We start from the raw sequence: 461,373 nt of genomic DNA on the forward strand, positions 1-461,373 counted from the left end.
CGGAGGCGAGCTGACGCAGGATTTCGGCGCAGGGCTTTTGGGCCTCCAGCGCGCGCTCGATGCCTTCGAGCTGTCCCTTGAGACGGCGAACCCTGGCAATCAGCTTCTGCCCGTCGCGATGGGTATGGGACATCGTGCCTGTCCGTGCCTTCCTGATATAGTATAGGGGACTATATTATATGTGTGGCGGAATGGGAAGTCCGGCCGCGCCTCGCGGCGTGAGACTTCCAGCCGAGCATCGGACAAGGTGGGAGAGACCGGTTTTCGGGCGCCGTGCCGCCGAACGCCGCGTCGGTTGGGGGCGCCCGATTTTCCTGCCTCAATCCATTGCCCCTTGAAATGCGTGATTACTCACGTATATAGACTGCAACGATCACGCAAAAGGAAGGCGTCATGCCATGAATGCGCTTGTCTTCACCCTCCTCGACATTGCTGGCCTCATCGAGAAGCGGCTCGACCGCCCGCTTGCCGGCGCCCGCGGCGTCAGCTTCCGCGAGTACCGCCTGCTGAAAAGCCTGTCGGAGTTTCCCGGCAGCCGCGCCATGCGGGTGGAACTGGCCCAGTCCGTCGGCCTGACGCCCTCTGCCGTGACCCGCGCGCTGAAGCCGCTGGAAAAGCTCGGCTATGTGGTGACGGAAAAGGGCGAGCGGGATGCCCGCCAGAGCCTGGCGCGGTTGACGCAGGCCGGTGAGATCCTGCTTGCCGATGCCGATGCCATCGTCGCCGACGTGGTGGCCGGACTGCCGGCCATGTCGATCAGCGAGGGCCAGCTCGCCGAACTGCATCGCGGCCTGGCCGGTCCGCCGGCAAGCCGGACGGTGCCCTTGAGGGCCGCCATCGTCTGACCCGGCAAGAGGTGCGGGGGGCATCCCGTCGCGGGATGCCCCCCGCACTGGTCTCCCGCGCCCTGCGGAGCGTATAAGCGTCTGTTCCCACTTGATCTTGCAACCGGGTCCCGAGTTCCGCATGTCGCTTGCCATCGTCCACCACCCGGCCTTTTGCGCCGACATTCCTGCCGCTCACCGCTTCCCGATGAACAAGTTCCGCCGCGTGGCGGAGGTGCTCGTCGAGGACGGGCTGGTCGCGCCGGACGGCTTTCACCGGCCGGCGCCCGCACCGGCGGAGTGGATCGCGCTCGCCCATGACCGGTCCTATGTCGACCAGGTCTTCGCCGCCGATGTGCCGGCGCCCATCGCCCGCGAGATCGGCCTGCCGATGAGCGAGAGCGTCGGCTTCCGTGCCCGCTGCGCCACCGCCGGCACGGTTCTGGCCGCCTTGCTGGCGCTCGACCGGGGGATTGCCTGCAACACCGCCGGCGGCAGCCATCACGCCAGGAGTTCGCAAGGGGCGGGGTTCTGCGTCTTCAACGATGTGGCGGTCGCGATCCGCCTGCTGATGGCGGACCGGGCGATCCGCCGCGCCATGGTCGTCGATCTCGACGTGCACCAGGGCGACGGCACCGCGCAGATCTTCGCCGGCGACGAGGCGGTGTTCACCCTGTCGGTGCATGCTGGCCGGAACTATCCCGTCCGCAAGGTGCCCTCAAGCCTCGACGTGCCGCTGGACGACGGGGTGGGGGACGCGGCCTATCTGGCAGCGCTTGCCGGCGTCCTGCCGGACGCGCTCGCGAGCTTCCGGCCCGAAATCGTCTTCTACAATGCCGGCGTCGACCCGCACGAGGAGGACAGGCTGGGCCGCCTGTCGCTGAGCGACGAGGGGATCGCCGCCCGCGACCGCTACGTCGTTCAGCAGGTGCGCAAGGCAGGCATCCCGCTCGCCGGGGTCATCGGCGGCGGCTATCTGGAGGATATCGACAGGCTGGCGCGCCGCCACACGATCCTGCACCGGGTGGCGGCGGAATTCGCCTGATCGTGCAAGGCCTGCGGCTTCAGCTGCGGCGGCCGAGGCTCATCAACCGCAGCACCACCCAGATCGGGATCACCACCACGGCGCCGAGCACGAAATAGCCGCCGAGCTGGCCGAGCGCCTCGAAGCCGAGGTCCCACAGGCGGCGGATGAAGGAAACGATCCCGTCGAACACGTCGAGCGGGTGCAGGTCGAGCGCCGACAGCAGCACGCCGACGACGAAGGACAGGAACAGCAGCTTGAGGATCACCCGGGCGGGCGAGTCTCCGAGAAAGCGGCTGATCGGGCTGTTGGACATGCGCTTGTTCCTGCAAGGGCTGACGAGCGGACGCAAGGCCTGCGCCCCGTCCCGTGTCCCCGAGATGTAGGCGGCGGGAGGCGCCGGATCAAACGCAAAATGGCCTTGTCCGTTTCGCCGGCGCCCATGTCATCGCGCCTATGTCATCATGTCATCTCGCCTATGTCATATTGCCAATATGATGCCACATTAGAGCGTGACATCTCTTGTCGTGGGATGCAGGCGATTCACGGCGTTTGGCCGGATCGCACGGGCTCGGGAGGCGGCGGGCCGGCAGTCATCCTCATCGCCGGCGCTCGTTTTCGGAGTGCCCGGCCACGGCCACGGCTCCGGAACCGGTCGCACGGAGCCGGGAAGCGAACCGACCTAAGCCGAAGGCCCCTGCCGCTGCGGCGCGGGGCCCGTCAAGCCAGGAATGCCTGTCGTCATGTCTCTTCAGACCCTTGCCGCCTTGCGAAAGATCGCCGTCCTTGCGCTCGCCGCCGCGCCGCTGGTCGGCCTTGCCTCCCATCCCTCGGCGGCGGAGGCGCAGGACCTCTCCGTCACCGGCACCTGGCGGATCGAGGCGCTTGCCGCCCCGGGCGGTGCGCTGGTCGATGTCGACCAGGGCCTGTCCAGCCGCACGGAAGTGACCATCGACCGCCACGGCATGTGGCTGGCCTCGGCCGGCTGCAACCGCCTGCGCGGCACGCTGCAGCAGATGGGACACGCGCTCTCCGTCTCGACCCGCGTGATGGCCACCGAGATGGCCTGCGAGGGGCCGTCCGGCGATCTCGAGCGCCGGTTCCTGCACTTCTTTCCGGTGGTGAAGCAGATCGACGGCATGCCCGGCCGCGTGCTCTTGCGCGATCAGTCCGGCGCCGCGGTGCTGCTGCTGGTCAACAAGTAGCGCCGGCTTTTTGCGGCTTCGCACGGGTTTTTTCATTCCGGGAGTGTGAAGTTGCTGCCGTGCGTTCCCCTCTGGCGCTCTGGCAACCAATAGGCCCCGGCGCGCGCTGCGCTTGGCCGGGGTGACCTCGGAGGGGATGCGGGGCCTTGCCTCCCTCTCGGAGGTCATCCCGGTCCAGCTTCCCCTATCGCGCAGCCGAACACAGTTGCCGGTCTTCGGCTTCACTGAGACCGGTATGACATCCGGAGAGCGGGGCGGCCGAGGGCCGCCCTTCGCATGTGTCGTGAGCCTGAATGAAGCGGCGTCCTATGCCGCCTCGCGCGCGCCGGCGTCCGGCCCCTTTTCCGGAGCGAAGCGCTCGTAGAAGCGGGCGTCGGACTTGGCCATCTCCTTGAGCAGGCGGTTCGGCTTGAAGCGCGGGCCCCATTTCTTGGTGAACTTGCGGCACAGCTCGGTGAAGGCGGCCGTGCCCATGCCGTCGATATAGGACAGCGTGCCGCCGGTGAACGGGGCGAAGCCGAAGCCGAGGATCGAGCCGACATCCGCCTCGCGCACATCCGTCAGGCAGTTCTCCTCGAAGATCCGCGCCGTCTCCAGCGCCTGCATGACGAGGAAGCGCTGCTTCAGCTCCTCGACGTTGAAGGCCTCCGCCGGCTTGGGCTTGCCGACGACCTCGGGAATGCCCGGCCACAACTTCTTGTCGCGGCCCTGGTAGTCGTAGAAGCCCTTGCCGTTCTTGCGTCCGAACCGCTCGCGCTTGACGACCATCTCTTCCAGGATGTTGTCGAGCGGGCCTTCCACATACTTGACGCCGAGGTCCTTGCGCGTCGCCGAGACGATCTTCCAGGCAAGGTCCAGCGCCACCTCGTCGCCGAGCGACAGCGGGCCGACCGGCATGCCGGCCATGCGGCCGCAATTCTCGATCATCGCCGCCGGCACCCCGTCGGCCAGCATCATCAGGCCTTCGCGGATATAGGTCATGACCACGCGCGAGGTGTAGAAGCCGCGCGAGTCGTTGACCACGATCGGCGTCTTCCTGATCGCCTTGATGTAGTCGAGCGCCATGGCCAGCGCCTTGTCGCCGGTCTTCTTGCCGAGGATCACCTCGACCAGCATCATCTTGTCGACCGGCGAGAAGAAGTGGATGCCGATGAAGTTCTTCGGCCGCTTCGAGGCCTCGGCGAGCGAGGTGATCGGCAGCGTCGAGGTGTTGGAGGCGTAGATCGCCTTCGACTTCAGCACCGCCTCGGCCTTCTCGGTGACGGCGCGCTTGACCTCGCGGTCCTCGAACACCGCCTCGATGACGAGGTCGCAGTCCGCCAGCGCCTCGTAGTCGGGCGTCGCCGTGATGCGCGACAGCAGCGCCACCTTGTCGGCCTCGCTGGCCCGGCCGCGCTTCATCGCCTTGGAGATCAACTCGTCGGAATGGGCCTTGCCCTTGTCGGCGGCGGCCTGGTCGCGGTCGACCAGAACCACGTCGATGCCGGCCTTGGCGGTGACATAGGCAATGCCTGCGCCCATGAAGCCGGCGCCGAGAATGCCCACCTTGCGGATGCGGTTCGGCTTGACCGAGGCCGGCCGCCGCGCGCCCTTGTTCAGCTCCTGCATGGAGACGAACAGCGAGCGGATCATGTTGGCCGCTTCCGGGGTCTGCAGCACATGGGCGAAGTAGCGGCTTTCCACCGTCAGCGCCTGATCCATCGGCAGCAGCAGGCCCTCGTAGACCGCCTGCAGCAGGGCGCGGGCACCAGGATAGTTGTCATGGGTCTCGCGCCGGTAGATGGCGTTGGCCGCCGGCCAGAACTGGAAGCCGGCCGGCGAGTAGATCCCCCCGCCCGGCAGGCGGAAGCCCTTCTGGTCCCACGGCTTGACCGGATCGACGCCGGCTTTCAGCATCTTCACGGCCGCCGCCATCAGCTTCTTTGCAGGCGCGGTCTCGTCGATCAGCTTCATCGCCTTGGCCTGGGCAGCGTTCAGCGTCTTGCCCTGCAGCAGGAACTGCAGGCCCTGCTGGCTGTCGGCCATGCGCATGACGCGCTGGGTGCCGCCCGCGCCGGGGAAGAGGCCGACCTTGACCTCCGGCAGGGCCATCTTGAAGGCATCGTCCTCTGCCGCCACCCGCGCATGGCAGGCCAGCGCCAGCTCCGTCGCCCCGCCCATGCAGGTGCCGTTGATCGCGGCGACGAAGGGCTTGCCGCAGGTCTCCAGCTTGCGGAAGATCTGCGACAGGCGCCGGGAGCCGTCGAACAGCATGCGCGCCGCCCCTTCCGGATCCTTCGCCCGCTTGCCATGGAAGTCGCGCAGCAGCCCCTCCAGCATGGTGAGGTCGGCGCCGCCGGAAAACGCTGCCTTGCCCGAGGTGATGACGGCGCCCTTGGCGGTGGCATCGGCCACGACCGCGTCGATGATCGCGTCGAGCTCGTCCATCACCGACATGTCGATGACGTTCATGCTCTTGCCCGGCATGTCCCAGATGATGTGGGCGATGCCGGCTTCGGTGGTCAGGCTGAAGTTCCTGTAAGCCATGTCGGCCTCCTGAGGTCAGTAGGGCGTGCCGTTGTTGCGTTGGAAAAAGCGCTGCCGTGCGGGTGCGCCGGGTAAGCAAATGGCAATTTTGGGCTGGTAGAACGCGTTGAGGGAACAGGCTGCCAGCAGGAGAGTGCCGGATGAGCGGACAGTGCGAAGGATGCCGCAACGGCGCTCGTCTGGATTTCGACTTCACGATGGCGTTCCAGCCCATCGTCGACCTTGGCCGGAACCGGGTGTGGGGCTACGAGGCGCTGGTGCGCGGCATCGACGGCACCTCCGCCGGCGCGATCCTCTCGCAGGTCACGCCCGAAAACCGCTACCGTTTCGACCAGGCCTGCCGGGTCAAGGCGATCGAGCTTGCCGCCGAACTCTTCGGCGACGGCGACACGCGGCTGTCCATCAACTTCATGCCGAATGCCGTCTACGATCCGTCCGCCTGCATCCGCACGACACTGCTGGCAGCCGGCCGGGCCGGTTTCGCGCTCGACCGGATCATGTTCGAGTTCACCGAGAACGAGCCGATGATCGACACCGGGCACGTCAAGGGCATCATCGCGGAGTACAAGCGGCGCGGCTTCATCACGGCCATCGACGATTTCGGCGCCGGCTATGCCGGGCTGAAGCTTCTCGCCAACTTCCAGCCCGATCTGGTCAAGATCGACATGGACCTGGTGCGCGACATCGACACCAGCCCGGCCCGTCAGGCAATCGTCGCCGGCATCACCGGCATCTGCCGCCAGCTCGACATCACGGTGCTTGCCGAAGGCGTCGAGACCGAGGCCGAGCTGATGGTGCTGCGCGCGGCCGGCATCTCGCTCGTGCAGGGCTACTACCTGGCACGCCCGACCCTGGCCGCGCTGCCCGCCTTCGACCGGGTGAAGGTCGCGCAGGTCGCCTAGCTCCGCCATCTCGCCGGGTCCCGTCACGCTCACACCCGCTCGATGATCGTCGCCGTGCCCATGCCGGCGCCGATGCACAGCGTCACCAGGGCGGTGTTGAGGTCCCGCCGCTCCAACTCGTCGAGCACGGTGCCGAGAATCATCGCGCCGGTCGCGCCGAGCGGATGGCCCATGGCGATGGCACCGCCATTGACGTTGACGATGGCCGGGTCGAGGTCGAAGGCCTGCCGGTAGCGCAGCACCACGGAGGCGAAGGCCTCGTTGATCTCGAACAGGTCGATGTCCTTCAGCGACATCTTTGCGCTGGCCAGCAGCTTCTCGGTCACGTCCACCGGCCCGGTGAGCATCAGGGCCGGCTCCGAGCCGATATTGGCGAAGGCGCGGATGCGGGCACGCGGCGTCAGCCCGGCCTTGCGTCCGGCCTTGCGGTTGCCGATGAGAACAGCGGCGGCCCCATCCACAATACCCGACGAGTTGCCCGCATGGTGCACATGGGTGATCGAGGCGAGTTCGGGATGGGCCTGGATCGCCACCGCGTCGAAGCCGCCCATCTGGCCCATCATCTCGAAGGACGGGTTCAGCGCGGCCAGCGACTGCATGTCGGTCTCGGGCCGCATGTGCTCGTCGCGGTCGAGGATCGTCAGCCCGTTGAGGTCGCGCACCGGCACGACGGAGCGGGAGAAACGGCCCTTGTCCCAAGCCTTGGCTGCGCGCTTCTGGCTTTCCACCGCATAGCCGTCGACATCGTCGCGCGAGAAGCCGTACTTGCTGGCGATGAGATCGGCGGACACGCCCTGCGGCATGAAGTAGGAGGGCAGGGCGACCTCAGGGTCGACCGGCCAGGCGCCGCCCGAGGCGCCGATGCCGATGCGGCTCATGGATTCCGCACCGCCCGCGATGACGAGGTCGTGCTGGCCGGCCATCACCTGCGCCGCGCCGAAATTCACGGCGTCGAGGCCGGAGGCGCAGAACCGGTTGAGCTGGACGCCCGGCACCGCGTGGTCGTAGCCCGCGGCAAAGACCGCGGCGCGGGCAATGTCGCCGCCGGCCTCGCCGACCGGGTCGACGCAGCCGAGGATCACATCGTCGATGAGCGCCGTGTCGAGGCCGTTGCGCTCGCGCAGCGCCTTGAGCGGTTCGGCCGCCAGCCGCACCGCCGGCACCTCGTAAAGGGCGCCGTCCTTCTTGCCGCGTCCGCGCGGCGTGCGCACATGGTCGAAAATCAATGCGTCGGCCATCGATGCCTCCTTGGCTGTCTCGCCGTTGCGCCGCTACAGGCTGCGGGCGATCAGCACCTTCATGATTTCATTGGTCCCGGCATAGATCCGCTGCACGCGGGCGTCCGCGTAAAGCCGGGAGATCGGATACTCGTTCATGTAGCCATAGCCGCCGAAGAACTGCAGGCACTGGTCCGTGACCTTGGACTGCAGGTCGGTGGTCCAGTATTTCGCCATCGAGGCGGTCGTCCCGTCCAGCTCACCGGCCACATGCCGGGCGATGCAGTCGTTGACGAAGACCTGGCCGATGGTCGCCTCGGTCTTCAGCTCCGCCAGCTTGAACTGGGTGTTCTGGAAGTCGAGGATGCGCTTGCCGAAGGCCTGCCGCTCCTTGACGTAGTCGAGGGTGAGCGTCAGCGCGCGCTCGATCGCCGCCATCGCCTGCACAGCCACCAGAAGCCGCTCCTGCGGCAATTGTTCCATCAACTGGTAGAAGCCGCGGCCCTCTTCCGGGCCGAGCAGCGCGTCGGCCGGCACGCGCACGTCGTCGAAGAACAGTTCCGACGTGTCGTTGCCCTTGAAGCCGAGCTTGTCGAGGTTGCGGCCCCGCCGGAAGCCCTCCGCACCGTCGGTCTCCAGCACGAAGAGCGACACGCCCTTGGAGCCGGCAGCCGGATCGGTCTTGGCGACGACGATGATCAGGTTGGCCAGCTGGCCGTTGGTGATGAAGGTCTTGGCGCCGGAAATCCGGTACTGGTTGCCGTCGCGCACCGCGCTGGTGCGGATCGCCTGCAGGTCGGAGCCGGCGCCCGGCTCGGTCATGGCGATGGCGCCGATCATCTCGCCGGAGGCGAGCTTCGGCAGCCAGCGTTCCTTCTGCTCCTGCGACCCGTAATGCTTGATGTAGGGTGCGACGATGGCCGAATGCAGCGCGATGCCGAAATGGTCGAACCCGGCAAGGCCGAGGCGGCGGATGATCACGGATTCATGGGCGAACGTGCCGCCGGCCGCGCCGTACTCCTCCGGCATGCCGGAGCACAGGAAACCGCCGGCGCCGGTCTTTTCCCAGGCCTCGCGCGTGACGCAGCCGTCCTCCACCCAGGCCTCGTAGTCCGGGGCGATCTCCCGCTCGAGAAAACGCGCGAACGCGTCGTCGAGCATCGTCAGTTCATCGTTCATCCATGCCGGTGTTCCGGCGTTCAGCACGTTCAAGCCGCTCTCCTCCCTGCGACGTTTGTTGTCTTTTTGCGGTTTCGCGATCCTGGGCTCAGAAGGCGGCCGCGTCGAGGCCCATCATCGTGTCGGCACCGGCCGAGACCCGGGCGAGCCGCAGCGATGTCTCCGGCATGTGCCGCTCCATGAAGTAGCGGGCGAGCGTCAGCTTGGTCTCGTAGAACGCCTTGTCGCCGTCCGCGCCCGAGCCGAGGGCTGCCTGCGCGCTTTTCGCCATGCGCGCCCACATGTAGCCGAGCGCCACGATGCCGAAGAGGTGCATGTAGTCGGTCGAGCCGGCCCCGGCATTGTCGGGCTTGGCCAGGGCATTGTTCATGAACCACATGGTCGCCTTCTGCAGGTCGTCGAGACCCGCCTTGAGCGGTGCGGCGAGCGGGGCAAGCGTCTCGTCGCCGGAGATCTCCTTCAGGAAGGTGCCGACCTCGTTGAAGAAGGCCATCACCGCCCGGCCGCCGTCGCGCGGCAGCTTGCGCCCGACCAGATCCAGCGCCTGGATGCCGTTGGCGCCCTCGTAGATCATGGTGATGCGGGCATCGCGCACGAACTGCGACATGCCCCATTCCTCGATATAGCCGTGGCCGCCCAGCATCTGCTGCGCCGCCACCGCATTCTCGAAGCCCTTGTCCGTGAGCACGCCCTTGATGACCGGGGTCATCAGGCCCATGTGGTCGTCCGCCGCCTGGGCCTCGCCCTTGTCGGACGAGCGGTGCGAGACGTCGGACTGGATCGCCGTCCACAGGACCAGCGCGCGCGCCGCCTCGTTGAAAGCGCGGATCGACAGCAGCGTGCGGCGCACATCCGGATGCACGATGATCGGGTCGGCCTTGCCGTCCGGGTTCTTCGGCCCGGTCAGGGACCGGCCCTGCAGCCGCTCGCGGGCATAGGCGAGGGCGTTCTGATAGGCGACCTCCGACTGGGCGAGCCCTTGCACGCCGACGGCGAGACGCGCCTCGTTCATCATCACGAACATCGCGTTGAGGCCGCGGTTCTCCTCGCCGATCAGCCAGCCGGTCGCCCCGTCGTAGTTCATGACGCAGGTGGCGTTGCCGTGGATGCCCATCTTCTCTTCCAGCGAGCCGCAGGACACGGCATTGCGGGAGCCGAGCTTGCCGTCGCCATCGGGCAGGACCTTCGGGACGATGAACAGCGAGATGCCCTTGGTGCCTTCCGGCGCGCCCTCGATGCGGGCCAGCACCAGATGGACGATGTTCTCGGTCAGGTCGTGTTCGCCGGCGGAAATGAAGATCTTCTGGCCCGAAATGCGGTAGGTGCCGTCGCCCTGCGGCACGGCCTTCGACTTGATCAGGCCGAGATCGGTGCCGCAATGCGGCTCGGTCAGGTTCATGGTGCCCGACCACTCGCCGGTGGCGAGCTTCGGCAGGTAGAGCGCCTTCTGTTCCGCGCTGCCATGCACCTGGATCGCGGCGGCCGCGCCCTGCGACAGTCCCGGATACATGCCCCAGGCAAGGTTGGCGCCGGAAATGAACTCCTGCATCACCGAGTTGAGCGTCGTCGGCAGGCCCTGGCCGCCATACTCCTCCGGCATCGACAGGGCGATCCAGCCGTTCTCCCGGTAGGTGTCGTAGGCGCCGCGAAAGCCCTTGGGGGTGGTCACGCTGCCGTCGTCGTTGCGGGTGCAGCCCTCGCGGTCGCCGGTGGCGTTGAGCGGAGCCAACTCCTCCTGGCAGAAGCGCGCGCCCTCGTTCAGGATCGCCTCGAGAAGATCGGGCGTCGCATCGGCAAAGCCCGGCAGGTTGCCGTGGCGGTCGAAGCCCAGCACCTCGTTCAGCAGGAACATCACATCCCGGACGGGGGCGGTGTAGCTCGGCATGGTCATCCTCCCGGTAGGTCGACCCGGCTGTGGCGCCGGTTGCGACGGGCAGTCTGCATCACGGACCTGACGTTTCCGTAAACGTCACCTTGAGCTCGTTATATGGCTGCTGGCCGGGCCTCGCAAGGGATGTCCCAACGGCAGGCGGCCGAAAATTCTCCGTTGAGCATCAATCTCGGCGCAATTCAGGGCGAAATCACGGAGATTCGGCGCGAAAGACTGCGTGGGCGCGGCAAAATCGGCGGCGGCCACGAAAAACCCCGCGCCGCGGCGTGCGGCACGGGGTTGGGCAATGCGAGCGAGGGCAAGAGGGCGGGATCATTGCCGCCCGAAGCTGCGATCGGGAGCGCGACTCAGTCGCTCTCCTTCTCCTTCAGCATGCCGGAGACGATTTCCACCGTCCGTCCGAGCTCCTCGATGGCCTGGTCGATGTCGCGGCGCTGCTTCACCAGCACGTCGATCTGCCCCTGGAAGCGCGACAGCGCCACCTTGAGTTGGGTCACCTGACCGTCGCGCAGGTCGTACAGGTCCAGCATGTCGAGGATCTCGGCGAGCGAGAAGCCGACCCGCTTGCCCATCAGCACCAGCTTCAGCCGGGCCCGGTCGCGCCGTGTGTAGATACGGGTCATGCCGTCGCGGCGCGGGTTGAGAAGGCCCTTGTCCTCGTAGAAGCGAAGGGTGCGCAAGGTGACGTCGAATTCCTTGGCAAGATCACCGATGGTGAAAAGCGTCTTCTTCGTCGTCTCGTCCTTGGCGGCGACCGCTTCGGCGATATCGTTGTTGACCGAGAGCGCTTCGCTCATGGCTTTTTCCTTGAATTTCCCGGAAGACGAAAGGCGGGAGCGGGCATCGCTCCGCACGGGGTCCTGCGGGTTTATGGGCGCGTGACACTACGTCACCTGCGTTCGGGATACATTCCGTGGACGTAAGCGTCAAGCTTCCTGCGGGTGCGCCCCTGCGACCGGCTTGCGATCCGCAAGCCGCGTTTACCTGTCGTTAACCATGTAGATCCGGGACTTAACCGCCTGTTTACCATAAGCGGCGACAGTTTACGGCAAGCTCGTCCGGGTCCTGTGTAGCCATGTTCCGACCTGGGCGAAGAAAAATGCTGGCGCGGCCCGCGCCCCCAACATGGGTTTGAGAGGCAGTTCATGTCCTGGAACGCGCGACATCGCAGTGAACGCGGCCTTCCGCAGGAAGACGGCTACGGGCGCGAAGCGCATGACGAGCCGGAAAGCTGGTACGAGCCGCGCCGCCGGGCGCCGGCCGCAGACCCGCAGCGCGGCGAGCGGGCGAGGGCGCGCGAGCAGCTCAACGATGTCGCCGACGCTCTCGGCCGTCTCATGGACACGCCGCAGCCTGCGCCCGCGACGGCCCCTGCCGGCAACCGCCAGGCGCGCCGCGCCGCCGCCGCCCGTGCCCGCACCGAGCGTCCTGCGGCGCCTGCCGCACAGGCGCCGGCTGCCGCCGGTTCGCGAAGCGGCCGCATCGAGGCGGTGCTGAATGCGCTCGACCGGCTGGACCGCCGCGTCGAGGACCTGTCCCATGAGGCCGAGGCCGACCAGCGGACCCCGCGTCCGGCGCGTGCAGCCGCTGCCCCGGCGCCTGCCCGTTCCTCCGCTCAGGCCCCGCGCCGCGCCGCGCCGCCGCCGCCGGCCCGCGACGAGTGGAGCGAGGACTGGCAGGACGAAGGTTACGAGGCTTCGCACGACCCGCGCCGCGACGCCGGCTACGGCGCCCGCCACGTCGATGCCTATGACGACGGCGAGGCGGGGTATGCGGACATGCCCGACGACGATTATGCCGACGCCCGCGCAACGCGCCCGGCGCCGCGCGGCGACTGGCGCGAGGCGCACGAGGGCGAGTACCGCCGTCCGGCGGGCTGGCGCGACGAGCGCCCGGAGGAGGACCTGCGTCCGCTGATCCGCGATCTTGCCCACCGGGTCGACCGGGCCACCGGCGCGCGCGACGACCAGCTGGGCGTGCTGCGCCGTGAGATCGCCGATCTGCGCGGCTTCCTGACCCAGAGCCTGCGTGCCGAGCGCGAGCGGGCCGCTTCCCGCGACGGCGGCGAGATGCGCCGCCTGTCGGATGCGGTGGAGCGGCTGCGCGCCGACCGGGGCGACATGCGCCTGGTGCGCGAGGTCCGTGCCGAGATCTCCGACCTGCGCTCGATGATCGGCCAGTCCAATGTCGAGGGCATGCTGCAGACGCTGGAAAGCGGCTATGCGCATCTGGTCCAGCGTCTCGACGAGATGTCCCGCGACCGGCTGGAGCCCCGGCTCGTGGCCGATCTCGGCCGCCGTCTTGCCGACATCGAGGATGCGTTCCGCGTCGTGCCGCGCGGCGACCAGCTTGCCGCGCTCGACGACCGGGTCGCCGATATCGGTCACCGGGTGGAGGAACTGGTGCGCCGCAGCGGCGGTGCCGATCTCGACCTGCTGCGCGGCGAGATCCGCAGCGTGCGCGACCTCGTCGAGCGCTTCGACGTCGGCGACCTGCTCGCCGGCATCGACGAGCGGATGAGCGCGCTGGCCCAGCGGTTCGACACGATCGACCGGCTGGTCGAGGAGCAGCGGCATCTCGCCGAGCGCATGGGCGCCATCGAGCATCGGCTGCCCAAGTCCGGCGCCGTCGACCGGCTGCAGGATCGCCTGGAAGAAATCGCCAGCATGCTGGCCGACGACCGCAATACCCGCACCGATCCGCAGCTCGACGAGAAGCTGGGCGAGATCGCCGGCCGGCTGAAGCGGATCGAGAATGCGCGGCAGATGCCGCCGAGTTACGACGCGGCCTTCACGCTGCTGGAAAAGCGGCTCGCCGCCATCGACGGCAAGATCAACGCCCTGGACCGGCCGGACCGGGTGACGCTGGTTGCCGAAGGCCAGCAGGGCAGCATCGAGGCCGACCTGATCGCGCGGCTCGAGGCCGGCATCGCTAATCTGAACGAGCGCTTCGAGGCCGGCCGGCCGTCGGCGGGCGGCGAGGAATTCGAAAGCCTGCGCCGCGAGATCGCCTCGCTGCGCGACAGCGTGTCCCAGCCGGTCTCCATGGTCGAACTGGAAGCGCAGCTGCGCGACCTGGCCGAGGCCGTCAATCGCGGTGGCGCCAGCGACGACGGGGCGGTGCTGTCGCAGGTCGAGGACAAGATCGCCGCGCTTGCCGCCAAGCTCGACGCGGCCGACAGCGGCTTTGCCCGTCTCGGCGAGATCCAGAATGCGCTGCAGTCCGGCGGCGCGGGGGGCGATGTCGCCCAGGCCCTGCGCGGCGACCTGCACCGGCTGATGGAAGCCGCGACGAGCTCCGAGCGCCGCGCCCGGGACTCCATGGACAGCGTCCAGGACGTGCTCGCCTCGATCAGCAACCGGCTGATGGCGCTGGAGCAGGATGCCCGGATCGCCGCGATGCCGGCCCCCGGTCCCGAAGACGACCGTCCGCTGGAGCCGGGCTCCGGCAAGCCGCGCATGCGCCAGCAGTCGCAGCCGCGGATGGACGCGCCGGTCATGCCGCGCGCCGAGCTGCCGGCGGCAGCCGTTGCTGCCGAGGGTCCGGTGCCGCCGCAGCGTCCGGCCGCCCGCCCGGCCGGGGCGCGTCCTTCTGCGTCGATGGGGGCCGGTCGTGGCGCCGCCGCGTCGCAGGACGGGCGCGACCGCAAGGCCGACTTCATCGCTGCCGCCCGCCGCGCCGCGCAGGCGGCCACCGAAGAGGCCAATGCCTCCGGTTCGGGCCTGTCCTTCGCGGGCCTGACGGGCTCGTCCTCCGACGACAAGCCGCGTGCCAGCGCGGCCGGCTGGCTGCGCTCGAAGCTTGCTCGCGGCAAGGCGAAGGACAAGGACGCGCCGGAGGCCGCCGCCGCCGAGGCGGTGGAGCCGCGGCCGCTGGCCGGCGACCGCCGCGACGGTCCGCGTTCGGACGTTGCGCGCGCCCGCCGCGAGGAGCTGGCCGAGGAACTGCGTGCCGACATGCGCGCGGCTGCTCCCGCTGACGCGCAAGAGGCCGAGACGGAAGACAAGGGCGGCCGCAGGCTGTTCTCCGCAGGCGGCCGCCGCGCCGTGATGCTGGCGGCTGCTGCCGTCATCATCGCCGTCGGCGCCCTGCAGATCTTCAAGCTGGTCTCGCCGGGCGAGCGAGACGTCGCATCGCTGGACACCCCGCCGACCATCGAGGCGACGACCAATATTGCCGCTGCTGCGACAGGCGAAGCGGGTCCGGCCGACACCGGCGCCAAGGCTGGCGCGCCCGAGGCAAGGCAGCTTGCGCGCGAGGCCCCGCCCGAGCAGGCCTCGCCGCCGCCGGCACGCTCCACGGCCGAAGCGGACGCGAGCGGCATGGACATGCCGGGCCTGGTACAGGACGGCCCGGCGATGAGCCGCGGCGATGTGCCTTTGGCCGAGACGGAGAATGCACCGGCGTCCGAGCCGGGGGCGGACCTTGCCTTCGCGCCGCCGGCCGTATCCGGCAATGCCTTCTCGACCGCGCCCGGCGCCATTCCCGGCACGATCCCCGGTGCCAACTTCCAGACGCCCGGCAGCGCGCCGGCCTCGCTCGACCTTGCCACCCGCACGCCGGCAATGGCGCCGGCCGGTCCGGCCACGGGCGCGGCCATCGGCGGCATTCCGGCAGAGGCGGGTCCCGTCGCCCTGCGCCAGGCGGCTGCCGGCGGCGATCCTGCCGCGCTGTTCGCGATCGCGGTCAACTACACCGAAGGCACAGGCGTCCAGCCGGACCTGAAGCAGGCTGCCAGCTACTACCGCAAGGCCGCCGATGCCGGTCTTGCGCCCGCCCAGTACCGCCTCGGCAGCCTCTACGAAAAGGGCCGCGGCGTGGAGAAGAACCTGGAGACGGCGCGCGACTGGTACCGCCGGGCGGCCGAGCAGGGCAACGCCAAGGCCGCGCACAATCTCGCGGTGCTCTACGCGGAGGGCCTCTCCGGCACGCCGGAGTTCAACGACGCCTCCTACTGGTTCAAGAAGGCCGCCAATTTCGGCCTTGCCGACAGCCAGTACAATCTCGGCATCCTCTATGCCCGCGGCCTCGGGCTCGAGAAGAACCTGGTCGAGAGCTACAAGTGGTTCGCCCTTGCCGCCCGCCAGGGCGACCGGGATGCCGGCAACAAGCGAGACGAACTTGCCAACATGCTCTCGCGCGAGCAGCTGGCCGAGGCCCGTATCGCGGTGGAGACCTGGAAGGAGGCGCCGCGCACGCTTGCCGCCAACCAGGTGGAGTTCAATCCGGCCTGGACCGTTCCGGCCGAGATCGAGGCGCCGCGCGCCAGCGTGTCTGCGGACCCGCGCGAACTGGTGATGAACGCCCAGAAGCTGCTGGCCCGGCGGGGCTTCGATCCGGGGACGCCGGACGGCCAGATCGGGCCGCGTACCCGCGAGGCGGTGCGGGCGTTCCAGCAGGCCAACGGCCTGCCGGTGACGGGCGCGATCTCGCAGGATCTGGTGAAGGCGCTGGCCGGCGAGGACATCTGATCCGGCCTTGCGCGAGGCCCCGGGCGGATCCGTTCGGGCAAAGGAGCGGGCGCCGCCGCGAATGCGCCCGTTTCACGTTGACATAAGGGAAGCTGGCAGGCTTTATCCTTAGGAAAAGCATGGGCTTCCGGGGACTGCGAACCCCAATCGCCACAGGCGGGGACCGCAGCAGGCCATTTCATCAATCTCCACGCCGCCCGTCGGGGACGAGCGGCCAATCCGCCGGTGTGCCGTGCAAGTTTACCTGCCCATCGCCGAACTGCCGATCAACATGTTCATGGTGTTCGGGATGGGGGGTGCCGTGGGCTTCCTGTCGGGCCTGTTCGGCATCGGCGGCGGGTTCCTCTTGACGCCGCTGCTGATCTTCTCCGGCATCCCGCCGGCCATCTCCGTCGCCACCGTCACCACCCAGGTCGTCGCCTCCTCGACCTCCGGCGTCGTCGCCTACTGGCGGCGCAAGATGATCGACTTCAAGCTCGCCTGGATGCTGCTGGTCGGCGGTGTCGTCGGCTCGGCGGTGGGCGTCTGGTTGTTCGGCATCCTGCAGACGCTCGGCCAGCTCGATCTCGTCATCTCGCTGTCCTACGTCACCTTCCTCAGCGCCATCGGCGGCCTGATGCTGTTCGAATCCTTGCGCGCGATGGCGCGGCGACGCTCCGGCGCCAAGGTGACGGCGCGCCGGCCGGGGCAGCACAACTGGGTGCACGGCCTGCCGCTGAAGATGCGCTTCTACCGCTCGCGGCTTTACGTCAGCATCATCCCGATCATCGGACTGGGTGCGATCATCGGCTTCCTCGGTACGATCCTGGGCATCGGCGGCGGCTTCATGATGGTGCCGGCGCTCATCTACCTCCTGCGGGTGCCGACCAATATCGTCATCGGCACCTCGCTGCTGCAGATCCTGGTGACCATGGCCGCAGCCACCGTGCTGCATGCCATGTCGACGCAATCGGTCGACATCGTGCTGGCCATGCTCTTGATGGTGGGCGGCGTCATCGGCGCCCAGTTCGGGGCGCGCATGGGCCAGAAGCTGCGCGGCGACCAGCTGCGCCTGCTGCTGGCGCTGCTGGTGCTCGGCGTCGGCGTCCGCTTCGCGGTGAACCTCCTCATGCAGCCGGACGAGCTCTACTCGGTCGATCCCGCTCCGATCCTGGAGCAGGCGAAATGAGCGGCTGCCGCATCCTGCTGCCGGTCCTCGGCCTGCTCGCCATTGTGATCGCGCAAGCGGGCGCCCCCGCACGGGCGGAGAGCCTCGTCGCCGCCCTGTCGGCGGATGTGGTGCGGATCGAGTCCAACTATACCGGCACCAACATCGTCGTCTTCGGCGAGATCGCCCGCGATGCCGGCACGGTCGGCCGGCCGGACCCGTACGACATCGCGGTGGTGGTCTCGGGCCCGGAAAGCAACATCACCACGCGCCGCAAGGGCCGGTTCCTCGGCATCTGGGTGAACCGGGACGCGGAAGTCTTTGCCGACGTGCCGAGCTTCCTTGCGGTACACACGACCCGGCCTCCGCACGAACTGTCCTCGCGCGCCATCCTGGAAGAGCACCGGATCGGGCTGAACTTCCTCAACCTGCGGATCGCGCGGGCGTCCGATGTGCCGATCAGCGACCGGGACAATTTCCGCGCCGCTTTCCTGCGCCTGCGCCTTGCGAGCGGACTTTATTCCGAGCGCCACGACGTCATCGACTTCTTGAGCAACTCGCTGTTCCGCACCTCGGTGCCGTTGCCGGCCAACATTCCCGTCGGCGACTACAAGGTGACTGCCTACCTGCTGCAGGGAGGCACGCTGCTGGCCGAAACGCAGATGCCGCTGCGCGTCGCCAAGACCGGCTTCGAGCAATATACCTACTGGTTCGCGCACCAGTATTCGGCGGCCTACGGCCTGCTGGCGGTGCTGCTGGCGGTGTTCACCGGCTGGCTCGCCGGAGTGATCTTCCGCCGCGACTGACGCGTATTCGTGCAAAAGCCCTTCAAGGGCGGTGCAAATGCACGGAGGAGCACGTGGCGACGGCCAAACCCGATCTCACCCGTTTTGCGGCCCAGCCGGGGCCGGTTGTCGCCGTGCGGCTCGGTTATGCCGGGCTGCTGCCCTTCGTCTTCACTGCGGTCTATCTCTGTTTCGCGGCCATACCGGGCACGGATCTGCCGTTCGTCGAGACGCTCGCCCACGCCACGGCGGTCTATGGCGCCGTAATCCTGTCGTTTCTCGGCGGCGTGCGCTGGGGCATCGCCATGGCCGGGCGCCAGCGTGGCATGCGCGAGTTCGTGCTGTCGGTGCTGCCCTCGCTGCTGGGCTGGGGCGCAGCGCTGTTGCCGCCGGTCGCGGCAATGGCGGTGCTGGCAGGCGGCTTCCTGATGCAGGCGGGCTGGGATCAAAGGGCCGCGATCAAGGGCTCCTTGCCGCTGTGGTACGCGACACTGCGCCGACGGCTCAGCATGGTGGTCACGGTGGCGCTGCTGGTGGCTGCGTCCGGCTTGCTGCTGGGCCGTGTCGCCTGAGATTTCAGTCGGAAACGAGACGGGTGGCGGTAAAGGGATAGAGCCGGCCATCGCCGAGCATGAAAACGGAAAATTCGCGCGCGGGAAAATACGGGCCCCAGGCGCCGTCCAACACGTTGAGCCCGCCGGTGAACACCCCGAAGGCGGGCAGCACCAGCCGGGTTCCGTCGGTGGCGAAGCACGGACGGCGCACGCTGCGGCCATAGCGGCGGATGCGGGCGGCGGGGTGCAGGTGTCCGGCGATCTCGCCGACGGCGCCCTCGTGCGGCTCGTGGCGGAAGACGAGACCTCCCAGGGCCACTTCGTCCACGGTCTCGCCGCACAGGCCGACGGGCGCGATGGGGTCGTGATTGCCGGTTACCCAGATCCACTCGCGGCCGAGCTGCAGCGTCGTCAGCATCGCCCGGTAGGAGGCGGGCAGTCGGTCGGAGCCTTCGCCGTCATGGAAACTGTCGCCGAGCGCGATCACGCGGGTCGGCTGGAACGCGTCGATCGCCTCGGCCAGCTTTTCCAGCGTCGCTGCCGTGTCGTAGGGCGGCAGCATCAGGCCCTTGCGGGCGAAGGACGAGCCTTTCTCGAAGTGCAGGTCGGCGACGACGAGCGTGTTCTCGTCCGGCCACCACATGGCGCCGCTGTCGTGAAGGCCGACGATTTCGCCCGCGATGGAGATGTCATGGCAAACGGGCGCGAAGCGTCGCACCTCGTTGCGGGCAAGAAACGGCCTCACTCCATAGCCTCCTTGACCAGATCGCCTGCGGCCCCTGCGAGAAGCGCTTCCTGCGCCTCGCCGAACACGGGTTCCTTGCCGATTTCCAGCATGACCGGAACGGCAAGTGGCGAAACCCGCGCCAGGGAAGTATGCGCGATTCGCCCCCGAATTCGGGCAAGAAGTTCGCCCAATCTGGAGATATCCAGAAGTCCTGTCGCCGCATCCGCGAAAGTCGCCTGCAGCAGAATGTGATCCGGCTCGTGCCGGCGCAGAACGTCATAGATCAGATCGGCGGAGACCGTAACCTGCCGGCCGCTTTTTTCCTGCCCCGGATGCCGGCGCTCGATCAGTCCGGCGATCACGGCGCAGGTCCGGAACGTGCGTTTCATCAGGCTCGATTCGGCCAGCCAGGCGTCGAGATCGTCGCCGAGCATGTCCTCGTCGAAGAGCTGGTCGAGCGACAATTGGCCGCGTGCGATCATTGCATCGATGTCGACCAGCCCCCACACGGCGAGCGCGTAGTCGTTGGCGACGAAACCCATCGGCTGGGCGCCGAACCGCTCCAGCCGCCGGGTCAGCAGCATGCCGAGGGTCTGGTGGGCGAGGCGTCCTTCGAAGGGATAGCAGACGAGGTAGTGCTTGTCCGCGCGCGGGAAGGTCTCGACCAGCAGGCCGTCGGGTTGCGGCAGGGCCGAGCGCAGCTTCTGGATCTCCAGCCATTCGCGCACCTGGTGCGGCAGCGCCTGCCAGCTCGCCGGATCGGCGAGCATCGCCCGCACGCCGGCAGCCAGATAGGTGGAGAGCGGAAACTTGCCGCCCTGGTAGGACGGAACCTTCGGTGCCTGGGCGCGGGCCCGCGACACATAGGCCTCGTTTTCCCGCAATCCCTCGAAGCGCAGGATCTCGCCGGAGAACAGGAACGTGTCGCCGAGCGTCAGCTGCTCGACGAACCATTCCTCGATCTCGCCGAGCATGCGCCCGCCGCGGCCGATCGGCGTGCGCCGTCCTTCCGACCTGGAGCGCACCAGGCGGACCTTGAGCATCGGCGCCTCGACGATGGTGCCGACATTGAGGCGGTATTGCTGGGCGATCCTGGGATGCGACAGGCGGAAGCGTCCGTCCGGCTGGCGCTTCAGCCGCGCATATCGGTCGTAGGTCCGCAGCGCATATCCGCCGGTCGCGACGAAATCGACCACCTGTTCGAAGCGCTCCCAGGCGAGGTCGCGATAGGTCTCGGCGGAGCGGATCTCGTCGAAGAGTTCCAGCGGGTCGAAGGGGCCGGCGCAGGCGCAGCCGAGCACATGCTGGGCAAGCACGTCGAGCGCGCCCTTGCGCAAGGGAGGCGTGTCCTGCCTGCCGGCGCGCGAGGCGTCGAGCGCGGCCTTGCATTCCAGCACCTCGAAGCGGTTGGCCGGCACCAGGATCGCACGCGAGGGCTCGTCCATGCGGTGATTGGCGCGGCCGATGCGCTGGGCGAGGCGGCTTGCCCCTTTCGGCGCGCCGACATTGATCACGAGATCGACGTCGCCCCAGTCGATGCCGAGGTCCAGCGAGGAGGTGCAGACGATGGCGCGAAGCGAGCCGGAGGCCATCGCCGCCTCGACCTTGCGCCGCTGACCGACGTCGAGCGAGCCGTGATGCAGGGCGATCGGCAGGTTGTCCTCGTTGGCGTGCCACAGGGCCTGGAACAGCATCTCGGCTTGCGAGCGCGTGTTGACGAAGACGAGCGAAGTCCGGTGCTGCGAGATGATCCGGTAGATGTCCGGCACCGCATGGCGGGCCGAATGCCCGGACCAGGGCAGCCGCTCGTCGCTGTCGAGGATGGTGATGTCCGGCTCCGCGCCGCCCGCGACCGTGACGACGTCGGCAAGCGCGCGGGGCGCTCCCTCGCGCTGCGGCACCAGCCAGGCGCGCAGCTCGTCCGGTTCGGCAACGGTCGCCGACAGGCCGATGGTGCGAAGCGAGGGCGCGACCCGGCGCAGCGCCGCAAGGCCGAGCGCGAGAAGGTCGCCCCGCTTGGAGGTGACCAGCGCATGCAGCTCGTCGAGGATCACCGTGTCCACGTCGGCCAGCATCTCGCGCCCCTGCGCATCCGACAGCAGCAGGGCGATCTGTTCCGGCGTCGTCAGCAGGATGTCGGGCGGGACCTGCTTCTGCCGCTGCCGCTTGTGCGCCGGCGTGTCGCCGGTGCGGGTCTCGATGCGGATGTCGAGGCCGATCCCGGCGACGGGAGCCTCCAGGTTGCGGGCGATGTCCACCGCCAGCGCCTTCAGCGGCGAGATATAGAGCGTGTGGACGCCCCGGCGCGAACCGGCGGCTCCCGGCTTGCGACGCGGACGCTCGGACAATGCGACGAGGCTGGGCAGGAAGCCGGCCAGCGTCTTGCCGGCGCCCGTCGGGGCGATCAGGAGCACCGAGCGGCGCGAGCGGGCGGTCTCCAACAGTTCCAGCTGATGCGCGCGCGGGCTCCAGCCGCGGCTTTCGAACCAGCGGGAGAAGCGTTCCGGCAGAAGGGGCGGGGCTGCGGCATCCATTCCGTCCAGAGATAGTTGTTCCTTGTCTGTTCGTCGAGCCGGGATGCATTCCCAACCGGCCCGAACGCTCCTACATAGGAAGAATGATGCGCGAGGCTTCCTCTTCCGCGGCAACGGCCGGCGGCGATGTGCTGACCCTGACGGCGGCGGGGCTCTACTGTCCGGCGGGCGGGTTTCACATCGATCCCGTGCGCCCCGTCGAGCGGGCCCTGGTGACCCATGGCCATGCCGACCATGCGCGTCCCGGCAATGGGACCGTCATGGCCTCGCGCGAGACGCTCGATATCATGGCGATCCGATATGGCGAGGATTTCACCGGCGCCCGCCAGGAGGCCGTCTCCGGCGAGGTCATCCGGATCGGCGATGTGCGCGTCTCCTTTCATCCGGCCGGCCATGTGCTCGGCTCCATGCAGGTGAAGATCGAGACGGCGAAGGGCACGCGTGTCGTCGTCTCGGGCGACTACAAGCGGCAGCCGGATCCGACCTGCGCGCCCTTCGAGCAGCTGGCCTGCGAGGTCTTCGTCACCGAGGCGACGTTCGGACTTCCTGTGTTCCGTCATCCGCCGGCCTCCGAGGAGATCGGCAAGCTGCTCAAGAGCCTGTCGCTGTTCCAGGGGCGCACGCATCTCGTCGGCGCCTACTCGCTCGGCAAGGCGCAGCGGGTGATCGCGGAACTGCGCGCCGCCGGGTACGAGCGCACGATCCATCTGCACGGGGCGCTGGAGCGGCTTTGCAGCTACTATCAGGCGCAAGGGATCGACCTCGGGGCCTTGGAGCCCGTCGGACAGAGGGCGAAGGAGCTTGCCGGCGAGATCGTGCTGTGCCCACCGGGCCAGCTCGCCGACCGCTGGGCCCGGCGCTTCGGCGATCCGGTGACGGCGGTTGCCAGCGGCTGGGTGCGAGTACGGGCCCGGGCAAGGCAGCGCGGCGCCGAGCTGCCGCTGGTCATCTCCGACCATGCCGACTGGGATGACTTGCGGGAAACCGTGGCGGAGACCGGGGCCGGCGAGATATGGGTTACGCACGGCGCCGAGGAGGCCCTCGTCCACTGGTGCCGGCAGCAGGGGCTTGCCGCCCGTCCGCTCAACCTCATCGGCTATGGCGACGAGGGCGATGCGGCCGAGCCGGCAGGTAAAGTCGAAACGGCGGAAACGGCCGCCGGAATCGGGAGCACGACATGAGCGAAGAGCATCGGGAACCGGACGGCCTGGCGGAGCCGGACGAGGGCTATGACGAGGAACTGCTCGACCTGTTCGATGAGTACCGCGAGTCCTTCGAGGACTACGACGCGGAGGCCGTGGCCGATTGCTTCGCCTATCCGGCGGTGATCTGGCAGTTCGGCAAGGGCAACGTCTTCCAGGACGAGGAGGAGCTGCTCGAGAATATCGAGACGCTGTTCGCCGCGCTGGAAAAGGAGGGCGTGGTGACCTCGGCCTTCGACATCCTCTCCGCCCATGTGGAGGGGGATGCCGCCATGGCGACGCTCACCTGGACCCAGTCGGACGCCGATGGCGAACCGGTGATCGAGTTCACCTGCCATTACCATCTCATCTACGACGGCGATGCCTGGCGGATCGCCATGATCGTCAACGAGCCCTGAGGAATCCTTAGAGGAACGATGCAGCGTTTCGCCGCCCTGCTGGACAGGCTGTCCTTCGAGCCGCGCCGGTCCGCAAAGCTCGCGCTGATGGCGGATTACTTCCGCAGCGAGAGCGATCCGGCGCGGGGGCTGGCGCTTGCCGCGCTGACCGGTGGTCTCAGCTTCCGCCATGCCAAGCCGGCGATGCTGCGGGCGCTGGTGGCCGAGCGCGTCGATCCGCACCTGTTCGAACTCTCCTACGACTTCGTCGGCGACCTGTCGGAGACCATCGCGCTGATCTGGCCGGCAGCCGGCCGGCAGGCGAGCGAGCCGCCGGACTTGCCCGAGGTGGTGGAGCGGCTGCAGCAGGCAGGGCGCGGCGAGGCGCCCGGCATGATCGCCGGATGGCTCGATGCGCTCGACGAGACCGGCCGCTGGGCGCTGCTGAAGCTGGTGACCGGCGGTTTGCGCGTCGGTGTCTCCGCGCGCCTCGCCAAGACCGCGGTCGCCGCGCTCGGCACGTTGCAGGCGGACGATATCGAACAGGTCTGGCACGGGATGTCGCCGCCCTATGACGGGCTGTTCGCCTGGGCGCTGGGCGAGGGGGAGCAACCGCAGACCGACGATCCGGTGCCGTTCCGCCCGGCGATGCTGGCGCATCCGCTGGAGCCGCGCGACATGGAGGTGCTGGATACCGCCGACTTTGCGGCCGAGTGGAAGTGGGACGGCATCCGCGTGCAGGCCGCCGTCTCGCCAGGGCGCGACGGGCGGCTGCGCCGGCGCCTCTACAGCCGGACGGGCGACGACATTTCGGGTGCCTTTCCCGATCTGGTGGAGACGCTCGACTTCGACGCGGCCCTCGACGGCGAGTTGCTGGTGGTGATCGACGGCAAGGTGCAGAGCTTCAACGCCCTGCAGCAGCGCCTCAACCGCAAGACCGTCTCGGCGAAGATGATGCGCGAGCTGCCGGCGGCGATCCGGGTCTACGACCTGCTGGCGCTCGGCGGCGAGGACCTGCGCGAGCGGCCCTTTCGCGAGCGCCGGGCGATGCTGGAAGAGTTTCTCGGGCAGCTCGATCATCCGCGCATCGACCTGTCGCCGCTGGTGCCGTCACCGGACTGGGACGCGCTGGCCAAGGCCCGCGAGGCGCCGGCCGACCATCACGAGGGCGAGGACGCGGCGGCCATCGAGGGCCTGATGCTGAAGCGCTGGGACGCAGCCTATGTGCCGGGCCGGCCCAAGGGCCAATGGTACAAGTGGAAGCGCGATCCCTTCCGTGTCGATGCGGTGCTGATGTATGCGCAGCGCGGCCACGGCAAGCGCTCATCCTACTATTCCGACTATACGTTCGGCGTCTGGCGCGACGGCGGGGAGGGGACGGAGCTCGTGCCCGTCGGCAAGGCCTATTTCGGCTTCACCGACGAGGAACTGCTGGAGATCGACCGCTTCGTGCGCCAGAACACGGTCAACCGTTTCGGCCCGGTGCGCGAGGTGCGCCACGAGCCGCAAGTCGGACTGGTGATCGAGGTCGCCTTCGAGGGGCTCAACCGCTCCACCCGGCACAAGTCGGGGGTCGCCATGCGCTTTCCGCGAGTGGCGCGGCTGCGCTGGGACAAGCCGCCGGCGGAGGCGGACCGGATCGAGGCGCTGCTGGCCCTGCTGCCGCAGGACGAGGCGGCGGCCATGCGTTGATATTCCCGTGCGGCGGCCCGAGGTCACTTGATTGCCGGGCCGTCCCGTCGCAGGGTGCCTCGCGACGATTACCGAGCGAGGTCCGCACCGCATGCAACGTGTCATCGACTACTACTATACCCACGCGTCCCCCTGGGCCTATCTTGGTCATGCCGCCTTTCTGGAGATGGCGGACAAGCAGGGTTACGCCGTGCGCTTCCGGCCGGTCTCGCTCTCGGCCGTGTTTCCCGAGACCGGCGGCCTTCCGCTCGCCCGCCGCCATCCGGTGCGCCAGGCCTATCGCCTCATCGAGCTTCAGCGCTGGCGCGACCATCGCAAGGTGCCGCTGACCTTGCAGCCGGCCCATTTTCCGGTCAATCCGGACCTGGCCGACCGGATCGCCCTGGCGCTCGCCATCGATGGCGGCCCGGTCGCGGCCTATACCCAGGCGGTGTTCGAGGCCCTGTGGGTGAACGAACAGGATATCGCCGACGAGGCGGTGCATGTCGCGATCCTGACGGGCCTCGGGCTCGATCCGGCGGCGGTGATCGCCCATGCCGGCGAAAAGGCCATCGTCGAGCGCTACGAGGAACATCAGTCGGAGGCGATTGCCGGCGGCGTGTTCGGTTCGCCGAGCTATGTGCTCAATGGCGAGGTGTTCTGGGGCCAGGACCGGCTGGCACTGCTGGAAGAAGCGCTGGCGAGCGGCCGCCCGCCCTACGAGCAGCCGTAAGCCGCAAAGGCCGGGCGCGGCGGTCCGCTGCCGTGCTTTTGCCATGCCGGAGCGCCATGGTGGCGCCCGGTCCAGACCTGCGGAGAGCGACATGAAGCGGATAGCGATTTGCCTTGCCCTGATCGGTGCCATGGCTCCGGCTGCCGGGCTGGCCCAGTCCGCAGCCGGGTCGGGCGACCGGCCCGATGCGAATCCCGATCGCTACGTCCTCTCGCCCGCCGGGGAGAGCTTCCTGCGCCTCGACCGTCAGACCGGCCGCATCGCCCAGTGCGTGCAACGCGACGAGGCCTGGCGCTGCGTTCTCGTGCCGGATGTCCAGATCGTGCTGGAAGAGGAAATCGCGCGGCTGTCCGAGGAAGTGGCGAGCCTGCGCGCGGAAAACCGCAGGCTGGCGGAAAAGGCCGGCGAGCCGGCGGCACCTGAAGGCCGTGCGCCTGCGGCCCCCGAGCGTCACAGCCTGACGCCGGAGGAGGAAAAGGAGATCGACCGCGCGATGGACTTCACCGAGAAGGCGATGCGCCGCTTCTTCGGCATGATGAAGACGTTCCGCCAGGAATTCGAAGGCCTCGCCCAGTAGGAGCGTTCCAGCTCCCGGGCGTACCCGGGAGCGGGGTGCGGTGTCGCAGCCTCAGTGCTTCATTGCCGCCTTGATGATGGCGCCGCGCACAGTGTCCTCCAGCTTTGCCGCCTTGCGGGTCTTCAGGTTCATCGCCAACGCCACCACGTCGCAGATCGCCGCCAGCCGCAGGGTGCGTGCCTCGAACAGGTAGTGACGGAACGAGAAGGTGGAGGTGGATGCGCCGGTCAGCCCGCTCATCGTCACGGCCGGCTCCCCCATTTTCAGCGGACTGGCCCAGACCAGCTTCATTTCGACGGCGACCCGTCCGAAGTCGCGCGCCTCCAGCCAGGCCTCGGTCATCGGCGTGCGGTTCCACAGATGCGGTGCCGCCTCGCTGAAACAGCCGACGGCGAAGCTGTCCTCCGCCCGTCCGTCCGGTCCGGCATGGCGCGGCAGGACGGTCGCCCGGTGGGTGATGGCGGCCCCGGCCGCCTCGATCTGGCGCGCGGTGAGCGACAGGGTCTCGGGGGTCGTCGGCAGGCTTCGCGGCAGCGCGGCGTCCGGCATCGGAGCTGCGGCGTCCTCGAAGCGGCGGCGCAGATCGCGTGCCACCTGGTCCGAGGGGGCATAGCCATCCACGGCAGTGGCCGCGATGGCGCCGTCGATGGTGCGCCGCAGCTGGTGCACGACCGTCAGCATGTAGGGACCGTCGAACGCGATGTGGCTGGTCATCACCAGCGTGTCGCCGGAATAGAGCTCCGCATGATAGCGCACATGGCGCGCGCGCCGGACACCGGCGACCGCATCGCTCAAGCCTGTGAGCAGGCGGAACTGGCGGTCGGCCTCGTCGAAGCGCGACAGGTAGAACTGGACGTTGAGATGGTCGTTCTCATCGCATTCCCAGCAATTTACGAAAGACAGCAATGTCTCGAAGGCGGGCATGGTCGGCGTCTCGGTGGCTGTATGATGGGATGGGGGCCGGACAGGGAAGGGGGTCAGGCGGCGGCCAGGATGCGGTTCAGGAAGGCGTCGATGGCCCGGTTGCTGGTCCGGGCGATCTCCAGGTCGAAATGCTGGAAGACGTGGCAGCCGCCGGGGTGGACGGCGATTTCGGCGGCGTTGCCGGCCGCGACCCAGCGGGCATGCATGAAGAGCGTGTCGTCGAGCAGCGGATCCGCACTGCCGACGACGAAATGCGCCGGCACCAGTCCGTGCAGATCGGCAAGCAGCGGCGAGATGTCCGGATCCGCCGCATCATGGCCGTGCGAGAGATAGTGGCGCACGAACATCTTGAGATCGCGGGTGTTGAGCACCAGCTTGTCGGCGCCCCAGTTGCGGGCGCTCGGGGTCAGCCGCAGGTCGAAGCAGCCGCAGGTGAAGACGGCGGCGCCGAAGCGCGCGGGAAGGTCGGTGCGCCCCCGCAGCCGCAGCAGCACCGCGGCCGCGAGATTGGCGCCCGCCGATTCGCCGCCTATGGCGAAACGATTGCCGCCGAACAGGCTTTCACCCTCGCCCAGCAGCCAGGCGGCCGCCGCCTCGCAATCGTCGGGCCCTTGCGGATAGGGGTGCTCGGGCGCCAGCCGATACTCGCAGGAGATGGCGGTGAGACCGGTGGCTTCCGCGATTTCCGCAAGGCGGGGGTCCTGTTCGTCCGCCGCGCCCAAGGTCCAGCCGCCGCCATGCAGGTGCAGATAGGCGCCGGTGGACGGGCGCGTCTTCGGCGCCAGGATGCGCAGGCGGACCTCGCCATGCGGTCCCGGCACGGCAATCTCCCGTGCGTCGGGGGAGCGGGGGGCGAGCGGGAAGGGGCCGAGCCCTTGCGCGCGCCTTTCGCGCACCACGGCAGGCGGATAGGCCCACTGGTCCGGCAGCAGGGTCAGGCGCCGCAGCAGGTCCTTGTTGAAGGCCTGCGTTTCCGCGGATGCCGCACCGAAGGGCGTGCGGGAAGATTCGTCTTCGACCATGTCGCCGGGCGCCTCGTCTGCCAGTCGTGCCTGAAGGGAAGGTACTCCCGACAAGGCTAGTCGTATGACATCCTCCTGCCAAGCCCCAACCCGTTAAACCGATTGATCTATCGGCATAAAGTGGTCTCGTGCCGGACCATCGGCAGGTTGCGCGCCTTGCGTGCAGGGCCGGCCGGCGGCATACTTCGTCGCCGTGGCGAGGCGGACGGAACCATGCGGCAGAGTTATCGCACCCCGATCTTCGAGACCTGGACCTTCGAGGACGACGGCCTGGACCTGCGCCAGCGCATGGGCCGGCTGATGGTCGCGACGTCCGGCCAGCGCTTCTACGGCATCGGCCGCAGCCTCGGTGCCTGGCTTGCCGAACAAAACGCCCGCGACGGCGAGCTCTCCGTCTTCCTGCGGCATACGTCGGCGTCGCTCACCATTCAGGAAAACGCCGATCCGGACGTGCAGGCGGACCTGCTCGATGCGCTTGCGCGGCTCGCCCCGGAGGATGCCGGCTGGCGCCATCGCTCGGAAGGGCCGGACGACATGCCCGCCCATGTGAAGACGATGCTGACCGGCGTCAGCCTGCGGGTGCCGGTGGTGGCCGGACGGCTCGATCTCGGCACCTGGCAGGAGGTCTACCTGGTGGAGCACCGGCGCGAGGCCCAGCAGCGCAGCCTGACGCTGCGCTATCTCGGCACCTAGACGTCAGTTCGCCGCGTCGTGCTGGTCCGCGAACCTGCGGCAGGCCTCGACGAGAGCGGCGACAATGCCCGGCTCGCTGGCCGCGTGGCCCGCATCCTCGATGATCCTCAGCTCCGCCTCCGGCCAGGCTTGCGCAAGGTCGACGGCATTCTTGGCCGGTGTCACCACATCGTGCCGGCCGTGCACGATCACCGCCGGGATGTGGCGGATCCGTCCGACATTGCGCAGCAGCTCGTCGTCATGGGTGAAGAAGCCGCCATTGACGAAATAGTGCGTCTCGATCCGCGCGAAGGCATGGGCATAGTGCGGGTCGGAGAACGAGGCCTCGCGCGCCGGATCGCGCAGGACCGAGAGGGTGGAGCCCTCCCACCGGGCCCAGCGCGTTGCCGCCTCGAACTGCATCGCCTCGTCCGGGCCGGTCAGGCGCCGGTGATAGGCGGAGATCATGTCGTTGCGCTCGTCTTCCGGGATCAGGTCGCGGAACGGTGCGAAGAGGTCCGGATAAAGCCAGCTGGCTCCTTCCTGATAGAACCACAGCAGTTCTGCCCGCCGCAGCAGGAAGATGCCGCGCAGCATGAGCGAGGTGACCCGCTCGGGATGGGTCTGCGCATAGGCGAGCGCCAGCGTCGAGCCCCAGGAGCCGCCGAACACCTGCCAGCGGTCGATGCCCAGATGTTCGCGCAGCTGCTCGATATCGCCGACCAGATCCCAGGTGGTGTTTTCGCGCAGCTCCGAATGCGGCGTCGACCGGCCGCAGCCGCGCTGGTCGAACAGCACGATCCGGTAGCGCTTGGGATCATGGAAGCGGCGCATGATCTCGCCGGCGCCGCCGCCCGGTCCGCCATGCAGCATCACCACCGGGATGCCTTGCGGATTGCCGCATTCCTCGAAGTAGATCGTATGCAGCTCGCTGACGGCCAGTTGGCCGGTGCGGTAGGGCTCGATCAGCGGGAAAAGCGCGTCTGTCATGGTCGGTTCCGTCTGTGCGGGAGCACGTGTCGGCAAAACGGTAACCCGAAGCGTTCCGCCTGTCGCCTGTGCGTATCGGCGGCGCTGCGGTTCTCCCCGTGAAGTCGGCCGGGCCTGTGGTCAGGACGCGCCGTCGACCATCACCGGCTTTCCGGCGGGCTTGCGGATCTCCTCCACCATCGCCTGCACATGGCGAGAGGGCGCAGGCGTGACCAGGCTGACGAGGATGGCGACGGCAAAGCCGACCGGTACGCCGAAGATCGCGGCCGACGTGTTGCGGATGCCGTACCATTCGGCCATGCCGCCATACTGCGTCATCACCAGATAGGCGAGCGTCAGACCGAAGCCGGCCAGCATGCCGCAGACCGCGCCTGCCGCCGTGCAGCGCTTCCACCAGATGCCGAGCACCAGGGCCGGAAAGAAGCCGGAGGCGGCCAGCGAGAAGGCCCAGGCGACCATCGACAGGATGTCGGACGGGCGGCTCGTCGCAACGATGGCCGCGACGGCCGCGGTCGCCAGCAGGAAGAGCCGGGCAACGAGAAGGCGCCGGCTTGCGGGGGCGCGGCTGTCGAGGGTGCGGTAGTAGACGTCGTGTCCCAATGCGTTGGAAATGGCCAGCATCAGGCCATTGGCGGTGGACAGGGTTGCCGCGAGGCCGCCGGCGGCCACCAGACCGGCGATGACGTAAGGCAGGCCCGCGATCTCCGGCAGGGCCAGCACGATGATGTCCCGGTCGATGGCGAGGTCCGAAAGGCGCAGGACACCGGCATTGCCCGGCAAGGCGGCGCAAGCTTCGCGCACCGCGTCGGCGGAACTTGCCGCCGCGCCGCAGATCTCGACCAGTCCGAGCCGGCCGTAGGTGTAGATCCAGTTTGGCAGGGCCTCCAGGCTGGCGCCGACGACGTTCTGGTAGATTTCCAGCTTGGCGAAGGCGGCATAGGCCGGAACGGTGGCATAGAGCAGCAGGACGAAGACCAGGGTCCAGCCGGCGGAGCGGCGCGCATCGCGCACGCTCGAGGTGGTCAGGAACCGCATCAGGAGATGCGGGAGCGAGGCGGTGCCGATGATCAGGCACACGACCAGGGCGATGAAGTTCACCGGATCGAGCGCTTCCCCCGGAACGAGATGACGGACCAGCGTGTCGGGATCCGCAAGGCCGGAGGCGAGCATCTGCTGTTCCAGCGCGGCGATCTGCTCCAGCGCCTCGCCATAGGCGAACTGGGCGAGCGGCATGCCGAAATGCTGCGCCGACAGGATCGCCACGGGCAGCATGAAGGCGATGATCAGGACCAAGTATTGCGCGACCTGGGTCCAGGTGATGGAGCGCATGCCGCCGAGCAGCGAGCAGACCAGCACCGTTGCGAGACCGACATAGACTGCAGCCTCGAAGGAAATGCCGAGGAAACGCGAGGCGATCAGGCCGGCGGCATAAAGCTGCGCCACCACATAGGTGAAGGAGCAGGCGAACAGCACGATCACGCCGGCCAGCCGGGCGGCATGGCCGCCGAACCGCGCGGCCAGGAAATCGGGAAGGGTGAAGGCCCCGAACTTGCGCAGATACGGTGCGATCAGCACGGCAACCAGCACGAAACCGCCGGTCCAGCCCAGCAGATAGGCGAGGCCGTCGAAGCCGAGCATGTAGAGCGTGCCGGCAAGGCCGATGAAGGAGGCGCCGCTGAGCCAGTCGGCCGCCGTCGCCATGCCGTTGAAGAGGCCCGGCACCTGTCGTCCCGCGACGTAATAGTCGGTGACGTGGACCGTGCGGCTGGCAATGCCGATGCCGGCATAGAGCACGAGCGTCGCCGCCACGAACAGGTAACCGAGGATCTGTTGCGGCACGCCGATCTGCTCGAGGACGACAAGGCCGGCGATGAAGGCGGCAAGGAGACCGGCGACAGTGCCGTAGAGCTGGCCTGCGCGGCTGGCGACCTTGTCTTTTCTCATCACAGCTCCTCCCCGGTATCGAACGGTTCGGGCTCGGCGACGCCGGCCTCGCGGTCGAGGCGCTCCTGGCGGACGATGAACCAGACGGTGAGCAGCAGGAATGCGATCAGCGAACCTTGCGCGGCCATGTAGTAGCCGAGCGGAAAACCTGCGACGCGGGTCGCGTTGAGCGGTCCGGCGAAGAACGGGACGACGAGGGCAAAGACGGCCAGAATGGCGATCGTGACGAGGGCAAGAGCGATCGTGCGTCGCCAGCGGCGGCGCTGCGGGGACATGCCCGGCTTTCCGTCAAAGGTCATCCAAGTCCTCCGGCATCCCGAGCCTTGCCACTATTCTGGATATGCGATTCGCTCGGCTTCCAGTATGCCCGTATGGCCGGCTTGCACGAGCCGGCGCCGCTACCGTAAGAGCTGGCGGCGCGTCGCCGCAAGCCACGGCTTGATGCTGGGCGGGCCAGTGGCGATAATGCTGCGGATTGCCGGTTTGCCCGAGGGGCGCCGGCTGGGGGGAGCGAAGCCGCGATCTCGCTGGAGAAGAGGCGACGTTCGTCCGGGTTCTGGGAGGGGCCCGTGCGGAAAGCGCGCGTTCGATCGCGGTCAGCGTCTATGGAGGACACCGGCGTGCCGGACAGCGCTACGTATCATTTCGTGGTTGCGGACGATCATCCCTTGTTTCGCGGCGCCCTGCGCCAGACGATCGAGCGCCTCTATCCGGGGGCGGGCATCGTCGAGGTGGGGACGCTCGAGGATGCCGCCGCCGAACTCGAGCGCCACGGCGAGGTCGACCTGCTCTTGCTGGACCTGTCGATGCCGGGCATGCGCGGCTTTTCCGGGTTGATGTACCTGCGCGCCCAGTACCAGAGCGTGCCTGTGGTGATCGTCTCGGCCAGCGAGGATATCGGGACGATTCGGCGCTGCATGGAACTTGGCGCCTCGGGCTTCATCCCCAAGTCGCTCGGCATCGAGGTCATTCGCGAGGCGGTGTCGCAGGTGATGGCCGGCGGCAGCTGGACCCCGCCCGACATCGACCTGGGCGAGTCCGACGGCGAGGCGAGCGCCATGGCGCAGCGCCTGTCCACGCTCACGCCGCAACAGGTGCGCGTGCTGATGATGTTGTCGGAAGGCCTGCTCAACAAGCAGATCGCCTATGAACTCAGTGTTTCCGAGGCAACCGTGAAGGCGCATGTCTCGGCGATCCTGCAGAAGCTCGGCGTCGAAAGCCGGACGCAGGCGGTCATTGCGGCTGCCAAGATCGAACAGGGGCAGTGGCTGGCCGCGGAGGCCCGCTGACGGGTCGTTCCACGGGCTCTGCGGTGGGAGATGTCAGCGCGCAAGGCGCGCCTCGGCCGGCGGATAGCCGAGGCCGCCGCGCTGGCCGAGCTGGCCCTGGTGGCAGGTGCCGCAGGACGAGATGACGTCCATCACCATGGGTGAGCCGTTGGGCGCGACAGCCATGTAGAACCAGTCGTCGGTCTGCGGCGAGCGGCCCGGCTCGACCTTCTCCATGAGGAACAATGGGCCCGGCTGGGCGCGTCCCCGCTCGTCGACGGAGAAGGATTCGGCCGCGATCAGCGAGCCGGTGGGCATTTCAACCTCGCTCTCGCTGAAACGCAGGTAGTCCTGCGCGCCGACCTGATTGACATAGGTAACCAGGTGCCGACCGCCATGGGCTGCCGAGAAGGCCGGATAGCGGCTGGCCGGCGTCCACGAGCGGTAATCCTCGACATATTCCGCCGGGATCCAGCGCTTGTCGCCCTGTCGATAGCCCTCCTGCAGGATGTCCTGCAGGCAGTCGTAGACGGCATTTGCCTCATCCGCGGCAAGCGCGGTGTCCGGCCTTGCGGCGATGCAGCCGGACGCCTGCCCCTCGGGGGCAGCCAGGAGCAGGGCGAGCATTGCGCCGGCCGGCAGCAGCAGTCGTGTCATGTTCGTCTCTCTGGCCCGTCCGTGCGGTTCGATCCGGTCGCCGGCGCCTTGCGACCACGACGATCCGAACCCCGCAAACAGGGCGGCTTGATGGCGATCCAAGGCTTTACACGGATGCTTGAGCGCGCGACGTGACGCCGATCACTCGGCGGCGGCCGTTGCTCCTGCACTGCGCACGCGGGAAAGATAGGCCCTGAGCGCCGCCGGCTTCACCGGCTTGTTGAGAATCTCGATGTCCTTGGCGGAGGCTTCCGCGCGTACGCCCTGGCTGCGGTCGGCAGTGACCAGCAGGGCGGGGATCTCGATGCCGAAGCGCCAGCGCAGCTGCACCACGGCCTCGACGCCCGTTCCCTCGTCGAGATGATAGTCGGCGATCAGCACATCGGGCCGTTCGCCCGCCTCGAACGTCTTGCGTGCCGCCTCGCGCGGATCCAGCGCCGTCGTCACCCGGCAGCCCCAGCCCGTCAGCAGCACGCGCATGCCGTCGAGGATCTGCGGCTCGTTGTCGATGGCCAGCACGTGCAGGCCCTTGAGCGGAGTATCGTGCGGCGCCGGCGGCGGCGGCGCGGCAAGGGCAGGGATGGACGCGGCCATCGGCAGCTCGATGCAAAAGCGCGAGCCGAGCCCGGTACGCGACTCCAGCGTCACCGGATGATCGAGCACCCGCGCGATGCGCTCGACGATCGACAGGCCGAGGCCAAGGCCCCGCGCCTCGCGGGCGCCGTCGTCCAGCCGGTGGAACTCCAGGAAGATCAGCTTCTGCTTGGACTGCGGAATGCCGATGCCGGTGTCGAACACTTCCATCAGCACCTTGCCGCGCCGGCGCCTGACGCCCACCAGCACCCGGCCGCTGCGCGTGTACTTGATCGCGTTGGAGATGAGGTTCTGCAGCAGCCGGCGCAACAGCCGGCGATCCGAGCGCACGCTGAGGCTCGTCGGCAGGATGGCGAGGCGCAGGTTCTTTTCCTCGGCCACCGGCTCGAATTCGGTGCGCAGCGGATTGAGGATCTCCTCCAGCCGGAAGACGGTGATCTCCGGCTTGAGCGCGCCGGTATCCAGGCGGGAAATGTCCAGCACCGCACCGATGATTTCCTCCACCGATTCCAGCGAGGCGCCGACATTCTGCACCAGGTGCTTGAGCTCTCCTTCGGTGAAGCGCTCGGTCAGGCTGGAGGCGTAGAGCCGCGCGGCATTGAGCGGCTGCAGGATGTCGTGGCCGGCGGCGGCAAGGAAGCGGGTCTTGCCGATATTGGCCTCTTCCGCCAGCGCCTTGGCGTCGGTCAGCTCTTCGTTGACGCGGGTCAGTTCGAGCGTGCGCTCGCGCACCCGCCGCTCCAGCGTCTCGTTGGCCCGCGCCAGCGCCTCCTCGCCGAGCACCCGCTCGGTGATGTCGGTATAGGTGGTGACGATGCCGCCGTCCGGCATCGGGCTGGTGCGCACCTCCAGCACGAGGCCGCTGCTGCTCATGTGCTCCTGGAAGGTCTCGTGGCGCACCACCAGCTTGTCCAGCCGGTCGCCGACGATCACTTCCACCGGGTCGGTGCCCAGTTCCCCGCGCTTGGCGTTGAAGCGGATGATGGCATCGAGCGGCGTGCCGACCTGGCCGTATTCCGCCGGCAGCCCGAGCAGTTCACGGAACTGCCGGTTCCAGCAGATCAGCCTGAGGTCGCGGTCGAAGACGGCGATGCCCTGGCGCACCTGGTCGAGCGCGGTCTGCAGCAGGTCGCGGTTGTACTGGATGGCGACCGTCGCATCGTCGAGCAGCTTCAGGGCGCCCTTGCCGCTGGGATCGCGGCGCTTGACCAGCAGCGACAGCACCAACCTTGAGGAGGCGGCGCCGATGGCGCTGGCGAGCAGCTGCTCGGAAAACCGCAGCACCTGCGCATCCGCCGTGGCGCTGGGGTCGAAGTCGCGGCCGCGCTCGCGGGCGAAGCTCTGGAACGAGCGGTCGGTGCGCTCCTCGCCGAGATAGCGGGCGATGGTCGACTTGAGGTCGCCGACGGTCACCGAGGTGCGCCACAGGCGCAGGCCCGGCGTCGGCGACAGTTCGGACGGCACGAAGATGTTGGCCTGCAGCCGCTCCACCGGCTCCGGCGTGCGCGACAGCGAGAACATGATGTAAGCGCTGATATTGGCCGCAAGGCTCCAGAAGACGCCGTGGGTGAGCGGATCGAAGGCAAGCGAGAACAGCGCCTGCGGCCGCAGCAGCCAGATGCCGAAGGGGCCGTTCTCGATCAAGGTCACCGGGATCAGGCCGGATTGCGCGAAGGTCGGCAGCAGCAGGGTGTAGACCCAGATGGCGAAGCCCACCAGCATGCCGGCAATGGCCCCGCGCGCCGTGCCGCGCCGCCAGACGAGGCCGCCGAAGAAGGCCGGCGCGAACTGTGCGATGGCGGCGAAGGACAACAGGCCGATGGAGGTCAGCGCCGCCGTGTCGCCGGCTGCCCGGTAATAGGCATAGGCGAGCAGCAGCGTGACGAAGATCGCCGCGCGCCGCGTCAGCAGCAGGATCCGGCTCATGTCCTCGCCATGGGAGGCGATGATCGCGTCTTCGCTGGAGCGGCGCAGCACCAGCGGCATCACCAGATCGTTGGAGATCATGATGGCAAGGGCAACGCTGGCGACGATCACCATGGCGGTGGCCGCGGACAGGCCGCCGATGAAGGCGACCAGCGCAAGCCACGGGTGATTGGCGGCCAGCGGCAGGGCGAGCACGTAGGAGTCCGGGTTGGTTGCCGGGTCCAGCATGATCATGCCGGCCGCCGCGATGGGGACGACGAAAAGGTTGATCGCGACCAGATAGAGCGGGAACAGCCAGGTCGCGCGACGCAGTTCCGCGCCCGAGTTGTTTTCCGTCACCGTGACGTGGAACTGGCGCGGCAGCAGGATGACGGCGATGCCCGACAGCAGCGTCATCACCACCCAGTTGCCGCCCGACAGTTCGCCGGCCATGGCATTCACGACCCTCGGATCGCCGGCCATGGCGGCGAACAGGTCGCCGGGCCCGTCGTACAGCGAATAGGTGACCCAGATACCGACGGCGAGGAAGGCGACGAGCTTGACCACCGCCTCGGCGGCAATGGCCAGCATCAGCCCTTCCTGGTGCTCCGTCGCATCGATGTGGCGGGTGCCGAAGGCCCAGGCGAAGATCACCATGCCGATGGCGATCATCAAGGTGATGTCGTCGAAGAAGGGCAGGCCGGTCTCGCCGGTCTTCAGGTTGAGATGCGAGATCAGCGTCGTGACGGACAGCGACACCGCCTTCAGTTGCAGCGCGATATAGGGGACGATGCCGACGACGGCGATGATCGCGACGACGGCGGCCACCGGCTGGCTCTTGCCGTAGCGCGCGCCGATGAAGTCGGCGACCGAGGTGATGCGCTCGCTCTTGGCCAGGCGAATGATCCGCCGCAGCAGGGGATAGCCGAGGGCGAAGACCAGAATCGGCCCGATATAGATGGTCAGGAACTCCAGCCCGCTGCGGGTTGCCGTGCCCACGGAGCCGAAGAAGGTCCAGGAGGTGCAGTAGACCGAGATCGACAACGCATAGATCAGCGGCCGGCCGTTGCCGGACGTGGTGAAGCGCGCCTTGCGGTCGCCATAGCTGGCAATGGCGAACAGCAGGAGCACGTAGCCGAGCGCCGCGACGACGACGACCCACCCTTCGACCATGCGCTGTGTTCCTCCCGAAGCTTGTTCCCGGATCGGACCATGTTTGCCGGCGCCTGTCCATTCGACGCTTGGCGGTAAAGCTCCGGTGCGAAAGCGAAAATAGGGAGATTCCCGGATGGATCGGCCCGTGCTAAACCGGAAGCTGCAACCGGACACGCCCCGGCCGCCGCTTTTGCGCGGGTGCCGGCAGCCATAGGATGGAGCCAGCATGCTGAAGGAATTCAAGGAGTTTGCCGTCAAGGGCAACATGATCGACATGGCGGTCGGCATCGTCATCGGCGCGGCCTTCAGCGCCATCGTCTCCTCGCTCGTCGACGACGTGATCATGCCTCCCATCGGCCTGCTGATCGGCGGTGTCGATTTCTCCCAGCTCTTCCTGGTCCTGAGCGAAGGCACGGCGCCCGGACCCTATCTCACGGTCGAGGCGGCGACGGCTGCCGGCGCGGTGACCTGGAACATCGGCCTGTTCATCAACGCGGTGATCAAGTTCCTGATCATTGCCTTCGCGCTGTTCATGGTGGTCAAGGGGGTTAACCGCCTGCGCAAGGAAGAGCCGGCCGCGCCTGCCGCACCGCCTGCTCCCAGCCGCGAAGAAGTTCTGCTGACCGAGATCCGCGATTTGCTGAAGTCGCGTTGAGGCGCGGCTCGTCCGCATCGACGACAAGTCGGACCCGCCCGAGGGAATGCGCCCCGGCGGGTCCGGTGCCTTGTTTTCCCACTCCCTTTCCGTTCCCCAACCGAAGACAGATTGGTCCCATGGTCGATATGATGTCCGCGCTGCGGCCGGAGGCGCGTCAGGCGCCCGAGAGCGGCATTGTCGAGGTCGTGAACTTCGCGCGCGAGCGCGACGACCTGATTCCCCTTTGGGTCGGGGAGGGCGACCTGCCGACGCCGGACTTCATCCGCGCGGCCGCCGAGGCGTCGCTGGAAAAGGGCGAGACCTTCTATACCTACCAGCGCGGCATTCCGGCGCTGCGCGAGGCGCTGGCGCGCTATCACTTCAGCCATTTCGGCCGCGACTGGGGCGCGGAGCGTTATTTCGTCACCGGCTCGGGCATGCAGGCGATCCAGCTTGCGGTCCAGGCGATTGCCGGGGCGGGAGACGAGGTGATCTATCCTTCGCCGGCCTGGCCGAACTTCCCGGCCGCCATCGGCATCATGGGCGCCAGGGCGATCCCCGTGCCGCTCGATTTCTCGCCCAACGGCTGGACGCTGGATCTCGACCGGCTGTTCGCCGCCGTGACCCCGCGCACCCGCGCCATCTATCTGAATTCGCCGTCGAACCCGACCGGCTGGATGGCCGACAAGGCGACGCTGGCCGCGATCCTGACCGAGGCGCGCCGCCGGGGCCTGTGGATCGTCGCCGACGAGGTCTATAGCCGCTTCGTCGAAGGCGACGCCACCCGCGCGCCCTCCTTCATGGACGTGGCCGAGCCGGACGACCTGATCCTGTACGTCAACACCTTCTCCAAGAACTGGGCGATGACCGGCTGGCGCGTCGGCTGGCTCTCCGCCCCGCCGGCTCTCGGCCAGGTGGTGGAGAACCTGATCCAGTATTCGACCTCGGGCGTCGCCCAGTTCATGCAGCGCGCGGCCGTTGCCGCGCTCGACGAGGGCGAGGAGTTCATGGCGCTGCAGCGCAGGCGCGCGAGCGCCGGGCGCGCCATCATTGAAGGACGCCTGGCGGCCACCGGGCGCATCCGCTATGCGCCGCCGCAAGGGGCGTTTTACCTGTTCTTCGGCGTCGAAGGCTTTTCCGACAGCCGGGAACTGGCCAAGCGGATCGTCGCCGAAACCGGCGTCGGCCTTGCGCCCGGCAGTGCCTTCGGCGAGGCGGGAGAGGGGTTCCTGCGCCTGTGTTTCGCCCGTTCAGCAGAGCATCTGGAGGCGGCAGCGGAGCGCCTCGCCAACTGGATAGCGCGTTGACGAAGCACGCGACTCTACGTTACGGATTTTTGCGTAGAAGATTGGAAGCGGGCCCATTTCGTTCGTTTCCCGACGGCGGGGCGGTCCCCGCATCGTATCGGGTCCAAAATGCGCGAAGATCAGACTCGCAGCGTTGCAGCAGTACCCAGCGTTTCGGAAGCGCGGCTCGAGAGCGTGCTCGGCACTGCCGTCGACGGCATCGTCGTGATGGACGACAAGGCGCGCATCCTGCTGTTCAACAAAGCTTGCGAGACCCTGTTCGGCTACACGACCGAGGAGGTTCGGGGGCGGAACGTCAAGGTGCTGATGCCGGCCGAGTATGCCCACGCGCATGACGGCTACCTGAACAACTATCTGGAAACCGGCGAGAAGCGCATCATCGGCATCGGCCGCGAGGTGCGCGGCATGCATCGCGACGGCACCGAATTCCCGATCGAGCTGTCGGTTGGCGAGGCGGCGACGCCGGAGGGGCGCCAGTTCATCGGCATCATCCGCGACCTGCGCCAGCGCAAGGCGGTCGAGAGGCGTCTGGCGGAAGCGCAGGCGCAACTCGTCAACGTCACCCGGATCAGTGCGCTGGACGAGATGGGCGCAGCCATCGCGCACGAGCTGAACCAGCCCCTGACGGCCATCATGCTGTATCTGCAGGCGGCCAAGCGCAAGGTCGGTGACGACCACCGCGACGAGAAGCTGGTCGAGATCGTCGACAAGGGCGTGCGCGAGGCCGAACGTGCCAGCCAGATCATCCAGCGGATGCGGCGCTTCGTGGAAAAGCGCGACCCCGAGCGTCGCTCGGTCAATGTGGCGCGTCTTGTCGGCGAGTGCCTCGACCTGGTGACGATGGGCGCGGACTGCCGCGATATCGAAATCGTCAACGACGTCCTCGACGATTTGCCGGACATTGCCGTCGATCCTGTGCAGATCCAGCAGATCCTGATCAATCTGATCCGCAATGCGCTCGACGCGGTGCGTCAGGCTCCGGTAAAGCGTGTCGGACTGAAAGCGGCGGTGAGCGGCGGCGATATGCTGATCCGTATCAGCGATTCAGGTGGCGGAGTGCCGGCGGAAGTCGTACCGACGTTGTTCAGAGCATTTTCCGGCGCGAAGAAGGGCGGCCTTGGCCTCGGCCTGACGATCTCCCGTTCCATCGCGCAGAATCATGGCGGCGATCTCGCCGTCGAACCCAACGGTGGGGAAGGGGGAGCTGCCTTCGTGCTGCGCCTGCCGGTCGATACGCCCGAGCGTGGCGATCAGGCGGCTGCGCCCCCTGGCAGAAAAGGACCGACGGCATGAGCGCGACTGCGCATCTGATCCACATCGTCGATGACGACCCGGCAATTCGTGATGCTCTGACCATCGTCTTCGAACTGGAAGGCTACGATGTCGCCTCGTTCGAGACCGGAGAAGCTTTCCTGGAGCGGGCCGCGCGCCCGGACAACACGCCGGGTTGCGTCATTCTCGATGTGCACATGCCGGGCCAGTCGGGCATCGAGATCCTGCGCCGTCTGCATGCGGACCGGTTCGCCGCCCCGGTCTTCGTCATTTCGGGACAGGGCGATATTCCGATGGCCGTGGAGGCGATCAAGCAGGGCGCCCACGACTTCATCGAAAAGCCCTTCGATGCCGAGACGGTGGTCACGCGGGTGCGCGAGGCCATCGAGGCGACCGAGCGCAAGCAGGTCGAAAGCACCACGCCTCCGGTCCGCAGTTTTCCGGGCAGCGAGACGCTGACCCCGCGCGAGCGGGAAGTGCTGGAGGAGATCACCGCCGGCGCCTCCAACAAGGAGGCCGGACGCACGCTCGGCATCAGCCCGCGCACCATCGAGGTGCACCGCGCCCGCATCATGGAAAAGCTCGGCGCGCGAAACGCCGCCGACCTGGTGCGCATCGTCCTGTCGCACGAATGACTGCAAGCCCCGGCGGACGGCGCTTCCGTATTCCGCCGGAGTTTCGCCTCCGCCCCAAGGGTCTATAGTCGCCGGTCTGCGATCCATTCAGGGTCGTTTTCGGGGGCTGCCAGGGCGGCGGGAATGAGACGGTGACTATCCATATCGTCGAGGACGATCCGGGAGTGGGCGATTCGCTGGCGTTGCTGCTCGGGGAAATCGGGCATCAGGTCGAGGTGTATCCCGACGCCGAGAGCTTCTTCGAGCATGTGCCTCCGGGCCCTCAGGATACCGTGATTGTTGACCTCGGCCTGCCGGGGGTGAGCGGGGTGCAGCTGATCCGCTGGGTCGCCCGTCTCTCGACGCCGCCGCGTGTCATTGCCATCACGGGCCAGTCACGCCGAGCCATAACAGAGCTGTTCGGTGACGATTTGCAACCAGTACTTTTGCGTAAACCACTTACCGAAGAAGCTCTTGTTGCGCTTCTGTAAAGTTCACGGGCGTCTTGTTCGCGCCCGCTCGGATGCGTTGTTTTGCCACGCTAGGTAATAGGTCGTACGAAGACCACCGAATTTCGCCTCGCCAGCTTCGCTTCTAGACTTCCCCACGTTGACGGAGAGCCGTGTCGGACGGGACGCGGCTCCGGCTTGCCGGGCTTTCGAGCGCGCTTGCCGAATTGCATCCGCCAATGCCGAGCTGGCAGGAGGAGGGGGCGATGGCCTACCTGGAACGGACTTCCGAAACGATGGGGCATGGGGCAGTTGCGGCGCGCAGCGCGCGCGAGATTGCCGAGACCCCGCAGGCGCGTACCCAGCGCCATGACCAGCATCACGTGATTTTCTACGAGGGCGATGCAGCCGAGCGGATCTACGAGCTGCAGGACGGCATCGTCATGCTCTACAAGCTGCTGCCCGACGGGCGTCGCCAGGTCGTGGAGATCCTGACCCGCGGCATGATCTTCGGCACGGCCGGCGGGCCGCGCTACGATGTGTCCGCCGAGACGCTGACGCCGGTGCGACTGGTGGTCCACGAGCGGCGCGAGGTCGATGCCTCGGCCGTGCTGCAGAGTCACGTGGCCAAGTGCCTGATGGCCCAGATGGAAGGCCTGCACGAGCACGCCATGCTGCTGGGCCGCAAGTCGGCGATGGAGCGTGTCGCCAGCTATTTCATGCGCATGGTCCCCAATCGCGGCGGCGAAGGATGCGCAGGGCCCGTCTCCGAAACCTGCGACCCGCACGACCTGGTGCTCAACATGACGCGCCAGGAGATTGCCGACTATCTCGGGCTTACGATCGAGACCGTCAGCCGGGTGATTTCCGAACTGAAGCGTCGCGGCGTGATCCGCCTCGAGCGGCAGGATCGTATTCATGTGACGCGCGTGTGCGGTCTGTGCCAGCTGACCGGCATTCATTGAACCGCACGCGAGCGAGTACTGCACACAACTGAGGCCGGCGGCTCCTGCCGGCCTGCGTCCGTCGGCCCTGCCAATGGGTTTCGGACCTTGCAGCCCCGGGCTTTCGGCCCGGGGCTCTTTTTTTGCCGGAAGGGACGGCCTCACACCGCCACGGAATGACGGGCGAGACCGCGCTGCAGGTAGATGTCGAAGGCTGCCGCCGCGATCCGCGCATAGGGCGCACCGCGCGGTGTGACCTCGACCCGGCTCCCCTCGATCCTGACGAGCCCGTCGCCGGCCATCTCGGCAAGGTCCGCGATGCTGGCAGAGAAATGCGCCAGCGGCAGTCCATGCGCGGCGGCGATCTCGCCGATATCGGCGGCGTGCTCGGTCATCAGCTGTTCGATGATGTCGGCGCGCGCCCGGTCGTCCGCGTCGAGTGCGATGCCGCGCGCGACCGGCAGCAAGCCGTCCCCGATCGCCCGGCTCCAGCCGCCGGTATCGGGCATGTTCTGCACATAGCCCTGCGGCAGCTTGCCGATGGAGGACGCTCCGAACCCGATCAGCGTGTCGGCCGTGTCCGTCGTATAGCCCTGGAAGTTGCGGCGCAGCCGTCCGGCATCGAGCGCCACCGCCATGTCGTCGTCCGGCATGGCGAAATGATCGAGGCCGATGGCCCGGTACCCGGCATCCAGCAGCTTTTCGCGGGCATGGTCCGCCATCGCGATGCGCTCCGCCGAGTCGGGCAGCCGGCTTTCGTCGATCAGCCGCTGGTGCTTCTTCATCCAGGGCACATGGGCATAGCCGAACAGGGCGATGCGCCCGGGCGCCAGCTCCCGCGTCAGCCGGATCGTCTCGGTGACCGTCTCCAGCGTCTGGAACGGCAGGCCGTACATCAGGTCGAAATTGAGCGCGTCGATGCCGACAGCACGCAGCCGCTCGACTGCCTGCGCCACCTGCTCGAAGGGCTGGATCCGGCCGATCGCCTTCTGCACGACAGGGTCGAAGTCCTGCACGCCAAGGCTCGCCCGGGTGATCCCGGCTTCGCGCAACGTGTCGGCAAGCTCCGGCGTGACCGTGCGCGGGTCCAGCTCGATGGCGTGTTCATGCGCCTCGTCAAAGGCGAAATGCCGGTGCAGCCGCTCGACCACGGACAGAAACTGCGCCCGCGGCAGAAGGCTCGGCGTGCCGCCGCCCCAGTGTACATGGACAGTCTGCATGCGCCCCGGCAGCCGTGCAGCGACCAGGTCGATCTCCGCAAGCAGCGCGTCCGTGTAGTCGAGCAGCGGCTCGTCGCGGCGCGCGGCCTTGGTGTGGCAGCCGCAATAGTTGCAGATCACCCGGCAATAGGGGACGTGCAGGTAGAGGGAGAGCGGCATGTCGGCAGGCAGTCCCGCCAGCCAACTGCCATATGTCGCCCCGGTGACGCCGGCATGGAAATGCGGCGCGGTCGGGTAGCTGGTGTAGCGCGGCACGGAGCGTGTCGCATAGCGTTGGTCGAGATCGGTCATGAGGCGACCATGCCTGCTTCGCGCAGAGCGAACCTTGATCCTGCTCAACCTTCGAGAAATCTCCCGCTGCATGGCAGCTGCGCACAAAATGCATGGCAAACGCCTGCTTTTCTTGATCTATTGCCTTGGCAGCCCACCTCTTTCCGGCCCTTGGGGTCTCCGGCGGATTTTCATGCTCTCACTCAGGCAAGCTCTTTTGACGCTGGCGATCGGCGCCCTCGGCGGCGGCGCGTTCCAGTTGGCCGGCTTGCCCGCAGCCTGGCTGGCAGGAGCGATGGTCGCGACCGCCACTGCGGTCCTGTCCGGCGTGCGTTGCGCCATTCCCGACCGTTTGCGCGACATGCTGTTCGTCGTGCTCGGCCTGACCATGGGCGCCGGCGTGACGCCGGAAACGGTGGAGCGGATCGGCGAATGGCCGGTGACGATGCTGCTGGTCCTCGTCTCGGTCGCGGCCGTGCTCGGCGCCACCTTCCTGTTCCAGCGCAAGGTCGCCGGCTGGGATCGCGATACCGCCTATTTCGCGGCGATTCCCGGTGCCTTGTCCTACGTGATGATCCTGTCGCTCTCCTATCCGCGCGCCGACACGATGCGGGTCGCGGTGGCGCAGACGCTGCGGGTGTTCATCCTGGTGTCCCTGCTGCCGCCGATCATCGTCGGCAGCGAGCCGGATGTCGCAGCCGCGGTTCCCGCCCTGCCGGTGGAACTCCTGCCGCTGGCGCTCGTCGCCGCGGCTGCACTGGTCTGCGGCTACCTGTTCCAGCGCCTGGGCGTCCCTGCCGGCTGGCTCACGGGTCCGTTCTTCGTCAGTGCCGCGCTCAATGCCAGCGGCATCGTGGCGGTGCACCTGCCGGAATGGCTGACCGTCCCCGCGCTCGTCGGGCTCGGCTGCATCATCGGCTGCCGGTTCACCAGCATCTCGCTGCGCGACCTGCTGCGGCTGCTTCTCGTCAGTCTCGGGGCCTTTGCCGTCGGCATGAGCATCGCCGTGGCGATCTCGTTGTTCGCATCCAGCCTCCTGGGTCTCCCCCTGGGACAGCTGCTGCTGGCCTACGCGCCGGGCGGGCTGGAGGCGATGACTTTGCTCGCCTACCTGCTCGATCTCGACCCGGCCTTCGTGGCGGCCCACCAGCTGGCCCGTTATTTCGGAATGGTGCTGCTGCTTCCCTTCGCCACCCGCCGTATCCTGGGGCCGCCCCAACGGGTCGTGTGATCGTCTCAGCCGCGCTGGGACCACTCCTCGGCCAGCCGCGCATAGACGAACTCGTCGCCCCAGCGTCCGTCGTGACGGTCGTTCTGCCGGAAATGCGCCTCTCGCCTCAGCCCGAGCCGCTCGGCCACCTTCACCGAGCCGTGGTTCTGCGTGTCGATCCGCGCGAAGATCCGGTGAAAGCCGATGTCCTCGAAACCGGCCCGCAGCATCTCGCGGGCGGCTTCCGTGGCATAGCCTGCGCCTGCATGGGCCGGATCGAAGATGTAGCCGAGCTCGCCCTGCAACGCGGCGGTGCTGGCGACCTTGAGAAGAACCTCGCCGAGAACGCTGCCGTCCTGCGAACGTTCGACCGCCAGCGTCATCGTCGCTCCGTCCTGCGACAGGTCCGGCTGGCGGGCGCGGTCGAACTGCTGCTGTAGCTCCTCCGCCTGCGGCGGGAAGCTGTAGAGGAAGCGGTAGACATCGGCGCGCCCGTGATAGGCCGCGTAGGCATCGAAGTCCTGTTGCCGGAACGGCCTCAGCACGAGGCGGGCGGTGCGAAGGGGAAGCGAGGGCAGGGCAAGCATCATGGCAACCTGAAATGAATCGCGGGAACAAGGAGGCGCGCAATAGGGAGACGCGCAAAGGGAAGGGCGCGCAAAGGCGAGGCGGGAGACAAGAAATGGGTGGTGCGCACGCCGGCTTCAAGGTCGCCGGGCAGCCAGGGCATCCGGTAAAGGCGCCGGAAAGGCCGGTTAAGGGCAGAAAAACCCAAAACAAATCGTCGCAGCCGTGCTTTTGCGGATGTTCCTGGCCGCGCTTTGCCGCAATCTGTCTTGACCTGGATCAAGGCAGCAATCGGCCGATCAGCCATACCTGCGCCTTGACCCTGCGGGGTTTGGATCACCAAGAGACTCGGGGCGCCCACCAATGGCTCAAGCTCAAGCCAAGTACATCACGATGGAGGAAGGCTTCTTCGCCACATTCCTCGTCGTGATCGCCTTTGCCTGCCTGATCATCGCCGGTAAGACGTATGATCAGGTCATGGCTTTTCACACCGCTATCGGCTCGCTCGCTGCGGCTGCCGGCGCCTTCATCATCTTCCGGAACTATTTCGAGGACCGGGTCCCGGCGCCGCAGGAAATCGGCGGCAAGCCGAACTACAACCTCGGTCCGATCAAGTTCGGCGCCTGGGCGGCCGTGTTCTGGGGTGTCGCCGGCTTCACGGTCGGCCTGATCATCGCCCTGCAGCTCGCCTATCCGGCGCTGAACCTCGACCTGCCCTGGACGAGTTTCGGTCGGCTGCGCCCGCTGCACACCTCGGCCGTGATCTTCGCCTTCGGCGGCAACGTGCTGATCGCCACGTCCTTCTACGTGGTCCAGCGCACCAGCCGCGCCCGCATGCCGGGCTCGATCGCTCCCTGGTTCGTCATCCTGGGCTACAACCTCTTCATCGTCATCGCCGGCACGGGCTACCTGCTGGGCGCGACGCAGTCGAAGGAATATGCCGAGCCGGAGTGGTATGCCGACCTGTGGCTGACCATCGTCTGGGTAGCCTACCTGCTCGTCTTCCTCGGCACGCTGTGGAAGCGCAAGGAGCCGCATATCTATGTGGCGAACTGGTTCTACCTCGCCTTCATCATCACCATCGCGATGCTGCACATCATCAACAACCTGACGGTGCCGGTGTCGGTGTTCGGGACCAAGTCCTACATCCTGTGGGCGGGCGTTCAGGACGCGATGGTGCAGTGGTGGTACGGCCATAACGCGGTCGGTTTCTTCCTGACCGCCGGCTTCCTGGCCATCATGTACTATTTCGTGCCCAAGCGCGCCGAGCGGCCGGTCTACTCCTACCGCCTGTCGATCGTGCACTTCTGGGCGCTGATCTTCCTGTACATCTGGGCCGGCCCCCACCACCTCCACTACACGGCTCTGCCGCAGTGGGCCTCGACGCTGGGCGCCACCTTCTCGATCATCCTGTGGATGCCCTCCTGGGGCGGTATGATCAACGGCCTGATGACCCTGTCGGGCGCCTGGGACAAGCTGCGGACCGACCCGGTGCTGCGCATGATGGTCGTCTCCATCGCCTTCTACGGCATGTCGACCTTCGAAGGTCCCTTGATGAGCCTGCGTGCCGTCAACTCGCTGTCGCACTACACGGACTGGACCATCGGTCACGTCCACTCGGGTGCGCTCGGCTGGGTCGGCTACATCTCCTTCGGCGCCCTCTACTGCCTGATCCCCTGGCTGTGGAACAAGAAGCAGGTCTACTCGCTGAAGCTGGTGAACTGGCACTTCTGGATCTCGACCATCGGCATCGTGCTCTACATCTGCGCGATGTGGGTCTCGGGCATCATGCAGGGCCTGATGTGGCGCGCCTACGATGCCATGGGCTTCCTCGAGTACTCGTTCATCGAGACCGTCGAGGCGATGCATCCCTTCTACGTCATCCGCGCCCTTGGCGGTGCCCTCTTCGTCGCGGGCTCGCTGATCATGGCCTACAACCTCTGGATGACCGTGCGGCACGGCGAGGCTGAAGAAGCCGAAGCCCTTCCCGCCGGCGCCATGGCTCCGGCCGAGTAAGGGGAGAGCAAGATGTCCATTTGGAAAAAACACGAAATCTTCGAGAAGCACTCCCTGGTTCTCGTCATCGGCATCCTGATCGTGGTCTCCATCGGTGGCCTCGTCGAGATCGCCCCGCTCTTCTACCTGAAGAGCACCATCGAGAAGGTGGAGGGCATGCGTCCCTACACCCCGCTCGAGCTGGCGGGCCGCAACATCTACATCCGCGAGGGCTGCTATCTCTGCCATTCGCAGATGGTGCGCCCGATGCGCGACGAACTGGAGCGTTACGGCCACTTCAGCCTGGCGGCCGAGAGCATGTACGACCACCCCTTCCAGTGGGGGTCCAAGCGCACGGGTCCGGACCTTGCTCGCGTCGGCGGCAAGTATTCGGACGAGTGGCATCGCGATCACCTGGTCGATCCGCGTTCGGTGGTGCCGGAATCGATCATGCCCGGCTACCCGTTCCTGCTCGAGGCAAAGATCGAGACCCGCGGCATCGCGGATCACCTGAAGGCCAACGTCGCCGTCGGCGTTCCCTATGACGAGGCCCAGGTCTCGGAGGCCGCCAGCGACATGCTCGCCCAGGCCTCGCCCGACAGCGCTGCCGTGGACGCCTTCCTGGAGCGCTATCCGAACGCCATCGTCCGCGATTTCGACGGCGATCCGAGCAAGGTGACGGAGATGGACGCGCTGGTCGCCTATCTCCAGATGCTCGGCACGCTGGTCGACTTCTCGATCTACGACAACAAGGCCAACCTGCGCTGAGGAGGCGGTGATGAACGAGAGTTACGAGGCCGTCGCCAGCTTCGCCCAGACATGGGGACTGGTCTACTTCGTGGTGCTTTTCGCAGGCGTGGTCGCCTATGCGCTGTGGCCGAGAAACGCCAAGCGCTTCGACGACGCGGCACAGATCCCCTTGCGGGAGGATTGAGACATGGCTGACGGGCATAAGAAAGAGGTCGACCACCTTTCCGGCGTCGAGACGACCGGGCACGAGTGGGACGGCCTGAAGGAACTGAACAATCCGCTGCCGAAGTGGTGGCTCTACATCTTCTACGCCACGATCGTGTGGGCGATCGGCTACTGGGTGGTCTATCCGTCCTGGCCGCTGGTCTCCAGCTACACGGCCGGCGTTCTCGGCGACAGCCAGCGCGCAAATGCTCTGGCCGCGTTCGAGGCCGGCATGGCGGAGCGGGCGCAGATCGGCGAGAAGCTGGTCAACGCCTCGCTGGAGGAGATCGAGTCCACCCAGTCGCTGCTGGAGTTCGCCATGGCCAACGGCCGTGCCGCCTTCGGCGACAACTGCGCCGCCTGCCATGGCAGCGGCGCACTGGGCGCGACCGGCTATCCGAACCTGCAGGACGACCACTGGATCTGGGGCGGCTCGCTCGAGGAGATTCACCAGACGCTGCAATACGGCATCCGCTCGGGCCACGACGAGGCGCGCTTCGGCGAAATGCCGTCCTTCGGCGCCGACGGCATGCTCGAAAAGGAGCAGATCACCCAGGTGGCGAACTTCGTCGGCAGCCGTGCGGGCCTCGAGCCGGAAGCGGGCGTCGACCTCGCCGCCGGCGAGCAGGTCTATGTCGAGAACTGTGCCGCCTGCCACGGCGACGACCTGAAGGGGATGAAGGAAGTCGGGGCGCCTGACCTGACCGCCAACAACTACCTCTATGGCAAGTCGATCGACGCGATCCGGGCGCAGGTCACCAATGCCCGCAACGGCGTCATGCCGGCCTGGGCCCCGCGCCTCGATCCGGCGACGGTCAAGTCGCTTGCGGTCTATGTGCATGCCCTCGGCGGCGGCGAATGATCCGCTGACGATCCGGCAGACATGCAGATAAGGCGCCCTTCGGGGCGCCTTTTTTGTTCTTCAGATGACGCCGCGTCTCCGCTGCGTCCGGCGGCGGCCGGGCGGGTTTTCCCCGTCGGATGCGTGAAAAAGGCGGCTTTCTTCAGGCTCTCGAAAGAATCGCCCCTCAGGGTATGTGTCGGATTTCAAGGCCGATGGCCGCGCGAGACGCCTTGCGCATGTCGGCGAAACACACGTTTGTGGAGCGTATTGTGAAAACCGTATCCAGTTCTTTCCTCGCCGTTCTGATGGCCGGCGTCAGTACATTGCCGGCGTTTGCCGCCGAGGACGTCGCCGACCGGATCTGGTCGGGCGGCCCGGTCCTGACCATGAACGACCGTGCCCCGCGCGCGGAAGCGGTCGCGGAGAAGGACGGCAAGATCATTGCCGTCGGCTCTGTGGACGAGGTGATGAAGCACAAGGGCGAGGGCACCGAACTCGTCGACCTCAAGGGCCGGGCCATGCTGCCGGGCTTCGTCGATGCGCACGGCCATGCCTTCATGATCGGCGTGCAGGCCGTATCCGCCAACACCCAGCCGGCGCCCGACGGCAAGGTCAATGACATCGCCGCGCTGCAGCAGACCTTGGGCGAGTGGAAGGAAGCCTATCCGGAGCGCATCAAGCGGCTCGGAACCGTGCTCGGCTTCGGCTACGACGATGCGCAGCTCAAGGAGCAGCGTCATCCCACGCGCGAGGACCTGGACGCGGTGTCGACGGACGTGCCGATCGTGATCATCCACCAGTCCGCGCATATCGGTGTCTTCAACTCCAAGGCGCTGGAGGCGGTAGGCATCACCGCCGACACCAAGAACCCGGACGGCGGCGTCATCCGGCGCGAGGATGGCTCCAGCGAGCCGAACGGCGTGCTCGAGGAAGCCGCCTTCTTCCCGGCCCTGATGAAGCTGGTCTCCGGTCTCGACAAGGAGGGCGGCGAGGAACTGTTCGTCGCCGGTACCGAGCTGCTGGCGAGCTACGGCTACACGACCGGCCAGGAAGGCCGCTCCACGCCCAATGTCGTGAAGCTGATGCAGGGGGCCTCCGATGCCGGACGCATCAAGATCGATGTCGTCACCTATCCGGACGTTCTCGTCGACCGCGACTTCATCGCCGCCAACGTGTCGCAAACCTATCGCAACGGGTTCCGTGTCGGCGGCGCCAAGCTGACCATCGACGGCTCGCCGCAGGGCTTCACGGCGCTGCGCGACCGCCCCTATTACAATCCGCCCTCGCACTTCCGCGCGGATTATGCCGGCTATGCGGCCGCCAGCAGCGACCAGGTGTTCGACGCCATCGACTGGGCCTTCGCGAACGACATCCAGGTCATCACCCACTCCAACGGCGAGGGCGCGTCGGACATGCTGATCGCGGCGATCAAGTCCGCGACCGAGAAGCACGGCAACGACGACCGCCGCCCCGTGCTGATCCACGGCCAGTTCCTGCGCCAGGATCAGGTCGGCTCTCTCGATGAGCTCGACATCTTCCCCTCGCTGTTCCCCATGCACACCTTCTACTGGGGCGACTGGCACCGCGACCGCACCGTCGGTCCGGTCAATGCCGACAACATCTCGCCGACCGGCTGGGTGCGCGAGCGCGGCATGATGTTCTCCACCCACCACGATGCGCCGGTGGCCTTCCCCGACAGCATGCGCATTCTGGATGCCACCGTGACCCGGCGCTCGCGGTCTGGCGATATCCTCGGCCCGCACCAGCGGGTCGATGTGATGACCGCGCTGAAGGCGATGACCATCTGGCCGGCCTATCAGCACTTTGAAGAGGGTCAGAAGGGATCGATCGAGACCGGCAAGGTCGCCGATCTCATCATCCTGAGCCAGGATCCGACGGCGATCGATCCCGAGACGCTGGACACGCTGAAGGTTCAGGAGACGATCAAGCACGGCGAGACCATCTACAGCCGCAAGGACGAAGAGAAGCAGGGCAACCTGCGGATGCGCCCGGGGCCGGACGGCAGCGACGCCCTCGGCAACTTCCTGCGCAACGCCTCGGCCAGCGTCGAGGCTGCCGGCGGCCATGCGCATGGGCCCGATCTTCTGTACCAGGCCTTTGCGGCCGGCTTTGGCGCACAGGCGCCTGCCAGCACCCGCTGACCGCAACACCCTTGCCGAACTGAAAAAACGCCCGGGATCGGATGGTCCCGGGCATTTTGCATCGTGAGGGGGAGAGAGCAGCCCCGCGTTAGTCGCGGGCGCCTGCGTCCTTGCGCAGAGCGCTCGGCCGTGCGCCGGTCGCCTTCCTGAAGGCACGTGCGAAGGCGCCCTGGTCGGTGTAGCCGAGCCGCCAGGCGATCTCCCCGACCGGCAGCCGCGTGCGTTGCAAGGCCCACAGCGCGTAGTCGAGTCGCGCCTCGTCGGTCATCGCCCTGAAGCTCGGCCCGTCCGCATCCAGAAGGCGGCGCAGGCTGCGTCCCGACAGGCCGAGATCGGCTGCAATGTCGTCTTGCGAGAACGGGCCCTGTCCGACGCGCCGGCGGATCGCCTCGCCGACGCGCTGCCCGGGATCGTCGCTGCGGCGCGCCTGCTGCAGGTGATCGGGCGTTGGCCCGGCGGACGGAAAGGCATCTGTCCTGATGGCAAGGTCGAGCAGCCGGGCCGGGAAGGCCAGCATGTTGAGCCTCTGGCCGTAAAGCGGCATGCAGCCGGCCTGCCGGGCCAGCGCCGCGCGGCAGCCGTCCTGCTCGTGTTCCAGTGCCAGTTCCGCCATTGGCACAGTGCCGGCGAACCTTTCGATCACCGCATGCAGGAAGCCGAGCGTGAATTCGGCATCGCGCGAGCGCGGCCAGATGCGCGGATCGTGGATGCGATAGGCGAGGGTGCAGGTGTCGCCCTCGACCTGCCGCTCGAAGGTGGTGCCCTCCTGCAGGGCCTGCAGGTCGGCGAGCAGCCGGGCGAGGAGGCCGCCGAGCCGCGTCTCCCCGAGGCCGGAGGGGAACAGCGTCGCCAGTGCGGGTGCCGCGATCTGCCGGCCGCAGGTCCACAGGCAGGCCTGCGTGCCGGCCTGGCGCCCGGCGTTTTCCAGCAGGGTCGTGAAGCGGTCGAGCGGGATCGCGTGCGACGGGGCGAGCGTGACGCTGAGGCCCGTCTCGGCAAAGGCGCGGGGAGCGTCGAGCCCGGCGCCGGCGAGCACGTCGCTGATCAGCGGCAGCGCTGCGGCGGAGATGGTCACCCGGCAAGCGGGCGAGGCGGGACTCAAGGGACGTTGCGAGGCGTGCATGGCCGGCTCCGGATCCGTCGCCCGATGGTGGGCGGCGGATCCGGGACTGTCAATCGCGGCGCGCGGCGGTCTGCGTTACTCCGGCAGGCGGATGGTGAGCGCCGGATTGTAGGGGAAGAAGTTGAAGGGTCGCAGCGTGAAGCCCTTCCACATGGTCGACATCACCGGCCAGTCTTCCGTGTGCGGCACATGGTGGAAGCCCATCGTGTACCAGGTGACGATGTCGGTGTTGCCGATGGGCCGGTCCTGCTGCGTCCAGGTCGCCAGCGTGTCCGAGCCGTCGCTCTGGAAGGCGAAGCGCCCGCCCGCATAGCGCTCGCTTGCGCTGTAGGGCGTGTTCCACAGCGTGTATTCCACATAGGCGTTGCGCTTCATCGGCATGTCGCCGGAATAGTCGAACGGCGAATAGGCGACGCTGTTGCCCGGCACGATCATGTAGCCCGGATGATGGCCGAGCGGGCCTTCCGCGCCCATGTTCATGACGTGATACATGGCGGGCGTGTCCGGATTGATCTTGTAGCGCCCGCCGAGCTCGCTCATCGCCATCTTCGTCTCCGTCACCCAGAACGAACGGCGCGGCGCCCCGTCCTCCGCCTTGCCCGGCACCAGCCCCGTGCGCATGAAGCTGTTGGCCTGGCCGTCGATGTCGAAGTCGAGGCGGAAGTTGAAGTAGTGATCGTGGTTGGGCGCGATCAGGTTCGGCGCGATCAAGGTGCCGTGGCGGGTTTCCTCCGCCGCTCCCTCGTCGCGCATCGACTTGATGACCGCGCCTTTCACCGCGTCGAGCCCGGTGGAGCCGACCATCACGTCGAGCCGCCCGTCCTGATGGAAGACATAGTCGACGAGATAGTCGTAATTGCCGACCTCGGAGGCCGAGCGCACCACCAGCTGGGTCGCGGGGCGCCCTTCCGCCGGCACCTGCTCGGCTTCGCTCTGCGCGAAGATCTCGAAGTGCCGCCAGGCCGGGTCGCCGATATTGCGCTCGAAGATGCAGATCGCATCGGGAATGGAGAGCGGCGTGCCCTGGTCGGTATGCACCACCGCCGGCAGGAAGGTGGCATGGGTCGGACAGTCGACGCCGGCCCTAAGCGGGGTGAGGAAGATGCCGAAGCCGTATTCGCCGCTGTCCATGTAGGTGCGCCAGTACCAGCCTTCGTCCGGGTCCATGTAGGGCACGAAGACCTCGGACAGATGCGCCTGGTAAAGCACGGAGCGCCAGCGCTCGCCGTCGCGCGCTTCGATATTCGACAGAACGACGCCGGGTCGCTTGTCGACCCGCGCCCGGAACCGCCAGATGTCCCAGGAGATCAGGCCGTTCTCGATGGTGACGTTGGAGCCGCCCGGCTGCGACAGGGTGACCGGATTGCCGCGCGGGCGCAGCGCGCCGGTACGGGCCTCCACTTCCGCTTCCGTATAGCCCCAGCCGTCCTCCGGCACGGGCCGCACGCCGGTATCGAACACCTCGGCCACCGATCCGGCATTGAGGTCGACCACCGCATAGAGCCCTTCCACGGGCTTGGCGTAGAAGTTGGAGCCCTCCGGCAGGACGTAGCACGGCACCTTCATCAGCCGCCGCCCGTCCTCTTCCGGCAGTCCGAAGCGGCCGGCGGTCAACGGCAGGCAGAACACCTGATCGGGCGTGAGGCCGCGCTTGGCCAGACCCTCGATGAACTGCGGATTGGAGGTCGCAAGCTCCATGGCGGTCATGAACTCGGCGACCAGGATCATGGTCTCGGCAGGCGCGGGTTCGACCGAGACCACACGGTCGCCCGCAAGGTCAACTTCCGCGACGAAGGCGCCCTCGCTCGTCTTGAAATGCACCTCGACGGCGCGGGGCTCCGGATCGCCTTCGCTCCAGCCGAGCACCAGGGACTTTTCCGGCTCCTGCAGCGAGATATAGGGGTAGAGCGTGCCGTCGCCCGTCCGTCCGGCCGCAGTCAGCAGGGCGACGGCCTCGGTGATTTCCGCCTCGGTCAAGGCGTCGAGCGGATGGCTCGCGGCCGGCAGCGCGGCCGATGCAAGCAGTCCCGCAGCCAAGCAGCCGGCTGCGAAGCGATGAATATGCGGCATGGGATGTGCCCCTCCTCAAAAGTCTTCCCGTCTGGACAGGCGGTGCCGGATCTGCCGTCCGGTCGTGACCGCCCTTGCGCCACGATAGGCCGCAGGAGAAGGAGCAGTTGTGCAATTGTGGCCAAAGGCGCAGGATTGGCGCGGATCTCCGGTGCCGCGGGCCTGTCTGCCTTGATGCCGATCAAGGCGGGCGGGGACGGGCAATGCTAGTCACATGGAACGACGAACGGCGGGATCTGGAGCCGGCGGCGGATTGTCGCGGTGTTGACGTGTCGCAATCCTGCCGCTCGCGGCCGGCGCTAGTGTCGCCCTGATCGGGTGAACCGCCGCTCCCAAGGGCACCCCGGCACGGGACAGCGGAGCCCAGTGACATGGACGGAACAATGCGCGCAGAATCGGATCCCTCCGGCGCCGGTGGCCAGCCGGACGAATGGTTTGCCTCGGCCAAGAAGATCTACCCCATGGCGGTGCACGGCACCTTCCGGAAGATCAAGTGGGCCGTGCTCTTTGCCACGCTCGGCATCTACTATTTCCTGCCCTTCCTGCGCTGGGACCGCGGTCCCGACGCGCCGGACCAGGCCGTTCTCATCGACCTTGCCGGCCGGCGCGCCTATTTCTTCTTCATCGAGATCTGGCCGCAGGAGGTCTACTACCTCACGGGCCTCTTGATCCTTGCGGCGATGGGGCTGTTCCTGATGAACGCCGTCGCCGGCCGCATCTGGTGCGGCTACCTGTGCCCGCAGACCGTGTGGACCGACCTGTTCCTGTGGGTCGAGCGCCAGATCGAGGGCGACCGGCGCGAGCGCATGCTGCTCGATGCCGAGCCCTGGACCGTGACCAAGGTCATGCAGAAGTTCTCCAAGCACACCCTGTGGCTGATGATCGCCTGGTGGACGGGCGGCGCCTGGGTGCTCTACTTCGCCGACGCGCCGACCCTGGTGAAGTCGCTCGCGACCGGCGAGGCGCCGTTCTCCGCCTATCTGTGGATCGGCATTCTCACCTTCACCACCTACGCGCTTGCCGGCCACATGCGCGAGCAGGTCTGCATCTTCCTGTGCCCCTGGCCGCGCATCCAGGCCGCCCTCACGGACGAGGACGCGCTCAACGTCACCTATCGCTACGACCGCGGCGAGCCGCGCGGCTCGCTCAAGCAGAACCGCAAGCGCGTGGACGAGGGACTGCCTGCCGGCGACTGCATCGACTGCTACCAGTGCGTCCACGCCTGCCCGACCGGCGTCGACATCCGCAACGGGACGCAGCTCGGCTGTATCCAGTGCGGGCTGTGCATCGACGCCTGCGACACGGTCATGGACAAGGTCGGCAAGCCGCACGGCCTGATCGCCTACGACACCGACGAGAACATCAAGCGCCGGATGGAAGGGCGCGAGACCGTCGTGCGGATGGTCCGGCCGCGCACCATCATTTATGCCGCGATCATCGTACTGGTCGGCGCGATCATGGCCTATGCGCTGGCCACGCGTCAGCACGAGGGCATGAGCGTCCTGCATGACCGCAACCCGATCTATGTCGAGTTGTCCGATGGCGGCGTGCGCAACGGCTACACCATCCGCATGCTCAACAAGCGGCTGAGCGCACGCGAGTTCGCCCTGTCGGTGGAAGGCATGCCCGAAGGCACCCGCATCGAGGCGGTCGGTATCAGCGAACATGCGGACGGTGCCCCGCTCGTCACCGTCGGGGTCGACACCACGCGCGAACTCCGCGTGCTGGTCTTCTCGCCGGCGGGTGCGCAGCTCGACAAGTCGACGCCGATCACCTTCCGCCTGCGCGATACGGCGAGCGGCGACACGGCGACCGTGGGCGACTTCTTCAAGGCGCCCTAAGCCGCGGGCGGCACGTACTAATCCGGACCGGAGGTCTGCGGCTGTCGCAGGCCTCCCCCTTCCGGTAGGATCGCCCGCATGTAAACTGCATTGGACCAGAGGCACGACATGACCGCATCCCACGCCGCAACGAGGCGCCCGACGACCGAGCGCCCGACGACCGAGCGCAAGGTGACGGGCCGCACGGTGTTGATCTGGCTCGGCGGCTTCTTCTTCGTGATGCTCGTCGCCAACATCTTCTTCGTCTATTTCGCACTGTCCTCCTTCCCCGGCGTGGTGACCGACCGCGCCTACGAGGCAGGACAGGCCTATAATCGCGACATCGCGGCTTCCCGCGCTCAGAGCGAGCTGAACTGGAACGTCAGCGGCAATGTCACGCGCGGCGATGACGGCATCGCCCGGATCGAGGTTTCCGCGCTCGATGCTGCCGGCAACCCGCTGACCGGCCTGTCGGTCGAGGCGACGCTGCAGCGCCCGGCAAGCCCGGAGCCGGCCCGCCAGCTGGTGCTGAGCGAAGGCGAGCTCGGCCGCTATGCGGCGCAGGCAGAGGATGTCGCGCCGGGCCGCTGGATCCTTCAGCTCGATGCCAGTTCGGGCAACGAGGGCGAGACCTTCCGTTCGCAGAACCGGGTCTTCTTTTCCGAATAGGCGGCGGGTAAGCCGGCAAGGGCAGGCGAGATGACCGTGCATGAACGCGACTGGGACGCATTCGTCACGCTGAAGGACGACGGCAAGGCGCATATGGACCTGGCCGTCGAAGGGGTGACCTGTGCCGCCTGCATGGCCGAGATCGAGCATGGCCTTGCGCTCGTGCCCGGCGTCGAGAAGGCCCGCCTCAACCTGACCAGCCATCGCCTTGCCGTCGACTGGCGGCAGGAGGAGACGGACGCCGAGCGGATCATCGACGTCCTGTCGCGGCTCGGCTACCGGGCCCATCCTTTCGACCCGGCGGACGTGCGCGAGCGCTCGGATGCGGCGGGGCGCGAATTGTTGCGCGCGCTGGCCGTCTCGGGCTTTGCCATGATGAACATCATGCTGCTGTCGGTCTCGGTCTGGTCGGGCAATGCCAGCGGCATCGAGCCGGAAACGCGCGACTTCTTCCACTGGGTCTCGGCGCTGATCGCGCTGCCGGCCGCCGTCTATGCCGGCCGGCCGTTCCTGCGCTCGGCCTTCGCAGCGCTTGCCGCGCGCCGGCTCAACATGGATGTGCCGATCGTCATCGGCGTCAGTCTCGCGCTGTTCCTGTCGGTCATGCAGACCGTCCAGTCGGCCCACCATGCCTATTTCGAATCCGCCGTGATGCTGCTGTTCTTCCTGCTGATCGGCCGCTATCTCGACCATACGATGCGCCGGCGGACCCGCGCCTTCGCCGAGAATATCGCCGCGCTCAAGGCTGAGACGGCGGTGCTGCAGCGCCCCGACGGCTCCTTGCGCGAGGTGCCGCTGTCGCGGGTCGAGCCGGGCGCGCTGATCCATGTGCGCGCCGGCGAGCGCGTGCCGCTGGACGGGCGCATCATTAGCGGCCAGTCCGAGATCGACCAGAGCCTTGTCACCGGCGAGACGGCGCTGGCCTCCGTCGGGCCGGGCGATCCGGTCTATGCCGGCACCACCAACGCCTCCGCCAGCCTCACCGTGCAGGTGACGGTCGCCTCCGGCGCGACGTTGCTCGACGAGGTGACGCGCCTTTTGGAAACCGCCGCGCAGGCGCGCTCGCGCTATGTCCAGCTCGCCGACCGGGTGGCGCGGCTTTATTCGCCAGTCGTGCATCTGGCCGCGCTTCTCACCTTCGCCGGCTGGTATCTCCTTGGTGCCGACTGGCAGCATGCGCTGGTGATCGCGATTTCGGTGCTGATCATCACCTGTCCCTGCGCGCTCGGCCTTGCCGTTCCGGCGGTGCAGGTCGTCACGTCCGGGCTCCTGTTCCGCGCCGGCGTGCTGCTGCATTCGGGCGATGCCATCGAGCGTCTGGCCGAGGCCGACACCATCGTCTTCGACAAGACCGGCACGCTGACGTTGCCGCTGCCGGCCGTCTCGGGCGCGGGCGACATCGACTCGACGGTGCTGCAACTGGCCGGCCGCCTGGCCCTGGCGAGCCGCCATCCGCTCGCCGGCGCCCTGGCGCGGGCCTCAGGTGCCGCCGTACCGCTGGAAAACGTCCGCGAGACGCCGGGCGAGGGCATCAGCGCCGAATTCGAGGGGCGGGAACTGCGCCTCGGCAGCGCCCGTTTTTGCGGCATGGAGGAGGCCGTTGTGACGGACTTCGCTCGCCGGCATCCGGGCAGCTCGCTGATCGCCTTCCGCAACGGGGATGCTCCGGCGGTGCCCTTCGCCGTCGGCCAGCGGCTGCGGCCGGACGCGGTCGAGACCGTGGCGCGGCTGCGCCGCGAGGGCTACCGGCTGTCGATCCTGTCCGGCGACCGAACGGCTCCGGTGGAGGATGTGGCGCGCGAGCTCGGCATCGACGACTGGGCCGCGGAGCTGACCCCGACCGCCAAGATCGCCCGGCTGGAACAACTGGCCGGGGAGGGGCGCAAGGTGCTGATGGCGGGCGACGGGCTCAACGACGCCCCGGCGCTTGCCGCCGCCCATGTCTCGATCTCGCCGGTGACGGCGGTGCATGTGGCGCAGGCCGCCGCTGATGCCGTGTTCCTGGGCGACAGGCTGGCGCCCGTTGCCGATGCGCTCACGCATGCCCGCCGCGCGCACCGGGCGATGGTGCAGAACCTGCGCTTCTCCGTGCTCTACAATTTCGTCGCCGTGCCCTTTGCGGTGGCCGGCTTCGTCACGCCGCTCTGGGCCGCGCTCGCCATGTCTTCGTCCTCGCTGGTGGTGACGCTGAATGCGCTGCGCCTGCGGCTGTCGCGCCAGCGCGAGATCGCGACCGCATCTCCGGCAGCGACTGCCGAGGCGCTGCCTTCCGCAGCCGCCAGGCTCGAAAGGGAGGCCGCCTGATGGACGTGCTGATCTATCTCATTCCCGTTGCGCTGGTGCTCGGCCTTCTCGGTCTCGCCGGGTTCCTGTGGTCGCTCAAGTCCGGCCAGTACGATGACCTGGAGGGGGCCAAGTACCGGATCCTGCAGGATGACGACCTGCCGGAGGGAGACGGCAAAAACGACGAGCGGGGCTAACCGTTATTTCAGATTTCCCGTGCCATATGGTCTGGCACCGGAGGTTGAACGTGTCGCTTGATCTGGCATCCCTGACCTTTCTTCTCGTCGAAGACAGCGCCTACATGCGCACGATCCTGCGCACCATGCTGCAGGGGTTCGGCGCGCGGCGGATCGTCGAGGCGGAAGATGGCGCATCCGGCCTGGAGGCCATGGAGCGCGCCAATCCGGACATCCTGATTCTCGATTGGGTGATGCCGATCCTCGACGGCGCCGACATGGTGCGCATGATCCGCAACCCGCACAATCCCTTCGCCTATATCCCGATCATCATGGTCACCGGCCATACCGAGCGCAGCCGCATCATCGAGGCGCGGCGGCTCGGCGTGCACGAGTTGCTGTCCAAGCCGATCTCGGCCAAGGCGCTCTACCAGCGCGTCAACAGCGTGATCATGCAGCCGCGGGATTTCGTGAAGACGCCCAGCTACTTCGGTCCCGCCCCCCGGGAGATCCGCAACCGGCAGAAGATCTGGCAGGGGATGGAAAACGGCGAGGACGGGCAGGCGGCCTGAGCGCCATTGCCTGCGGCGATTGCCGACAGACCTGGAAACGCATCAAGACAGCGCCGGCGGCTGCGACATCGGCGGCGAAAACAGGCTCGTGCTCTAAGGCCTGTGGGGATTCATCGTGAGTTGATGACGGCGGCGGTGAGGTAGATCATGGCCTCGAAGCTCTGATCGGTTTTGCAGGCGCGCATGGCGATGCGTTTGAACTCCTTGAGTTTGCAGAAGAAGTTTTCGATCAGATGGCGCCATTTGTACATCTCGACGTCGAGCGGGATGGGCTTGGCGCGGCGTGGGTGCTGCGAGATGACGATCTTCGCGCCGCGTTCATTGAGGTTGGCGACAATGTCGTTGCTATCGAAAGCCTTGTCAGCGAGCAGAGCTCCGAACTCGACGCCGTCGATGAGCGGGGCAACGCCAACGGTGTCGAAGCGGTGGCCGGGCATCAGGCGGAAGCGGACAAGGTTCCCGAGCCCATCAGTCAGGGCCAGAACCTTGGTCGTCATGCCGCCTTTGGAGCGGCCTATGGCCTGGCTCTGAGTCCCCCTTTTGCGCCCTGACCGTGCCGGTGAACCTTGACGATGGTGGCATCAATCATGGCGTATTCCATGTCCGGCTCATCCGACAGAGCATCGAAAATCCGCTTGAAAACGTCGGCTTTGCGCCAGTCGCTGAACCGCCGGAACGCCGTACTCCAGTTGCCGAACATGGCAGGCAGATCACGCCACGGACTACCCGTGCGAGCAATCCACAGCACCGCCTCCATGAACAGTCGGTTGTTACCCCCGCTGCGTCCAGGGTCCGTCGGCTTGCCCAAACAGTGCGGTTCCATCTTCGCCCATTGGGCGTCGGTCAGTACGAAGCGTTCCATCCGGAGTGTGAATCACATCTCCGGCAAAATGGGAATCCTGAATCCCCACAGGCCTTAGGTCGTGGACTCATAATTGTGCCGGAAACGGCGTCTGGCCCGGCAATGATATGCCAGGAGGAGCGTGATGGCCGGGGCAGGTCCCCCGGCCGAGCGGTCCGACGCCGCAGATCGAAGTCGGGCCGACGCCCTTTGGGTCTGGGCGAACCTGCCGGCAACAGCGTCGCAAGACCTTGAAAACCGGACGGTTTCCTGCGGACTTGCTCCTTGTATCCGATCAGGTTCGTGCAGACTGTTTCTCGCCAGAATTATGAGTTCACGACCTAGGTCTCGTCCTGCGGTGGGCCGTCCGTATCGCGCTGCCCGGCCGCCTTGCGCCGGCGAAGATTGGCGCGCAGCGCCGCGGCAAGACGAGCCTCGCGGGCTTCGTCGCGGCCGCCCGGCTTGCGGCCTGCGGGCTTTGCGCCGCCGCCTGCCTTCGCCGTGTCGTCCGTCTGTCGGGTGCGGTCTGTCACGCGAGCGTCTCGCATCCTTCGTTCGAGTGTCCTGAGCCTTCACGATATGCCGGAAAAGCCGGTCTTCTGGCAAGGCCGGGCGGCGATGCGGCGGGGTGTTCGGCAGGCTTTGCGCCGGACGGAGGCATGGGGCGTGGATTGCAGTGTCAAAACCGGTGAACCCCTCTTGACCATGCCGGAATTTGCGCATACACCCGCGCTCATCGCTGCCGTAGCTCAGGGGTAGAGCACTCCCTTGGTAAGGGAGAGGTCGAGAGTTCAAATCTCTCCGGCAGCACCATTCTTTCCCCCTGAAATCGCTATTTCTCGTGCTTTTCAGCCGCTTGCATACATGCTGCGTATGCAAAGATGCATGCAAACGAGCATGTGGTTGCAGCAAGGTTCGGCACCTTCATCAGGCTCCCGCGGTCGATTCTACGCGAGAGTGAGCGTCTCGGCTGAACTGCGCGCCGCGCTCGGCAAGCGTGAGCTTTTGAAAGCCCTGGGAGGTGATCGCCGGCTTCAATCGGCAGATCGAGAACGCTCGGGCAGGGTTGCTGAGTGAACGCTCTACAACGCCTGTCAGGGAACAAGCCGCCGATATCGCTCATGAAAGGCTCATCGGCCGCTTACGCCGCATGAGATGCCACCCCAGAAGGTCCGGTTCGGGGCGCTCCAAAGTCGGGTAGCACGTCGAAACCGCGGAAAACTCCAGTTTCGAACGATCCAGCGTTCAGGGGGCAGAGCAACAAAGGGCGGAAGCACGAAGCGCTGCAGGTTCAACGAAGAGCAGATCATTGCGATCTTGAAGGAGCAGGGGGCCGCGCTCGGGGCGGCGGACCTGTGCCGCAAGCACGGCATCAGCAGAGCGACCTTCTACAAGTGGAAGGCCAAGTGTGGCAGCCCCGACGCGGAAGGCGTCCGACCGCAATCGCAAGCGGCGCGGTCGGACGATCGGCTTGCGTCGTGTCCTGGATGTCAGAACCAGGCGTTCTCTGCTCCTGCTGCGACCGTGGAAAGACGCACAGGATCGGTCTGCAAGCGATGCCAGCGGCGGTCCATGTAGACAAGGGTGTCCTGGGTCGAGGCATGGCCTTCTTCCATGGGCGCGCCTTCCAGAAGTTCGGCGGCCAGCAGGGTCGCCCCGTCCAGGGTAAGCCGACCCAGAACACGTGCTCGGAACCAGGTTCGAACCTCGCGGTAGCGCGGTTCTCCGGTGGCCAGCCGCTCCCAATCCATCTCCGGGCCGAAGCGGTCCGCTCCCGGAGCGGCGACCGTCTTGACCAGATCGAGGTTGGAGAACCGTAGCAAGTGCACCACGACCGTGTCCGCGCTCAGCAGCGCTGCGCCGGAGCCTGACCGGCCCGAGACCGAAAAGGCGACGATCGGCGGCTCTGCATTGACCGAGATCAGGGAACTCACGGTCAGCGCAACGGGGCCAGAACCTGGATCGGCGGTCACGATGGCGACACCCGCAGGATGTCCGCGGAACGCATTGCGGAATGCCGCCGAAAGGAAAGCCGGTCCGTTTTCGGCGGGGCGGATGAGAGAGGGGGACGGCTGGGTCACGAGGCGAGAAAATCTCCGATACGGCGCATGGTTTCCGCCTTTTCATGCGCCACCAGGTGGCCGGCATCCTCTACGAGCAGGGACCGCGCATGAGGAAGCGCATCGCACCAGAGCGGCAACTGAGAGGCGGGCAGAAGGCGGTCTTTGTTACCCCAGACGACAAGGGCGGGACATGTGATGCGTGCAAGCATCCTGCGAAGGTTGGGGTGGCCGAAGCCCAGGGGCGCAGCGACCCGGCCGACGAGATCGCCCTCGCGGGCACGTTCCGCAGCGAAGGCGGCAGCCGCGTCCGGGTCGGATCCGTCGGGGAAGTACCGCGCCGCGACCGCCGGATCATGCGAGAGGTAGGCGGGAAGTTCTGCTGGCGGAATGGTGGGGATCGGGGTCATGGGATGCGCCGGGTCGTTCAGTCCCGCCGGAGCTATCAGAACGATGCGGTCGAATTTCTCGCGCGCCACGGCCGCGAGCTCCGCCGCAAGCCAGCCTCCCATGGAAAAGCCCACAAGATGGGGCCGGACCTCGAGATCGAGAGTGTCGAGCAGATCGAGGTAATGGGTCACCAGGTCGGTCATGCCGGCAACGTGATCCGCCGACCCGGACCGTCCCATGCCTGGATGATGCGGACAAATGACCTTGAAGCGGTCGGCAAGCCCGTCAACGAAATCGAAGCCCTCGAGAGTGGAGGCGCCGTGCAGAAAGATCACCGGGTGCCCTTGTCCGACGTGTTGGACATGGGTTGGTACACCGCCCACCAGGAGCGTCTGTTCCTCGAATTTCACGGCCATGCGGAAGTGTCCTTTCTATCGGTTTTGGAAGGTGAGGCTGTCCGTTCGCCCTGCGGGGAGCAGGGCGTGACAGCCATTTCGGAGGGGCGGGTCTCGGGTTCGGATTTCAGGCGCGATAACCAGCGCGGGATCCGTCGCGAAGTCTGGCGTCAGGCATCGGGGCGGCGCGGAGCGAAACTGCCTGCCTGTGCGATCAGGGCTCCGAGCTGCGTGCGGTTGCGCACACTGAAGCGCCGGCAGAGGATCGCGACATATTCCTTTACAGTGTGCTCGGAGAGGCCCAGTTCGCGCGCGACGGCCTTGTTGGATAAGCCCTGCCGGACGAGTATGGCTACCTCTGCTTGCCTCTGCGGTAATCGCAAGCCGGGCTCAGTCTGGCCGACCGTGGGGAGAAGCCGTGGAAGGGCGACGGAGGCAGCCCGGCACAGAAGCGCCATGTCCTGCTTCATGCGTGCGGTATAGGGTCTGTCGTCACGATCCGTCGCGGTGTAGAGGACGCCAGCGACCTCCCCCTCATGCAACAGCGGGCCACACATGTTGGAACAAAGGCCCCACCCCCTCAGCAGTTCATAGGAGCGGCTCCGGCGCCAGCCGTGCGTGCCGTAGAAACCGGGGCCGTCAAGAACATCGGGAGCTTCGCTGAGGCGCTCAAGGTAGGGATCGCTAACGCCAAGGCCGCTGCGATACTCTCCCAACAGACCGACGGGCACGTTCGTGCTGCCCAGAAGCTGGGGACGCCCGGCGACCACCAGATAGATCCCGACGACCCCGGATCCGGTGATACGGGCCAGGGCCGCGCCACAGGCTTCGCTGAGGTTCTGGGGGGTGGCCGCCTCGGCCACGGAAATCAGAAGGTCCGCGGTCGACCGCAGATTCGGGCCTGATGCATCCTCCGAAAAACTCATGGGCCTCCCTCCCATTTGTTCTGACGGCCGTCGGCGCGACTTGTCGCCGGCGCCAGTCGAAGGTTAGCCGCAACACGTTCGTGCCGACACCCCCCGGGTTAGGGGGATTGCGGGACATCCGTTCGGCCGCCGAACCTCACAGGGAGGATCGGCCGGAACCCCGGCATGATCACGCCTGTGGAGGAGTTTGATGAACATGAGTGTAGTGAAACCGGGCCTGTCGGAGGGGCCCGATCTGGCAACGCTTGCCGCCAATCTGGAACAGATCCTGCCCCTGGTGGAGGAGCGGGCGCCGGAGGCCGAAGCCCAGGGCAGCCTGACCGACGACGTGGTGGCGGCGCTGCGCAAGTCCGGCATCTACACGATGCTGTTCCCCCGGGAGGTCGGTGGTTCAGACGTCAGCCTGGCCGACGCAATGCCGCTGATCGAGAAGCTGTCCCATGCCCATGCTTCCGCCGGCTGGTGCGCCAATGTGAACAACATGGAGGGTGCGACCATGGCCCTCTACATTCCCGACAGCGGCATCGAACGCGTTTTCGCGAACGGGGCGGATGTGACGGTCGCGGGAAACGGGGTGCCGCGCGGGTTCGCCCGGAAAGTGGCGGGGGGGTACGAGATCTGGGGCAACTGGGCCTTTGGCAGCGGCATCTGCCATGCGGAGTGGATCCACACCGGCGGCTTTCTTGTCGACGACGAGAAGCAGATGATCTTCGGTCCGACCGGCAGCCCCCGTGTCGTTCTCGTACATCATCCGCGCAGCACAATCCGGCTTAAGGGCGAGTGGGATGTTTTGGGTCTGAAGGCGACAGGCAGCTACGACTACGAGGTGGCTGAGGGTGAGACGATCTTCGTTCCGGACGAACTGGTCTACGACTTCGACAATGCGGTTCCCTTGCGCGGTGGGCCGCAGGGGCAGCTGGGCCTCGCAGGCTATAGCGCTTGGGCTCATTCAAGTTGGGCGCTGGGGGTCGGACGGCGCATGCTCGACGAACTCGTAAAGGTTGCGCGCAACCGCCGCGACGCGTTCGGCAAGACCGTGGACAGCGCGAGCTTCAAGTATCAGCTGGCTCTGGTCGAGGCACGCTATCGTGCTGCGCGCGCCTATGCACACGAGACCTGGCGCGGGATCTGCCTTGGACTGGAGCAGAGCGGAACGGTGACCCAGGATCAGATGACCGATGCCAAGCTCGTGTTGCGTCACGTTCATGACGTGGTTTCCGACGTTGCCACCTTCGCCCATCGCTCCGCGCGCAGCGCCTCGCTCTACAACACGGTCATGCAACGGTGCTACCGCGACATCCACTCCGGCACCCAGCACATCCTGATGGCCGATCAGATCATCGAGGAATGCGGCCGGCAGATCCTCGGTGCGACGGACCCTGAAGCCAAGTGGACCGTCTTCGGCGTCGCTGACGGCGGAAAAGCGTGACGCGAGCCCTCCCCATTCTTGAAGGAAAGTAGCCAATGATCGATGAAATTGCCGGTATCACGCGCGCCGACGAGGCGCGGGGACAAACCGTCTGGCACATACTGGGCCAGACCTACACACTGAAGCAGGTGAGCGAGAGTTCGATCGCTTGGCATGCCTTGTTTCCGGCAGGAACCTTCGTGCCTCCTCACGTGCACCACACGCAAGAAGAATACATTTACGTCCTGACAGGGCGCTACAACCTGTTGCTGGACGGCCGGGAGCAGATTGCCGAACCGGGGGACCTGGTGCGCATGCCGCGGGGAATGCCGCACGGGATCTTCAACAAGACAGACGCCGACGCGACGAGCCTGTTCTGGGCCTCGCCGACCAGCAAGCTCGAGCAGCTTTTCCGGAACATCGACAGGGTTCCCGACCCGGCGGAGGTGGTGCGCATTTGCGCCGACTTCGACGTGGATTTCCTCCCCCTGTAGCGCTGGTGCAGTCAAGAAGAAAACCGTCGCCGGCGGCCACGTCACGCAAGAGCCGTGGCGTGGCCGCCGTCTTCGTTTCCATAGCCTCGAACCGGGTTCTGCAAAGGAGATATCCATGGCTCCCGTGCACGACGACGACGCTTCAAAGAGCCCTGATGACACTCCTTGCGGTGAGCAGCACCGTGCGCCGCGTTTCAGCATCGAAGAGATCAAGCGGCGGCGCCGGAACGGTCAGCAGTCTCGTTCCTTCAGCGACATCATCGACAAGGCTCTCGTCGAGCATGCCGAGACGCTGAGGAGGCTCGGCGAGCAGCATGTCTGAGCCTGTTCGGCTCGAGATCAGTGACAGTCACCAGCGGGAGGGAGGGGGTTTTCGTTAGGCTTCCCGCTTGCTCTTTGGCTTGGATCTGTCTTTGGACAGCTGCTGTTTGGCGCGTGAAGGGTCGCTCATTGAGGGTGACTGGGGGACTGCGAGATCCCGCTGCACATTGAGCATTAAAGCGTCTCGATGCCCTTTGCGAGGTGAGGGGCCAGCCTCGACCATATGCGGAAATTTATCGGCCATTCGGTATGCGACAACGAGCCGTGTTGCGCAGCCGATTGCACCGATCGGACCGTCGTGCGGCACCAGACTGGAAGTCCCTCTGGTCAAGGCATGGCGGCTGCAGGCGAAATTTACCTTTCCCGACAACCCGCCTTTGACTGACATCAAATGGTTGTGCACGCGGGTGCTCTAAGCGTGCAGTATGCAAAGCATGATCGGCGCCGTGCAGGCGCAGGCCGATATGGCGCCACACGTTTTCTGTTTGCGAGGGGCTTTCGATGAAGTGGAAACAGGTCATCGCCGCGACGGCTCTGATCGCGGTTGTCGCAGGCGGGTTCTATCTGTGGCGCACGATGAACACCGAGAAACTGCCCGACGGCATCGCGTCTTCGAACGGCAGGATCGAAGCGGAGCGCGTCGACGTCGCCACCAAGATGGCCGGGCGCGTGACGGAAGTCCTGGTCAGCGAAGGCGATATGGTCGAGGCCGGGCAGCTCGTTGCACGCATGGATGTGTCGGAACTCAACGCCCGGCTCGCCCAGGCTCGCGCCACGGTCGCGCAGGCCGAGCAGGGTCTGCGCCAGTCCGAAGCGCAGGTCGCCTTGTACGAGGCCAAGCGTGACCTCGCCGAAAAGGAGCACCAGCGCACCGTCGCGCTGGTCGAGCGGCAGGTGAGCTCGCAGGAGCTGGCCGACCAGCGGCGCACCGCACTCGACACCGCCGTGGCGGGGGTGGAAGCGGCCAAGGCCGGCGTCGAACTGGCCAAGGCCACCATCGAGTCGGCCAAGGCTGCGGTCGCCCAGCTCGAAGCCATTCTCGACGACACCCAGCTGCGCGCGCCCCGTGGCGGCCGGGTCCAGTACCTTTTGGCCCGCGAAGGCGAGGTGCTCGGCGCCGGCGGCAAGGTGCTCACGCTCACCGATCTGACCGATATCTACATGACCATTTTCCTGCCGGCGCGCGATGCCGGTCTGCTCCAGGTCGGCAGCGAAGCGCGCCTGATCCTCGACCCCATTCCCGATTACGTCATTCCGGCGAGCGTCACCTTCGTCGCCAGCAATGCCCAGTTCACACCGAAGTCGGTGGAAACGTCCGACGAGCGCGAGAACCTGATGTTTCGGGTGAAGCTGTCCATCCCGAAGGATCTTCTGGTCAGGTACCAGGACCGCGCCAAGGCCGGTGTCGCAGGCGTTGGCTATGTGCGGACCGACCCTGCCGTCGCCTGGCCGGACTTCCTGGAGGTCAAGCTGCCGCAATGACTGGAGAACCGGCCGCCAGGCTGCAGGGCGTAACGCATCGTTACGGCGGGATCGCAGCCCTTTGCGATGTCACGCTCGACATTCCGGCCGGCTGCATGGCCGGCCTGATAGGCCCGGACGGGGTCGGCAAGTCGACCCTGCTGGCGATCGTGTCCGGTGTCCGCCGCATCCAGTCGGGTTCCGTGACGGTGTTCGGCGGCGATATGGCCGGCACGGCCCATCGCCGGGCCTGCAGCCGGCGCGTCGCCTATATGCCCCAGGGGCTCGGCCGCAATCTCTATCCGACCCTGTCGGTCCGCGAAAACCTCGATTTCTTCGGGCGGCTCTTCGCGCAGTCGGAGGCGGAGCGCGCCGAGCGGATCCATGCGCTGCTGGAAGCCACCGGCCTTGCGCCGTTTCCCGATCGCCCGGCGGGCAAGCTTTCCGGCGGCATGAAGCAGAAACTGTCGCTCTGCTCCGCTCTCATCCACGATCCGGATCTTCTGATCCTCGATGAGCCCACCACCGGCATCGATCCGCTCTCGCGCGAGCAGTTCTGGGAGCTGATCGCCAGCATCCGGCGCGACCGCCCGCACATGAGCGTCGTCGTTGCCACCGCCTATATGGAGGAGGCCGAACGCTTCGACTGGCTGGCCGCCATGATGGATGGGCGGATCATCGCTGAGGGCACGCCCGAGGCGCTCCGGCAAGCTGCCGGTGTCTCGACGCTGGAGGCTGCGTTCGTTGCCATGCTGCCGGAAGCCGAGCGGCGCGGGCACCGCACCGTCGAGGTGCCGCCGCGCGTGCCGATGGAGGGGCCTCCGGCGATCGAGGCGCACGGCCTGACCTGCCGCTTCGGCGACTTCACCGCCGTCGACCATGTGAGTTTTGAGATCGAGCGCGGCGAAATCTTCGGCTTTCTGGGATCGAATGGCTGCGGCAAGTCGACCACGATGAAGATGCTGACCGGGCTTTTGCCGGCAACCGAGGGCGATGCGCTGCTGTTCGGCGAGACGCTGAACGCGAGCGACATGGCCACCCGGCGCCGCGTCGGCTACATGTCGCAGTCCTTCTCGCTCTATTCCGAGCTGACGGTGCGCCAGAACCTGGAACTGCACGCGGCCCTCTACCGTCTCGCCCCCGAAACGCGCGCCGCCCGCATCGAGGAAATGCTGAGCACCTTCGACCTGCGGGGCGAGGCGGACATGCGGCCGAACGGACTGCCGCTCGGCATCAAGCAGCGGCTGCAGCTTGCCGTGGCGCTGATCCACAAGCCGGAAGTCCTCATCCTCGATGAGCCCACCTCCGGCGTCGATCCGGTCGCACGGGACATTTTCTGGCAGTACCTGATCGACCTGTCGCGCAATCAGGGCGTGACGATCTTCATCTCGACCCATTTCATGAACGAGGCGGAGCGGTGCGACCGCATCTCGCTGATGCATGCCGGCAAGGTGCTGGCCGTCGGCGCGCCCGACGAGCTGACCCGCAACAGGGGCGCGGCCAGCCTGAACGACGCCTTCATCGACATTCTGCGCGAAGCGTCCGGTCAGGACGTCTCACCGGAACCGGTCAAGGCAGCTCCGGTCTCCGGACCCGAAACTGCGGCCCTGCGGCCGGCTCCGGCACCCATCGCCGACGCAGGCGGATTTTTCAGCCCGTCGCGCCTTTGGGCGTTTGCCCGCCGCGAAACGATGGAATTGCTGCGCGATCCCATGCGGCTGGTCTTTGCCTTTTTCGGGCCGGTCATCCTCATGCTGACCTTCGGTTACGGCATTTCGCTGGATGTTCAGAACCTGCCCTACGCGGTGCTGGACCGCGACCAGTCCATGGAGAGCAGGACGCTGCTGGAGAGCTTCTCCGGCTCGCGCTATTTCGAGGAGCACGCACCGGCGACCAGCAGGCGGGATCTGCAACAACGCATGGTCGACGGCGAAATCAGCATCGGCATCGAGGTCCCGCCCGAGTTCGGACGCAAGCTCCTGCGCGGCGATACCCCCGAGATCGACGTGCTGATCGACGGAGCGATGCCGTTCCGTGCGGAGACGGCGCGCGGCTATCTGCAGGGCCTGGCCCTTGGCTACTACGCCGACCAGATCGAGCGGCAGTTCGGCGAGGTGATCTCGCCCTATGCCACCGAGGTGGTCACCCGCTTCCGCTACAATCAGTCCTTCAAGAGCGTGTTCGCCATCGTGCCCTCGGTGATGATGCTCATGCTCGTCCTCATCCCCGCCATCATGACGGCAATGGGCGTGGTGCGCGAAAAGGAAACCGGTTCGATCGCCAATTTCCGCTCGACGCCGGTAACGCGCAGCGAATTCCTGCTCGGCAAGCAGCTTCCCTATGTCGTCATCGCCTTCATCAGCTTCGCCAGCCTCGTCGCCATCGGCTATGTGGTTTTCGGCGTTCCCCTGAAGGGCTCTGCTGCAGCGCTCATTGTCGGAACGCTGTTCTACATCCTGGCGACAACGGCCTTCGGCCTTTTGGTGTCGACCTTCACCAGGACGCAGGTGGCCGCCACCTTCGCCGCCGCGATCATCGCCATCATTCCCGCCGTCAATTTTTCCGGCCTTGTCGTGCCGGTCTCCTCGCTGTCGGGGAGCGGCCGGCTGCTCGGCCTGGCCTTTCCGTCCTCCTGGTATCAGCAGGTCAGCGTGGGCACCTTCACCAAGGGGTTGGGCTTCGCCGAGCTTTGGCACAATCACCTGGCACTGGCCGGTTTCGCGCTGTTCTTCACCGTCCTGTCGATCGCCATTCTGGACAAGCAGGAGGCATAGGATGTTTCTGTGGCTCGCCAATGTCTATCGCCTCGGCGTCAAGGAACTCAGAAGCCTCGTCTTCGATCCTGTCCTGCTGCTGCTGATCGTCTATGTCTTCACGCTGGCCATCTACGCCGTGGCGACAGGCGCCAAGCTGGAGGTGCAGAACGCTTCCGTCGCCTATGTCGACGAGGACCGCTCCGCCCTGTCCGGACGCATCGTCAGCGCCATTCTGCCGCCGGAATTCGATACCCCGGTGGAGATCTCCGCCGATCGGATCGATGCGAGCATGGACAGCGGCGCCTTTGTTTTCGTGCTGCGTTTTCCGCCGGATTTCGAAGCCGATCTGCTGGCCGGGCGCAAGCCCGAGATCCAGCTTAATGTCGACGCGACCGCCATGGCCCAGGCGGGCAACGGCACGGTATTCCTGCAGTCGATCATCCAGGCCGAGACCGCGAAGTTCCTGAGCGGCAACGAAGACGCCGCGGCGCTGCCGATCGACCTCGTCGTCCGCGCCATGTTCAACCCGAACCTCGACTCGAGCTGGTTCAACGCGGTGATGCAGGTCATCAACAACGTCACCATCCTCTCGGTTCTTCTGACCGGGGCTGCGCTGATCCGCGAACGCGAACACGGCACCATCGAGCACCTTCTGGTGATGCCGGTGAAACCGTCCGAGATCATGGTGGCGAAGATCTGGGCGAACGGGCTGGCCATCGTCGTGGCCGCCGTTCTGTCGCTGGTCTTTGTGGTGCAGCTTCTGCTGGGCGTGCCGATCCACGGGTCGATTGCCCTGTTCGTCTTCGGCGCCCTGATCTACATGATCTCGGTGACGGGGCTCGGCATCCTGATCGCCACTTTCACGACCTCGATGCCGCAGTTCGGCCTTCTCGCACTGCCGGTTCTGGTCGTCATGAACCTGCTTTCCGGCAGCACCACGCCCATGGAAAGCATGCCCGAATGGCTCCAGGCGATCATGCAGGCGTCGCCCTCGACCCATTTCGTTGCCTTTGCCCAGGCCATTCTCTACCGCGGCGCGGGGCTGACAACCGTGTGGCCGTCAATCGTCGCCATGACGGTCCTGAGTGTGATTTTCTTCGTCATCGCCCTGTCGCGCTTCCGCACGACCATGGCCGGTGCGCGCTGAATGCGACACCAGCGTGGGCAGGGAGTTTGAATCTCTCCACCAGCACTATTCTCTCTGCATTTTCCGATGTTTCAGCGCCGGGGCGGCCGGCTATCGGCTGTCGTGCCGTGCGATATGCCGCTCCGCCGTTTCGCGCAGCACCGCACAAAGGTCGGCTGCGGCCGGGGCAGGGTCCTGCGCGCTCAGCAGCCTCACCTCTATCGGCGGCAGGTCCGGCAAACCCGGCTCGTGACGGTCGATCTCCCGCAGGCCTTCAGGAATGCGGTGCCGCGTCCGCGCCGTGAGCCCATGGCCGGTGCGCAGCGCGGCCCACAGCCCGGGAAGGCTCGGCGTCGTCAGCGCCAGCCGCCAGGCTCGTCCCGCCTGGTCGAGGCCGCGCAGCGCTGTCTGGCGAAACAGGCAGGGATGGTCGAACAGCACGAGCGGCAGCGGAGTTTCCGCCGCCTGGCTGCCCTTCGCGCCGATCCACACCAGCGGCAGCGTGGCGATCCGCTCGCCCTGGCCGTCGGACCCTTGCGGAAAGAAGGCGAGGGCGGCATCGAGCTGCCCGGCGCGCACCTCCTGCGCCAGCGCGTGGTTGCGGCCGGCGCGCACTTCCACATGGGTGCCGGGATGCCGCTCGGCGAAGGCCTGCAGCGCATCCGGCATCACGTCCTCGAAGAAGTCCTGCGGCAACCCGAGCCGGATCGCGGCCGGCTGCGCCGCGGTGCCCAGCCGCTCCAGCGCCGCATCGTTCAGCGCCAGGATCCGCCTTGCGTGGGCGAGCAGCATCTCGCCGGCCTCCGTCGGAACCAGGCCGCGGCCGCTGCGGCGGAACAGTACCTGGCCGGTCTGCTGCTCCAGCTTCTTCAGATGCATGCTGATCGCCGATTGCGAGCGACCCAGCGCGGTGGCGGCCCGCGCGAAACTGCCGAACTCTACCCCTGCGACCATGCTGCGCAGCGCGTCCATGTCGAGATTGGCCCTGATCATCCCGAAATCCTGAAGAGTGGATCCAGCATTATCTGATATTCTGAATTCGTATCCAGAGCTAGCCTTCGCGCATGTCCGGCAGAGGAGGGCGTGGGAATGCGTATCGGGTTCATCGGGCTTGGCGTGATGGGACAGCAGATGGCGCTCAATCTGGCGAAGGCAGGCGCCGATCTGCTGGTGTGGAACCGCACCGGCGAACGCTGCGAACCCTTGCGCAAGGCCGGCGCGAGCGTTGCGGCAAGCGCTGCCGACGTGTTTCGCGACGCGCAGGTGGTCATCCTGATGATGGCGAACGCCGCGGCCAGCGATGCGGTGCTCGGCCGGGGCACGGAAGGCTTCGCCGGTAACGTCGCGGGGCGGCTGATCGTGTCGATGGGCACCAGCGCGCCCGATTGGTCGCGTGCGCTGGACGCCGACATCCGCGCGGCCGGGGGGCGCTATGTCGAGGCGCCGGTCTCCGGCTCCCGCGTGCCGGCGGAGGAGGGCCAACTGGTCGGCATGCTGGCCGGCGGCGACGACGATGTCGCGATGCTGCGCGAGCTGTTGCGCCCGGTCTGCCGCGAGACGGTTCCCTGCGGCGCGGTGCCAGGTGCGCTCACCATGAAGCTCTCGGTCAACCTGTTCCTGATCACCATGGTCGCCGGCCTTGCCGAGGCCTTCCATTTCGCCGAGCGGCAGGGCGCGGATCTGCAACGTTTTCAAGCGGTTCTGGATGCCGGACCGATGGCCAGCGCCGTCTCCCGGATCAAGCTCGCCAAGCTGTGCGCCGGCGACTTCTCGGTGCAGGCGGCTATCTCCGACGTGAAGATGAACAGCGGGCTCGTCGCCGAGGCCGCGCGCGGCGCCGGGATCGCCGCGCCTTTGCTCGATGCGGCCGACGCGCTTTTCACCGAGGCGGAGGGGCTGGGCCTCGGGGCGCTGGACATGGCCGCCGTGGTTCGGGCGATTGCGGCCCGCAGCGACGGCGGGCCGTGGGGCGCCTGATCAGGTGCCGGAATAGACCGGCACCCGCCGCTCGGCCCAGGCGCTGAGGCCTTCGTGAATGTCGTTCGTCGCCACCATCCGGGCGAACTGCTCGCCCTCCGCGACCAGCCCTTCGGCGATGGTCATGTTGAGGCCGCGGGTGACGGCGGAGATGATGCCGGCGGCCGCCAGCGGCGAGTGGCGCAGGATCCGGCGGGCGAGGGCGCGGGCGCGGCTCATCACCTCGCCGGGCGGCACGACGGCATTGACCAGGCCCAGTTCCAGCGCCCGCTCGGGCGTGAAGGGATCGCCGGTCAGAAGCAGCTCCAGCGCCCGTTTTCGCCCGGAAAGCCTAGGCAAACGCTGGGTTCCGCCGAAGGTCGGCGGGATACCGATGGCGATTTCCGGCTTGGCGAAACGGGCCTCGCTGCTGGCGACGGCCAGGTGCGCGGCCTCGGTGATCTCGCAGCCGCCGCCATAGGCGAGGCCGTTGACCGCAACGATCACCGGCTTGGGAAACGCCTCCAGCCGCGCGGTCATCGCCTGGCCGCGGCGGACGAAATCGCGCACCGCGCGGGCCGGGCCGAGCTTGACGCTCTCGTGAAACTGCGGAATGTCGCCGCCGGCCGAAAAGGCGCGCTCGCCGGCGCCGGTCAGGATCACCGCGCCGACGCGCGGGTCGAACTCGATTTCCTCCAGCCGTTCGAGCAGCCGGTCGGCCATTTCGTAGTTGATCGCGTTGAGCTTGTCCGGGCGGTTCAGGGTCAAGGTGGCGATGCCGTCGTCGATATCGCACAGCACGGTGTCGGACATGGGGATCTCCTCGTGGGTCCAGTCTCGCCATGCTGGATCGTCTGACGGCCGGACACAAACGAGGAAACCTCGCTTCAAGTGAGCCAAATTCATGCCATAAAAGCCGCGCTCTCGCCCTTCAGCCAGCGCAGGAAGGCGGCGATCTCGCGGCGCGGCTCGTGGCCGGAGGGCAGCAGGGCCCAATAGCCGGTGCGCACGGGCACGGGCGGGCAGCCGGCCAGCGGCGAGAGGACGGGGGAGGCGGGAGAAGAAGGAGCGGGGGCAGCAGGAGCCGGAGAGAGGGGCGCGGGGGAAGAGAGCGCGCCGGCGCAAAGCGGCAGGCGGGCAAGGGCGACGCCGAGGCCCTGCGCGGCCGCTTCCAGCGCCAGGTCGACCGTATCGACATGGAGCCCCCGGCCGGGCGGCGGCAGCGTCTCGCCTGTCGCGGCGGCTGCGGCCGCGAACCACGCCGCCCAGTCGTTCTCGACCGTCGCCACGTGGATCAGCGGCGCGCGCGCCCAGTCGATCCGCCCCTCGCGCTGCGGCAGGCGGGCGGCAAGGTCGGGATGCGCGACCGGCTGCAACGTCTCGCGGAACAGCAGCTCGGAGCGCGCCGACGGCCAGGGCGCCGGCCCCATGCGGATGGCGAGATCGACGCCGTCGAGCGGAAACACCGCCTGCCGGTGGCTGGTGTCGACATGGAGGTCTATCTCGGGATGGCGGCCGCGAAACCGGCCGAGCCGCGGCACCAGCCAGCGGCGGGCGAAGGTCGGGGCGACGCTGACGCGGATCCTGCGGGCGCCGAGCAGCGGCGACACCCGGTGTGCGCCGGTGGCGATCATCGACAGGCCCTCGCTGACGTAAGGCAGCAGGTCCTCGCCGGCGGCGGTGAGCGAGACCGCGCGGCCCGAGCGGTCGAACAGCGGCGCGCCGAGCCAGGTCTCCAGCGTGTCGATGCCGTGGCTGACGGCCGACGGGGTGAGGCCGAGCTCCTCGGCCGCCTGCTTGAAGCTGGCGTGGCGTGCGGCAGCCTCGAACAGGCGGAGCGAGGCGAGCGGCGGCAGGCGCAGGCTCATCAGTGGTTCTCCGTGAAATGAGTTTTGCTCATTTAAACGCGGGAAACGGGTGCCGGGCAAAGCAAAATCGAAGACGCCGGCCCGCCGTGCGGCCGGGTCCTCCGGCAGCCTTGTCCCCGTTTGCGAGACTTGCGAGGAATTTTGCGAAATCCCGTCTCAATTTCCGCGAAAATTGACGCAAGGCCCCGCAATTTCGCGAAATCCGCGAAACGCCGAGGACCGAGCCCGATCCGCCGGCCGGACCGTCGCGAGCTGACGGTGTATCGTCAAAAATATCAAGGGCAAGTCACCGGCGGGCGACACTGCCGCCGCGCCGGTGCCATGGCGCCCCGGGCGGAGCGTCGCGAAAACGGGGATAAGGTTTTTGGGAGAGGCATCGGCGCTGTCGGATGATCGGACAGGCAGGAAAGCCGTTCGTCCGCGCGGCTGATCGCCCCACAGTCCTCGTCCGTCAGTTCTCGCCCTCGCGGTCGAGGCCGAACTCCCGGACCAGGAACTCGACGGTCTTCTCGTCGTAGATCTTGCAGGCAATGTTCTGGTTGGCGAAAATACCGGAGTAGGTCTTGGCGTTCGACCGGTCGACGGTCTTCTTCCAGTCGATGCCGATCACATAGGCCCGCTTTTCCGGGTCGTCGCCGAACTCGGTAAAATAGCCGCGCGGCACGGCCTCGACGAGGGGTCGGCCATCCGCGATGAGGAAGTCGTCGGCGGGCTGCATCTCGGAGCGCACCACGCCATGCCCGAGATAGCCGGTGTTCTTCTGGTAGAAGAACACCCGGTCTCCGACCTTCAGCCGGGCCAGCCCGTCCGAATACCACTTGCCGCCCGAGGCGACGACATAGCCGTGGCGGCGCAGGTCCTCCCAGGGCACGTCGCTTTCGGCGCCGGCCGTCAGGTACCAGTAGCCGCTCCAGGGCGCGCGGGTGCTGCGGGTGGCGCGCTCGGCGACCTCCTCCTGCTCCAGCAAGGTGTCGGTCGACAGCCACTGGACGCCCTGGTCCTCGAAGACGTTGAAGAAGGCGACGTTGATGCCGACGCCGTGCACCTCCGACAGGTATTCGATGATGCGCGTGGTCGTCTCGTCCATGCTGCCGGCGACGATCATCATCTGGTGCGAGGCGTTGAGCGTGTCGGGGGGCGGCACTGAGAAGCGCTCGCGATAGACCTCGTCGAGGGTGCGGCCGGTCTTTTCCAGGCAGAGCGCGTGCACGTCGCGGGTCGACAGGGACACCACCCAGGAGGCGTAGTCGAGCACCTGGGCGACGATCTCGCGCGGGGTGCGGTCGCGCTTCAGCTCGATGATGATGAGCGAGCCGTCCTTGTCCATCGCCAGCAGGTCGATGCGCCCGCGATTGGCGATCATCACCTCGCGGCCGATCACGACGCCATGGATGCCGACAAGGCCGAGATTGTCGCGCACCCAGTCCTGGATCATCGCCTCGTTGGCGAGCCTGGAGCGCGCGGCGCGCACCAAGGCGCCATTCTCGATCCGGAAAAGTTCGCTCATGTTTCCCTGAAAGCCCCTTGTTGCAAATGCCTGATCTCAAATCGTCCCGGCGCCGGAAACAGGCGGCGCGGGGCACGCGTCAGGTTGCGCAAGGGACGCGCGGAACACAAGCCTTTCCCGCCCCTCACGCCCCCTTGCGGATGAAGACGGCGTCTTCCCAGTCGGGGTCGACGCGCGGGTAGAGCGTGACGACGTCGGGATCGTGGCCGGGCAGGATCTCGCAGCCGGCCTCGATCAGCTCGTGCAGCACGCGGTAGCCCTCGACCGTGCGGAAATAGTCGGCGAAGACCGGAAAGATCTGGCCGTCGGTCAGGTAGCGGCGCAGGTGCAGCGCGTCGGAGGCGATGACCAGCGGCGTCTCGCCGTCGACGACCAGGATCTGCAGCCCCTTCGAGTGGCCGCCGACGAGGCGGGCGGTCAGGCCCGGCAGCAGCGTGTAATCCCCCTCGTGGAAGCACACCCGGTCGCGGTAGACCATCTCCACCGCCGTCTTGACGTCCTCGACCGCGAAGGGCTTGCGCATGCGGGCATGGCACATGCAGCGCCCGGTCGCATAGGCCATCTCCGCGTCCTGCAAATGGATGGTCGCGTTGGGAAAATGGCGCAGGTTGCCGGCGTGGTCGTAGTGCAGGTGGGTGATGAAGACGTCGGTGACGTCCTCCGGCTCCACGCCGATGCGCTTCAAGGCTTCGACCGGGTGGGTCAGCAGGATCCGCTGGCGCGCCGCGCCTTCCTCAGGCGCGAAACCGGTGTCGACGAGGACGGTCCTGTCCCCGTTGCGGCAGAGCCAGATATAATAGTCGAGACGGGCCTCGCCCTCGTGCGGGTCCGGGTCGAGGACGGCATGGCCGGGGGGCAGGTCCTTGGTGGCATAGCGCAGCGCGATGACTTCCCACGGATTTGCGGGCCACGGGGCTGCCGGCCCCTTGAGGGACTGCGCGCGGCCGGGCGCGGGGAAGCCGGGGGTCTTGCTGGTCGTCGTCATGGGAACCTCCCTCCCTGGTCTGCCTGCAGGCCGATGCCGCAGAGGGGTGCGGCAAACGGAAACGGACAGGTTGTCTGACAATCTGTCATTTCCGGTCTATACTCGCCGGCGCGCCAGATGTCTAACATCGAGCGCAGCCGCATTCGGATATGCTATGGAACGCGGAGCAACCGGTGCGCGACAGGCCGGACGGAAGAAAGTGGAATCGATGGAACAGGCGAGACTGAGAATCTCGAAACAGCGCGCGACGATTCGGCATCTGGTAGAAGAGAAGATGCGCGAGCTGATCGCCACCGGTCATTTCAAGCCGGGCGACCGTCTCATCGAACGCGAACTCTGCGAGACGCTCGACGTCGGCCGCACATCGGTGCGAGAGGCACTGCGGCAGCTGGAAGCAGAAGGCCTGATCCGCACCGAGCCGCATCGCGGTCCCATCGTCACCAAGGTCTCCTTCGAGGAGGCCCAGCAGCTCTACCAGCTGCGTGCGCTGCTGGAAGGGTTTTGCGGCGCCGAATTCGCCGCCAAGGGCACCGACGAGGAGCACCGGCGGCTGCATGCGGCCTGCGAGGCCTTCGCGGCGGCCGCCGAGGGGCACGCGCCGACCGAGCAGCTGGTCGCGCGCAAGGCGGAGTTCTATCGCTGCCTGATCGCGGGCGCGCGGAACATCTATGTCGAGGACATGCTGACCTCGCTGCACAACCGGGTCTCGATGCTGCGCGCAACGACGATGACCCAGCCGCACCGGCTGCCGAAAAGCGTCGAGGAAATCCGCGACATCACCAAGGCGATCTGCGCCCGCGATGCCGAGTGGGCGCGCCGCGCCAGCATCACCCACGTGGAGGAAAGCAGCAAGATCGCCCTGCAGCTGCTGAGCGACGCGGAAGTCGCCTGAGGGAAGGCCTCTCCTTGGCGTCATTCCGGCCGCAGGCGAAGCCGGAGAGCCGGGAACCAGGGGTGCCCTCAGCGGGAGTGAGGCGGGAGGCGCCCACCCCACCCCCGGCTGTCATACCTGCGAAGGCAGGTATCCAGTATCCGCCGGGGCGAGTGGTGTCGCGAAAGCAGCAACCCGAGGCCGTCCGGCGGCGGTGCCGAAGCCTGGGCCGCGCCACCTGTGGTTACTGGTTCCCGGTCTCCGGCTTCGCCGGAACCGGGATGACATTCGGCGTGTAGGCGCGCGCCGCTGTGTCGCCGCAGCCACTGTTCCCCCCTGCTGCTCACCCCCCTCTGTCGGCTTTCGCCGACATCTCCCCCTCAAGGGGGGAGAGTGGAGCTCGCTGCTCGGCCGGCGCGTCCTCGCCGCAGCTCTGGCAACCAATAGGCCCCGGCTCGCGCTACGCTTGGCCGGGGTGACGGCCGAGGGGATGCGAGGTCGTGCCTCGTTCTCGGAGGTCATCAACTCATATCGTTGAGGTGGTCTCTCATTCTTGCGTTGAGGATGACGACGATCTTTCTCATGAGCGCGGTTAGGGCGACGATGGGCTTCTTTCCGTTTGCGATGAGCCTCTGGAAGACGGGTCGCAGCGGCCCTTTGCAGCGTGCGGCGCTGAGGGCGGCCATGAAGAGGATGGAACGGATCTGCGGGCGTCCGCCGCGGGTCTTGCGGTAGCCCTTCAAGGTTCCGCTGTCGTTGGGGTGTGGGGCAAGGCCCGCCAGGGATGCGGCCTGCTTTCCGGTCATGGTGCCGAGCTCGGGCATGGCGGCGGCCAGGGAGATGGCGGTCCTTGGCCCCACGCCCGGCAGCGAGCGGTAGAGGGCGATACGCCTTGCGAGCAGGGTGCATTGCGCGCAAAGGCCTGCGATGGCCGTGTCGATGGTCTCGATCTGGCGGTCGAGCGTTCTGACGAGGCTCCTGCAGGAGGCGACGACCAGGGTGCATCCGGGCGACTTGGCGCGGTTGAGTTCGGCGCCGCGAATGGCCATGAGGTCGTGCCTGCGGGCGACGAGCGCGGCGAGTTGCGCCTGGGTGCGATCGGCCGGGCGGTGGAGCGGCAGGTGGCGCCACCGCTCCTGGCCATAGGCGGCCAGCAGTGCGGCATCGATGGCATCGGTCTTGGCCAGTCGCCCGAAGGAACGGGCGAAGGCCCTGGCCTTGAGGGTGTCGGCGCGGTGGCAGGCGATGCCTGCGGCCGCGAGCTCTGCCAGCAGCAGGGCTTCGTGGCCGCCGGTCGGCTCGCAGACGATGAGCGTCCCGGAGGGCAGGCCGGCGACCAGCTTGCGGATCGCCCGGGCCGTGTTGGCCACGGTGCTGGCCCCGGTGCTGGCCACGGTGCAGGCGGCGGTGCCCGGCGCCGGACAGACGGCAAGGGTCAGCTTCGACACGTCGATGCCGACGACGTGGGACGGGGCATGTTCCAGAAAGGCCATGGCGGTGGTATCCTGATCGTGCTTCGGATTGTTCGCGGGCGTGGTGTCAGCCAGAGGCCCAATCAACTCTCCAAGCGGGAAAAGGAAGCGGCAGGGACCATGATGACGACGGGCGAAAGCCCAATCACGGTCCGGTCGCCTGCCACTGGTCTCCCGGCGGTTCAGGCCGGGAGACCACCCAAACTCTACCATCTCTCCAGACGAACAATCCCGGCCGCAGGCGAAGCCGGAGAGCCGGGAACCAGGGGTGCCCTCAGCGGGAGTGAGGCGGGAGGCGCCCACCCCACCCCCGGCTGTCATACCTGCGAAGGCAGGTATCCAGTATCCGCCGGGGCGAGTGGTGTCGCGAAAGCAGCAACCCGAGGCCGTCCGGCGGCGGTGCCGAAGCCTGGGCCGCGCCACCTGTGGTTACTGGTTCCCGGTCTCCGGCTTCGCCGGAACCGGGATGACATTCGGCGTGTAGGCGCGCGCCGCTGTGTCGCCGCAGCCACTGTTCCCCCCTGCTGCTCACCCCCCTCTGTCGGCTTTCGCCGACATCTCCCCCTCAAGGGGGGGAGAGTGGAGTTCGCTGCTCGGCCGGTGCGTCCTCACCACCGCTCTGGGAACGAATAGGCCCCGGGTCGCGCTTCGCTTGCCCGGGGTGACGGCCGAGGGGATGCGGGGTCGTGCCTCGTTCTCAGAGGTCATCCCGGCCGCAGGCGAAGCCGGAGAGCCGGGAACCAGGGGTGCCCTCAGCGGGAGTGAGGCGGGAGGTGCCCACCCCACCCCCGGCTGTCATACCTGCGAAGGCAGGTATCCAGTATCCGCCGGGGCGAGTGGTGTCGCGAAAGCAGCAACCCGAGGCCGTCCGGCGGCGGTGCCGAAGCCTGGGCCGCGCCACCTGTGGTTACTGGTTCCCGGTCTCCGGCTTCGCCGGAACCGGGATGACATTCGGCGTGTAGGCGCGCGCCGCTGTGTCGCCGCAGCCACTGTTCCCCCCTGCTGCTCACCCCCTTTCGTCGGCTGCGCCGACATCTCCCCCTCAAGGGGGGGAGAGTGGAGTTCGCTGCTCGGCCGGTGCGTCCTCACCACCGCTCTGGGAACGAATAGGCCCCGGGTCGCGCTACGCTTGGCCGGGGTGACGGCAGAGGGGATGCGAGGTCGTGCCTCGTTCTCGGAGGTCATCCCGGCCGCAGGCGAAGCCGGAGAGCCGGGAACCAGGGGTGCCCTCAGCGGGAGTGAGGCGGGAGGCGCCCACCCCACCCCCGGCTGTCATACCTGCGAAGGCAGGTATCCAGTATCCGCCGGGGCAGATGGTGGCGCAAAGCTGGCCGCCACCGGCGGTTCGGCGGCAGGGCTGAGGCCCGACTTCAATCGTACGAGTGTACTGGATCCCGGTCTTCGGCTTCGCCGAAACCGGGATGACATCCTTTGGTCGGGGTTTGCGCGGGCGTGTTCTTGCTGCCGCTCTGGGAACGAATAGGCCCCGGGTCGCGCTACGCTTGCCCGGGGTGACGGCCGAGGGGATGTCAGGACCGTGCCGCTTTCTCGGGGGACGGCAGAGGGGAGGCGGGGCCGGGCCTCCGTCTCGGGCTGAGGTTCAAGCTTTCTCCCAACCCGGCGTCCCCCAACCTGCGCCTCCCAACCGCCTCCTGACCTCCCGCCTGTCCCCTCCCAACCACCCTTCTTGCGCATTTTCACACCCGTATCGCGATCTTGGCCGCGGCAGGTTTGCCTGCAAGCGCAGGCACTTGCGCGACTGATTGACAGATTGTCTGATAATCTGATAATGCCGACCTGTCAGTTATGCAGAGGCTGAAAGCCAGGGAGTTACGGAAAATGGTCGAGCAACCGGTCGCCACAAAAATCGCCTTCATCGGCCTTGGGCGGATGGGGCTGCCGATGGCGGTCAACCTGGTCTCGGCCGGCTACCAGGTCACCGGCTACGACCGCGCGAAGGAGGCTTGCGATGCCTTCGCGGCCAAGGGCGGCGCAGCGGCGGACAGCGCCCGCGCGGCGGCAAGCGGCGCGGATGTCGTCATCACCATGCTGCCGACCTCGGCCATCGTCGCCTCCTGCCTCATTGGCGAGGAGAACGCGCTGGCGGACGCGGCGCCGGGCGCGCTGGTGATCGACATGAGCTCGTCGGTGCCCGCCGACACGCTGAAGCTCGCCGAGGAGCTGAAGGCGCGGGGCCTGGCGCTGGTCGATGCGCCGGTCTCCGGCGGCGTCGGCAAGGCCATCGACGGCACGCTGGCGATCATGGTCGGCGGCGAGGCGGGCGATGCGGCCCGCGCCGAGCCGGTGCTGAAGGCGATGGGCGACCGCATCTTCCTCGCCGGCAAGCTGGGCGCCGGCCATGTGATCAAGGTGCTGAACAACTACGTCTCGGCGGCCGGTGCGCTGGCGGCCGTGGAGGCGCTGATCGTCGGCCGCGAATTCGGCCTCGACGAGGGCGTGATCACCGACATTCTCAACGCCTCGACGGGGCGGAACAACACGACCGAGAACAAGGTCAAGAAGTTCATCCTGTCGGGCGCCTTCAACTCCGGCTTCGATCTGGCGCTGATGTCCAAGGATATCGGCATCGCGGCGGGGCTTGCCGGCGATCTCGGCCTCGACATGAAGCTGCTTTCGCGCACCTCGCAGGAGTGGAACGCGGCAACGGACGAGCTGCCGGCCGGCGCCGACCACACCGAGATCTACCGCTATGTCGACGGCGGCTCGCGCCTTGGCTGACCTGCTCGCCACCCTTGTCGGCCGGCTGCAGGCCGCCTCCGGCGATCCGGAGCTGACGCGACTGTCGCCGGGCCTCGCCGTGGCGCTGGCGATCCGTGCGGGCGGTGCGCGCGCCGTGCTGCGGATCGAGGCGGGCAGGGTGGAGCCGGCGGGCGCGGACGCGTCTGCCGATATCGAGATGCATCTGGGCGAGGGCGTGCTGGAGAAGATGCTTCAGGTGCCGCCGCCGCCGCGCCACCAGGGCTTCACGGCGCTGCAGATCGCCAATCCGGATGTCGAGGTGACGGGCGATGCGCTGGGGCTTGCCAGGGCACGCGCCGCGCTGGAACGGCTGTTCGAGATGGCGCTCGCCGCCCCCGAGCTCGCCGCGCCGGAGCGCAGCCGCCGCACCGACGGGATTGCCGGGCGCCGGGTGGTGCTCGCTTGCGCCGAAGGGCCGCTCGAGATCCACACCGACATTGCCGGGCGCAAGGGCGCGGTGCCGCTGGTCTTTTTGCATACGGCGGGGGCGGATGCGCGCCAGTTCGAGGCGCAGATGGCCGACAGCGCCTTGGGCGATGCCTACGAGCTGCACGCGCCGGACATGCCGTTCCACGGGCGCTCGATGCCGCCGCTTGGCTGGGACGGCGCGCCTTACACCCTGACGGCGGAGCGCTATCTCGACTGGGTGCGGGCCTATCTGGCGCAGGTCGTCGGCCGGCCGGCGATCCTTGCCGGCTGCTCGATGGGCGCGGCGGTGACGCTGGTCTGCGCGGCCCGCGCGCCGGAGCTGCTGCGCGGCGTGCTGCCGATCGAGCCGCCCTACCGCTCCAAGGGGCGGATCAACCGGGGCCAGAACGACGTCGGCGTCCATGCCGGCCTGCACAACGGCGCCTTCGTGCGCGGGCTGATGGCACCGACCTCGCCGGAAGGCTATCGCCGCCGCGCCGCCTGGATCTACTCGCAAGGGGCGCCGGGCGTCTATCAGGCGGATCTCGGCTTCTACTCGCTGGAATTCGACGGCGAGGAGATCGCCCCGATGGTCGATGCCGCCCGCCTGCCGGTGGTGCTGCTGTCGGGCGCCTACGACTACTCGGCAACGCCACAGGACGGTGCGCGGCTCTGCGCGCTGATGCCGGGCGCGCGCCAGATCGTCATGCCCGATCTCGGCCATTTCCCGATGACCGAACATCCCGACCTTTTCGCCGGCTACCTGGATCAGGCGCTGGCGCTTCTCGCCGCCGGACCCGGCGCCCCCTCTCACTCGTGAGCAACTGAAGGAAGCAACGATGACCACCAAGACCATGCGCCCCGACGGCACGCCGGCCGGCGAGCGCTTCGAGGCCGGCCTCAAGACCCGCCGCGAGGTGCTGGGCGACGACTACGTGAACGCCTCCGTCAACAAGGCGACCGACTACAACTGGCCGATGCAGCAGCTCGTCACCGAATACTGCTGGGGCGATGTGTGGAACCGCGAGGGCCTCGGCCGCCGCGAGCGCTCGATCCTCAACCTCGGCATGATCTCGGCGCTCGGCCGCAGCCACGAGCTGCGCCTGCATGTGCGCGGCGCGATCAACAACGGTCTCACCAAGGAAGAGATCCGCGAGATCATGCTGCAGGTCGCCATCTATTGCGGCGTTCCGGCGGGCATCGACAGCTTCCGCACGGCCCAGGAAGTCTTCGACGAAATGGGCATCTGAACTGCGCAGCGCCCGGAGCGATATCCGGGCAAACACCCCTGGGAGGAACTCAACATGACCAAAGACACGTCCAAGTCCGCGTTCAGCCTGTCGCGTCGCCAGATGCTGGCGGCCGGTGCCGCAACGGCGCTGACCATGCCGTTCTACGCGCGCCGCGGCTTTGCCGCCGACACGATCAATGTCGGCGTGATCCAGCCGCTGTCGGGCGCCAATGCCCAGTTCGGCATCAACTCGCGCAACGGCATCCAGCTGGTCGCCGACGAGATCAATGCCGCCGGCGGCATCAAGTCGATGGGCGGGGCGAAGATCAACCTGATCATCTCCGACGCGACGTCCAACCCGACGCAGGCCGCAACCGTGGCGCAGCGCATGATGTCGCAGGACGGCGTGTGCGCGGTGCTGGGCGCCTTCGCCTCGTCGCTGACGCTGGCGATCTCCGAGGTGACCGAGCGCCGCGGCGTGCCGCTGCTCACCATGTCCTTCTCGGACCAGGTGACGGGCCGCGGCTTCCGCAACATCTTCCAGGTGGTCTCCAAGGCCTCGCAGCTGGGCTCGGCGACGATCACCCACACGCTGGATCTGGCCCGCAAGGCCGGCGACGAGATCACCAAGATCGCCATCATGTACGAGGACACCGCCTACGGCACCTCGCAGGCCGGCGGCCTGCGCGCCGCGGCGGAGGCCAACGGCATCGAGGTGGTGATGGACGAGGCCTATCCGCTGGGCATCACCGACGTGTCGCCGCTGATCAACCAGCTGCGCCGCACCGAGGCCCAGGCCGTGTTCCCGGTCTCCTACCTGAACGACAGCCTGCTGATCATCCGCAACATGCGCCAGCAGGGCATCAACCTGCCGACCATCGGCGGCGCGGCCGGCTACATCATCCCGGACTTCCGCAACGGTCTCGGGGAACTGGCCGACGACGTGCTGTCGATCTCGCCGGCGGCCTACGACCAGGCACCGGAGTTCACCGAGCGGTTCCGCGAGCGTTTCGGCTACTTCATGGTGCACGAGGCGCAGGAGCACGCGGCCTGCATGGGCGTCCTCGCCTCGGCGCTGGAGAAGGCCGGCAACGCCGACCCGCGCCAGCTGCGCGACGTCATCGCCGCCGAGACCTTCGACGAGGGTTGGGCCACCGTCATGTCGGGCGGCAAGATCAAGTTCGACGAGACCGGCCTCAACATCCACGCGGTGCCGATGATGGTGCAGTGGCGCGGCGACGAGCTGGTGACCGTCGCCCCGGCGGACTACGCCAAGGCCGAGGCCGTCTGGCACAGCCTCTGATCCCGACATCACGCCCCCGCTGAGGGGCTGCCAGGCTGCCGGGAGGGCTTCATCGCCCTCCCGGCGAACCTTGTGAGGGGACAATGGAATACCTCATCATCCTGCTTCAGACCCTGCTCGACGGGATCATGATCGGCGGCGTCTACGCGGTGCTGGCGATCGGCCTCAGCCTCGTCTTCGGCGTCATGCACATCGTCAACTTCGCCCATGCGGAATTCATGATGATCGGCATGTTCATCGGCTGGGCATGCTGGCACTTCTTCGGCCTCGACCCGATGCTCGGCGCCTTCATCGCGCTGGCGGTGACCTTCTGCTTCGGCATGGTGCTGCAGCGCGTGCTGATCCGCCCGGTGCTCGGCGCGCCGCAGGTCGCGCAGATCTTCCTGACCGTCGGCATGCTCTTCGCGCTGGAAAACGCCGCGCTGATGATCATGGGCGCGGAATACCGCTCGGTGACGACGCCGTACCAGACCCAGTCGCTGACGCTGTTCTCCTACGGCAGCGAGCGCTTGCTGGTGGGCATGGACAAGCTCTACGCCTTCCTGATGGCCCTGCTGTCGGGCAGCGCGGTGTGGCTGTTCCTCAACAAGACCCGCTTCGGCGCGGCCATGCGCGCGACCTCGCAGGACCCGATGGCGGCCAAGCTGATGGGCGTCAACACGGACCTGATGTATTCGGTCGCCTTCGGCCTCGGCGTCGGCACCACCGCCTTCGGCGGCTCGGTCGTGCTGCCCTACATCACCGCCTCGCCGGCGGTCGGCTCGGGCTATGCGGTGCTGCTGTTCACGGTGGTGGTGCTCGGCGGCCTCGGCTCGGTGACCGGGGCGATCATCGGCGGCATCGCCGTCGGCGTCATCCAGTCCTTCTCCGCCCTGTTCATGCCGATCCAGCTGCAGAACCTCGCCCTGTTCGTGGTGTTCATCCTCGTGCTGGCGCTCCGGCCGGAAGGCATCGTCGCCCGGAGGCGTTCATGACCCGCTCCAACACGCTTTCCATCGCGCTCCCGGCGCTGGTGGTCCTGGCGCTGATCATTGCCCCTCTCGGGCTCGATCCCTTCGGCTACACGCTGCGCATCCTGTGCCTGATGCTGCTGTTCTGCGCGATGGGCCAGGCCTGGAACATCGTCGGCGGCCTCGCCAACCAGATCTCGCTCGGCCATGCCGCCTATTTCGGCATCGGCGCCTACAGCTCGACGATCCTGTTCGGCTCGCTCGGCGTCTCGCCGCTGATCGGCGTGTTCGTCGGCATGTTCCTGGCGGCGATCTTCGCCCTGGTGCTGTCGCTGCCGACGCTGAGGCTCAAGGGCCACTACTTCGCGCTGGCAACGCTTGCCGCCGGCGAGGTCGCCCGCGTCGTCGCCAACTCCTGGACCAGCCTGACGGGCGGCCCGGTCGGCATCTCGGTGCCCTACCGCCCCGATGCCGGCTTCTGGGCGCTGCAGTTCCAGACCGTGCTGCCGAACTACTACCTGTTCCTCGGCGCGATGGTCCTGGTGTCGCTGGTGTTCTGGCTGGTCCAGACCTCGGCCTTCGGCTACCGGCTGCGCGCGATCAAGGAGAACGAGACGGCGGCCGAGGTGATCGGCGTCAACACCTACCGGGTGAAGCTGCATGCCTCGATCCTGTCGGCGGTGCTGACCGCGATGCTCGGCACGCTCTACGCCCAGTTCCAGTTCTTCTTCGATCCCGACACGATCTTCGGCGTGGCGACGATCTCGGTGAAGATGGCGCTGATCGTGATCCTGGGCGGAGCCGGCCGGCTCTACGGTCCCTGGGTCGGGGCGGCGGTGATCATCCCGCTGGAAGAGATGGCCAACTCCTATCTCGGCAACTCCATCGCCGGCCTGTCGCAATTCGCCTACGGCGTGCTGCTGATCGTGGTGATCCTGCTCAACCCGCGCGGCCTGATCTCGCTGTTCGAGTCCCTGCGCGACCGGCTCAAGGGGAGGCAGCGCGCATGAGCGGCCATCTTCTGGAAGTGCGGAACGTCACCCGGCGCTTCGGCGGCCTGGTGGCCAATTCCGACGTCACCTTCACCGTCTCGCCGGGCGAGATCATCGGCCTGATCGGCCCCAACGGCGCGGGCAAGACGACGCTGTTCAACGTGCTGGTGGGCATCTATCCGCCGAGCGCGGGCGAGGTGATCTTCGACGGCAAGAGCATCGGCGGGATGAAGCCGCACCAGATCGCCAAGGCCGGGCTGACCAAGACGTTCCAGAACGTCGCGCTGTTCGGCGAAACCTCCGTGCTCGACAATGTCGTGACCGGCGGGCTGGTCAACCGCAGCCTGACGGATGCGCGCCGCTTTGCGGCCGAGTGCCTGGAGCGGGTCGGCATCGGTGCCATCGCCGGCAAGAAGGCGGGCGACCTGTCCTTCCCCGAGCGTGCCCGCGTCGAGGTGGCCCGTGCCCTGTGCACCTCGCCCAAGCTCCTGCTGCTGGACGAGGTGATGGCGGCGCTGACGCCGGCGGAGATGGAGGAGGTCATCGAGCTCGTGCGCTCCCTGCGCGACGAGGGCATGACCTTCATCGTCGTCGAGCACCACATGAAGGCGGTGATGAAGCTGTGCGAGCGGCTGATCGTGCTGAACTTCGGCGAGATGATCGCCGACGGCACGCCGGAGGAGATCGCCGGCAACCGCAAGGTGCTGGACGCCTATCTCGGCGCCAATTTCTCGACGCAAGGGGAGGGCCACTGATGCCGGCCTCAGCCAAAGACAAGGACGTCCTGCTGGACATCGGCGAGCTGACCGCCGGCTACGGCGCCCAGCCGGTCCTGCACGGCATCTCGCTGCATGTGGTGCGCCACGAGTTCGTTGCCGTGATCGGCGCCAACACCGCCGGCAAGAGCACGCTTTTGCGCGCGATCTCGGGCCTTCTGCCGCAGTGCAAGGGCCGCATCGCCTTCGACGGCAAGGACCTGACCAAGCTGAAGGCGCACGAGATCGCCGGGCTGGGCATTGCCCATGTCCCGGAGGGGCGCCATGTGTTCCCGGAGATGACGGTCGAGGACAATCTCCGCATGGGAGCCTATGCGCGTGCCGACCAGGCGGCGACGCAGCAGGCGCTGGAGCGGGTGTTCGAGCTGTTTCCGCGGCTGAAGGAGCGGCGGGCGCAATATGCCGGCTCCATGTCCGGCGGCGAGCAGCAGATGGTGGCGGTCGGCCGCGGCATGATGCTGGAGCCCAAGCTGCTCATCCTCGACGAGCCGAGCCTCGGCCTTGCGCCGCTGGTCGTGGAGGAAATGCATCAGCGCTTCCTCGACATTCACCGCTCCGGCGTTACGGTGCTGCTCGTCGAGCAGAACGTCTCGCTGGCCCTGCACAGCGCGGAACGCGCCTATGTGATGTCCTCGGGCTCCATCGAGATCGAGGGCTCGGCGCGCGAGCTGCTGCACGACGACCGCATTCGCAAGGCCTATCTGGGCATCTGACGGCGCAAGGCCCGATGCGGGCCTTGCCCCCGCACGGATACGAAGAAAGGACGACCCCGCATGGCTGAGAATCCCCTCGCCCTGAAGGACCCCGGCCTGCTGAAGACGCAGGCCTATGTGAACGGACGCTGGATCGACGGCGACAAGACCTTCCCGGTCTACAACCCGGCGACCGGCGAGCTGGTGGCAAACGTGACGGATCTCGGTCCGTCCGACGTCGCCGGCGCGGTGGATGCGGCCCATGCGGCACAGCCCGCCTGGGCCGCCAAGACCGGCAAGGAGCGCGCGGCGGTGCTGCGCCGCTGGTTCGACCTGATGGTCGAGAATGCCGACGATCTTGCCACCATCCTCACCGCCGAGATGGGCAAGCCCTTCGCCGAAGCGCGCGGCGAGATCCTCTACGGCGCCTCGTTCATCGAGTGGTTCGCCGAGGAGGCCAAGCGCATCTACGGCGAGACGATCCCCGGCCACCAGGCCGACAAGCGCATCGTCGTCATCCGCCAGCCGGTCGGCGTCGTCGGCTCGATCACGCCGTGGAACTTCCCCAATGCGATGATCGCCCGCAAGGTGGCGCCGGCGCTGGCCGTCGGCTGTTCCTTCGTCGCCCGCCCGGCCGAGCTGACGCCGCTCTCCGCCATCGCCATGGCGGTGCTGGCCGAGCGCGCCGGGGTGCCCGCCGGCATCTTCAACGTGCTGCCCTCGTCGGATTCGGCCGGTGTCGGCCAGGAGCTCTGCGCCAATCCGAAGGTCGCCAAGATCACCTTCACCGGCTCCACCCGCGTCGGGCGGATCCTGATGAAGCAGTGCGCCGACACGATCAAGAAGATGTCGCTGGAGCTCGGCGGCAACGCGCCCTTCATCGTCTTCGACGACGCCGATGTCGATGCGGCGGTCGAGGGCGCGCTGATCGCCAAGTACCGCAACGGCGGGCAGACCTGCGTCTGCGCAAACCGCATCTACGTCCAGTCCGGCATCTACGACGCCTTCGCCGCGAAGCTGGCGGAGAAGGTGCGCGGCATGAAGATCGGCAACGGCTTCGAGGAGGGGGTGACCGTCGGTCCCCTGATCAGCGAAGCGGCGCTGAAGAAGGTCGAGGAACACGTGTCCGACGCGCTGGCCAAGGGCGCGCGGGTGCTGGAGGGCGGCGCGCGCGCCGAGCTCGGCGGCACGTTCTACCGCCCGACGGTGCTCGCCGACGTGACCAGCGACATGGCGGTGGCGCGCGAGGAGACCTTCGGTCCCGTCGCCCCGCTGTTCCGCTTCGAGGACGAGGCGGAGGCGGTGGCCATGGCCAACGACACCGAGTTCGGCCTTGCCTCCTACTTCTACAGCAAGGATCTCGCCCGGGTCTGGCGGGTGGCCGAGGCGCTGGAAAGCGGCATGGTCGGCATCAACACCGGCCTGATCTCGACCGAGGTCGCGCCCTTCGGCGGCATCAAGCAGTCGGGCCTCGGCCGCGAGGGCTCGCGCCACGGCGTCGAGGACTATCTGGAGCTGAAGTATCTGTGCATCGGCGGCATCGGCTGAGGCCGAAGCGCACGCAAGCAACAGGAAGGGCGGCCCGGCAGATGTCGGGCCGCCTTTTTCATGTCCGCCGGGCTGACGCTCAGCGCGAGAGCGACAGGGCGGCGATGTCGATCTCCGGCGCGCGGCCGTCGACCAGATCGGCGATCACCCGGCCCGAGCCGCAGGCCATGGTCCAGCCGAGCGTACCGTGGCCGGTGTTGAGGAACAGCCGGCCAATGCCGGAGGGGCCGACATAGGGCGGGCCGTCCGGCGTCATCGGCCGGTGGCCGCACCAGAAGCTCGCCTCCGCCGGGTCGGCGCTGCCGCCGAACAGATCGCCGAAGGAATGTTCCAGCGCTGCCCGCCGCGCCGGGCGCAGCGCCGTGTCGAAGCCGCCGAGCTCCGCCGTGCCGCCGACGCGGATGCGCGAGCCGAGACGGGTGATCGCGGTCTTGTAGGTCTCGTCCATGACGGTGGAGACCGGCGCCCGCGCCGCGTCGCGGATCGGGATGGTGAGCGAATAGCCCTTCACCGGATAGATCGGCAGCTTGATCCCCAGCGGGCGCAGGGCAGCCGGCGAATGGGCGGCCAGCGCCAGCACATAGGCATCGGCCTTGCGGGTGCCTTTCGAGGTCAGGACCTCGGAGATCTCGTTGCCTTCGCGCGAAAAGCCGATGAACTGCGTGCCGAAGGAAAAGCGCACGCCGAGGCTTGCTGCCATCTCGGCAAGGCGGGTGGTGAACATCTGGCAGTCGCCGGTCTCGTCGTCCGGCAGGCGCAGGCCGCCGGCGAAATCGGCCTTGGCGTGGGCGAGCGCGGGTTCTGCGGCGATGCAGCCCTCGCGGTCGAGCACCTCGCAGGGGACGCCGAACTGGCGCAGCACGTCGACATCCTTGGCGACGCCGTCGAGCTGGCTTGCCGAGCGGAACAGCTGCAGCGTGCCGAGGCTGCGCCCGTCATAGGCGATGCCGGTCTCCTCGCGAAGCGCGCGCAAAAGGTCGCGGCTGTATTCGGCGATCGGCACCATGCGCGCCTTGTTCACCGCATAGCGCGCCGAGGTGCAGTTGCGCAGCATCTTCAGCATCCAGCCCCACATGGCGGGATCGGCTTTCGGCCGCACCACCAGCGGGCCGTGCCGCATGGTCAGCCAGCCGAGCGCCTTGAGCGGCACGCCGGGACCGGCCCAGGGGGCGGAATAGCCGGGCGAGACCTGGCCGGCATTGGCGAAGCTCGTTTCCATGCCTGCCGCCTCGCGGCGCTCGATCACCTCGACCTCGTGGCCGGCGCGGGCGAGATACCAGGCGGTCGCCACTCCGATGACGCCGCCGCCGAGAACCAGAACCTTCATGACTTGACTGCCCGATGTTGCGGCACCCTCAGGAGAAGAGGCGCCAGAAGAAGACGATACTCATCACCGTGCCGACCGTGATGACGATGGCCCGCACTGCCTGTCGCGGCAGGGCCTTGGCCACCGGCGCGCCGGCATAGCCGCCGATGGTGGCGGCGACCATCATCAGCACGGCCTGCGGCCAGCTGACGAGACCGGCCGCGGCGAAGGTCGCGACCGAAATGGCGGAAAGGACGAAGGAGAGGGCGGTCTTGAGCCCGTTCATGGCGTTGAGATCGCGCATGCCCCACAGCGAGAACAGCGCCAGCAGCACGATGCCGAGGCCGCCGTTGAAATAACCGCCATAGATCGACACGAGGATCGTGCCAACAGGCCCGCCGGGCGCAAGCCGGCGGCGGCGCGCCCAGCCCTGCAGCCGGTCGCCGAAGGCGAAGGCGAGCGTTGCAAGCAGCAGCAGGAAGGGGACGACGGCCGAGAAGGCCTCGTTGGAGGAGACCAGCAGCAGCAGCGAGCCGATGAAGCCGCCGACCGCGGTGGCGATAACGACCTTGGCAAGAAGCGCCCGGTCGAGGGCGGCGATCTCCTTGCGAAAGCCGGCGACGCCGCCGAGATAGCCGGGAAGCACGGCGACCGCGCTGGTCGCATTGGCCGCGACCACCGGCACGCCGGTAAAGACGAGCGCGGGGAAGGTCAGGAACGTGCCGCCTCCCGCGATCGTGTTGAGCATGCCGGCGGCGAACGCGGCCGCCGCCAGCACCATGTAGTCGAGCATGGGTGGGTGTCCTCTCTCTTGTCCCTTGCGCGGATTTCCCTCAGGCAGCCGAGGGGCCGGGCTCTTCCGGCCCGTTATATCCGCCGGCGCGATGGCGGTCTGCGCCTGCCAGGGCGCCATGCACCAGTTTCAGCACGGGACGGCGGCGCGCCGGCTCCGGCATCGCCTGCGCTGCCGTCTCGCCGGCCTCGCTGCCGCCATTGCCGCCGCTGCGGCGGGCCGCTTCCGGCTGGTAGTGCACCTTCTGCAGCACGATCCGCTCCTGGCGGCCGGAGGCGTCCGTCAGAACGAATTCCTCGCCCTCCGACAGGCCGAGCAGGGCCAGCCCCCGCCGGGTGGTGATCGGCAGGAACATGCCCATCGGCATGGACAGGTGGTCGTGCGAGATCACCCGCGTGTCGGGCGTGCGGCCGTCGACGGCATAGGTGACGCGGCTGCTCAAGGTGGCGACCGTCTCCGGCACGTCCTCGCGGAAGACGATGGTGGCCGCCTCGATCTTGCGCTTGAGGATCGGCACGAGAGGGTCCTCGCGGCCGCGGCGGCGGTCGCGCATCACCTCGAGAATGGTGAAGTCCTTGGTGGTCAGGATGCAGGTGTCGATGGACATCGCAGGTCTCCAGCGCTCCGTCCGCGGAGCGGCAAAGGTGAAACGGATCGGAGTTCCCCTGGCCGCGTTCAGTCGCGGCACAGGGGTTAGGATCCTGCGATGAGACACCCTCCGAAAATCGCCAGCCGGTCGCGCGGCTTCGGCTCGGTGGTCGGTGCGGTGGCGGCAGTCATGCCGGCCGGGCCTCGGCCCCGGCCGGGACGGGGAGCTCGACGCTCTCCACGGTCAGCCGGTGGGTGCGCCCGTCCAGCGAGGTCCAGTCGATGGACTGGCCGGCGGACAGGCCGATCAAGGCGGCGCCGATCGGGGTGAGGACGGAGATCTTGCCCTCGGCGATATTGGCATCGCCCGGGAAGACCAGCGTCACGGTGCGGTCCTCGCCGGCATCGGTGGTGAAACGCAGCCGCGATCCCATGCGCACGACATCGGCGGAAATGCGCCGGTCGTCGACGACGCGGGCGCGGTCGAGCTCGCTCGCCAGCTGATCCGCGACAGCGGGATTGCGGGTGGAAATGGAGTCGGCAAGCCCGGACAGCCGCTCGTGGTCCGAGCGGGTCACGGTGATGGCGGGCTTGCGCTTCTTCTGGGTGGCTGGAGCCATTCTCGGCATCCTTGCAATGTTGTAAGGCCGCCGACGCACGAGAGCGCGCGTCGAGCGGTCATGATCTGTTGTGGGAAGTTGTTCGCCGCCTGTGTGGCCTGCTGTCTGCCCGTGAGGGGACGAGCCGGCCTGTGCCCCGCGGCCGGGGCGCGACGCGACCTAGCCGGGGGTCAGTGTCCCGCGATGGGGCACACCCTGAAAATGGAAAGCAGGCGCGGAGCGGTCGTGTACATCCCCCGAAGGTCGGTGCTTGCGGGGAGAAAGTCAAGTCGTGGCTTTGCGGGATGCCGGACAAGGGGTGGATTCGCCTGCTCAGGCGAGCGCGCCTCGCGCCCCGCCGCGCCGGGAAGTCATCTAACGCAGCGTCCGGCTGCACCTGCATTCAGGACATTGACAGGAGATTGACTCTGGCGCGCGAAACCGCTCTCATTCGAGGCGACAGAGGTTCCGGACATGTCCGGATGAAAAGGGAACACGGTGAGGCGTACCCAACAGGGACCGAAACCGTGGCTGCCCCCGCAACTGTGAACGGAGAGTGGACGTTCGAAGGCCACTGATCCTGCCGGCAAAGGCAGGGTTGGGAAGGTGAATGTCCGCGATGACCCGTGAGCCAGGAGACCTGCCCCTGTCGGTCACCCGACCTTCGATACGGGGTGTGTCGAGGCGCGGCTTTCCGTTGAGGTGACACCCGAAAACCGCCTGCGCCCGCAGGCCGCTTCCTTGCGTCTTCGCGCGGGGGGGCGCGCCCGCGTTCGCCGGCTCGTGCCGTATCGCGACGGAGCGCCGAGGGGCGTTTCGGCGCACGTCAGGGGTGTGTCTGGATGAGTTCGATTTTGCGTGGCGCCTTGCGCGCCGGGCCGTTGGCTGCCGTGGTTGGGGCCGGAATGGGAGCTGTCGTGGGTGCGGCGCCGGGCGATGCCCGTGCCCAGGGCTTTGAAGAGGAACCGACGCAGCTTCGCCGGATCGTCGTGTCGGCCGGGCGCACGCCGGTCGCCGCCGAGGCCGTGGGCCGGGCGCATACGGTGATCACCGGTGAGGAGCTGGAGACGACGCAGACGCGCTATGTCGCCGATGCGCTGCGCAAGGTGCCGGGCCTTGCCGTGTCTCGCACCGGCGGCAATGGCGGCATGACGCAGATCCGCATCCGCGGCTCGGAAGCCAACCATGTGCTGGTGCTGATCGACGGCGTCGAGGTGGCGGCGACCTCCAGCGGCGAGTTCGACTTCGGCGGGCTGCAGGTCGCCGATATCGACCGGATCGAGGTGCTGCGCGGCCCGCAAAGCGCCATCTACGGCTCCAATGCCAGCTCCGGCGTGATCGCCATCACCACCAAGGGCGGCATCCGCAACGACCTGGAAATCACCGGCCGGACCGAGCTGGGCACCGACAAGACGGTGGCCGGGCATGTGGGCGTGCGCGGCGGCGGCGAGAGATACGACATCGCGGTCTCCGGCGCCTGGCGCCAGAACGAAGGTTTCAACATCTCGCAGTTCGGCTCGGAAAAGGACGGCGACCGCAACGCCACGCTGAACGGCCGCTTCAACTGGGACATCACCGACGCCCTGAGCCTCGACCTCAGCGCCCGCTATGTCGACCGCAAGTCGGACACGGACGACCAGGACTCCGCCTGGCCGCCGACGCCGACCGAAGGCCTCGTCATCGACACGCCCGGCCACAACGCGACGAAGGAGTTCTACACCGGCGTCGGCCTGTCCTGGTCGCTGTTCGACGACCGCCTGGTGCAGAAGGCGCGCGCCGAATACACCGGCCTGGAGCGCCGCGGCCTCAACGGCGGCAGCATGAACGGCAATGACGACCGCCGGCTGCACCTGAGCTATCAGGCGACGGTGACGGCGGCGACGCCGGACTTCCTCGATGCCGAGCACAGCCTGACGGGTGCCATCGAATGGGAGCGCGAGCACTACAAGAACGCGTTTCCCGCCTTCGATCCCTCGCAGATCCCCGGCAAGCAGCGCGACCTGACCAGCTATGTCGCCGAGTATCGCGGCGAGTTCCTCGACGCCCTGTTCTTCAGTGCGGGCCTGCGCTACGACCGCAACGACCAGTTCAAGGACACGCTGACCTACAGCGCCAGCGCCGCCTATCAGCTGCACGAGACCGGCACGCGGTTCCACGCCTCCGTCGGCACCGGCGTCACCAACCCGACCTTTTCCGAGCAGTTCGGCTTCATCCCGGCGACCTTCACCGGCAACCCGAACCTGCAGCCGGAGAAGAACTTCGCCTGGGACATCGGCATCGAGCAACGGTTCTGGGACGGGCGGGCGGTCGCCGACGTGACCTATTTCAACGAGCGGCTGGAAGACGAGATCTGGACGCCGTGGGTGCCGGGCGTCGGCTCCTCGCCGGCCAACATGGCGGGCATCAGCCGGCGCCAGGGCATCGAGGTGTCGCTTGGCGTCGAGCTGCTGGCCGACCTCTACGCCAAGGGCACCTACACCTATCTCGATGCGACCGAGCCCACAGGCCTGCAGGAGGTGCGAAGGCCCAAGCACTCGGCCTCGCTCAGCCTGACCTATGCCTTCCATGACGGGCGCGGCAACCTCTTCCTCGACACGATCTTCAACGGCCGGATGAAGGACAGCGAGTTCATCAGCGCAACGCCGCAGACCCGGGTGACGCTGTCCGAGTATTTCCTCGTCAATGTCGGTGCCGACTACAAGGTCTCCGACAATTTCACGCTCTACGGCCGGGTCGAGAACCTGCTCGATCAGCAGTACCAGGAAGTCTACAGCTACAACTCACAAGGATTGACCGCCTATGCGGGCATCAAGGCAAGCTTCTGACGCGAAGCGGGCGGCGGCGAGGGGTGTCCTCGCCGCCCTGCTGGCGCTGTCGTTTCCGGCCCCTGCCGCTCTGGCGGCAGGCGATGCGCCCCGGCGCGTCGTCTCGATGAACCTGTGCACCGACCAGATCGCCATGCTGGTGGCAGCGCCCGGCCAGCTGGTCTCGGTGTCCTATCTGGCGGCGAGGCCCGATGTCTCCCTGATGAGCGGGCAGACGGCCGGGCTCGCCCTCAATCACGGGCTGGCGGAGGAGATCCTGCGCCTCGACCCCGACCTGGTGATTGCCGGGACCTATACGCGGCGGGCGACGGTCAACCTGCTGCGGCGCCTGGGGCGCCGGGTGGAGGAGTTTGCTCCGGCGAACAGTTTTGCCGACATTCGCGAAAATGTCCGACGGATGGGCGATCTTCTCGGCCGCAAGGCACAGGCCGCGCGGCTGATCGCCGCCTTCGATGCGGAGGCGGGCGCCCTTGCCGCCGCACCGCCGGACGAAGATGCTCCGGTGCTCGGCTCCTTCGGCGCCAACAGCTACACCACCGGCGGCGGCACGCTGGAAAACGAGATCGTCGGCGCGGCGGGCCTGCGCCATCTCGGCGAGGAACTGGAGATCACCGGGACGACGCGGTTGCCGCTGGAGGCATTGGTGCTGGCCGACCCGGACTATGTGCTGCTGTGGGAGCGCTCGCTCGGCGATCCTTCGCGCGCAGCGGAAATCCTGCGCCATCCGGTGCTGGATGCGCGCTTCGGCGGCGAGCGGCGGGTTTCCGCCGACAGCCGCGCCTGGATCTGCGGCACGCCGCTGACGCTGGAGGCGGTGGCAAAGCTGCGGGCGGAGATCGGCGGCCAAGCGTCGCTGCCCCGGGAGAGGGTGCAATGACCGCGGACCGGCGCTATCCGTTGCTGCTGGCCGGCCTTGGCCTGCTGGTCGTGCTGCTGTTCCTCGCCTCGCTCGGGATCGGCCAGGTGTGGATCGATCCGCTGACGCTCGCCGCGGCGTTTCGCGACACGCAAAGCGCAGAGGCGCTGATCCTCGCCGAGATCCGCCTGCCGCGCACGCTGCTGGGGGCGGCCATCGGCGCGATCCTCGGCCTGTCGGGGGCGGTGCTGCAGGGCTTCCTGCGCAATCCGCTGGCCGAGCCGGGCCTGCTCGGCATTTCCGCGAGTGCCTCGCTCGGCGCGGTGATCGCCATTTATGCCGGGCTGACGGCGCTGCACCCTTATGCGCTGCCGCTCTGCGCGCTGGCCGGGGCGCTGATCGCGGTGATGCTGGTGCAGATGCTGGTGGGGCGCTCCGGCGATATTCTGGTCATCATCCTCGCCGGTGTCGCCCTGTCCTCGCTCGCCGGGGCGCTGACCTCGCTGGCGCTGAACCTGGCGCCGAGCCCCTTTGCGGCGCTGGAAATCGTCTTCTGGATGCTCGGCTCGCTGACCGACCGCAGCCTCGTCCATGTCGGGCTGGCGCTGCCCTTCATCCTGGTCGGCGGCGCGATGCTGGCGCTGACGGGACGAGCGCTCGACGCGCTGGCGCTGGGGCCCGATGTCGCCCGCAGCCTCGGCGTCAACCTCGACCGCACCCGCGTGCTGGCGGTGGTGGGAACCGCTATCGGCGTCGGCGGGGCGACGGCGGTGAGCGGCGCCATCGGCTTCGTCGGGCTGATCGTGCCGCATCTGCTGCGCCCGCTCGTCGGCCACCGGCCCTCGCGCCTGCTGCCGGCCAGCGCGCTGGGCGGGGCGGCCTTCCTGCTGGCTGCCGATATCGCCGTGCGGGTGGTGATGCCGGACCGGGACCTGAAGCTCGGCGTCGTCACCGCCATTCTCGGCGCGCCGTTCTTCCTCTGGCTGCTGATCAGCCTGCGCAGGAGGACGGCATGATCCGTCTCGACTGCGAGAGCGTCGCCGTGCGCCGGGGCGCGCGCGAAACCCTGCGGGGGGTCTCGTTTTCCTGCGAGCGGCCGCAGCTTGTCGGCGTGATCGGCCCGAACGGGGCGGGCAAGTCGACCCTGATGCGGGCGATGACCGGATTGCAGCCCCACGCGGGCAGCATCCGCTGGGGGGGCTGCGAGCTGGCCGCGATGCCGGCAAGTGAACGCGCCCGGCTGATCGCCTACATGCCGCAGGAGCGGACGGTCCACTGGCCGATGGACTGTATCGAGGTGGTGCTGCTCGGGCGCCTGCCGCATCGCGGCGGCTTTGCCGCAGCCTCGGCCGAAGACCTGCGCCAGGCCCGCGAGGCGATGGAGCGAATGGACGTCATCGGCTTTGCCCGCCGGCCCTTCGACACGCTGTCGGGCGGCGAGCAGGCGCGGGTGCTGATCGCCCGGATGCTGGCGCAGGCCCCGCATGCCTGCATCGCCGACGAGCCGGTGAACGGTCTCGACCCGGCGCACCAGATCGCCCTGATGCAGGTGCTGGCCGGGCTGGTGGCGGAAGGGCGCCCGGTCTTCGTGTCGCTGCACGACCTGACGCTGGCGAGCCGGTGGTGCGACCGGCTGCTGCTGCTGGACGGCGGGCGGCTCGTTGCCGACGGGACGCCGGGCGAGGTGCTGGATGCCGAGCGTCTTGCCGGCGTCTACGGCATCCGCGCCGAACATATCGACATCGGGGGGCGGGCGTCCGTCGTCCCCAGCGATCTGATTGCCAGGGAGAGACCACGTTGAGCCTCATCGATATTCTCGCGGAACGGCTGGCCGACCGCGATGCCGGCTGGAGCATCGGCTCCTTCGGCGCCATTGCCGAGTTTCACCAGCGCGCCGACGACGAACTGCTGGTCGACCGGCCGCAGGAGCTGTACCGGGTGACCGGCAAGGGCGGCATTCGCCTCGACATGTCGGCGCTGGGCGAGGCGAGGGCGGTGGCCTTCGAGACGCTGAGCCCGCGTGCGAACCGCTGGGGCCAGGGGCTGGCGCTCTGCCTGCCCGAGGAGCAGGCCGCGGTAACGCAAAGGGCGGTGCTGAGCGAGCTGGGGCCGGATGCGGACGCCTTGCGCGAGGAAGACCGGGAGGCGGTGCTCTTCGACATGGGGCTGGCCCAGCCGCAGGTCGAGTTCTGCATCCGCACCAATGATCCGGAGCTGCTGGCGATCCTGCGGGAGACTGCCGGCCGCTCGGTGATGGATCCGCAGAACCCGGCGATGGCGGCGATCCTGCGGGCGCATCCGCACCGCATCGCCCGCTCGAAGCTGGGGCGGGTCGAGGTCTACCAGATGATCGGCGGGCCGGACACGGGCGGCGTCTCGCCCGACGGGCCGCATACCCATGTGCTGCCCAAGCTCCTGCGCTCCGGCCGCACGCACTCGGCCAACACGCCGATCCCGCCGGGGCTGGTGCCCTGCGCCATGCTGCATCCGGCAAGCGCGGTGGCGGGGTCGCGGGGCGAGGACATCGCCTTCGACGCCGCCCGCCACGAGGCGTTCCAGGAGCTGCTGCGCCGGTATGGCCTGCCGGACTATGTGGCGATCAAGGACAGGGTGCTCGACGCGCTGGAAGAGGGGATGGAGGACGCGCTGGCCGAGCCGGACAGCCGGCTGACCCGCACGGGCCTGCGCATCGCGCTGCGCCAGCTCGGCCGGCAGGCGGAGGCGGTCGGCCGGCCGAACCTTGCCAGCCGCATCGAGCGGCTGCGCCAGCGCTTCGACCGGCTGGAGGAGCCCGGCGAGGCGGACGAGGAGCGGCCGGGCCACTGAAGCCTGTCAGGCGGAACCGGGCGCGCTCCGATAGAGGCGGAGCGGCTTGGTCGGCGCGCGCGCGATGGTGCCTTTTGCCTCCAGGTCGAGCTGGACCGCCTTCAGCCACCAGCCGGCGGTCGCGCCTTCCGGGAACAGCGCGTGCGGCAGATGCGGCAGCAGCGCCGCCTTGGCCTCGGCCACCGTCAGCCCCGGCTTGTCCTGCGTCAGGACGGACAGCAGGGCGGTGCGCATCGCCTCGTATTTGGCGCGGTCGACACGCGAGGTCCTGCCGGGCGTGTTGACGTTTTCGATCTCGATCCTGTCGTCAGGCCGGGGCATTCAGCACTCCTTTCACGTAGTCGGCGCGCGGGCGGCGGAAGCCCATCGCGGCCCAGGCCATGATCAGGCGCAGGAAGAACCCGGCCGAATGGGTCTTCAGGTTGGGAACGTCGTCGGGCAGAGCGGAGGGATCGTCCATGTCGCCGGTCATGGTGCGCATCTGCAGGGGCGGCAGGGTGCCGGCGGGCCACAGGGGACCGTAGAGGTCGATCCAGTGGCCGCTGGTGAAGTCGAGGAAGATCGGCGTGTTGCAGCAGGTGGCGACCACGCGGCGGGTTGTGGTCTGCGCCGTCAGGCGGTGTTCCCGCAGGTGGTCGGCGCCCTTGACGCAGCGGACGCGGTCCTTGCGATATATCTCCGTGCGGGTGCCGCCCGTCGCCTCCCTCAGGCGCGGCGCGCCGGGCAGGGCCTCGAACACGTCCGCGGCGGTCCGGCACGAGGTGCACAGGCACTCGGTGCTCATGATCGGCGGGTTGTCCGCCTCCATCTCGACCGCGCCGCAGGCACAGGAGAGCTTGATGGTCTGGGTCACGGCGTCGTCTCCTTCCGGGGCTGGCCGAACAGATGGCGGATATAGCGTTCGAGATGGTCGAGGCTCTCGCGGGCAAGGCCGGGATCGTTGCCCGCCTTGGCGAGGATGAAGCCGCCCTGGATGACCGCCTGCGTGTGGCGGGCAAGGCTTTCGGCCGTCCACTCGCCGCGAATGCCGCGCGCCTCCATCGCCGCGCGGATGTCGCTTTCCAGCGTCGCCGCGTGGCCGAAGATGCTGCTGCCGCAGGCATCGCGGATGTCGGGCGAGGCGGCGTGGACCTCCTGCACCAGGGTCCCGACAAGGCAGGTGAACTCTGAGAATTCGCCCTCGATGATCGACTTGCGGAAGGCGACATAGGCCAGCACACGGTCCAGCGGATCGTCCGGCAGGTGGTAGGGCGCCGCCTCGAAGAAGGCCGTCGTGCCGCTCTCCCAGTACTCGGCCGCGGCGACGCCGAGCGCCTCCTTGGAACCGAACTGGTGGAAGAACGCGCCCTTCGTCACCTCGGCGAGCCGGCACAGGTCGTCGACGGAGGTGGCGGCAAACCCCTTCGCACGAATGCTGTGCTGGGCGGCCTCCAGAAGGCGGGTGCGGGCATCGCCGCGTTCGGGGGACTGTTTGGATGGTCTTGGCATGACAGATACATACCATACGGTTGGTATGTATGGCAAGGGGGAGTCTTGCGCAGCTGGCGGGGGGCGCTGCAGGGGGGCGCTGCGGGAGGCTGGATGGGGGCTGGGGGAGGTTTGTGGTGCGCTGGGGGGGGAGGTCGGATGGTGGGCTGCTTGGGCGCGCGCCGTCCCCACCCTCCGAGGTCACCCCGTCCGCAGGCGAAGCCGGAGAGCCTGGGCTTATTGGCTGTCAGAGCGATGGTGAGGACGCACCGGCCATGCCCCACGCACCCCTCTCCCCCCTTGAGGGGGAGATGTCGGCGGCAGCCGACAGAGGGGGGTGAGCAGCGCCCGAGATGAAGCGCTGCCCTCTCCCGGCGCGTCCTCCCGGACGCAATCCTCTCCTTTCGTCATCCCGCACGGAGCGAAGAGCAGATGCGGGATCGGAGAGCCGAGGACGATTGCCGCAGCGCTCAGGAAGCTCCATAGCCGCCGTGCCTCCCCGGTCCCGGATCTTCGGCCTTCGGCCTCGTCCGGGAAGACGCCAAGGAGAGGCATCCCACCTCACGCCGGCTGAGGGTGCCAATGGTTCCGCACTCTCACGATGCTCCTCCGGAGTGACAGCCGTGGAGTGGGGGCAGCCTCGCATCCTTTCGGCCGTCACCCCGGCCGCAGGCGAAGCCGAAGAGCCGGGGGCTAATGGCTTCCAGAGCGGTGGTGAGGATGCACCGGCGCCAGCCCCGCTCTCCCCTCTCCCCCCATGAGGGGGAGATGTCGGCGTAGCCGACAGAGGAGGGTAAGCAGAGGGAACAGCGCTGGTGACGACCCGTCGCCCGAAGCCGCACACGCAGGATGTCGTCCCGGTTTCGGCGCAGCCGGAGACCGGGAACCAGTAACCCCGCACGGTTCGGCTCAGGCCTCAGTGCCGCCGCCGGAACGCCGGTGGCGGCTAGCATCGCGCCGCCATCCGCCCCAGCGGATACTGGACGCCTGCCTGCGCAGGCGTGACAGCCGAGTGGGGAGAATGAAAGCGGCGGCAACACGCTCCCGTCCCACGCACCACCCATCCCCGCATCATCCCGCACGGAGCGAGGCGCCGATCCGGGATCGGAGAGCCGGGGGCGGATGAGGTGCGCGCCCGAAAGAGGCCACGACCGCTGTGGCTCGCCGGTTCCGGGTCGCGGCTGCGCCTTGCCCGGAATGACGAACACAGAGGTAGGGGCCACGACACGTGGACCGAGCCCCACGCACCCGTCTCCCCCCTTGAGGGGGAGATGTCGGCGACAGCCGACAGAGGGGGGTGAGCAGCGCCCGAGATGAAGCGCTGCCCTCTCCCGGCGCGTCCTCCCGGACGCAATCCTCTCCTTTCGTCATCCCGCACGGAGCGAAGAGCAGATGCGGGATCGGCGAGCCGGGGACGATTGCCGCAGTGCTCAGGAAACACCACAGCCGCTGTGCCTCCCCGGTTCCGGGTCGCGGCTTCGCCTTGCCCGGAATGACGCCAGGGAGAGGGTGGAGCGACGAGCGCAGCCGCGAGTTGCAACAAGCGCCTTCCGCCTCACGCCGGCTGAGGGTGCCAATGGCTCCCGGCTCTGCGCTTGCGCGCGGCCGAGATGACAGCCTGAGAAAGAAACGACCGGAAGAGCGGTCCGTCGTGAGCGGTCGGCCAGGGGCTGGGGTCGAACGGCCGAGGGCGGGGTGGGCCGGTGTTCGGCAGCCGGCCGGGGCGGCCGGTGCAGCTGCCCGCAGTCGAGGGAAAGGCGGCGGCGGTTCCGTCGCCTTCCGGTTCTCGACGGAGAGCGACGCCCCCTAGAACTCCCGGACCAGGTGGCCTTCGCCGACCGGATACATCCGCGAGGCCGGGCGGATCCAGTCGAGCGCGCGCACCGGGCTCTTCAGCTCGTCGGTGAGGAGCCCGCCGCGCTGGCGCTTGTCGGCGGGATCGGGCACCGGAACGGCTTCGATCAGCTTCTTCGTGTAGGGGTGCTGCGGGTTGCGCAGCACCGCGTCGCGCGGGCCGATCTCGACGATCTCGCCGAGCAGCATCACGGCGATGCGGTGGCTGACCCGCTCGACCACGGCGATGTCGTGGCTGATGAAGAGATAGGCAAGGCCGAGCTCCCGCTGCAGGTCGAGCATCAGGTTGATCACCTGCGCCTTGATCGAGGCATCCAGCGCGGAGACGGACTCGTCCGCCACGATCATCTTCGGCTCGAGCGCCAGGCTGCGGGCGATGCAGATGCGCTGGCGCTGGCCGCCGGAGAACTCGTGCGGGAAGCGCAGCGCGTGCTCCTCCTTCAGCCCGACGAGGCGCAGCAGCTCGTTGACCCGGTCGGGGATCGCCTCGTCGGCCATCAGCTTATGCACGCGGATCGGTTCGGCGATGGCCGAGCCGACCGCCTGGCGCGGGTTGAGCGAGCCGTAGGGGTCCTGGAAGATCATCTGCAACCGCTGGCGGGCAAGGCGCAGCTCGCCGTGGTTTGCGGCCATCAGGTCCTTGCCCTCGAACAGGATCTCGCCGCCTGCCGGCTGCACCAGCCGCAGGATCGAGCGGCCCGTCGTCGACTTGCCGCAGCCCGATTCCCCGACAAGCGCCAGCGTCTCGCCGGCGGCGAGCGTCAGCGACACGTCCTCGACCGCATGGACATTGCCGACCGGCCGGTTGAGCAGCCCGCCGCGCACGGAAAACCGCGTCGTCAGGTTGCGCACTTCCAGCAGCGGCGCGCCGCGCATGTCCGGTTCGTTGTCGGGCTCGGGGCCCGCGCCGGTGTCGTCGAGCTTGGGGAAGCGGCGCGGCGTCCTGGTGTCGCCGAGCCCGCCGAGCCGGGGTACGGCGCCGAGCAGCATCTTGGTGTAGGGGTGCTCGGGCGCGGCGAAGAGCCGGTCGACAGGGGCTTCCTCCACCTTGTCGCCGCGCAGCATGACGACGACCCGGTCGGAGATCTCCGCGACGACGCCCATGTCGTGGGTGATGAACATCACCGCCATGCCGATCTCGCTCTGCAGCTCGCGGATGAGCTGGAGGATCTGCGCCTGGATGGTGACGTCGAGGGCGGTGGTCGGCTCGTCGGCGATCAGGAGCTTGGGCTGGCAGGCGAGCGCCATGGCGATCATCGCCCGCTGGCGCATGCCGCCGGAGAAGGAGTGCGGATACTCGCCGATCCGCCGTTTCGCGTCGGGAATGCGGACGAGATCGAACAGCCGCAGTACCTCTGTTTCCGCTTGGGCCTGGCTCATGCCGCGATGGCGATAGAGCACCTCGGCGATCTGGAAGCCGATCTTCAGCACCGGGTTGAGGCTGGTCATCGGCTCCTGGAAGATCATGCCGATCTCGCCGCCGCGCACATCGCGCATCGCCTCCTCGTCGAGCGCGAGCAGATCGCGCCCGGACAGGCGGACCGAGCCCTCGATGCGGCTCGAGCCTTCCTGCAGCAGCCGCATGATCGACAGCGCGGTGACCGACTTGCCGGAGCCGGACTCGCCGACGATGGCGACGGTCTCGCCGGTGTCGATGGTGAAGCCGAGATCGCGCACCACCGGCACGAAGGCGCCGTCGGTGCGGAAGGAGGTGGTGAGGCCTTCGACCTTGAGAACGGGCTCGGTCATTGTTCCCCCTTCAGTCGCGGATCGACCGCATCGCGCAGGCCGTCGCCCAAGAGGTTGAGAGAGAAGACGACGACGAGGATCGCCAGCGAGGGGAAGAGGGCCAGCCAGAAGCTGTCGAGAATGTTCTCGAAGCCCTCGCGGATCATGCCGCCCCAGGTGGCCGTCGGCGGATTGACGCCGAGGCCGATGAAGGCGAGCGAAGCCTCGACGCGGATGGCGGTGGCGAGCCACAGCGAGCCCATCACCAGCACTTCCGGCGCGATGTTCGGCAGGATGTGGCGGAACATCAGCCGCATGTGCGAGTAGCCGAGCGCGTGGCCGGCCTCGATGAACTCGCGGTTCTTGACCGCGATCGTCGGCGCCCTGGCGATGCGCGCGAACGGCGGGATCGCGGTGAGCGCGATGGCGATCACGAGATTGGCGACCGACGGACCGAGCATGGCGACGACGATCAGGCCGAGGATCAGCGAGGGGAAGGCCAGCAGCACGTCCATCACCTGCATGGTGAGCAGGTCGGTACGGCCGCCGAAATAGCCGGCGACCATGCCGATCAAGGTGCCGATGATCATCGCCGAGCCGATGGCGAGCAGGCCGATGGTCAGCGAGATGCGGGCGCCCCACAGGATGCGCGAGAGCGTGTCGCGGCCATAGTAGTCGGTGCCGAACCAATGCGCCTCCGACGGCGGCTTGAGGCGGTAGAGGATGTTCTGCTGCAGGGGATCGTAAGGGGCGATGACCGGTGCCAGGATCGCCAGGAGGGCGACGATCAGGAACACGGCAAGGCCGACCCACGAGGTCTTGTTGGCGTTGAAGGCGTTGAACAGACCCGAAAGCACCGTCGCCAGCGCGAGGCGGTAATAGGTCATGCGCGACGGGCGTTGGCCGGTCGCGGCGGTCGGCTGGGTCGTCATGAGTATTTGATCCTCGGGTCGATCAGGCCGTAGGTCAGGTCGGTGATCAGGTTCACCAGCACGACGATCAGCGTGTAGATGACCATCATGCCCTGCAGCATCGTGTAGTCGCGCTGGTTGAGCGCGCCGACGATCAGCTTGCCGAGACCGGGGCGGTTGAAGACGATCTCGGTCAGCACCGAATTGCCGATCAGGATGCCGAGATAGAGGCCGACGACGGTCACCACCGGGATCAGGGCGTTGCGCAGGCAGTGCCGCCAGACGATGATCGCGAAGGCGAGGCCCTTGGCCCTGGCCGTGCGCACATAGTCCTGGTTCAGCACCTCCAGCATCGCCGAGCGGGTGACGCGGGTGATGTAGGCGGCCATGATCAGCCCGAGATTGATCGCCGGCAGGGCGAGATCCCGCGCCCGGTCGGCAAGGCCGCTGCCCTGGCCCGAGCTGATCACCGGGAACCAGCGCAGGTGGATCGAGAAGAACAAGAGCAGCAGCACCGCCGAGACGAAGGCCGGGAACGACAGGCCGAGCAGCGAGCCGATGCGGGCGAGATAGTCCGGCAGCTTGTTGCGGCGCACCGCCGACCACACGCCGATGGGCACGCCGACGACGATGCCGAGGATCAGCGAGGCGACGGTGAGCTCGATGGTCGCGGGAAGGACCTTGAGGATCTCCTCGATCACGGGCCGGCCCGAGACCATGGAGACGCCCCAGTCGCCCACCACGACGCCGCCGAGAAAGACGAAATACTGCTGGTAGAGCGGGACATCGAGGCCGAGGCGGATGCGCAGGGCCTCCAGCGCCGACTGGCTGGCCTGGTCGCCCAGGATCGCCAGCGCCGGATCGCCCGGCAGCACGCGGACGATGAAGAAGACGATGGTCAGCACGGCGAAAAGCGTGATCGCCGCGAAACCAAGCCGCTTGAGAACGAATGCGGTCATGTAAGGCGAGCCTCCGTCGCCCACGGGCAGGGACGCGCTGGCGCGCGCCCGCCGTGGCGGATGAGATCGCTTGCCGCCGCCGGGCAAGATGCGCCCGGCGGAAGAAGCGTCGTCACTTGCCGGACCGGCCTTGCGGCCCTCCGGTGCGGAGCTTACGCGCTTCTCACTGCGAGAAGGACGCGGCTTCGGTGACGGGCGGGCTGAGGTTCAGCGATCCGTTCACCTCGACGCCGAGGTCGAGCGTGTCCTTCCAGGCCCACAGCTGCATGCTCTGCACGATCGGCACGGCGCAGACTTCCGCCATGATCTTGCGCTGGGCCTCGGCCCAGTATTCGAGCTGCTTCTGCTTGTCGCCTTCCACGCGCGCCGCCTCGATCTCCGCATCGGCAACCGCGCAATGGGAGAAGTTGGTGATCGCCGTCGGTGTGCCGACGATCGACGGGGAGTAGAAGAACTGCGTCAGGTAGACGTCCGCGACGGGGAAGCGGGCGGCCGCGTAATGGGTCACCTGGCTCATGTCCTTGCGGATCTGCTCGTGGAACGTCGCGTGCTCGACGGTCTCGATCTCCAGGTTGATGTTCGCCTCGCGCAGCAGCGCCTGGATCGCCTCCATGGTGGTCAGCATGCCCGGCAGCGTGGTGTGGATCGCCTTGATGGTCACGCCGTCCGGATGGCCGGCCTCGGCGAGCAGGGCCTTGGCCTTCTCCACCGAATGCTCGTAGGTCGGCACGTCGGCGGTGTAGCCGAGATGGCCTTCGGGCACCGGCGAGATCGCCGCAAGCGTGACGTCCGGGCCCTTGAACTGGACCATGGCGTCGCGGTTGATCGCATGGGCGACGGCCTGGCGCACGCGCAGATCATCGAGCGGCGGCATCGTCATGTTGAGGTGGATGACCGACATCTCGCCCGGCTTCATCACCGACACGACCGTGCCCGGCACCTGCTTGATGCGCTCGACCCAGGTCTGCTCCTGCTTGCCGTAGATCATGTCGACTTCGCCGGCCTGGAAGGCAAGATCACGCGAGGAATCGGACGGGATGTAACGGTAGAAGATCTCCTTGATCTTCGGCTCGCCGCGGAAATAGTCCGGATTGGCGACCAGCTTCACGTATTGCTGCGGCTGGTACTCGGCGAACATGAAGGGGCCGGTGCCGATGGGGGTGCGCTGATACTCGTCGCCGAGCGCCTCGACCGCGTCCTTGCAGACGATGTTGCCGCCATGATACGGCACCAGGAGGCCGAGCAGGCTCGGGATCTTGTTCTTGAGCTTGATGGTGACTTCCAGCGGACCGGTCGCCTCGACGCTGTCGAAGGCCGTGTAGTCCTTGGCGAAGGCGGAGATGTCCGTATTGGCCGAGCGCTTCAGCGAATAGACCACGTCCTCCGCGTCGATCTTGCCGTAGTCGCCGTGGCACTCCACGTCGTCGCGCAAGGAAAAGACCCAGGTCAGGCCGTCATCGGAGGTGGTCCAGCTGCTGGCGATGTCCGGCTCGATGAATTCCGGGCTCGCCTCGCCCGGCTTGATCCGCACCAGACCGTTGAACATCCAGTGAAGGAGGCCCTTGTCGGGGGTGGAGGTCGCCACATGCGGGTCGAGCTTGCCCGCATCCGCGCTCGCCATACCCACATTCAGGGTCGTTCCGGCGGCATAGGCCTGTCCTGTCGCCAGCAAGGCTGCAAGTGCAATTCCCAGTCCGGTTTTCATGGTCCTGTCCTCTGGTCGATGTTTTGTTTTGTATTTTTTTGTCTATGGGGCCCTTTTGTTGTTCACGCTGCTCCTCACAGCGTGTCTTCAAGCCGGCAGTTTACCAGCATTTCCGCCATGGCTGCCGTGTTCGGCAGGGCCAGCGCCAGGGCGGTAATTTCGGCGAAATCGTCGGGATGGATCATCTCCTCCCGCGAGATCTTGGTGACCCCGTCGGTCAGATCCGTTGCGACGAAACTCGGGCAGACGGCGGTGGCGCGAACGCCGTGGTCCCAGCCGATGCGGCGGGTGCCGTGGGTGAGCGCCATGAGGGCGTGCTTGGTCATGTTATAGGCAACGTTCTCGTTGCGCACGCGCTTGCCCGACAGCGAGGCGACATTGATCACCCGGCCGCTGCCGGCGGCCTTCAGATGCGGCAGGCAGGCCCGCGTCAGGAACAGCGGGCCCTTGACGTTGATGGTCCACAGCGCGTCGAGGTCTTCCTCCTCGCCGCTTTCGATGGAGAAGGTGTTGGAGGTGCCGGCATTGTTGACGAGCCCGTCGAGCCGGCCGAAGCGGGCGAGCGTCGCCGCCAGCCATTCGCCATGGGTGGCGCGCTCGCCGGCATCGTAGCGGGCGCACAGGAACCGGTCGCCCGGCGCATCGCCCAGGAGCCCGGCGAGCGCATCCGGGTTCCGCGCGCCGGCGCTGACGCTGTAGCCCTTGTCGAGAAGCTTGCGGGTGATCGCCAGCCCGATGCCCCGGCTGGCGCCGGACACCATGACCACGCGGCCTTCGGGATTGAGCATGGGCTGGTCTCCTCTATCCGTGCAGGGTGAGCGGCGCGTCGGGGCCGGTTTGCGCGGCAAAGCGGCCATAGCGGAAGGCGGACACGTCGGGGCCCGGATCGCGCCCGAGCGCGATGCGGCCGGCGATGGCGCCGGTGACCGGGCCGATGCCGAAGCCGTGGCCGGAAAAGCCCGCCGCCACGACCGCATTGTCGAGGCCGGGCAGCCGGTCGATCACCGGGAGCGCATCCGGCGTCAGGTCGAGCGCGCCGGCCCAGCACTCGGCCAGCTCCACCTCGGCAAAGCCCGGCAGCACCTCGGCGACCTTGGCGATGGTTTCGCCAAGGGCCTGCATGCGCGGGCGGATGGTGGGGCGCCCGCCGGCCTCGACGATCTCGCCGGACCAGTCCTCCATGCCGCTGGTGACGCGCATGCGCCCGTCGTTCTCCTGGCGCGCCGCCATGTTGGCATTGGCGACGCCGAGGACGGGCATGAGCAGGGGCGGGCAGGGGGTGCTGCGCAGCACGGTGACCATCGGCCGGCGCAAGGGGATGCCGTGGCCGAGCGGGGCGAGCAGCTCGTTGACGAGGAAGCCGGCGGCGATCAGCACCGTGCCGGGGCTCAGGGTGCGGCGGTCGGTGACGACGCGAACGATGCGCCCGCCCTCCGCCTCCAGCCGCAGCACGCGCTCGCCGAAGGCAAGGCGCGCACCAAGGCTCTCGGCACGGTTCGCATAGGCCGTGACGGTCGCAAGCGGGTCGGCATGGCCGTCCGAGGGACAGAAGGAGGCGGCAAGAACCCGGTCCGACAGGGCCGGGGCGATCTCGCGCACGCTGGAAAGATCCGGCAGGAAGGCGAGCTGCAGGCCGGCCCGGGTCTGGTCTGCGACGAGGGCGCGGATCGTGGCGACTTCCGCATCCGTGCGGGCGAGGCGCAGGTTGCCGGAGCGGCGATAGCCGGTCGGCGCGCCGAGATGTTCGTGAAGATCCTGCCAGAGCTCGACGGCGGCGAGTGCCAGCGGCAGCTCCGCCGGATGGCGGCCCGACTGGCGCACGCCGGCCAGCGTCCAGCCCGAGGCCATGGCGGCGGGGCCGTAAGCGTCGATCACCTCCACACTCCCGCCCGCCCCGGCGATTTCGAGCGCTGCCGCGGTGCCGGTGATACCGGCGCCGATGACGAGCACGTCGGGCGTGGCGAGGGCGGGATGGTTCATGCGGCCGCCTTCGATTTTCTGCCGAAACGGGTGTAGGCGAAGGGCTTCATGTCGACCAGCGGCGTGTCGCCCTCGATCTGCTGGACCACCAGGCGGGCGACGCCGGGGCCGATGCCGAAGCCGTGGCCGGACAGGCCCGTGGCGACGACGAGGCCCGACCAGCCGGCCGGCTCGTCGACGACGGGGATCTCGTCTGGCATGACGTCGATCAACCCGCCCCAGCTATGGGCGATCTCGACCCCGTCGAGGCGCGGATGCAGCGCCTTGGCGCCGGCCAGCACATTGGCGAGCAGGCGCGGATCGGGCACCGGATCCATCACCCGCACCTGTTCGAACGGGGTAACCTCGTCGGCCTGCCAGCGATGGCGGCCGAGCGGGCCGAAGAAATCGCCGCTGAGGCGGATCTTCATCATCTGCCAGCGGTCGGCCAGCACGGGCAGGAAGTCGAGGAAATGGCGGAAGGCGGCCGGCACCAGCTGGAACTCCGCCGCGCCCGAGCGGGCGATGGTGTAGCCGCCGTCGGCGCGCCGGCGCAGCGAAGCCTTCGTGGCGCCGACCGCGCCGGCGACAACCTCCGGCCCCGGCGTCGTGCGCAGGACCGAGGACTTCACCGCCAGCTGCGGCAGCGACAGGCCGAGATTTTCCAGGAAGGTGCGCGACCACACGCCGCCGGCCAGAACCACGCTCTGGCAGGCGATCTCGCCATGCTCGGTGACGACGGAGCGCACCTTGCCGCCGGCCCGCTCGATCATGCGGACCGCGCAGCCCTCGATGATCGTGGCGCCGAGGCGCGCGGCATGGCGCGCCATCGCCGGGACGGCGAGGGAGGGCTCGGCGGTGGCATCGGACGGGGTGTGCAGGGCGCCGGCGAACTGGCGGTCGTTGCGCTTGAGAAGGTCGTCGGTCTCCTGCGGGCCGAGGAGCACGGACCCGTGGTTGAAATCGGCGTTCTCGCGCAGCCAGGTCCGATGCTTTTCCAGCTCCGTCTCGTCGGCGGCGAGATAGGTGGTGCCGCGAATGCCGTAGCCGATGTCCTCGCCGAGGCGCGGGGCAAGGTCGCGCCAGATGGCGGCGCTCTCGATCATCAGCTGGAGTTCGCGGTTGTCGCGGCCGGCCTTGCGGATCCAGCCCCAGTTGCGCGAGGACTGTTCGCCGGCGATGCGGCCCTTCTCGCACAGGACGACGGGAATGCCTTTTTCGGCGAGGAAGAGGGCGGTGCAGACACCGACGATGCCTCCGCCGATGACCACGACCTGTGTGCTTGCCGGAACCTGCCGGTGATCGTCTGCCGCGCTCACGTCGCCCCTCCAGACTGACTGCTGTTGTCAGAGTGCGAAGGCGCCGAGTATAAGGCAAATACCGTTTCCTTTCACGATTATGCGGAATTGTTATGGTCGCTTCGATTTCGCAACGTTCCCTGGAAGCTTTTCGCTGCGTCATGCGCGCGGGAACGGTGTCCGCCGCCGCCGACGAGATGGCGATCTCGCAGCCGGCCGTCAGCCGCTTGATCCGCGATCTGGAGGAGCGGCTGCAGCTGCCGCTGTTCAGCCGAAGGGGCGGGCGCGTCGTCGCCACCCGCGAGGCGCACGAGCTGTGGACGGAGGTGGAGCGCAGCTTCGTCGGCCTGGGTCAGATCGAGCGCGCCGCGACCCAGATCCGCCAGGGGTACCGGGCGACGCTGACCATCGCCGCGGCCCCGGCCATCGCCCAGTCGGCGCTGCCCGGCGTGATCGCGATGCTGTCGCAGGAGCGGCCCGAGTTCCGCGCCGAGTTCCTGTCGATGACGACGCTGCCGGTGGTGCGGCAGGTGGCGCTGCGCCAGTGCCAGGTGGGCTTCGGCATCCCCACGCGCCACAAGCACGAGGTGGACGTGGTGGGCAGCGGCTCGGTGCCGTTCCGCTTCATCGGCCCGCCGGGCCATCCGCTGGGGACACGCGACATCGTGCGCGAGGAGGACCTTGCCGGCGTCGACTTCGTCGGCTTCGTGGATTCCACCATGTCCGGCCGGGCCTTCGACCGGGTCTTCGCCAAGATGCGCCGGCCGCCGGTGCAGAAGATGAAATCCTACCTCTCGCACATCGTCTCGGCGCTGGTGATGCGGGGGCTGGGCGTCGGCATCGTCGATGCCTTCACCGCGCGCGACCACATGCGCATGGGCGGGGTGATGCGCCCGGTCGAGATCCCCGACCGGTTCGAATATTCGATCATCAAGCCGCATGGCGACAAGCTGAGCCCGGAGGCACTGGCGCTGGTCGACGGGTTCGAGCGCTACGTCCGTGGTTATCAGGACGACTGACGCGGCTGAGGCCGCGTCATCAACATGACTGACGCCAGAAACGAAAACGGCCGCACCCTGAGGGCGCGACCGTCTCCAATCCGGTCTTGGGAGAGACCGGTTTATTGCGGGATGCTTATTTCATGCCGAGCTGGACGCGCAGCGTCTCGGCCAGCTCCTTGATCGTCGCGTCGGCGTCGGCGCCTTCCGTCACTTCCACCAGGGCGGCGGCGATCAGGTCGGTGACCGCGACACCCTCGGCGCCCGGATAGGCGTACCAGGGGCCGGCATGGCGGGCGATCTGGGAGTGGGCGACCAGGGCGTTCGGGTCCTTCTCGTAGAAGGCGCCGAGATACTCCTTGTCCTCGACCACGATGGAGTTGGCCGGAGCATAGCCGGTGTTCTCCACGATGATCTTCTGGCCCTCAGGGCCGGTGACGAAGGAAATGTACTCCCACGCCGCCTTCTGCTTGGCCTCGTCCTTGGTCAGCATGACGATGCCCGAGCCGCCGGTCGGGAAGTAGACGGAGGCCTCGTCGTCGGTGCCCAGCGGCAGCGGCTTGACGGTGACCTTGAACGCATCGCCCGCGCCCTGCTCGAAGCGGGTCTGCAGCGAGGAGCTCTCGAACATGATGCCGAGCGTGCCGGCCGGCAGGGCCTGGCGGGCGTCGCTGTCGGCGTAGGACTTCATGCCCGCTTCCTTGGCGAAGCGCTGGTAGAGGCGCGCGGCCTCGATGCCCGCTTCGCTGTCGAAGGTGATGTCGGTCTCGTCCTCGTTCATCGGACGCCCGCCATAGGCACCGAGCAGCGACTGGTAGCGCCAGTCGTGACGGTCGATCCACACACCGTCGATCGTGTCGCTGAGCGCGTTGATCTTGGCGGCGAGCTCGATCACCCCGTCGAAGGTGGTCGGGAAGTTGTCCATGGACCCGCCGGCCTGCTCGACGAGCTTCGGGTTCACATACATGACCAGCGTCGAGGCGGAGGTCGCCAGCGCATGCTGCTGGCCCTTGAAGCTGCCGAGCGACAGCAGCGCCGGGGTGTAGCCCTGCTCGGCCGGGTTGTCGCCGAGGAAGCCGTCGAGCGGCTGGGTCAGGCCGCGATCCTGCAGGATGCGCCAGCGGTTGAGGCCGACATAGGCGACGTCCGGCGCGGTGCCGGCGACGGCCTCGCGCAGCAGGCGCTGCACGCCTTCCGGATAGCCCTCGGCCGGGCCGTCCAGGGTGACCTTGATCTCGGGATGCTTGGCCATGAAGGCGTCGGCTAGCGCCTTCTGCGTATCGGCCCAGATGGTCGGGATCGCATAGTGCACGCGGATCTCGGTCTCCTGGGCAGTGGCGCTGCTGGCGACGAGCGCGAAAGCCGCGGCGAATAGGGCACGTCTCATGCTTGACACTCCTGGTTGACGTTTCGTGCTGCGCGGTTTTTCCCGCGTCTGTGGTTGTCGGGTACCCGCTTCACTTCAGGCCGCTTGCGGCGAGGCCTTGCGTGAACTTGCGCTGCGCCAGCAGGAACGCGATGACCAGCGGCGCGGTGATGATGAGGGCCGCGGCCATGAGCGGGCCGACATCGTCGCCGGACTCCTCGTCGCGGAAGTAGAGAATGCCGCGCGGCGGCGTGGCGAGCTGCGGATCCGTGGTGGCGATCAGCGGCCAGAACAGGTCGTTCCAGTGCGCGGTCACCGAGAAGATCGCAAAGGCGGTCGCCGCCGGCAGCACCAAGGGGAAGGTGATGCGCCAGACAATGGCGGTCTCGCTCAACCCGTCGACCCGCGCCGCCTCGAACAGCTCGGTGGGGAGCTGCGAGATCGCCTGGCGGAACAGGAAGATGCCGAAGGCGGTGGGGATGAACGGCAGTATCAGCGCCCAGTAGGTGTTGAGGATGCCGGCCTGGGCGAAGCCGAGGAAGATCGGGATCGCGGTGACGTGGAACGGCACCAGGAGGCCTGCGAGAACGAGGCCGAAGACCAGCGCGCGGGCCCGGAAGGTCCGCTGCGCCAGCGCATAGGCGCAAGGCACGGCGAACACCAGCTGGAAGACCAGGATGCCGAGCACCACGACGAGCCCGTTCCACAGGAACAGCGGCACGTCGGTGCTGGTCAGCGCCACGACGAAGTTGCGCCATTCCAGCCGCGAGGGCAGCAGGGCGATCTCGGTGCTGAAGATCTCGTCACGCGGCTTCACCGACAGCGACAGCATCCAGATGAAGGGCAGGAGGATCGCGGCAGCTCCCAGGAGCAGCAGCGTTGTGGAAACGATACGGCCGACGAGCTTGCGGATCATCTGTAATGCACCTTCTTCTCGACGATGCGGATCTGCGCGAAGGTCAGGATCAGCAGGAAGGCGAAGAAGACCATGGTGATGGCGCTGGCATAGCCCGCCTTGAAATAGACGAAGCCTTCCCGGTAGAGCGCGTAGACCAGCGTGTCGGAGGCGAAGGCCGGGCCGCCGCGCGTCAGCGTGGCGACGGTCTCGAACACCCGGAAGGCGTTGGTCGCGGTCACCACCAGCACGAAGAGGGTGGTCGGCCCGAGCATCGGCCAGGTGACGGTCCAGAAGCGCGACCAGCCGCCGCCCGCCCCGTCGACCTCGGCGGCGTCGTAGAGCTCCGGCGGAATGGCGACGAGGCCGGCCAGGAACAGCACCATGTTGTAGCCGACGGTCTGCCAGATGCCGATCATCGCCAGGGTGTAGAGCACCAGGCCCCGGTCGCTGAGCCAGTTGCGCGGCTCGCCGCCAAGGGCCGCGAGCGCGTGGTTGACCACGCCGAGCGAGGGATGCAGCACCATCTGCCAGGCGACCGACATGGCGACCAGCGTCGCGGCGACGGGCAGGAAGTAGACGGCGCGCAGCGCATGGGCAAGGCCGGGCGCCCAGCCGGTCATCCGGTGCAGGCCGAGCGCGACCAGCAGGCCGAGCGCGACGGAGGCCGGAATGACGATGGCCACGTAAAGCAGGGTGTTGGTGATGGCCCGTTGCCCCAGCGTCGAGCCGAGCAGGCGCTGGTAGTTCTCCAGTCCCGTCCAGTTCAGCGTGGTCGCGCCGAACTGGTAGTCGGTGAATGACAGCAGGGCGACGATGGCGACGGGCAGGAAGATGAACAGCACCATGGCCAGCGTCGCGGGACCGGCGAGCCAGAGCGTGGTCAGCGCCTCGCGGCGGGCAATCGACAGGCGCCTCATGCCGCTTCTCCGATGCGCTGGCCGGACGCGGCGTCGAAGACATGGACCTGGGCCGGGTCGAAGCCGAGGCGCACGGCGCTGCCGGGCGCGGGAATGGCGTAGTTGCCGGGCGCAATGGCCCGCAGCTCCGCGCCGCTCTCCGCCCGCAGGGCCAGCACCACTTCCGAGCCGAGATATTCCGCCGTCTCGAGCCGGGCCTCGACCGTGCCGGAGGCGGCGGGGCTCAGATGCTCGGGCCGCAGCGCGATCACCGCCGAGCCGGCCGCCGGATGCAGGCCGGCCGGCGCGCCGCCGGGCTCGAAGAAGTTGATCGCATTGGTGCCGATGAAGCCGGCGACCTCGCGCGAGGCGGGGCGCTCGTAAAGGTCCTGCGGGGTGCCGGCCTGGGCGACCCGCCCGCCGATCATCACGACGATCTGGTCGGCCATTGCCATGGCCTCGGACTGGTCGTGGGTGACGTAGACGAAGGGCCGGCCGGTGCGCTTGTGCAGGGCGACGAGCTCGGAGCGCATCTTCACGCGCAGCCTTGCATCGAGATTGGACAGCGGCTCGTCGAGCAGGAAGAGGACGGGATCGCGCACCAGGGCGCGGCCGAGCGCGACGCGCTGCTTCTGGCCGCCGGACAACTGCGCCGGCTTGCGGTGCAGCAGCTGCTCCAGGCCGAGCATTTCCGCGACCTCGCCGACGGCGCGGCGGATCTTCGCGCGCGCCTCGCCGCTGCCGGGGGCGAAACGGCCGACGACGGGCATGCGGCCGAGCGTCGTCAGGTGGCGCATGGCCAGCGGCAGGGCGATGTTCTGCTCCACGCTCAGATGCGGGTAGAGCGCATAGGACTGGAACACCATCGCGACATTGCGCTCATGGGCGGTGCGGTCGGCGACATCCGTGCCGTTCAGCAGCACGGCGCCCTCGCTCGGCCGGTCGAGCCCGGCCATGATGCGCAAGGTCGTCGACTTGCCGCAGCCGGACGCGCCCAGCAGCGCGGTGAAGCTGCCGGAGGGAATGGAGACGTCGACGCGGTCGAGGACGGTCTGCGGTCCGAACCGGCGCGTGACGCCCTGCAGTTCCAGTGTCGGGGTGGTGCTCATCGTGTGCCAGCCTTGTAAGCTTTCTTACATTGTGAGGGGCATGCGTGTAACTTTTATGACGAGATCGCCATTGCCATCACATGCCCGCAAAGCCGCTCGACCGCATCGTCCGGATCGCTCGCCATTTCCAGGCCCTCGACTTCCGGCGCGCCGAGCAGACCGATGACGGGCTTGGAGAAGTGCAGGCCGTAGGCGATCTCCGACAGGGTGCCGTAGGACCCGCCGACGGCGACCAGCACGGCCGACGATTTGGCGATGATCATGTTGCGGCCCTCGCTGAGGCCGGTGGCGATGGGGATGGCGATATGGTCGTTGGCGCAGCGCCAGTCGTGGTCCGGCAGCATGCCGATGGTGAGGCCGCCGGCCTCGCGGCAACCCTTGGCTGCAGCCTCCATGACGCCGCTCTTGCCGCCGCAGATCACGGTCAGGCCGAGGGCGCCGAGCGCCCGGCCCACGGCCTCGGCTCCGGCATATTGTTCCGGCGTTGCCGCACGCGGCCCGATGACGCCGACGGGCACGCGCCGCGCGCCGCCCTTCGTGCCGACAGCGGCCAGCGCCTCTCGGGCGGAAACGGCACGGGCATCGGCGGGAAGCGCGCAGGCCTGCCAGCGCCAGTCCCACGCATCGAGACGGCCCAGCTCGCAGTGGACGGTGTCATCAGACAGAAAATAACGCGTGTTACCCATTGGCCGGCTCCGATCGTTGATGTAAACTTTTTTACATTCAAACAGCGGAGTACGACAAGACCATGAATCGAGTCGAGCCCTTGTCGGCCTTCAGCCCCCGCCAGCGCGAGATCCTGGCGCTCACCGAGCGCAACGGGTTCGTCACCATCGAGAGCCTTGCCGAGGAGTTCGGCGTGTCGGCGCAGACGATCCGGCGCGACATCATCGCGCTGGCCGATGCCGGCCGCTTGCAGCGTTTCCACGGCGGGGCCGGCGTCACCGGCCAGACCGAGACGCTGCGGCTCGACCACGGGCAGAAGGAACAGCTCTCCGTCGAGGACAAGGTGCGGGTCGCGCAGACGGCCGCGGCCTGCGTGCCCGACGGGGCGAGCCTCTTCCTCGATGTCGGGACCACGGTCGAGATGGCGGCCAAGGCGCTTAACGCCCGGCCGGGCTTTCGCGTCTTTACCAACAGCATGCGCGCGGCGCTCGCCTTCGATCCCTCGCGCCACGACGTCAACGTGATCGGCCGGCGGGTGGCCGGGCGCGACGGCTCGCTGGTCGGCGAGGAGACGATGCTGGCGCTGCAGGGGCTGCGGCTCGACTATGCGCTGATCGGCTGCTCGGCGGTGGATGCCGAGGGGCGGGTGATGGATTTCGACCTGTCGAAGATCGCGGTGAAGAAGGTGGCGATGCAGGCGGCGCGCAAGTCGCTTCTGCTGGCGACGCCGAGCAAGTTCGGCCGCTCGGCGCTCTCCACCATCGCCATGCTGTCGGATTTCGAGCAGGTGATCGACGGCAGCCGGGACCTGGCGGCGCAGGCCGGCTGAGCCTCATTGCCGGAGGCGTCCGGCCCGCACGCGGCGGGCCGGGCCTTGTCTGTCATGCCGCTTCCTGCAGCGGCGGCGAGACCGTCTCCCAGGCAAGGCCGGGCCGGTAGCGGGCCGAGACCTTGCCGTCTTCCAGCAGCAGGAGGTGCATCCAGCCCTTGTCGAAGAGGGCGCGCAGGCTCTCGTGCCGGGCAAGGATGTCCTGCACCGCCTCGCGCGGAGCCTCCACCAGCACCGACAGCCGCAGCGGCTCGTGCATCAGCCGCGCCCCGTCGCTGACCGCCTGCCAGGGCAGGCCGGCGCGCAGCCGCCCGCCATTGCCCTCGACGACGCCGATGCCGCCGACCACGTTGTGCAGCAGCTTGTTGCCGCCGCCGAAGAGCTCGGGCGCGACGGTCGAGCCGTAATATTGCAGCGAGATCCAGCTCGCCACGACCACCGGCGCGGTGAGGATCAGCTCCAGCACCTGCATGCCCTCGTCCGCCCGCCAGTCGTAGGAATGCAGGAAGGCGCGTCCGCCGAGATCCGCGCCGGCGGTGACGCCGCGCGGCGCGGCGATGAAGGCGGAGCAGCCGGCAAGCCCCCATTCGGGCCGGGTTTCGGCCCAGTTGCGCGCCCGCAAGGCCAGCCGGTCGTGGCTGGCGCCCGGCAGCCGGGCGGCCCGCTCGATCCGGGCGAGCCGTCCCGCCTCGGCGAGCTTCTCCCGCGCGGCGGCAAGGTCCGCCGCATGCGCCTCCGACGGGGCGTCCTTCGCGAAGAGCGTCACCTCGTCGGTGGTGGTGTCGTGCAGGCCGGCGAGGAAGAGCGTGTCGGCGGCGATGGGCAGACCCATCTCGGCAAGCCCAGTGCGGGTCTCGGGATCGTTGAGAAGCTGCGCCAGCAGCCGCGCCGAGACCTCGCCGGTATGGCCGCCGCAGGCGCCGCAGTGATAGGCGCTTTCCTGCGGATTGTTGGTCGTGCTGGCGCCGTGGCCGAGCAGCAGCACCAGCCGGGCATGGCCCTGCGTCATCGACATCGCCTTGAGCACGGTCGCCGCCGTCTCGGCCTTTTGCCGGGCGGTCAGTGCCGGATCGAGCCGCGGCGCGCAGTCGTGATGGTGATGATGGTGGTGAGCGGGCGCCAGCGACAGCGCATCGCGCACGAGCTTTGCCGCATAGAGCGGGCCGGCCGCCTCGACGAAGGCGAAGGAGGAGACGGCGGCCTGCCGGAACCGGTTCCAGGCCCGCCGCGCCCGCGCCTTGATCCGCCCGGCGGCCTCCGCCTGCGGTTCCAGCTGGGCGGTGGAGGTCATGCCCGGCGTCAGCAGCACGGGAAGATGCGCTTCGCTCTCCACCGAGCCATGCGGATGATGGGCGACCGGCAGGCCGAAGAAGCCGGCAAAGCCGAGCGTCTGGACGCCGGTATCGAGGCTTTCCAGCGCCCGCCGGAACACTTCCGAGCGCACGTCGATGCAGAAGGCCGCCTGCAGGGAGGGCCGCTCGCCGGCCGTCGGTTGCACTGGTGCATGAAGGTGGCCGGCAAGCCGCCGCTGGAACGCGCGCTCGGCCGCCTCCTGCAGGATGGCGTCAGTGATCTGGTCGGCGGTGGGCTCGGGAGCCTGCGTATGGGCGGCGAGCACGGCCTGCCACTCCTCTTGCACCGCATCGCCGAAACTCAGGAACAGCGCCTCCTCGAAGACGAGCCGGATGGCCAGAAGATCGGTCAGGGTGGCGTCGGTGCTCCCCGCAAGCTCCGCCTGCCAGAGCAGGTAGCGGGCATGCTGGGCCCAGCCGCCGAGATCGACCAGCAGCCGGTGGTAGAGGGTTTCGGCTGCAGCGCCGGTGACGCCAAGGGTCTCGGAGGCGCGCAGGATCGCCCGCTCCGGCGTGTCCGGACAGGCGGCGACGTGCCGGCAGAAGCCGGAAAGGCCGGCAAGCTCGGGCGTCAGGTCGTGCTGCGCCCACTCCCGCCAGGCGGCGAAGGCGGAGCGGCCGGGCGCCGGCGTCCACAGCGCCTGGCCCCGGTCGAAATGGCCGGCGGCCCACAGCCCGGCGGTGCGGGCGACGATCTCCGGCCAGTCGGTGCCGGTGGCGCGGGCGGCAAGGTCCGCGAGCGTCGGCAGCGGCGAGGGGGCGGCAGTGGCCTGTGCAAGGCGCGTCCGCAAGCTTGCGACATCCGCCGGCTTGTCGGCGAAGGGCGCGGCGTCCAGCGCGTCCTGCAGGTCCTGCGCGGTGATCGTCTGCGCGGCGAGCGCATCGGCATGCAGCCGCCGTGCCGGCACGATGTCGCTGCCGGCGACCCGGGCAAGGCGCGCGGCGGCTTCTGCCATGTCCTCGCCGGTCTGGCCGAGGAACGGATTGACGGCGACGGTCGCATCCAGCGGGAAGGCCGGCGGCACCCGCCGGGCGGCCCGGTCGGCCGCCTGGAGGAATGCGGCGACGTGCGGCGTCGCAAGGGAGGTCGGAGGCGTGAGCATCTTGGGATCTTTCTGCGGATTGGTTGGCGGATCGGGGGCGGATCAGTTGGACGAGGGGGTCCGGAAGCCGCCGATCAGGCGGTCGAGCGCCGCGTTGACATAAAAGCCGTTGGCGAAGTGGACCCGCAGACCTGCCGTTGCCGGATGATGCGCCCAGTGCGGGAACAGCGCCTGCGCGATGGCGACGCCGCCGAAGGAGGCGAGCGCCAGGGCGATCAGCGCCCATTCCAGCGGACCGGCCTGCGGCGGGGCGGGCAGCGAGCCGCCCGCCACCAGCCCGGCCAGCACATGGAAGCCGAAATAGCCGATGGCGGCCACGACAGAGGCTGTCGCGGTCTTGCGGGTGAGGGCGGCGGGGGCGGCGTCGGCCAGACCCTGCGCCACCAGATAGGCGACGCCGAAGATCAGGATCGCGCCGAGCGCCAGCGCCTGAGCCGACTTCTCAAGCGGCAGCAGCGAGAAAGCTCCGGCGACAGCCGCATAAAGAGCGAGGGCGAGCAGGAAGGCACGCGTCACCGCAGCGATGCCGGGCGCGGCGACCGGGCCGGGCCGCCGCGTCGCCTCTACGGCGCGCACCGCCGTGCCGGAGGAGAGGAAGGCGTGCGCCTTGTAGAGCGAGTGGGCGACGATGTGCAGCAGGGCGAGCGGCCACAGGCCGAGCCCGCATTGCAGCAGCATGAAGCCCATCTGCGCGACCGTCGACCAGGCGAGCGCCGTCTTCACCGCGCTCTGGGTTAGCATGACGAGCGCGCCGAACAGGGCCGAGAAGCCGCCGAGCATGACCAGCAGCGTCATCGCGGCCGGGCTCGCCTGCACCGGCTCGGCAAGGCGGATGAGCAGCAGGCCGCCGGCATTGATGATGCCCGCATGCAGCAGCGCCGAGACCGGGGTGGGAGCCTCCATCACCTCCGTCAGCCAGCCATGCAGGGGAAAGGCCGCCGTCTTCAGCAGCGCGGCCAGCACGACGAGCAGGACGGCGATGTCGGCTGCAAGCGGCATGTCGCCGCTTGCGGCGGCCTCTCCGATGCCGGCGAGCGACACCGTGCCGAAGGCGGCCCAGAAACCGAGCGCGGCAAGCAGCAGCGCGGCGTCGCCGGCGGTCCAGGCGAGGGTGAACTTCGCCGCTGCCCGCCGGGCCTGCGGCCGCTCGCGGTAGAACAGCAGCAACTGCCGCAGCAGCACGCCGATGAGGACGAAGCTCAGGATCAGGACCGGCAGGGTGGCGGCCTGTACCAGCACGAGGACGGCGGCGATGGTGGCGAGCAGCAGGCCGTGGAAGGCGCCTTCCCGCGCCTCGCCGTCGAGATAGCTGCGCGAGAAGCGGGCAACCACCCAGGCGACGAAGGCGACCAGAACCGACATGACCGCCGACACCGTGTCGAGGGCAAGCGCCAGGGCGAGGGCGTCACTGCCGATGCCGAGCGTTGCCGGGCCGACGAGCGCCAGCTGAAGCGCGCCGGCAAGGGCGAGACCAAGGGACAGCAGCGCGGCGCCCTCCGCCAGTGCCGGCAAAGCGCCCGGTCGGCGGCCGGGACGAGCCAGGGCGAAGGCGGCAAGGATCAGAAGCGGCAGGGGCGCGAGCGCTGTGGGGAACATTTGGGATCTCCGCAAGTGAAGTGCGCGCCGGAGATACCGCTTGCCAATATTCAAGAAAATTACATATTTATGCGCAAATCATTCTATTCAATAGAACGATCCACAGGGAATGCCGATGCCGCCGCTCAATCTCCATCACCTCCGGCTGTTCAGCGCTGTCGCCGAGGACGGGACGCTGACCGGGGCGGCGCGCCGGCTCAACCTGTCGGCTTCCGCCCTGTCGGCACAGGTGAAGACGCTGGAGGGGGCGCTGGGCCACGATCTCTTCGAGCGGCGCGGGCGCGGGCTGGTGCTGACCGAGGCGGGGCGCATCGCGCTCGACCATGCGCAGGCGATCTTCCGCACCGCCGAGGACCTGTCGGCGACGCTGAAGGGCGGCGGGCAGAAGCCGCGCGCCCTGCGCGTCGGCGCGCTGAGCACCCTGTCGCGCAACCTGCAGATCCAGTTCCTGATGCCGGTCATCGGCAAGCCGGATGTCGATGTGGTGGTGCGCTCGGGCAGCCAGAAGGAGCTGCTGGCCGGGCTGGACTCGCTGGCGCTGGACGTGGTGCTGACCAATGTCGCACCGGCGCGCGACGAGGCCCGCCGTTATCTCGTCCACCGCATCGCCGAGCAGGCGGCGAGCCTGATCGGCACGCCGGAACGGGCCGGGCGCGACCGGCCGCTGGTGGATCTGCTGGTGCGCGAGCCCCTGGTGCTGCCGACCCGCGAGACGGCGATCCGCGCCGCCTTCGACGTGCTGGCCGCGCGTCTCGGCGTCGTGCCGCGCATCGCCGCGGAGGTGGACGACATGACGATGATCCGCCTGCTGGCGCGCGAGGATGCGGGGCTTGCCGTCATCCCGCCGATCGTCGTGCGGGACGAGCTGGCGAACGGCGTTCTGGTGGAGGCCGGCCCGCTGCCCGGCATCACCGAGGTCTTCCTGGCCGTGACGGTGGAACGGCGGTTTCCCAATCCGCTGCTGGCGGACCTTTTGTTCCGCACGCCCGAAGGGGTGCCGGCAAGCTCCGGGGACGGGGCGGCGACATGATCGGCATGCAAACGCGCTAAACGCGAAAGACAATTCCTGCAAACGCGCATGAGTTGAAATGTCTGCACGCCTTTTGGGCAGGCGCTGCCTACCCGCTTTTTTCGTCGGCTTTGAAGTTTAGAAGGCTCATTCTCCGGTGGACTTGGATTTTCATTTTTGTAGGATGAATATGCTAACAAAAATTCCAGAGGTAGAATGAAAGATGCAAATTGATGAGTTCGACAGAAAAATACTTTCTGTAATTCAAGATGATGCTAGCCTATCCATAGCTCAGGTTTCTGAGAGGGTAGGTCTCTCGACAACGCCGTGTTGGCGCCGCCTCCAGAAGCTCGAGCGAGAGGGGTATATCGACGGCCGCGTAACGCTTTTGAATCAAAGCAGGATCGGCCTCGAGCTCACGGTTTTCGTGATGATACGGACCAGCCAGCATAACACCGCCTGGCTGGAGAAGTTCAATAGCGTCGTGAGTTTATTCCCGGAAATCGTGGAAGTGAACCGACTGGCGGGCGAGTATGACTATCTCTTGAAGGTAATCACCAAGAGCAATTCGTCCTACGACGCCTTCTACAAGAAGTTCATCAATCTCATCGAGCTCAATGATGTCACATCCTGTTTCTCAATGGAACAAATCAAGCGAAGTACCCGACTACCACTCGACGCTGTCGATGGCGGACGCTGACGCGCGCATCGCGCGGATCCGCACCAGCGTCATCGGCGAGGGCCGGGCGATCGAAACCCCCTTCGGCGTGCGGCCCCTCGTCTATGCGGACTATGTTGCCTCCGGGCGCGGACTGTCCTTCATCGAGGACCTGATCCGCGACCGCATCCTCCCCGACTACGGCAACACCCACACCGAAACCTCCTATACCGGCCGGCAGACGACGGTGCTGCGCGAGGCGGCCCGCGAGACCATCCGCAAGGCGGTCGGCGCCGACCAGCGCCATGCGGTGATCTTCACCGGCTCGGGCGCGACCTCGGCCGTCAACAAGCTGGTGCGCGCGCTGCAGCTGCAAGGCCGCCTGCCGCGGCGGGCGGCCCTGGCCGGGACGCCCGAGAGCGAGCTGCCGGTGGTCTTCGTCGGCCCCTACGAGCACCATTCCAACGACCTGCCCTGGCGCGAGACCGGCGCCCGCATCCGCCGCATCCCGCTGAACGCGGCCGGCGGCATCTGCCTTGAGACGCTGGCGAGCGAGCTCGCCGCCGTCGGCGAGGGCGTGCCGCGCATCGGCGTGTTCTCGGCTGCCTCCAACGTCACCGGCGTCAAGAGCGACGTGCGGGCGATTGCGAAGCTCCTGCATGCCCATGGCGCCCTGTTCTTCTGCGACTATGCGGCCGGCGCTCCCTACATGCCGATCTGCATCTCGGAGACGGCGGAAGGGGCGGGCGATCACATCGACGCGCTGTTCCTGTCGCCGCACAAGTTCGTCGGCGGGCCGGGCGCGTCCGGCCTGTTGATCTGCGACAAGGCGCTGTTCGAGGGCATCGAGCCGACCGCCACCGGCGGCGGCACGGTCAGCTACGTGACCGCGGAAGGGCATTGCTACGTCTCCAGCGTCGAGCGGCGCGAGGAAGCGGGCACGCCCAACATCGTCGGCGACATCAAGGCCGGCCTGGCGCTGGAACTGAAGGACCGCGTCGGCGCGCACGAAATCGAGCGCCGCGAGGCGGCGATGGTGGCACGGGCCATGCGCAACTGGGCGCAGGACCCGAACATCGAACTGCTGGGCCCGCTCGACGCCGAGCGCATCGGCGTCTTCGCGCTGAACATCCGCAGCGGCTCCAAGAAGCTGCATTACGGTCTCGTCGTCGCGCTGCTGAACGACTTGTTCGGCATCCAGGCGCGCGGCGGCTGCTCCTGTGCCGGCCCTTACGGCCATGCGCTGCTGGGGATCGGCGACGACGATGCGCTGCGTCACCAGCAGGAAGTGCGCGGCGGCCAGAGCGTGCTGCGGCCGGGTTGGGTGCGGCTCGGGTTCAACTACTTCTTCGACGAGCGCACCACCGACTACATCATCGAGGCGGTGCGCTTCGTTGCTGCCCATGGCGCGGCCTTCATGTCGCTCTACAAGGTCAACCCGCAGTCCGGCGTGTGGGCGATGAGCGGCGCGGGGCCCAAGGCGCGGCCTGCAACGCTGCTCGAGGCGCTTGCCCCCGATGCCGCGCTGCAGCAAACTGCGGCGGCGGAGGTGCCGGACTTCGATACGTGTCTTGAAACGGCGCGGCGGCTGGCGACCGAGCAGGAAGCCGCGCTGGCCGGCCTTGCCGGGGACCCCTGCGGCGATTGCGGCGAGGACGACAGCCTGCGCTGGTTCTGGCGGCCCGAGGAACTGCCGCTTCTCCACAGCCAGTTGATCGCCGGGGCGAGAACTTCTATCCACAAGCCCCCGTCCCGGGCCTCTTGAGAACGGACCGCCCATGTTTTCCAGCAAGCAGATCTCGGCATCCCTTTGGGCGGACACCGCCCCGCCGCGCCAGGCAGGCCCGGCCGTCGCCGGCCGCATCGAGACCGATGTGGCGGTCATCGGCGGGGGATTCTCGGGCCTTTCCACGGCGCTGCACCTGGCAAGGGCCGGGCACCAGGTCACGGTGCTGGAAGGCATGGAGGTCGGCTTCGGCGGATCGGGCCGCAACAACGGCCAGGTGATCCCGACCATGACGGCGGCAGAGCCGGACGCGATCGAGACGCGATTCGGCGAGGCCGGCGAGCGGTTCGTCGCCCTGGTGCGCGACAGCGCCTCCTACCTGTTCGATACCGTCCGCGAGGAAGGGATCGACTGCGAGGGCGAGCAGACCGGCTGGTTCCAGCCCGCGCATCGGGAAAGCCGGCTGAAGCTGAGCCGGGCCCGCGTCGAGGCCTGGGCAAAGCGCGGCGCGCCGGCGCGCCTGGTGGAAGCGGCCGAATGCGCCGAGCTGCTCGGCTCGGATCGCTGGTTCGGCGGCATGTACAACCCGACCGGCGGCCATATCAATCCGCTGGCGCTGGCCCGCGGGCTGGCAAGCGCCTGCGAGGCCAAGGGCGTCGCGATCCGCGAGAAAAGCCCGGTCGAGGCGGTGGAGCGGCGCGACGGCCGCTGGCACCTGCGCACGCCGACCGGAGAGGTCGTCGCCCGCGCCGTGATGCTGGCCAGCAATGCCTATACCGGTTTCCTGTCCTCTGAGCTGGCGCCGAAGGTGGCGCGCTCCGTCGTGCCGGTCCTGTCCTGGCAGATGGCGACGCGCCCGCTCACCGATGAGCAGCGCGAGGCGGTGGTGCCGGGCCGCCAGGCGGTCTCCGACACCCATGGCGACCTGCAGTTCTTCCGCTACGACAAGCGGAACCGCCTGGTGACCGGCGGCGCGCTGGCGCTCGGTCACAACGGCCCGGACCGGCTGCGCGAGATCGTCGGCCGCCGGCTGCAGACGGCCTTCCCGGTGCTCGGCAAGCCGGAATTCGACTTCGTGTGGAACGGCTATATCGGCATGACCGAGGACCGCTTCCCCTTCATCTGCCAGCTCGGCCCCGACTTCTGGTGCTGGGCCGGCTGCAACGGCCGCGGCGTCGCCCTTTCGGTGTCGCTCGGCCGGGAATTCGCAGCGGCGATCGCCGGCACGCCGGTCTCGCAACTCGCCCTGCCGATGTCCGATCCCAAGCCAATCCCCATGCACGGTCTGGTCACGACCTTCGCCCCGCCGGTGATGCTCCAGCTCTACCGGTGGCGCGACGGCCGCGACTGACCCAAGCAACGACAAGCAAAAGGACGATGCCCCATATGACCCAGGAAACCACCACCGAACCGGTCGTCACGCTCGACATGCTGAAGGCGGCCTTCGCCATGCGCGCCAAGGCCTATGCGCACATGTTCGACGTCCTGCGCGAGGCCTATGGCGCCGACCGCGCCGTCGAGCTGATCGGCGAATCCACCCGTCGTCTCGGCCAGGACATGGGCAAGAAGTTCGCGCATCTGGGCCCCGACAACCTGCCGGGCCTGAAGGACGCCTTCATCGGCGGCATCCCGTGCTCGGCGCAGATGTTTGCGCCCGAGATCAAGAAGTGCGACGACGAGAGTCTGGAAATCCAGTTCCACCGCTGTCCGCTGAAGGACACGTGGACGGAGCAGGGCCGCAACGAGGAAGACCTCGAGCTGCTCTGCAAGGCTGCCGGAGCCATCGACGGCGGCCTGTTTACCGAGGCCGGGTTTACCTTCAAGGGAGAAACCTGGACAAAGGGCAAGACCGGTTGCTGCCTGCTGCGGGTGGAGCCGGGCGCGAACGCAGGCTGAGCTGACTGTCATCCCGGCTGCGGGATGGCCCCATCAAACAACAAATCAAAAGCTCTTCCAGAATACAGGAGAAGATCACTATGACGATGTCTCGCAGGACCACCCTCGGGTTGCTCGCCGGCGTTGCCGGCATGCTCGCCGTGCCGTTCGGTGCGCTGGCCGAGGGGCCGGTTTATCTCGGCTACCAGCTGCCGCTGACCGGCAACACGGCGCAGTACGGCCAGGACTTCAAGACGGCCGCCGAGATCGCCCTCAAGGACTTCAACGCCTCCGGCAAGATGAAGGTGCCGGTGGAGATCATCTTCGAGGACTCCCGCTCCGACGCGAAGGAAGGCGTTGCCATCGCCCGCAAGTTCGTCGACGACGACCGCATCGTCGCGGCGCTCGGCGACTTCACCTCCACCGTCTCGATGGCCGCTGCCCAGGTCTACAAGCGCGCCGAGATGGCCCAGCTGAGCCAGACCGCCTCGCATCCGGACTTCGCCAAGATCTCCGAGTGGCAGTTCCGCAACATCACCACGCAGGCCCAGGAAGGCGTCTACAACGCCGACTGGATGAACGAGCAGGGCCTGAAGAAGATCGCGGTGATCGCCGAGCAGACCGACTGGGGCCAGTCGGTGGTCAAGGACTTCGCCGAGAAGGTGAAGGCCAATGGCGGCGAGGTGGTCTTCACCGAGTTCTTCAACCGCGGCCTGCCGGACTTCCGCTCGATCATCACCAAGATCGAGCGCGCCAAGCCGGATGCGATCTACACGGGCTTCTTCTATGAGGACGGCGCCCAGTTCCTCAAGCAGATGAAGCAGCTGAGCGTCGAGACCCCGGTCTATTCGACCTCCGCCGCGTACAACCAGAAGCTCGTCGAGCTCGCCGGCCCGGCCGCCGAAGGCCTGTTCCTGACGGTCACCTTCCTGCCCAACAGCGAGAACGAGAACGTCAAGACCTTCGTCGACGAGTGGAAAGCCGCCCGCGACGGCGCCGAGCCCGGCCAGTTCCCGGCCCAGGCCTATGACGCGGTGAACATCATGCTCGAGGCCGTCGCCCGTGCCTATCCGGACGTCTCGCGCCAGAACGTCCGCGACGAGCTGGCCAAGACCAAGGACTTCCCGGGCGTCACCGGCGTCACCTCCTTCGACGAGAACGGCGAGGCCCTGAAGCAGCTCACCAAGGCGACGGTGTCGGGCGGCCAGTTCGTCCCGCTCAAGTAACGTTCGCGCTTTTCCCTCTCCGGGCCTGCCGCCCGGGGAGGGAAGACGCAGCCGGGCTCCGCAGGCCTGCGCGTATCGGGGGACTGCCGCCGCCATCACCCGGAGCCCGGGGGGCGGGGGGCGTCACCCTTTCGCCTGGTCCCCGTGTTCCTAGCCAGGACAGACACCCGTGATCGATCCCTATTACCTGCAACAGCTGACGATCGGCATATCCCTGGGCATGGTCTATGCCCTGATGGCCATCGGTTTCACGCTGATCTTCGGCGTTCTCAACGTCGTCAACTTCGCCCATGGCGAGGTCTACACGATCGGCGCCTTCGCCGGCATCATGGCGATCGCCGCCTTCGGCCCGCCGTTCCTCGTCATCGTCTTCATCGTCCTGGCGGTCGGTGCGCTGGCAGGCTTCAGCCTGGAAAGGGTGGCGTTCAGACCATTCCGAAGATTCTCGGACGAAGCCTCGCTGAAATCGCGGGCCATGCGCGAGGCGACACTGATGTCCTCGCTGGCCATGTCGATCATCGCCCGCGAGGCCATGGAGCTGCTGTTCGGGTCCGAGTTCCAGACCATCGACATCAGCTACCTGATCAACAAGCCGATCTCGCTCGGCCCGGTCACCATCGTCAACGGCGACATCATCATCTTCGTGGTCTCGGTGCTGATGCTGGGCGGCCTGCAGTGGCTGCTGCGCTACAGCTCCATCGGCCTGTCGATCCGCGCGGTGTCGAACAATCCGCTGGGCGCGAAATATGTCGGCATCAACACCGACCGCACCATCGTGCTGACCTTCGTCATCGGCTCGATGATGGGCGCGCTCGCCGGCATTCTCGTCGGCCTCTACTACGGCGCGGTGTTCCCCTCGATGGGCTTCATCCCGGGGGTCAAGGCCTTCGTCGCCATGGTCATGGGCGGGTTGAGCTCGATTCCGGGTGCGGTGATCGCGGCGCTGGTGCTGGGTGTGGCGGAAAGCCTGTCGACGACCTTCGTGTCGTCGGTCTGGGCCGACATGGTCGCGTATCTCTTCCTCATCGTCACCTTGGTGTTCTTCCCGCAGGGGCTCTTCGGAGCGAGGAGGGAACGTGTCTAAGGACTTCATTCAGTCGGCGGGCCTGAAGCTCGTCATCCTGGCGGTGCTCTTCGTCGCCCTTCCGCTCCTCCTGGTGTCCCTGGACAAGGGCTACATCTACCAGGTGGTCATGCTGGCCCTGATCTTCTCGCTGCTGGCCGTGTCGCTGCAGCTGGTCACGGGCATTGCCGGGCTGCTGCATCTGGGTCACGCCGCCTTCTACGGCGTCGGCGCCTATATCGCGGCGCTGGCCGGGGCCGACTACGGCATCGGCTTCACCCTCGGCCTGCCGCTGGCGGGCCTCGGCGCGGCGGCCATCGCCTTCGTCGTTGCCCTGCCGACCATGCGTCTCGTCAGCATCTACTTCGCCGTCGCCACGCTCGGCATCGGCCAGATGATCTTCCTCGTCCTGCAGAACTGGGTCGAGGTGACGAAGGGGCCGAACGGCGTCAGCCTGTTCTCCGGGATCGACCTGTTCGGCTACACCGTCGACAGCGAGCTGGGCATCTACTTCGTGGTCGCGACCATCGTCTGCATCTCGATCTGGGTCATCCACCGGCTGAGCCATTCCTACTACGGCAATGCCCTGCGCAGCCTGCGCGAGGACGACCAGTGCGCCGACGCGATGGGCATCAACACGGTGCGGCTGAAGATCGAGTCCTTCATGATCTCGTCCTTCTTCGCCGGCATCGCGGGTGCCCTGTGGGCCTACACCACGGGCTATATCTCGCCGGTGGACTTCGACTTCGCGGAATCGATCCTGATCCTCGCCATGGTCGTGGTCGGCGGCCTGGGCAGCATTCCCGGCGCCATCATCGGCGCCCTGCTGTTGATCCTGCTGCCCGAGGCCCTGCGCGGGGTGGGCGACATGCGCAACATCATCGTCGGCTTCGTGCTGTTCTTCTCGATCCTGTTCCTGCCCAAGGGACTGTTCGGCGAGGTTCCGGCGCTCAACTTCGTCCGCCGTCAGTTCGGCTCCGCCTGGCAGGACAATCCCGACAAGCAGAAGGTGGGCTGGAAATGACCGCCATGCTCGAGGTGGACAATGTGTCCCGGCGCTTCGGCGGCCTCATGGCTGTCGACAGCGTCACCACCACCGTCGGGGAGCGGGAACTCGTCGGCCTGATCGGCCCGAACGGCGCCGGCAAGACGACGCTGTTCAACCTGATCTCCGGCTTCACCCCGGTCTCGTCGGGCGAGATCCGCTATCGCGGCGAAAAGATCAGCGGCCTCAAGCCGTCGGTCATCGCCTCGAAGGGCATCTCGCGCACGTTCCAGAACCTGCGCGTCTTCCCGAACATGACCGTGTTCGACAACGTCTCCGTCGGCGCGGTCGGGGCTATCGGCCAGAGCCCCTGGCAGGCGATCGCCGGGGGATCGAAGGGATCGAAGCAGATTTCCGAACGCAGCTGGGAGGCGCTGGAGAAGGTCCAGCTGACCCAGTATGCCAACGATCTTGCGGCCAACCTTGCCTATGGCAAGCGCAAGTATCTGGAGATCGCCCGCGCGCTGGCGATGAACCCGGACCTGCTGATCCTTGACGAACCGGCCGCGGGACTGAACGATTCCGAGACGGCGGAGCTGGCCTCCTTCATCAAGGACCTGCATTCCAGCGGCATTACCGTCATGCTCGTCGAGCACGACATGGGCCTCGTGATGAGCATTTGCGAGCGCATTGTCGTGCTGGCGTCCGGCAAGAAGATCGCCGATGCGGAACCGTCGGTCGTCCGGCAGAACCGCGAGGTCCTGGAAGCCTATCTGGGGGTGGACGAGTGAACGTTCTCGAAATCGCAAACCTGTCCCTGCGGATCGGCGTCCAGGACATCCTGCACGACATCAGCCTGGACGTCGCCGAGAAGGGCATCTACGCCATTCTCGGCGCCAACGGTGTCGGCAAGACCAGCCTGATGCGCTGCATCTCCGGCATCTACCACCCGACCGGCGGCGAGATCCGCTACGAGGGCAACAACATCGTCGGCCTGAAGAGCCACCAGATCGTCGATCTGGGCATTCTCCAGGCCCCCGAGGGGCGGCAGATCTTCTCCAACATGAGCGTGCTGGAGAACCTGACCATCGGCGGCGGACCGCTGAAGACGGCGGAGCTCGACCGGGTGCTCGGGCTGTTCCCGAAGCTGAAGGAACGGCTCAAGCAGGGCGCGGGCTCCCTGTCGGGCGGCGAGCAGCAGATGCTGTGCATCGGCCGTGCGCTGATGCGCCGGCCCAAGGTTCTGTTGCTCGACGAGCCCTCGCTCGGCCTTGCGCCGATGCTGGTGCGCTTCATCTTCGACCTCGTCGAGGAGATCCGCGCGCAGGGCTACTCGATCCTGATCGTCGAGCAGAACGCCAAGGCGGCGCTGCGCATCGCCGACCGGGCCGCCGTCATCGAGGGCGGCAAGATCGTCATGGAAGGCTCCGCCAAGGAGCTGGCCAGTGACAGCCGCGTCGCCGACGCCTATCTGGGTGGGCATGTCGCGGCGCACTAGTGTGGTGAATTTGAAATACGCCTCACTTTGGCAGCAAATCCAGAGCGTATTTCAAATTCGAAAACCACACTAGAAACATAAACTTGCTAGTCACCCTTTTGAATCTGAAGTTCGTTCAGAGCATGCCGGGAAATGTGACGAACTTCAGATTCGGGTGACTAGCCGCGGCATCCGCCAGGACACCACGGGCACGACACACGAAAGAGGGACCCACGATGACGCTGCCGATGATCGAGAAACGCCGGATCGAGGCCGCGGTCCTCAAGCACGTCTTCGATGTGCTGGTGGAGCGGCACGGGCGCGAGGAAGCGGAAAAGGTGATCGGCGAGGCCGTCTCCAACTCCGCCATCGCGCAGGGCAAGGAGTTCCGGGAGAAGGAGCCGCAGGAGCCCAACCTCGAGAACTTCGCCGACCTGCTGCCGCTGTGGCAGATGGACGACGCGCTGCAGATCGAGGTGCTGGAGAAAGGGCCGGACCGGCTCGACTTCAACGTCAAGCGCTGCCGCTATTCCGAGGTCTACAAGGAGATGGGGCTCGGCGACATCGGCCACCTGCTCTCCTGCAATCGCGATGGCGACTTCTGCATCGGCTACAACCCGAAGATGGAGCTGACGCGCACCCAGACGATCATGAAGGGCGCGTCCCATTGCGACTTCCGCTACCGGCTGAAGCCGGCGGCCGAATAAGCCTCTGCGCGTTCCCGTTTCAAGATGACGGCGCGGCTCTCACGGGCCGCGCCGTTTTCTTTCGGTGAAGACGAGGCCGATGCCGCAGGCGGCGATCAGCGCTGCGCCGACCAGCGTCAGCGGGCGCGGCGGCAGGTCGAACAGCAGAAAATCGAAGAGGGCGGCCCAGATCACCGCCGAATAGCGGGTGGCGGCGACCATGGTCGAGCGGCGCGCCCGCGTTGCCGAGGCGATCAGCAGGTTGCTGAGGATGTAGAAGACGATCATCGCCGCGATGATGCCCGTCTCGCCCGCGACCAGCGGCCGCCAGTCGCCGACGACACCCATCGCGAATGCCAGGATCAGCGTCGCGACGCTGGCCGTGAACGACAGTTCGAGGCTGGGCACGGTCGAGGCGCGCCGGCTCGTCAGCATGTCGCGGGCCACATAGAAGGCGGCCGAGCCGATGGCCGAAAGGGCGCCTTCCATGCTGCCGGCCAGCGCCGGGCCGGTGGCGATCAGCGCGCCGGAAAACGCCAGCAGCAGCAGGATGCGCCCGCGCGGCGACAGGGGCTCGCCCGCCAGCAGCCAGTTCATCGCCATCACCCCGATGGGGATCGTCATCATCACCGTGGCGACGAAGCTGAGCGGGGCGAGGGTGAGCGCATGCATCAACCCTGCCGTCGCGACGGCCTCCAGCGCGGCGCGCGCCAGCACCACGCGCGGCGGCCAGCGCAGGCCCCGCCGGATCATCAGCGGCAACAGGATGAAGATCGTGCCGACCGCCCGCAGCAGGATCAGCTGGCTGGTCGGCATCACCGCCAGCAGCTTGACGCAGGCATTGTTGATGTTGCCGGCCCCGGTCGCCAGCAGTCCCTCGATCAGCGGCCGCCGGTCGCCGGGGGGCGGCGGCTGGCCCTGATCGGTCCCGTTCGGATCGGGTGCGGGCTGCCCGGATTTGGGGTGATCGCGCAATCGGCCGGCATCTGAGGGCATGGCGGTGAGGGTCCCGAGGGGAGGAGCGGGTCAGCCGGCGGGGAAGGCGGTACGGGCGGCCGCGACCAAGCCGCGCGCCTTGTCCGCAAGCTGATCCAGCGACATGCCCGGCCGGTAGAGCGAGGAGCCGAGGCCGAAGCCGCTGGCGCCGGCCTCGCACCAGGGCGCCATCGTCGTGGTGTCGATGCCGCCGACGGGAAGCAGCAGCGCGTCTTTCGGCATGACGCTGCGCCAGGCCTTCAGCGCGCGGGGCTCCATCGCCTCGGCCGGGAAGAGCTTCAGCGCGTCCGCCCCCTGGCGCAGCGCGGCGAAGGCCTCCGACGGGGTGGCGACGCCCGGAAGCGTCGCCAGTCCGCAAGCCTGCGCCTCCGCCACCACGTCGGGCGCGTAGTTCGGCGCGACCATCAGCCGGCCGCCGACATCGGCAAGCCGGCGGCACTGGTCGGGCTCGAGCACCGTGCCGGCGCCGATCAGCGCGCGCTCGCCGTGGGACTTTGCGAGCTTGCCGATGCTGGCGAAGGGATCGGGCGAGTTGAGCGGAACCTCGATGATGCGGAAGCCGGCCTCGAACAGGACGTCGGCGACATCGGTGATTTCCGCCGGCGTGACGCCGCGCAGGATGGCAATGAGCGGGCAGGCGGCAAGCGCTTCGCGCAAGGTCATGTCAGGTCTCCCCTGGCCGCGGCGAGGATCTGCCGGGCACCGTCGATCGCGGCATGGTCGCTCCCCTCAACGACGTCCAGTCCGAAATGGCGGGCGACGATGGCATAGCGGCGGTTGAGCCCGTCATTGCCGACGATGCCGATGCGCTCGCCCCTGGTGAACTGGTCCCTGGCGAAGAAGCCGCAATTGCGGGCCTGGCGGAACTCCTGCGCGATCAGGAGCCCGGAGACGTAGTCGCGAATTTCGCCAGGGGCAAGCTTGCCGGCGAGCATGCCGGTGCGCGCGGCAAAGACCAGCGAGAGCATGGCGTCGCCCTCCGGGCCTTCCGGCGAGCCGTCATGGATGCCGCGCTCGAAGGCGGCCATGTCTTCCCCGGCACTTTCCGAGCCGGCGGCGGCGCGGGCAATGAAGGAATGCTGCGTCAGGAGCGCGAAGAACTCGCCGGTGACGAAGGTGCGGAAGCCCGAAATCCGCCCGCCGGCAACGCGCGCCCACTTGCTGTGGGTGCCGGGCAGCACGAGCGTTGCGTCATTTTCCAGGCCGAAGCCGACGATCTGGGTCTCCTCGCCGCGCATCACATCGGGGAAGGGCGCGCGGGCCGGATCGTTGATGCCGGCGAGCAGGATGGCGCGCGAGCCGTTGGCGAGGGTCCGCGTGATCGTGCCTTTCGCGAGATCCTCGACCGAGCATGGGCAGGGGACATAGGGCACCTCGATCCAGCCGTTGCGGCTGGTGACCATGCCGACCAGCACGATGTCGAGCGGACCTTCCGCCGCAAGCCAGGGCGCGAGCAGGGCCAGCAGCCGCTCCTCGAACGCATGCTTTTCCACAAACTGGATGCCGTCGCCCGTCTCGATGCGGTCGCGCTGCGTGCCGTCGGCGGCAAGCAGCACCGCGCGGAAGGAGGTGGTGCCCCAGTCGACCACGACATGCGGCGCATTGAGGGCGGAGGGGGAGGGCATGAATCGGTCCTTTCGGGGGAGGCGATGGGTCGAGCATTCATGCTTGTCTTAGCCGGAGAAACAAGATAGTGTCAATTTATGAAACATAGTCTCACATATTGGACATAGACGACATGGCTGATCTCGCCGGCATCCTTCCGGTTCTCCCGACGCCCTTCACGCTAGACGGAAAGGTGGATCTTCCGGCAATGCGCCGCCTGGTGCGCTTCGCGCTCGACTGCGACGTGGACGGCGTCGTCTTCCCGGGCTTTGCCAGCGAGGTGGAGCAGCTGGAGGCGGGCGAGCGTGCCGAGCTCCTGGCCCTGGTGGCGCAGGAGGTCGGCGGCAAGGTGCCGGTGGTTGCCGGCGCCAGCGCACCGAGCGCCGCGGACGTGATCGCCCATGGCCGCGTGGCGGCCTCCGTCGGCGTCACCTGGCTGATGATCCAGCCGCCGGTCTCCATCGGCCGCGAGGCCGCGGCGGTGACGGCGTTCTTCAGCGAGGTTGCGGCCGGCCTGCCGGAGGCGCGCATCGTGCTGCAGAATGCGCCGGCGCCGCGCGGCTCCGACATTGCGCCGCAGACCCTGGTCGAGGTGGCGCGCGCCGTGCCGCAGATCGCCTATGTCAAGGAAGAGACCCTGCCGGCGGGGCCGGCGATCAGCCACCTCCTGGCGCATCGGCCGCAGACGCTGGCCGGCGTCATCGGCGGTGGCGGGGCGCGCTACATTCTCGACGAATATGCGCGCGGCGCCTGCGCGGCCATGCCGGCCATCGAGATCGCCGACGAGCATGTCGCGCTCGACCGGGCCTGGCGGGAGGGCCGCATCGCCGAGGCGCGGGAGATCTATGTGCGGACCCTGCCGCTGCTGACGCTGCAGGCGGTCTATCGCATGCGCTTGACCAAGCACGTGATGATCCGCCGCGGCGTGCTTGAAAACACCGTGGTGCGCGCACCTACGCCGGAGCTCGACGGGCCGGCGAGCGCGGATATCGATGCGAACCTTGCGGCGCTCGGCATCGGCGCGCTGCAGGCGGCAGTCGCCGGGGGCGTCCGATGAGCGATGCCGTCCGCAGCATCGAGGTCTTCACGCTGACGCAGACGCGGGACAAGCCCTATCTCGGCACGGCCCGCAAGGGCGAGGAACCGAATGCCCGCGGCTATCTGGTGCGCAAGGGCAACCGCACCGTCTATCCGACCTTCGACCGCAGCGTGCTGCTGCGCATCGAGACCCGCGACGGCGTCACCGGCTGGGGCGAGACCTACGGCCTCGTCGCCCCCGGCGCCGTTGCCGAGATCGTCAAGGACCTGCTCGCCGACTTCACCATCGGCCGCGATCCGTCCGATCCGTCCGCCATCTACGACGACCTCTACGACCTGATGCGGGTGCGCGGCTATACGGGGGGCTTTTATGTCGACGCGCTGGCCGCCATCGACATCGCCCTGTGGGACATTGCCGGGCAGATCGCCGGCAAGCCGGTGGCGGAGCTTCTGGGCGGCGACCGCTCGAAGACCATCCCTGCCTATGTCTCGGGCCTGCCCGAGGCGACCCGCAAGGCCCGCGCCGAGCTCGCCCTGTCCTGGCAGGCGCGCGGGTTCGATGCGTTCAAGTTTGCAACGCCGGTCGCCGACGACGGGCCGGCGGCGGAGATGGAATCCTTGCGCGCGGCGCTTGGCCCCAACGCGCGGATCGCCGCCGACATGCACTGGAACCAGAGCGCGGATGAGGCGCTGGCCCTGATCGAGGCGATGAAGCCGCATGGGCTGTGGTTCGCCGAGGCGCCGGTCTACACCGAGGACATTGCCGGTCTGGAGGCGGTGTCGAAGGGCACGGACGTGCCCATCGCCGTCGGCGAGGAATGGCGCACGGTCTGGGACATGCGGCACCGGGTGGAGCGCTGCCGGATAGCCATCGTCCAGCCGGAGATGGGGCACAAGGGCATCACCAACTTCACCCGCATCGGCGCGCTGGCGGCGGAGCGGGGCATCGAGGTGATCCCGCACGCGACCATCGGCGCCGGCATCTTCCTGGCCGCCAGTCTGCAGGCGAGCGCATCGCTGCCGACGCTGACCGGCCACGAGTTCCAGCATTCGATCTTCGAACCCAATCGGCGCCTCCTTGCAGGTGACATGGACTGCGCGGACGGCGTCTACCGCCTCCCGACCGGTCCAGGTCTTGGGGTGCGTCCGTCGGAGGAAGCGCTGCGCCTGATGCAGCGGATATAAAAGCCAAGTGGAGGAAAACGCGATGACCAGGACTTTCGGACGGTTCGTCAGGACCGCAACCGCAGCTGCCATGCTCTCGGCGACGATGCTGTCGCCGGCGCTGGCCGACACGACGCTGAAGTTCGTCTCCTGGCAGGTGGACGATGCCGGCACCGGCGACTGGTGGAAGGCCGCCATCGCCGCATTCGAGGAGGCCAATCCGGGCGTGAAGGTGGAGTTCACCAAGGTCGAGCGCGCGGCCTATGCCGACACGATGACGACCCTGTTCGCCGGCGGCCAGCCGCCGCATATCGTCCATCTCGCCTCGTTCGAGTTCCAGTCCTTCGCCGAGAACGGCTGGATGGAAAATCTCGGTCCCTGGCTCGACAAGGACGGCGTCGACATGACCGGCTGGGCCGGCCAGGGCAAGTGCATGTGGAACGGCGAAACCGCCTGCATCATGATGAACTACTTCGGGTTCATCATGGCCTACAACAAGGCGATCCTGGAGAAGGAAGGCCTGTCGGTTCCCACCACCTATGCCGAGTTCCTCGAGGTCGCCCGCAAGACCACCAAGGACTTCAACGGTGACGGCATCACCGACCAGTACGGCACCGGCCACGAGACCAAGGGCGGCGCCGGCCAGTACCTGACCGAGATGCTGAGCTACATCCTCGACGCCGGCGCCTACTGGACCGACAAGGACGGCAACATCACCATCGACACGCCGCAGATGGTCGAGGGCCTGACCCGCTGGAAGACCGTCGTCAAGGAAGGCCTCACCCCGGTCGACCTGTCCGCCGGCGACATCCGCAAGCTCTTCGCCGACGGCAAGATGGCCCTGCGCCTCGACGGTCCGTGGCTCTACGGCATCATGCAGAAGGGCGCGGCCTCCGCCGACACGGCGGTTGCCGAGCCGGCCTTCAGCCCGCCGGTCGGCGGCTCGTCCAACGTGCTGGGCATGGCGAGCGAGATTTCCGATGAGGAAAAGGCGCTCGTCTGGGACTTCATCAAGCTGGTGATGTCGCCCGAGTGGCAGCGCAAATATGCCACCATCGGCAAGAACACCCCGCCGAGCCCGGCTGCCGACGTCTCCGGCGTCGAGCAGGAGGTGCCGCACTTCCCGCTGCTGATCAAGACGATGAAGGCGGCCTCGGATGCCGGTGTCGACCGCATCCCGACGGGCCTCGAGATCCAGTACAACGAGTTCGGCAAGATGGTGCAGGAAGAGGTCCAGCGCATGCTGATCGAGGATCTCGATCCGGCCGCGGTGGTCAAGGTCATGCAGGAGCGGGCCGAGACCATCAAGAACGGCGGCTGACCGCACATTCGCAGCCGGCCCCTTTCGCAGGGGCCGGCTTGTCTTTTCGATCCTGCGCCGCGGCGCTGTGCCTGCGGCAGGAGGTTGCATGTCCCGAGTCCGGCTCTTCGATCTGGCCAGGCCGAGCCGTCAGCATCTGCTGGGCTACATTCTGCTCGCCCCTGCGGTGCTGCTGGTCGGCCTGATCATCGTCTATCCCCTGATCATCTCGATCGACCTGTCGCTGCAGGCGGTCAAGCTGCCGCGGATGGGCGCCCCGCGCGCGCCCTTCACCACGGCGAACTACCAGAAGCTCTTTGCCTCCAGCGAATTCTGGATGGCCTGCTGGGTGACGCTGAAGCTCGTCGTCGTGGTCACCGCCGGCAGCCTGATCACCGGCGTCTCGACCGCGCTTCTGGTCAACAACCGGTTCCGCGGGCGCACGCTCGCGCGCCTTGCCATGGCGCTGCCCTGGGCGGTGCCGGAAGTGATCGCGGTGGTGATCTTTGCCTGGATCTTCGACAGTTCCTTCGGCCTCATGAGCTGGCTGCTGGTCACGCTCGGCCTCTCCGACGGCATGGTCGCCTGGGTGTCGACGCCGGGCGCCGCCTTCTGGGCGGTGGCGATCACCATGATCTGGAAGGGCTATCCCTTCGTCTCGATCATGACGCTGGCCGGCCTGCAGTCGATCCCGACCGACTTCTACAACGCCGCCAAGGTGGACGGGGCCAATGTCTTCCAGCGCTTCCGCTGGATCACGCTGCCGCTCCTGATGCCGGTGCTCGGCGTCACCCTGGTGCTGGTCATCCTGTGGGTGTTCCGCGACTTCTCGATCATCAAGGTGCTGACCGAGGGCGGGCCGCTGAAGTCGACCCAGACCCTGTCGATCATGACCTACGACCAGGCCTTCGGCTTCTTCAACTTCGGCTATGCCTCGGCGGTGGGCGTCGTCACGCTGGTCATCTGCGTCGTCGCGAGCCTGCTGATGCTCGGCCGCCAGACCCGCGCCATGTATTGAGAAAGGGGACCCCATGAACCGCACACCCCTGCAAAGCCTGGCGCTCTACGGCACCGTCATCCTGCTCGCCGCGCTGATCCTGTTTCCGGTCTACTGGCTGCTGGTGACCGCCGTCTCCACCTCGGCGGACCTGTCGCAGCTGCCGCCCAGCTTCTGGCCGGACGATGCCCAGTGGGGCACGTTCGCCAAGGTCTGGGAGGAGCGGCCGATCCCGCTCTGGCTGCTCAACTCGATGCTGGCGGCCATCGGCTCGGTCACCCTGTCGATGGTGGTCTCGGTGCTGGCGGGCTATGCCCTGTCGCGCTTCACGATCCGCGGCGGCCATTCGCTCGGCCTGTTCATCCTGACGGCGAAGATGCTGCCGGCGACGCTGCTGGTGATCCCGCTCTTCTCGATCTTCCGCAACTTCGGGATGATCGGCAGCCTGTGGACGCTGGTGCTGGCGCATTCGACGCTGATCATTCCCTTCACCACCTGGATGCTGAAGGGCTATTTCGACACGATCCCGCGCGAGCTGGAACAGGCGGCGATGGTCGACGGCTGTTCGCCGATGGGCGCGATGGTGCGGGTCGTGCTGCCGGTCGCCACGCCCGGGCTGGCGGCGACCTCGCTCTATGCCTTCGTGCTGAGCTGGGCCGACTACGCCTATGCGCGGACCTTCCTCGTCAATGCACCGGACAGCTGGACCGCCAATCTCGGCATCACGACGATGCGCGGCGAGTACAGCACCGACTGGAACGAGATTTCGGCTGCGGCCGTCTTCGTCGCCGTTCCGATCATCGTCATCTACCTGTTCCTTGAGCGCTACCTGGTCGGCGGACTGACCGCGGGCGCGGAGAAGTAATTCATGGCCAATATCTCCATTCGAAACGTCCACAAGAGCTACGGCGCGCACGAGGTGCTGAAGCCGTTCTCGCTCGAGATCGCGGACGGCGAGTTCATCGTGCTGGTCGGCCCGTCGGGCTGCGGCAAGTCGACGATGCTCAAGATCCTGGCGGGCCTCGAACCGGCGACCGGCGGCGACATCCATCTCGGCGAGCGGGAGGTCACCGACCTTGCCCCCGGCGACCGCGACATCGCCATGGTGTTCCAGAACTACGCGCTCTATCCGCACCTGACCGTGCGCGAGAACATCGGCTTCGGGCTGAAGATGCGCGGCACGCCAAAGGCCGAGATCGAGCGCCGGGTGCTGGAGGCCGCGCGCATCCTGGAGGTGGAGAAGTATCTCGAACGCCGCCCGAAGGACCTGTCCGGCGGCCAGCGCCAGCGCGTTGCGCTGGGCCGGGCCATCGTGCGCCAGCCGCTCGCCTTCCTGATGGACGAGCCGCTGTCCAATCTCGACGCCAAGCTGCGCGTCCACATGCGGGCCGAGATCGGCGCGCTGCACAAGCGCCTCGGCGTCACCACGGTCTATGTCACCCACGACCAGATCGAGGCGATGACCATGGCCGACCGGGTGGTGATCATGCGCGACGGCGAGATCCAGCAGATCGCCGATCCCGACACGCTGTTCCAGCGGCCCGACAATCTCTTCGTCGCCGGCTTCATCGGCTCGCCGGGCATGAACTTCCTCTCCGCCGATGTGGAGCGATCCGCCGGCGGGGCGACCATCACCCTGTTCGGCAACCGCATCGCGGTCGACGAGGCACGGCTTGCGGGTGCATCGACCGTCATCGCCGGCATCCGGCCGGAGCATTTCCATCTCGGCGAGGGCCTTGCGACCTTCACCATCCGTCCGAGCCTGGTGGAAAGCCTCGGCTCGGAGAAATACGTCTATTTCGACGGCGGGGCGCACATGGTCTCGGCCGGCGAGAGCGAGGACGACACGTCCAAGGGCCTGATCGCCCGGCTCGCCCATTCCGGCCCGATGGCGGAGGGGCAGGATCTCGTCCTGTCCTTCGATCCGGCCGAACTCCATCTCTTCGATGCGGTGAGCGAAAAGGCGTTGCGCTGATGCTGGTTCTTGTCACGGGAAGCTCCGGCCGCGTCGGCCGGGCGGCGGTTGCGGCGCTGCGCGCCGCCGGGCACGAGGTGCGCGGCTTCGACCTGCGCGCCTCCGGCACCGATCTCGACGAGGTGGTCGGCAGCTTCGATGATGCCGAGGCCTGCGCCCGCGCGGTCGCCGGCACGGATGCGGTGCTGCATCTGGGCGCCTTCATGTCCTGGGTGCCGGCCGAGCGCACGGCGATGTTCCGCGCCAATGTCGAGGGAACGCGGGTGCTGCTCGATGCGGCGGCGCAAGCCGGCGTGCGCCGTTTCGTCTTCGCCAGCTCCGGCGAGGTCTATCCGGAGAACGCGCCGCTGGTCCTCCCCGTCACCGAGGAGCATCCGCTGCGGGCGAACAGCCCCTATGGCCTCACCAAGCTGCTGGGCGAGCATCTGGTCTCCTTCCACCAGCGCATCGGCAGTTTCGAGACGGTGATCCTGCGCTTTTCCCATACGCAGGATGCGAGCGAGCTGCTCGATCCCGACAGCTTCTTCTCCGGCCCGCGCTTCTTCCTGCGCCCGCGCATCCGCCAGCAGGAGCGCATGGGTAACACCGCTGTCGCCGAGCTGCTGCGTGCGGCCGATCCCGGCCGGCCCGCCCATGTGCTGGCCCGCAATGCCGCCGGCAAACCGTTCCGGATGCACATCACCGACACCAGGGATATGGTGAAGGGCGTGCTGCTGGCGCTGGAATCGGACGGGGCGGCCGGGGGGATCTTCAATCTGGGGGCGAGCGACCCCGTCGATTTCGAGCGGCTGCTGCCGGCCATGTCCGAAATCACGGGATTGCCCGTCGTGACCGTTGACCTGCCCGGCGCCGGCGTCGATTACCAGACCTCGAACGCAAGGATACGCGAGACGCTGGGGTTCGAGCCGGAATGGACGATCGATCGGATGTTGCAGGAGGCGGCGCGGACATGGCGGACGCGAGCACAGGCCTGAGCCAGTCCCGCAAGGACGTTCCCTCCGGCACGGCGGCGCTCGCCAAGGGCCTGACGCTGCTGGACATGGTGGCCGATGCGGAAACGCCCTTGCGCTTCGCCGACCTGCTGCGCCAGTCCGGCCTGCCCAAGCCCACCTTCGCGCGCATCCTGCGCACGCTGATCGCCTTCGGCCTGGTGCGCCAGAACGAGGAGCGCGGCACCTATGTCATCGGGCCGCGCTTCCTGGAGCTGTCGCACCGGGTGTGGGACACGTTCGACCTGCCGACCGCCGCCGCGCCCGAGCTGGAGCGCCTTTCGGCGGAGCTCGGCGAGACGGTGGCGCTGTGCCGGCTCGACGGCGACCAGGTGCAGTATCTCGACGAGCGCTCGGGCGACGGGCTCGGCGTCAGGGTCGACACCGGCCGGCGCGTGCCGCTGCATTGCACCGCCGCCGGCAAGGTGCTGGTCGCCTTCCAGGAGCCGGGTTTCGCCCGCGCGCTGCTGGAGCGCCTTCACCTCGACCGCTACACGCCGCGCACCATCACGACGCTGGAGGCCTTGCAGGCCGACCTGACGCTGACCCGCGCGCGCGGTTATTCGGTCTCCTACGAGGAGCACCTGAACGGCGTGAACTCCGTCGCCGTCGCCATCGCCGGCAAGGACGGCACGCCCATCGGCGCGCTGGTCGCGCTGGGTCCGTCGTCGCGGCTGGACACGTCGCATATCCACCCGGTCGGACGCGAGCTCATCGCCGCCGCCCGAAGGATCACGGGTGCGGCCGGCGCCATCGCCATCAGTTCCCGCCCGCGCCCGCGCACCAGCCAGTCGCAGACGCCGGCCGATCTTGCCTGCGTCCTGCCCTGGGGCGCGCAGCTCGGCGAGGCGCCGGTCTGGGACCCGGTCGCACGCAGCCTCTACTGGGTCGATATCCTGCACCCGGCGGTCTACCGCTTCGATCCCTCTACGGGGCTCAACGAGACCTGCGAGACCGGCAAGCTGGTCAGCTCGGTCATGCCCTGCGCCGACGGCTCGCTGGCGGTGGCGACGCAGGACGGCATCGAGTTCCTGGACTTCGCCTCCGGTACCCTGCAGCCGCTGGTCGACCCGGAAGCGGGCATTCCCGAGAACCGGCTCAACGACGCCAAGGTCGGCCCCGGCGGGGCGATCTGGGTCGGCTCCATGCGGCTCGATGCCAGCAAGCCGAGCGGCGCGCTCTACCGGGTCGCCGCCGACGGCACGGTGACGCGCAAGGAAAGCGGCATCTCGGTCAGCAACGGCATGGCCTGGAGCCCGGACAACCGGGTCTTCTACTTCGTCGATACGGTGCCGGGCCTGATCTACGCCTATGATTTCGAGCCCGGAAAGGGCGTCCTCGGCAACCGCCGGGTGCTTGCGCGCATCCCGGAAGGCGAGGGGCGTCCGGACGGCATCGCCGTCGACAGCGAGGGCGGCGTGTGGTGCGCGATCTGGGACGGCTGGCGGGTCAACCGCTACCTGCCCGACGGCCGGCACGAGCGCAGCATCGAGCTTCCCGTTCCCCGGCCGACCAGCGTCGCCTTCGGCGGCGCGGACCTGGCGACGCTCTACATCACCAGCGCCCGCACGCGCCTGCCGGCCTCGACCCTGTCCGAGGCGCCGCTCTCCGGCGGCCTCTTCGCCTGCACACCCGGCCTCTCCGGCGTGCCGATCACCCTGTTCGACAAGGGGCAGGGCGCCGCATGAGCACGCTCGAGACGATTTTCGGCCTTCATGGCCGCGTTGCGCTGGTCACCGGCTCGAGCCGGGGCATCGGCGCGGCCATCGCCGTCGGTCTTGCCGGAGCCGGTGCCACGGTCGTCGTGCACGGCCAGAGCCTGGAAGCGACCGCGGCAACCGTTGCCGCCATCGAGGAGAACGGCGGCACGGCGCTTGCCCTTGCCGCGGACCTTGCCGAGCGCGGCGCGGGCCGCCGCCTGGTGGAGGAGGTGGAGGCCCGGCTCGGGCATCTCGACATCCTCATCGTCAATGCCTCGGCGCAGGTCAATGCGGAGCTCGCCGACCTCACCGAGGCGGATTTCGATCTGCAGGTGGCGGTGAACCTGCGCTCGACGGTGGAGATGCTGCAGGCCGGCCTGCCGCGCATGGCGGCGCGCGGGTGGGGCCGGGTCGTCAGCATCGGCTCGATCAACCAGCTGCGGCCCAAGGCCATCGTCACCGCCTATGCCGCGACCAAAGCCGCCCAGCACAATCTGATCCAGAGCCAGGCGCGCGACTATGCCCGCCATGGCGTTCTGCTCAACACGCTGGCACCGGGCCTCGTCGACACCGACCGCAATGCGGGGCGCAAGGCGGCGGACCCGCAAGGCTGGGACGAGTATGTGCGCACGCTCAACTGGATGGGGCGGCCAGGGCAGGCCGAGGAGATGGTCGGCGCGGCGATCTTCCTTGCCTCTGACGCCTGCAGCTTCATGACCGGCGAGAGCATCGTCCTGTCCGGCGGATACTGAGCCGTCCGGTCAGGGCTTGTAGAAGACCAGCCCGGCGCCGGCGACAATCAGCGTGAAGCCGGCCAGATGCGTCCAGCGCAGCGGCTCGCCCAGAAACCAGATCGAGAACACAGCGAAGACACTGAGCGTGATGACCTCCTGGATGGTCTTCAGCTCGGCGGCGCTGAAATAGCCGTGGCCGATGCGGTTGGCCGGGACCTGCAGCACGTATTCGAAGAAGGCGATGCCCCAGCTCGCCAGGATGACGACGACGAGCGGCGAGCTCTTGAACTTCAGGTGCCCGTACCAGGCGAAGGTCATGAAGATGTTCGAGGCGAGCAGCAGGCCGATCGTGACGAAGGGCACGTAGGAGAGATTGGCAAACGGCATCGGGGGATCCACCGCCAGCGCAAGGACACGCCTGCCGGACGGCGCGGGCGCCCGGTGCGGCATCGACCGGGTGTCCGGCGCCTGTCACGCAAGGCGTCTGCGACAGGGAACGGACCGATTCGACGGCAGGAAGATAGCGCCGTTTGCCGCGCGCGGAAGAGGCAAGAAGAGGCTCGCCCGAGGGAAATCCTTAGGGCGTCCGGCGTGCAGGCGATATTCTCGACCCGGGCAGGAATTGACGCTAAGAGTGATCCGCTCGTCGATCCCGTTTCTGCAAGGCAGTTGAAGGAGTTGCGCTTGGGTGCCGAGGCAACGTCAAAGCCGCGAACGCCGCGCGGCGTCCAGTCCGTCGAGACCGGCGGCGCCATCCTGATGGCGCTGGCCCAGGCCGGGGGACCGCTGAAGCTGAAGGACCTTGCCGAGACGCTCGGCATGGCGCCTGCCCAGCTGCACCCCTATCTCGTCAGCTTCCGCAACATCAACATGGTCGAGCAGACCGAGACCGGCCAGTACCAGCTCGGCCCCTTCGCGCTGTGGCTCGGCCTGACGCGGCTGCGCAACCAGAACGCCTATCGCGAGACGCTGCGCCGGGTGCCGGCGCTGGCCGAGGAACTGGGGCTGATGGTGGCGGTCAGCGTCTGGGGCCTGCACGGGCCGACCATCGTCTATATCGAGGAGACGGCGGCGCGCATCCACTCCAACGTGGCGGTCGGCGGCACGTTCATGCTGACCATGACGGCGACGGGCAAGATCTTCGCCGCCTTCCTGCCGAGGTCGACGACGGAGCCGCTCGCCCGCGCCGAGCTGCAGGGCGTCGAGCCCTCGCTCTACGGCATCCCGATGGTGGACGAGGCGACGTTCCGCAAGGAGGTCGCCTCCGCTTGCGAGAAGGGCTACTCGATCACCCGGGACGCGCCGATCCCCGGCGTCAGCGCCATCGCGGCGCCGGTCTTCGACCACACCGGCATCATCCAGCTGTCGGTGACCGTCATCGGCCCGACCAACTTCATCGACCTGGCCGAGGACGGTCCCTGCCTCAAGCGGCTGATCGAGTTCACGAAGGATCTGTCGCGCGACCTCGGCCACGTGCCGCCCGCCTGACCAGCGCGCCGGCAATGTCGAGCGAGAGCACGAGGCCGCTCGCCGCGATGGCGACGCCCGCCAGCTGCAACGCGCTCGGCCACTGGCCGGCGATCGGAATGGCCAGCAGCACGGCCAGCGGCGGGATCATCGCCGGGAAGAGGCCGGCAAGCCCGGAGCCGAGCCGGCCGATGGCCGCCGCATAGAGGATGATCGCCAGGCTGCCGCCGAGCACGCCCTGGTAGAAGCCCTGTTCCAGCCACTTGGCGGCCGGCAGCGCCGCCGGCTCGAAGAACAGCAGATAGGCCGGCAGCAGCAGCATGGTGGTCGTTGCCGAGGCCGCGCCGATGGCCTCGACCGCCGGAAGGCGCCAGCGGCCGATGAGATAGGTGAACAGACCCCACAGCGTGCCCGATCCGACGAAGCACAGGTCGCCGACCAGCGTCGCGGTGTCGGCCGACTTGGACGGCGCGTTGTCGGCGGCGATGGCCACCAGCCCGCAGATCAGCACGGCCATGCCGATCTTGCGGTTGAGGCTCATCTTCTGGCCGTCGAGGACCAGCGGCAGCAGGTTGGCGACGATGATCGTCATGCCGGGCGAGATGACCACCGCATGCGCCAGCGGCGCGATGCCGAAGCCGGTGTTGAACAGGAAGGCGAAGGGCGGGCCGATGGCGATGGTGAGCAGCGCCAGCCGGGGCAGGGTGAGGCCGCCCGTACGGGAGCGGCGCAGCAGCATCAGGGGCACGAGCAGCAGCGCGGCGACGCCATAGCGCAGGATGGCGAGGTCGGCGCTGGTGAAGCCGTCCGACCGGCCGATATCGACACCGATATTGTAGAAGGCCCAGGCGATGGAGGCCGAAAGTCCGAGCAGGATACCCGGCAAAAGGCGGCCCGGTTGTCCCGGGCCGCCCGTGTCCCTTGCAATGGAGGGCATGGTCAGTCGTTGGCCCCGGCCATGTGGCGCGCGGCGATGTAGCCGAAGGTGATGGCCGGCCCGAGGGTGATGCCGCCGCCCGGATAGTTGCCGCCCATGATGCTGAGCGCATCGTTGCCGGCGGCATAGAGCCCGGCGATCGGCCGGCCTGCCTCGTCCAGCACGCGGGCATTCTCGTCGGTCTTGAGGCCGGCGAAGGTGCCCAGATCACCGATCACCAGCTTGACCGCGTAGAACGGGCCGTTCTCGACCGGCGCAACGCAGGGGTTGGGCTGGTGCTCGGGATCGCCGAGCGAGCGGTTGTAGGAGGTCGAGCCCTTGTGGAACTCCGGATCCTCGCCCTTGCGCGCATGCTCGTTGAAGGTGGCGACGGTCCGCTCGAGCTGCGCCGCGTCGGCGCCGATCTTCTCGGCGAGTTCGCGCAGGCTCTTGCCCTCGAACAGGTAGCCGGAGCGGATCAGGCCGCGATAGGGCACCGGCGCCGGCTTGACGAAGCCGAGGCCGTATTTGCGCAGCGTCTTGTGGTCGGCGATGAAATAGGCGCAGATCTCGCCGCCCTCGGCCTCGCAGGCCTTGCGCATCGCCTGGCAGAAGTCGTGGTAGGAATCCGCCTCGTTGACGAAGCGCTTGCCCGAACGCGTCACCGCGATGACGCCGGGCTTGGAGCGATCGACGAAATGCGGGAAGACGCCGAGCGTGCCGTCGCGGCGCGGGGGACGCGACACCGGCACCCAGGCCGCGTTGTTGGGCAGGTCGTCCTTGATGGCGGCACCCGCCGCAGCACCAAGGCGCAGGCCGTCGCCGGTATTGCCCGGAGGGGCCGGCGAGACGTGCTCATGGCCGGACGGGGAATGCGGGAACAGCTCCTTGCGGCGCACCGCGTCCTGCGGGAAGCCGCCGGCCGCCAGCACCACGCCCTTGCGGGCGGTGACTTCCACCGGCCCTTCCGCCGTGTCGACGATGGCGCCGGTGACGATGCCGCGCTCGTCGCGCAGCAGCTCGCGCACGCCGGCGCGGGTCCAGATCGGCACGTTCATGTCGAAGCAGGACTTGGCCAGCCGCGCGACCAGCGCGTTGCCGTTGACCAGCCGCATCGGCCGGCCGTGGAAGGCCATGTCCTTGAGGAACTTGATGAAGAGCTTCGCGACATAGAAGGCCGAGATCGGCGACTTGGTGACGCGGAAGAAGTGCAGCAGCTCCTTGCCCGAGCCGATCATCATGCCGAGGAAGGTGATCTCGGCGAGCGGTGGCCGCAGGCGCCGGATCTCCTTGCCGAGCTCCCGCCCGTCGAAGGGGCGGGCGACGATGGAGCGTCCGCCCGGCATGCCGCCCGGCGCATCGGGATGATAGTCGGCGAAGGTCGGGCCGAGGTCGAACTGCAGCGAGGTCTTCTCCTCGAAGAACTCGACTGCCTTGGGGCCGGCTTCCAGGAAGGCGTCGACGCGGGCCGGGTCGAAGAACGCCCCGGTCTCGTGCTCCAGATAGGTGCGGGCCTTCTCGGGCGAATCCTCGACGCCGGCGCGCTTGGCCGGACCGTTGCACGGGACCCACATCCACCCGCCGGAGCGGGCGGTGGTGCCGCCGAAGACCGGCTCCTTCTCCACCACCAGGACATCGAGCCGGCGGTGGGCGGCCGAGACGGCGCTGGCGAGGCCGCCGGCGCCCGATCCGACGACGAGAACGTCGCAGCTGTGCTTTTTCATCTTGCAGTTCCTTGAAAGGCGTGCGGATCAGGCCGCCAGATAGCCGCCGTCGACCGGCAGGATGGTGCCGGTCACGTAGCTGGACATGTCGGAGACGAGGAAGAGGACGGGGCCGACCAGTTCGTCCGGCTGGCCGGTCCGCCCGAGCGGCGTATGGGCCATGAACTTGCCGATGGCCGCATCGTTGCCGCGCGTGTGCTCGCTCATCTGCGTTTCGATGACGCCGGGGGCGATGGCATTCACCCTGACGCCGCGCGGGGCGAACTCGTGGGCCAGCGCCTTGGTGAACTGGCCGACGGCGCCCTTGCTGGCGATATAGGCGGAGATGCCGAAGCCGGCGGACAGCGACATGATCGAGGCGAGGTTGACGATTCGCCCGCCCGTCGCCTCCAGCTGCGCCGCGTAGGCCAGCACCATGTTGCGCGGCCCGTCGACATTGACGCGGAACGTCTGGTCCCACTCGCTCTCGAAGCCCGGATCGCCGAAACGGTGCCGCTTCAGGATGCCGGCATTGTTCACCAGGATGCGGGCATCGCCCAGCTCCGCGCGGGTCTTTTCGGCAAAGGCGCGGGCGGCCTCAAGGTCCGACACGTCGCACTGCCCGCCCAGCGATTTGACGCCCGCCTGCGCGGCAAGAGCGGCGGTTTCCGCGGCGGCGTCGGCGTTGATGTCGCAGACCGCGACATGCGCGCCGGCCCGTGCAAGACCCAGCGCAATCGCCCGGCCATTGCCCTGTCCCGCGCCCGTCACGATGGCGACGGAGCCTTCGACTCCAATCATGGGCCTCTCCCTAAATTAGTGTATTGCTAATCCGTTTGATTATAGATAACACTTGAGTTAGGCAAGCGGGAGGTTGAAAAAAGCCGAACGCTGGGCCGGGAGGCCGCCGGACGGCGCGGCAAACAAGATCAAAGAGACGCCCCGCATCGGGGCGCGTTAGGGAGGTCCTCATGAAGGCACGGCTCGCATCCGCCGCGTTGGCGGCTACCATGCTTACGGCTGCTCCGGCGCTCGCCGACAGCTACGACCTGCAGAGCGTTTTCGGCCTGCAGGTGCCCTCGATCGGCCAGAGCCCGGTCAAGTGGGCCGAGCGCGTCAAGCTGATGACCGACGGTGCCATCGACATCAAGGTGCACGGCGCGGGCGATTTCGTGCCGCCGTTCGAGGTGTTCGAGGCGGTCAGCAACGGCTCGATCCCGATGGGCTTCGACTGGATCGGTTACTGGGCGAGCTCCATTCCCGTCGCCAACCTTGTCGGCTCCATGCCCTTCGGCCCGACCCCGGACGTGGCGCTCGGCTGGATGTTCGAGGGCGGCGGTCTGGAGATCATCCAGAAGGCCTATGACCCGCATGGCGTGAAGATCATCCCGTGCCATCTGGTCGTGCCGGAGGCCGGCGGCTGGTTCAACAAGCAGATCAACACGGCCGAGGACTTCAAGGGCCTCAACATGCGCATCGCCGGCCTCGGCGGTCAGGCGCTGGCTCGTCTGGGCGCCAACACCCAGCTCGTGCCGGCCGGCGAGATCTTCGTGTCGCTCGAGACCGGCCGCATCGACGCGACCGAGTTCTCCGCGCCGCAGCTCGACATCGGCTTCGGCTTCGAGAAGGTCGCCAAGACCTACTACTTCCCGGGCTGGCACCAGCCGTCGAGCTGGGACTCCATCATCGTCAACATGGACGTGTGGAACGGTTTCACCGAAGGCCAGCAGCAGATCATGATCGAGGCCTGCAAGGCCAACATCACGGCGAACCTCGGCGACCAGATCCACCAGCAGGCCGTGGCCATCGGCAAGATCCGCGACGCGGGCGTCGAGATCAAGCGCTTCCCCGACGAGGTTCTGGTGGCGCTGCGTGCCGCCTCCCAGGAAGTGATGGCCGAGGAAGCCGCCAAGGATCCGATCTTCAAGGAGGCGCTCGACTCGCTCAACGCCTATATCGAGCGCGTCGGCGAGTGGGGCGAGCTGCAGGCCCTGCCGCGCTGATCTCCCTGATTTCTCGGAAACACAACGGAGCGGACGGCATCCTCATGAAGGGTGCCGTCCTTTCGCAATGATACGCCGTGCAAGCCTACGGAGGTCGCCGTGTCCGAACTGAGCCGCAAGGCGGGGGAGGTTCTCGCCTTTCCCGGCAAGATCGTCGGATGGCTGGTGTTGCCGCTGATCGTGTCCGTCTGCGCCGGGGTGCTCGCCGCCAAGCTCGGCGTCAACCGTCTCGCCGACTGGGGTGCCAGCATTCCGCTGTTCGACACCGGCATCACCGTCAACACGCTGCTCGACCTGCAATGGCATGTCTTCGCGCTTGTCGTGCTGTTCGGCGGCGTCTACGCCTATCGCGACCGCAGCCATGTCAGCGTCGACTTCATGGCCTCGAACTTCTCGCCCCGCACGCGGGCCATCGTCGATCTGGTCTGCGACCTCATCTTCCTGCTGCCCTTCTGCGCCATCGTCGTCTGGTTCGGCACGCGCTTCGCCCACCGGGCCTATGTCACCGGCGAGGGCTCCACCTATGGCGGCATGATCGACCGCTGGATGATCAAGGCCTGCATCCCGATCGCCTTCTCGCTGCTCGGGCTTGCTGCCGTGAACCGCATGATCGGCACCCTGATCGCACTGGTGCGCGGCGACTTTTCTTCCAAGGACAAGAAGGGCTCGTGATGGAAGACGCTTTCTGGCCGCTGCTGATGCTGCTCGGGCTGATGGGCGGCATCTTCGCGGGCTATCCCGTCGCCTTCGTCCTCGGTGGCATCGGCATTCTCTTCGCCGTCATGGCCGGCGTTCCGCTCGTCTTCCTGTCGACGACGGTGGCGCGCATCTATTCCGGCACGCTGACCAACTGGCTGCTGATCGCCATCCCGCTCTTCGTCTTCATGGGGCTGATGCTGGAGCGCTCCGGCGTTGCCGAGCGGCTGCTGAAGTCGCTGGCCTCGGTGTTTCGCGGCATGCCCGGCGGCTACGCCTTCGCGGTCGCCATCATCGGCGTGGTCATGGCCGCCTCGACCGGCATCATCGGCGCCTCCGTGGTGCTGATGGGCATGATGGCGCTGCCGACCATGCTGCAGAACCGCTACGATCCGAAGATCTCCACCGGCCTCATCGCCGCCAGCGGCACGCTCGGCATCCTCATCCCGCCGAGCATCATGCTCATCGTACTTGGCGACCAGCTGCGCGTGTCGGTCGGCGACCTGTTCATGGCGGCGGTCGGGCCGGGCCTGCTGCTCGGCGCGCTCTACATCCTCTATCTGGTCGGCGTCGCCGTCTTCCAGCCGCACCGCATGCCGCCGGCCGAGGTCGCCGACCCGCAGCCTTTCTGGCGGGCGGCCGGAACGCTGGCGCTCGACCTGCTGGCGCCGGTGCTGCTGATCGTCTCGGTGCTCGGCACCATCGTTGCGGGCATCGCCACGCCGACCGAGTCCGCCGCCATCGGCGCGCTGGGCGCCATGGTGCTGGCGCTGGTCTCGCGCCAGCTCGACTGGGCAACGCTCTATGCGGCGCTGCGCGACACCACCAAGACCACCGCGATGATCATCTTCGTGATGCTCGGCGCGACCGTCTTCTCCGTGGTCTTCCGCAAGCTCGGCGGCGATGCGCTGATCGCCGACATGTTCTCGGTGCACGAAGGCAACCCTTATGTCGTGATCATCATGATCATGGCGCTGGTCTTCGTCCTCGGTTTCTTTCTCGAGTGGGTCGAGATCACGCTGGTGGTGGTGCCCATCGTTGCCCCCGTGGTGGCCGGGCTCGACTTCGGCCTGACGCCGGAGCAGACGTTGATCTGGTTCGCCATCGCGCTGGCGGTCAACCTGCAGACCTCCTTCCTGACCCCGCCCTTCGGCTATGCGCTGTTCTACCTGCGCGGCATCGCGCCGGAGGGCGTTTCCATCGGCACGATCTATCGCGGCGTCATTCCTTTCGTGGTGCTGCAGATCACGGCGCTGGCCGCGGTGATCTATTGGCCGCAGGTCGCGCTCTACATTCCGCTCGCCCTGGCGAAATAGCCGTCAAGCCGCCGCCCGCCGGGTGGTGGCCGGACCAGTCCTCCCAAGCCGCCGGACCGGCGCTTCCGTCTTCGCACGGAAGCCGCTTGTCCGGCGCGGTCCGTTCCGGGGCAGGGTTTCAGGGGCGGGCAGGGGGCGCGACGCTGCCGCGCTCGACGAGGCCGACCGGCAGGATCGTCGCCTGCGGCACGCTCTCGTCCGGCCGCTCGATCAGCGACAGCAGCAGCCGGGCGGCGATGGCGCCGGCCTCGAATTGCTGGATGCGCACCGTCGTCAGCCCCGGCGGGATCAGCTCCAGGAGGGGCATGTCGTTGAAGCCGGTGATCGAGATGTCCTTCGGGCACGAGCGGCCGACCGACTGGAAGAAGGACAAGGCACCGAGCGCGAGACGGTCGTTGGCGCACAGCACCGCCGTGGTGCCGGGTGCGCGTGCGTGGATCTCGGCAGCGCAGCGCCGGCCTTCCTCTTCGTCGAAGCGCTCCGCCTCGGTGATCATCGTGTCGTCCGCGCCAAGGCCCGCCTCGTCCACCATCGCCTGGAACGCCTTGAGCCGCAGCCGTCCGGTGGACAGCTCCGCCGGGCCGGCCAGATGCGCGATCCTCCTGTGGCCCTGCCGGCGCAGGAGTTCGAAGACGAGACGGATGCCGTCCTCCTCGTCGTTGATCACGTAGGGAATGTCGGTTTCCTCGATGCGCCGGTTCAGCGTCACGACGGGCAGGCCCTGGCGTGCGGCCTCGACGATGCCCGGATCGCTGCGCAGCACGGCGGTGTGGATGATGCCGTCGACGCCGCGCTCCTGCAGGATCTCCACCAGCCGCTCCTCGCGCCGCGGCTGGCTGTCGGTGTTGACCAGGATCGAGGCGTAGCCGGCCGCCTCCATCACGCTCTCGATGCCGCGCACGATGGGCGGGAAGATCATGTTGGTGATGTCGGGGATCATCACCCCGACCGTCATGGTCTTCTGCTTGCGCAGGCTGAAGGCGACGCGGTTGGGCCGGTAACCTAGCGTGCGGGCCGCTTCGCGCACCCGCTCCACCACTTCCTCCGACAGCGACGAGCGGGAGGAGGCGTCCAGCGCCCTGGAGACGGTCGAGGGATGCACGCCGGTCGCCCGGGCGATGTCCTTGAGTGTGGGCCGTTTTCTCATGTCGCGCGCTGCCTGGTTGCGATCCTCTTTCCTGATATACCGGCCGAGGGGCGCTTCTGCAATCGATTGCACATTCCATATTGACGCATGCGAAATCGGGTGATAGCCATATGCAATCGATTGCGTAAATCGCATCGTTCGATGGCTGTCGTGCCGCGCGCGCAAGCGGCCGAGCAGGCCCTTCGGGGCTGGCCGACGCCATCATGAGACTTGCAGCTTTGCCGCAAAGGCCTTCGGGCCGGCGACGGGCGGGCATTTCGACACGCGGTGCCGCGACGGAGGAGGTCGCGGCCGGCATCTCCCGGATCCAGGACGGACAAATAGGGATCCGGCACAGGCAGGTGAAGATGTGCAATCGATTGCATAAGGCTTCCGGACGGGAAGCCGCTGGCAATCGGGGCGCATGGGACCTGCCGCATCTGCAAGCCCGCGGCCCATCGGTCGCGGCATGGGAGGAGGAAACCATGAAACATCTGACTGCGCTTTGCGGCGCGGCCGCCCTTCTGCTCGCCGGTACGGCGTATGCGCAGGATACGGCACCGCTCAAGATCGGCGCCTCGCTGCCGCTGACGGGCAATTTCTCGATTGCCGGGGCCAAGCACCGGGCCGGCTACGAGCTGTGCATCGACATGATCAACGAGCGCGGCGGCATTCTCGGCCGCAACGTCGAGCTGGTCGTCTCCGACAACCGCTCCGACCCGGCCACCGCGATCAACCAGTACGAGCGCTTCATCAATGTCGACGGGGTGGAGGCGGTCTACGGCACCTTCTCCTCGCGCCTGTCGTTCCCCGTCGCCAACATCCTTGCGAAGAACAACATGGTGCACCCGCTGCCGGCCGGCGGCGCGCTGCGCATCTACACGCAGGGCCACAAGAACATCTTCTACTTCCAGCCGAATGCGGCCGAATATGTCGGCGCCTCGCTGGCCGGCGTGATCCGCGACCTGGTGCCGGAGGGCGAACGCCCGAAGACGGCGGCCGTGATCTCCGCCGACGACTTCTTCGCCAACGGCGTGTGGGCGGGCCTCCTCGGCGAGAAGGTGATGGACCCGGCCGACGGCAGCGAGGTCGCCGATCTCGCTCCCGGCTATCTGGCCGACAGCGGCATTAAGGTCGTGTTCTCCGAGCGCTGGCCGGAAGAGGGCTTCAACGACTGGCTCAACCTCGCCAACCAGGTGAAGCGCGCCAATCCGGACCTCATCATCGGCCTGACCGCCTCCGCCGAGGAGGCCGTCCAGCTGACCCGCGCGCTGAAGACCGTCCGGGCGACCCCGAAGATGGTCTATTTCAGCCAGGGCACCCAGGCCGAGTTCCTGGAAGGCACCGGCGCCAGCGCCGAAGGCGTCTTGGTCCACACCTCCTGGCACAAGGACGCGCCCTTCGAGGCGGTGCTCGGCGGCCAGCCCTTCTCCAATCTCGACTTCGTGGCGGCCTATCAGGAGCGCTTCGGCGAGGTTCCGGACGAGGACGCGGCCATTCCCTTCGCCGTCTGCCAGGGTATCGAACAGGCGATCCTGGGCGCCGGCAGCACCGACAATGCGGCCATGGGCGAGTGGCTGTCCGCCCGCACCCGCGAGGAGCCGGTGCGCACGATCCTCGGCCGCTTCAACTGGGACGAACGGGGCCTTCCCGCCGACAAGCCGTTCCTGATGACCCAGTGGAACGACGGCGAGCTGCAGTTCGTCTACCCGACCGACGAGTTCGTCGGCGTCGACAAGCTGACCCACCCCAAGAACGGCTTCTGAGCCATCGCCTCTCCCTCCGGACCCGCGCAGTGGCGCGGGTCCGCCCGGACTGACGAAGAGGATTTCGCCATGCTTGAGGTCAAGGGCCTTTGCAAGCATTTCGGTGGCATTCGCGCCGTCGACGACTGCAACTTCACCGTCGAGCGCGGCTCGATCACCGCCTTGATCGGCCCCAACGGCGCCGGCAAGACCACCGCCTTCAACTGCATCAGCCGCACCACCCGCCCCACCAGCGGCGAGGTCTGGCTCGACGGCGAGCGCATCGACCAGCTGCGCCCGCACCGGATCACCCGTCTCGGCCTCAGCCGGACCTTCCAGATCAGCCGCAACCTTGCGGACATGACGGTGCTGGAAAACGTCATCGCCCAGTCCCGCGTGGAGGGCTGGCGGGACCTGTTCAAGCCGGCCATGAGCCCCTCGGAAATCGACAAGGCGATGGGCCTGCTCGACTTCCTCGGCATCACCCGCATCGCCCACGAGGACGGCTCCAACCTGTCCTATGGCCAGAAGAAGCTGATGGATCTGGCCGCGCTTCTGATGAGCGATCCGAAGATCATCCTGCTCGACGAACCGGCCGGCGGCGTCAACCCGTCGCTGCTGGAGGAGATCGTCGGCCATATCCGCCGGCTCAACGATCAGGGCCTCACCGTGCTCATCGTCGAGCACAACATGGACCTGATCATGCGCCTGTCCCACCGCATCGTCGTCATGGCGCAGGGCACCGTCATCGCCGACGGCCGCCCGGACGAGGTGCGCGAGAACCCGGCCGTCCTGGATGCCTATCTGGGCGGCGTTCTGGAGGAGGCTGCGTGATGGCCGAACTTCTCGAAGTCGAAAGCCTGACCGCAGGCTATGGCGACGGCCCGGCGATCCTCGACGGCGCCCATCTCACCGTCCAGCCCGGCAAGGTCCACTGCATCATCGGCCCCAACGGTGCCGGCAAGTCGACCTTGCTCAAGGCGATCTGCGGCATGCTGAAGATCCGCCAGGGCGACGTCCGCTTTCGCGGCCAGAGCCTCAAGGGGCTGCGGCCCGACCAGGTCCTGCGCCGCGGCATCTGCTTCGTGCCGCAGGAGCGGGCGCTGTTTCCCAAGATGACCGTGCGCGAGAACCTGCGCATGGGCGGCTATTCGCTCGCCGACAAGTCGGGGCTGGAGCGCCGCATCGACGAGATCGAGGAGCGCTTCCCGATCCTGCGCGAGCGCCGCGACCAGCATGCCGGCACCATGTCGGGCGGCCAGCAGCAGACGCTCGCCATGGCCCGCACCCTGATCATCAAGCCGGACATCGTCATGCTGGACGAGCCCTCGCTCGGCCTCGCGCCGAAGATCGTCCAGGAGATGTTCGACATCATGCGGGTGATGGCCTCGGAAGGCATCACGATCCTGCTCGTCGAGCAGAACGCCCTGATGGGGCTGAAGAATTCCGACTGGGGCGTCGTCCTCGACCTCGGCCGCACCCTGTTCGAGGGGCCGGCGGCCGACGTGCTCGCCGATCCCCGCATCCAGGAACTCTATCTCGGCGGCCGCAAGGCGGCCTGAGCGGGAGCAACACCATGGCAGACTTCATCCAGACCTTGATCCTGGGACTGGCGCTCGGCGGCGTTCTGGCGCTGATGGGCTCGGGCCTCAGCCTCGTCTTCGGCGTCATGCGCATCGTCAATCTCGCGCATCCCTCGCTCATCATCGCCGGCGCCTATATCGCCTATTGGGGCTTCCGGCTGTGGGGCATCGACCCGCTCGTCATGCTTCCGGTCGCGGCGGTGATCCTGGCGGCGATCGGCGTCGTTCTCTACCGCTTCGTCTTCGAGCGCGAGGCCCGCTCGGCCAAGTATTCGGAGATGACGGTGCTGCTCACCTTCGCCCTGGCGATGATGGTGGAAGGCGCCCTCGGCGGCATGTTCACCAACACCCAGCGCGTCACCTCGCCCTCCTATGCCACCGATGCGATCTTCATCGGCGACATCTTCATCCCCACCGGCCAGCTCTATGCGGGGCTCGCCTCGCTGGCGATCATCGGCGCTCTGGCGCTGTTCCTGAAATACTCGCGCTTCGGCTACGCGATCCGCGCCACCACGCAGAACCGCGAGGCGGCCGAGCTGCTCGGCGTCAACGTCAACCTGGTCAGCATGGCGAGCTTCGCCATCGGCATCGGCCTTGCCGGCGCGGCCGGGGCGCTCGTTTCCTTCGTCTTCTCCTTCTTCCCGGCCAAGCACTGGGAGTGGATCGCGGTGCTGATGTCGCTGGTCGTTCTCGGCGGCATGGGCTCGATCCTCGGCACCGTCCTTGCTGCGTTCATGCTCAGCGTGGTGGCCGCCTTCGTCGGCGACTACATCGGCTCGACCTGGTCGACGCTGACCTTCTTCCTCGCGCTGTTCCTCATCCTCCTGCTGAGGCCCCAGGGCCTGTTCGGCGAGAAACCGGAGCTGGCCTGATGACCATGTCCCTCGACCAGACCTCGTCCGTCCTTGCCGCGCGCAAGGCCCACAACGAGAAGCTTGCCGCCCGCGCCGACAAGACCCGCGCGGTGTGGTTCCCCTGGACGGTGCTTGCGCTGTTCATGGCGCTGCCGGCTCTGCAGTTCGTCGGCAACTACAACTATGTCCTGCACCTGGTGCTGTTCACGGCCTGCTACGTGACCATGGCCTCGGGCTGGAACATCCTCGGCGGCTTCACCGGCTATATCAGCCTCGGCCACAACGTCTTCTTCGCCATCGGCGGCTATTTCGCCGGCATGATCCTCGCGCGCTACGGCATCTCGACGATCCTGCTGGCACCGCTCGCCGGCGTTGTCTGCGCGGCCTTCGGCTACCTGATCGGCCGGGTGACGCTGAAGACGCGCGGTCCCAGCTTCATCATCTCCTCGCTCGCGCTGGTGATGATCGCCCGCATCCTGTTCGACCACTGGAGCTTCGTCGGCGGGGCCAACGGCGTCGCGCTGCCGGCGACCGAGCTGCCGCTGGCCTGGGCGAAGCTGCCCTACTATTACGCCTTCCTGGTGCTGGCCGCGTTCTCGGTCTGGGCCTCGTACAAGATCAAGCACTCCAAGTTCGGGCTCGGCCTGCGCGCCATCTCCAAGGACGAGATCAAGGCGGAAAGCGCCGGCATCGACACCCGCACCTACAAGGTCCTGGCCTTCGCCATCTCCGGCGCCTTCGTCGGCATGGCGGGTGCGATCTGGGGCGAATACCTCACCTACATCCGGCCCAACATCTTCCTGCTCATTCTCGTCAGCGTGAACATGGTCCTCATGTGCATCCTCGGCGGCAAGGGCACGGTCGCCGGTCCGGTGATCGGGGCGGTGCTGATCGTCGTCTTCAACGAGCTGTTCGTGGCAACGCTCGGCGCCTCGGAAATCAACATCCTGGCGACCGGCGCGGTGATGGCGCTCGCCCTGATGTTCTTTCCCCTCGGCATCGTCGGAACGCTGGCGCGCAGCGGCCGTCTGCCGCGCGTGCTGAACTGGGACTGAGCCGATGGCCTTCACGCTCTACAACGCGCCCCAGTCGACCTGCTCCCAGCGCGTGCGATACGTACTGCACGCCAAGGGGTTGGCCTTCGACGAGCACCGGCTGGACCTGTTCCGCGGCGACCAGCTGAAGCCGGACTATCTGGCGATCAATCCCAACGGCGTGGTCCCGGCCCTCGTCCATGACGGGCGCACCGTCATCGACAGTGCCGTGATCATGGAATACCTGGAGGACATCCTGCCGGGCGTGGCGCCCTCGCGCCCGGCAGATCCCTTCGAGACGGCGCGGATGCGCGCGATGATCCGCTTCATCGACGAGATCCCGACGCCGGCGATCCGGGTGCCCTCCTACAATCTGGCCTTCCTTCCGCACTTCCGTTCGATGAGCGAGGAGGAGTTCCAGGTGCTCGCCGACAGCAAGCCGCTGCGCCGCGAGTTCCTGCTGAAGATGGGCCGGACCGGGTTTCCCAAGCCGGAGATGGACGAGGCGCTCGGCCGCCTGCGCCGCGCCGTGCTGCGCATGGCCGACTGGCTGGAAGAGGGCGGCGGCCCCTGGCTGATGGGCGAAAGCCTCACCCAGGCGGACATCGCCGTGATGCCGGTGATCGTGCGGATGGCCGACATCAATCTCGACACGGCCTGGGACGACCGGCCCGAAATCGGCCGCTGGCTGGAGCGCATCCGCGCCAGCGCGCCTTTCGCGGCGACCTACTATCACGGCTCGCTGCTCACCGAGAAATACCCCCACCTTGCCGCGCAGCGCGTCGGCAGGTCCGGGGACGAGACCAGGAGGCCGGCATGAAGGATCCGGAACTGACGCGGCTGATCATCTCCCGGGAGGAGGAGGTCACGCCGAAGGTGCTCAACGCCATGGCGGAGACGGACGACGCACGCCTGCGCGAGATCGTCGAGAGCTTCGTGCGCCACGCCCATGCCTTCGTGCGCGAGGTGCGCCCGACGGAGGAGGAGTTCGAGGCGGGCCTGCGCTGGATCACCAGGCTCGGCCAACTCACCAACGACAGCCACAACGAGACGGTGCTCGCCGCCGACATCCTCGGCATCTCGACCCTGATCGACCTGATCAACAATGACGGGATGCAGGGCGAGACCATGTCGGCGCTGCTCGGGCCATTCTATCGCGGCAACAGTCCCGAATGCTGCCACGGCGGGTCCATCGCCCGCTCGCGCACGCCGGGCCACGAGCTGTTCATCTCCGGCCGCGTCATAGGTCTCGACGGCAAGCCCATTGCGGGCGCGCGGCTCGACATCTGGCAGGCCTCGCCCGACGGGCTCTACGAGAACCAGGATCCGGACCAGGCCGACTACAACCTGCGCGGCGTCCAGACCACCGGCGAGGACGGCACCTATCTCTTCCACTCGGTGCGCCCCGCCGGCTACCCGGTGCCGACCTTCGGCCCCGCCGGCGACCTGCTCAAGGCGCAGAACCGCAATCCCATGCGCCCCGCGCATGTGCATTTCATCGTCTCCGCGCCCGGTCACAAGACGCTGGTCACCCAGATCTTCACCGACACGGAGGAGGCGATGGCCGACGACGTGGTCTTCGGCGCCAAGCGCCAGATCAGCGGCAACCTGCAGCGCCACGACGAGCCCCATCCCGACCACCCGGGCGCCTCGCTGCCCTTCTACACCTGCAGCTACGATTTCGTGCTGAAGCCGGGCACGCCCTCCTTCCCGGTGCCGCCGATCTCCGGCAAGGCGCGCAAGGAGGCCGAACATGCGTGAGCCTTTGGGCCGTGAACTGGACGGCAAGGTCGCCGTCGTCGTCGGTGGCTCGGGCGGCATCGGCGCCGCCACCTGCCGGCTTCTGGCCGGGCAGGGCGCGCGGGTCGTCGTCGGCTACCGCTCCAATGCGCAGGCCGCAACAGCCCTTGCCGGAGACCTGCCCGGCGAGGGGCACCTGGCGCTGCCCGTCGGCGTCACCGACACTGCCTCCATCGAGGCGTTCCGGGATGCGGTCCTGTCCGCCATCGGCCGGGTCGACATTCTCGTCAATTCCGCCGGCACGACGACGCCGGTGCCGCATCGCGAGCTCGACCGGCTGACCGACGAGATCATCGACGAGGTCTTCGCGTCCAACTGGCGCGGCGTCTTCGCGACGATCCGCGCCTTCGCCCCGGCGCTGAAGGCGAGCGGGGCGGGGGTGATCGTCAACGTCTCCTCCATCGCCGCCTTCAAGGGCTTCGGCTCGTCCATCGCCTATTGCGGGGCGAAGGCCGCGCTCGATTCCATGACGCATACGCTGGCGCTGGCGCTGGCACCGGAAATCCGGGTGCTGTCCGTCTCGCCGGGCATGGTCGCGACCGGCTTCGTGCCCGGCCGTACCAGCGAGGAGATCGAGCGCGCGGGGGCTGCAACGCCGCTCGGCCAGGTCGCCCAGCCGGAGCATGTGGCCGAGACCATCTATGCCGCGATCCGCTACATGCCGCTGTCCACCGGCATCCGCATCCCGGTCGACGCGGGGAGGGCGCTGTGATGCAGGCGAAGGTCATCATCACCTGCGCCGTCACCGGCAACCTCACCACCCGCGAGCATCACCCCGGCCTGCCGGCAACGCCGCAGGAGATCGCCGATGCCTGCCTGGAGGCGGCGGATGCGGGGGCGGCCATCGCCCATATCCATGTGCGCGATCCGCAGACCGCGAAGCCCTCGATGGAGCTGCATCTCTACCGCGAGGTGGTGGAGCTGATCCGTGCCCGCAACACCGACCTGATCCTCAACCTCACCACCGGGCCGGGCGGGCGTTATGTCCCGTCGGACGAGGATCCGGCGGTGGCCGGTCCCGGCACCACGCTTCTGGCGCCGGAAAAGCGGGTGGAGCATGTGGTCGCCCTGCGCCCGGAGATCTGCACGCTCGATTTCAACACCATGAATTCCGGCGGCCAGGTGGTGATCAACACGCCGCGCAATGTCGGGATCATGGCCGATATCATCTCCGACTGCGGGGTGAAGCCGGAGCTCGAGCTGTTCGACACCGGCGACATCTCCATGGCGAGCGACTTCCTGCGCGAGGGGCGCCTGCGCGCGCCGGCGATGTGCTCCATCGTCACCGGCATCAAGTACGGGCTCCCGTCGACGCCGGACGCCATGGCGACGGCGGTGCGCATGCTGCCTCCCGGCAGCCAGTGGACGGGCTTCGGCATCGGCCGCATGGCCTTTCCCATGCTCGTCCAGTCCTGGCTGCTCGGCGGGCATGTGCGCATCGGCATGGAAGACACCAGCTACATCGCCCGCGGCCGGCTGACCGCCGGCAATGGCGAGCTGACCGAGCGCGCCCGCGACCTCATCGAGAAACTCGGCGGCACGATCGCCAGCTGCGGCGAGGCCCGCCAGATCCTCGGCCTTGCGGCCTGATCCTCCTTCATTTTCAGGGAACCAGTCACATGAACATCCAGACCACCCCCAAGACCGGCCCGGCGCTGCGGGTCTCCGAAAAGTCGCCCGATCTCGACAACCTGCGCATCGAACTGGTCGAGCCTTCCGTGCCGGCTCCCGGCCCCGGCCAGGTGCTGGTGGAGATCCACGCGGCCGGCGTCAATCCGTCCGACGTCAAGGCCTCGCTCGGCCACATGCCGCATGCGGTGTGGCCGCGCACCCCCGGGCGCGATTTCGCCGGCGTCGTCGTCGAGGGGCCGCAGGCGCTGGTCGGCACCGAGGTCTGGGGCGGCGGCGGCGAACTCGGCATCACCCAGAACGGCAGCCATGCCCGCTACATGGTGCTGCCGCAGGCGGCGGTGCGGGCCAAGCCTGCCGGCATGAGCTTCGAGGAAGCCGGGGCCATCGGCGTTCCCTTCATCACCGCCTTCGAGGGCCTGCGCGAGGCCGGCGGCGTCCAGCCCTGGGACAACGTCCTGGTATGCGGGGCCAACGGCAAGGTCGGCCAGGCGGCGATCCAGCTGGCGACGCTGGCCGGTGCCCGGGTCTTTGCCGCCGAATACAAGCCGGTCCCCTATCTCGGCCATGCCAATGCCGAGATCGAGATGCTCGACAGTTCCTCGCAGGACGTTGCGGCCATTGTGCGCGAGAAGACCGGCGGCCATGGCGCCGACATCGTCTTCAACACCGTCGGCAGTCCGTATTTCGAGATCGGCAACGCGGCGCTGGCCAAGCAGGGCCGGCAGATCTTCATCTCCACCTTCGACCGGGCGGTGCCCTTCGACATCTTCAATTTCTTCCGCGGTCGCCACAAGTTCATCGGCATCGACACGCTGGCGCTCGACAGCGTCTACGGCGCGCGCATCTTCGACAAGCTGAAGCCGAAGTTCGAGCAGGGCCTCCTGAAGCCCTTCCCGATCAACCAGCGCGCCGTCTACGGCCTCCAGGATGCCGCGACCGCCTATGCCTCCGTGCTGCGCTCGACCCCCGACCGCGTCATCCTGAGGCCGCAGGGATGAAGGTCACGCGCATCGACGAGGCGCCCGCCTATGAGGCGCCGGAGCACTACGGCATGGCGATGGCCCGCCTGCAGGGCCACGAGGCAAGCGAGACGGCCGCCATGTGGGCGGGCCTCTCCCACCTGCTGCCCGGCGGCCATACCTCGCTGAAGGCCTCGCCGCACGAGAAGATCTACGTCGTGATCGCCGGCGAGGTCACCATCGGCAACGGCGAGGAAGAGGCGGTGCTCGGTCCGCTCGATTCCTGCGTCATCGCCCGCGGCGAGGCGCGCAGGCTGGAGAATCGCGGCAAGCTCCCCGCGACCGTCCTGCTGGTGATGGAGAAGGGCTGAGGCGTTCCTTGCGGCCGGCGGGCTGGGCAGCCCGCCGGCAGCGGGCGCCTGTCCTGCCGATACAACAAGTCCGGCATCGTGTGTCCTGCGCCGAGAGTCCTGCGCGCCCGCAAGGCTGCGGCCAATGCAATCCATTGACTTTTCTTCTTGTCTCCCACCCTTGTTGCTACCTGATGGGCTCGCTGTATTGCAGGTGCGTGTGCGGGTTGCCTGTCGGGCCGCATGTTCTTCACGATAATTTTCAGAAAATTCTAGCGGCTTTTCTTGGCGGGGTCAGGCTGGCCTCACACGTTTAGGGCTCATTCATAGTTTGTTGATAAGTCGTCGGTCTTAATTTTGAAACGTTTACTTATCGCAGGCATAGTGGGCGCATGAGCTCGATGATCCTCGACGTGCTGCCCGACAACGAAGAGACCCGTCTCCAGGCGTTGCGCCGCCTGGGCATCCTGGATTCCGGGCGTTCGAAGGAGTTCGACGCGCTGGTCGAGACTGCCGCCGCGGTCTTCGGCTGCCCCATCGCGCTCGTGACCTTCGTCGACGAACACGAGCAGTGGTTCAAGGCCCGGTGCGGCCTGGAAATGGACGGGACGGCACGAAGCGCGGCCATCTGCCGCCACACCATTCTGGAGTCCGGCCTCCTGGTCGTGCCCGACCTCGCCAGCGATCCGCGCTTCCGCCACGATCCGCTGGTCACCGGCGCGCCGCATGCCCGCTTCTATGCCGGCTACCCCTTGTCGCTCGACGGCGTGCATCGCCTCGGCTCGCTCTGCGTCATCGATACCGTGCCGCGCACGCCCTCTCCCGAGCAACTGCAGCAGCTCAGCCACCTGGGTGTCGCCGCCGAAGGGCTGATCCGCGCCTATGCGGCCCGGGTGGAGGCGGCAGCCCTGCGCGAGGAGGCGCAGCGCCAGCAGGCCCTGGTCCAGACCCAGGCGCAGCTGATCGCCCAGACCACCAGCATTTCCGGCGTTGGCGGCTGGGAGCTCGACCTGGAACTGGACCGGCTCTTGTGGACCGATCAGGTCCGCCGCCTGCTCGAGGTCGACGACGACTACGAGCCGGACATGAAGAAGGCTCTCGGCTTCTTCACGCCCGAGGCGAGGTGCGAATTGCGCCGGGCGCTCGATGATGCGCGCCTGCACGGCTTTCCGTTCAGCCTCGAGCTTCCTGCACGCACTGCCAGCGGACGCGAGCGCTGGGTGCGGCTTGCCGGCAAGCCGTTGATGCGCGGTGACAAGGTGGTGCGTATCGTCGGCGCCATTCGCGACGTGACCGACCGCAAGATGGCCGAGATCCGGCTGCAGCATTCGGAGGCGCTCTACCGCACGACCCTCGTGTCCTTGTCCGAAGGCGTGGTCGTCGTCGATCCGGAAGGGCGGGTCCTGTCCCACAATCCGGCGGCCCTTGCCATGCTCGGGCTTCAGGGGCGCGAGATCACCGGGCTCTCTCTCGCCGCCCTCGATCTCGATTTCATCGACAAGGGGCACGACGGCGTCCGGCTCGGCAACCTGCTTGCCAAGGGCGCGGAAGATCCGGCCCGCCTGTCCAGCACGGTCGCCGGCCTCACTCTCGCGGAAGGCGCGCCGCGCTGGCTGAACCTCAATGCCGTTGCCTTCAGCAGCCCCGTCGAAGGGGCCGGCGGCGGCGTGGTGATCTCGCTCACCGACGTGACCCGGACCGTGCGCCAGGCCATGACGATCGAGGGCGTGTTCCAGAATTATCCCGGGGCGGTCGTCTATTTCGACCAGGATCTTGTGGTTGCGGGCTGGAACAGGACGTTCGAAAGGCTGCTCGACGTGTCGCCGGAGTATCTCGCCGGACGGCCGTCCCTGGCCGACTACGTCCTGATGAATGCCGAGCGCGGCGAGTATGGCGAGGGCGATCCGCAGGAGCTTGCCCGCGACCGGCTCAAGGAGATCCTGGGCGGGCGCGAGCACGGCTACGAGCGCAGCCGTCCCAATGGCGACATGCTGGAAATCCGCGGCACTTTCCTGCCTGGCGGCGGCCTGTTGTCGACCTTCACCGACATTTCCGGCCGCAAGCGGATCGAGCGGCAGCTGATCGAGAAGGAGCGGCTGGCGCGCGAGCGTTCGGATGAACTCGGCGCCGTGCTGGCCAACATGAACCAGGGCGTCAGCGTCTTCGACCGCGAGGGGCGCCTTACCCTGTGGAACGAGCAGTACACCGTCCTGTTCGGGCTCGACGACGGCGGTCGCAGCCATGCCGGCAGGGAGTTGCGCGAGCTGATCGTCAGCACCAATGCCGATGTCGGCTCGCACAACATCGTGGATGCCCGGGTGGCGCAGATCATGCAGCAGCTTTCCGCCGGCGAGACGGTCCGCTCCATGTTCCGCCTGCGCTCCGGGCGGATCATCTCCACCGTTCATGCCCCGCTGCCCGACGGCGGCTGGGTCGGCACCCATGAGGATGTCACCGAGCGGGAGAGGGCGGCGGACAAGGTCCTGCATGCGGCCCGGCACGACACGCTGACCGGCCTTGCCAATCGCACCTATCTCAACGAGCGGCTTCAGGAGCTGGTCGCGGACGGGGCGTCGGACCAGCCCTGCCTCGGCATTCTCATGCTGATCGACCTCGACCGGTTCAAGCCGGTCAACGACGCGCTGGGCCACAATGCCGGCGATCTGCTGCTGTGCGAGGTGGCGAACCGGCTGCGCCGCTGCGCGCGGGAGAACGACTTCGTCGCCCGGATCGGCGGCGACGAATTTGCGGTCCTGCTGTCCTGCGAGACGGGCTGCGACCGTCCGTCCGACCTCGCCGAAGCGGTGGCGCAGCGGATCCTGACCGCGATCTCCGCGCGGTTTTCCATCGACGGCAGCAGCGTCCAGATCGGCGCCAGCATCGGCATTGCGCCCGTGCTGCTGGGTGCCGACCTGTCGGAACTCATGCGCCAGGCCGATGCCGCGCTCTACGAGGTGAAGAACCAGGGGCGGAACGGCTTCCGCGCCTATCGGCCCGCGGCGGGCGCGCCGGAGGCAGCCCTCGACCAGGACAATGCCACCGTCGTCTGGCCGGCCTTCGCCTCGGCAGGCGTCGAGGCGCGCACCAATGCGGTGCAGGCTACCGGCATCGTCCAGTATCAGCCCATCGTCTGCCTGCACAGCCGCGAGCTTCGCGGCTACCAGGTCCTGCAGCCGGGTGCGGGCCAGGGCGGCGCGTCCGGCGACGGCCCGCAGGAAACGGCAGTATTGGAAAGCGCGACTTCGGCGCTGCTGCGCGAGGTGCTTTCGGCGGCTGTGCGCACGCCGGCAGACCAGAAGATCGCGCTGTCCCTGAGCGTGCGCCAGTTCGGCCTGGAGACGCTTGCCTCCATCGTCGAGAACGAGATCGACATTGCCGGCATCACGCCCGAGCGCATCCACCTGCAGGTGGCCGACAGCTATTTCCTCGTCAATTCCGGCGCGGCCCTGCGGCAGTTCCAGGCGCTGCGTGCCATCGGGGTGCGGCTGGTTCTCGACCGTTTCGGCTCGGACTCGTCCTCGCTTCAGCTGCTCGGCCGCTTCAGCTTCGATTCCCTGCGCATCGACCGCAGCGCGCTGCAGGACATGCTGGCCGGGGCGCGCGGCGAGACGGTGATCCGCGCGCTGGTGGCCGTGGCCAGAACGTTCGACGTCGATGTTGCCGTCGACGGCATCGACAACGAGGAGGCGGCACAGCTGCTGCAGGCCTCCGGCTGCGTGGAGGGGCAGGGCGGGCTTTTCGCTGCGCCAGGCCCCATCGAGACCTTCCTCTCCGTCGCCTGACCTTCCGATGTCCGACGTCCCATGCGGATCCCGCGTCAACTCGGCGGTTGCTTTGGCGCGTGAATTCATTAGGTAAGGGCCGAGGGCCGGTCGCCTTTCGGCGCGCCGGCCGCGGGCACAAGCCCCGGGCACAACCCATGAGGTGGCTGATCCATGCAGCAACTGAAGCTGGCGGCACTGGACGAGGAAGATCTGTCGGTGATTTCCGCGCAGGTCCAGGACGCCGTCCTCAAGGTCGGCGATATCCGCTACTATCCTGCCGACCGCCATCTGGTGCTCGTCATGAACCGCTTCGCCTGGGATGTCACCGCCGCCGGTAGCCGCGCGTCCAACGAGCGGCGGCGTGCTGCCCTGTCCTTCGCCCAAGCCGGGCGCCCGCGTGCGCAGAACATCCGCCAGGATGCCAAGGACGCGGTCCTGTCCCTGCTGGCGGTGAATTTCGTGGTCTCCGAGGAACCGGCCGGGCGCATCGACCTCGTCTTCGCCGGCGGCGGCACCCTGTCGTTCGACGTCGAGTGTATCGAGGCGCAGCTTGCCGATCTCGGCGCGGCCTGGGCGACCGAGCACCGCCCCAGCCACGAGACCGACTGACCTTTCTCCAGACCTTCCGGGCCCGGCCCGGCCAATTGTGGAGCTTCCTCCCGTGGCGATCCGCCTGTCTACCCGCGCAACCGGCTTCGAGGCCGACTTCGCAGCCCTCCTGTCCAGCAAGCGCGAGGCCTCCGCCGATGTCGACACGGCGGTGCGCGACATCATCGAGGACGTGAAGCAGCGCGGCGATGCAGCGCTCCTCGACTACACCCGCCGTTTCGACCGGCTGGAGGCGGCAAGCCTTGCGGACCTGACCGTCACGGCCGGGGAGATCGAGGAGGCGGTGAAGAAGGTCGATCCGCGCACGCTCGATGCCCTCAAGCTGGCGCGCGACCGGATCGCCTCCCATCACGCCCGCCAGATGCCGGCCGACGACCGCTACACCGACCCGCTCGGCGTCGAGCTCGGCTCGCGCTGGACGGCCATCGAGGCGGTCGGCCTCTATGTGCCCGGCGGCACCGCCAGCTATCCCTCCTCGGTGCTGATGAACGCGGTTCCCGCCGGTGTTGCCGGCGTGTCGCGCATGGTCATGTGCGTGCCGAGCCCCGACGGCGCGCTCAATCCCCTGGTGCTGGCTGCCGCCCATCTTGCCGGCGTCACCGAGATCTACCGCATCGGCGGGGCACAGGCCGTCGCCGCCCTTGCCTTCGGGACTGAGAGCATCCGTCCGGTCTCCAAGATCGTCGGCCCGGGCAATGCCTATGTCGCCGCCGCCAAGCGGCGGGTCTTCGGCACGGTCGGCATCGACATGATCGCCGGCCCGTCCGAGATCCTGGTCGTCGCCGACGGCGCCAACGATCCCGACTGGATCGCCGCCGACCTCCTGTCCCAGGCCGAGCATGACACCAGCGCCCAGTCGATCCTGATCACCGACGATGCCGGCTTTGCCGAAGCTGTCGAGAAGGCGGTCGAGCGCCAGCTCAAGACCCTGCCGCGCGCCGATGTGGCGGGCGCAAGCTGGGCCGACTTCGGCGCCGTCATCACCGTTGCGTCGATGGACGAGGCGCCGGCGCTGGTCGATGCCATCGCCCCGGAACATCTGGAACTGGCGGTGGAGGATCCCGAGGCCCTGTTCGCGCGCATCCGCAATGTCGGCGCCGTCTTCCTCGGCCGCCACACGCCCGAGGCCATCGGCGATTATGTCGGCGGCTCCAACCACGTGCTGCCGACGGCCCGCTCGGCGCGCTTTTCCTCCGGCCTGTCGGTGCTCGACTTCGTCAAGCGCACCTCGATCCTGCGCTGCAACGCGGAGAACCTGCGGGCGCTCGGCCCGGCGGCCATCGCCCTTGCCGAGGCGGAAGGCCTTGCCGCCCACGGCCGCTCGGTCGCCATCCGCCTCAATCTCTAGGAAGGTCTGCGCGGCGAGCGGACGGCTTGTCGGATGGCCCTTCGACGCGATAGGTGTTGGGCAGCCGCTGACGGGCGCGCCGGAACCACGGTGCAGGCAATGGAGGGCGCAAGCGCAGGTCATGGGACAGAACAACAGCGCCCGGCTGGTTGCGGTGGAGCTCGACGAGGGCTCCATCCAGCGTTCCACGCCCGACGTGGAGCATGAGCGCGCGGTCGCGATCTACGACCTCATCGAGGAAAACGAGTTCGAGCCGCTCGGCGATGACGGCGGCCCCTACCGACTGAGACTGTCGCTCGTCGAAAAGCGCCTGGTCTTCCTGGTCGAGCGCGAACAGGGCGATCCCGTCGTCACCCACATCCTGTCGCTGACCCCGCTGCGCAAGGTGGTGAAGGACTATTTCCTGATCTGCGAGAGCTATTTCGAGGCGATCAAGACGGCGACGCCCAGCCAGATCGAGGCCATCGACATGGGCCGGCGCGGCGTCCACAACGAGGGCTCGCGCATCCTGATGGAGCGTCTTGAGGGCAAGATCCGGGTCGACATGCAGACGGCCCGCCGGCTCTTCACCCTCGTCTGCGCCCTGCACTGGAAGGGCTAGAGCCCTTTCGACCAATTCGAAGCCATTCTGACGGAGCGATTTTGTGACAAGGTCAAGCAAAGGCACGCAGGTCGTATCTGGATACGGACAAGGGGCTTTGCGCTGGAATTGGCGCAAAATCGCCCGTCCCGCAGGGCTTCCGATTGGCGGGCGCCCGACGCCGACCCGATCTTGCCCGATGCTACGGCATCGCGCGGCGACCGTTTCGACGCCGGATCGCCGCCCCAATCGAGAAGCAGAATTGACTTCGAATTGGTCGAAAGGGCTCTAGGCATGTCTGGGCCGGGGGAGACGCCCGGTAGCACGCCTGGAGACGTATCCGGCGCGGCCGCATCGGCGGCGCCGGGCGCGGTGTTGTTCGCCTGCGGCATGAACGCCGTGCGCTCGCCGATGGCGGCGGCGATCCTCGCCAAGCTGTTTCCCGGCCGCGTCTACGTGAAGTCCTGCGGCGTGCGGGCCGGCGAGCCCGATCCCTTCGTCGAGGCGGTGATGAGCGAGATCGGCTGCGACCTTGCCGCGCACCGGCCCAAGACCTTCGAGGGTCTCGACGAGTCGGGCTTCGACCTGGTGGTGACGCTGGCGCCGGAGGCCCATCACAAGGCGCTGGAGATGACGCGCACGGACGCCGTCGAGGTCGAATACTGGCCGACGCCCGATCCCACGCTCGCCACCGGCTCGCGCGACCAGATCCTCGACAGCTATCGTGCCGTCCGCGACCTGCTGATGACCCGCATCAAGAAGCGTTTCGGCTGGACCGCGACCCCGGGCGGATAGCCCGCCTCCTGCGGCTCTGCACAGCCGCGGATTTTCGCGAATCCTTCTGTTCCCTTTCGCGGCCCGATCCGTTAGGTTCCCGCCACATCTGGCTCGATAATCAGGAATCCATATGGCCAAGGAAGAAGTGCTTGAATTTCCGGGGGTGGTTACCGAACTGCTTCCCAATGCGACGTTCCGCGTGAAGCTCGAAAACGACCACGAAATCATTGCCCACACGGCCGGGCGCATGCGCAAGAACCGTATTCGCGTTCTCGCCGGCGACCGCGTGCTTGTCGAAATGACGCCCTACGACCTGACCAAGGGGCGCATCACCTACCGTTTCAAGTGACGCCGCAGGGCCGCCCGGCCCGGTCCGTCACCCGCGACAGAGAGACAGCGGTCCGATGATCGCCGCAGCTTCCGACGAGAGCAATACCGACGGGACCCGTGCCAAGGGCGCGCGCCCCGCGTTGGTGCTTGCCTCCGGCTCGCCGCGCCGGCTGGCGTTGCTCCAGCAGATCGGCATCGATCCCGACACGCTCCTGCCTGCCGATATCGACGAGACGCCGCGCCGGGGCGAGACCCCGCGGGCGCTGGCGCAGCGCCTGGCGCGCACCAAGGCCGAGGTGGCCCGCCGTGCCGCCGACCGCAATGCGGCCAATGTCGACGGGTTGGTGCTCGCCGCGGACACCGTTGTCGCGGTCGGTCGCCGCATCCTGCCCAAGGCAGAGACCCACGAGCAGGCCCGCGCCTGCCTGGAGCTGCTGTCGGGCCGCGGTCACCGGGTCTATACCGCGCTGTGCATCAGCGCGCCGAAGGACGTGGTGCGTCAGCGCCTCGTCGAGACGCGCGTGCGCTTCAAGCGCCTGTCGCGCGCCGAGATCAACGCCTATCTCGACAGCGGCGAGTGGCGCGGCAAGGCCGGCGGCTACGCGATCCAGGGGCTTGCGGGCGCCTTCGTCGCCAAGCTGGTCGGCTCCTATTCCAATGTGGTCGGCCTGCCTCTGCACGAGACGGCCAACCTGCTGGCCGGCCTCAAGTATCCGGTCCTTGCCGGCTGGGCCGATCCGGCCGCCATCCGGCCCTGACCTCACCTCCCGTCCCCCGGCGCGCCCTTCGCTGCGGCGGGGGCAATTCCCGCTTGGCCTTGCCGGCGGTTCCTTGTCATAACGGGGCGGGTCATGCGGCAAGGGGCACGCCCGTGCCCCGTTGCCGCCGGATGATCATGCAGAGCGGGGAATCTCGATGAATCTCGCAGCCTGGCTGGCGCGGGCCGGAAGGTCGCGTGCGGATGCGGTCGCGCTGGCGCGCGGCGCCTCGCCGGTCGCCAGCTATCGCGACTTTGCCGGCCGCTCGGCCCGGCTGGCCGGCAGTCTCCTTTCCCATTACGGCCTGTCCCGCGGCGACCGGGTCGCCATCGTCGCGAAGAACGGCCCGCATTACCTGGAAGCGCTCTATGCCGTGTGGTGGGCGGGCCTGGTCGCGGTGCCGGTCAACGTCAAGCTGCACAGCGCCGAGATCGGCTGGATCCTGGAGAATTGCGGCGCGCGCCTTGCCCTCGTCAGCTCCGGCATGGAAGCGGATGTCGCCGCCTATGCGCCGCAGGACCTGCGCGATGTGGTGACGCTCGGCGGGCCGCAGTTCTGGTCGCTGGTCGCAGGCGATCCGGCGCCGCTCGCCGAAGCCGCGCCCGACGATCTCGCCTGGCTGTTCTACACTTCAGGCACCACAGGGCGGCCCAAGGCGGCGATGCTCAGCCACCGCAACCTTGTGGCCATGAGCCTTGCCTATCTCACCGATGTCGACCCGGTGGCGGAGGGCGATACGCTGCTGCATGCCGCGCCGATGAGCCACGGCTCGGGCCTTTACGCCATGGCCCATGTCATGCGCTTCGGCATCAACGCGGTCGCCGAGTCGGGCGGCTTAGAGGCCGACGAGGTGCTGGAGATCGTCTCGCGCAGCCGCGGCGTGTCGATGTTCGCCGCGCCCACCATGATCCGCCGGCTGACCGAGTGTCCGATGGAGGCGATGACGGAGAACATCCGCACCATCGTCTGGGGCGGCGCGCCGATGCATGTGGCCGATACCCGCCGCGCCATCGACCGCTTCGGCCCGCGCTTTGCCCAGATCTACGGCCAGGGCGAGACGCCGATGACCGGCACGGTTCTCTCGAAGGCCGACATCGCCGACCGCGACCATCCGCGCTGGGAGGCAAGGCTCGCCAGCGCCGGCCTCGTCAGTTCCCTCGTCGAGATACGGATCGACGGGGCGGGCGCCGATCATGGCGAGACCGGCGAGATCCTGGTGCGCGGCGACACGGTGATGCTCGGCTACTGGAACGACCCGCAGGCAAGCGCCGAGGCGCTGCGCGGCGGCTGGTTGCATACCGGCGATGTCGGCATCTTCGATGCGGACGGCTATCTGACGCTGCTGGATCGCTCCAGGGACGTGATCATCTCCGGCGGCACCAACATCTATCCGCGCGAGGTGGAGGAGGTGCTGCTGACCCATCCGGGCGTGCGCGAGGTCTCCGTCATCGGCCGGCCGGACGAGGAATGGGGCGAGAGCGTCGTCGCCTGCTATGCCGGCGATGCCGAACCGGGCGAGCTCGACGCGCTCTGCCTGGAGCACATCGCCCGCTTCAAGCGTCCCAGGGACTACCTGCAGCTTCCCGAACTGCCGAAGAACGACTACGGCAAGATCCTCAAGACGGAGCTGCGGGCGATGGACCGGCGGCGGGTCCGCCGCGGCGGCTGAGCGGCGCTCAGCCGGGCCGCACGCACCTTGCCCGCCGATGTGGCGGTCGACGTCGGCGGAGTGCTCCAGTATAGCTGGGACAGGACAAGCGGCCCTGCTTCGGGCCGAGGGAGACAGAATGACGAACGCACAGGACGAAGGCACAAGGCAGAGGCGGGCACGGCCCTGTCCCGGCTGCGGCAAGCTGTCGGTGGAGCGTTACCATCCCTTCTGCTCCGCCCGCTGCGCCGATGTCGATCTCAACCGCTGGCTGTCGGGCAGCTACAGCGTGCCGGTGGTCGAGCTTGAGCCGGAAGACCTTGCCGCGCTGGCGGCGGCGCAGGAAAATCTCGAAAACCGCGAGTGACGCAGGGGATTTCGCCGATCTGTGACGTCTGTCACCCCGGCGCGCGGCAAAGACGATAGGGTAGCAACGAGACGAGCGGCAGATCCGCTTGCGATCCGCCGACAGGAGACTGGACATGGTCATGACCTTCCGCCCCCTTGCGCTCGCCGTTGCGGCCCTTTTTGCCGCGGCCGGCCAGCCGGCTTTCGCCAGCGAGCCCGTCGGCGTTGCCAGCGCCGTCAACCAGAGTGCCCAGAGCCAGCGCGGCGGGGCGGGCATGCGCACCATCCATATCGGCTCCGACTTCGTGAACCGGGAGAAGATCGAGACCGGCGCCTCGGGCCTGGTGCAGGTCCTGCTTGCCGACGGGTCCAACTTCGTCGTCGGTCCCAATTCCAGTCTGGTCATCGACGAGTTCGTCTATTCGCCGTCCGCCGGCACGGGGCGCATCGTCGCCACCTTCGGCAGGGGCGTTGCCCGCTATGTCGGCGGCCGCATCTCCAAGCAGCGCGGCGGCGTCACCATCAACACCCGCCAGGGCACCATCGGCGTGCGCGGCGGCATGGCGAACCTGGTCGACCGCGACGGCGAGACGGTGTTCTCCTTCCTCTACGGCAAAGACCTGACCTTCACCGGCAGCAACGGCAAGACGACCCGGGTCTACCGGCCGGGCTTCTCGATCTTCGCCAATGGCGGGCAGGGCGCCTCCCAGCGCACGCCCGCCGCGGTCGTCGCCAATGTGAACCGCATCCTGGGCGCCAACCGTCCGTCCGGCAGCCGCCCGACCGCCAGCCAGATCGCCCGCTTCTCCACGTTCAACTCCGCGCTGCCGCCCAAGTCCGAGGCGCAGTATCCCGCGCCGGTGCTGAACAGCGGGCCGACGGGGCCGGACCCGCGCGATGTCAATCACGCCAACTCCGTCTACATCAGGTCGAACACCAACACCTATTGCGGCTACTACTGCTAGTCGGGGTCCGCGACCTGAATCCTGCGGTCTTGCGTGGATGAGCGGGCGCGCAACCGTCTCCATGCAGCAGGAACGGTTGATCTGCCCCCGGCAAGCTGGCAGTCTCGCAATCGCGAATAGGGGACAGAGGGCGTGAACGCCTCCCCCGTGTCGGCAGCCTGGGCAGTCGCCGCATCGACGGCGCGCGGCCCCATCCTACGGGGAGTGGACAGTATGCGGGTTGCTTCTTTCGGCGCGGCCATGCTGGCCGCCGCGGGCGGAATGGTGCTGTCGGCATCTCTGGCGGTCGCCCCGGCCCAGGCTGATTATGCCCTGACGATCCTTCACATCAACGACCTGCATTCGCGCCTCGAGCCGATCAACAAGTACGATTCCACCTGCAGCGCCAAGGACGATACCGAAGGCAAGTGCTTCGGCGGCATCGCCCGCGTCAAGAGCAAGATCGACGAGCGCCGCGCGGCCCTGTCCGCGGCCGGCCGCAACGTGCTGACGCTCGATGCCGGCGACCAGTTCCAGGGCTCGCTGTTCTACACGACCTACAAGGGCGCCGCGGCAGCCGAGTTCATGAACATGATCGGCTTCGACGCGATGGCCGTCGGCAATCACGAATTCGACGACGGACCGGCCGGCCTTGCCGGCTTCCTCGACAAGGTCGATGCCAAGGTCCTGTCCGGCAATATCGAGGTGGAGAACGAGCCGACGCTGAAGGGCCGGGTGCCCGGAACGCTGGTGCTCGAGATCGGCGGCCAGAAGGTCGGCATCGTCTCGGTTCTGGCCGAGGACACGGTCGAGACCTCCTCGCCCGGACCCAATGTCTTCTTCCAGCGCGCCGAGACCTATCTCAAGGGCGCGGTCGAGGGGCTTCAGGCAGCCGGCGTCGACAAGATCGTCGCGCTGACCCATATGGGCCTGCCGCGCGACATGGAGATCGCCGCGCGCGTGCCGGGCATCGACGTCATCGTCGGCGGCCACTCGCACACGCTGCTGTCCAACACCCATGAAGGGGCCGCCGGCCCCTATCCGGTACTGGTGCAGAACCCGGCCGGCCGCCAGGTGCCCATCGTCCAGGCCTATGCCTATGGCAAGTTCCTCGGCGAGATCGAGATCGTCTTCGACGATGCCGGCCAAGTCACCTCGGCCACAGGCAATCCGATCCTGCTCGATGCCTCGGTGCCGGCGGACAAGGCGGTTGCCGCCCGCCTTGCCGAGCTTGCCGCACCGCTCGAGGAACTGCGTGCCAAGGTCATCGGCAGCACCAGCGAGGCCATCGACGGCTCGCGCGACACCTGCCGCGCCGGCGAATGCACCATGGGCACCCTCATTGCCGATGCGATGCTTGAGCGCTCGCGCGGCCAGGGCGTGCAGATCGCCATCCAGAACGGCGGCGGCATCCGTGCCTCCATCGATGCCGGCGAGATCACCATGGGCGAGGTGCTGACGGTGCTGCCGTTCCAGAACACGCTCGCCACCTTCCAGCTCAAGGGCCGCGACATCGTCGCCGCGCTGGAAAATGGCGTTTCGCAGGTGGAGGAGGGCGCCGGCCGCTTCCCGCAGGTCGCCGGCATGCGCTTCACCTGGACCCGCGCGCGCAAGCCGGGCGACGGCCGCATCATCCAGGTCGAGGTCCAGGACGAGAACGGCTGGCAGCCGCTCGACATGGACAAGACCTATGTGGTCGCCACCAACAACTACATGCGCGGCGGCGGCGACGGCTACAAGATCTTCTCCGAGGCCGGCACCAATGCCTACGATTACGGTCCGGGTCTGGAGACGGTTCTGGCCGACTACATCGCCGCGCGGCCCGACGGCTACAAGCCCTATACCGACGGCCGGGTGCGCGAGGTCAAGTGACCCGGCCCCGTCGCTTCACGCGGTCTTTGGGCGCAGGTCGTCAGGGGCGGGTTGTGCCCGGAATGCAACATGACCCTCATTATTTGACAGGGCCTGCCCTTTGGGCGGGACTCTCGCAGGGCACGTAACGTAATCTCCCCTCCGTTCAGGACATGTTTTTCCGGAGGGGTGCGTGAACGTGGCGGTGGTTGCCCGGCGTGGGGTACTGCGTATTGCTGGAGTTGCTGCAGCCGGTCTGATTGCTGTCGCCGGTGCGGCACAGGCGCAGGACGTCGCACCTCAGGCCCAGAGCCAGAGCCAGCCCATGCTCGCCGGGGCGTCCCTGTCGCAGGAGCAGTTGCGCGCCCGCCAGACCGAGCTTCTGGCCGCGATGATGCGCGATCCCGCCAATCTCGACATCGCCTTCGAATACGCCACCCTGTCGGCCCGCATGGGCGACTACGAGGCGGCCATCGGCACCTTCGAGCGCATGCTGATCTATGCGCCGGGCCTGCCGCGCATCCAGCTGGAGCTCGGCGTCCTCTACTTCCGCCTCGGCTCCTTCGATGCCGCGCGCTCCTATTTCGAGCAGGCCCTGCAGGCGCCGAACGTGCCGCCGGAAGTGACCGAGCGCGTCCAGACCTTCATGACCGCCATCGACACGGCCGAGGACCCGACCAAGTTCTCGGCAACGGTGATGACCGGCCTGCGCTGGCAGTCCAATGCCAATGCCGGTCCCGGCGGCCGGCAGGTCACGCTGAACGGCATCACCTTCCTGCTCGACGACACCGCCATCGGCCGCGCCGACTGGAATGCCTTCGTCGCAGGCAATGTGCATATGGCCTATGATCTCGGCACCCAGGGCGACCTGCTGGAGGCGGACCTGCTGTTCTATGGCGGGCGCTATTTCGACAGCACGCGGCTCAACACCGAGCTGGCGGAGCTCACCTTCGGCCCCTCGTTCAACCTCGCCCGCTTCGACATCGACAATGCGCGCCTCGGGCTCTACGGCATCCTGACCGGCGTGCGGCTCGACAATTCCAACTATTCCGGCGCGACCGGTTTCGGCGCACGCATCGGCATCCAGCCGAGCCCGCTGTCCAGCGTCAACGCCAAGATCGAGTACCGCTATCGCTGGTACCGCGACAGCCGCACCTATCCGACCGTCAGCGACCGCAACGGCTACCAGATCCTCGCGCAGCTGACCAACAGCTACCAGTTTTCCTCCGCCTGGTCGGGCCGCGTTGCCCTGATCGGCGACTACGAGCATGCCTCCGTGCGCTACGAGCAGAGCTGGGAGGCGGGTCTTTCGGCCGGTCTCACCTATCGCTTCGCCTCGCCAGTGGAGATGCTGCGCACCGTCTGGTCGGTCGATGCCGATGTCGGCTACATCCGCCGCGAGTTCGATGCGCCGGACCCGGTGATCAGCACCACCGAAAGCCAGACCGACAACGAGCTGTGGGTGCGCGGCGCGCTGAACGTGCCGTTCCGCCAGGACATCGCCATGTCGCTGTCGGCCGAGTACCGCCGGATGCAGTCGAACTACCAGACGCGCGATTATTCCAACACGTCGCTGACGCTGAGCCTGATCAAGACGTTCTGACATCGCCTGATACGTGTCCTGACACGTGACATGACGCGCGCCGTTCCGAAGGGGGCTGAAATGCGCAGGCAATATGTGATGGCGGCTCTCGGGGCCGCCCTTGTCGTGGTGCCCGGCTCCGCCATGGCCCGCAGCGACGTCGGCGTTGCCGCCGCCGTGAACCAGGATGCCCTGCGCACGCCGCCGGGCGCCGTCACCCGCACCGTCGTGCTCGGCGACAACCTGATCTTTCGCGAGCGGATCGAGACGGCCGGCGAGGGGCTGGTGCAGATCTTGCTGGTCGACGGCTCCACCTTCACCGTCGGCGCCAATTCCGACCTCGTCATCGACGAGTTCGTCTACGATCCCGATGCCGGCACCGGCAAGCTCGTCGCCACGCTCGGCAAGGGCGTTGCCCGCTTCGTCGGCGGCCGGCTGAGCAAGAATGCCGGCGGCGTCACGGTCAAGACGCCGGTCGGCACCATCGGTATTCGCGGCGGCATCGCCAATCTCAACCTGCTGGACGGCGGGGCGCGCTTCTCGCTGCTGTTCGGCGACGAGTTGAGCTTCACCGGCCTCGACGGCGAGAGCCGGCGCATCTACGAGCGCGGCTACACGCTGGCCATCGCCTCGGCGCAGGCGGGCAACTACCGGCCGGAGATCCGCCGCACCAACCAGGCCGACATCGCCGGCGTGCAGCAGGGGTTGGCCGGGCGCAGCGGCCAGACCGGCGGCATCTCCGCTCCGCCGACCGACACCCAGGTCCGCAATTCCGGGCTCGGCCAGACCAATTCCGGCCAGCCGGTCGTCACCGTCCTGCCGCGCCCGCGCCCGGACGTCGTCCAGTCGACCCGCATCACGGAAGGCGGCCAGGTCGTCAACGAGATCAACCACGGCGCCAACGGCGACATCATCCGCGTCGTGGTTGGCGATCCGCCGCCGCCGGTCGACGGGGGCGAGGTGGTGATGCGCGTGCTCACCGCCGCCTCGTCCTACGATCCGGCCTTCGAGACCTTCACCGTCACCGATCCTGGCCGCCAGGGCCTCATCGGCGGCACCCCGGGCAGCGACATCACCGCCACCTTCACCGTGACCGGTGGCGGCACCCAGCTCACCGGCACGGTCGGCGGCGAGACCATCACCATTCCCCTGCCGACGGGCGGGGAGGCGGCGTTCCGCGTCGTCACCTCCACCGGGCGCACGGTTGCCGGCTCGGTCCATCGCAATGGCGATCATTTCCTCGCCTTCACCTATTTCGAGGAGATCACCGCACCGCTGCTCATCCCTTCCGAGGGGCCGGGCGACATCGGCGGACCGCTCATCGTCAACGAGCCGACTTTCGGCTTCTGGGGCGTGCGCACCGATCCCGATGCGGTCCTCGTTGCCGGGGCCAACCAGATCCGCCGCTATCACCTGTCGTCCGATCCGGTGCATGTCGCCCGCACCGGCATCGGCCATGACCTGTATTTCCTCAATCCGCTGGCCGGCGAGATGCTCGGCTCGTATTTCCTGCAGAACGTGCGCACCAGCGACTTCCTGACGGTGACCGGTCCGAACCCTGCCGAGAACGACCCGCGCTTCCTGGTCGCCTCCATGCTGATCCAGGGGCAGGGCGCCAACCAGGCCTCGGCGATCTCCGTCTCGGCGGGCCAGATCTACGAGGACGAGGAGGACGGTCTCGTCATCGGCGGGCCGCGGCGCGGCGGCTTCCGTGTGTCCGGCTACGACCCTTCCGTGCTCTATGCTGGTCCCGTCTCCTCCGTTCCGGGGGGCGATGGCAGCCATGTGTTCGGCCCGAACGGCGAGAATTTCGTCCTCGGTTTCGGTGTCGGCGACCTCGACACCGGCAATGACGGTTCCGCGCGCCAGCCGCTCCCTTACGGGTCCATCACCGACACCGTCTCCGGCTACATGCATGTGGCGCAGGTCGCCTCGGTCTCGCCGGTCGGCGAGTTCACTCGCACGAGCCGGCTCCTCAACGGCTATGCCTCCGGCATGGTCGAGGTCGGATCGAATGGCGGGGTTGCCGTGCCGTTCTGGTCGCTGACGCCCGAGATGCTGACCATCGGCTTCGACGCGGTCAACAATTCGGTCGGCGCCAGGATGACCGTGCTCGATACGTTCGAGGCGGACGACCACCTGGCCGCGCTGGTGCTGGGCTTCGGCGACAGCCTGTTCACCACCGGCCCGAACGGTCAGTCGGCGCTGATCGACGACGACCGCTATGCCCTGACCTACAATTTCGGCGAGACCTTCGCGGTCAGCGATGACGGGGCGGTCATTGCCCCCGACAGCAATCCGCGCAGCTACATGGTGCCCTCGACGCTGGTCGCCGGCGCCGACAACGCCCTGTTCACGGGTGTTTCGCGCTGCACCTGCGCCTTCCTGGAATGGGGCTACTGGGGCACGCGCTTCCGCGGCCAGGACGTGTCCGAGACCGCCCCGTTCGATCCGCAGCGGCGGGACTTCGTGCATCTGGGCACCTGGGCCGCCGGCGACGTGTCGACCTTCGGCGAGCTGCCGACCGTCGGTTCTGCCTCCTATGCCGGCCATGCGGTCGGCAATGTGGCGCGCACGACGACCGACGGCCCGGTGCAATATCTCGCCGCTGGCAATTTCAACATGACCTACGATTTCGGTGCGCGCAGCGGCACCGCCAGCATCACCAATTTCGACGGCCGCAACTTCGGCGGATCGGTGCTCGGCCCCTCGGGCAGCCCGGAGGGGCTGAACCACTTTGTCGGCGGGCTCGGCAATCCCGAGGAGACCCTATCGGGCGTCTTGACGGGCTCCTTCGTACGCGGCCCCGGCGGGCCGGCGCAGGGCGTCGTCGGCAGCTTCGGCGTGTCGGATCCCGGCGGCTCCTACACCGCGACCGGCGTCGTCGTCGGCCAGCAGTAGGCGAGTTTCCTCAAGGGTTTGCCGGGCGAAGGCCCGGCGCCCGCACCCTCGGGCGAAACCGTGCCCGATGCTGCTTGCGCGCTTGTGCAAAACTTTGGCGAGGGAACTGGACAGGCTTTGTGGGAGCCTCTATAAGACCGGCACTTCGATGCGACGCGGGCTTGCCGCGACACGCTTCGCGGGCCCAGGTAGCTCAGTTGGTAGAGCAGCGGATTGAAAATCCGCGTGTCGCTGGTTCGATTCCGGCCCTGGGCACCACCCATCCCCTTGAAATCGCTAGCTCTTTCGTCCGGTGGCATGTCGGTTGCCTCTCGGTTTGACGGATTTTTCAATCCGGTTTGACAGTTTGTGTTCGCCGAGCGTTCACGGCGGTCTCGAATACGGCACTCACATCGCCCATCTTCCGGCGAAGGTCGGCCGTCTTGCTGTAGTGCCGGGCCATGTCTTCCGTCTTCTGCCCCAGGGCATCGGCAATGGTCCGGTCATCGCACCCGGCTTCGCGAAGGATGGTCGCCACGGTGTGGCGAAGGCCGTAGAGCGTCAGACCGGGCTGAACCTTGCCGCCGGCCTCCAGCTCCCGCCGCAATGTGTTCCAGGAGGCGCGGAAGCCTGAGACGGTCCACGGGCGGCCTCTTGAGTTGGCGCAAAGCGTCATGGCGTCGTGCGCCGGAGCTGCGTCCAGGATCTCCTGCAATGGGCGAATGACGGGCCAGTAGACCGGCGCGCCGGTCTTTGACCGTTCCGTTGCAATCGCACCATCCTTGAAGAAGGTGCGGGGCAAGGTGAGGGCATCTTGCGGCCCCAGGCCGGTGAACATCATCAGCCCGATAGCCGGCAGCATGTGCGCAGGAGCACTCGCCAGCACCGCATGCCGTTCGGAATCGCTCCACGGGCGGTTCGCCATGGGTGCGCCGCGCTTGCGTCTGACGCCCCGCACGCCAAGTGCCGGGTTCTCCTTCATGAAACCGCGTTCCTTGCCCCAGGAGAACAGCAGGGACAGCACCTGTTTCACATAGGTGCCGAACCGTGCGCCGCGCTTGGCCTCGGCTTTGTCGCGGATCCTGACCACCAGCGGCGACTTGAACTTGTCCAGGCCGGTATCGCGGATCGGGTAGAGATAATCGAACACCCGCTGATAGTCGGCGCGAGTGCGCGGGGCCTTCTCGAGGAAATCGGGGCTCGCGCGGTACTTCTCTATCAGCTTGCCGAGCGTGCCGGGCTTGGGATCGCCGGTGACCGTCACGGCATCGGTGATGCGCTGGCATTCGGCGAAGAAGGCCGCCGTGCCGAGCGGGGCCTTGTTCAGGTCCACCGCCTGCCGGGTCTTGCGGTGGTAGCACCGCCACTTGCCGAAGCGATCCTTGAATATCTGGAAGCCGCGCACGCGCACCACGCTCATGGGTCAGTCCAGCTTGTCGAGAATTGCGTCGTCGCTTTCGGCCGTGCCTGCCTTGAGCTGGTCAAGCCAGGCATCCAGGTCGTGCGTGTCCCAGAGGCGCGAGCCGTTCGGCATCGCCACCGGCGTGACGGGACAAAGCCCCTCGAACGCACTGGAAGCGATCCCGCAATAGCTCGCGGCCGCTGCCTTCTTGAGCATCCGGAACGGTGGAATTTTGACCTCGATAAGAGCCCTGTTCATGGTCTCCAGCTCCGTTGATGTGAAAGGCGGTCTGCCCCTGCCTGAAGGAAGCCCAGCGGCGGCAGGCAGGGGCTTGAGGCGGGACCGCGCCGCCCATCCCACACCCGCCGCTAGATCGCGTGTCCGGTGATGAGGATGCGGCCGACGGTGGCCGCCGTGGCAGCGGCGACAAGCGCCGTGCCGATGCGAAGGTTGTCGGCCGCCGTGGCCGTGACCACCTTGTTGGCGTCGTCCCAATAGGCCGGCGCGCCGGCCGTGAAGGCCGCCGTGTCGTCCTTGGCCAGGTCGTAGACGCCGTTGGTGGCGATCTCGACTTCCGCCCCTTCCGCCGCCGTGGTGGCGGCCACGCCGAACAGGTGGCCGACCAGCACGCCTTCCCCGGAAGACAGGCCGCCGGCGGGCGCGGTGACGGTGACGTAGTTCCCAGGCTGCACGAAGTTCTTCATGGTCATGTGCCTTTCGAAGAGTTGATGTAGACCACCCGCACGGGCGGTTTGCCGGCTTGCGCGGCGATCTGGCGTTCCAGGTCGGCAATCGCGGCGGCCAGCTCGGCATCGCTGCGGTATTCGACCTTCTCGCCCTCGCTATCGACCGCCCGGCGCCCGCTGGAGCGGAGCTTGCGCAGCCGCTCCAGCCGGTCGGCCAGTTCGGAATGGGCCGCCATCACGCGCCCGCGTTCGTGTACCAGCCGCGCCAGTCGAGGAAGGACGCGCCGTAGTCCAGGCGAACCTTGACTTCCACGCCGTCCACCTCGAAGCCGGCCCGGCTTTCGGTCTGCGGACCTTCGGAGCCCATCAGGTAGGCATATTCCAGCCCCTCGACGGTCGCCGGATCGGCCGCGACGTACCAGCGGTTCACGTCGGTAAGGCGGGCTTCCACCACCAGTTCCAGCTTGCCGCCGAAGACGTTGACGTCATCGGTCCGGGTCGGCTGGATGGCCGCCAGGATCTCTTCCGCCTGCGTTTCCAGCTCCGGCGGCACCACCAGGAACTTGGGGGCAATGGCGATCGGCCGGCCGTTGATGCCCTTCTGCCGGCGCATGGCAAGACGTGCCGCCGACAGCGTTTCCTTGGAGATCGGCGCGCCGCCCGCCGCAAGGTTCCCGTGATCGGCATGGAACACGGCCTTGCCGTCGCCCATGACCGGGCCGAGGCCGCCGCCGACGGTCAGCAGGTCGACCAGGAATTGCGCCTCGAATTCGGAAGAGGCGAGGCCGAGCTTGCCGGCAAGATCGGTGAAGGCTCCCAGGTCGTCGTTGACGAGGGCCTGCCGGGTCAGACCGACAATCGTGCCGTAGGTGCCGATGGCGTAGGTCTCCTTGGCCTCGACAAAGCCGGAGCTCTTGAACTCGCCGTGCTCGTTCACCTTCTCCAGCTTTGCCATGTCGGCCGCCTGCACCTTGGTCTTGGCGCGGAAATCCTTGTGGCTGGTCTGCCGGGCCAGCCGCTTCAAGGTGGCCGGGGCAGTCTGGTACGCGGCCCGCAGGGTGCGATTGGCCGTGTCGGCGAAGATCGCCGGAAAGTCGCTGGTGGTGTGCAGCGCGCGGGTGATCGTGTCGGCCGGCAGCAGGCCGGTGGTGGAGATCCCCGCCCGCTGCAGGCAGTCGCGCGCCATGTCCAGCGTGGTCATGCCGGTGAAGGCGCGGGCCTGGTCGGACAGCTTGTGCGCCGGGTTCACGCGGGTGGCGTAGATCGCTTCGCCCATGCGGGTGGCGAGGGTGGCCGGGTCGTCGTGGTGCACCATGTTGCTGGTGCGTGCCACCGGCGCCCGCTCGCGTGCGGTGCGCAGCCGCTCCAGCGCCGCGGATCGGGCCTCGCCCTCGCTCGCGCCGCGGTCGATCTGGTCATTCGCCCAGTCGCTGCCGAGATCGAAGGTGGCGGCAAGCGCCCGGATCTCCTGATTGACGGCCGCGCGGGTCGTCTCCTGCACCGGCGGCGTGGCGGTCGTGGTGGTTGCCGGGGGCGCTTCCGGCTGGTTCTGCGTTTCGGGCATTCCGGTTCCTCGGATACGTGCGGCCGGGTCGGCTCCGACCGCCACAAGACTGATTTCACGTAGCTCCCAATGGGTGACGGTGCGGACCCTCGCGCCCGTGTTCGGGTCCTTGCCGTCGCGCCACCTCTTCGGGGAGTAGCCGACCGATATGTTACGGAGGTTCCCGACGCGCACGTCGGAATAAATGGCATTATGGCGCTCGGAAAAGCGGACCTTGGCCACCAGATTGCCCGCCTCGATGCGGGCGGCCAGGACAACGCCGAGCACGCTTTCCAGCCCATCTTGCCGGTGACTGTCGAGAAACGGCATGCCCTCCAGGCGGGCCAGGTCGACGGCCGAGTCGGAGATGGTCAGGAACTCGGTGAAGGGGCCGGCCGCATCGTGCCGGATCACGCCCGCGCCGGTGGAGGCGATCAGCTCCACCGTGCGGGCCTTCTCGTCCAGGCTGGCCGGGGTGAAGCCCGTGCGCATGAGAACGGGTGCGTTCATTCCGCTGCCTCCTGTTCGTCCGGTTGCGGCGCGGCCGGCGGCGTGGCGGCACGGGCGATTCCGAGCCGGGCCAGCCGCTCTTCATCGGCGGCGATCTCCGCATCCACGTCTTCCGCGTCGTAGCCGCGTTCGGCGATGACTTCGGAGCGCGAGCGCATCCGGTTGTTGATTGCGATCTCTGCCGCCCGCGCTTCCTTTTCGGGGTCCACCCAGGGCCAGGCCGGCGGCAGCCATTTCACCGACTCCAGCGATTGCCGTTCCGCCTGGTAGATCGCGGCCGGGATCTCGCCGGTAAGCACCTGGTGGCGGATGACGGCGCGCCAGACCGGCCGGCACATGCCGAAGACCATCACATGATGCTGGATGGACTGGCAGAATCGGCGGAACTCCAGCAGCGCCGCCCGGGCGCTGGAATAGTTCACCTGGCTGTAATCGCCGGTCGCCTGTTCGTAGGTGACATTGGTGCCGGCGGCGATCATCCGATAGGTGCTGATGGCCAGCGCGCCGGCCCCGCCCTGGTCGGGCACGTCGGGAAACTCCACCGACTTGCCCGGCGGAAGCGGGATCAGCGCGCCCGGCTCCAGCCCGGCCTGCTGTGCGTTGCCCGTCTGTTCCCCGTCGTAAAGGGATCCGCCGTCCGGATCGGTGATGAAGCCGGCATGCAGGGCGGCGACCTTGGCGCGCATCAAGAGCGCATCGTTGAGCGCGTCCAGCTCGCGCGCCGGCAGCAGCACCGGGGCGAACCACGACAGGCCGCGCACCTGTCCCGGCATCATCGGCCGGAACAGGTGGATAACGTCGCTCGCCGGCATCCGCACGGGCGCTTGCTGGATGCCGGCGAGCGTATCGCCAGGCGCTGCCCGGCGAATGTGATAGGCGGCGACGCGGCCCGTGCCGTCGAATTCGACGCCCTGATAGACCATCGGGCCGGTGTCGCTGACGCGGGTCACGGCACGGTCGAGCTGCTCCGGGTGCAGCCGGCGAAGCTGCGGCGCACCGGTGTCGGGATCGGCGGTGAAGATCAGCAGCGCTTCGCCGAAGGTGGCGAGATCGCGCACCGCGTTTTGCTGGAGGCCGAAAAAGTCCGTCCGCCCGTCCGCGTCCGCCTCGTCCGTCCAGGTCAGAAACCGCTGGTGGAGCTGCTGGCGCACCGCCTCTTGCGGATGCCGCGAGCGCGGCTTGATGCCGTCGCCGGCAATGTTGGTGGCCAGGCTTTCGGTGACGCGCACGCCCGTCGGATTGTTCATCGCAAAGTGCATCGCCCGTGCCGCCACCGTGGCGGCCAGCCCATGCAGGGTGCCGGCGCTGGTCACGGTCGGCGCATCCCGCCACCGGCGGCCGCCGCCGGCCGCGTCCAGCGACCGGGTGGAGAACAGGGCATCCAGGACACGGCGGGCGAGGGCGCGCATCGCTCAGGCCTCGCTGCCGGTGTCCGGGGCGAAGAGCCGGCTGAAAAGCGGGGCAAGGAACAGAACGCCATGGAGGGGATAGCGCAGCGCCTTGCGCTCATGGGCCATCCGGATAAGCCCCTTGTCCGCTTCCGTCAGCTCGTCCCCGTCGCTCTCAAAGGCGCGCAGAAGCTGCTGGTTCGGCCAGGGGTTTTCGGTGAAGTGGAAGCCGACGAGGTTGCCGGCAAGGTCGCCACCATAAACGAGGTACCAGTTGAGATTGCCCCGCTTTGCCTCGTTCACGACGGTCTCGATACCGTTCGGCTTGCGCTGGTGGCCGTCTTCCTCGATCCACGGATAGCTGGCGTCCAGGTGCTTGAACCCGCGCGCCAGGCCTTCGAGCCGGGAGACATGGACGCCCGAAGCGAGAAAGAAACTGTAGATCCGCGCCGCCGCAAGATGCCGGTCGTTGAAGTAGAAGCGCGAGTTGGCTTCCTCGCCGGAGCGCTCCGGGTGTTCGAAGCCGAACAGGCCGTTGCGTACGTAATTGCGGATCTGACCGGCATGCAGTTCCTCGGTCTGTCCTGTCGCCTGCGACAGGCGCCGCGCCATCTCTTTCACGATCATTGAACCCGTCCTGGTGCGTTTCGGAAATGCGATTTCTGAATTCATGATGCCTGCATGCCGGGAGGCGGTCAAGGAAAATGAAAATTCAATTTCTGTTTTGTGCCTTGCCCCCCTCCATCAGGCGGAACGGGTTGAGATCAGCGCTCATCAAAAGCTCGCCGCCGAGTTCTTCCGGTGCGGTGCCGGCGGTCGCGGCCATGGCGTCGAGAGCGGAATAGAGCGCCCGCTGGATCATCCGTTCGAGGGCGCGACGTTCGCAGGCGTCACGGTCGGTCAATGTTCGTTCGGGCAGCAGCTCGACAGCCCCGTAGACAAGCATGATTTGCAGCATCGCGCCGGCAAGGCTGGTCGCTCGCGTGCAGCAGGCCTCGGCTTTCAACGCCTCCATGCGGTCGAAGATCTCGCATTCCGTGGCCTCCAGCTCCGTCTTGCGCTCGCCGCCGTACAGGTTGGCGCCTTCCGCCTCCAGGTCCGACCATCGGCGCGACAGCTCCAGCAGCTCCCGGCCGATGGCCTCCACCCGGCACCCGCTCACAGCTCGTGTTCCTGTTCGAAGTCCGACGTGTCCAGTTCCAGACCCGGTTCCTCGTTCTCGTCGTGGGACCAGAAGTGCAAATGGTGGTCCTGCCGTTCGGAACCGTGCGTCGTCCAGCCGAGCGGCTGTTCGCCCTCGCCGGTGGGGTCTCGTTCGGGGCGGACCACATGCGGGCCGTTCGCCGGCCAGGAGAGATAGGGCTCGCCGTCGCCGGTTTCCTCGTAGTCGCAATCGCCGTCGATCTGGTCGAGCAGCGCCACAAGGTTCTCAATCGCCGCCTCGATGCGCCGGCGGGTGGCCGGCTCTATCGTCAGCCAGACCGGGACGCACCTCGCCCGTTCACGAAAATGGATGCCCATCCGTGTGCTCCTGTGGTATAAATTGATAACGGTGTGATTATTTCTCAGCTTGGTTATAACGTCAAGCTAAAATGAAAACGGTGTTATAAAATGCAGGCTGTGCAATGCCGGATGGCGCGCGCCGCTCTAGGGCTTGGCGTTAGAGAACTGGCAGAAATGGCCATGGTGGCGCCGGCCACTATTTCCCGGCTGGAGCGCGGCGAAGAATTGAAGCCGCGCACGGTCGAGGCGATCCGCGCCGCCTTGGAAGCGGCCGGCGTGATCTTCATCGACGAGAACGGCGAAGGGCCAGGCGTGAGGTTGCGGAAATGATAGGGTCAGAGCTTGCGATATTTGTTAGTATAGTTTCGCTTATTATCGCGATTGCATCTTTTATCTGGAATGTTTGGTCAAAATTTATTTATCCGAAGCCACGTATTCGTGTGTACGCTTCTGTTATGAGTGTATACTCAGGCGAAATTGAAGATGAAATTCTGGTTGTATCTGCGGTAAATTTCGGGCCGATAGAAGCGACAATTCGGTGCTGCGGAGTCAAGATCATCGATGAAGATGGAAGAGAGAAGACTGCTCTCATGAATCCATTGGACATGTATCCGTTACAAAAAAGGCAAACAATTGGCCCGTTTGGGGGCGGTCTTCCAAAGAAATTATCTGTTGGGGAAGAATTTTCTTTATATTTTCATTATGGTTCGAACGTAAAATTCATAGATAAGTGGGTGGATTGCTATTTTTTATCAGATACATTTGGGACGATGCATAGAAGTTCAAAAAAAGACGCTCAGAGGATATTCGATAAATTTGAGGCAGATAAGGCGAATGGATTCAGATTTCAGAATTAGAGTTCTCTATATAATGTAAGTTTTGAATGGGAATTCAATTTATTTTCTTATATTAAGTATAGATGTAATGTATTTGCGTCATCCCATCCACCCCGACCGGATGACTGCCGCGGGCTTTGCGGCTCGAACCTCCGGCCGGGCCAGTTCGTCCAGCCGATCCTGCCAGTTCGGGTTGATCACCTGCCGCGCGGCGAAGGAATAGACCACGCAATCCAGCGCCTCGGCATCATGGCCGCCGTCTTATTCGTGCTTGCAGCGGATAGCCTTTGCGAAGTCGCGAGAGCAGTTGCACATTACGATTGCTTGACTGGAGCGCGTCGAGGATTTGAAGCCGCGCACGGTCGAGGCGATCCGCGCTGCCCTGGAAGAGGCAGGTGTGATCTTCATTGATGTGAACGGCGAAGGGTCAGGCATTAGATTAAGGAAGGAGAATCTGTAATGTTTTCTGTTGGAGATAAAGTGCATCTGAAGTCGGGAAGCCCGGACATGACCGTGGAAGCTGTTGACGGTGATAGTGTACATTGTGTTTGGTTCAGTGGAATGAACCCTGTGAGGGACACTTTCAAAGTAGCGTCCTTGTCGAAAAAGGGTGGCGATAATTGGGATACGCCCGGCGGGAAAATTCTCGATTAGATCATTTGCAAAGTCCGGCGTGCGAGGCCCCGCGAGAGCAATAATTTGCTCTCCGGGGCTCTTTGTTTCTACCCCATCCATCCCGACCGAATGACCGTCGCCGGCTTTGCGGCTCGTACCTTCGGCCGGGCCAGCTCGTCCAGCCGGTCCTGCCAGTTCGGGTTGATCACCTGCCGGGCGGCGAAGGCATAGACCACGCAATCCAGCGCCTCGGCACGGCGGCCGGGGATGCGCTCGAAGCGGCGTTGCGGCTGGCCGCGCGCATAGCGCACCACGGCGCGCTCGCTCGCCAGTTGCTCATACCAGGCCGCCGGCAAGGCATCGGAAAAGCGCACGGTGTTGCCCTTGGCGAGGCGTCCGGCCAGGTGGCTCTTGATCCCGTCCACGCCGACAATCCACAGACGGCCGCCGCGCGTCTTGGTTCTGGATTTCTCGATCCATGGCCGCGCGCCCGGTGCGCCCTTGATCGCCAGCACCCGGCGCGCGGCGCGCGGGAAGGCGAAGCCATAGACCGCTTCCATGGTCTCGCCGTCGCCGGAATCGACCGCCACCGCATCCAGCGCCAGCCTGCCGCCCAGCGGGTGCGCATAGGTCTGGCGCAACAGCCCCTCCAGCTCGGCCCAGGTCGCCTCGTCCGCCGGCCTGCCCCACACAACCGCATGGCCGAGAACGAAGGCGGTGCCGGCGCGGTCCCAGCCGACGAATGTAATCTCGAGGCGGTCGCGCTGCACGTCCACGCCGGCCGTCAGGGCCAGCACCTCTTCCGGCATCGCCTCGAGCGAGAAGCCTTCCGCCCGCGCGGCGAGCGCGGCCTCGTCCAGTTCCTCGCCTTCCGCGCGCCAGCCTTGCCCCAGCACCGTGTTGACGAAGGTCTGCAACAGGTCCGGCGTGTCCTTCGCGGCCAGGAACTCGGCAGCGAGCTTGCCCCAGGAGGCATTTGCCAGCGGCGACACCAGCGCATTGACGCGGAAGCCCGCATGCCCCTTCACCTGCGGCGCGGTGGCGCGCCAGCGCCCGACCGCCACCATCGCCGGCTTGTGCCGTTCCTCCACCACCGATCCGCAGGACGGGCAGCACCAGGCGGCCTCGTCCGGCCGGTCGGCCGGCCACTGGATATCGCGCCAGGCGATCTCGTGGAAGGTTGCGCAGTCGGGGCAGGGCACCTCGAACACCCGCATATCGGAGCGCGCATAGGCGGCGAGCACATGCGAGGTTTCTTCGAAGATCGGGGTGGAGCCGATGACGATCTTGCGATCCGGAAAGGACAGGGTGCGTTTTTCGGCCAGCAGGATCGGGCTTCCTTCCGCCGTCACGTCCATGGCGTCGGCCTCGTCCACGATCAGGATTCGGGTGTTGTGGGCGCGCAGGTTGCGCGGGGCCTTGGCCGCCACGACCTTGAGCGAGCCGCCTGGGAAGCGGCGCGACAGCAGCGTGTTGCGGTTCTCGCCCTGGCCCTCGGTGGCACCGGCCAGCGCCCCGGCAAGGGCCGGCGAGGCCTCGAATGTCGGTTCCACATTGGTGACGACGAAGTTGCGGCAGTCGTCTTCCGTCGGCAGCACGAAGAGCACCGGCGCCGGCTCGTTCGCCACATGGGCGGCGAGCGCCCCCACCAGCAACGTGGTGTAGCCGATGCGGGCCGACTTCACGACTGTGACGCGCTCGGTCTCAGGGTCGCTGATCGCATCGGCAATGCCGCGCTGGAACGGGTAAAGGCGGATCGGGCCGGGCAGGGCCGACACGTCTTCCGGCAAGCGGATCTCGCGTTCGATCCAGTCGGACAGCGGCAGGCGCGGCGGTGGTTGCAGGGCGCGCAGCGCGGCGGTGCGCACGCGGGTCATGGCGTCATCGATCATTCGCCAGGTCCTCCAGGGCAAGGCGCAACTCGCTGTCGAGCGTGGCAACGTCGTGGGCGGTGAGGTGCGGCAGCACCTGGCGCAGGCGCGAGGGCACCGCGAGAAGCCGCGAGCGGACGCGGCGCAGGATGTCCGCCCACTCGCGCTCGACCTCGCCGGCCGGCAGCAGCTCGCGGCGCAGCAGGGCGTTTTTCAGCGCCGCATGGTCCGCCTGTTCCCGCACCAGCCGGGTCCGCTCGCTGGCCGCGTCCGGTTGCGCGGCGAAGGGCAGGGCCGTCTGGTCGCCTTGCGCTGCCGAGCGCTTGGGGTCCACGTTGGCGCGGATCCATTCCCGGCCGCGCGCCACGTCGATGCGCCCGTCAGGCTCCACCGGCAGACCGGCGCGGATCATCTGCGATACCCGCCCCGGCGAGACGTTCACCAGCTTGGCGAAGGCGGCTTTTCGCACCACCTTCGGCTCGCCGATCATCTCCGATCCATGCGCTAACTGCATGCCTAACCCGTTGTTATAATTGATGTTTAGCTATCAAGTTGACCTTAGGGAGGAAAACGGCGGGCCCTGCCCACCCGTATACAACGGGCCTAGGAAGGACCCGCCGCCATGGGTTCGAGGCCGCCGATAAGCTCCACCGGGAACATCCAGCCTTCCCGTCCATGCAATCGCACGGTCATCGGCGGCTTGCCGGTGCGCCTGTGATGCGCCTCGGCAGCCTTCTGCCATCGGGGATCGGTGGTGGCGATGAACTCCGCGCGTTTCCCCGCGCTCGGTCCCGTCCCGGCAACGGACGGTGGCCTTGAGATCGGGGCGGGTGTGGTCTCGCATCCCTTGGTCGGTGGCTCCCGGTCAGGCGGGGGCGTGTCCGCCTCGCGTGTGCACGCGCGCGTTTTGTTTATTTCTTTCCTTCTTATTTGGGGGTCACCGGTGACCCCTTTTTCGGGTCGATTTTGAACCCCTTTACGGTCTTCGCTGACCCCCTTTGCGGAAGAAAGGGGTTCATCCGTGACCCCCTTTTCGGCGGTGTCGGCGAGCCGGTCGAAGCGCAATTCATAGTAGTTCGGGTTGCCGCGCCCGCCCTTGCGGTGCACGGCAATGAGCCCCAGTTGCTCCAGCTTGCGCAGGGCGCGCTTGGTGCTGCTGTCGCTGGTGACGGCGGCAGTGGCGAGCGTTGCGACCGTGGGCCAGGCGCGGCCCGAGCGGGCGTTGATATAGCCGCACAGGACGATGCCCACGCGCACCTCAGCCGGCGTCAGGCGTGCATCAACGCCAAGCGCCAGCATCCATGCACCCTTGTCGGAATACTGGACACGATAGGTCGTGCGGCCGCGCTCGCGGTCGCTAAGGCGGGCCACCTTGGTCATGGGCAACCCTCCAGGCGGTCGGCGAGCAACAGCAGCCTGTCGGCCGCCTCGTGCTTGTCCTCAAGGATGGTTTCCGGGGTGGCGTGCCGATGCGATCCGATGCGCCGAACACGATAGGCCAGGTCCCGGATTTCCTCCGAAACGGGGTTTGACAAATCGCCGCTAAGTGCTTGATTTTGCGTGTTCGGTTTTACAGTCGAATTCGGCGCAAGCGATTGGCGGGCGGTAAGCCTAGCGGGATTGAAAATCCGCGTGTCGCTGGTTCGATTCCGGCCCTGGGCACCACCACTTCCCCCTATAGTCCGATCAGATCAAGCCCTTGACGGCCCCTTCGCGCGCCCTGGCCAGCCGGTCGCCGGGCGCCGCTCCGACAGTCGCGCGATCTCAGGTGCACTCCACGAGTGCTTGCGGGATATGCGCGAGAAAGGCGTCGTCGACATCGCTTCGCACGTGCCGCGACGACGTGATCAGTGCGATTTCGAGATCGATCCGCGGGACGAACGGCCGGATGGTCGTTCTGCTCTGGTCCGCGGAGCGGGCGGAAACGGAATCCAGCAGCGCAACGCCCAGCCCCTGCGACACGAAGGCCGCGCAGGACAGGGCATGCTGCATTTCGCCGACGATGCGCGGGGCGATCTGCCTTTGCGCGAAGACCTCGTTGATCTGCGGCCGGATGGCGCCGCTGCGCCCCAGGACGTAGAGACTGATTCCGTCGAGATCCTCAGGGATGATCCGGGGCCGCTCGGCCAGCGGATGATCGGCTGGCAGCAGGCAGACGGTTTCGACCTCATGGCGCGACAGGACGTTCAACTCCCGCTCCCACCTGCCGGGCATGCAGATGCCGAGGTCGTGCTCGCCGCGGGAGACCTGTTCGGCGATGGCGCGCGAGGTATCGGAATGCAGGCTGATGGCGAGGTCCGGAATGTCGACGGACACGCGCGCCACCAGCTTTGCGGCGAAGCTGTAGGAGAGGAACGGCGGCACCGCCAGCCGATAGGGCTCCAGCGCAAACCGCCGGATCCGCCGCGCCGCTTCCTCGACGAAATCGAGGCCGAGAAAGACGCGGTCCACCTCTCCGATGAGGCGCCGGGCGGCAGCCGTCGGCAAAAGCCGCGGCCCGATCCGCTCGAACAGCTTGAGGTCCAGCGTCTCTTCCAGGTCGGAGATCAGCCTGCTGACGGCGGGCTGGGAAATCGACATCTGCTCCGCCGCGATGGTCATCGTGCGGTTGGTCATGATCAGGCGGAACGCCTGGACCTGTCTCAGGGTGATGCGCGCGGCCATGGCTGTCCTGGCGAGGATAATATCAGGTTATGATAGCATCGATTATTGAGATTAGAAATTATCATTGAACCTCGGCAGATTAGGCAGATCAGAACCCGGCACGATGAGCCGGCGCAGCTTCTGGCAGGGAGATAATGATGAAACGATACGCCATGTCCGCGCTTGCAGGCGCCATGATCGCCGTCCTTTCGGGAGGAGCCGAGGCCCAGACGCTCCGTCTTTCCACCCAGGGAAATGCCCCGCATCCCTGGCTCGATGCCGCCGAGGTCCTGAAGGCCGAGGTCGAGCAGGCGACGGAAGGCCGCGTGAAGATCGACATTCATCCCGGCGGCGTGCTCGGCAACGATGCGACCGCACTGGACGAGATGCGGATGGGCACCATCGACCTGCTGATCGGCGGCACCCAGGAGGCGACGCCCTTCTTCCCGCAGTTCCAGCTGTTCAGCATCAGCTACCTGTTCCCGGACGAGAAGGTGTTCCGAACCGCCATGGACCCGTCGGGTCCGGTGACGGACTACTACCGGCAGGTCTATCGCGATGCCGACAACGGCCTGACCCTCCTGGCGCTGACCGGCGGCGGCATCCGCAATCTCAGCAATAACATCAAGCCCGTCGAAACCCTGGAAGACCTCAGCGGCATGAAGCTGCGCGTGCCGGGATCGCGCATGGACGCGCAGATGTGGGAAACCTCGGGTGCGCAGCCGATCTCGCTGCCCTTCACCGAGCTCTACACCGCCCTGCAGACCGGGGTGGCGAATGCCTTCGAGAGCTCGATCAGCGCCTATGTCGGAGCCAAGCTCTTCGAGGTTGCGCCCTACCATTCCAAGACCCAGCACCAGTTCATGGTCAGCCACATCACCATGAGCCGCTTCGCCTTCGACCGCCTGTCGGCCGAGGATCAGGAGATCTTCCTCAAGGCAGCGGCCAAGGCCTCGGCGACCGGCATCGACCGGGGCATCGAGTATGACGCCTCGCTGCTGGAGCCGCTGATCGCCTCGGGCAAGGTCACGGTGACGGAGGTCGACAAGACGCCGTTCATCGAGATCATCCGCCCGCTGCACGACCAGGTCGCCGCGGAAATCGGCGCCACCGACGTCCTGCAGATCATCCGCGACATCAAGTGACTTTCCGGAGCCGGCCCCGGTGCGTCCGGGGCCGGCTCCCTGATGGGAGGCAGCTTATGCTGACGAGATTCAATGCCCGGCTGGAGCGATTTTTCTATCTGGTCGGCGGCGCCTTCTTCCTGGCGTTCATCCTGTGCGTGCTGTTCCAGATCGTTGCGCGCAACACCACGCTGGGGACCTTCGTCTGGACGGACGAGGTGGCAATGTTCTGCTTCGTCTGGACCGTCTTCCTGGGAGCGGCGGTCGGATACCGGCGCGGCGTGCACTACGTGGTCGAGGTGCTGCCCGGCAGCTTCGTGCGCACCAACACGGCCCTGACCCTTCTGGCGCTGGTCCTGTGCCTTCCCGTGATCTGGGTGCTGACCGTCAACGGCTGGACCTATGCCGAGATGAGCTGGCGCCGCTTCTCGTTCTCGCTGGGCTTTCCGATGTTCTACCAGAATGCGGCCGTCGCCGTGTCGGGCGCGGCCATGGCGCTCTTCTCGGTCGAATTGATCGCGACCACCGCATGCCGCCTGTTCGGCAACCGGCAAGCTAAGGTGCAGGGATGATGCCTATCGTTACGCTGATCGCAGGATTTCTGTTTCTGATCCTCCTGCGCGTTCCGATCGCCTTCGCCATCGCGCTGGCATCGCTGGTTACGGTCGTCCAGCTGGGCCTTCCCGCGACATCGGTCGTCAACCAGATGGTCTCCAACATCAACTCCTTCGCGCTGCTTGCGGTGCCGTTCTTCCTGCTGCTCGGCCGGCTGATGAACGACAGCGGCATCACCGACCGGCTGATGACCTTCGCGCAGTCGATGGTCGGCCACATCAAGGGCGGGCTCGGCCATATCAACGTCCTGGTCAGCATGATGTTCGCCAGCATGTCCGGATCGGCGGCCGCAGATACGGCGAGCGTCGGCGCGATCATGATCCCGGCGATGAAGAAGGCCGGTTATCCCGCGCCCTTCGCCGTCGCCCTGACGGCGACCTCCTCGACGCTGGGCGTGATCATCCCGCCCTCGATCCTGTTCGTGATCTACGGCGCCTTCGGCAATGTCTCCATCGCCGGGCTGTTTCTTGCCGGCGTGCTGCCGGGCCTGCTCATCGGCTTCGGGCAGATGGCGTACACCTATTACGTCGCCCGGCGCTACGGGGTCGCCAACACGCCCTACATGCCGTGGACGGCGCGCAAGGAGAGCGCGCGGCGTGCCGCACCGGCCCTGCTCATTCCCCTGATCATCCTCGGCGGCATCATCTCGGGCTTCTTCACCGCGACCGAGGCCTCGGCCATCGCCGCGCTGGTCGGCCTGGTGCTGGCGGTCGTCGTCTATCGCACCGTGCGGCCTGCGGCCCTGTTCGACATCCTGGCCTCGACCGTCGTCGCCTATGCCCTGCCGATGTTCGCGGTCGCGGCCGCAGGCATCATGGGCTGGCTGATCGCCTATCTGGGCGTCGCCCGCGAGGTCGCGACGTTCATCACCTCGATCTCGGACACGCAGACGGGCGTCATGCTGCTGCTGATGGCCTTCTGCCTGATCGTGGGCACCGTGCTCAGCCCGATGACGGCGGTCATCATCTTCCTGCCGATCATCAAGGAGCTGGGCGTTCTCGCGCAGATCCCGGACATCCATCTGGCGCTGGTCGTCTGCCTGTCGCTGGCGATCGGTCTGACGACGCCGCCCTACGGGATCTGCCTGCTGATCGCCGCGCAGATCGGCGAGGTCGACATGCCGCGCGCCTTTCTGGCCGTGCTGCCGATCATCGCGATCACGGTCGGGATCATCCTGATGGTCATCCTGCTGCCGGGGGTCTTCCTGTACCTGCCCGCGACCTTCTTCCCCGAGGCCTTCCCGGCCTCCTGACGGCGCGCCTGCCCAACCCGAGGAAAAACAATGAAGATTACCGTGATCGGCGGCGGCCCCGTCGGTTTGACCTACTGCGCGCTTCTCCAGCAGGGCGGCCACTCGGTCGAACTGTGGTCGCAAACCCACCCGAACGGACTGAGCCAGCGTTTCGACGGCGCGTTTTCCGGCGATCATGCGATCTCCGGTGCCGGCAGCCTCGAGGATGCGGTGCGCGGCGCCGACGTCATCGTGTTGGCGCGCTGCGCGCAGGGCATGCAGGACGTGCTGGACCGTCTGGCACCGATCCTCGATGGCCAGGCGGTCATCTTCAGCGCCGCACTGTCCTTCGGGTCGATCTATCTGGCGCATGCCCTGGAGCGTTCGAAGACCCGCGCCGGCATCGTGTCATGGTCCACCACAGTGGCGACCGCACAGCGCAAGGACGGGGCGATCCGCGTCGGCACGGTGCGCGATGTGATCGACATGGCGGTGTCCGGGGCGATGCCCGCGGAGGATGGCCTGCGCCTGTGTCAGGCGCTGTTCGGCGACCGCTTCCGCCTCAAGGAGAGCCCGGCGCTCATCGGCATGAGCAACCTCAACCCGCCGATCCACCTGGCGAATTCGCTCGCCAACCTGACCCGGATCGAACAGGGCGAGGACTGGGAGAACTACCAGTGCATCACCCCCGTCGTCGGGCGCATGATCGAGGCGCTGGACACCGAGCGCCTGGCGCTGGCCGGCCGCTTCGGGTTCGAGGTGCGCGACGTCTTCGACCACTACATGATGACCTTCCCCGGCATCCGGCGCGGCAGCGTGTCGGAAATGGCCCGCCAGGTCTATGAGCGGGCGCCCGGCACCATGGGCCCCCGCAGCCTGGAGACGCGCTACATCACCGAAGACGTGCCCTTCGGCCTGATCCCGCTCTGCGAGCTGGGCCGGCGTTGCGGTGTGCCGATGCCCTTGCACGAGGCCGCCATCGCGACGCTCTCCGCCTATCTGGGGCGCGATTTCCGGGCGCAGAACGGGATGCTGGAAACGGTGGTCGCCGAACTGCAGGGCCGTCTCCAGGCGTCTACCGCGTGAACAGGCGGTTGACGTTCTCGACCTGATCGCGAACGACGTCCTGGAACACCTTGGAAAAAAGTTCGCCCCCGCGGCTGCGGCCAATGGCCGGAAAGATCGCCGAGAAGCGGAATTCGATCGCGGGGGTGAACGGCCTGACGGCAATCTTTTGCAGGTCGACGCCGATGACGGAAAAGATATCGGCGATCGAAATGCCGAGCCCGGCCGACACGTAGCTGGGCACGGTGTTGGAATAGAGCGTCTGCGCGGTCCTGCCCGGCTGGACGCCCGCGGCCTCCATCTCGGCCTCGATCTGCATCCGCAACAGGCTGCTGACACCGAGCGAGATGAAGGGCTGGCCGTCCAGGTCGGCGACCGAGATCACCTCCCGCTGCGCCAGCGGGTGCGCCTTCGGAAGCAGGCAGATCGCGGTGGAGACGGGCATCTCGATATGGTCGACATCGGTCCGCTCGGGCGGGACGCGGCCGAGCCCGATGGAAAACTCGCTGCGCTGCAGGGCATCGAGGATATGCACCGAGTTGTCCGAGTGGATGAAGAAATCCATGTCCGGCCCCTTCTGGCGATACCGGCGGATCGCTTCGGGCAGGGCGCCGGACGACAGGGTCGACATGGCGGCGATGCGCAGCCGCCCCTCGGACTTTTCGCGCATCTCCCGCGCGCTCTCGCGAACGCGCTCCATCGCCTCGAAATACTTCTCGACCTCTCGAAACAGCGCGACCGCCTCCGGCGTCGGGCGCACGCTCGACCATTTGCGGATGAACAGCGTCAGTCCGAGATCGGCCTCGAGATCGCGCACCAGGCGGGTCACCGCAGGCTGGGTGATGTTCAGGATGCGGCCCGCGGCCGTCATGCTGCCGCTGATCATGACGGCGCGAAACGCCAGCATCTGGCGATGGTTCAGGGAGCGCAAGGCCTCATTCCCTCCCGTGCGAATCTACCCGCTCCAGGCAAACATGACAGATCGAGAGTGGGGATGAGCATAACTTTATCTGATGGCGTATTCGATAATTCGATTCGCCAATCGACGGCACGGCTTCCTACGATCTGCGGCATTCCGAGACCCGAGAAGGAGCCGAGCGTGCCGGACATCATTGGTGAATATGTCGATCGTCTGATCACCGTCGAGATGCGCAACCGGGGCATGAATCACAATATCATCGCTCCGATCTATGACGAGGCGCGGCGCGAGGGCGGCGGCCGCCCCATCACCGCCCGTGCAGCCGAGGCGCTGGTGGATCGGGTCGGCGAAGGCGATGTGGTGCTGATCGTGACGGGCGCGGGCTATATGCCCGAAGTGCCGCATGGCGAAAGCGACGGGCCTCCGGGTGCCGTCTCGCTGGCGCGGGCGCTGTATTGGGGCCTCAAGGCCGTCCCGGTCTACGTCTCCGAAGTGTGTCACGCTCCCCCGATCAAGGCCTCGTCCGAGGCCGCCGGCATCATGATCCGCGATTACGAGCTGGCGACGGGCCGCCGCATGGGCGCCGCCCAGGTCACCGCTCCGGAGGAGCAGGGCGACATCGACCAGTGGGCGAGGGACCTGCTCGACCGGACGCAGCCCAAGGCGATCATCGCCATCGAGCGGCTCGGCCCGAACGAGAACGGCATCGTCCACTATTCGACCGGCGTTGCGCCGAAGAACTGCGTGAACCTCGGTCCCCTGTTCGACCAGGCGGCGGAACGCGGCGTCCTCAGCATCGGCGTCGGCGACAACGGCAACGAGATCGGCTTCGGCCGCATCCATTCCTTCATGCAGGACTTCCACCCCTACGGCCGCGAGACGCAGACCGACAAGCCCGGCGGCGCGATCACGGTGACGGCCACCGACATCTTCCTGCCGGCCTCGATTTCCAACTGGGGCGCCTACGGCATCTCCGCGATGCTGGGCTTCCTGTTGAAGGACAAGGAGCTGGTCCAGGATCCGGAGACGGAAAAGCGCATCATCCGCGCCTGCCTGGATGCCGGCGGCTGGGAGATGCGCTACTGCACCTCGCGCTTCATCGTCGATGGGGCGGAAGGCGAAAGCTCCATGGCCATCGTGCAGCTGCTGCGCGACATGGTCCGCGTGAACATCGCGCAGCCCGACCGCGGGTTGTCGCACGGCAAGATGAAAGAGGCGGCGCGATAAAGCCGCCCGACCCCGCACGGCCCTGCCGGAACAATGGCAGGGCCGGCCCCACCCGACAGAGAGGAACTTCCATGAACACTCTTGCGAAACTGCTCGGCGCCACGGCGCTGGCATGCCTGCTTCCCATGGTCGCCGCGGCTCAGGACCTGCCGCAGACCAAGCTTTCGGTCATCGGCTCGCCGGTCAACTCGCCGAACTGGACCAACGTGCTGCAGCCGTTCTGGAACGAGACGGTTCCGGCCGACAGCAACGGCCGCGTCACGGCAAATGCGGTCAGCATGACCGACCTCGGCGCCAAGGGCCCGGAGCTGATGCGCCTTGCCGCCTCTGGCGTTGCAGACATCGTCGCGGGCAGCACGACCCTGATTTCCGGCGAGTTGCCGGAGAACGACTCCATCGATCTGGCTGGCCTCGCCCAGGATATCGACACGCTGCAGCAGATCATCGACGCTTATCGCCCGACGCTGGAAGAGCGCTACCGCGACCGCCTCGGCGTCGTCCCGCTCGGCTTCTGGCCGACCGGCGCGCAGGTCCTGTGGTGCGCGACCCCGGTCGAAGGCCTCGACGATCTGGCCGGCAAGAAGGTCCGCGTGTTCTCCACCACCACCTCGTCGCTGACCGCGGCGCTGGGCGCCACGCCCGTCACCATGGCCTTCAACGAGGTGGTGCCGGCCATGCAGCGCGGCGTCATCGACTGCGCGTTCACCGGCTCGAACTCGGGCAACAACGCGAAATGGACGGACGTCTCCACGCATCTGGTCGATCTGACCGTCGGCTGGGGCGTCAACTTCATCGTCGCCAATTCCAAGACCTGGGATGCGCTGGACCCGGCCGTTCAGACCTTCCTGCGCGAGGAGGTGCGCACCAAGCTGGAGCCCGCGGGCTGGGAGATGGCCCGCGTCGCGACGCAGCAGGGCATCTGGTGTTCGGTCGGCGACGACCGCTGCGAGCCTGAGGCGACCGCGCCGCGCAACCTGACGAAAGCCGGCCTGAAGCTGGTCGAGCTGACCGAGGCCGAGAGCGCCCGTCTTCGCGAGATCGTCGCCGAGCACGTCATGCCCGAGTTCACCCAGGCTTGCGGCGCGGACTGCGTCACCCGCTGGAACGAGACGGTCGGCAAGGTTCTGGACATCCAGCTGACAACGGCGAGGTGATCAGCTTGGCCGATCCCCTGATCTCTCGCAAGCTGGCGCGACTGGCCCGGTTTGCCGCCATCGGCAGCGGATTGCTGCTGCTGGGGGCGGCCGGCCTGATGACGGTGGAAATCCTGTCGCGCCGCCTCTTTCACTTCGGCCTCATCGGCGTCGACGAACTGGCGGGCTACGCCTTCGCCATCGCCATGGCCTGGGGCTTTGCCCAGGCCCTGTTCATGCGGGCGCATATCCGCGTGGACCTCGTCTATCTGCAGTTGCCGGCCGGGGTGCAGCGGTTTCTGGACGTCGTGGCCCTCGGGGCATTCACCGGGATCATCGGCATCCTCGTCACCCATGCTTGGGGCACGCTGGCGGAATCCCTGCGTCTCGGGGCACGCGCCAGCACGCCGCTGGCAACGCCCCTGTGGATCCCGCAGGCGCTCTGGCTGGCGGGGCTGATCTTCTTCCTGATCTGCCTTGCGGGATTGCTGTTCGATCTCGTGCGTGCGCTTGCCCGCGGCGATCAGGCCCAGGCGGCCGAGCTGGGCGCCTCGGAATCGGCATTGCGGAGGCGGTGAGATGGGCATTGCGCTGATCCTTCTCTTCGTCCTCATCGCGCTCGGATTGCCGATCGCGGCGGTTCTCGGCTGGCTGGCCGTGCTGCTGGACTGGTTGCTGTCGCCGTTTCCCCTGCAGCGGGCCTTCGGCGAAATCGCCTGGTCGCACAGCATCGAGTTCACGCTGATCGCGATCCCCATGTTCATCATGATGGGCGAGATCCTGCTGCGCTCGGGCATCGCCGACCGCATGTACAACGGCGTCGCGGCGTGGCTCGGCTGGCTGCCCGGCGGCTTGATGCACGCCAATATCGGCGCCAGTGCCCTGTTCGCGGCAACGTCCGGCTCCAGCGTCGCCACGGCCGCGACCATCGGCACCACCGCCATGCCGCAGGTGGATCGCCACGGCTACAGCGAGCGGTTGTTCCTCGGCTCTCTTGCGGCCGGCGGGACGCTGGGCATCCTGATCCCGCCGTCGATCAACATGATCATCTACGGCTTCCTGACCGACACCTCCGTCCCGCGCCTGTTCATGGCGGGACTGATCCCAGGGATCGTCCTTGCAGCGATCTTCTCGCTGGTCATCGTCGTGCTGTGCGTCGTCAAGCCGTCGCTGGACGGGGACCGCAGCGCGCCGACCGCGCGGGCCTTGCTGGCCAGCCTGCCGGCGCTGGCGCCGCCTCTCGGGCTGTTCGCGGTGGTGATTGGGTCGATCTATGCCGGCTGGGCCACCCCGACCGAGTCCGCGTCCATCGGCGTGATCGTCTCCTTGATGCTGGCCGCGCTCTATCGGCGGCTCAACTGGGAGATGCTGACCGAGGTGTTCATCGGCACGATCCGTACCTCCTCGATGATGATCCTGATCACGCTGCTGGCCTTCCTGCTGAACTTCGTCATCGGCGCGACCGGAATGGCAAGCGTGGTCAACGACTTCGTGAGCGGCCTCAACTGGAGCCCGCTGGCGACGATGCTGATGATCCTGCTCGTCTATCTGGTGCTGGGCATGTTCATGGACACGCTGGCGATGATCGTGCTGACCATCCCCATCGTCACGCCCATCGTCGTCGGCCTCGGCTACGACCCGATCTGGTTCGGCGTCATGATGGTGCTGGTGGCCGAAACCTCGGTGCTGACGCCGCCCATCGGCATGCTGTGCTATGTCGTGCACGGGGTCCGGGGCCGGGGCGATCTGACGGATGTGTTCATCGGCGTCACGCCGTTCATCGCCGCGCTGATGGGCATGATTGCCCTGATGCTGGCATGGCCGGAACTCGCACTGTGGCTGCCGGGGCACCTCTACTAGGCACCGTCCCGCTACGAGGCCGAAAAGCTCGAGGCCCGGCCAGCCGTCATGCGGCTGGCCGGGCCTTTGTCTTTTCGTCTTGCCCGCCTTGCGCCTCGACAGGATCGCAGCCCCTTCGCGTGGCAACGGGAGAATTGCCTCCGCACAACCTGCAATTTTTATCGGAAAAACCAATAATTATATCCAAAAAAGGCAGGTTATCCGATGAAGCCTTCTGGCGCAGGGTTGGATGTCCGGCGCGTTTTTTGACCGCGCCACTCCAATATCCCTCGGGAGCCAGAGTTGAGCGCTGTCTATCTGAATTACACGCAAGCCGAATTGAACCAGGCGTATGATCAATCGTGCTGGGCTCCAGAAATGGGGGATACGCTTGCCACCTATGCCGCGCTGAGTCTTGCGCAGCGCGAGGAAACGCCGCCGGAAGTCTTCCGCTACGAAGAAGACGCCATGGGCGGCATCGATGTGTTCAACGGGTCCGCCGAGGGGCCGCTGATCTATTTTCTCCACGGCGGTGCCTGGCGCTCGGGCGACCGTTCCATGTACAGCTTTCTCGCGCGCAATCTCGGGCGGATCGGCTGTCCGCTGGCCGTGCCGGATTACCCGAAGATCCAGACGGTCGGCTTGCCGGCGATGGTCGGCCGCGTGGCCGCTGCCCTGCGCGCCCTGCTGGCGCAGCGGCCCGACTATGCCCGGCGCGGCCTGGTCCTGGCGGGCCACAGTTCCGGTGCGCACCTGGCCGCATGCCTTGCGACCGGGGCAGGGGGCATCGACATCGCCGAGCGCGTCTCCGCATGCCTGCTCGTCTCGGGCATCTACGACATGGAGCCGGTGCTCCTGTCGAGCCGGCGCAGCTATGTGGAGGTGACGGAGGCGGAGGCCCGGCGGCTGAGCCCGCTCGTTCATGTCGAGGCGCTTGAGCCGGGCCGCATCACCCTGGCCTACGGATCCCGCGAAAGCCCGGAGTTCATCCGGCAGGCGGAAGAGTTCGGCCGGGTGCTGGCCTCGATGCGGCGCGATGTCCGGATGCTGCGGGTCGAGGACCGCGATCATTTCACCATCCTTCTGGACTGCAGCAATCCCGCCAGCGCGCTCTGGCAGGCCCTGACGTCGCTGGTGGCGTCGACGCAGCGCTGTGAAGCGCCGCATACCAGGGAGATGCAAGGACCGGACTAGACCAACCACACCGGAGAGGGAAAATGGGAGTGAATTCAATGAGAATGAAGTCGATTATCTGCGCCGCCGCGTTGCTGTGCGGAGCAGCCCCGGCCCTGGCCGAGCAATATTCCATCGGGACCCTGCCCCAGGGCAGCAGCGGCTATGTCATCGCCGCGGCCATCGCCTCGACGGCCAGCGATCACACGGACAACGACTTTATCGCCGTTGCGACCGGCGGCGCGAACCTCGTCCTGCCGCAGGTGAATTCCGGCGAGATGGATTTCGCCACCTCCAACATGATCGAGGCGTCCTACGCCGTCACCGGCACGGGCAACTTCGAGGGCACGCCCTTGCCCGAGCTGCGGATCGCCGCGGTGCTGCCGCGCTATCAGGTCGGCCTGCTCGTGCGCCGCGACAGCGAGTTCAAGACGGCCGCCGATCTGGCCGGCCGGCCGGTGCCGACCAAGTACAGCGCGATGAAGATGATCGAGCTGATGCAGGACGCCACGCTCGCCGCGGAAGGGCTGGACCCTTCCCGTTTCGAGGCGACCGCGGTGCCCAACTTCGCCAAGGCCGTCGAGCTGCTCGCCGCCGGCCGTGTCGACGCGGCCTATGCGGCGGCGACCAGCGCCCAGGTGCGCGAGGCGGACGCCTCCGTCGGCGTCAGGTTCCTTGGCGTCAATCCCGTTCCGGGCGGCGAGGAGAAGATGCAGGAGATCGCGCCCGGGTCCTATCTCGACACGATGGAGCCGGGGCCGGGCCTGGTCGGCGTCGACAAGCCGCTCACCATGTTCAGCTACGAATACGCCCTGCTCGTCGGCGCCCATGTGCCGGATCAGGTGGTGCATGACCTGGTGAAGGCGCTCTACGAAAACCAGAAAGAGCTGGCCGAGACCTCGCCGCACTTCAAGGGATGGGAGCCGGCCAGGATCTATCGGGAGTCCAGGAAGGCGAAATATCACCCGGGCGCGGAAGCGTTCTTTCGTGAAGTCGGTCTTTTGAAGAACTGATCCAGGATATCGGGCAGCGGGCGGATGTCCGTTGCCCGATCCCCAGTTGAAAGGTCTTGACGATGAGGCAATCTCTGGACGGTTCGGACGCGTGGACCGGCGTCGACCGGCTTTTCGCCGGCCTTCGCACGGCCTTTGCCGTGTCGATACCACTCCTTGCCGTCGGCTTCTGTCTGGATGGGCCGCGCAGGCTGGGCTACGTCATCTACGACGAGCAGTTCCTGGCGCTGCTGGTCGGCCTGTGCCTGGCGCTGGTCTTCCTGTCGACCGGTGCGCGCGGCACGGCCCGCAAGGGCGCGGCGCCCTGGTACGACGTCCTCGCCGCCGTGACCGGCCTTGGGGTCTGTCTGTACATCGCCTCGGACTACGAAGGGATTTCCATCGCCTCCGCGATGGATCCCATGGTGCACCTGTTTCCCGCCCTTGCCGTGATCCTGCTGTTGCTGGAGGGGGTGCGCCGGGTTGCCGGTTTCGCCCTCACGGCCATCATCCTCGTCTTCCTGGTCTACGGGCTGTGGGGCTACCTGATGCCCGCGCCCCTGACCGGCCAGCAGGTTTCCCCCCAGCGGCTGGCGGTCCAGATCGCCTTCGACCCGAGCGCCATTCTGGGTACCGCGCTGTTCATCTGCGCCACCGCCGTGGTCACGTTCATCCTGTTCGGGGCGATCCTGGAGAAGGCGGGCGGCACCGAGTTCTTCAACGATATCTCCCTTGCGCTGTTCGGCGGATATCGCGGCGGCGCCGCGAAAATCGCCGTGACCTCGTCGGCGCTGATGGGCTCGATCTCGGGCAGTGCGGTTGCCAATGTCGTCTCCTCCGGCGTCGTCACGATTCCGCTGATGAAGCGCAGCGGCTATCGCGCACAGACCGCGGCGGCGGTCGAGACCGTCGCCTCCACCGGCGGGCAGTTGGCGCCCCCCGTGATGGGCGCTGCGGCCTTCCTCATGGCGGACTTCCTGCAGGTGGACTATTCGGAAGTCGTCCTTGCCGCGTTGATCCCGGCCTTGCTGTACTTCCTGTCCATCTTCTTCCAGGTCGATCTTGCCGCAGCGCGCCGGGGCCTGCGCGCGCTTTCGAAGTCCGAGCTGCCCTCGGCGCGGGCGGTCATGGCCAAGGGGTGGATCTATCCGCTTCCCTTCGTCGTCCTGATCGTTGCGATGTTCTGGCTGCATCTGCGGGTCGAGGAAGCGGCCCTGTGGGCCTGCGCCTCCCTGATGCCGATCCTGCTGTGGCGGAAAGGCGGCCGGCGCAGCCCCGGCGACCTGTTCAGCGCATTCGCCTCGGCGGGCCAGTCGTCGACCTCCGTCATCCTGATCGCGGCGGCGGCGGGCATCATCATCGGCATTCTCAACCTGACCGGGCTCAGCTTCTCGCTGACGCGCATCCTGACGACGCTCGGCGAGAACAACCTGTTCCTGCTGCTTTTGCTGTCGGCGGCCCTGTCGATCGTGCTGGGAATGGGCATGCCGACCGTCGGCGTCTATGTGCTGCTGGCGACCCTGGTGACCCCCTCCATGATCAAGCTCGGGGTCGAGCCCATCGCCGCGCACATGTTCGTTCTCTACTTCGGCATGATGTCGATGATCACCCCGCCGGTCGCCGTGGCCGCGTTCTCGGCGGCGACCCTTGCCTCCAGTCCGCCGATGCGAACGGCGATGGAAGCGACGGTCATGGCCTGGCCGGCCTTCGTCGTGCCGTTCCTCTTCGTCTTCTCGCCGACCTTGCTGGGCGTCGGGCCGGCCGTCTCGGTGGTCGCCTCCACGGTGACGGCCCTTGCCGGCGTATGGTGCGTCACGGCAAGCGTCGTCGGCTATATTCGCGAACCCGCCGGTCCGCTGTCGCGCCTGATCATCTTCGCGTGCGGTGCGGCATTGCTGATGCCGACCGACCTGTTCCCGGGCGCGCTGCTGGTCAACATCGCCGGCCTGGCGGCGATGGTCGCGATGCTCCTGTGGTCGAGCAGGAGCAAGGCCGTGTCGGTGCCCGTCCGATAGGCGGATGCGGGGCCGGCTGGTCTCACTCAGGCTGTTCGGGGTCGGGGGCGACCCCGGCCCGCTGCAGGACGGCGCGCAGCTGCTTGATGAACGTGTAGCCTGCCGGGCTCAGCGAGCGGCTGGCGGGGTAGACGCAGGAGATCTTGCGCACGATGTGCGGCTGACCGAGAGGCAAGGCAACGACATGCGTGTTGTGAACTCCGAGAATGGTGTAGCGCGGCAGGATCGCGATACCCAGGTTCTCGGCCAGCATGCCGAAAATGGTGGTGATCTGCTCCACCTCCCACTGCGGCTGGAAGTCGACGCCCGCGCGGGCGAAGCCCAGCTCCACCAGTTCGCGCAGGCCGCTGCCCCGCACCAGCGTGATGCAGGGAAACCGGACGGCCTCGCGCCAGTCGGGAGCCTCGCTCGCCGTCAGCGGATGGCCCTTGAGGCAGAATATCATCATGTCTTCGCTCAAGAGCGGCATCGACCGCAGGTCGGTCTGGCCCGGCGTCATGGTTCCGATGCACAGGTCGACGCGGCCGTCCATCAACCGGATCAGCATCTCGTCGTTGGTGACGTCGGATATTTCCACCTTGATGCCGGGATGGAGCTTTGAGAAAGCGGCGACCGCGCGCGGCAGGATGGTCGCAGCAAGGAAAGGGGGAGCGGCAAGGCGCAGCCGGCCTTCCCGCAGTTCGGTCAGGTTGCGAACATCCGAAAACGTCTGCTCCAGCTCCTCGAACGTTCGCAGCGCGCCCTTGCGAAAGGTCCGGCCGGCTTCGGTCAGCTCGACCCGGCGCGTGGTCCTGTCGAACAGGCTGGTGCCCAGTTCCGTTTCGAGATCGCGGATGATCTGCGAAAGCGTCGGCTGGCTCAGGCCGATGCGTTCCGCCGTCCGCGAGAAATTGCAGGTGTCGGCCAAGACGAGGAAGGCGTTGAGCTGTCGGAATGTGATCTTCATGCCGTCCCACTTTATCAGACAATCACCAGGGATGTGGCGCGGCCCGTCGCACGCCTGCCGAAGGAAGGAGCCAGGATGACCCTCGAGGCAAGGGACGCGGAAATTATCTTGCACGGCGCGCGGCTCGTCGACCCTGCGGGGGGCGATCCGGCAGGCGATGCGGTCGCCATCGCCGGCGGGCGCATTCTTGGCGTCGGCCCGCACGAGCAGCTGAAGGGCCTGGCGACGCCCGCGACCGTCTCGCTCTGCTGCGACGGCCTGTCCCTGATGCCGGGCATGATCGACGGCCACGCCCATCTCGACCGCGAGGGGCTGAAGAGCGTCCTGCCGTCGATATCGGGCGCGCGGTCGATTGCCGAAATCCAGGCGGTCTTGCGGGATGTGGCCGCGCGCACGCCGCCGGGCCGATGGATCGTGCTGTCGCCGCTGGGGACGCCGCCGCTGTTTCTCGACGGCTGGTCCGGCCTTGCGGACGGGCGCTGCCCGGACCGGCACGATCTCGATGCCGCCGCGCCCGATCACCCGGTCTGGATCCGCCCCGCCTGGGGTTACTGGAGCAACAAGGCGGATCTGGTCTGCGTGGCAAACACCGCCGCCCTGGCGCTTGCCGGGGTGGGCCGGGACACCCCGTCGCCGCATCCGCTGGTCGAGATCCACCGCGCGGCGGACGGCGTGCCGGACGGGCGCTTTCGCGAGGCGACACGCATCTCCATCGTCGAGACGACGCTGATGTCCGCCGCACCCGGCTTCGACGTGGCGACCAGAACCGATGCGCTGGCCCGCTCGATGGATACCTACGCACGCTTCGGCACGACCGGCGTCTATGAAGGCCATGGCGTCGCGCGGGAGGTCATCGCCGCCTACGGCGCCTTGCGCGGGCGTTGCAAGCCGGGCATGCGGGCGACACTGGTCGTCAGCCCCTCCTGGTCGAATGTCGATGCTGCCGCCGACATGGCTGCCCTGATCGCGGACTGGACCCGGTGGGCGAAGCGGGACCTCGACGACGACGACCGCCTGCGCATCGAAGGCATCTATGCCGAGATCGACGAAACCGGCGAGGGGCTCGTCCGGGCGCGGGGAGGGTGCTGCACCGGCTGGGCGGGCTTCCATCTCGACAGCGGGGCACCGCGCGCGATGGTGCGCGAGCTGCTGCTGGAGGCAGCCCGGCAGCGCCTGCGCGTCTCGACCATCTTCGACGACGTCATGGGGCTGATGGAGGAGGTGAACCGGTCGCAGCCGCTCGCCGGGTTGAACTGGGTGCGCGGCCATGTCGCGACCCTGGACGACCGCGCCCTCGGAGCCATTCAGGACATGGGCCTGATGCTCGTCACCCATACCAACCGGCATATCGCCAAGGGCGGCTCGGCCCATCTTGCGCGCCTGGGACCCGACCGGCGCGATGAGATCGTGCCCATGCGCAAGATCCTGGATCGCGGCATCCCGGTCGCCCTCGGCTCGGACAATCTGCCCCCGTCCTTGCTGCATCCGGTCGCCGACCTGGAGCTGCGGCGCGACCACGGCACGGGCGAGCACATCGCACCGGAGCAGGCCCTGACCCGCCGCGAGGCGCTGGCGCTGGCGACCGCCGGCGGGGCGAACCTGCTGCTGCGCGGGAACGAGCTCGGGCGGCTCCAGCCCGGTTACCTCGCCGACATCGTCGGCTTCCCCGGCGACATCCTGACGATGGAGGCCGGCGAGCTGAGGCACCTCGAGGCGCGCCTGGCGCTCGTCGGCGGACGGGTCGTCCTGCGTCAAAACTAACCTGCCGCGGTCTCGCCCCCGCCGCCCTCGCATCATGTCCGGGGGGGCGCGCTCGTTCATCCGGGCTCCAACTGGCATCGGCGGGTGGGGCAGGTGGGGGCGAAGCCGGCAACGGATCTCATTGGACCGCTGATCGTCTGGTCGCTTGCGCGAACCTCAAGCGTGCCGAAAAAGCCCGGCAGGTTCGCGCAAGCAACAACACATTGAAAATTTTGCTCTTTTTTTACGTCATCAGTCTGTTGATGCGGCTGCGGGATGCAGCGCCTCGCAGTTCGCGCCGGAACTCTGGTTTCTTCTGAAAAAACCGCATGATACGAGGAGCCAGTCGCCCCCTTCGCGGGGGCGCGGATCGAAACTGGTACGAGCCGGGCAGCTCTGTGGCGCTGTCCTGTCGCCCCCTTCGCGGGGGCGCGGATCGAAACGCACGTATGCGAATGACAATGTCGCGCCGGCTCGAGGTGCGCAGCGTCGCCCCCTTCGCGGGGGCGCGGATCGAAACAAGTTCGCATATTGCCGCGTGCATCGCCGCAGAGTCGCCCCCTTCGCGGGGGCGCGGATCGAAACCGCGCTCCGTAGGACTTGCCGCCGTTGGCGTGCGTCGCCCCCTTCGCGGGGGCGCGGATCGAAACTTGAAGTGCACCGCGCCCTTCTTTTGCAGCTCGTGTCGCCCCCTTCGCGGGGGCGCGGATCGAAACCAGCGCGGCAGCTGCCGGCAGGCGGCTTCCAGGGTCGCCCCCTCGCGGGGGCGCGGATCGAAACGCCTCGTCGTGTGGGTGGTGCCGCCGGCAGCGGGTCGCCCCCTTCGCGGGGGCGTGGATCGAAACTGGCGCGGCTTCGCCGGCTATGACGTTCGCGCGCGTCGCCCCTTTCGCGGGGGCGTGGATCGAAACGACGCGGCCGCGCAAGCCTGGGTGGCAGCGCAGCGTCGCCCCTTTCGCGGGGGCGCGGATCGAAACCAGCGCTCGACTCGCCGCGTGTAGACCTCGCTCGTCGCCCCCTTCGCGGGGGTGCGGATCGAAACTATGCCGAGGCTGCGACGGTTGGGATCTTCCATCGCCGCCTCCTTCACGGGGGCGTGGATCGAAACCAGAACCGGGTGCCGGTGGCCTTCACGAAAGGCAGGGTCGCCCCCTTCGCGGGGCGCGGATCGAAACGGGGAGCGCCCAAAGGCGCGGCGCCGCGTGATGAGTCGCCCCCCCTCGCGGGGGGGGGGGCGGCGGCTAGCGTTCGTCCGCGCCGCCGCCTGCCTTGCTCGCCTTGCGGATGCGGCTGAAGCTCATGGCGATATGCGCGCGCCGCACATGGGCCGCGGCGGCGAGGTCGCCATGCTCCACCGCCTCGGTGATGTCCGTCACCTCGCGCTGGAAGGTGGTGAACTCGGTATGGATCAGCTCCTCGAAATTCTTCAGCCGTGAGGCCGTCTTCAGCCAGATCCGCGCGGTCTGGTAATACAGACGCTCGCTGATCTCGCGCAGCGGCGCATTGGTCGTCAGCGCGTTGAACAGGTGGAAGAAGTCCATGTTGATCCGCGAGAAGGTGCGCGGATCGCCCTCCGACACCATCTCGTCGCAGCGCGCGCGCATCTCGCGGAAGCGGGCGATCAGCGCCTCGTCGACCGGGATCGGCGACAGCTTGCCGACCAGCTCGGCCAGCTCCACCCGCAGCTCGTAGACCTGCGCCAGCGCATCGACCTCGATGTCGGTGACGATGGTGCCGACCCCGTGCACCGAGCGCAGCAGCCCCTCCGCCTCCAGCTTGACCAGCACCCGGCGCACCGGCGTGCGCGAGACGCGGAATTCCTCGGCCAGGTCCTCCTCGCGCAGCCGGCTGCCGGGCGCATAGTCGAGCAGGCAGATCCGCATTCTCAAGGTCTGGTAGATCCGCTCGAACCGGCCGCGCGCGCCTTCTTCCGCCGGCCGTCCGGCCCCCTGGTCCACCGTCATCAGGTCTGTCCGCTCCCGTCGCATCTGTGCGCGCCGCCTGCCCGGCGGAGCCGCGTCTTGTCCGGCATTTCCGCTCTTCCGGCAAGCGTCTTGCCGTTGCGTAGCCTCGTGGGAAAGTCACGCTTTCCACAATCCGTCCAAAGCCTTGGTTGCAGCCCTGGAGGGCGCGTCATTCCCTGTAATGTGTACATCTGGCGGCGCCGTGGAAAGGCGCACGAGGAAGTCGCTCGGTCATTTCTGCAAATTCCGTTGACACAGTCTGACGCAGCATGATGTTGTGCACAACATAAGAAGCAAGACTTGGTGGAACAGAGGAGCTCAACCATGAAAAACACGATCTTCAAAGGCCTTGCCACGCTCGGCATGGCCGCGCTCGCCTTCGGCTTTGCCGGCAGCGCAAATGCCCAGTCGCTGCTGGAGCGCGCCGAGAAGGGCGAGCCGATCCGCATCGGCTTCGCCAACGAGGTGCCCTTCGCCTATCCGGGCGAGGACGGCAGCCCCAAGGGCTTCGTGAACGCCTATACGATCGGCGTTCTCAAGACGATGGGCTTCGAGAACATCGAGCCGGTTCAGACCGAGTGGGGCGGGCTCATTCCGGGCCTCAACGCCAACCGCTTCGACATCGTCACCGGCGGCATGAACATCCTGGCCAGCCGCTGCGAGAACATCGCCTTCTCCGAGCCGATGGCCAAGGTCGGCGACGGCTTCATCCTGGCGCCGGGCAATCCGAAGAACATCAGCGACTATGCCAGCCTGGTGGCAAACAACGCGGTGATGGTCACCGGCGCCGGCTATTCCAACATCGAGGCCGCCAAGGGCGCGGGCGTGCCGGAATCCAACATCATGCAGGTGCCCGGACCGACCGAGATCCTGGCCGCCGTGCGTGCGGGCCGCGCCGATGCGGGCGCCGGCACCTACTTCACCATGAAGCAGCTGGCCGACAGCTCCAACGGTGCCGTCGAGGCGTCCGATCCGAACGCCATGCCGGAGGACTCGTTCAACTGGGCCGGCATCGGCTTCCGCAAGGCCGACCAGGCCTTCCTCGACAAGTTCAACGAGGCCCAGGCCAAGTATCTCGGCTCGGAAGAGATGCTCGCCGCCGTTGCCGAATACGGCTATGGCGAGGGCTCGCTGCCCGGCGACAAGACCACCGAGTGGGTCTGCGCCAACCGCTGACATGACGACGACGGCGCGCGGCGGGCCGGCTTTGCCGGCCTTCCGCCCCGTCTCCCGCATCCGGGCAGGGTTACCTGCCCGGGCTTTGCGGCCTTGAACGAGGTCTGACAGCAAGGGCTGGGCGGCATGTCCTATTTCGAATTCCTCGGCCAGTATGGCGACCGGATCGCCAGCGGCACGCTCATCACCATGGCGCTGACGGTTCTTTCCGCGCTGCTGGCGGTGGCGATCGCCGTGGCCGCGGGCCTGATGCGCATGGCGCCCAACATGGCGGTGCGCGGCTTCGCCACCGTCTATATCGAGATCTTTCGCGGCACATCGCTGCTCGTCCAGCTCTACTGGATCTTCTTCGTGCTGCCGCTCTTCGGCATCACGCTGGAAAAGTTCACGGCCGGCTTCGTGGCCGTGGGCATGAATCTCGGCGCCTATGGCGCGGAGCTGGTGCGCGGCGCCATTCTCTCCGTGCCCAAGGGCCAGTGGGAAGCGGCGCTGGCGCTCAACATGTCGCCGGCCAAGCGGATGATCCGGGTGATCCTGCCGCAGGCGGTGCTGATCATGCTGCCGTCCTGGGGCAACCTCCTGATCGAGCTGCTGAAAGGCACCGCGCTGGTCGCGCTGATCTCCGTCGCCGACCTGATGTTCCAGGTGAAGCAGATCAACGGCACCACCTTCATGTCGGCCGAGACCTTCGGCACCGCGCTCATCATCTACTACGTGCTGGCCCGGTTCATGATCACGCCGTTCATGCGCTGGCTCGAACGCTTCATGCTGCGCAAGATGGGGAGGGCCTGAGCCATGTTCGACTGGCGCTGGGACTTCACCTTCGAGATCCTGCCCCGGCTGATCGTCGCCACCGGCAACACCTTGCTGGCCGCCGGCCTCGGCTATGCCATCGCGGTCGTGCTCGGCCTCGTCTTCGCGCTGGCGCAGCGCACGCCCTTCCGTCCGCTCACCCTGGGTGTGCGCGAGGCGGTGGAGTTCATCCGCTCCACGCCGCTCGTGCTGCAGATCTTCTTCGTCTTCTATGTCGGCCCGCAATTCGGCATCCGCCTGTCGCCCTGGACGGCCGGCATGATCGCCATCGGCCTGCACTATGCGGCCTACCTTTCCGAGGTCTATCGCGGCGGGCTGGAAAGCGTGCCGAAGGGCCAGTGGGAGGCGGCAAAGTCGCTCAACCTGTCGACGGCGCGTACCTACTTCCGGGTCATCCTTCCCCAGGCGCTGCCGCCCTCGCTTGCCGGCATGGGCAACTATCTCGTCGGCATCTTCAAGGACACGCCGATGCTGTCGGTGATCGGCGTCGCGGAGCTGATGCACACGGCCAATGCCATCGGCTCGGAAACCTACCGCTTCCTCGAGCCGTTCACGCTCGTCGGCATCATCTTCCTCTGCATTTCGCTGCCAACGGCGGCCTTGATCCGGGTCTTCGAGACCTGGGTGCGCCGCAAACTCGGATTGGGCTGATGGATACCACAGACGTTTCCGCCTTCCCCTTGAAGCTCGAGGGGGACGCGATCCCGATGGTCAGCTTCAAGAAGGTCACCAAGTCCTACGGCAACCTGGTGGTGCTGGACTCGCTCGACCTCGACGTCGCCGAAGGCGAGATGGTGACCGTCATCGGTCCCTCCGGCTCGGGCAAGACCACCGTGCTGCGCATGCTGATGACGCTGGAGACCATCAATGGCGGCGTCATCTATGTCGACGGCGAGCCGCTGACCCATATGGAGCGCGACGGCAAGCTGGTGCGCGCCGACAGTCGCCACATGCGCAAGATGCGCTCCAAGATCGGCATGTGCTTCCAGCACTTCAACCTGTTCCCGCACATGACGGCGCTGGAAAACTGCATGGAAGGTCCCGTGCATGTGCTCGGCATGTCGAAAAAGGAAGCACGCGAGCGTTCCGAGGAACTGCTGGCGATGGTCGGCATGGCCGAAAAGCGCGACCAGCACCCCTCGCGCCTGTCGGGCGGCCAGCAGCAGCGCGTGGCGATTGCCCGCGCGCTGGCCATGCGGCCCAAGGTGATGCTGTTCGACGAGGTGACCTCCGCGCTCGATCCGGAGGTGATCGGCGAGGTGACCAACGTCATCCGCCAGCTGGTCGCCGAGCACAATCTCACCATGCTGATGGTCACCCACCAGATGGGCTTCGCCAAGGACATTTCCGACCGCATCTGCTTCTTCTACAGCGGCCGGATCGAGGAGCAGGGCTCGCCGGACGAACTGTTCGGCAATCCGCAGAAGGAGCGCACGCAGCAGTTCCTCAGCGCGGTCAAGGAGGCGAGTTGAGCATCGAGCTTGCCGACATTCTCGCCGCGCGCCGCACCATTGCTGGCGTTGCCGCGCGCACCCCGATGGTGCCTTCGCTCGCCGTGGAAGGGGAGCTCCTGCTGAAGCTGGAGACGGCCCAGCCCATCGGCGCGTTCAAGCTGCGCGGCGCGCTCAACGCCGTCGCCGCCGTGCCGGCGGGAGCGCCCGGCGTCACCTGCTGCTCGACCGGCAATCACGGCCGCGGCGTTGCCTTTGCCGCGCGTGCCGCCGGCCTTCGCGCGGTCGTGTGCATGTCCGAGCTGGTGCCGAGAGCCAAGGTCGAGGGCATCCGTGCGCTGGGGGCCGAAGTCCATATCGCCGGCCGCAGCCAGGACGATGCCCAGGCCGAGAGCCTGCGGCTGGTGCGCGAGGAGGGGCTCATTGAGATTCCGCCCTTCGACGATCCGCGGGTGATCGCCGGCCAGGGCACCATTGGCCTTGAAATGCTGGAGGACCGCCCGGACCTTGCGGCGATCCTCGTGCCGCTGTCCGGCGGCGGACTTGCCGCCGGCGTCGCGCTGGCGGCCAGGGCGATCAAGCCGTCGATCCGCCTCATCGGCGTCACCATGGACCGCGGCGCGGCGATGCACGCCTCCATCCGCGCCGGCCGTCCGGTCGAGGTGGTGGAGGTGGCGAGCCTTGCCGACTCGCTCGGCGGCGGCATCGGGCTGGAGAACCGGCTGACCTTCGCCATGTGCCGCGATCTGCTGGACGACTGCATCCTCGTCACCGAGGACGAGATCTATGAGGCCATGCAGGCGCTCTATTACGAAGACCGCATGGTGGCCGAGGGCGGCAGCGTCGTCGGCATCGCCGCGATGCGCTCGGGCCGTCTGCCGGCTTTCGGCGGTCCGGTCGCGACCATCCTCACGGGGCGCAATGTCGACATGACCACCTTCACCGAGATCGTCGCCGGGCGCGGCGTCCGCCTCGGTGAGATCGAGCTGAAAGGGCGCAGTTATGGCGCATGAAGTGACCGTCCTGACCGCCGGCGAGCTGCGCGGGCTGGTGCAGCTGGATCTGGCCGCCGTCGATGTGGTCGAGCGGGCCTTCGCCGCGCTCGCCTCGGGCACCGTGGTGATGCCGCCGATCCTGTCGATGGCGATCCCTGAGGCCAATGGCGAGGTCGACGTCAAGACCGCCTATATCCCCGGTTTCGACGGCTTCGCGATCAAGGTCAGCCCCGGCTTCTTCGACAATCCGAAGCTCGGCCTGCCGAGCCTCAACGGATTGATGATCCTGTTTTCCGCCAAGACCGGCCTCGTCGAGGCGCTGCTGCTCGACAATGGCTACCTGACGGATGTGCGCACGGCCGCCGCCGGTGCGGTCGCCGCGCGCCATCTTGCGCCCGCAAAGGTCGAGACGGCGACCGTCATCGGCACCGGCATCCAGGCGCGGCTGCAGATCGAGGCGGCCCATCTGGTGCGCCCGTTCTCCCGCGTCCTCGTCTGGGGACGCGACATGGCCAAGGCGCGCGCTTGCGCTGCCGACATCGCCGAGCGGCTGAAGATTACGGCCGAGGCCGTCGCGGACCCGGCCGAGGCGGTGGCGCAGAGCCAGCTCGTCGTCACCACCACTCCGGCGGAGCACCCGGTTTTCAAGGCCGAATGGCTGCATCCCGGCCTCCACATCACAGCGATGGGCTCGGACCAGGCGGGCAAGAACGAGATCGACCCTGCTGCGCTTGCCGCCGCCGATCTTTATGTCTGCGATCGGGTCAGCCAGTGCGAGGCTCTCGGCGAGCTGCGCAGCGCCATTGCCGCCGGCCTGTGGCAGGGCGGCACGCCGCCGGAGCTCGGCGAGATCGTCACGGGGCGCCATCCCGGCCGCCGCTCGGACGACGAGATCACCATCTGCGATCTCACCGGCACGGGCGCGCAGGACACGGCGATCGCGACCTCCACCATCGCTGCCGCCCGCAAGGCCGGCGCCGGCTCGACGATCCTGACCTAGGCGGTGGATCGCACCGGCAGTGAGTTCGACGTGACAAGGCCGCCGGGGCACTGCCGGCGGCCTTGTCGTATCGGGTTTGCGTGAAAGGCCGCGTCAGCGGTCGGCGATCATCTTGTCGATGACCTTGCGGGTTTCCGCCAACTCGCCGAACTGGGCGATGGACGAGACGCTGACCACCTTGGAGCCGGCCTCCTCGATCTGCCGGCTCAGCTCGCGGCCGACGACCGAGTTCGGGTTGCCGAGCTGGCCGAGATGCTCCGATTCCCCGACCAGCGCCATGCCTTCGGTGGTGAACCAGGCGGCGAAGAGGCGCGCCGCGTTCGGATTGGGCGCATAGGCCGGTACGAAGACCTTCATGCCCAGAACCGGCGTGTAGTCGGTGAAGGGGCGGAAGCGCACGGGTTCGCCGCGGTCGATGGCAAGGTCGGTGGCATAGGCCATGCCCGTGCCCACCGCCGCCTCGCCGGCGGAGACGGCGGCCCCCACCGCGCCGCTGCCGGCCTTCAGCACCGGATTGTTGTCCAGCAGCTTGCCCACCAGGTCGATGGTCGGCTCCGCGCCGATCTCGTAGCTGAGATAATCGACCGGCGCGATGTGGTAGGAGTTGAGCGCGATGCGCTGGTTCCAGCTTTCGTCGGCAAGGTCGGCGAAGGAGCGCGGCAGGTCCGCCTCCTCGACGAAGTCGGTGTTCCACACAAGTCCATAGACCAGGTCGAACATCGACAGCACCGTGCCGCTCATCTCCGGGGGTACGCCGCCTGCGGCCTGGTCGATGCTCTCCAGCATCGAGCCGAAGGTGGCCGGCCAGTCCATCCTGGCGACATAACCCTTCTCGACCGAGGGCCACAGGTCATCGACGCTGCCCTGGCCGATATCGGCGCTGAACCGGCCCGAGGGGCTCTCGGCATTGAGCCGCGACATCAGCGTGGTCGGATGCATCGGCGACCATTCGATGTCGATGTCGAGGCCGAACCGGCTCTTGAAGGCCTCCATGACGATCTCGCGATTGTGCTGCTGCGTCGGCTGCAGCAACAGCACGACCAACCGGCCTTCCTTCTTCGCGCCCTCGACCAGTTCCTCGATGGTCGGGGCGTCGGCCGCGCGCGCGGGCACCGAGGCGGTCACGGCCGCCAGCGTGGCCGCCACGACGGCGGCGGTGAAAATGCGTCCCTTCATGGTTCCTCCCAGACAGGTTGCGCGGCCGGCCCGACATTGATCGAAAGCTTCAGATCCGCGGCGGATTGCAGGATATCCCAATAGTCGCGAGAGTCAATAAACATCAGACCATTTAAAATTTCGTCCTATTCATCTCTCCTGCATGGCGTGTCGGGCGGTCTCGGGCCCTTCTTCGGGGCGCTTTGGGAGTTCCGTAGCGTCTGCGGCGAATTATCCCGCTCTCAGAGCGGGTTTGCTAATTGGTCTGATATATTTCATATTGGCACAAACGCGTTTCGGCGTTTGCATTCGCCGCCAGGCAGTTCATATCGGCAGGTTCATGGTCCAGAAAAAAGACACGGCAAAGACCGAGCGGGCAGGCGCACAGCGCCGCTTCAGCCTCGATCGCATCAAGATTCCCAAGGCGGCGGACGTCCTGGCCTCGCATCTGCGCGACGAGATCGTGCAGGGACGGATCGCCAATGGAGAGATGCTGCCCAACGAGCGGGAGCTTGCGGACAATTCCGGCCTGTCGCGTTCCAGCGTCCGCGAGGCTCTGCGCATGCTGGAAATCGAGGGCCTGCTGGTCACCAAGCAGGGGCGCAACGGCGGCTCCATGGTCTGCCAGCCGAGCCGCGACACCATCGTCAAGACGGTCAATCTCTATATCTCCAGCCGCAAGACGCGCCTGTCCTCGCTGGTCGAGGCCCGCAGCGCCATCGAGCCCTCGGCGGCGATGCTGGCCGCGCGCTATCGCACGGCGGAGGATGTGGAGGCGATTTCCGCCCACCATCAGCGTCTTCTCGACAGTCTCGACGATCTCGACGGGTTCTTGCGCGCAAATATCGACTGGCACATGGCCATCGTCCACGCCAGTCACAACGACCTGCTGATCGCCTTCATGGAGTCCATCGCCCAGTCGGTCTACGCGGTGACCAATGTGGAGGACCTCAACCCCGAGGGGGTGCGCCAGAAGGTGGCCAAGGTCCATGGCCTGATCACCGACGCGATCAAGGCAGGCGACCCGGCCGAGGCCAAGCGCCTGATGGACCGGCACGTCAACGCCTATGCCGAGCATATCGGCATGAAGGCCTGAGATCCGGGACGGGCTTTCGGCCGGACCGTCCTCCCGGACAGCTGCCCATCTGTGAAAAAAGGGCCGCGTCTTCCCCCGGCCTCAGGGTCAGACCTTGGGAAAGACGCGGCAGTCACCCGGCGAGGGCAGTGCCGGGTGAGGGAGCGAAGGCGGGAGACCTGATCGCCGGGGGCTGTCAGCCCGCGAGATCGCGGTGGAACGCCTTGGCGACGATCCGCCATGTCCCGTCGATGCGCAGCAGGTGCAGCACGTCGCGGAAGCGGTTGGGCGGGCTCGTCATCTCGATGGTGACGGCGGCGCAGTCGGGCCCGGCCAGCTCCAGCGAGGCGAGGCGGAAGTCGGGCGCATGCCCTTGTTCTGCCGCCGAGGCGCGGCTGCCGACGAGGTCGATCCAGTCGCTGGCCGCGAAGCAGCGCAGCGCCCCGTCCTCGACGAATTGCAGCTTGCAGTCGGGCAGGAACAGCCGCCCCAACTCGTCCGTGTCGCCCTGGTGAAAGGCGATGGCATAGGCTTCGGCCGCCGCCGCCACCTGCCGGTAGCTCTCCTGAAGCTGCGCGCTCATCTGGGCACCTCCACGTCGAGGACCTGCTTCATCCAGCGGCAGCCGTTGTGGAAGTTGGTGACGGCACTGCCGGGCGGCACCAGCGCGTCGAACTCGGCCTCCAGATGGGTGGGAAAGTCGAGCTCCAGCACCGGCAGCATGTCCTCCAGCTGCTCGAGCGTGCGCGGCCCGAACAGCGGTGCGGCGACGCCCGGACGGTCCTTGACCCAGGCCAGCGCCAGATGGCTGCCGGCAAGTCCTGCGCGTTCGGCCAGTTCCGCGACCTTGCGGCCGACGGCGATCCCCGCCTCGTTCACCCGGTCGGCATAGGTGCCGCCGCGGGTGATGGCCCGGCTGTCCGCGGGCGGGGCGGCCTTGGAGCCGTAGCGCCCGGCGAGCACACCCTGCGCCAGCGGCGCATAGGGCAGCAGGCTCACCCCTTCCGCAAGGCACAGCGGCACCAGTTCGTTCTCCACGCGCCGGTCCAGCAGGTTGTAGGGCGGCTGCTCGGCGATCGGCCGCGCCCAGCCGCGCCGCTCGGCGATGGCGATCGCCTCGTAGACCTTCCAGGCCGGATGGGTGGAGGTGCCGATGTAGCGGACCTTGCCCTGGCGCACGAGGTCGTTCAGCGCCGACAGGGTTTCCTCCGCCGGAATGTCGAAGTCCGGCCGGTGCAGCTGCAGCATGTCGATATGGTCGAGGCCCATCCGCTTCAGGCTGCGCTCGCATTCGCGGATGATGTGGTGGCGCGAGTTGCCGCGGTCGTTGGGGCCGGGGCCGACGGGAAAGTGCACCTTGGTGTTGACGATCAGGTCGTCGCGCCGCCCGCTTTCGCGCAAGGCCCGGCCGAGATAGGCCTCGCTGCGTCCCTCATTGTAGGAGTTGGCGACGTCGAACAGGTTGATGCCGGCATCGATGGCCCGTGCGATGATGCGCACGGATGTTTCCTCGTCGGTCGGCCCGCCGAAGTTGAAGGTTCCAAGCGCCAGCGGCGAGACCATGAGGCCGCTGCGCCCGAGCGATCGATAGTTCATCTTGAGGCTCCAGTGTCGGGCGCGCCAGCCGCAAGGTCCGGCCGGCGGCGCGCGTGTCGTGTCAAGGCTTGCGCCGCTCGGTGCCGAGCCGCGCCGCGAAGATCTGCACCGGAACGACCAGGCACAGCAGGCCGCTCACCAGCACCACGGCCAGCGCCGCGGCCGTCGGGATCTCCGGGGTGTTCCACAGGATGTAGAGTTCGGAGGCGGCGACCACGTTGGTGGTGGTGATCAGGAACAGCGGGAAGGTGATGTCGCGGGCGCTGTGTCCGGCGACCCACAGCCAGCCGTTCAGGATATGCGGCAGCAGCAGGGGAAAGATCACCCGCCGCAGCATGGTGAACCAGCCGGCGCCGCACACGAAGGCGGCGTTCTCCAGTTCCCTGTGGATCTGCAGCAGGGCCGCGTTCATCGTCCGCGTGCCGAAGGCGATATAAGCCGTCACATGGGCGAGGATGATCAGTCCGATCGTGCCGTAGAGCGGCGTGCGCAGGTAGATCAGCAGGATTGCGATGGCCAGCACCACCGGCGGGATCGCCATCGGCGCGAAGGAGATCACCTCCAGCAGCCGGCCGAGCCGGGTCTTCGAGCGCACCGAGATCCAGGCGATCATCACCGACAGCACCATGACGATGGTGGAGGAGGCGAGCACCAGGAGGATGGTGTTGACCAGCGCCCGCACGATCCGCGTTTCGCTGAACACCGCCTCGTAGTTCTCCAGCGTCAGCCGGGTCAGCGCCTCCATCGAGGGGACCGAGTAGAACGGCAGGAAGCTCGTCCACAGCAGCACCAGGAAGGGAAGCATCATCACCAGGAAGTAGAAGCCGACGCCGGCGGTGGCGAGCCGGCGCCAGGTACCGAGCGGCTTCAGGTTGGGCCGGAAGGCCTTGCCGGTGACCACGCGGAAGCGCTCGCCCAGCCGCACGGCGCGGAAGTAGACGAGGATCAGGATCAAGGCCAGCACCAGGAAGAAGGTGCCGAAGGTGGCGGTGAGGGAGTAGTCGGGGCGCGATACGTCCGAATGGGCGAGCAGGTAGATCTGCGTCGACAGCACCGGCACCCTGGCGGTCAGGCCGATCACCAGCGGCAGGTCGAACGCCTGCACCATCGCCATGAACAGCAGGATGCCGACGGACAGCAGCCCCGGCACCAGCAGCGGCAGCGTCACCCGCCGGAACACGCTGAAGGGCCGCGCGCCGTGCACGCTGCCGGCGCTTTCCAGCTGCGGGTCCATGTTGCGCAGCAGGCCGGCGATCATGGTGAAGGCGGTCGGCACGATGGCGAAACCGGTGATCAGCACCATCGCCCACATCGAGTAGATCGACACCGGCGCGCCCTTCATCCCGAAAAGCGAGCGCAGGATCACGTTGATGATGCCGTTGCCGGGATTGCCGAGCAGAATCCAGCCGAAGGCCATGACGATGGGCGGCACCGCCATCCACGAGAACATCATGGTGCGGATGCTGCGCTTGAAGCCGATGTCGGTGCGCTCCACCAGCCAGGCGATGGCGAAGGCGAGCGTCACGCCGATGGTGACGCTGCCGAAGGCATAGGTCAGCGTGTTGCCGATGAGGATCGGCAGGCGCGGATTGCCGAGCGCCTCGCGGTAGTTGTCGAGCGTGTAGACGTCGGTCGAAAAGGGCAGTTCGCCCGCCGGCGTCAGGCTGGTGCGGAACAGCAGGATCAGCGGTGCGATAACCAGCGCGGTCATCAGCGCCAGCAGCACCAGCGACATTATCGTCGCGGTGGTCGGCCGGCCGAACGTGCGGGCCGGGCCGGGGGCAGGGGCAAGTGTGTCGGCATGCGCCATGGTCGTGGTCCTCCCGAGGCGTGAAGCGGTGCCGGCGCGTCAGGCGCGTTCGGCAAGGAGGACGCAGCGGTCCTGCGGGAATTCCAGCCAGGCCGCATCGCCTTCCCGGAAGCCGGAATAGGGACTGGCGAAGATCCGGATCGTCTCGTCGCCCAGCTCCGCCTCCATGTCGAGGAACTCGCCGACGAAGCTGATGCGGCGGATGGTGGAGCGGAAGCGGCTCGCCGCGGCGGCCTCGCCGTTTTCCGCGCGCACCCCGTGCGGCCGGATCATCAGTTCCACCTGTGCGCCGACGCTCTGGCTCTCGGGAACCGGGCAGGCGACCCGGCCGAAGGACAGGTCCACCAGGCCGATGCCGTCCGCCCCGCGTTCCGAGAGGCGACCCTTGAGGATGTTGCTGCGGCCGACGAACTCGGCCGCGAAGGCCGAGTTGGGACGCTTGTAGATCTCGTCGGGTGTGCCCAGCTGCACCAGGCGCCCCTTGTTCAGCAGCGCGATCCGGTCGGACATGGACAGCGCCTCGGTCTGGTCGTGAGTGACGTAGATCGTGGTGATGCCCAGCGACTTGACGAGGTCGCGCAGTTCCACGCGCATGGAATCGCGCAGCTTGGCGTCGAGATTGGACAGCGGCTCGTCGAGCAGGATGATGGAGGGTTCGTTGACGAGGGAGCGGGCGAGGGCGACGCGCTGCTGCTGTCCGCCGGACAGGTAGGGGGCGGGGCGGTCGGCGAAGTCCTGCAGCCCGACCCGCGCCAGCGCCGCCAGCACCCGGGTGCGGATGTCGCCGCGCGCCGTGCCGCCGGGGCCGTAGCGCAGCGGGAAGGCGACATTCTCGAAGACGGTCAGATGCGGCCAGATCGCGTAGGACTGGAACACCATGCCGAGGCCGCGCCGGTTCGGCGGCACGGCGATGTTGGCGTCGCTGCAGAACACCGTCCGCCCGTCCATGGTGATGCGTCCGCTCGTGGGATGTTCCAGCCCGGCAATGCACTGCAGCGTCGTCGACTTGCCGCAGCCGCTCGGCCCCAACAGCGTGAAGAACTCGCCCTGTGCGATCTCCAGCGACAGGTCGACGAGCGCGGGCGGCGGTGTCTCGCCGTCTCCGGTCGGCGGATAGGTCTTCTGCAATTTCTCCAAGCTGAGCACGTCTGCCTCCCTCGGGCCCGCCGCCCATGGCCTCCCAGCCGTGTCGGGCCTGTTTCGCGCCCGGCTGCTCGCCGGGGCATTGTGGGAACGGCGCCGCGAGCCGTTTGGAGCGCGCGCCGTTCATGATCGCTCTTGACGCTAGCGGCGGGCGAATGATGCGTCAATGAAAAAGGTATGATATTTATAAAAAATAGCTAATTTGCTGCGCACGCCATAGCTGAGGGCATTTTTCCCTTCGATAATAAGTGATATAAAACAATTAGATAAATCGTTTTCTAGTTTCCTGTATTGCCAGAATGATCACGTCGTATAATATCAGACCATTAAAACGCACATGTGGGGAACGGGAATGCCGGGGATGGAAAAGTCGGGGCGGTTCACCGTCGACGAGGACAGGCTGGACGTGCTGTCCAGGGCGGTCGAGGCGGATATCGCGCGCCAGGCCTATGACGGGATGGCCATTGGCCTCCTGCACGAGGGGCGGGTCGTGATGCAGCGGCATTTCGGCTTTGCCGAGCGTGACGCCGAACGTCCGCTCGGCGAAGGCGATGTCTTCTCGGTGATGTCCTTCACCAAGGTGATGACGGCGCTCGCCATCTTTCGCGCGCTGGAGCGGGGCGATTTGTCGCTCGGCACCCGCATTGCCGAGGTGATCCCCGAATTCGCGGCCGCCGGCAAGCAGCGGGTCACCGTCGCGCAACTGCTCAGCCATACCGGCGGCATGCCCTTCACCCTTCCCGGCCTCACCGAGGAGATCGAGGGCGACCTGCGCCGCACGGTCGAGCTCGCCTGCCGTATCGCTCCGGTCAACCGCCCGGGCGAGGTGGTCAGCTATTCCGCGCAGGTCTCCTACGACGTGCTCGGCGTCGTGGCGGAGCGGGTGGATCCTGCCGGTCGCCGCTTCGGCCGCATCATCGAGGAGGACATCTTCGCGCCGCTCGGCATGACCGACAGCGCCATCGGCATGCCGGAGCGCCTCAAGCCGCGCCGGGTGCCGGTGGTGGCGCGCAATCCGACGGAGATGAACCTGCGCCTTGCCGCCCGCGACCGGCGTATCACTGCCGAGACCGAGTTGCCCGGCGGTGGCGGCTTTTCCACCCTTGCCGACATGCTGCGCTTCGCCGCCATGCTGGCCTCGGGCGGCGCGCTCGAGGGTACGTCCATCGTCGCACCCGCCTCGCTGGCGTTGGCAACGGCCAATCATACCGGCGAACTGCCCAACAACACGCTGGCGGCGCAGCGCGAGATGCGTGGCTGGGAGCCGTTCCCCGCCTGGCTCGGCCTCGGCTTCTTCCTGCGCGGCACCGGTCTCTTTCCAACGCCCTTCGGACATCTCGCCTCGCCGCGTACCTTCGGCTCCATCGGCGCCGGCTCGATGGTCATGTGGGTCGATCCCGAGCGCAGCCTGTCCGCCGTGCTGCTGTCGAGCGGCCTGATGGACCAGGTTGACAGCCACCTGCGCTTCCAGCGCCTGTCGGACATCATCCACTCGGCGCTGCGCGTCGCCCCCTGACCGGGCGCCCGCATCTCCCCTACGACCAAGCCGGAACAGACCATGGAAATCGATCCGACCCCGCAGACCATGCGGGAGAACTACAAGCTGATGACCGGGCTCATCGTCCCGCGGCCGATCGCCTGGGTGTCCACCCTGTCGGCGGAAGGCGCGGTGAACCTTGCGCCCTTTTCCGCCTTCACCTTCTGCTCGCACAAACCGCCGATGGTGGCGATCAGCGTCGGCCGCAAGGGGCGGCTGCTGAAGGACACGGGCACCAACATCCTGCGCGACGGCGAGTTCGTCGTGAACATCGCCCATCGCGGCCTGCTGCAGGAACTGCACGACAGTTCCGCCGTCTATCCGCCCGATGTCAGCGAGGCGCAGGCGCTGGGCCTTGCGACGGTCGCCAGCCGCTGCATCGCCCCGCCGCGGCTCGCGGCGGCACCGGCGAGCCTGGAGTGCCGCCTGCACATGGCCCTGCCGCTCGGCGACGAGCGCAACTACCTGATGATCGGCGAGGTGCTGCGCTTCCACATCGACGATGCGTTGCTGCATGAGGGCAAGATCGACACGGCGGAGCTCGACCCGGTCGCCCGCGTCGGCGGGCCCAATTACATGACCTATGGCGAGCTCGTCACCCTGCCGGCGGCGCAGACGCGCCCCATGCCCGGTGCGCCGCAGATGGCAGGCGTGACGGCGGGTGGCGATGGCGCCTCCTGATGTCCCGGCCGATGTCGAAGCCGACTTCGTCATCGTCGGGGCGGGCTCGGCCGGTTGCCTGTTGGTCGACCGGCTGAGCGCCGACGGTCGCTTCCGCGTTGTGCTCGTCGAGGCGGGGCGGCGCTGGCGCGATCCTCTCCTGTCGATCCCGCTCGGCGTCGGTGCCGTCTGGAAGGCCCCGCGCTACAACTGGTCGTACCGCTCGCAGCCCGAGCCGGCCATTGGCGGGCGGCGCCTGTTCCTGCCGCGCGGGCGGCTGGTCGGTGGCTCGTCGATGATCAACGCCATGAACCATGTGCGCGGCAACGCCGCCGATTTCGACGCCTGGGCGGCCCTCGGCCTGCCCGGCTGGTCGGCGGCGGAGGTGCTGCCGCTGTTCCGCCGTCTGGAGGACTACTCGGGCCCCGACCCGGACGATCTTCGCGGCCGAAGCGGCCCCCTTGCCGTCACTGAGGCAAGCCACGCCGATCCGGTGGTGGATGCCGCCTTTTCGGCCTTCGCTGCTGCCGGCCACACCGCCTTGGCCGATTACAACGGTGCCCGCCAGGAAGGCTTCGGCCGGGCCCAGTTCAACCTGTCCGGCGGCCGGCGTCTGGGCGCCGACCGGGCGTTCCTTTCCCCCGCTTTGCGCCGCCCCAATGTCCGCCTGCTCACCGGCATGCGGGCCGAGCAGCTGGAGATCGCGCCGGACGGGCGTGCCACCGGCGTCGTCTGCCGGCGGGAAGGACAGCGGCATGTCCTGAGGGCGGGGCGCGAGGTGGTCCTTGCCACCGGCGCGTTCGGTTCGCCTGCGCTTTTGCTGCGCTCGGGTCTCGGCCCGGCGGCCGATCTTGCCCAACTCGGCATTCGTTTGCGGGCCCATCTGCCGGCCGTCGGTGCCAACCTGTGGGACCACCCGCGCGTTGCGGTGGAGTTCCGCCGCCGCCGGCCCTCGCAGCTTTCCGGCGTGATGCGGCTCGACCGGCTGGCTGCCGCGCTGGCGCGCGCCGCCCTGACCGGCCGCGGGCCGGCGAGCGAGCCGCTGGCGGCCGCGCATCTCTTTGCCTGTTCGCGGCCCGGGTTGCCGGCACCCAACCTGCAGTTCCTGTTGCGCCTGTTCAATCCGGCGCTGGGTCCGCGTCTTCCTTTCGTCCCGCCGGCCGTGTCCGACGCCTTCGGCCTCGTTGCCTGCCTCGTGCATCCGGCCAGCCGTGGGCGCGTGCGGCTCGTCTCGGCCGATCCGGCCGATCCGCCGGCCATCGAAACGAGCATTCTCGGCGCGCGTCAGGATGTGGAGGATCTCACTGAGGGATTTCGCATGGCGCAGGCCTTCGGGTCCCATCCGGCCCTTGCCGCGCATCACGACGGACCGCTGTCGCCGTCCTCGCAACTGGTGGAGCAGGGCGAGATCGAGGCGTTCCTGCGCGCTTCCGCCGATACGATCTTCCACCCCGCCGGCACCTGCGCCATGGGGCCGGACGGTGCGGGCGGTCACGGGCAGGGGGCGGTGGACAGCACCTTGCGTGTGCGCGGCGTGCGCGGCCTTCGCGTCGTCGACGCTTCGGTGATGCCGCTGCCGGTGCGCGGCAACATCCAGGCCGCCGTCTTCATGGTGGCGGAAAAGGCCGCCGGCCTGATCCTCGACGCGGCGCGCGCGCAAGGCTGACCGGCGGGTTTCCCGTGTCTCGCGCCGCCGCGTTACGGCTCGTGGCGCCAGTCCTCGGGGATATACTCGAACGCCTCGCCCAGCCGCGCCACATGGCCCACCGCCGGGAACGGCAGGTGCGTTGCCGACATCAGCCAGCGCTCGCTCGCCAGCATGTCCAGCCCCTTGCGCCGCGACAGCAGCGCCTGTTCCCGGTCGACATCGAAGGCGAAGTTCTCGTCGAGATGCCGGAAGCTGTAGACCGGCGAATAGACGAGGTCGCCGGCCAGGAACAATTGTTCGTCGCCGGACTCGATGAGAAAGCCCGAGTGCCCCGGCGTGTGCCCCGGCAGCGGGAAGGCGGTGACGCCCGGAAACACTTCCTGCTCGCGCTCGAACAGGCGGATATCGGGATAGTGCTCGGGCACCTTGCGCGCCCTCAGCAGCCACGGCCGGTTGCGGTCGGTGGAGCGCGACATGGCGAGATCGCCCATGAAATAGCCGAGCTCGTCCTTGTGCACCACGATGGCCGCACCGGGAAACACCGCGCCGGCCTCGTCCAGCAAGCCGCCGATATGATCGGCATGCATGTGGGTGATCAGAACCGCGTCGATGCTGTCCGGCGCGATGCCGGCAAAGGCCATGTTCTGCAGCAGGAAGCCGGATGTGGGGCCGAACAGCGGGCCGCATCCGGCGTCCACCATCAGCCGACGGCCGTCCGCCTCGATCACGTAGACGACCGTGCCCATGCGGAACGGGCCGGCCTTGCGGAAGGCCTGAACCGCCAGCTCGTTGATTCGATCCGCGCCGGCCGAATAGAATGAGGGATCGGCCTCAAGATACCCGTCGGAGATGATCGTCACGCGGAAGCTGCCGATCTTCAGGCGATAGACCGCCGGCGTCTGCTCGTCTTTTCCTAAATGTCCTACCAAAAAACCATCCTCCGTTCGGCCGATCCTCTCCGCTGAATGTGCGGGAAAATGCGGCTTTTCATATGATCTGACAATAGTCGAATTGCTCTTTCGATAAAAGGTTTGATATTTAAAATTATCTCATGTTTAATGTCAGCAAGCCTCGCAGCGACGGTCGCGGCGAAGGGGGGCGGCGCCTGATGCCGCCGGCCGCCTTGCGGCATAAGATGATCTGGGATCCACGGGGGGAGCATGAATCAGGTGCCCGGTTCTTTTGACGGTGCGGAGATCGAGGGGTGGGCACTGCCCGCCGAGCTGCGCGAGCTGCGCAACACGGTCCGCCGCTTCATGACCGACCATGTGCGTCCGGCCGAGGAGAAGCTCGACTTCGACGCCTATACCTTTCCGCCCGAGGTGCTCGAGGGGCTGCGTGCCAAGGCGCGGGCGCTCGGCCTGTGGTGCGTCCAGAGCCCGGCCGAGCATGGCGGCGCGGGCCTCAGCCTGCTCGGCCAGGTGATCGTCGCCGAGGAGGCGGCCAAGTGCCGGATGGGCGCCTACATCCCCGCCGGCGGCGCCTTCGGCTTCGATCCGCCCAATGTGATCTTCAAGGGAACGCCTGACCAGATCGCGCGCTATGCCCTGCCGACCATCGAGCAGGGCGAGAAGACCTTCGTCGCCATTTCCGAGCCGAGCGGCGGGTCCGATCCGGCGCGCGCCATCCGCACCCGCGCGGTGCTCAAGGGCGACCGCTACGTCGTCAACGGCACCAAGGTCTGGATCACCGGCGCGGGCCAGTCGCGCTGGGGTGTCCTGTTCGCCCGCACCGGCGAGGGCCGCGGCCGCGAGGGCATCACCAGCTTCATCGTCGAGATCGACCGGTCGGGCCTGACCCTTTCGCCGATCCCGGTGATCCGCTCCTATTCGCCCTACGAGCTGCATTTCGAGGACTACGAGATCCCCGTCGAGAACCGGCTGGGAGCGGAAGGGGAGGGCTTCGCCTTCGCCGAGGACTGGCTGGTCCATCAGCGCGTGCCGTATTCGGCGACGACCATCGGCACCGCCCAGGCCGCCCTCGATATCGCCCTCGACTGGGTGCGCCAGCGCGAGACCTTCGGCCGCAAGCTTGCCGATCACCAGGCGATCCAGTGGATGCTGGCCGACAGCGAGGTCGACCTGCGCGCTGCCCGCCTGCTGGTCTACCAGGCGGCCTGGCGGGCCGAGCGCGGCGAGGACATCAAGCTTGAGGCCTCGGTCTGCAAGCTCTTCGCCACCGAGGCGGCCAACCGGGTGGTCGACCGCTGCGTGCAGATCCTCGGCGGCATGGGTGTCGCCAGCGAGCTGCCGCTGGAGCGCTGGTTCCGCGAGACGCGCATCAAGCGCATCGGCGAGGGGCCCTCGGAGATCCACCGGCTGGTGATCGCCCGCGATCTCATCCGCCATGGCTCGCGCGAGAGCTTGTGATGTCGATCGACCTCGATATCGACGGCGGCATCGCCACCATCCTGATCGACCGGCCGGCGAAGCTCAATGCCATGGACCATGCCCACTACCGGCAGCTGTCGCGGGCCTGGGTCGAGGTGCGCGACAATCCGGAGATCCGCGTGGCGATCGTCACCGGGGCGGGCGACAAGGCCTTCTCCGTCGGCGCGGATCTCAAGAGCTTCACCACCGCGCGCGGCGAGCTCAGCGAGACCTGGATGCCGCAGCGCGACATGCTGCTCAACCGCGGTCTCGAGGTGTTCAAGCCGGTGATCGCGGCGGTCAACGGCTATTGTCTGGGTGGCGGCATGACGCTGCTGATGGCGACCGACATCCGCATCGCCAGCGACACGGCTACCTTCGGTCTGACCGAGGTCAAGCGCGGGCTGATCGCCGCCAACGGCGGCACCCAGCGCGTGCTCAAGCAACTGCCTCATGCCATCGCCATGGAGCTGCTGCTGACCGGGCGCAGCTTCGACGCGCAGGAGGCGCTGCGCTGGGGTCTCGTCAACCGCGTGGTGCCGCCGGCCGGGCTGATGGGCGAGGCGCGCGGCCTCGCCGCCGCCATTGCCGAGAACGCGCCGCTGGCGATCCAGGCCAGCAAGGAGCTGGCCCTGCGCAGCCACGACATGGACCTTGCCGCCGGCCTGCGTGCCGAGCAGCTCACCAACCGCCTGCTGCAGACCAGCGACGACGTGGCCGAGGGCGCCCGCGCCTTCGCCGAAAAGCGCGCGCCGCACTTTCGGGGGATATGATGACGACTACGAGCGGAGCACCGCTGGCCGGGATCACGGTGATCGACGTCGGCCAGATCTACAACGGTCCCTATTGCAGCTTCCTGCTGGCCATGGCCGGCGCGCGGGTGATCAAGGTCGAGCCGCCGGCGGGCGATCCGCTGCGCCGCCGCTCCGTCGTCGGCGGCGCGGCGCTGCCCTTCGCCATGCTCAATTCCAACAAGGACATGGTGACGCTCAACCTCAAGAGCGAGCGCGGCCGCGAGATCTTCCGCGAGATGGTCGCGCGCGGCGATGCGGTGGTGGAGAATTACGCCCCCGGCACCATGGAACGCCTGGGCCTCGGCTACGAGGAACTGGCGAAGGTCAACCCGCGCCTCGTCTATGCGGCCGGCTCCGGCTATGGCCGCTCGGGTCCCAAGTCCCGCTATCCGGCGATGGACCTGACCGTGCAGGCGATGACCGGGGTGATGAGCACAACCGGCTTTCCCGACCGCCCGCCGGTCAAGGCCGGTCCGGCGATCGCCGACTTTTTCGGCGGCGTGCATCTTTATGCCGGCCTCGTCACCGCGCTCTACGAGCGCTCCGTCACCGGGCGCGGCCGGCTGGTCGAGGTCTCGATGATGGAGGGCCTCTACCCCTCGCTCAGCTCCAGCCTCGGCCTTTACTACGGCACGGACGGCGCGGTGCCGCCGCGCACCGGCAACCGCCATGCCGGCCTCGCCGAGGCCCCCTACAATGTCTACCCGACCCGCGACGGCCACATCGCCATCATCTGCGTGTCCGATGCTCACTGGGTGAACCTGACCCGCGCGATGGGTCGGCCCGATCTCGGCGAGGACCCCGGCCTCGACACGCTGAAGAAGCGGGTCGAGCGGATGGACGAGGTCGACGAGCTCGTCTCCGCCTTCACCGTGCAGCACGACAAGGAGCCGCTCTTCGCCCTGCTCAACGATCACCGGGTTCCTTGCGCGCCGGTGCGCACGCTGGACGAGGTGGTCAACGACGAGCACCTGCACGGGCGCGGCGCGCTGGAATGGACCGAGCATCCCATGTATGGCCGCGTGCCCCTGATGCGCTCGGCACTGCGTTTCGATGGCCAGGAACGGGTGGAGCTGCGCCCCTCCGGCGAACTCGGCCGTGACAATGCCGCCGTCTATGGCGACTGGCTCGGCCTGCCGGCCGGCGAGATCGAGCAGCTGTCGCGCGAGGGGACGATCTGATGCCCGGCAACGTCGTCATCGCCGGCATCGGCCACACCGCCTTCGGCCGGCTGGAGGGCCGCTCCACCTATTCGCTCAACATCGAGGCGATCCGCAATGCGCTCGCCGATGCGGGCATCGAGAAGGAGCGCGTCGACGGTCTCTTCGTCAAGTTTCCGACCTCCGCCTACGAGTTCATGTACGGCCAGAAGCTGGCCGAGGCGGCAGGCATCGTGCCGCGCATCGGCGGCGTCTGGGATCAGGGCGGGGCGGCCAATGCCTCGCTGATCGGCTATGCCGCCATGGCCATCGAGGCCGGCCAGTGCGAGGTCGCGGTGGTCTGCTTCGCCGACAATCCGAAGTCCGGCACGCGTCAGGCCTACAGCAAGCCCTGGGGCGCCGACGAGGTGTTCGGCTGGTTCGGCATTCCCGCCGGCTATGCGATGATCGCCCAGCGGCACATGCAGCAGCACGGCACCACCGCCGAGCAGCTCGGCGCCATCGCCGTCGCCTGCCGGGCCAACGGCGCGCGCAATCCCGCGGCCCAGCTGCGCAAGCCGCTCAGCCTCGACGACTACATGGCCTCCGACGTCGTCGTCTCGCCCCTGCGCCGGGACGACTGCTGCCTCGTCTCGGACGGCGGGGCGGCGGCGGTGCTGACCAGCGCCCGCCTTGCCGCGCGGCTTGGCGTCGCAGCGCCGGTGCCGATCCTCGGCTTCGGCCAGGGCCAGACCTCGGCCGAGGTGGTGCAGCGTCCCGACCTGACCACGACGGCCGCTCGGGCCTCCGCCGCCACCGCCTTCCGCATGGCCGGCGTGCGCCCCGCGGACGTCGACGTGGCGCAGATCTACGACTGCTTCACCATCACCGCCCTGATGACGCTGGAGGACTACGGCTTCTGCCGTCAGGGCGAGGGTGGTGCGTTCGTCGCCAGCGGCGCCATCGCGGCCGGCGGCGACCTGCCGATCAACACCGCCGGCGGTCTGCTGTCGGAGACCGGCATGCCCGGCCTGCAACTGGTCATCGAGGGCGTGCGCCAGATCCGCGGCACCGCCGTCAACCAGGTTCCCGGCGCCGCGCTCTGCGCGATCTCCAACCAGGGCGGCGTCATGCACACCCACTCCACCCTCATCCTGGGCAACTAGCGCCGCAGCGCGTGCCCCTTCGCCCTATCGAGGAGACGTCGCCCGCCATGCCGGATCACGACCCCTTTCCGCTTCCCCGCGTCGACGAGACCAACCGCCCCTATTGGGAGGCGCTTGCCGAGGGCCGTCTCGTCTACCAGTGCTGCAAGGCCTGCGGCCATGCCTGGCTGCCGGCCCGCAGCGAGTGCCCGCGATGCCTTGCCGCGGAGACCGGCTGGCAGCCGGCGAGCGGCCGCGCCCGGCTGGTCAGCTGGGTGACCTACCGCAAGGCCTTCCATCCGGCCTTCGCCGACCGGCTTCCCTACAATGTCTCGGTGGTCGAGCTGGAAGAGGGGCCGCGGCTGATCTCCAACCTCGTCGGCCTTGCCGATCCGGAGGATCTGGCGATCGACGAACCGCTGGCGCTGGTCCTGCGCGAGGAGCACGGCGTCACTATCCCCGCGTTCAGAAAGGCCGGATAATGTCGCAGCCCGCCAACAAGGTCATCATCACCTGTGCCATCACCGGCTCGATCCATACGCCGTCCATGTCGCCGCATCTGCCGGTGACGCCGGAGGAGATCGTCTCCTCCGCCCTGGGTGCGGCCGAAGCCGGAGCCGCGGTGCTGCACCTCCACGCCCGCGATCCGCAGACCGGCCGGCCGGACCAGCGGCCGGAGGCGTTCCGGCCGCTGGTCCAGGTACTGAAGCAGCGCACGGATGCGGTGCTCAACCTGACGAGCGGCGGCGCCCCGACCATGACCATCGAAGAGCGCATCCGTCCCTCGACCGAGCTCAAGCCGGAGCTCGCCTCGCTCAACATGGGTTCGATGAACTTCGGCCTCTATCCCATGCTGGAGCGCTTCCGCGACTTCCGCCACGACTGGGAGGAGCCGTATCTGGTCGGCAGCCGCGACCTGATCTTCCGCAACACCTTCGCCGACATCGAATATGCGCTGAAGACCTGCGCCGGCAACGGCACCCGCTTCGAGTTCGAGTGCTACGACACCGGCCACCTCTACAACCTGGCGCATTTCGCGGACCGGGGCCTGGTGGAGCCGCCCTTCTTCGTCCAGAGCGTCTTCGGCATTCTCGGCGGCATTGGCAATCACCCGGAAGACGTCCAGCACATGCGCCGTACGGCCGACCGGCTGTTCGGCGGCGACTATCGCTGGTCGGTACTCGGCGCGGGACGAAACCAGATGCGGATCGCCGCTCTTGCCGCCGCGCAGGGCGGAAACGTCCGAGTCGGCCTCGAAGACAATCTGTGGGCCGGCAAGGGGCGTCTCTCCGTTTCCAATGCCGAGCAGGTGGCGACCGTGCGCGGGATCATCGAGGGGCTGGGGCTCCAGGTGGCATCGCCGGACGAGGCACGGGAGATCCTGGCGCTGAAGGGCGCCGACAGGACCGGGTTCTGAAGATCACGAGGGAGGAATGGCAATGAGCGCAAACAGCACGCGCAAGGTGGCGCTGGTCACCGGCGGCAGCCAGGGCATCGGCCGGGCCATCGGCCTTCGCCTTGCGCAGGACGGCTGGGCCGTCGCGGTGGTTGCGATGGACACGCCCGAACTGGCCGCCACGACGGCCGAGATCGACACCCTGTCGCAGGCGCGCGGCTATGCGGCGGATCTTTCGGCGACCGCGGAGATTCCGGCGCTGGTCGGCAAGGTCGCCGCCGACTTCGGCGGCCTCGACCTCGTCGTCAATTGCGCCGGCGCCACCCGTCGCGGCGGGCTTGTCGATCTGGCCGACGAGGACTGGCAGCACGGTTTTTCGGTCAAGTTCTTCGGCACGGTGGCGGTGACCCGCGCCGCCTGGCCGCATCTGGTCGCGAGCGGTGGCTCCGTCGTCACCATCGCCGGTGCGCTGGGCCATACGCCGAGTGCGGATTCGCTGATAGGCGGCGCCATCTGCTCGGCCCTGATCAATTTCTGTAAGGCGCTGGCCGAGACCGGCCGCCGCGACGGGGTGCGGGTCAACTCGATCAACCCCGGCTGGATCGATACCGGTCGGCTCGACAGCATGCTGGAGCAGAAGGCCGCGCGCGACGGCCATGGCGACCGGGAGCGGGCGGGTCGCGAGTTCGTCGACGAGCTGAAGATCCTGCGCTTCGGCCAGCCGGGCGACGTGGCCGAGCTCGTCGCCTATTTGTCCGACGGGCGCGGCTCCTTCATCCATGGCGCCTCCATCGACATCGACGGCGGCCTGACCAAGGGCGTGTGACCGGTTCGCGCCTCTGCGATAAGAAGGAAGACCCGGGGCACCGCCGTGCCCCGGGTCTTTCGCATTCGCCTTTCCATCTCTCTCCGGCGCGCCGTCAGGCGATGAATTCGGAGACGTATTTGGTGGTCATGTAGGCGGCGACGCCCTCGCTGCCGCCCTCCGAACCGTTGCCGCTCTGGCGCACGCCGCCGAACGGCGTTTCCGGCAGCGAGATCTGCGGCGTGTTGATGCCCAGCATGCCGACCGACAGGCCCTGCTCGACGAAGCGCGCCCGCGCCGGCGAGCGCGTGTAGCAATAGCCGGCCAGCCCGTAGGGCAGGGCATTTGCCGCCGCCATCATCTCTTCCGGCTCGTCGAAGGCGATCAGCGCGGCGACCGGGCCGAAGGGCTCTTCCCGCAGGATCCTTGCCTCGTCCGGCAGCTCCGCGAGCAGCGTCGGCTGGTGGAAGTTGCCCGGCCCCTGCAGCCGCTCGCCGCCGCACAGCACCTGCGCGCCGCATCTGCGCGCGTCCTCGACCATCGCCTCGATGCGGGCGAGCTGCCGGCGCGAGGCCAGCGGCCCCATCTCGGTTTCCGGCGCCAGTCCGTCGCCGAGCCGCAGCGCCGTCGCGCGTCTCGCCAGTGCATCGGCGAAGGCGTCGTGCACCTTGCGCTGCACGAAAAGCCGGGTCGGCGAGTTGCACACCTGGCCGGCATTGCGGAACTTGCTGCGCACGACGATCTCGGCCGTCGCCTCCACATCGACATCGTCGAAAACGATGGTCGGCGCGTGGCCGCCCAGTTCCAGTGTGGTCTTCAGCACCGCCTCGGCCGCCAGCCGGCCGATGGTCCGCCCGGTTTGCGTGCCGCCGGTGAAGGACACCTTGGCGATGCCGGGCGCACGCAGCAGCGTCTCCACCAGCTCGGCGTTGGAGCCGAACAGCAGGCTCGCCGCCTCCGCCGGCAACCCGCCCTCGATCAGCGCGCGGACCACGGCGACGGCCGCGCCCGGCGTCTGCTTGTGGCCGACCAGGATCGCGCTGCATCCCGCCGCCAGACATTCGCCCAGCTTGCGCGCCACGAACAGCACCGGCACGTTCCACGAAGGGATGAGCACGCAAACGCCGGCGGGCTCACGCAGCACGCTCTGGCGGAAGCGCGGATCGCGCGGCGGGATCAGCCGGCCGTATTGCCGCTCGCCTTCGCCGGCCGACCAGTCCAGGATGTCGGCCGAAACGGCGACCTCGACGCGGGCCTCGGACAGCGGCTTGCCCTGTTCGCGTACCATCTGCCGGGCGATCTCCTCCGCGTCCCGCCGCAGGACGGCGGCACCGCGCCGCAGCACCGCGCCGCGCTCGGCTGCAGACACCCGCCGCCACAGCGCGAAACCGCGCCGGGCCGCATCCAGCGCCTCGGAAATCTCGTCGGCGCTCGCATGCGGCACGCGGCCGATCTCGGTGTTGTCGACCGGGTTGAGGACAGGCGTCGACGGGGCGCCCGGCGTGCTGCGCCAGGTGCCTGCGATGAACTGCGCAGGGGTCATGATCGGATCTTTCAGCTGGCCAGCCAGTGGACGGGAGGGCGGCCGGCAAGGGGCGCCCGGAAGCGGGCGAGGCGGGTCTGGCCGAGCCCGCCCACATAGACGGTCCGCAGGTCCTCACCGGCGAAGGTGAGGCTGGACGGATGGTCGAGAATGTCGCCCTCGGGGTCTTCGAAGACGAGCAGCGCGCTGCCGTCGGGCTGCAGGACGTAAAGCCGGTTGCGGGTGATCTCGGTCACCCAAAGGTTGCCGGCGCTGTCGAAGCGGATGCCGTCGACCAGCGCGCCGGGAAAGATCGGGTCCGGACCGAAGACCTCCGGCTCGCCGAGGCTGCCGTCTGCGCGGATCCGTGCCCGCGAGATCCGCCCGCCGCGTGTTTCGGCCATGTAGAGGTGGTGGCCGTGATTGTCGACGCGCACCTCGTTGGTGAAGAGCAGGCCGTCTGCGACGATGCGGGCCCCGCGCTCGTCGAGCAGGATCACGTAGCCGTCCGGGATATCCTCTTCCAGCGCCAGCAGGTGGTTCTCCAGCCGCGAGGACACCGACAGCCAGGTCCGCCGCCAGCGGTCGCGGCCGACGAAATTCGCCGCCCCCACCGGCTGCCCGTCGATCCGGTCGAAAAACAGCTCATGGCTGCCATCGCGCGCCACGCGGAAGAATTTCCGCAAGGCGATGTTGGCCAGCAGGATGCTGCCGTTCGTGTCCATCGCCATGCCGTTGGGCTTGCCGCCCATCGTGCCCAGCAGGCGCTGCGCGCCATCGGGGCGGATATGGGTCACCGCGCCGCGATTGTCTGACACCCACAGGTCGCCGCTCGCCTCCGCCAGGATGCATTCGGGCCGGCTCAGCCCCTCGCCGGTGAAGCCGAAATCGGCGCGTTGCAACTCGAAACCGTTGAGCATCGTCGTCTCTTTTAGGTCTGACCTTTAAAATGGTTTTTTCACAGACCATAAAAGTTTGCAACGGGAAATTCCGCTGAACGTCTCCGGCTTCCTCGACGATCCTGACCTAGCCGGCTGCGGTGGAAGTGGCGGCAGCCGGCCGCAGCAGCTCGGCCAGCACCAGCGCGCTCGCCACCACCACCAGGATCGGCGTCGCTCCGAAGGCGGCGGGCAGCATGTAGAACGAGCTGACCAGCGCCGCACCGAGCACCAGCGCCATCTGCAACCCGGCGATGGTCGCGACCGGCATGGCCTCCAGTCCCCGGGCGGCGTCCGGCGTGCCGACCGGCACTTTCAGATAGGCCGTGAGGAACAGCGGCACCAGCAGCGCGGTCAGCACGAAATGCGCCGCGTAGAGCGGCCAGCCCAAGGCGCCGACCGCGTCCGGCAGCACCCACCACACCAGCAGGACCAGATAGTTCGCCGCGGTGCTCGCCAGCACCGGCGGCCACAGCAGCAGGGTCAGCCAGGCGGAAGGTGCCGCGCCTGCCTGTCGCGCCGTCGTCTGCAAGCCCCTGGCGACGATAATCGCCGCGGCCGTCGCCGCCACGACGAAGGCGAGGGGGACCAGCAGGTCCATCGGCAGGCCGGACTGCAGGAACATGCCGGTGCGATATTGCGAGAAGATCATCTCGAGTTCCGACGGCAGGCTGGCGATCATGGGAAAGACCATCAGCAGCAGGATGCCCTGTCCGGACCCCGGCAGGCGGAGCCGTCCGGCCAGCCAGATCAGCACCGCGGTCGCCCCGCAATAGGCGGCAAGGCTGGCGACCAGTCCGCCGGTCGACAGGTCCCGCAGCAACCGGCCTGCCTGCATGGCGTGCAGCGCGCCGGCGCCCTGCGCCAGCGTCATCAGCAGGGCGATCAGGCCGGTGACGGCGACCAGCACCTGCGCGTTGCGGGCCGACGCCGCCTGCCAGCGCGCCAGCGGCGGGATCATCAGGCGGGCGATCTCCACATGGGCGATGGCCACCACCAGCGGGCCGGTCCACAGGGCGAAGATCGAGGCCATCCGGATCGAGCTGCCGCCGGTGAATCCGTCGTGGTAGTCGAGCCGCTCCGCATCCACTCCGGGAACCGGGATCCACAGTCCGATCAGATAGATGGCCAGCGCGGCGGCAAGCGGCCACAGCACCGGCCAGAGCGTCCGGGACGGCGCGGCGGCGGACGGGGAGGGCGGGGCAGGCGAGATCTCGCTCATCGTGATCCTGTGTGCGGACGGGGCCTTTGCGGAGTGCTTGCGCCCGTTCTCGGGTGCAATCCTAGTGTGGTGAATTTGAAATACGCCTCATTTTGCGGCAACCGTCGGAGCGTATTTCAAATTCGAAAACCACACTAGAAACATAAACTTGCTAGTCACCCTTTTGAATCTGAAGTTCGTACAGAGCTTGCTGCCAAATGTGACGAACTTCAGATTCGGGTGACTAGCGGTCCGCTTGCTGCATCTGCAAGGGGCGCGGGTGCGTCCTCAGCCTGCCCCGCTGCCCAGTTGCGCCTCCAGCGTGTCGAACGCCTTCTGGAAGACGTTGCCATGCACGTTCGGGATCAGCTCCAGGTCGTCCTGCGGCGAGGCGGTCCAGTCGGCGGTCCACACCGCGAAGGTATGGTCGCGGTCGGTGACCGGATAGAGCCGCGCGCCGGCATGGTAGTTCAGCCAGGGCATCGGGCTTTTCAGGATGCGGTAGCGGAAGGCCCGCTCCGTGTCGGAGAGGTAGGTGAGCTGTTCCCACAAGGCGCCTTCGCCGAACAGGAAGTCGCGAACGCCCGACACCTTGTCGGAGCGGGCGCCCTCCAGCATGTGCATCTTGGTGATGTCCTCGTGCCAGCCGCCCATGCCGGCAAAATCGCGCATCTTCGCCCAGACCCGGTCGGCCGGCGCGGTGATGGTGCTGGAGGTGAACACCTTGGCCGGCCGCAGGCCCTGCCAGCGCTCGGCCCCCTCCGGCACGCTCGCGCCAGAAAGCTCTCCGGCGATCTTCTCGGCGAGCGCCGCCAGCCCGGCGGCGAAGACGTCGCGCGAGACGATTTCGACAAAGCGCCCGGCATCCTCCGGCTTCTCGTCGAAGGTCGCCCACCACTGGACATAGGTCCGCCCGGTGCTGGTCTCGGGGATCAGCTCCATGCCGGCGACATAGTTCTCCACCGGAAAGGCCGGCGTCACGAAGTTGTAGGTGAAGCTGTAGCGGCTGTCGTCGAGCGACAGCAGCCGCTCGCGCACGAAGGTGCCGTCACCAAGCGTGAAGGCGCGCACGCAGCCGACCACGTCGGCGGCGAGCCCATCCTCGATCTCGCTCTTCACGATCCCCGGGTTCCAGTCCGGCAGGCCGTTGAAGTCGCGCACGCATGCCCACACCGCCTCCACCGGCGCATCGATCATGGTGCTTGCGAAAGCCCTTGCCATGGGTCGGTCTCCTTTCAGAAGCTGAGCTGCTTGAAGCGCTTGGTCTGGTCGATCAGCGCCGTTTCCGCCGGCAGCCGCTCCATCGAGCTGGCGCCGTAGAAGCCGTTGCAGCCCGGCGTGTTGCGCAGCACGTATTCGGCGTCCTCCGGGTTGGCGATCGGCCCGCCATGGCACATGACGAGAATGTCCGGGCGCACGCTGCGCGCCGCCTCCGCCCAGGCGCCGATGTCGCGCACGCAGTCCTCCAGCGTGCGCGCGGTCTCCGCGCCGATGGAGCCGCCGGTGGTCAGGCCCATATGCGCGACCAGGATGTCGGCGCCGGCCTCGGCCATGGCGATGGCTTCCTCGGACGAGAAGACATAGGGCGTCGTCAGCATGTCCTTCTCGGCGGCCAGCCGGATCATCTCCACCTCGTGGTAGAAGCCCATGCCGGTCTCCTCCAGGTTCTGGCGGAACATCCCGTCGATCAGCCCGACGGTCGGGAAGTTCTGCACCCCGGCAAAGCCGAGCGCCTTCAGCCGGTCGAGGTGGTCGTGCATGATCACGAAAGGATCGGTGCCGTTGACGCCGGCCAGCACCGGCGTGTGGGTGACGACGGGCAGCACCTCGCGCGCCATGTCGAGCACGATCTCGTTGGCATTGCCATAGGCCAGCACGCCGGCCAGCGAGCCGCGCCCGGCCATGCGGTAGCGGCCGGAATTGTAGATGACGATGAGGTCGATGCCGCCGGCTTCCTCGCATTTCGCCGAAAGACCGGTGCCGGCGCCGCCGCCGATGATCGGGACGCGGCGCTTCGCCATGTCCTGGAACCGGTCCAGCAGCTCGCGGCGCGTCGGCCGGGCGGGGCGCGAGGGGGTCTTGGGTGTGGGTGTTTCGTTCATGACGCGATCTTTCGGAATTCGGCGACCGCCGCATCGGCGAAGGCCGGATCGTTGATGTTGAAGGGCAGTTCGATCAGCTGGCGCTTGGGTGTGGTGACCAGGGTCTCGCGAATGGCGGCGAACAGCGCCGCATCGGCCTGCGGGTCGTGGAAGGGCATGCCGGGCGCGTCGATGGCCGAGACGCCGCCGAGCGGCAGCAGGAAGCGCACCTCGCCCTCGCAGCGGTTCAGCCGTTCGGCGATCCACCGGCCGATCTCCGCGTTCTCTTCCGCCGTGGTGCGCATCAGGGTCACCTGCGGATTGTGCACATAGAGGTTGCGGTCCCGGTACGTCTCCGGAACCGTTTCCAGCGCGCCGAAATTCACCATGTCCACCGCCCCGACCGAGCCGACATAGGGCAGGCGGGTGCGTGCCACCGCGCCGAAGCGGTCCTGCGTGCAGGGAAACACCCCGCCCATCAGAAGGTCCGGAACCTCGGTCGTGGTGGTGTCGATCATGCCGGCGAGCAGGCCGGATTCCGCCAGCTTCTCCATCGACTGGCCGCCGGTGCCGGTGGCGTGGAAGACGTAGCACTCGTAGGTGTCGTCCAGCCGTTCGCGCAGCTGGTCGACGCAGGTCGTGGTGACGCCGAACATGGTCAGGCCGACGCCCGGCAGGTCGCCGCTCGCCTTCGGCGCCTGCCACTGCGCCATGCCGGCGACGGCATGGGCGGCATTGGCGATGATCTGCCGGCTGATGGCGTTGAGCCCGGCGACATCTGTCACCGAATACATCATGGCGATGTCGGTCGGCCCGACATAGGGCGCCACGTTGCTCGACGCGACGGTGGAGACCATCAGCTTGGGCACGCCGACCGGCAGCGCCCGCATTGCCGTGGTCACCAGCGCCGTGTTGCCCGACCCGCCAAGGCCGAGCACCGCGCCGATGTCCTGCCGGGCGGTGAGCCAGATGGTCAGCGCCTCGGCCATCGCGCCGACGGCCGCGCCCCGGTCGGTGCCGCCGAGCACGGCGTCCACCCCGCCGGGATGCTGTGCGGCGACCTCGCGGGCGGGCACGTCGGCCACGTCCGTCTCGCCGCGGGTTCCCACATCCACCAGCACCGCATCGACACCGGCGGCCCGGATCAGCGACCTGGCATAGGCCAGCTCCTCCGCCTTGGTGTCGCAGGTGCCGACAACATAGACCGTCTTGCCCATGCAAGCTTTCTCCCGTTCTTCAGTGTCCATGGCTGACGCCGAGATAGCGGCGCTGGGCGTCGCGGTCGGCCTCCAGGTCTCGTGCGGGCATGGTCGCGGCGATCTGCCCGGTGACCATGATCGCGACCTGGTCGGAGACCGAGGTCGCAACCCGCATGTTCTGTTCCACCAGCAGCACGCCCATGCCTTCGGCGGCGATGGCGCGCAGCGTCTCGATCAGGTGGTCGACGATGACCGGCGCCAGCCCTTCCGAGGGCTCGTCCATGATGACGATGCGCGGGTTCATCAAGAGCGCCCGCGAGATCGCCAGCATCTGCTGCTCGCCGCCCGACAGCTGGTTGCCGCCGTTGCGGCGCCGTTCGGCCAGGCGCGGGAAGGTCTCGTAGACCCGCTCCACCGTCCAGGCACCCTTGGTCCGCCCGGCCACCAGCAGCAGGTGTTCATGCACCGAAAGGGACGGGAACATCCGCCGTCCCTGCGGCACCAGGGCAATGCCGCCGCGCGCCACCCGGCTGGGGCCGAGCCCCAGCAGCGGCCGCCCGTCCAGCGTCACCGAGCCTTTCTGCGCTGCCACCATGCCCATGATCGCGTGGCACAGGGTCGACTTGCCCATGCCGTTGCGCCCGACCAGCGACAGCGGCGCCCGGTCGAGCGACAGCGTGACGCCCTGCAGGATCACCGCCTGGCCGAAATTCACATGCAGGTCGTCGATCTCCAGACGGCCGCCCATCAGTGTTCGCCTCCAAGATAGATCGCCTGGACCAGCGGATCGTCGGCGATCCGGTCGGGCGTGCTTTCCACCACCACCTCGCCGTCCTTCATCACCGTGACCTTGTCCGAGTTGGGCAGGGCCACGTCCATGTCGTGCTCGATCAGGATCAGCGTCAGCTCGCGCGGCAGGTCGCGGATCAGCTTGACCAGCTCCGGCCGCTCTGCCGCCGAAAGCCCCGCCGCCGGCTCGTCCAGCATCAGCAGGCGCGGATCGGAGGCGAGCGCCATGCCCACCTCCACCTGCCGGCGCTGGCCGTGCGAAAGCGACTGGATGCGCGCCTGCGCAATCGTGTCGACGCGCACCTGCTCGGCCAGCAGCCTTGCCTTGGCGAGCGCGGCATCGCCCCGCCCCGCCTTCCACAGCGACAGGCGTCCGGGCATTGCCCCGCGCACCGCGAGATAGAGGTTCTCCAGGACGCTCAGCCCGTCGAACAGCAGCGAGCTCTGATAGGTGCGGCCGATGCCGAGCCGCGCCCGTTTGTGCGGCTGCAGGTGGGTGATGTCCTCGCCGAACAGCAGGATGCGCCCGGCGGTCGGCGGATGGTCGCCGCAGATCGTGTTGAACAGCGTGGTCTTGCCGGCTCCGTTGGGGCCGAGGATCGCGCGCCGCTCGCCCGGCGCGATGGTGATCGACACATTGCTGACGGCCTTGAGCGCGCCGAAGCTGCGGGCGACGTTTTCCGTCACCAGGGCAGGGGTCGCGGCCGCCGTCGGCCCCGAAGTCTCCGTCCGGCCCTTGCGTGTCGTCGTGTCCAGCATCTGGTGTCTTTGCCTGTTGCTATCGAAAGGAGCCTCCCCCCGCAGCGCGCGGGAGGAGGCAGGCTGGAAGGGCCTCAGTTGGCCGGCGGGCAGTCGGGATTGTCGCGCGAGGGGGCGCCGAGCGCCAGGAACGCCTCCCGGTCCATGCCCATCGTCTGGGTCACGCCCTCGGTCTTGCCGAAGGCCTCAGTCCGCAGCGTGCCGCCGTCGTTGACGATCCGGGTCAGGAAGATGTCGGAGATCGCCTGCCGGTTTTCGTCGAGACGGACATTCGCGCCCATCGGGTTCTTGAACTCGACCTTGGCCAGCGCCTCCTGGAAGGCCTTCTGGCCGTCCGACAGGTCGCCGTCCACTTCGTCCAGCGCCAGCAGCACCGCCTTGGTGTTGGTGTAGTAGTTGAAGGCGTGGATCGAGGGCGAGTCGAAGCCGTCCGGGAAGCGCTTGCGATAGGCGGCGACCCATTCCACCCACATCGGATCCTCGTTGAGGTCGGCGATCGGGCCGGCCGCCAGCATGCCCTCCATCAGCCGCTGGTGCGGGCCGCGGGCGCTCAGCAGCGTCTGGTCGGCGGTGATCGAGCCGCCGATGATCGGCAGGTCGCCGCCGGCCTCGGCGTACTGGGTCAGGAAGGCGAGGGCGTCGGTGCCGCCCTGGATCAGCACGATGGCGCCGGCATCTTCCGGAATGTTGGCGATGATCGAGCCGAAGTCGGTGGTGTTCAGCGGCGACCACAGCTTGGTCACTGCACCGCCCGCCTGGCAGTATTCGAGCATGAAGCCCATCGCCTGCGCATAGGGGAAGGCGTAGTCGGCGGCGACCAGCGCCACGTGTTCGACATTCATGTCCTTGTAGACGTGGTTGCCGAGGCCGGCCATCCACTGGGTGCCTTCCGTGCTGAAGCGGAAGAAGTTCGGCGACGCATCGCGCAAGGTGGTGTCGGCGGCGCCCGACGAGCCGTTGACGATGGTCTTGCCCTCCAGCGTGCGCGAGTAGTCGCGCAGCGCGATGCCTTCCGCGCCCGACAGCGGGCCGACGATGATGTCGACATTGTCCTGCTCGATCAGCTTGCGGGCGCGGGCCAGCGCCACATCGGCCTGGGCGTTGGAGGATTCGCGGATCCACTCGATCTTCTTGCCGTCGATCGTGTAGTCGACCTCCTCCAGCGCCATTTCCATGGCGCGGTAGGCGTCCTGGCCGCCGGTGGCGAAGGGGCCTTCCAGCGTGGTGATCGAGCCGAGCTTGATGACGTCCTGCGCGGCGGCGGCACCGATCCCCGCCAGTGCGAACAGGCCGGCGGCCAGCGCCGTCGCGGTCTTGAGTGCCAGTTTCTTCCTGAGCATGGTCTTCTCCCCTTGTGATGTGTTCGGCCGTTTCTCCTCCGCGGCCGGGCTCCGGTGGTGCCGGCCTTGCGGCCGGTGTCTGCCTGCGGCGCCGGAGCCGGGCTGCCGCAGGAATTCCTCAGTGCGGCGTGCCGCCGTCTCCCGCGTCCTTGCGCTTGCCCCACCCGGTCAGGCGCTTGCCGAGCCCCAGCACCCCGTCGGGCGAGGCCACGACGATGCCGAGGAAGACGAGGCCGATCAGCGTGTTGAAGCGGTCGCGGTCGTAGATCGTGGCGGCGAACGTATCGATCAGCGTGAAGATCACCGCGCCGATGAAGGCGCCGACCGGATGGCCGAGGCCGCCGATGACGGACATCACCAGTACGTTGACCGTCGCCGTCATGCCGATGGAACCGGGCGTGATGCCGATATTGTAGAAGGTGATCAGCACGCCGCCGCAGCCGGCGATGAAGCCCGCCATGGCGAAGGCGGCGATCCGGTGAACGGCGACGTTGTAGCCGAGCGCTGCCACCCGGCGCGGGTTGTCGCGAATGCCCTGCAGAACCAGGCCGAACGGCGTGCGCACCACATATAGCACGAGCAGGTAGAGCAGCGCCGAGACGGTCAGCGCCACGTAATAGAACACCGTATGGGCGCGGAACGGCTGGCCGAACAGGTCCGGCCCGACGACGTTGCGGATGCCCTCGTAGCCGTTGAACCAGTCGATGTTGGACTGGGCGAACAGGCTGAAGCCGACCGCCAGCGCCAGGGTGATCATCAGCAGGTAGATGTCGCGGGTGCGGATCGCGATCAGCCCGACCACGGCGCCGGCAAGGGTTGCGGCCAGCACGGCGAGCGGCATGGCGAGCCAGTAGCTGACGGCGCTCGCGCTGGCCGGGATCGCCGTCGGCGCCAGGATCGCCACCGTGTAGCCGGCGATGCCGGCGAGCATCGTCTGGGCCAGCGAGATGAAGCCGCCATAGCTCGCCAGGAAGGTGATCGACAGCGCCACGATCCCGTAGATCAGCGAGCGGCCGAGAATGCCGCTCAGCCAGAAATCGGGCAGCAGCAGCGGCAGGGCGACGAGGATCGCCAGCGCCAGCGCGGTGAGGGCCCAGTGGCTGCGGGACATCAGGCTCATCGGCCGGTCCTCCCGAGCAGGCCCTGCGGGCGGACCGCCAGCACGGCGACCATGATCGCGAAGGTCAGGATGACCGAGTAGGTCGGAAACAGCGCCTGGCCCCATTGCTCGGCGACGCCGATCAGGATCGCGCCGATGGCCGTGCCGCCGATGGAGCCCATGCCGCCGACGATCACCACGACCAGCGAGGTCAGCAGGAACTTGACGTCGACCCCGAGCGCGACCGGCTGGGCGGTGGCGCCGACGACGCCGCCAAGGCCGGCGAGCCCGGCGCCGAGCGCGAAGGTCGCCACCGCGATCAGCGGCACGTTGACGCCGCAGGCGGCCAGCATCTGCCGGTCGTCGACGCCGGCCCGCACCATGATGCCGAGCCGTGTCTTGTTGAGCAGCAGCCACAGTCCGACGCCGACCGCCAGCGCAAGGCCGATCTGTAACAGGCGGAAGGTCGAGTAGCGGCCGATCACCGGCACCGGCGTCGGGCCGAACAGGGCGTCGGGCGCAAAGAACTGGAAGGGATTGCCGCCGAAATGCGCCAGCAGCTGATCGGCGATGATGATCGACAGGCCGATGGTCACCAGCGCCTGCCGCAGCTCCTGTCCCTGCATCCAGCCGAGGAAGACGACCTGCATCACCACGCCGGCCACTGCCGCGGCGGCGACGCCGGCCAGCAGCCCGGCATACCAGGCATAGCCGGCCGTGGCATTGGAGGCGTAGAGGCTGTCGAAGACGGCGAACCCGACATAGGCGCCGATCAGGTAGAGCGATCCGTGCGCCATGTTGACCGTGCGCATCAGGCCGAATATCAGAGAGAAACCGCTGGCAACGATGAAGTAGAGAGCGGCCAGAGTGAGGCCGTTCAACGTCACCGTGATCATGAACTGAAGCGACAAAAATCCCTCCCGTGCGAAAGATCGTCGATCTTCCGCCCAAAGCTTTTGTTTCTTGTGAGGGAAAGTTTCGGCTCCTCCCAAAACCTCCCGATCTGCCGAGGATATTTACAAGGGCGGAAGATCCGTGCCAGAAGCATATTTCGATGTTTTTGGGTAAGAATGGGTAAGATGGGTCAGCGACCATGCCATTGAATTTGCCGATCCTGGCCCGCCCGCCGGCCGGGCCGCCAGAGGGGGACGTCCATGGCGACGTCCTGCTCGCCCCGTTCATGGCGGAGGTCGCGCCGGCCCATCGCGAGCTTGTCGGCGTCCTGCCGGTGAGCGATGTCAACGCCGCCATGCTGGAGGTGCTGCGGGCAGGTGGCCAGACACTTGCCGGCCCGCACACGGTTGCCGGGCTGATGCTGGTCGACCCGTTCCTGCGCCTGCGCGACGCGACGCTGGCGCTGTCCGCCGCCGGTGTCGCGGCGGTCGCCAACTATCCGACGGTGCAGCTGATCGACGGCGAGACGGCCCGCGTCTTCGACAGCGCTGGGGCGGGCGTCGCGCGCGAGATCGCGGTGCTGGCCGCCTTTCGCGAGGCCGGCTTCGAGACGGTCGCCTTCGCCGCCTCGCTCGACAGCGCCCGCGTCATGCTGCGCCACGGCCCCTCGCGGCTGGTGCTGCATCCGGGTCTCGCGCTTGCCGACTGGCGCGAGCGGGCCGCTTCCAGCCTTGCCATCGCCCACATGATTCCCGTCTTGCGCGACCAGGGCGACACGCCGCTGCTGGTCTATCGCCCGCATGGCTTCGGCCACGAGCTCGACCAGGCCGAGGCGCTGGCCGACGGGCTTGCCTGGGTCGCCGACTGAGCGGTTTTCAATCCAATAGGCCGGCGCGGCGCATCTTGTTGTAGAGCGTCTTGCGCGAGATGCCGAGGAAGGTCGCCGTCTCGCCGCGGCGGAAGCGGTGGCGGCGCAGCGCGTCGAGGATCCAGTCCTTTTCCGCCAGCGGCGTTGCCGCGCCATGGGTGCCGTCCGAGGCCTCGATCACCGCCCGCAAGACCTGCGAGCCGATCACCCGTCCCTCGTTCATCACCGCCGCCTGTTCGACGACGCGGCGCAGTTCCCGCGTGTTCTCCTGCCAGTCGTGGGCGAACAGCACCCGGTAGCCGTCGGCCGAGATCTCCAGCGGCCCCAGCTGCCGCGCCTCGCCGATGGCCTCCAGATAGGCGCGCGCATGGGCGGGAATGTCCTCGGGCCGGTCGCGCAGCGGCTGCATGTCGATACGCCCCGGCTGCAGCCGCGCGGCGAGAGCCTCCGCCAGCCGCCCTTGCACCAGATCCTCAGGGCTTGCGATCAGCACCAGCCGGCCTTGCGGGGTGTGGCTGCGGCTGCCGCCGACGCGCTCCGTCTCGCCGCGCTCCAGCCAGGACAGGATGTGCTGTTGCGCCGCCTCGTCCAGCGCGCCGGCGCTTTCCACCACCACCGTCGCCTCGCGCGCGTCGAGCGCGCCGCTGCGCCGCACCCGGCCGAAATCCGGCTCCGCGCCGAACAGCATCTCCGCGGGCGGCACCTCGCGCTCGGCGCCGTTCAGCATGGTCAACCCGCCCTTGCGGTTGGCCAGCGCATGCAGGCTGCGGGCGAGGGCGGTCCGCCCCAGGCCCTTTTCCCCGACGATCAGCACCGGCAGGTTGGTGCCGGCAAGCTTCACCACCTGGTCCAGCAGCCGGGCGACGGCCTTCGACTGGCCGGCGATGCCGGTCAGCCGCGCCGCGCGCATCGTCTCGCGCGACTGTGCCGCATCCGCCTGCTGCAGCACGCTGAAGGCCTTGAACGCCGAGGTCTTCTGCATCACCGAGATTTCCAGCGGCATGCGGTCCAGCGTCGATCCGCCGACATAGCCGTCGGCGCGCGCGTCCCGGCACACCCGGTACATGTCGTCCGGGCTGACGATCGGCCCGCCCTCGACGACGCAGATGGTCTGCGGGCTCTCCTGCCGCACTTCGGAAAAGATGCGCCGCGCCCGGTCGGCGGCTTCCTCCAGGGTGAAGGCCTGCGCCACCGCGCGCGTGCCGCCGGCGTTCCAGCCGAAATTCAGGCACAGGATGTCGACGCCGATCTCCAGCAGGTGCTGGATCTCCTTGCGGCTCTTGGCATAGCCGAAGGTGGCGAGCCCCTGGCGCTGCGCTTCCCTGAGCAGCGCCACCTCGCGCGCGTAGCCGAGGCCCGCTTCCTCCAGCGCCCGGCGGAAGCGGCCGTCGTAATGGATGCTGGTCGGGAAATTGGCGATGCCGTGATAGCCGGCGGCGGCGAGCTCTGCGACGAAGGCGCCGGGCTCGAGCCTCGGGTCGAAGGCGGAGGCGCCGAAGAACACCGGCACGCCGACCCGGTCGAGGATCTCGCGCCGGGCGAAATGGTCGGTGAAGCGGTTGGCGTTGTCCAGCGGCAGCATGGCGGCGATGGAGGTCGCGCCCATCACCCGGTAGCGGCCGGCATTGAGCGCCAGCAGGAAGTCCGCGCCGCCCCGCTCGGCCGCCTCTGCGGTCATGCCGACGCCGATGGCCGCCCCCACCAGGGGTTCGACGCTGCCTTTCGAGCGCAGCTGCTCGTGCCAGGAAAACATGCCGCCGGACCGGGTCGCTGGGTGAACGCAGGATCGCCGCGCGAACGGTAGGGGCGAACGCGCCGGCACACAAGCCGCGCCCTCTCGGGCGGCGCCTGCAATGTCAGCTGGCGGCTGCGGGCCTTGCTGCCGGCACCAGGCCGAACCGCGCCTCCAGCAGGGCGATGTCGACGCCGTCGTCCGGCTCCCCGCCCGTCTGCTGCCCGTCCGTCTGCTCCCCGACCAGCCGCCGCATGCCGAGACCGCGCAGGGCCGAAAGGAACATCGTCACGTCCGGATCGCCCGCCGGCCGGCCGTAATAGGCGGCGACCCTGGCGTCGAACCGGGCCATGTGCTCGTCGACCAGGACTTTCAGCTCCGGTTCCAGCTGCGCCTCCAGGATCAGGCTGAGAAAGAACCGCATCCGGCCGGGGTTGGAGGTCAGCACCGCCAGCCCCTTGCGGATCGCCTCGGGGGCAGGGGGCGCGGGCGGTGTCCCGCCGGCATCCGCGTGGTGCGGCAGGTGGCCCTGCAGCAGGCCCTTGATGAGGTCGATCTTCTTGGGAAAATAGTAGGTCAGGTGCGACTGGCGCACGCCGGCGGCCCTGGCCACCTGCGGCTGGGTGAACTTCTTCACGCCATAGGCCTGCATCAGGTCCAGCGCGGCCTTCAGGATCTTTTCACGTACTGGATCGTCCGCCATGGACCCCTCCATGAAAGCTGCGAAGCACCCCGGTCGGCGCCAAGGCGAGAAGTAAGCCATCGGCCCCGCCAACGGAACCCGCCGCCCGCCTCACTCCGTCTCGGGGCTTCGGTAGCTTGCCAGGCCGTGATAGTCGAGCGCCCGGAAGAACGGCTGCGGCTCGTCGAAGCCGGCCGCCCGAAGCAGCCCGGCAAGGCGCGCCGCGTCCGCCGCGTCCCAGCCGCCGAGAATGCGCTTTTCCATCGTCGCCGCTTCGCTCTCCGTCTGCCCTGCCAGCCGCGCCCAGCTGCGATAGCCCGGATCGAACCTGCCGCGCTCGGGCAGGTAGTCGAGATGGAACAGGCCCGCCCCCGGCGCCAGCCGCGCCGCGATTGCGCGGAAGAAGGCGAGCTTGTCGACATCGCCCTTGATGAAGTGGCTGACCAGATGGGCGATGGCGGCATCCGCACGAAGCCCCGCATCCGCGTCCTCCACCGTTCCCGTGACGATCTCCACCCGCTCGCCGAGGCCCGCCTCCGCAACCCGCGCCTTGAGGATCGCCAGCATGTCGGGCGACGGCTCGACGGCGACGAAGCGCCAGCCCGGACGATGCGCGGCATAGAGCAGGACCTCGGTCCCGGTGCCGGCCCCGGCAACGAGGATCCTCGCCTCGTCCGGCAGCCGGGCGCCAAGATGCGCCAGCGTCAGCTCGTGGGCGAGGCGGTATCCCGGCACCAGCCGGTCGATCCGCGTCTCGTAGGTTTCGGCAAAGGCCCCGGAAAACAGCGGTCTTGTCATCGGTTTGGCTCCGCGGGCGTTGCAGGAAGGGGGGCGGTGTCGGGATGCGGTGCGCCGATCCGCGCCAGTCCGGCGACGACGAGCAGCAGGGCGATGCAAAGCGCCGGCACCGCCGCGAAGGAGACCGAGTTGAGGACGGCGCCGAGCAGCGGCCCGCAGGCCATGCCGATCCCCTGGAACGTCGCGTTGATGCCGGCCGCCTTGCCCTGCGCCTGTGCCGGCGCTTTGAGGCTGATCGCGCCGAGATTGCCGGGAAACAGCAGCCCCAGCCCGGCCCCGAACACCATCATCGACGCGAGCAGCATCTCCGGGCCCGTGGCGGCCGAGAACCCCGCCATCGCCAGCGCCGCCAGCACCGCGCCGCGCAGTAGAAAGGCCCTGGGGCTCCAGGCAAGATACCGGATGACGACCCCCTGCACCGCGATCATGCAGACCGCCGCCGCTGCCAGAATGAAACCGGCACGGGACACGGACGCTTCCCCACTGAGCCCGTAATAGTCCTGCAGCCGCAGCGCCATGACCTGCTGCAAGGTGCCGTAGATCGCGACCGCCAGCAGCGTGATCAGGAAATGCGGCCACAGCTGCGCCAGGTTTGCCGGAGTGGCCGGGACGGCGCCCGGTCCGGTCTCCTGCCCCCGCGTTTCGGGCAGGCACAGCCACACGGCCAGCCCGGCGGCGAAGGCGAGCCCGGCCAGCACGGCGAAGGAGGTCGCCGGTGCGCTGCCGCCGATCCGCCAGGCGACCATGCCGCCGAGGATCGCGCCCAGCCCGAAGGACGAGCCGAGAAAGCCCATCCCCTGCACCCGTTGCTGCCGGCCGGTCGTGTCGGCCATATGCGCCTGCGCCGCCGGCAGCACGCTGCCGGAAAAGGCGGCCTGCAGCACCCGGACGGCGAAGACGGCCGCAAGGGCGAGCCCGGCGGAGATCGCCAGCGACAGGCGCATCTCGACCAGCCCCGCCGTCAATCCCAGGCAGGCAGCCGGCACCAGCATGCCGGCGAGCAGCACCGGCTTGCGGCCGGCCCGCTCCGTCAGGAAGCCCCAGACCGGCGCCGCGACGATGCCGGCCAGCGCCGACAGGCTCATGATCAGGCCGGTCTCGATGTCGGTGAAGCCCAGCTGCCGGCCGAGCGGCGGCATCAGGACCACGAACAGGCTGAGCCCGGCGGCCTTCAGCACCAGGGCGATGAACAGCGCGGCCCGCGCCGAACGGGCCGGCGCGAAAGGTGAGGGGAAGGCACGTGTCATGGCCGTCAGAACCTCACCCTTGCGCCGAGGCCGAGCGCCCGCCCGCTGCCCGGTATGCCGGCGAAGACGCCGCCCCCGCCGGCCGCGTTGCCGGCGCGATAGGCCGAGGTCGTGTAGCCTTCATCGAAGACGTTCTCGACGAAGCCGTAGACGTCGAAGCTGTCGCTTTCCCAGCCCGCGCGCAGGTTGACGAGGTTGTAGGCATCGAGCCTCCGGCTATTGGCCGGGTCGATCTGGCGCGATCCGACATGCTGGTACTCGGCGCGCCCGAAGGCAGAGCCCGCCCGCCGGGCGATCTCCAGCGGATGGCGGTACTCGGCGAACAGCGAGGTGGTGAACCCCGGCGCGTAAGGCACGTCGTTGCCCTTGATCAGCGCGTTGCCGGAGGTGATCTCGGCATGCAGCAGGCTGGCCGCCGCGCCGAAGTGCCAGCTCTCCGTCGGCCGCGCCGTCATGGTCAGCTCCCAGCCATAGCTGCGCGTGTCGGCGTTCTGCACGTCGAACCGGCCGGCGACCGGGTTGAAGGTGAAGAGCTGCTCGTCGCTCGTGTCGTTCAGGAACACCGCCGTCGACATCTCCAGCCAGTCGGCGAGCGGGCTCCCCTTCAGCCCAGCCTCGTAGGACCAGGTGCCGGAGCTTTTGAACTCCGTCAGCGGAATGCCGATCGAGGCGAACTGGTTGAAGAACAGGTAGCCGCCCGGCTTCTCGCCGCGGGCGATGGTGCCGTAGACGGTGAGCTCCGGCCCCAGGTCGAAGCTGAGGCCGGCGCGCCCGGTGACGAAGCCGAAGGTGCTCTCCTGGCTCTCGGCAAAGGCGGCAAGGCCCGGGGCGCCGCCCGGCCGGCCGGCATAGGTGCCGCCGAACTGCTGGCGCTCGTAGGTGTAGCGGGCGCCGCCGATGATCCGCAGGCGCTCGCCCACCGGCACGGTCACTTCGCCGAAGGCGGCAAGGTTGGTCTTCTTCAGCCGGCCAGTATAGGCGCCATTGGCCATGGCAAGGCTGGTGATGTCGGTGGTGCTCTCCAGATCGGAGTAGAGCCCGCTGACGCCGGCAACCCACTGTCCCCTGTCGCCGATCTCGCCATTGAGCCGCAATTCCTGGCTCACCTGCGAGCTGGTCTCATCGATCCGCCGCACATTCGCCCCGGCCGCGCCGAAGGCGAAGGGCGGCAGGCCGGTCTGCGCGCCGCCGATGAAGCCGTCCAGCAGGTCGGCCTCCAGATCGAGCTCGTAATGGCTGATGCCGGTCAGCGAGGTCAGCGTCGCGAAACCGAGATCGTGGGTGATCTCCAGCGATCCGCCGGTGGTCTCGGTCGTCGTCTCGGGAACCGGTGCGAAGGCGTTGCGCGGGAAATGCGGGTCGTCCAGCCATACGCCGGTCGTCGGCCGCTCGCGGCTCCGCGAATGGCGCAGCGACAGCACCGCGTCCGTCCCGTCCGACAGCTCGGCGGCGACCTTCGCCGAGATCGCGCCGGAATATTGCTCGCGCACGGACTTGTCGTCCCGCACGACGTTGCCGGCCCCGTCGAAGACGATGTTGCGGATGTCGCCGTCGAACCCGTAGAGCGTGCCCGACAGGCGCGCCGAGACCCGGTCCGAGATCGCCCCGCCGACGCTGGCGTCGAGCTTGCGCTCGCCGTGCGAGCCGACCTCGACCCCGATCTCGCCGCCGAACTCGGGCACGGCGTCCTGCGTCGCCACGACCACCGCGCCGGCTTGCGAGTTCAGCCCGAACAGCGTGCCTTGCGGCCCTTTCAGCACTTCGATGGAGCGGACGTCCATGAAGCGCTGGTCGAACACCCGCGCCGGCAGCGGGACGCCGTCGACGTAGTAATTCACCGACGGCGAAATCAGCGCCGACGACGAACCGATGCCCCGGATGTTGAGCGTGTTGGCGAAGCTCAGGCCGGTATCCGCGAAGTTGAAGTTCGGCACCCGTCCGACCAGGTCGGCCGTGTTGCGGATGCGCGCAGCTTCGATCTCCTCGGCCGGCAGCGCGTCGACGGAGAACGGCACCTCGCGGATCGGCTCCTCGAACTTGCGGGCCTCGACGACGATGGGCTTCAGCCGGGTCGCGCCCCCCAGATCTGTGCCAGAGAGATCGATGGCAGAGAGGTCGGTGCCAGAGAGATCGAGATCGGTGGCGGCGAGGCCGTCGTCGTCGCCCATGCCGTCCTGGGCCGTCGCGGCCGTGGCAGCCGAGACGGCAAGGGCCGCGAGGAGGATCGTGCAGGTGATGTCCTTGGCGTGTCGGTTCCGCATGGCGTTCCTGTCTTGCGTCCGTTGATTTTGGTTTGTCTACCAACCAACAAACATGAGAGTCAAACTCATATTTGAGCGCAGCGAACAGCAGACAGGACGACAGGGCAGGGCGCCGCTCTGGCGGGCCGGGGATATCCGGCAAAAGCGCGCGGGGATATCGTGAAAAGGGGATCGGGGATAAGCCGGCACGGCCTGCGGGGATATCTCTCCCCCACGCGGCAAGCGGGTCGGACCCGAGGCGGCACCGCCGGCAGGTGTCGTCAGACGGGGATTGAGCGGGGACAAGTGCCCTGCACGCCTCACCGCACTGCCGGCCTCTCTATCGGCATCGGCCCCGACGTCTCTGCCGCCGCTGCGATTGCCGATTTCGAGACGAGATTCCCAATTTCACGCGATTTCGAGACGGAATTTTGCAAAATCCGTCTCAATTTTCGAGACGACCGCTAAGCCGGTTTTCGGTGCCTCAGACGCTGCTGCCGCGCAGCGCCTTGTAGACGCGGCTGGTCGGGCGGATGCCCATCTCGTGCTCGATGAAGGCGACCGCGTCGAGCAGCGGCTCCATCGAGATTTCGCAGTCGTAACAATCGCCTAGAAGCAGGTAGAGGACGTCCTCGGTCGCAACGTTGCCGGCCGCGCCCGGCGCGAAGGGGCAGCCGCCGAGCCCGCCGGCCGCCGCATCGACGGTCCGAATTCCGAGGCGCAGGGCCTCGGCGACATTGGCGATGCCCATTCCGTAGGTGTCGTGAAAATGCGCGGCAAGCTCTGCGACCGGAACGTGTTCGGCGACCGCCTCGACCACCGCGGCAATGCGCGCCGGCGTCGCCTTGCCGAGCGTCTCGCCGAGCGAAATCTCGCCGCAGCCCATGTCCTTCAAGGCTCGCGACACCTCCGCGACCGCCGCCGGGGCGACCCGTCCCGCATAGGGGCAGTCGGTGATCGTCGAGACGTAGCCGCGCACGAAAAGCCCGGAATCCTTGGCCTTTTCGACGAGCGGGCGGAAGCGGGCGAGCGACTCGGCAACGGTGCAGCCGATGTTCTTTTCCGCAAACGCGTCGCTTGCGGCGGTGAACACGGCGACCGACCGGGCGCCGTGCTCGATGGCCTGGTCGAGGCCGCGCTCGTTGGCGACGAGCACCATGTCGCCGTCCCGCTCGCGCGAGCCGGTCGCGGCCATCACCTCGGCGGTGTCGGCCATCCGCGGCACGGCCCTCGGCGAGACGAACGAGCCGACCTCGATGCGCCTTGCGCCGGCCCGGCGCAGATGCTCGACGAGGCCGATGCGCGCTGCCGTCGCGATGGGCTCCTTGCGGGCCTGCAGCCCGTCGCGCGGGCCGACTTCGACGATTTGAACGCGCTCGCCCATTCCGCTCTCCCTGCTCCGGCCGGCTTACTTGCCGGCGCGAAGCCGCGCGAGGATCTCCTCGGCGACGTCCTGGCGAACCTTGCCGAGAGCCTTGAGTTCGCTCGCCACCTGGTCGATCTCGTCCCCGACCGCACCCACCAGCAGGGCGACGTTCTGGGCGTGCAGCGCCATGTGGCCCTTCTGGATGCCGGTGGTCGCCAGCGCCCGCATCGCCGCGAAGTTCTGCGCCAGGCCGATGGAGACGATGATCCGCGCCAGCTGGTCGGCGGTCTCGACGCCCAGCAGCTTGAGGCAGGCCTGCGCGGTCGGATGGATCTTGGTGGCGCCGCCGATCAGGCCGACGGCCATCGGCATTTCCAGGATGCCGACCAGGTTGCCGTCCGCGTCCTCCTCCCAGCGCGACATCGAGCCGTAATGGCCGTTGCGCGCGACGAAGGAATGGGCGCCGGCCTCGATGGCGCGGGTGTCGTTGCCGGTGGCCAGCACTACCGCACTGACGCCGTTCATGATTCCCTTGTTGTGGGTCGCGGCGCGGTAGGGGTCCGCATCGGCGAAATGGTAGGCCGAGATCATGTCGTCGCGGACCTCTTCGCCGCCGATCTCCTCCAACGGCCACACGGCGCGGGCGCGCGCCACGCGGCGGTCGGCCAGATTGGTCAGGATCCGCAGCAGGCTGCGGGCGCCGGTCCACTCCACCAGCCGCGGCGCCAGCGCCTCGGCCATGCTGTTGACCGCGTTGGCGCCCATCGCGTCGCGCGTGTCGACGATGATGTGGACGATGGTCATCGGCCCTTCGGCCGTCTCGATCACCCGCACCTCGATGTCGCGGAAGCCGCCGCCGAACTTGACCAGCAGGGGGTCGGTCTCGTTGCAGATGGTCCGGATCTCGTCGAGCCGCTCATAGACCTTGAGGCGCACCTGCTCCGGATCGCTGGCGCCGAGCAGCTGGATCTGCGCGGCCATCACCGGGCCGGACGAGGAGGTGAAGAAGCCGCCCGTCGGCCGGCAGCGCTTGGCCGCGTTGCAGACGGCGGCGATGACGGAGGACTCCTCCGTCGCCATCGGCACCAGCACTTCGCGGCCGTCGACGATCATGTTGGTGGCGACGCCGATCGGAATGGCGATGCTGGAGATCGCGTTTTCGACCAGCCGGTCGGCGAGCTCGATCCGCCCTTCCGCCGCCTGGGCGAGGCTGGCGATCGCCTCGTTGCCGAGGCCTGCCTTGGCGGCGACCGCCTGCAGGCGGTCGGCTGGCGTCATCTTGTGAAGACCTTCGATGCGGGAGGATCGAGCGTCGCTCATGGTCAGTCCTGTCCTGGGTGAGTTCTTACTGGATCATGGATCGCGGCAGCCACAGCACCAGTTCGGGGAACATGGCGCAGATCAGGATGCCGAGGGCCTGGAGGAGCATGAAAGGGATGATGGCGCGGTAGACCGTACCCATGCCGATGCCGGCCGGCAGCACCCCCTTCATGTAGAAAAGCGTGTAGCCGAAGGGCGGCGAGATATAGGCCATCTGCGCCGACACGAGAAACAGGATGCCGAACCACAGCCGGTCGAAATCGAGAAAGTCGATCACCGGCAGGAACACGGGCACGCACAGCAGGATGATGCCGATCTCGTCCAGGAACATGCCCAGGAAGAACAGGATCGCCAGCATCACCACCAGCACCACCCAGCGGTTGGTGTCGAGGTCCTGGATGAAGCCGAGCAGGAAGTCGGCGCCGCCCGTGCCGGTGAAGATCGCGACGAAGGCGCGCGCGCCGATCGTGATCCACAGGATCATCGTCGTGACCTTGACCACGTCGAGGGCGACGCCGGTCAGCAGCTCGCCGTTGAACCGCCGCTCGATCAACGCCGAGACGAAGGCGAGCGCAACGCCGACGGCAGCGGCCTCGGTCGGGGTGGCGATGCCCATGTAGATCGTGCCGAGCACGCCGACGATGATCAGCATCGGCAGGATCAGCGACTTCAGCGCGCCGATCCGCATGGCCCAGGTGATGTCGTCGCCGTCGGTCGGGCGCGGGGCGATGGACGGGTTCAGCGCCGAGCGCAGCACGATATAGCCGATATAGAGCGAGGCCAGCAGCAGGCCCGGCACCACGCCGGCAATGAACATCTGGCCGATGGAGGCCTGCGCCGTCACCGCGTAGACGATGGTGATCACCGACGGCGGGATCAGGATGCCGAGCGTGCCGCCGGCGCAGATCGTGCCGATGGCCAGCTCCGGCTGGTAGCCGCGCTTCAGCATCGACGGCAGGGCTAGCATGCCCATGGCCGCGACGGCCGCGCCGACGATGCCGGTCATCGCGGCGATGATCGTGCAGATGGCGACGGTGCCGACGGCAAGGCCGCCCGGCAGGCGCCGCGACCAGATCTCCATCGCCTTGTAGAGGCTTTCGATCACGCCGGAGCGTTGCAGCACGCTGGCCATCATCACGTAGAGCGGGATCGCCAGCAGCGATTCCGACCGCATCGTGTCGTAGAGGTTCAGCACCGTCACGGTGAGCGCCGCCGGCCCCCACAGGACGACCGTAAAGAACAGCGCCAGCGAGCCGAGAACGAAGGCGAGCGGCAGGCCGGTGAGCAGCAGGCTCACGAGGCCGCTGAACATCACCAGAAGGACGAGTTCGGAGCTCACGGGCGGGCCTCCTTGGCGGTGGCCGCGGGCGGTGTGCGCAGTGCCATGGCTGCTTCCACGAGCGCCTGGGCGAACAGCATCAGGAAGGCGAAGGGCACGATGAACTTGATCCACCAGATCGGCGGGTTCCAGGCCGAGAAGCTGGTCTCGCCGAGCTGGAAGGCGTTGACCGCGAGCGGCCAGCTGACCCAGCCGAGGACGGCGGCGAAGACGGCGATCACCAGGAAGCCAAAGATTTCAAGAGCCTGCCGGGTGCGCGCGGAGGCGCGCTCGGAGACGATGTCGACGGCGACATGCCCGCGCAGGTGCAACAGGTACGGCCCGGCCAGCATGAAATGCGGCCCGAACAGGAGCGTGCTCGCCTCCATCGCCCAGACGGTCGGGGCGTTGAAGGCGTAGCGGGCCACCACCTCGTAAAGCAGCATCGGCACCACGGCGAAGATCGCGAGTGCGGCAATGCCGAAGAGGATCCGGTTGAGCCCGGTGACGACGTTGAAGAGTGGGGTCATGAAGAAAGCCTGCTGTCGGTGACCGTCTGCTGTGGGTCAGGCAGGACGCAGCAAAACGGCGGGCGACGCAAGCGCGCCGCCCGCCCGGGAGCAAGGGCTCAGAGAAGCCCAAGAGACTGCATGAACGCGGTCTGGCTCTCGACGATCCGGGTGGCGAGCGCGTCGCCCTTGGTCGCCTTGTTCCAGGATGCCACTGCCTTGCTGCGCGCTTGCGCGATGTCGGCCGGGTCGAGCTGGATGATCTCGACACCCTGCTCGCGATACTTGTCGAGGACGATCGTGTCCTGGACGATGATGCGCTGGCGCAGCGAACCGGAGATCTCGCGGGCCGCGACCGCAAGGGCTGCCTTGAACGAGGCCGGCAGCGCGTCGTAGGCGGCCGTGTTGGCCACATAGCTGGTGGCGGTGGTCGGCTGGTGCACGCCCGGCAGGATGATGAACTTGGCCACTTCGCCGAGACCCGCCTCGAAGTTGGCGGTCAGGTCGCCGCGGTCGGCAAAGTCGATCAGGCCCTTTTCCAGGCCCGAATAGACGTCGGCGGTCGCCATCGGCGTCACGGCAACGCCGAGATCGCCCATCACCGCGGAGGCGAGGCCGACGAAACGACCCTTCTTGCCGGCCATGTCGGCAATGCTCTCGATCTTGACGGTCGAGTGCATCGGCTCTTCGCCGTAGACGGTCGGGGCGATGTAGAACAGGCCCGCCTTGCCGTAGGCTTCGCGCGCCATGTCGAGGCCGCCGAGCTCGTAGAACCACGCCTCGTACTGGTCCGGGTTCGGGAAGCCGAAGGGAATGGTCGAGGTGAAGGCGAAGGACGGGATCTTGCCGGCCTCGTAGCCGTCGAAGGTCTTCATCATCTGGAAGGCGCCGCTGCGCACGGCATCGAACGCCTGCGCCGCCGGGACCAGCTGGCCGGCCGAGAACAGCTTGATGTCGAACTTGCCGTCGGTCAGCTCCGCAACGCGGGCGACGAAGGCCTTCTCGAACTCGAACGGCGTGGTGCCGCCGTCCCACAGCGCCTGCATGCGCCACTCGACGGCTTCCTGCGCGCGGGCGACCGCAGGCATGGCAAGCACGCCGCCGCCAATGGCGGAAGCGGCCAGGAAACGGCGTCTGGAAACATCCTTCATGTGCATCCTCCCGGATAGTCGGTTTGTTATGTCCGCAAACTGTCCTAAGAATGACTGGGACAATCAAGGGACAGTTCCTGTCAAATTTGCGATGACTGTCCCAATGAATGGACTGGGACAATATTCAGGAAACGCGGCATGCCAAGGCTTTCGAGAGCAGACACGATCGTCCAGCATGTCAGCGGGTTGCTGTCCGCCGGCGCCTACAAGGCGGGCGAGCGGCTGCCGTCCGTGCGCCAGGCCGCGCGCGAGCACGGCGTTTCCAAGAACACCATGGCCGAGGCTTATGACCGGCTGGTGGCGCGGGGCCTGCTCGAATCCCGGGCCGGCTCCGGATATTACGTCGCCCAGTTCCAGCCGCCGCGCCAGGTGCCGCCGGCCGCCCATGTGGCCGCCGCCGTCGACGTGGTCTCCCTGCTGCGCGAACAGCTCGACCAGCATTACGAGGTGCGCCCCGGCGATGGCCGCCCGCCGCCCTTCTGGATGGAGGGCTCGGAGCTCAAGCGCTATTTCTCGGTGTTCAAGGCGGCGGGCCCCGTCTCCGTCGACTTCGGCTACGGCAGTTCCTGGGGCTATGCGCCCTTGCGCGAGCGCCTGCGCGTCCTGCTGATGGAGCGGGCCATCGCGGTGCAGCCGGACGGATTGCTGCTCACCCACGGGGTCAATCACGGCGTCGACCTGATCATCCGCCACCTGATCGAGCCCGGCGACACGGTGTTCGTCGACGATCCCGGCTACTATCCGCTGTTCGGCAAGCTGACGCTGGCCAAGGCGAAGATGGTCGGCATCCGCCGCCTGCACGACGGCCCGGACCTCGATGACCTTGCCGCCAAGCTCGCGATCCACCGGCCGAAGATCTTCTTCACCCAGTCGCTGGCCCACAATCCGACCGGCGGCTCGCTGTCGCCGGCGGTGGCCTTCGGGCTGATGCGGCTTGCCGAGCGCTGGGGCTTCCTGCTGGTGGAAAACGACGTGCTCGGCGACATCCTGCCGGCGACGCTGCCGCGTCTTGCCGCGCTCGACCAGCTCAACCGGGTGCTCTATGTCGGCACCTTTTCCAAGACCCTGTCGGCGAGCCTGCGCTGCGGCTTCGTCGCCGGGCACCCGTCGATCATCTCCTCGCTCGGCAATCTCAAGATGCTGACGACGGTCGCAACCTCCGACTATGTCGAGCGATTCGTCTTCAAGCTGATCCAGGACGGCCACTATCTGCGGCACCTGCGCCGGCTGCGGGCGCGGGTGGAGGAGGCACACAAGGCCTCGCTCGACCAGATGGAGGCGCTGGGGCTGACGGTGCGCGCCAGCGTCACGCCGGGCTTCTACCTGTGGACGGAGTTTCCCGACGGCATCGACGAGCTGGAGCTCTGCCGCAAGGCGGCCGAACGCAGCATCTTTCTGGCGCCGGGCAGCGTCTTCACGCCCGACCGTTCGGCGCCCGAGCGCACAGGGCGCGGCCGCGCGGCGATCCGCATCAACGTCGCCTACGGCACCAATCCGCGCTTCATCGAGTTCCTGCGCGACATCATGGCCGGGCGCTGAGCATCGCGGGCGCGTCGTCCTGCGCGGCGAGTGCCGTACGCAGGGCCCTCGGGTCGACTTCGGCGCCGGTGAAATGGCGGAACGCGTCGATGCCCTGGTGGAAGAACAGCTCGTAGCCGCTGACGATCGTCGCACCGGCCGCTTCCGCGCCCCTCAGGAAGTCCGTGTCGATGGGCGTGTAGACCGCGTCGAACGCCCAGGATGAACCACGCATCAGCCCGGTATCGATGGGGCTGCCCGGATTGCCGACCATGCCCACGGGCGTGCAGTTGAGGAAGCCGTCCGCTCCCTCTGCCGCCTCTTCCGCCGTCTCCGCATGGCGTGCTCCGGGCAGGATGCCGCCGTCCTGCAGGGCGCGGGCAAGGGCTGCCGCGCGGGCCGTGTCCCGGTCGAAGATCCGCAGGTCCCCGGCGCCCAGCGTGGAGAGCGCGAAGGCGATGGCCTTGCCCACCCCGCCGGCGCCGATCATCGCGACGCGGCCGGGAGAGGCGGCTCCGAACCCGGCGCGAAAGGCCGAGATGAAGCCGGAATGGTCCGTATTGTGCCCTTCCGGCCGGCCGGGGCCGAACAGCACCGTGTTGCAGGCGCCGATGGCGCGGATGCGGGCGTCGGGCACGGCGAGCTGCGCCACCACCTGCTCCTTGTAGGGGTAGGTGATGTTGATGCCCCGGTAGCCCTCCTCGGCGCAGCGCCGGAAGACCTCGTCGAAGGACAGCCCGAGATCGCGGGGAATCAGCCTCTCATAGGTCACATCGAGCCCGCAGAGCCGCCCGGCCTCCACATGCAGGCGGGGCGAGTGCGAGCGGGCGATGTTGTCGCCGATGAGGCCGAGCCTGATGACGGCCATGATGCTTCCCTCTGGCACAGTCCGTGACGAATGGCCGGAGGGTAGTCGCTGACGAGCGAGCTATCAACGAGTGTTTTTTGTTTTATCCGATATTTTCGATTTTGTGTGTTGAGTCTATCGGATCGTTCCGGTCGCCAGGGCATGTTCGACGCCGCCTTCCACATGGCGAATGAGCACCGCGCGGGCCTGATCGGCATCGCGGGAAATGGCGCATTCGCGCAGGATCCGGTGCTCCTCGGCGGCGATCTCGCCGCGGAAGGAGAGGGCGATCATCTGGTAGCGCAGGTATTTGTCGAAGACGCCGGCATGGGTCTCCATCAAGACGGCCGAGCCGCAGGCGGAGATCAGCGCCTGGTGGAACTCCCAGTCGTAGCGCTTCCAGACCTCGGTCTGGCTGCGGTCTCCGCCCTGCATCCGCTGCTCCAGCGTCGCCAGCTTGTGATGGGCCGCGACCACCCGGCCTTCCCATTCCATGTCGCCTCCGGCGAAGGACAGCACCAGCGCATGGCTCTCCAGAAGCAGGCGCAACTCCGCGATCTGCTTGAGGTTTTCGACCGAGACCGGGGCGACTTCGAACCCCCGCTGGCCCTCCGCGATGACGAGGCTTTCCGAGGACAGGCGGTTCAGGATCTCGCGCAGGGTGCTGATGCTGGCGCCATAGGCGTCGCGCAGCCGGTCGAGCTTGAGCTTCTGGCCCGGAGCCAGCCGGCCGAAGATGATGTCGGTGCGGATCCGGCGATAGGCATTCTCGCCGATCGTCTGGGTCTGGTCGCCGTCTGCGGCGGAAGCGTCGTGTTTCATAGGATCGTGATAATGTCGGATCGTCCGCAAGGCAACGCGGTTGCCGTCGGAGGCGATGGAAGCCTCGGGCCTCAAGGCGTAAGGGAGCGGGAATCTGCGGTTCCGTGCAGCGTCGTCGGGGCGGGGAAACGCGGGCTGACGGTCGTTTCAGGAAATGATGTAATCGAAAATATCATATATTTTTATGATCACCTATTGATGCGAAGTCCCTCTAGTGGCATGACTCCTCTACGACGGGCCGGCGACGCGGGCCTCCGTCAACGAAAATGGCTTGGGAGGAGTGCCATGTTCACTTTGACACGACGGTCGCTGATCGCGGCCGGCACTGCGCTGGCGATTGCCGGGTTTGCCACCACGGCGATGGCCCAGGACACGGTCCAGCTTCGCTTTTCCGCCGTCTTCTCGGACCAGGACATCCGGGCCGGGATGATGCAGCGCTTCGCCGAAGGTATTGGCGATGGTTTCGACTACCAGGGCTATTACGGCGGTACGCTGTTCAAGCAGGGCACCGAGCTCGTCGCCCTGCAGCGCGGCAACCTGGAGATGGGCAACATCGCCCCGCAGGACATTTCCAACCAGATCCCCGAATGGTCGGCGCTGACCTCGGCCTACCTCTTCCGCGACGCGGATCACCTGCGGACCTTCTTCGCCAGCGATGTCGGCAAGGAGATGTCGCAGATGGTCGAGGACCGGCTGAAGGTGAAGATCCTCGGCCCGACCTATTTCGGCTCGCGGCAGGTCGGCCTGCGCGTCGACAAGAAGATCGAGACGCCCGCCGACATGGCCGGCATCAAGCTGCGCATGCCCGGCGGCGATGCCTGGCAGTTCCTGGGGCAGGCGCTCGGCGCCAACCCGACGCCGATGGCCTATGCCGAGGTCTATACGGGCCTGCAGACCGGCGCCATCGACGGCCAGGACAACCCGCTGCCGAACGTCCAGAACATGAAGTTCTACGAGGTGATGTCGCAGATCGTCCTGACCTCGCATCTGGTCGGCTACGACCTGCTGACGATCTCGCTCGATACCTGGAATGCCCTCTCGCCCGAACAGCAGGCGAAGGTGCAGGAAGCGGCCGACGCAGCGATCACCTGGAGCACGCTCGAGCACATCAAGCGCGAGGAGGAGCTTGCGGTCTTCTTCAAGGAGCAGGGCCTGCAGATCTACAAGCCCGACGTCGATGCCTTCCGCAGCCATGCGCAGAAGATGTATCTGGAATCGGACCTGGCGAAGGACTGGCCCGAGGGCCTGATCGATCGTATCAACGCACTTTGACCGGTGCTGCGGGGGAGGGCGCGTGTCCTCCTCCGCTTGTCTGCCGCGCCGTTGACGACCCTTGCCCCGAACGCTCCGGAGGCCCGCATGCGGATCGCCCAGATCGGCCGCTTCCTGTATCGCCGCGCGGAAAACCTGCTCGCCCTGATGCTGGCGGTGATGTTCATCGCCTTCCTGCTGCAGATCGCCTTCCGCTACCTTCTCAACCTGCCGACCGGCTGGACCTCGGAACTGACCGTGGTGATGTGGCTGTGGCTGGTGCTTTGGGGCGCCGCCTTCGTCCTGCGCGAGGATGAGGAGATCCGCTTCGACCTCCTGCATTCCGGCGTCGGGCCGCGGGCGCGGCGGATCATGACGGCAGTGGGCGCGCTCGCCCTGATCGGGCTCTACCTTCTGTCGCTGCCGGCCGTCGTCGACTACGTGACCTTCATGAAGGTGCAGTCGACCGCCTATCTGAAGATCCGCTTCGACCATCTGTTCTCGATCTATGTGATCTTCGCGGTGGCCGTGCTCGTCCGCTACCTGTGGATCCTCTGGCGTGCCGTTTCGGGCAGCGACGGCAGGAGCGGCGACGGCGACGGTGCGGCGTCGACACCGGAGGGGCAGGCGTGATCGATCCCTTTGCCGCCTGCATCGTCGCGATCCTCGGGCTTGCCCTGCTGGGGCTGCCCATCGGCCACTCGATGATCGCCGGCTCGATCCTCTATCTCTATCTCGCCGGCCTCGACATGGGCACGGCGGCCGAGCAGCTGCTCAACGGCATGTACACCAGCTATGTGCTGCTCGCGGTGCCGCTGTTCATCCTCTCGGCCGAGATCATGAATTCCGGCTCGATGACGCTGCGCCTGCTCGACTTCTGCAACGCGCTGGTCGGCCGGTTCCGCGGCGGCCTGGCGCAGGTCAACGTCATCCAGTCGATCATCTTCGCCGGCATGTCGGGCTCGGCCATCGCCGATGCGGCCGGCGTCGGCAAGATGATGCAGAAGATGATGACCGAGGGCGGGCGCTACCCGGCGAGCTTTGCGGCCGCGCTCACCGCCGCGACCTCGGTGATCGGGCCGATCATTCCGCCCTCGATCCCGGTGGTGCTCTACGCGCTCGTCTCCGATGCCTCCATCGGCTACCTGTTCCTCGGCGGCATGGTTCCCGGCCTGCTGATGGGCGGGACCTTGATGCTGCTGGTGGTGCTGACGGCGCGCCGGCGCGCCTTTCCGGTGGAAACGCCGGTCCCCTTGCGCGAGATCCCCGGCATCACCGTCAAGGCGCTGCCGGCCTTGATGATGCCGGTGGTGCTGCTCGGCGGCATCTATTCCGGCATGACCACGCCGACGGAAGCCGCCGCCATCGCTGCCGCCTATGCGTTCCTGATCTCAGTGCTGGTCTATCGGACGGTGACGCCCGCCAGCGCCTATCGCTCGGTCCTGTCGAGCGCCCGCACCACCGCCTCCATCGGCATGCTGATCGCCGGTGCGCTGGTCTTCAACTACGTGGTGACGGTGGAGAACATCCCGCGCACGCTGACCGTGTTCATCCAGGCGCTGGACTTGTCGCCGCTCGCCTTCCTGATCCTCGTCAACATCCTGCTGCTGCTGCTCGGCTGCCTGCTGGAAGGCACGACGATCATCCTGATCGTGCTGCCGGTGCTGATCCCCACCGCAAAGGCGCTCGGCATCGACCTGGTGCATTTCGGCATCGTCAGCGTCGTCAATATCATGATCGGCCTGATCACCCCGCCCTACGGCCTGCTGCTCTTCATCATGACCAATATCGGCAAGGTGAGCCTCGGCGCGCTGGTGCGCGAGGTGATGCCGTTCCTCTATGCGCTGCTTCTCGCACTGGGGCTGATCACCTTCTTTCCCGATCTCGTCCTCTTCCTGCCACGCCTCTTCGGATACCAGGGCTGATACCATGTCTGCACCGATCTACGTCCTCAACGGTCCCAACCTGAACCGTCTCGGCACGCGCGAGCCGGAAATCTACGGCCGCACCACGCTCGCCGAGGTCGAGGCGATGTGCCGCGAGGCGGCCGGTGGCCATCCGCTGGAATTCCGCCAGTCCAACCGCGAATACGAAATCATCGACTGGGTCCACGAGGCGATCGATCGGGAGGCGGCGGGCATCGTCATCAATCCGGCGGCCTTCACCTTCACCTCCATCGCCATTCTCGATGCGCTGAAGATGTTTCCCGGGCCGCTCATCGAGCTGCACATCTCCAATGTCCACCGGCGCGAGGAGATCTACCACCGCTCGCTGGTCTCGCGCACGGCGACGGCCGTCATCGCGGGGCTCGGCGCGCAAGGCTACCCGGTCGCGGTCGGGGCCGTGCTGGAGCTCGCCGCGCGGCGCAAGGCCGCCTGAGCCGTCGACAGCTCAGGCCGCTTCCAGCAGCTTGGCGAGACGCCGCAGGTTGCCGCCGAAGGGCGACAGCACCGCGCTGATGCGCGAGGGCGAGGCTTCACCGAGATCCTGCCGGATGATCGCGGCAAGGCTGCCCGTGGCGCTGAGATCGATGTAATGGGCGCCGCCCTGCGCCTCGATGGCGGCAACGCTGGCGCCGAGCCGCATCGGCTCGCGGACGATCCGCCAGGCAAGATCCGGAATGCCGGGCTTCACCGGCGCACTGAGACAGGCCGACCAGACCGGCCAGAACGGGCTTTCCAGCCGCTCGGTCGCCGCATCGGCGACGACGGCCGCCCGCGCGGGCTCGATCCAGCTCGAGTGAAAGGCAAACGGCACCGGCAGCCGCTGGAACGGCGCATCGAGCCGGGTGAGGATCGCCTCCACCTCGGCGACGTTCTCGCCCGGCATCGCCAGCACGTGGTGGCGTTCGGCGTTGATGCCGGCAAGCTCGGCAAGGTGCCCGAGACGGGGCTCGCTCTCGCGCAAGGACGGCGGGCCGAGCACGGCGATCAGCGCGCCGGGCGCGCAGCTTTCCAGGAACAGGCGCGGCTGGCGGGCGACCGCGGCAAGCGCCGTCTCGAACGGCACCATCCCGGCAACGCTCATGGCGGCGAACTCGCCGAGGCTGACGCCGAGCAGCATGTCGGGGCGGATCCCCTTGTGCTGCAGCAGCTTGGCCATGGCAAACTGGGTCATGAAGATCGCCGGATGGGTGTGCTCCAGCCGGTCGAAGGGCTCGCTCGCCCGCCGTCCGCTCGCATGGATCTCGGCAAGCGGCGAGACGCCGTGCCGATCGCGCACGATGGCGTCGCCGATTTCCATCCATTGCCTGAACACCGGTTCTTCGGCAAGAAGGTCGGCGGCCATGTGGTAGTACTGGGAGCCCTGGCCGGCGAAGCAGAAGACGAGCGGCAGGGACTTGGGAGCAGGCGGCATGCAGCAATCCTGGCAGGGCGGTGCGAAGCAGGAGGGATCTATCTCGCACGGCCCGCCCTTTCGCGACAAGCTCGAGGCGGGCGTCGATCACGTCACCGTCTGGTGGCTGGACCTGAAGAGCATTGGCGAGGGCGACTGGCAGCTTCTGGAAAGCCTGCTGGAAGACAGCGAGCTGGAGCGCTCCACCCGCTTCCACTTCGACCGCGACCGGGACGTCTACATCGCCGCTCATGCGCTGACGCGCGGCCTCCTGACCTGGTGGACGGGCCTGCCGGCGCGCGACTGGCGCTTCACGGCCGGCGATCACGGCAAGCCCGAGGTGACGCCGCCGCCCGGCCTGCCGCGTCTTCGGGTGAACCTTTCGCACACGCGGGAACTGGCGGCCGTCGCCCTGACGGTCGACAACGATGTCGGCGTCGATGTGGAGTGGCTGGAGCGGGTGAACGACGTCGACCAGCTTGCCAAGCGCGTCTTCGCCGCCGACGAGCGCGCGCTGCTCGCCTCAACGCCGAGCGAGCGCAAGACCGAGATCTTCCTCACCTTCTGGACGCTGAAGGAGGCCTATGTGAAGGCCATCGGCAAGGGGCTGTCGCAGCCGCTCGATGCCTTCGCCTTCACCCTGGAGCCGCCGGTGATCCGTTTCGACGACATCGAGGCGGACGATGCCGCGCTCTGGCGTTTCCGGCACCTGCGCCCAACGGACCGCCACAAGCTCGCCGTCGGCGTGCGCCATCCGCATCCCGAGCGCCTGTCGATGGAGATCGGCGAGGCGCCGCTCGACTACTTGCGGAACCTCGGCGCGGCGAGTTCGTCCTCGACCTGATCGGGGCCGGGCAGCACCTCGCGGATATAGGCGGCCATGCCGCGCGACTGGTCCCACTGGCGCGGATAGCCGAGCGAGACTTCCTCGAAGCGCGTGCCGTCGCGCCAGTCGGTGCGCCGAACATGCAGATGGCCGGAGACCACGGCGCGCGCGTTGAACCGCCGGTGCCAGTCGGCGGTCGCCCGCGTTCCGCACCAGGGCGTGAAGCGCGGTGCGCGCGGAATGTGGATGAGGTCCTCGCGCAGCGGAAAATGGTTGATCAGCACCGTCGGCATGCCCGGGGGCAGGGCGGCCAGCCGCGCCTCCGTCTGCCGCAGGCGCTCGCCGCACCAGGCCTCGCGCGAGGCGAAGGGGGCGGGATTGAGGAACATCTCGTCGGCGCAGACCGAGCCCATTTCGCGCGCCCAGCCGACGACGCCGTCGCGGCTCACATGCGCCGGGCGGAAACTGTAGTCGTAGAGCAGGAACAAGGGCGCGATGGCGCAGGGGCCGCCGTCGCCGGTCCAGATCTCGTAAGGGTCCTCCGGCGTCACCACGCCGTGCGCGCGCGCCGTCTCGACGAGGCGGCGGTAGCGCTCCTCGCCGACCAGAGCCGGCAGCCCGGCCTCCTCCGGAATTGCCCACAGGTCGTGATTGCCCGGCACCCAGAACACCCGCGCGAAACGGCGCGTCAGCTCGGTGAAGGCAAGCCGCATGTGGTCGAAGCGTTCGCCGACATCGCCGGCCAGGATCAGCCAGTCGTCGGAATAGTCCGGCAGCGCGACAAGGGCGTCGCGGTTTGCCGGGCTGGCAAGATGCAGGTCGCTGATGGCGCGAAGTTTCATGCGGGGGCCTTGGCGGGAACCATGTCCGGGATCGTTCCTTGACCCCTGTTTTCACATGGGGAACACTCGCCGCCGACGTCAACCCCTTGAGGCACGTCGTGATTCCCCTTCGGCGACGGACGATCCCGTGACCTTGAAGACTGCCCATCTGCCCGACGGCCGGGAAATCGCCTGCATCAACCCCTACGAGGTTGATTTCGCAGTGCACGAGATCTTTTCCCAGGACCTTGCAGCGCATGGCCTGAGCCTGCCGCAGGACGGAACGGTCTTCGATGTCGGGGCGAATATCGGCCTGTTTTCGCTCTGCACGCTGCAGCAGGCGCCCTCCGCGCGCGTCCTTGCCTTCGAGCCGGTGCCGCCGGTCTTCGCCGCGCTGGAGCGCAATCTGGGAGCCGCCGGGCCGCAGGCCGTCGCCGTGCCGCTGGGCCTTGGTGCCAGGGCCGGCGAGGTGGAGTTCGACTATTTTCCCGGCGTTGCCGCATTGTCGACCGCGCATAGCGAGGTCGGCGAGCGGATGGCCGGCGGCATTCGCGACCTTCTCACGGGAAGCGCCGGCGAGGCGGTGCGCGCCGTGATCGAGCGCACCGGCGCGGGCGAACTGGCGCAGACGGACGGCTTTCTCGATACACTGCTCCGGGTGGAGCGGGTGCGGGCGCGCGTCGACACGTTGTCGTCGCAGATGGCGGCCTACGGTATCGAGGCGATCGACCTTCTGAAGGTCGATACGGAAGGCGCCGAGGAGGAGGTGCTTGCCGGCATCGAGGAGGCCGACTGGCCGCGCATCCGCCAGCTGATGGTCGAGGTGCATCTGGGCTGGCCGAAGCTGGAAGAGATCGCGGCCGGGCTGGCGGCGCGCGGCTACCGGGTAACGACCGACACGCATCCGCTCGCCGAGGGCGGGGCGGCGGTGTTTCACGTCTATGCGGCGCGATAGGAGCAGGCGGGGCGCATGAGCGAGCAAGGCACTGCCGCGACGGGCGAGGGGATCGACTGGTGGTCGATCCTGACGGACCGGGCGTTCCTGGAAAACCCTTATGACGAGCTGAAGCGGCTGCAGGCGCTCGGCCCCGTGCATCTCGACGCGGCCTCCGGCGTCTTTTTCGTGCTCGGGCATCGCGCCTTCCTGAAGGTCGCCAAGTCCTCCGAGCTCGGCCGCGACACCCGCCACTGGAAGAACGGCTGGACCGCGCCCGATTACCGGGTGCACGATCCCGTCGGCTACCGGCTGTTCAGCGAGTTCCAGCCGCAGATGATCAATTGCGACGGCGCCGAGCACGCGCGCATGCGCAAGGTCTACGAGCCGGCTTTCCGCTCGCAGGCGGTGCGCGATGTCGGCGCCCTGGTCGAGGCCGAGGCCGCGCAGCTGCTCGACGCGATGCCCCGCGAGGGGACGGTCGACTTCATCGAGGCCTTTGCCGGCCCCCTGCCGCTGCGGGTCCTGTGCAAGCTTTTCGACATTCCGCAAAGCCTCGACGAGACGGTCGGGCGCTGGAGCGCCTCGCTGATCCGCATCGGCGATATCCTGATGACGCCGGACCAGAAGAGCGAAGCGCTCGAGGCGCTGACGCAGTTCAAGGCCTTCCTGCGCGAGCACATCGCCGCCCGCCGGGCCCGGCCGGGCGACAGCCTGATGGACCTTGCGATCCGCGCCCATGACGACGGCACGCTCGACGAGGAGGAGACGCTGACCAATCTCGTCTCCATGCTGGTCGCGGGCCATGAGACCACGGTGACGCTGATCGGCAACGGCCTGCTGCTGCTGCTCCGGCATCCGGACGAGATGGCGCGGCTGCGCGCCGACCGGAGCCTGCTGCGCACCGCCATCGAGGAGTTTTTGCGCATGGAGCCTGGCGGCAACATGATCCTGCGGGTGGCGCGCGAGGATGTCGAGGTCGAAGGCACGCTGATCCCGGCCGGCGCCCCGGTGCTCGGCCTTGTCGGCGCCATCAACCGCGATCCGGCCCGGTTCGAGCGCGCCGACGAGGTCGATATCGGCCGCCCGGCCAATGCCCAGCTCACCTTCGGCTCGGGCCCGCATGTGTGCATCGGCGCGCCGCTGGCCCGGCTCGAGGCGCATATCGCCTTTTCCGCGCTGTTGGACCGCTACGGCTCCATCGAACTGGCCGGCGAGCCCGAATGGCGGCTCGACCGGCTCAACGCCCGTGGGCTCGGCCGGCTGCCGGTGCGCGTTAGAGGTGCTGCATGACCCGTGCGGTCGGTATCGAGGCGATGAACGTCTATGGCGGCATGGCCTGCCTCGACGTGAAGGAACTGTGCCTGCATCGCGGGCTCGACATGCCCCGGTTCGAGAACCTCTTGGTTCAGGAAAAGACGGTGGCGCTGCCTTACGAGGACCCGGTCACCTTCGCGGTCAACGCCGCCCGGCCGCTGATCGATGCGCTGGCGCCGGAGGAGCGGGCCCGCATCGAGATGGTGGTGACCTGCACCGAGTCCGGTATCGACTTCGGCAAGTCGCTCAGCACCTATGTGCATGCGCATCTGGACCTGCCGTCCAACTGCCGGCTCTTCGAGATCAAGCAGGCCTGCTACTCGGGCACCGCCGGCTTGCAGATGGCGGTGAATTTCCTGCTCGCCCAGACCTCGCCCGGCGCCAAGGCCCTGGTGGTGGCGACCGACATTTCCCGCTTCGCGCTCGCCGACGCCGGCGCGGTGGAGGAATGGGCCTATTCGGAGCCGAGTTCCGGCGCCGGCGCGGTGGCGATGCTGGTCTCCGACACGCCGCATGTCCTGCGCATCGATGCAGGGGCCTACGGCAACCACGCCTTCGAGGTGATGGACACCTGCCGCCCCGGCCCCGATACGGAGGCGGGCGATGCAGACTTGTCGCTGATGGCCTATCTCGACTGCTGCGAGGGCGCGTTCCGCGATTACAGCCGCCGGGTGGAGAATGCGGACTTTCGTGAAAGCTTCGGACAGCTGTGCTTCCACACACCGTTCGGCGGCATGGTCAAGGGCGCCCACCGGCACCTGATGCGCCGGCTCTACAAGGCGCCGCCCAAGGAGATCGAGGCCGACTTCCAGTCGCGCTTGGCGCCGAGCCTTGCCTTCGGCAAACGGGTCGGCAACACCGCCGGCGGCTCGGTCTTCGTGGCGCTCGCCGGCATGCTGGAGACGGTGGACATCGACGCGCCGATGCGGATCGGCATGTTCTCCTACGGCTCGGGCTGCTGCTCGGAATTCTACAGCGGCGTCGTGACGCCGGAGAGCGGCGAGCGGCTGCGCGCAATGCGCATCCCGCAGGCGCTGGACCGCCGCCACCGCCTGACGATCGCAGAATACGAGACGCTGCTGCGCGGCGAGAGCGTCGTGCGCTTCGGCACCAAGGACGCGGAGCTGAACCACCAGATCGTGCCGGATGCCTGGCCGGTCGATGCGGCCGGCGACCGGCTTGTGCTGGATGCGGTCGTCGGCTACCACCGCAAGTATATCTGGATCTGAGCCGGGCCGCCGCAACAGCGGCGGACCTGGAAAAGGGGGCGAGTTGGACAGCGACCGGATTGCCGAGATCATCATTGCCGAGATCCGCAGCACCGTGCCGGAGCTGGAGGCGCAGCCGATCGCCCGCGCCGATTCCATGGCCGATCTCGGGGTCGATTCCATCGAGCGCAGCGAGATCATCCTGGCGACGCTGGAGGCCATCGGCCTGAAGGTGCCGATGGTCCAGCTGCACGGCCCCCGCAATATCGGCGAACTGGCCGATCTCCTGCATGCCAAGTCCAAGGCCTGACACCCGTCCGCTCGTCGTCACCGGCATCGGGGTCGCCAGCGGCCTCGGCCACGGCAAGGATGCGTTCCGCGCCGGACTTTTCGAGGGGCGTAGCGTCTTCGCGCCGCTTGCCCGTCCCGGCCGGCAGCGCGGCGACGACAGCCCGCCGTTCTTCGGCGTCGAGATGCCCGATCCGCCTTCCATCCTGCCGCCCCGGGTCGAGCGCACAGCGGGCCTCAGCGGGCGCGCGGCGGTCGCCGTCCTCGACGAAGCCTGGCGCGAGGCGGGGCTCGACCGCCTGGCGCCTGAGCGCATCGGCCTGATCGTCGGCGGATCGAACCTGATGGCGCGCGAGCAGTTCCTGAGCCTGCGCGACTACGCCGCGCGGCTCGATTTCCTGCCGCCGCGCCACGGCCATGTCTTCCTCGACACCGATATCTGCGGCCTGTGCGCCTCGCAGTTCCCGATCCGCGGCTTCGCCCATACGATCGGAGCGGCCTCGGCCAGCGGCGCGGCTGCTATCGTCGCCGCAGTCGAGGCCGTGTCGAGCGGCAGGGTCGATGCCTGCATCGCCCTCGGGGCCTTGCAGGACGTGTCCCTGCTGGACCTGCAAGGCTTCCGGGCGCTCGGGGCGCTGGGCCCGGGGCCGGTCTGCCGGCCGATGGACGCGGGCCATGACGGCTTTCTCTATGGCGAGGCCTGCGCCGCACTGGTCGTCACCCGGCCGGAGCATGCCGGAGGCACGATCTATGGCCGCGTCCTGGGCACTGGCTTTTGCACCGATGGAAGCCGCGGCCCGGAGCCGAATTCCGACGCGCAGGTCCGTGCTGCGCAAGACGCGCTCGCCGCGGCCGGACTGGTGGCTGCCGACATCGACTACGTCAACGGCCATGCCACGGGAACGCCATCCGGCGACGAGGCGGAACTGGCCACCATGCGCAAGCTTGGCCTCGGTCACGCGCGGGTCAACGCCACCAAGTCGATCATCGGCCACGGCCTGAGCGCGGCCGGCGCTGTCGAGGCGGCGGCCGTGCTGATCCAGATGCGCGAGGGGCTGCTGCACCCGGTGTCGCATCTCGATGCGCCGTTGGACGAGGCTTTTCGCTGGGTGCAGGGCGTGGTGCAGGAACACCGCATCCGCCACGCGCTGAAACTCTCCTTCGGCTTCGGCGGCAGCAATGTCGCGCTGGTCTTCGGGGCGCCGGAAGGAGCGGCGGCATGACGGCGTTTTCGACGATCTCCTGCAGCATCGCGCAAGGCATCTGCCGCATCCGCTTCGCCCGGCCGGAGGCTGGCAACAGCATCACGCCGCAGATGGTGCAAGAGCTGCAAGCCGCCTTCGACCTTTGCGAGGCGGGCGAGGGGCCGGATGGCCGGCCCGTCACTGTCGTGGTGCTGGAAGGCAGCGACGACGTCTTCTGCATGGGCGGCGACTTCGACGCCGTCGCCGAGGATGCCGCGCCCATGGACCCGGCCCCGCTCTACGACCTGTGGCTGCGCATGGCGCGCGGGCCCTTCGTCACGGTCAGCGTGGTGCGCGGCAGGGCCAATGCCGGAGGTGTCGGACTGGCCGCTGCCGCCGATATCGTGCTGGCGGACGAGAGTGCGAGCTTTGCCCTGTCGGAGCTGCTGTTCGGCCTCTATCCGGCCTGCGTGCTGCCGTTCCTGGCGCGCCGTGTGGGTGCGCAGCGCGCCCGCTACATGACGTTGATGACGCGGCCGGTGGGCGCGCGCGATGCCCTGTCCTTCGGTCTGGTCGATGCGCTTGGCGAGCGGGCCGACGAACTGCTGCGCCAGCATCTGATGCGGCTGCGGCTGCCGGGGCGGGCGGGCATCGCCCGCTTCAAGGCGCATGCGGGGGCGGGGCTCGATGAGCTCGAGGGTCAGCGCGAGGCGGCGCTCGCCGCCAATCGCGAGATGTTCGCCGATCCGCAGATCCGGGCCGATATCCGCCGCTATGTGAGGGACGCCAAGTTCCCCTGGGAGGCGTGAGGCGCGGCCTCGGCACGCAGGTCCACCGCGCGTTGCAGCGGCGGCAGGGCGCTTGACCCGCCCGCCTGCCCAAGCCCTTGCCGCTGCACGAAGAACCGGTCGAGCAGCGCGATGGAGAGCAGGAACAGGAAGGTCTGGTTTTCCTTCGTGCTCACCTCCTCGGCCGGCTTGGTCAGCACTTTCGTGGCAAGGCGCTGGGCGAACTTGGCATTGAGGAAGGGCAGGTTCGCCAGCTCGCTCTCCGACAGGACGAGATCGAGATAGTCCGGCCGGCACGCCGCGAAGGCCGCGGCGTCCGGCGCCCGGTACGGGAACTTGCGCTTGTCGGCAACCGCGCCCGGCAGCCGGTCGCGGAAGGCCTCGCGCAACAGCCGCTTCTCGGTGAACCCGTCGTCGAAGCGCAGGTTGACGGAGGAGGCGAGCCCGATCACTGAAGGGTCGAGGAACGGGCAGCGGTTCTCCACCCCGTGGGCAAGGCTCATGCGGTCGCCCTGGGTCGACAGCAGGTAGCCCGGCAGCAGCGTCTTGTATTCCAGCCACTGGGCCTTTTCGACCGCACTCATGGAGCCGAAGGCGGGGCTGCCCGCGACCAGCGCCGAGATCTCGGCGAAGGGGTCGCCGGGTGCGTTCAGCAGGCGGGCCGAGAACTGGCCGTTCTGGAAGCGCAGCTCGTGCGAGAAAAGTCCCGGCATCTTCTCGGCCGAGAACTGGTGGTAGAGCCCGGTGACTGCGGCGATGTCCTTCGGTCCGTAATGGGCAAGGTGCGGGTAGAGCCGCTCCAGCCGGCTCCGGCGCGTGTCCTCGGGAAGTTCGTTCCACGCGGCGCGCAGCAGCGTTTCCTTGAACAGGTCGTAACCGAGAAAGGCCTCGTCGGCGCCTTCGCCGCTGAGGATGACCTTGATTCCGGCCTCGCGGGTGCGCTGCGACAGCAGGAACATGGGGATGAAGGCGCTGCGGAAGGCCGGCACCTCCGCGTGATAGACCGCGTCGGGGCAGGCCTCGGCGATGTCGGCATGGCTGATGCGGCGGGCGTGATGGCGCGTGCCGAGATGTTCGGCAACGAGGCGCTGCTCCATCGATTCGTCGAATTCCGCGTCCTCGAACTCGACCGAGAAGGTCGACAACGGATGCGGGGTCAGCTCGCGGGCGAGCGCGGCGACGATGGCAGAATCCACCCCGCCGCTGAGATAGACGCCGACCTCGACGTCGCTGCGAAGCCGCAAGGACACGGCATCCGTCATCCGCTCGCGGATCCGCTCGACCGCTTCGCCCTCGCTGGCGATGGTCTGCGTCGGAGCGAAGGTCAGTTCGTCATAGGCGAAGCGCTCGACCCGGCCCTGGCGAACCCTTGCCCATTCTCCCATGGGCAGGCTCTCGATGCCCCGGAAGCCCGACTGGTGCGGCAGCGGCGTCCACTGGCCGAGAATCGAGGCGAGCTGCTGCGGATCCTGCTCGAACCGGAAGCCGGGAACGGCAAGGAAGGCCTTCATCTCGGAGGCGAAGAGGATCGTCTCGCCGTGCCGGGCGAAGAAGAGCGGGCGCTTGCCGTAGCGGTCGCGGGCCAGGAACAGCTCCTGCCGCTCGCGGTCGTAGAGCGCGAAGGCGAAGCCGCCGTTGAAGCGCGCCAGGCAGTCGGGACCCCAGGCGATCCAGGCCCGCAGCACGACCTCCGTGTCGCAGGCGGTGCGGAAGACGTGGCCGAGGCCGACAAGCGCCTCGCGCAGCTCCCGGTAATTGTAGACCTCGCCGTTGTAGCAGAGCCAGTAGCGCCCACTTTCGTCGCTGATCGGCTGCAGGCCGGCGGCCGGATCGAGGATCGCCAGCCGCACGGTGCCCATGGCAAACCCGTCGTCGATCACATAGCCGGCGCCGTCCGGCCCGCGATGGGCGATTGCCGCCAGCATGCCGGTGACCTGGCCGACCGGATCCTCGCAGGAACCGTCGAAGCGGAAGAAGCCGGCAATGCCGCACATGACGTCGCGTGCCCCCTGGTCGGTCCCTGCTTGCTGGCGATGGCGTGGCGCGATCAGCCCGTTGCGCGGTCGGCGACCTTTCGGCCGACCGTCTCGCGGATCTGGACAAGGCTCACCAGCACGTCGCCGGTCATTTCCTGCTCCGTGAAGCGGATGTCGAACTCCTGCTCCAGGAACCGGATCAGTTGCACGTAGCCGAAGGAGTCCATCACGCCTTCCTTGAACAGGTCGGAGTCCTCGGGAAACGAGTCGTCGAACTCGATCAGGAACTGTTCCTCGATGAAATCCCGAATTTTATCCATGCGTCCTGGTCGCCTGCAGCCGGGCTGGGAAGCCGCTCGGTGTCCTGTGGAGATCGGACATGCCGGGCGCCTGTGGTCGGCGCCCCCTGTCGTCCCCCCGGAGGTGCTCCGCACGACGCGGAACGACCTTACGGTAGCGAATAAGTGTGCGCCGCAACAGTCTTTCCGCTACCTGTAAAGGATGGCTTGTGGGAAAGGCCTTAATGCATGCAAGGTGGGAAATCCCGGACGCGGCGACAAGGCCCGCACTTGCAAGCGGCAGGCGTGCTGAATAGCATTCAGCCCGGCGGTCGTGCTGCCGAAAATGGCGAAACACCAGTGACATCGGACCCGTGACCATGGCGCTGCCGGCAGGCCGGTTACGCCGTGTGGCGGGGTATGCGGCATCGGGACAAGGGCAGTCACCGTGGTTTCATCTGCATGAACATCTTGCGGCTGCTCAGAACCGGCCCGCCGGTGAACCGCCGGGCGATCCTGCTGATCACCAGCCTTGCGGGGCTTGGCAATGCCGGGCTCGTCGGCCTCATCAACGAGGCGGCGGAAAAGGCAGTTCTGGCCGAGCCTGTCGGCACCCAGCTGCTGCTCGTCTATGTGACGATGCTTGCCTTCGTGCTGCTGTCGAGCCGCGCCTCGCTGCATGAGGCCAACCGTTTCGTGCAGTCCCGGCTGGAGGCGACGCGGCGGCGAATCGTCAGCAAGATCCGCCGGGTCGACCTGCGGACGCTCGAGCGGCTCGGCCATGGCGATGTCTTCGTCACCGTGTCGCAGGAAACCGACCACCTGTCGCAGACCCTGCCGCTGCTGATCGGCGCTGCGCAGAACGCCTTCCTGCTGGTCTTTCTTCTGCTCTACGTGGCGACCCTGTCGCCGATCTCCTTCCTCGTCGTGACCGTGTTCCTGGCCGCGGGGCTCTATCTCTTCTGGCGGCGCCAGAGCGCGCTGACCGGTGCGCTGGCGGAGGTGCACCACCGGGAAGCGGACATGCTCGACAGCCTGTCCCATTTCACGCTGGGCTTCCAGGAGATCCGGCTCAACGCCGACAAGAACGACGCGCTGCAGGCGCATTTCGCGGACGTCACCGCGCGGTTGCGCCAGGTCGTGGTGGGTTTGGGCGACCGCTGGGTAAGCCTGCTGCAATTCGCCAATGCCTTCGTCTTCCTGCTGGTCGGCGTCGTCGTGCTGGTCCTGCCGGTGTTCTTCCAGGGCTATACGGACACGATCTACAAGATCACCGCCGCGACGGTCTTCGCGCTCGGCCCCATCGCGGCGATCACCTCCGTCGTGCGCCTCATCGCGCGGGCCGAGGCGGGCCTTGCCCATGTCTACGACCTGGAGCGGCGCCTCGATGCCGGCCTGACGCCGGAGCCGAAAGGCACGGCGCGCGCGCCCTCGCGCTACCGGTCGTTCCGCACCCTCGAGATGCGCAGCGTCACGTTCAGCTACCTCGGCGCAGAAGGAACCGCGCTTTTCACCGCCGGCCCCTGGGATCTCACGCTGAAGCGCGGCGAGATCCTGTTCCTGACGGGGGGCAACGGCAGCGGCAAGTCGACGGCGCTGAAGCTGCTGTGCGGGCTCTACACGCCGGATGGCGGCGAGATCGCCTGCGACGGTGCGCTGGTGAGCGCCGAGACGCGGCGCGACTACCGGGAGATCTTCTCCAGCATCTTCACCGACTTCCACCTCTTCGACCGGCTCTACGGGCTGGAGCACGTCAAGCCGCGCGAGGTCGAGAGGCTGATCGCCCGCATGGAGCTGGACGGCAAGGTGCGCTTCGAGGACGGGCGCTTTTCCACCACGGACCTGTCGACAGGCCAGCGCAAGCGGCTGGCGATGATCGTGGCCCTGCTGGAGGACCGCGAGGTCTATCTCTTCGACGAGTGGGCCGCCGATCAGGACGCCCATTTCCGCGAGGTCTTCTACACCGAGCTGCTGCCCGACCTGAAGGCGCGCGGCAAGACGGTGGTGGCGGTGACCCATGACGACCGCTTCTGGTCGTGCTGCGACCGGCGGCTGGAGCTCGATCTCGGGCATCTTGCCGATGTGAGCGGGGAGGCGTGAGCATGGAACTCGTCGCCTTCATCCGCGCGTCCGGCCGCCGCAAGCTTCAGCTGATGTTCGCCCTCAGCCTGCTGGCGGGCATCGCCAATGCCGCCCTGGTCGTGGTGATCACCACCGTCGCGGAACGGGTGGCGCGGGCCGAGCATCCGGGCCTGATCGCCTGGGCGGCCTTCGGCGTGGCCTTCCTCGTCTATTATCTCGCCAACCAGTTCGCCCTGGTGCGTGCGACCACGCTGATCGAGGACAGGCTGAACGAACTCCGGCTCGAACTGGCGGAAAAGCTGCGTCAGTCCGAGCTGCTGACCGTGGACCGGATCGGCCGGGGGCGTCTCTACGGGCTGATCGCCAAGGAAACCAACCACCTGTCGGTGACCTTCCCGCTGATCATGGACGCGATCCAGCAGGTGGTGCTGCTCGCCGTGGCGCTGCTCTATCTGCTCTATCTGTCGCCGCTCGCCTTCCTCTGCTTCCTGCTGGCGGTGGTCGGCGGTGTCTACGGCTACAAGGCGATCAACAACCGGTTCGGCCGCATCCTCGGCCTCGTCGAAAAGCTGCAGGCGCAGATGCTCGACGCGATCGCCGACATCATCCATGGCAGCAAGGAACTGCGCCTGAACGCGCGCCGCAGCGAGGCCGTCTCCAAGGCGTACCGCAAGCGCTCCAACGTGCTCGAGCTGATGCTGGTGCGCACCATCGACCATTGGGTGTCGCTGATCCTGCTCGGCAGCCTGGTCACCTTCGCGCTGCTCGGCGTCGTCGCCTTCGGTTTCCCCGCGCTCGTTTCCGGCCACACGGTGATCGTCTTCCAGCTGGTGCCGGTGTTGCTTGTCTGCCTTGGCACGCTGACGAAAACGGTCGCCCAGTCGCCGATGTTCATGCGCGCCGAGTTCGGCCTGCAATCGATCATGGCGGTGGAACGCGAACTCGACGCCTCGAAAGGCATCTCGACGCACGAGGCGCGGCAGCACGCCCACGCCTTCCAGTCCTTCGAAACCATCGATTTCCGCGAGATCGGCTTCAGCTATCCGGCGGAGCAGGGGGCGGGCTATCATGTCGGGCCGCTGTCGCTCACCCTGTCGCGGGGCGAGGTCGTGTTCCTGGTCGGGGGCAACGGCAGCGGCAAGTCGACGGCGCTGCGGATGATGTGCGGCCTCTATCCGCTGTCGAGCGGACGCATCGACGTGGATGGCCACGCGGTCGAGGGCGCTGCAATCGGCGGCTACCGCGAGCTGTTCTCGGCGATCTTTGTCGACTTCCACCTGTTCGACCGGCTCTACGGGCTCGAGCGCGTCGATCCGGACCGCGTCAACGCGCTGATCGACGAGATGGGACTTGCCGGCAAGGTCCGTTTCACGGATGGCCGCTTTTCCCAGCTGCATCTGTCGACCGGGCAGCGCAAGCGCCTGGCACTGATCGCAGCGGTCCTGGAAGACCGGCCGGTCTATGTCTTCGACGAATGGTCGGCGGAGCAGGATGTTCATTTTCGCGAATATTTTTACGAGACGTTTATCCCGAAACTCAAAGCGGCAGGAAAACTTGTCATCGCGGCAACACACGATGAGCGATATTGGAGCGTGGCCGATAGGGTCATCAAGATGGACCTCGGCCAGATCGAATGGGTGAAGGACCAGGCCGGGCTGGAGGAACAATGAAGGCCTTCATGTTTCCAGGGCAGGGCGCGCAGCGCGTCGGCATGGGCGAAGGCCTGTTCGAGGCCTTCCCGCAGCTCGTTGCCGAAGCGGACGCTGTTCTGGGATACTCGATTTCGCAGCTCTGCCTGGAAGGGCCGATGGAGCGGCTCACCCGGACGCAGTTCACCCAGCCGGCGCTCTATGTGGTCAACGCGCTGACCTATCTCCGGCATGTGCGAGAGAGCGGCGAGCGGCCGGACTTCGTCCTCGGCCACAGCGTTTCCGAGTATGTCGCGCTGTTCGCCGCAGGAGCGGTCGACTTCGCCAGCGGCCTCAAGATGGTGGCGCGGCGCGGTGCGCTGATGGGCGAGGCGAGCGGCGGCGGCATGGCCGCGGTCATCGGTCTCGATGCCGACGGCATTGCGGCGGTGATCGAGCGCAACGGCCTCAGGGATGTCTTTGCCGCCAATTACAACACGCCGCGCCAGGTCGTCGTCTCCGGCAAACGGGAGGCGGTGGTCGCCGCCGAACCGCTGTTCCGCGAGGCCGGCGCCAGCCACTATGTCGTCCTTCCCGTGAGCGGGGCCTTTCACACGCCTTATATGGAGGCGGCGCGTACAGCGTTCGCGGAGCATCTTGCGGGCCTGACCTTCAAGGCGCCCGAGATCCCCGTCATTTCCAACGTGACCGCACGGCCGCACGAGGCTGGAACACTGCGCGCGCGGATGATCGAGCAGATCACCGCGCCGGTGCGCTGGGCCGAGAGCATCCGCTATCTGCTGGCCAAGGGCGTCACCTTCGCCGATGTCACCGAACTGGGACCAGCCGGCAGCGCCGTCGTCAAGCCGATGGTGAAGCGCACGGAACTCGAGGCGGGGCCGCTCGACGCGAGCCTGCTGGCGCGCGAGGAGGCGGAGGCCGCCGCAGCCGCAGCCAGGAACGCCGAGCCGGAGCCTGAGGCCGCCCGCAAGGCGCAGGATGAGAGCGCGCCGCCCCGGGTCAACGGCCATGCGTCCTTCCGCTTTCGCCCGGAAAACCTCGGCTCGCGGGCCTTTTGCGAGGCGTTCGGGCTCCAATACCCTTACGTTGCTGGTGCGATGTATCAGGGCATTGCCTCGGTCGATCTGGTTGAGCGCATGGCCCGTGCCGGGTTGCTCGGCTTCTTCGGGGCGGGCGGCTTGCCGATGGCCGAGGTCGAGCGCGCGATCCTGCGCCTTCGCGCTGAACTCCCAGAAGGCGCGCCCTACGGCATCAACTTCATCGCCCATGTGAACCGCCCGCATCTGGAGGACGAACTCACCGATCTGCTGATCCGGCACGGCGTCGGCATCATCGAGGCCTCCGCCTTCATGGAAGTGACACCGGCGCTGGTGCGCTACCGCGCTGCCGGCCTTGAGGACCAGGGCGGCGGGCGGATCGCCGCGCGCAACCGCATCATCGCCAAGGTGTCGCGCCCCGATGTCGCCTCGCAGTTTCTCGCCCCCGCGCCCGAGCGCCTGCTCGGCAAGCTGCTCGCCAGCGGCGCGATCACGAGCGACGAGGCCAACCTGCTGCGCCAGGTGCCGATGGCCGATGCCATCTGCGTCGAGGCGGATTCCGGCGGCCACACCGACCAGGGCATGCCCTTCGCGCTGATCCCGGCTGTGCTGAAGGTGCGGGACGAGGCGCAGGCCCGCTTTGCGAAATTCGGGCCGATCTTCGTCGGGTCGGGCGGCGGCATCGGCACGCCGGAGGCGGCGGCCGCCGTGTTCATGCTGGGGGCCGACTTCATCGTCACCGGATCGGTCAACCAGTGCACCGTCGAGGCCGGGACCAGCGATGCGGTCAAGGACCTGCTGGAAGGCATCAACGTCCACGACACGGCCTATGCGCCGTCGGGCGAGATGTTCGAGCTCGGCGCCAAGGTGCAGGTGCTGAAGAAAGGGCTGTTCTTCCCCGCGCGCGCCGAGAAGCTGGTCTCGCTCTACCGTCAGCACGAGAGCCTCGACGAGATCGACCCGAAGCTGCGCCAGCAGATCGAGGAACGCTATTTCCGCCGCAGCTTCGACGAGGTGTTCCGCGATGTGGCGCGGAGCTATCCGGCAGCGGAGATCGAGCGCGCGGAGCGCTCGCCCCGGCATCGCATGGGCCTCGTCTTCCGCCGCTACTTCAAGGACACGACCACCTGGGCGCTCAATGGCGATCTCGACCACAAGGTCGACTTCCAGGTGCATTGCGGCCCGGCGCAGGGCGCGTTCAACCAATGGGTCGAGGGCAGCGACCTCGCGCCCTGGCGCGCCCGCCATGCCGATGTCATCGCCGCCCGGCTGCTGGAGGGCGCGGCCGATGTGCTCGGCCGCCGGCTCTCGGTGATGATCGGCACGGGAGGCGGCAGCCGATGAGCCGCGAGGGGGGAAGGGAACCGGTTGCGATCATCGGCGTCGGGCTGCGGCTTCCAGGCGCGGACCGCCTCGCGACGTTCGGCGCGCATCTTGCCGCCGGCCGCTCGCTGATCTCGCAGGTGCCGGCGAGCCGCTGGAATGCTGAGGAGCTGCTGGGCGATCCGGCGCGGGGCAACAGGACCAGCAGCATCTGGGGCGGGTTCGTCGAGGATGCCGACTGCTTCGACGCCTCGTTCTTCGGCATTTCGCCGCGCGAGGCCGCCTGGATGGACCCGCAGCAGCGCTTTGCGCTGGAGATGGCCTGGCATGCGATCGAGGATGCCGGCTACCGCGCGTCCGATCTCGCCGGCAGCCGCACCGGCGTCTACATGGGCGTCTGCCATTGGGACTATGCGGAATTGCTGGAAAAGCACCTGCCGCATGTCGACGCCTATCTGCCGACCGGCATCGCCTTTTCCATCATCGCCAACCGGGTCTCGCATTTCTTCGATCTGCAGGGCCCCAGCATCACCAACGACACGGCCTGCGCCGCGTCGATGACGTCCCTCTACGAGGCGGTACGAGCGCTGCAGGGCGGCGAGTGCGACATGGCGCTCGCCGGCGGCGTCAACCTGATCTGGTCGCCGAACCATTTCGTCGCCTTTTCCAAGGCCGGCATGCTGTCGAAGACGGGCCGCAGCAACGCCTTCGACGATGCCGCCGACGGCTATGTCCGGGGCGAGGGCGGCGCCGTGCTGCTGCTGAAGCCGCTGGAGCAGGCGCTGGCCGATGGCGATCCGATCCACGCGGTCATTCGCGGCATCGGAATCAACCATGGCGGGCGGACGAATTCGCTCACCGTCACCAATCCGCGGGCGCAGGCCGCACTGATCAAGGCGGTGCACCGCGAGGCGGGCGTTGCGCCGGACACGGTGTCCTATGTGGAGGCGCACGGGCCGGGCACGCCGCTGGGCGATCCGATTGAGATTTCCGGCCTGAAGGAGGCCTTTGCCGACCTCCACGCCGAGGCGGGCACCACCCCGCGCGCGGCGAGCTGCGGCATCGGCTCGGTCAAGACCAATATCGGCCATCTGGAGGGGGCGGCGGGCGTTGCCGGCATCGTCAAGGTGCTGATCGCACTGGCCCGCGAGGAACTGCCCGGCAATGTCGGTTTCACCGCGCAGAACCGTCTGGTCGACCTGGCCGGCACGCCGTTCCGCATCCAGAAGGAGGCGGGCCCCTGGCAGCGCACCGAGGGCGCGCCTCGGCGCGCCTGCGTCAGTTCCTTCGGCTTCGGCGGCAGCAACGCGCATGTCTTGATCGAGGAAGCCCCCGAGGTGGAGGCTACGCGCGACGACTGCGAGGGAGAAGTGCACCTGCTGCCCCTGTCGGCAGCGGACGAGGAGCGCCTGCAGGCGCTGCTTGGCGAGCTGCTGGCGGCCGTCGAGGCGCCGGAGGCTCCTGCGCTTGCCGACCTTGCCTACACGCTGCGGATCGGGCGAGCCTCGCTCGAAATCCGTGTCGCCTTCCTCGTCCGCAACCGGCAAGACCTTGCAGATGCCATTCGCGCCCGTCTTGGCGGAACCGAGCATCCGGCCGTGGTGGACGGGCAGGCAGAGACAACCGGCGAGCCGCTGCATGATCTTGCCGCGCGCTTTGTGTCGGGAGAGGACATCGACTGGCTGGCCGCCGGCCTGCCGAAGGGCAGGCGGGTGCGCGCGCCGCTTTATCCGTTCGCGCGCGAGCGGCACTGGATGGACGAGTCGCTCGGCGTGAAGGACGACCGGCCGGCGCCGCATCCGATGATCCACCGGAACGTCTCCGGTTTTGCCGGCCCGGTCTTCGAAAGCTCCTTGCGCGGGCCGGAACTCTTCTGGGCCGATCACAAGGTGCGCGGTACGCAGATCCTGCCCGGCGTTGCTGCGCTGGAAATGGCACGGGCCGCCGCCGATCTTGCCGGGGCAGGCCTCGGCAGCACCTTCGCCCTGGAGGATGTGGTCTGGTCGCGGCCGATTGCAGCGCGCGAGACGCCGGTAACGGTCGAGACGCATCTGACGCGGCAGGCGGATCGCTGCATCGGCTTTACGATCCGCACTGCCGGAGGCGAGGGGCACAACGTTCGCGGCACGATCGCGCCGTCGCCGGAGGCTGCGCCATCCGCGCCCGTGCTGTCACAGCTTCAGGGCGAGCTGCGCGAGGATGTGCCGGTCGCCCTTTGCTATGCGCGCTTGCAGGCAAGCGGCGTCGATCATGGCCCGGCGTTCCGGGCGCTGGCGCGCGTCGCCCGGGGCAGGGGGCGTGTTCTGGCGCAGCTGAAGCTGCCGCGGCGGCTGCATCCGACGCTTACCTCTCTGCCGCTGCATCCGGTGATGCTGGACGCTGCGATCCAGGCCTGGATCGCGCTGGACGAGACCGGCCCGACAGGCGCGGCCGTGCCCTTCGCCTGCCGGCGGGTGGTGGTGCACGGGTCCTGCGAGCCGATGATGTGGGCGCTGGTCACCGAACGGGGAACGCCAAGTGCCACGGCCGCCGTGCGCCATCTGGATATCCACATGCTGGACCGGGACGGCAACCTTCGTGTGTCCTTCGAGGACCTGGCCTTGCGCATCGTCGCCTCGGACGAGACGGCGGTTGAGGCAGATAAGGGCGTGACCGCCGACGATCTGCCCCTGGTGCTGGCAGAAAGCCGCTGGCGACCTGCGCCGGCCGGCACCGGGCAGGTTGGCGAGCGGGATGCTTCGGTCCTGCTTGCGGGCTTCGGCGAGGCGACCCTTTCCAACACCTTCGTCAGAAACCTGTCGGAGGCGAGCGGCCAGGGCGTGAGCGTGCTGGCCGAAGTTCCGGCCGGCGATCCGGCGGCTGCGGCTGCCAAGCTCTTCGATACCCTGCACGCGCGGATCGTCGAGACGATGCGCGACAAGCCGCGCCGCCCCCGGCATTTCCTCGTGCTGGTGCCGGAGAGCCTGCCGCAATCGGTCACGGCCCCGCTTGCCGCGCTCCTGCGCACGGCCGCGACCGAGAATCCGAAGATCTCCGGCGCGCTGGTACGGATCGAGGGGCCGGCGGACGCGGGACGGCTCGCCGGTCTCCTGCGGCAGGAGGTCGAGGCCGCCGACACATTCACCGAATTGCGGCGCCGCGCCGACGGTTCGCGCGAGGCGTTGCGCATCGATCCGGTCGATCTTCCTGCCGGGCGGGGAGAGATGCAGCTCGATCCGGACGGCGCCTACTGGATCACCGGCGGGGCCGGCGGCCTCGGGCTGATCCTGGCCGGCTGGCTGGCGGCGCGCGGCGCACGCAACATCGTCCTCAGCGGCCGCAGCGCGCAGGACGACGGCCGGTTCGAGGCGCTGCGGAAAAGCGGCGCGACTGTCACCTATGCCGTGTGCGACATGGGGGATGCGGCGGCGGTCGAGGACTTGGCGCACCGGATCGCCCGCGAGATCGGCCCGCTCAAGGGCATCGTCCATGCGGCGGGGCTGCTCGACGATGGCTATATCCTGACGCAGGCGGGACGGGATTTCGCGCCCGTCTTCGCGCCGAAGCTCGCCGGCACGCTCAATCTCGACCGGGCGACGCGCGCTGCGCCGCTCGATTTCCTGGTGCTGTTTTCCTCCGTCGCAGCTCGGTTCGGCAATGCCGGCCAGGCGGCCTATGCCGGCGCCAACGCCTTCCTCGACGGCTTCGCCGCCGAGCGCGCGGCGATGGTCGAGAAGGGCGAGCGGCAGGGGCGGACGCTGGCCGTTGCCTGGCCGCTCTGGGCCGAGGGCGGCATGAGCGTCGACATGCCGACGCTGGAGGCGATGGAGCGCCGCTTCGGCACGGTGCCGCTGCCGAGCGAGGCCGGCCTTGCCGCTCTGGAGCGGCTGCTCGTCGCCGGGCAGGCGCCTTGCGCCACTGTGCTCTACGGTGACACGGCGCGCATCGGGGCGTTCCTTGCCGAGCGCGAGGGCGCGGTGGAGAGGCAGGACGCACCTGCCCCCTCGGACGCCCCGCAGGCCGCCGGCGACGATGCAGCGCTTGCCCGACAGGGCGCGCTCTTCGTGCGCGATATCCTGGCCGACGTGCTGGAACTGGAGCCTTCACGCATCCGCCTCAACCGCAAGCTCGAGGAATACGGCCTCGACTCGATCTCCATCGTCGAGACGACCAACCGTCTGGAGGAACGGCTCGGCCCGCTGTCGAAGACGCTGTTCTTCGAATATGTCGACCTGGAAGGCGTGGCCGGCCATCTGGTCGAGAACCACCGGGATGCGCTGGCTGCTGCCCTAGCGGAAGAGGGGTTGAGCGAGGTGGCTTCCCCGCCGGTCACGCCCCTCGAGGCTCCCGCCGAAGTGATCGCTGTGCGCGCGGACCCTGGGCCGAGCGTCTCGCAGCCGAATGCGGAGACCGACAGCCACGCCATCGCCATCGTCGGCCTGTCGCTGCATGTCTCCGGTGCGGCGACGCAGGACGAGTTCTGGGAGATGCTGGCAGGCGGCATCCACGGGTTTCGGCCTTATCCGCAGGAGCGCTGGGACCACGCGGCCCTGCTGCATCCCGAGCGCGACGTCCTCGGCAAGACCGTGGTCCGCACGGGCTGCTTCCTCGACGATATCGACCGGTTCGATCCGCGCTATTTCCGCATTTCCCAGACCGAAGCGGAGCTGATGTCGCCCGAGGTGCGCCTGTTCCTGCAGGCGAGCGTCGAGGCGTTCGAGAATGCCGGCTACTCGCGCGAGACGCTGCAGCGGCGCCATGGCGGGGACGTTGCGGTCATCGTCGGGTCGATGACCAACGAATACGACCTCTACGGCTTCCAGAACATGCTGATGCGCGGCTCGCCCGCCAGCGGCAGCTATACCGGCACCGTGCCCAACATGGTGTCCTACTATTACGGCTTCACTGGCCCGTCCTATTTCCTCGACACCATGTGCTCAGCCGCCTCGACCTGCGTGCACGAGGCGGTGCACATGCTCCGCTCGGGCCGCTGCGAGATGGCGCTGGCCGGCGGCGTCAGTCTGCTGCTGCATCCGCAAAAGCTCATCGCCACCTCGCAGGAGCATTTTACCACCAAGTCGGCCGACGTGATCCGCGGCTATGGCGTCGGCGCCGAGGGAACCATCCTCGGCGAGGGCGTCGGTGCGCTCGTTCTGAAGCGGCTCTGCGATGCCGAGCGCGACGGCGACCATATCCACGGCGTCATCATCGGCACCGGCATCAGCAATGCCGGCGTGCGCAACGGCTTCACGGTGCCCAATCCGCACCAGCAGGCGGTGGCGATCGAGCGGGCGCTCGACGATGCCGGCATCACCGCCGACACCGTGAGTTATATCGAGGGGCACGGATCGGGCACGGCGCTCGGCGATCCCATCGAGGTGAAGGCCCTGACGCAGGCCTTCCGCAAGCACACCGACGCGGTCGGCGCCTGTCCCATCGGCACGGTGAAGAGCAATGTCGGCCATCTGCTCGGCGCCTCCGGTCTTGCCGGCATCGCCAAGGTGGTGGCCCAGCTGGGCAAGGGCATGCTGGCGCCCTCGCTGCATGCCGAGACGCTGAACCCGGACATTCCCTTTGCGTCCTCGCCGTTCCGCGTCCAGCGCGAGCTTGCGCCCTGGCAACGCCCGCTTGGGCGCGACGGGCGGGAGCTGCCGCGACGTGCCGGCGTGACCTCCATCGGCGCCGGCGGCATGAACTCGCATATCCTGATCGAGGAATACAGGCCGCGCCCCAGATCGAGCGGGCAGGCCGGACCGGAATTGCTGGTGTTCTCGGCGATGAACCAGGAACGCCTCGTGGCGCTGGTCCGCCGGCATCTTGCCTGGATGGAGCGCCATCCAGATGCGGATCTCTCCGACATCGCCTTCACGCTGCAGGTCGGGCGCACGGAGCTGCCGTGCCGGTTGGCGCTGGCGGCGAGCGATCTGGCCGACGTCCGCCGGCGCCTTGCGGACTTCGCTGCTGCGCCCGGCGCCAAGGGGGCCTGGCACCATGTCCGCTCGATCCTCGATGTCGACCCGCCGGAGGACGTGGAGCAACTGGCGGCTGCCGTCGCCGCGCGTGACCTCGATCAGGTGGCCGATGCCTGGACGCATGGCGCGGCCATCGACTGGTTCGCGCTCTGGCGGGGCCGCGAGCCGCACCGCGTGCCGCTGCCGACCTATCCGTTCGAACAGGTCCGCTGCTGGTATCCCGAGCAGCCGGACGCGCCCTCTGTGGTCAATCCGCTGGGATCGCGGCTGAAGCTGCATCCCTTCGTCGGGCGCAATGTCTCGACGCTATCCGGCCTGCGCTACGAGACCGATATCCATCTCGGCGAGTTGCTGGATTATGTGCACACGCAGGGCCGCCGGCAGACGGTCCTGCCGATGGTGGCGGTGGAGACGGTCGCGGCCCTTGCGCGGATCGCCGGACTTGCCGGTCCCGTTTCGGTTGAGGGGCTACAGGTGCTCGGTCTGCCCGACTGGCCTGCGGTCAAGACCCTTACCCTGACGCTGGAGCCGGCGGGCGACGGGTTCCAGGCTCGTGTTGTCGCGTGCGATGGAGAGGCGACTGAGACGCCCTGGCTGCAGGGGCGGGTTGCAACCGGCGCGGCGCGCGATGGGCAGGTCGATCTCGACGCCCTGAAGGCTGCCAGCACCGAGGTGCTGGATCACGCGCGGATCTATGGCGACCTTGCCCGCAATGGCCTCGGTTTCGGTCCCTATCTGGAGGGGATCGCGCGCGCCTTCCGTCTTGCCGGTGGCGGCCTTCTCTGCGAGCTGCGCGAGGACGCGCCGCAGCAGGACTGGTTCCGCAGGAACCTGGCCCTTCCCTCGACTGCTCTCGGTGCGGCCTGGCAGGCACTGCAGCTGCTGACCGGCGGCGGCGAGGCGCTGGTGCTGGCGGGCGCCGGCCGCGTGATGGTCTCAAACGGCGACGTTACCGCCGTGCTCTGCCAACCGGGCCGCGACGGGGCGTTCGACTTTTCGTTCCTGGGTAAGGGCGGGCGCATCGTCGCGCGCTGCGAGGGCGTTGCGGCCGTCCCTCTGGCAGAATTCGCAGCAGCACCATCCATCCCGTCGCCCCAGCCGGCAACGACCGTCGCACAGGACACCGGTAAGACGGCGGACTGGGCGGCGCAGGAGCTTCGGCGGATCGCCGCCGGGATCCTGAAATTCAATCCGGACGATGTCGGGCCGCGCGAGCCCTTCCACGATCTCGGCTTCGATTCCATCTCGCTGACGCGCTATGCGGGCGAGATCGGATCCACCTTCGGGATCGAGCTCTCGCCGGCGATCTTCTTCGAATGCGAGCATGTCGAGGCACTGGCCGAGCATCTGGTGCGCCGGCATGGGATCGCACCGCCGGTCGAGACCGCTCCCGCACAGCCCGTTCGCGCCGCGCCCCTGGCCGCAGCCCCGGTGCCGACCATCTCGCAGCTCGTCGCCAGCCCGTCCGGGACGGCGCCAGGCGACCGTATCGCGATTGTCGGCATGGCTGGTCGCTTCCCCGGCAGTCCGGACGTCGACAGCTTCTTCGACAACCTGTTGGCCGGGCGCGATCTGACGGGTGACCTGCCGCTCGAGCGGTATGGCGAGGCCTATCGCGAACGTGTTTCGGCTGCGTCCTTCCCCCGGCGCGGCGGGTTCCTCTCCGAGGTTGACCGCTTCGACGCAGCCTCGTTCCGCATCTCGCCGGCGGAGGCCGAGCGGATGGACCCGCAGCAGCGGCTGCTGCTGGAGACCGCCTGGCACGCGGTGGAACACGCCGGCATCGAACCGTCCGGCCTGCCGAAATCGACGGGCGTCTTCGTTGGCGTGACCAGCCTCGACTACGCGGCGCTGCTGACGGCGCACGGGGTTGCGGCGGATGGCTATGTCGCGACCGGAAACTCGCTCGCCATGGTCGCCAACCGCGTGTCCCATGCCTTCGACCTGTCCGGCCCGAGCGAGGCCATCGACACGGCCTGTTCCAGCTCGCTGGTCGCCCTGCTGCGCGCCGCGCAGGCGCTGAAGGACGGGCGCTGCGAGGCGGCGCTCGTCGGCGGCGTCAATCTTTGCCTCGCTGCGGAAGGGTTCGAGGGGCCGCACAATGCGGGCATGCTGTCGCCGGACGGACGCTGCAAGAGCTTCGGCGCTGGGGCCGACGGCTATGCCCGCGGCGAGGGCGTCGCGGTGCTGGTGCTCAAGCGGCTGAAGGATGCCGAGCGCGACGGCGACCGCATTCTCGGCACCATCATCGGCGGCGCGCAGAACCATGGCGGCCGCGCCGGTGCGCTGACCGCGCCCAATGCGAAGGCGCAGGCGGCGCTTGTCGAGGAGGCACTGGCTGGGATCGATCCCGCGACCATCGGCTATATCGAGGCGCATGGGACCGGCACCCATCTTGGCGATCCGGTCGAGGTCAACGGCCTCAAGCGGGCCTTCGCCGCCCTGACCGGGCGCGAGAGCGTTGCGGAGCCGCATATCGGGCTCGGCACGGTCAAGTCGTCCATCGGCCATCTGGAAGCGGCGGCGGGGCTTGCCGGTGTCGTCAAGGTGCTGATGGCGATGCAGCGGGGGGAGCTGCCGCCAACGCTCCACTGCGACGAGATCAATCCGCATGTGGAGCTTGCCGGCAGCCCGTTCCGTCTGGTGCGCAGCCGCGAGGCCTGGCCTCGGGCCTTCGACGCGGCCGGTTCCCCTCTGCCGCGCCGGGCCGGCGTCAGCAGCTTCGGCTTCGGCGGAACCAACGCCCATGTGGTGCTGGAGGAGCATCTCGCCGAAGGGCGGGCGCAGCGTCCGCCGTTGCCGCCGCGCCGCTTCGCCGCAACGCGCTACTGGATTCCCGGGGTCTCGCCTGCGGACGAGACGCTCGTCTTCGTGCCGGAATGGCGAGAGCAGGAAGCCCCGGCCGGAGGCTTTGCGGGCCGGCGCATCGTTGTTGCCTGCGGTGTCGACGTCGAGGCCCGTCCGGGCTGCGAACTCGTCTCGCTGGCGCCCGGCAGGGACGGCGTTGCGGCACGCTACGGCCGTGCGGCCACGCATCTGCTGAGCCTGCTGCGCGACCTGGTGAAGGAGCCTGGCGAAGGCAAGGTTCTGGTGCAGCTGGCGCTTTCGCCGGCGCGCGAAGGAGCCTTGCTTGCGGGCCTCGGCGCAATGCTCGACACCGCTGCCATCGAGGATCCGCGCATTCTGGGGCAGGTGATCGAGCTTCCCGAGGGACTTGCGCCCGATCATGCCGCCCGTCTGCTGGCGAGCGAGGCCGGGGCACCGACGGGCGCGCGCATTCGTCATGCGAACGGCCGGCGGTTCGTGCGGGGCTGGCGAGAGGACGCGGGGGGCGCGAAGCCGTTCGCATGGCGGCCGCGAGGCGTCGCGCTGGTCACCGGCGGCATGGGGCGGCTCGGCCGACTGGTTGCGCGCGATATCGCGCAAACGGCAAAGGGGTCGGTGTTGGTTCTGACCGGCTCTGCGCCGCTCGACGACGCCCGAGGGGCGTTCCTCGACGAACTCCGGGCGTTGGGCGCGGTTGCCGGCTACCGGCAGGTGGACATGGGCGATCCGGACGCGGTCGCAGGCCTCGTATCCCATGTGATCGAGGTGCATGGCAGGCTCGACGCGGTGGTGCACTGCGCCGGGACGCTCCGCGACGGACATCTCGCCTGGAAACGGGAGACGGATCTTGCCGAGGTTCTCGCCCCCAAGGTGACCGGCGCGCTCGCCCTGCGCGAGGCATGCAGCGGGCTGGATCCCGATACCTTCGTGCTGTTTTCCTCGCTGGCCGGTGCGTTCGGCAATGCCGGGCAGGCGGATTATGCCGCCGCCAACGGCTTCCTCGACGCCTTGGCCGGGCAGTCGGGCAGCCGGATCGTCTCCATCGGCTGGCCGCTGTGGCGCGACGGCGGCATGGCGGCCGGCGACGAGGTGCAGGCGGCGCTGTTCGAGCGCATGGGGCAGCGGCCGCTGGAAACGGATGCGGGCCTTTCCGCGCTGCATTCGATCCTGGGGAGCGGCCATGCGCAGGCCGCTGTGCTTTCGGGCGATGCGGGGCGGGTCAGGCGCTTCTTTGTGCGGCAGGAGATGGCCGAGGTCCCGCCGAGCGAGCCTCAGGCTGTGACGGGTGGCGGCGCCGTGTCCTCGGAGCTTCTGTCCCACACGACCGCCCGGCTGGGTGAGCTGTTCGCGAAAGTCAGCGGCCATCCGGCGGGGCGCATCGACCCGCAGGCCCCGCTGGAGGATTACGGCATCGACTCCCTGATGATCACCCGGCTCAACAGCGAGTTGGCCGGGATCTTCGAGGCATTGCCGAAAACCTTGTTCTTCCAATACCGCACACTCGCCGCGATTGCCGGATGGCTCACTGAGCGCCAGCCCGAAGCGTGTCGCCGCTGGACAGGCCTGAGCAACGATAGCGCGGCCCCTGCACCCGCCATCGCGGCGCCGGCGAAGGCGGCACTTGCCCCGTCGCGCGGTGCGCCGCCAACCCATGCCGAACCCATCGCCGTCATCGGCCTTGCCGGTCGCTATCCGGGCGCCAACACGCTCGACGCGTTCTGGGAGAACCTTCGGGACGGCCGCGACATGGTCGGCGAGATCCCGGCCGAGCGCTGGGACCTCGAGGGCTTCTTCGAGCCGGATGCCGACGAGGCGGCCGCTTCGAGCCGCAGCTACTCGCGCTGGGGGGCGTTCCTTCAGGATTTCGCCGGGTTCGATCCGCTGTTCTTCCGCATCTCGCCGAGGGACGCGGCGGCCATGGACCCGCAGGAGCGCCTGTTCCTGATGTGCGCCTGGGCGGCCTGCGAGGATGCCGGCTACACCCGCGCGCGGCTGAAGCAGGTGGCCGGTGGCCGCGAAGGCGCCAATGTCGGCGTCTTCGCCGGCGTGACCAAGACCGGCTACGCGCTGCACGGTCCGTTCCAGGGCGAGGGCGGGGCGGTGGTACGTCCGGCCACCTCCTTCGCCAGCGTTGCCAACCGGGTCTCGCATGCGCTCGATCTCGCCGGGCCGAGCCTGCCGGTCGACACCATGTGCTCCTCGTCGCTGACGGCGATCCACGAGGCCTGCGAGCAGCTGCGCGCGGGTCATTGCGCCATGGCACTGGCCGGCGGCGTCAATCTCTACCTGCACCCCTCGAACTACATCGAACTCTGCGCCGCGCACATGCTGAGCCCGAGCGGCCGCTGCCACAGTTTCGGCGCAGCGGCCGATGGTTTCGTGCCCGGCGAGGGCGTCGGCTGCGTGCTGCTGAAGCCGCTGTCGCGCGCGCTGGCCGATGGCGACCGCATCCATGCGGTGATCCGCGGGAGCGCGATCAATCACGGCGGGCGCACGAATGGCTACACCGTGCCGAGCCCGGCGGCGCAGCGCGACGTGGTGCGCGCCGCGCTCGACCGTGCCGGCCTGTCGGCGCGGGATGTGAGCTATGTCGAGGCGCACGGCACCGGCACGGTGCTCGGCGATCCCATCGAGGTCGACGGACTGACCCAGGCTTTCGCGCCGGATGCGGCCGAGACGGGCTTTTGTGCGCTGGGCTCGGTGAAGTCCGCCATCGGGCATCTCGAGGCCGCGGCCGGCATTGCCGGGCTGACCAAGGTGATCCTGCAGATGCGCCACGGCATGCTGGCGCCGACGCTGCATGCGGAAGAGGCGAACCCCAATCTCGACCTCGCCGCGACGCCTTTCGCGCTTCAGCGGCAGGCGGCGGCGTGGAGGGTGGACGGGCCGCGCATCGCCGGCATCTCCTCCTTCGGGGCGGGCGGCGCCAACGCGCATGTGATCGTCGAGGAATGGCGGGACGAGACCTCAACGATCGCGCCCGCGAACGCATCGCAGGCCATCGTCCTGTCGGCACGCACGCCGGAGCAGTTGCGCTCCCAGGCGGAGAACCTGCTGGCGGCCCTGCGATCCGGTGTTGCGGCGGTCGCGCCTGCCGCTCCGCAAGCCGTTGCGGCTAGCATCGCGGACGACCTCGCCGCCGTGCTCGGCGTCGAGGTGGCGGATATCGATCCGGGCGAGAGCTTCGATGCGCTCGGGCTGGAGCGGCCGGAGCTGCTGGCGCTGCGGCGTCGGCTCGAAGAGCGTTTTCCCACCGCCCGCCTGCCTTTGCTCGACCGGTTCGCCAGCGTCGAGACGCTGGCCGACGCCCTGGCTGCGCAAGGGGTGTCGGCTGAGAGCCGGACAGCCCCCCCGCTCGACGCGGTTGCCTATACGTTGCAGGTCGGGCGCGAGGCCTTCGCCCATCGTCTCGGCATCGAGGCGCAAAGCGTCGAGGATCTGGTCGCGCGGCTTAGCGACTGGCTGGCGGGCAAGGCGGGCGCCGGCATCCACACAGGCGCGGCGACGGGCACGGGCGGCCTGCTCGCGACCCTGCGCGGCGACGGCGTCTTGCAGGAGCTCGCGGAGCGCGCCTGGCAGGACTGCCGGCTCGACAAGCTTCTGGCTTTGTGGGCCGGGGGCATCGATATCGACTGGGCGCGCCTGCCGCGCAGCACCCGCCCGGCCATCGTGTCGCTGCCGACCTATCCTTTCGCGCGGGATCGCTATTGGCTGCCGGACAGGACTGCGCCCGCACCGACCGACCTTGCGCGCGCGATCACCGCAGCGCAGGGCGATGAGCGGCTGGAGGCCGAGCAGGACCGGCTCGACCGGCACATAGCCGGGGTGCTGGCGTCCATCCTTGGCAGGGTGCCGGAGAGTGCCGTGACGCAGGATCTCCGCCGCTGGTATCGCGCGGCGCGCGACCTGCTGGCGCAGAACGGCGGCGAAGCCCTTTCCGGGGACGACGCCTGGACCCGCTGGCGCGCCTGCCGCGAAGCGGGCGGTCTTGCACCGCAGATGCGCCTTGCCGAAGCCTCGCTGATCGCCTTGCCGGACATCCTGACCGGGGCGCGCAAGGCAACCGACGTGTTGTTCCCGCAAGGCTCGCTGGAACTGGTCGAGGCGGTCTACAAGCAGAACGCGGTTGCCGCGCGCTTCAGCGAGGCCCTCGCGCAGGCCGCCGCGAAACGCGTCGGCGGGAGCCCGCCCGACCGCCCCTTGCGCATCCTGGAGATCGGCGCGGGGACGGGCGGGACCAGCGAGCCGGTCTTCGCAGCGCTTGCGCCGCTCGCCGGCCGCATCACTGAGTATTGCTACACCGACGTGTCGCGCGCCTTCCTGATCCATGCCGAGCGCAGCTATGTGGGCCGGGTGCCGGGGCTGAGGACGGCGCTGCTGGATATCGAGAAACCGCTTGCCGGGCAGGAGGTCGAGCCGGGGCGCTACGATCTCGTCGTCGCCGCCAATGTCCTACATGCGACGGCCGATATCGTGCGCACGCTCAAGACCGTGCGCGAGACCATGGCGCCGGGCGGCGTGCTGCTGGTCAACGAGACGAGCAGGGCGACACTGTTCACCCACGTGACCTTCGGCCTGCTGGACGGCTGGTGGCGCTTTACCGATGGCGAGCGCCGTATCCCCGGCACACCGTCGCTGGCACCCGAAAGCTGGGCGAACGCCCTGCGGGAGGCGGGCTTCGACTGGATCGTCGGATCCGGCGAGGCCGAACAGCGCCTCGGTCAGCAGCTCTTTGCCGCGCGGGCGATCGGGGCGAGTAAGCCGGCTGCCGCGCCCGCGGAAAATCAGGCTGCTGCCCCGGTTTCGGTTTCCCGCCCGCAGGCAGCTGCGACGGAGGCACGCCACGACCTGCGCGGCCTGTTGCGCAGTATCGTCGCGGCGACGCTGAATGTCGCGCCGGAGAGCATCGACGTGACGCGCAGCTTCGCGGATTACGGTCTCGACTCGATCCTCGGCGCGGAATTCGCCCATCGCCTGCGCAAGGCGCTCGGCATCCCGTTCGACCAGACGCGCCTGTTCGATTTCGCCAGCGTTGGCCAGTTGGAAGCCTTTCTGCGACGGGAACATGCCGACGCGGTGGTCGCGCTGAACAGCACGGATGCCGCGCCCGTTGCGGAGCGGGCGGAGGCGGGGACCGCAGCGGCCGAGATCATCGCGCCGGCCCCTGCTCCGACACGCTCGGCGGAGAGTGCCGCCGAGCCCATCGCCATCATCGGCGCCAGCGGACGTTTTGCCGGGTCGCAGACCGTCGAGGAGTTCTGGCAGCACCTGATGGCGGGAGACAATCTCGTCGGCCCCGTCACCCGCTTCGACCTTGCGCTGCATTACCGGGATGTGCCGGAGGGCAGCTACGGCCGGCACGGCAGCTTCATCGAGGGCGTCGACCGCTTCGGTGCGGTGTTTTTCGGCATTTCGGGCCTTGAGGCGACCTGGATGGACCCGCAGCAGCGGCTATTCCTGGAGGAGGCCTGGAAGACGCTGGAACATGCCGGCCATGCGGGAGCCGATATCGTCGGTTCGCGCTGCGGCGTCTTCGTCGGCTGCGCCCATGGCGACTATCAGGAATTGTTCCGCGAGAAGCCGCCGGGCCAGGCGTTCTGGGGCAACACCACGTCGCTGATCCCCTCGCGGCTCTCCTACTGGCTGGATCTCAGAGGGCCGGCCATCGCGGTCGACACCGCCTGTTCCAGCTCGCTCGTTGCCGTCCACATGGCCTGCCGCAGCCTGCGCGAAGGCGAATGCGACACGGCGCTGGCCGGCGGCGTCTTCGTCCAGAGCTCGCCGCGCTTCTTCCTCTATGCCAACCAGGCCAACATGCTGTCGCCGAGCGGCCGCTGCGCGCCGTTCGGGGCAGGCGCGGATGGCATCGTACCGGGAGAGGCGGTGGCCGCCGTGCTGCTCAAGCCGCTGTCGAAGGCACTGGCCGACGGTGACACGGTGCACGGCGTCATCCTGGGCAGCGGCACCAATCAGGACGGCACCACCAACGGCATCACCGCCCCGAGCGCGCTGTCGCAGGAGCGCCTGATGCGCGAGGTCTATGAGCGCTTCGGCATCGATCCGGCCAGCATTGCCGTCGTCGAGGCGCACGGCACCGGCACCCCGCTCGGCGACCCCATCGAACATGCGGCGCTTGCCCGCGTGCACGGCGGCGGGCAGGCGGGCGAAAAGCTGCTCGGCTCGGTCAAGTCGAACATCGGCCACGCCACCACGGCCGCCGGCATTGCCGGCCTCATCAAGGCGCTCTGGAGCCTGAAACACGCCATGGTCCCGCCGGTTCTGCATTTCGGCGGCGGCAACCCCTCCATCGATTTCTCGCAAAGCCCGTTCCGCGTGAACGGCGAGCCGCTTGTCTTCCCCGAGCGGGACGGGACGCCCCGCCGGGTCGCGGTCAGCTCCTTCGGCTTCGGCGGCACGAACGCGCATCTGGTCTTGCAGGAAGCGCCCGCCCAGCCGCAGGCGGCAAGCGGACTGCCGTCGTTCCTCTTCGTCTTTTCCGCGCGCAACGAGGCGCTGCTGCGCCAGCTTGCCGAGCGCATGGCCGGGCATCTGGAGACGGCAGCCGAAGGCGAGGCGGCCGACATCGCCCATACGCTGCTGGTCGGCCGTCGTCCTCTGGCCGAGCGGCTGGCCATCGTCGCTGGCGGAACGCTCGATCTTGCCGCGCGGCTGCGGTCATGGGCGCGTGGCGAGAATGCCGAGGGTCTCCACCGCGCAGCAGCATCGACCTTGGATGACAGCGAGACTGTGGCGCTTGCGGATGAGTGCCGCCGGATCGTCGATGCTCTTGCAGCCTCGCAAGGGGCGGATCCGCAAGCGTGGCGCGACGGGCTGCAGCACCTTGCCGGCGCCTGGGTCCGGGGTGCCGAAATCGACGGGGCGGGGCTGTTCGGTTCCGGGCGTCGCCGGGTGCCGCTGCCGGCCTCGCCGCTTGCCGGTAAATCCTATTGGGTGACCGAGGCGCTGAAGCACGCCGTCGGGCAGCCCGCCTCTCGCGCGTTGGCGGTCGAAGCACCTCGCATCGAGCGGCGGTCCGCGCCTGTTGCCTCTGCCGCGCCGGGTATGCCGCTGCGCCTTGCCGATCCGGCCGCGCTGGCCGGCCCCTATGCCGTGAGCGCAAGAGATAGGGCTCCGGTGGTGCTTGCGCCGCTGGACGCTATTGTTTCCCCTGCGGCGCAGCCTCCGCAGGAGACGGGCGGGGTGCGCCTTGCTGGCGATCAGGACGGCGTGCGCCGGCTGGACCTGACAGGACGCTGGAGCGCCGCGACACGCCGCGAGCTTGAGCATGCCTTGCGCGAGGCGGGAGAGGACGAGACGCTCCGCGTGGTTGTCGTTCAGGGCGACGAGAGCTGGAGCCCCTCGGGCGCAGCCGCCGGCAACACGATCACCACCGCGCTGCTCGACTGCCCGTTGCCGGTGGTCGCCGTCCTCGAAGCTCCCGTCGCAGGAGACGGCGCGGCATCAGCGCTGCTGGCCGATTTCATTGTGCGTGCCGAGGGCGCAACCGTCTCTTCCCTGCCGGTCCTGCCCGATGGGCTGCCCTGGCAGCTCTCGGCGCGACGGATCGAAAGGGGATTGGAGGCCGTTGCGGCAGGCAGCGTCGAGACCGCCGCGACGGAGCTCGCCGCCTCCATCGCCGGTGCGCCGCGCGAGGCGCTGGTGTTGCTGAAGGCGCATATGCGCAAGGCCATGCCGCAGCTTGTCGGCGCAGGGCTGGCGGGCGCGCCGGATCGAGGTAAGGACCGCCTGCGGCAGCTCATGCAGGATGTGGGCACCGCAAGTCTGGTTGCGACCCAGCCGCGCCGGGTGCCGGTGGCGACGTCCGTGATGCAGCTGGAGGCGTTCCCGGACGGCGTCGTGCTGCTGCGCATGCTGGAGCGCGCGGGCCGCAACACCTTCACGACCGCCTTCATGGACGGGATCGAGGAGGCCTTTGCCGCCATTGCCGCGATGCCGGAGGCCAAGGTTGTCGTTCTCACCGGCCATGACGGTTACTTCGCCTGCGGCGGCACGTCTGAGGGCCTCACAGAGCTGCAGGCCGGCGAAGCGCGCTTCACTGACCGGCGGATCTACAGCCTGCCGCTGGCCTGTCCGCTACCGGTGATCGCCGCGATGCAGGGGCACGGCATCGGCGCGGGCTGGTCGCTCGGGCTCTATTGCGACGTGGCGATCCTCGCGACCGAAGGCCTCTATCACAGCAACTATCTCTGGTACGGCTTCACGCCGGGCGCAGGCGCGACGCTGATCTTCCCGCACCGGCTGGGCGACGACCTCGGCCGGGAAGTGCTCTTCAGCGCGCGCGAATATCGCGGCCGGGAGCTGGCCGGCCGGGCGCCGCATCTCGATGTGCGGCCGGCCGCGCGCGTGCTGGACGAGGCGCTGGCGCGGGCGCATGCGCTGGCCCGGCAGCCGAAGGCGGACCTCATCGCCGCGAAGGCGGAAGGAGCGGCCGTCATCGCCCGGCATCTCGATCAGGTGCTGGAGCGCGAATTCGCCATGCACGAGACCACCTTCATCGGCAGTGACCGCGTCCGCGCCCGCATTGCGGAGAAATTCGGCGAGGTGTCGCCCGCGCCTAGGCAGCAGCCGGCGCCCCTCTCCGCCGGGCGTGCCGACCCGCGGCCGAGTGTTCGCGAGCGGCTCGCCGCCTCGCTCGCCGAGGACCTGATGATCGACGCAGGCGAGATCCGCGACGAGGCCGGTTTCCTGGAACTGGGTCTCGACTCGATCCTCGCCGTCACCTGGATCCGCAAGCTGAACGCGCTGTTCGGCATCGAGTTGCCGGCGACCGTGGTCTACGCGCATCCGACGGTCGGCGGGCTGGCTGATCACGTCGCAAGGCTCGTCCCGTCGCCGGCGGTTCCGCAGGCTGTGCCGGAGCCGGCAGCGCCTGTTGTCGACGCAGCGTCGCCCATGGCGAACGGGGCCAACGTGCCTCATGGAGAGATCCGCGAGCGGCTTGTCGCCTCGCTTGCCGAGGATCTGATGATCGACGCAGGCGAAATCCGCGACGAGGCCGGCTTCCTGGAACTGGGTCTCGACTCGATCCTCGCGGTCACCTGGATCCGCAAGCTCAACGCGCTGTTCGGCATCGAACTGCCGGCCACCGTGGTCTATGCGCATCCGACCGTCGGTGCGCTCGCGGCCCATGTCGCCGGGCTCGTCCCGGCCAAAGCTGCTGCGCAGCCCGTCGCCCCGGTCATGGCCCAGATCGCGGCCCCGGCGCCAGCCGCCGTCGCTGTCATAGCACCAGCTGCGAAGGCCGACGAGCAGCCCGCCGTCGCGATCATCGGCGCGTCCGGCATCTTCCCCAAGGCCGGCGATCTCGATGCCTTCTGGCGCAACATCCGCGAGGGGCGCGACTGCATCGAGGAGGTGCCGGTCTCCCGCTGGGATGTCGCGCGTTTCTATCACCCCGACCCGGCGCATCCCGGCGCGTCCTACTGCAAGTGGATGGGTGCGCTCGACGGTGTCGACCAGTTCGATGCCGGCTTCTTCGGCATTACCCCGCGCGAAGCAGAGCTGATGGACCCGCAGCAGCGCCTGTTCCTGCAGGTCGCCTGGCACGCGATCGAGGATGCGGCCATCGATCCGCATGCCTTGGGCGGTCGGAATTGCGGGATCTATGTCTCCTCCGGCCCGAGCGGTTACGAAGACCTGATCGAGGAGCGCAACGCCTACAGCCTGCTCGGCAGTTCCGGCTCGATCCTTGCCGCGCGCATGTCCTACCTGCTCGACCTGCGCGGCCCGAGCCTGTCCATCGACACGGCCTGCTCCAGCTCGCTGGTGGCGATTGCCGAGGCCTGCGACAGCCTTGTTGCCGGGACCTGCGATATGGCGCTGGCGGGCGGGGCCTGCATTCTCGTCGGCCCGAAGATGTTCATCGACACGTCCAAGGTCTCGATGCTGTCGAAGGACGGCCGCTGCTTCACCTTCGATGCCCGCGCCAACGGCTTCGTGCCGGGCGAGGGCGTCGGCGCGGTGCTGCTGAAGCGCCTGGACGATGCCCTGCGCGACGGCGATCCCATCCGCGCCGTCATTCGCGGCTGGGGGACCAATCAGGACGGCCGCACCAACGGCATCACTGCGCCCAACCCGCAGGCCCAGACCGCGCTGATGCGCTCGGTGCAGGCCCGCTTCGGCATCGATCCGGCGAGCATCGGCCTCGTCGAGTGCCACGGTACCGGCACGCCGCTCGGCGATCCCATCGAGATCGAGGGCCTGCGCGATGCCTTCCAAGACGTACCGGCGGAGGCGGACTGCCGGATCGGTTCGGTGAAGAGCAATATCGGCCATTGTCTCGCCTCTGCCGGTGTCGCCGGTGCGCTGAAGGCGATGCTCGCCCTGGAGCAGGCCGAACGGCCGCCGGTGGTGAACTTCGACAGTCTGAACCCGCATATTTCGCTTGAAGGTACGCACTTCGCGCTGACCCATCAGGCCGAGACCTGGCCGGCAAGAGGCGCCGCGCCGCGCCGGGTCGCCGTCAGCGCCTTTGGCTTCAGTGGCACGAATGCGCATCTGGTGCTGGAGGAGGCGCCGACCCCGGCGAGGCCACCGGCATCGTCCGGCCCCTGGCTGCTGGTCCTGTCGGCGCGCGACCGCGAGCGCTTGCAGGAGTACGCCGCCGGCCTGGAGCGCTTCGTCGCAGCACATCCCGACCTCGATCTCGGCGCGCTGGCGCAGACGCTTCAGGTCGGGCGCACGGCGTTCGCCAGCAGGCTCGCCTTCGCCTTTGCAGGCCGCGAGGATCTGTTGCGTGCGCTCGCCTCGGTCGCGGCGGGCCATCCGCTCGTCGGGGTGCATGTCTCCGATGGCGACCGGTCCGCGACTGCGCCGTTCGAGACGGACGACGATGCGAGGGCGCTTGTCGCGCGCTGGCTCGCCTCGGGCGAGATGGACCGTCTGTCGCGGGTCGGCGAGCTCTGGGCCAAGGGGCTTGCCATCGACTGGTCGGTGCTGCCGCCGCAAGCCCGCCTCCGTCTGCTGGGCTATCCCTTTGCCCGCGAGCGCTATTGGGTCGAGCCGGGCGAGAACGCAGAGGCCGCGCCGGCAACCGTCGTGCCTCCCGCGCTGCAAGCCCATCCGCTGCTGGACGGCGCCGCTGCCCGCGGCGAGATCGCGCGCTTTTCTGTTTCTCTCACCGGGGACGAGCCCTATCTCACCAGCCATCTGTCCGCCGACCGGCGGCTGGTCCTTGGCCTCTTCCTGCCCGAACTGGCGCGCGGGGTGCTGGAGCGTGCGGGTGGCCGCCCGGTTCACGGGTTGCGGCACCTGTTGTGGGGGAGCCCGCTTGCGGTCAACGGCCATGCGCGGCATCTGACGGTCGTGGTCGGGGACGACGGGCAGGGGCTTTTGTATCGTGTCGTGGCGGACGATGAGGAGGCCGAGCCCTGGCATTTCGGCGCCGCGGCCGCAGAAGATCAGCTTCCGCCACGGCCAGACCGGACGGAAGGGCTCGCGCCCGGTGCCGGCACCGATCTTGGCGAGGCTTACCGCGCCTTCGCGGAGCGCTGCGCCATCCATTCGGGGCCGGCAGCACCAGAGGCCGCGAGTGTCGGCAGGGTGAGCCTTGTCGGGGATCGCCTCGTTGCCGAACTCAAGCGCCCGCGCGGCGAGGCCGGCACATCAGGCGCCATGCTGTTCGATCCGGCATGGCTGGATGCGGCGTGGCGGCTGCTGGCCTTCCGTCTCGGCGGCCATGTGGCGACGGCCGCTGCCCTCCGCCCGCCTGTTGCCATCGAGAGCATGGCCGCATGGGCGAGCGCCGGCGAGCGGGCCGTGCTTCATATGGAGGGCGGCAACGGCCTTCCGCTGGTTCTTTCGCTTTACGACGAACAGGGTGATGCGTGCATGGTGATGCGGGACGTGCGGCTCGGGTCGCTGGAAACCGGCGGCAGCCGGATCGCTCTGGCCGGGGAGGGCGTGCGATGAGCGGCAAGATCGCGATCATCGGCGGCGGCCCGACCGGCATCGGCGTCGCGCGCGAGCTCATCGAGGACGGGTTTGCGGTCGATCTCTACGAGGCCGAGGCCGATCTCGGCGGCGTGTGGAATGCGGAGGCCCCTTGCGGGCGCGCCTATGCCTCGCTTCACCTGATCTCGCCGAAATTCAACACCCAGGTGCCGGATTTCCCGATGCCTGAGGACTATCCGCCCTATCCCAACCATCGCCAGATGCTGGCCTATATCCGCGACTATGCCCGCGCGCATGGCATCTACGAGCGCGCCCGCTTCAACGCGGCGGTCGAGCGGTTGGAACCGGCGGCGGGCGGCTGGACCCTTCGCTCGGCTGCCGGGCACTTTGAAACCTATCGCCTGGTCGTGGTCTGCAACGGGCTGCAGCGGGTGCCGCGCCTGCCCGATACGAGCGGGCTCGGGACCTTCACCGGCACCATCCTTCATGCCTGCGACTACAAGAGCGCCGAGCAGCTCAAGGATCAGCGCGTCCTGGTCGTGGGCGGGGGCAATTCGGGGTGCGACATCGCCGTCGATGCGGTCCGGACGGCCGCTTGCGTGCATCACAGCACCCGCCGCGGCTACTACTACCAGCCGAAATTCATCAACGGGAAACCGACCCCGCAATGGATGATGGAGCTCGGCAACAAGTTCGCCACCCGCGAGGAAACGCTGGCCTATATCGAGGAGGTGTTCCGCTTCGCCGGCTATGACGGCGCCGACTACGGGTTGCCGCGCCCGGACTATCCGCTGGATGCGGCCCATCCGGTGATGAACTCGCTGATCCTCTATCACATCGGCCATGGCGACATCGTACCGAAGGGCGACATCGCCTCGCTCGACGGCAAGACGGTCGCCTTCACCGACGGCAGCGCGGGCGAGTACGACACGATCCTCTACGCCACTGGCTACAGCCGCAATTTTCCCTTCCTCGACCACGACCTGCTGGAGTGGAAGGGCGAGATCCCGGACCTCTTCCTGCATTCCACCCCGCGCAATCACGACACCCTGCTGTTTATGGGCTTCATCAATGCGGCCGGCGGGCTCGGCGACGGGCTCAAGACGCAGGGGCTCTTCGTGCGCAACTATGCCCGGGCCCTCTTCGCCCGCAGCGCCGGGCTCGAGCGCTTCCTGGCAGCGAAGAAGACCGACCGGCCGGATCTGGGAGAAGGCTATTTTATCGACAGCTACCGTCACCAGTGGGAGGCGGACCTGTGGAAGCTGCTGTCCCACATGCGCCGCTATCGCGACATGCTGGCGGAAGGGGATCCGGCACCGGGCCGCGACCTGACGGAGACGCTGGCCCGATGACCGACGACCGGCGGCCCGAGGATCTGAAGGCGCGCATGGCGCGGCAGCTCGAACAGGAGTTGGTCGAGCGCGCCCGCGCGCGCGCCGCCTCGCGCCGGCCGGAGCCTGAGGATGCAAGCGGGCCGTCCGCGCCGACAACGCTCGCCGCCCGGCTTGCCGAGGACGTCCACCGGCTGGCATCGCAGGCGCTGCGCATCCCTCAGGACAAGCTCGATCCGACGGAAAACCTTGCCAATCTCGGCATCGATTCCATCGCGATCACCGAGGTGATGGCGCGCATCTCGCGCCACTTCGCGATCACCGTCGCGCCGACGACCTTCTTCGAGGCGAAGCATCTCGACGATCTTGCCGCGATCCTGCTGGCCCGCTACGGCAAGGCGGTAGAGGCCTCCTATGCTGCCCGTGCGCCAGAGCCGGCGCCGGCCAAGGCAGCTCCGGTGACTGCCCCGGCAAAGCCGCTTCCGCCGACTGGCACCGATGCTGCGGCCGATGTGCCGGAGGCATGGCTCGCCCGCCACCGCGCCTTTGCGAAGGGGGAGGGGATCGCACCCTCCGGCGAAGCGGCGCGGCCCGCCCGGCAGCCTCTGGCGACCGCGACCGCGACCGAGGAGCAGGTCCCCATTGCGGTGATCTCGATGGAGGGCCGCTTTCCGCAGAGCCCGGATCTTGAGACCTTCGCCGCGCATCTGGCCGCCGGCGACGACTGCATCGAGGAAGTGCCGGCGGATCGCTGGGACTGGCGCACTGTGCATGGCGATCCGAAGAAGGGGCCTTTCACCGACGTGAAATACGGCGGCTTCACGCCGGGGCACGACCTGTTCGACGCGGGTTTCTTCAACATCTCACCGCGCGAAGCCGAGCTGATGGACCCCCAGCACCGGCTGTTCATGGAATGCGTCTGGAGCCTGGTCGAGAAGGCCGGCCATGCACCCAGCTCGCTTTCCGGGCGCAAGGTCGGGCTGTTCCTGGGCATCAACCTGCTCGACTATACCGACATGGTGAACCGGGCCGGCATCATGGATGCCCAGCAGCTCACTGGCCTCGGCCACGCCTTCTGCCCCAACCGGCTGTCCTTCCTGCTCGACATTCACGGGCCGAGCTCGGTCATCGACACGGCGTGCTCCAGTTCGCTCGTGGCGATCCACCGCGCGATCATGAGCATCCGCCATGAAGGCTGCGAGATGGCGATTGCCGGCGGCTCGAACCTGATGCTGTCGCCGATGCAGCACATCATGTTCTCGCAAGTCGGGATGATCACCCCCGACGGGCGCTGCAAGACCTTCTCGGCCGCCGCGAACGGCTATGCCCGCGCCGATGGTGTCGGCGCGGTGCTGCTGAAGCGGCTCGACCTTGCCGAGCGCGACGGCGACCCGATCCTCGGCGTCATCCGCGCGTCCGTCGAACATCATGGCGGCGGGGCGACCTCGCTGACCGCGCCGAACCCGAAGGCCCAGGCGCGGCTGGTGGCGGAGGCGCATCGCCTCGCCGGCATCGATCCGCGCAGCGTCAGCCTGATCGAATGCCACGGCACCGGCACTCCGCTCGGCGATCCGGTCGAGGTGGAGGGGCTGAAGACCGCCTTCGCCGAGCTTTACCGCGAGCATGGCATGCCCGCGCCGGCCGTGCCGCATATCGGGCTCGGCTCGGTCAAGTCGAACATCGGCCATGCGGAAACCGCGGCCGGTGTTGCCGGGCTGATCAAGGTGCTGCTCGCCATGCGCGCCGGCACCCTGTTCCGGAGCCTTCATTGCGAGGAGCCGAACCCGCTGCTGGAGCTGGAGGGAAGTCCCTTCTACCTGCTGCAGGCCGCGCGACACTGGGACCGTCCGGTCGTCGACGGGATCGAGCAACCGCGCCGCGCTGGGCTCAGCTCCTTCGGTGCGGGCGGCGCCAATGTCCACATGGTGATCGAGGAATATCGCGGGCCGCAGCCTGTGCCGACGCCCCTCTCGTTTCCAATGATCGTGCCGCTTTCCGCCCGCACGCCGGACGCGTTGGCTGAGGCCGTCCGCCGCCTGCGGCCGCATGTGGCGGGCTCGGATCTCGGTGATCTTGCCTGGACGCTCCAGGTCGGGCGCGATGCGATGCGCGAGCGGATCGCCTTTGTCGCCCGCGATACCGGGGATCTGCTTCGCCAGATGGATGCCGTGCTGGCGGGGGCGGATGGCGATGCGCTTCGCGGCTCTGTTCCGCGCGGCCGGCGCGCCGAGGAAATGATACTCGACCCCATCGGCCGCGATCCGCTCGAGGTCGCGCGCGCCTGGGTCGGCGGCGCCAGCGTCGACTGGCAGCGGCTGCATGCGGGCACCGCGCGTCGGCGCCTTGCGCTTCCCTCCTATCCGTTCCAGCGCAAGCGCTACTGGCTGCCGCTCGAAGCCGCACCAGTTGCTCCCGCGTCCGGCCTGTCGCCGCAGCCGTCCGGCGCCGGCACATTCGAGATCGAGCTGACGGGGCACGAGTTCTTCCTCGCCGACCATCGCATCGGCGGCCGCCCGGTCCTGCCCGGCGTCGCCTATCTGGATCTGGTGCGTGCCGCCGCGGTGAAAGCCGGCCTTGAGCAGCCGCTCCTGCGTCAGGTCGTGTGGATGAGTCCGCTTGCCGTCGAGAAGCCCGTGCGGGTGCGGATCGTCTTCACGCCGGCCGCCGATGGCGCCCGCCGCGCCGAGGTTCTGAGCGTTGCGTCCGGAGAAGAGCCGCGGCTGCATGCGCAGATGCTGGTGGCTGACGGTGTGCCTCAGGCCCCGGCCGCTGCCGATCTTGCGGCCCTGAGCCTCGCGCATCCGCGCACGATCCCGGCGGAGCGGGTCTATGCCGCCTTCGATGCCATGGGCCTTGCCTATGGGCCGGGGCACAGGGCGATCCTGTCGCTTGCCATCGGGCCGGACGCGGACGGCGCGCGCTCCGTGCTGGGCCATCTCCGCCTGCCGGAGGTGGTGGCGCACACCGCCTCCGCCTTCGCCTTGCATCCGAGCCTGATGGACGGGGCCTTCCAGGCCGCCATCGGCCTCGTCATGGAGGAAGATGGCACGGCGCCGAAAGGGGCAGCGCTCCCCTTCGCCATCGAGGCGGTCGAGATCTTCGGGCCGCTGGAAACGGACCTCTGGGTGCATATCCAGTCGCGCCCGGCATCCGGCGGCGATCCCCGCACGCGGCGCATGGATCTCCTGCTGCTGGATGATGCCGGAAACGCACGCATTGCCCTGCGCGGTTTCGCGACCCGCAGCTATGTCGAGGCGCCGCCTCAGGACACGCCGTGCTTCGTGCCGGTGTGGCGTCCCGTCGAGGGGAAGGGCACGACGGATCAGCCCGCCAGGCACCTCGTGCTCGTCGCGCCGGATGCCGTCAAATGGGATGACCTTGCGCCGCATCTCCCCGGGGTCGAGGTCGTCGATCTTGCGGGCGGCTCCGAGGACGGTCCGGCCATGCGGTTCGAGGCCGCGGCGCTGCAGCTTCTCGACGTGCTGAAGGCGCAGTCCGGCCGCGCGCTGGTGCAGGTGCTGCTGCCGGGCGAAGAGGGGCACGAGGCGCTCTCTGGTCTCGTCGGCCTGTTGCGCAGCGCCGCGCGAGAGCATGCCGGGCTGACCGGCCAGTTGATTGCGCTGGAGCCGGGGCTCGACCCCGCGTCGGTCGTCGCGCGCCTCCTGCAGGCTGCAAGCCATCTTCCGCTCGACCGCTTCCGCGCCCGGCCGGACAGCCTTGCGGCCGAGATGTGGGAAGAGGCGGGCGGCACGGTTCGCGAGAACGCTTTGCCGCTGCGCGACGACGGCGTCTATCTGATAACCGGCGGAACCGGCGGGCTCGGCCGGCATCTGGCGGGGGCGATCCTTGCCGCCGCTCCGAATGCGAAGGTGGTGCTTGCCGGCCGGAGCGCCGCCGCGCTGCACGCCGAAAATGGTTTCTCCTATTCAGCGGCCGATCTCTCTGACCCGAAGTCGACTCAGGCGCTGGTGGACGGCGTCCGCGCGCGGCATGGCCGTCTCGACGGCATTTTCCATGCCGCGGGCGTGTTGTGCGACGAGGCGCTGCAGAAGAAGACGGCGACGCAGCTGCGGGAGGTCTTCGCGCCGAAGGTGCGCGGCCTCGTCAATCTCGACCGGGCCTTGGGCGCCGCGCCTCTCGACTTCCTGGTTCTCTTCTCGTCGATCTCGGGCGTGCTGGGCAATCCCGGTCAGGCGGACTATGGCGCGGCCAATGCTTTCCTCGACGGGTTCGCCGAGGATCGCGAGGCCCGGCGCCGGCGCGGCGACTGCCATGGCCGCACGCTCTCCGTCGCATGGCCGCTGTGGCGCGATGGCGGCATGGGCATGGATGCGGCCACCGAGGCCTTGATGCGCCGGACCACCGGCCTCGTTCCGCTGGAAACCGGCGCCGGGCTTGGCGTGCTGGCCGGACTGCTTGCCGGCGAGATCGCGCCGGGTGCCGCTCGCGTGCTGGTAACAGTGGGCGAGCGCGAGCGCATCCGCGATCTCGTCTGCCGCAAGAGTGCCCAGCCGCCGGCGAAAGCGGAGAGCGCGCCGAAGCCCGCCGCCGCCGCCTCGAAGGTCGACACCGGCGATCTCCGGCTCCGGGTCCTGCGCGCGGTCACCGAGGAGGCCGGCGCGATCCTCAAGGTCGCGCTCGACGATCTCGATCCGGATGTGGAGCTGACCGAATACGGCTTCGATTCCATCAGCTTCACCCAGTTCGCCAACCGGCTGAACGACCGCTTCGGCCTCGACCTGACGCCGACCCTGTTCTTCGAGCATCCCGTGCTGGAGACGCTCGCCGCGCATCTGGCGGAGCATCATGCCGAGGCGATGATTGCCGTCCTTGGCGGCGCGCCGGCACCGCAGGTCGCGCAGCCGGTTGTTCCAGCGGTTCCCGCGCCTGCTGCCGCGCCGACACCAGCGACCGCGACCGTCTTTCGTCCCGCTGCTGTCGCCGAGACTGCCTCCGGTGCCGTTGCCATCATCGGCATGAGCGGCATCTTCCCCGGCGCTGCCGATGTCGCCTCCTTCTGGCAGAACCTCGTCGAGGGGCGCGACTGCATTTCCGAGGTGCCGTCCGAGCGCTGGGATTGGCGCGACTGGTGGGGCGATCCGCAGCGCGAGCCCGGCCGCACCAATGTCAAATGGGGCGGTTTCATCGGCGAGCGGCTGGCCGAGTTCGACGCCGCCTTCTTCGGCATTTCCGCACCCGAAGCCCGCATGATCGACCCGCAGCAGCGCTTGTTGCTGACCGAGGCCTGGCGGGTGATGGAGGATGCTGGCTACGCGCCCTCGCGCCTTGCCGGCTCCCGCACCGGCGTCTTCCTCGGCACGGCGGATACCGGCTACAGCCGGCTGGTCGCTGCCTCCGGCAGCGGCGTCGAAGGCTACTCGATGACGGGCCTTGCGCCATCGCTCGGGCCCAACCGGATCAGCTACTTTTACGATTTCCACGGCCCCAGCATTGCCGTGGAGACCGCCTGTTCCAGCGCGCTGGTCGCCGTGCACCGCGCCGTCGAGGCGATCCACTCGGGCCATTGCGACGCGGCGATTGCCGGCGGCATCAATGCCTTGCTCCTGCCGGAAGCCTTTGTCGGCTTCTCGCGCGCCGGCATGCTGTCGCCCGACGGGCGCTCCAAGCCGTTCTCGGATGCGGCCAACGGCTACGCGCGCGGCGAAGGTGTCGGCCTCGTGTTCCTGAAGCCGCTGGAGGCGGCCGAGCGCGATGGCGACGACATCATCGCCGTCATCCGCGCCTCGGCGGAAAACCACGGCGGCCACGCCGCCTCGCTGACGGCGCCCAATCCGAAGGCGCAAGGAGAGCTGCTGCGCAGCGCCTATAGTGCCGCCGGCTTCGATCCGCGCACCGTCGGTTATATCGAGGCGCACGGCACCGGCACGCCGCTCGGCGATCCGATCGAGGTCGAGGCGCTGTCCGCCGCCTTCGCCGATCTCGCGCGAGACGCGGAAGGGCGCTTCGGCGCAGGCGTCGCGCCGTCCTGCGGCATCGGTTCGGTCAAGTCCAACATCGGCCATCTGGAGCTCGCCGCCGGCATCGCCGGGCTGATCAAGGTTCTGCTGCAGATCCGCCATGGCAGGATGGCCGCGACGCTCCATTGCGACCGGCTGAATCCTTACCTGAAGCTGGAGGGCAGTCCCTTCTTCGTCGTGCGCGAGGCGCAGGAGTGGCCCCGCGCCCGCGACGCGTCGGGGCGCGAGTTGCCGCGCCGGGCGGGGGTCAGTTCCTTCGGCTTTGGCGGCAGCAACGCCCATGTCGTGCTGGAAGAGCACATTGCCGCGCCGGTTGCGCAGCCGGCCGACACTGGGACGCCGGCCGTTCTGGTCCTTTCCGCCCGCAGCGAGGATCAGCTCCGGACGATGGCCAGCGATCTGCGCCGCTATCTCGACGAGGCGGGAGAGGCGGTGTCGCTGGCCGATGTCGCGCACACGCTGCAGGTGGCGCGCGATGCCATGGAGCATCGGCTGGCCTTCGTCGCCAGCGGACGCACCGACGCGATCCGGCGGCTCGGCGCTTTCCTTGCCGGCGAGGAAATGGGCGGACTGCATCTCGGCCGGGTGCGGGCGAACCGTGCCGTCATTTCGGTGTTGGAAGGCGATGCCGACCTCCGGCAGGCGGCGGCCGGCCTCGTCTCGCGCGGTCGCCACGACGAGCTGCTGGCGCTTTGGGTGCGCGGGCTCGACGTGGACTGGACGCAGCTTCCCGGCAGCGCCGGGCGCAGGCGCGTGCGGCTTCCGGGCTATCCTTTCGCGCGGACGCGCCACTGGGTGCGCGGCAGCGATCCTGCGCCGGCGGCGACCGCGAGCCTGCGGCTTGAGGGGAGCGAGAGCTTCCTGCGCGACCATCTCGTCGGCGGCCGCAAGGTCCTTCCGGGTGTCGTTCAGTTCGAACTCGTGCGGGCCGAGCTGGAGCGGCGCGGCCGTGTCGGCCTGCCGTTGGAGTTCACGGGGCACACCTGGCTGCGGCCGGTCGTCGTCGACGGGGCGCCCGTGCGTGTCGAGGTCGAGCTGGATGCCGCGGGCGAGCGCTACCGCGTCCTGACCTCCGGCCACGATGGACGGCAGGTGCATGGCGAGGGCCGCGTCCGCGCCGCGCCGGACATCGTGTTGCCGCTGGTCGATCTCGACACCTTGCGCAGGGGCATGCCGGGAACGGTCGATCCGGCCGGGCTCTATGCCCGGTTCGAGGCGCTGGGGCTCGGCTACGGCCCGGCCCATCGGGCGATTACCCGCCTTGCGACCGGCGAGGGGCGCGTGCTTGCGCGGCTTGAGTTCCCGGCCGCAGCGACGGACGGCATGGTCTTGCATCCGTCGATGCTGGACGGCGCGCTGCAGTCGCTGCTGGCGCTCGCTGCGGGTGACGATGCGGCGCTTGCCGTTCCCTATGCGCTGCGCCGGCTTCTCGTCCTGGGTCCGACGGAACCGGTCATGTGGGCGGTCGGCGAACGGGACGGGGCTACGCATACCGTGCGGCTTTGCGACGAAACGGGCCGCGTTCTGGTGCTTTTCGAAGGCTTCGCCGCCCGCGCCGTCAGTGCGCCGCCGTCCATCCGTCCGCCGGTGGAGGAGGCGCCGTCCGCGAGGCCGGCCGAGATGTCTGCCGTTGCCCTCGGCCGGGTGACCGCCATCGCCGCGCGCGTCCTGGAAGTCGACCCTTCCGTTCTCGACACGGAGACGGAGCTTGGCGAGTTCGGCTTCGATTCCATCACGATGACGGGCTTTGCCGCCGCCATAAACGACGAGCTCGACCTCTCGCTGACGCCGGCGGATTTCTTCGAGTTCGCAACGCTTGCCCGCCTCGCACGCCATGTCGCGGCCCTTGCCGGATCCGATCTTGTGGAGCCGCTGCCCGCCGTCGCGGGCTTGCCGCCCGCGGTCGAGGCGCCGCGTCCTGCCGCTGGCGAGACCTTTGCCGAGGACGATCCGGTCGTCATCGTCGGCCTGAGCTGCGCCTTCCCGATGGCGCGCAACGCCGACGCCTTCTGGCAGAACCTCGTTTCAGCGCGCGACTGCATCACCCGCATTCCGCCCGATCGCTGGGACTGGCAGCAGGTCGATGGCGACCCGAAGGCGGATCCCGGCAAGACCAACATCCATTGGGGTGGCTTCATCGACGGCGTGTTCGAGTTCGACCCGCTGTTCTTCAGCATCTCGCCGCGTGAAGCGAGGCTGATGGACCCGCAGCAGCGGCTGATGATGATGCATGCCTGGAACGCCATCGAGGACGCCGGCCATTCGCCGCGCGATCTCGCCGGGCGCAAGGTCGGCATCTTCGTCGGCACCTCCACCAGCGGCTACCGCGATCTCGTTGCGGGCGACACCGGCGGCGACGGCTATGTGGCGACCGGCGCTGTGGCGTCCGTCGGGCCCAACCGCATCAGCTACTTCCTCGACCTGCACGGGCCGAGCGAGCCGGTGGAGACGGCCTGTTCAAGCTCCCTCGTCGCCCTGCATCGCGCGGTCCGCTCGATCCGCGACGGCGACTGCGAGATGGCGCTGGTCGGCGGCGTCAACACCATCGTCACGCCGGAAGCGCATATCAACTTCGCCAAGGCCGGTATGCTGTCGCCCGACGGCCGCTGCAAGACCTTCTCGGCACACGCCAACGGCTATGTGCGCGGCGAAGGAGCGGGCATGCTCTTCGTGCGGCGCCTGTCCGATGCGCTGCGCGACGGCGATCCGATCCTGGCCGTCGTGCGTGGCACGGCGATCAATCACGGCGGGCGGGCGAATTCGCTGACCGCGCCCAATACCGAGGCGCAGGCCGATCTGTTGCGGGCGGCCTATCGGGATGCCGGGATCGACCCGTCGACCATCGGCTATATCGAAGCTCATGGCACCGGAACCGCGCTCGGTGATCCGGTTGAGATCAACGCGCTGAAGTCGGCCTTTTCCGCGCGCGCCGCCGGCGACGTCTGCGGCATCGGCTCGGTGAAGACCAATATCGGCCATCTGGAGCTTGCCGCCGGCATCGCGGGCGTTGCCAAGGTGCTGTTGCAGATGCGGCATCGCCAGTTGGTGCCGAGCCTGCATTGCGAGACGCTCAATCCGTATATCGAGCTTGCCGGCACGCCGTTCGACGTCGTCCGGCAGGGGCGGCCCTGGACGGCTCCGCGCGATGCTGCGGGCCGCGAACTGCCGCTGCGGGCAGGCGTCAGCAGCTTCGGCTTCGGCGGGGTCAACGCCCATGTGGTGCTGGAGGACTACCCGTCCGCGCCGCCGTCCGTCGCCGCCGCACCGGCACCGCAGCTTATCGTCCTGTCCGCCCGCGATGCGGCGCGTCTGGAAGACCGGGCACGGGATCTTGCGGAGGCACTTGAGAGCGGGCGCTTCACGGACGCCGACCTTGCCGACATCGCCTTCACGCTGCGTGCCGGCCGCGCGCCGATGAAACAGCGCCTTGCGTTTGTCGCGCGCTCCCTGGCGGACGCGGTGCGCATGCTGAAGGCATATCTCGGCGGCGCATCAGCCCCCGGCCTTCTGGTCGGAAACGATGCCGCACCCACCCGCGGCCCTGTGCCAGAGCCGGCGGGCCTTGAGGACTGGGCGCGGCACTTCGCGCAAGGCGGAGACCTTACCGGCTTTGTTGAGACCGCAGGCGCGCATCGCCGCGTCCGCCTGCCGACCTATCCCTTTGCCCGCGATGTCTATCGTGTCGGCGGCAGCCCCGCTCCCGCCCGCCCGGCAGTCGCGGCGCAAGGGGCGACGGTCAGCGAAGAGATCGGCGGCCCCTTCGCCCGGCGCCTTGAGGCATCGGCCTTCTACCTGCGCGATCACCGGTTCCGCGACATGCCAATACTGCCGGCCGCGATGGGACTGGAGCTTGCCCGAAACGCCTTCGTGGCCGCCGGCGGGCGCGATCCCGTGCGTCTTGAGGGCGTGACGTGGCGCCGGCCGCTGGAACTCGCCTCCGGCTCTGTAGAGGTGCGTCTGCCGCTGGAAGAGGGCGAGGCTGGCGCCAAAAGCTTCCGTCTGCTTTCGGGCATCGACACCGAGCATATGCGCGGCAGTGTTTCGTCCTTGCCGGTCGGCTCCGTCCCGCCGCGTTTCGACATTGCGGCACGGCGCGGCCACTGCCCGCGCGGGCTCGACCGTGACTGGCTCTATGCGAGCTATGCCGCGCTCGGCCTCTCCTACGGCCCGGCCTTCCGCTGTGTCGTCGAGATGCAGGCCGGCGAGGGCGAGGCGCTTGCCCGGCTGCGGCTGCCGGAGGCCGCCCGTGGCGGCGAGACGTTCCATCTGCACCCCTCGATGCTCGATGCCGCCTTCCATGCCGCGCTCTGCCTGTTCCACGGCGAGCCCGGCGGCACGGCGGCGCTGCCCTTCGCGCTGGACCGGATGGACGTCTTCGGCCCGACGGACGAGGAGATGTGGGCGCATCTGCGCGAGCAGCCGGCAGCAGACGGTCTGCGCCGCATCGACATCGATCTTGCCGATAGGACGGGCACCGTCCGCGTCGCGATCCGCGGCTTCACCCTGCGCCTGGTGAGGGGAGCGCCGTCGCCGGACGAGATCCGCTCGCCGGCGAAACCGGAAACCTCCGCCGCGCTGGTCACAGCCGCCGAGCGCTATCTTGCGGAAGTCGTCGCGCGCGAGACCGGGATCCCGGTTGCGGAGATCGACCCTGAGGCCGCGCTCGAGGCCTACGGCATCGACTCCCTGCTGATCACCCGCCTGACCGACGAACTCGGCAAGGTGTTCGGCCCGCTCTCCAGCACCCTGTTCTTCGAGCACCAGACGATCGCCTCGCTGGCCGGCCATTTCGCCTCCGCCCATCCGCAGACGCTGTCGGAGATCGTGGGAGCAGCGCCCGCCGACGCGCGCCCGGCGATTGCCGCTCTCGCTGCTCCGCCCGCCCGTGAGCGCATGGGCGAGGCAAGGGACGAGCCCATCGCCATCATCGGGCTTGCCGGACGCTATCCCGGCGCGCGCGATGTCGAGGCGTTCTGGCAGAACCTTGCGGCGGGGCGCGACAGCATCACCGAGATACCGGCCGAGCGCTGGGACCATGCAAGGTTTCACGACCCGGAAGGCCGGGGCGGGCTCCCGCGCGGCAAGTGGGGCGGCTTCGTCGAGGATTTCGACCGCTTCGACCCGCTGTTCTTCAACATCGCGCCGCGCGAGGCGCCCTATATCGATCCGCAGGAGCGGCTGTTCCTGCAATGCGCCTGGGAGACGCTGGAGGATGCCGGCTACACCCGCGAGAGCGTGGCGCCGGCCGCAGACGGCATGGCGGGCGGCGATGTCGGCGTCTTCGTCGGCGTCATGTACGAGGAGTATCAGCTCTACGGTGCGGAAAGCACTGCCGCCGGCCGGCCGCTTGCCCTCTCCGGCAGTGCGGCCTCCATCGCCAACCGGGTCTCCTATTTCTGCGATTTCCACGGCCCCAGCATGGCCGTGGACAGCATGTGCTCGTCGTCCCTGACGGCGATCCATCTGGCCTGTGAGGCCCTGCGCGCCGGCGATTGCAGCGTTGCCCTTGCTGGCGGTGTCAACCTGACCCTGCACCCCAACAAGTATCTCGCGCTTGCGCAGGGGCGCTTCCTGTCGAGCACCGGGCGCTGCGAGAGCTTCGGCGAGGGCGGCGACGGCTACGTGCCGGGCGAGGGCGTCGGCGCGGTGCTGCTGAAGCCGCTGTCGCGTGCCATCGCCGATGGCGACCGCATCCACGGCGTCATTCGCGCCTCGGCGCTGAACCATGGCGGCAAGACCAACGGCTATACCGTGCCGAACCCGCTGGCGCAGGCGGCGGTCATCGGCCGCGCCATCCAGCGCGCGGGCGTGCGCGCCGGGGACGTCGGCTATGTCGAGGCGCACGGCACCGGCACCAGCCTCGGCGATCCCATCGAGATCGCCGCCCTGTCCCGCGCCTATCGCCGGGAGACCGATGCTTGCGGCTTCTGTGCCATCGGCTCGGTCAAGTCCAACATCGGCCATGGCGAGAGCGCTGCCGGCATCGCCGGCCTCACCAAGGTGCTGCTGCAGTTCCGCCATGGCCGGCTGGCGCCTTCGCTGCATTCGGCAACGCCCAACCGGGAGATCGATTTCGCCGCCTCGCCCTTCCGCGTCCAGCAGCGACTGGAAGACTGGCCGCGGCGGCGGGACCGGCAGGGCAACGAGCTGCCGCATCTTGCCGCGCTCTCTTCGTTCGGGGCCGGCGGCTCGAACGCCCATCTGATCATCGAGGACTATCCGGCGCCCGCTCCTCGGGAGGCCGCTCCCTCCCGCACGGTCTATCCGTTCTCCGCCCGCGAGGCAGGGCAGCTGCGGCAGGTGCTGGAGCGGTTCCGCGCGCGCCTCGACACCTTGTCCGAAGCGGACCTTCCTGCCGCCGTTGCGACCCTGCAGGACGGGCGCGAGGCCTTCGAGGAGCGGCTTGCCATCGTTGCGGGCGACAGGGCGGAGCTGGTCCGTCTGCTGGACGCGGCGCTGGCGGATACGGGGGATATTCCGGGCATCTGGCGTGGCCGTGCCGCGCGCGGCCGCTTCGACGATACGCTGCCGGCCTCGCTGGAGGCTGCGGCTGCTGCCTGGGTTACCGGCGCGCGGGTGGACTGGCGGCAGCTGCGCGGCGGCGCCCGTCCCGTCCGCATCGGCCTGCCGACCTATCCCTTTGCCCGCGAGCGCTACTGGTTGCCCGAGGGGGCCGCCGTGGAGCATCGCGAGATCTCGGCGCCGGCCCTGCCGCTGCTGTTCCGCCCGCACTGGCAGGAGAAGGACCTTGCCGCGGCCGCCCCGCCATCGCCGGGCCGGCATGTGGTCGTGCTCTGCGGGGCGCCGGACGAGGCCGCCTCCCGCCTGCGCTCTCATATGCCGCAGGCCCGGATCGTGCAATTGGAGAGCCAAAGCGGGGATCAAGGCGAGCGCTTTGCCGATCATGCCGCTCAGCTGCTTGCCCTGCTGAAGGAGGGGGCGACCAGCCGCTCGGGACCCGCCGTCCTGCAGCTCGTGCTTCCCGTGGAGGATACGCTGGCCGAAGGGCTTGCCGGCCTGCTGCGCTGCGCGCGGCTGGAGCACCGCGATCTTGCGTGTCAGGCGATCTCGCTCGATCCCGTCCGGCCGGACCTTGCCGGTCTGCTGGCGCGCGAGGCCTCTGTCGAGCAGTCCGATCACGATATCCGCTACAGCCGGGACCAGCGCCTGGTCCGGACCTGGCAGGAGATCGAGACCGGCGCCAAGGCACTGCCCGTGCCTTGGAAACCGGACGGCGTCTATCTCGTCACCGGCGGGGCCGGCGGTGTCGGCCTGCATGTCGCCGCCGAAATCGTGGCGAGGGCGCTAGGTGCCACGGTCTGGCTCATCGGCAGGTCTGCGCGCCATGCAGCGCTTGAGGAGACCCTTGCCCGCCTGGGTCCGCGCGCCGTCTATCGTCAGGCCGATGTCACCGACCGCGCGGCGATGCAGGCGCTGGTCCCGGAGATCCGCGCGGTGCACGGCCGCCTCGATGGCGTCGTCCATGCGGCCGGCCTCACCCGCGACAGCCTGATCGCCAACAAGTCCGAGGCCGATCTGCGCGCGGTGCTCGCGCCCAAGGTCGCCGGCACTCTGGCACTCGATGCAGCGCTCGGCAGCGAGTCGCTCGATTTTCTGCTGCTCTTCGCCTCCGCCTCCGGAGCCCTCGGCAACGCGGGGCAGGCGGACTATGCCGCGGCCAACGCGTTTCTCGATGCCTTCGCGCAGGAGCGAAACCAGCGTGTCGGGAAAGGCGAATGCTGGGGCCATACGCTCTCCATCGACTGGCCCTACTGGCAGGATGGTGGCATGCGCCTTCCTGGCGCCGTCGTCTCCGCGATGGAGCGGCAGGCGGGCGCCGCACCGCTTGCAACCGATGCCGCGTTGGCGACGCTTGCCTTCGCGCTCCAGCGCAAGGACGACGACCAGCTTCTCGTGCTGTCGGGCGACAAGAGCCGTCTGCGCGCGCTGGTGCAGCCCTCGAATGAGGGGATGGTCGCCCCGCCGCCTCCCTTCCGCTCGGCGGCGGTTCCCGTGCAGGCGGCCGCGGCGGAAACCGTCGCCCGTGATGCGGTCCCTTCCGTGAGCGAAGCCGTTGTCGACGCGGTGCGGGCTTGTTTCGCGGAGGTCCTGAAGATCCCTGCCGGGCGGCTTGGGGCGGACGAGACGATCGATCGCTTCGGCGTCGATTCCGTCTCGGCGCTGGACATCGTGGCAGCGCTCGAAACGCGCTTCGGCTCCCTGCCGCAGACGCTCCTCTTCGAGCATCCGACCATCGCCCGGCTGGCCGCAGCCCTTGAGGAGACGGGGCAGGGCGAACGGACCGCGACCCGCGAGGACGCGCCTGCGCCCGCGCCGATCCCGGCGGTGCCAGCCGCGAAGGTTGGCGGTATCGCCGTGATCGCCGTTGCCGGACGCTTCCCCGGCGCGCGGACGGTGGAGGAGTTCTGGCAGGCGCTGGAGGAGGGGCGCGACTGCGTCCGCGAGGTGCCGGCCGAGCGCTGGGATGTCGAGGCGACCTGGTCGCCGCGCAAGGGCCGGCCGCTTGCCAGCCATTGCCGCTGGGGCGGCTTCATTGATGACGTGGACCGCTTCGATGCGGGCTTCTTCGGCTATAGCCCGCGCGAGGCGGCGCTCGCCGATCCGCAGGAGCGGCTGTTCCTCGAGACGACCTGGCACCTGCTGGAACGCGCCGGCCATACGCGCGCCTGGCTGGGCAAGCGCTACGGCAACCGCGTCGGCGTCTTCGTCGGCGCCATGTACCAGCACTACAAGGCGCTGGAGATGGATGCGGAAAGCCGGGCGCTGCTGCTGCTCTCGTCCTACTCGGCGATTGCCAACCGCACCTCGTTTGTCTTCGACCTGCAGGGCCCGAGCGTTGCCGTCGACAGCATGTGCTCCTCCGGCCTTCAGGCCGTGCATCAGGCCTGCCAGAGCCTTGCGACCGGCGAGTGCCGGCTGGCGATAGCCGGCGGCGTCAACCTGTCGCTGCTGCCGGAAAAATATGTCGGGCTCAGCCAGGCCGGCCTCGTCGGCAGCCATGCCGCCAGCCGCAGCTTTGCCGGCGGCGACGGCTATCTCCCTTCGGAGGGCGTGGGCGCAGTGCTGCTGAAGCCGCTCGACGACGCTCTGGCCGATGGCGACACCGTGCTTGCCGTGATCCGCGCCAGCATGGCCAACCATGCCGGCCATTCCGCCGGCTATGCGGTGCCCAATGTCGATGCGCAGACCCGCCTGCTTGCGGAAAATCTCGAGGCGGCGGGCATCGATCCCCGGTCCATCGGCTATGTCGAGGCCGCCGCCAACGGCTCCTCCATCGGCGATGCCATCGAGCTCAGGGCATTGGGCCGGGTCTTCGCCGGTGCGCAAAACATCCCGCTCGGTTCGGTGAAGGCCAATCTCGGCCACGCGGAGGCCGCCTCCGGCATGGCCCAGCTCACCCGGGTCCTGCTGCAGTTCCAGTATCGCCGTCTTGTCCCGTCGCCCGGCCTGCCGGGTGTTGAGGCCGCCGGTTCTCCTTTTGCCGGAACGCCCTTCGTGCCGCAGCTGCGGGCCGAGCCCTGGCACCCGCGCGTCGTCGACGGTGAGGCGCAGCCCTTGCGGGCGAGCGTCAGTTCCTTCGGCGCGGGCGGCTCCAACGTGCATCTGGTGCTGGAGGAGGCACCGCCAGCGGTCGCCGCCAGCACCGACGAGCCCGCCGGTCGCTTCCGTTTCCCCGTTTCCGCGCGCACGCCGGACCAGCTTGCGGCGGTGCTTCGGCAGCTCGCCGACTTCGTGCGGAGCGCGCCAGACCTTTCGCTGGCCCGCCTGTCGCGCACGTTGCGTTTCGGCCGCGAGACGATGGCCTGCGGCATTGAGCTGACGGCCTTCTCGGCAGAGGAACTCGTTGCGGGGCTGGAAGCCGCGGCGACCGACCCGCCGGCAGCGCCCCTGCCGCAGGCGACGGAGGAGGGTGACCGGAGCGGCCTTCTCGTCCTGCCCGGCTATCCCTTCGCCCGCGAGCGTCACTGGATCGGCACGCTGCCGGCAACGCCATCCCCGGAGCCCGAAGCGCGCAGCACCGCGAGCGACGCCGCGCCTCTGGAAACGCTCCGGCAGACGGTTGCCGCCATTCGCGGCGTGTCGCCTTCGCAGGTTCCAACGGATCGGCCGCTCCGCGATCTCGGCGTCGAGTCCATGGGCTGGATGCGGCTGGTCTATGCGGTCGAGGAGGCGCACGGATGCGCGCTCACCCATGCCGATCTCGACCGGCATCCGACGCTTGCAGCGCTCGCCGCCCGCATTGCGTCAAACACGCCGGATGCGCTGCCGGTGGCCACGCCCTCGGTGATGGACGGACCCTGGCGGGCTCCGCTCGGCGAGGGGCAGAAAGGGCTCTGGGTCCTCCAGACGCTCTACCCCGGCCGGACGGACTACAACGTGCCGCTGGCCTTCCGCGTGAGCGGTATCGACGAGCCGAGCCTCTCCCGCGCCTGCGACTGGCTGTGCGAGAGCTTTCCGGTGCTGACCGCGCGCGTTGCGGTTCAGGGCGAGATGCTGGAGGCCAGCACCGCGCCGCGCCTTGAGACCCTCTCCATCCCCAAGGAGATCGAGCCGGCCGAGTTCGCCCGCCGCCGACTGGCGCGGCCTTTCGACCTCGCCAAGGACGCGCCGGTGCGCTTCGAGCTGCTGCAGGGCGGAACGCTCGGCCCCGGCGAAAGCCTTCTCCTCGTGACCTTCCATCACATCGCCATCGACGGTGCGTCCGCTGCCGTCGCGGCCCGCCTGCTCTGGCAGGCCTATTCTGCCTTCGTCTCCGGTGGCGCGCCCGCATCGCCTGCCGCCGCGAACCGTGCCGACTATGCCGATTTCATCGCCTGGGAACGGGAGATGCTCGCCTCGCCACGCGGCGAGGAGCAGCTGCGCTACTGGCGCGAGGTGCTGTCCGGCGAGTTGCCGGGTCTCGACCTGCCGGCCGACCGGGACGCTCTGGCCGCCGAAACCGGCCGCCGCGACGGCGCGGTCGAGCACCGCCTGCCCAGGGCGCTGGTCGCCCGCATGCGGGAGGTCTTGCTTGAGCGCGGCACCAGCCCGGCCGCCTTTCACCTGGCGGTTTTCTCGGTGCTTCTCTATCGCCATACCGGCCAGGAAGACCTGATCGTCGGCGTGCCGACCCTGCGCCGGCCGCAGCGACGGTTCGAGGAAACCATCGGTTACTGCGCCAACATGATGGCGCTGCGCATCGCCGTCGACGGCGAGCTTCCTGCCGCCGTCCTGCTCGAAACCGCGCAGCGCGCGCTGGGCGAGGGGCTCGCCCGCGCCGATGTACCTTTCGCGGCTGTCGCGCAGGGTCTCGGCGGCTCGGCCGACGGGCAGGCACCCTGGCAGGTCGGCTATGCCTACCAGAACTTCCCGCAAGGCACCGGCATCGACCTGCCGCCGGAGCTCGGCCGGGTGGAGCATCTGCCGCAGATCCGCCAGCCGGGCGACACGCCCTTCGGCCTCGAGGTCTACGAGGAGGGGAGCGGCCTGCTGCTGGTCGCAAGCTTCGACGGGGAGCGGTTCTCCGCCGCCCGGATCGAGCGCATGCTGGGCCACTACCAGACGCTGGCGGGCGCGATGCTCGACGACCTCGAAACGCCGCTCGGCGAGCTCGCCATGCTGACCCGCGCGGAGCGCGAGCGGTCGCTCTACAGCTGGAGCGCGACAACGGAGGCGGCGCCCGCGGCGGGGCTGGTTCACGAGTGGATCGAGGCGCGTCTGCGCCAGGGTCCTTCCGCCGAGGTGCTCGGCGGCCAGGGCGAAACGCTCACCGCCCGCCAGCTGCTGCGGCAGGTCGAGCGCCTGTGCCTTATCCTGTCGTCCTGCGGCATCCGGCAGGGAGACCGCGTCGCGGTGCTTGCCGGGCGCGAGGCTGGCGGCATCGCCGGCCTGCTGTCCGTGCTCGCTTCCGGCGCGGTCTGGGTGCCGCTCGATCCCGAGCATCCGGACGAGCGCCTGTCGCTGATCCTGCGCGATGCAGGGGCAACGCTCGTTCTGGCGCCGAAGGGGCTGGCCGCCCGCGCGCGCAAACTGGCTGCGAGCGGCGTCCGCGTCGTCCGCCTCGACCGCGACGGCTGGGACCTGCGCCCGCAGCTCGCCCGCCGCCGTCCCGTCGTCCTGAGGCCGGAGGATCCCGCTTACATCATCTACACCTCGGGCTCGACGGGCACGCCCAAGGGCGTCGTCGTATCCCACGGCGCACTGGCCGGCCACTGCCGGGCGGTCGTCGATCACTATGGCCTGGGCGAGCGGGACGCTGTGCTGCAGTTCGCCTCGCCCGGCGTAGATACCGCGCTGGAACAGATCCTGCCGGCGCTGGCGAGCGGTGCCCGTCTCGTCATCGGCGGCACGGCCGTCCGTGCGCCTTCCGACTTCCTGAAGCTGCTCGAGCGTGAGCGCATCACCGTCGCCGACCTGCCGCCGGTCTATCTGCGCGAGCTGTTGCAGGCCTGGAAGACCGGCGGTGCCGAGCTTTCCGGGCTCTCCCTGCGCCTGCTGATCTGCGGCGGCGAGGCGCTGGGGCCGGATGTCGTCGCCCTGTGGGCCGACAGCGACCTCAAGCGGGCGCGCCTGCTCAACGCCTATGGCCCGACCGAGGCGACGATCACCGCCCTCGTGCATGATGTGACGCCGGACGACCGCTTCGGCCCGGTGCCCATCGGTCGCCCGCTGGCCGGCACCCGGATCTATATTCTCGATCCTCACGGCAATCCGGTCCCCGACGGCGTCGTCGGCGAGCTGCATATCGGCGGCGCCCGCCTTGCCATCGGCTACCATGGCCGCGACGACCTCACGCGCGAGCGCTTCGTCCTGCGAACCATCGACCCCGGCGAGCCGCCCGTGCGTCTCTACCGCACCGGCGACCTTGCGGCCTTCCTGCCGAACAGCGGCGGCACCGTCGCCTTTCATGGCCGCATCGACGATCAGGTGAAGATCCGCGGCTTCCGCGTCGAACCGGGCGAGGTCGAGGCGGCCCTTGCCGCCGAGGGACTGGGCGAGGTCGTGGTGCTGGCGGAGGCGGATGGCGAGGGCAGGGCCTTCCTCGCCGCCTTCGTGGCCGCGCCTGAAGCCGGCTTTGACGCCGCCGCCCTGCGGGACCGGCTGTCCGCGCGTCTGCCGTTGCACATGCTCCCCTCCATGATCCACCGCATCGATGCGCTTCCGGTCGCGCCCGGCGGAAAGGTCGACCGGCGGGCGCTGCGCAGGCTGGCTGCGCGGCCGACTGTCGCCCAGGATGCCGCCGACGAGATCGGGCAGCTGGACGACGTGGAAGCTCTTCTGCGGGACGTATGGGCTAGGGCGCTGGGCCGTGAGGCGGGTCAGCTGCGGCGCGGCGACAGGTTTTCCGACAGCGGCGGCGACAGTCTTGCCGCCGTACGCCTCCTCGGCGGGATCGAGCGGGCCTTCGGCCTCACCCTGTCGGTCGCCGATCTCGGCGCGGCCGCAACGCTTGGCGAACAGGCAAGGCTGCTGCGCCAGCGCCTGCCTGCCGGTACCGTGCTCCGCAAGGAAGACACCGCCGCCAAGTCCTCGCTCGTCGTGCCTCTGCGCATCGCGCTGCACGCCGATGCCCCTGCGCTCTTCCTGGTGCATCCGGTCGGCGGCACGGTTGCGTGCTACGCCGGTCTTGCCGCCGCGCTGCCTGAGCACTGGTCCGTCCATGGCATTCGCGCCTCCGGCCTCGTTGCCGGGGACAGCCCGGAGGTCACCAGCCTGCCGGCGTTGGCGTCGCGCTACATCGAACAGCTGCGCGCCATGCATCCGGCCGGACCGTACCGTCTTGCCGGCTGGTCGATGGGCGGGGTCCTTGCCTTCGAGATGGCGCGCCAGCTCCAGGCCGCCGGCGAGCGCGTTGATTTCCTGGCACTGCTCGACAGCTACACGCCGCAGGAACTTGCGCGCGTGGAGCCCTCGCTTGCCGGAGATGCCACCGGGCCCGGCGAAATCGCGGAGCAGGCTTGCCGGGCGGCCTTCGTTCGCGACCTTCTCGGCGGGGAAACGGTGGAACTTGCCGCAGGCGCCGACCTTGCCGATCAGCTGCTGGCAATGCCCGCCTTCGCCCGCCGCCATCCCGGCATGGGCGCTGCGGACCTGCGCCGCCTCTTCGCCGTCTTTGCCGCCAACCAGGCGGCACTTGCCGACTATCAGCCCGGCCCCTGCGCCGTGCCGCTGACCCTGGTCAGGACATGGCAGGGGCTGGAGCGGTTCGGCGGCGCGGCGGACTGGCAGGCACTTGCCCACGGCGGCTTTGTCCTGCACGAGGCCGCAGGCGACCATCACAGCTTCCTGCAACCGCCGCACCTTCAAGGCTGGGCCGGACACCTGTCGCAGGCCCTCATGGACCTGAAGGAGCGGGCATGAGCGCAGGGGCAACTTGTGTGTGGGCGAAGGCGTGGCCGGCCTTGCAATTGAAGGCAAGAGACGGGCTTATAGCAGGCTGGAACCGCAGCGGGGCTCGCCCTATACTGCCGCCCTGTTCACTGTAAAAATTGGCGAGTCGGCCGAATGGCACTGGACGATGAGTTCGAAGATTATGAAGAATTTCTTCGCAGCGAACGCCAGCGTCGAGTCCAGATCTATACTTTGCTGGTTTTGCTTTTGTTCGGCGTCGGACTGGTAACGCTCTGGAACCGGGTGGTCGTCACCATTCATTCGGGCGAGGCCGGCGTGCTCTACCGCTGGGTGTCCGGCACGGACATGAGCAACATCTATGGCGAGGGGCTCCACATCATGTGGCCCTGGAACCGGATGTATGTCTACAACGTCCGCTTGCAGACCGAGCAGCGCCAATACAGCCTGCTGACCCAGGGCGGTCTTCCCGTCGATCTGGAAATCGCCGTGCGCTACAAGCCGGACCTGCGTCTGCTGCCGCTGCTGCATGTCACGGTCGGACCCGAATACCTGGACAAGATCGTGTTTCCCGAGACCGAGGCGGTGCTGCGCCGGGCCGTCGGCCAGTATGCCCCGGAGGAGGTCTATACCAGCCGCCGCGGCTTCCTTGAATCGATCGTCGTCAACAGCCTGACCAATGTCGAGGATCGCTACGTCATCATCGACGATGTGCTGGTGCGCAATGTCGAGCTACCGCCGGCCGTGCGCCTGGCGGTCGAACGCAAGCTCACTCTTCTGGAGGAAGAGAAGGCTTACCAATACCGCATCGGCATCGAGAAGCAGGAAGCGGAGCGCAAGGCCATCGAGGCGGAGGGTATCCGCCGCTACCAGGACGTCATCAAGCAGAGCCTGACGGAGGACCTGCTGCGCTGGCAGGGCGTGCAGGCGACCAAGGAGCTGGCATCCTCGCCCAATGCCAAGACGGTCGTGATCGGCTCGGGCAAGGACGGCTTGCCGCTCATTCTCGGCGGCGACAGGTAGGCGGATGGCCAGGAAGCCTTTCGCCAAGACCATCCGGCCTGCAGGCAAGGCTGCCTGGCTGCGGGTGGTTGCCGGTATCGCCCTGATCTGGCTGGCGCTTTTCGCGGTGATCGTCGCATCGAGCGGCATTTCGGTGGGCGAGCGTGTGATGGCCTATGTGGACATCATGCGCGGCAACACGTCGAGCGCCGTCAAGATCGGCCTGGTCTATGCCGATAACGAGGAGGTCAACAGCTTCACCAACGGCGCGCGGCTCGCCGCAGCGCGGGTGAACGCCGAAGGCGGCATCCTCGGTCAGGACCTGGAGCTGCTGCTCTACCGCGAGGAAGTGTCCTTCGGCGAGGGCGGGTTCGAAAGGACGATTGCCCGGACCATGCGCCTTGCCGGCGAGGTGGCTCGCCAGAACGGGTTGTTCGGCGTGATCGGCCACGAATGGTCGGACACGGCGATCACCGCGAGCGCGATCTACAATCAGAACGACATCCTGTATCTCGCCACGCATGCGACCGCCTCGGCGCTGACCAATCACGGGTTTTCCCTGCTTTTCGCGCTGCAGCCGGACAACAGCGACAACACCGAGATGATCGCGCGGTACGCGCTGGCAACCGGGCTCAAGCGTTTCCTCGTGCTCACCGACAAGAGCGACTACGGCAAGGAGGCCGGGGACTTCTTCAGCGCGGTCGCCACCCAGCAGGGCGGGAACGTGGTGTTCCGTGGTTACCTGCCCGGTCATGGCCGGTCCGTCGACCAACTGCTCATGTTCGTTCTCGACAACAACCTGTTCGGCAAGGGCGATTACGACGCCTTTTTCGTTGCCTCGGCCTTGACCCTCGACACGGCCGAGTTCATCCGCCGGGCGCGGGAGCTCGGTCTCGACAAGCCGGTGCTGGGGCTCGAATACATGTTCTCCAACACCATCGAGAACCATGTCGGGCGGCAGAAGATGAAGGACGTGATCGGCGTCTCGCTCTTCGACAGCGAAAGCGTCAATGCCCTCTCCACCGACTTCGTCAGTTCCTATCTGCAGCAGTATAACGGGATGCCGGACTTGAGCGCTGCACTCGGTTACGATGCGGTGATGCTGCTGAAGGAAGTCACCGAGCGAACCGGCACCCTGGATCCCGGCAGAATTGCCGATGCGCTCAAGGTCGCCCGTTATGGCGTGCCGTTCGAGGGCGTTACGGGTAAGATCGTGTTCAATACGAAGGGACTGATCACGGACACCGACGTTTTTGTCGTGCGCCACGATGGAACGCGGTTCCAGACGGTGGCAAGCTACCGCAAGCCTCTGGAGTGGTCGTCCGACATTATCGAAAGGAGTGGGGACGACAGCGCCTTGATGCCTGATCCCGCTGCCAACAAGGAGCACACCGTGCCATGACGATCTTCGTCAACCCGTGGGTACTTTTCATCTGGGTCATCGCCAGCTGGATCATCGGCATGCTCGGCCGCGACACCCGCTTCGGCTTCGTCGGCAATTTTCTTGTCGCCTTCCTGTTCAGCCCGGTCGTCGGTGTCATCGTGCTGCTGGCGTCCGATCGCTGGGCGGGGCTTGGCGGCCGCCGGCGCGATCCGCGTCGTCGGTCCGGCGGCGCCTGAGCGCTTTGCCCGGCTGACCTGACCAGGCTGACCTGCTCGCGGCCGTTCCGGCCGGCGCCGCCGGCCGCAAGCCTGCCACCCGCAAGCCTGGAGTCTGTGCCGCCTGGCCTCTGCGGACGCGGCCTCGACGCACCGACCTTTGAAAACGAAAACGCCGCGAACGCTGGCTCCAGCATTCGCGGCGATCATGTTTTTTGAGAGCGTCGAAGGCGGCGTCCCGGTGGAGCCGCCCCGATCCCTGTCAGCAGAAGCCGTCAGGACGCCTTGGCGGCCGTCTCCTCGACGGTCTCGGCCACGGCCTCGGCGCCGCCCTTGGTGCGGTCGCGCGCGCGCTTGGCCAGTTCCTTGCCCTTCTCGAACTGCTCCTTATAGAAGGCGCGCATCTTGCTGGCGTCGAAGTCCATCAGCGAGCCGCCATCCTCGTAGTGGCGGGCGATGGAACGGCCGACCGCATAGGTCGATGCGCCGGCCACGACCGGCAGCGACACCATGCCGACCATCCAGCCGATGCCGGGGATGAGCTTGGTGGCGCTCGCCGCGACCGCATAGCCGGCCCCGTAGCCGAGCACGCCGCCGGCCAGCGCATAGATCACCTTGCGGCCCATCTTGTCGGAGAAGGGCTTGCCGTAGAGCTGCGACAGCTTCTGGATCATGCGCAGCTGGATCGCCACCACTGCGGCGATGTCGAAGATCGCCACCGGCACGATGCTGGCCGCCACGGAGGCGAGCACATAGTCCTTGGTAAGGCTCTCGGCCGTGAGCTGGCGGGCGATGTCGTCGTCGGACAGCGTGGCCGCTTCCGGAGCCCCGCCCTCGATCACGTCTTCCACGTCCGCCTCGATATCGGCGTCGCTGGCCGCAGCGGTCTTCTCGGCAGTGCTCTTGGTTGCCATCCAAACTCTCCTGATGCTGTCCGAAGGCGCCTGTTGCGCGAGGATCCGAAATGCTGCCGCCGGAAGCGGACTGAATGATTTCCGGGAAATTCCGAGGAAACGGTACTCTTTCGAATCGAAAAAGGAAAGACTTGCAAGCTGTTGCGGCCCTGCTTTCGGCGCGATTTTCGCCCCTCGGTCCGTTTCAACCCTTGGTGCCCGCCCCCTCGACCGGCTCCCCGCGTTCCAGCCGCTCCACGAACACATCGCCGATCACCCGCGTCAGGGCGACGGCGGCGGCGGCGGTCACGGTCATGCCGACCAGGTTCGGACCCGGCGCCATCCTGAGCAGGCTGGTGGTGGTGAAGCTGGCGATGCCCGGCGCGCCGACGCCGGCCAGCAGCGACAGGGCGATCCGGCCGCTGCGGTCCCGGTCGAGCGGGATCCTGTAACAGCGCGACAGTTCCCGCAGCATCCGCGCGACCAGGGCGGCGACGGCGGCAAGATCGACCCATGGCAGCGGCACGAAGCCGGCAAGTCCCGCCAGCGTCGAATGCCGCTCGATGATCAGCCGCGCCCGCGCCCGGCGCAGCGCAGTGCCCGTCGGCGGCCGCGTCGTCAGGGCGCGGCCTTGGGAAGGGGGCACCTGCGTGCGCCCTGCATCGTCCCGTTCTGCCGTGGTCTTGGCCGCGGCTTCCGGCTGCCCGCTGGAGGCCGTGGCAGATGCGTTGGCAGGGGCCTCCGCCGGCACGTCCGCCTCCGGGGCGGGGCCTGCCTGCGGCGAAGCCGCCTTGGCCTCCGCCCTCCTGGCCGGCTCGCTTGCCGTAGCGGCAGCGGCGGGCTGCGCCTGCGGCGTGTCCTGCGCCTGTTCCGCCGCATGCATCTCGCGGCGGATGTCGTGGATCGTGCGCTGCAAGGTCCTGGGGAGTTTCCGGCTCACGCGCTGCGCACCTTTCGTGTCGCCAGCAGGGCCTCGACCTCGCCGGCCAGGTCCTGCACGTCCTGCGCCGCCGCGCCGTCCGGCTGGGTCAGCGTCGGCGTCGCGCCGTAGAGCGCGGCCTCGGCGTAGGAGACCCGGTTCTGCAGCTCCTGCCGCAGCAGCGGGAAACCGGCCTCTTCCAGCTCGGCGCGGATGTGGCGGGCGATCACGCTGCCGCGCGTCGTCTGGGTCAGCACGCAGCGGAAGGTCGGCGCCCAGCCCTGAACGCCGGCCATCAGCAGGCCGACCGTGTCGGTCATCCGGTCGACGTCGAGCGGCGACGGCTTGACCGGGATCAGCACCAGGTCGGCGACCGCAAGGCCCGCCGCGGTGATCTCGCTGTCGAAGCCCGGCGTGTCGACGACGATCAGGTCGTGATCGCCGGCCTGCTCCTTCACCGCCTTCCACATGTCCCGGTCGGCGCGGGCGATCACCGGCAGCCCGCCGAGCGCCTGCTCGCGCGCCGCCAGCCGGAGCACCGAATGCTGCGGGTCGGCATCGACCAGCAGGACCCGCCAGCCGCGCATCCGCCAGTAGACGGCAAGGCAGCTGGCAAGCGTCGACTTGCCACTGCCGCCCTTCAGCGACGCGACGGTGATGACCTGCGCGCTCATGGCCGGTCTGCTCCCCTAAGCTGATTCCCCGTTTGCACTGCGTTAACTATAGCGCGTTTCGCAAGGACGGGATGCCCATCCCATGGGCGTTTCGGCCAAGGGATGCCGGGCGGTTCGCCGGCTGCGCTTGCGCTTGCCGCCGGTCTCCGACATGAACGCACATGCCGGGGCGCGATCCCCGTTGCCGCACCGTTCCGGGACCCTCTCATGTCGCTCACCCTCGTCACCGCCGCCGATGCCGCCTTCGCCCCGACGCTGGCGCAATATCTGGCGAGCGTGAAGGCGAAGGGGCTCGACAGGGACGCCCGCATCGCCGTCTACGATCTCGGCCTCGATCCGGGCGAACGGGCGCGATTGGCCGCCCGGTTTCCGTTTGCGGAATTCCTGCCCTTCAGCCTGGTGCCCTATCCCGCCCATGTCGCGCCGTCCGCCGGGACCTACGCCTGGAAGCCGCTGGTGATCGCCGATGCGGCCGAGCGTTTCGGCGGGCGGATCTTCTGGTTCGACAGCGCGACGCTCTTCCACGGCACGCTTGCAGAGCCGCTCGCCGAGCTTGCCCGCCATGGCGTCTATACCCTCTCAGGCCAATCGAACCTGGCGCAGCGCTGCGCGGTGTCGATCCGCGAGCGGCTCGGCGTCGATCCCGCCTTCCTCGATCGCCGCATCCGGGTCGGCGGCGTCGTCGGCTTCGACCTGGAGCAGCCGATCGCTCGCGACATTCTCATCGACTGGGCGGACCTGGCGCTCGACCCAGAGGTCTTCATTCCGGCGGCCCGCGACAACAGCCACAATGCCGATCAGGCGATCCTGTCGATCCTGTTGTTCCGGGCCGAAGCCGCCGGTCGCCTGGTCTTGAACGAGGGCGACATCGACATCAGCTCGCCCCATCCGGTGCGCTGGATGAGCTCGCGCAACAAGCTCGACCCCGCCCGCCCGCGCTGGAGCGATCCGCTCGCCCGTCTCTGGTATCGGCTCTACAAGGCCGGCGACCGGGCGAACCTGCGCTGGCAGGACTTCTACCGCCGCCGCATCCTCGGCATGCACCGCTGGCCGAAGGAGAATTTCCGCACCTATGTGATGCGGGCGGGCGATGGGGCGCCGACGCCGGTGCCGTGCCCCGCGCTCAGCTATTACGCCGATCCTTTCCTGTGGCGGCGGGACGGGCGGCTCTGGCTCTTCGTGGAGGAGTTCCGCTATCCCGAGCAGCTCGGCCGCCTCGTTGCGATGGAACTCGGCGAGGACCTGCAGCCCGGTCCGCTGATGCCCGTCCTGCCGCTGCGCGAGCACGCGTCCTATCCCTTCCTCTTCGAGGCGGGCGGCGCGCTCTACATGCTGCCCGAGACCTGCGCGCTGCAGGCGCTCGATCTCTATGTCTGCGACCGTTTCCCCGACCGCTGGCGCCGGGTGAGGCGGATCTTCGAGCAGGCGGATGCCGTCGACAGCGCGCTTTTCCGCCATGACGGCGCCTGGTGGATCCTCACCTGCGGCAAGCCGCTGGGGCAGGACGGCGCGCGCACGCTCGCCTTGTATCGCAGCGAGGATCTGCTCACCGGCGCGTTCGAGCCGCACCCGGTCAACGCCGAGGGCATCTTCGCCGATGGGGACTACGGCTTCGGCCGCGGCGCGGGCAGCATCCTGCGCGACGAGACCGGCCTCCTGCGCGTCATGCAGAAGAACCTGACCTATTACGGACAGGGCGCCGAGCTCCGCCGCATTACGCGTCTCGATGCGCAAGGCTATCGCGAGGAGCCGGCCGAGCGCGACCATCCGCTGGCGCGCCTCGCGGAGCTGGCCTCGCCGCACCACATCGTCCTGCATGACGATGTCATCGCCTTCGATGTGCGCGCCCGGGTCGGCTTCGTCTCCGGCCTGCCGTGGATCGGCCGCGCGCTGAGCGCGCTCGACCCGGCGGCCAAGCGCTTCCTGTCGGGTGCGCCCGGTCTTGCCGGCGAGATCGCTGCGGCGGTCAGCGCGGCGTGTCGCCGCCTGCGGCCAGTCGATGGCCGCCCACCGTCCAGCGATCCGCCATGTGACGGATGACGATGGTGTTGTTGCGGCTTTCGGGCGTGCCTTCGCCGCTGTTGACCTTACCCAGGCTGTTGGCCCGGTAGAACGACTGGCGGGTGATGAGCTGGAAGCCCGCACGTGCCGCCGGCACCACGTATTTGCGCGCCGCGCAATGCCCTGAGATCCACACGTCGTCGACATAGAACGCCGCCGGCGGCGCACCGCGATGGGTCAGCATCCCCTCCATGTCGGGAAAGAAGCGCGGCCGCACCAGATAGCCGGAAAACCCTTGCAGGATGTCGATCTCGTAGCGCTTGCGCAGCCGGCGGGCGCGGATCGGCGTCGGCGGCTGCATGTAGAGATTGCTGCGGATCGTCGTCGGGCGGTCGGTCAGGTCGGCCGGCACCACCCAGCCGGAGAGGCCGATGGCCGCATCCCGATCGACCTCCGCCTCGCTCGCCAGCACCTTCAGGAAATCCGGCGGATAGATCCGGTCGTCGTCCACCACCACGATGGCGGCATCCGCATCGAGGGCGGTGAGGCTGGGAAACAGCTTCGTCGCCGGGCCGAAATCCTCGCAGCGCACGATGGTGACGGTGGCAAGCCTCGACAGCCATTCGGGGATCTCGTAGCCGCAGTTTTCCCGGCGCGAGTGATGCGGCACGTTGAGGCGGATTTCCGCCGGCGGCAGCGACTGGTCGAGCAGGCTCTTCAGCGTCATGCCGATATGCTCGATGCGGCTCGGGATCGTCGTCAGCGTCACCACCGGGCCGCGCGCCTCGGCGGCCTGCGCCTTTCGGTCCAGCTCGGCGATGTCGCGCCGCGCCAGCCTGCGCGCACGAAAAAGGTCGGCGATCAGCGTCTCGCCTTCGAAGAAATCGTGGACGGCGATGGCCGTGGCCGCACCGCCGCCGATTGCGGCCAGCACCAGGCCTGTGACGAACGACATGGGTCCCTTTCCTTGGCCTTTGTTTGCTGCGGCTGCTCAGAGCGCCTGCTGCCACTCGCGGATCGCGTCGACCGGCCAGACCAGCATCAGCACGTTGAGGGTAAGGTTGTCGCGGATGACGGCGAGTGCGACCAGCTCCATGGCGATGGCCAGCAGCACGGTCACCCAGACCGGCAGTTGCAGCGCCAGCCAGAAGCCGACCAGCATCCACAGCACGTCGAAGACCGAGTTCAGCACGCTGTCGCCGGTATAGCCGGCTGCGATGGTCGCCTCGCGGTAGCGGTCGATGATCCAGGGGCTGTTCTCGACGATTTCCCACGCCGCCTCGATGAAGATCGAGCCGACCGCCCGCCAGCCCATGGAGAGCCTGGGCGTCAGGAGGTGGAACAGGCCGTAGAACAGCATCCCGTGGATGACATGCGAAGGCATGTACCAGTCGGCGATATGCTGCGAATTGTCGGAGGATGTGACGTCCGACGTCCACAGCTTGATTTCCCCGCAGGTGCAGATCGGCACCCGCCCCATGGCCAGCAGGATGACGGCGGTCAGCGCGATCAAGGCGAGCGCGACGAGAAGGGGGAGGGCGCCTTTTCGCGAAAGCGTCATCGAGGGGTATCCTGCATTGGGCCGTTTCGGGGGAGGACTTCGCTTGAGCCGCCAGCTATGGGCGGTAACGCGGCCATGCGCAAGCGGCACTGGAATTTGCCGGCGCAAACGATTAGACCTCTGGCCACGAAACCGGGCCGCAATCGGCACCGCGCCACGAAATTCCATGGAGAGCGCATGAGCCTCACCGAAGTCCAGGCCGAAGGCGGCCGGGAGACGGGGCCGGACGCGGCAAGCCACCTGTCGCGCCGGACCTTCGCCATCATCTCGCATCCGGACGCCGGCAAGACGACGCTGACGGAAAAGCTGCTGCTGTCGGGCGGCGCCATTCGCGCTGCCGGCCAGGTCCGTGCGCGCGGCGAGCGCCGCCGCGCCCGCTCGGACTGGATGAAGATCGAGCAGGAACGCGGCATCTCGGTCTCGTCCTCGGTCATGACCTTCGAGCGCGACGGTATCACCTTCAACCTGCTCGACACGCCGGGCCACGAGGACTTCTCGGAAGATACCTATCGCACGCTGACCGCCGTCGATGCGGCGATCATGGTCATCGACGCGGCCAAGGGCATCGAGACGCAGACGCGCAAGCTCTTCGAGGTCTGCCGCCTGCGCGACATCCCGATCATCACCTTCGTCAACAAGATCGACCGCGAAGGCCGCCACCCGCTGGAAGCGCTGGACGAGATCCAGGAGGCGCTGGCCCTCGACGTGGTGCCGATGACCTGGCCGGTCGGCATGGGCTCCGACTTCTTCGGCGTCTACGACTGGCAGGCGAAGCGCTTCCTCACTTCGTCCGAAGGGCGCGGCACCCGCTTCGACAGCATCGTTGACGTCTCCGGCCTCGACGATCCGGCGCTCACCGAGCGTGTCTTCCCGAACGTGCTCGCCGAGCTGGAGGAGAATGTCGAGCTCGGGGCCGAGGCCTATCCGGCCTTCGACCGCGAGGCGTTCCTCGAAGGGCACATGACGCCGGTCTTCTTCGGCTCGGCGCTGCGCGATTACGGCGTCGAGGAGATCATCCAGTTCATCGCCCGTTTCGGCCCCGCGCCGCATGCGCAGCCGGCAACGACCCGCATCATCCGCCCGGAAGAGCCGAAGGTGACCGGCTTCGTCTTCAAGGTGCAGGCCAACATGGACCCCAAGCACCGCGACCGCATCGCCTTCGTGCGCCTGTGCTCGGGCACCTTCCGGCGCGGCATGAAGCTGAAGCATGTGCGCGCCAACAAGACCATTGCCGTCTCCGCGCCGATCTTCTTCTTCGCCGAGGAGCGCGAGCTTGCCGAGACCGCCTATCCGGGCGACGTCATCGGCGTGCCCAACCACGGCCAGCTGCGCGTCGGCGACACCTTGAGCGAGGGCGAGGAGATCCACGTCACCGGCCTGCCGGCCTTCGCGCCGGAAGTGCTGCGCCGCGTGCGCCTGTCCGACACGATGCGCGTCAAACAGATGCGCCAGGGCCTGATGGATCTCGCCGAGGAAGGCCTCGTGCAGATCTTCAAGCCGCAGATCGGCTCCAACTGGATCGTCGGCGTCGTTGGCGTGCTGCAGCTCGACGTGGTGGTCGACCGCCTGCGCAACGAATATGCGACCGAGATCGGCTTCGAGGCGGCGCCCTTCAGCACCGCGCGCTGGATCGAGTGCGACGACGAGCTCAAGCTGCGCAAGTTCCTGGAGTCCAACCCCTCCAGCGTCGCCCAGGACCGCGACGACCGGCCCGTTTACCTTTTCAAGAACTCTTGGGAGGTAAACTACGTTGGAGAGAAGAACCCGGACATCCGCTTCCGCGAGACCCGCGAGATCGTGCATACGCCGGAAGGGTGAGTCTGGGGTGCGCCGGGGCGCGCGCTGCAGGCCGCTTCACGGCGCATGGAAGTGCAGGGTGAGGACACGGAAGGCGTAATGAGTGCGCCTTTTCCTTGCATTGCACAGCAATGCATCCTATTTAATACCGATACGCCGTTTGTTCGACGGCTTCATGATTCCATGCGTTTCGTCAAAGGCTAAGTGACCGAAGGGGGCTTGTTGCCATGGCCCTGGCATTCCCGACCGTACCGAAGGCATCGACCCGCGTCTCACGCGTGCTCGAGACCCTGCGCCTTTGGCTCGGCGGAAAGCCGGAGGCGGTGCAGGTCGCAGCCCTTCCCTGGCGGCGGGATGCTGAGGGGCGCCTTCTGGTGCTTCTCGCCACCAGCCGCGATACCGGGCGCTGGGTCCTGCCCAAGGGCTGGCCGCAAAAGGGCCGTTCGCTCAGCGAGACGGCTGCAGTCGAGGCCTGGGAAGAGGCGGGTCTTTCCGGCCGTATCGGCCGCGATCCGCTCGGCAGCTATTTCTATCGCAAGCTTCTCGACAACGGGCTGCGCCGCCGCGTGCGCGTGCAGGTCTTTCCGCTTGCCGTTGCCGACGAGGCGCAGGACTGGCCGGAAAAGGGCCAGCGCGAGCTGCGCTGGTTCGCGCCCCAGGACGCGGCCCGCAACGTCCACGAGCCGGAGCTCGCCCGTATTCTCGGCAATGCCCGGCTTCTGGAGGCGTTGCGGTGATTTCCGTCTCCCTGTTCATCGGCAGGTGATGGACTTGCAGCCTTCGCCTGGGGCGGCCGTCGCCGGATCGTTACGTTTTGCGCGCAGCATGGCGCCATGAGCGACAGCAAGACCTCCCGCAACCGCACGACCATCGACAAGGACCTCGACAAGTTCACCTATGTCGAGGAAGCGACGACCTATCTGTCGCGCTCCTATGTTGCGCTCGGTTTCGGCTTCCTGTTTCTCGTGGTCGTCGGCAGTCTTGCCGGCCTGCTGCTGGCCGAGAACTCCCACTGGTTCCTGCTGACGGCGGCGCTGGTGCTCGGCGGCTACATGGCGCTGAACATCGGCGCCAACGATGTCGCCAACAACATGGGCCCGGCGGTCGGCGCGCGCGTGCTCACCATGGGCAGCGCCCTTGTGCTCGCCGCCCTGTGCGAAAGCGCCGGCGCGCTGTTGGCCGGCTCCGGCGTCGTCTCGACCATTGCATCCGGCATCGTTTCGGCCGACCAGTTCGCCCGGCCGGATGACTTCCCGGTGGCGATGCTTGCCGCCCTGGTCGCCGCCGCCCTGTGGATCAACCTGGCGACCGTGATCGGCGCGCCGGTATCGACGACGCACGCCGTGGTCGGTGCGGTGGTCGGGGCGGGGATGATTTCCGCCGGCGCGGTGGCGCTGGACGGGTTCATGCTGGTCGCCATCGCCTCCGGCTGGCTGGTCTCGCCGGTGCTCGGCGGCCTGTCGGCTGCATTGCTGCTGTGGCTGATCCGGCGCTGCATCCTCACCGGCGATGACCGTCTTGCCGCCGCGCGGTGCTGGTTACCGGTCATTTTCGCGATCATGGCCGGCACCTTCACCCTCTACCTGATCCTTGTCGGTCTGCCGACGTTGCGCGGTGCCGGTCCGCTTCCGGTCGCAGCATTTGCCCTTGCCGCTGCCGCCATCGCCTATGCCGTCTCGCGGCCGGCGGTGATCCGCGCCTCGCAGGGCATGGACGACCGTAACCAGTCGCTGCGCAAGCTGTTCCGCCCGCCGCTGGTGGTCGCCGCCGCCATCCTCTCCTTCGCCCATGGCGCCAACGACGTCGCCAATGCGATAGGTCCGGTCGCCGCCATCTTTTCCTCCCTCGGCCAGGGCGGCATCGCCGCGCCCGGCGGCGGGCTGCTGCTTCCCGTGCTCGTGGTCGGCGCGCTCGGCATCTCGCTCGGCCTGCTGCTGTTCGGCCCGCGCCTCGTGCGCATGGTCGGCGAGCGCATCACCCGGCTCAACCCGATCCGCGCGTTCTGCGTCCTGCTTGCCACCGCCGCAACGGTGCTGCTCGCCAGCGCCGCCGGCCTGCCGATCTCCTCGACCCACACCGCGGTGGGCGCGATCTTCGGCGTCGGCTTCTACCGCGAATGGACGATGAACCGGGAGCGCCGGCGGCGTCTTGCGGAAAATCCCGTCGACCTGCTTGCCCAGCCCGACGGCAGCGAGCCCGCCGATATCCGCCGGCGCATGCTGGTGCGCCGCGCCCATGTGTTGACCATTGTCAGCGCCTGGATGGTCACCGTCCCGGCCAGCGGCTCGCTCGCCGCCATCATCTGGCTGCTGCTGTCCGCGGCCCTGTGAGCGCCAGCCCGGTGCCGGACCGAATTTCGGCGCAATCCTTCGCGATTCGTGACGACTTGACGGGAGGCTTGATCCGTCCTCACTGGGCGGAACGAGAACCGTTGTGAGTCCCGCACGGGAAGGGCAGTGAATTGATGAACCGCACAAGCTACCTGAAACAGCTGGAGGCGGATCTTGCCCGCTGGTCCGCCAAGGGGTGGATCGGCGCCGACGGGCTGGCGCAGATCCGGGCCGAGATCGGCGAGACGCCCTCCGGCTGGTCGCGCCTTCCTGCGCTTTTCGCCGGCATCGGCACCATCTGCCTGGCGCTCGCGGTCGCCGCCTTCGTCGCGGCCAACTGGGAGGCGATCCCGCGCCCCGTCAAGCTGACGGGCATTGCGGTGCTGCTGCTGGCGGCGCACGGCTTTGCCGCCGCCATGGCAGCGCGGGGCCAGCGCACCGTCGCCGACCTTGCCACCATGTTCGCGACGCTCGTCTTCGTCTCCGGTCTTGCCCTTGTCGGGCAGATCTACCACTTGCCGTCCGATTGGGCGGGCGGGGCGCTGCTCGTTGCCATTGGCGCCCTGGCCGCCGCCTGGTTGTGCGCCTCGCGCTCCTCGCTGGTGGTCGCCGCCGTCGCCTCGCTCGCCTGGCTGTCGTGGATCGGCGATCCGCCGCGCCCGACGCAGGCCGAGGTGGTCATCGCCCTGGCTCTGCTGACGGCCTGCCTTGCCCATGTCCTGCGCATGACCTCCTTTGCCGGCCGCTGGCTGGTGCTGCTGCTGCTGGCCGGCGTCTATGGCTGGCTGTTCGCAGCCTGGCTCGACGTCAGCTATCTGCTCTCGTCGAGCGACATGGAGTTCTCCATCCTGCCCGTCGGCGCGACCTTCGGCGCGCTGCTGGCAGTCTGGGGCTATCTCCTGTCCGGTTCGCAGACGCCGACGGCGGGCCGGTCGGAAGACGTCGGCGCCCTTGCTCACTCGGCGGCGAGCTTCGGCGTGATGATCATGGTCGGCACGGTGCTGCTGAGCCTGGTGATCGGGTTCGTCGAGACGGTGTCGGAAGAGGTTGCGAGCGAGATGCCGCATGTCTGGCCGCTGCACCTGACATCTGCCCTCGTGCTCGCCGGCCTTGTCTGGCAGGGGCTGCGCAGCCCGGCCTCGCGGCCCGTCCACATGCTTGCCGCTGCCGCCGTGCTGGCGATTGCCTGCCCGCTCGTTCTGGTCTTCCTGCCGGGCAACACGGTGGTGCTGGCCGCCGTCACCCTTGCGGCCCTCGTCGCCATCAGCGCGGCCGGATCGGCCGCCTCGCTGTCCGCCTGGAGCGCCTGGGGCAATCTCGGCCTTGCCGCCGCGCTGCTCTACCTGCTCTACGAGACGGTGGGCTCGCTGCTCGGGCAGTCGGTCTTCTTCTTCGTTGCCGGCCTGCTGCTGGTGGCGGTTGCGATCGTCTCTGCGCGGCGCCTGAGAAAACGCTCCGTCGCAGCTGCGGAGGGCGGGCAATGAAGGCGCTTCTTGCCTCTCCCTGGGTCCGCTGGGGCCTTGCCGGCCTGCTTCAGCTCACCTTGGTCGGCCTGCCGCTGGCGGACCGGCTGCAGGTCCACTGGTTCGGCGAGGAAGTGACCCTGGCGCTACGCCCGGTCGATCCGCGCGATTTGCTGCGCGGCGACTACGTCATCCTCAATCCGGAGATCCAGCTGGTCGACACCGGCATCGGCGTCCCGGCCGAGGTGTTCGGCGGCGACGACGTCTGGGTGGTGGTGGCGCCGGACGGCGAGGGCATTTCCCGTGCCGTCGCCGTGCTGTCGGCACCACCCACTGATGGCCGCATCGCCCTCAAGGGCCGCGTGAGCAGCACGCCGAGCGCGTCCGATACGGTCCTGCGCATCGACTACGGGCTCGATGCCTTCTTCGTGCCGGAGGGGCAGGGGCTGGAGATCGAGCGCCTGCCGCGCGACCGCGTGCGTCTCGTCGTTGCCGTCTCCGCGGACGGCCGCTCGGCGCCGCTGCGCCTTGTCGCCGACGGCGAGGTGCTGCTGAAGGACAGCGCCTTCTAGCGCAGTCTCCTTTCAGACGGGGCCCGTGCCCCGGTCGCTTTGTCGCAGCCGCCCCGGCCATCGCCGGGGCGGTTTGCGTTGATGGCTCGCCTTAAAAGAGGTATATCAAATGCTGCTTTTAAGGAAACCGGCATGCGCCTGACCCTTCAGACCGACTACGCCTTGCGGATGATGATGCACCTGGCCGTCATGGACGGCGTGCTCGTCACCATCGCCGATGTCGCCGACACCTTCCGCGTTTCCCGCAATCACCTGATGAAGGTCGCCCAGGCGCTGGCCCATGCGGGCCTCGTGGAGACCGTGCGCGGGCGCAGCGGCGGGCTCAGGCTCGCGCAGCCGGCGGACCGGATCCGGGTCGGGGCGATCGTTCGCCGGCTGGAGCTGCAGACGGCGCTGGTCGACTGCTTTCCCGGCGGCAACGGCACCTGCCGCATCACGCCGGCCTGCCAGCTGAAACCGGCACTGTTCCGGGCGCGCGAGGCCTTCTTTGCCGTGCTCGACGAGTATACGATCCACGACCTCGTTGCCGGCAATGCCGGCCTCAAGGACATCCTCACGGGAGAGGCGGCATGAGCGACATCCGCATCCGCAGCGCCGACGAGCGCCGGGCCGAGATCCAGGCCGCCGCGGCCCGTCTCGGCATCGACGATGCCTATATCTCGGTGCTGGTCGACACGTTCTATGCCCGCGTGCGCCGCGATCCCGAGATCGGCCCGATCTTCGAGGCCGAGATCGCCGACGACTGGGAGCCGCATCTGGCCAAGATGAAGGACTTCTGGGCCTCGGTCGCGATGAATGCCGGCCGCTACAGCGGTCGTCCGGTGCCGGCGCATGTGAAGCTGACGGCCCTCGAGCCCCGGCACTTCGCCATCTGGCTCGGCCATTTCGAACAGGTCCTGAAGGACACGGCCCCGCATCCGGAGGCCGTCCCCTATTTCATGGAGCGGGCGCGCCGCATCGCGCAGAGCCTGGAATTCGCCATCTCCGGGCTGCCCCCGATCCTCGCTAAGGGAGAACGCACATGAGCACCGTCGGTCTTGTCGTCATCGGCGCGGAAGTCGCCACGTTCCTGTTCTTCGCGATCTATCTCGCGGCGCTGACCATCGGCATCATCGAGGACCGCGCCGTCGCGCGCGTGCCGGCGCTGGACGCGACCGGGCGCGCGCTGTTCCGTGCCGCCAGATACGGCTTCACCGCCGGCATCGCGGCGGTGGTCCTTCTCACCCTGTGGAACATCGCGGAGAGCATCGCATGAGCACGCCCATGAGCACGCAAGACACCGCCCGGCCGGTCCTCTGGCCCTGGCTGCTGCTGTGGGTCGCCGCCCCCATGCCGCTCTATATCTGGCTCGTCGTCGCGCTGCTTCTGTAGCGTCGCTGTCTGTCGCTGCAAGGGACGGGCTCAGTCCGCCCCTTCTTCCTCGGCCAGCATCTCCAGCTCCAGCCAGGTATCCTCGGCCTCCGCGAGCTTGGTCTGCAGCTCGGTGAGCTTCGCCATCAAGGCGTCGAAGCGCTTGGGATCGCGGGCATAGAGGCCCTGGTCCTCCAGCTCGCCCTGCAGCTTGCCGATCTCCTTGCCCAGCTTCTCGATCTCCTTCGGCAGGGTCTTCAGCTGGTGCTGCTGGGTGAAGCTGAGGCGCGACTTCTTCTTCGGTCGCTCCTCGGCGGGCTTGTCCTTCGCCACTGAGGGCTTGGCGCCGCCCGCATCGCCCGCGCCCTTGCGAGCCGCGACGCCTTCGCCGCGCTGCATCACCATGTCGGAATAGCCGCCGGCATATTCGCGCCACAGCCCGTCGCCTTCCGCGAAGACCGTCGACGTCGCCACCCGGTCGAGAAAGTCGCGGTCGTGGCTGACCAGCAGCACCGTGCCGGGATAGTCGGACAGCATCTCCTGCAGCAGGTCCAGCGTCTCCAGGTCGAGATCGTTGGTCGGCTCGTCGAGCACCAGGAGGTTCGATGAGCGGGCCAGCGCCCGCGCCAGCATCAACCGGCCGCGCTCGCCGCCCGACAGCGCGACGACGGGCGTGCGCGCCTGCTCGGGCGAGAACAGGAAGTCCTTCATGTAGGAGATCACGTGGCGCGGCCCGTCGGGCAGCATCACCGTGTCGCCGCCGCTGCCCGTCAGCACCTCCGCCACGGTCTCGTCGTCCTTCAGCGTCTCGCGCGACTGGTCCATGGTCACCATGGTCAGCGACGAGCCGAGGATCACCTCGCCGCTGTCGGGCTGCAGCTCGCCGGTCAGCAGCTTCAAGAGCGTCGTCTTGCCCGCGCCGTTGGCGCCGACGAGGCCGACCCGGTCACCGCGCAGGATGCGGATGGAGAAGTCCTTCACCACCGGCCCGTTGCCGTAGTCCTTGGAGATGCTGCGCGCCTCGATCACCCGCTTGCCGGAAACCTCCGTCTCGCCCACCGTCATCCTGACGCTGCCCTGCGGCCCGCGATGGGATTTCTTCTGCGCACGCAGGTCGGCGAGTTCGCGCACCCGGCGCATGTTGCGCTTGCGCCGGGCCGTGACGCCGTAGGTCATCCAGTGCTCCTCGCGCTTGATCTTCTGCGCGAGTTTCTGCTGGTCCCGTTCCTCCTGCTCGAACACCTCGTCGCGCCAGGCCTCGAAATGGGCGAAGCCCTTGTCGAGCCGCCGGGCAACGCCCCGGTCGATCCACACGGTGGCGCGGGTGAGATCGGCGAGGAACCGTCGGTCGTGGCTGATCAGGACGATGGCCGAGCGCATCGAGGCGAGTTCGCTCTCCAGCCATTCGATGGCCGGAAGGTCCAGATGGTTGGTCGGCTCGTCGAGGAGCAGGATGTCAGGCTCCGGCGCCAGCGTGCGGGCGAGCGCCGCCCGGCGCTTTTCGCCGCCCGACAGCCGTCCCGGCTCCTCGCGGCCCGTCAGGCCCAGCACATCCAGCAGGTACTGCGCCCGGTACGGGTCGTCGCCCGGCGCCAGCCCGCCGCTCGCATAGTCGAGCACGGTTGCATAAGCGGAAAGGTCCGGCTCCTGCGGCAGGTAGCGGATGGTCCGTCCCGGCTGCACGAAGCGCTCGCCGCTGTCGGCCTCCACAAGCCCTGCGGCGATCTTCAGCAGCGTCGACTTGCCCGAGCCGTTGCGCCCGACCAGGCCGATGCGCTCGCCTTCGCCGACCTGCAATTCGGCCGAGGTCAGGAGCGGCGTGCCGCCGAAGGTCAGGGCGATGTCGCGAAGGTGGAGAAGGGGAGGGGCCATGTGTGTCCGGATCGGGGTTGTATCGGGAATGTCGGTGCGGGCGCGCGCCGGCAGCCTGCGGCCGCGCTGCCTGTTTGCCTGCGCGGCTCGGCACCGTCCTAGGACGGAAGCCCGTCTCAGTCCAGAGCCTTCACCCGGGTCAGCAGCGCGCGGGTCATCGCCATCAGCTTGCGCATCTCCTCGCGCGCCCGCTCCGGCTCGCGCGCCTCGACCGCATCCAGCACCTTGGCGTGCTGGCCGAGCGCGATCGGGTCGCTGACGCCCGGATCGGAGCTGATGCGGATCGAGGCCCTCAGCGCGTTCTCGATGCAGGCGCCGAGGCCCGACAGCAGCGCATTGCCGCCGGCCGCCAGCAGCAGCCGGTGGAAGCGCACGTCCGCGTCCTGGGTCGCCGGCGTGCGGTTGCCGTCGGCGATGCCCATGGCATCCAGCGCCTCGCGCAGCGCGGCGATGGTCTGCGCATCCGCGTTCTGGGCGGCAAGGGCGGCGGCCTCCGGCTCCACCATTTCGCGGATGGCGACCAGCTCGGCCAGCAACTGGCCCTGCGGCACCACCTTCTGCCGCCAGGTCAGCATCTGGTCGTCGAGGAAGTTCCAGTTCACCTCCGGCCGCACGCTGGTGCCGTGCTTGGGCCGCGAGGTGATCAGTCCCTTGCCGACGAGGATCTGCAACGCTTCGCGCAGGCAGGTTCGGCTGACGCCGAGGCTGCCCAGCAGTTCGGCCTCCGTCGGCAGCGTCGTACCCGGCTGGTAGGTGCCGTCGAGAATGCGCAGGGCAAGCGTCTCCGCCACTGCCGACTTGAGATTGCCGCGCATCGGCTGGGATGCGGCCGGCAGGCTGGTCTGGTCTTTCTGCATTGTCCCGGTCAGGCTGGAGCTTCGCCGCCTATGCCTTCCGCTATTGCACCGCGCAAATCAAGCAAAAGCGCCGAATTCTTGCGCGGCCTGCCGTCGCGAGGTGCGATCACGCGACATTTATCGAATCTTCGCGATGCGTTGCGCGCCTGCACTCGCGAAAGGTCTCATGATCGGATATTCAGGAAGGAGCTTCGCGGGGGCAGGGCGAGGCACTATCGGGAGCTTGGATCGAACGGCATGGACGCTGATACCAAAGACATTCGCCAGATTGCGGACCGGATCGCGGACCGGAGCGGGGAGCCGCTGCGGCTCAGCCGGCGCGCGCTCATCATCGGCGCCCCGCTGGTGCTGGCCGCCTGCCAGAGTTCGGGCATCGCCACGACAGGTGCCGCCGTCGCGCCGGCGGTCGCCAAGGGCCCGCCGCTGCCGGGCGAGGATTTCGACTACGCCAAGGCCTATGCGGCGGTGACCGACTACGATTTCAAGGTGCCCGCGCTCGCCTACAAGAAGTTCGACCGCAAGTACTGGCGCCAGGTCGTCGACTACGACAGCCGCCATCCGGCCGGCACCATCGTCGTCGACCCCTATGGCAAGTTCCTCTACTGGACGCTGCCGGGCGGCAAGGCGCTGCGCTACGGCATCGGCGTCGGCAAGGCGGGCTTTGCCTGGTCGGGCGACGCCAAGGTCCGCGTCAAGCGGGTGTGGCCGCTCTGGCGCCCTCCGCGGGAGATGATCGCCCGCAACCCGCATCTCGAAAAGTACTGGAAGGACGGCTATCCGCGCGGTCCGCAGAACCCGCTCGGCGCGCGCGCCCTCGACCTGTGGCAGGGCAGCGTCGACACGCTTTACCGCATCCACGGCACCAAGGAGCCGGGAAGCATCGGCCGCAGCGTGTCGTCGGGCTGCATCCGCATGTGGAACCAGGACATCATGGACCTGTTCGAGCGGGTGCCGACCCACACCAAGGTGGTGGTGCTCGGCAAGCCGTCCGCAAGCTCCTGATCGGCGCTTCGAGGGTGAGCCGGCGGCATGTCCGCCGGCGCGTCACCCCTTGAGCCGTCGTGCCTGTGCCGTATCCGCCCGGGCGAGCGAGGCGACGAAGTCGTTGAACCGCTCGCCCTGGATCAGGATATGCGAGCGTAGCGCGCCTTCGGCCTTGCGGTCGTCTCCCGCGATGATCGCATCGACGATCGCCTGGTGCTCGCTCAGCGAATTTCCCACACGATTGCGCACTCTCAGCTGAAGCCGGCGATACGGCTTCAGGCGGTTCTGCAGCGCCCGTGCCTGATCGGCGAGGAAGCCGTTGCCGCTGCCGCGATAGATCGTGTCGTGGAACGTCTCGTTGGCGTAGAAATAGGCGTCCGGCTCGCCCGCATCGGCCGCCGCCGTGCAGGCGTCGTGCGCCGCCAGCAGGTCCGCGTGCTCGCCCGTCGTCATCCGCCGGCAGGCGAGCCTTGCGCACATCGCCTCCAGCTCCGCCATCACCTCGAACATCTCGATCAGCCGCGAGACGCCGATCTCCTGCACGAAGGCGCCGCGCCGGGGGCGGATCTCCACCAGTCCGGAAGCCGACAGCTCGATCAATGCTTCGCGGATCGGCGTGCGCGAAACGTTGAAGCGCTTGGCCAGCGACACCTCGTCGAGCCGCGTTCCGGGGGCGAAAACGCCGGTCGCAATGTCGTATTCCAGCGCTTCGCGCAGGATCTGTGCGGTGCGCAGGGTGGGTCTTTGGGTGTTCGACGATGCATCCATCCTGCCATTTTATGCGAGCGCCGAATTCTTGTATACAAAAACCGTTGACTTGAATGCATGACCCGTGGTCCCCTTCGGGCGAGGCGGGCTGCTCCTGGGAAGAGGGGGGCGGCTACCGTCCACACATGCAAGCCGGAGGCCGCGAAGACGGCCGGCCGGCACTGGGAGGAAACCAATGTTCAAGTCATTCACCAGGGCCGCTCTCGGCCTGACCACCGCCCTTGCCCTGGCCGTTCCGGCCGCCCATGCCGCCGACGTGGTGCTCAAGGCCTCGCACCAGTGGCCGGGCGGCAAGGGCGACGTGCGCGACGAGATGGTCCAGATCCTGGCCCGCGAGGTCGCCAAGGCCAATGTCGGCGTCGAGATCAAGGTCTATCCCGGCCAGTCGCTGTTCAAGGCGAACGAGCAGTGGGGTGCCATGACCAAGGGCCAGCTCGACATCTCCGCCTTCCCGCTGGACTACGCCTCGGGCCGTCATCCGCAGTTCTCGGCGACCCTGATGCCGGGCCTGGTGCGCAACCATGACCGCGCCACCCGCCTCAACACCTCGCCCTTCATGGACGACATCAAGAAGATCGTGAACGATGCCGGCGTCGTCGTCATCGCCGATGCGTGGCTCGCCGGCGGCTTCGCCTCCAAGAAGCAGTGCATCACATCGCCGGAGACGATGCAGGGTCAGGTGACCCGCGCGGCCGGCCCGGCCTTCGAGCAGATGCTGGTGGGAGCGGGCGCCTCGATTTCCTCGATGCCGTCCTCGGAAATCTATACCGGCCTGCAGACCGGCGTGCTCGACGCGGCCAACACCTCGTCCGGTTCGTTCGTGTCCTACCGCCTCTACGAGCAGACCACCTGCCTGACCGCGCCGGGCGCAAATGCGCTGTGGTTCATGTACGAGCCGATCCTCATGTCCAAGCGCAGCTGGGACAAGATGTCCAAGGAGCAGCAGGACGCGCTGATGGCCGCCGGCAAGGTCGCGCAGGATTACTTCGCGGCGGAGGCCAAGGGTCTCGACGACAAGATGATCAAGGCGTTCAAGGATGCCGGCGTCGAGGTCGTGGAGATGTCGCCGGAGGACTACGACGCCTGGCTCGCCATCGCCAAGGAGACCTCCTACAAGAACTTCTCCGAGAACGTTCCGGGCGGCGAGGAGCTGATCGCCAAGGCCCTGGCGGTCGACTGACCGCCTGACGCCGGCGGCGGCGCGCCGCCGGCAGTCGCCCTGCGCGGGGCCGGCCCGGCCGGTCCCGCACCTTCCAACACCTGCGCTTGCCGATGCCGCCGGCCGTCCTGCCGGCCGGGGAGGGGCTTTGTCCCTGCAAGCGCCGATGCAACCGGAACCCTAAGGCGATGTCCTTCTACATAACCGCGGTCTCGGCCGTCTCGCGCTTCTTCGGACTGATCGCGATGGTGCTGACGGGAAGCGCCGCGCTGGTCGTCACGCATATGGTGATCGTGCGCTATTTCCTCGGCGGCTCGACCGTCTGGCAGACCGAATACGTCGTCTATGCGCTCGTCGCCGCCACCTTCCTCGGCTCGCCTTACGTGCTGCTCAACAAGGGCCACGTGAATGTCGACCTGCTGCAGCTGCGCGCCGCTCCTGCCGGCCGCCGGATCCTGCAGACCCTGTCGGCGCTGGCCGGCATCACCTTCTGCGCCCTGCTGGCCTGGTCGGGCTGGGTCTATTTCCACGAGGCCTGGTCCTTCGGCTGGCGCACCAGCACCGTGTGGGCCATCCCGCTGTGGATCCCCTTGCTGCCGCTGCCGCTCGGCGTCGGCCTGATGGTCCTGCAATACATCGCCGAAATCATCAAGATTCAGGGAGGCGCGCAATGACGCCCATGCTCTGGGGCGCCGGCGTGCTCGTCGGGCTGCTCGCGCTTCTCGCGGTCGGAACGCCGATCGCCTTCGCCCTCGGTCTCGTGTCGATCCTGGCGCTGATCCTTGCCGACGGCTGGGGCAGCGTGTCGATCCTCGGCGAGACCTTCTTCGGCGGCCTCGCCTCCTTCGGCCTGGTGTCGATCCCCATGTTCATCCTGATGGGCGCGGCCGTTGCCTCCTCGCCCGCCGGCAAGGACCTCTACGAGGCGCTCGACCGCTGGCTCAACCGGGTGCCCGGCGGCCTCGTCCTGTCCAATCTCGGCGCCTGCTCGATCTTCGCCGCCCTGTCGGGCTCGTCCCCGGCCACCTGCGCCGCCATCGGCAAGATGGGCATCCCGGAGATGACCAAGCGCGGCTATCCGAACGAGATCGCGGCCGGCTCGATCGCCGCCGGCGGCACGCTCGGCATCCTCATTCCGCCGTCGGTCACCATGATCGTCTACGGCATCGCCACCGAGACCTCGATCGGCCGGCTGTTCCTCGCCGGTCTCGTGCCGGGCTTCATGCTCACGGTCCTGTTCATGGCCTGGACCATCTACGACTGCCGCCGTCGCGGCATCGGCCTCGACATGCTGGGCCGCCGCTTCTCGTTCCGCGAACGCATCGAGGTGCTGCCGCGCGTCCTGCCGTTCCTCGGCATCATCGCGGCGATCCTCTACGTGCTCTATGGCGGCGTCGCCACCCCGTCGGAGGCCGCCGGCGTCGGCGCGCTGTTCTGCCTCATCTTCGTGGCCGTGATCTACCGGCTGTGGAAGCTGTCGCTCTACAGCTCGCTGTTCCGCGACACGCTGAAGGAAAGCGTCATGATCATGATGATCATCGGCGCCTCGGAGCTGTTCTCCTTCGCCCTCTCCTCGCTCTTCATCACCCAGACCATCGCAGAGTGGATCTCCCTGCTCGACGTCAACAAGTGGGTGCTGATGGCGATCATCAACGCCTTCCTGTTGTTCGCCGGCTTCTTCCTGCCGCCGGTGGCGGTGATCCTGATGACGGCGCCGATCCTGCTGCCGATCATCATCCAGGCGGGCTTCGATCCCTACTGGTTCGCGGTCATCCTCACCATCAACATGGAAATCGGTCTGATCACCCCGCCGGTCGGCCTGAACCTCTATGTCATCAACGGCATCGCGCCCAATATCACCCTCGGCGAGATCCTGCGCGGATCGCTCCCCTATGTCGGGTGCATGGTTGTGGGTATCGTGTTGCTGTGCCTGATGCCGGAGATCGCGCTCTGGCTGCCTAACCTCCTGATGGGACCCGCCCTATGAGCAGCAGCAGCTTCTTCAACGACCTTCTCGCCTCCATCGCCGAGCAGGGCCGCCACTTCCTCGACCTTAGGCGGGACCGTCCGCCGAGCGGCCGGGCGCTGGGCGATCTTTGCGAGGCGCTGCTGTCGGGGCGGGGCGAGGCCTCCGGCGTCGCCCTCGCGCGCGACGTGCTGGCGAGCTATGTCGCCCTGCCGCCGGAGGGGCGGGCCGAGTTCTTCGACGAGCTCGCCGCCCGCTTCGGCCCGGACCGCGACAAGGTCGAGGAAGCTGCCCGCTCTGTGCTCGAGGATCCATTGGACGAGGCGCGCCTGCGCCGGCTCCACGCGGTCTCCGAGCCGCGCCGCCAGGAGCTGATCCGCCGGCTCAACCTGGCGCCGGGGGGCACCTCGGCGCTGGTCGGCATGCGGCGGGAGCTGCTGGCGGGCCTGCGCGAGCATCCCCGCTGGACCGATGTCGACCGGGATTTCGAGCATCTGTTCTCGTCCTGGTTCAACCGCGGCTTCCTGGTCATGCGCCGGATCGACTGGTCGACCCCGGCGGTGATCCTGGAGCGCATCATCCGCTACGAGGCGGTGCACGAGATCCGCGACTGGGACGACCTGCGCCGGCGCATCGACGTGCCCGACCGGCGGCTCTATGCCTTCTTCCATCCCGCGCTGGTCGACGATCCGCTGATCTTCGTCGAGGTGGCGCTGACCAAGGCGATCCCGGACGCGATCCCGCCGATCCTCGCCGAGCAGCGCACGGGCATCGACGGGATCGAGGCCAACACGGCGGTCTTCTACTCCATCTCCAACTGCCAGGAGGGCCTGCGCGGCATCTCCTTCGGCAACTTCCTGATCAAGCAGGTGGTGGAGGAACTGCGCCGCGACCTGCCGAATCTCAAGACCTTCGTCACCCTGTCGCCGGTGCCGGGCCTGCGCACCTGGCTCGGCAAGGCGCTGGCGGAGGAGGGTCACCCGGCGCTCTCCGTGCTGACGCCGGAGCTGCGCGAGCTCTTGGCGAATGGCGGCGGCGAGGCGCAGCTGCCGGAGGAGGCGCGCGAGCCCTTGCGGGCTCTTTGCGCGCATTATCTGGCGCGCGAGAAGCGCGGCGGCCGCAAGCCGCTCGACCCCGTCGCCCGCTTCCATTTGGGCAACGGCGCCCGGCTGGAGCGCATCAACTGGAATGCCGATCCCTCGCGCAACGGCATGCGCCAGTCCTTCGGCCTGATGGTCAACTATCTTTACGATCTCGGCGATATCGAGAAAAACCACGAGGCCTTCGAGGCCCAGGGCACGGTCGCTGCCGCCAGCTCCGTCACCCGCCTGCTGAAATCCGTCCCCGAACTCAGGACACAGACACCGGACCCCGTCGCATGACGCAAGAAAACCATCTCTTCTCCCGTATCCGCGCCGCCATTCGCAACGAGCAGGCGCCCTTCATCGAAAAGCCCTCGGGAGAGGTCATCACCTATGGCGGGCTGCTCGCCCGCTCCGCCGCCTATGCCAACGCGCTCGTCTCCCTCGGCGTCAAGCCGGGCGACCGCGTCGCCGTGCAGGTGGAAAAGTCGGCCGATGCCCTGATGCTCTATCTCGGCACCGTGCGCGCCGGCGCCGTGTTCCTGCCGCTCAACACCGCCTACACCCCGGCGGAGATCGACTATTTCGTCGGCGACGCCGCCCCGGCGCTGCTGGTCTGCGATCCCGCCCGCAAGGACGCGCTCGCCCCCATCGCTGAGAAGGTCGGTGCGCGGGTCGAAACGCTGGACCCCGAAGGGCGCGGCAGCCTCCGCGATGCGGCGGATGCGGCGGCCACCGACTTCGACGACGTCGCCCGCGGCGCCGACGATCTGGCGGCGATCCTCTACACCTCCGGCACCACCGGGCGCTCCAAGGGCGCGATGCTCAGCCACGAGAACCTGACCTCCAACGCCTCGGTCCTCGTCGACTACTGGCACTACACGTCGAACGACGTGCTGCTGCACGCCCTGCCGATCTTCCACACCCACGGGCTGTTCGTCGCCACCAATGTGACGCTGCTGGCCGGCGGGTCCATGCTGTTCCTGCCGAAATTCGATCTCGACGAGATCCTGCGCCTGATGCCGCGCGCCACCACCATGATGGGCGTGCCGACCTTCTACGCGCGCCTGCTCGGCACCGACCGCTTCACCCGCGAGCTCGCCGCCCACATGCGTCTGTTCGTCTCCGGTTCGGCGCCGCTCTCGGCCGAGGTGCACAAGGCCTTCAGCGCCCGCACCGGCCACGCCATTCTCGAGCGCTACGGCATGACCGAGACTAACATGAACACCTCAAACCCCTATGACGGCGACCGCCGTCCGGGCACGGTCGGCTTCCCGCTGCCGGGCGTGGAGCTGCGCATCGCCGATCCGGACAGCGGCAAGGTACTGGCCCAGGGCGAGGTCGGCGTCATCGAGGTCAAGGGCCCGAACGTCTTCAAGGGCTACTGGCAGATGCCGGAAAAGACCGCGTCGGAGTTCCGCGAGGGCGGCTTCTTCATCACCGGCGACATGGGCCTTGTCGACGAGCGCGGGTACGTCTCCATCGTCGGCCGCGCCAAGGACCTGATCATCTCCGGCGGCTTCAACGTCTATCCGGCCGAGGTCGAGGCGGCGATCGACGAGATCGAGGGCGTGGCGGAGAGCGCGGTGATCGGCGTGCCGCATGCAGATTTCGGCGAGGGCGTCGTCGCCGTCGTTGCCGCGCACAAGGGCGTCTCGCTCGATCCGGACGCGGTGGTCGCCCCGCTCGCCGAGCGTCTGGCCCGCTTCAAGCAGCCGAAGAAGGTCTACGTGCTGCCCGAGTTGCCGCGCAACACCATGGGCAAGATCCAGAAGAACGTTTTGCGCGACATGTACAAGGACACGTTCGCCTGACGAGCCTGGTCGAACTTTGACAAGAAAAGGCCGGCGGTGCGTCTCGCGCCGCCGGCCTTTTGCGTCTCGTCAGAACAGGTTCTCGACGGTGGTCAGGCCCAGCACAAGCCAGTCCTGCATGCCGCCGCGATAGTAGTGGATCTTCTCCGCCGGGAAGCCCTCGCGCACCATGGCGCGGATCGCCTGCGGGCTCTGGCCGCAGGCCGGGCCGTTGCAGAAGGCGAAGACCTCGAGCGCGCCGCTGCAGTCCCACTTGCCCTGCTCGCCGGTGCAGCCCAGCTCGTCGAGCCGCATCGACACTTCGGTGTAGGGAATGTGGATCGAGCCGGGGATCGTCGACTTCACGCGCCATTCCATCGTGCGCATGTCGACGACGCGGGCCTTCTCGTCCTGCAGCGCGGCCAGCACTTCCAGCTCGCCGGCCGGCTGCACGCCGGGCACCGGGATCATCGGCTGCAGCACGCCGCCGATCAGCTGGGTCTCGTTCATCGTTCGGGTGATCTCGACCGGCCCGTCTTCGGTCTGGATGGTGACGGACGTGCTGTCCGGACCGAGATTGAGGGCCTCTTCCGCATGCAGCGGAAGCGTCGAGACGGCAAGGCCCGTCGCCACGAGGGCGGTCAGAAGACGCATCGGATTTCCTCCCGGTTGGGCTCTGTCGTGCAGCCCTGTTACACATTCATGATTTCGAATGCGTGACCTTTGCGCAAGCCGGAAATGTCGGGGCCTGGCGTTTTGCGGAAAGATTTCGAAAAAAGGCCGAAAAAGAAGGCGCCCGACGGGTATCGGGCGCCCTCTCTGGCGTTACGTCGTCTTGCCGCGCATCACGCGGATGCCGGCATGCTCGCAGTCGGACCGCCTGGTCTTGCCGAGGAGTTGGGCGAGATTGGACTCTGCCCCCTTTTACTTGCCAGGGCGCTTGTGCGCGGTGCAGCAGGCGGCGTCTTCCGCGCGGGCGCGCTCCTGCCGGGGCCGCTCGATGGTGCTGAGTTCCGTGTCGAGTGCTTCCGACAGGGCGTCGAGTGCTGCCAGCACCTCGTGGCTCGCCTTGTCGAGATCGGCGAGGCGCGCGGTGGTGGCATCGCCATCGCCGGCCGCGTGGGCGGTTAGCGCTGCCTTGGCTGCGGCATGCACGCGCTGGTGCGGGGCCTGCAACGCCGTATAGGCCGGATGTGCGCGGAGATTTTCATTGTCGATCGCGTCGTACCAGCGCCCCAGGCGGCAGCCGTGGTGGTCGGGCACGGCATCGGCGCTCCACTCGTCGCGGCCGATGATGGTGTCCACCACCTTCTTCTTGAACAGGACGTGGTCGATCTTCGCCATCTCGCACAGCGAGCGATGCGAGGTCGCGTTGAACCAGGTCTGCGCATTGTTGGAGAAGCGGTCGTTGCTGGCCTGCAACGTCGCGCTCATCGTGACCAACTGGCGGTCGTTTTCGGCGGCCAGGTCGGCAACGCCGGTGATGCTGACCGCGATCTCCTGGCTCGATTCCTTCTGCTGGCCGAGGATCTGCGAGATCTCCTGCATCCGGGCCGAGACTTCGCTGATCTGCGAGCTGATCGAGTGCATCTGCTCGTTGGCGCCCGAGATCGTCTCCTGTCCGCGCGTCACCGCCTCGCAGGAGCTGGAGATCGCCATCTGCGTCGTGGTCATGCCCGAGCGCAGCGCCGCGATGCGCTGGGTGATGTCTTCCGTCGCCTTCGCCGCCTGGGTGGCAAGGCTCTTCACCTCGTTGGCGACGACGGCAAAGCCGCGTCCCGCCTCGCCGGCGCGGGCTGCCTCGATGGTGGCGTTGAGCGCCAGCAGGTTGGTCTGGCTGGCGATGCTCTCGATCACCGACAGGAACTCGCCGATCTGCTCGGACGCCCTCTGCAGGTCGGCAAGGTTGGACGAGCTTTCCTGCGCGGTCGCGGCGATCTCGGCCATGCAGCGCGACACGTCGTCCATCGCCCGCAACCCGTGCGCCACCGCCTCGTTGGTCGCGTCGGCCTGGCGTGCGGCGCTGTCGCTGTTGCTGGCGATCTGCTCCACCGAGGTGACCAGCTCCGTCGCGGCGGCGGAGATCGCCTGGCCGCTCTCGCGCGCCTTGCGGGTGTTGCGCGAGAAGGTGGCCATGCCGATGGCCACGTCGTTGATGTCGGACACCGTTCCGGCCAGGCTGCGCAGCGAGGCCAGCTCGTTGTCCATCTTGTTTTCCTGCGCCTGCTGGCGCAGCACGCCGTTCTCGTAGGCGTCGTAGGAGACGATCATGTCGAGGAAGGTGCGGCTGACCAGCACCTGCAGCGCCTCGGCGAGCTTCGTCGGCTGCAGGCGGTGACGGCTGGCCAGCGCCGGGATCGCCTCGACCAACAGCCGGCCGTAGGAGGCCAGATACCACTTCGGCTCCAGGTTGATGCGCACATGCGCCTCGCCGATCTTCACCGCGCGCGCCTCGAACTCCAGGTCCGGCTCGTGGTTGAAGATATAGTCCCAGTGATCGGTCTGGGCGTTCTTCAGCCGCTCGACCTTTTCTCCCTTGGCGCCGAGCTTGGGAGCCAGCGTCGGGTGCTTGGCGATGCTTGCGTAGAAGCCGTCGAGAATTTCCGGCATGGCCGGCTTGAGCTTCTGCCACACGGCCTTGGCCTGGGCGGTGCCGAAGCTGTCGGCGCCGACGAACGTGGCGATTTCCTCGCCCAGGCTCTGGGACCGCGCGTGCGATCCGGATTTGCGTGCTGCAGTGGTCATTCTTGGTCCTTCGCCCGACAAGACATTTTGTCGAACGTTTCGGTGCGCCGGGTAAACACCGCCCTAACAGTTCTGAAATATTGAATGTTTTCGGGGTTTTGCCGGTGTGCTCCACGGCCGGCTTTGGAGCGCGCGGCGAATCGCCGATACTGGCCCGGTTCCCGCGAATGGCCCTTGCAATGCGCAGGCCGGGCTGCCATGCCGGCGGGACCGTTCGACTTCCTCCATCACACGAGACCATCGGCAAGAATGACTGTCAGCATCGACATGGGCGAGGTGAGGGGAGCGGGATCGGCCGCCTCCTGCCAATTCGATCTCGAGGAGCTGCTGGCCACGCGCCTGCTCGTCCAGGGCAATTCCGGCTCGGGCAAGTCGCACCTGTTGCGCCGCCTGCTGGAGCAGAGCGCGCCCTGGGTGCAACAGGTCGTCATCGATCCGGAGGGCGATTTCGTCACCCTGTCCGAGCGCTTCGGCCATGTCGTCGTCGATGCCGCCGGCAGCGAGCGCGACCTTGCGGTCATCGCAACGCGCGTGCGCGCCCACCGCGTCTCCGTCGTGCTGAACCTTGAGGGCCTCGAGCCCGACCGGCAGATGAAGGCCGCCGCCGTCTTCCTCAACACCCTCTTCGAGGCCGAGCGCGACCACTGGTATCCTGTCCTCGTCGTCGTCGACGAGGCGCAGCTCTTCGCGCCGGCCGCCTCCGGCGATACGGGCGAGGAGGCGCGCCGCGTTGCCCTTGGCGCCATGACCAACCTGATGTGCCGTGGCCGAAAGCGCGGCCTTGCCGGCGTCATCGCCACCCAGCGTCTCGCCAAGCTCGCCAAGAACGTCGCGGCGGAAGCCTCCAACTTCCTGATGGGCCGTACCTTTCTCGACATCGACATGGCCCGCGCCGCCGACCTGCTCGGCATGGAAAAGCGCCAGGCCGAAGCCTTCCGCAATCTCGAGCGCGGCCATTTCGTGGCGCTGGGGCCCGCCGTCTCGCGCCGTCCGATGACCGTGCGCATCGGCGCGGTGGAGACCGCCGGCCGCGGCGGCGGCCCGCGCCTCACTCCGCTGCCGCAGGGCCGGCCGGAGGACCTGCAGGATCTTCTGTTCCAGCCGGCGAGCCAGGACGAGCGGGTCGCCGCCGAGCGCCCGCCGGTGCAGCACGCGATCCCCGCCTCCGAGGTGCTGGAGCGCCTGACCCGTCAGGCCGCCAAGCGCGAGGAGGCGGAGACCGAGCCGCTCGACCGCGAGGCGCAGGACAAGGCGGTGGACGCGGTGATCGCGGAGCTGCTCGGTGACGGCGATGCCGCGTTCCAGCCGATGGCCGCCCTCTACCAGGATTTCCTCGTGCGCTGCCGCATCGCCCGCCTGCCGGGACGCCCGCCGGAGCTCCCCGAGTTCCGCCAGCGCGTTGCGCTCGCCCGTGCCGGCGTCGAGGCCAGCGACATCGATCCGGCGGTCTGGTCGGCCGCCGAAACGGTCGCCGCCAGCCTTCCCGAAGAGATGCGCGGCGTTTACCTGCTGCTCGCCAAGGCGGCGCTGGAGGGGCGGCCCTGTCCGCCCGACAGCGAGATCGCCCGCGCCTACGGCACCCGCTCGCCGGGCCGCGCCCGCTGGCTGCTGACCCATATGGAGGAGCAGGGCGTTCTGGTCTGCGCCAACGACCTGCGCGGCAACCGCCTCGTCACGCTGACCGACCTCGATTGCCGCACCGCGCCGCAATCCTCGCGTGCGGTCGGCTGAACCGTCGTCCGCCCGCGGTCACGGGAATTTGACCGCCGATATTTGGGCAGTTTGCCCGATTGCTCGCCTTGTCAGTCCTTACAGGCCGGTCTAATCTTTTCAGCGATTTCTCATGCAATGCGCGGTTTCGGTCGTCAACCGGGGGCTCGAGCCGCATGAACCTCGCCGGACCGGCAACGGGTGCCGGCCGGTCAGCCTTGGGGTTGTTGCCAGATGAGCTACCGGAGCCTGCCCGCCATCGGAACCGCCATCGTCGCGTTGGCGCTCGCTGGCGGCGTCGCCTATCTCAGCTGGTCGGACGCACCGGCCCTGCTGGCCTCGGCAACATCCACCGTCACCGCGTCACCTGCCACCGCCTCTCCCGGTGCGGCAGCCACCGGCCAGCGCCGCGGCGTCGCCGTGGAAACGGCGCGGGTCGGCGTGCGCGACGTGGTTGAGGACATCCGCGCCTTCGGTACGCTGGTCGCCAACGAGTCCGTCGTCATCTCGCCGGAAATCGCCGGCCGTGTCGCCCGCATCGGCTTTGCCGAAGGGCAGGCGGTGAAGGCGGGCGATCTCCTGATCGAACTGGATTCCCAGATCCTGCGCGCCGAGCTCGACAAGGCCAAGTCGGAAGTCTCCCTCGCCGAGGCCAATTTCGAGCGCGCCCGCAAGCTCGCGGAGCAGGGCAGCGGCACCTTGCGCGCCCGCGACGAGACCTCGCAGGGCTACGTCGCCGCCCGGGCCAACCTGTCGCTGGCCGAGGCGCGTCTTGCCAAGACCTCGATCGCCGCGCCCTTTTCCGGCATCGTCGGCTTCCGCAATATCAGCGTCGGCGCCTATGTCAGCCCCGGCGACCGCATCGTCGAGCTCGCCAGCGTCGATCCGCTGAAGGTCGAGTTCCGCGTCTCCGAGACCTACCTGTCCAACCTGCGGGTCGGCCTGCCGGTGACCGTCACCGTCGATGCGCTGCCCGGCGAGACGATCACCGGCAAGATCACCGCCATCGACCCCATCGTCGACGTGTCTGGCCGCGCCATCCGCCTGCGCGCCGAGCTGCCCAATCCGGACGGACGCCTGTCGCCCGGCCTCTTCGCCCGCATCCGCATCGTCATCGAGGAGCGGAGCGAGGCGATGGTCGTGCCGGAAGCGGCCGTCTTCCGCGACGACGGCAAGCTCTTCGTCTACCGGCTGGAGGACGGCAAGGCGGTGAAGACCCCCATCGAGATCGGCCTGCGCAGCCCCGGCGACGTCGAGATCCGCTCCGGCCTTGCCTCCGGCGCGGTGGTCATCACCGCCGGCCAGCTGCTGCTGCGCGACGGCGCCGCGGTCGAGGTGGTCGACGGTCCGGCCGGGGGCTGAGCCATGCTCGAATTCTTCGTCCGCAAGCCGGTCTTCGCCACCGTCGTCAGCCTGATGGTGCTGCTGCTCGGCCTCGTCGCCTTCTTCCGCCTGGCCGTGCGCGAATATCCCAACATCGACCCGCCGGTCGTCTCCGTGCGCACCGACTATCCCGGTGCCAGCGCCGAGATCATCGAGTCCCAGGTCACCCAGGTTCTGGAAGGCTCCATCGCCGGCATCGGCGGCGTCGAGGTGCTGGAAAGCCGCTCGCGCCCCGAATCCAGCCGCATCACCGTCCGCTTCCTGCTGACCGTCGATCCCGACGAGGCCGCCAACGAGGTGCGCGACCGCGTCAGCCGCGTGCGCGGCCGCCTGCCGGACGAGGTCTCGGAACCGGTCGTCTCCAAGGTCGAGGCGGACGCCCAGGCGATCATCTTCATCGCGCTGACCAGCGACCGCGATTCCTCCATCGAGGTCTCCGACTATGCCGACCGCTACATCCGCGACCGGCTGCAGAACCTGCCGGGCGTGGCGGAAGTGCGCATCTTCGGCGAGCGGCGCTACGCCATGCGCATATGGGTCGACCGAACGCGCCTTGCCGCCTACGAGCTGACCGTCCAGGATGTCGAGGTCGCCCTGCGCCAGCAGAATGTCGAGGTGCCCTCGGGCCGCATCGAGAGCCTCGACCGCGAGTTCACCGTGCTCTCGCGCACCGGCCTGACCACCAGCGAGCAGTTCCGCCGCATCGTCGTCAAGGATGCCGGCGGGTTCGCCGTGCGGCTCGGCGATGTCGCGCGTGTCGAGATCGGGCCGGAGGACGAACGCCGCACCACCCGCTACAAGGGCGAGAACGCGGTGATCCTCGGCATCGTCAAGCAGGCGACGGCCAATCCGCTCGACGTCTCTCGGGCGATGAACGAGGCGATGCCTGACATCCGCCGCGACCTGCCGGCCGGCATGAATGCCGACATCTCTTACGACCGCTCGATCTTCATCGACCGCTCCATCGAGGCTGTGTTCGCCACCATCGCCGAGGCGGTGGTGCTCGTCGTCCTGGTGATCTTCTTCTTCCTGCGCTCGCTGCGGGCGACGCTCATCCCCATGGTGACGATCCCGGTCTCGCTGATCGGCTCCTGCATCTTCATCTATGCGCTCGGCTTTTCCATCAACACGCTGACGCTGCTGGCCATGGTGCTGGCCATCGGCCTCGTCGTCGACGATGCCATCGTCGTGCTGGAGAACATCCACCGCCACATCGAGAACGGCATGAAGCCGGTCCGCGCGGCCATCGTCGGTATCAAGGAGATTTCCGGCGCCGTCGTCGCCATGACGCTGACGCTTGCCGCCGTCTACACGCCGGTGGCCTTCGCCGACGGGCGCACCGGCAAGCTCTTCACCGAGTTCGCGCTGACGCTCGCCGCCGCCGTGCTGATGTCCGGCATGGTGGCGCTGACGCTCTCGCCGATGATGTGTTCGAAGCTGCTCAAGGAGCACGAGGAGCGCGGCCGCGTCTCCGCCGCCCTGGAGCGCGGGCTGGATGCGCTGAACGACGGCTACAAGTCCCTCCTGCTTCTGTCGCTGAAGGTCCGCTGGCTCATCGTGCTGATGGTCTTCGCGGTCGCCGGCGGCTCCTGGGTGCTGCTGACGAGCCTGAAGTCGGAGCTCGCCCCGCTGGAGGACCGCGGTGTCCTGTTCATCTCCGGCTCGGCGCCCGAGGGCTCGACCATCGACTTCACCAGCCGTTATGCGACGCAGGTCGAGCAGCTGCTGGCCGACGTTCCCGAGGTCCGCTCCTATTTCGTCATCGCCGGCTCGCCGGAGGTCACCGACATCACCTCCTTCTCGCAGCTGGTGCCGTGGGAGGATCGCGAGCGCAGCCAGATGGAGATCGGCGCCGAGCTGCAGCCGCAGATCCGGCGCGTCGCGGGCCTGCGCGCCTCGGTCAACAATCCCGGCTCCTTCGGCGTCAGCGCCCGCTCGCGGCCCATCGAGTTCATGATCCTCACCTCCGAGCCCTATGAGCGGCTCGACGAGATGGTCGACACCTTCCTCGCGGCCATCGAGGAGAACCCGAACCTCGTCAACGTCACCAGCGATCTGGCGCTGAACAAGCCGCAGATCGAGGTGGAGCTGGACCGCGACCGCGTCGCCGACATGGGGGCGGGCGTGCTCACCGTCGGCCGCACCATGGAAACCCTGCTCGGCGGGCGCAAGGTCACCCGCTTCAACATGAACGGCGAGCAGTACGACGTCATCGTCCAGGTCGATCCGTCCGGCCGCCAGACGCCGGGCGATCTGGAGGACATCTACGTCCGTGCCCAGAACGGCTCGATGGTCCAGCTGTCCAACCTGATCAGCGTGCGCGAGACGGTCTCGCCCAAGGAGCTCAACCGCTTCAACCAGCTGCGCGCGGCCAAGATCGCCGGCAATCTGGCGCCCGGCTACTCGCTCGGCGAGGCGCTGGACTATCTGGAGGCGACGGCGCAGCAGGTGCTGCCCTCCAGCGCCCGCACCGATTACGGCGGCGTCTCGCGCGAGTTCCGCCAGACCGGCTCCAGCCTCGTCTTCATCTTCGTGCTGGCGCTCGGCTTCATCTACCTGGTGCTGTCGGCCCAGTTCGAGAGCTTCATTGATCCCTTCATCATCATGCTGACGGTGCCGCTGTCGATGCTGGGAGCGCTGGCGGTGATGCACCAGACCGGCGGCACGCTCAACATCTACAGCCAGATCGGCCTGATCACGCTGATAGGCCTGATCACCAAGCACGGCATTCTCATCGTGCAGTTCGCCAACCAGCTGCAGGAAGAGGGCAAGAGCCGCTTCGACGCGGTGGTGGAGGCGGCGGCCCTGCGCCTGCGCCCGATCCTCATGACCACCGGCGCCATGGTCTTCGGCGCGGTGCCGCTGGCGCTCGCCAGCGGGGCGGGCGGCGAAAGCCGCCAGGCCATCGGCTGGGTCATTGTCGGCGGCATGTCCTTCGGCACGGTGCTGACGCTCTTCGTCGTGCCGACCGCCTACACGCTGTTTGCCCGCGACCGCTCCCGCTCGCGCACCGCCGCCACCCCCGCCGCCCATCCGGCGGAATAGGCCGGGACGCAAGGCGGGGCAGGGAAGGGCGGTGCACTGCTTCCGCCAAGCGAGACGATGGAAAAACGCAAACGGGCGCGGCATTGCTGCCGCGCCCGCCGGATCGCAAAGCTCATCGCCTCGCGCGGGAAAAGCCCTCAGGCCGCGCCGCGCATCCGGTCGATGCTGATCGGGCCGGGGCCTGCCGCCGAAAGGTACAGGAAGGCGAAGCAGTAGAGCGCGGCCAGCTCCCCGCCGTTGAGGATCGGATAGAAGTTCTGCGGCGCATGCGCCATGAAATAGGCGACCGCCATCGTGCCGGAGGCGAGGAACGCGGCCGGCCGGGTGAACAGGCCGAGCACGATCAGCGCGCCGCACACGAGCTCGATCAGGCCGGCCGCGCCGCCCATGGTCATCGGCGAGGCGCCGGACATCTGCGTCGGCGGCAGGCTGAGATACTTGGTCGTGCCGTGCTGCAGGAACAGCAGGCCCGCCGCGATGCGGAAGACGCTGAGAAGCGGTCCGGAATAGCTCTTGAGGAACGTCATTCAAGCCTCCTTCGTGCCGCGCTCCCGATAATGGGCGCCCGCCCTGCAAACAGGATGCAGGCAACGTCCCGGCGCGGCAAACCTCAGCCTAAGCCGATTTTCTCGGCAAGCGGGAGCCCCCTGACACGAATGTGAGGGGATAACCGGTGGTCACGCCCTGAGATTGACGCACGACATCGCATCCCCTCGGCCGGGAGGACGCAGGGAAAGCTCTGTGCGACAAACCTTCCGCTGAGGGTGCCAATGGTTCCCGGTTCTCCGGCTGCGCCTGCGACCGGGATGACGTTCGAGAGGGAGGCACGGCCTCACATCCCCTCGGCCGTCACCCCGGCCGCGCGCAAGCGCAGAGCCGGGGCCTATTCGTTGCCAGAGCGGCCGAAACGGCGCTCCGCCCTCGCGGTTCGTCCTCCCGGACGGCGGGCAGCGCCGGGCCGGGACCGGAGAGCCGAGGGCCTCACGAAGGCACTCCCGAACGACGCCAGACCCACCGTGCCTCCCCGGCCCCGGATCTCGCGATGCTCGTCCGGGAGGACGCGGGGAAGCTCTGTGCGACAAACCTCCGCCGAGGGTGCCAATGGCTCCCGGCTCTCCGGCTGCGCCTGCGGCCGGGATGACCTCCGAGAGGGGGCACGACATCGCATCCCCTCGGCCGTCACCCCGGCCGCGCGCAAGCGCAGAGCCGGGGGCTATTCGTTGCCAGAGCGGCCGAAACGGCGCTCCGCCCTCGCGGTTCGTCCTCCCGGACGGCGGGCAGCGCCGAGCCGGGACCGGAGAGCCGTGGGCCTCTCGGCCGCGCTCCTTAACGCCACCGCAACCACCGTGCCTCCCCGGTTCCGGATCTCGCGATGCTCGTCCGGGAGGACGCCCAGGAGAGGCAGGCGCCCGCCTGAACCGGAACACGGCGAAAGCGGGAGCCCCGTGAGACGAACGGAACACAACCGGGTCAGGTGGCGGAACCGCGCGTGATCGTAGCGATGTCTGCTTCTCGCAACGGGTGCTCGCTTCCCGGCTTGCCCAAGACCTTCTCCACGTCCTTGTCGCCCGCGAACGGCTGCAGGGCATCCGGCATGTCGGTGCCCTCGTCCATGCCTTCTGCCAGCATGTCCGCCCACTCGGGATGCTCGATCAGTAGATCCGCCAGGGCCGGGAGCCGCTGCTCCAGGATCGTCCAGCGCGCCAGAACCTCGTGACCGACGGAGTTGCTCTCCAAATAGCCGATGACCCTGCGAAACTTGTAGGAATTCACCATCCGCTTCATGACACGCGGATTGTCTGGCAGAAATTCTGAAAACTTGAGCAGCAAGTGCTCTGCTTCCCGCGTCGTCCCCTCGGATTCGCTGTAGTTCAGGATGGTCGCCACACGATCCGTCTCCGTAGACGCTCTGGAAAGCAGAATACGAACATCCGCCTCTGAGAGCTCGTCGCCGAACTCGTCCCGAATTTCTTCACGCTTGACACGCACCTTTTCGTCGAAGATCGCAGTCGGGAGGACGCTCTTTCTCCGGTACCTCTCACCCGCTCTCGACACCCAGCTTTCGGAAGCCTCCACTGTGTCGGCCTTCATTGTCTCTGCCTCTCCAGCCAGCAAGTGTTTCCAATAATTTTGCTTCACGCCGCCCATTCCGGGAACCGGCGTCGAGACCTGAAAGATCTTCTCGAGAAACAGATAGCCGAGCGGCTGGCCGGCACTGCCGACATGACCGGAAAAATTCGAATAACGCTGCTCGAAACTGGAGCGAAGCCACGCCCGGTCGGCCGCCACCACATAGGTGACATTCGGATGGCGCATCGAGCTTTGGATGCCCTCCATCAGATCGACCACGTAGTCAGCGTTACATCGGTCCAGATCGTCGATGAAGATGCAGATCGGAAGCTCCACCGAACCCGCGAGGTCACGAAACAGCTCATTCACCCTTGCCATCGGGTCCCGAGAGATGTCCGAGTAGAACTTGAAATTCTCAATCGACCCGAAGAAAAGCCACCTTACCGTGACTATACCCGCACTGAATACTACAGTTAGCGCGGCCAGCGCCGCAAAAATATCCTTAAGATCAAGGCCGAAAGAAAATAAGGATCCGGAGAGAACCACAACAGAGAGCAACAGCAGAAAATAAGGCACCAGCTCTGCATGGAGAATCCACCTTCGCCAAGTATAGTTGACGTCTTCAGCAGCCAGCCACATGCGGTCTGTGTCGAGACAGGTATGACACCCGTCTTTCAGCGCCTTGATCAACGGCCACCAGGGCGGCTTGCGATGCTCGTGCTCCCAGGCATTGAATTGGACAACAGCCCAAGGCGTTCCATCCTCTTCCGGCTTCCGCAGCATTTCCTGCATCATCAGGAGAACAGATGTCTTCCCCGCCCCCCACGGGGCGTAGAGGTGAACTGCAAAACCGTCGCGACCGCTGGTTTTCCGCACCTCTACAATCCGCTCGACCAAAGCCCGCGCAAATGATCTTCGTCCCAATTGATCATTGGTGGTCGGCTCATCCGAATGCGTCGGCACGGCGTCGGTCCGCAACACCTCGCCATCGGCGAGAGCCTCGTCGCCAGCCGGCCCACTGACGGTATCGTTCCCGTCAGATGCCGCCGTTGCCTGGAAGATCGGTGGCTTCCCGTCGCGTATGCGCTCGATATCCCGAAGTACATCCTCGGCAGACCGCTCCTCGGTGATGGTCCAGAACGCTTCCGGTTGAGTGGCGATGATATCCGCCGTCTCGTCGAAGAGACGGCGAGGTATCGTGATGCCCGGCTCGGGCAAGATGGTGCGATACCAGTCGACGATCAGCCCCCAAGGACTGTTCTTCACTTCGTCTTCCGCAGAGAAGCGATCCATCAAGTTACGAACCGAAGACAAAAATCTCGTGTCGGATGAAGATCCTCCCGAGTAGACACTAGGCCAGAGCGGCTGTGTAACTAGCGCTGGTGCAGCCCCATGCGTCAGCAGCCAGAGGCAATCCTCCGACACTGCAAGCCAAATATCACTCATTCCTCCGCCAAGGCGCATCTTATAATTTGAAGCGATTGAGTATCCATTAACCACATCTTTGACAGCGACCAGAGTTTTCGCTGCCGCCCTACTAGAGTGAGGGCCATCCTCAACGAGGATAGATTCCGCGGAACACTGGAACGCAACGGAAATATATCTCGAGAAAAACGAAGTGTGAACAGCCTCGAGATACTGACGATTCGCTTCATTCAAATAAAATAGAATTCTAGAATCATAATTTAATTCGGCCGCGTAAGAAGAAAAAGCAACTCTGAATGATTTTAAAGCAATTTCATTCAAGCGTCGATCAAGCATACGAACTTCTGGGAAGTAATAGATCCCCAGAACCAGCGGAAACACCCGCAGCGCTGCGCGCACGGCAATCAGTTGCGCCCATTCGGCCGGCTTGTCTTTCAGCCACGCTTCCAGTGCTTCCGGACTGTCGATTTCCGGCCGTTTTACGTCGTCCGCCAAGCCTGCCCCCGCAGTGCCGCGCCGCAGCGCTCCCCTTATCGCCAGTCTGGCGGGAGCCTCGAGAAACAACAACCTCTTTTCAGGGGCTTGAGGCTCAGTTGCCGGGGAAGCCGCGGGCCGACCATTCCGAGCGCGGGACCGGCGCGCCGACGCGGAAGGTGAAGCTTTCCACCCGCGTCACCTGCGTGTTCAGCTCGCAGCGGAAGGCAAGGTCGTACCACTGTCCGCCGGCGCGGAAGGCCGCCCGGCGCGGCTGCAGCACCGTGCCGCTTTCCAGTCGGAACGAGGGCAATAGGTCCGGCTGGTAGGGCGGCGTTGCCGTGCGCAGCTGCGCCCGCAGCTCGGTCATGCACAGGAGGTCGACGCGCGCGGCCTGCGGCATGCCGTTCATCGCCGTGCGCATGCGCGGATCGTCGGAAATGTCGCGCGAGAACAGGCGGGTCGCCGTGGTGCCGCCGGCAAGCTCGCCTTCGCCGCCTCCACCGCTCGGCCGGGCAAAGCTCAGCCCGCCGGAGCCCGGCGTCGTTGCGGCAATCGCCCGCGCCACCGCCTCGGCCTCCGATTGCGGGTCGGCGCGGGACCCGGCGAACAGCGGGATCTCCGCCGGCTTGGCCCGCGGCACGGCCGTCCCGCCCGCCGGCAGGCCGGCCCCTTGCGTCGGCGCGGCCAGCACGTCGAGGTCGCCGACCCCTTCGCTCTCCGCCTCGCTCGGGTCGGTCAGCGCCGCCATCTCCGTCTCGGCCTCCGGCTCGCTTTCGGGCGCAGCTTCCCCCTCCTGCGGCGTGCCCTCTTCCAGGGCGCCCGGCGTCTCGGCCGCAAGCTCCTCGGCAGCGCCCGTCTCGCCGCTCTCCGCGGTTCCCTCGCTCTCAGCCTCGCTCTCAGCTTCGCCGGGGCCTTGCGGTCCGCTTTCGCCTTCGCCAGCCGGCTGGTCCTGCGCTTCCGCCTCGGGCGAGGTTTCCGCCGTCTCTTGCGGGGCGGCCTCGGTCGGCTCGTCCAGGCTCTCGCGCAGGGCAATCTCGCCGGCCCGGTCCTCGCTGCCGCTGTCCTCCTCGGCGAACTCGGTCACCGGCATCAGCACGCGCGGCACCGCCGCCGTCTCAGTGGGCGCCTCCGGCGTTTCCGGGGTCTCTTCCTGCTTCGGTTCCGGCTCCGGCTCGGGGGCAGGCGGCGGCGGGGGCGGTGGCGGCACGGCCTGCGCCTGCTCTTCCGGCGTTTCCTCCTCTTCCGGCGGCGGGGGAGGCGGCTCGGCCTGCTCTTCCGCCTGTTCCTCGGCTGCCGGCGGCTCGATCAGCACCACCTTGATCGGCTCGTCGACGGTTGGCGGCAGGGCACGCACCGCGCCGGGTCCGAAGAACACCAGCCAGGCCGCCGCCCCGTGCAGCAGCACCGACAGGACAAGGCCCGCACCGATTCGCCGCCGCAAGCCGGTCCCCCGCGCCGCTACGTCCGCCGTCTCGCCGGCAGCGCTTTCGGCAACGAGATCGGGCGCGACCTGCGGCAGGTCCTGCGGCGCGGCCACGGCTTCGCCCGCCCGCTCGCCGGCCCGCTCGTTGGCGGGGGGCAAGGACGTGAAACCCGGCTCCTGCTTGTCGCTTGGCTGTCTCAGGGTCTGGCCCCGTCGCTCCGTCTGGTGTGGTCGGGCCCTGCGTATCGTGCGCCCAAGGCTACGCCTAACCCAGCTTCAGGGAAAAAGGGAGGCGGCACCTGCGCGCGCCCTCCGTCTTTCGCGGGCGAGGCGGCCTTGAAGCTTCCATGGGGAGAAGCCCCCCCGCCTCAGGCCCGGCTGATCGCCCGCGCGGCCGATTGCGCCAGCGGCGCAAAGCGTTGGGCAAAGTCCTCAGGCTGCCATTCCGACAGGGAGCCGGCCACATGGATCGCGGCCACGGGTCGCCCGTCCGGCCCGGTGATGGCGGCGCCGATGGCGATCTCGCCCGGCACCACTTCCTCCAGCGCCAGCGCATAGCCCGCCTCGCGCGCCTCGCGCACCTTCTCGCGGATCTGCGCCGGATCGGTGATCGTCTTGACGGTGATCTGGATGAACTGCGACCGGGCGAGGATGTCGTCGACCTCCGCATCGCTCAGCAGGGCCATGATCGCCCGTCCGCCGCTTGCACAGTATGTGGGCACCGAGTGGCCCACCAAAGTGGCGAAGAACGTCTCCCGCTTGCTCTGGTTGCGCGCGGCATAGACCACACGCAGGTCGTCGAACAGGCTGAGGTCGACGCGCTCGCGCACGTTGCGCCGCAGCTCCAGCAGGATCGGCGTCGCCCGCTCCACCAAGGGGTTGAGCCGCAGGTAGTCGAGCGAATGGTCGAGCAGCCGCAGCCCCGGCACGAAGCCCCGGTCGGTCGGGTCCCGCTCGATGTAACCCAGCTGCCGCAAGGTGTGGACGAAGCGCTGCGCCGTGCTCTTGCCCATGCCGGCCGCCGCGGCGATCTCGGCCAGCGTCAGCGGCGCATCGCTCTTGTGAAAGGCAGCCATCACATCGGCGGCGCGGGCGATGGAGCGCACGAACAGCGGATCGCGGCCCTGTTCCTCGGGCGTTCCGGCCTTGGGTCTGGCACGCGGCGACCAGCTGGTCATGTCGGGCTCCCTCCAGAAACGGTCTGCTTAGAAAACAGCATTGACTCGTCAACTTCACCATTCGTATCGTAACAAAATAATACGATCGTATTATATTTCAATACGAACTGGAGTTCCGATGGTTCGCAGGCTCGATCGAGGTCTGAAACTCCTTCGCGCGTCGCCCGGGCATCTCGTGCCCGTCGCCCACGCCGCGACACCCTCCAGCCTCGTCTGCCCCGGAGCGGCCCGATGAGCCGCCCGATGACCCGCCGCGTCGCCCTTGCCGGCTTCCTGCACGAGACCAACACCTTCGCGCCTTCGCTCGCCACCATGGCCGAGTTCGAGCAGGGCGGCGGCTACCTGCCGCTGTCGCGCGGCGTGGAGGTGCTGGAGCGCTCCGTCGGCGTCAATCTCGGCATTTCCGGCAGTATCGATCATGGCCGCACTGCGGGCTGGGACATAGTGCCGGTGCTGTGGACGGGGGCTATCCCCTCCGCCCATGTGACGCGCGAGGCCTATGAGCGCATCGCCGGCGAGATCGTAGAGGGCATCGCGGCCGCCGGCCCGCTCGACGGCGTCTGCCTCGACCTGCACGGCGCGATGGTCGCCGAGCATCTCGACGACGGCGAGGGCGAGCTGATCGCCCGCGTGCGCCGCGTCGTCGGCCCGAATGTCCCCATCGCCGTCAGCCTCGACCTGCACGGCAACACGACGCAGCAGATGGTCGATGCGGCCGACCTGCTGGTCGCCTTCCGCACCTATCCGCATGTCGACATGGCCGAGACCGGCCGCCGCGCGGCGGAAGGCCTCGACCGCCTGATGCAGCGCGGCAAGCCCTTCGCCCACGCCTTCCGCCGGCTGCCCTTCCTCATTCCGATCCCCTGGCAGTGCACCTTCATCGAGCCGGCCCGCAGCCTCTACCGCGAGCTGGAGGAGATGGAGGGCGGCGACGTCGCTAGCCTCTCCTACTGGATGGGCTTTCCCGCCGCCGACATCGCCGATTGCGGCCAGACCGTGCTGGCCTATGGCGAGACGCAGGAGGCGGCCGACCGGGCCGCCGACCGCCTGGTCGCGCGCATCATGGAGAGCGAGGCCGCCTTTGCCGGCCGGGCCTTCGGTCCGGACGAGGGCGTGCGCGAGGCCATGCGCATCGCCAAGGACGCCACCCGCCCGGTCGTCATCGCGGACACGCAGGATAATCCCGGCGCCGGCGGCGACTCCAACACCATGGGCATGCTGAAGGCCTTGCTGCGCAACGGCGCTGAGAACGCGGCCATCGGCCTGATCGTCGATCCCGCTGCCGCCCGCGCCGCGCACGCGGCCGGGGAGGGGGCGGAGATCGCCATCGCGCTCGGCGGCCAGTCGAACGTTCCCGGCGACAGCCCGCTGGAGGCGACGTTCCGCGTCAAGGCGCTGTCGGACGGCTCGCTGCACGCGACCGGCCCCTATTACGGCGGCACGCGCATGAATGTCGGTCCGTCCGCCTGCCTTGCCATCGACGGGGTGCAGGTGGTGGTCGCCAGCCACAAGGCGCAGATGGCCGATCTGGCGATGTACCGCTATGTTGGTGTCGAGCCGACGCGCATGGATATCCTCGTCAACAAGAGCTCGGTGCATTTCCGCGCCGATTTCGACCCGATTGCCGAGACGGTTCTCGTCTGCACCGCCCCGGGGCCGATGCCCCTCGATCCGGCGGATCTTGCGTGGACGAAACTGCGTCCCGGCATGCGCCTGTCGCCCGGTGGACCGGTTCACGACCCGGCCCGTCCCGCGGCGAAGATGCCGCAAGTCACGGAGGGCTGATCCGCTACCGGCGAAGAGGTCTTTAAGGGGTTTGCGTTGCGGAGCGGGGGGAGTTTCCGCTCCAACAATAAAAAGAAAATCACCTGACCAGAAAAAGGGAAGCATCATGTTGCATGACACTGTCACCACCCGCCTGTCCGGGCCCCGCAAGGGCTGGGCGATGAAGGCGCGCCACACCGTCGCCGGCCTGCTCGCCGGTGCGCTGCTGGCCGGAACCGGTCTCGTCACCCCGGCAGATGCCGCCGGCAAGACCATCACCGCGGTGATGCATTCGGGCCTGCGCGTGCTCGATCCGATCATCACCACGGCGCATATCAGCCGCAACCACGCCTACATGATCTACGACGTCCTGGTCGCGGTGGACGAGAACTTCACCCCGCGTCCGCAGATGGCCGACTGGACGGTCTCCGACGACGGCCTCGTCTACACCTTCACCCTGCGCGACGGGCTGAAGTTCCATGACGGCGCCCCGGTCACCTCGGCGGATGCCATCGCCTCGCTGACCCGCTGGGGCAAGCGCGATTCCGGCGGCCAGCTGATCTTCGACATCACCGCGAGCCTGGAAGCCAAGGACGACAAGACCTTCGTCTGGACGCTGAAGAGCCCGTTCCCGGCGCTGCTCGACACGGTCGGCAAGCAGTCGGCGCTGCCGCCCTTCATCATGCCCGAGCGCGTCGCAAGCGGCCCGGCCGATGCGGCGATCACCGAATATGTCGGCTCCGGTCCCTTCGTCTTCGTCGAGGAGGAGTACCAGCCGGGCGTCTCCGTCACCTATCGCAAGTTCGAGGACTATGTCCCGCGCGACGAACCGGCGAGCTGGATGGCCGGCGGCAAGGTGGTCAATGTCGATGAGGTCAAGTGGGTGACCATGCCGGATGCCCAGACCGCCATCAACGCGATCATGTCGGGCGAGATCGACTATATCGAGCAGGTGCAGATCGACCTTCTGCCGATCCTTGCCTCCAGCGAGGACGTGACGGTCGAGACCCGCGACGATCTCGGCTACCAGACCATCGGCCGGATGAACTTCAAGCACCCGCCCTTCGACAACAAGAAGATCCGCCAGGCCGCCCAGATGGCGCTCAGCCAGGCCGATGTGCTCGGCACGCTGATCGGCAATTCGGACTATTACACGGTCTGCGGCGCGATCTTCGGTTGCGGCACTCCGCTGGCCGACGAGTCCGGCGCCGAGACGCTGATCTCCGGCGGCGATGTCGAGGGCGCCAAGAAGCTGCTCGAGGAAGCCGGCTACGACGGCACCCCGATCGTTCTGATGCAGCCGACGGATGTCGTCAGCCTCACCGCCCAGCCGGTGGTCGCGGCCCAGGCGATGCGCAATGCCGGCTTCAACGTCGACATGCAGCCGATGGACTGGCAGACGCTGGTGACGCGCCGCGCCAGCCAGTCGAAGCCTTCCGAGGGCGGCTGGAACATCTTCTTCACCAACTGGCTGGTGCCGGAGATCAACTCGCCGCTGATCAGCCCGATGCTGAACGGCCGCGGCGACAACGCCTGGTTCGGCTGGCCGACCGACGAGACGATGGAGGCCCTCAAGGCCGAGTTCATCGCCGCCGACACGCCGGAGAAGCAGAAGGAAGTGGCGGTCAAGATCCAGAAGCACACTCTGGACAACGTCCTCTACATCCCGCTCGGCCAGTATGCCTCGCCCCAGGCGCGCAGCAACAAGCTGACCGACATGCTGCCCTCGCCGGTTCCGGTCTTCTGGAACGTCAAGAAGGCGGACTGATCGGGTCCTGAGATCGCCCGCCCGGCCCTTGGGGCCGGGCGGACGGCTCGCAAGGTCTCGTGAAGCGCGTCTTTTGAAACAGACGCAGGCTGCGATCGCCGATGCGGACCGGCACTGCCGGCCCGCGCCCCGGTCCCGTGGGCGCGCCCATTTTGGCGTAAGGCGGGCCGGCGTGAAGCGGCAGGCCCTCGCACCTCGACGTCCGGCGGAACGAACCGTTCCGCGCAAACCAGGTCCAGGAGCAGCAACCCGCGATGCTAGGCTATATCCTGCGGCGCATCCTCGCCGTCATCCCGGTGATGATCATCGTCGCCGTCTTCGTCTTCCTGCTGTTGCGGCTGACGCCGGGCGATCCGGCGGCGATCATCGCCGGCGACATGGCAACGCCCGCCCAGCTGGAGCGCATCCGCACCTCGCTCGGCCTGTCCGAGCCCCTTCACGTGCAGTTCGTCACCTGGGTCGGACTGCTGCTGCAGGGCGACCTCGGCACCTCGCTGATCTCCAACACCCCGGTTACGACGATGATCGGCCAGCGCATCTGGCCGACGATCAACATCGCCATCATGACCATCCTGCTGTCGGTGGCGATTGCCGTGCCGATGGGCGTGCTCGCCGCCTGGCGGCACCGCACCTGGGCCGACTACGCGGTGATGAGCTTTTCGGTGCTCGGCTTCTCGATCCCCGTCTTCGTCATCGGCTACATCTTCATCCAGGTCTTCTCCATCGAGCTGCGCTGGCTGCCGGTGCAGGGCTACGCGGCCCCCTCCGACGACTTCGGCCGCTTCCTCGCAAGGGCGATCCTGCCGTGCCTGACGCTGGCGACGATCTATGTGGCGCTGATCGCCCGCATGACCCGCGCCTCCATGCTGGAAGTGCTCGGCGAGGACTATATCCGCACCGCCCGCGCCAAGGGCGTCACCGAGCGCATCGTCCTGTTCCGCCATGCGCTGCGCAATGCGGCGGTGCCGATCATGACCATCATCGGCACCGGCTTCGCACTGCTGATCGGCGGCGTCGTGGTGACCGAGAGCGTCTTCAACATCCCCGGCATCGGCCGGCTCACGGTCGATGCGATCCTGGCCCGCGATTATCCCGTCATCCAGGCGATGATCCTGCTGACCAGCGGTCTCTATGTCTTCATCAACCTGCTGATCGACCTGTCCTACACCCTGTTCGACCCGAGGATCCGCTACTGATGGCCCGCCCGTTCCCGGACCTTGCGTCCCATCCCAAGACCGATAGGAGGACGCGCGATGCAGGCTGACCCGCAACCCGCCTCCCGCATGCAGTGGCTGTTCGGGGCCATCGCCCTGCCGGCCGGCTGGCGCCTCGGCGCCGGACCCGTCATCGCCGCGCTCGTGCTGGTGGTGATCGTCGCCTCGGCGCTGCTGGCGCCCCTCGTCGTGCCGCACGACCCCATGACCATGGACGCCGTCCAGCGCCTCAAGGGGCCGAGCGAGATGTATCCGCTGGGCACCGATGCCTATGGCCGCGACGTGCTCTCGCGCGTCGTCACCGGCGGGCGCATCTCGCTGCTGATCGGCATCGGCGCGGCAGTCGTCAGCGTGCTGATCGGCCTGATGATCGGCCTCGTCTCCGGCTTCTTCCGCACCGCCGATGCCATCATCATGCGCGTGATGGACAGCCTGATGGCGATCCCCTCGATCCTGCTGGCCATCGCGCTGGTCGCGCTCAACGGGCCGAGCATCTGGTCGGTGATGGCGGCGATCACCATCCCCGAGATCCCGCGCGTGGTGCGGCTGGTGCGCTCCGTCGTGCTGTCGGCGCGCGAGGAGCCCTATGTCGAGGCGGCCATCGCCCTCGGCTCCTCCATGCCCAAGATCCTGTGGCAGCACCTGATGCCCAACACCCTGGCGCCGCTGACTGTGCAGGGCACCTATATCTGCGCCTCCGCCATTCTCACCGAGGCGATCCTCTCGTTCCTCGGCGCCGGTGTTTCCACCGAGATCCCGACCTGGGGCAACATCATGGCCGAGGGCCGCGTCTACTTCCAGCTCAAGCCCTCGCTGATCTTCTGGCCGGGCCTGATGCTGTCGCTGTGCATCCTGTCCATCAACCTGCTCGGCGACACGGCCCGCGACGTGCTCGATCCGCGCCTGAAGAAGCGGGAGGCCTGACCATGCTGTTCAAGACCCGCACATTCGACGAGGCCCCGAACGTCCTCACCGTTACCGACCTGACGGTGCGCCTCGCCGGCAATGCGTCCGCCCAGCCCATCCTCGACGGCATCTCGCTGCAGATCCGCGAGGGCGAGACCGTCTGCCTCGTCGGCGAGAGCGGCTCCGGCAAGTCGGTGACCTCGCTCGCCGTCATGGGGCTGTTGCCCAAGGGCGCGCTCGAGGTGGCCGGCGGCCGCATCGAGCTGGAGGGCCGCAACCTGCTGGAATTCTCGCCCCAGGCGATGCGCGAGATGCGCGCCAGCAAGATCTCGATGATCTTCCAGGAGCCGATGACCGCGCTCAACCCGGTCATGCGCGTCGGCGCCCAGATCGAGGAGGTGCTGGACACCCACGCAAGGCTGCCGGCGCGGGAGAAGAAGGCCCGCGTCCTCGACATCATGAACCAGGTGCACCTGCCGGACGTGGAGCGCATCTACCGCTCCTATCCGCACCAGCTGTCGGGCGGCCAGCGCCAGCGCATCATGATCGCCATGGCGCTGATTCTGGAGCCGAAGCTCCTGATCGCCGACGAGCCGACCACCGCGCTCGACGTCACCACCCAGCAGCAGATCCTCAGCCTCATCGCCGAGCTGCAGGAAAAGCACGGCACGGCGGTGCTGTTCATCACCCACGACATGGGCGTGGTGGCGGAGATCGCCGACACGGTCCACGTCATGCAGCTCGGCAAGCTGGTCGAGCACGCGCCGGTGGAGGAGCTGCTGCGCCGGCCGAAGGAAGACTACACCCGCCGCCTGCTGAAGTCGGTGCCCAGCCTGACGCCGCGCGCCGCCCGGCCCGTTCTGCAAGGCGCTCCGGTGATCTCCGTCGACGGGCTGCAGAAGATCTACGGCTCGCACGGCGTCTTCCGCAAGACGAAGGAAACCCTTGCCGCGAGCGACGTCTCCTTCGCGATCCCGAAGGGCCGCACGCTCGGCATCGTCGGCGAGAGCGGCTCGGGCAAGTCGACCGTGGCGCGCTGCGTCATGCGGCTGATCGACCCGACCGACGGCTCCATCCGTGTTGCCGAGAAGGAGATCGCCAAGCTGTCGCGGCGCGAGCTGCGTCCGCTCCGGCGGCACATCCAGATCGTCTTCCAGGATCCGTTCCGCTCGCTCAACCCGCGCTGGACCGTCGGCCGCAGCCTCATCGAGGGGCCGCTGAACCTTGGCACCGACCGGGCCGCGGCGATGGCGAGAGCCCGCGAGCTGATGAAACTGGTCGGCCTGCCGGACGATGCCGTCGACCGCTATCCGCACCAGTTCTCGGGCGGCCAGCGCCAGCGCATCGCCATTGCCCGCGCCATCGCCATGGAGCCGGACGTGCTGGTCGCCGACGAGGCGGTCTCCGCCCTCGATGTGTCGGTGCAGGCGCAGGTGCTGGAGCTTCTCGACGAGCTCCAGGCGAAGCTCGGCATCGCCATCCTCTTCATCACCCACGACCTGCGCGTCGCCGCGCAGATCTGCGACGAGGTGGTGGTCATGCAGCACGGCCGCGTGGTCGAGCATGACGCCGCCGAACGGGTCCTTGCCGACCCCAAGCATCCCTATACCCGCGCCCTCATCGAGGCCGCCCCCGGCCGCGCCTGGGACTTCGCCAACTTCCGCGAGCTGCGGACGGCCTGATCCCACGCGCCAACAACGACACCTGGAGGATTTCGAAATGCCCGTATTGCCGCAGATCGCCGGTTACGCCGACGAACTCACCACCATCCGCCGCGATTTCCACGAGCACCCGGAAATCGGGTTCCAGGAGGTCCGCACCTCCGGCATCGTCGCCGAGCTCCTGCGCAAGTGGGGCGTCGACGAGGTCCATACCGGCATCGGCAAGACCGGTGTCGTCGGCATCATCAAGGGCAACGGCGAGGGCGGACGCCGGGTCGGCCTGCGCGCCGACATGGACGCCCTGCCGATGGACGAGCTGACCAACCTGCCGTATTCGTCCAAGAACCCCGGCGCCTTCCATGGCTGCGGCCATGACAGCCACACCGCCATGCTGCTGGGCGCGGCGCGCTATCTCGCCTCCACCCGCAACTTCTCCGGCACGGCCGTGCTGATCTTCCAGCCGGCGGAGGAGGGGCTGGGCGGCGCCCGCGCCATGATCGCCGACGGGTTGTTCGAGCGCTTCCCCTGCGACGAGATCTACGGGATGCACAACAACCCGCTCGCTCCGCCGGAAGAGTTCGGCATCAAGCCGGGACCGGCGATGGCGGGGGCCACCTTCTTCGACATCACCATCAACGGCGTCGGCAGCCACGGCGCCATGCCGCACCATTCGCGCGATCCCATCGTCATCGCCAGCGCCCTGGTGCAGAACCTGCAGTCCATCGTCAGCCGCAATGTCGAGGCGACCGAGCCGGCGGTGTTCTCGGTTACCCAGATCCATTCCGGCTCGGCCTACAACGTGGTGCCGGACAAGGCGGTGATCTCGGGCACCATCCGCTACTTCTCCGACCATGTGCGCGACGTCATCCATCACCGTGCGGAAAAGATCTGCGCGGGCTTCGCCGAGGCCTACGAGGTCGAGATCGTCGCCGACCTGCGCCCGACCTTCGACGTCCTGATGAACGATGCCGACCTGGCCGAGGCCTATCGCGAGGCGGCCGGCGAGATCGTCGGCGCGGCCAAGGCGACGGTGACGGAGGACCTGATGACCGGCAGCGAGGACTTCGCCGACATGCTCAAGGTGGTCCCGGGCGCCTATTGCACCCTCGGCCACAAGGGCGACGTGCCGGTCCACAATCCCGGCTTCCTGCTCGACGACGACATGCTGCCCGTCGGCGCCAGCATCATGGCCCGCATCGTCGAAAAGCGCATGCCGCTCTGACGTCCCGCAACCGTTTCAGGAACCTTCCCATGAGCTATCTCGACCTTCCGTTCGACACGGACACGATGCTTGCCGGCCTCAAGCCCTGGATCGAGTGCGAAAGCCCGACCTATGATGCCGCGGCCGTCGACCGGATGATGGACCTTGCCGCCTACGATCTTGCCGCCGCCGGCGCCGAGATCGAGCGCATTCCCGGCCGCATGGGCTTCGGCGGCTCGGTGCGCGCGCGCATGCCGCACAAGGACTTCGGCAAGCCCGGCATCCTGGTCTCCGGCCATCTCGACACCGTCCATCCCGTCGGCACGCTGGAAAAGAACCCCTGGCGCGTCGAGGACGGGCGCTGCTACGGCCCCGGCATCCAGGACATGAAGGGCGGCAACTTCGTCACCGTCGAGGTGCTGCGCCAGCTGGCGCTGGCCGGCATCGACACGCCGCTGCCGATCACCGTCCTGTTCACGCCGGACGAGGAGGTCGGCACCCCCTCGACCCGCGAGCTGATCGAGATGGAAGCGCGCAAGAACAAGTACGTTCTGGTGCCCGAGCCCGCCCATCACGACGGCTCCGCCGTCACCGGGCGTTTCGCCATCGCCCGCTTCAACGTCAGGACCTATGGCCGGCCGAGCCATGCCGGCTGGGCGCTGAAGGACGGCCGCTCGGCGATTGCCGCCATGGCCCGCAAGATCCTCGAGATCGAGGCCATGACGACGGAAGACTGCACCTTCTCCGTCGGCGTCATCCATGCCGGCCAGTGGGTCAACTGCGTCTCCTCCTCCTGCGAGGCGCAGGTCCTGTCCATGGCCAAGCGCCAGCACGACCTCGACGAGGGCGTGAAGCGCATGCTGGCGCTGAACGGCGAGGAGAACGACGTGGTGATCGAGGTGACGCGCGGCGTCACCCGGCCGGTCTGGGAGCCGGACGAGGGCACGCTCGCCGTCTATGAGACCGCGCGCGGCATTGCCGGCGAGCTCGGCTTCGACCTCACCCATTGCAGCGCCGGCGGCGGCTCGGACGGCAACTTCACCGGGGCGCTCGGCATCCCGACGCTCGATTCCATCGGCGTGCGCGGCGCCGGTCTGCATACGCTCAACGAGCATATCGAGGTCGACAGCCTCGTGGAACGCGCCCGGCTCATCGCCGGCCTGTTCCTCAAGCTGAAGTAACCGCGCGGCCGTCCTGAAGCTGGAGGTGCCGACACGCTTCCGTGTCTGAAGGGGCTCGACCCCTCTCTCAAGCTTCAGCACCCCACCACGACCCACCGGCGCAGCGGCCACCGCCCCTGCGCCGGTTTTGTCTCCAGGCTTCTCTTCTCCTCGCGCGCGGCCTGAGCGGGCGAGGGGAGGGGCGCACAGACTTGCTTCCCCACCGAGGTCAATCCCGGGCAAGCGTAGCGCGACCCGGGACCGGAGAGCCGAGGGCCTATGAGGCGTGCTCCGGACCAAACCCACAGCCACCGTGCTTCCCCGGTCCCGGATCTCCGCCCCTCGTCCGGGAAGACGCGAGGTGAGGGCTGGAGCGCAGGAGTTATCCTCACACCCGTCATGCCCGACCGCGGGACGCGGCAGCGTCATCGCGTGATCCGGCATCCAGATATCTGTTGCGGGAGTCAGTCGGCGCTTCCCAAGAGCGGCGGCAATAGTGCGTCGGCCGAGCCCTACGCTTACGATCGTGTCAGGGCTGAACGCCCTGCTTGCCGCAGGGTTGGACGACGATGTCGTAAGCCTCTCTCATGCGCGAGATGTTGAACGATGCCTCGATGAGGACGGTGTCCTTGTCGCGCAGGACCACGTCAAGCGTCCGGCCCCCGACAATCTGATCCAGGAAGGGCTTGGCCGTGTCGGCGTCCGGGAGGCTGAAGCCACGCTTGTTTTCATGAGCGGACATGGACACGGAGTGAGGCGGCCCCCCGTCGATTCTGTACGTTACCTCGGCGGCATCTGCGTTGAATTTCCTGTCGCGGTGGGCGAACCACAAGCTTAGCCTGTCCATGATACAGGCCATGAGGAACGCTGTGCCCTCGCCGCTTTCGGGCTTGCTCCATAGCACTCCTGACGTGATCACGGTCTCGGTCTGGTTCGGCCCGCCATCGATCTTCCATTCCGCGCTTGTGGTGCTGCCTGTCTGCGCGCCGGCCGCACCTATCGTGAGCGCCAGCGCGGCGAGTGCCATTCCCGATCTTTGCATCGTGTGTCCTTGTTCCACCTGAGTTCGGATCTCAGCACATCGGCACGTTGTCCGTCCATGTTTCCAGCTCTGCCGGGAGACAGAAGTGGGGGCAGGCTGCTGCCATGCTTGATCGAACGGCGATGGGATGCACTAAACGGGAGCGAAGCGACAAGGAAAAGCCTCATGCACACGACCGTCCTCTACATTGCGGCGGCGCTGGCAGAGATCGCCGGTTGCTATGCCTTCTGGGCCTGGCTGCGGCTGGATCGCTCGCCCCTGTGGCTGGTGCCGGGCATCCTGTCCCTCGTCCTCTTCGCGGTGCTGCTCGCCCTGGTCGACAGCGCGGCGGCCGGGCGCACCTTTGCCGCCTATGGCGGCGTCTACATCGTCGCCTCGCTCGGTTGGCTCTGGCTGTTCGAGGGCCTGCGCCCGGACCGGTGGGACCTGATCGGCGCTGCCCTCTGCCTTGCCGGTGCCGTCGTCATCCTCGCCGGCCCGCGCGGGCTGGCGTGAGCCGCCGCCCGCATGTCTGGTTTTACTTTCCGAGAAAAGGTCTTCCGCGCCCTCGAACACTTTTGTCGCAGGTGCGATGTCCTTGATTTTTTAGGTTTTACCGCCTAGATCAGGCTCATGTCTGAAGCAGTTCTGAAATCTTTGTTCGGGTTCGTCCGGGGAGCACATGTGTTTCCCGGGGCAGAACCGTATTGAACGAGGCTTCAAGACGATCTTGCCCCGGGTTTCCTCCAAGGTTTCCCACGTCCGCGCGGCGTCAAGCCGCGCCCGGAGAGCAAGATGTCCAGAAGAATTCAGCCCATCATCTGTTTCCACTGCCGGCAGGAATCGCCGCGTGCCGCAGCCCGCTGCCTGCATTGCCAGCTGCCGCTCCTCCCTTCCGACAGGGCCCTGCAGTCGCGCCTGATGCTGCGCTCCGAACGGCTGCGCGCCGGCGGGCCTGAGACGGTGGCCCACCGCAAATGAGCCGGGCCTTGCGTGCCGTGCTCCGGGTCGTATGGCCGGCCCTGGGCACGGCTGTCTTCGTCGCAGCTCATCTTCTGCACCAGCCGCTTTTCGAGATGCTGGGGCTGGGCGTTCCGGGAAGGCCCGTCTTTGTGCTGAGCGGAGGCGCGGCCTATTTCTCGGCGGCCTGGCTCGGCGGGCGCCTTGTCGGGTTGGCGCTGGAGCGCACCGGGTCCCGCCGTCGCCGGGTGCCGAAGCTGCTGCCGGAGCTCGTCTCGGCGGCACTGTTTCTGACCGCCGGCATCGCCACGGTGATGCTGGTGGTCGGCCAGAGCCTGAGCGGCGCGCTGGCCGGCTCCGGCCTCGTCATCGCGGTCCTCGGCTTTGCCTTGCGCAACACGCTGGCGGACGTCTTTTCCGGCATCGCGGTCGGGATCGAGGCGCCGTACCGGATCGGCGACTGGGTGGCCATCGACGACCAGACCAACGGCCGCGTGATCGAGATCGGCTGGCGCACCACGCGGCTGTCGACGCGGGACGACACCTATGTGATCCTGCCCAACAGCCAGATCGCGCGCCAGAAGCTGGTCAATTACAGCGCGCCCAACCGGACCTATCGGACCCGCGTTCAGGTCGTTCTCGACCACGGCATTCCGGTTCTCGATGCCAAGGTTCTGCTGGCCGAGGCGGCGGCGCGTGCCGGGATCATCGTCGCGATGCCGGCGCCCGACGTGCGGGTCGCCTCCTATGACGTGGACGGCATCCGCTACCATGTGCGCTTCTGGGTGCCGAGCTTCGCCGACGACGTGGATTGCCGGGATGCGGTGTTCACGCAGATCGACACTGCCCTGCGCGAAAGCGGGCTTCCCCTGCCGGTCGGCGGGCTGAGGGTGCTGGCCGCCCAGCCGGAGACGGAGGCGCGCGCCGCGGCTGCGTCATGAGATGCGCTTCAAGTGTCGAAAGGCCGCGCGATGATGCCCGGCCGCCAGATCAACACAGCCGGGATTGTGATCGCAAGCAACGTCTTCAGCCTGCGCAACTTCTTCTATTCTAAAGGCGCTGTGCCAAATAATTCTGCAGTATCAATTCTCTCCAAGAGAAGGCGATGGCCGGCGAAACACTTCATTCGTTGCAATCGGCCATCCGGCATTGCGAGAACGTCGCAGTCCGGCTGTCGGCGCGGCGTCAGGTTGGAGACTGGGTTTCCAGATCTTTTTTTGATCGCTTCAGTTCTTCGGCTTTCTTCAGCCCTTCCAGGACAAGTTCTTTGGCTTCGTCTTCAGTCAAAGTGCTCTTGCCTGAAATCATGGGCCAGACAGTCTTGTAAATGGTCAGGCTGCCGACTGTGTACTCGATGGTCGGCCCCGCGTACACACAGACGAAATTCCAGCATTCGCGGGCAATTTCCATCAGCGCGAGCACCGTGTCGGGCGATACGCCATCCGCGGGCGCATACCCGCTCTCTGCAGGGTCAAGGTCTTGGTTCTTTTGAAGAAAGGCATCCATCATCCGGGCGGTTCCCGGCCCGTCATGCTTGGCAAGGGACTTGGCGATGGAAACGATGGTTTCTTTATCATCCATAAAAATCACCTTGAACTCGTCTGGCTCTATCGAACTTGCGAGAGAAATATTCCAGAGTTTTTGCGATGATGTAGACAAGCACGAATACCATAGCCGCGCCGAAGGCGGTTGCCAACAGTTCCGGAGGCGGGTTGGTCAAAAGCGGCGCGATGTCGGGGATGCCATCTTCCGCCCGGACCGCAGACCGGCTCGGCGCCCCGACCACCATCACCATCGCAATCACCATGGCGCCCATGGGAAAGGTGGTGAGAACGACCTCTGCCAGGAGAAGCCAAGGGCGGAAAAACAGCAGGTTCCGATAGACAAGGCAGGCGAGGGCAAGGAGAAGCGCCGCGACGATCAGATTGCCTCCCAGGAGCCGCGCGTCTGTGGACAGGCCGAGCTGAATGACGCCGTTGAGGGCGCTGTTGAGTTGCATGGTGCCGAGCCCCAGAAGGAGGATCAACGACAATGCGCTGAAAAAGCGTCCTGGTACGGCCATCAGGGCCAGCAGCACGGGGCGAAACCGTGCGCGGCTGAAGATGCGGTTCTTTCGACGTCCCTTTTCGCCGTCCCTGAAAAGCCGCACCCAGCCAAGCCGCAGGCAAACGCCTCCACAGACCGCAGCGGCGAAGAGGGTGGGCCAGGCCAGCAGGATGCCGGTAGTTTCCGCGACAACCGGGGCCTCGTAGAAATAGACGAGCAGTCCCAACAAGCCTGGCACGGAAAGAAACAGCGCCAGGATGGCAAGAAGCGCAGCAAGCCAAGGCATAAGGGGGCGACCTGCGGGGTTCGGCAGGGTCGGCGGCAGGTTCCACGCCAGCAGGATGAACGCGGCAAGAAACACTCCGTCGAAAGCCAGGACCGGCCATTCCCCATGCGCGGGGGAAATCAGAATGTACAGGGAGCGCAGAGACACGAAGAGCACAAGCAGTGCCGGCAACATGTTGCGGGCATTCAAGCTTATGCCTTGGCGGTGAAGGTCGCGTTCGAGCTTCGATGTGCTCCTGTCCCAGGCGCTTGTCGGCCCGTCTCTCTTGAAACGATAGGGATCGATCTCGGCCGGAAGTCGATCAAATCCCGCCGCGTCTGCAAAGTATTCTCGGGTTTTCAGATAGCTGAAGATGACATTCCGCATCGATGCAGCCAGGCAATAGAGAATTGCCACGATAACTGTTGCGCATAAGAATAAAAAGACGAGAGCGTTCCCGAAATATGGGGCGGAAATCATGACGCTCGGTACGATGAAGATGAGCAAAAGCGCGGATGTCAGCGCCGTCGTTACCCAGAACACAAGCCTGAAGAGGGAATGAGCGGCATTGTCGAGGGTCAGGGTATGGGCATATTCATGCGCCATGAAAAACCGCAGGGTGGCCTCTTCTGCCACCGAAGGCGGTTTGTCGTTGGTCAGATTTTTGACCATGCCCGAAGGAAAGACGATCTTGCGGCGTGCCGCCATGATGTCTTTCCCATCGTCGTCGGCAAGAATGTCTTTGAAATAGCCGAACTCTTCGAGAATGCGCCGCACTCTTTCAGGGGTATTTTGCAGTTCGTCATTGGCGGTCAACGAATATCCGCTGCGCCTGGAAAAGCCTGAATACCCGATGGCGAACAACAGCACGGCGACTGCCGCAAGGCTGATCCATTGCGACAGCGGGGGCAGGGCATCTCCGCGCACGGCCGACCAGCGCCGGGCGGCCTCGGCGATCCAGCGGGCATAGTCGTCGGGCCGGGTTGACGCGACATTGTGACTTTCCCATCCGAAGACGGACAGGGTGGCCAGCCAGCTGATGGCGTAGAGCGTGCTGACGATCGCCAGGAGAGTGCTGGCGGCAAGCACCGCGAAAAAGGCGACCGTGCACCACAGCGCAGACCCCTTGAGAGCTTTGCGGCGAATGTCCGAAGCCAATGTCATGTCTGGCTCTCCGTTGCATCGTCATTGGAGATTTCCACGTCCCAGCCGGAAACTTCCGGCCGCTTTCGCTGGGCAACGGCCTCGGTAATCCTGTCGGTCGCCGCAAGGACGTGGCCGGCGTCGAACCGGGTGGAAAACACCACCGGATCGTCTGCGCCGGTTCGGCCTTGCCAAAGACGAAGGGTGATCGTCCGGCGGGCGGTGCGCAGCAGGCCGGCCAGGTCGGCGATCGTCAGGGCGATCACATGACCGAGAAGGACAAGCCTGTCGGTCCTCACGCTCTCGCTTTCCAGAACGACCAGGCGGAAGGGGGTGTCTTGCGGGACATGGCGTTTCGGACTGATCGCCTCCGGGGTCTTGCAGGCTATATCCACCGTCAGCCCGTCCGCCCCGGAGAAGTCCAGGCGTTCGATGGCAAGTAGCCCCGACAGGTTGCGGATCGCCTCGGTGAGGATTGCCTGAACCCTGAGCGTATCTTCGGGCGCGCCTCGGTCGAATATCGCCTGCAGGCTGCGTCTTGCTTCGTCGAACTTCTTGTCGATGAGCCAGCCTTCCAGCAGGCGTTCGCGAAGCTCGGCGCAGCGGTCGGCTTCGGCGATCATCCAGCGGGCATGAGATCGCTGGTAGTCCGACATTTGCTTGCGCGCGGTCCGCCGCGTGGTGGCGGGCATGCCGCGCCTGCCCAGAACCTTCGCAGCGCGTTCCGGCACACGCGGCATGTCGCCGATATGCAGCCACGGAGGTTCCCAGTCGAGAGCGGGGCTCTCCAGGTTCAGCTTGCTGCGCAGCAGCGGTTCCGTGCGATATCTGGCGATGGCAGCGCTGGCGATCTCTTCCGGCCGGTCGAGCCAGACGGCGTGATCGGCCAGCCAGGTCATGACCTCGCCATGGACCGAAACCCGGTCCATCCGGGCAAACCAGCCGTTCTTGTTGCCCGAAGGGCGGGGGGAAGAGACGGTGAGGTCGTCTTCGAGCCTGTATTCCAGGCCGCGGAACGTGACGGGATTGGCAGGCGGGATGCTGACGCTCACTGTCGTGCCTCCTCCTGGACGTGTTGCGTCAAGGTGTCGAGGTCTGCCTCGAAGACATCGTCCTGCGTGACGAGCACAAATCGATCGTCGATGCGCCGCAACAGGAGAGGGAAGCCGAGGTTTTCGGAGAGTTGCACGCGTTTGGGGTCCATCGCCGCGAGCAGCGAGACCCCGCCTTCCGAGACGTTATAGCCCAGGACAAGCGAGGGATCCGGGCGGCCCCAGCGCTCCGCGTTCGCCTGGTAGCGGGTGCGGTCGGCAAGAGCCGCGCTGTCGGACAGGGAAAGACCGCGGGCTTGCCTGCAGTCAGTCCGTGCCTCCAGCGGCTTGTTGTCGATGGTCATCTGGATATAGGCGGTCTGTCTGTCGAAGGTGATGCCGCGAAGCGAGTACCGTCCTTCCGGCAAGGCCGAGAGGTCCGCGGCCAGGCTCTCGCAGGAGGTCCGGGCCGTTCCCTCCAGGCTTCGCATCCCGGTATCCGACAGCACCGCAACATCGCCATCCGGCGCAAGGGTCAGGGCCGAGGCGGCTCCGTTCCACGCCCAGCCTGGAAGCTGACGGCCGTTCGAGGCGTCGAAATAGGCGATCTGGCCGTCCGTCGCGATTGCCACCGCAGGAGCGCCGTCGGCGTGGCTGAGCACCGCATGGCCTGCCAACGCGTGGTCGCTGAAACGGCCGTCCACGAGTTTGCGCGTCAAGGTCGCGGCGTTCCGGCTGTGCCCGGTCATCCGTGTGGCATTGCCGACGAGGCGATAGGCGTAGCTGCCGTCGTGGCCGAGAAGTTTGCCGCAGCTGGCGCCTGCTTCAAAGCGCCCGTCCGGATACCACCGCCCCGACGTGCCGTCTTTGCGCAGCACGCACAAGCTCTCCGTTGTCGACGGATCGGAGGCCGGTCGGCTGTCGATATCGGAGTCGAGGGCAATGGACACGGCCTCGCGCGCCAGGCCGGCATGATTGTCGGGACGTCTGGCGCCCGAGGCGCGCCAATCGTCGTGGTTCTGACGAACCCAGCCCAGGTCGGTCACGATATCGAGCGTTCTCGGATCGATCCGGGCCATGTTGCGCATCCGGTCGAGTGCGAAGCGGCCACCGGCCAGTGGATTGTCTTCCTTGCGCCAGGTGAAACCCAGGTTGCCTGGTTGCCCGGCCTTGCGTCCGCTGCGGGTGATCGCGATCACCCCGTCATCGAAGATCTCCCTGCCGATGAACGGGTCGCTGGCGGCGTCGATCGGGTCGAACATGCGGGAGGTGCTGTTCGCATCCAGCCTTCCGGCAAGGATTCGACCGTCCATACAACGCAGGAACGTCCGCGGTCCTTCGGCAGGCCGGGGAATGAACGATGACCTGCCATCCGCGGTCTCGGCCGCGTCCAGTTGGCATTTCGGCGCTTTGGCACCGACCGCCCGGGAAATCTGCAGGGCGTCGGGATCGAAATGTCCCGTCTGGTCCCGGATCGACACGAAGCCTGCCGGAGTGTAGGCCCACACGGTCCCTTCCGCGAAAACCAGTCCGTCGCGGCGGTCGATTGCGAGCCGTCCTTCTGCGGTCTGAAGCGGTTCCCAGGTGCTGCCCCGGCGATACTGGAAGGAGACGCCCCGACGGCCCGTGACGTTCACGACCCGAAGCCGGTCGTTCTCATGGGCAATCATGCCGCTCGCCCGGCTTCTTGCGGCCTCATCCAGCCCCGCCTGGGGCGTTGCAGTGCCGCCTGCCCAGGTCCAGGTCGTCTTTCCAAGGACATAGAAGCCCGCCGGCAAACCCTGAGGCTCCGTATCGCTGGCCGGTGTGGTGTGCCGGTGACAGTACAACGCCAGCCTGGTGTCCGGATCGACCGCTTCGCTGACGGCCGAGCGCAGGCCTCCGCGTGCGGACAGGGCTGTGACGACCCCGTTCCACGATTGGGAGATCGCGCCCCTGCAGCTTGCAAGGTCGTCCAGGTTGTCATGCGGAAACCGGCCAGCCCGCGGCGCTTGAAGCAGGCGCCCGATCGGATTTTTTGCCGAGTCCAGGTAGAAATAGCTCACCTGTCCGTTGAAGCGGACCCAGTGCCAGAAGGTGTTGCCGCCCAGTGCTTCCCACTGCAGCGGATCCGCTTCGGAGCAATCCGACGGGGTGTCTTGCAGGATCTCCAGGCAGGAGCGTGCGCCGGAGACGAAGACGCGACCGCCGCCGTTGATGCTCTCTCCGATACGCTGGACCGGGTCGTATGAGGCACCCGATCCGCTGCGCGTATCGATGAACTGCTGCGTGCGGATGGTGGAACCCTGGAGGTCGAGGATCTGCAACCCCACAGGCGTACCTGCATAGAGCCGTCCGTTGGCCGCGTGCAGGGCGGTGAAACTGTCGAACGGCATGGCCGCGCCCGCGGGCCAGTCGATGGCCGACCAGATGCGCTCGCCCGTCCTTGCCAACAGGTGCAGCTCGGCCACCGGACGATTGCGCTCGAACCGCACGCGCAGCCAGTCGCCGGACGCCGCCAGCCTTTGAATGTCCGGGTTTTCGGGGGCTGCGACCGGCCTGTATCCATTGCCCGTCCAGACGGAGCCGATGCGCCCGTCGGGGCCGATGGTGACGATCTCCGTCGTCCCGTCCGCCATCGGCCTTGCGTCCAGGTGGGCGATTTGCGACGGGGCCGCGGCTACCGGGCGGGGAATATCGCCCAGCTGGTTGAAACTGGAAACCTCGCGGGTGCCATCGGACTGCACATAGACGAGCTTTCCAGGTGCCAGGGCGGCGTGCTCCAGAACGTCGGCGTCGAACCGGAGCCCGTCCCGCATCGCGGCCGCCTGTCCGGCATCGGGTCGGGTGACCTGCAGGGCGCCGTCGACGAAACGCCATTCCAGATGCCGGTCCGTCGCGGCAAGTCGGTTGAGGTCGGGATTGGCAACGGGGCTCCACGAGGTGGCCGCGAAGCGGGCCCAGGCTCCGTCGGCGGAGAGCCCGTAGAAGAACGTGTCTCCGCGCCCGATCAGCTGTTGGCGGGAGGCCGCATGTGCCAGCGGCGCCACGCGGGAGAGGTCCCTGCCGTGGATCAGGCCGGCGGGCGTCATCAGCCAGACATCGCTCCCGTCCAGCGCGACGTCCAGCCGAATGTCGAAGATGAAGCCCTGGTCCACGAAGCCGTCATAGGTGTCGACCCCATTTGACCAGGTCGCCGTCACGCCGGTGGGCGCTTGCAGGTTCGCCGTCACGCGCAGCTTGCCCAGCTCGAACGAATGGCTGTCCGGTGTCCGGCTTGTGCTGCTTTCTCCCGCGCCGATGGAATCGCCATTGGCGAAGAAAACACGCCCGCGTCCGACGGCTGTCGCGTCAGTGGGCAGGCTGGCGCGGGTCCAGCTCAGCCGATCGGGAGCGTCCAGCGAGTATCCCCAGACACCATGGCCATTGACGACGATGTAGTCCTTCGGGCCGCTCATCACGGCAATGCCGGGTTGCGCGAAGGCAAACCGGCCATTGGGCATGGCTTCGCCGGGCGGCACTGGAAACGTCCTGCCTGCCGCGTCGGCAAACGCAAAGGTCCTGGTCTCGCGCTGCCAGGCGATCCACCCGGCACTCATCGCCGGCAGCGGCTCGCGTAGGGTGGAGCCGCGCCAGGACTTGAGCGAAATGTCGCCGATGAGAAGCGAAATGGGCCGCCTGTTCTTGAAGAAGCTTGTCGGGTCGAGCTGGCGGGTCGCGGCATCGATCCGCTCGACCAGGGCCTCGCGCACATCCTCAAGCAGCCGGGTGTCGAGCATGGGCGTGGCAGGCTCGCCCGGATCGGCCAGCTCGCAAAGGGGCACCGCAGGGCGGCCGGAGACAAGCCGGTCGCCGTCGTCATAGGTGAACGGGGTGTCCTTGCAGGCCTCGGCCGTCAACTCCCGGCCGTCGATAACCAGCCTGTCCGGCGACGGCCCGGCCTCGAGGATGGGAGACGCCCCCAGCGAGGCTGGAAGCCTGTAGACCTGCCTGACCGCAACACAGTCGACCCTGGACGGTTTGGCCGGCGGAACGATGGACACCTGCGGTATGGGCCGGGCCTCTGCCGCAGCCTGCGTCGGCGTCTGCGGGTCTTGCTCCGTTTCGGCCGGGGCGACAGGTAGCTCGAGCACCGTGTCCGGGTCGCCAGCCTGGGGTGCTTCCCCTTGCAAGGGGTTTTCGGACCAGCAGCTGTGGCGTGCGATGCGTAGAATGCGGTCTGCTTCGCGGATCAGCCACTCGTCGCCGTCCAGCGGGAGAACCTGTCTGAGATCGCGGGTGAGGGCGGGCCCGCCCGTGAAGCGCAGGAGAGGATCGAAGGTCAGGCGCCCGGCGCTGAGCCGGGCCAGTTCGTACCCGTCCCCTGTTTCGACGGCCGCGGCGATTTCGGCTCCGGCAAGATCGAAAGTCTTCAGCGTACCCTGGGGCTTTTTGCCGGTGAGCGCCTCGAACGTCTCTTCGCGGCTCAGCGGCTCCCCGTTTCGCAACCCGAATGCAGAGCCGCCGGTCTGGACCGTTTCGAGCGCTCCGAGCCGTCGGAGGATGCGGACATCCTTTGCAATCGGGGCGATGCTGCCGGTGTCCGGCACCAGCCGTGTCAGTTGCCGCGCCGCATCGAGAAGAACCAGCGAGCGGTCGTTTTCAAGGGCGGCTTCGATGACGCCGAAATTCTGCGCCACCCTTTGCAGCTGGCGCGTCTGCCGTTCAAGCAGATACAGCTCGCCATTGGCCATCCGCATCAAGTGGCGTTGGCCGGATTGATAGGCCTGCGCGATGTCGCTGCCGTTCAGGAGAACCGCCGGCGGCGTCACTGTTTGACAGTTGTCTTTGGAGATCGGGCCCGGTGTCGCGGGACATTCCAGCGCCCGCCCGTCGGCCAGGATTCTGACGACCTTTCCGGTCTCGGTAACGGCAAAACGTTCCCCAGCCTCCGGTGAGAAGGTCGAGAAGCGCGGTGGGGGCGATGATCCGGCGGGTTTTGAAAGGGCTCCCGGATCGAACAGGGCGACATGGACGGTCTCCGGTGCATCCGGATTGCCGTCGATGACGAGCAGCCTGCCGCTTGCCCGCTCCAGCCTCCGGTCTTGCCGCCGCCCCGCCAGGTCGATTGCGTGTATCGAAGCGGCGTCGGGTCTGTTCGCCTGGTTGACGAAGGCGACTTCCCCCTGGCCCAGAAAAGCCCAGCTGTCGTCGGAAAGGGCCGCAACGTCCAGCAGGTCCGAAACGGGAAACGGCAGGGCAGGGAACCCGCGCTGTCTCAGCTGTGTCAGCTGCGCGCTCGCCCCTTCGGTGAATGTGCCGCCCCAGGTCGTACCGTTGGCCTTGCTAGCGGTCAGAACCAGCGCGTTGCCGGTGTTCCAGATGTCCAGCTGCGCTGGAGACGCGTCGCCGGTGGCGACCGGGGTTGATTGCCAGGTCCGGCTGATCCCGCTGTAGGACCATATCTGGTCGCCTTGCCCGAAATGGATCGTTTCGCCCGCTTTGTCGGCGCTTTGGAGTTTTGAAGCGTCCGGCCCCTTCGGCGTGCGGGGCGAAAGGACCGGCGACTGCTTTCCGTTCTGCCATTTGGTCAGGGATCCGTCGGCGCCAAGCAGCCAGATGGCATCGGTGGCAGGGGAGACGGCAAGCTGTGCTGCGTTCAGTTCTACAGTGGAGTTGGCGATATTGAGCTCCGCCCTGGCACAGCTGTCGCCGAACTCCAGCGCCGGAAGCGGGATTGCGAATGCGCGGGTTTCGGTGGCGGCGACCAGATAGGAACCGAGCAACACCAGGCGGGTACCCGGAGACAGATCCGATGCGGCAAAGGTGTAGCCGAAGTATCGCCGATGGGCTTCGTCGCGAATCCACAGCGTGCGTTCGGTCAGGACGGCGCTGCGGCCGTCGGGGAGGGGCTTTGCATCCAGGATGCGGACATCTGCAGGGCCGGGAGAACTGAAGAAGCACTCGGGTCGCGAGATGGAGGCGGCCAGCATCGCCTGGCGTGTGGTGAACACGGTGCGGCCATTGCGTTGCGTGGTGACGACAGTCGAGCCGGACGTGTTCGCGGTGACGACCTGCGCTCCGCCCACCGACAGGCTGGTTCCCCCGAACCAGGCATTTCGTCCATCGTAGCTTACCGGCACTCCGTTGTGGATGCCGGCAAGCTTCAAGGGCAATGTCGCGGGTACCGAATAGATGGCGGAAACTCGCCGGCTGGCGATGTCGTAGGCGGTTATTTCTTTCGGTCCGGCAAGATAAAGTGTGCCGTCCTGCAAGCGGGCGTCGGTAATGGCGCTTGATCCCGTCGGTACCGGGGTCCGGCTGCCTGTGATCGGGGTTTCGTCGCCCGGCAGGACAATGCTGCCGCGCGAGCCGAGCATGTAGAGCGTATCGCCCAGCAGGGTGATTTCCTTCAGCGTCTCGGCGATCCGAAGATTGAGCGTGCCGGTGACGCCGCGAACCGTCTGGCTGTAGATGTTGACCCGGTCGCTGCGGGCCAGGAACACCTCCTCGTCTTTCTGAACGGCATCCACCACCGGGTCGCCGCCCGTCAGTTCGCTGCCGATCAGGGGGCTGTAGACGGCCGTCGTCCCGTCGCTTGCAAGGCGGAACGGCACGCCCGCGACATCCACGCCCAGCAGGTCGTCTCCGTCTGGATGCAGTGTCGCCACGGCGGCCGGCAGCGCAACCTGGGCTGCCACCTGAAGGCTGTAGCCGTTTTGCTGCTCGGCGAGTTGATAGACGTTCGCGTTTCGGCCCGTAACTGCCCATAGGAAAGCTTCCGTGCCGACCAGGCGGGCATCGGAACTGAACAGCGAGGTGTCCGCCAGCAAGGCCTTGGCAATGGAATGGTAGGAGCGCGTCTCGGGGTCGTGCACCAGCACGTACTCCCTGCCGATGCCGATCACCTTCCCGAAGGCGGCGACGGAACGCGTCAGCTTGTCGAGCGGCTCGAGGGCCATCGTTCCGGGCGTGAGCAGCCGGCTGGTCTGTCCGATCGCATAGGTGGCATTGTCGGCGGTCTGGGCGAGGATCGTGCCGTCCGTGCTGGATTGCGCCAGGGACACGATCCTTTCGCCTTCGATGTCGATCCTGCGTGGTTTGCCCGCAAGCGGCAGATAGGTCACCTGCCCCGGCGAGGCGTAATAGATGCCGTCGATGTCCGGTGCTTCGAGAAAGACCGTGGCAGGCGCCGCGTCCAGCTGGGTCCAGTTCCGCATCCGGCGGTCATAGCTGTAGACGCCGGCACGCCCCAGGACATGGACGAGGCGTCCGTCGGAAGAGACGAGGGCGCGGGAGACGTCGGTCGCCGACAGCTGCGGGAAAATCGCCGTTTCGCCGATCAGCGGGCTCGCCCCCCCGCCGGAGGCGATCCTGTGGAGGGAAATGCAGGAGCCGCCGGGACATCCCGCTTCCAGGAGCACGAGAGCCTCGCCGTAGCCGACGGCGATATCCAGCACGTTTCCGGTCAGGGACGTGTCCCTTGTGGCCTGGACATCGCCGTTTCGCGGGTTGACCTCAAGGCGTGCAAGTCCGGTTTCCGTGCCGATCAGGAACGTGTTGCCGTGGGCTGCCAGCGCGGTCGGCCTGTCGATGCCGACCTTGCCCGACAGGGTGGCCTGGAGCGCGAGCGGCAGCGCCTTCCACTGACGGGTCGTCAGGTCGAACAGGCCGAAGCCTTCCTTGTGCGTTGCCACGAGCAGCCAGCGGCTGTCGCCGGACACTGCGGCAAGGGCGAGTTCCTCGTCCGAGACAGGCGATCCGGACAGGCCGACAAAGCGGGAATCGGCAAGGATGACCTGCCAGCGGCCATTCTGGCGCAGCGCCAGTCCGCCGTCCTTTGAATAGGCGAACAGGGCCCTTGCGTCCGCGCAGGTCTCGCCGACGGCTTCCTGAGGCCCGGGACACGCAACGGAGAGGTCGACGAAGGGCGAAGTGATGCCGGGCAGGCGCGTCATCGCATCGGAATCGCTCCACAGCCGGGTCGACAGGTCAAGTCGATGAAGCAGCCCGCCCGACCGCAAGGCGTAGAGGGCATTCTCCCTGGGCAGGTAGCTCGCCCCGACCAGCCCGCCATGGGCCTTTGCCGCGTCCGAGCGGATGTTGTCGAGCAATCTGGCGTCGGCCACGTTCTCGAAGGGGGGCGGGTCGAATAGACCCCAGGCCTTTTGCCCGTAGGCGAGCAGCCAACCTGCCAGGCCGGCGGCCAGCAGGCAGCCCGCGACGACCGTGAGCAGGAACAGGTCGAGGCGTTGGGGCAGGCGCCAGCGCCTTTCCTGCTGCCGGTTGTGGCTGTTGGTACGTTCCGCCAGCCTGTCGCGCCTCAGTTTGAAATTCATGTCAACCGGCCCCCGCGGCGAGCATGTCGCCTTCCAACGACCAAAACAGACGGCTCCGGTCCGGCCAGAGCGGAACGGCCATCGCCGGAACTTCGGAGGCCCAGCGGCACTGGATCAGGTATCTGCAGGTTCGCAGCCTCGAGCGCTCGATCGCCCGGGCGAGGGCATGGGCGTGAGGCGTCGACCGGTCGGACAGGACCAGGCCTGTCCATGTGGTTTCGATCGCATCGAGCGCTTCCGTGGCGAGCACGGCCCATTGGGGCCTTGGAGGACTGAACAGCCCGAAGGCCATGGATCCCAGAACCATGTCGGCGAAGAGCTCGGGAGACTCGGGAAGTTCGGCCGCGGGTTTTCTCGGGCCGCTGGCCGCCACCAGGTCGTGGAGGGCGGCGAGCCGGTGGTCGATCTCGCCCAGATGGCGCGCGGGGGGCTGTGCCTCGTACAGGGCACGGAGCGGGTCTGCGCCATCCTCGTGCCCTGGCGCCGCGGCCTTCCCGGCATCCCGCAATCGCGTGAAGCCGCCGGACCGGTCGAGCATGGCGAGGACGCGGGCGATCCGGTGATGGACCGGCCCGTCCCTGGACCTCTCGACATGGGAGAGGAGGGCGAGATCGAAGACCGTATGCAGCAACTGGGTTTCCAGCCGCTTGCGGCGCGTCGCAAGGCCGACCAGCAGGTCGGCGTCGATGAGGGCGAGTGCCCGCGACAGTCGGTCCGGCGCCGGGCTTTCTCCGGCCAGCGCAGCCGCCTCGATATGGTCCAGTTCCTCCGCCCGTGCGTGATCGACCACCGAGTGCAGATAGGCGGTTCCGAGCCCGAACGGTCGCCCTGCCGCAGCGATACGCGCCAGCCAGTCGGCACCTCTGGTCGTCTCGGGTTTTGTGGAGGATGCTCCCGCGGTGGCGATCCGCAGAATGATGTGCCGTTGAACGCGGCGCAGGGGATCGGCGCCGGTGACCCAGCTCGCCGCCGCATACGCGGCGATGGCCGCCAACGGAATCCAGACGGCAAGGCTCCAGGGGAACCAGGCGGTCCACAAGGTTCCCTTGAGAGGGAGGTAGATCGCGTCATGTGCTTGGTAGATGAGCCGGGATACCCAGACATCGGGCCAGCTGCGGGTCAGCGTCATCATGACGAAGCCGATGCTGCAGCTGGCGGCCGCCAGCAGATACAGCAGGCGCCGGCCCAACGGCCGATCGTCCTGCGGGGTGGGGATCTTGCGCAGCAGAGCGGAGGATATTCCGGACACGTCCTCCCGGTTCCGCAGGGCCTGCTTTCCCGTGAACTCTGTCATTGCCCGGCCTCGTCTGTCGGCGATGCGGGGGATGCGGGCTGCGGCGCGGAATTCAGGCCGTCGCCGCTACCGGGCGCGACGCCGCCGGCGCCCGACTTCGGGGGATTTGCCGGGCCGTCCGCAGGGGCGTCCTCCTGCTGGTTGCCGGAAAATGTGCCGATCTCCGCGATCGTCTCGGCGAGGTAGGCATAGGCCGGCGGACCGTAGCGCGCCGCGAGCCAGACAATGCCGGCCGCCGCCAGCACCGCGGCCAGCAGCTTCCAGTAGCGCCGCCGCATCAGCCGGATCCACAGCCGGGCCCGGGTGAGCCGCAAGGCAAGGATGTATGTTTGCGACTGAAGCTGCCTGCTGCGTTGCTCCCGCTCCAGTTCTGCAAGACGTGCCGCGACGCGCTCGACCGGTGTGCGCTGCTCGTCGAGGAATGCCGAGGCATGTGCATGAATGCGTGTGGCTTTTCCTGAAAGCGACGCGGCAAAAGCCTCCATTTGCGCGGCGGCGGTATCGGTCTCGCCGAAGCCTGGTGCCATCGTCTCGTCCATGTGGCGCCGCAGCCGGGCGGTCCTGGCGAAACCGGTATCGGTGGCGGCGGCGGTTGCATCGTCAGTCATCGGCCAGAGCCTTCCTGAGGGCTGCAATGTCGCTCCGCAGCTGCGCGATGCGGTTGGTCGTTAGGTCTGTGAAGGCGCGGGACCTTGCGGATTGATCGACGACGGCCTCGCCGACCTGTCGCCGGGTTATGTTCAGTTCCGCGAACCGTGCCGGCAGCTCATCCACTTCGGCTTCCACCTTGCCGGCATCGACGATCGCGTCGGCGGCAATCTTCTCGATCAGGGCGGCGCGTTCCGACAGTTCCTCCACGAAGGCCAGCAGGCTCCCCATGCGATTGCGGACTGCATCGACCTCGTCGGAGAGGGTTTCATAGATCTGCGTGGTCTGCCGCCCGAGATCCGTTTCGATGGCGCGCATGCGCTCTTCGAACTGGTCGAAGGCCGTGGCGCTGATCTGGTCCAGCGCATCGAGCCGTTCCTTGCGCCAGTACTTGGCGGCACCGGAGCTGATGAACTCTTCCATGTCGATGCGGTGCGACAGCTCGAGATTGTCGTTGATGAAGGGCACGACGCGCCCGATCGGCTGAAAGGCGTCGCCGTCCAGGATTTCAAGCCGCACGTCGCCGGTCAGCGTCTCGCCCAGGACATAGATGGGCCGCCTGATTTTGTCGGCGGCGTCTGCGTTTGCGCCATCGGGTGCGTCGGGGTCGGCAAAGGCGTCCTTCAGTCCGAGCAGGCCGCCGAAACCGTTGCGCAGGTAACTGTCCACGTTGCTGATCGTCGAGCGGAAGCCGGGGACCACGGTCATGTCGCGCGGCGTGAAGACCAGGCTGCTGGCCTGTCTCGAGGCCGCGAACTGAGCGAACAGCGGGTCGAGCCGATGGGCGATCGTGCCGGTTTTGGCCTGGAGCTGCCAATAGGCCTCGGGATAGGGCGGCTCCACGCCGATATCGCGCAGCTGGTACAGGAGGTAATGCACGCCGGCGACATCCTGGCCGGTGGCGTGAAAGGCATACTTGATGCGATGTTCGTCGGCGATATGCAGCGGGAAGCGGCGCAGGAAATCGACCATCGCCCCGATCCCCTGTGCGGGAAAACGGAGCAGCCGCCAGTCTGCCTCCTCCTCTCCCAGCAGGTAGGCCCGCCGGACTTCCAGCTCCTCGATCTGCCGCTGTACATCGGCGAGTTCGTCGCCGCTCTCCGCATAGCCCGGCAGCGGCTGCAGTTCCAGGCGGTAGCCGATGTCTTCCGCATGCTGTTCCATCAGGCGGATCAGCCGGCCGGTCGTCTCCTCGTCGGCCGTCAGCTCGATCCGGCGAATGTCGATCAGCTTGGGCGGCCCGCCATTCTGCTGCGTGGTGGTCACCGGGATGACGTCGCGGTCGGGCTCCCTGGCGAGGAGGACGTCGACGGACGAGATCGTGCCCTCGTCTGCGTCCCAGTCCAGGGCGAGCAGGTGCTCGCCCGCCCCTTCGTCCCGCAAAGACAGCAGCAGGCCGATCAGCCGGGCGGCGGGAATTCGCAAGTCGACCGGCAGCGCCGGCCCCGGGCGCAACAGGAGCCGGCCGAAATCGCAGCGATAGGGCAGGTAGATCTCCACGCCGTCTTCATAGAATTCGGGATGGAGAGCGGCCAGGTCTTGCGTGGCGCCGCTCTGGGGATCGACGCCGACACAGGCAATCGTTCGCTGGCCGTCCGACCCGCCCAGTCGAATGCCCGTCGATCGCCATTCGATACGGGCAAGGTCGCTTGCGATTTCCGGCAGGCTGTCCCGCTTGCTGATGACGTAGTGGGTATCGCGGATCGGCTCGGCGTTCGTCTCCTGCGCGGTCTCCGCTGCAGAGGAAAAACTCGGCTTGTTGGCGTCGACGATTGCCTGCGCGAGCACCCCTGCCACGCCGACGAGCAGGTCCTGCTCCTCGACGTCGTCCACCAGGGGGAGGCCCAGGAGATCCGCCGGCAGGCTGCGGCCGGCGGTCCGGTTTTCCATTTGCGCATTGTACGCGGCATACAGCCGCCCTTCGAACGCCTCGTCGGGTGGACTGTTGGGCCGGGTATGCTCGGTCAGGACCGAGATCATTGCATTGCCGGCCGTGTCCACGGTCAGCGCGGTGCGTCGGATCAGATCCTTGCTGTCGTGCGACAGGGCCTGGTCGAGGACCCGCAAGGCCATGGCCGGCGTCATCGCCGGAAAGCGGGAAAGGAGATGCTTAGCCAATCATGTCCTCCCACAGAAATTCGAAGATCCGTTCGCACAAGGTGGCGGAGAGTTGTTCGAGCGCGGCCTTGTCCAGTGCGGTGGACGGCAGGGAAACGGTCGTGCTGAGGCGCGAATTGGCCGGGTGGCATTCGAGCGTGAAGCTGCTCCCCGGCTGGAGGGCTTCAGGGCAGTGGACACGCAGGCTGTGGACCGGCAGGGCCGGGTTGCCGAGGCGGGAATGCCAGGCGAAGTCGTCGTGGCGGTCGTCACCGGCGGTAAAGACGGTCACCAGCGCCAGGTTGAGGTCGACGCCGTCGCCGCCGGCGCTTTCCGCGCCGAACATGCTGAGCTCGGGGGCGACCTTCTCCATCAGGAGGTTGAACCGGCGGGTTCTTTCGTCGTCGCCGCTGGCAACTGCCGGGCTGTCGGCGGCGAGGGTGTGTTGCGGCCGGGTGGCGACGAAGCCGGGGAGCCAGCCGGCGTCGCGGAAGAAACCGCACATCTGCAAGCGGCCGACGCTCTTGAAATCGAACTTGCCGAGCTGCGGATAGTCGGCGACCGAGAGCGCGCTGTGGGCGATGCCGGAGCCGGGGAGCCATTGCCCGAAGCGCAATTGGGACCGGCGCAGATTGCTCTTGTGCAGCATGATCGAGAACCGGAACAATGCGTCGAGCCAGGCCACCCGGGCGATGGCGAGTGGCGGCGTGACCGGTTCGTCGACGCTGGCTCCGACGACGAGTATCTGGCGTCGCTCGTCGAAGGGCGGCGGCCGATGCTTTGCCAGGTTGGAGCCGTTGAGCAGCCGGTCCGCGAGGATGGCTGGCGGCCACATGAACTCGCTGATCAGGAAGTCGTCGATATCCTCCGGCCGGCGCGTGGAGTGGATGTCGACCACGCCCCCCTGGCGAGGATACGTGAATTGCGGATTCTGCTCGTCGGCCATTATCGGCCGTATCCGCCGCGGATCGGCGCCGATCCTGGGCTCGGGCTTGAGGCCGTAGACGAAGCGCAGGACCATTCCGTCCGGCTCGGCCATCTGCAGGCTGCCTCCTTCAAGGGGGGCGCCGGCGCGCCTTTGCCTGCGGACGGCCGCCCACAGCTTCACGGCCGCGCGTTCCCAGAAGATATCGATCGATGTCGTTTCCGCGTCCGGAGCGCTGGTCGCACAGAGCGTTTCGAGCGCGGCGCGGAAGGCCTGCAGATAGTTCTCATAGGCATGAGGTTCTATCTCCGGCAGATCGTCGTCCTCGCAGAAAAGCAGGGTCCGGCCGATCGCCTCTACCGCAAGCGCGGCAAGGGGAAGCAGGCAGTCATGCACGATGATCTGCCGTGGCAGGATGTCGAAGTGGCGCGGGTCGCGGACAAGCTTGGGATCGACACCGATTGCCTGCAGGAGCCGCGCATAGATGGCGCCCCTCAACCCGGCTTCGGCATCGGGCGACCCATGCGGGGGAAACGCGGCCGAGAGCTCGTTGGCGAGCTCGGGCGGCAGGCCGATATGGCGGTCGTGAAACACGCGCAACAGATTGAGGGCATCGCGTATGCGGGCCTCCTCTCTGTCGTGCAGCGCTGCTTCGTTGAGCCGTCGTGCTTGCGCTGCACCCACGAACTGGACTTCGACTTTCATTTCTTGCCGACCAGAAGGGACTCGAGGCTATTCCTCTGTTGCGGATCGATTTCCCGGTCGAGCCCGAAGCGAATGAACACCGCCAGGTCTTCGTGAACCGTGATCTCGGGTGCGCTCTTGTCGGCTTCCGCGGCACGCAGCAGCGCGTTGATGAGGAAGATTTTCGAGAACCGCACGAGGCGCCGGTTGGAAACCAGAGAGAAGTGCTCCCGCCGCGCCTGGGCTGCGATATCGGCCAGGCGCGCCATCATCAGGTTGACCGCGTCGTCCTGAAGGTCGAAGGCCAGGCGTCCATCGGCACTCATCGCGCGCACGTCCCTTTGGAAGGCTTCCGCACGGTTGAGCAGCTGCGGTCTGGTGACCTCTGCCTCGGCCGCGTTGGTCTCCTTCCAGCCGGCCTGCAACAACTCGCCGAACTCGGTTGTCCGGGCGCGGGCATTGTCGACCCAGCTGCGCAGCAGGAAGCGGTCGTAGATGGCCATCAGTTCCGGTTTGCGAGGCGGGTAGTTGGTGGCGCCGAACAGGCACGACAGCTTCACCGCGTAGGAATCGCCGCGGTCGTGGAACTTGCGTTCATTGACGAATGTCAGCAGCGAATTGAGGATTGCGCTCGAGGCGTTGAAGACTTCGTCGAGGAACACCACCTCAGCGTGCTGCATCATTCCCTGGTGCAGGCGCTCCAGTTTGCCGCCCGCCTTTTGTTCCGACATCAGCTTGCCGATGTCGAAATAGCCGAACAGTTCGTTCGGTTCGGTGAAAGGGGTCAGAAGGTATTCGAAATACCGGTCTTCCCGTTTCAGTTTCGTGAGCCCCTGGGACTTTTCGGCCTTCCCGGGAGAGACGATGTCGTCTTTTCCGATCAGGCCCGCGAAATGGGTGAAGGCGCGGATCAGACGCGATTTCGCGGTGCCGGGCGGGCCGATCAGCAGCATGGATTCACCGGATGCCACTGCAAGCACGAGGCAGTGGATCTCTTCCGAGAGCCCGAAAAACCGCCCGTTCAGGTGGGTCTTCGCCGCGACCAGGTCCTTGAAGAATTCGCTGTGCTTATCAAGGAGTTCTGCCAATGCCTTCTTGGAAAACATAGAATGGGTATCCTCGAAAATCGCGCCTGGAGCGCCCTATAATTGCTGTCTCTTGAGCCGCTGGATAAAGGATGCAGGGTTTGTATTCCGCACCTCGGTCTGCGCGGCGGCCTCATGATCTGCTTCGCCCGCTGGCGCTTGTGTGTCCTGCCCTGCGTCTTCCGACCCTGTGACTTCAGGTAAGGTGTATGGGCTGTGTTTGGCAGCGGGAAGTTGTTCTGCCAGCTTTTGCGCATTTGATTTGCTGTTGCCGGCAACGCGATGTGCCGCGTCGAGTACGATGAGCTGTTCGGTTTCCGACCGTTCCGCCAGGCGGCCGGCCGCCGCAGGGAGGCCTTTGTCCAGCACCTCCGCGAAACGGCGTTGAGCGCGCTCCAGGGGAAAGGCAAGGAGCGAGGGGGCGGGCCGGCGGACGGCGATCGCCACGAGAAAATGAAAGGTTGCCGGCGACAGCGAGGCCGGCCAGTCGGGCTCGTCGGGATGGAACAGCGTGGCGGCACGCCAGCGGATCCTGACCTGCTTCATCAGTTCGTAGCTGAGCGCAGGATCCGACCAGGCCGCTTCCAGGAAAACCGGCAAGAACTGATCGCCGTGCAGCAGCGCTGCGCGGGAGGCCCGCAGTCTGGCAAGCCTGCGCGAGAGCCAGCTCCGGGGGCGTGTGGAGGCGATCGTGAGAACCGTGACCTCGCTGGTCCCGAGGTCGTCCGGCGGATCGGACAGCTGGATCGGCTCGCGGATCGCCGACGCCGCGTATCTACGGTCCTTCTGTGTCCATGCGGTGCGACCTGTCAGGGGGCGCAGCAGGTGTGTCTGTTTCTTGTCCAGGGCCGGCTGCTCTGCGCCGTCGTAGAGATAGCGTATCGATCTTTCTGCAAGGCCGCGCAGCAGGGCGAGTGCGTCCTGTTCCTGCAGACGCTGGCGGTCGACCTGCGGGGCCCATTCGCTCTCTCGCAGCGGCGGCACGGATGAGGGCTGCCGGGTCGTCGGGAGAAGCCTCACAGCTTGAGCTCCTTGCCCAGCATCGCGACGGCGAAAAAGACACCGGCAAGGGCCAGCAGGGGCAGATGCAGCGGTCTTGGCGGAACTTCCGCAGCAAGACGTCGCGCCTCGGTGTCGGGCAATGCGTCATAGGCGCCGCCGGAATTGGCGGCGAGCGCCATCAGGCCCGCGGTGTTGATGCCGCTCGAGGCGGCCTCATGCAGGCCGGTGGCGGAGCGGGAGGCCCCAGGCAGCAGCACCGGGATCATCTGCTTGTCCGGCAAGGCGCCGCTGCCGCCCTCCTGCAGGGTCAGGAGACCCGGATGGGGGGCAGGCCCCTCGCTTGAGGGAAGGTCGATGCGCCCCCGGAAGACGCCCGTCCGGCCGGGCGCACGCGTGAGGGCGAGGTTCTGTACAGCATTGTGGACGCTCACTGTTCCGCTCAGCGTTTCAGGCAGCGAGGCGCCGTTGTCGCCGTCGAGAATCGTGATCGAGACGGCGAGCGATGTGCCCAGGTCTTCGAGGCGAATGTCGTAGCGATCCCGCTTCGACCAGCGCGCAAGATGGGCGACCGTCGCCTCCAGGGCCGAGCGGCCCGCCTCGGTTCCCGTCCAGGCTGGGCCGAACCGCGACAGGAAGGCTCCCGTGCGTCCGCCACCGGTCGAGCCTGCGTCGCGGAAGGCCAGCACGGGTTCGCCGGCCCCCTTGTTGCGGATGAGAACGCGGTCCGCGTCGATGCGGGCGTAGCTGAGCGCGACACCCGGCGTCTCGATACCTTCGGCGATGCCGTCCAGTGGTTTCACCAGCAGGGGCTGTATCGGATCGGGCAGAAAATACTCGGTTCGCTCCTCGGGCTCGAAAAACTCCAGCTTGTACTGAATGCCGCGATGGGGGTTCAGCATTTCCGACTGCAAGGCTGCGCTTGCGATCTGCGCGTTGGCGGGGGAGGAGGCCGAGCCGTATTCGAGATAAATGAAAGACATGCCATCCTTGGCATAGTCGTAGTCGACGATATCTCCGTCGGTGATGAGGAACACTGCCGTGTAGTTGCGCGCCTGGCGTGCGGCCTGCTCGAAGGCGGATGATGCGTCCGAACGCCCGCCGACGCCCAAGCTGCCGAGGAATTGGGAGACGCGCGCCTTGCCGGTGGCATCCGTGTGTATCCAGCCGGGGGAATTCAGGTCGAAGGTGATGACCTGAATCCTGTCGACCGGCCGCATGTAGCCTATGATGTTGGTGATCGCCTGCCGGGCGGCTTCGACACCTGAGCTGCCCATGGAGCCGGACGTGTCGACCATCACGATCACGTCGCGCGGCGGGGGCTCGTCGATCAGGAAGCGCGGGTCTGCCGAAACCGGCAACAGATCGTCGAGGGATGTGTCCTTGTAGCTCTGCACGACGGTGGGCTCTTCTGCGCTGCCGCGCATCGGCCCGTTCACCAGCAGCAGACCGAGCCCGCTTGAGCCAATGCCGCTCGCCATGCGTTCCAGCGTGGTCGCGGGCAGTTGTTTCGCGTCGATTTCGCCGAGGACGACGACATCGAAGTCATGGAAATCGACTTCTGCGCCCGGGGAGCTTCGGGTCACGTCGAAGCGGTCCTTCGGCAGGACGTCGAGGAAGCCGGCCTCGCCATAGGCAAGGATCCGGAGCGGAGACTTCACCAGGGTGAGAAGGCGCTGCCGGTAGACCTGGCTTTGGGACGTGTAGCCGACTTCGGCGTATTGCACGCCGCGGCCGTCGAAGCGCACCGGCAGGCGCATCTGGTGTAGGGCACTGTCCAGGGTGACCTGAGGCCGGTCGGTTTCGATTGCTTGTCCGTTGCGCGACAGGGTGAGGCCCCACTGCCGCGCCGTGTCTTCGTTGCCTTCGCCCGGGTCGAACACCACGCGCATGCGCGGTTGTGCTCCGGCCTGGATTTCGGCCGGCAGATAGGCGGAGACGATGCCCTCCGCCGGCATTCCCGCATTGATCGCGATCGGAAAGATCGCGGTCGTGGCCGCGCCCGGCGTTGCGGCCAGGGTCGCCAGATCCGTGGCGGTGTCGTTGCCGTCGCTCAGAAGGACGATGATATCGCTGTCGGGGCTTTGCGCGGCAACGCCCGCGGCCTCGCGCAGGGCATCGCCTATCGTGCTTGCGCCGGCGGGCAGCGACGCCTGTGCGATGGCGCTCCCCAGAGGGCCGAGCGCCTCGCCGGGGGGGATGCGGTTGGCGATCGTCCGTGCGCCGTCGGCGAAGGCGATCAGCGAGACGGCAACCTCCCGCTCGGTGTCCCTGGACAGGCGCTCGAGATAGGCCTCCACCCGCGCCAGGGCGCTTTGGCGGGCCTCGGTCCGGCGAAGCGTGCTCTCGGAGATGTCGATCACGACGATGACGTGGCTGCCGGGCGGACTGTCGTTGCGCACCAGCACAGGCGCGCCCGCCGCCATCGACACGATCAGCCCGGCGGCCGGCAGGCTCAGGGCGGTCGCGATCCAGGCCCCGGCCTGCAGGCGGCCCTTGGTACGAATGTCGAGGACCAGCTTGCGAAGGACCCAGAATGCGAAGGTGGCAAACAGCCCGATGGCGGCAAGCGTGGCCAGCACCGACGGGAGCCAATCCGCACGGCATTCCACCTGCCATCCGTTTCCCGGATTCCAGAGTGAAAGAAGATCGCAGGCTTCCGGCGAAATCAATTTCTTCTAAGCCCCACAATACGTTCGAACAAAAAAAGCAGCGTCGCGACGCAGGCAAGCCATGGCCACCACAACCAGTTTCGGGGCGCGGCCCGGGTTGTGGGTTGAATACTGTCGATCGTATCATCCACACCGCGCAATTGCGATGTGTTGCTTTCGGATGCGACATTCGCGAGCGGCGTGTCGTCCGGGCCGACGAAAGCCTCGGTCACATCGCCCAGCCGGCTTTCCGTGACATATCGATAGGCATTCAGGAACAGCACCCACCAGGCCTTGGCGAGTTGCTCGTCGCGGTCGCGGTTGCCCGTCGCCGCGGGGCGGGCGGGAAGCAGGACGGCCGGGGCAGTGCCGCCCCGCACGGCGATCCAGGCCGCGGCCTGACCGCTGCCGGCGGCCGCCGCGATCCGGCGGAAGTCCTGCGGGAGCTCGACCGCCCCGCCCGGCCGCATCTCTTCCAGCAGGTCGAGGTCGACAAGCTCGAGCAATGGGCTGTTGCGGTCGAAATAGCCCAGAACCTGTGGCTCGGCTGCCTGGGCGGCGAGATAGATGCCGCTGGTTGCCATGTCATCTGCCTGCCGGGAATAGGGCGCGATGGCGATGTCGGGCTTTTCTTCCGGCGCCGCGGGCGCGCCGAGACGCGGCAGCACGGCGCGCAATTGCGGGTCGTTCAGGGCGTTCGCGTAGCCGATCTTGAGCGATGCCAGCGTCTTGAGATCGATGCGCAGCCGGTTGTCGAGCGACAGTCCGCCGGCTTCGCGCAGCTCGGCCAGGTAGGTGCCTGCCTTGCTGGCGGGGAAGTCGACGCGCTTCGTCCCGCGCAGAGACAGATCGACCGGCTCCAGCGGCGAAAGCGAGCGTCCGTCCGGCCCCGTGACCTCGAGCTCCGGCACAGTTGCGGGCGAGCCGTATTGATCGATCGTGATCGTCAGGACGCCGTATCCCTCGCGTGCCGCCAGCATGGAGAATTCGGCCGTGCGCAGCGCCGTGTTCGCTTCCGGCCCGCCCACCTGGCGCCACAGGTATTGCGGCGCGTTTTCCTCGTCAGATGTCAGGAGCTGGGGGTCGGGTCGCGGCAGATCGCTGATCATGACGGCATGGGAGAAGGCGCAGGATGCGCGGCCCTGAAGGGCCTGACGGTCCGGCTGCCGGAAAGCCGCGATCATCTGCGCCAGCGGAATGCCGTCCTCGTAAAGTCGCAGCCCGGCATCGCCAGCATCGCCGGCATTTGCGGAGATAGGCGGAACCCAGGCGACCTCCGCGCAGCCGCCTTTGGCTAGGGCATCCTGCTGCAGCTGCTGCGCAAGCACGAGGGCGAGCTGGAGCCGGCTGGGTTCGCCCAATGCCATGCTCGGGCTGCGGTCTATGGCGATGCGCAGGCCCAGATGGGCGTCTTGGCCTGTGCGGACCAGGTGCCAGTCGGCGAAGACGATGGCCAGCAGCAGGCCGAGACAGGCGAGACGCAGCCAGAACAGCCAACTCGCAAGCGGGGCGGAGATCCGCCATTGCACCCGGTCGCGTTGTGCCGGCGACAGAGGCGGCAAGAACCGCAAGGCTGAAATCTCGAGGTCCTGCACCCTCGGTTTGCGCATGTAGCGTATGACCAGGACCGCCATGGCCCCTGCCAGCGCTGCACCCGCCAGGGACGTCCACAGCATCAGCCGCGCCTCCCGAACAGTTCGCAGGCCTCGGCGAAATCCGCAAACCACTGCCGGAAAGCGTCGGCGAGCGCCTCGGTCGACCGGGTTTGCGCCGGGGCGCGCCAGCCGGTGTGAATGACGCCGCCGAGCCTGGTTGCGGCGCGAAGCCGTTCCATCTGCTCTTCTATCGCTCTTGCGGCCTTGTCGAGGTCTGACTCGGAGGGTTCGAAGTCGCCGTCGCGGGCCGGCTCGCCGCCGACAGCCCTCAGGCGCACCATCTGGCCGTCGAGCAGGGCGCGCTCGGCCGGCCAGGTGTCGAGCTCGCACAGCACCACCTGGCGGAAACCCCGTCGCGCCTCCTGCACGAGCGTGATGAGAGGACCAAGCTCCGCCATGTAGAAATCGGATATCAGGATCGTTGCCGAGGATTGAGGCAGGCTACGCACCATCGCCGAGGCGTTGAGAGCCTCCGGCTGCGGAGCCGGGGACGCGGCCACCTGGTCCAGTCGCGCGGCAAACCGATTGGCCGCAGCCACGATTGCGGTGCCGGCCGCAAACTCCACCCGCGTTTCCGGCGGGCCGTAGAGAGGCACGAAGGCGGCCTTGATGTCTTCGCGTGCGGCAATATGGGCGAGGCAGAGCAGGGTCCATCTGGCAAAGAGCAGCTTCGGGGCATCGCGCGGCAAAAGCATGGTCGGCCTGACATCGACCCCGACCAGCAGGCAGAATTGCTCCTCCGCCTCGTAGGCGCGAACGAGGTAGTCCGTCGACAATCCGTAGCGGGCCGAAGCGCGCCAGTCGACATTGCGGATATCGTCTCCCGGCTGGTAGGCGCGATGTTCCCGGAACTCCAGCGAATGGCCCAGCCGGCGACGGACCAGCGATCCCGTGCCGGATGTCGGAAGGCGCTTGCGCGCTTTCAGGCGGATCCGTTCCAGTTCGGACAGGGACAGGGGGATGTTCGCGCTCACCGGCCAGTGCCTCACAGGTCGTCGAAGAAGCGGCCGTAGTGGCCGATCCGCGGGGCGGTCAGCTTCACGAGGCGATCAATCACACGGTCGCGCAGATCTTCTGTGGTCAAGGGTCCGGCGGAGCCGAAGTCGGCTTGGGCATGGCCGTGCCATTCTGGCTTGAGCTTGAGGCGATGGCGCAGAACGCCGCGCGCCATCTGGCGGATCGATTTCGGCAGATGTCCGTGCCACTGGTCGGCCTGCACCGGGTCGGTGCTCAGGAACGCATGTGCCTTGGCGACCATGACCAGTGCGATTGCCGCACGCGGGCCCAGCGGGATGTCGATGTAGCGCTCGCTGAAGGTCTGCAGGTCTCGCCGGTTGCCTTCGCCGAGATCGATGGTGTCGGCAATGTATCGCGGCCCATTGGTCGCTTGAACGATATTGGTCGCGTGGCCGACAATATGGTCTTCGACCGGCGCGCCGATGATCAGCCGGCGGACCTTGTCTATCTTGTAGAGGCTCTCCTCGCGAGAACCGGTCACCGGGCCTCCCGGCTGTCGCCTGTCGTCCGGAGTGGCGGTCTCCGGGCGTTTCCTTCCTCCCATCGCGACTTTGCGGACGATATGCGCCAGGTTCTCGGTGTCCGGCGGCTGCATCAGCAGCTTCAGCTGGAACCGGTCGGCCTGGGCTTCGGGCAACTCATAGGTGCCTTCCTGGTCGATGGGATTCTGTGTAGCCACCACCATGAAGGGGTTTCGCACGCTGACGGTCACGCCGCGGAGATCGATCTTGTGGTCGTCGATGATCGGCCACCGCTTTCCGAGCACCGTTACCTGGCCTTCCGCCATTGCCTCCAGCATCGCTGCCTGGGTTTTCGGCGTCGCACGGTTGATCTCGTCGGCAAGCAGGATGTCGCAGAAGATCGGGCCTTGCACGAATTCGAGCCTGAAGCCGCCGCTGTCATTGGGCTTGGGGATCTCGGTTCCGGTGATGTCGGAGGGCAATAGGTCCGGCGTGAACTGGATGCGCTTGTGCTGGTCGCCCAGGTTGAGGGCCTCGGCGAAGGCACGCGCAAGCGAGGTCTTGCCGAGACCCGGATTGCTTTCCAGAAGGACGTGTCCATTGGTGACCAGTGCAACAATCAGCCCGTCGATGACATCGTCCTGGCCGATGATCTTGCCGACTTCTTTCACGTTCTGCCCGATGGCGGTCATGAATCGGATCGCGTCCGCGGCATCTTGTTGATTCATTGGGTGTCTTGCCTCCCTCTGCCGGTCAGCAGGTCGTTCATCCACCTTGGAAAGACCTGCTGCGGCTGATGTTCACGAGCCGTTGACTGGTCCGTCTCCGGCTGGCGGGTGTTGATGTCGAGCGTTTCGGTCGGCCGTGCGCCGCGATCGGCAAGTTGCGGACCTCGGACGGACAGTGTCCGGGCGGAGCCATCGTCGGTCTCTCTCTGGGTCTGCTCGCCGGGCTGAAGCATGATCGGCGTATCGGTTCTGGCCGGAGCGCCTAGAGGCCCGGTTCCGGCACCCGGTGTCCTGTTGTCGTCGCCGCCGCTGCTCTGGCTGTCCCCGCTCTGTTGCGGCATGGGAGAGCCGTCGGCCGTGGGCGACGTTGCCTGGCCGGCTCCCTGGCCCGCCCCTTGGCGCGCCGCCTGATCGCCTCCCTGATCGCCCGCCTGGTCGGCTCCCTGGCCTTCTCCCTGGCCGGATCCGCTGGTGCCTTGGTCTGTTTTCGAGTCGGAAGGCCCGTCGCTGCCTTGCTGGCCCTGTTGGCCCTGCTGACCCTGCTGGCCCTGTTGGCCCTGCTGGCCCTGCTGGCCTTGCTGACCCTGTTGGCCCTGCTGGCCCTGTTGGCCCTGTTGGCCCTGTTGGCCCTGTTGGCCCTGTTGGCCCTGTTGGCCCTGCTGGCCCTGCTGGCCCTGCTGACCCTGTTGGCCCTGTTGGCCCTGTTGGCCCTGCTGGCCCTGCTGACCCTGTTGGCCCTGCTGACCCTGCTGACCCTGTTGGCCCTGTTGGCCCTGCTGACCCTGCTGACCCTGCTGACCCTGCTGGCCCTGCTGGCCCTGTTGACCCTGCTGGCCTTGCTGGCCCTGTTGGCCCTGCTGACCCTGTTGGCCCTGTTGGCCTTGCTGGCCACCGTCTTTTCCGGAAGAGGCATTGTCCTGGACTGACTGTGATGCCGCCTGACCTTGGGAGCCGGTGTTGGGCGAGGTGCTGTTCTGCAGTCCCGATTGCGCCTGTTGACCGCTTCCGTTCTGCTGGTTCGGCTGCCCCTGCGTTTCCGTCGGTCCTTGCGGGCTCTGCGAGCCGCCGGCTTGGTTGCCCGCGTCGTTGTTCTGTTCGGTTGGGGATGGGGGGCTCTGGGGTTCCGGGGCGAGCGTGTCGCGCTCCGGCGTTTTTTTCTCCGTCTCCGGCGCGGGGCTCGAAGACGGAGAAAAGAGCAGGGGCTCGTTGGTGCCAAGGCCGAACGGTGCGACCTGCAGCATAAGAAAGGCCAAAAGGCCTGCCAGGGCGCCAAGGCCGGCGAAGGGCGGACAGGCTCGGCCACGAACGGAGGTTTCGCCGAGGAGCGTGCGGCCGGGGCAATTGCCGAAGTCGCGGATACGCAGCGGAAGGGCCGTGCGTGTTGCGGAACTGGGGCCGGACATGGCGATCAGGCTCGCCAGGTCGCCGCCATCCGCGCGAAGGGCGGCGCGCAAGCGCTCCGCACCGCACAGGCCATAGCGTGCCGCTCGCCACCCCGGGCGGAGCAGCAGGAGCGGCGTCTTTGCGGCCACGAACCAGTATGCGGTGCGCTCCAGCCGCACTCCGCCCAGGCAGCTGGCGGTCGCGACCCCCAGACACGCTCCCAGCGCGAGAGAGCCAGGGAGAGTGTTACCGAGCGACAGCCGTGAGGCGCAGGCAAGGGCCAGGGCAATAGCGGTCCAGCTCAGGCCATGCGCTCCAAAATGGAGGGATTGTGCCCGTGCGGCGGTGCCGATCAGTTCCCAGCGGTCGTTTGCGCCGAGGGCGTATTGCTTGCGCGCGCGTCGCAACAACACGCCGGATGCCAGCCCCGCGAACACGCCAGCCGCGAGCGCGAGCGCCGAAGCCGCCCCCAGGAGGGTCGGCATCCAGGTGCTGACAAACGCGGCAATGCAGATCAGCACAGGGACGAGAAAGGCCCACAGACCCAGTCGTCCGGCCGGCTTGAAGACGTCTGCGACGTGGTTTGCATGCGACCGGATCGCATGTCCCAGCCGGCTGACGGCTTCCAGTCCCCGCGACAGACGGGTCTCGAAATGCTGGTCCGTCACCGATCGCGGACGTGATGGCGCCGTGGCGGCGCAATGAACAGGTGTTCGCCGAGGGGGGGAGGCGTTTCCGGGGTCCCGGCATGATCGGGCAGCATGTCAAACGGCATAGATGTAACCCCCCAAAATAATCAGTCCCAATCAGTCGATAGTAATGTAATTTTTGTCGCGGCGATGCGGGATACGGAGTTCGAACCGGATTTTTCGCTCAAAAATCTTCGCGATTTCACATGGGCGATCAAATCGCCCGGTTCTGCCGATAATCAGATTTGCCAATGGATGAATATGCTTGTTTTGGAAGGCATTCGAGCCGCGTTGAGCGTAAAAGTCACTCCTTTGCAACTCGGAACAATGACAGTTCCTATGTTCGGCGCACGCTGATTGCGCTGGCCGAGCCGTCGGCAGAGATCCCTCGCTCCGCGGCAAGTGCCCAGGCCCGAAGAGCTCTCCCGTTGACACAGCCACGCACTCAAGCTGCCCCTTGCCGAGGCAGCATCATATGCATGATCGACAATCCTGGTCAAACGATCGGCCGGAGTTGTCCAGGAACTCGCGCGTGCCGAAGCACGGCAGAGGCTTTCAGCAGGTTTCTGCCCGGATAACTGTCAGGGTGACCCCATGCGGGGAAAGTCAGATCAGCTAAGTATCTGAAATTGTTGGTCGGAGTGGCAGGATTTGAACCTGCGACCCCCTCGTCCCGAACGAGGTGCGCTACCAGGCTGCGCTACACTCCGAACCTTCGTCCCGCCGGCGTGGCCGGTCGGGTGGAGAGCGATTTTCCGGGCCGGGAGACCGGGGCTCATCCGTGGTGTGGCGGGTTCATATCACCGGCAATCGGCCTCCGCAACCCTGTCCTTGCAAGGTTTTTCTTTCCGCCTGTGGATGACGGCCCGAGGCGCGGATAAGCGGTGCGCTGCGGTGCGCGTGCGCACGGGGCTGCTTGCGCGGCGCGGGCGCGCTCGCTATACAGGCGGCCTGCGATTTGGGGCGTAGCCAAGCGGTAAGGCAGCGGTTTTTGGTACCGTCATGCGCAGGTTCGAATCCTGCCGCCCCAGCCAAGTCTTCCGCTCGCCTCATCTGCCTGTCGGGCTCCTCCCAAGTTCCTGGTTTCGAATCGACCGGCATGATCATACTCTCATGTGGGCGAGCGGGGATAACCGGTCCGGTTCGTCGGCCGGATCTGGCCTTTGGCGGAATTTGCGGTGTTTGCGAGACGCGACGCAAATTTCGGGATTTTTGAGACGGAATTTTGCAAAATTCGTCTCGATTTTCTCTCAACCACAGCACTTAGTGCCCGATGGACGTTTCAAGTCCTGGTTGAGTCGCGCGCATTTTCTTACGTAGGGGTACGTGGAATCTCGTACGGAAAACGGCAGTCGTATTATAAATGCAGCTAGATGATTCGCCTGCATTTCGGAAAAAATTCCATGCACTTCAAAGTAATTACCGCTTTTGTTCGGCTGAATTAGTCCTCTGTAAACAGAATCGCACCATCCTTTTGAACGCGCCGGGGAGTTTCGGCGTGAAATCGAAAGGACAGTCCCATGTCGGGAGCGGGAAGCAGGAATTCGCGGACGCGCCTGGAGTTCGCGCGCATAGACGAAGAGACCAGGAAGACGTTGCGCGACCTGTGGAAGGTGGTCGAGCCGTCACTTCCAGGTATTCTTGCTGGTTTCTACAAGCATCTCGTGACCGAGCCGTCTCTTAAAGACCTGCTTGGAACCCGTCAGGCGGCACTGGAATCTGCCCAGAAGACCCACTGGCAGCGCCTGTTCAATGCGCGCTTCGACGAAGACTATGAGAGCAGCATCAACCGGATCGGCCGCGCGCACAGCCGCATCGGCCTCGAGCCTCGGTGGTACATCGCCGGATATCAGTATGTTCTCAATGAGTTGACCGCCCTGGTGCTGAAGCGCCACCGCTTCTCTCCGCCGAAGGCGCAGGCTGCCTTGCAGGCGCTCAACAAGGCTGTCCTTCTGGATCTCGACTACGCCATCTCCACCTATCAGCAGATCCTGATGGAAGAGCAGGAGGCGCGCACCAGCTGCCTTGCCGAGGCGATCGACCGTTTCAAGGGCAGGGTCGAGACCTCGCTGGCCAGCGTCGACAAGGCTGCCGACACGATGCAGAAGCGCGCCGATACGCTGTCTTCGGTCGCCGGCGCCGCGTCCGACGAGGCCATGTCCGCCTCCGCAGCGTCCGAGCAGACCTCCACCAGCGTTCAGACCGTCGCCTCGGCCGCCGAGGAGCTGGCGAGTTCCATCGAAGAGATCGCCCGGCAGGTCACCGGCGCCTCCGATGTCGCGCGCCGTGCCAATGCGGTCACCGACAGCGCCTCGCGCGACGTCGGCCTGCTCTCGGTGACGGCCCAGAAGATCGGCGATGTCATCGGCCTGATCCAGGCGATCGCAGAGCAGACCAACCTGCTGGCGCTCAACGCCACCATCGAGGCTGCGCGGGCCGGCGATGCGGGGCGCGGCTTTGCCATCGTCGCCCAGGAAGTCAAGAGTCTCGCCGGCCAGACCTCCAAGGCGACGGAAGACATCGCCCAGCAGATCGCCGAGATCCAGTCCGCGACGACGCGGGCGGTCGACACGATCGGCTCCATTGCCTCGACTGTCGGCGAGATCGATACGCTGACGGCGACGATCGCGGCTGCAATCGAAGAGCAGGGCGCCGCCACCCGCGAGATCTCGATGAACGTCCAGCACGCGGCCCAGGGCACGGTCACGCTGACCCGCAACGTGACCGGCGTGAACGCGGCCATCGAGAAGACGGAAGACGCGGCGCGCGACTTCCTGTCCGTCTCCGGCGACCTGCGCGGCCAGTCGGACCAGATCTCCGGGCAGATCCGCGACTTCTTCGGCGAAATTCGCCAGGCTACGGAACGCGGTGCCGACAAGGGCGATCGCAAGGCGGCATCCGGTTCACCCTCCGGCCGGACCGCCGACGCGCGCCGTTCTGCCTGACGGGGGTGCGCCGGAAGAGGCGGCTGGTCGGCGAAGGGCCAGAGGGCCAGGCACCACCGCCGACTTCGGGGCCCGGTCTTTTCTTGGTCTGACCTTGATGGACGAGGGCGGCGGCAAACGCCCCGCCCCTTGCGGGCGAGAACGGCACCAGTCAGCAAGGAGCCGCCCGCGCGCCTGAGGGCCTGAGCGCCTAAGGGAATGAACGGCCGTGATGGAAACGAAACCGCCCGTCCGCGTGCAGGCGCGAACGGGCGGGAACGTTTGAAAGCCCTGGACTAGGTCTTCTCGTATATTTGTGCCGCCAGGCCCAATGATTTGGACGCCGAAGCGTCGTTGAAATTCAGCTCGCCGGTCCGGGGCCCGGCAGGAGTTCTTGCAGTTCCCGGCCGCCAACAGCGCTCCGGTGGCTCCTGGAGCCGTTCTTGGCTGCCCCCTCCCGCGCTCTGGGCCGAAAACCGGACCAGGTCGGGAAAAACGGGCCGGATCGTCCTGCGATCCGGCCCAGTTAGGTCACGTGCGATCCGCAGCCTGAAAAGCTCCGGGCGGCCCGCTGTGACTTGCGACATCTGTCCGGCAGGGCGAACTGCCGTTCCGGGCCGCGCCGTGGGCGCGTCGGAGAGATGTCACAAGGGCACTCGTCAAACTCGAGTCCGTCAATTCCACCCGAAGTCGGCCGGCGGTTACGCGGATCCTCCCACGGGCCCGCAACCTCTATGTCCGGTCCCGCATCACGCGCCCGCACGGCCATCAACCGGGTGGCATGGAATTCCGCCCGAATACCGGTAAAGCCGGCTGCGCGAACCCCCATCCAATTGATTTTCCGATACAACACCAGCTAGCGTTATCTCTGCGTGATTTTTCCGCAAAGGGCGTGAAGCGACGGAGCGGAAGCGACCAAACGAAAGTCGGGGGCTGACACATGCGGGACGAAACCCGTAGGGCACTGACCCTTGCGGCCGAACACCTGGAGAGGCGCGATGACCTGCCCGACCCCTCGGGACCGGCTGGTCATTTCCTCGCCTATCTGGCGGAAGGCGCAACGGAAGGCTTGTCCGGCGACCGTGACCTTGCCCGCCTGATCGGCGTTGCCGCACGCCTGGAGCGCCTGTTCGAATTGTCCCTTCCGGATGCCCCGGGGCTCTTCTGCTTCGGAGCCGAGGTGGTGCCGAGCGTTTTCGGGGCGGCCATGGGCGCTCGCGGCTCCGTGTCCGGCGTCGGTGAGACACGGCTTGAGGCGTTTCGCGCCTGTGTCGGCGAAGCGGTCGAATATCTCTCGCAGTTCGAAATGATGCAGGCGCCTTGCTCCGAACCCCGCGAAGGTGCGGCCCTGCCCGCAGCCGATCCCAGCTTCTGGAGCGAAGCGGAGAGCCTTGCACTCGGCCTGACTCCAGCGCAGGTGCCGGACGCAGCGGGCGGCGACCAGGAGCAGGAGGACGTGGGGCGGCTGGAGCGCGTCCTCGCCCGCGATCTGTCCACCGGCCGCAAGGGTCTGGTTCCCGCCGGCCTGTGCTGGCGCCGGCGCGAGGGCGATGCCGTGCCGTTCGCCCGCGGTCTTGGCGTGGCGGCCGGGCGCAGCTTTCACGCGGCGTGCCGGCATGCGGCGCTGGAATGGATCGAGCGCGATGCGGTTGCCCTGTGGTGGCGCGGCGGCCGGCGCGGGCGGGCAATCCCGGTGGAGACGCTTTGCGCTCCGCAGGTCGCCGGCCGGATCGCCCGCTGGCGGGGCGGATGCCAAGCTCGGGTCAGCTGGTTTCTCGATCTTACCGGCGATCTCGGCGTGCCGGTGGTCGCGGCCCTGTCCGTCGACCGGCAGGGCAAGCGCTTTGCCTATGGCTTTGCGGCCCGCCCGACCTTGTCCGCGGCCGTTCTCGCCGCCTTCACCGAACTGGCCCAGGTGGAACTGGCCGACCGGGTGGTGGATGCCAAGCTCGCGGAAGCGGACGAGAAACAGCTGAATGACACGGACAGGTTGCACCTTGCGCGGCGCAGTCTGGTGAAGCCCGACTGGGAGGTGCTGCAACCGGCGGAGGCGCCAGCACTCGCCAGCCGCGAAGAGGGCAGGGCCAGTGACGGGCCCCTCGACGATCTCGGGGATATTGAGCCGCTTTCAGCACTCGCCAAACGAAATTTTCGTGTTCTGGCAATTGACCTTACCCGTACCGATCCGGGTATAAGCGTGGTGCGCGTGCTGGTTCCGGGTTTGCAACCTGATCCCGGTGCGCTGGCCACGCCGCGGCTCCAGCGGCAGCGGGCGCTGCGTCCCTCCGCCGGTTTTCCCGGCGACCGCGTCCGGCTCTACTGACTGCGTTTTCTTTCAGGCCTTTTCCAGGATTTAGGGCGTTGGAAACAGGGGCGGGATCCTGCGGGGTCTGGCGTAGCATGCAGGGGCAGGGTGACGTGGAGGACATGGGCAATCGCGAGGCCGCGGAACAGGGGCGGGGCACGGGCCCTGGGCGGTCCCGTCTTTTCGTTGCCGTATTGGGCGTGCCGCGCTTCCTGGTCGATGGCAAGCCGGTGTCGTTCCGCTCGCGAAAGGCGGAAGGGCTGCTGGTCCGCCTGTGCCTGACCGGCGACGGCCGTCTGTCCCGGGAAATGGCGGCGAATCTGTTCTGGCAGGACAGTTCCGAACATCACTCCCGCTCTTCGTTGCGCCAGACGCTGCTGATTCTGCGCCGGGCGCTCGAAGATGCCGGTTTCGACGGTCTCGACAGCGACAAGATGAACATTCGCCTGGATCTCGGTCGCGTGACGATGGATCTGGAGGAGCTTGGCATCGAGGGCGGCGAGGTTCCGGCGCGGCTGCTGATCGAAAAACGTCTGTCGGAGCGGCTCTTCGAGGGCGGCGAGATGCTCGCAGAGCCGTTCCACAACTGGCTGCGCCTGCGTCGGCAGCAGTTCCACGATCAGTTGCGGGGGCTGCTGGAGCCCATGGTGCGGCTCGACAGCGGCAACTGGAAACGCATGGAGCAGGCGGCGGTGGCGCTGCTCAATCTCGACCCGACGCACGAGCCGGCCTGCCGCGCCTTCATCACTGCCCGCGCGGTGCAGGGCGACTATACCGGCGCGTTGCGGGCCTATGAGGACCTGTGGAACGTGCTGGAGGACGAGTTCGACACTCAGCCCTCCAACGAGACCCAGTCGCTGATCGTCGACATCAAGCTCGGCAAGTTCTCCGACTGGCTGCGCCGGGAGCGCATGCGTCTGGCCGAGGACGCCGCGCAGCGCGCGCCTGCGGCGACAGCGGGCGTGAGGGTGGCCGGCGAGCGGCCCGCGGCTGCAGTCCAGCACGTCAATCCTGTCATCGTGGTCGACCAGATTCTCCAGATCACCGAGGCGGACCAGGATATTCGTCTGGCCAAGGTATTCCGCCACGATCTGATTTCGCGGCTCGTGCGTTTCCGCGAGTGGTCCGTCGCGGATGAGGTGACGGAAGAGCTGTCGCGCTCGGCGGCTCCCATCTACCGGGTCTCGATCAGCGCCATGCGGGCGGAGCGCTCGGTCTCCTATTCGGTGACGGTGAAGAACTCGCGCACCAACGCCTATGTCTGGGGCCGCAACTCGGCTGTCGATATCGGCGAGCTGTTTGCCCGGCAGTCGATGCTGGTCGCCGAGATCGCCATGGCGATGAACGTCAACATCTCGGCCGAGCGGCTGGCCAACATGTCGCGTATCCCCGATGCCTCGCTGGACCAGTACGACCGCCTTCTGATGGGCCAGCGACTGCACTACACGTGGAAGATCGAGGATTCTCACCAGGCCGAGGCGATTCTCGCCCGGCTGATCGAAGACAACCCGCGCTTCGGCCCTGCCTATTCGAGCTTGGCGCAGATCATCAACTCTCGCCACATCGTCTTTCCCGGTCAGGCCCAGACGACGGAAACGCTGGAGCGCTCCGCCGGGCTCGCCCGCATGGCACTGGCGCTCGATCCCTTCGATTCTCGCGGCTATCTGTGCGCGGCCTGGACCCTGGCGCTGCAGCGGCGGTTCGAACAGGCGGAGGCGCAGCACCGCCAGGCACTGGAGCTCAACGACAACGACCCCTGGACGGCGCTATCGGCGGCGCACGGGCTGGCCTATTACGGCCATCGCAAGGAGGCGCTGGCCATTGCCTACCGCCACCGCGAGAACGGCCTGCTGACTTCGCCGCTGCACTGGAGCTATTTCGTCGGGATCACCTGCCTGTGCGGCGACCATGCCGCCTCGATCGCCGCCTTCCGCTATCTCAGCGATGGCTATCTCGGCGTCGAGGCATGGTATGTCGCCGCGCTCGCACTGACGGGGGAGAAGGACGAGGCCCGCGCCCAGGCGCTCCACCTCAAGCAGCGGGTGACCGATCGCTGGGTGCTGCGGCAGCCGCCGGACGATGCCGATATCGCCCGCTGGATCGGCAACTGCTTCCCGATCTCCTCGCCGCGCACCTGGGACGAAATCCATGAAGGCCTTTCGTCCGCGGGGATCGTGTTGCCTGCCGATCTGGCACCCGAAGGCGCCTCCCGCCCCTGACCGGCAGCGGGGCAGGGGTCGCGAAACATCGCGGCGAGCTTTAAAAAAGGGCCGCGAAACATCGCGACGAGCTTTAAAAAAGGGCCGCGAAACATCGCGGCCCTTCGGCATCCCCTGAAGGTGAAAACTCAAGTGCACACGGCGATCGTGTAGTCGGCGACGCGGCTGAGATAGAAGTCGTGCTCGTTCACCTCGTCCTGGCGAGCGTAGAAATCCGGCAGCGGGTAGTCTTTCGCCGATGCGTCTCCGTACTTGGCCAGCGACTCCTCGGTCATGCGCCGCGGCGGCAGGCGCAGAAGCAGAACTTCCTCGCAAGCCTGGATCACCTGCAAGGCCTTGTAGGTATCGGGAATCGTGGCGATGCCCTTGGTGGCCTGCTTCAGGCCTTCCAGCGTCTCCGGCCAGGGCTTTGCGCCCGTGGCATACTCGGTGATCAACTGGCCAAAGGCCTGATAATCGTGGATCTCGACCTTCTTGAGTTCGTCAGTCATGTATTGCCCCATAAAATACGACAGCTCAGGAAAGCGCCAGCTGGCCCCCCGGTCTTCTTTGGGCGATAAAAGCCGCCCATCGACGCAAAAACCGGGCGTTTGAAATTACTTTGCGGCGCACTGGCGCACGAAAGTCATGCAAATCACTTCATGACATTTGAAATTAGATGTTGAGCGGGGTGAGTCGTCAAGATGTTTCGGGGAATAAAACAGTAGATACAACTTAAGCGATTAAAAATCTACTCATGATTTTCATGATCGAAATTGCAACCTGAAGCTTTGTTTGGCTGATCAACTTTCTTCCGTCGAGTTTTCCGTGGATTCTTCGTCTGCAAGGGTGTCGTCTTCGACCGCAGTGGCATTCATCTGTCGGCGCTGGGCGGCCATGGTCGCCATGTGCTGCTTCAACGCGGGATCCTTGTCGGTCAGGCTGCGGAAGTCGGTTCGCGACAGGACCAGCAGGTTGCAGTAGCCGAGCGCCCGCACGTCGGCCGTCCGCGGCTGGCCGGTCAGCAGCGCGATCTCGCCGAAGACATCGCCGCGGCCGAGGCGTACGCGCACATGTTCGGTGATCACCTCGACGGCGCCGGAAGAGATGAAGTAGGCAGTGTCGCCCCGCTCGCCCTTGCGGATCAGCAACTCGCCGGGCACCGCAAAAAGCGGCCGCATCAGCCGGGAAATCGCCCGGATGCGGTCCTCGCTGAGGTCCCGGAAGAGCGGCAGCTGCGCAGTCAGTTCCTCTGTACGCATGCCCATGTCGAGCTTCGGCCGCGTGTCGGCAGTCTCCCGGCTGTGGCTCACCCCTTGCGAGAGGTTGGAATAGAGCTCGGTGCCGATGAGGTTCTGCGCGTAGAGCGAGCGATAGGCATCTTCCTCCAGCCGCAGCGCCGCCTTTTGCAGGAAGCGCTGGTCGAGGCTGTCGGCATAGTCGGGATACTGCAGCCGCAGGGCCTCCAGCGCGGTGGTCGTCGCCTCGCGGCGGCCGAGCAGGATCTCGGTCAGGATCTCGACCACGCGGCGTCCGAGCAGGGGCTCGATCTTCTCGTTGGTGAAGGCGATCAACTCGTCGAGGACGATCCGGTTCAGCAGCAGCATCTCGTAGCGGTCGCCGAGCAGGCGGGCGAGCCAGCGGTCGTATTTCAGGTTCCGCTGAAGCCATTGGGCGATCCGCATGGTGCGGGGAAAGGCGAGGGCCTGACGGGCGGCGCGGTTGTATTCGATACGGCCGCCGGCACGGGCCCGGTCGGCGATGCGGCCGATGCGCGCCAGCAGTTCCTCGGCCGTGTGGATCGAAGCGGTGCGCTCGCGGAGATGGCGCAGCACGATCTCGCGTTCGCGGTTGGAGATGGACACGAGGCCGACGGTGATGCGGTCGCGGTCGAGGATCTCGTCCATGCCCCCGTCCAGGCCCTGCGCCTCGACCAGGCGCTCGCGGTAGCGGCGGTCGGTCTCCTCCGCCGCGGCCGGGGCGATGTGGTATTCGGAGACCGCGCGGGACACGCCCTCGCGCACGTTGGCCAGTGCAAGCGCCAGCACCTGGGCGCGCATTGCCGCATCGAGCGGCGGCAGCTTGTCGAGGCCGAACACCTTGATCAAGGGCTTCAGCGTCGTTCCGTAGACGAGCAGGGTGAACAGCACGAAGCCGGTCGCGAGCACCGCGACGAAGCGCTTCACCTGCGGGTCGATGGCAATGTTCTCGGTCACGCCGAGCGCCAGCGTCAGCGTGATGGCGCCGCGCATTCCGCCCCACAGCATCACCGTCTTGAATGGCGTGCTGACGGGCTGCGACAGCTGCAGCAGGCTCATCAGCGGCAGCAATCCGAACAGCACGACGGCGCGCGCGGCAAGTGCGGCCACCACGACGATGCCGAGCAGCGCGATGTCGTACCAGCCGACATCGACAAGCAGCTTCGGGATCAGGATCGACGCCAGCATGAAGATCAGAGACGAGGCCCAGAAGGCGATCTGGTCCCACACGTCGTTGAGATAGGTCCAGCCGTCCGGCGTGACGCGCGAGGGACCGGCGAGATTGATCACGATGCCGGCGACGACGACGGCAACGACACCGGATACGCCGATGAGGTTTTCCGCGATGATGTAGACCAGATAGGGCATGGCGACGCTGAGCGTCACCTGGGCAAGGCGGAAATCGCGCACCAGCGGCAGGAGGCGCACCAACATCTGGCCGCCGACATAGCCGAGCGCCATGCCGCCGGAAAAGCTCCACAGAAACAGCTCGATGCCGTCGGCGAGCGTGGGGGCCGCGCCGCCGGTCAGCGATCCGAGCAGGATGACGAAGAGGGCGATCGCGGCGGCATCGTTGAGCAGGCTCTCGCCCTCCACCAGCCGGCCGAGGCGGGCGGGTGCGCCGATGTCGCGGAAGATCGCGACGACGGCGACCGGGTCGGTGGTGGCGACGATGGCGCCCAGAAGCAGGCAGGCGAGCAGCGGCACCGTGGTGAAGGGGGTGAGCGCGAAGCCGATGAAGGCGGTTGCAACGACCACCGCGACCACGGCCATCACGAAGATCACGCCTGCATCGTCCGCCATGCGGCGTACATCCAGCGTCAGCGTCGTCTGGAACAGCAGGATGGGAAGGAACAGGTGGAGAATGCCCTGCGAGTTCAGCGGCAGGTTCACGAAGACGGATGCGATCTGGTTGAACGCATCGGTGCTGGGCGTGTAGAGCAGCCAGCCGGCCAGGACGCCGATCGCGGTGCCGACAAGCGCCAGCAACACGGACGGGGCCACCTTCAGCCGCCGTGCCAGCGGCTGGATGAGCGAGATGACGACGAGGAGGCCGGCGATGGCTGCGATGAAGAGGGGCGCTTGCATGTTCCCTCTATCTTGCCACATTTCGACAATGACGCGACCCTTTCGCGTCGTCCCCCGAAATTTTCGGTGTTGATTGTGCGGCCGGTCAGGTGGCCGGCGCAGGTTGGCGCGCCTTGCGCTCCGAAAGCGCGATGCCGATCAGAACCAGGCACAGCGCCGCGGCATGGTAGAGATGGAACGGCTCGCCGAGCAGGCTCACGGCCAGCAGGGAGGAGAAGATCGGCACCAGGTTGATGAAGACGCCGGCGCGCCCCGGTCCGACCAGTTCTACCCCGCGCATGAAGAAGATCTGCGACAGGCAGGACGGGAAGATCGAGATATAGGCGATCACCAGCCAGCCCTTGGGCGTCGGCCATTGCAGCGCGCCCTGGGACACCTCGATGGCGAAGAGCGGCACGGAGGTGACCGCCGCGACCACTGCCAGCACGGTGAAGAACACCATGCCGGAGACCGGCGGGCGCTTGCGCAGCAGCACCGCATAGAGCGAGTAGAGCAGGCAGGCGATGATCATCAGCGCATCGCCGATATTGACCTCAAGACCCGCCAGGCGCGACAGGTCGCCCTGGGCGGCAATGAAGGCGACGCCGGCCATGGTGACGAGCACGCCGAGCGCCTGCAGCGGCCGGATCGGCGTGCGCAGGATCACCAGCGCGCCGAGCAGCACGAACATCGGCATCGACCCCTGGATGATGCCGAGATTGACGGCGGTCGTGCTGTGGGCCGCGATGTAGAACAGCGCGTTGAAGGCGGTGAAGCCGAACATGCCCATGGCGATGAGGATCGGCAGGTGGCGCCGCAGGGTCGGCCATTCGGCCCGGACCTGCCGTCCGTAAAGCACCAGGAGCAGCCCGGAAACGGCGATCCAGCGCAACAGGACGACGGCCATGGGCGAGACCTCGCCGATGGCCAGGCGGCCGGCGATGGTATTGCCGCCCCAGAACATCGTGGTGAGCACCAGCAGGAGGATCGGCTTGTTGAAGAAGCGCGTGAGAAGGGGCGAGCCGGATTGCGACATGGGGCCATGGATCCGCGCCGGAGCGGGATGCTCGCCGGCCGTCTTGCCGGGGCATTCCGTCATCCGGACTTGCTGGGGTGGCCCGCACCGTAGGCGTGTCGCGCCGGCGCGGGATCGAAGAATTGCCTCTATCGTATGACGAATTGCGACGGGCGATGCAAGCCACGCGGGCGGGACCGGGCATTGCACCAGACGCAGGGCTGACGGCCGTGAGGACTATCGTCCGGGATCAGGTGCAATGAGCGCGACCTCTCTCCCTAACGGGTCCCGCCGGGACGAACCTGTCCCGGGACGTGCTGTCGGTCGACGGGTCAGGTCGCCACTTTGCGGACATGCGCCTGCCGGCGCTCTATCTTGGTGAGCAGCACGAGGCTAACGGTCAAAAGCAGCGCGCCGTTGGCCGGGTGAAAGGCGAGGAAGCGGGACGCATCGCCGGCGGCGAGCGCCACCTGAACCAGGTAGAGCAGGGCCGCAAGCCATGCCCACCAGCCGAAGCCGCGCAGCCACGGTATCGCAAGCGCGCCGCCGGCAAGGCAAAGGATCAGCACGGCGATGGCGGACCCAAGTGCCGTATGCACGGTCCAGTCGCCGGTTTCGCCGAACAGAGCGAGGCCGGCGGTGAGGAACTGAGCGAGAAGGCCGGCGGGCAGAAGCCGGCCGGACAGGGTGAACCAAGCGGGCGTGCCCCGCCCAAGATCGACCAGGGTGTCGTGAGCGGTGTCGGTCATGGCTCAGGCCTCTGCAAATAACGGGGGTGATTCTGCCCGCCAGGCGGTGAGGTCCGCCGCGTAGTTCCGCGCGGCTGTCTCCAACTGCTCCGCCGAGAGGCTGTCGGCGTCGTGCAGCACGAAGGGGCGCGACCAGGCAAGGCCGCAGCGGTTGGCGGTGGCGCGCATCGGAGCCAGCATCTCGGGGATCGGGAACAGGTTGCGGCCACCGTTGCGATAGGCATTGGCCGCACCGCCCGTGGTTACGGCGAGCTTGAGTGGCTTGCCGGCAAGGTAGGCCCCTTCCGTATCCGGCAACAGATACATCATGCGGGTGAGAACGGCGGCCTGCCACGACTGCACGAGTGGCGGAGGTGCGTACCAGTGGAGCGGGAACTGCAGGACGATCCGCTCGGCGGAAATCAGCCGTGCGGCCTCGGTCGCTCCGTCACGCGCCATCTCCAGCCCGGCGGGAAAGCGGGCCTGCATGTCGATGACTTCGGTGCCGGGCACGGCTTCCGCTGCCCGGGCGAGCGCGGTGTTGGCGCGAGAACGCGACGGGTCGGGGTGAAAGAGCAGGATCAGCGACTTGGCCATCTTCGTCTCCATTGCGATGGCAAGGAGGGTGAGAGTGTTCAAGAAATTAATCCAATCGATAAGAAATATAGTTTATTATAGATTTCATGAATTTAAGAAGTGTCGATCTCAATCTGCTGGTGATCCTCGACGCCCTGCTCGACGAGGCCCACGTCAGTCGCGCTGCAGAGCGGTTGGGCCTGACGCAGCCTGCCGTCTCGGCGGCTCTGCAACGATGTCGGGGGCTGTTCGGCGACGAACTCCTTGAGCGCGGACGCGGCACCATGCGCCGCACCGAGCGGGCCGAGACCTTGCGGGCGCCGTTGAAGACCCTTCTTGCCGGTGTCGTCGAGATGGTCGACCCGACGCCGACGCCGCTCGCAAAGATCCACCAGACGCTTAAAATCAGCATGGCCGACTACCCGGCGGTGCTGGTGATGCAGCCGCTGATGGCACATCTGGGCCGCACCGCACCGGGCATCGATCTCGTGCTGCAGCCCTGGCAGGGGGCGGATGCAGCGCGAGCCGGGCTCGTCGCCGGCAGCAGCGATCTGGCGTTGTCGGTCTTTCCGCCGGCGGAAGACGATCTGGTGCGCACGGAACTGGTGAGCGAATATTACGTGGTGGCGATGCGAGCCGATCACCCGGCGGCGCGGGAGTTCGACCTCGGAGCCTGGCTCGCCCATCCGCATGTGCTGGTTTCCGGCCGGGGCGACACGCGCGGTCCACTCGACACGGCGCTTGCCGCAAAGGGCCTGCGTCGACGTGTCGGGGTCGTCGTGCCGACCTTCCAGATGGTGCCCGGGCTGCTCGCCGGCTCCGACCTGATCGCCATGTTGCCCTCGCGCTGCTTACCGCCTGCGAGCGGCCTTGCGACCTTCGCACCTCCCGTTCCGGTGCCGGGTTTCGTGCTGCATCTCGCCTGGCACACTCGCCGCAATGGCGACACGGCCCTGCGATATGTGGCGCAGGTGCTGGCGGAGATCATGGTGTCGGACTTTTGCTGATTGTTTCCCGTGAGGATCAAGTCTTTTCGATTTGTGCAAGATTGACCGGGAAAGGTCTCTTGCGGTTTGATGAAGCTCGAACCGTTCCCTCGCGGTTTTCGTCCGTCACGCAGCCATCATCTGCCCTTGCCCGGCTTCCCGGCATCGTCTTTTGTGAAGACCGTGCCGCCCGCGCAAGCCGGAGGCGGCCGGACGGACGCATCCGAGGGAGCGCCGCAACAGCAAGACGCACAGATGTCGATCAGGGAGTGCCGACCGCCATGGACCGTATCGAGATTGCCGGCCTGAAGATTGCCCCGGAACTGCGGGATTTCGTCGAGCAGGAGGCCCTGCCGGGCACCGGCGTGACGGCGGACGCGTTCTGGAAGGGCCTGTCGGCCATCGTGCACGACATGGCGCCGGAGAATCGCGATCTGCTGGCCCGCCGCGATGCGCTGCAGGCGAAGATCGACGACTGGCACCGCGCCCATCCCGGCCCGGTCGACCTTGCCGCCTACAAGGCCTTTCTCAAGGAGATCGGCTATCTGGTGGACGAGGGCGCTGCCTTCTCGGTGACGACCCAGAATGTCGACCCGGAAATCGCCTCCATCGCCGGTCCGCAGCTGGTGGTTCCGATCACCAACGCCCGCTACGCGCTGAATGCCGCCAATGCCCGCTGGGGCTCGCTCTATGATGCGCTCTACGGCACCGACGCCATGGGCTCCCTGCCGAAGGGCGGCGGCTACGATCCGGCGCGCGGCGCCGAGGTGGTGGCCCACGCCAAGGCGCTGCTCGACGAGCGCGTGCCGCTGTCGGCGCCCTGGTCGAGCGTTGCCGGACTTGCCGTCGAAGGCGGCAAGCTGAAGGTCGCAGGCGAGGGCGGCACGGCTCTCACCCTGTCCGATCCGGCGCAGTTCGCCGGCTATCGGGGCGAGGCCTCCGCTCCGGCCGCCGTGCTCTTCGTCAAGAACGGCATGCATATCGAAGTCGCGGTCGACCGTAGCAACCCGATCGGCAAGACCGATCCGGCGGGCATCTCCGACGTGGTGCTGGAGTCGGCCGTCTCTACCATCATGGACTGCGAGGACTCGGTCGCTGCCGTCGATGCGGAAGACAAGGTCGTCGCCTATCGAAACTGGCTCGGCCTGCTCAAGGGCGACCTCACCGCCTCCTTCTCCAAGGGCGGGCGCGAGATGGTGCGCCGGATGGAAGGCGACCGGACCTACACGACGCCGGCGGGCGGCGAGATGGCGCTGCACGGCCGCTCCCTGATGCTGGTGCGCAATGTCGGCCACCTGATGACGACGCCGGCGATCCTGGATCGCGACGGCAAGGAGGTGCCGGAAGGTATTCTCGACGGCATGATGACGGCGCTGATCGCCATGCACGACATCGGTACGGGCGGCCCGGCCGGTGGCGGACGGCGGATGAACTCGCGCGCCGGCTCGCTCTATATCGTCAAGCCGAAGATGCACGGTCCCGACGAGGTCGCCTTTGCCAACCGTCTGTTCGGCCGGATCGAGCAGGCGCTGGGCCTTGCTGCCGACACGCTGAAGATGGGCATCATGGACGAGGAGCGGCGCACGACCGTCAACCTCAAGGAGTGCATCCGTGCGGCCGCCTCGCGCGTCTGCTTCATCAACACCGGCTTCCTCGATCGCACCGGCGACGAGATGCACACCTCGATGGAAGCCGGCCCGATGATCCGCAAGGGCGACATGAAGCAGGCCGCCTGGATCCAGGCCTATGAGAACTGGAATTTCGACGTCGGGCTGGAATGCGGCCTGCCGGGCCACGCCCAGATCGGCAAGGGCATGTGGGCCATGCCCGACCTGATGAAGGCGATGCTGGAGCAGAAGATCGGTCACCCGAAGTCCGGCGCCAACACCGCCTGGGTGCCGTCGCCGACCGCCGCGACCCTGCACGCTCTGCACTACCATGTGGTCGACGTCGCTGCCCGCCAGAAGGAACTGAAGGCCCGCGGTCGAGCCAGCCTCGACGACATCCTGTCGATCCCGGTCGCCGAGCGGCCGAACTGGTCGGCGGAGGAAATCCAGGCCGAGCTCGACAACAATGCGCAGGGCATCCTCGGCTACGTGGTGCGCTGGGTCGACCAGGGCGTCGGCTGCTCCAAGGTGCCGGACATCAACAATGTCGGCCTGATGGAAGACCGCGCGACGCTGCGCATCTCGTCCCAGCACATCGCCAACTGGCTGCGCCACGGCGTCTGCACCGAGGCACAGGTGATGGAGACGATGAAGCGCATGGCAAAGGTGGTCGACGGCCAGAATGCGGGCGACCCGCTCTACACGCCGATGGCCGCGGACTTCGACGGATCGGTCGCCTTCCAGGCCGCTTGCGACCTGGTGTTCAAGGGCCGCGAGCAGCCGTCCGGCTACACCGAGCCGGTGCTGCATGCCCGCCGCCTCGAGGCGAAGGCCGCCGCCCGCGGCTGACACGTCGCACCACGCAAGAACGGATGAAGCCTTCCGGCCGTCGGGCCGGAAGGCTTTCTCTTTCAAGGGGCACCGCAACCGGCGACGGCTCTAGGTCGTGGACTCATAATTGTGCCGGAAACGGCGTCTGGCCCGGCAATGATATGCCAGGAGGAGCGTGATGGCCGGGGCAGGTCCCCCGGCCGAGCGGTCCGACGCCGCAGATCGAAGTCGGGCCGACGCCCTTCGGGTCTGGGCGAACCTGCCGGCAACAGCGTCGCAAGACCTTGAAAACCGGACGGTTTCCTGCGGACTTGCTCCTTGTATCCGATCAGGTTCGCGCAGACCGTTTCTCGCCAGAATTATGAGTTCACGACCTAGCGCCCCGAAGAGCGGAACGGCTGGACAATGGTCTCGGCTGTGTTCCGCATGCGGCCGATGCGATGGAGCGCTTCCTTCAGCCGCTCCTGCTCCCGGTCGCTGTAGATGAAGCGCCAGCCGCTGTCCTCGCCCCGGCGCCAACGCTGCTCGGCGCGCAGGTCCAGCCCGTGGCCGGCGATCGATATCCGCACGCTGAGCGCAAAGTTCGGCAGGTCCGTGCAGCGGATCCGACAGCCGGTCAGGCTGAGGTCGGTCATGCGCGCGGCCATCGGCCCACGCATCGTCATGATGACAACCGGGATTTCGCCCTCCGCCCTGGGCGATTGCCGACGTTCCTTCTGCGCCATCGTCGATGGCATGTAGCGATTTCGCGATGACAGGGTCCCCATCCTCCCCTGGTCTGCAAATATTCAGGAAGACGAATATTCTCCCGTCCGGAGTCCATCCGCCTGTCTGCTCCTCCTCTCGGCAGTTGTACGGTCAAGGATACTGCCGATATTCGCGTATGAGCAGGGGTTTTTACTAATAATAGATAAAAACATGAGGGATACGCGACGTCAAAAATCGATCAGATTGTCAGATGATCGTAAAATATGACGCAGGGTCATGGGGTTGTTGCTGTCGCGCGGAGTGGTGCGGGTTGCGCAACCTGAAGGAGAGGCGGTGTCGTTGCGCTCCTGGCCGCCTCAGCGGCGACCAGGGCGGTCATCCATCGGCAGGGCGATTCGCGCCTCCAGGCCGCCATCGGGATGGTTGGCGAGCGTCAAGGTGCCGCCATGCGCATGCACGATCGAGCGGGCGATGGACAGGCCGAGACCGATGCCGCCGGTCTCCTCCGACCGGGATTCCTCCAGCCGCACGAAGGGCTCGAACACGTCCTTCAGCCGTTCTTCCGGAATGCCGGGGCCATGGTCGCGCACGGTGATGACCGCCTGCCCGGTCTCGGCCGAGAGCTGCAGCGTGGCGTCGCCGCCATAGCGCACCGCGTTGTCGATGAGGTTGCGCATGGCACGCTTGAGGCTGAACGGCCGACAGGACACGACGATGCGGCCGCCCTCGGGCGGGTCGAAGGCCACCGGCCTGCCGATGTCGCGATAATCCTCGGCGATGGCGTCGATGAAGCCGCCGAGATCCGTCGGTGCGCCGACTTCGCGCGAGGCTTCGTCCCGGGCAAAGGCCAGCGCTGCCTCGACCATGCGCTGCATCTCGTCGAGCGTCTCGATCATCTTCTCGCGGTTCTCGTCATCATCGATGAACTCCGCACGGATGCGCAACGAGGTGATCGGCGTGCGCAGGTCATGGCTGATCGCGCCCAGCATGCGCGTGCGGTCGCGCACGAAGCGGGTCAGCCGGTCCTGCATCACGTTGAAGGCCTGGATGGTGCCGCGCACCTCCGACGGCCCGCTCTCGGGCAGCGGCTCGACATCCTCGCCGCGGCCGAGCCGTCCGGCGGCCGCCGCCAGATCCCGTAAGGGGCGGGTGAGGCGGCGCACGGTCAGGCCGATGACGAGAACAATGGCGGTTGCCATCAGCGCCACGGTGACGAAAACCGGCAGGAGCGTGTTGCGCGGCACGCGGAAGCGGCTGGCTCCGTTGAGCCAGCGTCCGTCCGACAGTTGCACGGACAGCGTCAGCGACACGGGGGCGGCGCGCCAGCTGCCGTGATGGTGCGGGGCAGGGCGGTCGCGGGCCTGCCGGTCTTCCGGCTGGTCGTCAGCCTCGTCTTCCCCCTCGCTGTCACCGACATCGATCCGCCGGCGCGAAGGCGGGGCGTGGGAGACCGCGCGCCGCGACACGTCGACCCGGATCGTCTTGCCGGCATTCAGCTCCTCGCCGAGCATGGCGGCAATCCGCTTGTCGGTCTTGCCGCTTCCGGCTTCGGCAAGGGCCGGGGTGTCGTCGATCCAGTACCAGAGGAAGCGGCTGGAGATGGCCCGGAGCATGTCCGGATGCTGGCTCTCCGGCGCTGCCTCGACGAGGCGTACCAGAGAGACGGTGCGCGAGACGATGGTGTTGCGGGCAAGCTCCACCAGCGCCACCCGCCGCTCGCCGGCGAAGAGCCAAAGCGTGATGATCTGGGCCAGCACCACCGCGATCAGCAGCAGGGCGACAAGCTGGCCGGCCAGCGAGCGCGGCCAGGGACGCAAGCGGGTCGTCATGCGACGATGTCCTCGACTTCTGCGGTGAAGGTGTAGCCGCCGCCCCAGACGGTCTTGATGAGCTCCGGGTTCTTCGGGTCGGGCTCGATCTTGCGGCGCAGGCGGCTGACCTGGTTGTCGATCGAGCGGTCGAAGGCGGCCGGGCTGCGGCCGGAGGTGATGTCGAGCAGCTGGTCGCGCGACAGCACCATGCGAGGGCGCTTCAGGAAGGCGATCAGCAACTGGAACTCGCCGGTCGACAGCGGCACGGCAACGCCGTCCTCCCCTGTGAGCAGGCGTTTGGGCACGTCGAGGCGCCAGCCGGCGAAGGTGAGCGTCTCCGCCTCTATCGGGTCGCGCTGCTTGGGAACCTGGGAGGAGCGGCGCAACACGGCGCGGATACGGGCCAGCAGTTCGCGCGGGTTGAACGGCTTGGTGACATAGTCGTCGGCGCCGATCTCCAGTCCGACGATGCGGTCGGTATCCTCGGCCATGGCGGTGAGCAGGATCACCGGCATGGTGCCGCTTTCCACCAGCGAGCGGCAAAGGGAAAGGCCGTCCTCGCCGGGCATCATGATGTCGAGCACGACAAGGTCCACCGCTGCCGCCTTCAGGAACTTGCGCGCCTGGGCAGCATTTTCCGCGACCGAGGCACGCAGCCCGTTCTTGCGCAGATAGCGCGCCAGCGACTCGCGAATGTCGCGGTGGTCGTCGACGACGAGAATATGGTGCCCGCTTTCGCTCATGGGTCGCTTCCGCCTCGAATTGTCTCCCTCGCACTCTAGATATCGCTGCCCGCATCGGCAGGGAAACCGCAATTGTATCCAGATGTAACGTGTGGGCAGACCGCCACAGGTTGCGACACAAAGGCGGTGTTGCGGGCACATTTCAGCGACAAGCGGCCGCTAGACCGGTGTCATCGCAGTGACCGACAAGGAGATGACGCGATGACCACTTTCAAGAAGATCACGCTGGCCGCCCTCGCCGCGGCGCTGGTCGGAACCACCGCCATGCCCGCCTTTGCCGACCGTGACGGCGGCATGCAGGGCTGGGGTCGCGACGGCGGCAAGCCGGGCTGGCACCAGTCCCATCGTGGCGGCAAGCACGGCTGGCATCATGGCCGGCGGGGCAACATGGCCCGCATGTTCATGGAGCGCTTCGACACCGACGGCGACGGCAAGGTGACCCAGGCCGAGATCGACGCCAAGGTGGAATCGACCTTCGCCTCCGCCGACGCCAATGGCGACGGCAAGGTGACGCTGGACGAGTTCAAGGTCGCCTACCAGACCGAGTTCAGCGAGCGCCGCGTTCGCGCCTTCCAGCGCCTCGACCGTGACGGCGACGGCAAGATCTCCGAGGACGAGTACAATCGCCGTATGGAGCGCATGATCTCCCGCATGGAGCAGCGCGACGGCGACGACGACAAAAAGGGCCGCGGCGGTCCGCGCGGACATGGCCGGATGATGGAGCGCTTCGACGCTGACGGCGACGGCAACGTGACCGGCGACGAGATTCGTGCTGCCCGGGCCGGTGCCTTCGCCTCTGCCGATGCCGATGGCGACAAGGCCCTGACGCTCGAGGAGTTCGGCACGATCTGGGCCGAGCGAACAGACAGCCGCATGGTGCGTGCCTTCCAGCGGCTCGACCGTGACGGCGACCTTGCCATCACCCGCGAGGAAGCGGCGCGTCCCTTCGCCGGCCTCGTTGCCCGCATGGATCGCAATGGCGACGGTGCCCTGTCCCGCGAAGACCGCCCGCGCGGCGGCATGCGGGATCGCGACGGCAAGCGCTGGCATGGCGAGGGGCGTGGCGATGGCCCGCGTGGCGGAGGCCCGCGTGGTGAAGGACCGCGCGGCGAAGGCCCGCGTGGCGGCAACAACTGAGGACGCGCCTTCCCCGTGCGACCTCGTCACTGAACCGTGCAAGCGGCGGGACCTCGTGTCCCGCCGTTCGCGTTGGAAAGGGGGCTTCTGCATCGGCCGGGAGAGCCTGATTCCCCTGCGGCGGCAGCGTGTCGCCGGTCTCGTGCGGCCCGGCCTGTTTCGCCTGTCGGCAAAAGTCACAGGAAATGCGGAAATGCATGGGAGAGGCGCAAAAAATGCGCCTGGCGGAGGGATTTTTCCCTTGATTAAGACATATTCCTGATTCATATCTCCCCTTGCCCAAATTCGCACGTGCCCGTGGTCGTCCAACCGAAAGGTGGCAGTCGCTCAAAAGGGCCCGGACCTGTCCGGAATAGAGCGACAAAACGGATGGCTTAAAGCAACGACGTAAGAGGGCTTTTTTGGTCTCTGCCGGGTTTCCAAGTCCCGGGGTCACTGAAGAGGCACTTGTTACATCATTGCCGGCCGTGCGGTTCGGGACACCCGATCCAATCCAAGGCAGCAATCGCGGAACGGCGACACGCTTGCGCTATGCAGGCGTCGAACCCGACCGTTGCATATGGCGTCCGTTTTCTCCCCGTCTCCAAAGCGGGCGAGAGACGCGATCGCATATGCACCTGTACCGGAATTCGGACTTGCGGGTGAATGCCATGACCGAGCGCATCAAGAACTTTCTCCGGCAGCGACGAGGCGACGGGCCTTGCGTTGTCGTCGACCTCGACATCGTCCAGGACAACTATCTCGCGTTCGAGCGGGCCCTTCCGGATACCCGCGTCTTCTACGCGGTGAAGGCCAACCCGGCTCCCGAGATCCTGGCGCTGCTCGCCAGCCTTGGCTCCTCCTTCGACTGCGCTTCGGTGCCGGAGATCGAGATGGCCCTGGCCGCCGGCGCGGGCCCCGAGCGTATTTCCTTCGGCAACACCATCAAGAAGGAGCGCGATGTCGCGCGTGCCTTCGAGCTGGGTGTGCGCCTGTTCGCCGTCGACTGCGAGGCCGAGGTCGAGAAGATCGCCCGTGCCGCCCCCGGCGCGCAGGTGTTCTGCCGCATCCTGTGCGATGGCGCCGGCGCCGACTGGCCGCTGTCGCGCAAGTTCGGCTGCGCGCCCTCCATGGCGCCGCAGGTGCTCGAGCATGCCCATCGTCTGGGCCTCGTCGCCCATGGCGTGTCGTTCCACGTCGGCTCGCAGCAGGCGAATGTCGACGCATGGGACACGGCTCTGGGCTCTGCCGCCGCGATCTTCCGCGAGATGGCCGAGCGCGGCATCGTGCTGTCGATGGTCAACCTGGGTGGCGGTTTCCCCGCTCGCTACCTGAAGGACGTCCCGGGCGTGCCGCGCTACGGCGAGGCGATCCTGCGCGGCCTGGCCAACCACTTCGGCAACCGCATCCCGCAGACGATCATCGAGCCGGGCCGCGGCATGGTCGGCGATGCCGGCATGATCGAGGCCGAGGTGGTCCTGATCTCGAAGAAGTCCGAGGCCGAGGACGAGATCCGCTGGGTCTACCTCGACATCGGCAAGTTCAACGGCCTGGCCGAGACCATGGACGAGGCGATCCGCTATCCGATTCGCACGGAGAAGGATGAAGACCGCAAGACCCCTTGCGTGCTCGCCGGCCCGACCTGCGACAGCGTCGACGTGCTCTACGAGAAGACCCCGTACGAGCTGCCCGTCAGCCTGTCGATCGGCGACAAGGTGCTGATCGAGGCGTGCGGCGCCTACACCACCACCTATTCGGCGGTGGCCTTCAACGGCTTCGAGCCCCTGCGCTCCTACGTCATCTGACGGTCACCCAGAATCACGCCCTATAGAGATCCCGAAAAACTCCGAGCCGGCCGGTCGCGAAAGCGGCCGGCCGGCGTTATGGTCCAGCCATGGCGGCCGCTGCCCGTTGCGCGCCATGCCGACACGTTGCAAGCAGAAGGACACTCGCCATGACCGAAACGAAGACCCCGGCGGCGAAGAAGAAGGCCGCCAGGTCCGCCCCGGCAACCACGTCGCCCGCCAGCTCCGCAGCCGCGGAGAAGTCCTGGCCGGTTCACGGCACCATTTCCGGCCCGATCGTGATGATCGGCTTCGGCTCCATCGGCAAGGGCACCCTGCCGCTGATCGAGCGCCATTTCCGCTTCGATGCCTCGCGCGTGACGGTGATCGACCCGGTCGATGCCGACCGCAAGCTGGTCGACGACCGCGGCTACAAGTTCCTCAAGGAAGCGATCACCAAGGACAATTACCGTGACGTCCTGTCGCCGCTGCTCACCGAGGGCGAGGGCCAGGGCTTCTGCGTCAATCTTTCGGTCGACACCTCCTCGCTGGACCTGATGAAGCTCTGCCGCGAGCTCGGCGTCCTCTACATCGACACCGTCGTCGAGCCGTGGCTCGGCTTCTACTTCGACGAGAACGCCGACAACGCCTCGCGCACCAACTACGCGCTGCGCGAGACCGTGCGCCGCGAGAAGAAGAAGAACCCGGGCGGCACGACGGCCGTCTCCTGCTGCGGTGCCAACCCCGGCATGGTCTCCTGGTTCGTCAAGCAGGCGCTGGTCGACATCGCCCGCGACACCGGTGCCAAGTTCGAGGAGCCGACCAACCGCAAGGGTTGGGCGAAGCTGATGAAGAAGGTCGGCGTCAAGGGCGTGCACATCGCCGAGCGCGACACCCAGCGGGCCAAGAAGCCGAAGCCGATGGGCGCGTTCTGGAACACCTGGTCGGTCGAGGGTTTCCTCTCCGAGGGCTTCCAGCCGTCCGAGCTGGGCTGGGGCACGCACGAGAAGTGGATGCCGAAGAACGCCCGCAAGCACAAGAAGGGCTGCAAGGCGGCGATCTACCTGGAGCAGCCGGGCGCCAACACCCGCGTGCGCACCTGGTGCCCGACGCCGGGTGCCCAGTACGGCTTCCTCGTCACCCATAACGAGTCGATCTCCATCGCCGACTTCTTCACGCTGAAGGAGGACGGCAAGGTCGTCTACCGTCCGACCTGCCACTACGCCTACCACCCGGCCAACGACGCGGTGCTGTCTCTGCACGAGCTGTTCGGCGCCGCCGGCAAGATGCAGGAGACCCTGCACGTTCTGGCCGAGGACGAGATCGTCGACGGTATCGACGAGCTCGGCGTGCTGCTCTACGGCCACGAGAAGAACGCCTACTGGTACGGCTCGCAGCTCTCCATCGAGGAGACCCGCGAAATCGCGCCCTACCAGAACGCGACGGGCCTGCAGGTGACCTCGGCCGTGCTTGCCGGCATGGTCTGGGCGCTGGAGAACCCGAACGAGGGCATCGTCGAGGCCGACGAGATGGACTATCGGCGCTGCCTCGAGGTTCAGCGTCCCTATCTCGGCCCGGTCAAGGGCTACTACACCGACTGGACGCCGCTCACCGATCGTCCGGGCTTCTTCCCCGAGGACCTCGACGAGAGCGATCCCTGGCAGTTCCGCAACATCCTGGTGCGCTGACCTCGCACCGCGATCCGGACGTCCCGACGGCCCGTGCCGATCTTCCCCAGCGGGAGGCCGGCGCGGGCCGTTCGCGCATCCTCACTCGACGCAGCCGCCGCGAATGGCTACAAACCCCGGACAAAGTCGCCATGTGGGAACGCAAGCACGCCATGAAGCCGACCAATCCTGTCTTCACCGGACTGCCGACGACGATCTTCGAGACCATGTCGCGGCTCGCCATCGCCAACGGTGCGATCAATCTGGGTCAGGGCTTTCCGGATGTGGACGGGCCGCAGGACGTGCGCCAGGTCGCGGCCGATGCGCTGATGGCCGGCCCGAACCAGTATCCGCCGATGCTGGGCCTGCCGGAGCTGCGCCAGGCGGTCGCCGCCTCGACCAAGCGTTTCTACGATCTCGATGTCGACTGGCAGAGCGAGGTCATGGTCACCTCGGGCGCGACCGAGGCGCTGGCCGACGTGCTGCTGGCCCTGCTGGAGCCGGGCGACGAGGTCATCCTCATCGAGCCGCTCTACGACTGCTACCTGCCGCTGGTGAAGCGTGCGGGCGGCATCCCGGTGCGTCTGCGCGTCACGCCGCCGCACTGGAAGCTCGACCTCGGCAAGCTGGCCGATGCCTTCACCGAGAACACCAAGGCGATCCTCATCAACAATCCGATGAATCCGGCCGGCAAGGTGTTCGGAGAAGACGAACTGGCCGCGATCGCCCGGCTGTGCATCGAGCACGGCGTCTATGCGATCTGCGACGAGGTCTACGAGCATCTGCTGTTCGACGGGCGCCAGCACCTGCCGCTGATGGCGTTCCCTGGCATGCGCGAGCGTGCGGTGCGCATCGGCTCGGCCGGCAAGACCTTCTCGCTGACCGGCTGGAAGGTCGGCTATGTCACGGCCGCGCCGAACCTGCTCGATCCGATCGCCAAGGCGCACCAGTTCGTCACCTTCACGACGCCGCCCAACCTGCAGAAGGCGGTGGCCTACGGACTTGGCAAGGAAGACAGCTACTTCCTCACCCTGCGCGACGAGATGCAGGCCAAGCGCGACCGCTTCGCCAGCGGGCTTGCGGCTCTCGGCTTCGGCGTGCTGCCCTGCGAGGGTACCTACTTCCTGACCTGCGACGTCTCGACCCTCGGCCTGCAGGGCACCGATGTCGATATCTGCCGCCAGCTGGTGGAAGAGGCGGGCGTTGCCGCCGTGCCGGTCTCGGCCTTTTACGTTGCCGACGCGCCGACCAATTTCGTGCGCTTCTGCTTCTGCAAGAAGGATGAGGTGCTGGACGGGGCCCTGGAACGGCTGGACGCCTTCCTGTCGGCCCGCGGCGGCGCCTCCGCCGTCCTGTCTGCACCCGGTTCCCTTCAGGTGGCTGCCGAGAAGGCTTGAGCGAGATGGAAAACCCGGTCCTGGTGGAAGTGCTGCGCGGCGATGCGGTGGAAAGCCGCCATCGCGGCGCGCTTGCGGTGGTCGACGCTGCCGGCCACGTCGTTGCCGCGCTTGGCGACCATCAGCGCCCGGTCTTCCCGCGCTCGGCCGTTAAGGCGCTGCAGGCCCTGCCGCTGGTGGAATCCGGGGCGGCCGAAGCGCTCGACCTCGACAATGCCGAACTTGCGCTCGCCTGTTCCTCGCACAATGGCGAGGAGGTGCATGTCAGTGCTGCCCGGGTGATGCTGATGAAGGCCGGCCTCGACGAGGACGCGCTGGAATGCGGCAGCCAGTGGCCGCGGCGGATGGAGGATGTCGCCGTTCTTCACCGGACGGATGCCACGCCCTGTCCGCTTCACAACAACTGCTCGGGCAAGCATGCCGGCTTCCTCGGCCTTGCCCGCACGCTCGGGGCACCGACGCGCGGCTATGTCGAGCCGGACCATCCGGTACAGCTCGAGGTGCGGGCGGCCATTGAGCAGATGGCCGGCATCGATCTTTCCTCGATGGCACGCGGCACCGACGGGTGTTCGATCCCCACCTATGCGATGCCGCTGGCGCCGCTCGCGCGCGCCTTTGCCTGTTTCGGCACGGGTGAGGGGCTTCAGCCCTTGCGCGCACAGGCTGCCGAGCGGCTTTACAATGCCTGCGTCGACCATCCCTTCATGGTCGCCGGTACGGGGCGTTTCTGCACCGAGGTGATGGGCGCGCTCGGTGGGCGGGTCTTCGTCAAGACCGGCGCCGAGGGCGTCTTTATTGCGGCCATCCCCGAGCTCGGCCTTGGCATTGCGCTGAAATGCGATGACGGTGCAACGCGCGCGGCCGAGACGATGATGGCTGCCGTCATCGATGCCTTGCTGGAACTCGACGACGACGAGGCGAAGGCGCTGCGCCCCTGGCTCGCCCCGCCGCTCGCCAACTGGAACGGCAGGCCTGTCGGCAGCATTCATGCGGTTGCCGAGGCCTTTGCGCCGCTGAGAAGCATCGCCTGACGGCGATTGTCTGGTTCAACCAGTTCTACCGAACCATGTTGCCCTGAATGGCAAGGTGGCCGAACCCATCGGCCGCGCCCGGCCGCGTCAGATCGCCGGTGACCGCTTCCTTCCAGCGATGGCCGACGACGGCGCCGCCCGGCGTGCCGGAGAAGATGTTGCCGGAAATCAGTGCCGCGCCGGCGCCTTCCACCACGGTCACCGCCGCGCCCACCGGACAATCGCGGATGACGTTGGACGCGATGCTGACATCGCGCAGGTAAGGCCCCCAACCCATGTGGAGGCCGAAGCGCGCGGCCTTTTCCACCACATTGCCGGTGACCGCCGTGTCGGCCTCGACCGCGATGCCGATGCCGAAGCCCTGCACTTCCGCCGGATAGGGGCCGGTATCGGCGATGTTGCGGATGAGATTGCCGGAGCAGGTGGCAAGCCGGCCGCCGTCCAGGAAATTAGCGATGGAAATGCCTATGGCACCGCCGTCGACCAGATTGTCGGCGATCACTGCGCCCTGGAAGGCGAACTCCGAATAGATCGCGGTCTCGCCCGAGCGCAGGCACGAATTGCCCTCGATCAGCACATTGGAGCCGCTGTTGGAGCGGATCGCCGAGAAGGCGCAATCGGCGATGCGGTTGCCGCGTACGACGACACCGTGGGCGCGGAAGATGTTGATGCCGTTGCCGTTCTGCCCGGTGCCGCCGTCGCGGGCGGAGATCCGCTCGACCCGGTTGCCGGAGACGATGCTGCCATCCTCGCCCTCGCTCCAGCGATGCACCAAGATGCCGGCATTGGCGCAGTCGTGGACGTGGTTGTCGGTGATCGACAGGCCGCGCGCCTCGATGGAGCGCAGTCCGGCCGTGCGCGCGCCCGAGATCGTGTTGCCGACGACGCGCCCGCCGCAGCGGTCCAGCGCCAGGCCGGCCTGCGAGCTGCCGGTGATGGTGCAGCCTTCGATCAGGAGGTCGTCGACATCGGCAAAGTGCAGCAGGGCGGGCGTGTACTCGCCGAGCAGCCGGTTGTCGCCGTCGAAATGGATTCCCTCCATGCCGATGGTGCCGGGCCCTTGCGCGAACATGAGATGCCCGCCGCCCTGATAGTCGAGACGGGTCTGGCCGGCCAGGCCGACGAGGCGGGTGCCGGAAGGAAGGCGAAGGTTGGCGACCGTATAGCGCCCGCCGGGCAGGAACAGCGCCCGCCCGCGCTCCGCTGCCGCATCGATGGCCTGCTGCATCAGGGCGCTCTGATCGTCGGCAGCGCCCGGCCGGATGCCGAATTCGCTCGCCTCGATGGTGCCGCGCAGATCGGCGACACGCACCGCCGCGGCGGCCGGTCTTGCGGCCTGCGGCAGGAGAAGGGGTGAAACGAGACCGGCAAGCGCCAGCCCGCCGCGCAGAAGTCCGCGCCGTGTCGGCCCGGATTGCGCGCGGCGATCCCGCGCCTCAAATGGCGATGCCATGTGTTGCCTGTCCCGTTTCATGCCCATCCACTCTCCCCGCCGCCTGCAACGCAAACGGCATGCCGAACGGCCCGTCCCGAAACGGGACGGGTGCTCATGGCTTCGGCGGAAAAGGGATCAGGCGCGTCCGGGGGTCCAGATGATCCGCTGCAGAACGGCCTCGCGCAGCTGGTCGCTCGGCGCCAACTGGTCGAAGGGGCCGGGATATTGCGGGATCGCGTAGACGAGCGTGACGTTGCTGGCACCGCGTGCCTTGCAGATCGCCATGCCGCGCCACAGGTTGCGGCCGACGCGGCAGTCGCCGCGCGAGGTGCCGATATCGGCGAAGGTCATGCCGATACGCTCGCCGTTGGGACCCTGCAGATGGTGGGTCACGCCGTGCATTTCTCGCAGCTTGCCGTTGCTGCCCTTGTAGAAATGCAGGACCTGGAAGCCTTCGGCGTTGTAGGCGCCGATCGCCCACTCGGTCTTGTCTTCGGTGGCCGCCTGGAAACCCTCGGTGGTGAAGCCGGGCAGGGCCGCGGCGATCGCCTTTTCAGAGTAGGGCGTTTCGGCGGTGATGCCGCCGGCGCCGGCTTCGGTGATCTGGACCTGCGGGCCGGGCGTGCGGATCGAGCCGACGGTGTCGCCGTCGAGCGTCGGCGAGCAGGCGGCAAGCAGAGGCAGGAGAAGGAAGAGGGCGGAACGTGAAAGTCTCATCGTGAATCGGATCTCCTCGACTGTGCCCGGACCGGCAGATAGCACTCATGAGCCCGGCAAGGAACCCCTGCGGGGGCGGTGTCTCGGTCGTTCCGGAGCGGGTGGCCACCCTGACGAGATTGCCCCTCGCGAAACTGACAGTACTTCCTGCGGCAATCTCGCCCGGTTTCACGCCTGCGGGTCGTCCGGCGACTGAAAAAGGTGGAGAAGGCAGGGAATTGCGAACGGCCTCCGGCTCTTTTCTTTCGTTGCAGTAAAAACTATTGGTAACAGAGGGTTGCAGAGCTCCGGCGTTCCATGGTCTGATTGGGGTACTCGGGGGCAGTTGCCCCGTCAGGATTCGGGAGACCGCTGCGGACGTCCCTTCGGGGAGGGAGAGGGTGTCTGCTTCAGGTGGTTTTCAGTCGATTTCATGCCGGGATCCCGCCGAGGCGGGGAAAATTCTGACAGGGAAGAGACGCCTGAGGGACGGTGGTGCTCTTGTAAGTTTGACGGGCTTGCCGAGTGGGAAATGCCCTTGCGGCGGGTGCCGGCCCTCAAACTGGCGCAATTTGCGAGTGTATGCATGGGTGAAGATGCCAAGCCGCGAGCAGGCGAGGCTCTCAGGACGAAAGGCAGGGAAGAGATGGCCGACCCGATGGAGACGCAGTCCAAGGCGGCGGCGATTGCCGAAGCACAGACGGGCAAGCATGTTCTCGACATCGTCGAGGCTCAGCTGCGCAGGCTGGGCGCGACGCATATCCTGGTGACCGGGTTGCCGATGCCGAACCGGCCGATCGACGGCCTGGTCCATCGTTTCCGCTGGGCGGACGAGCGGGCCGGCGGCATCGAGCGCAGCGACCTCGACACCGAGGACGGCGCGCTGATGCTGGGCCTGATGCGCAACCGGGCATTCGTCTGGGACGTGACGGTGGGCGACATGGAGCATTCCGAGCTCTTCGCATCGCTCGGCGGCGAAACCCGCGTGGTGGTGGTGCCGGTGACCGAGACGCACCCCTTCCAGGCGGTGGTGATGGGCGGCGGCGCGCATCTCGATGCGGGCTCGGTGGAACTGTCCAATCTCGAGCTGATCTGCAACACCGCCTTCCGCCGGCTGATCGATCTCGGCGTCCTGTCGACGCAGCGCCCGGGCGATCTCTCGGCTCGCGAGCGGCGGGTGCTGGAGCTCACCGCGCTCGGCAAGACCGCGAGCGACATCGCCGGCCTGCTCGACATCTCGCAGCGGACGGTGCACGCGCATCTGCAGAATGCCAGCGCCAAGCTCAACGCCTCCAACAAGACGCATACCGTGGTCGAGGCGCTGCGCTACGGCCAGATCCGGCTCTGACCGGAAACGGACGGCACGCCGGCATTTAGCCGGCCGGGGAAACAAAAAACGGCCACCCGGGCGATCTGTCCGGGTGGCCGTTTTCGTTTCACGTCCCTGGCGCTGCTGCGGAGCGCAGCAGGCGAGGCGTCAGGTCTCGTCGCGCTTGATCCACTTCGGCGTCGCCGGCGGCTCGTAGCCCTCGAACCTGGCGATCAGCTCCGCCGGCTCGCTTGCCACCAGAACCATGTCGCGCATCACCGGCTTCACGAATTCCTCGTCGCGCTGCAGATCCAGGAAAGTCAGCAAGCCGTCGTAGAACCCGTCGACATTGAGGAGGCCGCAGGGCTTGCGGTGATAGCCGAGCTGTCCCCAGGTCCAGATCTCGAACAGCTCCTCCAGCGTGCCGGCGCCGCCGGGCAGGGCGATGAACCCGTCGGAGAAGTCGGCCATCATCGCCTTGCGCTCGTGCATGGAGGCGACGATGTGCAGCTCGGTGAGGCCGGCATGGGCGAGCTCCTTCTCCTGCAGGGAGAGCGGCAGCACGCCGACGACCTCGCCGCCGGCCGCCAGGGCGCCGTCGGCGACCGCGCCCATCAGCCCGACCTTCGCCCCGCCATAGACGAGCCTGCGGCCGGAGCGGGCAATGGCTTCACCGGTGGCGATGGCGGCCTCGCGATAGGCCGGCTTGGCTCCCATGCTGGAGCCGCAGAAAACGCAGATAGACTTCATCGTCGCAATCAGCCCTTCGCCAGTTCGTCGAGCACGCGGGCCCAGGAGCGGATGCCCTTGTGATAGCTGGTCATTTCGTACTTCTCGTTGGGCGAGTGCACCCGGTCGTCGTCGAGGCCGAAGCCGATCAGCAGCGAGTCCATGCCGAGCATGGTCTTGAAGTCGCCGACGATGGGAATGGACCCGCCGCAGCCGATCAGCGCAGCCTCGCGGCCCCACTCGTCGGACAGAGCCTTGCGGCCCTTGGCCAGCGCGGGGCTGTCGAAGGGCAGGCGCAGGGCCGGGCTGCCGCCGTGCTTGTGGAACGTGACGGTGCAGTCGGCCGGGAGCTTGGCTTCCACATAGGCGCGGAAGGCAGCGCGCACCTTCTCCGGGTCCTGGTCGCCGACGAGGCGGAACGAGATCTTCGCGTGGGCCTGCGAGGCGATGACGGTCTTGAAGCCGGCACCGTTGTAGCCGCCCCACACGCCGTTGATCTCGCAGGTCGGACGCGTCCAGATCTGCTCCAGCGCGGTGCGGTCCTTCTCGCCGGCCGGATATTTCAGGTCGACGCCGCCGAGGAAGGCCTCGTGGTCGAAGCCGAGCTTGTCCCACAGCGCGCGCACGTCCTCGGGCATCTCGATGACGCCGTCATAGAAGCCAGGCAGCGTGACCTTTCCGGTCTCGTCGTGCAGTCCTGCGAGGATGTCGGCGAGCACATGCAGCGGGTTGCGGGCGGCACCGCCATACATGCCCGAATGCAGGTCCTTGTCGGCGGCGGTGATCGTGATCTCCTCCCCCACGAGGCCGCGCAGCATGGTGGTGATGCCGGGCGTCTGGCGATCCCACATGCCGGTGTCGCACACCAGCGCGAGATCGCAGGAGAGTTCGTCCTTGTTGGCGGTCAGGAACGGATGAAGCGAGGGCGAACCGGACTCCTCCTCGCCCTCCAGTAGCACGGAGACGGAAACCGGAAGCCCGCCGGTCTCTGCGATCCACGCACGGGCGGCCTCGACGAAGGTCATCAGCTGGCCCTTGTCGTCCGCGGAGCCGCGGGCAACGATCATCTTGGAACCGTCGGGGCGGGTCACGACGGCCGGGTCGAACGGATCGCGCTCCCACAGGTCGAGCGGGTCGACCGGCTGGACGTCGTAGTGGCCGTAGAACAGAACGTGCGGTCCCGCCTTGCCGTCTTCCTTGCGGTGGCCGACCACCATCGGATGCCCGTTCGTGTCGCGTACGCTCGCCGGAATGCCGAGGGCCGTCAGCTCGCGTGCCAGCCAGTCGGCGGCCTGCCGGCAGTCGCTCTTGAAGGCCGGGTCGGTGGAAATGCTCTTGATGCGAACGAGGTCGAAGAGACGGGCGAGCGAGTTGTCGAAATCGGAGTCGATTCGAGACAGGACCCGGTCGAGATCGGACATGGTGGGGCTCCGCTGTGAAGGATGCCCGCGGGCCGACAGACCATGGCAAGGACTGCGGCCGGCGCGCTGGTGAGGGAGCCCAGCATGGACACAGATCGGCGGTCAAGGCAAGGCGCGGCACGGCCCCTTATCGGGGAACGCGCCGCGCCCTGGGGCCGGGGAGGCGGCCGCTTGTGGATGGGCCGCCGCGCGAACGCGGCGGCGCCTCATAGGCGTCTTAGTAGTTGTTGACGGGCGCGCAGGCGCTCGTCACGTTTGCATTGGTAATTTCCGCGCCGTTGACGACGAAGGCGTTGCCCGCCGACTGCGTCAGGCTCGCCGGCATGAAGGGCGAGCGCCCGCAAGCTTCGGGCGTTCCGGTGACGCTCACGGAACCGTTGAGGTTCTCGAAATCGCCCATCAGCCAGAAGCCGGCCCGACCCGCCTGGTCGATCCCGATATTGTCGAAGCGCAGCGCGTCGGACGGGTTCAGCATCTGCATCAGCTGGATGCCGATAATGTCGACGTTGGAGATCGAGATATCGGTGAAGCTGGAGTCGCGGATGCCCATGATCATCATGCCGCTGTTGGTGGCACCATCGATGGTCAGGTTGCTGAAGTCGTAGCCGTGGTTGGACTCCGAACCGACGATGATCGACCAGTCGCCGCTGAACGAGCTGATGTTGATGCCGCTGCGCACGCCGAGGCTCGGCAGCGCGCCGATGCCGGTCAGCACCGAGTTGCGGTAGCCTATCTCGCCGGAGGCGACGAAGGCGGCACCGTCCGCAGTGGTTTGGGCGATGTCGACGGCGTCGAGATCGGCGCGGTGGACATAGTGGAACACCAGTCCCTCCTTCGCCGTGTTCGAGATGTCGACATTCGCGAAGGTGAGGTCCTGCGAGACATTGGCGAAGATGCCCATCCCAACCCGGTCGGCGGTCACATCCTCGACCGTGACGTGGCTGGCCCGGTTGAGGCGGATGCCGACGCCGACCTCAGTGTCTTCCGGGCTGAAGTTGCTGAAACCATCCGCCGTGTCGAAGGCGATCTCCGACAGGTCGACGCGGGCCACCGTGAGGCCCGAACCGTTCTGGAAATTGATGCCGGTGCCGGCCACGTTCGAGATGCGGAGATCGGTGAGCGTCACCCGGCTGGCGCCGTCGGATGCAACCGCCGTGCGGCCGCCGGACAGCGCAAAGCCGGACAGCGTCGTATCGTCCGCCATCGCGAAAAGGTCGCGCGTCGCGTCGCTGCCGTGCAGGCGGGTGTCGCCGACGCGAAGGATGCGGCCGGTCAAGGGGTTGCGCACGTCGAACGCGCCGGCAACGCGCTGGTTGGCGGCAAGGGTGATGGTGTCGTCGATCTCGATGACCGTACCGTTGCCGTTGACGAAGACCTGCTGGCCGGGGGCGGCCGTCCCGATGGCCTGCCCGACATCGCCCGTTGCCGGGTCGATCACCACCAGGTTGTCGAGCGTCGCGCCCGTGCGGGCGTCGACACCCGTCACCTCGGCTCCGAAGGCTCCGGCCTGGGTTACCACGTCCACGTCGCGAACCACCGTCTCGGTCATCCGCCGCTGAAGCGCGGTCAGGCGCGTGCCGCGCTCTTCCCCGCCGATCACGCGCTGCAGGGGCAGGCGCAGCCGGGCGCCGAAGAAGCCCTGCGAGCCGCGCGGATTGTCGTACTGGTATTCGGCGAGCAGGCTGACGCGGCTGCCCTCGAACAGGACATCGTTCATCCGGTACTCGGCGCGTACGCGCGGTCCCCAGACCGTCTCCGCCTTGTCTTCCCAGAAGGCATAGCCGCCGCCATGCACCCAGAACTCGTCGCGCCCGTTGCCCAGCAGGCTGAGACCGGTCAGTGCGCCGGCCTCGATGTCGAGGCCGCGCATCGCGCGCTCCTCGCCGCCGCGCACGGTGATCGAGGCGGCGCCGACACGTGCCGTGTCGTGGGATGCGAGCTGGTGCGTCGTCTCGCCGACCGGCAGATAGGCGTTGGCGCGCAGGTTGAAGTGCTCGGTCATCAGCTCGGCGCCGAGCGTCACCTGCAGGAAGTGATTGTTGTATTGCGAGCGGCGGTAGTCGAGGAAACCGTAGGCGCCAACGATCCAGCGGTTGTCGATGATCTGGCGGATACCGAGACCGGCATTGACTTCCTGCGAGCCGGACGCGCCGAACGTGCCGCGAATGTCGGTGTAGATCAGCCGGTCGAAGGTCTGGAACAGCGGTACGAACAGGGTCGTCTCGCCGGTGCTGGAGCGGCCGGTCGTTCCCGCCTTGCCGCCGACTTCCAGATGCGGACCCCACAGGGGCGCGCCGACCCCGGCAGGATCAGCCTGCTGGGCGCTGGCAATTGCCGGGGCAAGAAGGAGACCGCACAGCGCAGTGGACAGCGCGGTGGCGCGCAGGAGCTTCGATCTGCTTGACGTCATGCCTCACCTTTTCCGGGCAGGCGGAGGCGCAGCGCCGGGCGCGCAGGCACGGTCGCGGCGCGGTCGCCCGCGCGGTCTGTCGTTGGATATGTTGGGACGAGTCCTGCCTGGCTGCGTGCGCTTGCTCGGGCGAACCGGATCTCGGGAACCAGCCTGTCGGGTGGCTCGATGGGGCAGGCATAGGCCCCGCAAAAACACGAGTCAATTAGTCATGTTTTAATGCGCAGGGCCTCCGGCTTTTTGCCGGGGGCAAGCGGGCAACTGCCGTCGCGGCGAAGAGGAATGAGCCGCCGCAAAGCCGAAAAACGATCTGTGGAGAGTTCAGCGCGAACCGCCGGGAGAAGGCCTAGAAGCCGCGTTTGATCGACCCCAGGACGCCGCGTGCCAGCGCGCGGCCGAGCGCGGAGCCGAGCGAGCGCACCACCGATTTCACGGCGGCATCCGCCACGCTGTCGGAGCGCGAGCGGCTGGACCTGGTCCGGCTGCGGCTGGGTGCCGGGGCAGGCGAGGTGCCGAAGTCGGGGAGCTCGAAGCCGGAGCGGGTGCGCCGGGGCGCACCGCGCCGTGCGGTCTCCTGTTCCTCGCGCGCCTGCTGGCGTTCCTCCATCCGCGCCGCCTCGTCGGCCCGGCGCTTGAGCACCTCAAAGGCGGAATCGCGATCCACGGTCTCGTCGTAGAGATGACCGACCGGGCTCATGGCGATGATCTCGCGGCGCTCGGCCTCGGTGATCGGGCCAAGGCGGGAGGAGGGCGGGCGGACGAGGGTTCGCTGGACGATGGAGGGAATGCCCTTGCCCTCCAGCACCGAGACCAGCGCCTCGCCGACGCCCAGCTCCATGATGGTGCGCTCGGTGTCGAGGTCCGGGTTGGGACGGAAGGTTTCCGCCGCCGCGCGAACGGCCTTCTGCTCGCGCGGGGTATAGGCGCGCAGCGCATGCTGCACCCGGTTGCCGAGCTGCGCCAGGACGGTCTCGGGCACGTCGAGCGGGTTCTGCGTGACGAAGTAGACGCCGACACCCTTGGAGCGGATCAGCCGGACCACCTGCTCGACCTTTTCCAGCAGCGCCTTGGGCGCCTCGGAAAACAGCAGATGCGCCTCGTCGAAGAAGAAGACCAACCGCGGCTTTTCCGGGTCGCCCACTTCGGGCAGTTCCTCGAACAGCTCGGACAGCAGCCACAGCAGAAAGGTCGCATAGAGGCGCGGCGCGCCCATCAGCTTGTCGGCGGCCAGCACCGAAACCACGCCGCGCCCGTCGCGCGTGGTGCGCATCATGTCGCGGATGTCGAGCGCCGGCTCGCCGAAGAAGGCATCGCCCCCCTGGCGATCCAGAACCAGGAGCTGGCGCTGGATTGCGCCGACCGAGGCCTTCGAGACATTGCCGTAGACGCGCGACAGCTCCGATGCGCGCTCGGACACATGCGCAAGCAGGGCCTGCAGGTCCTTCAGGTCGAGCAGCAGCAGGCCCTCGTCGTCGGCCAGTTCGAAGGCGACGTTGAGGACGCCTTCCTGCGTCGGATTGAGGTCCATCAGCCGGGCAAGAAGCAGCGGCCCCATTTCGGAGACCGTGGCGCGGATCGGGTGTCCCTGCTCGCCGAACAGGTCCCAGAAGATGGTCGGGAAGTCCTCGTAGATGTAGTCGTCCGTGAAGCCGATCTGCGCGGCGCGCTTTTCGAGGAAGTCCTTCTTCTCGCCGCTGGCGGCGATGCCGGACAGGTCGCCCTTCACATCGGCGCAGAAAACCGGGACGCCGGCGTTGGAAAAGCCTTCCGCGAGGATCTGCAGCGACACGGTCTTGCCGGTGCCAGTGGCGCCGGTGATCAGGCCATGCCGGTTGGCAAGCTTCAGCGTCAGATACTCCGGCTTTTCCGAAGCGCCGATGAAGATCTTGTCTGCGTCCTGCACTTCGTGCGCCTCCGCTGCCGTCGCCGGCCCCTCCGGCGCGCCGAAAAACCATGTAACCCGCGGATCGCGCTGTGTATAGCGGTTGTCGCGATGCGCGCTCTCGTGCCAGATTATCAGTCGAACGCCAGATGATTCCTCGGGGGACACATGGACGAACTCATCGGCCGCGTCGCTGCGGCTGCCGGCATCCGCGAGGATCTCGCACGCCAGGCGATCGGCATCATCCTCAAGTTCCTCGACCGCGACGGCCCGCCGGATGCGGTCGCCCAGGTTCTGGCTGCCTTGCCCGGCGCCTCCCAGCTCATGGCGGAGCAGGGCGGCGGTGGCGGCGGCGGGCTGCTCGGCAGCCTTGCCGGAAAGCTCGGCGGCAGCATCGGTGGGGGAATGGGAGCAATGGCTGCCCTCAACGAGCTGACCAACACGGGCCTCGACATGGGCGAGGTGCAGGCCGTCACGCGCGAGCTTGTGCAGGCTGCCCGCGAACGCGCCGGCGACGATGTCGTCGACCGGCTGGTCGCGTCGATCCCCGGCCTTGGACAGGTGCTGTGAGGCGCAGAAGCTTATCTTGAAGCCCGGCGGTCGGTGCCGGGCAAGTCTGGAGGTGCGAGATGTCCTATTCCATTGACGAGATTGAGGGTATCGGCCCTGCCTATGCCGAGAAGCTGCAGGCGGTCGGCATCAGGACCACCGAGGCCTATCTGGAGCGGGCGAAGGATCCCAAGGGCCGCAAGGCGCTGGCCGAGGAGACCGGGATCGACGACAAGCGCATCCTCAAGTGGGCCAACATGGCCGACCTGATGCGCATCAGCGGCGTCGGCGAGGAATATTCCGAACTGCTCGAGGCCGCCGGCGTCGACACGGTGAAGGAGCTCAAGCACCGGGTGCCGGCCAACCTTCATGCCAAGATGAAGGACGTGAACGAGGCCAAGAAACTCGTTCGTCAGCTTCCCAGCGAGTCCGCGGTGGAGAAGTGGGTCGCGCAGGCAAAGGACCTGCCGGCGGTCATGACCTACTGACGGATCCCGGTCCGCCGGATTTCAAACGCTCCGGTCCCTGGCGGGCCGGAGCGTTTTCGTTTCTGGAAAGCGGCTCGCGCTCGCCTCAGCTCAGCGCCAGCAGGCCCTGCAGATCGGCCAGGACGGCCGTCGGCGGCAGGTCCGAATACTCGTCGGCGGCGCCGATGCGGTTGATCCACACGCTGCGGAAACCGAAGGCGGTGGCGCCTGCGATGTCCCAGCGGTTGGACGACTGGAACGAGACCGCCTCGGGATAGATGCGGAAGTGGTTGGTCACCAGCTCGTAGACGTCCTGCCGGGTCTTGTAGGTCTTCAGCAGGTCGGTCGAGAACACCTCGTCGAGCAGGTCCTCGATCCCGGCGGCGCGCACGGCGGCCTCCAGCATCGCCGGCGAGCCGTTGGACAGGATCGCCAGCCGGTTGCCGTCGTCCTTGAGCCGCTTCAGCACGGTCGGCACTTCCTGGTAGCAGTCGAGCTTCCAGTAGGCGTCGAGCAGCCGCTGGCGCAGGTCCGAGTCGCTCTTGCCCGTCATCGCCATCGCCGTGTCGAGCGCCTGCTCGGTCAGCGACCAGAAATCGAGGTAGCGGCCCATCAGGGCCCGCGTCCAGGAATATTCCAGCTGCTTCTGACGCCACAGGGTCGACAGGCTGACCGCCTCCGGGCCGAGATCGCCGGCATGGCGGCGTACTGCGGCGTGCACGTCGAACAGCGTGCCATAGGCATCGAAGACATAGGCGGAGACGGGACGGGTCGCGGAGTGGGACATGGGCTTGGGGCCTTGGCGGGTGGAGCGCCCGGTATCGGGAGCCCTCTGGCGGCGTTGCCGCAATTTTGTTCACCTGCCAAGCAAACAGCCAACCCGGCCCTAGGTCAAGGCTTCTTGTGCGCCGCACAAGAAGCCGGCTCAGAACGCGCCATGCGCGCTTCCCGGCGAGCGGTCGCGCACGGGTTTGGGGTCAGGTTTCGCCGACATTCCTCCCCGGAACCTGTCGTTGCGGCATAAGAACTTAAGGGGAACTTGAAGTCCTGGGCCGGCCCATGGATGGTCTGCCGCGTGGTCGAAAAGCGCGCAACATCATTCCGGATTGCAGGCAAAACGGGATCGATTTGGACGGTCCTGCCGACTGAGCGGAACAATTCGGTCCTTTTCCCGTGCGCGTGCGGGAGGGCCTTGACCTTCGCCGGCGAAGGGCGTTCGATCCCCACCAATCGCGCCAAGACGGATCGGGAGCAGATGATGAGCGAGTGGTCGCAAACCTGGAACTGGATCGACGGGAACTGGATCGAGGGCAATGCCCCGATCATGGGCACGCGCACGCACGCGGCATGGCTCGGCTCGTCGGTGTTCGACGGCGCGCGCGCCTTCGAGGGCGTGACGCCGGATCTCGATCTTCACTGCCAGCGTCTCAATGATTCCGCGGTGGCCCTCGGTCTCAACCCGGTGATGAAGGCCGGTGAGATGATGGAGCTGACCAAGGACGGGCTCTCCCGGTTCGCGCCGGACACGCCGGTCTACGTGAAGCCGATGTACTGGGCGGAAGGCGACGGCATCGGCACCATCGCCGGCGATGCGGCCTCCACGCGCTTCGCGCTGTGCCTGTTCGAGGCGGCGCTTGCGCCAAAGGATGCGGCGATCACGCTGACCCTGTCGCCGTTCCGCCGCCCGACGCTGGAGACCATGCCGGTCAACGCCAAGGCCGGCTGCCTCTACCCGAACAACGCGCGGGCCATCGTCGAGGCGAAGTCCCGCGGCTTCGACAATGCCATCGTGCTCGACATGCTCGGTAACGTGGCGGAGCTGACCACCGCGAACGTCTTCATGGTCAAGGACGGGGCGGTCCACACGCCCGCTTGGAACGGCACGTTCCTCAACGGCATCACCCGCCAGCGCATCATCAAGCTGCTGCGCGACGCCGGAACGGACGTCTACGAACGCACGCTCGGCTATGGCGACTTCCTGGATGCCGACGAGATCTTCTCGACCGGCAACTACAACAAGGTTGTCCCGGTCAAGCGGATCGAGGATCGCGAGCTGCAGCCGGGTCCGGTCGCGCAGCGCGCCCGCGATCTCTATTGGGAGTTCGCGCACGGTTGAGCGCTTCGCGTGAACCGGACGGAATGATTGGAGCGGTGGTGCAGCGAAGGCTGCGTCGCCGCTTTCATTTCGCAGAGGCACGGGCGGGACGCGGACCAGACAGCGGACCGACCATCAGCGCGGCCAGCACCAGCAGACTGGCTGCCGCCATCGACGGCCAATAGAAGCTGCCCGTGGCATCGGCGATCAGGCCGGCAAGCGTTGGGCCGACCATCTGGCCGGTGCCGAAGCAGGCGGTCATCAGCGCCATCACCTTGCGCGGATCGCCGCCGGCAAGGCGCCGTCCTTCGATCAGCCCCAGCGATGTGATCCCCATGAAGGTGCCGCCCAGCAGGACGGCGGCCAGCGTCATGCCGGCAAGGCCGGAGAACGTCACGCTGGCGGCAACGCCGACGGCCTCTGCGAGGCAGGCGAGCGAAAAGGCCCAGGCGCCGCCCAGCCAGGCTGAAACCCGGCCCCAGACCCAGACTGAGCCGGCGGCCGCCAGTCCAACTGCCGCCCAGGCAGGGGCCTCGAACGGAGCCAGCGTTTCCGACTGGCGCAGGATCGAGGTGAGGAAGGTGGCAGTCACCACATAGCCGATGCCGAACAGGGCATAGGCGATGGCAAGGCGCACGAGCGCCGGCGATATGCGGGCGCGCGCAGGCACCGTGCTCTCGGTGGTCGGCGCGGCGGTACGCGGCGCCCGCGCGACCACGAAGAGTGCGGCGCCCACGCACAGCACCGCCGAAACGAGGCCGCAGGCGGCCCACAGTCCCTGCCAGCCGGCACCTTCACTGGCCAGCCATCCGACCGTCGCCGCCGACAGGGCGATGCCGATGCCGACGCCGGAGAAGAAGAACTGGGCGAGCTCGCCGCGCCCGGCTGCCGCCAGCCGGTCCAGCACCAGTGTCGAGCAGAACACCAGCACGCCCGCACTGGCGATGCCGCCGAGAAACCGCACCAGAGCCAGCCAGACCAGGCCGCCGTCGATCGCCATCAGCGCAGAGGTCGTCGCGCTGCCGGCCAGGCTGAGCAGGAAGCCCGTGCCGATCCTGTCCTTGCCGACCGCCATTACGGCCAGCGCGCCGACCAGATAGCCGAGATAGTTGGCGGAGGCGATCAGGCCGGCTTGGGAGGCCGACAGCGGAATGGCTTCGCTCATGAAGGGCAGCACCGGCGTCAGGGCGAAGCGACCGATGCCCATTGCGGCGGCCAGTGCGCAGAACCCGCCGAAGGCGAGCAGCACGGGCGAGGGAGCGGCGGGGCGAGGCTGGGCGATCATGCGGGGAAGGGCCTTGCAGAGCTTGGCGGGAAGGCGGGAGCCGAGCCTAACGCGAGGGGCGTCTCGCCGGGAGGGGAAATCTGTTTGCAGGGCGAGAAAGCGGTGAGTGCGCGGTAACCAGGAGTGCCCTGCGGCAACTGACGATGGAGAAGTCGGACGGCGTCAGGGCTTTGGGAAAAAGGCACATATGCCCGTTGCCGATTGAAGGTGGGGTGCCTATTTTGCCTTGTGTGACAGGCAGCCATCGCGATTTGCGGAGGCTGCCGGCAACCCCGGTCCGGCCGTCATCCGGCTGTCGGACCGAATGTCTTACAACCCGCGCAGGCCGCCGCGGCAACGGCGCCCCGGCTTCCGCCTGCGACTGTCGGCCGTCTGGTCGGCATCGTTCTTTCGCCCCCGCCCTGAGGAGGTTTCCATGGCTTTTGAACTCCCGGACCTGCCCTATGCCTACGACGCGCTTGGCCCGTACATGTCGGCCGAGACGCTCGAGTATCACCACGACAAGCACCACATGGCCTATGTGACCAACGGCAACAATCTGCTGAAGGATTCCGGCCTCGAGGGCAAGTCGCTGGAGGACGTGGTCAAGGAGAGCTTCGGCAAGAATGCCGGTCTCTTCAACAATGCCGGCCAGCACTACAACCACATCCATTTCTGGAAGTGGATGAAGCCGAATGGCGGCGGCAACAAGCTGCCGGGCGGCCTGGCCTCGCGCATCGATTCCGATCTCGGTGGCTTCGACAAGTTCCGCGCGGACTTCATCGCCGCCGGCACCACCCAGTTCGGCTCCGGCTGGGCGTGGCTGGTGCTGAAGGACGGCAAGCTGGCCGTCACGAAGACCCCGAACGGCGAGAACCCGCTGGTGCACGGCGCGGTGCCGCTGCTCGGCGTCGACGTGTGGGAGCATTCCTATTACATCGACTACCGCAACGCGCGCCCGAAGTACCTGGAGGCCTTCGTCGACAACCTGGTCAACTGGGACTATGTCGACGAGCTGTTCCAGGCTGCCTCGTAAGGCTTGAAGCTCCGGCTCAAATGAAAAAGGCGGGTCCCTGTGGACCCGCCTTTTTTGTGTCGCCTAACCCGGCTGACGCCCGGTTCAGCGCCTGCTGCACTGGGCGGTGAAGACCAGCGTGAGATAGCCGGAAATGTGGTTCAGGAACGCCCGGCACTCGGCCTCGGTCTGGAAACAGCCTTCGCGCGAGAACTGGATCGTGCGCAGGTCGACGCTCTTGCGGCCGCCGACGATGCCGCGCCACGGACCGGCAGCCGGATTGCGGCAGTCGGCGCGCGAGCCGTAGGTGCTCGGCACGTAGTCCTCGTCATAGGTGGGGGCGAAAAGCAGGTCGCCGATGAAGCTGGCCTGCGCGGGCACGGTCTGGGACAGGGCGAGCGCCGCGGCCAGCGCCAGCGCGGCAGCGCGGCCGGCCATGGATCCGGACTTGCGGAGGGAGAAGCTGGAAGCGGGCATGAGTCTCCTCGACTGGTTCTGGTGGTTTTCCGGCAGTCGGCGCGTGGCCTTGCGGAGCCCCCGTTTGCCCGCCATCTGGCGGAAGGAGTGGGGCGGAATCATGGTGGCGCGGCCGTGGCAACGGCCTCGTGCTTCGTTCTCTATCGAGCTTTCGTTTAAGGCGGGTTACGTGCCGGCGACCGGATCGGATCGTCGGCTATAAGGTTCAGTCGGCAAGCCCGGCCAGAAACTCGGCGATCAGCGCGACGGTCTGTGCTTCCGCCTCCCGGTGCGGGTTGTGGCCGACGGCGGGCAGCAGCACGGCGCGTCCGCGCCCCTCGGCGATGCAGCCGGGATGGGCTGCGGAGCCGAATTCGTCCGCATCCCCATGGATCGCGAGCAGCGGGCAGGCGACCTCTGCCAGCGCCCTGTCCAGCGTCCAACCGGCAAACTCGGACGACAGCCAGGTTTCGGTCCAGGCATCCACCACCCAGCGCGCCTTGTCGCCGTGATAGCGGGCGAGCCGGGCCAGTTCCTCCGGCTGCTGGAACGCTGCCCTGGCGACGCGGATACCCTCCAGCGTCCGCTCCTCGATGAACGCCTGCGCGCCCATCGTGATCACCGCAAGGCAGCTCTCGCGATGCCGGCTTGCGGTTTCCACGGCCATCCCGCCGCCGACACTATGGCCGCAGGCGATGAACCGCGTAAAGCCGAAAGCCTCGCGCAGGAGCGGGAGCGTATCGCGCCCCTCCGCCTCGATGAAGTCGGCAGGCAATGCGCCTGGAAAGGCGTCCGAACGCCCGAAGCCGAGCCGGTCATAGGCGATCACCGGCCGGCCGGTCTCGCCGGCAAGCGCCTGCGGGAAGCTGCGCCAAAGCTCGACGGCGCCGAGCGAGTCGTGGAACAGCACAATCGGCGAAGGAGTATTCTGGAGAAGGGGCTCCTCCCACCACATCCGCGCGAAGAGCGCGCCGCGGCCGGTCTCGATCCGCATGTCGTGGGCGGGAACTTGGTGAGGCATGGCAGGCATCGTTGTGAGTAGGGGCCCGAGGCGGGAGCCTTGCACATAGCCGAGGGCCGAACCTGTGTCCACGCGTCCCGGACCGGCTCTTGCCGGCTCGTGCCAAGTCGTCGCAGCCGATGCCGCTTGCGGCTGCCACCATCTTTCAATTAAATTCGAATACTAGAAATTAAACGGCCAGCAAACCTGCCAAGGGTTCTGGCGGACACGCGGCGGGCATGCGGGGCGACCATCGTACCCGCGCCGCCTACAAGGAGTGACAGCCATGTCGATGATCACCACCAATGTCGGCAGTGCCGACCGGATCGCCCGTATCGTCGTAGGGCTGGCGCTGATCGCCTTCGCCCTTTCCGGTCCGGCGGACATCACCTGGAAATGGGTCGGCTGGATCGGCGTCGTGCCGCTGCTGACCGCCTTCCTGAAATGGTGCCCGGCCTACACGCTGCTCGGCGTCAACACCTGCAGCAAGTAGGAAGGACATACCGGGGGGGCGGTCAGTCGAAAGAGGTCAGGTTGCAGTCCAGGAACGCGATCAGCTTCTCATTGTGCCGGTTTTCTGCCTCGCTTCGCGGCAGGTGGTCTTCGTCTTGATAATAATGAACCTCGGGCGTGCGGCCGTGGCGCCGCAGCCGCTCAGCGAGCCGTCTGGTCGTTTCGACCGACCAGACCTTGTCCGCCGTGCCATGGCTGAGAAACAGCGGTCCGTCGTAGCGCTCGACCTCGATAGGCGTGGTGGGTAGAAGGTCGTCGCTCGACCCGCGCCAGGACCATGCGCGCTCGCCAGGGTCCCAGACCTGCCAGCCTGGATCACCCGCATCCCGCCAGCGGCGGGCATCGAAGGCACCGCAGATGACATCCGGGGCGCTGTGCACGGCGATGGCGTCCGGCACGCCGGCAACGCCGTCCCGCAGCATCAGAGATGCAAGCAGCAAGGCATGTTCTGCTCCGCGTGACACGCCGTAGATGCCGATCTTACCGCCCGATGGGGCAAATCCCCGAAGCGCCGCCAAGGCCTCGGCGGTTCGGTCCAGCGGCACGTCGACGATGCTGCCGGCGTTCCACGCGTTGCCGCCTTTCGAATAGGGGAAGGGAAAGGCCAAGAAACCATGGGCGGCGAGCAGGACCGCATTACGATGGCTCCAGCCCGACCCGGCGCCTTCCGATCCATGCAGGATCATGACGGCGGGAAACGGCCCATCGCCCGGCGGGCCATAGGTCGTGCCCCACTCGGGAATGAGGCGGCGGACTATGTTCAGCGACATGACGACTCCTGCCTGATCTTTGAAGCATCCGACTTCCGAGGGAAACGTTCGATCTGCTATCGCAGGTTTAGCAAGGCTGTACCGACGGCTGACATCGTGCCCTCACGCGAGCCCGAGTTCTGAACGTAGGCGCTCCGTCCAGTCCCGGCTTGTCGCATCGGCCAGCCGGGCGACGTCCGGTACGGCATTCGCGGCCGGCGCCGGGTCGAGGCCGAGCGCTTCCAGCACCCGGCGCAGGGCTGCCGATGGGTCGGCCGACAGCGTCTCGTAGGTGAGGTGCATCGGCGCGATGCCCTGTTCTGCGAACCAGGCCTCCCACTCTCGATCTGCGGTCGTCATCGTGTCATGGGTGCTGCGCAGCAGCGCGGCGTCGTAGACGGGTTCGCGCGGCGGCGACAGCCGCTCCAGCTCCGTGCCGTCCGAGGCCCTGTGCCACAGCCCGCTCTGCTGCGCCTTCACGTAGGAGACAGCCTGGGCTGCCTTGTCCAGGCGGGTGAGGTGGATGAACAGCGTGGAACCGAAGGCGGCTTCGAGGCGCGCAAGATCGCCGTGTCGATCCGGGCGGAGGATCGCGAGCTTTTCGCGGAAAAAGCCGAAGCTGTGCCGCTGCAGGCGCAGACCGAAGATGCCGGTTCCGCCGCGCCCACGCTCGAGAGCAGAGGCGAAGATCTGGGCAAGGGCCTGTCGTTCATCACGCTCCGCGTCGCTCGCAAGTCCGAAGCGCTCGCGCCAATCGTCCAGCGACGGCTCATGGAACAGGGATGCCGGCCTGCCGGCGACGCCGGTCGCGGCCAGAAGCCGGCACAGCAGCGTGCTGCCGCTGCGTGGGGAGGTGCAAATCACATAGGACTGGAAAGGCGGCATTGGGCGAAAGGCGGGTCGGATGCGGGAGGAGAACCCTTGCCGCCTTTCGTGACTGCAATGTGACGCGTCTTGCTGGGGAACCCGTTATCTGCGGAAGGTGAGGTCGACGGTGCCGACGGTGATGCCGTATTTGCGCACGTCGGCGGTGTTGCGCACGGTGCGTGCGTCGACCCGTGTGAGCGTGTCGAAGAAGCGCACGGCCACCGGGCCATCGCCCGTGGCCAGTTCCGCCGCATAGTCGAAGCGGATGCTCGGCCCGCCGGTGGTGATGGTCACCGGATTGAGCACGTCGGACCGCGTGCCGATATAGCGGTTCTCCGCCACCTTCTGGAAGAACCAGACCTTGGTGTCGCGCTCGCCGTCGGCAAAGCGGAAATCTTCCCGAAGCCTGAGCGTGAAGGTCTTCGGGTTCCAGCTGCCCTGGGTGACGACGGTGAAGGGGCGGCGGATGCCGGCAATCCGGCTCTCGAACACGCCTTCGCCGACGGTGCGGCCGCGGAAATAGTCCTCCAGGACCAGCGGTTTGCCGTCCGCATGGGCAGAGCCGGCGGCGAACACCGGGAGCAGGAGGACAAGGGCAAGGACCGCCGCCAGGGCGGAAATGTTGGCGCGAGCCGCCTCGCGGCAGAAGATCAGCGCGGGCATGGAACCCTCCGTAACCAGCTGTGGGCGGCGCAGTGCCGCCCTTGCTAGCGTTTACGGCGTCATGCCCGCGCCGGATTGCCGATCAGCCCGTAGCACCGGCCACCTTCAGAGCGAAGGCATAGACGAGCGCCACTTCCTTCAGCCGGTCGAAGCGCCCGGACGCGCCGCCATGGCCGGCTTCCATGTTGGTCTTGAGGAAGAGCGCCGCCTCGTTGCTGCGCCGCTCGCGCAGGCGCGCGACCCACTTGGCCGGCTCCCAATAGGTGACGCGCGGATCGGTCAGCCCGCCGACCGCCAGGATCGGCGGATAGGCCTGTGCGGCGATGTTGTCGTAGGGCGAGTAGGCGGCAATCGTCCGGTAGTCGTCCTGCGAGGCGACCGGATTGCCCCATTCCGGCCACTCGGGCGGGGTCAGCGGCAGCGTGTCGTCCAGCATGGTGTTGAGCACGTCGACGAAGGGCACCTCGGCGATGATGCCGCCGAAGGCCTCCGGCGCCATGTTGGCCACCGCGCCCATCAGCATGCCGCCGGCCGAGCCGCCCTGCGCGATGATGCGGTCGGACGAGGTGAAGCCTTCGTCGGCCAGATGGCGGGCGGCGGCGATGAAGTCGGTGAACGTGTTCATCTTCGCCTGCCGGCGGCCGTCCCGGTACCAGCGGAACCCCTTGTCCTTGCCGCCGCGGATATGCGCGATGGCGTAGACGAAGCCGCGGTCGACGAGCGACAGGCAGTTGGTGTTGAAGCTCGCCGGAATGGTGATGCCGTAGGAGCCGTAGCCGTAGAGCAGGCAGGGCGCGCTGCCATCCAGCGGCGTGTCCTTGCGGTAGAGCAGCGACACCGGCACCGTCTCGCCGTCGCCGGCCGGCACCTGCAGGCGCCGCGTCACATAGGCCTGCGGATCGTGGCCGGACGGAACCTCCTGCGTCTTGCGCAAGGTGCGCTCGCGCGTCTCCATGTCGTAGTCGAACACCTGCGCTGGCGTCGTCATCGACGAGTAGGAGAAGCGGATCCGGTTGGTGTTGAACTCGTAGCCCTCGGAAAGGCCGAGCGAATAGGCTTCCTCGTCGAAGGCGATGGCATGCTCCAGCCCGTCGGCGATGCGGCGAACGACGATGCGCGGCAGCCCGTCTTCCCGCTCCAGCCGCACCATGTGCTTGGCATAGCAGGTGAAGGAGAGGATCAGCCGGCCCTCGCGATGCGGCACCACGTCCCGCCAGGCGTCCGGACCGGCGCCCGCACGCAACTCGGCGAGCGGGAGGCTCATGACGCGGAAGTCCTCGGCGCCGCCGTGATTGGTCAGCAGCAGCAGCGTGTCGCCGCCGTCGTCCTCCACCGAATACTCGGTGCCGGTCGCGCGCGGGGCCACCGTGAGCGGCGCTTCCAGCGGCGCGTCGGCCGGGATCAGGCGGACCTCGGACGTCTCGTGGTCGTGGATGTCGATCGTCAGGAAGCGGCCGGACTGGGTCTTGCCGATGCCCATGAAGAAGCCCGGATCGGCCTCCTCATAGACCAGCACGTCGCCGGCCGGATCTGTGCCGACCTCATGCCGGAACAGCTTCGACGGCCGGTGGTTGGCGTCGAGCCGCACATAGAAGAGATAGCGGCCGCAGGCGGACCACTCGCCACCGCCGCCCGTGTCCTCGATCCGCTGGTCGAGATCGCGCCCGCTGGCGAGGTCCCGCACCAGGAGGGTGTAGAACTCCGAGCCCTTGTCGTCGAAGGCCCAGGCAAGACGCGAATGGTCGGGCGAGTGCGATGCGCCGCCGAGGCGGAAATAGGCCTTGCCCGCCGCCTCCTTGTCGCCGTCGATCAGGATCTCCTCGGCCTCGCCGCCGCGCTCGGCCACCTCGCGCGCCATGCGCACGAGGCGCGGATGCTGCCCGCCGGCCACATAGGCGAAGCCGTAGGCATAGGGCCCGTCGGCCATCGGCACGCTGCTGTCGTCTTCCTTGATCCGCCCCTTCATCTCGGCGAACAGCGTCTCCTGCAGGCCCTTCGTGTCGGCCATGCCGGCTTCCAGATGGGCGTTCTCCGCCTCCAGATAGGCGCGG

General features: G+C 67.5%; 364 protein-coding genes, 4 tRNA genes, 1 pseudogene and 1 riboswitch (2 of these 370 cut by a window edge). Of the genes and pseudogenes, 208 read left to right on the plus strand and 161 right to left on the minus strand.

Features of this window, described 5'->3' with window-relative positions; all coding sequences use genetic code 11:
- On the minus strand, positions 1-133 hold the 5' end (the start) of the coding sequence (locus tag GH266_RS19225) for a metal/formaldehyde-sensitive transcriptional repressor (protein ID WP_158195269.1). Its footprint begins 140 nt before the window's first position; the window shows 133 of its 273 coding nt (coding positions 1-133); it begins with the start codon at positions 131-133; its stop codon lies off the left edge, out of view.
- Positions 134-398: 265 nt separating this feature from the next.
- On the opposite strand from GH266_RS19225, the gene GH266_RS19230 reads away from it, so the two are divergent.
- Both GH266_RS19230 and GH266_RS19235 read left to right on the plus strand, forming a co-directional pair.
- Positions 399-845, plus strand: coding sequence for a MarR family winged helix-turn-helix transcriptional regulator (locus GH266_RS19230; protein WP_158195270.1), 447 nt, complete (start codon positions 399-401; stop codon positions 843-845).
- 121 nt (positions 846-966) lie between these two features.
- Entirely contained in the window at positions 967-1,869 is a 903-nt protein-coding gene (locus GH266_RS19235) for a histone deacetylase family protein (RefSeq protein ID WP_158195271.1), read from the plus strand.
- A 19-nt stretch (positions 1,870-1,888) separates the two neighbouring features.
- Here GH266_RS19235 and GH266_RS19240 read toward each other — a convergent pair whose 3' ends face one another.
- Positions 1,889-2,164, minus strand: coding sequence for a DUF6460 domain-containing protein (locus GH266_RS19240; RefSeq protein WP_067339506.1), 276 nt, complete (start codon positions 2,162-2,164; stop codon positions 1,889-1,891).
- A gap of 427 nt (positions 2,165-2,591) precedes the next feature.
- Here GH266_RS19240 and GH266_RS19245 point away from each other — a divergent pair, with 427 nt between their 5' ends.
- On the plus strand, positions 2,592-3,053 hold the full coding sequence (locus GH266_RS19245; protein WP_158195272.1) for an META domain-containing protein: 462 nt from the start codon (positions 2,592-2,594) through the stop codon (positions 3,051-3,053).
- A gap of 306 nt (positions 3,054-3,359) precedes the next feature.
- Here the strand turns inward: GH266_RS19245 and GH266_RS19250 are convergent, their stop codons facing one another.
- Entirely contained in the window at positions 3,360-5,579 is a 2,220-nt protein-coding gene (locus GH266_RS19250) for a 3-hydroxyacyl-CoA dehydrogenase NAD-binding domain-containing protein (RefSeq protein WP_158195273.1), read from the minus strand.
- Positions 5,580-5,719: 140 nt separating this feature from the next.
- Between GH266_RS19250 and GH266_RS19255 the strand changes: the two genes are divergently transcribed.
- Positions 5,720-6,481, plus strand: a complete 762-nt coding sequence (locus GH266_RS19255) for an EAL domain-containing protein (protein ID WP_158195274.1) — start codon at positions 5,720-5,722, stop codon at positions 6,479-6,481.
- Positions 6,482-6,510: 29 nt separating this feature from the next.
- On the opposite strand, the gene GH266_RS19260 is transcribed toward GH266_RS19255, so the two are convergent.
- The 4 genes from GH266_RS19260 to GH266_RS19275 all read right to left on the minus strand — a co-directional run bounded on the left by GH266_RS19260 (position 6,511) and on the right by GH266_RS19275 (position 11,565).
- Positions 6,511-7,719, minus strand: a complete 1,209-nt coding sequence (locus tag GH266_RS19260) for an acetyl-CoA C-acetyltransferase (RefSeq protein WP_158195275.1) — start codon at positions 7,717-7,719, stop codon at positions 6,511-6,513.
- A 33-nt stretch (positions 7,720-7,752) separates the two neighbouring features.
- Complete coding sequence (locus GH266_RS19265) at positions 7,753-8,877, minus strand: acyl-CoA dehydrogenase family protein (RefSeq protein ID WP_199270636.1); 1,125 nt, start codon at positions 8,875-8,877, stop codon at positions 7,753-7,755.
- 88 nt (positions 8,878-8,965) lie between these two features.
- The gene (locus tag GH266_RS19270; protein WP_158195276.1) at positions 8,966-10,762 is read right to left on the minus strand and encodes an acyl-CoA dehydrogenase C-terminal domain-containing protein; all 1,797 of its coding nucleotides are present in this window, start codon (positions 10,760-10,762) and stop codon (positions 8,966-8,968) included.
- A 353-nt stretch (positions 10,763-11,115) separates the two neighbouring features.
- Positions 11,116-11,565, minus strand: a complete 450-nt coding sequence (locus tag GH266_RS19275; protein WP_158195277.1) for a MerR family transcriptional regulator — start codon at positions 11,563-11,565, stop codon at positions 11,116-11,118.
- 348 nt (positions 11,566-11,913) lie between these two features.
- Here GH266_RS19275 and GH266_RS19280 point away from each other — a divergent pair, with 348 nt between their 5' ends.
- The 4 genes from GH266_RS19280 to GH266_RS19295 all read left to right on the plus strand — a co-directional run bounded on the left by GH266_RS19280 (position 11,914) and on the right by GH266_RS19295 (position 18,743).
- Entirely contained in the window at positions 11,914-16,239 is a 4,326-nt protein-coding gene (locus GH266_RS19280; RefSeq protein ID WP_158195278.1) for a peptidoglycan-binding protein, read from the plus strand.
- Between the two features lie 232 nt (positions 16,240-16,471).
- Positions 16,472-17,407: a sulfite exporter TauE/SafE family protein gene (locus GH266_RS19285; protein WP_158195279.1), complete on the plus strand. Its 936-nt coding sequence runs from the start codon at positions 16,472-16,474 to the stop codon at positions 17,405-17,407.
- The gene (locus GH266_RS19290) at positions 17,404-18,192 is read left to right on the plus strand and encodes a TIGR02186 family protein (RefSeq protein ID WP_158195280.1); all 789 of its coding nucleotides are present in this window, start codon (positions 17,404-17,406) and stop codon (positions 18,190-18,192) included. The genes GH266_RS19285 and GH266_RS19290 overlap by 4 nt, the downstream gene beginning before the upstream one ends.
- A 53-nt stretch (positions 18,193-18,245) precedes the next feature.
- Positions 18,246-18,743: a DUF3429 domain-containing protein gene (locus tag GH266_RS19295; RefSeq protein ID WP_158195281.1), complete on the plus strand. Its 498-nt coding sequence runs from the start codon at positions 18,246-18,248 to the stop codon at positions 18,741-18,743.
- 4 nt (positions 18,744-18,747) lie between these two features.
- Here GH266_RS19295 and pdeM read toward each other — a convergent pair whose 3' ends face one another.
- Both pdeM and GH266_RS19305 read right to left on the minus strand, forming a co-directional pair.
- On the minus strand, positions 18,748-19,470 hold the full coding sequence (pdeM, locus tag GH266_RS19300) for a ligase-associated DNA damage response endonuclease PdeM (RefSeq protein ID WP_425329550.1): 723 nt from the start codon (positions 19,468-19,470) through the stop codon (positions 18,748-18,750).
- Positions 19,467-21,995 carry a ligase-associated DNA damage response DEXH box helicase gene (locus GH266_RS19305; RefSeq protein WP_209001674.1) on the minus strand — a complete coding sequence of 843 codons (2,529 nt, stop codon included), beginning with the start codon at positions 21,993-21,995 and terminating at the stop codon, positions 19,467-19,469. Before GH266_RS19305 ends, pdeM begins: the two co-directional genes overlap by 4 nt.
- A 77-nt stretch (positions 21,996-22,072) precedes the next feature.
- Between GH266_RS19305 and GH266_RS19310 the strand changes: the two genes are divergently transcribed.
- The 5 genes from GH266_RS19310 to GH266_RS19330 all read left to right on the plus strand — a co-directional run bounded on the left by GH266_RS19310 (position 22,073) and on the right by GH266_RS19330 (position 26,546).
- Positions 22,073-23,167, plus strand: a complete 1,095-nt coding sequence (locus tag GH266_RS19310) for a ligase-associated DNA damage response exonuclease (protein WP_158195283.1) — start codon at positions 22,073-22,075, stop codon at positions 23,165-23,167.
- Positions 23,164-23,586 (plus strand): YybH family protein, encoded by a 423-nt coding sequence (locus tag GH266_RS19315; RefSeq protein WP_158195284.1) that lies wholly within the window; start codon positions 23,164-23,166, stop codon positions 23,584-23,586. Before GH266_RS19310 ends, GH266_RS19315 begins: the two co-directional genes overlap by 4 nt.
- Before the next feature lie 18 nt (positions 23,587-23,604).
- A complete protein-coding gene (locus GH266_RS19320; RefSeq protein WP_158195285.1) occupies positions 23,605-25,257 on the plus strand; it encodes a cisplatin damage response ATP-dependent DNA ligase in 1,653 nt (550 codons plus the stop codon).
- Between the two features lie 91 nt (positions 25,258-25,348).
- On the plus strand, positions 25,349-25,969 hold the full coding sequence (locus tag GH266_RS19325) for a 2-hydroxychromene-2-carboxylate isomerase (RefSeq protein ID WP_158195286.1): 621 nt from the start codon (positions 25,349-25,351) through the stop codon (positions 25,967-25,969).
- Between the two features lie 91 nt (positions 25,970-26,060).
- Positions 26,061-26,546 carry a hypothetical protein gene (locus GH266_RS19330; protein WP_158195287.1) on the plus strand — a complete coding sequence of 162 codons (486 nt, stop codon included), beginning with the start codon at positions 26,061-26,063 and terminating at the stop codon, positions 26,544-26,546.
- A gap of 51 nt (positions 26,547-26,597) precedes the next feature.
- On the opposite strand, the gene GH266_RS19335 is transcribed toward GH266_RS19330, so the two are convergent.
- Positions 26,598-27,470, minus strand: a complete 873-nt coding sequence (locus GH266_RS19335; RefSeq protein WP_158195288.1) for an acyl-CoA thioesterase — start codon at positions 27,468-27,470, stop codon at positions 26,598-26,600.
- Between the two features lie 53 nt (positions 27,471-27,523).
- The gene (locus tag GH266_RS19340) at positions 27,524-28,492 is read right to left on the minus strand and encodes an alpha/beta hydrolase (protein ID WP_158195289.1); all 969 of its coding nucleotides are present in this window, start codon (positions 28,490-28,492) and stop codon (positions 27,524-27,526) included.
- 213 nt (positions 28,493-28,705) lie between these two features.
- On the opposite strand from GH266_RS19340, the gene GH266_RS19345 reads away from it, so the two are divergent.
- Complete coding sequence (locus tag GH266_RS19345) at positions 28,706-29,185, plus strand: secondary thiamine-phosphate synthase enzyme YjbQ (RefSeq protein WP_158195290.1); 480 nt, start codon at positions 28,706-28,708, stop codon at positions 29,183-29,185.
- Between the two features lie 3 nt (positions 29,186-29,188).
- Here the strand turns inward: GH266_RS19345 and pip are convergent, their stop codons facing one another.
- The 3 genes from pip to GH266_RS19360 form a co-directional block, all read right to left on the minus strand.
- Positions 29,189-30,154, minus strand: a complete 966-nt coding sequence (gene pip / locus GH266_RS19350) for a prolyl aminopeptidase (RefSeq protein ID WP_158195291.1) — start codon at positions 30,152-30,154, stop codon at positions 29,189-29,191.
- A 120-nt stretch (positions 30,155-30,274) separates the two neighbouring features.
- Complete coding sequence (locus tag GH266_RS19355; protein WP_158195292.1) at positions 30,275-32,098, minus strand: sodium:solute symporter family protein; 1,824 nt, start codon at positions 32,096-32,098, stop codon at positions 30,275-30,277.
- Positions 32,098-32,397, minus strand: a complete 300-nt coding sequence (locus GH266_RS19360; protein WP_199270378.1) for a DUF4212 domain-containing protein — start codon at positions 32,395-32,397, stop codon at positions 32,098-32,100. Before GH266_RS19360 ends, GH266_RS19355 begins: the two co-directional genes overlap by 1 nt.
- A gap of 321 nt (positions 32,398-32,718) precedes the next feature.
- On the opposite strand from GH266_RS19360, the gene GH266_RS19365 reads away from it, so the two are divergent.
- Positions 32,719-33,387, plus strand: coding sequence for a response regulator (locus tag GH266_RS19365; RefSeq protein WP_209001492.1), 669 nt, complete (start codon positions 32,719-32,721; stop codon positions 33,385-33,387).
- A gap of 33 nt (positions 33,388-33,420) precedes the next feature.
- Here the strand turns inward: GH266_RS19365 and GH266_RS19370 are convergent, their stop codons facing one another.
- Positions 33,421-34,023, minus strand: a complete 603-nt coding sequence (locus GH266_RS19370) for a hypothetical protein (RefSeq protein ID WP_158195294.1) — start codon at positions 34,021-34,023, stop codon at positions 33,421-33,423.
- 141 nt (positions 34,024-34,164) lie between these two features.
- The gene (locus tag GH266_RS19375; protein ID WP_158195295.1) at positions 34,165-37,695 is read right to left on the minus strand and encodes a PAS domain-containing hybrid sensor histidine kinase/response regulator; all 3,531 of its coding nucleotides are present in this window, start codon (positions 37,693-37,695) and stop codon (positions 34,165-34,167) included.
- Between the two features lie 208 nt (positions 37,696-37,903).
- Here GH266_RS19375 and mscL point away from each other — a divergent pair, with 208 nt between their 5' ends.
- From mscL to GH266_RS19405, 6 genes are all read left to right on the plus strand, one after another.
- Positions 37,904-38,332, plus strand: a complete 429-nt coding sequence (gene mscL / locus GH266_RS19380; protein WP_158195296.1) for a large-conductance mechanosensitive channel protein MscL — start codon at positions 37,904-37,906, stop codon at positions 38,330-38,332.
- Between the two features lie 119 nt (positions 38,333-38,451).
- Positions 38,452-39,621: a pyridoxal phosphate-dependent aminotransferase gene (locus tag GH266_RS19385; protein WP_199270379.1), complete on the plus strand. Its 1,170-nt coding sequence runs from the start codon at positions 38,452-38,454 to the stop codon at positions 39,619-39,621.
- Between the two features lie 108 nt (positions 39,622-39,729).
- Entirely contained in the window at positions 39,730-40,914 is a 1,185-nt protein-coding gene (locus GH266_RS19390) for a two-component system sensor histidine kinase NtrB (RefSeq protein WP_158195297.1), read from the plus strand.
- Entirely contained in the window at positions 40,911-41,528 is a 618-nt protein-coding gene (locus GH266_RS19395) for a response regulator transcription factor (protein WP_158195298.1), read from the plus strand. The genes GH266_RS19390 and GH266_RS19395 overlap by 4 nt, the downstream gene beginning before the upstream one ends.
- Positions 41,529-41,659: 131 nt before the next feature.
- The gene (locus tag GH266_RS19400; protein ID WP_209001493.1) at positions 41,660-41,998 is read left to right on the plus strand and encodes a response regulator; all 339 of its coding nucleotides are present in this window, start codon (positions 41,660-41,662) and stop codon (positions 41,996-41,998) included.
- A gap of 224 nt (positions 41,999-42,222) precedes the next feature.
- Entirely contained in the window at positions 42,223-42,921 is a 699-nt protein-coding gene (locus tag GH266_RS19405) for a Crp/Fnr family transcriptional regulator (protein WP_158195299.1), read from the plus strand.
- 140 nt (positions 42,922-43,061) lie between these two features.
- Here the strand turns inward: GH266_RS19405 and hemN are convergent, their stop codons facing one another.
- Positions 43,062-44,411: an oxygen-independent coproporphyrinogen III oxidase gene (hemN, locus tag GH266_RS19410; RefSeq protein WP_158195300.1), complete on the minus strand. Its 1,350-nt coding sequence runs from the start codon at positions 44,409-44,411 to the stop codon at positions 43,062-43,064.
- Positions 44,412-44,583: 172 nt separating this feature from the next.
- Between hemN and GH266_RS19415 the strand changes: the two genes are divergently transcribed.
- Positions 44,584-45,621, plus strand: a complete 1,038-nt coding sequence (locus GH266_RS19415) for an AbrB family transcriptional regulator (RefSeq protein ID WP_158195301.1) — start codon at positions 44,584-44,586, stop codon at positions 45,619-45,621.
- Between the two features lie 5 nt (positions 45,622-45,626).
- On the opposite strand, the gene GH266_RS19420 is transcribed toward GH266_RS19415, so the two are convergent.
- Positions 45,627-46,190, minus strand: a complete 564-nt coding sequence (locus tag GH266_RS19420) for a GNAT family N-acetyltransferase (protein WP_425329551.1) — start codon at positions 46,188-46,190, stop codon at positions 45,627-45,629.
- 340 nt (positions 46,191-46,530) lie between these two features.
- Between GH266_RS19420 and ccoN the strand changes: the two genes are divergently transcribed.
- The 5 genes from ccoN to GH266_RS19445 all read left to right on the plus strand — a co-directional run bounded on the left by ccoN (position 46,531) and on the right by GH266_RS19445 (position 52,122).
- On the plus strand, positions 46,531-48,183 hold the full coding sequence (gene ccoN / locus GH266_RS19425; protein ID WP_158195303.1) for a cytochrome-c oxidase, cbb3-type subunit I: 1,653 nt from the start codon (positions 46,531-46,533) through the stop codon (positions 48,181-48,183).
- A gap of 12 nt (positions 48,184-48,195) precedes the next feature.
- Positions 48,196-48,930 (plus strand): cytochrome-c oxidase, cbb3-type subunit II, encoded by a 735-nt coding sequence (ccoO, locus tag GH266_RS19430; protein ID WP_158195304.1) that lies wholly within the window; start codon positions 48,196-48,198, stop codon positions 48,928-48,930.
- A 10-nt stretch (positions 48,931-48,940) separates the two neighbouring features.
- Positions 48,941-49,096, plus strand: a complete 156-nt coding sequence (locus GH266_RS19435) for a cbb3-type cytochrome c oxidase subunit 3 (protein ID WP_158195305.1) — start codon at positions 48,941-48,943, stop codon at positions 49,094-49,096.
- A gap of 3 nt (positions 49,097-49,099) precedes the next feature.
- Positions 49,100-49,978 (plus strand): cytochrome-c oxidase, cbb3-type subunit III, encoded by an 879-nt coding sequence (gene ccoP, locus GH266_RS19440; protein ID WP_158195306.1) that lies wholly within the window; start codon positions 49,100-49,102, stop codon positions 49,976-49,978.
- A 251-nt stretch (positions 49,979-50,229) separates the two neighbouring features.
- The gene (locus GH266_RS19445) at positions 50,230-52,122 is read left to right on the plus strand and encodes an amidohydrolase (protein ID WP_209001494.1); all 1,893 of its coding nucleotides are present in this window, start codon (positions 50,230-50,232) and stop codon (positions 52,120-52,122) included.
- Between the two features lie 88 nt (positions 52,123-52,210).
- Here GH266_RS19445 and qhpR read toward each other — a convergent pair whose 3' ends face one another.
- Together qhpR and GH266_RS19455 are read right to left on the minus strand one after the other, a co-directional pair.
- On the minus strand, positions 52,211-53,245 hold the full coding sequence (gene qhpR / locus GH266_RS19450) for an AraC-like transcriptional regulator QhpR (RefSeq protein ID WP_158195307.1): 1,035 nt from the start codon (positions 53,243-53,245) through the stop codon (positions 52,211-52,213).
- Between the two features lie 75 nt (positions 53,246-53,320).
- Positions 53,321-55,315 carry a copper amine oxidase gene (locus GH266_RS19455; protein ID WP_158195308.1) on the minus strand — a complete coding sequence of 665 codons (1,995 nt, stop codon included), beginning with the start codon at positions 55,313-55,315 and terminating at the stop codon, positions 53,321-53,323.
- Positions 55,316-55,698: 383 nt separating this feature from the next.
- Here GH266_RS19455 and ccoG point away from each other — a divergent pair, with 383 nt between their 5' ends.
- The 5 genes from ccoG to GH266_RS19480 all read left to right on the plus strand — a co-directional run bounded on the left by ccoG (position 55,699) and on the right by GH266_RS19480 (position 60,835).
- Positions 55,699-57,156 carry a cytochrome c oxidase accessory protein CcoG gene (gene ccoG / locus GH266_RS19460; RefSeq protein ID WP_209001495.1) on the plus strand — a complete coding sequence of 486 codons (1,458 nt, stop codon included), beginning with the start codon at positions 55,699-55,701 and terminating at the stop codon, positions 57,154-57,156.
- 108 nt (positions 57,157-57,264) lie between these two features.
- On the plus strand, positions 57,265-57,804 hold the full coding sequence (locus tag GH266_RS19465; protein ID WP_158195309.1) for a FixH family protein: 540 nt from the start codon (positions 57,265-57,267) through the stop codon (positions 57,802-57,804).
- A 30-nt stretch (positions 57,805-57,834) separates the two neighbouring features.
- Complete coding sequence (locus tag GH266_RS19470) at positions 57,835-60,108, plus strand: heavy metal translocating P-type ATPase (RefSeq protein ID WP_158195310.1); 2,274 nt, start codon at positions 57,835-57,837, stop codon at positions 60,106-60,108.
- Complete coding sequence (gene ccoS / locus GH266_RS19475; protein ID WP_158195311.1) at positions 60,108-60,284, plus strand: cbb3-type cytochrome oxidase assembly protein CcoS; 177 nt, start codon at positions 60,108-60,110, stop codon at positions 60,282-60,284. The genes GH266_RS19470 and ccoS overlap by 1 nt, the downstream gene beginning before the upstream one ends.
- 26 nt (positions 60,285-60,310) lie before the next feature.
- Complete coding sequence (locus GH266_RS19480) at positions 60,311-60,835, plus strand: response regulator (RefSeq protein WP_067221173.1); 525 nt, start codon at positions 60,311-60,313, stop codon at positions 60,833-60,835.
- A 110-nt stretch (positions 60,836-60,945) separates the two neighbouring features.
- Here GH266_RS19480 and GH266_RS19485 read toward each other — a convergent pair.
- Positions 60,946-61,697 (minus strand): IS5 family transposase gene (locus tag GH266_RS19485; protein WP_158192679.1). Its coding sequence is split into 2 segments (ribosomal slippage): positions 60,946-61,367 and positions 61,367-61,697, totalling 753 coding nucleotides; the frame shifts between segments, so codons are not numbered across the junction.
- A gap of 320 nt (positions 61,698-62,017) precedes the next feature.
- Entirely contained in the window at positions 62,018-62,209 is a 192-nt protein-coding gene (locus tag GH266_RS19490) for a hypothetical protein (protein ID WP_158195312.1), read from the minus strand.
- A gap of 205 nt (positions 62,210-62,414) precedes the next feature.
- On the opposite strand from GH266_RS19490, the gene GH266_RS19495 reads away from it, so the two are divergent.
- Positions 62,415-62,489, plus strand: a tRNA-Thr gene (locus GH266_RS19495).
- Between the two features lie 423 nt (positions 62,490-62,912).
- Positions 62,913-63,134: pseudogene (locus tag GH266_RS23705) on the plus strand (transposase); the annotation flags it as partial.
- Between the two features lie 32 nt (positions 63,135-63,166).
- Here GH266_RS23705 and GH266_RS19505 read toward each other — a convergent pair.
- The 3 genes from GH266_RS19505 to GH266_RS23530 all read right to left on the minus strand — a co-directional run bounded on the left by GH266_RS19505 (position 63,167) and on the right by GH266_RS23530 (position 65,447).
- On the minus strand, positions 63,167-63,757 hold the full coding sequence (locus GH266_RS19505) for a flavin reductase family protein (RefSeq protein ID WP_244953721.1): 591 nt from the start codon (positions 63,755-63,757) through the stop codon (positions 63,167-63,169).
- Positions 63,754-64,542: an alpha/beta fold hydrolase gene (locus GH266_RS19510; protein WP_158195313.1), complete on the minus strand. Its 789-nt coding sequence runs from the start codon at positions 64,540-64,542 to the stop codon at positions 63,754-63,756. Before GH266_RS19510 ends, GH266_RS19505 begins: the two co-directional genes overlap by 4 nt.
- Before the next feature lie 149 nt (positions 64,543-64,691).
- Positions 64,692-65,447: a LuxR C-terminal-related transcriptional regulator gene (locus tag GH266_RS23530; RefSeq protein ID WP_158195314.1), complete on the minus strand. Its 756-nt coding sequence runs from the start codon at positions 65,445-65,447 to the stop codon at positions 64,692-64,694.
- A gap of 190 nt (positions 65,448-65,637) precedes the next feature.
- Here GH266_RS23530 and GH266_RS19520 point away from each other — a divergent pair, with 190 nt between their 5' ends.
- From GH266_RS19520 to GH266_RS19545, 6 genes are all read left to right on the plus strand, one after another.
- A complete protein-coding gene (locus GH266_RS19520; protein ID WP_158195315.1) occupies positions 65,638-66,876 on the plus strand; it encodes an acyl-CoA dehydrogenase family protein in 1,239 nt (412 codons plus the stop codon).
- A 35-nt stretch (positions 66,877-66,911) separates the two neighbouring features.
- On the plus strand, positions 66,912-67,349 hold the full coding sequence (locus GH266_RS19525) for a cupin domain-containing protein (protein ID WP_158195316.1): 438 nt from the start codon (positions 66,912-66,914) through the stop codon (positions 67,347-67,349).
- Between the two features lie 115 nt (positions 67,350-67,464).
- Positions 67,465-67,671, plus strand: coding sequence for a hypothetical protein (locus GH266_RS19530; protein ID WP_158195317.1), 207 nt, complete (start codon positions 67,465-67,467; stop codon positions 67,669-67,671).
- A gap of 500 nt (positions 67,672-68,171) precedes the next feature.
- Complete coding sequence (locus GH266_RS19535; protein WP_158195318.1) at positions 68,172-69,152, plus strand: HlyD family secretion protein; 981 nt, start codon at positions 68,172-68,174, stop codon at positions 69,150-69,152.
- Positions 69,149-71,905 carry a ribosome-associated ATPase/putative transporter RbbA gene (gene rbbA / locus GH266_RS19540; protein WP_158195319.1) on the plus strand — a complete coding sequence of 919 codons (2,757 nt, stop codon included), beginning with the start codon at positions 69,149-69,151 and terminating at the stop codon, positions 71,903-71,905. The genes GH266_RS19535 and rbbA overlap by 4 nt, the downstream gene beginning before the upstream one ends.
- 1 nt (position 71,906) lies before the next feature.
- On the plus strand, positions 71,907-73,034 hold the full coding sequence (locus tag GH266_RS19545; protein WP_158195320.1) for an ABC transporter permease: 1,128 nt from the start codon (positions 71,907-71,909) through the stop codon (positions 73,032-73,034).
- 90 nt (positions 73,035-73,124) lie between these two features.
- Here GH266_RS19545 and GH266_RS19550 read toward each other — a convergent pair whose 3' ends face one another.
- Entirely contained in the window at positions 73,125-74,006 is an 882-nt protein-coding gene (locus GH266_RS19550) for a LysR substrate-binding domain-containing protein (protein ID WP_158195321.1), read from the minus strand.
- Between the two features lie 90 nt (positions 74,007-74,096).
- Here GH266_RS19550 and GH266_RS19555 point away from each other — a divergent pair, with 90 nt between their 5' ends.
- Positions 74,097-74,990 carry an NAD(P)-dependent oxidoreductase gene (locus tag GH266_RS19555; protein WP_158195322.1) on the plus strand — a complete coding sequence of 298 codons (894 nt, stop codon included), beginning with the start codon at positions 74,097-74,099 and terminating at the stop codon, positions 74,988-74,990.
- Here GH266_RS19555 and GH266_RS19560 read toward each other — a convergent pair whose 3' ends face one another.
- From GH266_RS19560 to GH266_RS19575, 4 genes are all read right to left on the minus strand, one after another.
- A complete protein-coding gene (locus tag GH266_RS19560; RefSeq protein WP_158195323.1) occupies positions 74,991-75,782 on the minus strand; it encodes a crotonase/enoyl-CoA hydratase family protein in 792 nt (263 codons plus the stop codon).
- 89 nt (positions 75,783-75,871) lie between these two features.
- Positions 75,872-76,837 carry a LysR substrate-binding domain-containing protein gene (locus GH266_RS19565; protein WP_158195324.1) on the minus strand — a complete coding sequence of 322 codons (966 nt, stop codon included), beginning with the start codon at positions 76,835-76,837 and terminating at the stop codon, positions 75,872-75,874.
- Between the two features lie 451 nt (positions 76,838-77,288).
- Complete coding sequence (locus GH266_RS19570) at positions 77,289-78,344, minus strand: endonuclease NucS domain-containing protein (RefSeq protein WP_158195325.1); 1,056 nt, start codon at positions 78,342-78,344, stop codon at positions 77,289-77,291.
- A 124-nt stretch (positions 78,345-78,468) separates the two neighbouring features.
- Positions 78,469-79,329: an N-acyl homoserine lactonase family protein gene (locus GH266_RS19575; RefSeq protein WP_158195326.1), complete on the minus strand. Its 861-nt coding sequence runs from the start codon at positions 79,327-79,329 to the stop codon at positions 78,469-78,471.
- A gap of 274 nt (positions 79,330-79,603) precedes the next feature.
- On the opposite strand from GH266_RS19575, the gene GH266_RS19580 reads away from it, so the two are divergent.
- Positions 79,604-80,221 (plus strand): GntR family transcriptional regulator, encoded by a 618-nt coding sequence (locus tag GH266_RS19580; protein WP_199270381.1) that lies wholly within the window; start codon positions 79,604-79,606, stop codon positions 80,219-80,221.
- 500 nt (positions 80,222-80,721) lie between these two features.
- On the opposite strand, the gene GH266_RS19585 is transcribed toward GH266_RS19580, so the two are convergent.
- The gene (locus GH266_RS19585; RefSeq protein ID WP_158194981.1) at positions 80,722-81,693 is read right to left on the minus strand and encodes an IS110 family RNA-guided transposase; all 972 of its coding nucleotides are present in this window, start codon (positions 81,691-81,693) and stop codon (positions 80,722-80,724) included.
- 1,818 nt (positions 81,694-83,511) lie between these two features.
- Here GH266_RS19585 and GH266_RS19590 point away from each other — a divergent pair.
- From GH266_RS19590 to GH266_RS19630, 9 genes are all read left to right on the plus strand, one after another.
- On the plus strand, positions 83,512-84,411 hold the full coding sequence (locus GH266_RS19590; RefSeq protein WP_158195328.1) for an NAD(P)-dependent oxidoreductase: 900 nt from the start codon (positions 83,512-83,514) through the stop codon (positions 84,409-84,411).
- Positions 84,404-85,660, plus strand: a complete 1,257-nt coding sequence (locus tag GH266_RS19595) for an alpha/beta fold hydrolase (RefSeq protein ID WP_199270382.1) — start codon at positions 84,404-84,406, stop codon at positions 85,658-85,660. The genes GH266_RS19590 and GH266_RS19595 overlap by 8 nt, the downstream gene beginning before the upstream one ends.
- Positions 85,661-85,679: 19 nt before the next feature.
- Positions 85,680-86,090 (plus strand): carboxymuconolactone decarboxylase family protein, encoded by a 411-nt coding sequence (locus GH266_RS19600; RefSeq protein ID WP_244953722.1) that lies wholly within the window; start codon positions 85,680-85,682, stop codon positions 86,088-86,090.
- Between the two features lie 54 nt (positions 86,091-86,144).
- Entirely contained in the window at positions 86,145-87,374 is a 1,230-nt protein-coding gene (locus tag GH266_RS19605) for an ABC transporter substrate-binding protein (RefSeq protein ID WP_199270383.1), read from the plus strand.
- 83 nt (positions 87,375-87,457) lie between these two features.
- The gene (locus GH266_RS19610) at positions 87,458-88,348 is read left to right on the plus strand and encodes a branched-chain amino acid ABC transporter permease (protein WP_199270384.1); all 891 of its coding nucleotides are present in this window, start codon (positions 87,458-87,460) and stop codon (positions 88,346-88,348) included.
- Positions 88,345-89,334, plus strand: coding sequence for a branched-chain amino acid ABC transporter permease (locus GH266_RS19615; RefSeq protein WP_158195330.1), 990 nt, complete (start codon positions 88,345-88,347; stop codon positions 89,332-89,334). Before GH266_RS19610 ends, GH266_RS19615 begins: the two co-directional genes overlap by 4 nt.
- Positions 89,331-90,071: an ABC transporter ATP-binding protein gene (locus GH266_RS19620; protein WP_158195331.1), complete on the plus strand. Its 741-nt coding sequence runs from the start codon at positions 89,331-89,333 to the stop codon at positions 90,069-90,071. The genes GH266_RS19615 and GH266_RS19620 overlap by 4 nt, the downstream gene beginning before the upstream one ends.
- On the plus strand, positions 90,071-90,805 hold the full coding sequence (locus GH266_RS19625) for an ABC transporter ATP-binding protein (RefSeq protein ID WP_158195332.1): 735 nt from the start codon (positions 90,071-90,073) through the stop codon (positions 90,803-90,805). Before GH266_RS19620 ends, GH266_RS19625 begins: the two co-directional genes overlap by 1 nt.
- A 60-nt stretch (positions 90,806-90,865) precedes the next feature.
- Positions 90,866-92,332 (plus strand): NAD-dependent succinate-semialdehyde dehydrogenase, encoded by a 1,467-nt coding sequence (locus GH266_RS19630; RefSeq protein WP_158195333.1) that lies wholly within the window; start codon positions 90,866-90,868, stop codon positions 92,330-92,332.
- A gap of 79 nt (positions 92,333-92,411) precedes the next feature.
- On the opposite strand, the gene GH266_RS19635 is transcribed toward GH266_RS19630, so the two are convergent.
- The 4 genes from GH266_RS19635 to rnk form a co-directional block, all read right to left on the minus strand.
- Positions 92,412-93,659 (minus strand): D-amino acid dehydrogenase, encoded by a 1,248-nt coding sequence (locus tag GH266_RS19635; protein WP_158195334.1) that lies wholly within the window; start codon positions 93,657-93,659, stop codon positions 92,412-92,414.
- Positions 93,660-93,687: 28 nt separating this feature from the next.
- Entirely contained in the window at positions 93,688-94,431 is a 744-nt protein-coding gene (locus tag GH266_RS19640) for a sulfite exporter TauE/SafE family protein (RefSeq protein ID WP_158195335.1), read from the minus strand.
- 40 nt (positions 94,432-94,471) lie between these two features.
- Positions 94,472-95,038, minus strand: coding sequence for a GreA/GreB family elongation factor (locus GH266_RS19645; protein ID WP_158195336.1), 567 nt, complete (start codon positions 95,036-95,038; stop codon positions 94,472-94,474).
- A 169-nt stretch (positions 95,039-95,207) separates the two neighbouring features.
- Positions 95,208-95,639 (minus strand): nucleoside diphosphate kinase regulator, encoded by a 432-nt coding sequence (gene rnk, locus GH266_RS19650; RefSeq protein WP_158195337.1) that lies wholly within the window; start codon positions 95,637-95,639, stop codon positions 95,208-95,210.
- 425 nt (positions 95,640-96,064) lie between these two features.
- A riboswitch (cobalamin riboswitch) is annotated at positions 96,065-96,280 on the plus strand.
- Between the two features lie 255 nt (positions 96,281-96,535).
- On the opposite strand from rnk, the gene GH266_RS19655 reads away from it, so the two are divergent.
- From GH266_RS19655 to GH266_RS19675, 5 genes are read left to right on the plus strand one after another with little or no spacing between them, the layout of a single operon-like run.
- On the plus strand, positions 96,536-98,443 hold the full coding sequence (locus GH266_RS19655) for a TonB-dependent receptor plug domain-containing protein (protein WP_158195338.1): 1,908 nt from the start codon (positions 96,536-96,538) through the stop codon (positions 98,441-98,443).
- Entirely contained in the window at positions 98,418-99,320 is a 903-nt protein-coding gene (locus tag GH266_RS19660) for an ABC transporter substrate-binding protein (protein WP_158195339.1), read from the plus strand. Before GH266_RS19655 ends, GH266_RS19660 begins: the two co-directional genes overlap by 26 nt.
- Positions 99,317-100,315 carry a FecCD family ABC transporter permease gene (locus GH266_RS19665; RefSeq protein WP_158195340.1) on the plus strand — a complete coding sequence of 333 codons (999 nt, stop codon included), beginning with the start codon at positions 99,317-99,319 and terminating at the stop codon, positions 100,313-100,315. Before GH266_RS19660 ends, GH266_RS19665 begins: the two co-directional genes overlap by 4 nt.
- Complete coding sequence (locus GH266_RS19670; protein WP_199270385.1) at positions 100,312-101,100, plus strand: ABC transporter ATP-binding protein; 789 nt, start codon at positions 100,312-100,314, stop codon at positions 101,098-101,100. Before GH266_RS19665 ends, GH266_RS19670 begins: the two co-directional genes overlap by 4 nt.
- The gene (locus GH266_RS19675; RefSeq protein ID WP_158195341.1) at positions 101,097-102,125 is read left to right on the plus strand and encodes a DUF6925 family protein; all 1,029 of its coding nucleotides are present in this window, start codon (positions 101,097-101,099) and stop codon (positions 102,123-102,125) included. The genes GH266_RS19670 and GH266_RS19675 overlap by 4 nt, the downstream gene beginning before the upstream one ends.
- A gap of 6 nt (positions 102,126-102,131) precedes the next feature.
- Here GH266_RS19675 and GH266_RS19680 read toward each other — a convergent pair whose 3' ends face one another.
- The 10 genes from GH266_RS19680 to GH266_RS19725 all read right to left on the minus strand — a co-directional run bounded on the left by GH266_RS19680 (position 102,132) and on the right by GH266_RS19725 (position 114,027).
- Positions 102,132-102,446, minus strand: a complete 315-nt coding sequence (locus tag GH266_RS19680; RefSeq protein WP_158195342.1) for a DUF6958 family protein — start codon at positions 102,444-102,446, stop codon at positions 102,132-102,134.
- The gene (locus tag GH266_RS19685; RefSeq protein WP_209001496.1) at positions 102,433-102,978 is read right to left on the minus strand and encodes a GFA family protein; all 546 of its coding nucleotides are present in this window, start codon (positions 102,976-102,978) and stop codon (positions 102,433-102,435) included. Before GH266_RS19685 ends, GH266_RS19680 begins: the two co-directional genes overlap by 14 nt.
- Positions 102,975-103,613: a TetR/AcrR family transcriptional regulator gene (locus GH266_RS19690; protein WP_158195343.1), complete on the minus strand. Its 639-nt coding sequence runs from the start codon at positions 103,611-103,613 to the stop codon at positions 102,975-102,977. Before GH266_RS19690 ends, GH266_RS19685 begins: the two co-directional genes overlap by 4 nt.
- A gap of 1,785 nt (positions 103,614-105,398) precedes the next feature.
- Entirely contained in the window at positions 105,399-107,195 is a 1,797-nt protein-coding gene (locus GH266_RS19695; RefSeq protein ID WP_158195344.1) for an ABC transporter ATP-binding protein, read from the minus strand.
- Positions 107,192-108,061, minus strand: coding sequence for an ABC transporter permease (locus GH266_RS19700; RefSeq protein WP_158196324.1), 870 nt, complete (start codon positions 108,059-108,061; stop codon positions 107,192-107,194). Before GH266_RS19700 ends, GH266_RS19695 begins: the two co-directional genes overlap by 4 nt.
- A gap of 41 nt (positions 108,062-108,102) precedes the next feature.
- Positions 108,103-109,044, minus strand: coding sequence for an ABC transporter permease (locus tag GH266_RS19705; RefSeq protein WP_158195345.1), 942 nt, complete (start codon positions 109,042-109,044; stop codon positions 108,103-108,105).
- A gap of 163 nt (positions 109,045-109,207) precedes the next feature.
- Positions 109,208-110,749 (minus strand): ABC transporter substrate-binding protein, encoded by a 1,542-nt coding sequence (locus GH266_RS19710; RefSeq protein ID WP_158195346.1) that lies wholly within the window; start codon positions 110,747-110,749, stop codon positions 109,208-109,210.
- 74 nt (positions 110,750-110,823) lie between these two features.
- Positions 110,824-111,537 (minus strand): SDR family NAD(P)-dependent oxidoreductase, encoded by a 714-nt coding sequence (locus GH266_RS19715; protein ID WP_158195347.1) that lies wholly within the window; start codon positions 111,535-111,537, stop codon positions 110,824-110,826.
- 13 nt (positions 111,538-111,550) lie between these two features.
- Positions 111,551-112,729: an NAD(P)/FAD-dependent oxidoreductase gene (locus tag GH266_RS19720; protein WP_158195348.1), complete on the minus strand. Its 1,179-nt coding sequence runs from the start codon at positions 112,727-112,729 to the stop codon at positions 111,551-111,553.
- On the minus strand, positions 112,726-114,027 hold the full coding sequence (locus tag GH266_RS19725; protein ID WP_158195349.1) for an NAD(P)/FAD-dependent oxidoreductase: 1,302 nt from the start codon (positions 114,025-114,027) through the stop codon (positions 112,726-112,728). The genes GH266_RS19720 and GH266_RS19725 overlap by 4 nt, the downstream gene beginning before the upstream one ends.
- Before the next feature lie 92 nt (positions 114,028-114,119).
- Between GH266_RS19725 and GH266_RS19730 the strand changes: the two genes are divergently transcribed.
- Positions 114,120-115,025, plus strand: a complete 906-nt coding sequence (locus GH266_RS19730; protein WP_158195350.1) for a LysR family transcriptional regulator — start codon at positions 114,120-114,122, stop codon at positions 115,023-115,025.
- A 115-nt stretch (positions 115,026-115,140) separates the two neighbouring features.
- Here the strand turns inward: GH266_RS19730 and GH266_RS19735 are convergent, their stop codons facing one another.
- The 5 genes from GH266_RS19735 to GH266_RS19755 all read right to left on the minus strand — a co-directional run bounded on the left by GH266_RS19735 (position 115,141) and on the right by GH266_RS19755 (position 119,959).
- Positions 115,141-116,391 carry an ABC transporter substrate-binding protein gene (locus GH266_RS19735; protein WP_158195351.1) on the minus strand — a complete coding sequence of 417 codons (1,251 nt, stop codon included), beginning with the start codon at positions 116,389-116,391 and terminating at the stop codon, positions 115,141-115,143.
- Between the two features lie 70 nt (positions 116,392-116,461).
- Complete coding sequence (locus tag GH266_RS19740) at positions 116,462-117,286, minus strand: carbohydrate ABC transporter permease (RefSeq protein ID WP_158195352.1); 825 nt, start codon at positions 117,284-117,286, stop codon at positions 116,462-116,464.
- Positions 117,283-118,185 carry a carbohydrate ABC transporter permease gene (locus tag GH266_RS19745; protein ID WP_158195353.1) on the minus strand — a complete coding sequence of 301 codons (903 nt, stop codon included), beginning with the start codon at positions 118,183-118,185 and terminating at the stop codon, positions 117,283-117,285. The genes GH266_RS19740 and GH266_RS19745 overlap by 4 nt, the downstream gene beginning before the upstream one ends.
- Positions 118,182-119,273: an ABC transporter ATP-binding protein gene (locus GH266_RS19750; protein ID WP_158195354.1), complete on the minus strand. Its 1,092-nt coding sequence runs from the start codon at positions 119,271-119,273 to the stop codon at positions 118,182-118,184. The genes GH266_RS19745 and GH266_RS19750 overlap by 4 nt, the downstream gene beginning before the upstream one ends.
- Before the next feature lie 53 nt (positions 119,274-119,326).
- Complete coding sequence (locus GH266_RS19755) at positions 119,327-119,959, minus strand: TIGR00725 family protein (RefSeq protein ID WP_158195355.1); 633 nt, start codon at positions 119,957-119,959, stop codon at positions 119,327-119,329.
- A 62-nt stretch (positions 119,960-120,021) separates the two neighbouring features.
- Here GH266_RS19755 and GH266_RS19760 point away from each other — a divergent pair, with 62 nt between their 5' ends.
- Entirely contained in the window at positions 120,022-120,768 is a 747-nt protein-coding gene (locus GH266_RS19760) for a DeoR/GlpR family DNA-binding transcription regulator (RefSeq protein ID WP_158195356.1), read from the plus strand.
- Between the two features lie 52 nt (positions 120,769-120,820).
- Here the strand turns inward: GH266_RS19760 and GH266_RS19765 are convergent, their stop codons facing one another.
- Both GH266_RS19765 and GH266_RS19770 read right to left on the minus strand, forming a co-directional pair.
- On the minus strand, positions 120,821-123,223 hold the full coding sequence (locus GH266_RS19765) for a YbcC family protein (protein WP_158195357.1): 2,403 nt from the start codon (positions 123,221-123,223) through the stop codon (positions 120,821-120,823).
- Positions 123,224-123,265: 42 nt separating this feature from the next.
- On the minus strand, positions 123,266-124,819 hold the full coding sequence (locus GH266_RS19770) for a proton-conducting transporter transmembrane domain-containing protein (RefSeq protein ID WP_158195358.1): 1,554 nt from the start codon (positions 124,817-124,819) through the stop codon (positions 123,266-123,268).
- Positions 124,820-124,934: 115 nt separating this feature from the next.
- Here GH266_RS19770 and GH266_RS19775 point away from each other — a divergent pair, with 115 nt between their 5' ends.
- The 11 genes from GH266_RS19775 to GH266_RS19825 all read left to right on the plus strand — a co-directional run bounded on the left by GH266_RS19775 (position 124,935) and on the right by GH266_RS19825 (position 135,545).
- Positions 124,935-125,849 (plus strand): LysR family transcriptional regulator, encoded by a 915-nt coding sequence (locus GH266_RS19775; RefSeq protein ID WP_158196325.1) that lies wholly within the window; start codon positions 124,935-124,937, stop codon positions 125,847-125,849.
- 208 nt (positions 125,850-126,057) lie between these two features.
- Positions 126,058-126,528 carry an Lrp/AsnC family transcriptional regulator gene (locus GH266_RS19780; protein WP_067221643.1) on the plus strand — a complete coding sequence of 157 codons (471 nt, stop codon included), beginning with the start codon at positions 126,058-126,060 and terminating at the stop codon, positions 126,526-126,528.
- The gene (locus GH266_RS19785) at positions 126,515-128,251 is read left to right on the plus strand and encodes an aminotransferase class V-fold PLP-dependent enzyme (RefSeq protein ID WP_158195359.1); all 1,737 of its coding nucleotides are present in this window, start codon (positions 126,515-126,517) and stop codon (positions 128,249-128,251) included. The genes GH266_RS19780 and GH266_RS19785 overlap by 14 nt, the downstream gene beginning before the upstream one ends.
- A 13-nt stretch (positions 128,252-128,264) precedes the next feature.
- Complete coding sequence (locus GH266_RS19790; RefSeq protein ID WP_158195360.1) at positions 128,265-129,563, plus strand: NAD(P)/FAD-dependent oxidoreductase; 1,299 nt, start codon at positions 128,265-128,267, stop codon at positions 129,561-129,563.
- A gap of 35 nt (positions 129,564-129,598) precedes the next feature.
- Entirely contained in the window at positions 129,599-130,108 is a 510-nt protein-coding gene (locus GH266_RS19795) for an L-2-amino-thiazoline-4-carboxylic acid hydrolase (protein WP_158195361.1), read from the plus strand.
- An 80-nt stretch (positions 130,109-130,188) separates the two neighbouring features.
- The gene (locus tag GH266_RS19800; protein WP_158195362.1) at positions 130,189-131,313 is read left to right on the plus strand and encodes an ABC transporter substrate-binding protein; all 1,125 of its coding nucleotides are present in this window, start codon (positions 130,189-130,191) and stop codon (positions 131,311-131,313) included.
- Positions 131,314-131,482: 169 nt separating this feature from the next.
- Complete coding sequence (locus GH266_RS19805) at positions 131,483-132,397, plus strand: branched-chain amino acid ABC transporter permease (protein ID WP_067339243.1); 915 nt, start codon at positions 131,483-131,485, stop codon at positions 132,395-132,397.
- On the plus strand, positions 132,390-133,400 hold the full coding sequence (locus tag GH266_RS19810) for a branched-chain amino acid ABC transporter permease (protein WP_158195363.1): 1,011 nt from the start codon (positions 132,390-132,392) through the stop codon (positions 133,398-133,400). Before GH266_RS19805 ends, GH266_RS19810 begins: the two co-directional genes overlap by 8 nt.
- A complete protein-coding gene (locus tag GH266_RS19815; protein WP_067221305.1) occupies positions 133,397-134,152 on the plus strand; it encodes an ABC transporter ATP-binding protein in 756 nt (251 codons plus the stop codon). The genes GH266_RS19810 and GH266_RS19815 overlap by 4 nt, the downstream gene beginning before the upstream one ends.
- A complete protein-coding gene (locus GH266_RS19820; RefSeq protein WP_158195364.1) occupies positions 134,149-134,859 on the plus strand; it encodes an ABC transporter ATP-binding protein in 711 nt (236 codons plus the stop codon). Before GH266_RS19815 ends, GH266_RS19820 begins: the two co-directional genes overlap by 4 nt.
- Positions 134,860-135,074: 215 nt before the next feature.
- The gene (locus tag GH266_RS19825; protein WP_067221310.1) at positions 135,075-135,545 is read left to right on the plus strand and encodes an L-2-amino-thiazoline-4-carboxylic acid hydrolase; all 471 of its coding nucleotides are present in this window, start codon (positions 135,075-135,077) and stop codon (positions 135,543-135,545) included.
- A 39-nt stretch (positions 135,546-135,584) separates the two neighbouring features.
- On the opposite strand, the gene GH266_RS19830 is transcribed toward GH266_RS19825, so the two are convergent.
- From GH266_RS19830 to GH266_RS19840, 3 genes are read right to left on the minus strand one after another with little or no spacing between them, the layout of a single operon-like run.
- Positions 135,585-136,520, minus strand: coding sequence for a DMT family transporter (locus tag GH266_RS19830; protein WP_158195365.1), 936 nt, complete (start codon positions 136,518-136,520; stop codon positions 135,585-135,587).
- A 30-nt stretch (positions 136,521-136,550) separates the two neighbouring features.
- Positions 136,551-137,183: a 2-dehydro-3-deoxy-6-phosphogalactonate aldolase gene (locus GH266_RS19835; RefSeq protein ID WP_158195366.1), complete on the minus strand. Its 633-nt coding sequence runs from the start codon at positions 137,181-137,183 to the stop codon at positions 136,551-136,553.
- The gene (locus GH266_RS19840; RefSeq protein WP_158195367.1) at positions 137,180-138,145 is read right to left on the minus strand and encodes a 2-dehydro-3-deoxygalactonokinase; all 966 of its coding nucleotides are present in this window, start codon (positions 138,143-138,145) and stop codon (positions 137,180-137,182) included. Before GH266_RS19840 ends, GH266_RS19835 begins: the two co-directional genes overlap by 4 nt.
- Before the next feature lie 113 nt (positions 138,146-138,258).
- Between GH266_RS19840 and GH266_RS19845 the strand changes: the two genes are divergently transcribed.
- From GH266_RS19845 to GH266_RS19885, 9 genes are all read left to right on the plus strand, one after another.
- A complete protein-coding gene (locus GH266_RS19845) occupies positions 138,259-139,182 on the plus strand; it encodes a dihydrodipicolinate synthase family protein (RefSeq protein ID WP_158195368.1) in 924 nt (307 codons plus the stop codon).
- Positions 139,179-140,348, plus strand: coding sequence for a mandelate racemase/muconate lactonizing enzyme family protein (locus GH266_RS19850; protein ID WP_158195369.1), 1,170 nt, complete (start codon positions 139,179-139,181; stop codon positions 140,346-140,348). The genes GH266_RS19845 and GH266_RS19850 overlap by 4 nt, the downstream gene beginning before the upstream one ends.
- Positions 140,349-140,370: 22 nt before the next feature.
- Positions 140,371-141,648: an ABC transporter substrate-binding protein gene (locus GH266_RS19855; protein ID WP_158195370.1), complete on the plus strand. Its 1,278-nt coding sequence runs from the start codon at positions 140,371-140,373 to the stop codon at positions 141,646-141,648.
- A gap of 88 nt (positions 141,649-141,736) precedes the next feature.
- Entirely contained in the window at positions 141,737-142,645 is a 909-nt protein-coding gene (locus GH266_RS19860) for a carbohydrate ABC transporter permease (RefSeq protein ID WP_120268946.1), read from the plus strand.
- Positions 142,646-142,658: 13 nt separating this feature from the next.
- Positions 142,659-143,489, plus strand: a complete 831-nt coding sequence (locus GH266_RS19865) for a carbohydrate ABC transporter permease (protein WP_158195371.1) — start codon at positions 142,659-142,661, stop codon at positions 143,487-143,489.
- Between the two features lie 3 nt (positions 143,490-143,492).
- Positions 143,493-144,599: an ABC transporter ATP-binding protein gene (locus GH266_RS19870; RefSeq protein ID WP_158195372.1), complete on the plus strand. Its 1,107-nt coding sequence runs from the start codon at positions 143,493-143,495 to the stop codon at positions 144,597-144,599.
- Positions 144,599-145,573, plus strand: coding sequence for an NAD-dependent epimerase/dehydratase family protein (locus GH266_RS19875; protein WP_158195373.1), 975 nt, complete (start codon positions 144,599-144,601; stop codon positions 145,571-145,573). The genes GH266_RS19870 and GH266_RS19875 overlap by 1 nt, the downstream gene beginning before the upstream one ends.
- Entirely contained in the window at positions 145,549-147,276 is a 1,728-nt protein-coding gene (locus tag GH266_RS19880) for an SMP-30/gluconolactonase/LRE family protein (RefSeq protein WP_158195374.1), read from the plus strand. Before GH266_RS19875 ends, GH266_RS19880 begins: the two co-directional genes overlap by 25 nt.
- Positions 147,273-148,040 (plus strand): SDR family NAD(P)-dependent oxidoreductase, encoded by a 768-nt coding sequence (locus GH266_RS19885; protein WP_158195375.1) that lies wholly within the window; start codon positions 147,273-147,275, stop codon positions 148,038-148,040. Before GH266_RS19880 ends, GH266_RS19885 begins: the two co-directional genes overlap by 4 nt.
- Positions 148,041-148,049: 9 nt before the next feature.
- Here GH266_RS19885 and GH266_RS19890 read toward each other — a convergent pair whose 3' ends face one another.
- Positions 148,050-148,409: a DMT family protein gene (locus GH266_RS19890; RefSeq protein ID WP_158195376.1), complete on the minus strand. Its 360-nt coding sequence runs from the start codon at positions 148,407-148,409 to the stop codon at positions 148,050-148,052.
- Positions 148,410-148,706: 297 nt separating this feature from the next.
- On the opposite strand from GH266_RS19890, the gene GH266_RS19895 reads away from it, so the two are divergent.
- Positions 148,707-149,510: an IclR family transcriptional regulator gene (locus tag GH266_RS19895; protein WP_158195377.1), complete on the plus strand. Its 804-nt coding sequence runs from the start codon at positions 148,707-148,709 to the stop codon at positions 149,508-149,510.
- Here the strand turns inward: GH266_RS19895 and GH266_RS19900 are convergent.
- Genes GH266_RS19900 through GH266_RS19910 form a run of 3 tightly spaced genes read right to left on the minus strand, consistent with a single transcriptional unit; the run spans position 149,464 to position 152,909 of the window.
- Positions 149,464-150,375: a DMT family transporter gene (locus GH266_RS19900; RefSeq protein ID WP_158195378.1), complete on the minus strand. Its 912-nt coding sequence runs from the start codon at positions 150,373-150,375 to the stop codon at positions 149,464-149,466. The two genes, GH266_RS19895 and GH266_RS19900, sit on opposite strands and share 47 nt — an antisense overlap.
- 53 nt (positions 150,376-150,428) lie before the next feature.
- Positions 150,429-152,129, minus strand: a complete 1,701-nt coding sequence (locus GH266_RS19905) for an FAD-dependent oxidoreductase (protein ID WP_158195379.1) — start codon at positions 152,127-152,129, stop codon at positions 150,429-150,431.
- 27 nt (positions 152,130-152,156) lie between these two features.
- On the minus strand, positions 152,157-152,909 hold the full coding sequence (locus tag GH266_RS19910) for an SDR family NAD(P)-dependent oxidoreductase (RefSeq protein WP_158195380.1): 753 nt from the start codon (positions 152,907-152,909) through the stop codon (positions 152,157-152,159).
- Positions 152,910-153,079: 170 nt separating this feature from the next.
- Here GH266_RS19910 and GH266_RS19915 point away from each other — a divergent pair, with 170 nt between their 5' ends.
- The 3 genes from GH266_RS19915 (at position 153,080) to GH266_RS19925 (ending at position 156,123) form a co-directional block, all read left to right on the plus strand.
- Entirely contained in the window at positions 153,080-154,111 is a 1,032-nt protein-coding gene (locus GH266_RS19915; RefSeq protein ID WP_158195381.1) for a TRAP transporter substrate-binding protein, read from the plus strand.
- Positions 154,112-154,210: 99 nt separating this feature from the next.
- Positions 154,211-154,783: a TRAP transporter small permease subunit gene (locus GH266_RS19920; protein ID WP_158195382.1), complete on the plus strand. Its 573-nt coding sequence runs from the start codon at positions 154,211-154,213 to the stop codon at positions 154,781-154,783.
- Complete coding sequence (locus GH266_RS19925) at positions 154,783-156,123, plus strand: TRAP transporter large permease (protein ID WP_158195383.1); 1,341 nt, start codon at positions 154,783-154,785, stop codon at positions 156,121-156,123. Before GH266_RS19920 ends, GH266_RS19925 begins: the two co-directional genes overlap by 1 nt.
- 118 nt (positions 156,124-156,241) lie before the next feature.
- Here the strand turns inward: GH266_RS19925 and GH266_RS19930 are convergent, their stop codons facing one another.
- Positions 156,242-157,270 (minus strand): LacI family DNA-binding transcriptional regulator, encoded by a 1,029-nt coding sequence (locus GH266_RS19930; RefSeq protein WP_158195384.1) that lies wholly within the window; start codon positions 157,268-157,270, stop codon positions 156,242-156,244.
- A 464-nt stretch (positions 157,271-157,734) separates the two neighbouring features.
- Here GH266_RS19930 and GH266_RS19935 point away from each other — a divergent pair, with 464 nt between their 5' ends.
- From GH266_RS19935 to GH266_RS20055, 25 genes are all read left to right on the plus strand, one after another.
- Positions 157,735-159,015, plus strand: a complete 1,281-nt coding sequence (locus GH266_RS19935) for an amino acid ABC transporter substrate-binding protein (RefSeq protein ID WP_158195385.1) — start codon at positions 157,735-157,737, stop codon at positions 159,013-159,015.
- 69 nt (positions 159,016-159,084) lie between these two features.
- Positions 159,085-159,828, plus strand: coding sequence for an ABC transporter ATP-binding protein (locus tag GH266_RS19940; RefSeq protein ID WP_158195386.1), 744 nt, complete (start codon positions 159,085-159,087; stop codon positions 159,826-159,828).
- Positions 159,828-160,556 carry an ABC transporter ATP-binding protein gene (locus GH266_RS19945; RefSeq protein ID WP_067221370.1) on the plus strand — a complete coding sequence of 243 codons (729 nt, stop codon included), beginning with the start codon at positions 159,828-159,830 and terminating at the stop codon, positions 160,554-160,556. The genes GH266_RS19940 and GH266_RS19945 overlap by 1 nt, the downstream gene beginning before the upstream one ends.
- Positions 160,557-160,570: 14 nt before the next feature.
- Positions 160,571-161,449, plus strand: coding sequence for a branched-chain amino acid ABC transporter permease (locus tag GH266_RS19950; protein ID WP_158195387.1), 879 nt, complete (start codon positions 160,571-160,573; stop codon positions 161,447-161,449).
- Entirely contained in the window at positions 161,449-162,486 is a 1,038-nt protein-coding gene (locus tag GH266_RS19955; protein ID WP_158195388.1) for a branched-chain amino acid ABC transporter permease, read from the plus strand. Before GH266_RS19950 ends, GH266_RS19955 begins: the two co-directional genes overlap by 1 nt.
- A 4-nt stretch (positions 162,487-162,490) precedes the next feature.
- Complete coding sequence (locus GH266_RS19960) at positions 162,491-163,285, plus strand: glutathione S-transferase family protein (RefSeq protein WP_158195389.1); 795 nt, start codon at positions 162,491-162,493, stop codon at positions 163,283-163,285.
- Entirely contained in the window at positions 163,282-164,226 is a 945-nt protein-coding gene (locus tag GH266_RS19965) for a dioxygenase family protein (RefSeq protein WP_199270386.1), read from the plus strand. The genes GH266_RS19960 and GH266_RS19965 overlap by 4 nt, the downstream gene beginning before the upstream one ends.
- Positions 164,219-164,977 carry an SDR family NAD(P)-dependent oxidoreductase gene (locus tag GH266_RS19970; RefSeq protein WP_199270387.1) on the plus strand — a complete coding sequence of 253 codons (759 nt, stop codon included), beginning with the start codon at positions 164,219-164,221 and terminating at the stop codon, positions 164,975-164,977. Before GH266_RS19965 ends, GH266_RS19970 begins: the two co-directional genes overlap by 8 nt.
- Entirely contained in the window at positions 164,977-165,855 is an 879-nt protein-coding gene (locus GH266_RS19975) for a beta-keto acid cleavage family enzyme (protein WP_158195390.1), read from the plus strand. Before GH266_RS19970 ends, GH266_RS19975 begins: the two co-directional genes overlap by 1 nt.
- 29 nt (positions 165,856-165,884) lie before the next feature.
- A complete protein-coding gene (locus GH266_RS19980; protein WP_158195391.1) occupies positions 165,885-166,895 on the plus strand; it encodes a quinone oxidoreductase family protein in 1,011 nt (336 codons plus the stop codon).
- Positions 166,892-167,227 carry a cupin domain-containing protein gene (locus tag GH266_RS19985; RefSeq protein ID WP_158195392.1) on the plus strand — a complete coding sequence of 112 codons (336 nt, stop codon included), beginning with the start codon at positions 166,892-166,894 and terminating at the stop codon, positions 167,225-167,227. Before GH266_RS19980 ends, GH266_RS19985 begins: the two co-directional genes overlap by 4 nt.
- Positions 167,228-167,598: 371 nt before the next feature.
- Positions 167,599-170,988 (plus strand): bifunctional diguanylate cyclase/phosphodiesterase, encoded by a 3,390-nt coding sequence (locus tag GH266_RS19990; protein ID WP_158195393.1) that lies wholly within the window; start codon positions 167,599-167,601, stop codon positions 170,986-170,988.
- Positions 170,989-171,141: 153 nt separating this feature from the next.
- Complete coding sequence (locus GH266_RS19995; RefSeq protein WP_158195394.1) at positions 171,142-171,579, plus strand: DUF2948 family protein; 438 nt, start codon at positions 171,142-171,144, stop codon at positions 171,577-171,579.
- 52 nt (positions 171,580-171,631) lie between these two features.
- The gene (gene hisD, locus GH266_RS20000) at positions 171,632-172,927 is read left to right on the plus strand and encodes a histidinol dehydrogenase (protein WP_158195395.1); all 1,296 of its coding nucleotides are present in this window, start codon (positions 171,632-171,634) and stop codon (positions 172,925-172,927) included.
- Between the two features lie 121 nt (positions 172,928-173,048).
- Positions 173,049-173,528 carry a UPF0262 family protein gene (locus tag GH266_RS20005; protein ID WP_158195396.1) on the plus strand — a complete coding sequence of 160 codons (480 nt, stop codon included), beginning with the start codon at positions 173,049-173,051 and terminating at the stop codon, positions 173,526-173,528.
- Between the two features lie 273 nt (positions 173,529-173,801).
- A complete protein-coding gene (locus GH266_RS20010) occupies positions 173,802-174,302 on the plus strand; it encodes an arsenate-mycothiol transferase ArsC (RefSeq protein ID WP_158195397.1) in 501 nt (166 codons plus the stop codon).
- A gap of 112 nt (positions 174,303-174,414) precedes the next feature.
- Positions 174,415-174,633 carry a translation initiation factor IF-1 gene (gene infA, locus GH266_RS20015; RefSeq protein WP_013653834.1) on the plus strand — a complete coding sequence of 73 codons (219 nt, stop codon included), beginning with the start codon at positions 174,415-174,417 and terminating at the stop codon, positions 174,631-174,633.
- Between the two features lie 55 nt (positions 174,634-174,688).
- Positions 174,689-175,372, plus strand: a complete 684-nt coding sequence (locus GH266_RS20020) for a Maf-like protein (protein ID WP_158195398.1) — start codon at positions 174,689-174,691, stop codon at positions 175,370-175,372.
- A 157-nt stretch (positions 175,373-175,529) separates the two neighbouring features.
- A complete protein-coding gene (locus GH266_RS20025; RefSeq protein WP_158195399.1) occupies positions 175,530-177,041 on the plus strand; it encodes an AMP-binding protein in 1,512 nt (503 codons plus the stop codon).
- A 118-nt stretch (positions 177,042-177,159) separates the two neighbouring features.
- Entirely contained in the window at positions 177,160-177,387 is a 228-nt protein-coding gene (gene yacG / locus GH266_RS20030; protein ID WP_158195400.1) for a DNA gyrase inhibitor YacG, read from the plus strand.
- 115 nt (positions 177,388-177,502) lie between these two features.
- The gene (locus GH266_RS20035; protein WP_158195401.1) at positions 177,503-178,333 is read left to right on the plus strand and encodes a FecR family protein; all 831 of its coding nucleotides are present in this window, start codon (positions 177,503-177,505) and stop codon (positions 178,331-178,333) included.
- A 213-nt stretch (positions 178,334-178,546) separates the two neighbouring features.
- The gene (locus GH266_RS20040; protein WP_158195402.1) at positions 178,547-180,184 is read left to right on the plus strand and encodes a bifunctional metallophosphatase/5'-nucleotidase; all 1,638 of its coding nucleotides are present in this window, start codon (positions 178,547-178,549) and stop codon (positions 180,182-180,184) included.
- A 304-nt stretch (positions 180,185-180,488) separates the two neighbouring features.
- Entirely contained in the window at positions 180,489-181,766 is a 1,278-nt protein-coding gene (locus GH266_RS20045) for a tetratricopeptide repeat protein (RefSeq protein ID WP_158195403.1), read from the plus strand.
- A 30-nt stretch (positions 181,767-181,796) separates the two neighbouring features.
- Positions 181,797-184,646 (plus strand): FecR family protein, encoded by a 2,850-nt coding sequence (locus GH266_RS20050; RefSeq protein WP_199270388.1) that lies wholly within the window; start codon positions 181,797-181,799, stop codon positions 184,644-184,646.
- A 182-nt stretch (positions 184,647-184,828) separates the two neighbouring features.
- Positions 184,829-184,904: transfer RNA gene (locus GH266_RS20055), tRNA-Phe, on the plus strand.
- 70 nt (positions 184,905-184,974) lie between these two features.
- Here GH266_RS20055 and GH266_RS20060 read toward each other — a convergent pair.
- The 9 genes from GH266_RS20060 to GH266_RS20100 all read right to left on the minus strand — a co-directional run bounded on the left by GH266_RS20060 (position 184,975) and on the right by GH266_RS20100 (position 191,675).
- A complete protein-coding gene (locus tag GH266_RS20060) occupies positions 184,975-186,045 on the minus strand; it encodes a tyrosine-type recombinase/integrase (protein WP_158195404.1) in 1,071 nt (356 codons plus the stop codon).
- Positions 186,046-186,048: 3 nt separating this feature from the next.
- Positions 186,049-186,285 carry a transglutaminase-like domain-containing protein gene (locus GH266_RS20065; RefSeq protein WP_083206305.1) on the minus strand — a complete coding sequence of 79 codons (237 nt, stop codon included), beginning with the start codon at positions 186,283-186,285 and terminating at the stop codon, positions 186,049-186,051.
- Positions 186,286-186,395: 110 nt separating this feature from the next.
- Positions 186,396-186,737, minus strand: coding sequence for a DUF2190 family protein (locus GH266_RS20070; protein ID WP_244953725.1), 342 nt, complete (start codon positions 186,735-186,737; stop codon positions 186,396-186,398).
- On the minus strand, positions 186,734-186,949 hold the full coding sequence (locus GH266_RS20075; RefSeq protein WP_158195405.1) for a phage head-tail joining protein: 216 nt from the start codon (positions 186,947-186,949) through the stop codon (positions 186,734-186,736). The genes GH266_RS20070 and GH266_RS20075 overlap by 4 nt, the downstream gene beginning before the upstream one ends.
- Positions 186,949-188,766: a prohead protease/major capsid protein fusion protein gene (locus tag GH266_RS20080; RefSeq protein ID WP_158195406.1), complete on the minus strand. Its 1,818-nt coding sequence runs from the start codon at positions 188,764-188,766 to the stop codon at positions 186,949-186,951. The genes GH266_RS20075 and GH266_RS20080 overlap by 1 nt, the downstream gene beginning before the upstream one ends.
- Positions 188,763-190,175: a phage portal protein gene (locus GH266_RS20085; RefSeq protein ID WP_158195407.1), complete on the minus strand. Its 1,413-nt coding sequence runs from the start codon at positions 190,173-190,175 to the stop codon at positions 188,763-188,765. The genes GH266_RS20080 and GH266_RS20085 overlap by 4 nt, the downstream gene beginning before the upstream one ends.
- Positions 190,176-190,178: 3 nt before the next feature.
- Entirely contained in the window at positions 190,179-190,781 is a 603-nt protein-coding gene (locus tag GH266_RS20090; protein ID WP_158195408.1) for a hypothetical protein, read from the minus strand.
- Positions 190,782-190,866: 85 nt separating this feature from the next.
- Entirely contained in the window at positions 190,867-191,301 is a 435-nt protein-coding gene (locus GH266_RS20095) for a hypothetical protein (RefSeq protein WP_158195409.1), read from the minus strand.
- Positions 191,302-191,312: 11 nt separating this feature from the next.
- A complete protein-coding gene (locus GH266_RS20100) occupies positions 191,313-191,675 on the minus strand; it encodes a hypothetical protein (RefSeq protein ID WP_158195410.1) in 363 nt (120 codons plus the stop codon).
- Positions 191,676-191,765: 90 nt separating this feature from the next.
- On the opposite strand from GH266_RS20100, the gene GH266_RS20105 reads away from it, so the two are divergent.
- The 3 genes from GH266_RS20105 to GH266_RS23710 all read left to right on the plus strand — a co-directional run bounded on the left by GH266_RS20105 (position 191,766) and on the right by GH266_RS23710 (position 193,147).
- Positions 191,766-191,987 (plus strand): helix-turn-helix domain-containing protein, encoded by a 222-nt coding sequence (locus GH266_RS20105; protein WP_199270389.1) that lies wholly within the window; start codon positions 191,766-191,768, stop codon positions 191,985-191,987.
- The gene (locus tag GH266_RS20110; RefSeq protein WP_158195411.1) at positions 191,984-192,514 is read left to right on the plus strand and encodes a hypothetical protein; all 531 of its coding nucleotides are present in this window, start codon (positions 191,984-191,986) and stop codon (positions 192,512-192,514) included. Before GH266_RS20105 ends, GH266_RS20110 begins: the two co-directional genes overlap by 4 nt.
- A gap of 438 nt (positions 192,515-192,952) precedes the next feature.
- The gene (locus GH266_RS23710; RefSeq protein ID WP_158195412.1) at positions 192,953-193,147 is read left to right on the plus strand and encodes a YodC family protein; all 195 of its coding nucleotides are present in this window, start codon (positions 192,953-192,955) and stop codon (positions 193,145-193,147) included.
- Positions 193,148-193,215: 68 nt separating this feature from the next.
- On the opposite strand, the gene GH266_RS20120 is transcribed toward GH266_RS23710, so the two are convergent.
- The 4 genes from GH266_RS20120 to GH266_RS20135 all read right to left on the minus strand — a co-directional run bounded on the left by GH266_RS20120 (position 193,216) and on the right by GH266_RS20135 (position 197,643).
- The gene (locus tag GH266_RS20120) at positions 193,216-195,000 is read right to left on the minus strand and encodes a phage terminase large subunit family protein (RefSeq protein WP_158195413.1); all 1,785 of its coding nucleotides are present in this window, start codon (positions 194,998-195,000) and stop codon (positions 193,216-193,218) included.
- The gene (locus GH266_RS20125; protein ID WP_199270390.1) at positions 194,990-195,469 is read right to left on the minus strand and encodes a DNA packaging protein; all 480 of its coding nucleotides are present in this window, start codon (positions 195,467-195,469) and stop codon (positions 194,990-194,992) included. The genes GH266_RS20120 and GH266_RS20125 overlap by 11 nt, the downstream gene beginning before the upstream one ends.
- 113 nt (positions 195,470-195,582) lie before the next feature.
- Positions 195,583-196,359 carry a helix-turn-helix domain-containing protein gene (locus tag GH266_RS20130; protein ID WP_158195415.1) on the minus strand — a complete coding sequence of 259 codons (777 nt, stop codon included), beginning with the start codon at positions 196,357-196,359 and terminating at the stop codon, positions 195,583-195,585.
- A 384-nt stretch (positions 196,360-196,743) separates the two neighbouring features.
- On the minus strand, positions 196,744-197,643 hold the full coding sequence (locus GH266_RS20135) for a LysR substrate-binding domain-containing protein (protein WP_158195416.1): 900 nt from the start codon (positions 197,641-197,643) through the stop codon (positions 196,744-196,746).
- A gap of 137 nt (positions 197,644-197,780) precedes the next feature.
- On the opposite strand from GH266_RS20135, the gene GH266_RS20140 reads away from it, so the two are divergent.
- The 4 genes from GH266_RS20140 to GH266_RS20155 are packed head-to-tail and all read left to right on the plus strand — an operon-like array spanning position 197,781 to position 201,678.
- Positions 197,781-198,767 (plus strand): TRAP transporter substrate-binding protein, encoded by a 987-nt coding sequence (locus GH266_RS20140; protein WP_199270391.1) that lies wholly within the window; start codon positions 197,781-197,783, stop codon positions 198,765-198,767.
- Between the two features lie 56 nt (positions 198,768-198,823).
- Complete coding sequence (locus GH266_RS20145; protein WP_158195418.1) at positions 198,824-199,318, plus strand: TRAP transporter small permease; 495 nt, start codon at positions 198,824-198,826, stop codon at positions 199,316-199,318.
- A complete protein-coding gene (locus GH266_RS20150) occupies positions 199,315-200,613 on the plus strand; it encodes a TRAP transporter large permease (RefSeq protein ID WP_158195419.1) in 1,299 nt (432 codons plus the stop codon). Before GH266_RS20145 ends, GH266_RS20150 begins: the two co-directional genes overlap by 4 nt.
- A 30-nt stretch (positions 200,614-200,643) precedes the next feature.
- Positions 200,644-201,678 carry an NAD/NADP-dependent octopine/nopaline dehydrogenase family protein gene (locus GH266_RS20155; RefSeq protein ID WP_158195420.1) on the plus strand — a complete coding sequence of 345 codons (1,035 nt, stop codon included), beginning with the start codon at positions 200,644-200,646 and terminating at the stop codon, positions 201,676-201,678.
- Here GH266_RS20155 and GH266_RS20160 read toward each other — a convergent pair.
- Positions 201,668-202,588, minus strand: a complete 921-nt coding sequence (locus tag GH266_RS20160) for a LysR family transcriptional regulator (RefSeq protein ID WP_158195421.1) — start codon at positions 202,586-202,588, stop codon at positions 201,668-201,670. The two genes, GH266_RS20155 and GH266_RS20160, sit on opposite strands and share 11 nt — an antisense overlap.
- 168 nt (positions 202,589-202,756) lie before the next feature.
- On the opposite strand from GH266_RS20160, the gene GH266_RS20165 reads away from it, so the two are divergent.
- The 7 genes from GH266_RS20165 (at position 202,757) to GH266_RS20195 (ending at position 210,955) form a co-directional block, all read left to right on the plus strand.
- Positions 202,757-203,803: a glutamate cyclase domain-containing protein gene (locus GH266_RS20165; protein ID WP_158195422.1), complete on the plus strand. Its 1,047-nt coding sequence runs from the start codon at positions 202,757-202,759 to the stop codon at positions 203,801-203,803.
- A 71-nt stretch (positions 203,804-203,874) separates the two neighbouring features.
- A complete protein-coding gene (locus GH266_RS20170; RefSeq protein WP_158195423.1) occupies positions 203,875-204,957 on the plus strand; it encodes a TRAP transporter substrate-binding protein in 1,083 nt (360 codons plus the stop codon).
- 5 nt (positions 204,958-204,962) lie between these two features.
- On the plus strand, positions 204,963-205,514 hold the full coding sequence (locus GH266_RS20175) for a TRAP transporter small permease subunit (protein WP_158195424.1): 552 nt from the start codon (positions 204,963-204,965) through the stop codon (positions 205,512-205,514).
- A 1-nt stretch (position 205,515) separates the two neighbouring features.
- The gene (locus tag GH266_RS20180) at positions 205,516-206,796 is read left to right on the plus strand and encodes a TRAP transporter large permease (protein WP_158195425.1); all 1,281 of its coding nucleotides are present in this window, start codon (positions 205,516-205,518) and stop codon (positions 206,794-206,796) included.
- 357 nt (positions 206,797-207,153) lie between these two features.
- Positions 207,154-207,969 carry an alpha/beta hydrolase gene (locus GH266_RS20185; protein WP_158195426.1) on the plus strand — a complete coding sequence of 272 codons (816 nt, stop codon included), beginning with the start codon at positions 207,154-207,156 and terminating at the stop codon, positions 207,967-207,969.
- A gap of 44 nt (positions 207,970-208,013) precedes the next feature.
- Positions 208,014-208,961 (plus strand): TAXI family TRAP transporter solute-binding subunit, encoded by a 948-nt coding sequence (locus tag GH266_RS20190; RefSeq protein ID WP_158195427.1) that lies wholly within the window; start codon positions 208,014-208,016, stop codon positions 208,959-208,961.
- 62 nt (positions 208,962-209,023) lie between these two features.
- A complete protein-coding gene (locus GH266_RS20195) occupies positions 209,024-210,955 on the plus strand; it encodes a TRAP transporter permease (RefSeq protein ID WP_158195428.1) in 1,932 nt (643 codons plus the stop codon).
- A 22-nt stretch (positions 210,956-210,977) separates the two neighbouring features.
- On the opposite strand, the gene GH266_RS20200 is transcribed toward GH266_RS20195, so the two are convergent.
- Positions 210,978-211,901: a LysR family transcriptional regulator gene (locus GH266_RS20200; RefSeq protein ID WP_158195429.1), complete on the minus strand. Its 924-nt coding sequence runs from the start codon at positions 211,899-211,901 to the stop codon at positions 210,978-210,980.
- 75 nt (positions 211,902-211,976) lie between these two features.
- On the opposite strand from GH266_RS20200, the gene GH266_RS20205 reads away from it, so the two are divergent.
- Positions 211,977-213,662: an amidohydrolase gene (locus tag GH266_RS20205; protein WP_158195430.1), complete on the plus strand. Its 1,686-nt coding sequence runs from the start codon at positions 211,977-211,979 to the stop codon at positions 213,660-213,662.
- A 1,220-nt stretch (positions 213,663-214,882) separates the two neighbouring features.
- Here the strand turns inward: GH266_RS20205 and GH266_RS20210 are convergent.
- A complete protein-coding gene (locus GH266_RS20210; RefSeq protein WP_158195431.1) occupies positions 214,883-215,605 on the minus strand; it encodes a GntR family transcriptional regulator in 723 nt (240 codons plus the stop codon).
- A 324-nt stretch (positions 215,606-215,929) separates the two neighbouring features.
- Here GH266_RS20210 and ehuB point away from each other — a divergent pair, with 324 nt between their 5' ends.
- From ehuB to GH266_RS20240, 6 genes are all read left to right on the plus strand, one after another.
- On the plus strand, positions 215,930-216,781 hold the full coding sequence (gene ehuB / locus GH266_RS20215; protein ID WP_158195432.1) for an ectoine/hydroxyectoine ABC transporter substrate-binding protein EhuB: 852 nt from the start codon (positions 215,930-215,932) through the stop codon (positions 216,779-216,781).
- 126 nt (positions 216,782-216,907) lie between these two features.
- Positions 216,908-217,573 (plus strand): ectoine/hydroxyectoine ABC transporter permease subunit EhuC, encoded by a 666-nt coding sequence (ehuC, locus tag GH266_RS20220; RefSeq protein ID WP_158195433.1) that lies wholly within the window; start codon positions 216,908-216,910, stop codon positions 217,571-217,573.
- Positions 217,574-217,576: 3 nt separating this feature from the next.
- Positions 217,577-218,245 (plus strand): ectoine/hydroxyectoine ABC transporter permease subunit EhuD, encoded by a 669-nt coding sequence (gene ehuD, locus GH266_RS20225; RefSeq protein ID WP_158195434.1) that lies wholly within the window; start codon positions 217,577-217,579, stop codon positions 218,243-218,245.
- Complete coding sequence (ehuA, locus tag GH266_RS20230; RefSeq protein ID WP_158195435.1) at positions 218,245-219,066, plus strand: ectoine/hydroxyectoine ABC transporter ATP-binding protein EhuA; 822 nt, start codon at positions 218,245-218,247, stop codon at positions 219,064-219,066. The genes ehuD and ehuA overlap by 1 nt, the downstream gene beginning before the upstream one ends.
- The gene (gene eutB / locus GH266_RS20235; protein WP_158195436.1) at positions 219,063-220,058 is read left to right on the plus strand and encodes a hydroxyectoine utilization dehydratase EutB; all 996 of its coding nucleotides are present in this window, start codon (positions 219,063-219,065) and stop codon (positions 220,056-220,058) included. The genes ehuA and eutB overlap by 4 nt, the downstream gene beginning before the upstream one ends.
- Complete coding sequence (locus tag GH266_RS20240) at positions 220,048-221,040, plus strand: cyclodeaminase (RefSeq protein WP_158195437.1); 993 nt, start codon at positions 220,048-220,050, stop codon at positions 221,038-221,040. The genes eutB and GH266_RS20240 overlap by 11 nt, the downstream gene beginning before the upstream one ends.
- A 93-nt stretch (positions 221,041-221,133) precedes the next feature.
- Here the strand turns inward: GH266_RS20240 and GH266_RS20245 are convergent, their stop codons facing one another.
- Positions 221,134-222,216, minus strand: a complete 1,083-nt coding sequence (locus GH266_RS20245; protein ID WP_158195438.1) for an ABC transporter substrate-binding protein — start codon at positions 222,214-222,216, stop codon at positions 221,134-221,136.
- 319 nt (positions 222,217-222,535) lie between these two features.
- On the opposite strand from GH266_RS20245, the gene GH266_RS20250 reads away from it, so the two are divergent.
- Positions 222,536-223,291 (plus strand): FadR/GntR family transcriptional regulator, encoded by a 756-nt coding sequence (locus tag GH266_RS20250; protein WP_158195439.1) that lies wholly within the window; start codon positions 222,536-222,538, stop codon positions 223,289-223,291.
- Positions 223,292-223,466: 175 nt separating this feature from the next.
- On the opposite strand, the gene GH266_RS20255 is transcribed toward GH266_RS20250, so the two are convergent.
- From GH266_RS20255 to GH266_RS20270, 4 genes are all read right to left on the minus strand, one after another.
- A complete protein-coding gene (locus GH266_RS20255; protein WP_158195440.1) occupies positions 223,467-223,853 on the minus strand; it encodes a nuclear transport factor 2 family protein in 387 nt (128 codons plus the stop codon).
- Positions 223,850-224,866, minus strand: coding sequence for an aldo/keto reductase (locus GH266_RS20260; protein WP_158195441.1), 1,017 nt, complete (start codon positions 224,864-224,866; stop codon positions 223,850-223,852). The genes GH266_RS20255 and GH266_RS20260 overlap by 4 nt, the downstream gene beginning before the upstream one ends.
- Before the next feature lie 61 nt (positions 224,867-224,927).
- Positions 224,928-226,676, minus strand: coding sequence for an ABC transporter permease (locus tag GH266_RS20265; protein ID WP_158195442.1), 1,749 nt, complete (start codon positions 226,674-226,676; stop codon positions 224,928-224,930).
- 39 nt (positions 226,677-226,715) lie between these two features.
- Positions 226,716-227,822, minus strand: a complete 1,107-nt coding sequence (locus tag GH266_RS20270; protein WP_158195443.1) for an ABC transporter ATP-binding protein — start codon at positions 227,820-227,822, stop codon at positions 226,716-226,718.
- Between the two features lie 349 nt (positions 227,823-228,171).
- On the opposite strand from GH266_RS20270, the gene GH266_RS20275 reads away from it, so the two are divergent.
- From GH266_RS20275 to GH266_RS20285, 3 genes are read left to right on the plus strand one after another with little or no spacing between them, the layout of a single operon-like run.
- Entirely contained in the window at positions 228,172-229,335 is a 1,164-nt protein-coding gene (locus GH266_RS20275; protein ID WP_158195444.1) for a serine hydrolase domain-containing protein, read from the plus strand.
- Between the two features lie 42 nt (positions 229,336-229,377).
- Positions 229,378-230,037, plus strand: a complete 660-nt coding sequence (locus GH266_RS20280; RefSeq protein WP_158195445.1) for a flavin reductase family protein — start codon at positions 229,378-229,380, stop codon at positions 230,035-230,037.
- On the plus strand, positions 230,024-231,682 hold the full coding sequence (locus GH266_RS20285) for a GMC family oxidoreductase (protein ID WP_158195446.1): 1,659 nt from the start codon (positions 230,024-230,026) through the stop codon (positions 231,680-231,682). The genes GH266_RS20280 and GH266_RS20285 overlap by 14 nt, the downstream gene beginning before the upstream one ends.
- Positions 231,683-231,714: 32 nt before the next feature.
- Here GH266_RS20285 and GH266_RS20290 read toward each other — a convergent pair whose 3' ends face one another.
- Entirely contained in the window at positions 231,715-232,593 is an 879-nt protein-coding gene (locus GH266_RS20290) for an MBL fold metallo-hydrolase (RefSeq protein ID WP_158195447.1), read from the minus strand.
- A 240-nt stretch (positions 232,594-232,833) separates the two neighbouring features.
- On the opposite strand from GH266_RS20290, the gene GH266_RS20295 reads away from it, so the two are divergent.
- From GH266_RS20295 to GH266_RS20325, 7 genes are read left to right on the plus strand one after another with little or no spacing between them, the layout of a single operon-like run.
- Entirely contained in the window at positions 232,834-234,033 is a 1,200-nt protein-coding gene (locus tag GH266_RS20295) for an acyl-CoA dehydrogenase family protein (protein WP_244953726.1), read from the plus strand.
- On the plus strand, positions 234,033-234,806 hold the full coding sequence (locus GH266_RS20300; RefSeq protein ID WP_158195449.1) for an enoyl-CoA hydratase/isomerase family protein: 774 nt from the start codon (positions 234,033-234,035) through the stop codon (positions 234,804-234,806). The genes GH266_RS20295 and GH266_RS20300 overlap by 1 nt, the downstream gene beginning before the upstream one ends.
- Entirely contained in the window at positions 234,806-236,008 is a 1,203-nt protein-coding gene (locus GH266_RS20305) for a CaiB/BaiF CoA transferase family protein (protein WP_158195450.1), read from the plus strand. The genes GH266_RS20300 and GH266_RS20305 overlap by 1 nt, the downstream gene beginning before the upstream one ends.
- Positions 236,008-237,132, plus strand: coding sequence for a thiolase family protein (locus GH266_RS20310; RefSeq protein ID WP_158195451.1), 1,125 nt, complete (start codon positions 236,008-236,010; stop codon positions 237,130-237,132). Before GH266_RS20305 ends, GH266_RS20310 begins: the two co-directional genes overlap by 1 nt.
- Positions 237,133-237,179: 47 nt before the next feature.
- Positions 237,180-237,593: a Zn-ribbon domain-containing OB-fold protein gene (locus GH266_RS20315; protein WP_158195452.1), complete on the plus strand. Its 414-nt coding sequence runs from the start codon at positions 237,180-237,182 to the stop codon at positions 237,591-237,593.
- Positions 237,593-238,528: a 3,5-dioxohexanoate:acetyl-CoA acetone transferase gene (gene kce / locus GH266_RS20320; protein ID WP_158195453.1), complete on the plus strand. Its 936-nt coding sequence runs from the start codon at positions 237,593-237,595 to the stop codon at positions 238,526-238,528. Before GH266_RS20315 ends, kce begins: the two co-directional genes overlap by 1 nt.
- Before the next feature lie 22 nt (positions 238,529-238,550).
- Positions 238,551-239,333 carry an SDR family NAD(P)-dependent oxidoreductase gene (locus GH266_RS20325; RefSeq protein ID WP_158195454.1) on the plus strand — a complete coding sequence of 261 codons (783 nt, stop codon included), beginning with the start codon at positions 238,551-238,553 and terminating at the stop codon, positions 239,331-239,333.
- Positions 239,334-239,427: 94 nt separating this feature from the next.
- Here the strand turns inward: GH266_RS20325 and GH266_RS20330 are convergent, their stop codons facing one another.
- From GH266_RS20330 to GH266_RS20380, 11 genes are all read right to left on the minus strand, one after another.
- Positions 239,428-240,855 carry an NAD-dependent succinate-semialdehyde dehydrogenase gene (locus tag GH266_RS20330; RefSeq protein WP_158195455.1) on the minus strand — a complete coding sequence of 476 codons (1,428 nt, stop codon included), beginning with the start codon at positions 240,853-240,855 and terminating at the stop codon, positions 239,428-239,430.
- Between the two features lie 11 nt (positions 240,856-240,866).
- Positions 240,867-241,754: an SMP-30/gluconolactonase/LRE family protein gene (locus GH266_RS20335; protein ID WP_158195456.1), complete on the minus strand. Its 888-nt coding sequence runs from the start codon at positions 241,752-241,754 to the stop codon at positions 240,867-240,869.
- Positions 241,755-241,860: 106 nt separating this feature from the next.
- On the minus strand, positions 241,861-242,994 hold the full coding sequence (locus GH266_RS20340; RefSeq protein ID WP_158195457.1) for a hypothetical protein: 1,134 nt from the start codon (positions 242,992-242,994) through the stop codon (positions 241,861-241,863).
- A 267-nt stretch (positions 242,995-243,261) separates the two neighbouring features.
- The gene (locus GH266_RS20345) at positions 243,262-244,194 is read right to left on the minus strand and encodes an SRPBCC family protein (RefSeq protein ID WP_158195458.1); all 933 of its coding nucleotides are present in this window, start codon (positions 244,192-244,194) and stop codon (positions 243,262-243,264) included.
- A gap of 14 nt (positions 244,195-244,208) precedes the next feature.
- Positions 244,209-245,075: a phosphoenolpyruvate hydrolase family protein gene (locus GH266_RS20350; protein WP_158195459.1), complete on the minus strand. Its 867-nt coding sequence runs from the start codon at positions 245,073-245,075 to the stop codon at positions 244,209-244,211.
- Positions 245,072-246,271 (minus strand): Tm-1-like ATP-binding domain-containing protein, encoded by a 1,200-nt coding sequence (locus GH266_RS23375; RefSeq protein WP_158195460.1) that lies wholly within the window; start codon positions 246,269-246,271, stop codon positions 245,072-245,074. The genes GH266_RS20350 and GH266_RS23375 overlap by 4 nt, the downstream gene beginning before the upstream one ends.
- Positions 246,272-246,290: 19 nt before the next feature.
- Positions 246,291-247,001 (minus strand): ABC transporter ATP-binding protein, encoded by a 711-nt coding sequence (locus GH266_RS23380; protein ID WP_067221730.1) that lies wholly within the window; start codon positions 246,999-247,001, stop codon positions 246,291-246,293.
- On the minus strand, positions 247,001-247,801 hold the full coding sequence (locus GH266_RS20365) for an ABC transporter ATP-binding protein (RefSeq protein ID WP_158195461.1): 801 nt from the start codon (positions 247,799-247,801) through the stop codon (positions 247,001-247,003). The genes GH266_RS23380 and GH266_RS20365 overlap by 1 nt, the downstream gene beginning before the upstream one ends.
- A gap of 74 nt (positions 247,802-247,875) precedes the next feature.
- Positions 247,876-249,141, minus strand: a complete 1,266-nt coding sequence (locus GH266_RS20370; protein ID WP_158195462.1) for an ABC transporter substrate-binding protein — start codon at positions 249,139-249,141, stop codon at positions 247,876-247,878.
- Positions 249,142-249,259: 118 nt separating this feature from the next.
- Complete coding sequence (locus GH266_RS20375) at positions 249,260-250,261, minus strand: branched-chain amino acid ABC transporter permease (RefSeq protein ID WP_158195463.1); 1,002 nt, start codon at positions 250,259-250,261, stop codon at positions 249,260-249,262.
- Positions 250,258-251,151 carry a branched-chain amino acid ABC transporter permease gene (locus GH266_RS20380; protein WP_209001497.1) on the minus strand — a complete coding sequence of 298 codons (894 nt, stop codon included), beginning with the start codon at positions 251,149-251,151 and terminating at the stop codon, positions 250,258-250,260. Before GH266_RS20380 ends, GH266_RS20375 begins: the two co-directional genes overlap by 4 nt.
- Positions 251,152-251,333: 182 nt before the next feature.
- Between GH266_RS20380 and GH266_RS20385 the strand changes: the two genes are divergently transcribed.
- A complete protein-coding gene (locus GH266_RS20385) occupies positions 251,334-252,002 on the plus strand; it encodes a phosphoenolpyruvate hydrolase family protein (RefSeq protein WP_158195464.1) in 669 nt (222 codons plus the stop codon).
- Positions 252,003-252,009: 7 nt separating this feature from the next.
- Here GH266_RS20385 and GH266_RS20390 read toward each other — a convergent pair whose 3' ends face one another.
- From GH266_RS20390 to dctP, 10 genes are all read right to left on the minus strand, one after another.
- Complete coding sequence (locus GH266_RS20390; protein WP_158195465.1) at positions 252,010-253,755, minus strand: phosphoenolpyruvate hydrolase family protein; 1,746 nt, start codon at positions 253,753-253,755, stop codon at positions 252,010-252,012.
- 103 nt (positions 253,756-253,858) lie between these two features.
- Complete coding sequence (locus GH266_RS20395; protein ID WP_158195466.1) at positions 253,859-254,437, minus strand: TetR/AcrR family transcriptional regulator; 579 nt, start codon at positions 254,435-254,437, stop codon at positions 253,859-253,861.
- A 90-nt stretch (positions 254,438-254,527) separates the two neighbouring features.
- Entirely contained in the window at positions 254,528-255,214 is a 687-nt protein-coding gene (locus GH266_RS20400) for an SAM-dependent methyltransferase (protein ID WP_158195467.1), read from the minus strand.
- Positions 255,211-256,461 (minus strand): MFS transporter, encoded by a 1,251-nt coding sequence (locus GH266_RS20405; protein WP_158195468.1) that lies wholly within the window; start codon positions 256,459-256,461, stop codon positions 255,211-255,213. Before GH266_RS20405 ends, GH266_RS20400 begins: the two co-directional genes overlap by 4 nt.
- A 5-nt stretch (positions 256,462-256,466) precedes the next feature.
- On the minus strand, positions 256,467-258,722 hold the full coding sequence (locus GH266_RS20410) for a TonB-dependent receptor (RefSeq protein ID WP_158195469.1): 2,256 nt from the start codon (positions 258,720-258,722) through the stop codon (positions 256,467-256,469).
- Positions 258,723-259,185: 463 nt separating this feature from the next.
- Positions 259,186-260,085: a hydroxymethylglutaryl-CoA lyase gene (locus GH266_RS20415; protein WP_158195470.1), complete on the minus strand. Its 900-nt coding sequence runs from the start codon at positions 260,083-260,085 to the stop codon at positions 259,186-259,188.
- Positions 260,086-260,109: 24 nt separating this feature from the next.
- Positions 260,110-261,387, minus strand: a complete 1,278-nt coding sequence (locus GH266_RS20420; protein WP_158195471.1) for a hydroxymethylglutaryl-CoA reductase, degradative — start codon at positions 261,385-261,387, stop codon at positions 260,110-260,112.
- A gap of 25 nt (positions 261,388-261,412) precedes the next feature.
- Positions 261,413-262,726 carry a TRAP transporter large permease gene (locus GH266_RS20425; RefSeq protein ID WP_158195472.1) on the minus strand — a complete coding sequence of 438 codons (1,314 nt, stop codon included), beginning with the start codon at positions 262,724-262,726 and terminating at the stop codon, positions 261,413-261,415.
- Positions 262,723-263,235, minus strand: coding sequence for a TRAP transporter small permease subunit (locus GH266_RS20430; RefSeq protein WP_158195473.1), 513 nt, complete (start codon positions 263,233-263,235; stop codon positions 262,723-262,725). Before GH266_RS20430 ends, GH266_RS20425 begins: the two co-directional genes overlap by 4 nt.
- 98 nt (positions 263,236-263,333) lie before the next feature.
- On the minus strand, positions 263,334-264,365 hold the full coding sequence (dctP, locus tag GH266_RS20435) for a TRAP transporter substrate-binding protein DctP (protein WP_158195474.1): 1,032 nt from the start codon (positions 264,363-264,365) through the stop codon (positions 263,334-263,336).
- A gap of 138 nt (positions 264,366-264,503) precedes the next feature.
- Here dctP and GH266_RS20440 point away from each other — a divergent pair, with 138 nt between their 5' ends.
- Positions 264,504-265,904, plus strand: coding sequence for an aminotransferase-like domain-containing protein (locus GH266_RS20440; protein ID WP_158195475.1), 1,401 nt, complete (start codon positions 264,504-264,506; stop codon positions 265,902-265,904).
- On the opposite strand, the gene GH266_RS20445 is transcribed toward GH266_RS20440, so the two are convergent.
- Together GH266_RS20445 and GH266_RS20450 are read right to left on the minus strand one after the other, a co-directional pair.
- Positions 265,888-266,751, minus strand: coding sequence for a shikimate dehydrogenase family protein (locus GH266_RS20445; protein WP_158195476.1), 864 nt, complete (start codon positions 266,749-266,751; stop codon positions 265,888-265,890). The genes GH266_RS20440 and GH266_RS20445 overlap by 17 nt on opposite strands.
- A 114-nt stretch (positions 266,752-266,865) precedes the next feature.
- Positions 266,866-267,552 (minus strand): GntR family transcriptional regulator, encoded by a 687-nt coding sequence (locus tag GH266_RS20450; RefSeq protein WP_158195477.1) that lies wholly within the window; start codon positions 267,550-267,552, stop codon positions 266,866-266,868.
- A 285-nt stretch (positions 267,553-267,837) separates the two neighbouring features.
- Here GH266_RS20450 and GH266_RS20455 point away from each other — a divergent pair, with 285 nt between their 5' ends.
- The 4 genes from GH266_RS20455 to GH266_RS20470 all read left to right on the plus strand — a co-directional run bounded on the left by GH266_RS20455 (position 267,838) and on the right by GH266_RS20470 (position 271,182).
- A complete protein-coding gene (locus tag GH266_RS20455; protein WP_158195478.1) occupies positions 267,838-268,824 on the plus strand; it encodes a sialic acid TRAP transporter substrate-binding protein SiaP in 987 nt (328 codons plus the stop codon).
- A gap of 87 nt (positions 268,825-268,911) precedes the next feature.
- Complete coding sequence (locus GH266_RS20460) at positions 268,912-269,436, plus strand: TRAP transporter small permease (protein WP_158195479.1); 525 nt, start codon at positions 268,912-268,914, stop codon at positions 269,434-269,436.
- Positions 269,436-270,728, plus strand: a complete 1,293-nt coding sequence (locus tag GH266_RS20465) for a TRAP transporter large permease (protein WP_158196332.1) — start codon at positions 269,436-269,438, stop codon at positions 270,726-270,728. The genes GH266_RS20460 and GH266_RS20465 overlap by 1 nt, the downstream gene beginning before the upstream one ends.
- A gap of 4 nt (positions 270,729-270,732) precedes the next feature.
- On the plus strand, positions 270,733-271,182 hold the full coding sequence (locus GH266_RS20470; RefSeq protein ID WP_097175560.1) for a type II 3-dehydroquinate dehydratase: 450 nt from the start codon (positions 270,733-270,735) through the stop codon (positions 271,180-271,182).
- A gap of 12 nt (positions 271,183-271,194) precedes the next feature.
- Here GH266_RS20470 and GH266_RS20475 read toward each other — a convergent pair whose 3' ends face one another.
- Positions 271,195-272,160 carry an acyltransferase domain-containing protein gene (locus GH266_RS20475; protein ID WP_158195480.1) on the minus strand — a complete coding sequence of 322 codons (966 nt, stop codon included), beginning with the start codon at positions 272,158-272,160 and terminating at the stop codon, positions 271,195-271,197.
- Here GH266_RS20475 and GH266_RS20480 point away from each other — a divergent pair.
- The gene (locus GH266_RS20480; RefSeq protein WP_158195481.1) at positions 272,159-272,983 is read left to right on the plus strand and encodes a 4'-phosphopantetheinyl transferase family protein; all 825 of its coding nucleotides are present in this window, start codon (positions 272,159-272,161) and stop codon (positions 272,981-272,983) included. The genes GH266_RS20475 and GH266_RS20480 overlap by 2 nt on opposite strands.
- On the opposite strand, the gene GH266_RS20485 is transcribed toward GH266_RS20480, so the two are convergent.
- On the minus strand, positions 272,941-273,807 hold the full coding sequence (locus GH266_RS20485) for a metallophosphoesterase family protein (protein WP_158195482.1): 867 nt from the start codon (positions 273,805-273,807) through the stop codon (positions 272,941-272,943). The genes GH266_RS20480 and GH266_RS20485 overlap by 43 nt on opposite strands.
- Before the next feature lie 127 nt (positions 273,808-273,934).
- On the opposite strand from GH266_RS20485, the gene GH266_RS20490 reads away from it, so the two are divergent.
- The 6 genes from GH266_RS20490 to GH266_RS20515 are packed head-to-tail and all read left to right on the plus strand — an operon-like array spanning position 273,935 to position 279,526.
- The gene (locus GH266_RS20490) at positions 273,935-274,741 is read left to right on the plus strand and encodes an FkbM family methyltransferase (RefSeq protein ID WP_158195483.1); all 807 of its coding nucleotides are present in this window, start codon (positions 273,935-273,937) and stop codon (positions 274,739-274,741) included.
- Positions 274,742-274,756: 15 nt separating this feature from the next.
- Positions 274,757-276,013, plus strand: coding sequence for a cytochrome P450 (locus tag GH266_RS20495; protein ID WP_158195484.1), 1,257 nt, complete (start codon positions 274,757-274,759; stop codon positions 276,011-276,013).
- Positions 276,010-277,266: a hydroxymethylglutaryl-CoA synthase family protein gene (locus GH266_RS20500; RefSeq protein ID WP_158195485.1), complete on the plus strand. Its 1,257-nt coding sequence runs from the start codon at positions 276,010-276,012 to the stop codon at positions 277,264-277,266. Before GH266_RS20495 ends, GH266_RS20500 begins: the two co-directional genes overlap by 4 nt.
- Positions 277,267-277,309: 43 nt before the next feature.
- A complete protein-coding gene (locus tag GH266_RS20505; protein WP_158195486.1) occupies positions 277,310-277,555 on the plus strand; it encodes an acyl carrier protein in 246 nt (81 codons plus the stop codon).
- On the plus strand, positions 277,536-278,756 hold the full coding sequence (locus GH266_RS20510; RefSeq protein WP_158195487.1) for a beta-ketoacyl synthase N-terminal-like domain-containing protein: 1,221 nt from the start codon (positions 277,536-277,538) through the stop codon (positions 278,754-278,756). Before GH266_RS20505 ends, GH266_RS20510 begins: the two co-directional genes overlap by 20 nt.
- Complete coding sequence (locus GH266_RS20515) at positions 278,753-279,526, plus strand: enoyl-CoA hydratase/isomerase (protein ID WP_158195488.1); 774 nt, start codon at positions 278,753-278,755, stop codon at positions 279,524-279,526. The genes GH266_RS20510 and GH266_RS20515 overlap by 4 nt, the downstream gene beginning before the upstream one ends.
- Here the strand turns inward: GH266_RS20515 and asnB are convergent.
- Both asnB and GH266_RS20525 read right to left on the minus strand, forming a co-directional pair.
- A complete protein-coding gene (asnB, locus tag GH266_RS20520; RefSeq protein WP_158195489.1) occupies positions 279,490-281,499 on the minus strand; it encodes an asparagine synthase (glutamine-hydrolyzing) in 2,010 nt (669 codons plus the stop codon). The genes GH266_RS20515 and asnB overlap by 37 nt on opposite strands.
- A gap of 53 nt (positions 281,500-281,552) precedes the next feature.
- Positions 281,553-281,801 carry a phosphopantetheine-binding protein gene (locus GH266_RS20525; protein ID WP_158195490.1) on the minus strand — a complete coding sequence of 83 codons (249 nt, stop codon included), beginning with the start codon at positions 281,799-281,801 and terminating at the stop codon, positions 281,553-281,555.
- A gap of 420 nt (positions 281,802-282,221) precedes the next feature.
- Between GH266_RS20525 and GH266_RS20530 the strand changes: the two genes are divergently transcribed.
- From GH266_RS20530 to GH266_RS20570, 9 genes are all read left to right on the plus strand, one after another.
- Positions 282,222-283,859 carry a cyclic peptide export ABC transporter gene (locus GH266_RS20530; RefSeq protein ID WP_158195491.1) on the plus strand — a complete coding sequence of 546 codons (1,638 nt, stop codon included), beginning with the start codon at positions 282,222-282,224 and terminating at the stop codon, positions 283,857-283,859.
- A gap of 2 nt (positions 283,860-283,861) precedes the next feature.
- Complete coding sequence (locus tag GH266_RS20535; RefSeq protein ID WP_158195492.1) at positions 283,862-285,511, plus strand: cyclic peptide export ABC transporter; 1,650 nt, start codon at positions 283,862-283,864, stop codon at positions 285,509-285,511.
- Positions 285,508-287,871 carry an ACP S-malonyltransferase gene (gene fabD / locus GH266_RS20540; RefSeq protein ID WP_158195493.1) on the plus strand — a complete coding sequence of 788 codons (2,364 nt, stop codon included), beginning with the start codon at positions 285,508-285,510 and terminating at the stop codon, positions 287,869-287,871. Before GH266_RS20535 ends, fabD begins: the two co-directional genes overlap by 4 nt.
- On the plus strand, positions 287,868-308,558 hold the full coding sequence (locus tag GH266_RS20545) for an SDR family NAD(P)-dependent oxidoreductase (RefSeq protein WP_158195494.1): 20,691 nt from the start codon (positions 287,868-287,870) through the stop codon (positions 308,556-308,558). The genes fabD and GH266_RS20545 overlap by 4 nt, the downstream gene beginning before the upstream one ends.
- A complete protein-coding gene (locus GH266_RS20550; RefSeq protein WP_158195495.1) occupies positions 308,555-309,892 on the plus strand; it encodes a flavin-containing monooxygenase in 1,338 nt (445 codons plus the stop codon). The genes GH266_RS20545 and GH266_RS20550 overlap by 4 nt, the downstream gene beginning before the upstream one ends.
- The gene (locus GH266_RS20555; RefSeq protein WP_158195496.1) at positions 309,889-330,210 is read left to right on the plus strand and encodes a non-ribosomal peptide synthetase; all 20,322 of its coding nucleotides are present in this window, start codon (positions 309,889-309,891) and stop codon (positions 330,208-330,210) included. The genes GH266_RS20550 and GH266_RS20555 overlap by 4 nt, the downstream gene beginning before the upstream one ends.
- A gap of 144 nt (positions 330,211-330,354) precedes the next feature.
- A complete protein-coding gene (locus GH266_RS20560; RefSeq protein ID WP_158195497.1) occupies positions 330,355-331,221 on the plus strand; it encodes a prohibitin family protein in 867 nt (288 codons plus the stop codon).
- Between the two features lie 4 nt (positions 331,222-331,225).
- Entirely contained in the window at positions 331,226-332,602 is a 1,377-nt protein-coding gene (locus GH266_RS20565) for an ABC transporter substrate-binding protein (protein ID WP_158195498.1), read from the plus strand.
- Positions 332,599-332,820: a hypothetical protein gene (locus GH266_RS20570; RefSeq protein ID WP_158195499.1), complete on the plus strand. Its 222-nt coding sequence runs from the start codon at positions 332,599-332,601 to the stop codon at positions 332,818-332,820. The genes GH266_RS20565 and GH266_RS20570 overlap by 4 nt, the downstream gene beginning before the upstream one ends.
- A gap of 254 nt (positions 332,821-333,074) precedes the next feature.
- Here the strand turns inward: GH266_RS20570 and GH266_RS20575 are convergent, their stop codons facing one another.
- The 3 genes from GH266_RS20575 to GH266_RS20585 form a co-directional block, all read right to left on the minus strand.
- Positions 333,075-333,713: a YcjF family protein gene (locus tag GH266_RS20575; protein ID WP_158195500.1), complete on the minus strand. Its 639-nt coding sequence runs from the start codon at positions 333,711-333,713 to the stop codon at positions 333,075-333,077.
- A 184-nt stretch (positions 333,714-333,897) separates the two neighbouring features.
- The gene (locus tag GH266_RS20580) at positions 333,898-334,632 is read right to left on the minus strand and encodes a DUF697 domain-containing protein (RefSeq protein ID WP_158195501.1); all 735 of its coding nucleotides are present in this window, start codon (positions 334,630-334,632) and stop codon (positions 333,898-333,900) included.
- On the minus strand, positions 334,629-335,285 hold the full coding sequence (locus tag GH266_RS20585; RefSeq protein WP_158195502.1) for a ParA family protein: 657 nt from the start codon (positions 335,283-335,285) through the stop codon (positions 334,629-334,631). Before GH266_RS20585 ends, GH266_RS20580 begins: the two co-directional genes overlap by 4 nt.
- 207 nt (positions 335,286-335,492) lie before the next feature.
- On the opposite strand from GH266_RS20585, the gene GH266_RS20590 reads away from it, so the two are divergent.
- Positions 335,493-337,325: a glucosamine inositolphosphorylceramide transferase family protein gene (locus tag GH266_RS20590; protein WP_158195503.1), complete on the plus strand. Its 1,833-nt coding sequence runs from the start codon at positions 335,493-335,495 to the stop codon at positions 337,323-337,325.
- Here GH266_RS20590 and GH266_RS20595 read toward each other — a convergent pair.
- The gene (locus GH266_RS20595; protein WP_158195504.1) at positions 337,252-338,241 is read right to left on the minus strand and encodes a hypothetical protein; all 990 of its coding nucleotides are present in this window, start codon (positions 338,239-338,241) and stop codon (positions 337,252-337,254) included. The two genes, GH266_RS20590 and GH266_RS20595, sit on opposite strands and share 74 nt — an antisense overlap.
- Before the next feature lie 36 nt (positions 338,242-338,277).
- On the minus strand, positions 338,278-338,847 hold the full coding sequence (locus GH266_RS20600; RefSeq protein ID WP_158195505.1) for a DUF2585 domain-containing protein: 570 nt from the start codon (positions 338,845-338,847) through the stop codon (positions 338,278-338,280).
- A gap of 177 nt (positions 338,848-339,024) precedes the next feature.
- Here GH266_RS20600 and GH266_RS20605 point away from each other — a divergent pair, with 177 nt between their 5' ends.
- The 8 genes from GH266_RS20605 to GH266_RS20640 all read left to right on the plus strand — a co-directional run bounded on the left by GH266_RS20605 (position 339,025) and on the right by GH266_RS20640 (position 346,264).
- Positions 339,025-340,665 (plus strand): peptide chain release factor 3, encoded by a 1,641-nt coding sequence (locus GH266_RS20605; RefSeq protein ID WP_158195506.1) that lies wholly within the window; start codon positions 339,025-339,027, stop codon positions 340,663-340,665.
- 206 nt (positions 340,666-340,871) lie between these two features.
- Positions 340,872-341,381 (plus strand): NUDIX hydrolase, encoded by a 510-nt coding sequence (locus GH266_RS20610; RefSeq protein WP_158195507.1) that lies wholly within the window; start codon positions 340,872-340,874, stop codon positions 341,379-341,381.
- A gap of 96 nt (positions 341,382-341,477) precedes the next feature.
- Positions 341,478-342,974: an inorganic phosphate transporter gene (locus GH266_RS20615; protein WP_158195508.1), complete on the plus strand. Its 1,497-nt coding sequence runs from the start codon at positions 341,478-341,480 to the stop codon at positions 342,972-342,974.
- Positions 342,975-343,108: 134 nt separating this feature from the next.
- Positions 343,109-344,458: a DUF2157 domain-containing protein gene (locus tag GH266_RS20620; RefSeq protein WP_158195509.1), complete on the plus strand. Its 1,350-nt coding sequence runs from the start codon at positions 343,109-343,111 to the stop codon at positions 344,456-344,458.
- Positions 344,455-345,009: a GDYXXLXY domain-containing protein gene (locus GH266_RS20625; protein ID WP_158195510.1), complete on the plus strand. Its 555-nt coding sequence runs from the start codon at positions 344,455-344,457 to the stop codon at positions 345,007-345,009. The genes GH266_RS20620 and GH266_RS20625 overlap by 4 nt, the downstream gene beginning before the upstream one ends.
- A 132-nt stretch (positions 345,010-345,141) precedes the next feature.
- Positions 345,142-345,582 carry an Rrf2 family transcriptional regulator gene (locus tag GH266_RS20630; protein WP_158195511.1) on the plus strand — a complete coding sequence of 147 codons (441 nt, stop codon included), beginning with the start codon at positions 345,142-345,144 and terminating at the stop codon, positions 345,580-345,582.
- Positions 345,579-346,034 (plus strand): group III truncated hemoglobin, encoded by a 456-nt coding sequence (locus GH266_RS20635; protein ID WP_158195512.1) that lies wholly within the window; start codon positions 345,579-345,581, stop codon positions 346,032-346,034. Before GH266_RS20630 ends, GH266_RS20635 begins: the two co-directional genes overlap by 4 nt.
- Entirely contained in the window at positions 346,031-346,264 is a 234-nt protein-coding gene (locus tag GH266_RS20640; RefSeq protein WP_158195513.1) for a hypothetical protein, read from the plus strand. Before GH266_RS20635 ends, GH266_RS20640 begins: the two co-directional genes overlap by 4 nt.
- A gap of 146 nt (positions 346,265-346,410) precedes the next feature.
- Here GH266_RS20640 and GH266_RS20645 read toward each other — a convergent pair whose 3' ends face one another.
- On the minus strand, positions 346,411-348,231 hold the full coding sequence (locus GH266_RS20645; RefSeq protein ID WP_158195514.1) for an ABC-F family ATP-binding cassette domain-containing protein: 1,821 nt from the start codon (positions 348,229-348,231) through the stop codon (positions 346,411-346,413).
- Positions 348,232-348,347: 116 nt separating this feature from the next.
- On the minus strand, positions 348,348-349,088 hold the full coding sequence (locus GH266_RS20650) for a FadR/GntR family transcriptional regulator (RefSeq protein ID WP_158195515.1): 741 nt from the start codon (positions 349,086-349,088) through the stop codon (positions 348,348-348,350).
- Positions 349,089-349,325: 237 nt separating this feature from the next.
- On the opposite strand from GH266_RS20650, the gene GH266_RS20655 reads away from it, so the two are divergent.
- Complete coding sequence (locus GH266_RS20655; RefSeq protein ID WP_158195516.1) at positions 349,326-350,090, plus strand: L,D-transpeptidase; 765 nt, start codon at positions 349,326-349,328, stop codon at positions 350,088-350,090.
- Between the two features lie 42 nt (positions 350,091-350,132).
- Here the strand turns inward: GH266_RS20655 and GH266_RS20660 are convergent, their stop codons facing one another.
- Entirely contained in the window at positions 350,133-350,840 is a 708-nt protein-coding gene (locus tag GH266_RS20660; RefSeq protein WP_158195517.1) for a GntR family transcriptional regulator, read from the minus strand.
- A gap of 175 nt (positions 350,841-351,015) precedes the next feature.
- Here GH266_RS20660 and GH266_RS20665 point away from each other — a divergent pair, with 175 nt between their 5' ends.
- The 5 genes from GH266_RS20665 (at position 351,016) to GH266_RS20685 (ending at position 356,861) form a co-directional block, all read left to right on the plus strand.
- Positions 351,016-352,020, plus strand: coding sequence for a TRAP transporter substrate-binding protein (locus tag GH266_RS20665; RefSeq protein ID WP_158195518.1), 1,005 nt, complete (start codon positions 351,016-351,018; stop codon positions 352,018-352,020).
- A gap of 167 nt (positions 352,021-352,187) precedes the next feature.
- A complete protein-coding gene (locus tag GH266_RS20670) occupies positions 352,188-352,673 on the plus strand; it encodes a TRAP transporter small permease subunit (protein ID WP_158195519.1) in 486 nt (161 codons plus the stop codon).
- Entirely contained in the window at positions 352,670-353,986 is a 1,317-nt protein-coding gene (locus GH266_RS20675; RefSeq protein ID WP_158195520.1) for a TRAP transporter large permease, read from the plus strand. The genes GH266_RS20670 and GH266_RS20675 overlap by 4 nt, the downstream gene beginning before the upstream one ends.
- Complete coding sequence (locus GH266_RS20680; RefSeq protein ID WP_158195521.1) at positions 353,983-355,347, plus strand: malonyl-CoA decarboxylase; 1,365 nt, start codon at positions 353,983-353,985, stop codon at positions 355,345-355,347. Before GH266_RS20675 ends, GH266_RS20680 begins: the two co-directional genes overlap by 4 nt.
- Entirely contained in the window at positions 355,344-356,861 is a 1,518-nt protein-coding gene (locus tag GH266_RS20685) for a malonate--CoA ligase (RefSeq protein WP_158195522.1), read from the plus strand. The genes GH266_RS20680 and GH266_RS20685 overlap by 4 nt, the downstream gene beginning before the upstream one ends.
- A gap of 69 nt (positions 356,862-356,930) precedes the next feature.
- Here the strand turns inward: GH266_RS20685 and GH266_RS20690 are convergent, their stop codons facing one another.
- Positions 356,931-357,494, minus strand: coding sequence for a rhodanese-like domain-containing protein (locus GH266_RS20690; RefSeq protein WP_158195523.1), 564 nt, complete (start codon positions 357,492-357,494; stop codon positions 356,931-356,933).
- Positions 357,495-357,764: 270 nt separating this feature from the next.
- Positions 357,765-359,585, minus strand: coding sequence for a methyl-accepting chemotaxis protein (locus GH266_RS20695; protein WP_158195524.1), 1,821 nt, complete (start codon positions 359,583-359,585; stop codon positions 357,765-357,767).
- A gap of 249 nt (positions 359,586-359,834) precedes the next feature.
- On the opposite strand from GH266_RS20695, the gene GH266_RS20700 reads away from it, so the two are divergent.
- From GH266_RS20700 to GH266_RS20710, 3 genes are all read left to right on the plus strand, one after another.
- A complete protein-coding gene (locus GH266_RS20700; protein WP_158195525.1) occupies positions 359,835-361,316 on the plus strand; it encodes a helicase HerA domain-containing protein in 1,482 nt (493 codons plus the stop codon).
- Between the two features lie 213 nt (positions 361,317-361,529).
- Positions 361,530-362,657 (plus strand): efflux RND transporter periplasmic adaptor subunit, encoded by a 1,128-nt coding sequence (locus GH266_RS20705; RefSeq protein WP_158195526.1) that lies wholly within the window; start codon positions 361,530-361,532, stop codon positions 362,655-362,657.
- 3 nt (positions 362,658-362,660) lie between these two features.
- The gene (locus tag GH266_RS20710; protein ID WP_158195527.1) at positions 362,661-365,723 is read left to right on the plus strand and encodes an efflux RND transporter permease subunit; all 3,063 of its coding nucleotides are present in this window, start codon (positions 362,661-362,663) and stop codon (positions 365,721-365,723) included.
- A gap of 137 nt (positions 365,724-365,860) precedes the next feature.
- Here the strand turns inward: GH266_RS20710 and GH266_RS20715 are convergent, their stop codons facing one another.
- From GH266_RS20715 to GH266_RS20730, 4 genes are all read right to left on the minus strand, one after another.
- Complete coding sequence (locus tag GH266_RS20715; protein ID WP_067217628.1) at positions 365,861-366,250, minus strand: DoxX family protein; 390 nt, start codon at positions 366,248-366,250, stop codon at positions 365,861-365,863.
- Between the two features lie 943 nt (positions 366,251-367,193).
- A complete protein-coding gene (locus GH266_RS20720; RefSeq protein ID WP_158195528.1) occupies positions 367,194-369,713 on the minus strand; it encodes a KAP family P-loop NTPase fold protein in 2,520 nt (839 codons plus the stop codon).
- 94 nt (positions 369,714-369,807) lie between these two features.
- Positions 369,808-371,277, minus strand: coding sequence for a DUF930 domain-containing protein (locus tag GH266_RS20725; RefSeq protein ID WP_158195529.1), 1,470 nt, complete (start codon positions 371,275-371,277; stop codon positions 369,808-369,810).
- A gap of 209 nt (positions 371,278-371,486) precedes the next feature.
- On the minus strand, positions 371,487-372,296 hold the full coding sequence (locus GH266_RS20730; RefSeq protein ID WP_158195530.1) for an IclR family transcriptional regulator: 810 nt from the start codon (positions 372,294-372,296) through the stop codon (positions 371,487-371,489).
- A gap of 243 nt (positions 372,297-372,539) precedes the next feature.
- Here GH266_RS20730 and GH266_RS20735 point away from each other — a divergent pair, with 243 nt between their 5' ends.
- The 7 genes from GH266_RS20735 to GH266_RS20765 all read left to right on the plus strand — a co-directional run bounded on the left by GH266_RS20735 (position 372,540) and on the right by GH266_RS20765 (position 381,991).
- Positions 372,540-374,081, plus strand: a complete 1,542-nt coding sequence (locus tag GH266_RS20735) for a M81 family metallopeptidase (protein ID WP_158196333.1) — start codon at positions 372,540-372,542, stop codon at positions 374,079-374,081.
- A gap of 160 nt (positions 374,082-374,241) precedes the next feature.
- Positions 374,242-375,828 (plus strand): ABC transporter substrate-binding protein, encoded by a 1,587-nt coding sequence (locus GH266_RS20740; protein ID WP_158196334.1) that lies wholly within the window; start codon positions 374,242-374,244, stop codon positions 375,826-375,828.
- Between the two features lie 254 nt (positions 375,829-376,082).
- A complete protein-coding gene (locus GH266_RS20745; protein WP_158195531.1) occupies positions 376,083-377,024 on the plus strand; it encodes an ABC transporter permease in 942 nt (313 codons plus the stop codon).
- A gap of 57 nt (positions 377,025-377,081) precedes the next feature.
- Positions 377,082-377,966, plus strand: coding sequence for an ABC transporter permease (locus GH266_RS20750; protein WP_158195532.1), 885 nt, complete (start codon positions 377,082-377,084; stop codon positions 377,964-377,966).
- 2 nt (positions 377,967-377,968) lie between these two features.
- Positions 377,969-379,630 carry an ABC transporter ATP-binding protein gene (locus GH266_RS20755; protein ID WP_158195533.1) on the plus strand — a complete coding sequence of 554 codons (1,662 nt, stop codon included), beginning with the start codon at positions 377,969-377,971 and terminating at the stop codon, positions 379,628-379,630.
- A gap of 37 nt (positions 379,631-379,667) precedes the next feature.
- Positions 379,668-380,831 carry a M20 aminoacylase family protein gene (locus GH266_RS20760; RefSeq protein WP_158195534.1) on the plus strand — a complete coding sequence of 388 codons (1,164 nt, stop codon included), beginning with the start codon at positions 379,668-379,670 and terminating at the stop codon, positions 380,829-380,831.
- Between the two features lie 29 nt (positions 380,832-380,860).
- The gene (locus GH266_RS20765; RefSeq protein ID WP_158195535.1) at positions 380,861-381,991 is read left to right on the plus strand and encodes a M20/M25/M40 family metallo-hydrolase; all 1,131 of its coding nucleotides are present in this window, start codon (positions 380,861-380,863) and stop codon (positions 381,989-381,991) included.
- Positions 381,992-382,499: 508 nt separating this feature from the next.
- Here GH266_RS20765 and GH266_RS20770 read toward each other — a convergent pair.
- The gene (locus GH266_RS20770; RefSeq protein ID WP_158195536.1) at positions 382,500-382,997 is read right to left on the minus strand and encodes a hypothetical protein; all 498 of its coding nucleotides are present in this window, start codon (positions 382,995-382,997) and stop codon (positions 382,500-382,502) included.
- A 180-nt stretch (positions 382,998-383,177) separates the two neighbouring features.
- On the opposite strand from GH266_RS20770, the gene GH266_RS20775 reads away from it, so the two are divergent.
- The 3 genes from GH266_RS20775 to GH266_RS20785 all read left to right on the plus strand — a co-directional run bounded on the left by GH266_RS20775 (position 383,178) and on the right by GH266_RS20785 (position 384,892).
- On the plus strand, positions 383,178-383,507 hold the full coding sequence (locus tag GH266_RS20775) for a YnfA family protein (protein WP_158195537.1): 330 nt from the start codon (positions 383,178-383,180) through the stop codon (positions 383,505-383,507).
- A gap of 279 nt (positions 383,508-383,786) precedes the next feature.
- A complete protein-coding gene (locus GH266_RS20780) occupies positions 383,787-383,972 on the plus strand; it encodes a hypothetical protein (RefSeq protein WP_158195538.1) in 186 nt (61 codons plus the stop codon).
- Between the two features lie 17 nt (positions 383,973-383,989).
- Entirely contained in the window at positions 383,990-384,892 is a 903-nt protein-coding gene (locus GH266_RS20785; RefSeq protein ID WP_244953853.1) for a mechanosensitive ion channel family protein, read from the plus strand.
- A 244-nt stretch (positions 384,893-385,136) separates the two neighbouring features.
- Here the strand turns inward: GH266_RS20785 and GH266_RS20790 are convergent, their stop codons facing one another.
- The 14 genes from GH266_RS20790 to GH266_RS20855 are packed head-to-tail and all read right to left on the minus strand — an operon-like array spanning position 385,137 to position 410,977.
- Positions 385,137-385,532 (minus strand): hypothetical protein, encoded by a 396-nt coding sequence (locus GH266_RS20790; RefSeq protein ID WP_158195540.1) that lies wholly within the window; start codon positions 385,530-385,532, stop codon positions 385,137-385,139.
- Entirely contained in the window at positions 385,525-387,426 is a 1,902-nt protein-coding gene (locus GH266_RS20795; RefSeq protein WP_158195541.1) for a M48 family metalloprotease, read from the minus strand. The genes GH266_RS20790 and GH266_RS20795 overlap by 8 nt, the downstream gene beginning before the upstream one ends.
- Complete coding sequence (locus GH266_RS20800) at positions 387,423-388,457, minus strand: hypothetical protein (RefSeq protein WP_158195542.1); 1,035 nt, start codon at positions 388,455-388,457, stop codon at positions 387,423-387,425. The genes GH266_RS20795 and GH266_RS20800 overlap by 4 nt, the downstream gene beginning before the upstream one ends.
- Positions 388,454-396,733 (minus strand): hypothetical protein, encoded by an 8,280-nt coding sequence (locus tag GH266_RS20805; protein WP_158195543.1) that lies wholly within the window; start codon positions 396,731-396,733, stop codon positions 388,454-388,456. The genes GH266_RS20800 and GH266_RS20805 overlap by 4 nt, the downstream gene beginning before the upstream one ends.
- Position 396,734: 1 nt before the next feature.
- Positions 396,735-398,027, minus strand: a complete 1,293-nt coding sequence (locus GH266_RS20810; RefSeq protein WP_158195544.1) for a hypothetical protein — start codon at positions 398,025-398,027, stop codon at positions 396,735-396,737.
- Complete coding sequence (locus tag GH266_RS20815) at positions 398,024-398,635, minus strand: hypothetical protein (protein ID WP_158195545.1); 612 nt, start codon at positions 398,633-398,635, stop codon at positions 398,024-398,026. The genes GH266_RS20810 and GH266_RS20815 overlap by 4 nt, the downstream gene beginning before the upstream one ends.
- Positions 398,628-400,793 carry a hypothetical protein gene (locus tag GH266_RS20820; protein ID WP_158195546.1) on the minus strand — a complete coding sequence of 722 codons (2,166 nt, stop codon included), beginning with the start codon at positions 400,791-400,793 and terminating at the stop codon, positions 398,628-398,630. The genes GH266_RS20815 and GH266_RS20820 overlap by 8 nt, the downstream gene beginning before the upstream one ends.
- The gene (locus tag GH266_RS20825) at positions 400,786-402,402 is read right to left on the minus strand and encodes a hypothetical protein (RefSeq protein WP_158195547.1); all 1,617 of its coding nucleotides are present in this window, start codon (positions 402,400-402,402) and stop codon (positions 400,786-400,788) included. The genes GH266_RS20820 and GH266_RS20825 overlap by 8 nt, the downstream gene beginning before the upstream one ends.
- On the minus strand, positions 402,399-403,487 hold the full coding sequence (locus tag GH266_RS20830) for an AAA family ATPase (RefSeq protein WP_158195548.1): 1,089 nt from the start codon (positions 403,485-403,487) through the stop codon (positions 402,399-402,401). Before GH266_RS20830 ends, GH266_RS20825 begins: the two co-directional genes overlap by 4 nt.
- A 36-nt stretch (positions 403,488-403,523) precedes the next feature.
- On the minus strand, positions 403,524-404,486 hold the full coding sequence (locus tag GH266_RS20835; protein ID WP_158195549.1) for a hypothetical protein: 963 nt from the start codon (positions 404,484-404,486) through the stop codon (positions 403,524-403,526).
- Positions 404,483-407,137, minus strand: coding sequence for a vWA domain-containing protein (locus GH266_RS20840; protein WP_158195550.1), 2,655 nt, complete (start codon positions 407,135-407,137; stop codon positions 404,483-404,485). Before GH266_RS20840 ends, GH266_RS20835 begins: the two co-directional genes overlap by 4 nt.
- Positions 407,134-408,792 (minus strand): hypothetical protein, encoded by a 1,659-nt coding sequence (locus GH266_RS20845; RefSeq protein ID WP_158195551.1) that lies wholly within the window; start codon positions 408,790-408,792, stop codon positions 407,134-407,136. Before GH266_RS20845 ends, GH266_RS20840 begins: the two co-directional genes overlap by 4 nt.
- The gene (locus GH266_RS20850) at positions 408,792-409,745 is read right to left on the minus strand and encodes a DUF58 domain-containing protein (protein WP_158195552.1); all 954 of its coding nucleotides are present in this window, start codon (positions 409,743-409,745) and stop codon (positions 408,792-408,794) included. The genes GH266_RS20845 and GH266_RS20850 overlap by 1 nt, the downstream gene beginning before the upstream one ends.
- Positions 409,746-409,756: 11 nt before the next feature.
- On the minus strand, positions 409,757-410,977 hold the full coding sequence (locus GH266_RS20855; protein ID WP_158195553.1) for an AAA family ATPase: 1,221 nt from the start codon (positions 410,975-410,977) through the stop codon (positions 409,757-409,759).
- Positions 410,978-411,372: 395 nt separating this feature from the next.
- On the opposite strand from GH266_RS20855, the gene GH266_RS23535 reads away from it, so the two are divergent.
- Together GH266_RS23535 and GH266_RS20865 are read left to right on the plus strand one after the other, a co-directional pair.
- Positions 411,373-411,903, plus strand: a complete 531-nt coding sequence (locus GH266_RS23535) for a hypothetical protein (RefSeq protein ID WP_244953727.1) — start codon at positions 411,373-411,375, stop codon at positions 411,901-411,903.
- 1,218 nt (positions 411,904-413,121) lie between these two features.
- A complete protein-coding gene (locus GH266_RS20865) occupies positions 413,122-413,406 on the plus strand; it encodes a hypothetical protein (protein WP_158195554.1) in 285 nt (94 codons plus the stop codon).
- A 276-nt stretch (positions 413,407-413,682) separates the two neighbouring features.
- On the opposite strand, the gene GH266_RS20870 is transcribed toward GH266_RS20865, so the two are convergent.
- Positions 413,683-413,759: transfer RNA gene (locus GH266_RS20870), tRNA-Pro, on the minus strand.
- A gap of 249 nt (positions 413,760-414,008) precedes the next feature.
- On the opposite strand from GH266_RS20870, the gene GH266_RS20875 reads away from it, so the two are divergent.
- From GH266_RS20875 to GH266_RS20890, 4 genes are all read left to right on the plus strand, one after another.
- Positions 414,009-414,083, plus strand: a tRNA-Gln gene (locus tag GH266_RS20875).
- Between the two features lie 486 nt (positions 414,084-414,569).
- A complete protein-coding gene (locus GH266_RS20880) occupies positions 414,570-415,994 on the plus strand; it encodes a globin-coupled sensor protein (protein WP_158195555.1) in 1,425 nt (474 codons plus the stop codon).
- 919 nt (positions 415,995-416,913) lie between these two features.
- Entirely contained in the window at positions 416,914-418,296 is a 1,383-nt protein-coding gene (locus tag GH266_RS20885; protein WP_158195556.1) for a YcaO-like family protein, read from the plus strand.
- Positions 418,297-418,373: 77 nt separating this feature from the next.
- A complete protein-coding gene (locus GH266_RS20890) occupies positions 418,374-420,497 on the plus strand; it encodes an AfsR/SARP family transcriptional regulator (RefSeq protein WP_158195557.1) in 2,124 nt (707 codons plus the stop codon).
- Between the two features lie 128 nt (positions 420,498-420,625).
- Here the strand turns inward: GH266_RS20890 and GH266_RS20895 are convergent, their stop codons facing one another.
- The 5 genes from GH266_RS20895 to GH266_RS20915 form a co-directional block, all read right to left on the minus strand.
- Positions 420,626-420,988: a hypothetical protein gene (locus GH266_RS20895; protein ID WP_158195558.1), complete on the minus strand. Its 363-nt coding sequence runs from the start codon at positions 420,986-420,988 to the stop codon at positions 420,626-420,628.
- 291 nt (positions 420,989-421,279) lie between these two features.
- A complete protein-coding gene (locus GH266_RS20900; RefSeq protein ID WP_158195559.1) occupies positions 421,280-423,823 on the minus strand; it encodes a cation:proton antiporter in 2,544 nt (847 codons plus the stop codon).
- Positions 423,824-423,908: 85 nt separating this feature from the next.
- The gene (locus GH266_RS20905) at positions 423,909-424,901 is read right to left on the minus strand and encodes a DMT family transporter (protein ID WP_342354283.1); all 993 of its coding nucleotides are present in this window, start codon (positions 424,899-424,901) and stop codon (positions 423,909-423,911) included.
- A gap of 248 nt (positions 424,902-425,149) precedes the next feature.
- Positions 425,150-425,566, minus strand: coding sequence for a DUF6220 domain-containing protein (locus tag GH266_RS20910; RefSeq protein ID WP_158195560.1), 417 nt, complete (start codon positions 425,564-425,566; stop codon positions 425,150-425,152).
- A gap of 3 nt (positions 425,567-425,569) precedes the next feature.
- Positions 425,570-426,142 (minus strand): NAD(P)H-dependent oxidoreductase, encoded by a 573-nt coding sequence (locus GH266_RS20915; RefSeq protein WP_158195561.1) that lies wholly within the window; start codon positions 426,140-426,142, stop codon positions 425,570-425,572.
- Positions 426,143-426,228: 86 nt separating this feature from the next.
- Between GH266_RS20915 and GH266_RS20920 the strand changes: the two genes are divergently transcribed.
- Together GH266_RS20920 and GH266_RS20925 are read left to right on the plus strand one after the other, a co-directional pair.
- A complete protein-coding gene (locus GH266_RS20920) occupies positions 426,229-427,128 on the plus strand; it encodes a LysR family transcriptional regulator (protein WP_158195562.1) in 900 nt (299 codons plus the stop codon).
- 260 nt (positions 427,129-427,388) lie between these two features.
- Positions 427,389-429,563, plus strand: a complete 2,175-nt coding sequence (locus GH266_RS20925) for a malate synthase G (RefSeq protein ID WP_158195563.1) — start codon at positions 427,389-427,391, stop codon at positions 429,561-429,563.
- A 356-nt stretch (positions 429,564-429,919) separates the two neighbouring features.
- Here GH266_RS20925 and GH266_RS20930 read toward each other — a convergent pair whose 3' ends face one another.
- From GH266_RS20930 to GH266_RS20940, 3 genes are all read right to left on the minus strand, one after another.
- Positions 429,920-430,270 (minus strand): PilZ domain-containing protein, encoded by a 351-nt coding sequence (locus GH266_RS20930; protein ID WP_158195564.1) that lies wholly within the window; start codon positions 430,268-430,270, stop codon positions 429,920-429,922.
- Between the two features lie 339 nt (positions 430,271-430,609).
- On the minus strand, positions 430,610-432,082 hold the full coding sequence (locus tag GH266_RS20935; protein WP_158195565.1) for an ATP-binding protein: 1,473 nt from the start codon (positions 432,080-432,082) through the stop codon (positions 430,610-430,612).
- A complete protein-coding gene (locus tag GH266_RS20940; RefSeq protein ID WP_158195566.1) occupies positions 432,079-432,807 on the minus strand; it encodes a response regulator in 729 nt (242 codons plus the stop codon). The genes GH266_RS20935 and GH266_RS20940 overlap by 4 nt, the downstream gene beginning before the upstream one ends.
- 201 nt (positions 432,808-433,008) lie before the next feature.
- On the opposite strand from GH266_RS20940, the gene GH266_RS20945 reads away from it, so the two are divergent.
- From GH266_RS20945 to GH266_RS20965, 5 genes are all read left to right on the plus strand, one after another.
- A complete protein-coding gene (locus GH266_RS20945; RefSeq protein WP_158195567.1) occupies positions 433,009-433,944 on the plus strand; it encodes an EF-hand domain-containing protein in 936 nt (311 codons plus the stop codon).
- Between the two features lie 650 nt (positions 433,945-434,594).
- Positions 434,595-435,728: a type III PLP-dependent enzyme gene (locus GH266_RS20950; RefSeq protein ID WP_158195568.1), complete on the plus strand. Its 1,134-nt coding sequence runs from the start codon at positions 434,595-434,597 to the stop codon at positions 435,726-435,728.
- A gap of 281 nt (positions 435,729-436,009) precedes the next feature.
- On the plus strand, positions 436,010-437,395 hold the full coding sequence (locus GH266_RS20955; protein WP_158196337.1) for a homospermidine synthase: 1,386 nt from the start codon (positions 436,010-436,012) through the stop codon (positions 437,393-437,395).
- A 152-nt stretch (positions 437,396-437,547) separates the two neighbouring features.
- Positions 437,548-438,771 (plus strand): aminotransferase, encoded by a 1,224-nt coding sequence (locus tag GH266_RS20960; protein WP_158196338.1) that lies wholly within the window; start codon positions 437,548-437,550, stop codon positions 438,769-438,771.
- Positions 438,772-438,776: 5 nt separating this feature from the next.
- Positions 438,777-439,802 (plus strand): asparaginase, encoded by a 1,026-nt coding sequence (locus GH266_RS20965; RefSeq protein WP_158196339.1) that lies wholly within the window; start codon positions 438,777-438,779, stop codon positions 439,800-439,802.
- Positions 439,803-439,827: 25 nt separating this feature from the next.
- On the opposite strand, the gene GH266_RS20970 is transcribed toward GH266_RS20965, so the two are convergent.
- Positions 439,828-441,255 (minus strand): TIGR03808 family TAT-translocated repetitive protein, encoded by a 1,428-nt coding sequence (locus GH266_RS20970; RefSeq protein ID WP_158195569.1) that lies wholly within the window; start codon positions 441,253-441,255, stop codon positions 439,828-439,830.
- Between the two features lie 117 nt (positions 441,256-441,372).
- Positions 441,373-441,954 (minus strand): DUF1131 family protein, encoded by a 582-nt coding sequence (locus tag GH266_RS20975; protein WP_158195570.1) that lies wholly within the window; start codon positions 441,952-441,954, stop codon positions 441,373-441,375.
- A 565-nt stretch (positions 441,955-442,519) separates the two neighbouring features.
- Between GH266_RS20975 and GH266_RS20980 the strand changes: the two genes are divergently transcribed.
- Positions 442,520-443,281 carry a helix-turn-helix transcriptional regulator gene (locus GH266_RS20980; protein ID WP_209001499.1) on the plus strand — a complete coding sequence of 254 codons (762 nt, stop codon included), beginning with the start codon at positions 442,520-442,522 and terminating at the stop codon, positions 443,279-443,281.
- A gap of 129 nt (positions 443,282-443,410) precedes the next feature.
- Here the strand turns inward: GH266_RS20980 and GH266_RS20985 are convergent, their stop codons facing one another.
- The 4 genes from GH266_RS20985 to GH266_RS21000 form a co-directional block, all read right to left on the minus strand.
- The gene (locus GH266_RS20985) at positions 443,411-443,992 is read right to left on the minus strand and encodes an LOG family protein (protein WP_158195571.1); all 582 of its coding nucleotides are present in this window, start codon (positions 443,990-443,992) and stop codon (positions 443,411-443,413) included.
- An 8-nt stretch (positions 443,993-444,000) separates the two neighbouring features.
- A complete protein-coding gene (locus tag GH266_RS20990; protein WP_158195572.1) occupies positions 444,001-445,392 on the minus strand; it encodes a dipeptidase in 1,392 nt (463 codons plus the stop codon).
- A gap of 217 nt (positions 445,393-445,609) precedes the next feature.
- On the minus strand, positions 445,610-447,802 hold the full coding sequence (locus GH266_RS20995; RefSeq protein WP_158195573.1) for an inverse autotransporter beta domain-containing protein: 2,193 nt from the start codon (positions 447,800-447,802) through the stop codon (positions 445,610-445,612).
- 346 nt (positions 447,803-448,148) lie between these two features.
- Complete coding sequence (locus GH266_RS21000) at positions 448,149-449,705, minus strand: helicase HerA-like domain-containing protein (RefSeq protein ID WP_158195574.1); 1,557 nt, start codon at positions 449,703-449,705, stop codon at positions 448,149-448,151.
- Positions 449,706-449,852: 147 nt separating this feature from the next.
- On the opposite strand from GH266_RS21000, the gene GH266_RS21005 reads away from it, so the two are divergent.
- Positions 449,853-450,254, plus strand: a complete 402-nt coding sequence (locus GH266_RS21005) for a DUF2267 domain-containing protein (RefSeq protein WP_158195575.1) — start codon at positions 449,853-449,855, stop codon at positions 450,252-450,254.
- A 59-nt stretch (positions 450,255-450,313) separates the two neighbouring features.
- Positions 450,314-450,721: a DUF4332 domain-containing protein gene (locus GH266_RS21010; protein ID WP_158195576.1), complete on the plus strand. Its 408-nt coding sequence runs from the start codon at positions 450,314-450,316 to the stop codon at positions 450,719-450,721.
- 85 nt (positions 450,722-450,806) lie between these two features.
- On the opposite strand, the gene GH266_RS21015 is transcribed toward GH266_RS21010, so the two are convergent.
- The gene (locus GH266_RS21015) at positions 450,807-451,487 is read right to left on the minus strand and encodes a haloacid dehalogenase type II (RefSeq protein ID WP_158195577.1); all 681 of its coding nucleotides are present in this window, start codon (positions 451,485-451,487) and stop codon (positions 450,807-450,809) included.
- Between the two features lie 471 nt (positions 451,488-451,958).
- Between GH266_RS21015 and GH266_RS21020 the strand changes: the two genes are divergently transcribed.
- Positions 451,959-452,816 (plus strand): branched-chain amino acid aminotransferase, encoded by an 858-nt coding sequence (locus tag GH266_RS21020; RefSeq protein ID WP_199270645.1) that lies wholly within the window; start codon positions 451,959-451,961, stop codon positions 452,814-452,816.
- Between the two features lie 64 nt (positions 452,817-452,880).
- Here the strand turns inward: GH266_RS21020 and GH266_RS21025 are convergent, their stop codons facing one another.
- Positions 452,881-454,080, minus strand: a complete 1,200-nt coding sequence (locus tag GH266_RS21025; protein WP_209001500.1) for a YbfB/YjiJ family MFS transporter — start codon at positions 454,078-454,080, stop codon at positions 452,881-452,883.
- A 415-nt stretch (positions 454,081-454,495) separates the two neighbouring features.
- Here GH266_RS21025 and GH266_RS21030 point away from each other — a divergent pair, with 415 nt between their 5' ends.
- Complete coding sequence (locus GH266_RS21030) at positions 454,496-455,095, plus strand: superoxide dismutase (RefSeq protein WP_120269078.1); 600 nt, start codon at positions 454,496-454,498, stop codon at positions 455,093-455,095.
- Positions 455,096-455,179: 84 nt separating this feature from the next.
- On the opposite strand, the gene GH266_RS21035 is transcribed toward GH266_RS21030, so the two are convergent.
- Both GH266_RS21035 and GH266_RS21040 read right to left on the minus strand, forming a co-directional pair.
- On the minus strand, positions 455,180-455,551 hold the full coding sequence (locus GH266_RS21035; protein WP_158195578.1) for a hypothetical protein: 372 nt from the start codon (positions 455,549-455,551) through the stop codon (positions 455,180-455,182).
- 205 nt (positions 455,552-455,756) lie between these two features.
- A complete protein-coding gene (locus GH266_RS21040; protein WP_199270395.1) occupies positions 455,757-456,551 on the minus strand; it encodes an alpha/beta fold hydrolase in 795 nt (264 codons plus the stop codon).
- Between the two features lie 265 nt (positions 456,552-456,816).
- On the opposite strand from GH266_RS21040, the gene GH266_RS21045 reads away from it, so the two are divergent.
- Positions 456,817-457,023, plus strand: a complete 207-nt coding sequence (locus tag GH266_RS21045) for a YgaP family membrane protein (protein ID WP_425329552.1) — start codon at positions 456,817-456,819, stop codon at positions 457,021-457,023.
- Positions 457,024-457,045: 22 nt separating this feature from the next.
- Here GH266_RS21045 and GH266_RS21050 read toward each other — a convergent pair whose 3' ends face one another.
- The 4 genes from GH266_RS21050 to GH266_RS21065 all read right to left on the minus strand — a co-directional run.
- Positions 457,046-457,813, minus strand: a complete 768-nt coding sequence (locus GH266_RS21050; RefSeq protein WP_158195580.1) for an alpha/beta hydrolase family protein — start codon at positions 457,811-457,813, stop codon at positions 457,046-457,048.
- A gap of 102 nt (positions 457,814-457,915) precedes the next feature.
- Entirely contained in the window at positions 457,916-458,677 is a 762-nt protein-coding gene (locus tag GH266_RS21055) for a Stf0 family sulfotransferase (protein ID WP_158195581.1), read from the minus strand.
- Between the two features lie 84 nt (positions 458,678-458,761).
- Positions 458,762-459,322, minus strand: a complete 561-nt coding sequence (locus GH266_RS21060; protein ID WP_158195582.1) for a DUF3833 family protein — start codon at positions 459,320-459,322, stop codon at positions 458,762-458,764.
- Between the two features lie 82 nt (positions 459,323-459,404).
- Positions 459,405-461,373, minus strand: the 3' portion of a protein-coding gene (locus GH266_RS21065) for a S9 family peptidase (protein WP_158195583.1). Its footprint extends 179 nt past the window's final position; 1,969 of the gene's 2,148 nt are visible here — the last part of the coding sequence; its start codon lies beyond the right edge, outside the window — the gene reads right to left on this strand; its stop codon occupies positions 459,405-459,407.

Source organism: Stappia indica (genome assembly GCF_009789575.1).
Classification (GTDB): domain Bacteria; phylum Pseudomonadota; class Alphaproteobacteria; order Rhizobiales; family Stappiaceae; genus Stappia; species Stappia indica_A.

What these genes read in the sequence shown, in the direction of transcription:
- GH266_RS19230 (WP_158195270.1), top strand. Translation starts at nt 399, where the DNA reads ATGAATGCGCTTGTCTTCACCCTCCTCGACATTGCTGGCCTCATCGAG.
- GH266_RS19235 (WP_158195271.1), top strand. Translation starts at nt 967, where the DNA reads ATGTCGCTTGCCATCGTCCACCACCCGGCCTTTTGCGCCGACATTCCT.
- GH266_RS19240 (WP_067339506.1), bottom strand. Translation starts at nt 2,164, where the DNA reads ATGTCCAACAGCCCGATCAGCCGCTTTCTCGGAGACTCGCCCGCCCGG.
- GH266_RS19245 (WP_158195272.1), top strand. Translation starts at nt 2,592, where the DNA reads ATGTCTCTTCAGACCCTTGCCGCCTTGCGAAAGATCGCCGTCCTTGCG.
- GH266_RS19250 (WP_158195273.1), bottom strand. Translation starts at nt 5,579, where the DNA reads ATGGCTTACAGGAACTTCAGCCTGACCACCGAAGCCGGCATCGCCCAC.
- GH266_RS19255 (WP_158195274.1), top strand. Translation starts at nt 5,720, where the DNA reads ATGAGCGGACAGTGCGAAGGATGCCGCAACGGCGCTCGTCTGGATTTC.
- GH266_RS19260 (WP_158195275.1), bottom strand. Translation starts at nt 7,719, where the DNA reads ATGGCCGACGCATTGATTTTCGACCATGTGCGCACGCCGCGCGGACGC.
- GH266_RS19265 (WP_199270636.1), bottom strand. Translation starts at nt 8,877, where the DNA reads ATGAACGATGAACTGACGATGCTCGACGACGCGTTCGCGCGTTTTCTC.
- GH266_RS19270 (WP_158195276.1), bottom strand. Translation starts at nt 10,762, where the DNA reads ATGCCGAGCTACACCGCCCCCGTCCGGGATGTGATGTTCCTGCTGAAC.
- GH266_RS19275 (WP_158195277.1), bottom strand. Translation starts at nt 11,565, where the DNA reads ATGAGCGAAGCGCTCTCGGTCAACAACGATATCGCCGAAGCGGTCGCC.
- GH266_RS19280 (WP_158195278.1), top strand. Translation starts at nt 11,914, where the DNA reads ATGTCCTGGAACGCGCGACATCGCAGTGAACGCGGCCTTCCGCAGGAA.
- GH266_RS19290 (WP_158195280.1), top strand. Translation starts at nt 17,404, where the DNA reads ATGAGCGGCTGCCGCATCCTGCTGCCGGTCCTCGGCCTGCTCGCCATT.
- GH266_RS19310 (WP_158195283.1), top strand. Translation starts at nt 22,073, where the DNA reads ATGCGCGAGGCTTCCTCTTCCGCGGCAACGGCCGGCGGCGATGTGCTG.
- GH266_RS19315 (WP_158195284.1), top strand. Translation starts at nt 23,164, where the DNA reads ATGAGCGAAGAGCATCGGGAACCGGACGGCCTGGCGGAGCCGGACGAG.
- GH266_RS19320 (WP_158195285.1), top strand. Translation starts at nt 23,605, where the DNA reads ATGCAGCGTTTCGCCGCCCTGCTGGACAGGCTGTCCTTCGAGCCGCGC.
- GH266_RS19325 (WP_158195286.1), top strand. Translation starts at nt 25,349, where the DNA reads ATGCAACGTGTCATCGACTACTACTATACCCACGCGTCCCCCTGGGCC.
- GH266_RS19330 (WP_158195287.1), top strand. Translation starts at nt 26,061, where the DNA reads ATGAAGCGGATAGCGATTTGCCTTGCCCTGATCGGTGCCATGGCTCCG.
- GH266_RS19335 (WP_158195288.1), bottom strand. Translation starts at nt 27,470, where the DNA reads ATGCCCGCCTTCGAGACATTGCTGTCTTTCGTAAATTGCTGGGAATGC.
- GH266_RS19340 (WP_158195289.1), bottom strand. Translation starts at nt 28,492, where the DNA reads ATGGTCGAAGACGAATCTTCCCGCACGCCCTTCGGTGCGGCATCCGCG.
- GH266_RS19345 (WP_158195290.1), top strand. Translation starts at nt 28,706, where the DNA reads ATGCGGCAGAGTTATCGCACCCCGATCTTCGAGACCTGGACCTTCGAG.
- pip (WP_158195291.1), bottom strand. Translation starts at nt 30,154, where the DNA reads ATGACAGACGCGCTTTTCCCGCTGATCGAGCCCTACCGCACCGGCCAA.
- GH266_RS19355 (WP_158195292.1), bottom strand. Translation starts at nt 32,098, where the DNA reads ATGAGAAAAGACAAGGTCGCCAGCCGCGCAGGCCAGCTCTACGGCACT.
- GH266_RS19360 (WP_199270378.1), bottom strand. Translation starts at nt 32,397, where the DNA reads ATGACCTTTGACGGAAAGCCGGGCATGTCCCCGCAGCGCCGCCGCTGG.
- GH266_RS19370 (WP_158195294.1), bottom strand. Translation starts at nt 34,023, where the DNA reads ATGACACGACTGCTGCTGCCGGCCGGCGCAATGCTCGCCCTGCTCCTG.
- GH266_RS19375 (WP_158195295.1), bottom strand. Translation starts at nt 37,695, where the DNA reads ATGGTCGAAGGGTGGGTCGTCGTCGTCGCGGCGCTCGGCTACGTGCTC.
- mscL (WP_158195296.1), top strand. Translation starts at nt 37,904, where the DNA reads ATGCTGAAGGAATTCAAGGAGTTTGCCGTCAAGGGCAACATGATCGAC.
- GH266_RS19385 (WP_199270379.1), top strand. Translation starts at nt 38,452, where the DNA reads ATGGTCGATATGATGTCCGCGCTGCGGCCGGAGGCGCGTCAGGCGCCC.
- GH266_RS19390 (WP_158195297.1), top strand. Translation starts at nt 39,730, where the DNA reads ATGCGCGAAGATCAGACTCGCAGCGTTGCAGCAGTACCCAGCGTTTCG.
- GH266_RS19395 (WP_158195298.1), top strand. Translation starts at nt 40,911, where the DNA reads ATGAGCGCGACTGCGCATCTGATCCACATCGTCGATGACGACCCGGCA.
- GH266_RS19405 (WP_158195299.1), top strand. Translation starts at nt 42,223, where the DNA reads ATGGCCTACCTGGAACGGACTTCCGAAACGATGGGGCATGGGGCAGTT.
- hemN (WP_158195300.1), bottom strand. Translation starts at nt 44,411, where the DNA reads ATGACCGATCTCGACCAACGCTATGCGACACGCTCCGTGCCGCGCTAC.
- GH266_RS19415 (WP_158195301.1), top strand. Translation starts at nt 44,584, where the DNA reads ATGCTCTCACTCAGGCAAGCTCTTTTGACGCTGGCGATCGGCGCCCTC.
- GH266_RS19420 (WP_425329551.1), bottom strand. Translation starts at nt 46,190, where the DNA reads ATGATGCTTGCCCTGCCCTCGCTTCCCCTTCGCACCGCCCGCCTCGTG.
- ccoN (WP_158195303.1), top strand. Translation starts at nt 46,531, where the DNA reads ATGGCTCAAGCTCAAGCCAAGTACATCACGATGGAGGAAGGCTTCTTC.
- ccoO (WP_158195304.1), top strand. Translation starts at nt 48,196, where the DNA reads ATGTCCATTTGGAAAAAACACGAAATCTTCGAGAAGCACTCCCTGGTT.
- GH266_RS19435 (WP_158195305.1), top strand. Translation starts at nt 48,941, where the DNA reads ATGAACGAGAGTTACGAGGCCGTCGCCAGCTTCGCCCAGACATGGGGA.
- ccoP (WP_158195306.1), top strand. Translation starts at nt 49,100, where the DNA reads ATGGCTGACGGGCATAAGAAAGAGGTCGACCACCTTTCCGGCGTCGAG.
- qhpR (WP_158195307.1), bottom strand. Translation starts at nt 53,245, where the DNA reads ATGCACGCCTCGCAACGTCCCTTGAGTCCCGCCTCGCCCGCTTGCCGG.
- GH266_RS19455 (WP_158195308.1), bottom strand. Translation starts at nt 55,315, where the DNA reads ATGCCGCATATTCATCGCTTCGCAGCCGGCTGCTTGGCTGCGGGACTG.
- ccoG (WP_209001495.1), top strand. Translation starts at nt 55,699, where the DNA reads ATGCGCGCAGAATCGGATCCCTCCGGCGCCGGTGGCCAGCCGGACGAA.
- GH266_RS19465 (WP_158195309.1), top strand. Translation starts at nt 57,265, where the DNA reads ATGACCGCATCCCACGCCGCAACGAGGCGCCCGACGACCGAGCGCCCG.
- GH266_RS19470 (WP_158195310.1), top strand. Translation starts at nt 57,835, where the DNA reads ATGACCGTGCATGAACGCGACTGGGACGCATTCGTCACGCTGAAGGAC.
- ccoS (WP_158195311.1), top strand. Translation starts at nt 60,108, where the DNA reads ATGGACGTGCTGATCTATCTCATTCCCGTTGCGCTGGTGCTCGGCCTT.
- GH266_RS19480 (WP_067221173.1), top strand. Translation starts at nt 60,311, where the DNA reads ATGGTCTGGCACCGGAGGTTGAACGTGTCGCTTGATCTGGCATCCCTG.
- GH266_RS19510 (WP_158195313.1), bottom strand. Translation starts at nt 64,542, where the DNA reads ATGGCCGTGAAATTCGAGGAACAGACGCTCCTGGTGGGCGGTGTACCA.
- GH266_RS23530 (WP_158195314.1), bottom strand. Translation starts at nt 65,447, where the DNA reads ATGAGTTTTTCGGAGGATGCATCAGGCCCGAATCTGCGGTCGACCGCG.
- GH266_RS19520 (WP_158195315.1), top strand. Translation starts at nt 65,638, where the DNA reads ATGAACATGAGTGTAGTGAAACCGGGCCTGTCGGAGGGGCCCGATCTG.
- GH266_RS19525 (WP_158195316.1), top strand. Translation starts at nt 66,912, where the DNA reads ATGATCGATGAAATTGCCGGTATCACGCGCGCCGACGAGGCGCGGGGA.
- GH266_RS19530 (WP_158195317.1), top strand. Translation starts at nt 67,465, where the DNA reads ATGGCTCCCGTGCACGACGACGACGCTTCAAAGAGCCCTGATGACACT.
- GH266_RS19535 (WP_158195318.1), top strand. Translation starts at nt 68,172, where the DNA reads ATGAAGTGGAAACAGGTCATCGCCGCGACGGCTCTGATCGCGGTTGTC.
- rbbA (WP_158195319.1), top strand. Translation starts at nt 69,149, where the DNA reads ATGACTGGAGAACCGGCCGCCAGGCTGCAGGGCGTAACGCATCGTTAC.
- GH266_RS19545 (WP_158195320.1), top strand. Translation starts at nt 71,907, where the DNA reads ATGTTTCTGTGGCTCGCCAATGTCTATCGCCTCGGCGTCAAGGAACTC.
- GH266_RS19550 (WP_158195321.1), bottom strand. Translation starts at nt 74,006, where the DNA reads ATGATCAGGGCCAATCTCGACATGGACGCGCTGCGCAGCATGGTCGCA.
- GH266_RS19560 (WP_158195323.1), bottom strand. Translation starts at nt 75,782, where the DNA reads ATGTCCGACACCGTGCTGTGCGATATCGACGACGGCATCGCCACCTTG.
- GH266_RS19565 (WP_158195324.1), bottom strand. Translation starts at nt 76,837, where the DNA reads ATGAGCCTGCGCCTGCCGCCGCTCGCCTCGCTCCGCCTGTTCGAGGCT.
- GH266_RS19570 (WP_158195325.1), bottom strand. Translation starts at nt 78,344, where the DNA reads ATGAGCGAACTTTTCCGGATCGAGAATGGCGCCTTGGTGCGCGCCGCG.
- GH266_RS19575 (WP_158195326.1), bottom strand. Translation starts at nt 79,329, where the DNA reads ATGACGACGACCAGCAAGACCCCCGGCTTCCCCGCGCCCGGCCGCGCG.
- GH266_RS19580 (WP_199270381.1), top strand. Translation starts at nt 79,604, where the DNA reads ATGCGCGAGCTGATCGCCACCGGTCATTTCAAGCCGGGCGACCGTCTC.
- GH266_RS19585 (WP_158194981.1), bottom strand. Translation starts at nt 81,693, where the DNA reads ATGGCCTTTCTGGAACATGCCCCGTCCCACGTCGTCGGCATCGACGTG.
- GH266_RS19590 (WP_158195328.1), top strand. Translation starts at nt 83,512, where the DNA reads ATGGTCGAGCAACCGGTCGCCACAAAAATCGCCTTCATCGGCCTTGGG.
- GH266_RS19600 (WP_244953722.1), top strand. Translation starts at nt 85,680, where the DNA reads ATGACCACCAAGACCATGCGCCCCGACGGCACGCCGGCCGGCGAGCGC.
- GH266_RS19605 (WP_199270383.1), top strand. Translation starts at nt 86,145, where the DNA reads ATGACCAAAGACACGTCCAAGTCCGCGTTCAGCCTGTCGCGTCGCCAG.
- GH266_RS19610 (WP_199270384.1), top strand. Translation starts at nt 87,458, where the DNA reads ATGGAATACCTCATCATCCTGCTTCAGACCCTGCTCGACGGGATCATG.
- GH266_RS19615 (WP_158195330.1), top strand. Translation starts at nt 88,345, where the DNA reads ATGACCCGCTCCAACACGCTTTCCATCGCGCTCCCGGCGCTGGTGGTC.
- GH266_RS19620 (WP_158195331.1), top strand. Translation starts at nt 89,331, where the DNA reads ATGAGCGGCCATCTTCTGGAAGTGCGGAACGTCACCCGGCGCTTCGGC.
- GH266_RS19625 (WP_158195332.1), top strand. Translation starts at nt 90,071, where the DNA reads ATGCCGGCCTCAGCCAAAGACAAGGACGTCCTGCTGGACATCGGCGAG.
- GH266_RS19630 (WP_158195333.1), top strand. Translation starts at nt 90,866, where the DNA reads ATGGCTGAGAATCCCCTCGCCCTGAAGGACCCCGGCCTGCTGAAGACG.
- GH266_RS19635 (WP_158195334.1), bottom strand. Translation starts at nt 93,659, where the DNA reads ATGAAGGTTCTGGTTCTCGGCGGCGGCGTCATCGGAGTGGCGACCGCC.
- GH266_RS19640 (WP_158195335.1), bottom strand. Translation starts at nt 94,431, where the DNA reads ATGCTCGACTACATGGTGCTGGCGGCGGCCGCGTTCGCCGCCGGCATG.
- GH266_RS19645 (WP_158195336.1), bottom strand. Translation starts at nt 95,038, where the DNA reads ATGTCCATCGACACCTGCATCCTGACCACCAAGGACTTCACCATTCTC.
- rnk (WP_158195337.1), bottom strand. Translation starts at nt 95,639, where the DNA reads ATGGCTCCAGCCACCCAGAAGAAGCGCAAGCCCGCCATCACCGTGACC.
- GH266_RS19660 (WP_158195339.1), top strand. Translation starts at nt 98,418, where the DNA reads ATGCGGGCATCAAGGCAAGCTTCTGACGCGAAGCGGGCGGCGGCGAGG.
- GH266_RS19665 (WP_158195340.1), top strand. Translation starts at nt 99,317, where the DNA reads ATGACCGCGGACCGGCGCTATCCGTTGCTGCTGGCCGGCCTTGGCCTG.
- GH266_RS19670 (WP_199270385.1), top strand. Translation starts at nt 100,312, where the DNA reads ATGATCCGTCTCGACTGCGAGAGCGTCGCCGTGCGCCGGGGCGCGCGC.
- GH266_RS19680 (WP_158195342.1), bottom strand. Translation starts at nt 102,446, where the DNA reads ATGCCCCGGCCTGACGACAGGATCGAGATCGAAAACGTCAACACGCCC.
- GH266_RS19690 (WP_158195343.1), bottom strand. Translation starts at nt 103,613, where the DNA reads ATGCCAAGACCATCCAAACAGTCCCCCGAACGCGGCGATGCCCGCACC.
- GH266_RS19695 (WP_158195344.1), bottom strand. Translation starts at nt 107,195, where the DNA reads ATGACCGAGCCCGTTCTCAAGGTCGAAGGCCTCACCACCTCCTTCCGC.
- GH266_RS19700 (WP_158196324.1), bottom strand. Translation starts at nt 108,061, where the DNA reads ATGACCTATTACCGCCTCGCGCTGGCGACGGTGCTTTCGGGTCTGTTC.
- GH266_RS19705 (WP_158195345.1), bottom strand. Translation starts at nt 109,044, where the DNA reads ATGACCGCATTCGTTCTCAAGCGGCTTGGTTTCGCGGCGATCACGCTT.
- GH266_RS19710 (WP_158195346.1), bottom strand. Translation starts at nt 110,749, where the DNA reads ATGAAAACCGGACTGGGAATTGCACTTGCAGCCTTGCTGGCGACAGGA.
- GH266_RS19715 (WP_158195347.1), bottom strand. Translation starts at nt 111,537, where the DNA reads ATGCTCAATCCCGAAGGCCGCGTGGTCATGGTGTCCGGCGCCAGCCGG.
- GH266_RS19720 (WP_158195348.1), bottom strand. Translation starts at nt 112,729, where the DNA reads ATGAACCATCCCGCCCTCGCCACGCCCGACGTGCTCGTCATCGGCGCC.
- GH266_RS19730 (WP_158195350.1), top strand. Translation starts at nt 114,120, where the DNA reads ATGGTCGCTTCGATTTCGCAACGTTCCCTGGAAGCTTTTCGCTGCGTC.
- GH266_RS19735 (WP_158195351.1), bottom strand. Translation starts at nt 116,391, where the DNA reads ATGAGACGTGCCCTATTCGCCGCGGCTTTCGCGCTCGTCGCCAGCAGC.
- GH266_RS19740 (WP_158195352.1), bottom strand. Translation starts at nt 117,286, where the DNA reads ATGATCCGCAAGCTCGTCGGCCGTATCGTTTCCACAACGCTGCTGCTC.
- GH266_RS19745 (WP_158195353.1), bottom strand. Translation starts at nt 118,185, where the DNA reads ATGAGGCGCCTGTCGATTGCCCGCCGCGAGGCGCTGACCACGCTCTGG.
- GH266_RS19750 (WP_158195354.1), bottom strand. Translation starts at nt 119,273, where the DNA reads ATGAGCACCACCCCGACACTGGAACTGCAGGGCGTCACGCGCCGGTTC.
- GH266_RS19755 (WP_158195355.1), bottom strand. Translation starts at nt 119,959, where the DNA reads ATGGGTAACACGCGTTATTTTCTGTCTGATGACACCGTCCACTGCGAG.
- GH266_RS19760 (WP_158195356.1), top strand. Translation starts at nt 120,022, where the DNA reads ATGAATCGAGTCGAGCCCTTGTCGGCCTTCAGCCCCCGCCAGCGCGAG.
- GH266_RS19765 (WP_158195357.1), bottom strand. Translation starts at nt 123,223, where the DNA reads ATGCTCACGCCTCCGACCTCCCTTGCGACGCCGCACGTCGCCGCATTC.
- GH266_RS19770 (WP_158195358.1), bottom strand. Translation starts at nt 124,819, where the DNA reads ATGTTCCCCACAGCGCTCGCGCCCCTGCCGCTTCTGATCCTTGCCGCC.
- GH266_RS19775 (WP_158196325.1), top strand. Translation starts at nt 124,935, where the DNA reads ATGCCGCCGCTCAATCTCCATCACCTCCGGCTGTTCAGCGCTGTCGCC.
- GH266_RS19785 (WP_158195359.1), top strand. Translation starts at nt 126,515, where the DNA reads ATGGCGGACGCTGACGCGCGCATCGCGCGGATCCGCACCAGCGTCATC.
- GH266_RS19790 (WP_158195360.1), top strand. Translation starts at nt 128,265, where the DNA reads ATGTTTTCCAGCAAGCAGATCTCGGCATCCCTTTGGGCGGACACCGCC.
- GH266_RS19795 (WP_158195361.1), top strand. Translation starts at nt 129,599, where the DNA reads ATGACCCAGGAAACCACCACCGAACCGGTCGTCACGCTCGACATGCTG.
- GH266_RS19800 (WP_158195362.1), top strand. Translation starts at nt 130,189, where the DNA reads ATGACGATGTCTCGCAGGACCACCCTCGGGTTGCTCGCCGGCGTTGCC.
- GH266_RS19815 (WP_067221305.1), top strand. Translation starts at nt 133,397, where the DNA reads ATGACCGCCATGCTCGAGGTGGACAATGTGTCCCGGCGCTTCGGCGGC.
- GH266_RS19825 (WP_067221310.1), top strand. Translation starts at nt 135,075, where the DNA reads ATGACGCTGCCGATGATCGAGAAACGCCGGATCGAGGCCGCGGTCCTC.
- GH266_RS19830 (WP_158195365.1), bottom strand. Translation starts at nt 136,520, where the DNA reads ATGCCCTCAGATGCCGGCCGATTGCGCGATCACCCCAAATCCGGGCAG.
- GH266_RS19835 (WP_158195366.1), bottom strand. Translation starts at nt 137,183, where the DNA reads ATGACCTTGCGCGAAGCGCTTGCCGCCTGCCCGCTCATTGCCATCCTG.
- GH266_RS19840 (WP_158195367.1), bottom strand. Translation starts at nt 138,145, where the DNA reads ATGCCCTCCCCCTCCGCCCTCAATGCGCCGCATGTCGTGGTCGACTGG.
- GH266_RS19845 (WP_158195368.1), top strand. Translation starts at nt 138,259, where the DNA reads ATGGCTGATCTCGCCGGCATCCTTCCGGTTCTCCCGACGCCCTTCACG.
- GH266_RS19850 (WP_158195369.1), top strand. Translation starts at nt 139,179, where the DNA reads ATGAGCGATGCCGTCCGCAGCATCGAGGTCTTCACGCTGACGCAGACG.
- GH266_RS19855 (WP_158195370.1), top strand. Translation starts at nt 140,371, where the DNA reads ATGACCAGGACTTTCGGACGGTTCGTCAGGACCGCAACCGCAGCTGCC.
- GH266_RS19860 (WP_120268946.1), top strand. Translation starts at nt 141,737, where the DNA reads ATGTCCCGAGTCCGGCTCTTCGATCTGGCCAGGCCGAGCCGTCAGCAT.
- GH266_RS19865 (WP_158195371.1), top strand. Translation starts at nt 142,659, where the DNA reads ATGAACCGCACACCCCTGCAAAGCCTGGCGCTCTACGGCACCGTCATC.
- GH266_RS19870 (WP_158195372.1), top strand. Translation starts at nt 143,493, where the DNA reads ATGGCCAATATCTCCATTCGAAACGTCCACAAGAGCTACGGCGCGCAC.
- GH266_RS19875 (WP_158195373.1), top strand. Translation starts at nt 144,599, where the DNA reads ATGCTGGTTCTTGTCACGGGAAGCTCCGGCCGCGTCGGCCGGGCGGCG.
- GH266_RS19880 (WP_158195374.1), top strand. Translation starts at nt 145,549, where the DNA reads ATGGCGGACGCGAGCACAGGCCTGAGCCAGTCCCGCAAGGACGTTCCC.
- GH266_RS19885 (WP_158195375.1), top strand. Translation starts at nt 147,273, where the DNA reads ATGAGCACGCTCGAGACGATTTTCGGCCTTCATGGCCGCGTTGCGCTG.
- GH266_RS19890 (WP_158195376.1), bottom strand. Translation starts at nt 148,409, where the DNA reads ATGCCGTTTGCCAATCTCTCCTACGTGCCCTTCGTCACGATCGGCCTG.
- GH266_RS19905 (WP_158195379.1), bottom strand. Translation starts at nt 152,129, where the DNA reads ATGAAAAAGCACAGCTGCGACGTTCTCGTCGTCGGATCGGGCGCCGGC.
- GH266_RS19910 (WP_158195380.1), bottom strand. Translation starts at nt 152,909, where the DNA reads ATGATTGGAGTCGAAGGCTCCGTCGCCATCGTGACGGGCGCGGGACAG.
- GH266_RS19915 (WP_158195381.1), top strand. Translation starts at nt 153,080, where the DNA reads ATGAAGGCACGGCTCGCATCCGCCGCGTTGGCGGCTACCATGCTTACG.
- GH266_RS19925 (WP_158195383.1), top strand. Translation starts at nt 154,783, where the DNA reads ATGGAAGACGCTTTCTGGCCGCTGCTGATGCTGCTCGGGCTGATGGGC.
- GH266_RS19930 (WP_158195384.1), bottom strand. Translation starts at nt 157,270, where the DNA reads ATGAGAAAACGGCCCACACTCAAGGACATCGCCCGGGCGACCGGCGTG.
- GH266_RS19935 (WP_158195385.1), top strand. Translation starts at nt 157,735, where the DNA reads ATGAAACATCTGACTGCGCTTTGCGGCGCGGCCGCCCTTCTGCTCGCC.
- GH266_RS19940 (WP_158195386.1), top strand. Translation starts at nt 159,085, where the DNA reads ATGCTTGAGGTCAAGGGCCTTTGCAAGCATTTCGGTGGCATTCGCGCC.
- GH266_RS19945 (WP_067221370.1), top strand. Translation starts at nt 159,828, where the DNA reads ATGGCCGAACTTCTCGAAGTCGAAAGCCTGACCGCAGGCTATGGCGAC.
- GH266_RS19950 (WP_158195387.1), top strand. Translation starts at nt 160,571, where the DNA reads ATGGCAGACTTCATCCAGACCTTGATCCTGGGACTGGCGCTCGGCGGC.
- GH266_RS19955 (WP_158195388.1), top strand. Translation starts at nt 161,449, where the DNA reads ATGACCATGTCCCTCGACCAGACCTCGTCCGTCCTTGCCGCGCGCAAG.
- GH266_RS19960 (WP_158195389.1), top strand. Translation starts at nt 162,491, where the DNA reads ATGGCCTTCACGCTCTACAACGCGCCCCAGTCGACCTGCTCCCAGCGC.
- GH266_RS19965 (WP_199270386.1), top strand. Translation starts at nt 163,282, where the DNA reads ATGAAGGATCCGGAACTGACGCGGCTGATCATCTCCCGGGAGGAGGAG.
- GH266_RS19970 (WP_199270387.1), top strand. Translation starts at nt 164,219, where the DNA reads ATGCGTGAGCCTTTGGGCCGTGAACTGGACGGCAAGGTCGCCGTCGTC.
- GH266_RS19975 (WP_158195390.1), top strand. Translation starts at nt 164,977, where the DNA reads ATGCAGGCGAAGGTCATCATCACCTGCGCCGTCACCGGCAACCTCACC.
- GH266_RS19980 (WP_158195391.1), top strand. Translation starts at nt 165,885, where the DNA reads ATGAACATCCAGACCACCCCCAAGACCGGCCCGGCGCTGCGGGTCTCC.
- GH266_RS19985 (WP_158195392.1), top strand. Translation starts at nt 166,892, where the DNA reads ATGAAGGTCACGCGCATCGACGAGGCGCCCGCCTATGAGGCGCCGGAG.
- GH266_RS19990 (WP_158195393.1), top strand. Translation starts at nt 167,599, where the DNA reads ATGAGCTCGATGATCCTCGACGTGCTGCCCGACAACGAAGAGACCCGT.
- GH266_RS19995 (WP_158195394.1), top strand. Translation starts at nt 171,142, where the DNA reads ATGCAGCAACTGAAGCTGGCGGCACTGGACGAGGAAGATCTGTCGGTG.
- GH266_RS20005 (WP_158195396.1), top strand. Translation starts at nt 173,049, where the DNA reads ATGGGACAGAACAACAGCGCCCGGCTGGTTGCGGTGGAGCTCGACGAG.
- GH266_RS20010 (WP_158195397.1), top strand. Translation starts at nt 173,802, where the DNA reads ATGTCTGGGCCGGGGGAGACGCCCGGTAGCACGCCTGGAGACGTATCC.
- infA (WP_013653834.1), top strand. Translation starts at nt 174,415, where the DNA reads ATGGCCAAGGAAGAAGTGCTTGAATTTCCGGGGGTGGTTACCGAACTG.
- GH266_RS20020 (WP_158195398.1), top strand. Translation starts at nt 174,689, where the DNA reads ATGATCGCCGCAGCTTCCGACGAGAGCAATACCGACGGGACCCGTGCC.
- GH266_RS20025 (WP_158195399.1), top strand. Translation starts at nt 175,530, where the DNA reads ATGAATCTCGCAGCCTGGCTGGCGCGGGCCGGAAGGTCGCGTGCGGAT.
- yacG (WP_158195400.1), top strand. Translation starts at nt 177,160, where the DNA reads ATGACGAACGCACAGGACGAAGGCACAAGGCAGAGGCGGGCACGGCCC.
- GH266_RS20035 (WP_158195401.1), top strand. Translation starts at nt 177,503, where the DNA reads ATGGTCATGACCTTCCGCCCCCTTGCGCTCGCCGTTGCGGCCCTTTTT.
- GH266_RS20040 (WP_158195402.1), top strand. Translation starts at nt 178,547, where the DNA reads ATGCGGGTTGCTTCTTTCGGCGCGGCCATGCTGGCCGCCGCGGGCGGA.
- GH266_RS20045 (WP_158195403.1), top strand. Translation starts at nt 180,489, where the DNA reads ATGCTCGCCGGGGCGTCCCTGTCGCAGGAGCAGTTGCGCGCCCGCCAG.
- GH266_RS20050 (WP_199270388.1), top strand. Translation starts at nt 181,797, where the DNA reads ATGACGCGCGCCGTTCCGAAGGGGGCTGAAATGCGCAGGCAATATGTG.
- GH266_RS20060 (WP_158195404.1), bottom strand. Translation starts at nt 186,045, where the DNA reads ATGAGCGTGGTGCGCGTGCGCGGCTTCCAGATATTCAAGGATCGCTTC.
- GH266_RS20065 (WP_083206305.1), bottom strand. Translation starts at nt 186,285, where the DNA reads ATGAACAGGGCTCTTATCGAGGTCAAAATTCCACCGTTCCGGATGCTC.
- GH266_RS20070 (WP_244953725.1), bottom strand. Translation starts at nt 186,737, where the DNA reads ATGACCATGAAGAACTTCGTGCAGCCTGGGAACTACGTCACCGTCACC.
- GH266_RS20075 (WP_158195405.1), bottom strand. Translation starts at nt 186,949, where the DNA reads ATGGCGGCCCATTCCGAACTGGCCGACCGGCTGGAGCGGCTGCGCAAG.
- GH266_RS20080 (WP_158195406.1), bottom strand. Translation starts at nt 188,766, where the DNA reads ATGAACGCACCCGTTCTCATGCGCACGGGCTTCACCCCGGCCAGCCTG.
- GH266_RS20085 (WP_158195407.1), bottom strand. Translation starts at nt 190,175, where the DNA reads ATGCGCGCCCTCGCCCGCCGTGTCCTGGATGCCCTGTTCTCCACCCGG.
- GH266_RS20090 (WP_158195408.1), bottom strand. Translation starts at nt 190,781, where the DNA reads ATGATCGTGAAAGAGATGGCGCGGCGCCTGTCGCAGGCGACAGGACAG.
- GH266_RS20100 (WP_158195410.1), bottom strand. Translation starts at nt 191,675, where the DNA reads ATGGGCATCCATTTTCGTGAACGGGCGAGGTGCGTCCCGGTCTGGCTG.
- GH266_RS20105 (WP_199270389.1), top strand. Translation starts at nt 191,766, where the DNA reads ATGCAGGCTGTGCAATGCCGGATGGCGCGCGCCGCTCTAGGGCTTGGC.
- GH266_RS20110 (WP_158195411.1), top strand. Translation starts at nt 191,984, where the DNA reads ATGATAGGGTCAGAGCTTGCGATATTTGTTAGTATAGTTTCGCTTATT.
- GH266_RS23710 (WP_158195412.1), top strand. Translation starts at nt 192,953, where the DNA reads ATGTTTTCTGTTGGAGATAAAGTGCATCTGAAGTCGGGAAGCCCGGAC.
- GH266_RS20120 (WP_158195413.1), bottom strand. Translation starts at nt 195,000, where the DNA reads ATGATCGATGACGCCATGACCCGCGTGCGCACCGCCGCGCTGCGCGCC.
- GH266_RS20125 (WP_199270390.1), bottom strand. Translation starts at nt 195,469, where the DNA reads ATGATCGGCGAGCCGAAGGTGGTGCGAAAAGCCGCCTTCGCCAAGCTG.
- GH266_RS20130 (WP_158195415.1), bottom strand. Translation starts at nt 196,359, where the DNA reads ATGACCAAGGTGGCCCGCCTTAGCGACCGCGAGCGCGGCCGCACGACC.
- GH266_RS20135 (WP_158195416.1), bottom strand. Translation starts at nt 197,643, where the DNA reads ATGGCCGCGCGCATCACCCTGAGACAGGTCCAGGCGTTCCGCCTGATC.
- GH266_RS20140 (WP_199270391.1), top strand. Translation starts at nt 197,781, where the DNA reads ATGAAACGATACGCCATGTCCGCGCTTGCAGGCGCCATGATCGCCGTC.
- GH266_RS20145 (WP_158195418.1), top strand. Translation starts at nt 198,824, where the DNA reads ATGCTGACGAGATTCAATGCCCGGCTGGAGCGATTTTTCTATCTGGTC.
- GH266_RS20150 (WP_158195419.1), top strand. Translation starts at nt 199,315, where the DNA reads ATGATGCCTATCGTTACGCTGATCGCAGGATTTCTGTTTCTGATCCTC.
- GH266_RS20155 (WP_158195420.1), top strand. Translation starts at nt 200,644, where the DNA reads ATGAAGATTACCGTGATCGGCGGCGGCCCCGTCGGTTTGACCTACTGC.
- GH266_RS20170 (WP_158195423.1), top strand. Translation starts at nt 203,875, where the DNA reads ATGAACACTCTTGCGAAACTGCTCGGCGCCACGGCGCTGGCATGCCTG.
- GH266_RS20180 (WP_158195425.1), top strand. Translation starts at nt 205,516, where the DNA reads ATGGGCATTGCGCTGATCCTTCTCTTCGTCCTCATCGCGCTCGGATTG.
- GH266_RS20185 (WP_158195426.1), top strand. Translation starts at nt 207,154, where the DNA reads ATGGGGGATACGCTTGCCACCTATGCCGCGCTGAGTCTTGCGCAGCGC.
- GH266_RS20190 (WP_158195427.1), top strand. Translation starts at nt 208,014, where the DNA reads ATGAAGTCGATTATCTGCGCCGCCGCGTTGCTGTGCGGAGCAGCCCCG.
- GH266_RS20195 (WP_158195428.1), top strand. Translation starts at nt 209,024, where the DNA reads ATGAGGCAATCTCTGGACGGTTCGGACGCGTGGACCGGCGTCGACCGG.
- GH266_RS20200 (WP_158195429.1), bottom strand. Translation starts at nt 211,901, where the DNA reads ATGAAGATCACATTCCGACAGCTCAACGCCTTCCTCGTCTTGGCCGAC.
- GH266_RS20205 (WP_158195430.1), top strand. Translation starts at nt 211,977, where the DNA reads ATGACCCTCGAGGCAAGGGACGCGGAAATTATCTTGCACGGCGCGCGG.
- GH266_RS20210 (WP_158195431.1), bottom strand. Translation starts at nt 215,605, where the DNA reads ATGACGGTGGACCAGGGGGCCGGACGGCCGGCGGAAGAAGGCGCGCGC.
- ehuB (WP_158195432.1), top strand. Translation starts at nt 215,930, where the DNA reads ATGAAAAACACGATCTTCAAAGGCCTTGCCACGCTCGGCATGGCCGCG.
- ehuC (WP_158195433.1), top strand. Translation starts at nt 216,908, where the DNA reads ATGTCCTATTTCGAATTCCTCGGCCAGTATGGCGACCGGATCGCCAGC.
- ehuD (WP_158195434.1), top strand. Translation starts at nt 217,577, where the DNA reads ATGTTCGACTGGCGCTGGGACTTCACCTTCGAGATCCTGCCCCGGCTG.
- ehuA (WP_158195435.1), top strand. Translation starts at nt 218,245, where the DNA reads ATGGATACCACAGACGTTTCCGCCTTCCCCTTGAAGCTCGAGGGGGAC.
- GH266_RS20240 (WP_158195437.1), top strand. Translation starts at nt 220,048, where the DNA reads ATGGCGCATGAAGTGACCGTCCTGACCGCCGGCGAGCTGCGCGGGCTG.
- GH266_RS20245 (WP_158195438.1), bottom strand. Translation starts at nt 222,216, where the DNA reads ATGAAGGGACGCATTTTCACCGCCGCCGTCGTGGCGGCCACGCTGGCG.
- GH266_RS20250 (WP_158195439.1), top strand. Translation starts at nt 222,536, where the DNA reads ATGGTCCAGAAAAAAGACACGGCAAAGACCGAGCGGGCAGGCGCACAG.
- GH266_RS20255 (WP_158195440.1), bottom strand. Translation starts at nt 223,853, where the DNA reads ATGAGCGCGCAGCTTCAGGAGAGCTACCGGCAGGTGGCGGCGGCGGCC.
- GH266_RS20260 (WP_158195441.1), bottom strand. Translation starts at nt 224,866, where the DNA reads ATGAACTATCGATCGCTCGGGCGCAGCGGCCTCATGGTCTCGCCGCTG.
- GH266_RS20265 (WP_158195442.1), bottom strand. Translation starts at nt 226,676, where the DNA reads ATGGCGCATGCCGACACACTTGCCCCTGCCCCCGGCCCGGCCCGCACG.
- GH266_RS20275 (WP_158195444.1), top strand. Translation starts at nt 228,172, where the DNA reads ATGCCGGGGATGGAAAAGTCGGGGCGGTTCACCGTCGACGAGGACAGG.
- GH266_RS20280 (WP_158195445.1), top strand. Translation starts at nt 229,378, where the DNA reads ATGGAAATCGATCCGACCCCGCAGACCATGCGGGAGAACTACAAGCTG.
- GH266_RS20285 (WP_158195446.1), top strand. Translation starts at nt 230,024, where the DNA reads ATGGCGCCTCCTGATGTCCCGGCCGATGTCGAAGCCGACTTCGTCATC.
- GH266_RS20300 (WP_158195449.1), top strand. Translation starts at nt 234,033, where the DNA reads ATGTCGATCGACCTCGATATCGACGGCGGCATCGCCACCATCCTGATC.
- GH266_RS20305 (WP_158195450.1), top strand. Translation starts at nt 234,806, where the DNA reads ATGACGACTACGAGCGGAGCACCGCTGGCCGGGATCACGGTGATCGAC.
- GH266_RS20310 (WP_158195451.1), top strand. Translation starts at nt 236,008, where the DNA reads ATGCCCGGCAACGTCGTCATCGCCGGCATCGGCCACACCGCCTTCGGC.
- GH266_RS20315 (WP_158195452.1), top strand. Translation starts at nt 237,180, where the DNA reads ATGCCGGATCACGACCCCTTTCCGCTTCCCCGCGTCGACGAGACCAAC.
- kce (WP_158195453.1), top strand. Translation starts at nt 237,593, where the DNA reads ATGTCGCAGCCCGCCAACAAGGTCATCATCACCTGTGCCATCACCGGC.
- GH266_RS20325 (WP_158195454.1), top strand. Translation starts at nt 238,551, where the DNA reads ATGAGCGCAAACAGCACGCGCAAGGTGGCGCTGGTCACCGGCGGCAGC.
- GH266_RS20330 (WP_158195455.1), bottom strand. Translation starts at nt 240,855, where the DNA reads ATGACCCCTGCGCAGTTCATCGCAGGCACCTGGCGCAGCACGCCGGGC.
- GH266_RS20335 (WP_158195456.1), bottom strand. Translation starts at nt 241,754, where the DNA reads ATGCTCAACGGTTTCGAGTTGCAACGCGCCGATTTCGGCTTCACCGGC.
- GH266_RS20340 (WP_158195457.1), bottom strand. Translation starts at nt 242,994, where the DNA reads ATGAGCGAGATCTCGCCTGCCCCGCCCTCCCCGTCCGCCGCCGCGCCG.
- GH266_RS20345 (WP_158195458.1), bottom strand. Translation starts at nt 244,194, where the DNA reads ATGGCAAGGGCTTTCGCAAGCACCATGATCGATGCGCCGGTGGAGGCG.
- GH266_RS20350 (WP_158195459.1), bottom strand. Translation starts at nt 245,075, where the DNA reads ATGAACGAAACACCCACACCCAAGACCCCCTCGCGCCCCGCCCGGCCG.
- GH266_RS23375 (WP_158195460.1), bottom strand. Translation starts at nt 246,271, where the DNA reads ATGGGCAAGACGGTCTATGTTGTCGGCACCTGCGACACCAAGGCGGAG.
- GH266_RS23380 (WP_067221730.1), bottom strand. Translation starts at nt 247,001, where the DNA reads ATGGGCGGCCGTCTGGAGATCGACGACCTGCATGTGAATTTCGGCCAG.
- GH266_RS20365 (WP_158195461.1), bottom strand. Translation starts at nt 247,801, where the DNA reads ATGCTGGACACGACGACACGCAAGGGCCGGACGGAGACTTCGGGGCCG.
- GH266_RS20370 (WP_158195462.1), bottom strand. Translation starts at nt 249,141, where the DNA reads ATGCTCAGGAAGAAACTGGCACTCAAGACCGCGACGGCGCTGGCCGCC.
- GH266_RS20375 (WP_158195463.1), bottom strand. Translation starts at nt 250,261, where the DNA reads ATGAGCCTGATGTCCCGCAGCCACTGGGCCCTCACCGCGCTGGCGCTG.
- GH266_RS20385 (WP_158195464.1), top strand. Translation starts at nt 251,334, where the DNA reads ATGCCATTGAATTTGCCGATCCTGGCCCGCCCGCCGGCCGGGCCGCCA.
- GH266_RS20390 (WP_158195465.1), bottom strand. Translation starts at nt 253,755, where the DNA reads ATGTTTTCCTGGCACGAGCAGCTGCGCTCGAAAGGCAGCGTCGAACCC.
- GH266_RS20395 (WP_158195466.1), bottom strand. Translation starts at nt 254,437, where the DNA reads ATGGCGGACGATCCAGTACGTGAAAAGATCCTGAAGGCCGCGCTGGAC.
- GH266_RS20400 (WP_158195467.1), bottom strand. Translation starts at nt 255,214, where the DNA reads ATGACAAGACCGCTGTTTTCCGGGGCCTTTGCCGAAACCTACGAGACG.
- GH266_RS20405 (WP_158195468.1), bottom strand. Translation starts at nt 256,461, where the DNA reads ATGACACGTGCCTTCCCCTCACCTTTCGCGCCGGCCCGTTCGGCGCGG.
- GH266_RS20410 (WP_158195469.1), bottom strand. Translation starts at nt 258,722, where the DNA reads ATGCGGAACCGACACGCCAAGGACATCACCTGCACGATCCTCCTCGCG.
- GH266_RS20415 (WP_158195470.1), bottom strand. Translation starts at nt 260,085, where the DNA reads ATGGGCGAGCGCGTTCAAATCGTCGAAGTCGGCCCGCGCGACGGGCTG.
- GH266_RS20420 (WP_158195471.1), bottom strand. Translation starts at nt 261,387, where the DNA reads ATGAGCGACGCTCGATCCTCCCGCATCGAAGGTCTTCACAAGATGACG.
- GH266_RS20430 (WP_158195473.1), bottom strand. Translation starts at nt 263,235, where the DNA reads ATGACCCCACTCTTCAACGTCGTCACCGGGCTCAACCGGATCCTCTTC.
- dctP (WP_158195474.1), bottom strand. Translation starts at nt 264,365, where the DNA reads ATGAAGGATGTTTCCAGACGCCGTTTCCTGGCCGCTTCCGCCATTGGC.
- GH266_RS20440 (WP_158195475.1), top strand. Translation starts at nt 264,504, where the DNA reads ATGCCAAGGCTTTCGAGAGCAGACACGATCGTCCAGCATGTCAGCGGG.
- GH266_RS20445 (WP_158195476.1), bottom strand. Translation starts at nt 266,751, where the DNA reads ATGGCCGTCATCAGGCTCGGCCTCATCGGCGACAACATCGCCCGCTCG.
- GH266_RS20450 (WP_158195477.1), bottom strand. Translation starts at nt 267,552, where the DNA reads ATGAAACACGACGCTTCCGCCGCAGACGGCGACCAGACCCAGACGATC.
- GH266_RS20455 (WP_158195478.1), top strand. Translation starts at nt 267,838, where the DNA reads ATGTTCACTTTGACACGACGGTCGCTGATCGCGGCCGGCACTGCGCTG.
- GH266_RS20460 (WP_158195479.1), top strand. Translation starts at nt 268,912, where the DNA reads ATGCGGATCGCCCAGATCGGCCGCTTCCTGTATCGCCGCGCGGAAAAC.
- GH266_RS20470 (WP_097175560.1), top strand. Translation starts at nt 270,733, where the DNA reads ATGTCTGCACCGATCTACGTCCTCAACGGTCCCAACCTGAACCGTCTC.
- GH266_RS20480 (WP_158195481.1), top strand. Translation starts at nt 272,159, where the DNA reads ATGCAGCAATCCTGGCAGGGCGGTGCGAAGCAGGAGGGATCTATCTCG.
- GH266_RS20475 (WP_158195480.1), bottom strand. Translation starts at nt 272,160, where the DNA reads ATGCCGCCTGCTCCCAAGTCCCTGCCGCTCGTCTTCTGCTTCGCCGGC.
- GH266_RS20485 (WP_158195482.1), bottom strand. Translation starts at nt 273,807, where the DNA reads ATGAAACTTCGCGCCATCAGCGACCTGCATCTTGCCAGCCCGGCAAAC.
- GH266_RS20495 (WP_158195484.1), top strand. Translation starts at nt 274,757, where the DNA reads ATGAGCGAGCAAGGCACTGCCGCGACGGGCGAGGGGATCGACTGGTGG.
- GH266_RS20500 (WP_158195485.1), top strand. Translation starts at nt 276,010, where the DNA reads ATGACCCGTGCGGTCGGTATCGAGGCGATGAACGTCTATGGCGGCATG.
- GH266_RS20510 (WP_158195487.1), top strand. Translation starts at nt 277,536, where the DNA reads ATGCCAAGTCCAAGGCCTGACACCCGTCCGCTCGTCGTCACCGGCATC.
- GH266_RS20515 (WP_158195488.1), top strand. Translation starts at nt 278,753, where the DNA reads ATGACGGCGTTTTCGACGATCTCCTGCAGCATCGCGCAAGGCATCTGC.
- asnB (WP_158195489.1), bottom strand. Translation starts at nt 281,499, where the DNA reads ATGTGCGGCATTGCCGGCTTCTTCCGCTTCGACGGTTCCTGCGAGGAT.
- GH266_RS20525 (WP_158195490.1), bottom strand. Translation starts at nt 281,801, where the DNA reads ATGGATAAAATTCGGGATTTCATCGAGGAACAGTTCCTGATCGAGTTC.
- GH266_RS20530 (WP_158195491.1), top strand. Translation starts at nt 282,222, where the DNA reads ATGAACATCTTGCGGCTGCTCAGAACCGGCCCGCCGGTGAACCGCCGG.
- GH266_RS20535 (WP_158195492.1), top strand. Translation starts at nt 283,862, where the DNA reads ATGGAACTCGTCGCCTTCATCCGCGCGTCCGGCCGCCGCAAGCTTCAG.
- fabD (WP_158195493.1), top strand. Translation starts at nt 285,508, where the DNA reads ATGAAGGCCTTCATGTTTCCAGGGCAGGGCGCGCAGCGCGTCGGCATG.
- GH266_RS20545 (WP_158195494.1), top strand. Translation starts at nt 287,868, where the DNA reads ATGAGCCGCGAGGGGGGAAGGGAACCGGTTGCGATCATCGGCGTCGGG.
- GH266_RS20550 (WP_158195495.1), top strand. Translation starts at nt 308,555, where the DNA reads ATGAGCGGCAAGATCGCGATCATCGGCGGCGGCCCGACCGGCATCGGC.
- GH266_RS20555 (WP_158195496.1), top strand. Translation starts at nt 309,889, where the DNA reads ATGACCGACGACCGGCGGCCCGAGGATCTGAAGGCGCGCATGGCGCGG.
- GH266_RS20560 (WP_158195497.1), top strand. Translation starts at nt 330,355, where the DNA reads ATGGCACTGGACGATGAGTTCGAAGATTATGAAGAATTTCTTCGCAGC.
- GH266_RS20565 (WP_158195498.1), top strand. Translation starts at nt 331,226, where the DNA reads ATGGCCAGGAAGCCTTTCGCCAAGACCATCCGGCCTGCAGGCAAGGCT.
- GH266_RS20570 (WP_158195499.1), top strand. Translation starts at nt 332,599, where the DNA reads ATGACGATCTTCGTCAACCCGTGGGTACTTTTCATCTGGGTCATCGCC.
- GH266_RS20575 (WP_158195500.1), bottom strand. Translation starts at nt 333,713, where the DNA reads ATGGCAACCAAGAGCACTGCCGAGAAGACCGCTGCGGCCAGCGACGCC.
- GH266_RS20585 (WP_158195502.1), bottom strand. Translation starts at nt 335,285, where the DNA reads ATGAGCGCGCAGGTCATCACCGTCGCGTCGCTGAAGGGCGGCAGTGGC.
- GH266_RS20590 (WP_158195503.1), top strand. Translation starts at nt 335,493, where the DNA reads ATGTCGCTCACCCTCGTCACCGCCGCCGATGCCGCCTTCGCCCCGACG.
- GH266_RS20595 (WP_158195504.1), bottom strand. Translation starts at nt 338,241, where the DNA reads ATGTCGTTCGTCACAGGCCTGGTGCTGGCCGCAATCGGCGGCGGTGCG.
- GH266_RS20600 (WP_158195505.1), bottom strand. Translation starts at nt 338,847, where the DNA reads ATGACGCTTTCGCGAAAAGGCGCCCTCCCCCTTCTCGTCGCGCTCGCC.
- GH266_RS20605 (WP_158195506.1), top strand. Translation starts at nt 339,025, where the DNA reads ATGAGCCTCACCGAAGTCCAGGCCGAAGGCGGCCGGGAGACGGGGCCG.
- GH266_RS20610 (WP_158195507.1), top strand. Translation starts at nt 340,872, where the DNA reads ATGGCCCTGGCATTCCCGACCGTACCGAAGGCATCGACCCGCGTCTCA.
- GH266_RS20615 (WP_158195508.1), top strand. Translation starts at nt 341,478, where the DNA reads ATGAGCGACAGCAAGACCTCCCGCAACCGCACGACCATCGACAAGGAC.
- GH266_RS20620 (WP_158195509.1), top strand. Translation starts at nt 343,109, where the DNA reads ATGAACCGCACAAGCTACCTGAAACAGCTGGAGGCGGATCTTGCCCGC.
- GH266_RS20625 (WP_158195510.1), top strand. Translation starts at nt 344,455, where the DNA reads ATGAAGGCGCTTCTTGCCTCTCCCTGGGTCCGCTGGGGCCTTGCCGGC.
- GH266_RS20630 (WP_158195511.1), top strand. Translation starts at nt 345,142, where the DNA reads ATGCGCCTGACCCTTCAGACCGACTACGCCTTGCGGATGATGATGCAC.
- GH266_RS20635 (WP_158195512.1), top strand. Translation starts at nt 345,579, where the DNA reads ATGAGCGACATCCGCATCCGCAGCGCCGACGAGCGCCGGGCCGAGATC.
- GH266_RS20640 (WP_158195513.1), top strand. Translation starts at nt 346,031, where the DNA reads ATGAGCACCGTCGGTCTTGTCGTCATCGGCGCGGAAGTCGCCACGTTC.
- GH266_RS20645 (WP_158195514.1), bottom strand. Translation starts at nt 348,231, where the DNA reads ATGGCCCCTCCCCTTCTCCACCTTCGCGACATCGCCCTGACCTTCGGC.
- GH266_RS20650 (WP_158195515.1), bottom strand. Translation starts at nt 349,088, where the DNA reads ATGCAGAAAGACCAGACCAGCCTGCCGGCCGCATCCCAGCCGATGCGC.
- GH266_RS20655 (WP_158195516.1), top strand. Translation starts at nt 349,326, where the DNA reads ATGGACGCTGATACCAAAGACATTCGCCAGATTGCGGACCGGATCGCG.
- GH266_RS20660 (WP_158195517.1), bottom strand. Translation starts at nt 350,840, where the DNA reads ATGGATGCATCGTCGAACACCCAAAGACCCACCCTGCGCACCGCACAG.
- GH266_RS20665 (WP_158195518.1), top strand. Translation starts at nt 351,016, where the DNA reads ATGTTCAAGTCATTCACCAGGGCCGCTCTCGGCCTGACCACCGCCCTT.
- GH266_RS20670 (WP_158195519.1), top strand. Translation starts at nt 352,188, where the DNA reads ATGTCCTTCTACATAACCGCGGTCTCGGCCGTCTCGCGCTTCTTCGGA.
- GH266_RS20675 (WP_158195520.1), top strand. Translation starts at nt 352,670, where the DNA reads ATGACGCCCATGCTCTGGGGCGCCGGCGTGCTCGTCGGGCTGCTCGCG.
- GH266_RS20680 (WP_158195521.1), top strand. Translation starts at nt 353,983, where the DNA reads ATGAGCAGCAGCAGCTTCTTCAACGACCTTCTCGCCTCCATCGCCGAG.
- GH266_RS20685 (WP_158195522.1), top strand. Translation starts at nt 355,344, where the DNA reads ATGACGCAAGAAAACCATCTCTTCTCCCGTATCCGCGCCGCCATTCGC.
- GH266_RS20690 (WP_158195523.1), bottom strand. Translation starts at nt 357,494, where the DNA reads ATGCGTCTTCTGACCGCCCTCGTGGCGACGGGCCTTGCCGTCTCGACG.
- GH266_RS20695 (WP_158195524.1), bottom strand. Translation starts at nt 359,585, where the DNA reads ATGACCACTGCAGCACGCAAATCCGGATCGCACGCGCGGTCCCAGAGC.
- GH266_RS20700 (WP_158195525.1), top strand. Translation starts at nt 359,835, where the DNA reads ATGACTGTCAGCATCGACATGGGCGAGGTGAGGGGAGCGGGATCGGCC.
- GH266_RS20705 (WP_158195526.1), top strand. Translation starts at nt 361,530, where the DNA reads ATGAGCTACCGGAGCCTGCCCGCCATCGGAACCGCCATCGTCGCGTTG.
- GH266_RS20710 (WP_158195527.1), top strand. Translation starts at nt 362,661, where the DNA reads ATGCTCGAATTCTTCGTCCGCAAGCCGGTCTTCGCCACCGTCGTCAGC.
- GH266_RS20715 (WP_067217628.1), bottom strand. Translation starts at nt 366,250, where the DNA reads ATGACGTTCCTCAAGAGCTATTCCGGACCGCTTCTCAGCGTCTTCCGC.
- GH266_RS20730 (WP_158195530.1), bottom strand. Translation starts at nt 372,296, where the DNA reads ATGACCAGCTGGTCGCCGCGTGCCAGACCCAAGGCCGGAACGCCCGAG.
- GH266_RS20735 (WP_158196333.1), top strand. Translation starts at nt 372,540, where the DNA reads ATGACCCGCCGCGTCGCCCTTGCCGGCTTCCTGCACGAGACCAACACC.
- GH266_RS20740 (WP_158196334.1), top strand. Translation starts at nt 374,242, where the DNA reads ATGAAGGCGCGCCACACCGTCGCCGGCCTGCTCGCCGGTGCGCTGCTG.
- GH266_RS20745 (WP_158195531.1), top strand. Translation starts at nt 376,083, where the DNA reads ATGCTAGGCTATATCCTGCGGCGCATCCTCGCCGTCATCCCGGTGATG.
- GH266_RS20750 (WP_158195532.1), top strand. Translation starts at nt 377,082, where the DNA reads ATGCAGGCTGACCCGCAACCCGCCTCCCGCATGCAGTGGCTGTTCGGG.
- GH266_RS20755 (WP_158195533.1), top strand. Translation starts at nt 377,969, where the DNA reads ATGCTGTTCAAGACCCGCACATTCGACGAGGCCCCGAACGTCCTCACC.
- GH266_RS20760 (WP_158195534.1), top strand. Translation starts at nt 379,668, where the DNA reads ATGCCCGTATTGCCGCAGATCGCCGGTTACGCCGACGAACTCACCACC.
- GH266_RS20765 (WP_158195535.1), top strand. Translation starts at nt 380,861, where the DNA reads ATGAGCTATCTCGACCTTCCGTTCGACACGGACACGATGCTTGCCGGC.
- GH266_RS20770 (WP_158195536.1), bottom strand. Translation starts at nt 382,997, where the DNA reads ATGGCACTCGCCGCGCTGGCGCTCACGATAGGTGCGGCCGGCGCGCAG.
- GH266_RS20775 (WP_158195537.1), top strand. Translation starts at nt 383,178, where the DNA reads ATGCACACGACCGTCCTCTACATTGCGGCGGCGCTGGCAGAGATCGCC.
- GH266_RS20780 (WP_158195538.1), top strand. Translation starts at nt 383,787, where the DNA reads ATGTCCAGAAGAATTCAGCCCATCATCTGTTTCCACTGCCGGCAGGAA.
- GH266_RS20790 (WP_158195540.1), bottom strand. Translation starts at nt 385,532, where the DNA reads ATGGATGATAAAGAAACCATCGTTTCCATCGCCAAGTCCCTTGCCAAG.
- GH266_RS20795 (WP_158195541.1), bottom strand. Translation starts at nt 387,426, where the DNA reads ATGACATTGGCTTCGGACATTCGCCGCAAAGCTCTCAAGGGGTCTGCG.
- GH266_RS20805 (WP_158195543.1), bottom strand. Translation starts at nt 396,733, where the DNA reads ATGAATTTCAAACTGAGGCGCGACAGGCTGGCGGAACGTACCAACAGC.
- GH266_RS20810 (WP_158195544.1), bottom strand. Translation starts at nt 398,027, where the DNA reads ATGACAGAGTTCACGGGAAAGCAGGCCCTGCGGAACCGGGAGGACGTG.
- GH266_RS20815 (WP_158195545.1), bottom strand. Translation starts at nt 398,635, where the DNA reads ATGACTGACGATGCAACCGCCGCCGCCACCGATACCGGTTTCGCCAGG.
- GH266_RS20825 (WP_158195547.1), bottom strand. Translation starts at nt 402,402, where the DNA reads ATGAAAGTCGAAGTCCAGTTCGTGGGTGCAGCGCAAGCACGACGGCTC.
- GH266_RS20830 (WP_158195548.1), bottom strand. Translation starts at nt 403,487, where the DNA reads ATGTTTTCCAAGAAGGCATTGGCAGAACTCCTTGATAAGCACAGCGAA.
- GH266_RS20845 (WP_158195551.1), bottom strand. Translation starts at nt 408,792, where the DNA reads ATGCTGTGGACGTCCCTGGCGGGTGCAGCGCTGGCAGGGGCCATGGCG.
- GH266_RS20855 (WP_158195553.1), bottom strand. Translation starts at nt 410,977, where the DNA reads ATGAATCAACAAGATGCCGCGGACGCGATCCGATTCATGACCGCCATC.
- GH266_RS20865 (WP_158195554.1), top strand. Translation starts at nt 413,122, where the DNA reads ATGTCAAACGGCATAGATGTAACCCCCCAAAATAATCAGTCCCAATCA.
- GH266_RS20880 (WP_158195555.1), top strand. Translation starts at nt 414,570, where the DNA reads ATGTCGGGAGCGGGAAGCAGGAATTCGCGGACGCGCCTGGAGTTCGCG.
- GH266_RS20885 (WP_158195556.1), top strand. Translation starts at nt 416,914, where the DNA reads ATGCGGGACGAAACCCGTAGGGCACTGACCCTTGCGGCCGAACACCTG.
- GH266_RS20890 (WP_158195557.1), top strand. Translation starts at nt 418,374, where the DNA reads ATGCAGGGGCAGGGTGACGTGGAGGACATGGGCAATCGCGAGGCCGCG.
- GH266_RS20895 (WP_158195558.1), bottom strand. Translation starts at nt 420,988, where the DNA reads ATGACTGACGAACTCAAGAAGGTCGAGATCCACGATTATCAGGCCTTT.
- GH266_RS20900 (WP_158195559.1), bottom strand. Translation starts at nt 423,823, where the DNA reads ATGCAAGCGCCCCTCTTCATCGCAGCCATCGCCGGCCTCCTCGTCGTC.
- GH266_RS20905 (WP_342354283.1), bottom strand. Translation starts at nt 424,901, where the DNA reads ATGACGGAATGCCCCGGCAAGACGGCCGGCGAGCATCCCGCTCCGGCG.
- GH266_RS20910 (WP_158195560.1), bottom strand. Translation starts at nt 425,566, where the DNA reads ATGACCGACACCGCTCACGACACCCTGGTCGATCTTGGGCGGGGCACG.
- GH266_RS20915 (WP_158195561.1), bottom strand. Translation starts at nt 426,142, where the DNA reads ATGGCCAAGTCGCTGATCCTGCTCTTTCACCCCGACCCGTCGCGTTCT.
- GH266_RS20920 (WP_158195562.1), top strand. Translation starts at nt 426,229, where the DNA reads ATGAATTTAAGAAGTGTCGATCTCAATCTGCTGGTGATCCTCGACGCC.
- GH266_RS20925 (WP_158195563.1), top strand. Translation starts at nt 427,389, where the DNA reads ATGGACCGTATCGAGATTGCCGGCCTGAAGATTGCCCCGGAACTGCGG.
- GH266_RS20930 (WP_158195564.1), bottom strand. Translation starts at nt 430,270, where the DNA reads ATGGCGCAGAAGGAACGTCGGCAATCGCCCAGGGCGGAGGGCGAAATC.
- GH266_RS20935 (WP_158195565.1), bottom strand. Translation starts at nt 432,082, where the DNA reads ATGACGACCCGCTTGCGTCCCTGGCCGCGCTCGCTGGCCGGCCAGCTT.
- GH266_RS20940 (WP_158195566.1), bottom strand. Translation starts at nt 432,807, where the DNA reads ATGAGCGAAAGCGGGCACCATATTCTCGTCGTCGACGACCACCGCGAC.
- GH266_RS20945 (WP_158195567.1), top strand. Translation starts at nt 433,009, where the DNA reads ATGACCACTTTCAAGAAGATCACGCTGGCCGCCCTCGCCGCGGCGCTG.
- GH266_RS20950 (WP_158195568.1), top strand. Translation starts at nt 434,595, where the DNA reads ATGACCGAGCGCATCAAGAACTTTCTCCGGCAGCGACGAGGCGACGGG.
- GH266_RS20955 (WP_158196337.1), top strand. Translation starts at nt 436,010, where the DNA reads ATGATCGGCTTCGGCTCCATCGGCAAGGGCACCCTGCCGCTGATCGAG.
- GH266_RS20960 (WP_158196338.1), top strand. Translation starts at nt 437,548, where the DNA reads ATGAAGCCGACCAATCCTGTCTTCACCGGACTGCCGACGACGATCTTC.
- GH266_RS20965 (WP_158196339.1), top strand. Translation starts at nt 438,777, where the DNA reads ATGGAAAACCCGGTCCTGGTGGAAGTGCTGCGCGGCGATGCGGTGGAA.
- GH266_RS20970 (WP_158195569.1), bottom strand. Translation starts at nt 441,255, where the DNA reads ATGGCATCGCCATTTGAGGCGCGGGATCGCCGCGCGCAATCCGGGCCG.
- GH266_RS20975 (WP_158195570.1), bottom strand. Translation starts at nt 441,954, where the DNA reads ATGAGACTTTCACGTTCCGCCCTCTTCCTTCTCCTGCCTCTGCTTGCC.
- GH266_RS20980 (WP_209001499.1), top strand. Translation starts at nt 442,520, where the DNA reads ATGGGTGAAGATGCCAAGCCGCGAGCAGGCGAGGCTCTCAGGACGAAA.
- GH266_RS20985 (WP_158195571.1), bottom strand. Translation starts at nt 443,992, where the DNA reads ATGAAGTCTATCTGCGTTTTCTGCGGCTCCAGCATGGGAGCCAAGCCG.
- GH266_RS20990 (WP_158195572.1), bottom strand. Translation starts at nt 445,392, where the DNA reads ATGTCCGATCTCGACCGGGTCCTGTCTCGAATCGACTCCGATTTCGAC.
- GH266_RS20995 (WP_158195573.1), bottom strand. Translation starts at nt 447,802, where the DNA reads ATGACGTCAAGCAGATCGAAGCTCCTGCGCGCCACCGCGCTGTCCACT.
- GH266_RS21005 (WP_158195575.1), top strand. Translation starts at nt 449,853, where the DNA reads ATGGACGAACTCATCGGCCGCGTCGCTGCGGCTGCCGGCATCCGCGAG.
- GH266_RS21010 (WP_158195576.1), top strand. Translation starts at nt 450,314, where the DNA reads ATGTCCTATTCCATTGACGAGATTGAGGGTATCGGCCCTGCCTATGCC.
- GH266_RS21015 (WP_158195577.1), bottom strand. Translation starts at nt 451,487, where the DNA reads ATGTCCCACTCCGCGACCCGTCCCGTCTCCGCCTATGTCTTCGATGCC.
- GH266_RS21020 (WP_199270645.1), top strand. Translation starts at nt 451,959, where the DNA reads ATGAGCGAGTGGTCGCAAACCTGGAACTGGATCGACGGGAACTGGATC.
- GH266_RS21025 (WP_209001500.1), bottom strand. Translation starts at nt 454,080, where the DNA reads ATGATCGCCCAGCCTCGCCCCGCCGCTCCCTCGCCCGTGCTGCTCGCC.
- GH266_RS21030 (WP_120269078.1), top strand. Translation starts at nt 454,496, where the DNA reads ATGGCTTTTGAACTCCCGGACCTGCCCTATGCCTACGACGCGCTTGGC.
- GH266_RS21035 (WP_158195578.1), bottom strand. Translation starts at nt 455,551, where the DNA reads ATGCCCGCTTCCAGCTTCTCCCTCCGCAAGTCCGGATCCATGGCCGGC.
- GH266_RS21040 (WP_199270395.1), bottom strand. Translation starts at nt 456,551, where the DNA reads ATGCCTCACCAAGTTCCCGCCCACGACATGCGGATCGAGACCGGCCGC.
- GH266_RS21045 (WP_425329552.1), top strand. Translation starts at nt 456,817, where the DNA reads ATGTCGATGATCACCACCAATGTCGGCAGTGCCGACCGGATCGCCCGT.
- GH266_RS21050 (WP_158195580.1), bottom strand. Translation starts at nt 457,813, where the DNA reads ATGTCGCTGAACATAGTCCGCCGCCTCATTCCCGAGTGGGGCACGACC.
- GH266_RS21055 (WP_158195581.1), bottom strand. Translation starts at nt 458,677, where the DNA reads ATGCCGCCTTTCCAGTCCTATGTGATTTGCACCTCCCCACGCAGCGGC.
- GH266_RS21060 (WP_158195582.1), bottom strand. Translation starts at nt 459,322, where the DNA reads ATGCCCGCGCTGATCTTCTGCCGCGAGGCGGCTCGCGCCAACATTTCC.